The organism is Neptuniibacter sp. QD37_11, assembly GCF_047778105.1.
Lineage (GTDB): Bacteria > Pseudomonadota > Gammaproteobacteria > Pseudomonadales > Balneatricaceae > Neptuniibacter.
On the sequence record NZ_CP180552.1, the window covers coordinates 1,267,690 to 1,729,062 of the forward strand.

Annotated in this window: 449 protein-coding genes and 8 tRNA genes (2 of these 457 cut by a window edge); 313 read left to right on the plus strand and 144 right to left on the minus strand. The window is 43.2% G+C overall.

Annotation, left to right across the window (positions count from 1 at the left end):
• The 3 genes in view from recC to recD are tightly spaced (each overlapping or abutting the next) and all read left to right on the plus strand, a layout consistent with a single transcriptional unit that may run on beyond the window.
• A protein-coding gene (gene recC, locus ACMXYT_RS05660; protein WP_415912001.1) for an exodeoxyribonuclease V subunit gamma crosses the window boundary here: on the plus strand, positions 1-375 show its end. 2,901 nt of this gene lie to the left of the window's left edge; the window shows 375 of its 3,276 coding nt (coding positions 2,902-3,276); its start codon lies off the left edge, out of view; it ends in the stop codon at positions 373-375.
• Complete coding sequence (gene recB, locus ACMXYT_RS05665) at positions 368-3,889, plus strand: exodeoxyribonuclease V subunit beta (protein ID WP_415912002.1); 3,522 nt, start codon at positions 368-370, stop codon at positions 3,887-3,889. Before recC ends, recB begins: the two co-directional genes overlap by 8 nt.
• Positions 3,882-5,723, plus strand: coding sequence for an exodeoxyribonuclease V subunit alpha (gene recD, locus ACMXYT_RS05670; RefSeq protein WP_415912003.1), 1,842 nt, complete (start codon positions 3,882-3,884; stop codon positions 5,721-5,723). Before recB ends, recD begins: the two co-directional genes overlap by 8 nt.
• A gap of 64 nt (positions 5,724-5,787) precedes the next feature.
• Here recD and ACMXYT_RS05675 read toward each other — a convergent pair whose 3' ends face one another.
• From ACMXYT_RS05675 to ACMXYT_RS05685, 3 genes are all read right to left on the minus strand, one after another.
• Positions 5,788-5,928, minus strand: a complete 141-nt coding sequence (locus ACMXYT_RS05675) for a hypothetical protein (RefSeq protein ID WP_415885180.1) — start codon at positions 5,926-5,928, stop codon at positions 5,788-5,790.
• 147 nt (positions 5,929-6,075) lie between these two features.
• Positions 6,076-6,318 (minus strand): GrxA family glutaredoxin, encoded by a 243-nt coding sequence (locus tag ACMXYT_RS05680; RefSeq protein ID WP_415912004.1) that lies wholly within the window; start codon positions 6,316-6,318, stop codon positions 6,076-6,078.
• A gap of 554 nt (positions 6,319-6,872) precedes the next feature.
• A complete protein-coding gene (locus ACMXYT_RS05685; protein WP_415912005.1) occupies positions 6,873-7,442 on the minus strand; it encodes a TIGR04211 family SH3 domain-containing protein in 570 nt (189 codons plus the stop codon).
• A gap of 223 nt (positions 7,443-7,665) precedes the next feature.
• Between ACMXYT_RS05685 and ACMXYT_RS05690 the strand changes: the two genes are divergently transcribed.
• Complete coding sequence (locus ACMXYT_RS05690) at positions 7,666-8,472, plus strand: mechanosensitive ion channel family protein (RefSeq protein WP_415912006.1); 807 nt, start codon at positions 7,666-7,668, stop codon at positions 8,470-8,472.
• Positions 8,473-8,549: 77 nt separating this feature from the next.
• Here ACMXYT_RS05690 and ACMXYT_RS05695 read toward each other — a convergent pair whose 3' ends face one another.
• The 3 genes from ACMXYT_RS05695 to ACMXYT_RS05705 all read right to left on the minus strand — a co-directional run bounded on the left by ACMXYT_RS05695 (position 8,550) and on the right by ACMXYT_RS05705 (position 12,880).
• Positions 8,550-10,775 (minus strand): hypothetical protein, encoded by a 2,226-nt coding sequence (locus ACMXYT_RS05695; protein ID WP_415912007.1) that lies wholly within the window; start codon positions 10,773-10,775, stop codon positions 8,550-8,552.
• A 157-nt stretch (positions 10,776-10,932) separates the two neighbouring features.
• A complete protein-coding gene (yidD, locus tag ACMXYT_RS05700) occupies positions 10,933-11,220 on the minus strand; it encodes a membrane protein insertion efficiency factor YidD (RefSeq protein WP_415904005.1) in 288 nt (95 codons plus the stop codon).
• 265 nt (positions 11,221-11,485) lie between these two features.
• Complete coding sequence (locus ACMXYT_RS05705; protein WP_415888610.1) at positions 11,486-12,880, minus strand: PhoH family protein; 1,395 nt, start codon at positions 12,878-12,880, stop codon at positions 11,486-11,488.
• A 402-nt stretch (positions 12,881-13,282) separates the two neighbouring features.
• On the opposite strand from ACMXYT_RS05705, the gene cobB reads away from it, so the two are divergent.
• Both cobB and ppnN read left to right on the plus strand, forming a co-directional pair.
• Positions 13,283-13,993 (plus strand): Sir2 family NAD+-dependent deacetylase, encoded by a 711-nt coding sequence (cobB, locus tag ACMXYT_RS05710; RefSeq protein WP_415912008.1) that lies wholly within the window; start codon positions 13,283-13,285, stop codon positions 13,991-13,993.
• 298 nt (positions 13,994-14,291) lie between these two features.
• On the plus strand, positions 14,292-15,683 hold the full coding sequence (gene ppnN, locus ACMXYT_RS05715; RefSeq protein WP_415900662.1) for a nucleotide 5'-monophosphate nucleosidase PpnN: 1,392 nt from the start codon (positions 14,292-14,294) through the stop codon (positions 15,681-15,683).
• Here the strand turns inward: ppnN and ACMXYT_RS05720 are convergent.
• Positions 15,680-16,993: a diguanylate cyclase gene (locus ACMXYT_RS05720; RefSeq protein ID WP_415912009.1), complete on the minus strand. Its 1,314-nt coding sequence runs from the start codon at positions 16,991-16,993 to the stop codon at positions 15,680-15,682. The genes ppnN and ACMXYT_RS05720 overlap by 4 nt on opposite strands.
• Positions 16,994-17,121: 128 nt before the next feature.
• Positions 17,122-20,238 carry a bifunctional proline dehydrogenase/L-glutamate gamma-semialdehyde dehydrogenase PutA gene (gene putA, locus ACMXYT_RS05725; RefSeq protein WP_415912010.1) on the minus strand — a complete coding sequence of 1,039 codons (3,117 nt, stop codon included), beginning with the start codon at positions 20,236-20,238 and terminating at the stop codon, positions 17,122-17,124.
• Between the two features lie 244 nt (positions 20,239-20,482).
• Between putA and ACMXYT_RS05730 the strand changes: the two genes are divergently transcribed.
• The 9 genes from ACMXYT_RS05730 to ACMXYT_RS05770 all read left to right on the plus strand — a co-directional run bounded on the left by ACMXYT_RS05730 (position 20,483) and on the right by ACMXYT_RS05770 (position 29,196).
• A complete protein-coding gene (locus tag ACMXYT_RS05730) occupies positions 20,483-21,706 on the plus strand; it encodes a cation:proton antiporter (protein ID WP_415912011.1) in 1,224 nt (407 codons plus the stop codon).
• A 2-nt stretch (positions 21,707-21,708) separates the two neighbouring features.
• On the plus strand, positions 21,709-22,497 hold the full coding sequence (locus ACMXYT_RS05735) for a TIGR00266 family protein (RefSeq protein WP_415912012.1): 789 nt from the start codon (positions 21,709-21,711) through the stop codon (positions 22,495-22,497).
• A 133-nt stretch (positions 22,498-22,630) separates the two neighbouring features.
• Positions 22,631-23,578 (plus strand): M23 family metallopeptidase, encoded by a 948-nt coding sequence (locus ACMXYT_RS05740; protein WP_415900669.1) that lies wholly within the window; start codon positions 22,631-22,633, stop codon positions 23,576-23,578.
• Positions 23,521-23,970 carry a bactofilin family protein gene (locus ACMXYT_RS05745; RefSeq protein ID WP_415900670.1) on the plus strand — a complete coding sequence of 150 codons (450 nt, stop codon included), beginning with the start codon at positions 23,521-23,523 and terminating at the stop codon, positions 23,968-23,970. The genes ACMXYT_RS05740 and ACMXYT_RS05745 overlap by 58 nt, the downstream gene beginning before the upstream one ends.
• Positions 23,971-24,010: 40 nt before the next feature.
• Complete coding sequence (locus ACMXYT_RS05750) at positions 24,011-24,778, plus strand: class II glutamine amidotransferase (protein ID WP_415900671.1); 768 nt, start codon at positions 24,011-24,013, stop codon at positions 24,776-24,778.
• 35 nt (positions 24,779-24,813) lie between these two features.
• A complete protein-coding gene (locus ACMXYT_RS05755; protein ID WP_415900672.1) occupies positions 24,814-26,487 on the plus strand; it encodes an AMP-binding protein in 1,674 nt (557 codons plus the stop codon).
• Positions 26,488-26,542: 55 nt separating this feature from the next.
• Positions 26,543-28,006 carry an NAD-dependent succinate-semialdehyde dehydrogenase gene (locus ACMXYT_RS05760; protein ID WP_415912013.1) on the plus strand — a complete coding sequence of 488 codons (1,464 nt, stop codon included), beginning with the start codon at positions 26,543-26,545 and terminating at the stop codon, positions 28,004-28,006.
• 62 nt (positions 28,007-28,068) lie between these two features.
• Entirely contained in the window at positions 28,069-28,482 is a 414-nt protein-coding gene (locus ACMXYT_RS05765) for a hypothetical protein (protein WP_415912014.1), read from the plus strand.
• 3 nt (positions 28,483-28,485) lie between these two features.
• The gene (locus ACMXYT_RS05770; protein ID WP_415912015.1) at positions 28,486-29,196 is read left to right on the plus strand and encodes a pseudouridine synthase; all 711 of its coding nucleotides are present in this window, start codon (positions 28,486-28,488) and stop codon (positions 29,194-29,196) included.
• Position 29,197: 1 nt separating this feature from the next.
• Here ACMXYT_RS05770 and hpaR read toward each other — a convergent pair whose 3' ends face one another.
• The 4 genes from hpaR to ACMXYT_RS05790 form a co-directional block, all read right to left on the minus strand.
• Positions 29,198-29,620, minus strand: coding sequence for a homoprotocatechuate degradation operon regulator HpaR (hpaR, locus tag ACMXYT_RS05775; protein WP_415900676.1), 423 nt, complete (start codon positions 29,618-29,620; stop codon positions 29,198-29,200).
• Between the two features lie 205 nt (positions 29,621-29,825).
• Entirely contained in the window at positions 29,826-31,436 is a 1,611-nt protein-coding gene (locus tag ACMXYT_RS05780) for a diguanylate cyclase domain-containing protein (RefSeq protein ID WP_415912016.1), read from the minus strand.
• The gene (locus ACMXYT_RS05785) at positions 31,426-31,842 is read right to left on the minus strand and encodes a hypothetical protein (protein WP_415912017.1); all 417 of its coding nucleotides are present in this window, start codon (positions 31,840-31,842) and stop codon (positions 31,426-31,428) included. The genes ACMXYT_RS05780 and ACMXYT_RS05785 overlap by 11 nt, the downstream gene beginning before the upstream one ends.
• A gap of 11 nt (positions 31,843-31,853) precedes the next feature.
• On the minus strand, positions 31,854-33,098 hold the full coding sequence (locus ACMXYT_RS05790) for a hypothetical protein (RefSeq protein WP_415912018.1): 1,245 nt from the start codon (positions 33,096-33,098) through the stop codon (positions 31,854-31,856).
• 203 nt (positions 33,099-33,301) lie between these two features.
• Here ACMXYT_RS05790 and hrpA point away from each other — a divergent pair, with 203 nt between their 5' ends.
• The 5 genes from hrpA (at position 33,302) to ACMXYT_RS05815 (ending at position 41,291) form a co-directional block, all read left to right on the plus strand.
• Entirely contained in the window at positions 33,302-37,228 is a 3,927-nt protein-coding gene (hrpA, locus tag ACMXYT_RS05795; RefSeq protein WP_415900680.1) for an ATP-dependent RNA helicase HrpA, read from the plus strand.
• A gap of 372 nt (positions 37,229-37,600) precedes the next feature.
• Complete coding sequence (locus ACMXYT_RS05800; RefSeq protein ID WP_415900681.1) at positions 37,601-38,596, plus strand: porin; 996 nt, start codon at positions 37,601-37,603, stop codon at positions 38,594-38,596.
• 173 nt (positions 38,597-38,769) lie between these two features.
• Positions 38,770-39,471 (plus strand): VacJ family lipoprotein, encoded by a 702-nt coding sequence (locus ACMXYT_RS05805; RefSeq protein ID WP_415893923.1) that lies wholly within the window; start codon positions 38,770-38,772, stop codon positions 39,469-39,471.
• Positions 39,472-39,630: 159 nt separating this feature from the next.
• Complete coding sequence (locus ACMXYT_RS05810) at positions 39,631-40,800, plus strand: PP2C family protein-serine/threonine phosphatase (protein WP_415900682.1); 1,170 nt, start codon at positions 39,631-39,633, stop codon at positions 40,798-40,800.
• A 2-nt stretch (positions 40,801-40,802) separates the two neighbouring features.
• Positions 40,803-41,291, plus strand: coding sequence for an STAS domain-containing protein (locus ACMXYT_RS05815; protein ID WP_415881679.1), 489 nt, complete (start codon positions 40,803-40,805; stop codon positions 41,289-41,291).
• Between the two features lie 226 nt (positions 41,292-41,517).
• On the opposite strand, the gene ACMXYT_RS05820 is transcribed toward ACMXYT_RS05815, so the two are convergent.
• The 5 genes from ACMXYT_RS05820 to ACMXYT_RS05840 all read right to left on the minus strand — a co-directional run bounded on the left by ACMXYT_RS05820 (position 41,518) and on the right by ACMXYT_RS05840 (position 46,635).
• On the minus strand, positions 41,518-42,126 hold the full coding sequence (locus tag ACMXYT_RS05820) for a DUF2057 family protein (protein WP_415900683.1): 609 nt from the start codon (positions 42,124-42,126) through the stop codon (positions 41,518-41,520).
• Between the two features lie 71 nt (positions 42,127-42,197).
• Positions 42,198-43,163: a porin gene (locus ACMXYT_RS05825; RefSeq protein WP_415900684.1), complete on the minus strand. Its 966-nt coding sequence runs from the start codon at positions 43,161-43,163 to the stop codon at positions 42,198-42,200.
• A 314-nt stretch (positions 43,164-43,477) separates the two neighbouring features.
• Entirely contained in the window at positions 43,478-45,028 is a 1,551-nt protein-coding gene (locus ACMXYT_RS05830) for a tripartite tricarboxylate transporter permease (RefSeq protein WP_415900685.1), read from the minus strand.
• A 4-nt stretch (positions 45,029-45,032) separates the two neighbouring features.
• Entirely contained in the window at positions 45,033-45,506 is a 474-nt protein-coding gene (locus ACMXYT_RS05835; protein ID WP_415900686.1) for a tripartite tricarboxylate transporter TctB family protein, read from the minus strand.
• Positions 45,507-45,651: 145 nt separating this feature from the next.
• The gene (locus ACMXYT_RS05840) at positions 45,652-46,635 is read right to left on the minus strand and encodes a tripartite tricarboxylate transporter substrate binding protein (protein ID WP_415900688.1); all 984 of its coding nucleotides are present in this window, start codon (positions 46,633-46,635) and stop codon (positions 45,652-45,654) included.
• A 191-nt stretch (positions 46,636-46,826) separates the two neighbouring features.
• On the opposite strand from ACMXYT_RS05840, the gene ACMXYT_RS05845 reads away from it, so the two are divergent.
• From ACMXYT_RS05845 to hisA, 4 genes are all read left to right on the plus strand, one after another.
• Positions 46,827-48,446, plus strand: coding sequence for an ATP-binding protein (locus tag ACMXYT_RS05845; protein WP_415900689.1), 1,620 nt, complete (start codon positions 46,827-46,829; stop codon positions 48,444-48,446).
• Between the two features lie 83 nt (positions 48,447-48,529).
• Complete coding sequence (locus ACMXYT_RS05850) at positions 48,530-49,231, plus strand: response regulator (RefSeq protein ID WP_415900690.1); 702 nt, start codon at positions 48,530-48,532, stop codon at positions 49,229-49,231.
• A gap of 117 nt (positions 49,232-49,348) precedes the next feature.
• On the plus strand, positions 49,349-50,488 hold the full coding sequence (locus tag ACMXYT_RS05855) for a murein transglycosylase domain-containing protein (RefSeq protein ID WP_415900691.1): 1,140 nt from the start codon (positions 49,349-49,351) through the stop codon (positions 50,486-50,488).
• 79 nt (positions 50,489-50,567) lie between these two features.
• Positions 50,568-51,323, plus strand: coding sequence for a phosphoribosylformimino-5-aminoimidazole carboxamide ribotide isomerase (gene hisA / locus ACMXYT_RS05860; RefSeq protein WP_415900692.1), 756 nt, complete (start codon positions 50,568-50,570; stop codon positions 51,321-51,323).
• A gap of 67 nt (positions 51,324-51,390) precedes the next feature.
• Here hisA and msrB read toward each other — a convergent pair whose 3' ends face one another.
• Complete coding sequence (msrB, locus tag ACMXYT_RS05865; RefSeq protein ID WP_415901102.1) at positions 51,391-52,425, minus strand: peptide-methionine (R)-S-oxide reductase MsrB; 1,035 nt, start codon at positions 52,423-52,425, stop codon at positions 51,391-51,393.
• 338 nt (positions 52,426-52,763) lie between these two features.
• Here msrB and ACMXYT_RS05870 point away from each other — a divergent pair, with 338 nt between their 5' ends.
• From ACMXYT_RS05870 to ACMXYT_RS05925, 12 genes are all read left to right on the plus strand, one after another.
• Positions 52,764-52,970, plus strand: a complete 207-nt coding sequence (locus ACMXYT_RS05870; protein ID WP_415900693.1) for a DUF1289 domain-containing protein — start codon at positions 52,764-52,766, stop codon at positions 52,968-52,970.
• Positions 52,971-53,182: 212 nt separating this feature from the next.
• Entirely contained in the window at positions 53,183-53,470 is a 288-nt protein-coding gene (locus ACMXYT_RS05875; RefSeq protein ID WP_415900694.1) for an STAS domain-containing protein, read from the plus strand.
• 32 nt (positions 53,471-53,502) lie between these two features.
• On the plus strand, positions 53,503-53,865 hold the full coding sequence (locus tag ACMXYT_RS05880; protein ID WP_415900695.1) for a response regulator: 363 nt from the start codon (positions 53,503-53,505) through the stop codon (positions 53,863-53,865).
• Between the two features lie 8 nt (positions 53,866-53,873).
• Complete coding sequence (locus ACMXYT_RS05885) at positions 53,874-56,345, plus strand: chemotaxis protein CheW (RefSeq protein WP_415900696.1); 2,472 nt, start codon at positions 53,874-53,876, stop codon at positions 56,343-56,345.
• The gene (locus tag ACMXYT_RS05890) at positions 56,342-56,863 is read left to right on the plus strand and encodes a chemotaxis protein CheW (protein WP_415893937.1); all 522 of its coding nucleotides are present in this window, start codon (positions 56,342-56,344) and stop codon (positions 56,861-56,863) included. Before ACMXYT_RS05885 ends, ACMXYT_RS05890 begins: the two co-directional genes overlap by 4 nt.
• 17 nt (positions 56,864-56,880) lie before the next feature.
• A complete protein-coding gene (locus tag ACMXYT_RS05895) occupies positions 56,881-59,244 on the plus strand; it encodes a methyl-accepting chemotaxis protein (protein WP_415900698.1) in 2,364 nt (787 codons plus the stop codon).
• Positions 59,245-59,311: 67 nt separating this feature from the next.
• Complete coding sequence (locus tag ACMXYT_RS05900) at positions 59,312-60,151, plus strand: CheR family methyltransferase (RefSeq protein WP_415900699.1); 840 nt, start codon at positions 59,312-59,314, stop codon at positions 60,149-60,151.
• A gap of 5 nt (positions 60,152-60,156) precedes the next feature.
• Positions 60,157-60,771: a chemotaxis protein CheD gene (locus ACMXYT_RS05905; protein WP_415900700.1), complete on the plus strand. Its 615-nt coding sequence runs from the start codon at positions 60,157-60,159 to the stop codon at positions 60,769-60,771.
• Positions 60,772-60,787: 16 nt separating this feature from the next.
• Entirely contained in the window at positions 60,788-61,834 is a 1,047-nt protein-coding gene (locus ACMXYT_RS05910; RefSeq protein ID WP_415912019.1) for a protein-glutamate methylesterase/protein-glutamine glutaminase, read from the plus strand.
• 24 nt (positions 61,835-61,858) lie between these two features.
• A complete protein-coding gene (locus ACMXYT_RS05915) occupies positions 61,859-63,085 on the plus strand; it encodes a methyl-accepting chemotaxis protein (RefSeq protein WP_415912020.1) in 1,227 nt (408 codons plus the stop codon).
• Positions 63,086-63,129: 44 nt separating this feature from the next.
• Entirely contained in the window at positions 63,130-63,438 is a 309-nt protein-coding gene (locus ACMXYT_RS05920; RefSeq protein WP_415900703.1) for an STAS domain-containing protein, read from the plus strand.
• A 6-nt stretch (positions 63,439-63,444) separates the two neighbouring features.
• Positions 63,445-65,169, plus strand: a complete 1,725-nt coding sequence (locus tag ACMXYT_RS05925) for an ATP-binding SpoIIE family protein phosphatase (RefSeq protein WP_415912021.1) — start codon at positions 63,445-63,447, stop codon at positions 65,167-65,169.
• Here the strand turns inward: ACMXYT_RS05925 and ACMXYT_RS05930 are convergent.
• Positions 65,166-65,924, minus strand: a complete 759-nt coding sequence (locus ACMXYT_RS05930) for a TlyA family RNA methyltransferase (RefSeq protein WP_415912022.1) — start codon at positions 65,922-65,924, stop codon at positions 65,166-65,168. The two genes, ACMXYT_RS05925 and ACMXYT_RS05930, sit on opposite strands and share 4 nt — an antisense overlap.
• Positions 65,925-66,079: 155 nt before the next feature.
• On the opposite strand from ACMXYT_RS05930, the gene ACMXYT_RS05935 reads away from it, so the two are divergent.
• Entirely contained in the window at positions 66,080-66,466 is a 387-nt protein-coding gene (locus tag ACMXYT_RS05935; RefSeq protein ID WP_415900706.1) for a RidA family protein, read from the plus strand.
• A gap of 124 nt (positions 66,467-66,590) precedes the next feature.
• On the opposite strand, the gene ACMXYT_RS05940 is transcribed toward ACMXYT_RS05935, so the two are convergent.
• Together ACMXYT_RS05940 and ACMXYT_RS05945 are read right to left on the minus strand one after the other, a co-directional pair.
• On the minus strand, positions 66,591-68,384 hold the full coding sequence (locus ACMXYT_RS05940) for a DEAD/DEAH box helicase (protein ID WP_415912023.1): 1,794 nt from the start codon (positions 68,382-68,384) through the stop codon (positions 66,591-66,593).
• A 228-nt stretch (positions 68,385-68,612) separates the two neighbouring features.
• Positions 68,613-69,407, minus strand: coding sequence for a response regulator (locus ACMXYT_RS05945; RefSeq protein ID WP_415900708.1), 795 nt, complete (start codon positions 69,405-69,407; stop codon positions 68,613-68,615).
• 150 nt (positions 69,408-69,557) lie between these two features.
• On the opposite strand from ACMXYT_RS05945, the gene ACMXYT_RS05950 reads away from it, so the two are divergent.
• Together ACMXYT_RS05950 and ACMXYT_RS05955 are read left to right on the plus strand one after the other, a co-directional pair.
• On the plus strand, positions 69,558-70,415 hold the full coding sequence (locus ACMXYT_RS05950; RefSeq protein WP_415900709.1) for a TraB/GumN family protein: 858 nt from the start codon (positions 69,558-69,560) through the stop codon (positions 70,413-70,415).
• Positions 70,416-70,425: 10 nt separating this feature from the next.
• On the plus strand, positions 70,426-70,962 hold the full coding sequence (locus tag ACMXYT_RS05955) for a hypothetical protein (RefSeq protein WP_415900710.1): 537 nt from the start codon (positions 70,426-70,428) through the stop codon (positions 70,960-70,962).
• Between the two features lie 140 nt (positions 70,963-71,102).
• Here the strand turns inward: ACMXYT_RS05955 and ACMXYT_RS05960 are convergent, their stop codons facing one another.
• The 7 genes from ACMXYT_RS05960 to ACMXYT_RS05990 all read right to left on the minus strand — a co-directional run bounded on the left by ACMXYT_RS05960 (position 71,103) and on the right by ACMXYT_RS05990 (position 74,982).
• Complete coding sequence (locus tag ACMXYT_RS05960) at positions 71,103-71,741, minus strand: helix-turn-helix domain-containing protein (RefSeq protein WP_415893952.1); 639 nt, start codon at positions 71,739-71,741, stop codon at positions 71,103-71,105.
• A 163-nt stretch (positions 71,742-71,904) separates the two neighbouring features.
• Entirely contained in the window at positions 71,905-72,228 is a 324-nt protein-coding gene (locus ACMXYT_RS05965; protein ID WP_415900711.1) for a hypothetical protein, read from the minus strand.
• Positions 72,229-72,325: 97 nt separating this feature from the next.
• Complete coding sequence (locus ACMXYT_RS05970; RefSeq protein ID WP_415900713.1) at positions 72,326-72,784, minus strand: DUF3106 domain-containing protein; 459 nt, start codon at positions 72,782-72,784, stop codon at positions 72,326-72,328.
• Positions 72,771-72,959 (minus strand): hypothetical protein, encoded by a 189-nt coding sequence (locus ACMXYT_RS05975; protein WP_415912024.1) that lies wholly within the window; start codon positions 72,957-72,959, stop codon positions 72,771-72,773. The genes ACMXYT_RS05970 and ACMXYT_RS05975 overlap by 14 nt, the downstream gene beginning before the upstream one ends.
• Before the next feature lie 7 nt (positions 72,960-72,966).
• Entirely contained in the window at positions 72,967-73,347 is a 381-nt protein-coding gene (locus ACMXYT_RS05980) for a DUF3619 family protein (protein ID WP_415900715.1), read from the minus strand.
• Positions 73,340-73,891 (minus strand): RNA polymerase sigma factor, encoded by a 552-nt coding sequence (locus tag ACMXYT_RS05985; RefSeq protein ID WP_415900716.1) that lies wholly within the window; start codon positions 73,889-73,891, stop codon positions 73,340-73,342. The genes ACMXYT_RS05980 and ACMXYT_RS05985 overlap by 8 nt, the downstream gene beginning before the upstream one ends.
• A 38-nt stretch (positions 73,892-73,929) precedes the next feature.
• Positions 73,930-74,982, minus strand: coding sequence for a M48 family metalloprotease (locus ACMXYT_RS05990; protein ID WP_415912025.1), 1,053 nt, complete (start codon positions 74,980-74,982; stop codon positions 73,930-73,932).
• Positions 74,983-75,109: 127 nt separating this feature from the next.
• Here ACMXYT_RS05990 and ACMXYT_RS05995 point away from each other — a divergent pair, with 127 nt between their 5' ends.
• Genes ACMXYT_RS05995 through ACMXYT_RS06010 form a run of 4 tightly spaced genes read left to right on the plus strand, consistent with a single transcriptional unit; the run spans position 75,110 to position 77,397 of the window.
• Positions 75,110-75,619 carry a DUF2878 domain-containing protein gene (locus tag ACMXYT_RS05995; protein WP_415900718.1) on the plus strand — a complete coding sequence of 170 codons (510 nt, stop codon included), beginning with the start codon at positions 75,110-75,112 and terminating at the stop codon, positions 75,617-75,619.
• Complete coding sequence (locus ACMXYT_RS06000) at positions 75,600-76,139, plus strand: chalcone isomerase family protein (protein ID WP_415912026.1); 540 nt, start codon at positions 75,600-75,602, stop codon at positions 76,137-76,139. Before ACMXYT_RS05995 ends, ACMXYT_RS06000 begins: the two co-directional genes overlap by 20 nt.
• Before the next feature lie 33 nt (positions 76,140-76,172).
• On the plus strand, positions 76,173-76,952 hold the full coding sequence (locus ACMXYT_RS06005) for an SDR family NAD(P)-dependent oxidoreductase (RefSeq protein ID WP_415900720.1): 780 nt from the start codon (positions 76,173-76,175) through the stop codon (positions 76,950-76,952).
• A gap of 25 nt (positions 76,953-76,977) precedes the next feature.
• Positions 76,978-77,397 carry a nuclear transport factor 2 family protein gene (locus ACMXYT_RS06010; RefSeq protein ID WP_415900721.1) on the plus strand — a complete coding sequence of 140 codons (420 nt, stop codon included), beginning with the start codon at positions 76,978-76,980 and terminating at the stop codon, positions 77,395-77,397.
• A gap of 67 nt (positions 77,398-77,464) precedes the next feature.
• Here the strand turns inward: ACMXYT_RS06010 and ACMXYT_RS06015 are convergent, their stop codons facing one another.
• Genes ACMXYT_RS06015 through ACMXYT_RS06025 form a run of 3 tightly spaced genes read right to left on the minus strand, consistent with a single transcriptional unit; the run spans position 77,465 to position 80,865 of the window.
• Positions 77,465-78,697, minus strand: a complete 1,233-nt coding sequence (locus ACMXYT_RS06015) for a class I SAM-dependent methyltransferase (protein ID WP_415900722.1) — start codon at positions 78,695-78,697, stop codon at positions 77,465-77,467.
• A complete protein-coding gene (locus tag ACMXYT_RS06020; RefSeq protein ID WP_415900723.1) occupies positions 78,684-79,496 on the minus strand; it encodes a DUF1365 domain-containing protein in 813 nt (270 codons plus the stop codon). The genes ACMXYT_RS06015 and ACMXYT_RS06020 overlap by 14 nt, the downstream gene beginning before the upstream one ends.
• A complete protein-coding gene (locus tag ACMXYT_RS06025; protein WP_415912027.1) occupies positions 79,489-80,865 on the minus strand; it encodes an NAD(P)/FAD-dependent oxidoreductase in 1,377 nt (458 codons plus the stop codon). The genes ACMXYT_RS06020 and ACMXYT_RS06025 overlap by 8 nt, the downstream gene beginning before the upstream one ends.
• A gap of 189 nt (positions 80,866-81,054) precedes the next feature.
• Here ACMXYT_RS06025 and ACMXYT_RS06030 point away from each other — a divergent pair, with 189 nt between their 5' ends.
• The 5 genes from ACMXYT_RS06030 to ACMXYT_RS06050 are packed head-to-tail and all read left to right on the plus strand — an operon-like array spanning position 81,055 to position 85,008.
• On the plus strand, positions 81,055-81,651 hold the full coding sequence (locus ACMXYT_RS06030; RefSeq protein ID WP_415900725.1) for a sigma-70 family RNA polymerase sigma factor: 597 nt from the start codon (positions 81,055-81,057) through the stop codon (positions 81,649-81,651).
• Positions 81,648-82,310, plus strand: coding sequence for a ChrR family anti-sigma-E factor (locus tag ACMXYT_RS06035; RefSeq protein ID WP_415900726.1), 663 nt, complete (start codon positions 81,648-81,650; stop codon positions 82,308-82,310). The genes ACMXYT_RS06030 and ACMXYT_RS06035 overlap by 4 nt, the downstream gene beginning before the upstream one ends.
• Positions 82,311-82,345: 35 nt before the next feature.
• A complete protein-coding gene (locus ACMXYT_RS06040) occupies positions 82,346-83,311 on the plus strand; it encodes a YbgA family protein (RefSeq protein ID WP_415900727.1) in 966 nt (321 codons plus the stop codon).
• 44 nt (positions 83,312-83,355) lie between these two features.
• The gene (locus ACMXYT_RS06045) at positions 83,356-84,759 is read left to right on the plus strand and encodes a cryptochrome/photolyase family protein (RefSeq protein ID WP_415900728.1); all 1,404 of its coding nucleotides are present in this window, start codon (positions 83,356-83,358) and stop codon (positions 84,757-84,759) included.
• Positions 84,760-84,771: 12 nt separating this feature from the next.
• Positions 84,772-85,008: a TIGR02450 family Trp-rich protein gene (locus ACMXYT_RS06050; RefSeq protein WP_415900729.1), complete on the plus strand. Its 237-nt coding sequence runs from the start codon at positions 84,772-84,774 to the stop codon at positions 85,006-85,008.
• 85 nt (positions 85,009-85,093) lie between these two features.
• Here the strand turns inward: ACMXYT_RS06050 and ACMXYT_RS06055 are convergent, their stop codons facing one another.
• A complete protein-coding gene (locus ACMXYT_RS06055; protein WP_415912028.1) occupies positions 85,094-86,065 on the minus strand; it encodes a permease in 972 nt (323 codons plus the stop codon).
• Between the two features lie 115 nt (positions 86,066-86,180).
• Here ACMXYT_RS06055 and ACMXYT_RS06060 point away from each other — a divergent pair, with 115 nt between their 5' ends.
• Positions 86,181-86,474 carry an ArsR/SmtB family transcription factor gene (locus ACMXYT_RS06060; RefSeq protein WP_415893967.1) on the plus strand — a complete coding sequence of 98 codons (294 nt, stop codon included), beginning with the start codon at positions 86,181-86,183 and terminating at the stop codon, positions 86,472-86,474.
• A 73-nt stretch (positions 86,475-86,547) separates the two neighbouring features.
• On the opposite strand, the gene folE is transcribed toward ACMXYT_RS06060, so the two are convergent.
• On the minus strand, positions 86,548-87,186 hold the full coding sequence (gene folE / locus ACMXYT_RS06065) for a GTP cyclohydrolase I FolE (protein ID WP_415888540.1): 639 nt from the start codon (positions 87,184-87,186) through the stop codon (positions 86,548-86,550).
• Between the two features lie 127 nt (positions 87,187-87,313).
• Between folE and ACMXYT_RS06070 the strand changes: the two genes are divergently transcribed.
• Positions 87,314-87,781 carry a DUF3833 family protein gene (locus ACMXYT_RS06070; RefSeq protein WP_415900731.1) on the plus strand — a complete coding sequence of 156 codons (468 nt, stop codon included), beginning with the start codon at positions 87,314-87,316 and terminating at the stop codon, positions 87,779-87,781.
• 14 nt (positions 87,782-87,795) lie between these two features.
• Here ACMXYT_RS06070 and ACMXYT_RS06075 read toward each other — a convergent pair whose 3' ends face one another.
• The 3 genes from ACMXYT_RS06075 to ACMXYT_RS06085 form a co-directional block, all read right to left on the minus strand.
• Positions 87,796-88,635, minus strand: coding sequence for a hypothetical protein (locus tag ACMXYT_RS06075; protein ID WP_415912029.1), 840 nt, complete (start codon positions 88,633-88,635; stop codon positions 87,796-87,798).
• A 39-nt stretch (positions 88,636-88,674) separates the two neighbouring features.
• A complete protein-coding gene (locus ACMXYT_RS06080) occupies positions 88,675-88,788 on the minus strand; it encodes an FAD-dependent monooxygenase (RefSeq protein WP_415912030.1) in 114 nt (37 codons plus the stop codon).
• A 212-nt stretch (positions 88,789-89,000) separates the two neighbouring features.
• Positions 89,001-89,489, minus strand: coding sequence for a hypothetical protein (locus tag ACMXYT_RS06085; RefSeq protein ID WP_415900733.1), 489 nt, complete (start codon positions 89,487-89,489; stop codon positions 89,001-89,003).
• A gap of 378 nt (positions 89,490-89,867) precedes the next feature.
• Between ACMXYT_RS06085 and soxY the strand changes: the two genes are divergently transcribed.
• From soxY to ACMXYT_RS06105, 4 genes are all read left to right on the plus strand, one after another.
• Positions 89,868-90,323, plus strand: a complete 456-nt coding sequence (gene soxY / locus ACMXYT_RS06090; RefSeq protein ID WP_415900734.1) for a thiosulfate oxidation carrier protein SoxY — start codon at positions 89,868-89,870, stop codon at positions 90,321-90,323.
• A gap of 31 nt (positions 90,324-90,354) precedes the next feature.
• Positions 90,355-90,672 carry a thiosulfate oxidation carrier complex protein SoxZ gene (gene soxZ / locus ACMXYT_RS06095; protein ID WP_415900735.1) on the plus strand — a complete coding sequence of 106 codons (318 nt, stop codon included), beginning with the start codon at positions 90,355-90,357 and terminating at the stop codon, positions 90,670-90,672.
• 126 nt (positions 90,673-90,798) lie between these two features.
• Positions 90,799-91,515 carry a hypothetical protein gene (locus ACMXYT_RS06100; RefSeq protein WP_415912031.1) on the plus strand — a complete coding sequence of 239 codons (717 nt, stop codon included), beginning with the start codon at positions 90,799-90,801 and terminating at the stop codon, positions 91,513-91,515.
• A 10-nt stretch (positions 91,516-91,525) separates the two neighbouring features.
• Entirely contained in the window at positions 91,526-92,053 is a 528-nt protein-coding gene (locus tag ACMXYT_RS06105; RefSeq protein WP_415900737.1) for an elongation factor P hydroxylase, read from the plus strand.
• Positions 92,054-92,099: 46 nt separating this feature from the next.
• Here the strand turns inward: ACMXYT_RS06105 and ACMXYT_RS06110 are convergent, their stop codons facing one another.
• Positions 92,100-92,447, minus strand: a complete 348-nt coding sequence (locus ACMXYT_RS06110) for a hypothetical protein (RefSeq protein WP_415900738.1) — start codon at positions 92,445-92,447, stop codon at positions 92,100-92,102.
• A gap of 154 nt (positions 92,448-92,601) precedes the next feature.
• Between ACMXYT_RS06110 and ACMXYT_RS06115 the strand changes: the two genes are divergently transcribed.
• The gene (locus ACMXYT_RS06115; protein ID WP_415900739.1) at positions 92,602-93,243 is read left to right on the plus strand and encodes a peroxiredoxin family protein; all 642 of its coding nucleotides are present in this window, start codon (positions 92,602-92,604) and stop codon (positions 93,241-93,243) included.
• Positions 93,244-93,313: 70 nt separating this feature from the next.
• Here the strand turns inward: ACMXYT_RS06115 and ACMXYT_RS06120 are convergent, their stop codons facing one another.
• From ACMXYT_RS06120 to ACMXYT_RS06145, 6 genes are all read right to left on the minus strand, one after another.
• Positions 93,314-96,001: an EAL domain-containing protein gene (locus ACMXYT_RS06120; protein WP_415900740.1), complete on the minus strand. Its 2,688-nt coding sequence runs from the start codon at positions 95,999-96,001 to the stop codon at positions 93,314-93,316.
• 259 nt (positions 96,002-96,260) lie between these two features.
• Positions 96,261-96,722 carry a copper chaperone PCu(A)C gene (locus ACMXYT_RS06125; protein WP_415900741.1) on the minus strand — a complete coding sequence of 154 codons (462 nt, stop codon included), beginning with the start codon at positions 96,720-96,722 and terminating at the stop codon, positions 96,261-96,263.
• Positions 96,722-97,324, minus strand: coding sequence for an SCO family protein (locus ACMXYT_RS06130; RefSeq protein WP_415912032.1), 603 nt, complete (start codon positions 97,322-97,324; stop codon positions 96,722-96,724). The genes ACMXYT_RS06125 and ACMXYT_RS06130 overlap by 1 nt, the downstream gene beginning before the upstream one ends.
• Positions 97,325-97,351: 27 nt before the next feature.
• Positions 97,352-97,840 carry a hypothetical protein gene (locus ACMXYT_RS06135; RefSeq protein ID WP_415900743.1) on the minus strand — a complete coding sequence of 163 codons (489 nt, stop codon included), beginning with the start codon at positions 97,838-97,840 and terminating at the stop codon, positions 97,352-97,354.
• 89 nt (positions 97,841-97,929) lie between these two features.
• Positions 97,930-98,943 carry a CobW family GTP-binding protein gene (locus tag ACMXYT_RS06140; protein ID WP_415900744.1) on the minus strand — a complete coding sequence of 338 codons (1,014 nt, stop codon included), beginning with the start codon at positions 98,941-98,943 and terminating at the stop codon, positions 97,930-97,932.
• A 1-nt stretch (position 98,944) separates the two neighbouring features.
• Positions 98,945-99,799 carry a DMT family transporter gene (locus tag ACMXYT_RS06145; RefSeq protein ID WP_415900745.1) on the minus strand — a complete coding sequence of 285 codons (855 nt, stop codon included), beginning with the start codon at positions 99,797-99,799 and terminating at the stop codon, positions 98,945-98,947.
• Positions 99,800-100,942: 1,143 nt separating this feature from the next.
• Here ACMXYT_RS06145 and ACMXYT_RS06150 point away from each other — a divergent pair.
• The 3 genes from ACMXYT_RS06150 to ACMXYT_RS06160 all read left to right on the plus strand — a co-directional run bounded on the left by ACMXYT_RS06150 (position 100,943) and on the right by ACMXYT_RS06160 (position 102,835).
• Positions 100,943-101,581: a LysE family translocator gene (locus ACMXYT_RS06150; protein WP_415900746.1), complete on the plus strand. Its 639-nt coding sequence runs from the start codon at positions 100,943-100,945 to the stop codon at positions 101,579-101,581.
• Positions 101,582-101,591: 10 nt separating this feature from the next.
• Complete coding sequence (locus tag ACMXYT_RS06155; protein WP_415900747.1) at positions 101,592-101,888, plus strand: antibiotic biosynthesis monooxygenase family protein; 297 nt, start codon at positions 101,592-101,594, stop codon at positions 101,886-101,888.
• A gap of 152 nt (positions 101,889-102,040) precedes the next feature.
• The gene (locus ACMXYT_RS06160; RefSeq protein WP_415912033.1) at positions 102,041-102,835 is read left to right on the plus strand and encodes a UDP-2,3-diacylglucosamine diphosphatase; all 795 of its coding nucleotides are present in this window, start codon (positions 102,041-102,043) and stop codon (positions 102,833-102,835) included.
• Between the two features lie 55 nt (positions 102,836-102,890).
• Here ACMXYT_RS06160 and trpB (ACMXYT_RS06165) read toward each other — a convergent pair whose 3' ends face one another.
• The 3 genes from trpB (ACMXYT_RS06165) to ACMXYT_RS06175 form a co-directional block, all read right to left on the minus strand.
• Entirely contained in the window at positions 102,891-104,093 is a 1,203-nt protein-coding gene (gene trpB, locus ACMXYT_RS06165) for a tryptophan synthase subunit beta (protein ID WP_415900749.1), read from the minus strand.
• A 159-nt stretch (positions 104,094-104,252) separates the two neighbouring features.
• Complete coding sequence (locus ACMXYT_RS06170; RefSeq protein WP_415900750.1) at positions 104,253-105,902, minus strand: methyl-accepting chemotaxis protein; 1,650 nt, start codon at positions 105,900-105,902, stop codon at positions 104,253-104,255.
• A 196-nt stretch (positions 105,903-106,098) separates the two neighbouring features.
• Positions 106,099-106,404 carry a hypothetical protein gene (locus ACMXYT_RS06175; RefSeq protein WP_415900751.1) on the minus strand — a complete coding sequence of 102 codons (306 nt, stop codon included), beginning with the start codon at positions 106,402-106,404 and terminating at the stop codon, positions 106,099-106,101.
• A gap of 107 nt (positions 106,405-106,511) precedes the next feature.
• On the opposite strand from ACMXYT_RS06175, the gene pdxB reads away from it, so the two are divergent.
• From pdxB to ACMXYT_RS06195, 4 genes are all read left to right on the plus strand, one after another.
• Positions 106,512-107,642 (plus strand): 4-phosphoerythronate dehydrogenase PdxB, encoded by a 1,131-nt coding sequence (pdxB, locus tag ACMXYT_RS06180; protein ID WP_415900752.1) that lies wholly within the window; start codon positions 106,512-106,514, stop codon positions 107,640-107,642.
• A 52-nt stretch (positions 107,643-107,694) separates the two neighbouring features.
• Positions 107,695-108,402 (plus strand): flagellar brake protein, encoded by a 708-nt coding sequence (locus ACMXYT_RS06185; protein WP_415900753.1) that lies wholly within the window; start codon positions 107,695-107,697, stop codon positions 108,400-108,402.
• On the plus strand, positions 108,395-109,507 hold the full coding sequence (locus tag ACMXYT_RS06190) for an ATP-NAD kinase family protein (RefSeq protein WP_415912034.1): 1,113 nt from the start codon (positions 108,395-108,397) through the stop codon (positions 109,505-109,507). The genes ACMXYT_RS06185 and ACMXYT_RS06190 overlap by 8 nt, the downstream gene beginning before the upstream one ends.
• A gap of 387 nt (positions 109,508-109,894) precedes the next feature.
• Entirely contained in the window at positions 109,895-110,458 is a 564-nt protein-coding gene (locus tag ACMXYT_RS06195; protein ID WP_415900755.1) for a hypothetical protein, read from the plus strand.
• 331 nt (positions 110,459-110,789) lie between these two features.
• Here the strand turns inward: ACMXYT_RS06195 and ACMXYT_RS06200 are convergent, their stop codons facing one another.
• Positions 110,790-111,506: a YebC/PmpR family DNA-binding transcriptional regulator gene (locus tag ACMXYT_RS06200; protein ID WP_415885083.1), complete on the minus strand. Its 717-nt coding sequence runs from the start codon at positions 111,504-111,506 to the stop codon at positions 110,790-110,792.
• Between the two features lie 170 nt (positions 111,507-111,676).
• Positions 111,677-111,886: a hypothetical protein gene (locus tag ACMXYT_RS06205; RefSeq protein WP_415900756.1), complete on the minus strand. Its 210-nt coding sequence runs from the start codon at positions 111,884-111,886 to the stop codon at positions 111,677-111,679.
• Positions 111,887-112,125: 239 nt separating this feature from the next.
• Between ACMXYT_RS06205 and ACMXYT_RS06210 the strand changes: the two genes are divergently transcribed.
• A complete protein-coding gene (locus ACMXYT_RS06210) occupies positions 112,126-114,057 on the plus strand; it encodes an ATP-dependent DNA helicase RecQ (RefSeq protein WP_415900757.1) in 1,932 nt (643 codons plus the stop codon).
• Here ACMXYT_RS06210 and ACMXYT_RS06215 read toward each other — a convergent pair.
• The 11 genes from ACMXYT_RS06215 to ACMXYT_RS06265 form a co-directional block, all read right to left on the minus strand.
• Positions 114,049-116,148 (minus strand): EAL and GGDEF domain-containing protein, encoded by a 2,100-nt coding sequence (locus ACMXYT_RS06215; RefSeq protein WP_415912035.1) that lies wholly within the window; start codon positions 116,146-116,148, stop codon positions 114,049-114,051. The two genes, ACMXYT_RS06210 and ACMXYT_RS06215, sit on opposite strands and share 9 nt — an antisense overlap.
• A gap of 8 nt (positions 116,149-116,156) precedes the next feature.
• Complete coding sequence (locus tag ACMXYT_RS06220) at positions 116,157-117,713, minus strand: methyl-accepting chemotaxis protein (RefSeq protein ID WP_415900759.1); 1,557 nt, start codon at positions 117,711-117,713, stop codon at positions 116,157-116,159.
• Positions 117,714-118,063: 350 nt separating this feature from the next.
• Positions 118,064-119,836 carry an acyl-CoA dehydrogenase gene (locus ACMXYT_RS06225; RefSeq protein WP_415900760.1) on the minus strand — a complete coding sequence of 591 codons (1,773 nt, stop codon included), beginning with the start codon at positions 119,834-119,836 and terminating at the stop codon, positions 118,064-118,066.
• A gap of 132 nt (positions 119,837-119,968) precedes the next feature.
• Positions 119,969-120,895 (minus strand): electron transfer flavoprotein subunit alpha/FixB family protein, encoded by a 927-nt coding sequence (locus tag ACMXYT_RS06230; protein WP_415900762.1) that lies wholly within the window; start codon positions 120,893-120,895, stop codon positions 119,969-119,971.
• 11 nt (positions 120,896-120,906) lie between these two features.
• A complete protein-coding gene (locus ACMXYT_RS06235) occupies positions 120,907-121,656 on the minus strand; it encodes an electron transfer flavoprotein subunit beta/FixA family protein (protein ID WP_415900764.1) in 750 nt (249 codons plus the stop codon).
• 60 nt (positions 121,657-121,716) lie between these two features.
• Entirely contained in the window at positions 121,717-123,360 is a 1,644-nt protein-coding gene (locus ACMXYT_RS06240; protein WP_415901103.1) for an acyl-CoA synthetase, read from the minus strand.
• A 46-nt stretch (positions 123,361-123,406) separates the two neighbouring features.
• Entirely contained in the window at positions 123,407-124,333 is a 927-nt protein-coding gene (locus ACMXYT_RS06245; RefSeq protein WP_415885075.1) for a branched-chain amino acid ABC transporter permease, read from the minus strand.
• A 9-nt stretch (positions 124,334-124,342) separates the two neighbouring features.
• Entirely contained in the window at positions 124,343-125,230 is an 888-nt protein-coding gene (locus ACMXYT_RS06250; RefSeq protein WP_415885074.1) for a branched-chain amino acid ABC transporter permease, read from the minus strand.
• Between the two features lie 80 nt (positions 125,231-125,310).
• Positions 125,311-126,519 carry an ABC transporter substrate-binding protein gene (locus ACMXYT_RS06255; protein WP_415891825.1) on the minus strand — a complete coding sequence of 403 codons (1,209 nt, stop codon included), beginning with the start codon at positions 126,517-126,519 and terminating at the stop codon, positions 125,311-125,313.
• A gap of 68 nt (positions 126,520-126,587) precedes the next feature.
• Positions 126,588-127,340, minus strand: coding sequence for an ABC transporter ATP-binding protein (locus ACMXYT_RS06260; RefSeq protein WP_415888502.1), 753 nt, complete (start codon positions 127,338-127,340; stop codon positions 126,588-126,590).
• Entirely contained in the window at positions 127,337-128,146 is an 810-nt protein-coding gene (locus ACMXYT_RS06265; RefSeq protein ID WP_415885071.1) for an ABC transporter ATP-binding protein, read from the minus strand. Before ACMXYT_RS06265 ends, ACMXYT_RS06260 begins: the two co-directional genes overlap by 4 nt.
• 258 nt (positions 128,147-128,404) lie before the next feature.
• Between ACMXYT_RS06265 and ACMXYT_RS06270 the strand changes: the two genes are divergently transcribed.
• Together ACMXYT_RS06270 and ACMXYT_RS06275 are read left to right on the plus strand one after the other, a co-directional pair.
• Positions 128,405-131,299, plus strand: coding sequence for a cache domain-containing protein (locus ACMXYT_RS06270; protein WP_415900766.1), 2,895 nt, complete (start codon positions 128,405-128,407; stop codon positions 131,297-131,299).
• Positions 131,296-132,006, plus strand: coding sequence for a response regulator transcription factor (locus ACMXYT_RS06275; RefSeq protein WP_415900768.1), 711 nt, complete (start codon positions 131,296-131,298; stop codon positions 132,004-132,006). The genes ACMXYT_RS06270 and ACMXYT_RS06275 overlap by 4 nt, the downstream gene beginning before the upstream one ends.
• A gap of 69 nt (positions 132,007-132,075) precedes the next feature.
• On the opposite strand, the gene ACMXYT_RS06280 is transcribed toward ACMXYT_RS06275, so the two are convergent.
• Positions 132,076-134,124 (minus strand): methyl-accepting chemotaxis protein, encoded by a 2,049-nt coding sequence (locus ACMXYT_RS06280; RefSeq protein ID WP_415912036.1) that lies wholly within the window; start codon positions 134,122-134,124, stop codon positions 132,076-132,078.
• Positions 134,125-134,363: 239 nt separating this feature from the next.
• On the minus strand, positions 134,364-134,711 hold the full coding sequence (locus ACMXYT_RS06285; RefSeq protein WP_415900770.1) for a hypothetical protein: 348 nt from the start codon (positions 134,709-134,711) through the stop codon (positions 134,364-134,366).
• Positions 134,712-135,290: 579 nt separating this feature from the next.
• Between ACMXYT_RS06285 and ACMXYT_RS06290 the strand changes: the two genes are divergently transcribed.
• Positions 135,291-135,548, plus strand: coding sequence for a DUF6489 family protein (locus tag ACMXYT_RS06290; protein WP_415881594.1), 258 nt, complete (start codon positions 135,291-135,293; stop codon positions 135,546-135,548).
• A 55-nt stretch (positions 135,549-135,603) separates the two neighbouring features.
• Positions 135,604-136,083, plus strand: coding sequence for a polyhydroxyalkanoate synthesis repressor PhaR (gene phaR / locus ACMXYT_RS06295; RefSeq protein ID WP_415900771.1), 480 nt, complete (start codon positions 135,604-135,606; stop codon positions 136,081-136,083).
• 42 nt (positions 136,084-136,125) lie between these two features.
• Here the strand turns inward: phaR and speD are convergent, their stop codons facing one another.
• The 4 genes from speD to ACMXYT_RS06315 form a co-directional block, all read right to left on the minus strand.
• On the minus strand, positions 136,126-136,935 hold the full coding sequence (speD, locus tag ACMXYT_RS06300; RefSeq protein ID WP_415895971.1) for an adenosylmethionine decarboxylase: 810 nt from the start codon (positions 136,933-136,935) through the stop codon (positions 136,126-136,128).
• A gap of 144 nt (positions 136,936-137,079) precedes the next feature.
• Positions 137,080-138,147 (minus strand): class III poly(R)-hydroxyalkanoic acid synthase subunit PhaC, encoded by a 1,068-nt coding sequence (gene phaC, locus ACMXYT_RS06305; protein WP_415881591.1) that lies wholly within the window; start codon positions 138,145-138,147, stop codon positions 137,080-137,082.
• Positions 138,144-139,133: a poly(R)-hydroxyalkanoic acid synthase subunit PhaE gene (locus tag ACMXYT_RS06310; RefSeq protein ID WP_415900772.1), complete on the minus strand. Its 990-nt coding sequence runs from the start codon at positions 139,131-139,133 to the stop codon at positions 138,144-138,146. Before ACMXYT_RS06310 ends, phaC begins: the two co-directional genes overlap by 4 nt.
• Before the next feature lie 67 nt (positions 139,134-139,200).
• A complete protein-coding gene (locus tag ACMXYT_RS06315; protein ID WP_415912037.1) occupies positions 139,201-140,076 on the minus strand; it encodes a LysR family transcriptional regulator in 876 nt (291 codons plus the stop codon).
• A gap of 197 nt (positions 140,077-140,273) precedes the next feature.
• Here ACMXYT_RS06315 and leuC point away from each other — a divergent pair, with 197 nt between their 5' ends.
• From leuC to ACMXYT_RS06395, 16 genes are all read left to right on the plus strand, one after another.
• Complete coding sequence (gene leuC / locus ACMXYT_RS06320; RefSeq protein ID WP_415912038.1) at positions 140,274-141,692, plus strand: 3-isopropylmalate dehydratase large subunit; 1,419 nt, start codon at positions 140,274-140,276, stop codon at positions 141,690-141,692.
• Positions 141,693-141,709: 17 nt separating this feature from the next.
• Positions 141,710-142,357 carry a 3-isopropylmalate dehydratase small subunit gene (gene leuD, locus ACMXYT_RS06325; RefSeq protein WP_415881587.1) on the plus strand — a complete coding sequence of 216 codons (648 nt, stop codon included), beginning with the start codon at positions 141,710-141,712 and terminating at the stop codon, positions 142,355-142,357.
• Between the two features lie 57 nt (positions 142,358-142,414).
• Positions 142,415-143,494 carry a 3-isopropylmalate dehydrogenase gene (gene leuB / locus ACMXYT_RS06330; protein ID WP_415885060.1) on the plus strand — a complete coding sequence of 360 codons (1,080 nt, stop codon included), beginning with the start codon at positions 142,415-142,417 and terminating at the stop codon, positions 143,492-143,494.
• Between the two features lie 167 nt (positions 143,495-143,661).
• Positions 143,662-144,777, plus strand: a complete 1,116-nt coding sequence (asd, locus tag ACMXYT_RS06335) for an aspartate-semialdehyde dehydrogenase (RefSeq protein ID WP_415912039.1) — start codon at positions 143,662-143,664, stop codon at positions 144,775-144,777.
• 73 nt (positions 144,778-144,850) lie between these two features.
• Entirely contained in the window at positions 144,851-145,873 is a 1,023-nt protein-coding gene (locus ACMXYT_RS06340) for an aspartate-semialdehyde dehydrogenase (RefSeq protein WP_415912040.1), read from the plus strand.
• A gap of 145 nt (positions 145,874-146,018) precedes the next feature.
• Positions 146,019-149,222, plus strand: coding sequence for a FimV/HubP family polar landmark protein (locus ACMXYT_RS06345; RefSeq protein WP_415912041.1), 3,204 nt, complete (start codon positions 146,019-146,021; stop codon positions 149,220-149,222).
• A gap of 1 nt (position 149,223) precedes the next feature.
• On the plus strand, positions 149,224-150,078 hold the full coding sequence (gene truA / locus ACMXYT_RS06350; protein ID WP_415912042.1) for a tRNA pseudouridine(38-40) synthase TruA: 855 nt from the start codon (positions 149,224-149,226) through the stop codon (positions 150,076-150,078).
• Positions 150,079-150,146: 68 nt separating this feature from the next.
• A complete protein-coding gene (locus ACMXYT_RS06355) occupies positions 150,147-150,770 on the plus strand; it encodes a phosphoribosylanthranilate isomerase (RefSeq protein ID WP_415912043.1) in 624 nt (207 codons plus the stop codon).
• Entirely contained in the window at positions 150,760-151,980 is a 1,221-nt protein-coding gene (gene trpB / locus ACMXYT_RS06360; RefSeq protein ID WP_415891807.1) for a tryptophan synthase subunit beta, read from the plus strand. Before ACMXYT_RS06355 ends, trpB (ACMXYT_RS06360) begins: the two co-directional genes overlap by 11 nt.
• Before the next feature lie 20 nt (positions 151,981-152,000).
• The gene (gene trpA, locus ACMXYT_RS06365) at positions 152,001-152,804 is read left to right on the plus strand and encodes a tryptophan synthase subunit alpha (RefSeq protein WP_415891806.1); all 804 of its coding nucleotides are present in this window, start codon (positions 152,001-152,003) and stop codon (positions 152,802-152,804) included.
• A gap of 15 nt (positions 152,805-152,819) precedes the next feature.
• A complete protein-coding gene (accD, locus tag ACMXYT_RS06370; RefSeq protein WP_415891805.1) occupies positions 152,820-153,746 on the plus strand; it encodes an acetyl-CoA carboxylase, carboxyltransferase subunit beta in 927 nt (308 codons plus the stop codon).
• Between the two features lie 80 nt (positions 153,747-153,826).
• A complete protein-coding gene (gene folC, locus ACMXYT_RS06375) occupies positions 153,827-155,092 on the plus strand; it encodes a bifunctional tetrahydrofolate synthase/dihydrofolate synthase (protein ID WP_415891804.1) in 1,266 nt (421 codons plus the stop codon).
• A gap of 3 nt (positions 155,093-155,095) precedes the next feature.
• The gene (locus tag ACMXYT_RS06380) at positions 155,096-155,659 is read left to right on the plus strand and encodes an SPOR domain-containing protein (protein ID WP_415891803.1); all 564 of its coding nucleotides are present in this window, start codon (positions 155,096-155,098) and stop codon (positions 155,657-155,659) included.
• Positions 155,660-155,723: 64 nt separating this feature from the next.
• Positions 155,724-156,218 (plus strand): CvpA family protein, encoded by a 495-nt coding sequence (locus tag ACMXYT_RS06385; protein WP_415881575.1) that lies wholly within the window; start codon positions 155,724-155,726, stop codon positions 156,216-156,218.
• Between the two features lie 39 nt (positions 156,219-156,257).
• Positions 156,258-157,778: an amidophosphoribosyltransferase gene (purF, locus tag ACMXYT_RS06390; protein WP_415903907.1), complete on the plus strand. Its 1,521-nt coding sequence runs from the start codon at positions 156,258-156,260 to the stop codon at positions 157,776-157,778.
• Between the two features lie 13 nt (positions 157,779-157,791).
• Entirely contained in the window at positions 157,792-159,012 is a 1,221-nt protein-coding gene (locus ACMXYT_RS06395) for an O-succinylhomoserine sulfhydrylase (protein WP_415900788.1), read from the plus strand.
• 64 nt (positions 159,013-159,076) lie between these two features.
• Here the strand turns inward: ACMXYT_RS06395 and ACMXYT_RS06400 are convergent, their stop codons facing one another.
• The 4 genes from ACMXYT_RS06400 to thpR all read right to left on the minus strand — a co-directional run bounded on the left by ACMXYT_RS06400 (position 159,077) and on the right by thpR (position 161,744).
• Positions 159,077-159,757, minus strand: coding sequence for an SDR family NAD(P)-dependent oxidoreductase (locus ACMXYT_RS06400; protein ID WP_415900789.1), 681 nt, complete (start codon positions 159,755-159,757; stop codon positions 159,077-159,079).
• Positions 159,758-159,801: 44 nt separating this feature from the next.
• Positions 159,802-160,665 (minus strand): AraC family transcriptional regulator, encoded by an 864-nt coding sequence (locus tag ACMXYT_RS06405; protein WP_415912044.1) that lies wholly within the window; start codon positions 160,663-160,665, stop codon positions 159,802-159,804.
• A gap of 76 nt (positions 160,666-160,741) precedes the next feature.
• Entirely contained in the window at positions 160,742-161,173 is a 432-nt protein-coding gene (locus ACMXYT_RS06410) for a GNAT family N-acetyltransferase (RefSeq protein WP_415912045.1), read from the minus strand.
• A 49-nt stretch (positions 161,174-161,222) separates the two neighbouring features.
• Positions 161,223-161,744: an RNA 2',3'-cyclic phosphodiesterase gene (thpR, locus tag ACMXYT_RS06415; RefSeq protein ID WP_415900792.1), complete on the minus strand. Its 522-nt coding sequence runs from the start codon at positions 161,742-161,744 to the stop codon at positions 161,223-161,225.
• 175 nt (positions 161,745-161,919) lie between these two features.
• On the opposite strand from thpR, the gene ACMXYT_RS06420 reads away from it, so the two are divergent.
• The 5 genes from ACMXYT_RS06420 (at position 161,920) to ACMXYT_RS06440 (ending at position 166,704) form a co-directional block, all read left to right on the plus strand.
• Positions 161,920-162,861: a tRNA-dihydrouridine synthase gene (locus tag ACMXYT_RS06420; RefSeq protein ID WP_415900793.1), complete on the plus strand. Its 942-nt coding sequence runs from the start codon at positions 161,920-161,922 to the stop codon at positions 162,859-162,861.
• A gap of 32 nt (positions 162,862-162,893) precedes the next feature.
• The gene (locus tag ACMXYT_RS06425; protein WP_415912046.1) at positions 162,894-164,897 is read left to right on the plus strand and encodes a methyl-accepting chemotaxis protein; all 2,004 of its coding nucleotides are present in this window, start codon (positions 162,894-162,896) and stop codon (positions 164,895-164,897) included.
• Between the two features lie 111 nt (positions 164,898-165,008).
• A complete protein-coding gene (locus tag ACMXYT_RS06430; RefSeq protein ID WP_415900795.1) occupies positions 165,009-165,704 on the plus strand; it encodes a DUF3592 domain-containing protein in 696 nt (231 codons plus the stop codon).
• A 95-nt stretch (positions 165,705-165,799) separates the two neighbouring features.
• Complete coding sequence (locus ACMXYT_RS06435) at positions 165,800-166,135, plus strand: cupin domain-containing protein (RefSeq protein WP_415900797.1); 336 nt, start codon at positions 165,800-165,802, stop codon at positions 166,133-166,135.
• Positions 166,132-166,704: an O-acetyl-ADP-ribose deacetylase gene (locus ACMXYT_RS06440; protein ID WP_415912047.1), complete on the plus strand. Its 573-nt coding sequence runs from the start codon at positions 166,132-166,134 to the stop codon at positions 166,702-166,704. Before ACMXYT_RS06435 ends, ACMXYT_RS06440 begins: the two co-directional genes overlap by 4 nt.
• A 14-nt stretch (positions 166,705-166,718) precedes the next feature.
• On the opposite strand, the gene ACMXYT_RS06445 is transcribed toward ACMXYT_RS06440, so the two are convergent.
• On the minus strand, positions 166,719-167,138 hold the full coding sequence (locus ACMXYT_RS06445; RefSeq protein ID WP_415881564.1) for an Hsp20 family protein: 420 nt from the start codon (positions 167,136-167,138) through the stop codon (positions 166,719-166,721).
• 138 nt (positions 167,139-167,276) lie between these two features.
• Positions 167,277-167,696, minus strand: coding sequence for a DUF2185 domain-containing protein (locus ACMXYT_RS06450; protein ID WP_415912048.1), 420 nt, complete (start codon positions 167,694-167,696; stop codon positions 167,277-167,279).
• A gap of 192 nt (positions 167,697-167,888) precedes the next feature.
• On the opposite strand from ACMXYT_RS06450, the gene ACMXYT_RS06455 reads away from it, so the two are divergent.
• From ACMXYT_RS06455 to nadA, 15 genes are all read left to right on the plus strand, one after another.
• A complete protein-coding gene (locus ACMXYT_RS06455; RefSeq protein WP_415885039.1) occupies positions 167,889-168,170 on the plus strand; it encodes a DUF3622 domain-containing protein in 282 nt (93 codons plus the stop codon).
• Between the two features lie 253 nt (positions 168,171-168,423).
• A complete protein-coding gene (gene ruvC / locus ACMXYT_RS06460) occupies positions 168,424-168,945 on the plus strand; it encodes a crossover junction endodeoxyribonuclease RuvC (protein WP_415896391.1) in 522 nt (173 codons plus the stop codon).
• A gap of 5 nt (positions 168,946-168,950) precedes the next feature.
• Positions 168,951-169,616, plus strand: a complete 666-nt coding sequence (locus ACMXYT_RS06465) for a trimeric intracellular cation channel family protein (protein WP_415900802.1) — start codon at positions 168,951-168,953, stop codon at positions 169,614-169,616.
• On the plus strand, positions 169,617-170,249 hold the full coding sequence (gene ruvA, locus ACMXYT_RS06470; RefSeq protein WP_415900804.1) for a Holliday junction branch migration protein RuvA: 633 nt from the start codon (positions 169,617-169,619) through the stop codon (positions 170,247-170,249).
• A 14-nt stretch (positions 170,250-170,263) separates the two neighbouring features.
• A complete protein-coding gene (gene ruvB / locus ACMXYT_RS06475) occupies positions 170,264-171,274 on the plus strand; it encodes a Holliday junction branch migration DNA helicase RuvB (RefSeq protein WP_415896389.1) in 1,011 nt (336 codons plus the stop codon).
• A gap of 131 nt (positions 171,275-171,405) precedes the next feature.
• The gene (locus ACMXYT_RS06480) at positions 171,406-171,783 is read left to right on the plus strand and encodes a TraR/DksA family transcriptional regulator (protein ID WP_415900806.1); all 378 of its coding nucleotides are present in this window, start codon (positions 171,406-171,408) and stop codon (positions 171,781-171,783) included.
• A gap of 220 nt (positions 171,784-172,003) precedes the next feature.
• Positions 172,004-172,672, plus strand: coding sequence for a protein TolQ (tolQ, locus tag ACMXYT_RS06485; RefSeq protein WP_415884264.1), 669 nt, complete (start codon positions 172,004-172,006; stop codon positions 172,670-172,672).
• Positions 172,673-172,685: 13 nt separating this feature from the next.
• Positions 172,686-173,102 (plus strand): protein TolR, encoded by a 417-nt coding sequence (gene tolR / locus ACMXYT_RS06490; protein ID WP_415900808.1) that lies wholly within the window; start codon positions 172,686-172,688, stop codon positions 173,100-173,102.
• Between the two features lie 9 nt (positions 173,103-173,111).
• Positions 173,112-173,999: a cell envelope integrity protein TolA gene (tolA, locus tag ACMXYT_RS06495; protein WP_415912049.1), complete on the plus strand. Its 888-nt coding sequence runs from the start codon at positions 173,112-173,114 to the stop codon at positions 173,997-173,999.
• 46 nt (positions 174,000-174,045) lie between these two features.
• Entirely contained in the window at positions 174,046-175,353 is a 1,308-nt protein-coding gene (tolB, locus tag ACMXYT_RS06500) for a Tol-Pal system beta propeller repeat protein TolB (RefSeq protein WP_415900811.1), read from the plus strand.
• Positions 175,354-175,450: 97 nt separating this feature from the next.
• Positions 175,451-175,963 carry a peptidoglycan-associated lipoprotein Pal gene (gene pal, locus ACMXYT_RS06505; RefSeq protein ID WP_415903393.1) on the plus strand — a complete coding sequence of 171 codons (513 nt, stop codon included), beginning with the start codon at positions 175,451-175,453 and terminating at the stop codon, positions 175,961-175,963.
• Between the two features lie 3 nt (positions 175,964-175,966).
• Positions 175,967-176,770, plus strand: a complete 804-nt coding sequence (ybgF, locus tag ACMXYT_RS06510; protein WP_415900814.1) for a tol-pal system protein YbgF — start codon at positions 175,967-175,969, stop codon at positions 176,768-176,770.
• An 18-nt stretch (positions 176,771-176,788) separates the two neighbouring features.
• Positions 176,789-177,472, plus strand: coding sequence for a 7-cyano-7-deazaguanine synthase QueC (gene queC, locus ACMXYT_RS06515; RefSeq protein WP_415900815.1), 684 nt, complete (start codon positions 176,789-176,791; stop codon positions 177,470-177,472).
• A gap of 50 nt (positions 177,473-177,522) precedes the next feature.
• Positions 177,523-177,598 (plus strand) — tRNA-Lys (locus ACMXYT_RS06520).
• A 443-nt stretch (positions 177,599-178,041) separates the two neighbouring features.
• Positions 178,042-179,094 carry a quinolinate synthase NadA gene (nadA, locus tag ACMXYT_RS06525; RefSeq protein ID WP_415885027.1) on the plus strand — a complete coding sequence of 351 codons (1,053 nt, stop codon included), beginning with the start codon at positions 178,042-178,044 and terminating at the stop codon, positions 179,092-179,094.
• Positions 179,095-179,166: 72 nt separating this feature from the next.
• Here nadA and ACMXYT_RS06530 read toward each other — a convergent pair whose 3' ends face one another.
• A complete protein-coding gene (locus ACMXYT_RS06530) occupies positions 179,167-180,603 on the minus strand; it encodes a M48 family metalloprotease (RefSeq protein ID WP_415900816.1) in 1,437 nt (478 codons plus the stop codon).
• Positions 180,604-180,701: 98 nt separating this feature from the next.
• On the opposite strand from ACMXYT_RS06530, the gene ACMXYT_RS06535 reads away from it, so the two are divergent.
• Both ACMXYT_RS06535 and ACMXYT_RS06540 read left to right on the plus strand, forming a co-directional pair.
• Positions 180,702-180,938: a sulfurtransferase TusA family protein gene (locus tag ACMXYT_RS06535; RefSeq protein ID WP_415891701.1), complete on the plus strand. Its 237-nt coding sequence runs from the start codon at positions 180,702-180,704 to the stop codon at positions 180,936-180,938.
• 12 nt (positions 180,939-180,950) lie between these two features.
• Positions 180,951-182,033: an AI-2E family transporter gene (locus ACMXYT_RS06540; protein ID WP_415900817.1), complete on the plus strand. Its 1,083-nt coding sequence runs from the start codon at positions 180,951-180,953 to the stop codon at positions 182,031-182,033.
• A gap of 31 nt (positions 182,034-182,064) precedes the next feature.
• Here ACMXYT_RS06540 and ACMXYT_RS06545 read toward each other — a convergent pair whose 3' ends face one another.
• Positions 182,065-182,532, minus strand: coding sequence for a peroxiredoxin (locus ACMXYT_RS06545; protein WP_415884277.1), 468 nt, complete (start codon positions 182,530-182,532; stop codon positions 182,065-182,067).
• Between the two features lie 300 nt (positions 182,533-182,832).
• Here ACMXYT_RS06545 and dapA point away from each other — a divergent pair, with 300 nt between their 5' ends.
• From dapA to ACMXYT_RS06560, 3 genes are all read left to right on the plus strand, one after another.
• Positions 182,833-183,708, plus strand: a complete 876-nt coding sequence (gene dapA / locus ACMXYT_RS06550; RefSeq protein WP_415900819.1) for a 4-hydroxy-tetrahydrodipicolinate synthase — start codon at positions 182,833-182,835, stop codon at positions 183,706-183,708.
• Positions 183,709-183,720: 12 nt separating this feature from the next.
• Entirely contained in the window at positions 183,721-185,106 is a 1,386-nt protein-coding gene (gene bamC / locus ACMXYT_RS06555) for an outer membrane protein assembly factor BamC (RefSeq protein ID WP_415900820.1), read from the plus strand.
• 86 nt (positions 185,107-185,192) lie between these two features.
• Complete coding sequence (locus tag ACMXYT_RS06560) at positions 185,193-186,140, plus strand: D-2-hydroxyacid dehydrogenase (RefSeq protein ID WP_415900822.1); 948 nt, start codon at positions 185,193-185,195, stop codon at positions 186,138-186,140.
• Between the two features lie 12 nt (positions 186,141-186,152).
• Here ACMXYT_RS06560 and ACMXYT_RS06565 read toward each other — a convergent pair whose 3' ends face one another.
• The 3 genes from ACMXYT_RS06565 to ACMXYT_RS06575 all read right to left on the minus strand — a co-directional run bounded on the left by ACMXYT_RS06565 (position 186,153) and on the right by ACMXYT_RS06575 (position 189,022).
• Positions 186,153-186,773 (minus strand): pseudouridine synthase, encoded by a 621-nt coding sequence (locus ACMXYT_RS06565; RefSeq protein ID WP_415900824.1) that lies wholly within the window; start codon positions 186,771-186,773, stop codon positions 186,153-186,155.
• Positions 186,770-188,128 carry a 23S rRNA (uracil(1939)-C(5))-methyltransferase RlmD gene (gene rlmD / locus ACMXYT_RS06570; protein ID WP_415912050.1) on the minus strand — a complete coding sequence of 453 codons (1,359 nt, stop codon included), beginning with the start codon at positions 188,126-188,128 and terminating at the stop codon, positions 186,770-186,772. The genes ACMXYT_RS06565 and rlmD overlap by 4 nt, the downstream gene beginning before the upstream one ends.
• 102 nt (positions 188,129-188,230) lie before the next feature.
• Positions 188,231-189,022, minus strand: coding sequence for an adenosylcobinamide-GDP ribazoletransferase (locus ACMXYT_RS06575; protein ID WP_415900828.1), 792 nt, complete (start codon positions 189,020-189,022; stop codon positions 188,231-188,233).
• A gap of 43 nt (positions 189,023-189,065) precedes the next feature.
• Here ACMXYT_RS06575 and ACMXYT_RS06580 point away from each other — a divergent pair, with 43 nt between their 5' ends.
• Positions 189,066-190,055 carry a glycosyl transferase family protein gene (locus tag ACMXYT_RS06580; protein WP_415900830.1) on the plus strand — a complete coding sequence of 330 codons (990 nt, stop codon included), beginning with the start codon at positions 189,066-189,068 and terminating at the stop codon, positions 190,053-190,055.
• Between the two features lie 17 nt (positions 190,056-190,072).
• On the opposite strand, the gene ACMXYT_RS06585 is transcribed toward ACMXYT_RS06580, so the two are convergent.
• Positions 190,073-191,251 (minus strand): cation:proton antiporter, encoded by a 1,179-nt coding sequence (locus ACMXYT_RS06585; protein ID WP_415900832.1) that lies wholly within the window; start codon positions 191,249-191,251, stop codon positions 190,073-190,075.
• Between the two features lie 78 nt (positions 191,252-191,329).
• Entirely contained in the window at positions 191,330-192,658 is a 1,329-nt protein-coding gene (locus tag ACMXYT_RS06590) for an MATE family efflux transporter (protein WP_415900834.1), read from the minus strand.
• A gap of 241 nt (positions 192,659-192,899) precedes the next feature.
• On the opposite strand from ACMXYT_RS06590, the gene nfuA reads away from it, so the two are divergent.
• From nfuA to ACMXYT_RS06620, 6 genes are all read left to right on the plus strand, one after another.
• Positions 192,900-193,493, plus strand: a complete 594-nt coding sequence (gene nfuA, locus ACMXYT_RS06595) for a Fe-S biogenesis protein NfuA (RefSeq protein WP_415900836.1) — start codon at positions 192,900-192,902, stop codon at positions 193,491-193,493.
• A 237-nt stretch (positions 193,494-193,730) separates the two neighbouring features.
• A complete protein-coding gene (gene lon / locus ACMXYT_RS06600; protein ID WP_415900837.1) occupies positions 193,731-196,157 on the plus strand; it encodes an endopeptidase La in 2,427 nt (808 codons plus the stop codon).
• A 134-nt stretch (positions 196,158-196,291) separates the two neighbouring features.
• Complete coding sequence (locus ACMXYT_RS06605; RefSeq protein WP_007020114.1) at positions 196,292-196,567, plus strand: HU family DNA-binding protein; 276 nt, start codon at positions 196,292-196,294, stop codon at positions 196,565-196,567.
• 111 nt (positions 196,568-196,678) lie between these two features.
• A tRNA-Asp gene (locus tag ACMXYT_RS06610) sits at positions 196,679-196,755 on the plus strand.
• A 146-nt stretch (positions 196,756-196,901) separates the two neighbouring features.
• A complete protein-coding gene (locus ACMXYT_RS06615) occupies positions 196,902-198,782 on the plus strand; it encodes a SurA N-terminal domain-containing protein (protein ID WP_415900838.1) in 1,881 nt (626 codons plus the stop codon).
• Positions 198,783-198,859: 77 nt separating this feature from the next.
• A complete protein-coding gene (locus ACMXYT_RS06620) occupies positions 198,860-199,333 on the plus strand; it encodes a DM13 domain-containing protein (RefSeq protein WP_415884290.1) in 474 nt (157 codons plus the stop codon).
• Between the two features lie 22 nt (positions 199,334-199,355).
• Here the strand turns inward: ACMXYT_RS06620 and ACMXYT_RS06625 are convergent, their stop codons facing one another.
• Positions 199,356-199,946, minus strand: a complete 591-nt coding sequence (locus tag ACMXYT_RS06625; protein WP_415912051.1) for a YiiX/YebB-like N1pC/P60 family cysteine hydrolase — start codon at positions 199,944-199,946, stop codon at positions 199,356-199,358.
• A 173-nt stretch (positions 199,947-200,119) separates the two neighbouring features.
• Here ACMXYT_RS06625 and ACMXYT_RS06630 point away from each other — a divergent pair, with 173 nt between their 5' ends.
• Positions 200,120-201,208 (plus strand): DUF3524 domain-containing protein, encoded by a 1,089-nt coding sequence (locus tag ACMXYT_RS06630; RefSeq protein ID WP_415900851.1) that lies wholly within the window; start codon positions 200,120-200,122, stop codon positions 201,206-201,208.
• Here ACMXYT_RS06630 and dbpA read toward each other — a convergent pair.
• On the minus strand, positions 201,205-202,581 hold the full coding sequence (gene dbpA / locus ACMXYT_RS06635) for an ATP-dependent RNA helicase DbpA (RefSeq protein ID WP_415912052.1): 1,377 nt from the start codon (positions 202,579-202,581) through the stop codon (positions 201,205-201,207). The genes ACMXYT_RS06630 and dbpA overlap by 4 nt on opposite strands.
• Positions 202,582-202,783: 202 nt before the next feature.
• Here dbpA and ACMXYT_RS06640 point away from each other — a divergent pair, with 202 nt between their 5' ends.
• Positions 202,784-203,998, plus strand: a complete 1,215-nt coding sequence (locus ACMXYT_RS06640; RefSeq protein WP_415900853.1) for a UbiH/UbiF/VisC/COQ6 family ubiquinone biosynthesis hydroxylase — start codon at positions 202,784-202,786, stop codon at positions 203,996-203,998.
• Positions 203,999-204,107: 109 nt separating this feature from the next.
• Here ACMXYT_RS06640 and ACMXYT_RS06645 read toward each other — a convergent pair whose 3' ends face one another.
• The gene (locus ACMXYT_RS06645; RefSeq protein WP_415900854.1) at positions 204,108-204,620 is read right to left on the minus strand and encodes a phasin family protein; all 513 of its coding nucleotides are present in this window, start codon (positions 204,618-204,620) and stop codon (positions 204,108-204,110) included.
• Between the two features lie 480 nt (positions 204,621-205,100).
• On the opposite strand from ACMXYT_RS06645, the gene ACMXYT_RS06650 reads away from it, so the two are divergent.
• From ACMXYT_RS06650 to ACMXYT_RS06750, 21 genes are all read left to right on the plus strand, one after another.
• Positions 205,101-208,022 (plus strand): insulinase family protein, encoded by a 2,922-nt coding sequence (locus tag ACMXYT_RS06650; RefSeq protein ID WP_415912053.1) that lies wholly within the window; start codon positions 205,101-205,103, stop codon positions 208,020-208,022.
• A gap of 35 nt (positions 208,023-208,057) precedes the next feature.
• Entirely contained in the window at positions 208,058-208,960 is a 903-nt protein-coding gene (locus ACMXYT_RS06655; protein ID WP_415912054.1) for a DMT family transporter, read from the plus strand.
• A gap of 174 nt (positions 208,961-209,134) precedes the next feature.
• On the plus strand, positions 209,135-209,485 hold the full coding sequence (gene hpf, locus ACMXYT_RS06660) for a ribosome hibernation-promoting factor, HPF/YfiA family (protein WP_415884297.1): 351 nt from the start codon (positions 209,135-209,137) through the stop codon (positions 209,483-209,485).
• A 149-nt stretch (positions 209,486-209,634) separates the two neighbouring features.
• Positions 209,635-210,150 carry a flavodoxin gene (locus ACMXYT_RS06665; protein WP_415900857.1) on the plus strand — a complete coding sequence of 172 codons (516 nt, stop codon included), beginning with the start codon at positions 209,635-209,637 and terminating at the stop codon, positions 210,148-210,150.
• Between the two features lie 131 nt (positions 210,151-210,281).
• Complete coding sequence (locus tag ACMXYT_RS06670) at positions 210,282-212,138, plus strand: CHASE2 domain-containing protein (RefSeq protein WP_415900858.1); 1,857 nt, start codon at positions 210,282-210,284, stop codon at positions 212,136-212,138.
• Positions 212,128-212,589: an SH3 domain-containing protein gene (locus tag ACMXYT_RS06675; RefSeq protein ID WP_415900859.1), complete on the plus strand. Its 462-nt coding sequence runs from the start codon at positions 212,128-212,130 to the stop codon at positions 212,587-212,589. The genes ACMXYT_RS06670 and ACMXYT_RS06675 overlap by 11 nt, the downstream gene beginning before the upstream one ends.
• 3 nt (positions 212,590-212,592) lie before the next feature.
• Positions 212,593-213,462: a M48 family metalloprotease gene (locus ACMXYT_RS06680; RefSeq protein ID WP_415900860.1), complete on the plus strand. Its 870-nt coding sequence runs from the start codon at positions 212,593-212,595 to the stop codon at positions 213,460-213,462.
• A 28-nt stretch (positions 213,463-213,490) separates the two neighbouring features.
• Entirely contained in the window at positions 213,491-213,982 is a 492-nt protein-coding gene (locus tag ACMXYT_RS06685; RefSeq protein WP_415900861.1) for a GNAT family N-acetyltransferase, read from the plus strand.
• A gap of 57 nt (positions 213,983-214,039) precedes the next feature.
• Positions 214,040-214,612 (plus strand): class I SAM-dependent methyltransferase, encoded by a 573-nt coding sequence (locus ACMXYT_RS06690; protein ID WP_415912055.1) that lies wholly within the window; start codon positions 214,040-214,042, stop codon positions 214,610-214,612.
• Between the two features lie 238 nt (positions 214,613-214,850).
• A complete protein-coding gene (locus ACMXYT_RS06695; RefSeq protein ID WP_415900863.1) occupies positions 214,851-215,534 on the plus strand; it encodes a TIGR00153 family protein in 684 nt (227 codons plus the stop codon).
• 18 nt (positions 215,535-215,552) lie between these two features.
• Positions 215,553-216,818, plus strand: a complete 1,266-nt coding sequence (locus tag ACMXYT_RS06700) for an inorganic phosphate transporter (RefSeq protein ID WP_415900864.1) — start codon at positions 215,553-215,555, stop codon at positions 216,816-216,818.
• A gap of 171 nt (positions 216,819-216,989) precedes the next feature.
• Complete coding sequence (locus tag ACMXYT_RS06705) at positions 216,990-218,423, plus strand: aspartate kinase (protein WP_415900865.1); 1,434 nt, start codon at positions 216,990-216,992, stop codon at positions 218,421-218,423.
• Between the two features lie 92 nt (positions 218,424-218,515).
• Positions 218,516-219,025: a hypothetical protein gene (locus ACMXYT_RS06710; protein WP_415900866.1), complete on the plus strand. Its 510-nt coding sequence runs from the start codon at positions 218,516-218,518 to the stop codon at positions 219,023-219,025.
• 72 nt (positions 219,026-219,097) lie between these two features.
• Complete coding sequence (locus tag ACMXYT_RS06715; RefSeq protein WP_415900867.1) at positions 219,098-220,576, plus strand: hypothetical protein; 1,479 nt, start codon at positions 219,098-219,100, stop codon at positions 220,574-220,576.
• A complete protein-coding gene (locus ACMXYT_RS06720) occupies positions 220,557-221,564 on the plus strand; it encodes a substrate-binding periplasmic protein (protein ID WP_415900868.1) in 1,008 nt (335 codons plus the stop codon). Before ACMXYT_RS06715 ends, ACMXYT_RS06720 begins: the two co-directional genes overlap by 20 nt.
• Positions 221,564-222,124 (plus strand): CBU_0592 family membrane protein, encoded by a 561-nt coding sequence (locus tag ACMXYT_RS06725; RefSeq protein WP_415912056.1) that lies wholly within the window; start codon positions 221,564-221,566, stop codon positions 222,122-222,124. The genes ACMXYT_RS06720 and ACMXYT_RS06725 overlap by 1 nt, the downstream gene beginning before the upstream one ends.
• A gap of 41 nt (positions 222,125-222,165) precedes the next feature.
• Complete coding sequence (gene bluB, locus ACMXYT_RS06730) at positions 222,166-222,840, plus strand: 5,6-dimethylbenzimidazole synthase (protein ID WP_415900870.1); 675 nt, start codon at positions 222,166-222,168, stop codon at positions 222,838-222,840.
• Between the two features lie 126 nt (positions 222,841-222,966).
• Positions 222,967-224,106 carry a hypothetical protein gene (locus ACMXYT_RS06735; RefSeq protein ID WP_415912057.1) on the plus strand — a complete coding sequence of 380 codons (1,140 nt, stop codon included), beginning with the start codon at positions 222,967-222,969 and terminating at the stop codon, positions 224,104-224,106.
• Between the two features lie 79 nt (positions 224,107-224,185).
• Positions 224,186-224,467 carry a peptidylprolyl isomerase gene (locus tag ACMXYT_RS06740; RefSeq protein ID WP_415894108.1) on the plus strand — a complete coding sequence of 94 codons (282 nt, stop codon included), beginning with the start codon at positions 224,186-224,188 and terminating at the stop codon, positions 224,465-224,467.
• 94 nt (positions 224,468-224,561) lie between these two features.
• The gene (locus ACMXYT_RS06745) at positions 224,562-225,053 is read left to right on the plus strand and encodes a DUF1499 domain-containing protein (protein ID WP_415900872.1); all 492 of its coding nucleotides are present in this window, start codon (positions 224,562-224,564) and stop codon (positions 225,051-225,053) included.
• A gap of 4 nt (positions 225,054-225,057) precedes the next feature.
• Positions 225,058-225,525: a DUF2846 domain-containing protein gene (locus ACMXYT_RS06750; RefSeq protein WP_415900873.1), complete on the plus strand. Its 468-nt coding sequence runs from the start codon at positions 225,058-225,060 to the stop codon at positions 225,523-225,525.
• A 30-nt stretch (positions 225,526-225,555) separates the two neighbouring features.
• Here ACMXYT_RS06750 and ACMXYT_RS06755 read toward each other — a convergent pair whose 3' ends face one another.
• From ACMXYT_RS06755 to ACMXYT_RS06770, 4 genes are all read right to left on the minus strand, one after another.
• A complete protein-coding gene (locus ACMXYT_RS06755) occupies positions 225,556-227,508 on the minus strand; it encodes an acetoacetate--CoA ligase (protein ID WP_415900874.1) in 1,953 nt (650 codons plus the stop codon).
• A 165-nt stretch (positions 227,509-227,673) separates the two neighbouring features.
• Positions 227,674-228,219 carry a hydrolase gene (locus ACMXYT_RS06760; RefSeq protein WP_415900875.1) on the minus strand — a complete coding sequence of 182 codons (546 nt, stop codon included), beginning with the start codon at positions 228,217-228,219 and terminating at the stop codon, positions 227,674-227,676.
• A gap of 17 nt (positions 228,220-228,236) precedes the next feature.
• A complete protein-coding gene (locus ACMXYT_RS06765; RefSeq protein ID WP_415900876.1) occupies positions 228,237-228,860 on the minus strand; it encodes a DUF2889 domain-containing protein in 624 nt (207 codons plus the stop codon).
• A 193-nt stretch (positions 228,861-229,053) separates the two neighbouring features.
• A complete protein-coding gene (locus tag ACMXYT_RS06770) occupies positions 229,054-230,271 on the minus strand; it encodes an EAL and HDOD domain-containing protein (protein ID WP_415900877.1) in 1,218 nt (405 codons plus the stop codon).
• 204 nt (positions 230,272-230,475) lie between these two features.
• Between ACMXYT_RS06770 and ylqF the strand changes: the two genes are divergently transcribed.
• The 22 genes from ylqF (at position 230,476) to ACMXYT_RS06880 (ending at position 248,674) form a co-directional block, all read left to right on the plus strand.
• Entirely contained in the window at positions 230,476-231,402 is a 927-nt protein-coding gene (ylqF, locus tag ACMXYT_RS06775) for a ribosome biogenesis GTPase YlqF (RefSeq protein WP_415900878.1), read from the plus strand.
• The gene (locus ACMXYT_RS06780) at positions 231,402-231,665 is read left to right on the plus strand and encodes a hypothetical protein (protein ID WP_415900879.1); all 264 of its coding nucleotides are present in this window, start codon (positions 231,402-231,404) and stop codon (positions 231,663-231,665) included. Before ylqF ends, ACMXYT_RS06780 begins: the two co-directional genes overlap by 1 nt.
• 98 nt (positions 231,666-231,763) lie before the next feature.
• Entirely contained in the window at positions 231,764-232,519 is a 756-nt protein-coding gene (locus ACMXYT_RS06785; RefSeq protein WP_415900880.1) for a DUF3450 domain-containing protein, read from the plus strand.
• Between the two features lie 2 nt (positions 232,520-232,521).
• Positions 232,522-233,877 carry a MotA/TolQ/ExbB proton channel family protein gene (locus ACMXYT_RS06790; RefSeq protein ID WP_415898047.1) on the plus strand — a complete coding sequence of 452 codons (1,356 nt, stop codon included), beginning with the start codon at positions 232,522-232,524 and terminating at the stop codon, positions 233,875-233,877.
• Complete coding sequence (locus ACMXYT_RS06795) at positions 233,867-234,385, plus strand: MotA/TolQ/ExbB proton channel family protein (protein ID WP_415884324.1); 519 nt, start codon at positions 233,867-233,869, stop codon at positions 234,383-234,385. Before ACMXYT_RS06790 ends, ACMXYT_RS06795 begins: the two co-directional genes overlap by 11 nt.
• Positions 234,382-234,792: an ExbD/TolR family protein gene (locus ACMXYT_RS06800; RefSeq protein WP_415884325.1), complete on the plus strand. Its 411-nt coding sequence runs from the start codon at positions 234,382-234,384 to the stop codon at positions 234,790-234,792. The genes ACMXYT_RS06795 and ACMXYT_RS06800 overlap by 4 nt, the downstream gene beginning before the upstream one ends.
• On the plus strand, positions 234,792-235,436 hold the full coding sequence (locus ACMXYT_RS06805; RefSeq protein ID WP_415900882.1) for an energy transducer TonB: 645 nt from the start codon (positions 234,792-234,794) through the stop codon (positions 235,434-235,436). The genes ACMXYT_RS06800 and ACMXYT_RS06805 overlap by 1 nt, the downstream gene beginning before the upstream one ends.
• 58 nt (positions 235,437-235,494) lie before the next feature.
• A complete protein-coding gene (locus ACMXYT_RS06810; RefSeq protein WP_415884327.1) occupies positions 235,495-236,670 on the plus strand; it encodes a tetratricopeptide repeat protein in 1,176 nt (391 codons plus the stop codon).
• 4 nt (positions 236,671-236,674) lie between these two features.
• Complete coding sequence (locus tag ACMXYT_RS06815; protein ID WP_415900883.1) at positions 236,675-237,400, plus strand: response regulator transcription factor; 726 nt, start codon at positions 236,675-236,677, stop codon at positions 237,398-237,400.
• On the plus strand, positions 237,397-238,737 hold the full coding sequence (locus ACMXYT_RS06820) for an ATP-binding protein (protein WP_415900884.1): 1,341 nt from the start codon (positions 237,397-237,399) through the stop codon (positions 238,735-238,737). The genes ACMXYT_RS06815 and ACMXYT_RS06820 overlap by 4 nt, the downstream gene beginning before the upstream one ends.
• 115 nt (positions 238,738-238,852) lie before the next feature.
• The gene (locus ACMXYT_RS06825) at positions 238,853-240,799 is read left to right on the plus strand and encodes a TonB-dependent receptor domain-containing protein (protein ID WP_415900885.1); all 1,947 of its coding nucleotides are present in this window, start codon (positions 238,853-238,855) and stop codon (positions 240,797-240,799) included.
• 143 nt (positions 240,800-240,942) lie between these two features.
• On the plus strand, positions 240,943-241,608 hold the full coding sequence (locus ACMXYT_RS06830; protein WP_415912058.1) for a PepSY-associated TM helix domain-containing protein: 666 nt from the start codon (positions 240,943-240,945) through the stop codon (positions 241,606-241,608).
• Between the two features lie 9 nt (positions 241,609-241,617).
• Positions 241,618-242,121, plus strand: a complete 504-nt coding sequence (locus ACMXYT_RS06835; protein WP_415900887.1) for a DUF2271 domain-containing protein — start codon at positions 241,618-241,620, stop codon at positions 242,119-242,121.
• Entirely contained in the window at positions 242,121-242,957 is an 837-nt protein-coding gene (locus ACMXYT_RS06840; RefSeq protein ID WP_415900888.1) for a DUF4198 domain-containing protein, read from the plus strand. The genes ACMXYT_RS06835 and ACMXYT_RS06840 overlap by 1 nt, the downstream gene beginning before the upstream one ends.
• A 38-nt stretch (positions 242,958-242,995) precedes the next feature.
• Positions 242,996-243,265 (plus strand): hypothetical protein, encoded by a 270-nt coding sequence (locus ACMXYT_RS06845; RefSeq protein WP_415884334.1) that lies wholly within the window; start codon positions 242,996-242,998, stop codon positions 243,263-243,265.
• The gene (locus ACMXYT_RS06850) at positions 243,252-243,764 is read left to right on the plus strand and encodes a DUF6162 family protein (protein WP_415900889.1); all 513 of its coding nucleotides are present in this window, start codon (positions 243,252-243,254) and stop codon (positions 243,762-243,764) included. Before ACMXYT_RS06845 ends, ACMXYT_RS06850 begins: the two co-directional genes overlap by 14 nt.
• Entirely contained in the window at positions 243,757-244,665 is a 909-nt protein-coding gene (locus tag ACMXYT_RS06855) for a metal ABC transporter solute-binding protein, Zn/Mn family (protein WP_415912059.1), read from the plus strand. Before ACMXYT_RS06850 ends, ACMXYT_RS06855 begins: the two co-directional genes overlap by 8 nt.
• Positions 244,665-245,384, plus strand: coding sequence for a metal ABC transporter ATP-binding protein (locus tag ACMXYT_RS06860; protein ID WP_415912060.1), 720 nt, complete (start codon positions 244,665-244,667; stop codon positions 245,382-245,384). Before ACMXYT_RS06855 ends, ACMXYT_RS06860 begins: the two co-directional genes overlap by 1 nt.
• The gene (locus ACMXYT_RS06865; RefSeq protein ID WP_415912061.1) at positions 245,384-246,262 is read left to right on the plus strand and encodes a metal ABC transporter permease; all 879 of its coding nucleotides are present in this window, start codon (positions 245,384-245,386) and stop codon (positions 246,260-246,262) included. The genes ACMXYT_RS06860 and ACMXYT_RS06865 overlap by 1 nt, the downstream gene beginning before the upstream one ends.
• Before the next feature lie 10 nt (positions 246,263-246,272).
• The gene (locus ACMXYT_RS06870) at positions 246,273-247,079 is read left to right on the plus strand and encodes a hypothetical protein (RefSeq protein ID WP_415912062.1); all 807 of its coding nucleotides are present in this window, start codon (positions 246,273-246,275) and stop codon (positions 247,077-247,079) included.
• 115 nt (positions 247,080-247,194) lie between these two features.
• A complete protein-coding gene (locus ACMXYT_RS06875) occupies positions 247,195-247,449 on the plus strand; it encodes a CDGSH iron-sulfur domain-containing protein (RefSeq protein WP_415884340.1) in 255 nt (84 codons plus the stop codon).
• A 94-nt stretch (positions 247,450-247,543) separates the two neighbouring features.
• Positions 247,544-248,674, plus strand: a complete 1,131-nt coding sequence (locus ACMXYT_RS06880; protein ID WP_415912196.1) for an NAD(P)/FAD-dependent oxidoreductase — start codon at positions 247,544-247,546, stop codon at positions 248,672-248,674.
• An 80-nt stretch (positions 248,675-248,754) separates the two neighbouring features.
• On the opposite strand, the gene ACMXYT_RS06885 is transcribed toward ACMXYT_RS06880, so the two are convergent.
• Together ACMXYT_RS06885 and ACMXYT_RS06890 are read right to left on the minus strand one after the other, a co-directional pair.
• On the minus strand, positions 248,755-250,359 hold the full coding sequence (locus tag ACMXYT_RS06885; protein WP_415912063.1) for an ABC-F family ATPase: 1,605 nt from the start codon (positions 250,357-250,359) through the stop codon (positions 248,755-248,757).
• 232 nt (positions 250,360-250,591) lie between these two features.
• Complete coding sequence (locus tag ACMXYT_RS06890) at positions 250,592-250,819, minus strand: DUF1127 domain-containing protein (RefSeq protein ID WP_415912064.1); 228 nt, start codon at positions 250,817-250,819, stop codon at positions 250,592-250,594.
• Positions 250,820-250,876: 57 nt separating this feature from the next.
• On the opposite strand from ACMXYT_RS06890, the gene ACMXYT_RS06895 reads away from it, so the two are divergent.
• The 12 genes from ACMXYT_RS06895 to ACMXYT_RS06950 all read left to right on the plus strand — a co-directional run bounded on the left by ACMXYT_RS06895 (position 250,877) and on the right by ACMXYT_RS06950 (position 262,809).
• On the plus strand, positions 250,877-251,857 hold the full coding sequence (locus ACMXYT_RS06895; RefSeq protein ID WP_415912065.1) for a LysR family transcriptional regulator: 981 nt from the start codon (positions 250,877-250,879) through the stop codon (positions 251,855-251,857).
• Positions 251,858-252,036: 179 nt separating this feature from the next.
• Positions 252,037-252,774, plus strand: a complete 738-nt coding sequence (dnaQ, locus tag ACMXYT_RS06900; RefSeq protein WP_415912066.1) for a DNA polymerase III subunit epsilon — start codon at positions 252,037-252,039, stop codon at positions 252,772-252,774.
• A gap of 141 nt (positions 252,775-252,915) precedes the next feature.
• Positions 252,916-253,494, plus strand: a complete 579-nt coding sequence (locus ACMXYT_RS06905; protein ID WP_415898077.1) for a hypothetical protein — start codon at positions 252,916-252,918, stop codon at positions 253,492-253,494.
• A gap of 128 nt (positions 253,495-253,622) precedes the next feature.
• Positions 253,623-253,880, plus strand: a complete 258-nt coding sequence (locus tag ACMXYT_RS06910; RefSeq protein ID WP_415912067.1) for a hypothetical protein — start codon at positions 253,623-253,625, stop codon at positions 253,878-253,880.
• 4 nt (positions 253,881-253,884) lie between these two features.
• Entirely contained in the window at positions 253,885-254,412 is a 528-nt protein-coding gene (locus ACMXYT_RS06915) for a helix-turn-helix transcriptional regulator (protein WP_415884362.1), read from the plus strand.
• Between the two features lie 243 nt (positions 254,413-254,655).
• Complete coding sequence (locus ACMXYT_RS06920; protein ID WP_415912068.1) at positions 254,656-256,074, plus strand: isochorismate synthase; 1,419 nt, start codon at positions 254,656-254,658, stop codon at positions 256,072-256,074.
• Positions 256,055-257,770, plus strand: coding sequence for a 2-succinyl-5-enolpyruvyl-6-hydroxy-3-cyclohexene-1-carboxylic-acid synthase (gene menD / locus ACMXYT_RS06925; protein WP_415912069.1), 1,716 nt, complete (start codon positions 256,055-256,057; stop codon positions 257,768-257,770). Before ACMXYT_RS06920 ends, menD begins: the two co-directional genes overlap by 20 nt.
• Before the next feature lie 7 nt (positions 257,771-257,777).
• Positions 257,778-258,551: an alpha/beta fold hydrolase gene (locus ACMXYT_RS06930; RefSeq protein WP_415912070.1), complete on the plus strand. Its 774-nt coding sequence runs from the start codon at positions 257,778-257,780 to the stop codon at positions 258,549-258,551.
• Positions 258,544-259,398 carry a 1,4-dihydroxy-2-naphthoyl-CoA synthase gene (menB, locus tag ACMXYT_RS06935; RefSeq protein ID WP_415912071.1) on the plus strand — a complete coding sequence of 285 codons (855 nt, stop codon included), beginning with the start codon at positions 258,544-258,546 and terminating at the stop codon, positions 259,396-259,398. Before ACMXYT_RS06930 ends, menB begins: the two co-directional genes overlap by 8 nt.
• Positions 259,395-260,336 carry an enolase C-terminal domain-like protein gene (locus ACMXYT_RS06940; protein ID WP_415912072.1) on the plus strand — a complete coding sequence of 314 codons (942 nt, stop codon included), beginning with the start codon at positions 259,395-259,397 and terminating at the stop codon, positions 260,334-260,336. The genes menB and ACMXYT_RS06940 overlap by 4 nt, the downstream gene beginning before the upstream one ends.
• The gene (locus tag ACMXYT_RS06945; RefSeq protein WP_415912073.1) at positions 260,330-261,631 is read left to right on the plus strand and encodes an AMP-binding protein; all 1,302 of its coding nucleotides are present in this window, start codon (positions 260,330-260,332) and stop codon (positions 261,629-261,631) included. The genes ACMXYT_RS06940 and ACMXYT_RS06945 overlap by 7 nt, the downstream gene beginning before the upstream one ends.
• A gap of 272 nt (positions 261,632-261,903) precedes the next feature.
• Positions 261,904-262,809: an HDOD domain-containing protein gene (locus ACMXYT_RS06950; RefSeq protein ID WP_415912197.1), complete on the plus strand. Its 906-nt coding sequence runs from the start codon at positions 261,904-261,906 to the stop codon at positions 262,807-262,809.
• A gap of 235 nt (positions 262,810-263,044) precedes the next feature.
• On the opposite strand, the gene ACMXYT_RS06955 is transcribed toward ACMXYT_RS06950, so the two are convergent.
• Positions 263,045-264,763, minus strand: coding sequence for a protein adenylyltransferase SelO (locus tag ACMXYT_RS06955; protein WP_415912074.1), 1,719 nt, complete (start codon positions 264,761-264,763; stop codon positions 263,045-263,047).
• Positions 264,764-265,233: 470 nt separating this feature from the next.
• Between ACMXYT_RS06955 and ACMXYT_RS06960 the strand changes: the two genes are divergently transcribed.
• The 4 genes from ACMXYT_RS06960 (at position 265,234) to ACMXYT_RS06975 (ending at position 273,117) form a co-directional block, all read left to right on the plus strand.
• The gene (locus ACMXYT_RS06960) at positions 265,234-267,759 is read left to right on the plus strand and encodes a diguanylate cyclase domain-containing protein (RefSeq protein WP_415912075.1); all 2,526 of its coding nucleotides are present in this window, start codon (positions 265,234-265,236) and stop codon (positions 267,757-267,759) included.
• A gap of 462 nt (positions 267,760-268,221) precedes the next feature.
• Positions 268,222-270,210: a methyl-accepting chemotaxis protein gene (locus ACMXYT_RS06965; RefSeq protein WP_415912076.1), complete on the plus strand. Its 1,989-nt coding sequence runs from the start codon at positions 268,222-268,224 to the stop codon at positions 270,208-270,210.
• A gap of 1,198 nt (positions 270,211-271,408) precedes the next feature.
• Positions 271,409-272,836, plus strand: coding sequence for a hypothetical protein (locus tag ACMXYT_RS06970; RefSeq protein WP_415912077.1), 1,428 nt, complete (start codon positions 271,409-271,411; stop codon positions 272,834-272,836).
• On the plus strand, positions 272,833-273,117 hold the full coding sequence (locus ACMXYT_RS06975) for a hypothetical protein (protein WP_415912078.1): 285 nt from the start codon (positions 272,833-272,835) through the stop codon (positions 273,115-273,117). The genes ACMXYT_RS06970 and ACMXYT_RS06975 overlap by 4 nt, the downstream gene beginning before the upstream one ends.
• A gap of 154 nt (positions 273,118-273,271) precedes the next feature.
• Here the strand turns inward: ACMXYT_RS06975 and ACMXYT_RS06980 are convergent, their stop codons facing one another.
• Positions 273,272-273,955 (minus strand): winged helix-turn-helix transcriptional regulator, encoded by a 684-nt coding sequence (locus ACMXYT_RS06980; protein ID WP_415912079.1) that lies wholly within the window; start codon positions 273,953-273,955, stop codon positions 273,272-273,274.
• 145 nt (positions 273,956-274,100) lie between these two features.
• Here ACMXYT_RS06980 and ACMXYT_RS06985 point away from each other — a divergent pair, with 145 nt between their 5' ends.
• Positions 274,101-274,385, plus strand: a complete 285-nt coding sequence (locus ACMXYT_RS06985; RefSeq protein ID WP_415912080.1) for a nickel-binding protein — start codon at positions 274,101-274,103, stop codon at positions 274,383-274,385.
• Positions 274,386-274,536: 151 nt separating this feature from the next.
• Positions 274,537-276,687 carry a 4Fe-4S binding protein gene (locus ACMXYT_RS06990; RefSeq protein ID WP_415912081.1) on the plus strand — a complete coding sequence of 717 codons (2,151 nt, stop codon included), beginning with the start codon at positions 274,537-274,539 and terminating at the stop codon, positions 276,685-276,687.
• 61 nt (positions 276,688-276,748) lie between these two features.
• Here ACMXYT_RS06990 and ACMXYT_RS06995 read toward each other — a convergent pair whose 3' ends face one another.
• Positions 276,749-278,512, minus strand: coding sequence for a hypothetical protein (locus tag ACMXYT_RS06995; RefSeq protein ID WP_415912082.1), 1,764 nt, complete (start codon positions 278,510-278,512; stop codon positions 276,749-276,751).
• Between the two features lie 225 nt (positions 278,513-278,737).
• On the opposite strand from ACMXYT_RS06995, the gene ACMXYT_RS07000 reads away from it, so the two are divergent.
• Positions 278,738-279,124 carry a tautomerase family protein gene (locus ACMXYT_RS07000; RefSeq protein WP_415912083.1) on the plus strand — a complete coding sequence of 129 codons (387 nt, stop codon included), beginning with the start codon at positions 278,738-278,740 and terminating at the stop codon, positions 279,122-279,124.
• A gap of 27 nt (positions 279,125-279,151) precedes the next feature.
• On the opposite strand, the gene ACMXYT_RS07005 is transcribed toward ACMXYT_RS07000, so the two are convergent.
• Positions 279,152-279,538, minus strand: coding sequence for a hypothetical protein (locus ACMXYT_RS07005; RefSeq protein ID WP_415912084.1), 387 nt, complete (start codon positions 279,536-279,538; stop codon positions 279,152-279,154).
• Between the two features lie 293 nt (positions 279,539-279,831).
• Here ACMXYT_RS07005 and ACMXYT_RS07010 point away from each other — a divergent pair, with 293 nt between their 5' ends.
• From ACMXYT_RS07010 to ACMXYT_RS07025, 4 genes are all read left to right on the plus strand, one after another.
• Positions 279,832-280,626 carry an SDR family NAD(P)-dependent oxidoreductase gene (locus tag ACMXYT_RS07010; RefSeq protein ID WP_415912085.1) on the plus strand — a complete coding sequence of 265 codons (795 nt, stop codon included), beginning with the start codon at positions 279,832-279,834 and terminating at the stop codon, positions 280,624-280,626.
• Positions 280,627-280,784: 158 nt separating this feature from the next.
• Positions 280,785-281,324 carry an isochorismatase family protein gene (locus ACMXYT_RS07015; protein WP_415912086.1) on the plus strand — a complete coding sequence of 180 codons (540 nt, stop codon included), beginning with the start codon at positions 280,785-280,787 and terminating at the stop codon, positions 281,322-281,324.
• The gene (locus tag ACMXYT_RS07020) at positions 281,317-282,285 is read left to right on the plus strand and encodes a GlxA family transcriptional regulator (RefSeq protein ID WP_415912087.1); all 969 of its coding nucleotides are present in this window, start codon (positions 281,317-281,319) and stop codon (positions 282,283-282,285) included. Before ACMXYT_RS07015 ends, ACMXYT_RS07020 begins: the two co-directional genes overlap by 8 nt.
• 65 nt (positions 282,286-282,350) lie before the next feature.
• On the plus strand, positions 282,351-282,983 hold the full coding sequence (locus ACMXYT_RS07025; protein ID WP_415912088.1) for an MOSC domain-containing protein: 633 nt from the start codon (positions 282,351-282,353) through the stop codon (positions 282,981-282,983).
• A 13-nt stretch (positions 282,984-282,996) separates the two neighbouring features.
• On the opposite strand, the gene ACMXYT_RS07030 is transcribed toward ACMXYT_RS07025, so the two are convergent.
• Positions 282,997-283,767 (minus strand): sulfite exporter TauE/SafE family protein, encoded by a 771-nt coding sequence (locus ACMXYT_RS07030; protein ID WP_415896059.1) that lies wholly within the window; start codon positions 283,765-283,767, stop codon positions 282,997-282,999.
• A gap of 270 nt (positions 283,768-284,037) precedes the next feature.
• On the opposite strand from ACMXYT_RS07030, the gene ACMXYT_RS07035 reads away from it, so the two are divergent.
• Positions 284,038-284,955, plus strand: a complete 918-nt coding sequence (locus ACMXYT_RS07035) for an ABC transporter ATP-binding protein (protein ID WP_415912089.1) — start codon at positions 284,038-284,040, stop codon at positions 284,953-284,955.
• Positions 284,956-284,958: 3 nt separating this feature from the next.
• Positions 284,959-285,720: an ABC transporter permease gene (locus tag ACMXYT_RS07040; RefSeq protein WP_415884386.1), complete on the plus strand. Its 762-nt coding sequence runs from the start codon at positions 284,959-284,961 to the stop codon at positions 285,718-285,720.
• A 10-nt stretch (positions 285,721-285,730) separates the two neighbouring features.
• Here the strand turns inward: ACMXYT_RS07040 and phnN are convergent, their stop codons facing one another.
• Positions 285,731-286,291: a phosphonate metabolism protein/1,5-bisphosphokinase (PRPP-forming) PhnN gene (phnN, locus tag ACMXYT_RS07045; protein WP_415900934.1), complete on the minus strand. Its 561-nt coding sequence runs from the start codon at positions 286,289-286,291 to the stop codon at positions 285,731-285,733.
• Between the two features lie 189 nt (positions 286,292-286,480).
• On the opposite strand from phnN, the gene ACMXYT_RS07050 reads away from it, so the two are divergent.
• Genes ACMXYT_RS07050 through ACMXYT_RS07060 form a run of 3 tightly spaced genes read left to right on the plus strand, consistent with a single transcriptional unit; the run spans position 286,481 to position 290,014 of the window.
• Positions 286,481-287,221 carry a transporter substrate-binding domain-containing protein gene (locus ACMXYT_RS07050; protein WP_415912090.1) on the plus strand — a complete coding sequence of 247 codons (741 nt, stop codon included), beginning with the start codon at positions 286,481-286,483 and terminating at the stop codon, positions 287,219-287,221.
• Complete coding sequence (locus tag ACMXYT_RS07055; RefSeq protein ID WP_415912091.1) at positions 287,221-289,668, plus strand: EAL domain-containing protein; 2,448 nt, start codon at positions 287,221-287,223, stop codon at positions 289,666-289,668. The genes ACMXYT_RS07050 and ACMXYT_RS07055 overlap by 1 nt, the downstream gene beginning before the upstream one ends.
• A 7-nt stretch (positions 289,669-289,675) precedes the next feature.
• Positions 289,676-290,014, plus strand: coding sequence for a hypothetical protein (locus tag ACMXYT_RS07060; RefSeq protein ID WP_415912092.1), 339 nt, complete (start codon positions 289,676-289,678; stop codon positions 290,012-290,014).
• A gap of 64 nt (positions 290,015-290,078) precedes the next feature.
• Here the strand turns inward: ACMXYT_RS07060 and ACMXYT_RS07065 are convergent, their stop codons facing one another.
• Positions 290,079-291,503 (minus strand): DEAD/DEAH box helicase, encoded by a 1,425-nt coding sequence (locus ACMXYT_RS07065; RefSeq protein WP_415912093.1) that lies wholly within the window; start codon positions 291,501-291,503, stop codon positions 290,079-290,081.
• A 659-nt stretch (positions 291,504-292,162) separates the two neighbouring features.
• On the opposite strand from ACMXYT_RS07065, the gene ACMXYT_RS07070 reads away from it, so the two are divergent.
• The 4 genes from ACMXYT_RS07070 to ACMXYT_RS07085 all read left to right on the plus strand — a co-directional run bounded on the left by ACMXYT_RS07070 (position 292,163) and on the right by ACMXYT_RS07085 (position 296,483).
• Positions 292,163-293,218, plus strand: coding sequence for an HD domain-containing phosphohydrolase (locus tag ACMXYT_RS07070; protein WP_415900939.1), 1,056 nt, complete (start codon positions 292,163-292,165; stop codon positions 293,216-293,218).
• A 146-nt stretch (positions 293,219-293,364) separates the two neighbouring features.
• Positions 293,365-293,763, plus strand: coding sequence for a DUF2750 domain-containing protein (locus tag ACMXYT_RS07075; RefSeq protein ID WP_415900940.1), 399 nt, complete (start codon positions 293,365-293,367; stop codon positions 293,761-293,763).
• A 149-nt stretch (positions 293,764-293,912) separates the two neighbouring features.
• The gene (locus tag ACMXYT_RS07080) at positions 293,913-296,147 is read left to right on the plus strand and encodes a YgiQ family radical SAM protein (protein ID WP_415912094.1); all 2,235 of its coding nucleotides are present in this window, start codon (positions 293,913-293,915) and stop codon (positions 296,145-296,147) included.
• A gap of 153 nt (positions 296,148-296,300) precedes the next feature.
• Positions 296,301-296,483 (plus strand): hypothetical protein, encoded by a 183-nt coding sequence (locus ACMXYT_RS07085; protein ID WP_415884395.1) that lies wholly within the window; start codon positions 296,301-296,303, stop codon positions 296,481-296,483.
• A 42-nt stretch (positions 296,484-296,525) separates the two neighbouring features.
• Here the strand turns inward: ACMXYT_RS07085 and ACMXYT_RS07090 are convergent, their stop codons facing one another.
• The 3 genes from ACMXYT_RS07090 to ACMXYT_RS07100 form a co-directional block, all read right to left on the minus strand.
• Complete coding sequence (locus tag ACMXYT_RS07090) at positions 296,526-297,149, minus strand: DUF5610 domain-containing protein (RefSeq protein ID WP_415912095.1); 624 nt, start codon at positions 297,147-297,149, stop codon at positions 296,526-296,528.
• Positions 297,150-297,288: 139 nt separating this feature from the next.
• Complete coding sequence (locus ACMXYT_RS07095) at positions 297,289-298,617, minus strand: ATP-binding protein (protein WP_415912096.1); 1,329 nt, start codon at positions 298,615-298,617, stop codon at positions 297,289-297,291.
• A 92-nt stretch (positions 298,618-298,709) separates the two neighbouring features.
• On the minus strand, positions 298,710-300,041 hold the full coding sequence (locus ACMXYT_RS07100) for a diguanylate cyclase domain-containing protein (RefSeq protein WP_415912097.1): 1,332 nt from the start codon (positions 300,039-300,041) through the stop codon (positions 298,710-298,712).
• 148 nt (positions 300,042-300,189) lie between these two features.
• Between ACMXYT_RS07100 and ACMXYT_RS07105 the strand changes: the two genes are divergently transcribed.
• Positions 300,190-301,104 carry a hypothetical protein gene (locus tag ACMXYT_RS07105; protein WP_415912098.1) on the plus strand — a complete coding sequence of 305 codons (915 nt, stop codon included), beginning with the start codon at positions 300,190-300,192 and terminating at the stop codon, positions 301,102-301,104.
• A gap of 67 nt (positions 301,105-301,171) precedes the next feature.
• Positions 301,172-302,557 (plus strand): cysteine--tRNA ligase, encoded by a 1,386-nt coding sequence (cysS, locus tag ACMXYT_RS07110; RefSeq protein WP_415912099.1) that lies wholly within the window; start codon positions 301,172-301,174, stop codon positions 302,555-302,557.
• A gap of 61 nt (positions 302,558-302,618) precedes the next feature.
• Here cysS and folD read toward each other — a convergent pair whose 3' ends face one another.
• Positions 302,619-303,473: a bifunctional methylenetetrahydrofolate dehydrogenase/methenyltetrahydrofolate cyclohydrolase FolD gene (gene folD, locus ACMXYT_RS07115; RefSeq protein WP_415884401.1), complete on the minus strand. Its 855-nt coding sequence runs from the start codon at positions 303,471-303,473 to the stop codon at positions 302,619-302,621.
• Positions 303,474-303,867: 394 nt separating this feature from the next.
• On the opposite strand from folD, the gene ACMXYT_RS07120 reads away from it, so the two are divergent.
• The 10 genes from ACMXYT_RS07120 to ACMXYT_RS07165 all read left to right on the plus strand — a co-directional run bounded on the left by ACMXYT_RS07120 (position 303,868) and on the right by ACMXYT_RS07165 (position 309,540).
• A tRNA-Arg gene (locus ACMXYT_RS07120) sits at positions 303,868-303,944 on the plus strand.
• Positions 303,945-303,966: 22 nt separating this feature from the next.
• Positions 303,967-304,042: transfer RNA gene (locus ACMXYT_RS07125), tRNA-His, on the plus strand.
• 20 nt (positions 304,043-304,062) lie between these two features.
• Positions 304,063-304,147 (plus strand) — tRNA-Leu (locus tag ACMXYT_RS07130).
• A 26-nt stretch (positions 304,148-304,173) separates the two neighbouring features.
• Positions 304,174-304,249, plus strand: a tRNA-His gene (locus ACMXYT_RS07135).
• Between the two features lie 19 nt (positions 304,250-304,268).
• A tRNA-Leu gene (locus ACMXYT_RS07140) sits at positions 304,269-304,353 on the plus strand.
• Between the two features lie 62 nt (positions 304,354-304,415).
• Positions 304,416-304,500, plus strand: a tRNA-Leu gene (locus ACMXYT_RS07145).
• A gap of 318 nt (positions 304,501-304,818) precedes the next feature.
• Positions 304,819-306,135 (plus strand): trigger factor, encoded by a 1,317-nt coding sequence (tig, locus tag ACMXYT_RS07150; RefSeq protein ID WP_415884902.1) that lies wholly within the window; start codon positions 304,819-304,821, stop codon positions 306,133-306,135.
• Between the two features lie 184 nt (positions 306,136-306,319).
• Entirely contained in the window at positions 306,320-306,946 is a 627-nt protein-coding gene (gene clpP, locus ACMXYT_RS07155) for an ATP-dependent Clp endopeptidase proteolytic subunit ClpP (RefSeq protein WP_415884403.1), read from the plus strand.
• Positions 306,947-307,068: 122 nt separating this feature from the next.
• Positions 307,069-308,358: an ATP-dependent protease ATP-binding subunit ClpX gene (clpX, locus tag ACMXYT_RS07160; RefSeq protein ID WP_415884404.1), complete on the plus strand. Its 1,290-nt coding sequence runs from the start codon at positions 307,069-307,071 to the stop codon at positions 308,356-308,358.
• Between the two features lie 72 nt (positions 308,359-308,430).
• Positions 308,431-309,540, plus strand: a complete 1,110-nt coding sequence (locus tag ACMXYT_RS07165; protein ID WP_415912100.1) for an Hpt domain-containing protein — start codon at positions 308,431-308,433, stop codon at positions 309,538-309,540.
• A 198-nt stretch (positions 309,541-309,738) separates the two neighbouring features.
• On the opposite strand, the gene ACMXYT_RS07170 is transcribed toward ACMXYT_RS07165, so the two are convergent.
• Positions 309,739-310,806 carry a 3-deoxy-7-phosphoheptulonate synthase gene (locus ACMXYT_RS07170; protein ID WP_415900951.1) on the minus strand — a complete coding sequence of 356 codons (1,068 nt, stop codon included), beginning with the start codon at positions 310,804-310,806 and terminating at the stop codon, positions 309,739-309,741.
• 303 nt (positions 310,807-311,109) lie between these two features.
• Here ACMXYT_RS07170 and dsbD point away from each other — a divergent pair, with 303 nt between their 5' ends.
• Complete coding sequence (gene dsbD / locus ACMXYT_RS07175) at positions 311,110-312,927, plus strand: protein-disulfide reductase DsbD (protein ID WP_415900952.1); 1,818 nt, start codon at positions 311,110-311,112, stop codon at positions 312,925-312,927.
• 96 nt (positions 312,928-313,023) lie between these two features.
• On the opposite strand, the gene ACMXYT_RS07180 is transcribed toward dsbD, so the two are convergent.
• From ACMXYT_RS07180 to ACMXYT_RS07195, 4 genes are all read right to left on the minus strand, one after another.
• The gene (locus ACMXYT_RS07180; protein WP_415900953.1) at positions 313,024-313,431 is read right to left on the minus strand and encodes a lysozyme inhibitor LprI family protein; all 408 of its coding nucleotides are present in this window, start codon (positions 313,429-313,431) and stop codon (positions 313,024-313,026) included.
• Between the two features lie 104 nt (positions 313,432-313,535).
• Positions 313,536-314,072 (minus strand): hypothetical protein, encoded by a 537-nt coding sequence (locus tag ACMXYT_RS07185; RefSeq protein ID WP_415900954.1) that lies wholly within the window; start codon positions 314,070-314,072, stop codon positions 313,536-313,538.
• 289 nt (positions 314,073-314,361) lie between these two features.
• The gene (locus ACMXYT_RS07190) at positions 314,362-314,655 is read right to left on the minus strand and encodes a DUF3081 family protein (RefSeq protein WP_415912101.1); all 294 of its coding nucleotides are present in this window, start codon (positions 314,653-314,655) and stop codon (positions 314,362-314,364) included.
• Positions 314,656-315,310: 655 nt separating this feature from the next.
• Positions 315,311-315,700: a substrate-binding periplasmic protein gene (locus ACMXYT_RS07195; protein WP_415900956.1), complete on the minus strand. Its 390-nt coding sequence runs from the start codon at positions 315,698-315,700 to the stop codon at positions 315,311-315,313.
• Positions 315,701-316,042: 342 nt separating this feature from the next.
• Here ACMXYT_RS07195 and ACMXYT_RS07200 point away from each other — a divergent pair, with 342 nt between their 5' ends.
• From ACMXYT_RS07200 to ACMXYT_RS07230, 7 genes are all read left to right on the plus strand, one after another.
• Positions 316,043-316,654, plus strand: a complete 612-nt coding sequence (locus tag ACMXYT_RS07200; protein ID WP_415900957.1) for a fasciclin domain-containing protein — start codon at positions 316,043-316,045, stop codon at positions 316,652-316,654.
• Positions 316,655-316,763: 109 nt separating this feature from the next.
• Positions 316,764-317,126: a hypothetical protein gene (locus tag ACMXYT_RS07205; RefSeq protein WP_415900958.1), complete on the plus strand. Its 363-nt coding sequence runs from the start codon at positions 316,764-316,766 to the stop codon at positions 317,124-317,126.
• 258 nt (positions 317,127-317,384) lie between these two features.
• Complete coding sequence (locus ACMXYT_RS07210) at positions 317,385-317,714, plus strand: hypothetical protein (protein ID WP_415900959.1); 330 nt, start codon at positions 317,385-317,387, stop codon at positions 317,712-317,714.
• 515 nt (positions 317,715-318,229) lie between these two features.
• Positions 318,230-319,345 carry a hypothetical protein gene (locus tag ACMXYT_RS07215; RefSeq protein ID WP_415900960.1) on the plus strand — a complete coding sequence of 372 codons (1,116 nt, stop codon included), beginning with the start codon at positions 318,230-318,232 and terminating at the stop codon, positions 319,343-319,345.
• A 170-nt stretch (positions 319,346-319,515) separates the two neighbouring features.
• Entirely contained in the window at positions 319,516-320,004 is a 489-nt protein-coding gene (locus tag ACMXYT_RS07220; RefSeq protein ID WP_415900961.1) for a paraquat-inducible protein A, read from the plus strand.
• Complete coding sequence (locus tag ACMXYT_RS07225; protein ID WP_415900962.1) at positions 319,997-320,617, plus strand: uracil-DNA glycosylase; 621 nt, start codon at positions 319,997-319,999, stop codon at positions 320,615-320,617. The genes ACMXYT_RS07220 and ACMXYT_RS07225 overlap by 8 nt, the downstream gene beginning before the upstream one ends.
• 139 nt (positions 320,618-320,756) lie before the next feature.
• Complete coding sequence (locus ACMXYT_RS07230) at positions 320,757-321,515, plus strand: endonuclease (RefSeq protein WP_415912102.1); 759 nt, start codon at positions 320,757-320,759, stop codon at positions 321,513-321,515.
• Positions 321,516-321,555: 40 nt separating this feature from the next.
• Here ACMXYT_RS07230 and ACMXYT_RS07235 read toward each other — a convergent pair whose 3' ends face one another.
• From ACMXYT_RS07235 to ACMXYT_RS07245, 3 genes are all read right to left on the minus strand, one after another.
• Positions 321,556-325,188 carry a response regulator gene (locus ACMXYT_RS07235; RefSeq protein ID WP_415912103.1) on the minus strand — a complete coding sequence of 1,211 codons (3,633 nt, stop codon included), beginning with the start codon at positions 325,186-325,188 and terminating at the stop codon, positions 321,556-321,558.
• Positions 325,189-325,212: 24 nt separating this feature from the next.
• Positions 325,213-326,439, minus strand: coding sequence for an ABC transporter substrate-binding protein (locus ACMXYT_RS07240; protein WP_415912104.1), 1,227 nt, complete (start codon positions 326,437-326,439; stop codon positions 325,213-325,215).
• 165 nt (positions 326,440-326,604) lie between these two features.
• Positions 326,605-327,246, minus strand: coding sequence for a pseudouridine synthase (locus tag ACMXYT_RS07245; protein WP_415900966.1), 642 nt, complete (start codon positions 327,244-327,246; stop codon positions 326,605-326,607).
• A gap of 128 nt (positions 327,247-327,374) precedes the next feature.
• Here ACMXYT_RS07245 and icd point away from each other — a divergent pair, with 128 nt between their 5' ends.
• Positions 327,375-328,628: an NADP-dependent isocitrate dehydrogenase gene (gene icd, locus ACMXYT_RS07250; RefSeq protein ID WP_415900967.1), complete on the plus strand. Its 1,254-nt coding sequence runs from the start codon at positions 327,375-327,377 to the stop codon at positions 328,626-328,628.
• A gap of 76 nt (positions 328,629-328,704) precedes the next feature.
• Here icd and cspD read toward each other — a convergent pair whose 3' ends face one another.
• Positions 328,705-328,917, minus strand: a complete 213-nt coding sequence (gene cspD / locus ACMXYT_RS07255; protein ID WP_415884879.1) for a cold shock domain-containing protein CspD — start codon at positions 328,915-328,917, stop codon at positions 328,705-328,707.
• 220 nt (positions 328,918-329,137) lie between these two features.
• Here cspD and clpS point away from each other — a divergent pair, with 220 nt between their 5' ends.
• Complete coding sequence (clpS, locus tag ACMXYT_RS07260) at positions 329,138-329,500, plus strand: ATP-dependent Clp protease adapter ClpS (RefSeq protein ID WP_415900968.1); 363 nt, start codon at positions 329,138-329,140, stop codon at positions 329,498-329,500.
• A gap of 12 nt (positions 329,501-329,512) precedes the next feature.
• Positions 329,513-331,771 carry an ATP-dependent Clp protease ATP-binding subunit ClpA gene (gene clpA / locus ACMXYT_RS07265; protein WP_415900969.1) on the plus strand — a complete coding sequence of 753 codons (2,259 nt, stop codon included), beginning with the start codon at positions 329,513-329,515 and terminating at the stop codon, positions 331,769-331,771.
• An 82-nt stretch (positions 331,772-331,853) separates the two neighbouring features.
• Here clpA and infA read toward each other — a convergent pair whose 3' ends face one another.
• The 5 genes from infA to ACMXYT_RS07290 form a co-directional block, all read right to left on the minus strand.
• Complete coding sequence (infA, locus tag ACMXYT_RS07270) at positions 331,854-332,072, minus strand: translation initiation factor IF-1 (RefSeq protein WP_027853708.1); 219 nt, start codon at positions 332,070-332,072, stop codon at positions 331,854-331,856.
• A 128-nt stretch (positions 332,073-332,200) separates the two neighbouring features.
• Positions 332,201-332,917: an arginyltransferase gene (locus ACMXYT_RS07275; RefSeq protein ID WP_415900970.1), complete on the minus strand. Its 717-nt coding sequence runs from the start codon at positions 332,915-332,917 to the stop codon at positions 332,201-332,203.
• A 12-nt stretch (positions 332,918-332,929) separates the two neighbouring features.
• Positions 332,930-333,643, minus strand: a complete 714-nt coding sequence (gene aat / locus ACMXYT_RS07280) for a leucyl/phenylalanyl-tRNA--protein transferase (RefSeq protein WP_415900971.1) — start codon at positions 333,641-333,643, stop codon at positions 332,930-332,932.
• A gap of 20 nt (positions 333,644-333,663) precedes the next feature.
• Positions 333,664-334,620: a thioredoxin-disulfide reductase gene (gene trxB, locus ACMXYT_RS07285; protein ID WP_415891580.1), complete on the minus strand. Its 957-nt coding sequence runs from the start codon at positions 334,618-334,620 to the stop codon at positions 333,664-333,666.
• A gap of 60 nt (positions 334,621-334,680) precedes the next feature.
• The gene (locus tag ACMXYT_RS07290; protein ID WP_415900972.1) at positions 334,681-335,511 is read right to left on the minus strand and encodes a CZB domain-containing protein; all 831 of its coding nucleotides are present in this window, start codon (positions 335,509-335,511) and stop codon (positions 334,681-334,683) included.
• 196 nt (positions 335,512-335,707) lie between these two features.
• Here ACMXYT_RS07290 and ACMXYT_RS07295 point away from each other — a divergent pair, with 196 nt between their 5' ends.
• The 8 genes from ACMXYT_RS07295 (at position 335,708) to ACMXYT_RS07330 (ending at position 345,539) form a co-directional block, all read left to right on the plus strand.
• On the plus strand, positions 335,708-338,380 hold the full coding sequence (locus ACMXYT_RS07295; protein ID WP_415900973.1) for a DNA translocase FtsK 4TM domain-containing protein: 2,673 nt from the start codon (positions 335,708-335,710) through the stop codon (positions 338,378-338,380).
• 21 nt (positions 338,381-338,401) lie between these two features.
• Positions 338,402-339,058, plus strand: a complete 657-nt coding sequence (lolA, locus tag ACMXYT_RS07300; RefSeq protein WP_415900974.1) for an outer membrane lipoprotein chaperone LolA — start codon at positions 338,402-338,404, stop codon at positions 339,056-339,058.
• 49 nt (positions 339,059-339,107) lie between these two features.
• Positions 339,108-340,403: a replication-associated recombination protein A gene (locus ACMXYT_RS07305; RefSeq protein WP_415912198.1), complete on the plus strand. Its 1,296-nt coding sequence runs from the start codon at positions 339,108-339,110 to the stop codon at positions 340,401-340,403.
• 21 nt (positions 340,404-340,424) lie between these two features.
• Positions 340,425-340,796: a fluoride efflux transporter CrcB gene (crcB, locus tag ACMXYT_RS07310; RefSeq protein WP_415900975.1), complete on the plus strand. Its 372-nt coding sequence runs from the start codon at positions 340,425-340,427 to the stop codon at positions 340,794-340,796.
• Between the two features lie 28 nt (positions 340,797-340,824).
• Positions 340,825-342,099, plus strand: coding sequence for a serine--tRNA ligase (gene serS, locus ACMXYT_RS07315; protein ID WP_415900976.1), 1,275 nt, complete (start codon positions 340,825-340,827; stop codon positions 342,097-342,099).
• 151 nt (positions 342,100-342,250) lie between these two features.
• Positions 342,251-342,748, plus strand: a complete 498-nt coding sequence (locus ACMXYT_RS07320; RefSeq protein ID WP_415900977.1) for a DUF2867 domain-containing protein — start codon at positions 342,251-342,253, stop codon at positions 342,746-342,748.
• 62 nt (positions 342,749-342,810) lie between these two features.
• Positions 342,811-343,347, plus strand: coding sequence for a GNAT family N-acetyltransferase (locus ACMXYT_RS07325; RefSeq protein ID WP_415900978.1), 537 nt, complete (start codon positions 342,811-342,813; stop codon positions 343,345-343,347).
• A gap of 236 nt (positions 343,348-343,583) precedes the next feature.
• Positions 343,584-345,539: a methyl-accepting chemotaxis protein gene (locus ACMXYT_RS07330; protein ID WP_415900979.1), complete on the plus strand. Its 1,956-nt coding sequence runs from the start codon at positions 343,584-343,586 to the stop codon at positions 345,537-345,539.
• Between the two features lie 71 nt (positions 345,540-345,610).
• On the opposite strand, the gene nhaB is transcribed toward ACMXYT_RS07330, so the two are convergent.
• Positions 345,611-347,116: a sodium/proton antiporter NhaB gene (gene nhaB, locus ACMXYT_RS07335; protein ID WP_415912105.1), complete on the minus strand. Its 1,506-nt coding sequence runs from the start codon at positions 347,114-347,116 to the stop codon at positions 345,611-345,613.
• Positions 347,117-347,371: 255 nt separating this feature from the next.
• Between nhaB and nudC the strand changes: the two genes are divergently transcribed.
• Positions 347,372-348,139: an NAD(+) diphosphatase gene (gene nudC, locus ACMXYT_RS07340; protein ID WP_415900981.1), complete on the plus strand. Its 768-nt coding sequence runs from the start codon at positions 347,372-347,374 to the stop codon at positions 348,137-348,139.
• Position 348,140: 1 nt separating this feature from the next.
• On the opposite strand, the gene ACMXYT_RS07345 is transcribed toward nudC, so the two are convergent.
• A complete protein-coding gene (locus ACMXYT_RS07345) occupies positions 348,141-348,482 on the minus strand; it encodes an SCP2 sterol-binding domain-containing protein (protein ID WP_415884859.1) in 342 nt (113 codons plus the stop codon).
• 89 nt (positions 348,483-348,571) lie between these two features.
• Between ACMXYT_RS07345 and sohB the strand changes: the two genes are divergently transcribed.
• The 5 genes from sohB to ACMXYT_RS07370 all read left to right on the plus strand — a co-directional run bounded on the left by sohB (position 348,572) and on the right by ACMXYT_RS07370 (position 353,140).
• Positions 348,572-349,633: a protease SohB gene (gene sohB / locus ACMXYT_RS07350; RefSeq protein WP_415900982.1), complete on the plus strand. Its 1,062-nt coding sequence runs from the start codon at positions 348,572-348,574 to the stop codon at positions 349,631-349,633.
• A gap of 238 nt (positions 349,634-349,871) precedes the next feature.
• Positions 349,872-350,531, plus strand: a complete 660-nt coding sequence (locus ACMXYT_RS07355) for a TetR/AcrR family transcriptional regulator (protein ID WP_415900983.1) — start codon at positions 349,872-349,874, stop codon at positions 350,529-350,531.
• A gap of 4 nt (positions 350,532-350,535) precedes the next feature.
• Positions 350,536-351,015 (plus strand): L,D-transpeptidase family protein, encoded by a 480-nt coding sequence (locus tag ACMXYT_RS07360; protein WP_415901108.1) that lies wholly within the window; start codon positions 350,536-350,538, stop codon positions 351,013-351,015.
• A gap of 5 nt (positions 351,016-351,020) precedes the next feature.
• Positions 351,021-352,028: a beta-N-acetylhexosaminidase gene (gene nagZ, locus ACMXYT_RS07365; protein WP_415900984.1), complete on the plus strand. Its 1,008-nt coding sequence runs from the start codon at positions 351,021-351,023 to the stop codon at positions 352,026-352,028.
• Entirely contained in the window at positions 352,025-353,140 is a 1,116-nt protein-coding gene (locus ACMXYT_RS07370; protein ID WP_415900985.1) for a mechanosensitive ion channel family protein, read from the plus strand. Before nagZ ends, ACMXYT_RS07370 begins: the two co-directional genes overlap by 4 nt.
• 49 nt (positions 353,141-353,189) lie before the next feature.
• On the opposite strand, the gene ACMXYT_RS07375 is transcribed toward ACMXYT_RS07370, so the two are convergent.
• Together ACMXYT_RS07375 and mfd are read right to left on the minus strand one after the other, a co-directional pair.
• Positions 353,190-353,906: a CsiV family protein gene (locus ACMXYT_RS07375; RefSeq protein ID WP_415900986.1), complete on the minus strand. Its 717-nt coding sequence runs from the start codon at positions 353,904-353,906 to the stop codon at positions 353,190-353,192.
• On the minus strand, positions 353,903-357,355 hold the full coding sequence (gene mfd / locus ACMXYT_RS07380) for a transcription-repair coupling factor (RefSeq protein WP_415900987.1): 3,453 nt from the start codon (positions 357,353-357,355) through the stop codon (positions 353,903-353,905). The genes ACMXYT_RS07375 and mfd overlap by 4 nt, the downstream gene beginning before the upstream one ends.
• A gap of 275 nt (positions 357,356-357,630) precedes the next feature.
• On the opposite strand from mfd, the gene ACMXYT_RS07385 reads away from it, so the two are divergent.
• The 10 genes from ACMXYT_RS07385 (at position 357,631) to sthA (ending at position 368,011) form a co-directional block, all read left to right on the plus strand.
• Positions 357,631-359,064, plus strand: coding sequence for a glyceraldehyde-3-phosphate dehydrogenase (locus ACMXYT_RS07385; RefSeq protein WP_415900988.1), 1,434 nt, complete (start codon positions 357,631-357,633; stop codon positions 359,062-359,064).
• A 316-nt stretch (positions 359,065-359,380) separates the two neighbouring features.
• Positions 359,381-360,721 carry a Na(+)-translocating NADH-quinone reductase subunit A gene (locus ACMXYT_RS07390; protein ID WP_415900989.1) on the plus strand — a complete coding sequence of 447 codons (1,341 nt, stop codon included), beginning with the start codon at positions 359,381-359,383 and terminating at the stop codon, positions 360,719-360,721.
• Between the two features lie 2 nt (positions 360,722-360,723).
• On the plus strand, positions 360,724-361,935 hold the full coding sequence (locus tag ACMXYT_RS07395; RefSeq protein WP_415884849.1) for an NADH:ubiquinone reductase (Na(+)-transporting) subunit B: 1,212 nt from the start codon (positions 360,724-360,726) through the stop codon (positions 361,933-361,935).
• Positions 361,922-362,698, plus strand: a complete 777-nt coding sequence (locus ACMXYT_RS07400; protein ID WP_415884508.1) for a Na(+)-translocating NADH-quinone reductase subunit C — start codon at positions 361,922-361,924, stop codon at positions 362,696-362,698. The genes ACMXYT_RS07395 and ACMXYT_RS07400 overlap by 14 nt, the downstream gene beginning before the upstream one ends.
• Before the next feature lie 3 nt (positions 362,699-362,701).
• Positions 362,702-363,361 carry an NADH:ubiquinone reductase (Na(+)-transporting) subunit D gene (locus tag ACMXYT_RS07405; RefSeq protein WP_415884509.1) on the plus strand — a complete coding sequence of 220 codons (660 nt, stop codon included), beginning with the start codon at positions 362,702-362,704 and terminating at the stop codon, positions 363,359-363,361.
• The gene (gene nqrE / locus ACMXYT_RS07410; RefSeq protein ID WP_415884510.1) at positions 363,361-363,969 is read left to right on the plus strand and encodes an NADH:ubiquinone reductase (Na(+)-transporting) subunit E; all 609 of its coding nucleotides are present in this window, start codon (positions 363,361-363,363) and stop codon (positions 363,967-363,969) included. Before ACMXYT_RS07405 ends, nqrE begins: the two co-directional genes overlap by 1 nt.
• A gap of 33 nt (positions 363,970-364,002) precedes the next feature.
• Positions 364,003-365,229, plus strand: coding sequence for an NADH:ubiquinone reductase (Na(+)-transporting) subunit F (gene nqrF / locus ACMXYT_RS07415; protein WP_415884511.1), 1,227 nt, complete (start codon positions 364,003-364,005; stop codon positions 365,227-365,229).
• Positions 365,230-365,362: 133 nt separating this feature from the next.
• Positions 365,363-366,271, plus strand: coding sequence for an FAD:protein FMN transferase (locus ACMXYT_RS07420; protein ID WP_415900991.1), 909 nt, complete (start codon positions 365,363-365,365; stop codon positions 366,269-366,271).
• A 9-nt stretch (positions 366,272-366,280) separates the two neighbouring features.
• The gene (gene nqrM / locus ACMXYT_RS07425) at positions 366,281-366,520 is read left to right on the plus strand and encodes a (Na+)-NQR maturation NqrM (protein ID WP_415884513.1); all 240 of its coding nucleotides are present in this window, start codon (positions 366,281-366,283) and stop codon (positions 366,518-366,520) included.
• 87 nt (positions 366,521-366,607) lie between these two features.
• Positions 366,608-368,011: a Si-specific NAD(P)(+) transhydrogenase gene (gene sthA / locus ACMXYT_RS07430; RefSeq protein ID WP_415900992.1), complete on the plus strand. Its 1,404-nt coding sequence runs from the start codon at positions 366,608-366,610 to the stop codon at positions 368,009-368,011.
• A gap of 42 nt (positions 368,012-368,053) precedes the next feature.
• Here sthA and ACMXYT_RS07435 read toward each other — a convergent pair whose 3' ends face one another.
• Positions 368,054-368,590, minus strand: a complete 537-nt coding sequence (locus ACMXYT_RS07435) for a substrate-binding periplasmic protein (protein WP_415900993.1) — start codon at positions 368,588-368,590, stop codon at positions 368,054-368,056.
• Positions 368,591-368,858: 268 nt separating this feature from the next.
• A complete protein-coding gene (locus ACMXYT_RS07440; RefSeq protein ID WP_415900994.1) occupies positions 368,859-371,087 on the minus strand; it encodes an NADP-dependent isocitrate dehydrogenase in 2,229 nt (742 codons plus the stop codon).
• Between the two features lie 373 nt (positions 371,088-371,460).
• Here ACMXYT_RS07440 and ACMXYT_RS07445 point away from each other — a divergent pair, with 373 nt between their 5' ends.
• Both ACMXYT_RS07445 and ACMXYT_RS07450 read left to right on the plus strand, forming a co-directional pair.
• Positions 371,461-371,649, plus strand: coding sequence for an oxidoreductase-like domain-containing protein (locus ACMXYT_RS07445; protein WP_415912106.1), 189 nt, complete (start codon positions 371,461-371,463; stop codon positions 371,647-371,649).
• A gap of 14 nt (positions 371,650-371,663) precedes the next feature.
• Positions 371,664-371,825, plus strand: coding sequence for a hypothetical protein (locus ACMXYT_RS07450; RefSeq protein ID WP_415884518.1), 162 nt, complete (start codon positions 371,664-371,666; stop codon positions 371,823-371,825).
• 81 nt (positions 371,826-371,906) lie between these two features.
• On the opposite strand, the gene rne is transcribed toward ACMXYT_RS07450, so the two are convergent.
• Positions 371,907-374,660: a ribonuclease E gene (gene rne / locus ACMXYT_RS07455; protein ID WP_415912108.1), complete on the minus strand. Its 2,754-nt coding sequence runs from the start codon at positions 374,658-374,660 to the stop codon at positions 371,907-371,909.
• A 505-nt stretch (positions 374,661-375,165) separates the two neighbouring features.
• On the opposite strand from rne, the gene rluC reads away from it, so the two are divergent.
• From rluC to ACMXYT_RS07515, 12 genes are all read left to right on the plus strand, one after another.
• Positions 375,166-376,134, plus strand: a complete 969-nt coding sequence (gene rluC / locus ACMXYT_RS07460) for a 23S rRNA pseudouridine(955/2504/2580) synthase RluC (protein WP_415884841.1) — start codon at positions 375,166-375,168, stop codon at positions 376,132-376,134.
• A gap of 10 nt (positions 376,135-376,144) precedes the next feature.
• Positions 376,145-377,245 carry a DNA-binding protein gene (locus tag ACMXYT_RS07465; RefSeq protein WP_415900997.1) on the plus strand — a complete coding sequence of 367 codons (1,101 nt, stop codon included), beginning with the start codon at positions 376,145-376,147 and terminating at the stop codon, positions 377,243-377,245.
• A gap of 111 nt (positions 377,246-377,356) precedes the next feature.
• The gene (gene cysB / locus ACMXYT_RS07470) at positions 377,357-378,331 is read left to right on the plus strand and encodes an HTH-type transcriptional regulator CysB (RefSeq protein WP_415912109.1); all 975 of its coding nucleotides are present in this window, start codon (positions 377,357-377,359) and stop codon (positions 378,329-378,331) included.
• Positions 378,332-378,480: 149 nt separating this feature from the next.
• Positions 378,481-380,508, plus strand: coding sequence for an ATP-binding protein (locus ACMXYT_RS07475; RefSeq protein WP_415912110.1), 2,028 nt, complete (start codon positions 378,481-378,483; stop codon positions 380,506-380,508).
• Positions 380,501-382,723 (plus strand): EAL domain-containing protein, encoded by a 2,223-nt coding sequence (locus tag ACMXYT_RS07480; RefSeq protein ID WP_415912111.1) that lies wholly within the window; start codon positions 380,501-380,503, stop codon positions 382,721-382,723. The genes ACMXYT_RS07475 and ACMXYT_RS07480 overlap by 8 nt, the downstream gene beginning before the upstream one ends.
• Before the next feature lie 12 nt (positions 382,724-382,735).
• Positions 382,736-383,326: a hypothetical protein gene (locus ACMXYT_RS07485; RefSeq protein ID WP_415912112.1), complete on the plus strand. Its 591-nt coding sequence runs from the start codon at positions 382,736-382,738 to the stop codon at positions 383,324-383,326.
• 400 nt (positions 383,327-383,726) lie between these two features.
• Positions 383,727-384,191 carry a hypothetical protein gene (locus tag ACMXYT_RS07490; RefSeq protein ID WP_415891345.1) on the plus strand — a complete coding sequence of 155 codons (465 nt, stop codon included), beginning with the start codon at positions 383,727-383,729 and terminating at the stop codon, positions 384,189-384,191.
• A gap of 23 nt (positions 384,192-384,214) precedes the next feature.
• Entirely contained in the window at positions 384,215-385,621 is a 1,407-nt protein-coding gene (locus ACMXYT_RS07495; RefSeq protein WP_415912113.1) for a hypothetical protein, read from the plus strand.
• A gap of 34 nt (positions 385,622-385,655) precedes the next feature.
• Positions 385,656-386,288 carry a hypothetical protein gene (locus ACMXYT_RS07500; protein ID WP_415912114.1) on the plus strand — a complete coding sequence of 211 codons (633 nt, stop codon included), beginning with the start codon at positions 385,656-385,658 and terminating at the stop codon, positions 386,286-386,288.
• A 64-nt stretch (positions 386,289-386,352) separates the two neighbouring features.
• Positions 386,353-386,715 (plus strand): roadblock/LC7 domain-containing protein, encoded by a 363-nt coding sequence (locus tag ACMXYT_RS07505; RefSeq protein ID WP_415884832.1) that lies wholly within the window; start codon positions 386,353-386,355, stop codon positions 386,713-386,715.
• A 16-nt stretch (positions 386,716-386,731) separates the two neighbouring features.
• Positions 386,732-387,193, plus strand: a complete 462-nt coding sequence (locus tag ACMXYT_RS07510; protein ID WP_415912115.1) for a PAS domain-containing protein — start codon at positions 386,732-386,734, stop codon at positions 387,191-387,193.
• Positions 387,194-387,202: 9 nt separating this feature from the next.
• On the plus strand, positions 387,203-387,949 hold the full coding sequence (locus tag ACMXYT_RS07515; RefSeq protein ID WP_415912116.1) for a phosphate/phosphite/phosphonate ABC transporter substrate-binding protein: 747 nt from the start codon (positions 387,203-387,205) through the stop codon (positions 387,947-387,949).
• Between the two features lie 33 nt (positions 387,950-387,982).
• Here the strand turns inward: ACMXYT_RS07515 and ACMXYT_RS07520 are convergent, their stop codons facing one another.
• The 8 genes from ACMXYT_RS07520 to ACMXYT_RS07555 form a co-directional block, all read right to left on the minus strand.
• Positions 387,983-388,285 carry an antibiotic biosynthesis monooxygenase family protein gene (locus tag ACMXYT_RS07520; protein ID WP_415901006.1) on the minus strand — a complete coding sequence of 101 codons (303 nt, stop codon included), beginning with the start codon at positions 388,283-388,285 and terminating at the stop codon, positions 387,983-387,985.
• Between the two features lie 12 nt (positions 388,286-388,297).
• On the minus strand, positions 388,298-391,249 hold the full coding sequence (locus tag ACMXYT_RS07525) for an EAL domain-containing protein (protein WP_415912117.1): 2,952 nt from the start codon (positions 391,247-391,249) through the stop codon (positions 388,298-388,300).
• The gene (locus ACMXYT_RS07530) at positions 391,236-391,706 is read right to left on the minus strand and encodes a hydrogenase maturation protease (RefSeq protein ID WP_415884534.1); all 471 of its coding nucleotides are present in this window, start codon (positions 391,704-391,706) and stop codon (positions 391,236-391,238) included. Before ACMXYT_RS07530 ends, ACMXYT_RS07525 begins: the two co-directional genes overlap by 14 nt.
• The gene (locus ACMXYT_RS07535) at positions 391,706-393,208 is read right to left on the minus strand and encodes a nickel-dependent hydrogenase large subunit (protein ID WP_415912118.1); all 1,503 of its coding nucleotides are present in this window, start codon (positions 393,206-393,208) and stop codon (positions 391,706-391,708) included. The genes ACMXYT_RS07530 and ACMXYT_RS07535 overlap by 1 nt, the downstream gene beginning before the upstream one ends.
• An 11-nt stretch (positions 393,209-393,219) precedes the next feature.
• The gene (locus ACMXYT_RS07540; protein WP_415912119.1) at positions 393,220-394,173 is read right to left on the minus strand and encodes an NADH:ubiquinone oxidoreductase; all 954 of its coding nucleotides are present in this window, start codon (positions 394,171-394,173) and stop codon (positions 393,220-393,222) included.
• A gap of 170 nt (positions 394,174-394,343) precedes the next feature.
• The gene (locus ACMXYT_RS07545; RefSeq protein WP_415912120.1) at positions 394,344-396,485 is read right to left on the minus strand and encodes a Tex family protein; all 2,142 of its coding nucleotides are present in this window, start codon (positions 396,483-396,485) and stop codon (positions 394,344-394,346) included.
• A gap of 9 nt (positions 396,486-396,494) precedes the next feature.
• Complete coding sequence (gene trxC, locus ACMXYT_RS07550; RefSeq protein ID WP_415912121.1) at positions 396,495-396,923, minus strand: thioredoxin TrxC; 429 nt, start codon at positions 396,921-396,923, stop codon at positions 396,495-396,497.
• A gap of 103 nt (positions 396,924-397,026) precedes the next feature.
• Entirely contained in the window at positions 397,027-398,616 is a 1,590-nt protein-coding gene (locus ACMXYT_RS07555) for an ABC-F family ATPase (RefSeq protein ID WP_415912122.1), read from the minus strand.
• 230 nt (positions 398,617-398,846) lie between these two features.
• On the opposite strand from ACMXYT_RS07555, the gene ACMXYT_RS07560 reads away from it, so the two are divergent.
• The 4 genes from ACMXYT_RS07560 to ACMXYT_RS07575 all read left to right on the plus strand — a co-directional run bounded on the left by ACMXYT_RS07560 (position 398,847) and on the right by ACMXYT_RS07575 (position 405,161).
• Positions 398,847-399,275, plus strand: coding sequence for an acyl-CoA thioesterase (locus ACMXYT_RS07560; RefSeq protein WP_415912123.1), 429 nt, complete (start codon positions 398,847-398,849; stop codon positions 399,273-399,275).
• Between the two features lie 3 nt (positions 399,276-399,278).
• Positions 399,279-399,725 carry a hypothetical protein gene (locus ACMXYT_RS07565; RefSeq protein WP_415912124.1) on the plus strand — a complete coding sequence of 149 codons (447 nt, stop codon included), beginning with the start codon at positions 399,279-399,281 and terminating at the stop codon, positions 399,723-399,725.
• Positions 399,726-399,852: 127 nt separating this feature from the next.
• Positions 399,853-401,466, plus strand: coding sequence for an exonuclease subunit SbcD (gene sbcD, locus ACMXYT_RS07570; protein WP_415912125.1), 1,614 nt, complete (start codon positions 399,853-399,855; stop codon positions 401,464-401,466).
• Positions 401,463-405,161, plus strand: coding sequence for an SbcC/MukB-like Walker B domain-containing protein (locus tag ACMXYT_RS07575; RefSeq protein ID WP_415912126.1), 3,699 nt, complete (start codon positions 401,463-401,465; stop codon positions 405,159-405,161). The genes sbcD and ACMXYT_RS07575 overlap by 4 nt, the downstream gene beginning before the upstream one ends.
• Positions 405,162-405,201: 40 nt before the next feature.
• Here the strand turns inward: ACMXYT_RS07575 and ACMXYT_RS07580 are convergent, their stop codons facing one another.
• Positions 405,202-406,173, minus strand: a complete 972-nt coding sequence (locus tag ACMXYT_RS07580) for an integron integrase (protein ID WP_415912127.1) — start codon at positions 406,171-406,173, stop codon at positions 405,202-405,204.
• 321 nt (positions 406,174-406,494) lie between these two features.
• Between ACMXYT_RS07580 and ACMXYT_RS07585 the strand changes: the two genes are divergently transcribed.
• The 12 genes from ACMXYT_RS07585 (at position 406,495) to ACMXYT_RS07640 (ending at position 412,740) form a co-directional block, all read left to right on the plus strand.
• A complete protein-coding gene (locus tag ACMXYT_RS07585) occupies positions 406,495-406,872 on the plus strand; it encodes a hypothetical protein (RefSeq protein WP_415912128.1) in 378 nt (125 codons plus the stop codon).
• A gap of 86 nt (positions 406,873-406,958) precedes the next feature.
• The gene (locus tag ACMXYT_RS07590) at positions 406,959-407,387 is read left to right on the plus strand and encodes a hypothetical protein (RefSeq protein WP_415898300.1); all 429 of its coding nucleotides are present in this window, start codon (positions 406,959-406,961) and stop codon (positions 407,385-407,387) included.
• A gap of 86 nt (positions 407,388-407,473) precedes the next feature.
• Positions 407,474-407,995 carry a hypothetical protein gene (locus tag ACMXYT_RS07595; RefSeq protein ID WP_415888039.1) on the plus strand — a complete coding sequence of 174 codons (522 nt, stop codon included), beginning with the start codon at positions 407,474-407,476 and terminating at the stop codon, positions 407,993-407,995.
• 59 nt (positions 407,996-408,054) lie between these two features.
• Positions 408,055-408,453: a hypothetical protein gene (locus tag ACMXYT_RS07600; protein ID WP_415912129.1), complete on the plus strand. Its 399-nt coding sequence runs from the start codon at positions 408,055-408,057 to the stop codon at positions 408,451-408,453.
• A gap of 146 nt (positions 408,454-408,599) precedes the next feature.
• A complete protein-coding gene (locus tag ACMXYT_RS07605; RefSeq protein ID WP_415912130.1) occupies positions 408,600-409,061 on the plus strand; it encodes a hypothetical protein in 462 nt (153 codons plus the stop codon).
• 334 nt (positions 409,062-409,395) lie between these two features.
• Positions 409,396-410,001, plus strand: coding sequence for a hypothetical protein (locus ACMXYT_RS07610; RefSeq protein ID WP_415911300.1), 606 nt, complete (start codon positions 409,396-409,398; stop codon positions 409,999-410,001).
• 83 nt (positions 410,002-410,084) lie between these two features.
• Positions 410,085-410,456, plus strand: a complete 372-nt coding sequence (locus ACMXYT_RS07615) for a hypothetical protein (RefSeq protein ID WP_415912131.1) — start codon at positions 410,085-410,087, stop codon at positions 410,454-410,456.
• Complete coding sequence (locus ACMXYT_RS07620; protein ID WP_415912132.1) at positions 410,428-410,880, plus strand: hypothetical protein; 453 nt, start codon at positions 410,428-410,430, stop codon at positions 410,878-410,880. The genes ACMXYT_RS07615 and ACMXYT_RS07620 overlap by 29 nt, the downstream gene beginning before the upstream one ends.
• A gap of 106 nt (positions 410,881-410,986) precedes the next feature.
• On the plus strand, positions 410,987-411,208 hold the full coding sequence (locus tag ACMXYT_RS07625; protein ID WP_415912133.1) for a hypothetical protein: 222 nt from the start codon (positions 410,987-410,989) through the stop codon (positions 411,206-411,208).
• Positions 411,209-411,320: 112 nt separating this feature from the next.
• Entirely contained in the window at positions 411,321-411,629 is a 309-nt protein-coding gene (locus tag ACMXYT_RS07630; RefSeq protein ID WP_415912134.1) for a hypothetical protein, read from the plus strand.
• A gap of 89 nt (positions 411,630-411,718) precedes the next feature.
• Complete coding sequence (locus tag ACMXYT_RS07635; RefSeq protein ID WP_415901028.1) at positions 411,719-412,132, plus strand: hypothetical protein; 414 nt, start codon at positions 411,719-411,721, stop codon at positions 412,130-412,132.
• An 89-nt stretch (positions 412,133-412,221) separates the two neighbouring features.
• A complete protein-coding gene (locus ACMXYT_RS07640; RefSeq protein ID WP_415901029.1) occupies positions 412,222-412,740 on the plus strand; it encodes a hypothetical protein in 519 nt (172 codons plus the stop codon).
• 51 nt (positions 412,741-412,791) lie between these two features.
• On the opposite strand, the gene ACMXYT_RS07645 is transcribed toward ACMXYT_RS07640, so the two are convergent.
• Entirely contained in the window at positions 412,792-413,448 is a 657-nt protein-coding gene (locus tag ACMXYT_RS07645; RefSeq protein ID WP_415901030.1) for a class I SAM-dependent methyltransferase, read from the minus strand.
• A 197-nt stretch (positions 413,449-413,645) separates the two neighbouring features.
• On the opposite strand from ACMXYT_RS07645, the gene ACMXYT_RS07650 reads away from it, so the two are divergent.
• The 13 genes from ACMXYT_RS07650 to ACMXYT_RS07710 all read left to right on the plus strand — a co-directional run bounded on the left by ACMXYT_RS07650 (position 413,646) and on the right by ACMXYT_RS07710 (position 420,673).
• Positions 413,646-414,116: a hypothetical protein gene (locus tag ACMXYT_RS07650; protein ID WP_415912135.1), complete on the plus strand. Its 471-nt coding sequence runs from the start codon at positions 413,646-413,648 to the stop codon at positions 414,114-414,116.
• 27 nt (positions 414,117-414,143) lie between these two features.
• The gene (locus tag ACMXYT_RS07655; RefSeq protein ID WP_415912136.1) at positions 414,144-414,500 is read left to right on the plus strand and encodes a tetratricopeptide repeat protein; all 357 of its coding nucleotides are present in this window, start codon (positions 414,144-414,146) and stop codon (positions 414,498-414,500) included.
• Between the two features lie 97 nt (positions 414,501-414,597).
• Positions 414,598-415,056 carry a hypothetical protein gene (locus ACMXYT_RS07660; protein ID WP_415912137.1) on the plus strand — a complete coding sequence of 153 codons (459 nt, stop codon included), beginning with the start codon at positions 414,598-414,600 and terminating at the stop codon, positions 415,054-415,056.
• 65 nt (positions 415,057-415,121) lie between these two features.
• Positions 415,122-415,619 (plus strand): hypothetical protein, encoded by a 498-nt coding sequence (locus ACMXYT_RS07665; RefSeq protein ID WP_415912138.1) that lies wholly within the window; start codon positions 415,122-415,124, stop codon positions 415,617-415,619.
• A gap of 416 nt (positions 415,620-416,035) precedes the next feature.
• The gene (locus ACMXYT_RS07670; RefSeq protein WP_415912139.1) at positions 416,036-416,356 is read left to right on the plus strand and encodes a hypothetical protein; all 321 of its coding nucleotides are present in this window, start codon (positions 416,036-416,038) and stop codon (positions 416,354-416,356) included.
• A gap of 108 nt (positions 416,357-416,464) precedes the next feature.
• Positions 416,465-416,845 (plus strand): hypothetical protein, encoded by a 381-nt coding sequence (locus ACMXYT_RS07675; protein ID WP_415912140.1) that lies wholly within the window; start codon positions 416,465-416,467, stop codon positions 416,843-416,845.
• A 74-nt stretch (positions 416,846-416,919) separates the two neighbouring features.
• A complete protein-coding gene (locus ACMXYT_RS07680; protein WP_415912141.1) occupies positions 416,920-417,228 on the plus strand; it encodes a hypothetical protein in 309 nt (102 codons plus the stop codon).
• Between the two features lie 56 nt (positions 417,229-417,284).
• On the plus strand, positions 417,285-417,593 hold the full coding sequence (locus ACMXYT_RS07685) for a hypothetical protein (protein WP_415912142.1): 309 nt from the start codon (positions 417,285-417,287) through the stop codon (positions 417,591-417,593).
• A gap of 115 nt (positions 417,594-417,708) precedes the next feature.
• Entirely contained in the window at positions 417,709-418,824 is a 1,116-nt protein-coding gene (locus ACMXYT_RS07690; protein WP_415912143.1) for a pentapeptide repeat-containing protein, read from the plus strand.
• Positions 418,825-418,936: 112 nt separating this feature from the next.
• Positions 418,937-419,329: a hypothetical protein gene (locus ACMXYT_RS07695; RefSeq protein ID WP_415912144.1), complete on the plus strand. Its 393-nt coding sequence runs from the start codon at positions 418,937-418,939 to the stop codon at positions 419,327-419,329.
• 84 nt (positions 419,330-419,413) lie between these two features.
• Entirely contained in the window at positions 419,414-419,731 is a 318-nt protein-coding gene (locus ACMXYT_RS07700; RefSeq protein WP_415912145.1) for a hypothetical protein, read from the plus strand.
• An 88-nt stretch (positions 419,732-419,819) separates the two neighbouring features.
• The gene (locus tag ACMXYT_RS07705) at positions 419,820-420,323 is read left to right on the plus strand and encodes a hypothetical protein (RefSeq protein ID WP_415912146.1); all 504 of its coding nucleotides are present in this window, start codon (positions 419,820-419,822) and stop codon (positions 420,321-420,323) included.
• Between the two features lie 86 nt (positions 420,324-420,409).
• Positions 420,410-420,673: a hypothetical protein gene (locus ACMXYT_RS07710; protein WP_415912147.1), complete on the plus strand. Its 264-nt coding sequence runs from the start codon at positions 420,410-420,412 to the stop codon at positions 420,671-420,673.
• A gap of 471 nt (positions 420,674-421,144) precedes the next feature.
• Here the strand turns inward: ACMXYT_RS07710 and ACMXYT_RS07715 are convergent, their stop codons facing one another.
• Entirely contained in the window at positions 421,145-424,372 is a 3,228-nt protein-coding gene (locus ACMXYT_RS07715; protein WP_415912148.1) for an EAL domain-containing protein, read from the minus strand.
• 396 nt (positions 424,373-424,768) lie between these two features.
• Between ACMXYT_RS07715 and ACMXYT_RS07720 the strand changes: the two genes are divergently transcribed.
• The gene (locus ACMXYT_RS07720; RefSeq protein WP_415884575.1) at positions 424,769-424,987 is read left to right on the plus strand and encodes a VF530 family DNA-binding protein; all 219 of its coding nucleotides are present in this window, start codon (positions 424,769-424,771) and stop codon (positions 424,985-424,987) included.
• 64 nt (positions 424,988-425,051) lie between these two features.
• Here the strand turns inward: ACMXYT_RS07720 and ACMXYT_RS07725 are convergent, their stop codons facing one another.
• Positions 425,052-427,637: a putative bifunctional diguanylate cyclase/phosphodiesterase gene (locus ACMXYT_RS07725; protein WP_415912149.1), complete on the minus strand. Its 2,586-nt coding sequence runs from the start codon at positions 427,635-427,637 to the stop codon at positions 425,052-425,054.
• 424 nt (positions 427,638-428,061) lie between these two features.
• On the opposite strand from ACMXYT_RS07725, the gene ACMXYT_RS07730 reads away from it, so the two are divergent.
• Together ACMXYT_RS07730 and ACMXYT_RS07735 are read left to right on the plus strand one after the other, a co-directional pair.
• Positions 428,062-428,280 (plus strand): hypothetical protein, encoded by a 219-nt coding sequence (locus tag ACMXYT_RS07730; RefSeq protein ID WP_415912150.1) that lies wholly within the window; start codon positions 428,062-428,064, stop codon positions 428,278-428,280.
• 23 nt (positions 428,281-428,303) lie between these two features.
• Positions 428,304-428,690, plus strand: coding sequence for a VOC family protein (locus tag ACMXYT_RS07735; RefSeq protein ID WP_415912151.1), 387 nt, complete (start codon positions 428,304-428,306; stop codon positions 428,688-428,690).
• Positions 428,691-428,714: 24 nt separating this feature from the next.
• Here the strand turns inward: ACMXYT_RS07735 and ACMXYT_RS07740 are convergent, their stop codons facing one another.
• Positions 428,715-429,650, minus strand: coding sequence for a LysR family transcriptional regulator (locus ACMXYT_RS07740; protein WP_415912152.1), 936 nt, complete (start codon positions 429,648-429,650; stop codon positions 428,715-428,717).
• Between the two features lie 145 nt (positions 429,651-429,795).
• Between ACMXYT_RS07740 and ACMXYT_RS07745 the strand changes: the two genes are divergently transcribed.
• A complete protein-coding gene (locus ACMXYT_RS07745) occupies positions 429,796-432,864 on the plus strand; it encodes an FAD-binding and (Fe-S)-binding domain-containing protein (protein WP_415912153.1) in 3,069 nt (1,022 codons plus the stop codon).
• Between the two features lie 47 nt (positions 432,865-432,911).
• Here ACMXYT_RS07745 and ACMXYT_RS07750 read toward each other — a convergent pair whose 3' ends face one another.
• The gene (locus tag ACMXYT_RS07750; protein ID WP_415912154.1) at positions 432,912-433,508 is read right to left on the minus strand and encodes a hypothetical protein; all 597 of its coding nucleotides are present in this window, start codon (positions 433,506-433,508) and stop codon (positions 432,912-432,914) included.
• A 115-nt stretch (positions 433,509-433,623) separates the two neighbouring features.
• Between ACMXYT_RS07750 and rraA the strand changes: the two genes are divergently transcribed.
• Positions 433,624-434,115 (plus strand): ribonuclease E activity regulator RraA, encoded by a 492-nt coding sequence (gene rraA / locus ACMXYT_RS07755; protein WP_415901038.1) that lies wholly within the window; start codon positions 433,624-433,626, stop codon positions 434,113-434,115.
• A 47-nt stretch (positions 434,116-434,162) separates the two neighbouring features.
• Here the strand turns inward: rraA and ACMXYT_RS07760 are convergent, their stop codons facing one another.
• Positions 434,163-434,318 (minus strand): hypothetical protein, encoded by a 156-nt coding sequence (locus ACMXYT_RS07760; RefSeq protein WP_415912155.1) that lies wholly within the window; start codon positions 434,316-434,318, stop codon positions 434,163-434,165.
• A 222-nt stretch (positions 434,319-434,540) separates the two neighbouring features.
• Between ACMXYT_RS07760 and ACMXYT_RS07765 the strand changes: the two genes are divergently transcribed.
• Entirely contained in the window at positions 434,541-434,939 is a 399-nt protein-coding gene (locus tag ACMXYT_RS07765) for a hemerythrin domain-containing protein (RefSeq protein WP_415901039.1), read from the plus strand.
• On the opposite strand, the gene ACMXYT_RS07770 is transcribed toward ACMXYT_RS07765, so the two are convergent.
• On the minus strand, positions 434,936-435,367 hold the full coding sequence (locus tag ACMXYT_RS07770; RefSeq protein ID WP_415912156.1) for an RrF2 family transcriptional regulator: 432 nt from the start codon (positions 435,365-435,367) through the stop codon (positions 434,936-434,938). The two genes, ACMXYT_RS07765 and ACMXYT_RS07770, sit on opposite strands and share 4 nt — an antisense overlap.
• Positions 435,368-435,549: 182 nt before the next feature.
• Here ACMXYT_RS07770 and ACMXYT_RS07775 point away from each other — a divergent pair, with 182 nt between their 5' ends.
• Positions 435,550-436,209, plus strand: a complete 660-nt coding sequence (locus tag ACMXYT_RS07775; RefSeq protein ID WP_415912157.1) for an HAD-IA family hydrolase — start codon at positions 435,550-435,552, stop codon at positions 436,207-436,209.
• A 14-nt stretch (positions 436,210-436,223) separates the two neighbouring features.
• Complete coding sequence (gene sppA, locus ACMXYT_RS07780) at positions 436,224-437,282, plus strand: signal peptide peptidase SppA (protein WP_415912158.1); 1,059 nt, start codon at positions 436,224-436,226, stop codon at positions 437,280-437,282.
• Between the two features lie 78 nt (positions 437,283-437,360).
• On the opposite strand, the gene ACMXYT_RS07785 is transcribed toward sppA, so the two are convergent.
• Positions 437,361-437,939: a Maf family protein gene (locus ACMXYT_RS07785; RefSeq protein WP_415912159.1), complete on the minus strand. Its 579-nt coding sequence runs from the start codon at positions 437,937-437,939 to the stop codon at positions 437,361-437,363.
• Positions 437,940-438,050: 111 nt separating this feature from the next.
• On the opposite strand from ACMXYT_RS07785, the gene ACMXYT_RS07790 reads away from it, so the two are divergent.
• The 16 genes from ACMXYT_RS07790 (at position 438,051) to ACMXYT_RS07865 (ending at position 450,650) form a co-directional block, all read left to right on the plus strand.
• The gene (locus ACMXYT_RS07790) at positions 438,051-438,563 is read left to right on the plus strand and encodes a YceD family protein (RefSeq protein ID WP_415884797.1); all 513 of its coding nucleotides are present in this window, start codon (positions 438,051-438,053) and stop codon (positions 438,561-438,563) included.
• Positions 438,564-438,586: 23 nt separating this feature from the next.
• Positions 438,587-438,769: a 50S ribosomal protein L32 gene (gene rpmF / locus ACMXYT_RS07795; RefSeq protein WP_007019603.1), complete on the plus strand. Its 183-nt coding sequence runs from the start codon at positions 438,587-438,589 to the stop codon at positions 438,767-438,769.
• 2 nt (positions 438,770-438,771) lie between these two features.
• Positions 438,772-439,788 carry a phosphate acyltransferase PlsX gene (gene plsX, locus ACMXYT_RS07800; RefSeq protein WP_415901045.1) on the plus strand — a complete coding sequence of 339 codons (1,017 nt, stop codon included), beginning with the start codon at positions 438,772-438,774 and terminating at the stop codon, positions 439,786-439,788.
• A gap of 96 nt (positions 439,789-439,884) precedes the next feature.
• Positions 439,885-440,817, plus strand: a complete 933-nt coding sequence (gene fabD / locus ACMXYT_RS07805) for an ACP S-malonyltransferase (RefSeq protein WP_415901046.1) — start codon at positions 439,885-439,887, stop codon at positions 440,815-440,817.
• A gap of 22 nt (positions 440,818-440,839) precedes the next feature.
• Complete coding sequence (gene fabG / locus ACMXYT_RS07810) at positions 440,840-441,583, plus strand: 3-oxoacyl-ACP reductase FabG (protein ID WP_415891384.1); 744 nt, start codon at positions 440,840-440,842, stop codon at positions 441,581-441,583.
• 163 nt (positions 441,584-441,746) lie between these two features.
• Complete coding sequence (acpP, locus tag ACMXYT_RS07815; RefSeq protein WP_007019607.1) at positions 441,747-441,980, plus strand: acyl carrier protein; 234 nt, start codon at positions 441,747-441,749, stop codon at positions 441,978-441,980.
• A gap of 169 nt (positions 441,981-442,149) precedes the next feature.
• Complete coding sequence (fabF, locus tag ACMXYT_RS07820; RefSeq protein ID WP_415912160.1) at positions 442,150-443,388, plus strand: beta-ketoacyl-ACP synthase II; 1,239 nt, start codon at positions 442,150-442,152, stop codon at positions 443,386-443,388.
• Positions 443,389-443,391: 3 nt separating this feature from the next.
• A complete protein-coding gene (pabC, locus tag ACMXYT_RS07825) occupies positions 443,392-444,210 on the plus strand; it encodes an aminodeoxychorismate lyase (RefSeq protein WP_415912161.1) in 819 nt (272 codons plus the stop codon).
• A complete protein-coding gene (gene mltG, locus ACMXYT_RS07830; RefSeq protein WP_415912162.1) occupies positions 444,207-445,232 on the plus strand; it encodes an endolytic transglycosylase MltG in 1,026 nt (341 codons plus the stop codon). The genes pabC and mltG overlap by 4 nt, the downstream gene beginning before the upstream one ends.
• 11 nt (positions 445,233-445,243) lie before the next feature.
• Positions 445,244-445,888 (plus strand): dTMP kinase, encoded by a 645-nt coding sequence (gene tmk, locus ACMXYT_RS07835; RefSeq protein WP_415901050.1) that lies wholly within the window; start codon positions 445,244-445,246, stop codon positions 445,886-445,888.
• On the plus strand, positions 445,881-446,879 hold the full coding sequence (locus tag ACMXYT_RS07840) for a DNA polymerase III subunit delta' (RefSeq protein WP_415912163.1): 999 nt from the start codon (positions 445,881-445,883) through the stop codon (positions 446,877-446,879). Before tmk ends, ACMXYT_RS07840 begins: the two co-directional genes overlap by 8 nt.
• 15 nt (positions 446,880-446,894) lie before the next feature.
• Complete coding sequence (locus tag ACMXYT_RS07845) at positions 446,895-447,245, plus strand: PilZ domain-containing protein (RefSeq protein ID WP_415891390.1); 351 nt, start codon at positions 446,895-446,897, stop codon at positions 447,243-447,245.
• Positions 447,246-447,286: 41 nt separating this feature from the next.
• Positions 447,287-448,087: a TatD family hydrolase gene (locus ACMXYT_RS07850; RefSeq protein WP_415912164.1), complete on the plus strand. Its 801-nt coding sequence runs from the start codon at positions 447,287-447,289 to the stop codon at positions 448,085-448,087.
• Positions 448,065-448,964: a radical SAM protein gene (locus tag ACMXYT_RS07855; RefSeq protein ID WP_415912165.1), complete on the plus strand. Its 900-nt coding sequence runs from the start codon at positions 448,065-448,067 to the stop codon at positions 448,962-448,964. Before ACMXYT_RS07850 ends, ACMXYT_RS07855 begins: the two co-directional genes overlap by 23 nt.
• 125 nt (positions 448,965-449,089) lie before the next feature.
• A complete protein-coding gene (locus tag ACMXYT_RS07860; RefSeq protein ID WP_415901054.1) occupies positions 449,090-450,190 on the plus strand; it encodes a malate dehydrogenase in 1,101 nt (366 codons plus the stop codon).
• A 55-nt stretch (positions 450,191-450,245) separates the two neighbouring features.
• Complete coding sequence (locus ACMXYT_RS07865) at positions 450,246-450,650, plus strand: secondary thiamine-phosphate synthase enzyme YjbQ (protein WP_415901055.1); 405 nt, start codon at positions 450,246-450,248, stop codon at positions 450,648-450,650.
• Positions 450,651-450,724: 74 nt separating this feature from the next.
• On the opposite strand, the gene ACMXYT_RS07870 is transcribed toward ACMXYT_RS07865, so the two are convergent.
• The 6 genes from ACMXYT_RS07870 to ACMXYT_RS07895 all read right to left on the minus strand — a co-directional run bounded on the left by ACMXYT_RS07870 (position 450,725) and on the right by ACMXYT_RS07895 (position 453,623).
• Positions 450,725-451,282, minus strand: coding sequence for a chemotaxis protein CheW (locus ACMXYT_RS07870; protein ID WP_415901056.1), 558 nt, complete (start codon positions 451,280-451,282; stop codon positions 450,725-450,727).
• 209 nt (positions 451,283-451,491) lie between these two features.
• Positions 451,492-451,803: a TusE/DsrC/DsvC family sulfur relay protein gene (locus ACMXYT_RS07875; protein WP_415901057.1), complete on the minus strand. Its 312-nt coding sequence runs from the start codon at positions 451,801-451,803 to the stop codon at positions 451,492-451,494.
• A gap of 1 nt (position 451,804) precedes the next feature.
• Positions 451,805-452,101, minus strand: a complete 297-nt coding sequence (gene tusB, locus ACMXYT_RS07880; protein ID WP_415901058.1) for a sulfurtransferase complex subunit TusB — start codon at positions 452,099-452,101, stop codon at positions 451,805-451,807.
• Position 452,102: 1 nt separating this feature from the next.
• A complete protein-coding gene (gene tusC / locus ACMXYT_RS07885; RefSeq protein ID WP_415912166.1) occupies positions 452,103-452,468 on the minus strand; it encodes a sulfurtransferase complex subunit TusC in 366 nt (121 codons plus the stop codon).
• A gap of 2 nt (positions 452,469-452,470) precedes the next feature.
• Positions 452,471-452,863, minus strand: coding sequence for a sulfurtransferase complex subunit TusD (gene tusD, locus ACMXYT_RS07890; protein WP_415901060.1), 393 nt, complete (start codon positions 452,861-452,863; stop codon positions 452,471-452,473).
• Positions 452,864-452,942: 79 nt separating this feature from the next.
• The gene (locus ACMXYT_RS07895; RefSeq protein WP_415901061.1) at positions 452,943-453,623 is read right to left on the minus strand and encodes a Bax inhibitor-1/YccA family protein; all 681 of its coding nucleotides are present in this window, start codon (positions 453,621-453,623) and stop codon (positions 452,943-452,945) included.
• 127 nt (positions 453,624-453,750) lie between these two features.
• Here ACMXYT_RS07895 and ACMXYT_RS07900 point away from each other — a divergent pair, with 127 nt between their 5' ends.
• The 3 genes from ACMXYT_RS07900 (at position 453,751) to ACMXYT_RS07910 (ending at position 456,649) form a co-directional block, all read left to right on the plus strand.
• Positions 453,751-454,503, plus strand: coding sequence for a pseudouridine synthase (locus tag ACMXYT_RS07900; RefSeq protein WP_415901062.1), 753 nt, complete (start codon positions 453,751-453,753; stop codon positions 454,501-454,503).
• A 169-nt stretch (positions 454,504-454,672) separates the two neighbouring features.
• Entirely contained in the window at positions 454,673-455,425 is a 753-nt protein-coding gene (mtnN, locus tag ACMXYT_RS07905) for a 5'-methylthioadenosine/S-adenosylhomocysteine nucleosidase (RefSeq protein WP_415901063.1), read from the plus strand.
• Between the two features lie 45 nt (positions 455,426-455,470).
• A complete protein-coding gene (locus tag ACMXYT_RS07910; protein WP_415901064.1) occupies positions 455,471-456,649 on the plus strand; it encodes a pyridoxal-phosphate-dependent aminotransferase family protein in 1,179 nt (392 codons plus the stop codon).
• 32 nt (positions 456,650-456,681) lie between these two features.
• Here ACMXYT_RS07910 and ACMXYT_RS07915 read toward each other — a convergent pair whose 3' ends face one another.
• The gene (locus tag ACMXYT_RS07915; RefSeq protein WP_415901065.1) at positions 456,682-457,170 is read right to left on the minus strand and encodes a TlpA disulfide reductase family protein; all 489 of its coding nucleotides are present in this window, start codon (positions 457,168-457,170) and stop codon (positions 456,682-456,684) included.
• A 138-nt stretch (positions 457,171-457,308) separates the two neighbouring features.
• On the opposite strand from ACMXYT_RS07915, the gene ACMXYT_RS07920 reads away from it, so the two are divergent.
• Both ACMXYT_RS07920 and ACMXYT_RS07925 read left to right on the plus strand, forming a co-directional pair.
• Complete coding sequence (locus ACMXYT_RS07920) at positions 457,309-458,184, plus strand: NAD(P)-dependent oxidoreductase (RefSeq protein ID WP_415901066.1); 876 nt, start codon at positions 457,309-457,311, stop codon at positions 458,182-458,184.
• A 115-nt stretch (positions 458,185-458,299) separates the two neighbouring features.
• Entirely contained in the window at positions 458,300-458,431 is a 132-nt protein-coding gene (locus ACMXYT_RS07925) for a hypothetical protein (RefSeq protein WP_415901067.1), read from the plus strand.
• 49 nt (positions 458,432-458,480) lie between these two features.
• Here the strand turns inward: ACMXYT_RS07925 and ACMXYT_RS07930 are convergent, their stop codons facing one another.
• Positions 458,481-459,275: a DUF1853 family protein gene (locus ACMXYT_RS07930; protein WP_415901068.1), complete on the minus strand. Its 795-nt coding sequence runs from the start codon at positions 459,273-459,275 to the stop codon at positions 458,481-458,483.
• A 134-nt stretch (positions 459,276-459,409) separates the two neighbouring features.
• Here ACMXYT_RS07930 and ACMXYT_RS07935 point away from each other — a divergent pair, with 134 nt between their 5' ends.
• Together ACMXYT_RS07935 and uvrC are read left to right on the plus strand one after the other, a co-directional pair.
• Positions 459,410-459,715 (plus strand): excinuclease ABC subunit C, encoded by a 306-nt coding sequence (locus tag ACMXYT_RS07935; protein WP_415901069.1) that lies wholly within the window; start codon positions 459,410-459,412, stop codon positions 459,713-459,715.
• Between the two features lie 3 nt (positions 459,716-459,718).
• Positions 459,719-461,373 carry the 5' portion of an excinuclease ABC subunit UvrC gene (uvrC, locus tag ACMXYT_RS07940; protein ID WP_415901070.1) on the plus strand. Its footprint extends 187 nt past the window's final position, so only the first 1,655 of its 1,842 coding nucleotides appear in the window; its start codon is at positions 459,719-459,721; its stop codon lies beyond the right edge, outside the window.

Sequence of the window (461,373 nt, forward strand, 5' to 3'; positions counted from 1 at the left end):
TTAGACGCTCGCAAAAACACGATCTACCGCGGTTTGTCTGGTAAGGCGTTCTATCGTCAAGTTGAATCTACAGAAGCGCATCGATTGTTAACCGAGCTGGTGGCGTTTTATCAGCAGGGGATGACGATGCCACAAGCGTTTGATGCTTCATTGGCTCATGATTATTTTGCCCAGCGAGCTAAAGATCCTGATAAGGCTTTGCAGAGCTTAGAAAAACGTTTCTACGGCGACAGTTTTAGCATCGGAATTCTAGACGACCCTTATGTGCGTCGTGCATTCCCCGATTTTAATCAGTACACCGAGCAGTTTATTCCTTTGGCAGAGTCAGTTTATGAGCCGCTGCTAGCTTATGTAGAGGAGGGGAAAGATGACTAGTGTACTTCCGCTAGAGCCGTTTACTTTCCCTCTGAAAGGGCAGCAGCTGATAGAAGCCAGTGCTGGTACCGGTAAGACCTACACTATCACTGCTTTGTATCTGCGTTTGCTTTTAGGCCAAGGGGATATCAGTGATAAGCCGCTAGGGCCTGATCAAATTTTGGTTGTGACCTTTACCGAGGCCGCGACGGAGGAGCTGCGAGATCGTATCCGCAGTCGAATTGTTGATGCGCGAAATGCTTTTCTGTTACCTGATGTCAGTGATCCGTTTTTAAATCAGCTAAAACAAAATACAGCAGATCATGAACAGGCGATCAAACTGCTAGAACAAGCGATTCGGCAGATGGATGAGGCTGCAATCTTTACCATCCATGGTTTCTGTCAACGGATGCTTAAACAGCATGCGTTTGAAAGCGGTTCGTTATTTGAGAGTGAACTGACTCAAGACGATCAGAGCCTGATTCGCAGTGCGGCTATCGATTTCTGGCGCAATACCATCTATCCATTATCAGGTCCGCTCAGCAGCTTGGTGATGCAGTATTGGTCGAGCCCTGAATCGCTGATGATGGAAATACGCGGTTTGCTAAGCCGCAGTGTTCGGGTAACACCGGATTTATCGGACCAAGATCTAGCCGAGGCTTATGAGGCAAGGTTGGAAGCGCTGAATGAGTTCAAGCAAGCATGGCTAGAGAATGAAGATGATCTGGTTGCGCTGGTTCAAAGCTCAGGGGTCAACAAGCGCAGTTATACCAAAGCAAATCTGCCGAAATGGATTGCCCAGATCGATGATTATGCGGCATCAGAACAACTGGAGCCGAATAAAAAGTTGGTTACAACACTGCAGAAATTCACCTCTTCGGTGTTGCTGGAGAAAACGCCAGAAGGTGCTGAGTATCCGCAGCATTATCTGTTTGAGCAGTTAGATACCCTGTTAGAAGGGGCTGTTCCGGTTAAAGAGATACTGTTGAGTCGCGCATTGAAAGAGGTTCGGCTCCGTTTAGCCCGAGCTAAAAAACAGTATCAAGTGCAAACCTTTGATGACTTGCTGATCGACCTGCATCAAGCGTTGTATAGCAACAGTGGTGAAAGCTTAGCGGGCGCTATTTGTGATCAGTTTCCGGTCGCAATGATTGATGAGTTCCAAGATACGGATCCACTGCAGTACGGCATCTTTTCAACGCTGTACAAAGATGTAAATCGACATGCCTTGATCATGATTGGTGACCCGAAACAGGCGATCTATGCCTTCCGTGGTGCCGACATCTTTACTTATATTCAGGCCCGTCGCCAAGTACCGCAGACCTTTACCTTAGAAACCAACTGGCGGTCGACCACGCCGATGGTTGAAGGGGTAAACCATCTTTTCCAATCGGCTGATTCTGCTTTTATCTACGATGAAGATATTCCATTTATACCCGTTAAAGCAGCAGATAAAGGTGGTAAACGCTTAAAGATTCAAAACGTTGAGCCTCCCGCTTTAACCTTATGGCATCAAGAAAGTGATGAGCCGCTGAATAATGCACAATATTTAGCGATTTATGCTCAAGCTACGGCTTCAGAAATAGACCGCTTATTGTCAGGTGATACGTTGATCGGAGATCGAAAATTACAAGGCTCTGATATCGCAGTGCTGGTAAGAGATCGTTTTGAAGCAGAAGAGATTCGCAGGGCTTTAGGTGTCTATGAACACCCTTGTGTTTACTTGAGTAACAAAGATTCCGTTTTTAAATCTCAAGAAGCGATCGAACTCTCTTTGTTGTTAACGGCAATTGAAAATCCGCTGAATGATCGAGCGCTGAAAGCTGCTTTAGCAACAGAGTTTATGCAGCTCGATATGCATGATCTTGATCGACTGAATCACGATGAACTAGGTTGGGAGAAGGTGATCACTGAGTTTAGTGATTATCGTGAAATATGGCTGCGCTTAGGTGTGCTGCCAATGTTAAGCCGACTGATTCATCAACGTAATCTAGCGGCAATGACGCTTGAGCAGGTATCCGGAGAGCGTCGTTTAACCAATATGTTGCATCTAGCTGAACTTCTGCAACAAGCGAGCGCTGAAAGAGAAGGTATAGCTGGATTGATACGTTGGTTTAACGAGCAGATTTCGCAGCCTTCTGGCGGTGGTGATGAGCAGATTTTACGCTTAGAAAGCGAGCGAAATCTGGTAACTATTGTAACCGTACATAAATCTAAGGGCTTGGAATATCCAGTAGTGTTTTTGCCTTTTGCTTGCCGTTTTAAAGAGCAGAAAAGTGCTTTTTATCATGATGAATCAGGCGAAGCTGTTTTAGATCTTAAAGCCGAACCGGAAGCGTTGGAAGAAGCGGATAAAGAACGATTGGCTGAGGAGCTACGTCTACTTTATGTCGCCCTTACCCGCGCGGTTTATAGCTGCTATATCGGTATCAGTCATATCAAGATCGGTAATAGTAAAAAGTCCCGATTGATCGATAGCGCTTTAGGTTATCTTCTCCTGCAATCGGGGGTTGAGTTGGATGAAGCCATACAGACACTCGAACAGCATACTGCTATCCAAGTTTTAGCGCCGCCAAATTACGGCTCTCAGAAAGATCTATTTGCCGTTGAGGAAGAGCAATCGGCGCAGCTAGAAGCACGTAGTTTTGAGCGTAAAATCGATCGCGATTGGCGTGTCAGTAGCTATTCTGCGCTGAGTAAACATCAGGCTAGCCATATACCTGAACTCCCTGGATTGGATCTAGAAGTAGCTGCAGAAGGACAGGAACAGGTCGAAGAAGTTATACCTGACGAAGACAATATCTTTACCTTTCCTAGAGGCGCCAATGCCGGCACCTTCCTGCATAGCGTCTTTGAAGAGATCAGCTTCGCGCGATATCAGCAGGTCATGCTGGAATCGGATGAGTACCGCAATCAACTTCAAGATCAGCTACAGGTCGCAGGCTACGAAGAGCGTTGGCAGCTTGTGATCGAAAAGCTGATAGAAGATGTTCTGGCAACGGATCTTAATGGACAAGGACTGCGCTTAAACCAGATCAAAGATGAAGATCGGCTGGTGGAGATGGAGTTTATGCTCAGTGCTGAACACATCACAGTAGGGCGTTTAGAGTCGTTGATTCGTCGTTATGATCCCCTAGCGGCTAAGGCTAAACCGCTCTCTTTTGAGCCTTTAAGAGGCCTGTTAAAAGGCTTTATTGATCTGCTCTTCCGCGATGGCGAGAAGTACTATGTCTTGGATTACAAATCTAACCACCTAGGTTATGAGGCATCCTGTTACACCCAAGAGGCGATACAAGAATCGATGATTGATCATCGCTACGATCTGCAATATCTGCTTTACACGCTCGCGGTGCATCGATTACTGAAGCAACGTATACCTGATTACGATTATGAGCGGCACTTTGGGGGTGTTTATTACTTGTTCCTTCGTGGGATGGACGGTGAAAGCTCCAATGGGGTGTTCCATGATAAACCGGATATCGAATTGATTGAGAAGTTGGATCAGATGTTTTCCGGGGAGGTTGTTGATGTCTAATACATATCTACCCCAACTGAAACAATGGTCGCAAGAAGGGATCATTCGTTCAGTCGATTATCAACTTGCAGCGTTCGTGGCTGAACAAAAGCCTGATGATACAGCATTACCGCTGCTTGCCGCTTTGGTTAGCTTTGAGTTGGCCTCGGGTAATGTGTGTCTGCCTTTAGATAGGTTGATTTCACCAAAAGGCTATTGGTCTGATGAGATAGTTACTCTTGTCGAATCTGTAGATTGGAAGGCACTAAAACCTGATGCTCGTCTGTTGATGTTGGGGACTAATGGATCGCTAGAAAGTGCGCTACTGGTTTTAGATCAGGGGCGCTTCTATCTTCATCGATATTGGCAATATGAGATCCAAGTCGCCCAACAGTTAAGCAAACGTACTGTACCTGTTGATGTGGATCTACCTTTGTTGGGCGATCATCTTGCGCAACTTTTCCCTAAACAAAGCGAAGATGTCGACTGGCAGAAGGTAGCTGCTGCGGTTGCTATTCAAAAACGTTTCTCGGTAATTAGCGGTGGTCCGGGTACAGGTAAAACCACAACGGTTATTAAACTGTTGGTTCTGTATATTCAGCAAATGCAGGCTAAGGGCTTAGATATCAATATCCGCTTAGCTGCACCTACGGGTAAGGCTGCAGCGCGTCTAGCTGAATCGATAAATTCGGCAAAACTGAAATTAGCATTACCTGCCGAGCTTGCTGATCTGGTGCCTTCGGAAGCCAGCACACTTCATCGTTTATTGGGTGTGATTCCGAATCAGATAGGTTTTCGCCACCACGGGGATAACCCGTTGCACTTAGACCTGTTGGTGTTGGATGAGGCCTCTATGGTCGATCTACCGATGATGGCGCGTCTATTGGATGCGCTGCCTGAGCATGCACGATTAATTCTGCTTGGAGATAGAGATCAGCTAGCGTCGGTAGAAGCCGGGAATGTCCTCGGCGATATCTGTAGTTGGCCGGGAGAATTAGATTACAGTGCTAATCAACAACAGTTATTAACCCAGTTAGGTGCATTGCCTCAGGCCCAATCGTCCGGCTCAGTTCAATCTTTTTCTGATTGTTTGGCGCTTCTACGTAAAAGCTATCGCTTTGATGATAGAAGTGGCATCGGCTATATGGCGAAAGCGGTTAATTCGGGCATTGTCGAGCATGTTAAGCAAGTGATGGCTAAGGGTTTTGAAGATCTCAATAATCATTACCTGACTCGTGACAGTTACGAAGAGATGATCAATCTGGTTGTTTCTTTTTACAGTGAGCTGTTTAGTCATGTTAATCCTGAGGCTTCACCAAAACTCTTATTGGATCGTTTAGGTGAATTTCAGCTGCTGTGCGCGCGCCGTGAAGGCGTTTATGGCGTTGCTGGTCTGAATGAGCGAATTCAGCAAGAGCTACGCAGCAGGGGCTATATCAAAGGCTCTGATACCTGGTTTGCTGGACGACCGATTATGATCACCCGCAATGATCCTGCACTGAAATTGTTTAATGGTGATATTGGGATTGTACTTGCCGATGATAGCGGAAAGCTCAAAGTGTGGTTTGAATTGGATGGCGAACTACGTAGTGTGCTGCCAAGTCGCTTGCCTGAACATCAAACTGTTTTTGCGATGACCGTACACAAAAGCCAAGGTTCTGAGTTTGATGCGGTCGCGTTTATTTTACCGCCGGATGACAGTCCTTTGCTGACGCGAGAGCTTTTGTATACGGGGATTACCCGGGCACGTAAAACCTTGCACCTATATGCGACTAAGGCGGCCTTATTTGCTTCTACAGAGCGGAAAACGGAAAGATCAGGTGGCTTAGCTGTGAGGTTATGGGGCGGTAGATAAAAATAAAGCCTGATCAGGTGATATACCCAAGTCAGGCTCTTATCTATATCACAGCGGTAATGGATTAACGGCGACGACGCGCTGGATGCTGTGGGTGTTGCTCATTCTCAATACGAATAGGTTGTACACGTGGCGTGTTGTTTCCTAATGAATATAAGAAAACTACGCCTGCTGCGATGGCAACCAATGTAGCAAATGTCATCATAACTCACTCCTAACTGGTGAAAGACCAGTACAACTGTCTAGCAGTATAACTCAATAAACAGGCTTATCATTATTTAGCGGCTAATATGGAAAAAATCTTAGCCGTTGTCCTAATACCTAAACAGTTATATGGGCATCAGGGAGTAATTTAAACCCCCTGCGCGTTTAAATAAGCTTCTAGCTCAGTGAAACCACCAATATGTTCTTGCCCGCAGAATACTTGAGGAACGGTAGTCACTGGTTTGCCCACTGTTTGCTCTAGATCTGCTTTGCTGATGCCTTCCTGGTGGATATCGATATAACGGTAATCAAGCTGTTTAATGTCACAAATCTGCTTTGCGCGGGAACAAAAACCACAACCTTCACGACCAAAAATAGTAATACGTTTCATCTGTCTTCCTCCGTTTAAGTGATGTGTTAATTGAAACAGAGGCGAGTGATTGATCCCAATTGGATCTATTTATCTAATCGATTGGTTCTCTTTATGGAACATTTTAAAGAGAACTATACGAGCGAAGGTATGGTTTTTTGTTGGACTTTAAGATCATTAATATGTGTTGTGAATACTATTTTGCGCCGCACAAATTTTGCTGAAAAGGCGTGATTTCGGGGGATGGAAGGTTTGTCCCCAATCTTTGTGGATAACCTTGTAAACAACTCTTATCGAACTCCGTTAAAGGTCGATAAAACCTTGCGATTAACGAGTTGATCAAAAAGCAAACAGTAGTTTATCTATATGATTTAAAAGGTTTTTTAGACGGATTTCTATGAGAAAAGTTGTTTTTGAGTGGCTAATCAGCTATTGCGTGTAAAGTTACAGGTCTGTAATTAATATCAAGGGGAATGATCGATAAATTTAGATTTTTTTATTGATTGAAGTCCTTTTTACACAATAAAAAAACCGGAGTTCTAACTCCGGTTTTTTGTGTGTATAAGCTGAAGTGATTAGAACCACTCATCCTTACGCTTTTTACGCTTAGGGAAGTAAGGAAGGATCAAACCGAGGAATACACCACCTAGCGCAACTAGGCCGCCGTGTGTAAACCAGCGCATTAGATTGCTCTCATCGCTTGATTCGATCTTAAAGTTAAGATCTTTAATAGAGGCCTTAAGCTCTTGGACTTCAGTACTTAGTGTCTGATTATCTCTTTTTAATGCTGCAGATTCTTGCTGTAGGGATTCGATCTGCTGAGCTTGCTCTGTCACGGTTGTTTGGCTTTTCTCTAAGCTGCTTTGAAGCTTAGGCAAGCGCACTGACATACTATCGCCAGAATCAACAGCAGAAGGTTCTACCCAACCAATACGACCTTGAGGCATACGGATCTGAGCGTATTTAGTCTTAGGGTCTCGTTTTAAGATAGTGACAGGGGAGCCACTTTTGATACGAGTAATGATTCGATACTCATTACTAGGGCCGTTATGAACGTAGACCATTGCATCGTCTGCAATATGACCTTTTTCCGCTTGAGCAGATACAGAAAATAGTAGGAGAGAAGTCAGTAATAACTTTTTCATTGATACATTTGTTTGAACGCTAGAATTTGGCATATTGTACGGATTAAACTGGTTGCTTAACAGGTTGTTTTTGGACTTATTCTGATTTCATTTTTCTAATTTAGAATAAATGGTGCAGAATACACGGAAGCGAGACAGCCTCAGCAGCCTGTTTGGCTGTTGTTCAGATTCGTTTTGATTAAATTCGTTCACTTTTTTTAAGATCTTTTTCAGGGGAACCTTAATGGATAACTTCTTTGATGCTTACGTATTTCCATGGATTGTGGATATTGCGCTTGCACTGGCTATCTTCTTCATTGGTCGTTGGGTCGTAAAGCAGGTAACCAAACTGCTTGAGCGCGTACTACGCAAAGCCAAAGTTGAAGACATGTTGGTAAACTTTGTCTCCTCAATTGCGAATGTAGCGTTACTACTGATCGTAATTGTTGCCTCTCTAAACCAGTTAGGCGTTGATACAACATCGCTAATCGCACTATTGGGTGCTGCTGGTCTAGCGATCGGTCTATCTCTACAGGATTCCCTGAAGAACTTTGCGGCTGGCGTAATGCTTGTCATCTTCAAACCATTCCGTGAAGGTGACTTCGTAGAAGCGGCAGGTGTTGCAGGTGTTGTTGAACATATCCAGATTTTCAATACGATCATGCGTACTGGTGATAACCGCGAAGTAATCATTCCTAACGGTGCAATTTACAGCGGTGTAATCACAAACTATTCTGCTCGCGATACGCGTCGTGTAGACATGGTGTTTGGTATTGGTTACGACGATGATCTGCGTAAAGCGAAAGAGATTCTGAACGAGATCATCGCTGCAGATGAGCGTATTTTGAAAGATCCTACGCCAGTGGTTGCTGTATCTGAACTAGCTGATAGCAGCGTGAACTTTGTTGTTCGCCCTTGGGTAAACTCTGCTGATTACTGGGCAGTGCTCTGGGATACAACTGAAACTGTGAAACTACGTTTTGACGAGGAAGGTATCAGCATTCCTTTCCCTCAGATGGATGTACATCTTCACAAAGAAGAGAAAGCGTAAGCTTCTCTTTTCTCCTTCTACAAAAAAGAGCCTGATTTATCAGGCTCTTTTTTTATCTTTCTTTCTAGTTTGTAGCTTTACTCGGACTGCTCAGCTTCAGAAGAGTAACCGCCGTCTGATCGATCTCGTAGTATCTTCTTAAGCTCGTTTCTTAATTGAGCATTGTCCTGTTTAGACTTTTGCGCTTCGAGTCGATATTTAAAGATCTCTTCGTAGCGTGATTCCAGCTTCACTTCCATGTTACTGATCGTTTTTTGTTGCGTTGCGAGCTGATCTTCCAAGTCATCAATCTGAGTTTGTAGGTCTTCGATTAAGCCGTAGCCAGAATGGCTGTCGTCGCTACCTGTAGCGCTTTCTTTCTCGGTTGATTGTAGCTCTGTGACTATATGGCTATAGAGCGCTTTAAGGTCAGCTTCTTCACGACTGTTATAGCGGATCGTATTCTCAATCGCTTTATGGGCACTGGCTGCACCGATCGAACCGGCTAGCACGTGTTCTACCATGCGATGGAACTCTACCAGCTCAATAATAGTGATCTGCAGTTTATCGATAACCTGCAGGTCTTCAGCGATGGTACGGACCTCTTGCTCAGCTTTATCTTCATGCAGATAGTTTGAGAGTAGGCTATGTGCTTCTTCCAGTTTCGGTTGCAGTGAAATATAGGCATCTAACCCTGTAGGCCTTGCGCGACGCGAATGCGAGGAGTTCATCGCACTGATAAATTCAGTGGTTAGATTTCTTTCGCTTTTATTAGGGCTAAAGATAATTGAGCCAATAATGTAGCTGCCAATATTACAGATAAGTGACCAGAACACTGCGTGGCTTACAGGGTGCAGACCGTCTAAGGCAAACAACGCTTCTGGGCGCAGTGCAGTAATATTCCAAGGGCCTTGAACTAACAGTGCCTCCGTAAACCAACCATGTTTGATGAAGGTTGGAATGAGTAGGCAGTAAGTCCAGATAATAAAACCAGTCAGAAGTCCTAAGAAGGCGCCAAGGCTATTACCTTTCTTCCAGAACATGCCGCCAAACAGGGCTGGTGCAAACTGTAGAACCGCCACGAAAGAGAGAAGGCCGATAGCTGCAAGAATGTAGGAGTCTGCAAACTCTTTTGCAAACCAGAGGCTGCCGAGAAGAATCAAAGACACCATCACCCAGCGAAGCTGAAGAAGGTAGCTACGTAATGGCTGTAGCGCAGGGATCCTCTCTAAGGTCGGCAAAATAAGATGGTTAGATGCCATGGTTGAAAGCGTCATCGTTGTGATGATGATCATACCCGTCGCTGCAGAAAAACCACCTATAAAGGCTAAGATTGTAAGGCTTTCACTGCCAGCTTGTTGTGGCAAAAGAAGCACGAAGAAGTCTGCGCTTTCGGCGGGCATTCCCATTAATAATCCTGCTGCTGCGATAGGTACGACAAAGATGTTGATACCTATCATATAAGCAGGGAAGAGCCACATAGCGGTCTTTATGTGGTTTTTGTTGGAGTTCTCAACTACTGAGACATGGAACTGGCGCGGTAGTGTATGAATCGCAGCGAAGCTTAAGATCAGTAGAGTGATCCACATTACACCGCTGTTTTCACCGTGGTTCATACTTACTAGGTGCTCTAAACCAGCGGTTTGTATGCGACTGTATATATCGCCGAAGCCATCAAAAAGTGTGTAAGTTACAAAGAAACCAACGGCGATAAAGGCAATAATTTTAACGATACATTCGGCAACTAAAGCCGCGATCATGCCTTGATGGCGTTCAGTTGGATCTAAGCGTCTGACCCCAAAGATAATGGTGAAACAGATCATAAAAATCGTCACCATCCAACCCGATAGATCGAATGCAGAGCCTGTCTGTGGGGTGTCGGTGATGATTGAGAAAGAGCTGATAATCGCTTTTAGTTGCAGGGATATATAAGGCACTATGCCAATTAAAGCGATGATAGTGACGAGGGCTGCAATTTTTTGAGAGCGGTTGTAACGGGTGGAGATAAAGTCGGCAATACTGGTAATGCGGAAGGTTTCTTTGGCTTGTACCATGCGTCTGAGTGAATACCACCAGAAACAGATACCAATTAATGCCCCTCCATAGATACTGAAAAAGAGCAGCCCCGAATTCGAAGCAAACCCTACACTGCCATAGAAGGTCCAAGAGGTATGGTAAACCGCTAGCGAGAGGGCATAAATCCAGGGGTTTCCTGCGCTCTGCTCACCCTTATTTTTAATCCTCTTTTCTACCAGCTGCGCGATAGCAAATAGGATGCCCATGTAAACGGTAACGTACAGAATAACTGACAGCGGTGTGAACATAATATCCAGCTTATTCCTAGGGGTTAGATTCTTATCTTAAACCCTATAGATGCTTCGCTGAAAGGTGTCAAAGGAAATAACTTACTGATACTTAATCAAAAAGCTGAAAATCAACAATAAAATATAGGCTGTTGTTTAGCTTTATAAGGAAAAACTGCTATTTAATGGAGGGTGAATCTTTTTCGGCGTGATGGTCACAGCAGCTATTAGGCATAGGAACAGGGTCATAACCACCGTCGTTGTACGGGTGGCATTTACTAAGTCGTTTTAAGCCTAGCCATACGCCTTTAAAAGGCCCGTGGAGTTTAATTGCCTCAATCATGTAGCTTGAGCAGGTTGGATGAAAACGACAACGAGGGCCTATAACAGGGCTGATAAGGTATCGGTAGATATTTACCAATCCAATTAGTAGTGAGCTAAGGCAGCGCTGTAAGAAGGAAAGCATTAGGCGATACGTTATTTTGAAGTCGTTTTCTGAAAAAAATACCGGGTAAGAAAGGGCTTACCCGGTTATATATCCGGGGAGGATTAAAACAATATGTGATCTTTAGCACCACTAAAAAATGAAAAGAGGTTAAAAATCACAGAGAGCTAATTATAAGGATTCTAATGTAGATTAAAAGTTAAACAGTAGTTCTTGTGTTGTTTTAAGCCTTCCCACATCAATGAGGAGATGTGGGAAGGCATAAATGGCGAGTTAGATGATCGAATTAGAGATGCTCTTCTGCGTATTCAGCCAGTCTTGAACGGAAGATTCCTTCTAGATGGACATTCGCAGCTCCTTCGTAGTCTTTAAAGCGTTCGACTAGATAGGTTAAACCGGAAGTGAGCGGCGTTAGATAATTCGAGTCAATCTGCGCAAGGTTACCTAAACAGATGATCTTCGAACCCTTACCGCAACGGGTTACTATGGTTTTTAGCTGTGACGGCGTTAAGTTTTGAGCTTCATCTAACAGTACAATCGCTTCTTGAATGCTGCGGCCGCGGATAAAGTTCAGCGACTTAAATTGAATATTCGCTTTCTCAATTGCGTATTTTACGCTGCTCTGTGGACGCTCATCGTGTTCATGCATCGCCTCCAAGTTATCTTGAATTGCACTTAGCCAAGGCGTCATCTTCTCCTCTTCAGTACCAGGTAAAAAACCAATGTCCTCGGCAACGGGTGGGGTAGAGCGTGTGACAATGATTTTGTTGTAGCGCTGCTGTTCAATTACCATCTCTAAAGCGCAAGCAAGAGCGATCAATGTTTTACCAGAACCTGCTGCACCATTGAGAATGACAAGGTCCAGATCAGGGTCTAGGACTGCATCCATAGCAAATGCTTGGAATACGTTAATCGGTTCAATGCCCCAACAATTCTGCTGCATTAAACGATCGACACCTAGGTCCCTTAAGGTAATTTGACCATCGCGTACAGAGGATACGCGCGCAGCAAACTCCTCTGAATCATCGTAGATATATTCGCAAGGGTAAGTTTCAGGTAGCACCGATTGGGCAAATTGATGGTAAGTATGGCTGCCTTCCTGGTAGCTTTTAATGTCGTCGACGCGCTCCCAGAAATTGCCTTCCATATTGCTATGGCCGGCGGGTAGAAGCTCAATGTCTGAAACCAGCTGATCAGTACGATAATCTTCAACCCGTTTTAGCCCAGCACCTAAGGCTTTTAAGCGCATATTTATATCTTTGGTAACTAAGATAATATCGCGGTGAGGGTTGGTCGCTTGGAGATGAAGTGCGCAGTTTATGATCTGATTATCTTTGTTGGAATTCTGTGGCAAAAAGCCTTGGCGAGCTGTTAACTCATGATCGGGAAAGATACTGAGTTGGCCTAATTTCTTTTCACTGTTTGCAGCGGTAATAGGGATAAATATATCAACCCCTTTGGTGATCGTTGCTGCGTCATCAGCATAACTCAGAATGTCGTCTATGGCCCGTATGGCGGCCCTAGCTTCTTGAGATACATTTTTCTTTCGGTCCTTAATGTCATCTAACTCTTCTAAAACAGTCATCGGGATAGTGATGTCCTGTTCTTTAAATTCATACAGACACTTAGGATCATGGAGAAGTACGTTGGTGTCGAGTATATAGAGTTTAGAGGCAGTCATAGCCGGTTCCTTATATAGCCGAAGGGAAGATGTGCATTAATGAAATTATAAAAATTAGAAAGTTTGAACTGATTAAAGATTGAGTGTGTTTGGAGCTTTTTAAATTCGCTATGGAGAGGCCGATAGCGACCAGAGCTTTGAAGTCGCTTAGCTACTTCAAGCACAGCAGAGTAGGCTGCTGACCTAGAGATAGACTCTGTAGGTTTCGGAGTCGTAATGATTATTCTGTTACTGACGTACTGTGAAATATGATCCACCACGAAGTCTCAGATAATTGCTGAATACTAAGCTAAGACAAATTTGAATCTGAATTAGCACAGCTATTACTATGTAAGATAGCTTAGTAATACATAGGTTCCAGTTGAATGACAAGTGACAAATTCGCTTTGAAGGGTTTTAAAGATGGCAATTAATTCTATTGTGGTATTAACCGGTGCAGGAATATCCGCTGAATCCGGTATTCGGACATTTCGTGCTGAAGATGGTTTGTGGGAAGACCATAAGGTAGAGGATGTTGCTACCCCTGAAGCCTTTGTGCGTGATCCGCAGCTTGTCCATCGTTTTTATAATCAACGTAGAGAGCAGTTACTTTCGGAACCTGTTAAACCCAATGCCGCTCATGTCGCTTTAGCTGAGTTAGAGAAGAAGTTCCCTGGTCAGTTTATGTTAGTGACACAGAATATCGATAACCTGCATGAGAGGGCAGGTAGTAAGAACTTGTTACATATGCATGGTGAGTTGTTAAAGATGCGTTGCAGTGATTCTGGTCAGGTCTATAAAGAGACGGGGCTAACGGAGCCAAGTGATCGTTGTGAGTGCTGTGATCTATCGGGCACATTGAGACCGGATATTGTCTGGTTTGGGGAAATGCCGATGTATATGGACGAGATCTATTCAGCATTAGAAAACTGTGATCTGTTTATCTCCATAGGTACCTCTGGTCATGTTTATCCAGCCGCTGGCTTTGTGGAAGTGGCGGGAAGATCTTCGGCGTTGACGGTAGAGCTAAACTTGGAACCATCAAGGGTGGAGTCAGCTTTTAATCACCGAATTTATGGTCCCGCGAGTGAAGTTGTGCCTGAATTTGTTGCGGATATTATCAAGCAGCTTTGAAATATTTGATTGATTTATAAGTGGATTTTTTGATTTTTGCCAGATGATGACTATAGTTTCTTAGTGAACTTCACTGAGTTGTCGGCGGTCTAAAAATTTGCTGTTTGTGAATCTTACCCCAATCTTTGAGTCTCTTTTTTTAATTCATGTATTCACAAAATCTTAACAGCAGACGTTTAAGACTAGGAATATTTTCGCCGTCGTTTAATAAGATGAACGAAAGTGATGTTCAGCCGAAAAGTTATTTTGGGATCGGCTAAACAGGATATATTTAGCTCGATCCATGGAGGTGGTCATTATGATGACAGAGCAATACGTTACGACCAGTATTACCCCCTTAGAAAGCCTTAATTCTCTTTCACCTTATGAAGTGGACCAGTTACAGGATGCCAGCCAGGGTGGTTTGTTTCGCTTATTTCGCCAATGCTCTTTGGCGGTTTTGAATAGTGGTAGCGAATTAGATAGTACTAAGCTGGTTTTGGATAAGTATGCAAAATTTGATATCAAAATCAGTCAAAAGCATCGAAGTGTTCAGCTTGAATTGGTGAATGCGCCCGCCACGGCCTTCGTGAATGGTGAGATTATCACAGGTATTCGCGAACACCTTTTCTCTGTTTTGCGTGATTTACTATATGTTGGTACCGAGTTAGATCATCGCTGTTCTGGCCTTACCGAATCGGAAGCGACTACGAATATGGTCTTCCATATTCTTCGCCATGCAGGCGCGATTCGTCCGCATGTAAAACCAGATCTCGTTGTTTGCTGGGGTGGACATTCCATTAATCGTATTGAGTACGATTACACCAAAAAAGTAGGCTATGAGATGGGCCTACGTGGACTTAATATCTGTACTGGCTGTGGCCCAGGAGCGATGAAAGGCCCGATGAAAGGGGCAACGATCTCCCATGCCAAGCAACGTCAAAAAGAGGGACGTTACGTCGGTATTTCAGAGCCCGGTATTATTGCTGCGGAGAGCCCAAACCCGATCGTAAATGAACTCATAATTATGCCGGATATTGAAAAGCGTTTAGAAGCTTTTGTCCGCTTAGGTCATGGTATTGTGGTATTCCCAGGGGGCGCAGGCACCGCAGAGGAGATCCTTTATATTTTGGGTATTCTTCTGCACGAAAAAAATCATAGCCTACCATTCCCGCTTGTATTGACGGGGCCGGCAGGTAGCGAAGAGTATTTTGAAACTGTAGATAATTTTATCCGCTCCACATTAGGCGATGAGGCGGCTAGTAAATATCAGATTATTGTCGATGATCCTCACGAAGTGGCGGAAGTGATGCGTGAAGGATTGGAACAGGTGACCCGTTATCGTAAGGCCACCAGTGAATCTTTTCATTACAACTGGCAGATGCATATTCCGGAATCTTTCCAACAGCCATTCGAGCCCAACCATGAAAATATGGCGAGCTTAAAGCTAATTAAAGATCAGACTGATTTTGAGTTAGCAGCTAATCTGCGTTGTGCTTTATCGGGCATTGTTGCGGGTAATGTTAAAGAGCCAGGAATTAGAGCAATTGAAGAGTTTGGTGCATTCGAAATCTGCGGTGAGCCAGCAATTATGGCTTCGATGGATAAGTTATTAGGCTCTTTTGTTGATCAACGAAGAATGAAAATCAACTATCAGGAATACCAACCTTGCTATCGTTTGAAACATGAGACGGAGGTGGAAGAGGTTTAATCCTCGTCCAGAATCATTTCTGATTGCGGAGAGCAGACGAGGTTCCTTCCTCTCGATTTCGCTTGGTACAGAGCCGAGTCTGCAGCCAAAAAAAGTTCTGATTGGTTATTACCATATTCAGGATATGATGCTACACCAAAGCTCCCCGTGATTTTTATCTTATGCTCTGCATAATTTAATACTTGTTGAGACAGTAGCTTCCTTAATTCCTCAGCTAGAACTTCAGCTTCATTCAAGCTGGTATTAGCCAAGATCAGTGCAAACTCTTCACCGCCCCAACGGAATAGGAAGTCGGTGCTTCGTATATTGTTGGCTAAAATGCGCGAAATTTCTTTTAAGACGAAGTCTCCCGCTAAATGGCCGTATTGATCATTAATGGTTTTGAAATAATCGAAGTCAAATAAACAGAGACTTAGCGAACTTTCATGTCGTTTGGCGAAGTCTAGCTGTATATCAAAGATGCGTTTGAACTCTCTGCGATTACGCAGTTTGGTAAGTTCGTCGTAGGCGGCAAGTTCTAAGAGTTTAAACTCTTGCTGCTTGTAGTCGGTTATATCCTTAACCATGCCTGTAACCCTCATGGGCTTTCCACATGAGGAACGTAAAGAAATACAACCTAAATCATGGACCCAGATATAGTGACCATTACGATTACTCATACGATAAGTCGCTTCATAGCGCTCACGTTTACCTTGGATATGTTCCTCTAACGACTGTAAAACTAGGGGTAAGTCTTCAGGGTGAACATTGTTCTTCCAAGTATCAACAACCGGTTGCATCTCTTCGGGGCCATAGCCCAGCATCTTTTTTAGCTGAGGGCTAAAATAAACGTGATCACTGCTGATCTCCCAGTCCCAGAGTCCGTCTGTACAGGCATTGACCGCAAACCAAATCTGTTCTGAGCGTTCTTGAGTTTCAGCTTCTATAGCGCGACGAGCGCTAATATCTCGAGCGACGGAGAGGAAGTACTCTTTACCTTTGTGCTCAATCAGAGAAGTATTTATTTCGACGGGGAGTTCGGAGCCATCTTTTCGTATATGGCTACCGATGAAGGTAAACTTCTTATTTTGGCGGATAACATCGGCTATTTTTAACCAGTGTTCATGGCAATGAACATCTTTCTGTAACGAGAGTACTGAGTGGTGCAAAACTTCATTTTGCTCCATCTGTAGATCTCTATAACCAGCCCTGTTTACCCAAATAATGTTTGAGCTTTCGGGGTCGATCAAATAAACAGCATCCATCATGCTTTCACGAATAACTTCAAGTAGAGGGATATCTATTGAAGCTTCGCTAGTTTGAGTAGCCATAGCATCCAGCATATAAATAATGATCTGCTTAATTAATAAATTAAGCTGAAGGTTGAATGCAGTGTACTCCTTTAGGAGGGGGTAAGGGAACCTATAGGTTCCTCTCGTATTGATCTAAAGTCGCTTTTTTAGAGTTTTTTACTTAAAAGCGTTCTATTACCACCTGATGCGGTCGTGTTCCGTGTAATGGTTTTTTCACACACGAAACGTTTTAAGTAGTTTGGCCCTCCAGCTTTAGGACCTGTTCCGGATAACCCCATACCACCAAAGGGCTGGCTGCCTACAACGGCCCCTATTTGATCACGATTAATGTAGATATTGCCGACTAGGGCTTGTGTGGTGATTTGCTCTATGAAAAGGTCGTTTCTGGAATGAACACCTAGCGTCAGGCCAAATCCGCTACGATTAATATCATAAATAACCCGTTCTAAGTTGTGTTTTTGGTAGCGAATTATGTGCAGAATTGGGCCGAAAACCTCTCCCGTTAGTTCATCCATGGAATTTAGTCGGATGAGTGTAGGTGGTACAAAACAGCCTTGGTTGTGTTGGTCAGAAAGCTCTAGTTCAAACAGCAAGTTGTTTTGTAAACGGCAACGCTCAATATGCTCATAGAGTGTTCGCATGGCATTTTGATTAATGACCGGACCTAAGTCAGTTGAAAGCTGTTCGGGGTTGCCGATATTCAAGGTTTGCATTGCCCCGATGAGCTTCTCCTCGATCACCTCGGCAATATCTTCCTGTACGTAAAGAACGCGTAAGGCCGAGCATCTTTGCCCTGCGCTGTTAAAAGCAGAGTGAATGGCATCTAGCACGACTTGTTCAATCAGAGCGCTACTATCAACGATCATGGCATTTAAGCCACCAGTTTCGGCAACAAACGGAATAATAGAGCCATCATGGCGATTGGCTAATTGTTTGTTAATGGTACTGGCTGCTTGAGTTGATCCTGTAAACGTAACACCGGCAATGCGTGAATCAGTTAATAAGGCTTCAGAATGTTCAGCGCCAGAATAAGGTATCAATTGTAAACAATATTCCGGTAAGCCTGCTGCGTACCATAGCTCGGTGGCTTTAAATGCCGTTAATCCGCTACTTGATGACGGTTTGGCCAGTACCGTATTACCGCAAACGAGCGCTGCAGCGATCTGGCCTGTAAAAATGGCCAATGGGAAATTCCAAGGGCTAATGCAAAGGAATACTCCATGCCCTTGGTAGTGAAGCGTGTTTTCTTCACCTGTTATGGATGGAAGGTGCTCAGACAGTAGTTGTTTTTCAGCAAGCGCAGCGTAGTAGAAACAAAAGTCGATAGCCTCTCTTACTTCAGCTAAAGCGTCTTCTAGCGTTTTACCTGTTTCTAGAATGCAGAGGGAAACCAACTCGGCTTTATTTTGTTCGAGTAAACGTGCGTAATTCAATAAGATTTTGCAGCGCCAAGAGACATCTTGGTCGCGCCATTCTGGAAAAAACTGCTCTGCTATGCTGATCGCTTGTTTAATCTGCGTTTTATCTGCAGTGCTTTGATAGCCAACGATTTTATCTAAGCGATAATTAGCATGGACGGGTTGTAAATTAAGGCCATCAGTCACTTCGCCTGCGATAATGGGTTGGCAGTACCATTTTTTTTGTCCGTAATATTCAATAATGCTACGCCATTGTTGCCAACAATCTAAACTTCCTAGAGGGTCACCTGCAGAATTTTCTCTTTGTTGTTCGAATACTTGATTAGGTAGAGGTAATTTGTAAGAGTTACTCTGCAATCTCTCTTGAGGTGATTCGACAATCTCATCGATACTGACATTAGGATCGTGTAACTGGAAAACAAACGAAGAGTTAGCACCATTTTCCAGTAAACGCCTGACTAAGTACGGCAGCAGATTATTCTGATTACCAACAGGGGCATAAATCCGACAGCTATGATCCGTTTCTGATAGGACTTGTTGATAGAGAGGATCGGCCATGCCATGTAAGCGCTGAAATTCGAATGTTTTATCTGTAGAGATCTCTAATATCTGGGCAATAGTAAGTGCATTGTGAGTCGCAAACTGTGGACTTAACAACCCAGATTGTTGGGATAAAAGAAACTTAGCGCAGGTCAGGTAGGATAGATCCGTTGCGGCTTTGTGGGTGAACACCGGATAGCTGATGAGGCCATTTTGTTGGCTGCGTTTTATTTCGCTGTCCCAGTAAGCACCTTTAACTAATCTGATAGGGATCGGTGTTTCACAATCTGCTGCGATCAGTGAAAGCCACCTCAGAGTCGGCAACGCACGTTTGCTATAGGCCTGCACAGCTAAACCTAGCTTACCCCAACCAAGGCACAGCTCACTTCGCAGTAGTTGTTCGAAAATCAATAAGGTGATTTCTAAACGTTCGGATTCTTCCGCATCAATGGTTATAGCTATATCAAGGTTTCGAGCGGTCACAAGTAGCTGAAATAACCTATGCATTAGTTGCTTTTGAAGTTGATCAAATTGACTATTTTCAAAGCGAGGGTGCAAGGCAGAGAGTTTGATGGAGATGCTGGTATTGTTCTCTGGATTTTCTTGTCCTGCGGTCTGAATGGCTTCTAGATAGGCTTCAAAATAGGTTTGAGCATCTTCATCACAAACAGCGGCTTCGCCCAACATATCAAATGAGAACAATGTGTTTTGATTGTGATCACATCGTAGTTCTAGGGCGGTATTTATATCTTCAGCAAATACAAATTGCTTACCTATTTGGGAGACGGCAATGGCAAGAGCTTGGTGTACCACTGTGTTACCTAAGCGTTGCCATACATTGTTTAAAATACTACCCGCAGATTGTTCTTGGCTTATAAGCTTTTGACTTAGTGCAACGCCCCAAAAGGTGCTGTTTTCAAGGAAAGTGGAATGCGCTTTGAAGAGCTTTGCGGGTTTGAGTGCAAGAGAATCGAGTTTATCGTAAATAAGTGCTTGAGCCGTCTCTGTATCAGGTATCCTTAACAGCGCTTCAGCTAGGGCAAGCAGGGCAATCCCTTCATCACTTTCTAATCCGAATTCTGACATGAGTGTATTTACAGAAAACAGTGGATTATCCAGATTACGAATTGTGTTGGCCCAATCAGTTGCCTTGGATTTTGCTTTAGATGAGTTTGGCGTGACTTCCAGCAGTTGATCGCATAGAGATTTTTCATCATGACAATAATAGTCAGTGATAGTACGCCATAATGTATCTTGCTCGGCGGGGGAGATCTCTGCAGATAAAAGCTGGCTTACTGGTAGCATCTAACAAATCCATTTTTTTAAGACAGTGTAGTTGATCATCTGTGTAGGTGTAGGGATTATCAAGAAAGATCTTAGTCTTCAGGCAAATATCCCGAAATTGCTTGGGAATTAAAGAGTTGCAGGTTGTTATTTGTATGAAATGTATTCTCTTGTTTCTTGTGGGCCAGCTACTTTTAACCGAGTAAGAGGTGTTTTTTAAATTCTCATACATACTTAGTTAAACAGGATTAAGGAAGGTAATTGGATGGGAATAATTCATATCTTGCTGTTGGTACTTTCTGCACTATTAGCTATCGCGCTTATCAAACCCATTGCTTCCCTTATTAAGTTACCCTTTGCTTTGTTGTTGGTTGTATTTGGATTTATGGGGTCTGAGTTAATTACAACGTTAGGTATGGATATCGGACTGCGCTGGGACCGATTCCACTATCTGGTCTTTTATCTTCTGCTACCTGCTTTGATCTTCGAATCTACTTTGCGTATTGATATTAAAAACTTGCTGCAGAATCTAGCCGCTATTTTGCTGTTATCAATCCCTTTAATGCTTTTCGCCACAATCATGAGTGCTGGGCTTCTTTTCTGGGGAATTGGTTTTCCTGCCTATTTTACTTTTAGCACAGCGCTGCTGACGGGTGCGATATTGTCAGCTACTGATCCAGCAGCTGTTATCAGTTTGTTAAAGCAGGTTGGTGCTTCTGATCGACTGGTGACGCTTCTAGAAGGGGAGAGTTTATTTAATGATGCCTTAGCTATTTTGCTGTTCGGCATTTTAAGCAGTTTGCTCCTAATGCCGGGCAATGAGATTAGCTTTGCTTATTCGCTTGGTGAATTCTTGAAAATTTTTCTAGGTGGTCTTGCCGTAGGTGGAGGAACACTACTGGTCTTTGGGTGCCTGTTTTTAATAATTTCCAATCATTTTAGTCGAATCATATTAACAATATGTGCAGCTTATGTTGGTTACTTGGTCGCTGAGTACTTTCTACATCTATCAGGTGTCATGAGTGTTTTAGTCACAGGGCTAGGCTTTGGTCAGTTGATACGCAGAAACGGAACTGCATCTGATAAGCAGTTCTTATTCTCTTTCTGGGAATTCAACAACCACCTTGCGAGTGCCCTAATTTTTGTGCTTTTAGGTGTCACGATTACTTGGGGGATGTTTGAGCAGCAATGGCTAGCTATGTTGATCGGTATTGGAGCAGTGCTATTGGCAAGGGCCTCAGGGTTATTGTTTACAGCGCCAGTTATAAATTTATTGCCTGGGATGGAGATAGATTGGCGTGATCAACTGATTTTATATTGGGGAGGTATGCGAGGTGCTGTAGCTATTGCATTGGCATTATCCCTGCCTCTTGAAATTGATGCTTGGTTTACTATTCAATCTATAGCATACGGTGTTGTTCTGTTTTCGCTAGGTATACAGGCGACTACGACACCTTTACTCATAAATAAGTTAGATAAAAGGACGTAAAAATGCGTTGTCATGAGGTCGATTACGAAATTATTGGTCAATCACTTCAAATCGTTGAAGTGGAGTTAGATCCAGGTGAAAAAGTGATTGCCGAAGCCGGCATGATGAATTACATGGAAGAGGGCATTAATTTTGAAACCAAGATGGGAGATGGTTCTGAGCCTGATCAAGGCTTAATGGGTAAGCTCTTTTCTGCAGGTAAGCGCATGGTTATGGGTGAGTCCGTGTTCATGACGCATTTTGGAAACGAGGGTAGCGGCAAGAAGCGAGTTGCTTTTGCTGCGCCTTACCCGGGTAGTATAGTGCCTCTTAATTTAGCCGATTATGGTGAGAAGGTAATCTGTCAGAAGGATGCTTTCTTGTGTGCTGCTTTAGGAACCAAAGTGGAAATCGCCTTTTCAAAGAAAATTGGTGTGGGTTTCTTTGGCGGTGAAGGTTTTATCCTGCAGAGGCTTGAAGGCGATGGTATGGCGTTTGTGCAGGCAGGTGGCACGGTTGTGCGTAAAGAGTTAAATGATGAAACTTTAAGGATTGATACGGGCTGCCTAGTCGGTTTTACCGAAGGAATTGAATACGATATTGAAATGGTTAAAGGCCTGAAGTCGATGATCTTTGGAGGTGAGGGGCTTTGGCTTGCGACGTTAAAAGGTACAGGTAGTGTTTGGGTTCAAAGCTTACCGTTCTCACGTCTTGCTGATCGCTTAATTGCATCAGCGCCATCATCGGGTGGTAATGATAAGGGTGAAGGTTCTGTTTTAGGCGGTTTTGGCCGAATGTTGGACGGGGATTAAAGCTATATTACACAATAGAATAATTCCCTTTATTATCTATGCCTTTCGCCTGTAATGACTATGACAATGGATATAAAAATGGGTATATTTAGAGGCTCATTTTTACCCATCTCAAGTCGTTACAGGTGTTATCTTGAGAAATAAACTGGTTATAACTTTAACCACTGTATATGGCTCTCGCCAATATACGGTTAACCAAATAGCAAAATATGTATTGCTAGTATTTTTGATTTTGTCAGCAATCAGTTTTTTCGTTTCGAATGCACTGTTAGTTGTTACAACGGATGATCTATCTGAGTTAGAAGAAGATCATCAGGTACTAAGCGAAAATTATGAATTGATGGTTGGTTCTCAACAGCTCTATGTAGAGGAATTGAAAGAGCTCAGTTTATCTCTTAGCACTATAAAAATTGAGCGAGATAAGTTAGAGGAAGAGAACATCAGAATTGGTGAATTGAACACTTCGTTCAACAATTCGCTTGATGGATTGGAAACCTTATTAGGTTTCGAGCCTTCTGATGAAATTGACCCGCTTAAAGCTGAGCAACTAACTATCGAGGCGAATAAACGTTTATTTTTTTTGCACAGTATTCCTAACGGTGTGCCTATTCAAGCAATCAGGATTACTGATAAGTATGGATCTCGTTTTCACCCGGTACGTAAAAAACGGGTGATGCATCATGGTATAGATTTTAAAGCAAATAGAGGCACGCCTGTTTATGCGACAGCTGATGGCGTTGTTGAATATGCTGCTTTCAATAAATCCTTCGGTAAGCTGATTAAGGTTCAGCATAACTTTGGGTTTAAAACTTACTTTGCGCATCTGGATGCTTTAAAAGTAAAAACTGGAGATCTTGTCAGTAAGGGACAGCTGATAGGATTAAGTGGTAATACGGGCATGTCTACTGGGCCGCATCTGCATTATGAGATTCGCCATATGTATACAGCAATCGATCCCGAACCATTCCTCTCCTGGGACATAACAAATTTTGATTCTTTGTTTACAAAGGTTAAGGGAGTTAAATGGGCATCCTTAAAAGAAATGTATCCGCTAAACCTGCACAATCAGCCATTACAATAATTGCAGAAGGCAATAAATTTTGTGGTGATATGAGTATCGTCGGTAAAATGCACATCGATGGTATGTTCGAAGGCAATGTGAGTTCTCTAGATAATATCTCTATCGGAAAATCTGGTCACGTACGTGGGCTTATTAAAGCTCGTGGTGTTGATGTGTGTGGGATTCTTGAAGGTGAAATTATCTGTGACGAACTGCACATCGATGCCGGTGGACAAGTTAGAGCTACAGTCGAAAGCAAACAGATGTCTATTCATCCAGATGGTTGTTTTGTCGGCGAGCGTCGAATGAAAGAAACGTCTGCGCTGATGGATGAAAGCAGTAAAATCGAATCGGGTTCTGATGCAATTGATTCACTACCTGATAAGATTGTTCTGGAAGATAAATCAGAATAAACATCTATAACTTCGTTGTCGTTGATTAAGGATTGTAGCGATGTGTGAATTGTTGGGTATGAGTGCCAATATACCTACTGATATCTGCTTTTCCTTTGCCGGGCTTATGCAGCGTGGTGGTGGAACAGGGCCTCACAAAGACGGTTGGGGTATCGCTTTCTATGAGGGTAAAGGTGCGCGTTGCTTTCATGATCCTAACCCCAGTGTAGATTCTAAAATTGCACGTTTAGTTAAAGAACACCCTATTAAAAGTCATGTGGTTATTAGTCATATTCGGCAAGCGAATGTAGGCCATATCTGCCTCGAAAATACTCACCCTTTTCAGAGGGAACTATGGGGCTATACATGGACGTTTGCGCACAATGGGCAGTTAGATAAAGCTTTATTTGATAAGCCGCTCTCCTTTTATCACCCGGTGGGAACCACCGATAGTGAGTATGCATTCTGTTGGTTATTAGGTGAGATCAGGCAAGCGTTTCCTCAACGCCCTGAGAGCTTTGATGAGCTTTCAGAATTCATCAAGCAGTGTTGCGAACAGCTAAGAGCGCTAGGTGTATTTAATATGCTGTTAACTGAATCTACCCATTTATTCGCATTTTGTGGCAGTAAATTGTCTTGGTTGACCCGTAAAGCACCTTTCGGCGAAGCGAGTCTGACAGACTGTGAAATGAAAGTGGATTTTGTTAAAGAAACCACTCCGAAAGATATCGTCACCGTGATAGCGACGGTCCCCTTAACAGATAATGAGGATTGGATTGCTCTGGAACCAGGAGATTTGGTGACCTTTGTTGAAGGTATACCGCAATAAAGGACAATTTAGCCTGAGTATAAGGAGCTTTTCAGGTGAGTGTAAAACGAGATTCTCTCGAACAGTTAAAGCTAGATATCCAAAGTGTTGGGAGTGTCACGGAACTACTTGATAGTGCTTGCCAAAACTTTGCGTATAAAGATGCTTTTACCCATATGGGAGCGACGTTAACTTACGCTGAGCTTGATGGCCTTGCTGAGAAATTAGCGGCTTACCTACAAAATTGTACTTCCCTAGAGCCTGGCGATCGAATTGGCATTCAATTGCCGAATACCTTGCAATACCCAATTGCAGTACTGGCGGCACTTAGGGTTGGCTTAGTCATCGTTAATACCAATCCGCTTTACACCGCTGCTGAAACCTTGCATCAATTTAAAGATGCTGATGTTAAAGGGGTCATCATTCTTGCTAATAGTGCTCATCTGTTAGAAGAGGTGTTACCTCAATCTAATATCCATACCGTATTGGTCACGGAGCTGGGTGATATCCATCCTTTAATGCGCCGTTTAATGATCAATTGCTCTGCGAAGTATTTACGTAAAATCGTCCCTAAATATAGATTAAGGGAGGCGGTTGGTTTTCGAGAAGCACTTGCTAAAGGCGCGCACTACACCTTAGAAAAAGTGCAGTGTGATGCAGAACAGCCTGTGCTGATCCAATACACTGTAGGTACAACGGGCACACCAAAAGGTGCGGTGCTGAGTCATCGAAATTTGATTTCGAATGTGTTGCAGTTGAAGCATCGGTTACCTGATACGTTAAGAGCGGGTGAAGAGATTGCAATCGCCCCCTTACCGCTTTATCACATCTATGGTTTTCTGCTGAATTGTTTAGTCATGCCTGTTTTGGGTGCCCAAGTCGTACTGATTACAAATCCCCGCGACATCCAAGGTTTAGTTAATGAACTCGGTCGGTGGGATTTCACTGTTTTTTCAGGCATCAATACTTTGTTTGTTTCACTTTGTCGAAATAGCCTGTTCAATCAGTTAGATATGACGCGTTTAAAGCTAACTCTTTCAGGAGGCATGGCGTTAACGCGTTCTGTAAGTGATGAGTGGGAAAGTATAACGGGCTGCCAAATCATACAAGGTTATGGCCTTACCGAGGCTTCTCCTGTTGTAGCTATAGAGGAACCGCATAACTCCCGATATGGATCTGTAGGTAGGCCTTTACCGCTGACAGAGGTGCGTATTGTTGGGGAACAAGGGGAAGATCTCTGTTCTGGAGAAACCGGTGAGCTCTATGTTCGAGGGCCTCAGGTTATGTCAGGTTATTTGAGGGATGATTCATCGATTCCAGACTCTAATGGCTGGTTAGCTACAGGCGATATTGCTCGTGTTTTAGATGATGGAACCTTGCGTATTGTTGATCGCAAGAAAGATATTATTAATATCTCAGGCTTTCCTGTGTATCCCAATGAATTAGAAAACACCATATCCAGCCATCCTGATGTTGTAGAGTGTGCTGTAGTTGGATTGCCTGATGAAACATGTGGTGAAGTCATTAAGCTATTTGTCGTGACTTCCAATCGACGTTTATCAGTTAAGCAAGTGCGTGAATATTGCCGCGAACGTTTAACTTCTTATAAAGTGCCACGATTGGTTGAGTTTAGAACTCACTTACCTAAGTCTAATGTCGGCAAGGTGTTAAGACGTTCGTTATTAGAAGAAGAATTAAATCGTCTGCAAAAAATGCGTAAGCGAATATAGTCGAGTTGTAGGACTTCGCCCGTTTTTTGCAGGCCTACCTAAATGAAGGTGAAGTATGGGATTTAGTTTGAGTGATCCTAGTCTGTTACGGGGACAGGCTTTTATCAATGGTGAATGGGTAGATGCGAAGAGTGGGGCTGAATTTCCAGTTTTTAACCCTGCTAATAGTGAGATAATTACTCATGTGGCAGATGTTGGAGAGCACGAGGCGCGGAACGCGATTGAGGTTGCTCAAATATCGATGCAAGAGTGGAAATTAAAGTCGCCCACTGAGCGTTCGAATGTGCTGCAACATTGGCATGATCTTATTATTGAATATGCCGATGATCTCGCATCGATTTTAACGCTTGAGCAAGGCAAGCCCCTTGCCGAAGCTAAGGGTGAGATACTGTACGGAGCATCTTATCTGAAGTGGTTTGCTGAAGAAGCTAAACGTATTTATGGTGATATTTTACCTTCCGCACAAGATCGACGCAGTCTTGTAATTAAACAACCTGTAGGCGTTGTTGCAGCCATAACACCTTGGAATTTCCCTAATGCTATGATCACGCGCAAAGTAGCTCCTGCGTTAGCTGCTGGTTGTGCAATTGTACTCAAACCTGCTCCTGAAACACCACTATCAGCATTGGCTTTAGCAGAGCTGGCTATTCGAGCAGGAGTTCCTACCGGAGTGTTCAATGTCTTGCCTTGCCTTAAGGCTGAAGAGGTTGGTGAGGTTCTTACTGCTAGCTCGATCGTTAAAAAGCTTACCTTCACCGGATCCACACCCGTAGGAAAGCTCTTACTACGACAGTGCGCAGATACCGTTAAGCGTACATCAATGGAATTGGGCGGTAATGCGCCAGTGATTGTCTTTAATGATGCAGATATCGATCTAGCGGTTGCTGGTGCGCTAGCTTCTAAATTTAGAAATTCTGGTCAGACCTGTATTTGTGCAAATCGTTTGTTAGTACAAGAAGGTGTTTATGATCGCTTCTTGGCTAAATTCACAGAGGCTATCCAAGGGTTCAGTTTAGGCGATGGTTTTGAAGCGCAGACAACACTCGGCCCTGTGATAACTGAGAAAGCGTTGGACAGCATTGGATCTGTCGTGAAAGGCGCGCTTGGTCAAGGAGCAAGATTGGTGACAGGTGGTCAGCCAGTTGAAAGTGATGGGTGGTTTTATGAGCCAACAGTCCTGGCTGACGTGCAAGCTGATATGGATATCTTTAGTAAAGAAATTTTTGGTCCAGTGGCGCCTGTCATTAAATTTAAAACGGATGCAGAGGGCGTTGCCATGGCTAATGACACTTCTTTTGGCCTAGCTTCATATATCTATACGCAAGATATTTCGCGCATTTGGCAGGTATCAGAAGCGCTCGAATATGGGATGGTAGGTGTTAATGAGACGGCTATCAGCTCAGAGCTAATTCCCTTTGGTGGTGTTAAAGAATCAGGTCATGGTCGAGAGGGATCTAGATATGGGTTGGATGATTATTTAGAAACAAAATATATCTGTATGGGCGGTTTAAACGCTTAGATTTTGTTTGCCCTTATACGTGATAATAAGCTTGAATTATTGACGTCTTATTAGAGGTCCCAGTGGATAAAAGAGATTGTAAGATTAATTACAAGTGCCCTAAAGCTTGGGGTGATTTGGATAAAACTGAGGACCCATTTGTAAGGTTTTGCGATCAATGCGAAAAAGATGTCCATTTTTGTGCGGATGTAGAGTCTTTAAAAGAAGCAACGATTGAAGATTTATGCGTTGCAGTTCCCACTGATGACTTTGAAGACGGCGTTATGATGGGGGATATCGCTTGGTCTGGCTTTGAGGGCGACCCTTTGCCACCGGAGCCAAAATTGGATGATGCTGATTTGTTAGAGGATTGGGTCATCGATGAAAAGCCGCAGTTCCCTGATTTTCCGAAGTCTAAGCCTGAAAAGCCAGATATGGATTCGTGGCTAGATGGTGATCTAGACGATCCTTTATCGGTGGAAGAAAAACCGAAGTGATTCATGTCTTTTAATAAATCTCGTCTTGATCGTTTTCTTGCGGCCAATACACCCTATCACCGTAAAGATGTGAGAATACTCATCGCTCAACAAAAGGTATTGGTGGATGGATTGCCGGCATCAGCTGCGAATCAGGTGGTCGATAGATTTTCTAGAATTGAGTGTGATGGGGAGGTTCTTCAGGATAAGCGTCCTGTGTACCTGATGTTGAATAAGCCGGTTGGTTATGTCAGTGCGACTAAAGATTCAATCCATCCTACAGTTATTGATCTGCTAGCAGACGGTTATGATGATGTTCATATTGCCGGTCGTTTAGATCTCAATTCCTCGGGTTTATTGCTGTTAACCAATGATGGAGAATGGTCTAGTCAGATTGCTTCTCCGGACACGAAGGTGTCAAAGCGTTACAGAGTAGAACTCGCTAAGCCTTTATCTACAGAGTACATACCTGCTTTTGCGGCGGGGATGTATTTTCCTTTTGAAGGTATAACTACGAAACCAGCAGATCTTGAGATCATAGATACCAATACTGCCTTAGTGACGCTGCAAGAAGGCCGTTACCATCAGATAAAGCGAATGTTTGGACGGTTTAGAAACGCCGTTGTAGGTTTGCAGAGGCTTTCTATTGGCGATTTGGATTTAGATAGATCCTTATCGCCGGGGGAGAGTAGAGAGTTGCTAGAAGATGAGGTTGCTCTTTTTGCAAAGTCTTAAATTAGGGCTCTATCGCTTCAATTTCTGATAATAAAGTCATTAGCTGTTTTAGTTTATCTTGATCATAACGTTCAGAAAATGCCTGATAACGCTCTTCTACAGCAGGTGTTAGGTGCTCAAGTAGATCTACTGACTTGCCTGTAAGACTAATTAAAATACGACGCTTATCTTCTTCTGATTTTCTGCGCTGGATGTAGCCCTGCTGCTCTAAGCGTTTGAGTATACCTGTTAAGCTTGGGCTTAAAATACAGCATAGTTCAGCAAGAGCCTTTGATTCTAGCTCTTGGTGGAATTTGATTGTTTGCAAGACCCGCCATTGCTGTTCTGTCAGAGAGTTCTCTTGTAATAAGGGTCTAACAAAAGACAGCGTAGCTTCACGAGCTTTCAGCAATTGTAGGGGTAGAGAATCTTCTAATGTACGCATGTGAATGATCTTTCAAAAATATTGTGCGCATTGTCGGGATTCGGGAACTAATGTGCAAGGCTTAACCGAATATTTCCTCCTAATGTATAAGGTTTTTTTGAGACTCTGTTACATAATGGGGCACAAATTAGCAAAATGCTTAGATTTAAGAGGTATTTAACGTATTAATTTTCTATTTAATCTCTTGCTTAGAGAGGAAGGGCATTTATCCCGTATTTTCCATACCCTCAGATTCATCATAGATTAGATAGTTATTTTTGCCCTGTTTTTTGATTTGATACATCGTGATATCAGCCGCTTTAATTAGAGCGTTAAGATCCGTGCCATGACGAGGTGCTAATGCAATACCGATGCTTGCACCTACTCGATCAGCCTTGCCAGAACCGAGGTCTATGTCTGCTTCAAGCAGTCTTAATATCTTTTCTGCTATGGTGGAAACCTCATCTTCCAGAGAATCGGCTTCGCCTGTTATAAAAATCAAGAATTCATCCCCGCCCCAGCGCGAAAGTAGGTCTGATTTGCGCAAGGCAGAATCAAATCGATTAGAAACCTCCTTAAGTACCCGGTCCCCTGCATCATGGCCATAGGTATCATTAATCGGTTTAAAGTGATCAAGATCTATTAGCATAACTGCGTGTTGACTATTGGGTTGTTTCATTAACGACTGTTTAATAAGGCGTTTACAACCACGACGATTCAGGAGGCCGGTGAGTGTATCAACTTCTGACTCGTGGCGAGCTTTCTGCTCACGGAATACTCGTTCTGAAATGTCATAAATGACCAGCTCTAAAAGAACTTCACCGCTCTCATCGAGTACTTGTGAAAGAATACACTGTAAGTGGCGATCAATTTCGTTCTCTAGTTTGAGGCTTAAGTCCAGAGAAACAGGCGTTGGGGACGTAAGCGCTTTCTGAATTGCTCTTGCTAAATGATCCCTTTCTTCAAATAGTTCAATCAGCTTTCTTGTTTGGTTCTCGGAAAAGTACTGGCATGCTTGTTCGCCAACAATGTTGGCAAAAGCAGGGTTGTTCATCAGCAATTGACCATCCATGTTTACTAATGCAATTCCCACACGGGCATTGTCAAACAATAACCGGAATTTCTGTTCTAGTTTCTGGACTTCATCGAATAGTTGATTTTTTTGTTGGATGGTTTTTTGCATCTGTCTAAGCAGATTATTGCTGTCTTTTACCAGTTGCCCAATTTCATCCTGATCGTGCCCCGTTGGCGTAATAATTCGTTGGCTGGTCCCAGGTTTTATGATGTGTAGTTGTTGAGCAATCTTTTTAAGTGGAGCTGCTAAAAGTCGATTGACTAACATGATCACGAGCAAAACAACAAAGATGGAATTTACGCCAAATATGATGATATGTGACAGCGCTCGTTTCTTTGCTGTTGCTTCAATTAGCTCCTGATTGGGTATTAAGGTTAACTTTCCTATTGGCAGTGCTGGCGTAAAAGGGTCGCTTAATTTTAAAACAACTAACCGCGCTTTGGGCCTGATGGAAATATCTCCCGCGGTTAACAACATGCCTGTATCGCTATTTAGAATTACGCCAGACACATTGTCATTGATAATGAGACCATGTGTGATTTCCGTGCCAAGCTCTTCATTTTCAAGATAAACGGCAACTTTCGCGCTTTGCTCAACCGTTTTAACTAGTTGTTGCAGGCTTTTGTGGATCTCATCAAGCTCTTCTTTATAAGAGAGTTGGAAAAGAACTATCGCCGAGATAAAGAGAAATAAACAGGCAAACAACGCAATGGTTATGCCTGTTCTTATAGAGAGCTTTGCATTGAGTGAATTACTCAACATGCGCTATAACCTTAACCGAACTCACTAACTCTGATTTTTCGATATAACCTATAGCAGTAGTATCTTTCATAATAGTAGCGATTACTTCTTTTGATGATTCTACTGACTGAGGCGGTGTTGCTCGACCTGCGAATATCAGTCTAGCCCAGTATGCATTGATTTGGGGTAGGGATTTACCTGTCAGGCCTTTATAAAATTTAGCCCTGTGGTCTGAATCAGCTGGCATATCAAGTGTTGAGGCTTTTCCACCATTAGGAAAATGCTGTACACGTCCCATATATAGGTCAATGACCTGTTTTTTGCTCAATTTATCTACTTGGCTCTCAGGGTGAGAGATCACAATCATTTCAGCTGAAGCCTCTATGGTGATCAGCAATGAGGAGAGGATATATATTAGATACTTCATCGTCTCAGCCCTCAGAACAAAAAGTTCACGTTGATTGAGAAAGTATCTACAGTTTCATCCGTTGTTAACGATGAATCTTTAGCCCATAAGCCAGCGCCATGCGGTTTTATCCAAGTTCTATCCCATTGGAATTTTATGGCGGTGTTGTGATAAATATCCCAACGAACGCCTAGGCCGAGTGATTTCTGATCTACTCCTGTTTGATTGTATTGATCCTGAACTATGTTTCTTAAGCCGGTGAGTTGGGCTTTTACTAGAGCCGGTAACAAATCAGGTACGGCGGCTACTTGATTTATCTCATCGGTGTTCTCAATGATAGAGCCTATGCCATAAAGGGTATAATCACCGATTCTTCTACCGACGCTAAGGTATCCACTGTGAGAGGAAGTGAATATATTATCTTTGGTTTTAACTTGATTTAGTTCGGTTTGAATAACCCATTGGTTATTATCGAAGGTAAGGCCAAGCGTATAGTAGTCGAACTTTTTCCCTTTCAAGTTGAGATCGTCAGCAGCCGATGCTGCTTCAGGCCATAACGGAGTGCTGTCATCGAGTGCATCAATTAAAGGTTCATAGAAATCGACACGGTCACTTAATTCTATATGGGCGTAGCCTAATCTGAACTTCCAGTAGTCACTTTCCCATAGCAGGCTTGAGGCAATAGCTGGAGAAACCTTAAGTGTTACATCGTCATATACAAAATCATTTTGTGTCGTACCCACGGTTAAGCGGGCTTGAAAAAAGGATTCTTCTAATAACGTGGAGTAAGTGATGTCAGCTCCATCGATATAATCAAAAGCAAGCGGGCTATAAAACTCGACAGGTGGGCGGGCCCACAGATATGCATATCCTACATTTCTGTACTCAGAGAGCATAAAGACATCAACACCTAATCTACCTAGGCGGTAGCTGAAAGGGTTGTCAGGACTTGGTTGGTAGCGTAAGTAAGCCCACTCGATGCTATTTTCTATGCTTTGGTCAATTCTGTTTTTGTAAACAAACTGAGCTGATGCACTCCATTGATCGTTTAAAACAGTATCAATCTGCAATCCTAATGTTGTGTCTGATTCTAATGACCATGAGTCAGAATCCTCTGCCGTGCGTGCAAGGTTTCTTCTGAAATTTAGGTCATCTCCAGAATTGCTTTTTACTAATCCAATTGTAGAAAAGCCTCTAATAGATGTCTTTTCGGCATGAAGTAAAGAGGAGTGAAGTAGTAAAAGTATGGAAGCAAAAATCAAATAAATTTGTTTCATCTCTGGAAAACCTTGATACAACGTGGAGTTCGTGCCTGTAGGCATTATAGAAGTCTTTATTAGAAAATTCTGCTCAAATAGTTGTAGTAATTTTAATAAGTTAGCTGATTCCTGAGTCAGAGCAATAAAAATCGATAAAGGTGTTCTAAAGAACTATCTGTTATAGAATTACATCATTAAAAATATAGGGTAAGGCAAAGCACTTGAATCAAAGTAAAAAACAGCTCAAGTCTCTATTAGAAAGCTGTCGACTATCGGATCGTTTTCGTTTTAAACGCCGTATTGAAAGGCTTAAAAATGATGATCAGGAAAGTGCTACTAAATTGGTCGATGATCTTGTAGCTTCGTGTGAATGGGTTGAGAATCGAAAACAACTGAATCGAGATATCTCTTACCCCGATCTTCCCATTAGTAGCCGCCGGGAGGAGATCAGTAAAGCTATTGAAGAAAATCAAGTAGTTGTTTTAGCAGGTGAAACTGGCTCAGGTAAAACGACCCAATTGCCCAAAATTTGTCTAGATCTCGGATTGGGCTGTAAGGGTTTGATTGGTCATACTCAGCCTCGTCGTTTGGCTGCGCGCACGGTAGCAAGCCGTATAGCTGAAGAATTGCATACCCCTTTAGGTGAACGAGTAGGCTATCAAGTTCGGTTCCATGATCAGGTGGGTGAAAATACTCAAATCAAGTTGATGACTGATGGTATTTTACTTGGTGAAACCCGTCATGACCGTTTCCTTGAACAGTATGAAGTTCTAATTATCGATGAAGCGCATGAGCGCAGCTTGAATATCGATTTCCTACTTGGCTATATAAAACGTATTCTTCCTAAGCGTCCCGATCTTAAGGTCATCATTACCTCTGCAACAATCGATTTAGAACGCTTCTCTAAGCATTTTAATAATGCACCTATTATTGAAGTATCGGGGCGAACTTACCCCGTAGAAGTTTTATATCGTCCGTTACATGAATTTGAGGCTGAAGATGAAAAAGCCCTAGATCTTCAACAGGGAGTTCTTGCTGCAGTTGAAGAGCTTTTAGACACTGAACGTAAGCAGGGTAAAGGGCCGCAAGGTGATGTGTTAATCTTTTTACCCGGTGAGCGTGAAATACGTGAAACAGCTGAGGTTCTTAGGCGAGCTGAATTAAAGCATACGGAAGTGCTTCCGCTATATGCGCGACTTTCTCTAGCTGAGCAAAACAGGGTGTTCCAACGCTCAGGTAAGGCTGCAGCAACTCGATTAATTTTATCTACCAACGTTGCTGAAACTTCCCTAACTGTGCCCGGTATCAAGTATGTGGTTGATACTGGCTTGGCTAGGATCAGCCGATATAGTTACAGATCCAAGGTTCAAAGGCTTCCCATTGAAGCTGTCTCTCAAGCGAGTGCTAATCAGCGTGCGGGTCGTTGCGGGCGTATCTCTGAAGGTACTTGTATACGTTTATATTCTGAAGAAGATTTTAATGCTCGGCCGGAGTTTACGGATGCAGAGATCCGTAGAACCAATCTTGCAGCAGTTATTCTTCAGATGCTGTCTCTTAAGCTTGGTGATATATCAGAATTTCCTTTTGTTGATGCGCCAGATAATCGATTTATAAATGATGGCTTTAAACTGCTTCAAGAGCTAGGAGCGGTAGACACTAAACGTAATATTACGCGTGTAGGTTGGCAGTTATCGAAACTACCTATCGATCCGCGTTTAGGGCGGATGGTAATAGAAGCAGCGAGAAACAAGTGCTTGCGTGAAGTTCTTATTATCGTGAGTGCTTTATGCATTCAAGATCCACGCGAAAGGCCTCAAGATAAACGTCAAGCAAGTGATGAGAAGCATCGCCAGTATGCCCACGAAGAATCTGACTTTTTATCCTTTGTGAATTTATGGGATCACTATGAAGAGCAAAGGCAAGAGTTAAGTCAAAATCAATTACGTAAATACTGTGCTAAACAATTTCTGTCTTATATGCGTATGCGAGAATGGCGTGATACTCACCGTCAATTGCATCTGATATGTAAAGAGCTGAAACAACAAGATGAGAAGTTTGTTGAAAGGGAGCAAGAAGCATCTTACGAAGCTATTCATCGTTCCCTTTTGGCTGGCTTGTTAAGCCATATGGGCTTCAAACAAGAGAATAAAGAGTACCTTGGGGCGCGTAATCGACGTTTTCTATTATTCCCAGGTTCCGTTGTATATAAGAAAGCCCCGAAATGGATTATTGCTGCCGAATTAGTCGAGACCAGTCAGTTATATGCTCGTTGTATTGCTCGCATTGATCCATCTTGGGCAGAAAAATTAGCGCCGAATCTAATTAAACGAAACTATAGCGAGCCTCATTGGGAGAAAAAGCGGTCAGAGGTCGTTGCGACCGAGCAGATTACGCTGTATGGCTTAATTATTGTACCTAAGCGTAAAGTAAGTTACGGGAAAATAGATCCGCTCATCGCTCACGAAATCTTTATCAGGCAGGCGTTGGTGGAAGGAGAGTTCAATTCCCAAGCAGCTTTTATCAAGAAAAATCGTGCTTTGTTAAGGGGTATTGAAAAGTTAGAAGCAAAATCTCGAAGAAAGGATCTGCTTGTCGATGAAGAGCAACTTTATGAGTTTTATCGACTTCGTCTGCAATCACTAAAGGGTGAACATATCGTTAATGGCGCCGCTTTTGAAAAGTGGCGTAAGGCCGTCGAGGAAGAAGCCTCTGATGCTTTGCATATGCAAGAAGAGGATATTCTGCAACGATCCGCTGATCATGTGTCTGTAGCCGCTTATCCCGACTTTTTCAGATGGGACGCAGCAAAGTTGAAGTTATTCTATAACTTCTCGCCAGGTGCGAAAGATGATGGTGTGACACTTCAGGTTCCCTTACCATTATTGAATGCGATCCCATTACAGCAGATGGAATGGCTGGTGCCAGGGATGCTTGAAGAAAAGTGTTCTGCAATATTAAAAGGCTTACCTAAACAGCAGCGTAAGCACTTTGTGCCAGTACCAAATTATGTTGAAGCATTTATAAACGCAGTTGAATTCGGGGTGGGCAATTTATACGAAGTTTTTGCTCATCAGTTGCTTCGTATGACCGGGATTAGAATACAGGAATCTGATCTAAGGCAGAGTGCGCTTCTTGATCATCTGACTATGAATATTAGGCTAGTGGATGAAAAAGGGCGGTTGCTAGGTGAGTCACGACGCTGGGATGTTTTAAATGATCAATTCGCATCACAAATAAATGAAAGGCTAACAGAGAAATCTGATAGTGAATGGGGACGCGAAGGTATAACTGAATGGGATTTTGGGGCGCTAGAAGAAAGCTGCAAAATCAACAAATATGCTGGTGTTGAGGTAGAGGCTTACCCTGTATTAGAAGATGCAGGTGAATCTGTAACATTATGCTTAAAATCTCATAAAGATGAATCTGTCCAAGTTAGTCGATTAGGGGTAACGCGTTTGGCTCTTCTTTCGATGAAGGAGCAGGTTCGTAATCTTAAGAAGGCACTGAAGAAGGATCAAATAACTCAAAGTGTATTATTAAGCGGTGGTCTATATACGCCAGCTCAATTAGAACAAGAGATTATTTGGCAGGCCTGTGCTTCGATTATATTGCCCGAGCATGGTGTTATAAGAGGTCAAACAGAATTTGAGCAAGTTGTCTTAAAGTGCAAAAGCGAAATTATACCGGCAGGGGAAAAACTGTTAGGGAATGTTCTCGAGCTTTGTCAAACCTATAACCGTATTCAGAAGCAGCTTAAAGGTAAGGTGCAGTTAAATGAGGTACCGGTTTTAAATGATGTTAAACACCAGCTATCACAGTTAATGTACAAGGGTTTTTTAAAGCAGGAATCGACTCATGTGCTGAAACAATATCCAAGGTATTTGAAGGGAATTGAAATTCGGCTTGAGAAATTTAGGCGTAATCTAAGGCAGGAGTGCCTTCATAGCGATCAATTGCAGCAGTGTATTGAACAGTATCAAAAGCGATATGAAAAACACTGTTCGCAAGGTATTTATGATCAGGAATTGGCAAACTACCGCTGGATGATTGAAGAGCTCAGAGTCTCACTGTTTGCTCAACAGTTGGGTACCGTTATAACAGTGTCTGAGAAACGCCTTAAGCAGCAGTGGGCGAAAGTGGCCAGTTGATGTAGATCAATAAATTTAGGGAGTAATACTTTTGTTGGGTGTTAACAGCTAAATAAATGCTCTCGCAAAGGTTGCAGAAGCCTTTTCGGTGTGTTGTAATGCCCGAAATTTATTTCTAAGAACCTGCTAAGGCCTTGTTAAATGGAGTTAATTCCCCGTTATAGGTACTAAAGCAGGAGAAAGATAGGGCAGAAGTTAAAGTTTTTTGTAGTGCTGCCGAGACAAAATTTAGAAGAAAAATGTGTTTCATTTATTTGAAATATATTTTTTTTATAGTATTTTCATAGCGTAATAGCGTGTTAAATGCGTTATGCTAGAAAAATTAAAAAATTCACTACTAGTATGTTGAATATTATTGAAGGGGAAATGTTGATGAAAAAGTCACTTATCGCTCTAGCTGTTGCTGGCGCTATGACTGCACCAATGATCGCACAGGCTGACGCTACTCTATACGGTTCTTTCCGTATCGGTCTACAAAAAGTAGACAACGGCGACACTGGTGTTGACGATCAGTCTTCTCGTTTCGGTATCAAAGGTGATATCGATCTAGGTCTAGACGGCACTAAAGGTCTATTCCACTGGGAAGCTCAGGCTAACAACGCTACAGTTACTGACCAGACTACTGCTCTAGGTTCTCGTCTGCACTACATCGGTGCTCAGGGCGATTGGGGTAAATTGCTTATCGGTAAGCAGTACCACCCACACTACCTACTAATCAGCGGTCCAACTAACATCTTTAACCCAGGTGACGGTGGTTACGGTGAGCGTTTCAACCTAGGTAACTCTGCTCTTGGTAAAACTGCTCACTTCATGAAGCGTACTGAAAACACTATCGCTTACTACACTCCAAAAATGAACGGCTTCCAGTTCATCGGTGGTGTTGTTCTAGCAACTGATGGTAATGACAGCAACGATTCTGTAGATGAGACTGTTGATGCAGTTAACCTTGCAGGTACTTACTCTGCAAACAACTTCACAGTTTCTGCTTCTTACGGCACTATCGAAACTGCAAACACTCCAGGTGCTGAACAGCAAACTGATGTTTGGGGTCTTGCTGCACAGTACAAGCTAGACGCTCTTCAGCTAATGGCTAAATACGAAGATAAAGAAACTGAAACAGGTTCTACAGAAAACTCTGATGAGCGTGTTTGGGAACTAGCTGCTCGTTACACAATGGGTGCTACTTCTGTATACGGTCGTTACGCTGATTACGAAGACGATGTAGCTAACTCTGATTTCGATCAGTGGGGCATCGGTGTTCAGCAGAAACTAGGTAAAGGTCGTGTATTCGCTGAATACGTTGACAACGATTCTGACGATACTGCTAACCCAGATCGCGCAGTACTAGGTTACCGTGTAGACTTCTAAGTCGACATTTCCTTACGGAAATACAGAAAAAGGCTTCCTTCGGGAAGCCTTTTTTCGTTTTTGAATTTAATTAGACTAACCTTCTCATAATTAAGCCTTTTTCCTATTTTTATTCTGGATGTTTCTCAGCTAGAATACCCTCTTATTTATTGGGTAAAGTGAAAGGATCCTGAATGAAAACCAAATTTCGCAGTTTGTTAGCGGCAGGTGCTGTTTCTTTAGCATTGACGCAGCCTGTTATGGCGGAAGAGGTCAATGTAGACCCTTGGGAAGGTTTTAACCGAGCCATGTTTAGTTTCAATGACGGTCTAGATACTTACGCCCTAAAGCCAGTAACAAAAGGTTATAAGGCGGTGATGCCTGATGTAGCTGAAACGGGTGTTAATAACTTTTTTGAAAACCTTGCTGATGTAGGTACATTCTTTAATAACCTGCTCCAAGGTAAGTTCGATAATGCGACCCAAGATTTTGCTCGAGTAGCATTTAATTCTACCTTTGGTTTAGCAGGCCTTATCGATGTTGCTACACCAATGGGTATTGAAAAGCACGATGAAGACTTTGGTCAAACATTAGGTTACTGGGGTGTTAATAGCGGTCCTTACCTTGTTGTTCCTTTCTTCGGTCCAATGACTGTTCGTGATGGCGTAGGTAAATTCCCAGATACTCTAGTAGATCCTGTTTATCACCTAGATGATAATGGTGCGCGTAATGCGCTTTACGTAACTCGTGTTATTGATACGCGTGCACAGCTATTAGAAAGTGAAAAGTTGATCTCTGGTGATAAATATATCTTTATCCGTGATGCTTACTTGCAAAAGCGTGCTTTCGATATTGCTGACGGTGATACTGAAAACTACGACGATAACAATTTCTAATATAGAAGTTTAGTGTGGATGAAAGCCTCAATTATTCAGATATAATTGGGGCTTTTTTGTAAGTCGTGATATCTGTGACTAAAAATCTATTGCAAGTTAAGTCAACTGGATTTAACGTGGTTTCTCATGGACTCTAGACTAATTTGCAAGGCCTGATATATGAGGCAAGCATACCAAACCATTCTATTGGTCGATCATGTTGCAGAAGCAATTGATTCGATCGTCGACGCCTGTAATCAGCTAGACCTTCCGCCTGTAAAAATTTCTACAGCTTTTAGTAGTGATTACGCATTAGAATTATTAGAAGAGCACAGTTTCTCTTTGGTGATTGTGGGTGTGAATGAGCGTTTAAAGCTGGTTGATCTTCAGCATTTAGCTACGTCACAAGCCCCGAAACCAATCCTTGCGTTATTACCTGATAGTGAGGTGAATCAGGTGATGGCAGCGCTGAGGAAGGGAGCTAGCAATGTATTCTTACAGTCTGAAATCCTTGATCAAGGTCCAGCGTTCTCACTAGCCATTAAATCCTTGCTTAACCAGGCGGAATTGATTGAGCAAAATCTTCATTATCGGGAAGAATTAGAGAAAAGTTTGGCTGAGCTTAAAGCAGATCAGCAGGCGGCTCATCAGATACAAAAAAACATGTTGCCTGCCACTGATGTTCAGTTAGGGGCGGTTCGAGCTCAATATCTATTAATCCCGTCGTTATATTTAAGTGGTGATTTCGTTGATGCTGTTAAGGTCGATGACAAATTGACCCTCTTTTACTTAGCCGATGTTTCAGGTCATGGGGCTTCTTCTGCACTTGTAACTGTTTTGCTCAAGAATATGACTAATCGGCTTCTGAGAAACTATAGGCGGCAATCGAGTTTTGACATTTTATCGCCAAAAGATGTGCTCCATCGAATCAACGTAGAGTTGCTTGATACAGGGTTAGGTAAGCATTTGAGCATGTTTATCGGTTTATACAATGAAGCTGACGCTAGCTTAAGTTACGCTGTAGGTGGACATCATCCTATGCCAATATTGCATGATCGGGATGGCTGTCGCTTCCTTGAGGGGAGAGGGATGCCTGTAGGTCTCTTTCATGAGCCTCTATATGATGAGAGAACATTGCAGCTGCATGCTGAGTTTGAAATTACATTGTTCTCTGACGGTATCTTTGAAGTATTGGAAGAGTCGAATATGGAAGCTAAAGAACAGCGCCTTATTGATGCGGTTTCTGGTACTAAAGGTGGGGGGCCGAACAGCATTCGAGATGCTTTACTTGCTAGTACTATTGATGCGGCTCCGGATGATATCGCAATTATGACGATTTGCAGGCAGTAATCATGCAAGAAGGTTTAATATATTCAGCCTTGGTTGAGGGGCGATTTGTCCTCAAATTCGTTGGAGATGTTCGTCTTACCTTGTGTACTACTCTGGATTGCCATTTAGAACAATCTTTAGCTGATCCTTCTGTGAGTGAGGTTTTGATCGATCTGACGCAAGCAGAAGGGATTGATAGTACTTCCCTAGGGTTGATTGCGAAATTAGCTATTAAGGCTGATCATGCAGGAATGGATAAGCCTGCTCTTGTCTCAACAAACTCAGATATAACTCGAATCCTGTATACCATGGGGTTTGATCATATTTTTGTTCTGCTAGAAGAACTCCCACCTTGCGTTGAAGATCTTAAAGAATTGCCGCTTGTGCAGGAATCTGTTGCTGAAATGCAGGAGAGAATTATTGCTGCGCACCGTATTCTTATGGATCTTAATGAAGCAAATAGGGAGGCTTTCCAAGATCTCGTTAATACGCTCGAATCAGTTAAAGAGTAATCTATTTCGCTAAGTAAGTTATAAACAGCTTCTGTGGATAACTTTGTTAGTTTTTTATGGTTAAGTTGCTATAGGCCCCGTAAAACTTGGCTATTTAACAAATTGCGTGAAAATAATACAGGTTGAAAAGTCTTTATTTTTCAGTGCGTTAAAATTTGTTTTGGATGGTTTTTGTCAAGCTGTTTTTCAAAATAAATCGTGCTGAGAGACAAAAACCTTCCCGCAATTATTGGATAAAGCTTTTAAAGGCCTCTTGAGTTTCAGAAGAGGCTTGTTGATATAAGCTTTTCAACAAAATTAGCTTCATTTGTTCATCAGTCACTTTATCTCCTTTTAAAACAGTGGGTGTTTCAATGACTGAAACCTGCTGGGTAGCATTGCTGTTTGATCTATTGAAATCAGCTAGCTCTCTCTCAAAATCTATCCCTAAACGGAATCCCTTTAGTGGTAGAAGTTCTGCTTTAAATTGAATTGGATTTTTGTCGTTTTTGAGTTGCCAGTTAAGCTCGCGGTTGAAATGCTCTAGCTGTCTTGTGTTTTTGATCTCAGGTGTTTTAAGTGTGAGGGTTTGTTTCTCTGAGCTAAATAAAAGTACGCTTGGATGGCTTTGCTCTAGCTCATAATCGCTGCCATTCTTTATCTCTGCTGTGTAGGAAACAAGAAGTTGGTTATTCCCATCAGGTAGGTTTAAAGATCGATCGTTGGAAAAAAAAGAGGATACACTTTCGCTGCCGTTGATCGCGTGAACTTTAATGCCTTCACCCAATATTAACTGGTTATCTGCCATTACATGAGGTGCTGAAATCAGTGTCACCAACAAAGCTAGTTTTTTCATGAGGTTCTCCAGAAGGTAAGAATGGCTCAATAGGCTTGAAGGGGAGGACCTATTGAGCCACCGTTTAGCAATTAGAACTTGATTTGCATGCCTGCAAGAACGTCGATTTCAGAATCAACGCTAGCATCGTCAAAACTTGCTTTAGCAACTTCGGCGAAGACTGATACGTTCTTCTGTGACGGGAATTTATAAGTCACGTTGGTGTACCAAGAGCTTGCATCTTGGTTGTCTGCATCAGAATCTACATTTACGTAACCTAGCGCTACTCGTGTTGTTTCTAGAGGCTGGAAAATAGCGACTAAGTTACTGATATCAGCATCAGCTGTCGCTGGGTTGCCATAGTCAGTCGAACTGAAATCCGTTCCAAAAGTTGCAAAACCAGCATCGAATTTGGCACTAACACCCCAAGTATCATCTGAATAGGTCGAACCGCTAGCCTGATGAGTTTGGTAGGCTGCTGCTAGAGAGAGTTGAGAAAGTTTAGTGCTAACAAATAGATCTGTTGCTTCACCATCTTCGCTGGCATTGCCGTCTGATGCTATTTCATGTGATACAACTACAGTGGCATTATCAAAGCTTGCTTCTAGGCGGATAAGATCGTCGCCTGAGCTTTTAACTACATCAAACTGATCTTCATCAAGGATTGTTTCATAAGCCGCTTCCACACCAAATTCGTCACCGGCCGTATTTGTTTTACCCACTTTTAACTTCAAATTGCTGTATTGAAGGCCTAGGTAAGCTTCTTCCAATTTGCTATCGCTTGCACTGGAATCATCAGCCGAACCGTTGAAGGAAAAATCAAGTTGACCGAAGGCTTTAAGATCGTTACCTAGATCGTAAATAATTGTATTCTTCAGCTCTAAATCATCAAACTCTACGTCAAAATCATTGGCTTTTTTGTAGTCGTCACGTAATTGAAGCTGCCAATCGCCTTTAAGCTTATAAGTTAAGCCGTCAGCGCTGTAAATTGTTGCTGCCATGGATGTGCTGGTAGCGAGTGTTGCGGTAATAGCTACAGATAAAGCTAGTTTTTTCATGTTTGCCTCTTTTGTATTTTTTAGAACCTCTTGCTCAGATTTGTATCGAGCTCAGAGGGAAGCTTTGTAATTCAGTCAGTGACTATTTGACTCGGGACAACTGGGACATCAGTTGTGAAATCCTAAGTGCTCAATAGCCGACTTAGAGTTTTAAAATGTCAAAACCGTGCTGCAAAAATGGCATTCAGTTTGGGGATTGCAGGCACAGCTATCCGCTAGTCCTCCTTTGGATTAGTTGAAGTTGATTGAGATTGGATCGCAGGAATTTACAGCCTGACTTGTAAATTCCTGCTGATATTGAATTTTGGCTAGGGCTAGCCTTCACCCTCAGAGATCGCAGCTTCGCAACCCGGGTTCTTGCTGGAATTAGTTCTCTTTCTCCAAGCTTCGATGATTGGGGGAAGGACTAAAATAACGATTGCTGCAATGACGATGCTCAGTGTCAGTGGTCGCTCCCAAAGGAAAGCGAAGCTGCCGTCAGAGATGGTTAAAGCACGGCTTAAGTTGTTTTCCATCAAACCGCCTAAGATGAAACCAAGCAGCATAGGGGCCATCGGAAACTCAAGCAGTTTTAGGAATATGGCTATGACCGTAATGATCGCCATCATGTGAATATCAAAGCTATTAAAGCTCACGAGATAAACACCAGTGATCGAGAAGAAAAGGATCAATGGGATTAAGATTGGTCTAGGAATAACTAGTAGTCGGGAGATGTATGGAATCAACGGCAGATTAAGAATCAGCAGTACCAAGTTGCCAAAATACATCGAAATGATGACAGACCAGAACACATCCGGATTATCTAGAAATAAACGAGGGCCCGGCTGAATGCCGTAAGCAATTAATGCACCCAGCATAATTGCTGTTGTACCTGAACCAGGAATACCTAGCGTCAGAAGTGGTACGAATGAGCCCGTAGATGCTGCATTGTTTGCAGATTCCGGTGCTGCCAAGCCACGTAACGCGCCCTTGCCAAATTTTAGTTTCTCTTTGGCTGAAGCAAGGTTGCGTTCCAGACCATAAGCAAGGAATGACGCGATGGTTGCACCTGCACCTGGAAGGATCCCAATTAGGAAACCAAAAAAGGAAGAGCGGCCAACGGTTGGGGCAACGTGCTTAACTTCTTCTTTGCTTAGCTTCATGCTGCCTAGTTGGCTCATATCCATAGGTGCTTCTTTCTCGTTATGCTGACCTTTAAGCACAGTCATAACTACCTCGGTTAAAGCAAAGGTTGCCATAGCTAAAAGTAAGAAGCTTATACCATCGATCAAGTCGACGCTGCCAAAGGTAAATCGGGTTGTGCCAGATGTAACATCTGTACCTACAGTCGCGATCATTAGGCCTAATACGGTCATGATTAGCGCTTTGATAACTTGGCCTTTACCAGAGAATGCTGCTACCGCCGTTAAACCAAGAATCATCAGGGCAAAGTAATCGCTCGATTGGAAACTCAACGAAACTGAGGCTAATGCAGGTGCTGCAAATAGCAGTACCAGTGCACCGATAGTGCCGCCTGTAAATGATGAGTATGCAGCTAGGGCTAGTGCTTTACCTGCTTGTTTTTGTTGAGCCAGTGGGTAACCGTCAAAAGAGGTTACAACTGTGCTCGCACAGCCCGGAGCATTGATTAAAATCGATGAAGTTGAACCACCAAAGACTGCACCGTAATAAACACCGGCCATCAAAATAATCCCAGAAGAGGGGTCTAGTCCGTAAGTGATTGGGATCATTAGGGCTACGGCTGAAATAGGACCTAAGCCTGGTAACATCCCGATAAACGTGCCTGCAAAGCAGCCAACAACGACCATCAATAGGTTAAAAGGCATCACCGCTGTGGTAAGCCCGGTAATAATTCCGTCTAACATGGGATCAGCCTCCAAAAATTACAGTTAACGCTTTACCTGGAGCCAGATAAATGTCGAGTAGTTGTGTCAGTGCAAACCATAGAAAAATGGCAAAAGGCACTGATGCAATAAATAGGGTCTTGGGTCTTCTTTCGCCTAATAGCCAGTAACCACCGACTAAAAAGAAAATGGTAGAAATTAAGAAGCCTAGCCATTCAAGTGCTAATGCAAAAAGTACAACGAGCAGTAATAGCTTGATTACTAATGGGAAGTCATACCCTTTAAGAACTAACTTTTGGTCATTGCTAGATTTGGTTGTAGCCAGCAGTAAGATGGACAGTACGCCACCTACTATTGCCAAAGCATTAGGAATTGTTTGTGCATGGAACGGTTCGAATTCATCACCAGGCAGTAAAGGGATCTGAGTTGCATAGTAGCCGTAAGCTACAGACAAACTGAGAAATACCAGACCACCAATATGATCTTTGCATAAGGTCATGAGGATCCTCCTGCTATGGCAGAGGCCATAACTGTCTATTTAAAAAAACCGAGGGCCAGTCGACAGAGGCCAAAAGGCAAAGCCCTCGGTAAAGAAGGCCTGACTTAATCAAAGTCAGGAATATTGCTGCGAAATGAGAGTGTGTTTACTTAAGGAATCCAAGTTCGCGCATTAGAGCACCAACTTCTTTTTCCTGAGTTTCTAGGAATGAGACAAATTCAGGACCTGGTTTGAAAATCTCTGTCCAGCCATTACGTGAACGTACGGTTTCCCACTCAGGTGTGTCGTACATTTTGTCTAGAGATTCAATAAACTCAGCTTGTTGCGCTTCACTTGTGCCTGGTGCTGCGAAGAAACCACGCCAGTTTACAAATGTAGTGTCATAGCCAAGTTCTTTTAGGGTTGGGACCTCTGGTGCTGCTTCATTTCGTTCGCTACCTGTCATGACTAGAATGCGTACTTCGCCTGCTTCAGCTAGGGCTAACGCTTCACTGAAACCTGTTGATAGAAGTTGTGTTTCTCCAGAAAGAAGGCCAGCCATTGCTTTACCGCCTGCATCGTAAGCAACATAGCGAACTTGACGTGCATCACCGCCTGTTGCTTTAAATGCCATTGCTGCTACTAGATGATCCATACTGCCACGAGCAGAACCGCCTGCAATTTTGATAGAGCGCGGGTTAGCTTTGTAGTCAGCAACCACTTGTTTGAAATCGGTGTATTTTGAATCTTTCTTAACTACAAAGGCACCGTAATCGCCGATAGTTGCAGCGATTGGTGTTAGGTCACGGAATGATTGTGGGAATACTTTAGATAATGAACGAATTACGATAGGAGTTGAGTTCACCATCAAGGTGTCTTGCTTCTGTTCAGCTGTCTCGATCAAGTGAGCAATGGCTTTACCACCGCCACCGCCAGACATGTTTTCGTAAGAAATAGTATCAACAATACCTGCTTTAGATAGCGCTTCGCCTGTGCCACGGGCTGTTGAATCCCAGCCGCCGCCAGCACCACCAGGGATTAGAAAGTGAATGCTTTCCATGGCTTGAGCTTGGTAGGAAACACCGGCTGTCATGCATGTTGTTAATACGGCCGCCATCAGAGTTTTTTTGCTTTTAACTTTACCGAACATCGAGATCACCTCGTATTTATTTTTGTGATGCCTACAAAGTAGTGAGGTTTATTCGGCAAATGAAGCTTATGAAATTAAAGGCTTTTTAATCCTTAAAAATCATTTTGTTCATAATGTTTACGGGGCTTTTTAATCGAGGTTAGCTAAGCTTTAAAGTATCTAATGATTAGGGTATTTAGCGAGTTCACTGAATGAGTTTGGATATTAAATTACTAAGCCGATTAAAGCTTAAGAGCCGTATGATCCTGATTTTGGGATTAATGGCGATTGTGCAGACAGGTTTTATCGGTGTTTTTGCGGTCCATTACCTGCATAAATCGCTAGATGAACAGATTGGTCAAAGAGCTTTAGATGTGGCTAAAACAATTGCTGTCGCTCCACAGATCATCGACGCAGTACAAAGGGGCGATAGCCAATATTTACAGCCTTTAAGTTTGCGATTAGCAGAAGAAACTCAAGCTCGCTTTGTTGTGATTGGAGATAAGCAGGGGATCCGTTTAGCACATCCACGAACAGAAAAAATTGGTCGGCCGATGTCTGATGATGAAGGTGATGATAATGCTCCGGCGCTTGTTGCTGGTCAGGGGTACCTTTCTAAAGCTTTAGGCAGCATGGGGTGGTCGATGCGGGGAAAAGCGCCGATCTTTTCAAATGAGGGTGAGGTTATAGGTCTGGTATCAGTTGGTTATCATCTTGATCAGGTCGAAAACATTATTGAAGAGTATCGGATCACACTGATCGCTGTTATTGGGGCGTCATTTTTATTAAGCGCAATGATTGCGGTTTGGTTTGCTAATCACTTTAAGCGAGCCATTTTTGGCTTAGAACCTGAGCAGATCGCTCGTTTATTTGATGAGCAAAGAGCAACGTTAGAATCGGTGCGTGAAGGGATAATCGCTATCAATAATGATGGACGGATCACAACCTTTAATCGAACAGCTGTGGAAACATTAGGCTTAGCCGATTATGCAGAGCTGACGGGGCGACATATATCAGAGGTGTTACCCGACAGTACAATGCTAGAGGTGCTAAAAACAGGGCAGCCGCAATTTGACGAGGAGGTCTGGCTCTATGGACAAAACCTCATTGCTAACCGCTTACCGTTAAAACAAGGTGATCAGATTACTGGAGTTGTTTCGAGTTTTAGGCGTAAAGACGAATTAGCAATGGTGAGTAAAAAACTAACGCGAATTCAGCAATACGCAGACAGTTTACGCAGCCAGTCACATGAATATTCTAATAAACTGCATACCATTGCAGGTTTGATTCAGATTGGGGCAACTGATGAGGCTCAGGCGCTGATAGGACAAGAGGCGCAAAGCCATCAAGAGCTGATCACATTGTTACGTGAAGCGGTTTCTGATCCTGTATTGGCAGGGTGTTTATTAGGTAAATATAACCGTGCTAAAGAGATGGGGCTTCACCTTATTATTGATCCTGATAGTAGAATGCTATCGCTACCCGAGAAGCTCCCTCGAGAACACTTAGTCAGCATTATCGGCAACTTAATCGATAATGCACTTGAGGCTACATGGGAGCATACGGGTATAGGTGGAGAGGTTGCGCTTAGTATGTTGGATCTGGGTACAGATCTAATTTTTGAGATTGAAGATCAAGGGCCAGGTGTAAAAGAAGGCGATCAAGAGAAGATCTTTGAAAAAGGATATACCAGCAAAACTAAAGATGGGCACGGCATTGGGTTACATCTAGTGAAACAGCTTTTAGGTAATTTAAATGGCACAGTGACCTGTGAACTAGGAGAAAAAGGGGGAAGTCGATTTATCGTCTATATCCCCAAAGCTCAGGGGTGAGGTTTATTCGTAGGTATAAAGAAATGAGTATTGCTAAAGCTTGATACTCAGTGAAATAAAACTCAATTAACAAGTATAAAAAGATGAGTGATATTCGAGTTGTTATTGCAGAAGATGATCAGCAAATAGCTGAGATACAAAAGCGGTTTTTAGAGCGCATCTCTGGATTTGAGTTAGTTGGGATTGCTCACGGGCTAGAAGAAGCAGAGGATCTTGTTGAGGTCTTACAGCCAGAGCTTTTGTTGCTTGATATCCAGTTTCCGACAGGAACCGGTTTGGATTTATTAAGAAAGCTGCGTTCAGGTAATCACGGGACGGATGTTATTTTAATTACCGCCGCCAAAGAGGTGGAAACCCTGCGCGAGGCACTGCGTGGTGGCGTGTTTGATTATATTTTAAAGCCACTGGTTTTTGATCGGCTGCAGGAAACCCTCGAAAACTATCAACTACACCTTAAGAAACTTCAAGCTATGGAGTTATTGGCTCAAAGTGATGTGGATACAGTGCTACCTCGGTCTATTGGACAAAGCTCAAGCCTTTCAACTGTTACAGGAGTGGCTCGCCTACCAAAAGGCATTGATGGTATTACTTTAGATAAAGTCCGAAATGTTTTTTGTGCAGTAAATACCCCACTCAATGCTGAAGAGGTTGGGGAGGAGATCGGCGCGAGTCGTACTACGGCAAGGCGCTATCTCGAGTTCTTAGTGAGTGCAAATGAGCTTATGGCTGAAGTTAGCTACGGCAGTGTTGGGCGTCCAGAGAGAAGATATACCCAAATTAAATAAGTGTTTAACGGTCTGATCATTGCGTATGTTGATCTGATTAGGTTACTGTCCCAGACCTAAGTTAGGCAGAATTATTTATTAGATTATACTGCCTTATTTCCCCTGATTAGAGGTTCTATGCTCACACGCAGACGCTTTTTACTGGGCTTACTTCCGCTAGGTTTAGCTGGTTGTACAACTCATGATGCATTTCGAATCGCAACCAGTGTAGCAAGAGGCCAAAGTGTTGAAGGTGCACTTACCTCTCACGCTAAAAGTAAAGCGACCGGTTGGGTGACCAACCCTAAAGGTTTGGTTAATGATATTAAAAAGTTCTCTCAACTGATCAGCAGTGTATGGGGAGAGGATGAAGCCCTTCAGCCCACGCCAACGACCTATGTTAAATATACCGATAAGTACCTGAGTCGAGGAATCGTAGACTTCGAAAAAGGACAAATTCGCGTCGAAACTTTAGATCAGAGCAAGCTGCAAAGTGCGATAGTAACTTTGCTGTTATCGCCAGAAGATCCAACCCAAGTCGATCTTTATTCGGATGCCCCAGTTACTTTGGGGGGAGAGCCTTTTCTGTATCAGCAGATCCTAGATCATGAAGGCCAACCAGTAAGATGGGGGTGGCGCGCTGAGCGATATGCAAAATACCTTCTAGCGAATTCGTTACAGAAACGTCAAGTAAAGACCGCTAATGGTGTTACAAAAACGGAGTATTTTGTTGAGCTTCCTTTGGTCGAAAAGCACCGCTTAAAAAGGCGCTATCGATACGCCACTTTAGTGGACAAGTATTCTCGACAATACAATATCAATCCCTCCTTAGTGTATGCGATCATCGAGACTGAAAGTCACTTTAACCCTTTTGCGGTCAGTCATGCTCCAGCTTATGGATTAATGCAGATTGTTCCAACAACAGCTGGACGAGATGCTCACCAAGAGATTTATGGTCGCGCCGGTACTCCTTCTAGGAATTATCTATTCAATGTCGAGAATAATATCCGTATGGGGTGTGCTTATCTGCATATTTTACAAACACGTTATTTAGTTGAAGTAAGGGATCCGCAGAGCAAGGAATTTTGCATAATTGCTGCGTACAACGGTGGTGTGGGTAATGTGCTTCGAAGTTTCTCTAGTGATCGTCGGCAAGCAATTAGTGCGATTAATCGATCATCTTCCTCTAGCGTGTGGCAGAGATTGCAGAGCCGCATGCCATTAGAAACACAGCGCTATTTGGTCAAAGTAACCGACGCTAAGCGCCGTTATGTATAAGAATCAAATGATTGGCATATACCTAAAGCGATTCGCTCTATAAAATAGCGCCTTTCAGCTTCGATGATCAGGAGATAGCGTGACACAGTTTCGTCCATGTATCGATCTGCACCAAGGGCAGGTTAAGCAAATTGTTGGAGGTAGCTTGCAAGATAGTGGTGCTGATACCAATTATGTAAGCCCTTATGATGCGGCTTATTATGCGGAACTTTATCAGCAGCATAATCTGACGGGCGGTCACGTCATCGCATTAGGGCCTGGTAACAAAGAGCAGGCTTTATTAGCGCTCTCAACTTGGAAAGGTGGTCTCCAGTTTGGTGGTGGTGTAAATAATGAAAACGCTACTGAGTTTCTAGAAGCCGGTGCATCCCACGTTATTGTTACTTCGTATCTATTCGATCAAGGTCAATTCAGCTGGGAACGTTTAGAGAAGATTAAAGCTGAAACTGGTGCTGATAAGCTTATTTTGGACCTTAGCTGCCGTCGTACGGAAACGGGTTGGAATATAGCGACCGACCGTTGGCAAACGGTGACGAGTCTGGCAGTTGATGAGAAAACTTTGTCTGAATTAGGTGAACATTGCGCTGAATTTTTAATCCATGCTGCGGACGTTGAGGGCTTACAGGGTGGTATAGATCAAGAGCTAGTTAAGCTCTTAGGAAAAGCGTGTTCGATTCCAGTTACTTATGCCGGTGGGGCGCGTTCTCTAGAAGATCTAAAGCTGGTGGATCAGCTATCTCAAGGCAATGTCGATCTTACAATCGGCAGCGCTCTAGATATCTTTGGCGGTAAGGGTGTCACTTTAGAAGAGTGTATCGCGTGGAATGCTCGATAAAGTAAATCAAGGATAAGAAAAAGGCAGCGAATCTCGCTGCCTTTTTTATTTGTGTAGATGGACAGTTTTATTTAAAAAGCTGCGCAAATTGCCCATAGCCTTGGGCTGTTAGCTCCTCTTTAGGTACAAAGCGAAGAGACGCTGAGTTTATGCAATAACGTAAGCCTGTTGGAGCTGGACCATCGTTAAAAACATGACCCAAATGAGAATCTGCTCGTGAACTTCTTACTTCAACTCGTTTCATAAAGAAGGAGTTGTCCTCTTTCTCTACGATTTCTACTCCTTTGATAGGCTGAGTAAAACTCGGCCAGCCGGTACCGGACTTGTATTTATCCGTCGATGAGAAGAGTGGTTCACCACTGACGATATCTACATAGATGCCTTCACGCTTTTCATCCCAGTACTCGTTATCAAATGGTCTTTCTGTGCCATCTTCTTGAGTTACTTTGTACTGAAGCGGACTAAGATTAGACTTTAAATAGTGCTCAGAAGGTTTTACAAACTGTTGGATGCGATAGTCAGCATCTGAACTTTGGCCTTTGTATTGGGATAGATCATGTTTAGCATTTTCACCCCAAACCTTTGATAAAAATTGATCACGACCAGAGCCATTACGGTAGTAGCTATAGCGAAGTGGGTTTTTCGCATAATAATCTTGGTGATAATCCTCAGCAGGGAAGAAGTTCTTAAACGGTGCAATTTCAGTCTCTAAAGGTTTACCGTAAACGCCAGACTTAACAAGTGCATCAACAGACTGATCGATAGCATGTTTTTGAGCTGCATTATGATAGTAAACCGCCGGACGGTACTGCTTCCCTCTATCAACAAATTGACCATCTCCATCGGTTGGGTTCATAACTCGCCATAGATGTTCGAGTAGGCCAGCGTAAGAGATTATTTCAGGGTTGTAGTACACCTGAATCGCTTCAGTGTGTTTGGTTAAACCTGCAGAAACTTCTTTGTAATTTGGATTTGCTTTTTCGCCTCCGCTATAGCCTGAAATGACCTGAACAACACCATCGAGCTTTTCAAAGTCTGATTCTGTGCACCAGAAACAGCCGCCGGCGAAAGTAGCTATAGCAAGCTGATTTGATTGTGTTATTGCTGGTGCAGTTGATAGGGAGGCTTGCTCATTTCCTGTGGACAAGGTCGCAATACCCACGCCAAGTATTGAAATGGCTGAGATGGCAATTATTTTTTTCATTTCGACAGAACCTGTAAATACTGGTAATGAAAATTTAGAGAGGTAGTTAAGCAATTGGTTCCATAAAATCTGAAAGCCTTTTACTAAGCCATTATAAAAAGCGGAATTGGTAAACTTTGCTATGCTCTTATTAGGGGAGAGCCCCCTATAATTGCTTAAGGAGCTCGATATCGGTACATCAAACTGTAATGATCCAACATTATTGTTATTGCCGGTTTGGCCAAAGGAATGAAGTTATGCTTTCTAAATCCAATCCAAATCAAATTGAATCCCCTTGCGTAAGAAATTGTTGCCTGAATGAGCATGATATTTGCGTTGGGTGTTATCGATCTTTAGACGAAATCCTTCGTTGGAGTAAAGTGTCGGAAGATGAGCGTTCAAGGATTTTAAAGAATACTGATCGTCGCAAGGCGCAGTTGTCTGCTATTAAGCTAAATGATTGAAAAGCTAGTCTACCTTTTTCAAAACTGACTGATATGTAATCACTAGTCGAGAGTTTTGAGCAATATGCTGAAATATCAGAGTTTTTTGATAAATATCCTTTGACATATTGTGCCAGTTAGGCGAATTTTATAGATGATTTTTATACCCCTTGTAATTTAAAGTGTATTGAAGCGGTATATTGATGTAATTCTTATAGAAATAAGGAACATCCATGATGGACGCTAACAGTGTATTGGCAATGCCTGAAGAGCTATCTATTGCAAATGTGACTGAATGGCAGCAAAAGTTAGGTAATTACCTAAACTCGGTTGATTCTGTTGTCTTAGATGGTGCTCAGCTCAGTCGAGTAGATACTGCCGCACTGCAGCTGTTAACGGCTTTTTGCTTGAAAGCGCAAAACTTGCAAAAGTCTGTAGAGTGGAAAAACCCTTCTGATTCTCTAGTGAAGACTGCATGTCAGTTAGGTCTAGAAAAAACTCTATCCCTTAAAAATGATTAACCTGCTCAGGATTTATGTGGAGATTAGTATAAATGGCTAGCATCTTAGTTGTTGATGATTCGGCTTCCCTAAGAAATATGGTGACCTTTACCCTTAAACAGGAAGGTTACCAAGTAGTAGAAGCGGCTAATGGGCAGGAAGCTTTAGGTAAGGCTCAAACAGGACGTTTCGATTTGGTTCTTACAGATGTAAATATGCCGATTATGGACGGCATTACATTGTGTGCCGAGTTGCGTAAATTACCCGCGTTTAAGTTTACGCCAATTTTAGTTTTAACTACCGAAAGTTCCCCTGAAATGAAACAGAGGGGTAAAGCGGCTGGTGCAACGGGGTGGCTCGTTAAACCATTTAATCCTGAGAAACTTCTTAGCACAATTAAGCGTGTAGTACGGTAGATAGCATTATGAGTATTGATCTATCACAGTTTATAGCTACTTTCCTTGAAGAGAGCTATGAAGGTTTAGAGGTTATGGAGTCCAGCCTTCTAAATCTTGATTCAGCCGATGAAGAAACGATCAATACTATTTTTCGTGCTGCGCACTCAATAAAAGGCGGTGCGGGCACGTTCGGTTTCAACGAAGTAGCAGATTTTACCCATGTAGTTGAAACATTATTAGATGAGTTACGTAGTGGCAAACAGTCCATAACCCCCGAGCTTGTTAATCTCTTACTTGAGTCTGTCGATTGTATCAAAATGCTTCTTGAAGCGGCTCAAGATGGCCCTGAAGTTGATGCTGCGAAGATCCAGCAAGTAAAACAGCGTTTAGAGCAAGCTTTGGGGCAAGAGCCTTCTCAAGATCAAGCGCTGTCCGAGGCTCCAGTAAGTGATTCTGGTGAGGCTGATGCTGAGATGTCTTGCTGGAATATAAAGTTTACCCCTCATCGTGATCTACTCCAGGCAGGCCACGAGCCTGCTTTTATGTTTGAAGCCTTGGCTGAGTTAGGTGAGTTAACGGCAACTCCAAGTTTTGCAAATTTGCCTGATTTTTCATCTATAAATTCAGAAGAACTTTTTCTCTCTTGGGATTTACAGCTCGTTTCTGATGATTGTTCAGAAGATGAGGTTCGGGAAATCTTCGAATGGGTAGAAGACGAATGTGATCTCGAAGTAAATCAGGGGAAAGCTTGCTCTGATCCTCTCACTGTTAAAGAGGATGCTGTAAGCAGTGAAGCAGGATGGTCAATCTTGTTTAGCCCTAAGCCTTCAATGCTTGAAACAGGCAATGAACCTAGTTTCATGTTTGAAGCGTTAGAAGAATTAGGTCAACTTGATATTCAAGTTAATCTAGAGCGACTAGTCGATTTTGATAAGCTTAATCCAGAGCAGCTGTTACTTTCTTGGCAATTAGATCTGATATCTGATTGCAGTAAAGAAGAAATAGAAGAGGTGTTTGAGTGGGTTGAGGATGAATGTACTCTAGATTTAGAACCTAAAGTGCAACAGTCTTCTAATGAAGTTGAGGAAAGTTCTGTAGAAAGTGGAACGCCATCAAACGTAGAACCCCCTGCAATTCAATCTTCTGCCCCTATAGCAGAGTCTGCACCCAAACTTGAGACACAAAAATCAAGTGCTTCTGTACCTGCAAATCAAGCTAGCACAGCTCGGAAACCTAAGGCAGCTGAGAGCAGCTCTATTAGGGTAGATACAGATAAAATCGACGCACTAATTAACCGTGTTGGTGAATTGGTAATCACTCAAGCCATGCTTGGACAGGTGGGAGAAGAGCTCGCTGAAATAACCGGCGGTTCTGAAGTCGAGCGCCTGCAGTCTGGTCTTGAGCAATTAGAGAGAAACACGCGCGATCTCCAAGAAGATGTAATGCGTGTTCGTATGTTGCCTATTAGTTTTGTTTTCAACCGCTTCCCTCGTTTGGTTCATGATGTCAGTGGCAAGTTAGGTAAGAAAGTAGAGCTCGTTATTACAGGTGAACAAACGGAAATCGATAAGACCGTAATGGAGAAGATCGGTGATCCAATGGTTCACTTGATTCGAAATTCTCTTGATCATGGTTTAGAAGCGCCTGATGAGCGTGTGGCTGCAGGTAAGTCTGAAGTCGGCAGGGTGGAGCTTAATGCATATCATCAGGGTGGCTTTATCATTATCGATATTACCGATGATGGTCGTGGGTTAAACACCGAAAAAATCTACCAGAAAGCATTAGATAACGGGCTTATAACCGCTGATCAGCAGCTTAGTGATAGTGAAATTAATGAGCTTATCTTTAAACCTGGTTTTTCGACAGCTGATGCGGTGAGCGATCTATCGGGCCGTGGCGTTGGCATGGATGTAGTAAGACGTAATATTGAATCGTTAGGCGGGCATGTCAGCGTGACTTCTGAACCCGGTCACGGTTCAACCTTTAGTGTCAGTCTGCCTCTGACTTTAGCCATACTAGACGGTCAGCTTGTTCGTGTGCATAACGAAACTTATATTGTTCCGCTGATTTCTATTGTAGAAACAATCCTTGCTGATAAATCTGCAATGAGCCCGATTGCGGGTGAAAACAAACTGCTTCATTTCCGCGAAGAATATATCCCGCTTATCAACTTACGTACTCTATTTAAGCTTCCTGTCGACGAAGATCAAACTGATACATGTTTAATCGCCATTGTTGAAAATGGTGGGCAAAAAATCGGTTTAGTTGTAGATGAACTATTTGGACAGCAGCAGGTTGTAATTAAAAGCTTGGAAGTTAACTTCAAGCGTATTGAAGGGTTTGCAGGAGCAACGATCTTGGGCGATGGCAGTGTGGCGCTAATCCTTGATATTGCCGGTCTGATGAAACGCGGTTTGGATTTTGAATCGGCAAAAGCTGCTCAAAAACGAAATGAAATATCACGTAGTGAACATGCTGATCAGGGAGCTGTGGCATGACAGATACTGAATGGCAGGAGCAATCTGAGCTTTTAGATCAAACAGCCGATGGGCACCAATATCTAAGTTTTCTTCTTGATGATGAAGAGTACGGGGTGGATATTCTTAGGGTGCAGGAACTTAGAGGCTGGACGCCGGTTACTCATGTGCCAGATATGCCTGACTACCTAAAAGGTGTGCTGAACTTACGTGGGGCGATTATTCCTGTGATTGATCTGCGTTTGCGATTTGGTCTTAATCCTGTCGAATATGGGCCTACAACAGTTGTTATTGTGATCAATGTAGATAGTGGCACTAGTCAACGTGTGATGGGGATCATTGTTGATGCGGTTGCTGAAACATATACGCTGTCAACAAATCAGATACAACCAGCACCACAGATAGGTGGAGTGATAAATGCTGAATTTATTACTGGCCTTGTGGCGCAGGATGACAAAATGATTGTCCTGATGGACATAGATGAATTAATGAATTCCGATGAGTTAGCTGCAGACTCATCAACAAGAGCTGAAGTGTAAGGGGCGGAGGATAAGAAATGAAAATCAATGAGCCGGTTACGGATCGCGAAGTTAAGCTCAGAGATGGTCAGGAACTTGTTACAAAAACAAACCTGAAAGGGATAATTACTTATACCAATCCGGACTTTATAGAGATCAGTGGGTTTAGTCGGGATGAGTTAGTGGGGAAAAACCACAATGTGGTTCGTCACCCCGATATGCCCCCTGCGGCCTTTAAAGATCTATGGGATACCCTTAAGTTGGGACGTCCATGGTCAAAATTAGTAAAAAACCGTTGTAAAAATGGTGATTACTATTGGGTTAAGGCTAATGTTACCCCTATTTTCCGCAATGGTGAGATTGTTGAGTACATGTCTGTACGAACTCGCCCAAGTCAGGATGAAATTGAACAGGCTACAGCTCTATATGCGAAACTGAAACGGAATGAGGCGACCTTGCCTTCACCTGGAGCAGTTCCAAGCCAAAATTTGGGTGGTCAGGTAACTCATCATGCAGTGGTGGCAGTGGTTGGTGCTCTATTAATTAATGCAGCCATTTATCTTGCAGGTCTTCCAGGTGAAGCACTTATGCTTGGTCCTGTTCTCGCCTTTTTGTACTTGTTCTTTGGCGCAAGTAAGAGCCTTAAAACAGATGTTATAAAACCTCTGCAAGAAGCTAAGCGACACATGCTTGATATCACTGAAGGAGACTATCTAGCGCCAATTCCTTTGGATGAACCTGGCGAAACGGGTGAGCTAAAACGAAATGTCAAAATTCTAGCGACAAAGCTCGGTTACGAAGTGAATGATGCCAAAGAAGCAGCGAATCGTGCTTCTCGCATTAAAGTAGCTCTAGATAACGTGTCTTCTAATGTTATGTTGGCGGATAACGACGGCAATATTATTTATTGTAATGATGCAGTCTTAGGAATGATGCGTAATGCTGAAGCAGATATTCGTGAACAATTACCCGATTTTGATGCTGAAACAATTTTGGGATCTAATTTCGATATTTTCCATAAAAATCCTGAACATCAGCGCCGCATGCTGGAAGGTCTTAAAACCACATATAATGGTAAAATTAAAGTTGGTACACGTAGCTTTAGTTTGATTGCCAACCCAGTAATTGATGAGAACAGCCAACGACTGGGTACAGTTGTTGAGTGGATGGATATTACTGATCAGCTTGTTGCGGAAGACCAAGTTGCTAATCTGATTCAAAAAGCTTCACAAGGCGAATTGAACGAGCGACTAGATGTAGAACTTTATAGTGGTTTTATGGCGAATATTGCTTCTGGTGTTAACCAAATGCTGGATGCTGTAGTAGAGCCTCTTCGCGAAGTTAAACGTGTGTTAAATGCTATGTCTGATGGTGATTTGACCCAGCAGATGTCCGGTAATTTCCAAGGTGAATTTGCAGAGTTGAACAATGCGCTTAATAGTTCCTTGCACAACTTAAATACAATGGTTGGTGAGATCAGAACAGCGGGTGCAAGTATCACAACGGGTGCTTCTGAAATCTCAAGTGGTAACACAACACTAAGTTCCCGTACAGAATCTCAAGCTGCAAGTTTACAAGAAACTGCAGCAAGCATGGAGCAGATGACCAGTACGGTTAAGCAAAATGCTGACAACGCTGATGAAGCACGAAATCAGGCAAGTGATGCTCAGAAATTGGCTGAGAAGGGTGGCGAGATCTCCAATAAGGTTGTGACCTCAATGGGTGATATTCGTGCTAGCTCGACCAAAATTGCAGAAATTATCGGCGTGATTGATGAAATTGCTTTCCAGACTAACTTGCTTGCTTTGAACGCAGCTGTAGAAGCCGCGCGAGCTGGCGAACAAGGTCGTGGTTTCGCAGTAGTTGCATCCGAAGTTCGTAGTCTTGCTCAACGAAGCGCAAGTGCGGCGAAAGAGATCAAAGAGCTGATCAGCGATAGCGTTGAAAAAGTTGAAGAGGGTGGATTGTTCGTTGATGAGTCCGGCAAAGCGTTAGCTGAAATCATGGACGCTATCAAAAACGTATCGACAATCATCAGTGAAATTGCTGCAGCTAGCCGTGAACAGGCGATTGGTATTGAGCAAGTGAACATTGCTGTAACGCAAATGGATGAAGGTACTCAGCAAAATGCGGCACTGGTAGAGGAGGTTGCGGCTGCTTCTGCGTCTATGGAAGAGCAAGCTGGTCAACTTCAAACTCTAGTAAACCAATTTGAAGTAGTAGAAGCAGAGGGTATGTCTAGCTCAGTGCAAGCACCGACAAAAACTGAAGGTGTGAGCCGTCTAAGAGAGTTAGCAAGCCAGAACGTTCAAACTGAGCGCAAGCCTGAAGTTAAACGCACTGTACCAAAGCAGCCAATTATAAGTGCCGGTGCTAGTGGTGATGAGTGGGAAGAGTTTTAAGTAGTAAAAAACAGCCTATCTGAATTGATAGGCTGTTTAACACTCTTTTAAATTTCAGGGAGCGTTAATGGCATCAGATTCTACCAGATCCCGAGAGTTTACCTTTACAAGACAACATTTTGTGAAGGTAAGGGATGAGCTTTACGATTATGCTGGAATTGTACTAGCTGATCACAAGCAAGATATGGCCTATAACCGTTTGGTACGACGCCTGAGAGAGTTAAAACTTGCTAACTTTGATGATTATTTCTCTTTTTTAGACAATAACCCTGTCGAATTTAGTCAATTTATTAATGCGCTTACCACAAATCTAACTGCTTTTTTCCGTGAAAAGCACCATTTTGAATTTATAACAAATACGATTATTCCAGAAATAAAAGCGAGTAATGCTTCTCGGGTTAGAGGTTGGTCCGCTGGTTGTTCTCTAGGAGAAGAGCCCTACAGCTTGGCAATCACTTTGTTAGAGGCGGGGATAGACCCTTCGAGTTGGGATATCCGCTTATTGGCGACTGATATAGATTCCAAAGTGTTGAGTAGTGCAAAATCGGGTATCTACACGGAAGACCGAATAAAAAATCTGCCTGATTCACAACTGAAACGTTGGTTCTTGAAAGGAAAGGGCTCACAAAAAGGTTTTGTTAAAGTTAAACCTGAACTGCAAAATTTGCTCAGGTTTAATTATCTGAATTTGATGCAGGATTGGCCAATCGAAGGGCCTTTAGATTTTATTTTTTGTCGAAATGTAATGATCTATTTCGATCAAAATACGCAAGCACGCTTATTGGATCGAATGCATTCTTTACTCAAACCTAATGGTTATCTATTTGTAGGGCATTCTGAAGCATTGGCACGCCATGCTAGTAATTTTGAGTTAGTGGGTAAAACTATCTACAGAAAGGTAGGGTGAACTGGATGCCTGTAGAACAGAAACTACCTAAATATGTATCCGGTTTTCAGCATTTTAAATCTTTCTGGGAGCCGCGCTGGGAGCTTTATGCCGTAAAGGTAAAGCCGGGTGAGTTTTATATTGCAAATGATGAGTTGGTTATCACGACTTTGTTGGGCTCCTGTATTTCGGCTTGTATCTTTGATCCTGTGACGGGCTATGGTGGTTTAAATCATTTTATGTTGCCTACTGGCGGCCCCAATGATGATATGCAGCGATCCTCTCGATATGGTTTGTTTGCTATGGAGCAGTTGGTTAATGAGCTAATGAAGCATGGCTGCCTGAGAGAAAACTTACAAGTCAAGTTAACTGGCGGTGGGAATATGATGTCTGGCATCGCCAATATCGGTCAGCAAAATATAGATTTTATTCTTAAGTATATAGATGACGAAGGTTTAAAACTGATAGCCTCAGATTTAGGTGGAGATCAAGCTCGTCGAGTGGCATTTTTCCCAACCACTGGACGTATGTTAGTTAACAAACTAGATCACCGTGATGACCAGCTTGTAATTGCTGAAGAGCGTTCTTACCAAATTGATGTTGATCAGCATTTGGATGATTCCGATGTTGAACTCTTTTAAAGGAAATTACCCTGATATGGAAAAAACTCGGGTATTGATAGTTGATGATTCTGCCTTGGTCCGCGGAGTGATTAGCGAATTGTTATCTTTAGATCCTAGTATTGAGGTCGTAGGCACTGCAGTTGACCCTTACGATGCTAGAGACAAGATCAAGCAGTTGAAGCCAGATGTGCTAACGCTAGATATTGAAATGCCAAAAATGGATGGCATCACTTTCTTAAAGAATTTAATGAAATTAAACCCGATGCCTGTAGTTATGCTGTCGACTCTGACGCATGAAGGCGCTGATGCCACTCTACAGTCATTAGAAATTGGTGCGATAGATTATATAGCTAAGCCTTCAAACACTCAGTCAGACGATCATTTAGAATTATTTCAGTCTGATTTAGTCGCGAAAGTGAAGGCTGCAGCTTCAACTTCTGCCAAACTAAAGTTTAATCGCATTAATCGAGAGCAAATCGCAAAAGTTGTTACTAAAGCTCCTATGGCGCGTGCAAGAAATCAGCTAGTCGCTATTGGTTCGTCAACAGGTGGAACAGAGGCTTTGCATCATATTTTGGCTTCATTGCCAACCAATATGCCACCGATCATTGTTACGCAGCATATACCTGCGAGTTTTAGTGATAGGTTTGCAAATCGTCTAAATAAGAACTGTGATCTAAATGTAGCTGAAGCGAAAGCGGGCGATGTTCTTCAACCGGGGCATGTCTATATCGCACCGGGGGATTTTCATCTCAGAATAAAGCAGAACGGTCATGAATTTGTTTGTGTTTTAGATGATAGCGCTCCAGTAAATCGCCATAAGCCTTCGGTAGAAGTTATGTTTGACTCTATTGCATCTTTAGATCAGCGTAACGTGACGACTGTCATGCTAACGGGTATGGGTGAAGATGGTGCAATGGCTATGAAAAGCCTAGTGGATAAAGGTGCTCACTCTATTGTGCAAGATGAGGCAACAAGTCTTGTATGGGGAATGCCAGGGGCTGCTGTAAGGCTTGGAGCCGCAAAAGAAGTTGTACCTTTAAATGATATTGCACAGCGATTGGTCCAGCACCTTTCGTAATTTTGAGTGATTGAGGTTAGCTAAATGACGTTAAAGAAAATAATGTTGGTTGCCGCTTTGGTGGCAAGTTTAGTGTTAGCGACTGCAGAGGTTCTAGGGCTTGAAAGTATCGTGAACCTAATCTGTCTTGTGGTGCTAATACCTGCCCTTCTTGCTCAATTTGTAATTAATGATACGGCTGCAAATTCACAAAATAACTCGGAAACGAGAACGAGTAGAGTGGTTAGTTCCTCGGTTGGTGTTGACCCAGTACTGCAAGAGGCTGTGAACGAAGTTTCTCAGACGCTTGTTCACGACGCGATGATTGTAAATCAAGAGGTGTCGCGTGTAGATGGCTTGATTAAAGAATCGGTTCATTTAATGAGCGATAGTTTTCATACAATGCATGATTTGGCAAGTCGTCAGGCAGCATTAACAGCTGAAATTATTAATCAAACGCATGAAGGCGATTCTCAAGGTGGCGAGCAAAATCTAAACCAAGAAACATTCAGTATTCAAAGTTTCATCTCTGAAACAGGTCACACTTTGGATCAGTTTGTGAATGTAATGGTTGATGTAAGTAAGAACAGTTTAGAAACCGTCCACCATATAGATGATATGGTTGAAAAATTGGATGGTATTTTTGGCTTGATCGAAAATGTTGAGGGACTAGCTAGTCAGACAAACTTATTGGCTCTAAATGCAAGTATTGAAGCTGCTCGAGCTGGCGAAGCCGGCCGAGGTTTTGCTGTAGTTGCGGATGAAGTTCGAACTCTGTCGATTAATTCTGCTACTTTGAATAATGAAATTCGTGAAGAGATCGGTTCTGCTAAAGAGACTATCGAAGTCCTACGTAGCACCGTAGGTGGAATGGCCTCTACTGATATGAGTGACACCATTGGCACGAAAGATAAGATGGGTCAAATGCTTGAGCATATGGCTAATATGAATCATTTCTTAAATGAGAAGGTTACTGAAATTTCACATATTGGTACTCAACTCAGTAGCAGTGTTGATCAGGCTGTACGTTCGTTACAGTTTGAAGATATCTCTTCTCAAGCGCTTTCATCAGTGGAGCATAATGTCGATTCCTTGAATGAGGTATCAGCATTAATTTCAAATGTAATTACGCCAGATCATCAAGTTAATAGTGCCGCTGCAGAAAAATGTATGGCACGTTGTAAAGAGTTAAGAGAGGAATCTTTACATCGCAATCAGTCGCGAACTGTTGCGCAGAATGATATGGATGAAGGGGAAGTGGAGCTGTTCTAGTGGCGTTCTGCAATCCAAAAAGTCTTAGGAAGATGGGATAACTTATGGCAATTTCTGTACAAAATGCTGGTGATAATAAAACGATTAATATTATTGTGTCTCAGCAGTTTGATTACTCCTTACATCAATCTTTTCGAGACGCTTACCGAAATGTTGATGTCCCTGGTACTATTTTTAAAGTGGATCTATCCAAGGCTACTTATATGGATAGTTCGGCTTTAGGCATGATTCTTTTGCTAAAAGAGCATGCGGAGAAAAAAGGTGGAAAAGTAATTATCTCGAAGCCTAATGAATCGGTACATAAAATTTTAACAATTGCGAATTTCGATCAGTTTGTAACTATCGAGAGTTAAGGGTTTATGGTTGAAGCTGAAGTAAGTCAGGCTGGAAGCGGCGATAATCAAGTTTTAATTGTTGATGATATGCGCCTGAATCGTCAGATATTAGGTCAGATGATTCTAGAGATGGGATTGGAGGCGGTCTTTGCTGAAACGGGCGAAGAGGCGGTTGAAAAATACCAGGCATTAAATCCAAGCCTGATTCTCATGGATATCAATATGCCTGGTATGGATGGTATTCAGGCTACCAGAAAAATTAAACAGGCTGCTGAAGACAGTTTCATTCCAATAATTTTTGTCACCGGGGCAGAAGGGCAGGATGTTATACGTCAAGCTATTGATGCCGGTGGTGATGATTATATCCAGCGACCTTTTCCTTTTGAGTTGCTCGAAGGGAAAATTGTTGCACTAAGGCGTATCGCGCAACTTTATCGTCAGGTGAATCGTTTAAATCATCTACGAGCTCGCGAAGAAGAGGTAGCTGAGCAGTTATTAAGTGGGGCTGTTGAATCTGCTAACGTAGCTTTAGATCAGATACGGATTCATAAACAACCTGCTGAAACATTCAGTGGCGATGTCCAACTAAGTGCCTTTCGCCCAAACGGCGAATTAAATGTTCTTTTAGGTGATTTCACCGGTCATGGCTTGACTTCAACGATTGGTGCTTTGCCTTTATCTGAAACCTTCAGAGCAATGACTGCGAAAGGTTATGATGCAGAAGAGATCATCGCTCAGATAAACCGTAAGCTACAAAAATTATTACCTACTGGAATGTTCCTTGCCACGGCTATAGTCACTTTGAGCCCAGATGGTACAGCAAAAATATGGAATGGAGGTTTACCTGATATTTTGGTGATCTCTAAGGGTGCTGTGGTGCAACGTATTGTATCTAGTCACCCTCCTCTAGGAATCATTCCTTCAGTCAAAGAACTTAATTTTGAACATACCAAGGTTGAGCCAGACGACCATATTCTGCTACTCAGTGATGGTGTAATTGAAGCAGAAAATCATAAAGCTGAGCAGTTTGGTGAAGATCGGCTATATCAATCTATCGCTGCCCAGAAAAATAGTCCTGAGACCCATTTAGTCGATATTATCCTGTCCGATCTTGGTGACTTTGTTGATGGCAATATTCAGAAAGACGATATTTCTCTGATCGATATTCCTGGCAGTGTTACAGCCGAAGATATCAAACCGATCACGCCGTGTGGTGTTGAATTGGATGTTAATGAGTCCTCTATTCTCGATATCTGGAACTGGAATTTAGAGCTACAAGGAGCCAGTTTAGCTCGTATTAACCCTGTAGCGCAGGCACTAAGTCGTTTACAGGAATCAGAGGGTGGTGGTGATCAGTGGCACAGTGTATTCAGCATATTAACTGAGCTCTATGTTAATGCCCTTGATCATGGGGTGTTGAAGCTAGAATCCAGCCTGAAATCTTCTCCTGAAGGGTTTGCTGAGTACTTTAGTGAGCGAGAAAAAAGACTTGAAGCCCTTTCAAGTGGTGCAGTTGCGCTATACCTGCAACATACGCGATTTGCCCATGGTGGCCGCCTTTTAGTGAGAGTAGAAGACAGCGGAGAAGGTTTTGACTATGACCATTGGCTACATAGTAAAAAAAGTTCCTGTGCTGGCCAGTTTAGCGGGAGAGGTATAGCTTTGGTTTCTGATCTATGTGACAGCATACGTTACGAAAACGCTGGTACAGCTGTAGAAGTGGTATATAGCTACTCTACTAAAGATTAGATTTTTTGCGCAATAATCAAAAATTCTCGGTTACCATCGCCGCCTTTAATTGGGCTTTCAAAGTAATCGAGAATTTGCATGCCTAGATTGGCACAGCACTCTACTACTTGCGCCTTAACTTGAGGATAGAGTGAACTATCTCGCACAATGCCTCCTCGTCCAATACCTTCTTTCCCAACCTCAAACTGTGGCTTTACAAGGCTAATCAAATATCCGTTTTCAGCGATAAGCGGAATTAAAGAAGGTAAAATTTTACGTTGAGAGATAAAGGAAACGTCCATAACGGCAAGATCAAAACCTTTTCCGTTTGTATGCTCTAGCAGCATTTCGTGCGGTAGATCTCTACCATTTATACCTTCATAGCAAGTGACTTTAGGATCCCCACGAAGCTTATCAGCGAGTTGATCGTGACCTACTTCTATACCTACGACAGCATCAATACCTGCTTGTAGCAAGCAATCAGTAAAGCCACCGGTAGATTGGCCAACATCGATAGCTGTTTTGCCACTCAGTTCTAGTTGTAGTGTATCTAGAGCCTTTAAAAGTTTTAAAGCACCGCGAGAGACGTAACGATCACCTTCATCTTCTTCAACTTCAAATGGTGTATCAGGATCTAACTTTAGACCAGGTTTTGTAAGAGGTTGCCATTGACCTTTGATCTCAGCTTGAACTCTTCCTGATTTGATCAATTGTTGCGCATGGGTGCGCGAACGGGCAAATCCCAGTTCAACAAGTAGAAGGTCGGCACGTTGCATAGTTCAAATCGGATCCGTTAAAAATGAGGGGATTATACGCAATCTAACCCTAGCTGGTTAGATTTTTAATAGGAGTGTAAACTCCCCAGTAAGCATATTTGTAATGGCTCAATTACGTCTATTTAATGCAAATTATCTTTTATACAGGGAAAACTATGAATAAAAGTATCATCAGTACTGAAAATGCACCTTCTGCAATTGGTACCTACTCTCAAGCGGTTCGCGTTGGAAACACTGTCTATATGTCTGGTCAGATTCCTCTTATTCCAGCCACTATGGAGATGGTTACTGAGTCGTTTGAAGCACAAGCAGAGCAGGTTTTCAAAAACTTGCAGGCTGTCGCTGAAGCAGCCGGTGGTTCTCTTTCTGATTTGGTTAAGGTAACTATTTTGTTATCCGATATGAGTCACTTTGGGATGGTTAATGAGGTGATGGCGCGTTATTTCTCTGAGCCATACCCAGCTCGTGCTGCGTTTGCGGTTAAACAGTTACCGAAAGATGCAGATATCGAAGTAGAAGCAATTATGGTGACTGCTGAGTAATTGATTTAGCAGTGATCTAGAAGGTAAAAAGGCAAGCTTACGCTTGCCTTTTTTAATCCCATCCTTGAGAAAGCACTAAACAGTTCATGAAGGGGGAAGAATGTTTAGTGGTAAAAACTAGAGCTTAGCTCTCTTTTTTCTTGCTATCTTTTCTGTTTCTACGCGGCGGACGGTTACGGCTATTGCTGTTACCTTTGCCACCGCGATCAGAACCGCGGCCTCTGCCACCACTGCCACGATGTTCGCCGCCACCTGTAGCTTCTTTTAGATTAAGACGCTGACCACATACAACTGCTTTTCGTAATTGTTGTACAACAGATTTTGGCATACCTGTTGGTAGATCAACTGTTGAGCAATCGTCGTAGATCTCGATAGCACCAATAAAGTTGGCATCTAGATCTGCTTCATTAGCAATTGCGCCCACAATGTTCTTTGGTGCAACACCATGGTCATGACCAACACTGATCAAATAGCGCTGCATCTCAACGTCAGGATGATCCTTCAGTTGTTTTGCTTTAGTGGACATAGCACGTGGTGGACGCTTGCCACGGTCATCTCTATCACGATCGCCACGTTCACGACGAGGTGGACGCTCTTGCTCTTTCATCAGCAGCGGAGTTTCGCCTTGTAGAAGGTGAGCCAGCGCGGATGCGATAATAAGCGGATCTGCATCGTGTTCCTGCTGATATTCGGTCAGTAGGTTTTTGAAAAAATCTAAATCTTGGCTATCGATCGTCTGTGTGATGCGATCAACAAAGCGCTGTACACGCTTTTCATTGATGTCATCAGTAGACGGCAGTTGCATAGTCTCGATCTTCTGACGAGTCGCGCGCTCAATAGACTTAAGCATGCGTTGTTCTCGAGGCGATACGAACAAAATCGCTTCACCTTCACGACCGGCACGGCCAGTACGACCAATACGGTGAATATAGGATTCAGTATCGTAAGGGATATCGTAGTTAAGAACGTGGCTGATACGTTCAACGTCCAAACCGCGTGCTACAACGTCAGTTGCGATTAGGATGTCGATTTGACCGCGTTTAAGCTTGTCGATTGTACGTTCACGCAGGTTTTGTGAAATATCACCATTCAGTGCTTCACAAGCGTAACCACGTGCAGATAGTTTTTCTGCTAGCTCAACCGTTGCAGATTTTGTGCGTACGAAAATCAGCATGGCATCAAACGTTTGCATCTCTAGGATACGTGTTAATGCATCTAACTTTTGATTGCCAGATACGCGCAGGTATTTTTGCGTGATCGTGGTAGCCGTTGCTGTTTTCGCTTTGATACGAACTTCAGCAGGGGAGTTCAGGTGATTCTCAGCGACTTTCTTGATCTGCGAAGGCATAGTCGCAGAGAAAAGCGCAATCTGACGATCATCTGGCGTATGTTCTAGAACCCACTCAACATCGTCGATAAAGCCCATACGAAGCATTTCATCGGCTTCATCCAGTACTAGAGCCTGAAGGTTATCTAGTTTAAGAGAGCCACGGCGCATGTGATCCATTACACGACCAGGCGTACCAACAACAACTTGCGCACCACGTTTTAGTTGGCGAAGTTGGCTGTCGTAAGCTTGACCGCCGTAAATTGGTAAAACGTGGAAGTCAGGAAGGTTACGAGCATAAGTTTGGCACGCTTCAGCAACCTGAATAGCTAATTCACGAGTAGGTGCAAGAATAAGCAATTGCGTATGACGGCTTTTTAGATCAAGCCTAGATAGCAATGGCAGGGAAAATGCGGCAGTTTTACCGGTACCCGTTTGTGCAATACCCAGAAGGTCTTTACCCTCTAGTAGATGAGGAATACTTTGTGCCTGAATTGGAGATGGCGTTTCGTATCCGATCTCGTCCAGGACCTTCAATACGGGAGCCGCAAGGCCAAGCTCAGCAAAGGACAGCTGATCTTCTGAATTCATTCTTTGACTTACCTATTCGGAATTAGGGCAGGGCTGCATACTATTTTAAGATACAGTATAGGCTGCTCTGGTGGGAAAGCGGGCATTATACACCTCAGCCAGCCCATAACAAGTTCTCAGGCCTTTAATATCTAGTTTATACCGTTATCTTTGGTGAAATTTTAGTCATTGTAATTGTGCGTATTTTAAACAGCGATATTTTTGTTCTACAGCACCATCTAAATAGAACTAATCATCTAAAATTTGGGAAAGTAATTTTTTTAGAGTTGCGGGTTCAAAAGGCTTATCCGCCATAGCATTTACGCCTGATTTGGCGACATTACTCAGATGGGCATGGCTTGCTTCACTGGTTACCATCAAAATAGGAATATGAGAGTAATCCCCAGAGCCTCTTACATATTCGGCAAGTTGCAAACCATTAATTTCTGGCATGTTGTAATCGGTAACAATGAGATCAAAACCATTGGGAAGTAAGGGGATTGCTTCAGAGCCATCAGTGGCTTGAGTGATATTTTCAATACCTAAATTTTTTAAAACGTTGGTAATAACTTTACGAGCCATACGGCTATCATCTACTACTAATACCCTCAATGAGGCAGCGTCATAATACTCAAGATCCAGCTCATGGTGGGACAATATATCCAGAGTTGAATTTATTGCGGTTGCTAAATGATCGTGATTAAAAGGCTTTGGCAGAATAGCTACGATGCCCGCTTGTTTAAACTTGTCTAACTCACTATGTCTATTTTCACTTGATACCAGCATAAATGGCAGGTCAGTAAGAGAAGGGTCGTTACGAATAAATTGAAGCAGTTCCTCTGCTGAGCCGTCGGAGAAATAAAGGGCGCTAATAATTAAATCTGGGCGAACCGATTTTATTTGTTTAATAGCAGTCGCTACGCTGTCAGCTTCATCTATACGCTCAACTAATTCTTTGTTTAGCTCTTTACGTATAATCTTTCTTTGAGTGGCTGAGGGCTCTACAAGTAAAATCGTTAGATCTGAAGAAGTTAGCTCCGACATATATTGTCCCTTTTATTGTCATTTATTATTTATTATTCAAGCTTTCGTATAGATCATATCCTTTTAAAGCTGAGTAAACTTTGATTTGAAGCTAAAGTGTATGTAATTAGCAGTGAGTTAATTCCTAAGTAGAATAGTGGGGAGTATAAAATGAAAAGATTTATTTTAGGTTTCTTAGTGTTTCTCTTTAGTTTTTCTGTTTTAGCCCAAACCTCCCTTTGGAAAGTGACAAAAACAGGGGAAGAGATCTACCTTGCAGGGACCATTCATGTCTTAGCACCTTCCGACCTACCGTTTCCAAAAGCGTTTGATCAGGCCTATAACGCCTCAGATATAGTTGTTTTAGAGACCGAAATGTCAGAGATTCTCGATCCAAATTTTCAGGTGAGACTGATGGTCCATTTTTCATATAGTGATGGCCGCTTATTAACGCAGATGATCTCCCCAGAGCTTTATCAGGAGCTCCAGCAGTTTCTGCGTGATCGTGGTCTTATTCCACACATATTTATCGGTATGAAGCCAGCAGGCGTTATGTTAACGATGCTTGGAATCGAGTTTCAGCGATTAGGTATTTCTGAAGATGGTGCTGATACTGTTTACTATCAGAAAGCTATTAAGGATGGTAAGGAGGCCCTTGGTCTTGAATCGATCGAAGACCATATTGGTTTTATAGCAGAGCTGGGTGAGGGAAACGAGGAGCGTTATCTGAAGCAGACGCTTGAGGATATGAAAGAGACCGAGAGTATGATGCGAGAGATGGTTCTCTATTGGAAATCTGGAGATACGGAAGGCCTTGAAAAGATTGTCGTAGAGCAGATGAAGAGCGATTATCCGAAGGTGTATCAATCCCTATTGGTTGATAGAAATAAGCGTTGGTTGCCTCAGATTAAATCGATGCTTACAACGCCTGAGATTGAATTTGTATTGGTAGGAGCTGCTCACTTGATTGGCCCAGATGGCATTCTGAAAGAGCTCAAACAGCAAGGTTATTCTGTAGAACAGATGTAAGGACAAAATTATGCTAGGAACACGCATTATTCTACTTTCAATGAGTGGTGTCCCAGGATTAGAGGGAAACGCCCCAGAAGCAGAGATGATTTGCGCTGCTAACCATGACATCCCTCTTTTTTGGCTTCTACCTTTCGCTTGTGAGGATCTGCAATATTTTGAAGTCGCTGCGGAAAACGATGGCATCCTCAGTCACAGTGGAAACGCCAAATATCCAGTTTTAGTAGCTGAGCGAGCACAGCTCTTAGAGCGTCTTGAGCAACGTTGTACATTACTAAAACCATTTATCTCTGCTGGGGATACAGAATTATTGCAACGTTGGATTCAGTTTATCTCAGAGCTTTTAACGCCTGTCATTGCAATGGATACCTATGAGTTATGGTGTAACTCAGGACAGCAGGAACAGTTAGCGGATAATATCCTAGCCAAACTATCTGTGTTCGATGGCATTAGCAGCGAAAATGCGTCAAATACTCTAGAAGAGTTAAAGAAGAGAGGTATTTGGCAAGAGGGCAATAAAATTGCCTTAGCTGGATTTGGTTGGTAGTTCAGATCAAAAAAAACCGTCACATCTAAATGTTTGCAAGCAAACGTCATGGTGTGACGGTGTTCAGGAAGGTTATTCTCAGTATAACTTAGTTTATGAATTTTGCAGTTTTACTGAATTTAGATTCCGATGGAGTAACTTTAAGCTGTTACCCAAACAACTTCTGCGTCTTCTTCACTGGTGGAGACTAATGCATGGCCCATCTCGCAATCGTAATAGGCTGAATCTCCAGGGAATAGTTCGAGAGGTTCGTAAAATTCTGTGTAGAGTAGAAGCGAGCCTCTCAAAACAAACAGGAACTCTTCACCATCATGTCTAACCCAATCAGTATATTCATCGAAATCACGAGCCCTAACTGTTGTGCGATAAGGGATCATCTTTTTGGTACTCAGCTGAGTTGCTAGTAATTCGTGCTCATAGGTAGGAGTCGGGTGGGGTACACCTTCGCCTCCACGAGTAATATCTCGACGACCACCCGCGCCGGCACCGCGCTTAGGTTGGGAGAACAGTTGAGGAATATCGATACCCAAGCCTTTAACTAATTTGTTGACGGCACTGAAGGTTGGAGATATCTGCTCGTTTTCGATTTTAGAAAGTGTTGAGCGGGCAAGACCTGTGAGTTTACTCGCTTCTTCCAGAGTCAGATTTTGGCTTAAACGGATCTCTTTGACACGTTTACCCAACTGCAGAGGTTCTAGTGTAGCTTCTGTTTGACCGTTGCTCCGTTGTAGGCCTAGTTTTTCTTTCTCTTCCTTTAGGAAAAATGGCTCGTCAGACATGCATACAACCCCGAATCTCACTCTGTTTTTAATTATCTTTGAGCACAAATATAGTGCTATTTAGACAGTATACATGGTTGATAAGGGGTTCTCTAATAGGCGAAAGGGTGATCCATATATTTCAGCCGCGTTAGGCGCGGCTGAGATGAATGAAAGGGGTAGGTTAGTGATTTTGATTGTAGCGATCACCTCTTTTATCCAATTTGGCATCAATACGGCTACCTTTCTTATCTAACCGTGCATCGATGCGGTCACCTTTGCGATCCAGCTTAGCAGCTAATTTGTCTTTCCCTTGTGCGGATGCGCGCTCAGAACGGCGGTCTAACTTATCGTTAATTCGATCACCTTTTCTATCAAGTCGATCTTCAATGCGGTCGCCTTTAGCATCTAAACGAGCTTCTACACGATCTCCTTTATCTTCTGCATGCGCTAGGCCGGTAAAAGCTAAAGTCGTGATCATTAAAGTTTGAGCGATAATGTTTTTCATAAGTGTCCCCTAACGTTTTTGTGTTTGTTACTAACTACAACGGGGTAGGTGGAAAACGGTTGACAAAAAAACGGCAGAATTTCTGCCGATTTAAGTTTTATTTGTCTGTGTTTGACTTTAACTTCTCTCTAAAGGCTTTGCGCTGCTCGGGTGTGAGTTCTTGCCAGCGTTGCCTTAATGCTTGTCGTTTTTCTTTGGGCATCTGCCTAAATTCTTTGTATTTACCCTTTAGCTTCTTCTTCTGTTCAGGGCTTAGTTTATTCCAACGTTTGTACTGTTTCTTTAGTTGTTCTTTTTGTTCTGGCGACATGGATTGCCAACGCTTAAAGCGTTTTTGAGCTCGCTCTCGCTGTTGCGGCGTCATGTTCTTGAACCGTTCTGCGCCTTTAAGTAATTTTTGCTGACGCTCTTCTGGTAATTGACTCCATTTTTCAGAGAGGGGCGCTAAAAATTTCTGTTGTTCGTCCGTTAAACTATCCCATTGGGTTACTGCAGCGCTGAGGTAAGTGGATGATAGGCACCATGTGATTAGGAAAAGTGATTTAATTAGTTTCATTAGAATCCTCCTCCGTAGATCTATCTTCAATTTGCTCTGGTTCATTGGTTGAGTCGTCGCTCAATTCAAGAGCGGGTTTAATCCAGATTTCATTTTCTTCTTGGCCTAGAAATTCTAAAAAACTCATACTCGGTGCTGTTTCTTCTGCGCTGAGTAAGCTGCTATAGATCAACATTATTGAACTAACCCTGCTCAGCTTGGAGCGAAAGCCAGTTGATAAACTCAAGCTCTTCATAGAGATCTAAATCCTCTTCTGCACTCAGCAGATCTAGTGTTTCTAACGAAAGTAAATTGTTTTGCACTAATTCTTGGGTATCGTCATTAATAGGTAGCCATAAGGTTAAAAGTAAAAGCGCAGCCATCGCTATGCCTGTTGGAAACATATTGTTTTGGAGCGAATGAACCCATAATTGCGTAGGTTCAGACGAGCTTTCTTTTTGCTCTAGCGATTGTTTTCGGGCTTGGGCTAAACGATGTGTAATCTCAGGTGATTGATCGTTTACCTGTTTATCTAGTGCTTTTTTGCAAGCATCTACAAATGCTTTGTCGTTAGGGTCACTCATGGTCGGGACCTATAAAATTGTGTGCTGCTAACTTCTGTTTTAGACGTGCAGTTGCTCTAGAAAGATGTGTTTTTATACTGCCTTCACTACATGCCATTGCTTCGGCTGTTTCTTTCACACTCATGCCTTCCCAAATCCGGAGCAGAAAGGTCTGTTGCTGTCTTTGGGGTAACGCTTCTAATTCATGAAGCAACGCATCACCAAATCGCTCATGCTGTAAGAATTCTTCAGGCAACAGGGCGGAAGGATCAACAAACTCTTCTTCAATAACCTCACTATCTTCTTCATTTGCCCGGAAGCTAATCCAAGAGAAAATCCTATTCGTTAGCGTTTTTCGACGATGAAAGTCATTAATTCTGTTCTGTAGCATGCGGTGAAAAAGTGGTTTCCAGTCAGCCTCTGGTTTATCGCTATAGGTATGAACAAATTTGAGCATTACATCTTGGACTATATCCAATGCATCCTGATCACAGCCAGTAGCAATCCTAGCTATCTGGAACGCGCGACGTTCTATCTGAATTAGAAAGTGTTCGATTAGTTGCACAGTTAAACGTCTCGTATCACCTAAATCCTTGCTCCTAATTACTGTAACGTTGTAGCTGAAGTTTGGTTGACAGAACTCGTGAGATTTTTAAATCGAGTAATCTCTTTACGGATCAGAATAGAGCGTTCGACTGTGGTTGGGTGAGAGATCTCTTTTCCTTTGGTGATCGTCGAAGGGTGAACTGCTGCCATTTTTTGCCAGAATAGATCCAACCCTTCAATTTCAAATCCTGCTTTGTGCATCAGTTGTAAGCCAATGAGATCAGCTTCGATCTCATATTGCTGAGTATATAAATTTGCGCCTAGTCCCGTTGCGATTAAAGGCGAGGGTATACCGCTCGCGAGTAAAGCTGTATCTAGCAATAAGCCAAGTGAGCTATTTTTGATCCGTTGCGGGATATGGTGCTGAGTATTGTGTGCCATCTCATGTGCGATAATTAGGGCAAGCTCATTATCATCCTGCGCAAAGCGCATCAGTCCCTGAGTAATGACAATAGTGCTGCCATCAGCGTAGCCATTAATGGCATCACTAGGGCTTAAAATGACTGGGTAATTACAAAGTAACTCCGGCTTCATAGAGAGAGTAATCAGGTCTTCATCGCGTTCAACGGTCAGTTCTACAACGGTCTGATCTTTTAGGTTGTTGCTTAGATGTTTGATCGATTTAGCTGTACCTTTTGGAAAAGGTTGTTTGTTGATGGAAATTAGTTTGTCGCCTACTTTCAGCTTTTGATGTGCGGGCCCGTTACTTAATACCTGTAAAACACTAGGTTGTTCGTTAAGTGAATAGATGGTTTTAGTAACGGCTTTCTTCGGTTTTTTATAGTCGTCTAGGCTATGGATGAATATACCTAAGCTCGGTTTTGTTCTTTTTCCGCAGGCTTCTATATTCTTGGTCAATAAAGGGCGAGCGACTTCAGCGAGCCGGGTTTGCTGTTGCAGCTGATAGCGAAACGCTTTCTCTAATTGGATCGATTGTTCTTGCTTAATTTCATCTTTGGAAGGGGTTTGGGTCGTCAGTGATGGCGAGGAACATCCCAAAATTATGAGCGTAGGTAAAATTAAGCTGATATATCGCTTCCAGTGTCGCATCTTTTTAAATCCATGTTTTTCATCCTTATAGCAGTGATTTTAGGCGCAAATCAAGTAAGTGGATTATGAGCCTATGATCTATTGAGAGTTGTGGCTCGTATCTCTAGAAAGGGTATAGGTGATAGAGATGAGCGAACGGTTCTGGGTTAATGCGATCGGCTTTCAACTTGTTTGGTGGCTGAGTATTTTGTATGGGAATGATGCGGTCATCATTGTCAGCTTTATCATTTGCCTTCATCTGATTTTTCATTCAGATCCCGCTCTAGAAACCTGTATTGTCTTTTCGTTAGCTGCCCTCGGCTTTGTTGTTGATTCAGTTTTAACCCTCTACGGGGTGTTTGAATTCGACAATTCTTCTTTTCCTCCTCTTTGGTTACTTCTTCTTTGGATGGGGTTTGTTGCCACTCTCAGGCACAGTTTGGCGTTCTTTAATAATCGCTTGTTGCTATCAGCGCTGGTGGGAGCAATAGGAGGTAGCAGTACCTACATTGCAGCAGCGAAACTTGGAGCAGTATCCCTTGGCTTCTCAATGGCCTCTTCTTTTCTGCTTTTGGCAGCGATCTGGTTGCTACTTTTCCCATTCCTTATGTATTTCAGTCATCGTTTAGGGGCTCGATATGTTCGTTCAGACGTGTAATTTTATTCGTTATATATCGATTTGTTTGTTATTGCTCATGCAGAGTGCATTTGCCCTTGTGCAAGCCCAAGCCCAAGCAGAGCCCAATATAGAAAATTGGAAAGAGGTGGGAAGAGCTGAGTTATCAGTCCTTTGGTTTGATGTTTATGACGCGGTTTTTTATACGCCAAATGGTGTTTTTCAGGGTTTTAGTTCGCCTCTCCAACTGAGTTTGGATTACAAACGTGATATCAGTCGGGATGATCTCTTGTCAGAAACAGATAAACAATTTGCACGTTTTCAGGTGGCAAAAGATACGAGATCAATATGGCTAACTCGGTTGGAGAATATATGGCCTGATATTAAGGAGGGCGACCAACTTATTTTCCAAATCAATACCACTGGAAAGGCTGATTTTTTCCATAATAAGCTTTGGATTGGTGGTATCGAGGATATGCAATTTTCTGAAGCCTTTATCCAAATATGGCTTTCAGATCAGGGAGAATACCCTGAACTCGCAAGAAAACTAAAAGGCCAGTAATGATAAATCTATTTATTTCTTAGGACGGTGGATATGTTGAACCAAGAACTACCCTGGAGATCCGCTTGGTTAACGGGAGCAGGCAGTGGTATAGGTGAGTCATTGGCGCTTTTGTTGTCAGAGAATGGCGTGGATGTATTTATCTCAGGCAGGACTCTTTCCACATTAGACAATGTAAAGCATAAAGCTGAACAATTGGGTTATCCCGGTAAGATTATTCCATTAGAAATGGATACCACCCAACCAGATCAAATTGAACGAACTCTTCAACAGTTTGATAATGCTTTTCCTGAGTTAGTTGTATTAAACGCCGGCACGCATGATCCGTTTCCCGTCGAGGAGTTTAGCGCTAGCAGGGCTAAAGCTTTACTCGATGTTAATTTACAAGGCACCCTCAATTGCTTGGAGCCAGTTATAGAAAGGGCGTTGAGCTCCAACTCGGGGCAAATTGCCGTGATGGCATCAGTCGCCGGCTATAGAGGTTTGCCTACAGCTGCTGTATACGGTGCGAGTAAGGCTGCATTAATTCATTTATGCGAAGCATTACAATTGGATTTGAAAGGCACTCAAGTAAAATTACAGGTGATTAACCCTGGGTTTGTTAGAACTCCGCTTACAGATAAGAATGACTTTGAAATGCCGTTCTTATTAGAACCTGAGGATGCTGCACAACGTATCTTAGATGGCTTAATCAAAGACCAATTTGAAATTACATTTCCTAAACGTTTCAGTTACATTCTAAAATTTCTAAGCATCATTCCGTATCGTTGGTATTTTGCTTTGGTTAGCAAAGCGCTGCTTAAAAACAGATAAATATAATCAGTCAGGATCAGGATTCATGGATCGTTGGATAACGGAATATGTATCAACTTTAGAAGGGTTAAACAGAGATAACCTTGCATCACTTTTAGAGAAAACACGTGATGATTTTGACTTTAAGGACCCTTTTAATCACACCTATACCCGAGATGATTTTGTCGCCATCTTAGATGATATGTACTCCAAGTTAGATCAGGTTGTTTTCAAAGTCGATCAAGTGATGGTTGATGAAAATCAAGCCATGATTTATTGGAATTACCGCGCTACAAGTAGACTTACAGGAGATATAAATTTCGCCGGCACTAGCCTTATAAAAGCCGATCAGCATGGAAAAGTTTTTTTCCACCATGACTATTGGGATGGGTCAGAGTTACTGGTTAAAGTACCGGTGATAGGTAAAGTGGTTAAATTCTTGAGAGGAAAATTTAGCCATCAATAAAAAGCCCTTTGTATTCATTTAAATGAATGACATAGGGCTTTTATGAATAGTCTATGAAACTCTTAGATTATTTCTCTTCATCATGGCAGATGACGTACAGACCAACATCAATAGATCCGTGTTCAAAACCGCCTTCACAGTACGCTAGGTAATAGCGCCATAAACGATAAAAGGTTTCATCAAAGCCTTGATGATTAATCTCTCCCCAAGACTTTTCAAAATCACGATGCCATTCGCGTAGTGTTCGAGCATAATCTTTACCAAATAATTGTTTAGTTTTTAAGGTAAAGCCATGCTCAGCAAACTTCTCTCGAAGTCGTTTATCACTCGGCAGCATGCCACCAGGGAAAACATAACGTTGAATAAAATCTGCTTGTTTACGATAGCTATTAAAACGTTCGTCATCGATTGTGATGATCTGAAGGACAGCATTACCACCCGGTTTAAGTACACGCTTTAGGGTTTCAAAATAAGTGTCCCAATGTTTCTCGCCAACCGCCTCAAACATCTCAATAGAAACCACCGCGTCATACTGCTGCTGGAGGTCACGGTAATCCGTTAAACTGAGATGAACTTTATCTTCTTGTTTAGCTTCTGCAATCTGGTTCTTCGCCCACTTAAGCTGTTCTTTCGAAAGCGTGATGCCATGTACGCGTAAGTTGTTTTCTTGGCTAGCTTTTCTAGCAAACCCGCCCCAACCACAACCAATTTCAACGACGTGTTCACCTTCTTTAGCGTCTAAAAGCTCAATGATCCTGCCGTATTTATTTTGTTGAGCATCGAACAAAGATTCATCTTGGGATTTATATAAAGCAGCTGAGTAAGTCATGCTTTCATCGAGCCAAGGTTGGTAGAAATCATTACCTAGATCATAATGGGCTGCGATGTTTTTCTTACTACCTGAACGGCTATTATCTCGACGCCAGTGGTAAAGGTTGTGCAAAGAGCAGATTAGAAATCCAGCCTGTGAAAGGTCACTCAGTGAGTCTTCATGAGCAAGGCCCCACTGCATCAACGCAGTCAGATCTTTGCTATCCCAATCACCTGCCAAGTAACTTTCTGACCAGCCATTAATGCCGCCGAAGAATAAACGAACTAACGGACGGAAGTTATTCAGCTTTACCTCAGCTATAGGGAAGGCATGGCCGATTTTTTTGGTGTAGCCGCTAGGTAAAGTGAGGTTTAAAGTTCCAATCGATTGATTTAGCTTGGCAGTAAGGTATTTGAGAAGTTTTTTCTCAAACCAAGTTGGCTGAGGCGAGCTAGATGTTAACTCGTTGGATGATTCATAAACTTTCATAATGCGTTACTCCATGCTTATCTTGCCAGCTAATGCTGTGACTGACCTTTTTATCACGAGGTTGAATGGTCAGTTTTTTTCGCCAAAGCTTAAGTGCTTCCCAGTGAATCGCGCCTACCACTTTTAGAGTCATCAACGGATATTGGAAGAACATTTTCAATAGTTTACGGTCATTTAAGGGAATCCGATCACCTTTAAATGAAGCATAAAATACGGTGGAGTGTTCTTCTTGAGTTGGTGTTTGTTCTACTTGTTTAATACCGATTGATACATGTTGGTCAGGTGGAGTAATACTGAATTGATAAGCGGTTTCCATTGGCATAAAAGGGCTTACGTACATTAACTTATCGCAGCCATGTCGAATCACTTTGTCTCTGCCTTGTGATTCGATGAGATAGGTATGCCTAGAGCCGAAGGTGTTACTGACTTCATAAAGAATGACCTCAACCTCATCCTCTTTGTTGTAACAAAAATAAACGCTGAGGGGATTGAAGGTGAAGCCTAATATTCTTGGATAACAAAGTAGTTCAATGCGTTCAGTTGCAGAGCTGTGCCCTCTGTCGATTAGATGCTGTCTAATTTCAGCGGCAAGGTTTCCTTTGCTGGTACCGTGATCCCGTTCTTTGAATGAGAATAGATTGAATCGGTTAATCGAAAAAAATCGAAATTTGTCTAGCTGATCCAATTCATCTAAGTCGACTTTCAAGGAAAAGACGCTGTACACAAATCGATGATCTGTAGGCTTCACGCGATGATGCATCACTTTTCCTTGGTAGAGTGACGATCGCAAATTAGCCATGACTTTCAGCTCGTTCAATGGTGTTGTCTTCCTTGCGTATTTTACTCTCATGAACATGTATTCGGCTGTTTTTGTCTTGCACCACCCAAGGGCGAGGAATGCCACCGAGCTCTTCGGCAACAGCTAGTCCTGCTTGCAAACCATCTTCGTGGAAACCGTAACCAAAATAGGCTCCACAGAACCAAGTTCTTTGTTTGCCTTGTAATGACCATAGTTCTTTTTGAGATTGAAGTGACTCTTTGCCGAAGGCTGGGTGGTCATAAAAGAAGCTACGGATAATAGACCCTTGTTCCGGTTCCTTTAGCGGGTTTAAGGATACGAAAATAGGTGTATCTGTATTTAGCGGCTGCAACTGATTCATCCAGTAGGTCACGGATACATCTTGAGATTTATCCCTGATACCTTCGGAAAGGTAGTTCCAACTCGACCAAACCTTTTCTCGTTTTGGCATCAGCGAAGCATCTAGATGAAGGTAAGCTTTGTTTCTCTGATAAGGAAAGTTCTGCAATAACCTTTTTTCTTCATCTGTTGGGGATTCAAGCAATGCTAAGGCTTGATCAGAATGGCAGGCTAAAACAACATCATCATACTGTTCTCGTTTGCCGTGGTGGTCTTCTATAAACACGCAGTTATCAGAACGAATAATTTTATGGATACGGCTGTTGATTCTGATATTGCCACCTAAGGTTTCGGCAACTTTATTTACATAGTTTTTACTACCTCCAATAACCGTTCGCCATTGTGGACGATTACTCAGTTGAACCAGACCATGGTTCCGACAAAAACGCATAAAGCAACTCGCTGGGTAGTTAAGCATCTGCTCAACTGGAGTAGACCAAATCGCCGCGCCCATTGGTAATAGATGATCGTATATGAAGTGTTTGCTGTAGCCCTCTTGAGTAAGGAGGTCACCTAAGGTCATTTCATCTAAATTATGTTGCTGTGATAAAGCTTCCGAATTACGGTAGAAGTGCATCACTTCTCTGATCATATTCCAAAAGGAAGGTTTGAAAACATTGCTCTTCTGAGCAAGCAAACCAGATAAACCTGTACCAGAATATTCTAATTGGCCTTGATTGATTGAAACGGCAAATGACATGTCAGTTTCGCAGGTCTTAACATCTAGCGTTTTGAAAAACTCAACTAGGTTAGGGTAGTTCACGGGGTTGAATACAATAAAGCCCGTATCAACATCGATAGATTGGTTCTTATGTTCAAATGAGACGGTATTTGAGTGGCCGCCCAAACGGTCATCTTTTTCGTAGAGGGTGACGTCGTGGACTTTGTTGAGAAGCCATGCACAACTTAATCCGGAGATGCCGGAACCAACAATCGCAATCTTTTTGGGGCGCATGGCTGAAATTTTCATCTATCTAGTCCGTTGTTACTGAATATGTGTTTTATAGTTAGGTTTGTACAGGTTTAATTGTTATCTGCAGTAACTAATACGCACACATAATGTATTGAGATCACTAGGTTTAGTTATTAAATGCAAAAAAATTGTATTTAAGAATACATAAAGGTGATCCGGTTCATGCGAGTACACGTAAGGAGTCATATGGAAAACAAACCGCCAGGTGAAGACGTGGAAAAAGTTGTTGCTATGCCGCAGCCGGAAACTACTCAAGATTGGAGTAGTTTATTAATGTCGCTCGGTGAAACCAAAGACAAAGCTCTGTTTGTGCAACTGTTCAAACATTTCGCTCCTAAGATTAAGGCCTACATTATTCGATTAGGTTTGGTAGAGAGTACCGCTGAAGAGTTGATGCAGGAGACTATGGCCTCAGTATGGCGCAAAGCGCACATGTATCAAAAATCGAAAGCGGCAGCCAGTACTTGGATTTTTACCTTAGCTCGAAATCAAAGTATCGACTGGATGCGTAAGCAGAAATATCCGGAATATTCTCTAGATGAGTGGCATGAAGAAGCCGATGATTCACAAGATACTTGTGCTGATATGGTTCTGTCTTCTCGCATGCAAGCTTCCATAGATAAACTTCCAGAGCTTCAGGCTCAGGCAATTTATATGTCTTTTTATGAAGGTCGTTCTCACTCTGAAATTGCAGATCGTTTGGGGATACCTCTTGGCAGTGTTAAATCCAGAATTCGATTAGCTTCAGAAAAATTAAGAGTAATGTGGAGGGATGATGTATGAACATTAAACATCACCTAGATGAAGCCACCCTAGTTAGTTATGCGGCTGGCTCAATGTCTCAATCAATGGCTTTGGTTGCAGCTTGCCATCTCTCTATGTGCCCTGAGTGCCGTGAACGTGCTCAAAAGTCCGAAGCGATAGGCGGCATGCTTCTAGAAAGCCTTGAGCCAGCAACTATTGATGATTCATCCCTTAACCAAGTATTGGCTATGCTGGATGACGAGGATATCGGCGTAGAATTCACCCGTAGTAAGCCTGTTAAATCGGTTGATTCTGATGTGCCAGCACCTCTTGCTGATTACATTGGCGACAAGCTTGAGAACATCGAGTGGAAACGCATTGTTCCTGGTGTCTACTATCATGATTTACCTTGTAAAAGCGAACGAGGTGGTGTCTCACGATTACTACGTATAGCACCGGGTAAATCGATGCTGGCACATACGCATGATGGCAATGAGCTGACCTTAGTATTAAAAGGTTCTTTCAGCGATGAAATGGGGCGCTTTACCGCCGGAGATATTGCGGACCTTGATAGCGAAATTGAGCACCAGCCTCTTGTGGATAGTGATGAAGATTGCATTTGCCTGATTGCGACTGACGCACCACTTAAATTCAGTACATTGTTAGGCAAATTGGTTCAGCCTATTACTGGCTTCTAAATAGATTATTTCGGCTTAGCGTTGAGGGATAAACAATGAACACAGCAACTTTGAATGAATTGATCCCGGTTGGTGTAAGTGCTTGTTTATTAGGGCACAAGGTAAGATATGATGGAGGCCATAAGCGGTCCAAATATTGTCTTAATGTCCTTAGTGAGTGTTTTGAGTTCAAGCCTTTCTGCCCTGAGGTTTCGATTGGATTGAGTACTCCTCGAGAGCCTATCAGGTTGGTGGGTGATGCTGAATCTCCGCGTGTTCTCGGCACGAAAGATCCCTCTTTGGATGTGACAGAGCCGCTTAAGGCTTATGCTGCTGAGGTAAGTGCGAACAACCAAGACCTTTGTGGCTACATTCTTATGCAAGGTTCACCCAGCTGTGGGATGGAGCGGGTAAAGGTGTACCACGAAAATGGTATGCCAAATGTGGCCGGAAGTGGTGCTTACGCTGATGAATTTATGAAGCGTAACCCTGCACTGCCTGTGGAAGAAGAGGGTCGTTTAAATGATCCTGTACTGCGAGAAAATTTCATTACTCGAGTATTCGTCTATTTCAGTTGGCAAAAAGAGGTCATGTCGGCCCCATCGCTACATGAAGTGATTCAGTTCCATAGCCGACATAAATATCAGTTAATGGCTCACAGCTACGAAGGTTATAAGCTTTTAGGTAAATATCTTGCTACAGAAGCTTCTCAGGTGCCTTTGGAAGAGGTACTTGATACCTATATTCTTGAGCTAATGACCCATCTAAAAAAACGCGCGAGTCGAAAAACTCATACCAATGCTTTGATGCATATTATGGGTTACCTCAAAAGAGATATTGATACCGAAACCAAGCAAGATCTTCTTGAAGCGATAGAGCAGTATCGCAAGGAAGAGGTTAATTTGGTTGTACCTCTTGCGCTGCTAAAACATTACCTGAAGCGTTATGGTAGTGAATACATCCAGACCCAAGCGTACTTAGATCCATACCCTCATGAATTGGGCTTAAGAAATTATATTTGAGGAATGATTCAAAAATTGATCTATAGTGATAAGGCGAAAACAATATGAAGTTAGTTTGGTTTCGCAACGATTTAAGGACAGGAGACCATCACGCCCTTTATCATGCTTGTAAACAAAGTAATGGTGAGGGCGTTCTAGCTGTTGCAGCGATCACAACGAAACAGTGGTTACTACAGGACGAATCCAAAGCAAAGATTCAGTTCTACTTAGCCAACCTTTCTAAGCTGAGTGATCAACTCAAAGCTCTGAATATCCCCCTTGTTATTGTTAGAGCACCCACCAATAAAGAGCTTCCTGCTGTTTTACTGAATTTAGCAAAACGGCACGGTGTATCAGAACTATTTTTCAATCGTGAGTATCCCGAATTCGAACAAAAGCGCGATGCTGCGGTTATGGAAAGTTTTGTGACGAAGGGTATTCCGGCACAAGCCTTCGACAGCGATCTTATATTTTCCCCGGGTTCTATCCTTACTCAGCAAGGGATGCCTTTTAAAGTTTTTACCCCTTTTAGTCGTGCTTGGCGTAGAAAGTTCTCAGTAGAGTGGGTTGAGGCTCTGCCAGAACCAAAACAACAGAAAAAACTTGAGATAAAGCCTTCTGAACTACCTACAGAAGTAGGTTACTGTTTGGAGTTAGGTGCTGATTGGCAAGAATCTAGCTGGCCTGCAGGAAGTGAGGCAGCACATAAATGCTTGTATCAGTTTATCCATTCAAAGCTAGCGCCTTATCCTGATCATAGAGATATTCCTGGCATTACGGGGACATCTTCTTTATCGCCGTATTTAGCTCAAGGTGTTATTTCCACACGGCAATGCTTAAACGCCATACAGACCTATTCTGAAGATCCAGATTGGTTAGAAAATCAATGGGTGACAGAACTGATTTGGAGAGAGTTTTACCGCCATTTAATTGTGCAGTTTCCAGAGATGAATCGTTGGTTCCCCTTCAAACCTGAAATAGAAAGCAAATTGGACTGGTCATTCGATCAATATTTGTTTGAAGCTTGGTGTCGGGGGGAAACAGGCTACGCCATTGTTGATGCCGGTATGAAGCAATTGAATCAAACGGGTTGGATGCACAACCGAGTTCGCATGATAACGGCTTCCTTTCTAACCAAAATATTGCGTCAAGATTGGCGTCTAGGTGCGCGTTACTTTATGCAGCATCTGATTGATGGGGACTTTGCTTCAAACTTAGGTGGTTGGCAATGGAGTGCTTCGGTTGGAGCTGATGCTGCACCGTATTTCCGTATCTTTAACCCTATGCGACAGGCTGAACGCTTCGACAAAGAGGGTAAGTATATAGCTCAGTGGTTGCCAGATTTGGAAGGATACAACGCTATTCAACAGCATGATCCGCTAATCAGTATGGGCTGTAATAGGCCTCAGCCTATAGTGGATTATGCGCAAGAGCGACGTTTTAGCTTAGATGCTTATAACGCTAAGTAGAGGTCATTCTGAATGGCTTTTTCACCTAAAAGAAATCAAATAAATCCCAATAAATTGCTGTTGTCTAAATGGACAGCTACTGAACCTATCAATAAACGAAAACACTTTATCATAATTGAATTGCTGCGTGATCCAGATACCGAAGAGGTTACAGGTTGTATGATTGAAGCAGTGATCGATAAATATAAAATGCAGATCGATTGGAAAGATCTAAAAAATGCCGAGGTTTGGCGATTGGGCTGGAAATAGCTTTATTTCCTGATGGGCTTATTAGGTGAGTGGGGAGCAGATAATCATGTTTCCAAACATGAATTATCTGCTTAAACCTATGCTATTAGCCGATGACTGTGTTGAGTGTGAAACCGCTGATTACGGCTATTGAGAAGATTACAGCTAAAAATGCGATCATCAGTGGCCAGTAAAATAATCGTCTCAGCAGTATCATTTCAGGAAGGCTTGCGCCGCCGCTACCAATCACTAAAGCGATGATCGCGCCTAAACTAACACCTTTAGCGGCAAACGAACCGATCAATGGCAGCAGCGCGGTCACTCTTATATAAAGTGGAATACCGATCAAAGCAGCCGTTGGGATTGCTACTGGATTATCGGCATTAGCCACTTCGGCAAAAAAATCATCCGGTATAAATCCATGTACAAAGGCGCCGATTAACATTGCGACAAGCATGTATGGGAACATGGTTCGAAAGAGTGACCATGATTCTGCCCAGGCTTTTTTCCAGATAGTTGGTTCCTGTTGAATTCTCTCATTACAGCACTCTGTTTTTGGTGAAGGTGAGCAACTTGAGCCACAGATAGGTTTTGCCTCAAGCATATCGGGTTTGATATGACGTTCGAATCCAAAATACTGCAATAAAACCCCAGCAATAATCGAAGCACTTAAAGCCAGAGCTGCGTACCACAGGGTTACTTCTAGTCCCAGCACAGGAATAAACAACGCTATTACGATTGGGTTCAGAAGGGGCGATGTAAATAAGAACGTCATGGTTGGGCCGAAACCCGCTTTGGCTTTCAATAAACCAATCAGCATAGGTATGGTTGAGCAGCTACAAAAGGGTGTAACAGCACCAAGTCCTGCGGCAGTTAAGTAGCCACGACCATTTCTTCCACCCAGCAGTTGTTGAATTCGTTCGGTTGGCAGTTTTTGATTAATTAAAGCCACACAGTAACTAATCACGATAAATAGGAGCGTCAATTCCAAGAACAGCTGCAGAAACATTTCCAAGCTGGTGGTTAGCATTGATGCGAGTTCAGGGTCTGAAGCATATTTCTCTATATAGCTAAGCATAAATCTATCCTTTTTATTCTATATTTCTAGAATCATGGAAATATAGTCTAGCTCTAACTTTGTTTTGTCAATATATTTCCATTACTATGGAAATATATTGTTGATGGGTTAGGTTATGGAAATTGAATTAGCGGCTAAGCGGTTAGCTGAATTAGGTCATACAACTCGGCTAGAAATCTTTCGTTATCTAGTCCGGGGAGGTAGACAGGGTGTTCCTGTTGGAGAGATTCAATCTGAATTAGGTATTCCGGGGTCGACCTTATCTCATCATATTTCTAGATTGGTTGCTGTGGGATTGGTGTTACAGCAAAGAGAGGGCAGAACACTCTACTGTGTTCCTCAATACCAAGAGTTGGATGGGCTGATCGATTTTCTGAAAGATGAGTGCTGTATCAACGAGAACAAATAGTTTTTAGGTGTTTAAAGCGTCTTATCACCAGACGCTCTAATAGATCTTACCAAATGGCCAATCGGCCTTGTTTTTAAGTTAAAAACTCTGCGCGTGTACGTGCATTAGATTTGAATATTCCACCTAATGCAGTCGTTTCTGTCTGAGAGTTAACATCCATTACACCGCGAGATTTAACGCAGTAGTGCGTGGCGTTGATTGATACAGCAACGTTGTCCGTTTCTAATAGGGTCTGAAGTGCAATAAGGATCTGTTTAGTTAGACGTTCTTGCACTTGCGGGCGCTGACTAAAGAAGCGTACAAGACGGTTAATTTTAGACAAACCTATGATTTTATCCTTAGGGATATAAGCCACTTTAGCTGTGCCATCGATGGTAACAAAATGGTGTTCACAAGAGCTAAGAACACTGATGTCCTTAACTTTCACCATCTCTTCTAGATCCATCTTATTTTCAATCATCGACATATCAGGGAAGTTTTCATAATCTAGCCCAGAAAACACCTCGTAGACGTACATTTTAGCCACGCGATGAGGCGTTTCTGTAAGGCTGTCATCTTCTAGGTTTAACCCTAGCGTCCCAACAACTTCAGTCATTAAGCTCTTTATGCGCTCATACTTTTGCTCCTGTGAAAGGCCGTTATCAATTGTTGGTGTTTCTAGGCCTTTTTCGATCAATTGATCGCGTACAGCAGCTGCTTCAGCAGAGATCATGTTTTATTCCTTACTGATATTAGAGGGGTGCATTATACATGGTTGATCGCTTTTTAGATCAGTTATGATCTGAGCTATCGGTTTTTACGTAATGCTTCAGTAAATAGAGAAACAAAATTTTACTGTAATGAATAAAACTGATTGGCCTGATGAACTTAATCTCTTTGAATATTTCCGCGGCGAAACAATGGCCTATGGGTTATTTGAGGATCGCTTTGGCAATATTCGTCGATTATTTACCGTAGCGATAAAAGGTACAGTGTTGGATGATCAGCTCACATTAGAAGAAGATTTTTTTTACGAAGATGGAGAGTTTGAAAACCGTACTTGGGTTATAAAGCGTGGTCAAAATGCGGTTTACAGTGGAACGGCAGGGGATGTTTTAGGTCGAGCTGAAGGCAAGCAAAGTAAAGCACGTTTTGCCTGGCGTTATGACATGTTGTTAAATGTCAGTGGTCGACAGCATAAAGTAAAATTTGATGACTGGATGTTTTTAATGCCAAACAATGTCCTACTTAACAGGGCAGTAGTCAAAAAGTTTGGCATTAAGTTGGGAACGGTTTTTATCAGCTTTTCGAAAGATACGAAGATCTAGTGACGCGAAGTCAGTTACCTAGATTTGAAGCATGATATAAGCTCTGCTGACAGTTTGTTCGCACTGACCCATGCTCCCTCTAAATCCCCTCCTAGTAGCCAATCACCACAAGCGCCAATATGCGTTGTCTCATCCCAAAGCATGCCATGCTCTGTTTTTGGGTGACGAGAATACAACCACCGATGACAGCGTCTTACTCCTATAACGTTAGCCTCTGGTTTTATAGACAGAAACGCTTGGGTGAGAAGAATTTCTATCTCCTCTTTGGGAAGGTTGATATGTTCTTGGCTCCATTCGGTCTTTGCTTCGATCGACCATATTGCAGAGCCGTTTACACTATTACGTCCAGGTTTAGCGCTTTCTTTGATACAACGATACAAAATAGGGTGATGCTCTGTTATTAGTTGTTCAGGTTGATCTGGTGAGTCTGTTGTTTCAAGCAATGCCACCCAACTGGCTGAAGGAGTAATGGCTTTAGCGGTATTTGAAAAGCGAGGTACTGCTTCTAATAAAGTTGCTGCTTGTTGTGCCGGAGCTGTCACTATAGCGGCATCGAATACACCCAGAGATTCACCTTTTTCATCGCGAAGACGTACCTTTTTTTGGGAGCCGTCAAGTTCTGGCCAGATAAAGCCAACGCGAGTCGCAGGGTGAAAATTAGCGTGTGCCAGTAAGTGTCTGGTTAGGCTACTAAGGCGTGAGCTACCTGTGATTAGATTTGGTGATTGTTGTTTTTCACCGTCGAAACTTTTTGAAATTGGTGACCAAGTTTCTAAAACGCCACTTTCAGCTAACCAAGTAGAAAAGTCACTATTATTTGTTGAGATAAAGGGTGCGCCTAGATCGGCACTCATTTCATCTAATTTACAGCTGGAAAGACGACCACCCGTACCTCAGCTTTTCTCATAAACGCTTACATCAATGCCATTTGAAGTCAAAATGTCGGCAAGAGTTGTACCTGCTAGACCTGCACCAATAATGGCAACATGTGGTTTTGTTTCTGTCATAGTTGTTCGCCGGAATCATAAATAATGAATACCAGAAAACGCTTTAAAGGATTATCTCGAGGAGTAGGGTAGAGCTGAGATTAATATAGATGCTTATGAAAGCACTTGGAAAGCCAAACTTACTTCTCTCCGGTAACAAAGCGTTTACAGGTTGTAATTTAGCTTTGTTACGGCGAAATGAGAGGATTGGATCAGTAGATCAGAAATAGTGATCAGATTAGATCAGGGAAAGGGAAATCATCGCACATCACACGAGGGTGCTGTGTTACTGCAATCGCATGCTGAATGTTTGAGCCTTCTCGCATTGCATTAATAAGCAAGGTTAGAACGAAGGTGATTGAGTAGTATTCAACGTGTGCAGTTAGGAACGGCAGATTGATGTCATCGTGAGCTTGTTTGCTTAGACGAGCTGCTAACTGGGCTGCTTCGCTATCATCGAAACCTTCATCAAGGTTATGAATCAGTTCATAAATTTCGTTTGGAAGCTGTTCATATAGGTAGTTATCAATCTTAAGAATGGTCTTTACAAGCACCGCATGCTCTTTTGCTTCGCTTAGAAAAGGTAAACTAACCTTCTCATTTAAGCGTTCTGCTATTGCGATGTTTTCCTGCTGGGTAAGAAGTTTTCGAGCCGATTTTTTGGCAAAAAAATCTTTAACCAATACTTGGAATTGGTCTTCTGTCAGTGAAATATTTGCCATTGTTTTTCCTTACCTTGTTACTCGCTAAAAACCTTAATTGGATTTTAGGTTAGTTTTGGATGTGAGGATAGGGGGAAGTACTTAAAACTCGATCCTAATCAGTAAAATCTCGTTTATACCAATCGGATTGGTTGGGCTGCCTTCATTGATTATATCGTGGCTAGTCATATCAACATCAAAAGCTTGTTTCGGAGTCGAAAAGCTCTAGAGTCATTTGAACCTGCAATTGAAAGCTCAACGATCATAATTTTATGCAATAGATGTTTTATGTTCTTTCGAGCCATTTTACAACTCGATGAAATTGCGTAAGCTAAAGTGATAGTTCAGTTAAATGGTTTTAGAACTCGACAGAGTGATCGAAGCATTGAGGAAAATGAAATGGGCATAAATCGTCGATCAATGGTCAAAGTGCTTTCACTAGGTGGGGCGATGATCGGTGCGGGTGTTTTGATGCCTCGTATCGCATTAGCTACATGGAAAGCGGCAGCGTTTGAGGCGCAAGATCAAGATACCGCTATAAAAGAGCTTTTAGGCGGGACGCCTGAAGAAAGTGCTGATGTGATCCTGAAAACGCCTGATACGGCAGAAAATGGTGCGATTGTTCCGGTCACTGTACGTACAAGTATCGCCAATGTTGAATCGATCAGCATCTATGTCAAAGATAATCCAGCCCCTCTAGCAGTTGAGTTTAAAATCCCAGAAGGTACAGACGCTGATGTGTCTACTCGGGTTCGAATGGCTCAAAGCTCACGGATCACGGCCGTAGTAAAAGCTGAAGGTAAACTTTATAGCGCAGCGAAAGATGTAACCGTCACAGTCGGTGGTTGTGGTTAAGTATATCTGAGGAATCGTTGGGAGAGTTATTATGGCAACAGGTATTATTCGAGTTAAAACTAAGGTTTCTTCTGGTAAAACCAAAGTTAAAATGATGGCGAAACATGCCATGGAAAGTGGTTTTCGAAAAGACAGCAAAACGGGTGAATTTTTTCCTGCACTCTACCTCCAAGAGCTTCAGGTCGTTCATGCTAGCAAAGAGGTGTTTGCCGTAAACCTAGGACCGACGGTTTCTAGAAACCCATATTTTGTGTTTACGTTTGCAGGCGGAGCAAAAGGAGAAGAGCTTTCTTTTACTTGGGTCGAAAGCAGCGGGAAAACGGCAACAGAAGTAGTCAAAATAAAATAAAGCTCTTAATTAGTAGAAATACAGTTATATTTTTCTATCTAAATAGCGATTCCTTTCCAAAGCTTCCAACTGTCGAACAATGGGTTAAAATAGCGTCTTTCGATCTGCAAGGTCAGGAGAGACGCAGTGTCCTTTTCTAAAGTTTTTGTTTTTTGCTCGGTACTTATTCTTACCGCGTGTAACTCGGCGGGCGTTAAATCCCAATCCGACGTTGCCAATGCAAACAGTACAGGCCAACCGAGCGTTTCAACACCAGAGAAACCTGCACCCAAGCCAGCAACAAAACCTTCGCAGTCTTCAGAGCTTCAACCTGCGAGTCAGTTGGATATCATTGCTAACCGAATGACAGCGGTGCAAGACCATCTATTGCAGCTTAAATCTCAAACGGGTCAACTTCAGCAACAAAATAAAGAGTTGGCGCTTCAGCTTCAGGGCTTAGCGAGTGAAGTTCAAGCTATGGCTGTTGAGCCTGATACGACAGGTCAATCTGAGCCCGTATCGCCCGACGCATTTAATGGTGTGTTGGATCAAATCACTATGATGGCGAATGAGCTCAGTAGCCAAGTGCAGGATGGGGCATTCCGTATCGCATCAGCCTACACCTCAAAAGGGCAGTGGGTGTTAATTCGTTTCCACCGTTTCACGGGTGAAGCTTGGTTAGCCGATAAAGGCCAATGGCACTTACTTGAAGAGAGCGGAAGTACCGGCACAGCAGAATATGAAGTTGTGCTATTACGTGCTGATAATGATGTAAAAGGTTATGTCGCAGCAAGAATAAACCGTATTAGCGGTGATACTTGGTGGTTGAAACAAAATACTTGGCAGCCTTATATTAGTAATTAATAGGTTATAAGTGAAAGAACCGAATGTTGATGAGTTGATTACTCTTTTTAATCAGCTCTTTAAAACCTCCCTAAATACGATTCTTGTAAAAGGGGATGATGAACCAATCTACCTGCCTGCTGATCGAGATAACCAGCATCATCGGGTTATTTTTGCTCATGGTTTCTACGCGAGTGCGTTGCATGAAATCGCCCATTGGTGTGTTGCTGGTCCTGAGCGTCGAAAATTAGAAGATTTTGGTTATTGGTATAAACCTGATGGTCGCACTGCTGACGAACAGGCTGAATTTGAAAAAGTAGAAATTCGACCGCAAGCGTTTGAGTGGTTAATGTCTAAAGCTGCAGGGCACAAGTTTAACTTTAGTGCGGATAATCTATCTTCTGATATCGGGGCGAGTGAAAGTTTTAAAACCAATGTGCTTTCCACTGTTCATGAACTACTTGATCAGGGTTTACCTGAACGTGTGGGTATGTTGGTGGAAGCGTTAAGGCAACAAAGTGGCCGGCTACCTTTGGAGAAAGAAGAGTTCTCTATCTGATCTTTCCTTTTCTCTCTTATTCTCTTATAAAAAGTATGCTGGTTTATTAGTATGACCAGCTACCTTGCTCTTCTATCAGTATTTCTTCCGGTTCACGAATCACTTGCAGTAAACCAGATTCATAAACGCTGTAGGTGATATTACCGTTTTGAAAACGGTAACCAAGAAACCGACATGGGGTAATGCCATCAGCGCAAGTTTGATGCAGAGATCTACCTTTTAAGTGGATACTGTTTCCAGATCTCTTCGATGTGCCTGTATAAGAGATATCTTCACAACTAACTTCGCCTTCATCGCAATGCTTAGTTATAACAATTTTGTAGTTCTCTGTTTCAAGCATCTCGCCAAATGCAGTACTGGTTAGGAAGAATAGGGCGATCGCAACAATTCTCATAACACCACTCATTAATTTATCAGTTTCTAAACTATAGAAGCGACTCTTGGGTACAACACATTATAAAGATATTTAAGAAGATGGGCTTTGTTGGTTTTATGAACTAACGCGATGTGAGGGGGTCTATGAAGCTCACATAGAAGATGGGATTAATATGTCGTATCTAATCGAAAAGTTAATATCCACCCCGAGCAAACAAGAGTTAACGCGGCGCCAATGGCTTAAATCAGCCGCTTTGGCGACTGCAGGAATAGGTGCATTTGGACTTTTGTCTGGTCCATCCGTAGCTAAAGAAAATACTCGTGGCATCAAGGGACGAATAGCGCCTGAGTTGAATGTGAATCATTGGATCGATGGCCAAGGGAATAAGACTGAACCGTTTTCGATTTCCGAACATAGAGGCAAATGGATCTATTTGAAGTGCTTTCAGGAATGGTGCCCTTCTTGTCACTCTGTTGGCTTTCCAAATTTGCAGAAGCTGAAAGCTGCCTTCCCTGATGACGACAAAATTGTAGCGGCGGTTATCCAAACAACATTTGAAGGTCACTCTATCAATAGTGCTGGTGCTTTACGTAAGAATCAGCTGAAATATGGTCTGGAACTGCCTTTTGGTCATGATCCGGGTAACCCTAATCTACCTCGAACCGATCCAGGCCATTTCCCAAATACAATGGTTAATTATCGTACAGGTGGAACCCCCTGGGTTACGTTGATCGATCCGATCGGCGTGGTAGCCTTTGATGGTTTCCATATCGATATCGATCAACTGATAAGTTATTTAAAAGAACATGCTTAACATTTTGGTATCACTATCTGAATGAAGGAATACTGACGTTGTCAGTATTCCTAAGTGATTTAGCAAAGTGTTAAGCGGTTAACGTTTCGCAGGTTAAGTATTTTTCTAAATCTTCTTCATTTAGAGGTTTGCTGAAATAGTACCCTTGGTAATGTTTACAGCCCTGTTTCAACAATAATTGTTGTTGTTCTAATGTCTCTACGCCTTCAGCTATTACGGAATAGCCTAGCTCGTGGGTCATAGAGATTATATTACCGACAATAACCGCATCGTTAGGATCTGTAGTGATATCGTTGATAAAGCTTTTATCAATCTTTAATTCGTCTAGAGGCAGTAATCTCAAGTAGGTAAGGGAGGAATAGCCTGTCCCAAAATCATCCATAGATATTTTGACACCTAGCTCTTTTAACGAGTGCATTTTAGTAATGGCTGATTCAGTATCATCAATGATTACACCCTCTGTTATTTCTAGCATCAGTTCCTCGGGTTTTATCTGGAAACGATGAATACTGGCTTTCACATCGTTAACGAAGTTAGCTTGATTAAACTGTAGCGGGCTGACGTTAACAGCGATATAGCGAAGAGGCTTACCTTGGGTATACCACTTTTTCATTTGGCTACAAGCTTGTTCAATTACCCAATGACCTAGTGGGATGATTAAACCGCTTTCTTCTGCAATAGGTATAAATTCGTCAGGAGAGATAAAGCCTCGTTTAGGGTGGTTCCAGCGGAGCAGTGTTTCAACACTTTCGCATTCCCCCTCAGAATTTACCTGAGGCTGATATACCAAATTCAATTCGTTATGGGTAATTGCGTAGCGTAACTCTGCTTCTATTCGCAGACGCTCATCTGCTTTGGTTTGCATGTCTTTTTCGAAGAAGCAGTAATGGTGTCTACCGTTTGATTTAGCTTGATACATCGCTGTATCTGCTTGCTTCAGTAGTTCTTCAGCACCAAATTGAGCTTGATTGAAGAAGGTAATGCCTATGCTGGTGGTGATGTGGAAGTGGTTTGAATTCAGCTTGAACGGTACATCTAATGCCTCAATAATTTTGTTAGCAACAATTCGTGCGCGTTCATAAATCTGTTCTTGATTTAGACGGGGCAGAGTGACAATGACTACAAATTCATCACCACCCAAGCGGGCAATAGTGTCCTCTTTTCGTAAGCATTCAATGAGTCTGTTCCCAACCTGAATGAGAAGTTCATCTCCGATACTGTGACCTAATGAGTCATTCAGATGTTTGAAATGATCCAAATCCAAGAACATTACAGCGCCACTGCAACGCTGCCTTTCGGCACTAGCAAGGCGCTGGTTTAGGCGATCATAAAGTAACCGTCTATTGGGAAGGCCCGTCAAAGGATCAAAGAAGGCCAATTTTTTAATTTGAAATTGGCTTTCTAAAAGCTGTTCTGTTTTGCGGTTGAACCAATGGGTTAAAGCACCTAGCTCCCCTTTATCCGTAGTTTTTATTAATTGTTGCGAACGATGATTGTCTGATAAGCCTGCTTGTAGCTGTTGGGTAAGTTTAAATAGAGGCCATGTAAGATGGTAACGAAGTAGGGCCCACACCAATCCCATGGCTATTAGCACAATAAAAATTGTTGCCATAAGAAGTTGATTAAACAGTGTTTTGGCATCTTTCCGGGCTGAACTATTAGGCATCACTGTAACAATTTGCCAAGCGGTTTTAGGCATAGTGGTTACCGTGACAAATACAGCTTCGTTTAAAAAATAATCTTGCTCTATGAGCTCATGACTCCGTTGTGCTGTTAGAGTTTCTGGTCTGTTTAGTAAAGAGGCAATGATCGTAGCTTCGGGTAGGTCTATTTGGTAGCTGTCGTTTGCTAGCTCTGTGGCAAGGGTATTGATTTCAAAGCTATTTGGTGGAATTAAGGATCTGTTCTGCAAGCGAATTAATCTTGCAAAAGGCTCGAAGGTAATAAATTTTTCAGCGAGCTCTTCCATCGTGATGTACGGTAAAAGGCTTCCATTTTCCGAAGGCGTTTTGGATAAACGTGCGAGCTTGTCATCAGGGAACGCTAGAAATCTGCCGTTGTGGTCAAGTGCGAATGCATAACCGCCAAACTCCTGAGTGGCGTCATGCAGCAAACGTTGGAGCCCTTCTAGCTTGAGATCAACGGTAGTAGCGCCTAAGAACTTGTTATTGTTATAGAGAGGCGCTGTGACAGTAACCATAGGTTGTAGTGAATAGGGGTCTGTATAAGATTTTGACCAGTAACGTTGATTTTGACCTAAATGCTGAGCTGGTACGTACCATTCTTCATGGTGATAGCCGTTACCTTGAGGCTGATTGTAATCGTTATAAAAGCTCAATTTGCCGTTTTGATCTCGCCCCCAAAAGTGGCTATTTCGTTCAAGGTTTTTATTAAAAGTGTAAGGCTCTGGCCATGTTCCTCCGCCCGCGATTAGATGTTTGGAGCCTGCCCTATCGAGAAGGGAAAGCATTAAAGAGGCAAAACGTTCATCTTCGGCAGGGATCACTTTGGCGATATCAGCCATGGATATCACGATTGATTCTGCAATCGTGGTTCTCTGGTTGAGTTCAGAGACCACTTTATCTCCCGCCTTACTCAGTTTTAAGTAGGCTTGGTTTTCAATTAGGTGGTCACCAATAGCGCTTACTACAGCGATGATGGTCACCATAATTAGAAAAAAGATGGTCAGGAAAATTGCAGAAACGCGAAATTGCAGGCTGTGGTACCAATGGATATTGAAATCAGGTGTACTACGCATAGCTCAGCCTCCTGCTGATCTAACTCTTATCCTTAGAATGGCGGTGATCTCAAATATTAGGCCGTTCCAAGTTGCCTTGTGGACATACAGTCTGATTACAAAGTAGTACAGATATAACGCAGTTGCGAGAGAACGAGAAATTAATTTTGTATGGCTAGTAAGGAGGGGATTTGGGGAGAGGTTGCAGTTTGAAGATTAGCTTTTGAACACTTCTATAAAAAGGCCCTGTAAAAACAGGGCTTTTTAAATTATTGCGCTCTTAGTGGTGATGGTGGGAGTGCATACCGTCCATTATCTTTTTAACGGGAGCTTCAATTTTTAATTGAGTTCCATCAGAAAAGCTCAGTTCAAATTCTACATTTTCACCAACCGTGAGGTCTTGTCTTAGATTGATAAGCATAATGTGATAACTACCTGGCTTTAAGCTCACTGACTGCTGAGCAGCAACTTTGATGCTGTCTACCTGACGCATCATCATCGTACCGTCTTTCATCACATGATTATGCAACTCTACTGCATCTGCTACGTTACTAGACGCACTTTTAAGATCTACATCTTCAGAATTATTATTGGTAATAGTAACAAAGGCAGCAGTCGTTTTAGTTCCCGGGGGAATAGCTCTTACATAAGCGTCGTTTGTGGTGATCTCGGCCATTGTAGTAAAAGAGGTTAGGCTGAGAATCGCTGCCATAAAAGTAGTTAGCAGAGTCTTTTTGCTCATTATGTTTCCTCGCTTAGTAGCGCTTGAATTTCTTTAGTCAGTTCAATAGGGGTTAATGCATGACTTAAGGCTTTGGATAATTTGCCATTCTGATCAATTAGATAAAGGCGAGAAGAATGGTCTACAGCATAGCCTAGCGCCGAATCTTTTAATTCGACCATACGATAAAAAGCACCGTACTGTTTTACAACGCTATCAATTGTTGCTCGATCTGCTGTGGCGCCATGAAAATTAGGGTGGAAGTAGCTTGCGTATTTAGATAGCTTCTCCGGAGAATCTCTATCCGGATCTACACTCATAAAAATTCCCACTACGTTTTCTTGCTGAGCAGGTGTTAGGTCCTTAAGTCCTTGGGCCGCTACAGCTAGGGCTGTAGGGCAAACATCTGGACAAGAAGCATAGCCAATAAAAAACAGTACAACTTTGCCGCGGTAATCTTCTAGCTTTAGTTCGCCTTGTTCAGCCTGAAGGGTAAAGTCCCCGCCCAATTTTTCACCCAATGCGATGCGTTGTTCTACAGGTTGTGGACGTAGATAAAAAGCTAAAGCCACACCTGCCAGCATAACGAGTGTTAGTAGAAGAAGATTTCTTAAAGTGGTCATTTAATCATCTGTCCTATAGGTTAAGGGTTATCGGGCATCAAACTCGAAATTGGCTTGTGTAATTTGTCCCTGTTCTTCAATCTTAATGGAAGATACCCAAGTCATCTTTCCGGTTGTACAAATTGGGAGGGTGATACTCCCTTGCCATCTGTTGTCCGTACCTGGGATCTTTGTTAGTAAAGTTTGGTTGACTCCCATGTACATCGATTTACCTTGAAGGTCGACCAGGACCTGTTCGGCAGCAATATTTTCGATAGTTACATCAAACAATAATGGTTTACTTGAACTGATCTCTTCTGCAACGATCGATAGCCCCACTTGCTGATTATTATCAGCCGCAAGGCATTTTCCTTGATGCAGATTGCACTCAGGAGCTGTTAGCAATTGACGAGTGTGAGGGGGCGTTTCTTGTAACAGCTGCGGCAGATAGATTATGGAGCCCAACCCGATGATTATGACAAAGATAATCAAAATCTGTAGGGGGAGGGTATTACGACCCTGAGTTGGTTCGTTCATATATTTGTTCCTGAGTACTGCTATAGTCTACGTTCTTCTAGTGTGACAACAAAAGTGACAAATTGTCGCACCAAGAATACATCTTTTTATTAGTTAGTGATGCAACTTACTAATTGTTGTTCAAAGCTTTTCCAATCATGTGCTTGGTGGGAAATAACTTCGATCCGGTTATCCCTTCGATAAGCGATGGTTTCTATACTAAGTTCATTGCCTACTTGATTAAAGAATTTCCAGCCTTGATCGGTATGAAATACACCTTTGACTCGGTCTACATTTTCAATATCTTTTAGAATCGTTTTGAGCTTGGCAGTCGAGAATTTATCATCAGGATTAAATATCCACCCCATTGTATGTAAACCGTCATTCACATTACCTTTATGAAACGGAATTTTAGGCCGAGGCTGAAATAGCATACCGATCATTGGAGTTGCACTATTATCCTCCTTAGATAAGTGTCGGTGTTGCTGCTGTTGTGATTCAGTTTCTTTGGCTGTGTGAGTGAAATCTAGAAGTGAAAGCTCAATTTGCCCTTGGGTAGTTACTATTTGCTTTTGTTTTGGAGGATAAAGCCCTGCCATTTTTTGTTCTGTAGCAGAAACTTGTTCTGAAGAAGCAAGATCTGTTTTGTTTAATACAATTACGTCGGCTAAATTAATTTGGTCCTGATACGTAGGGTGCTCAGTTATCTCGTTGTTTTCGATCGAGCGAGGGTCAACGAGGCAGATAATTGCGCGTAGTTCTAAAACATCTTGGAAATGTTCATTTTTCAGAGTATCTACGATGCCAGCAGGGTGGCCTATACCAGTTGGTTCAATGATGAGTCGGTCAGGTTTTGTTTGCCTTAGCAGTGTCGCCAGCGTTGAGGTTAGGCTGGGGCCTAACGTACAACAAATACAACCACCAACGAGCTCTTTTACTTTCACCCCTTCGTTACTTTGCGTTAGGACTGCTTGGTCTATGCCTATTTGACCAAATTCATTCACTAAAATGGCCCAATTTTCGTCTTCGGGCTTTTGAGCTAGCAGATGATTTAGAGCTGTTGTTTTACCTGTCCCTAAAAAACCTGTGATGATGTTGGTTGGAATATTTTTTAATTGGGACATCTCAGGTTCTCTTCTTATAGATTGAAGGCAGCTGTGATAGCAGCATACCAAATAACATTAAGCCGCAGCCTAGTATGCCCAGCGCGCTGAACTGCTCTTCAAGAATCAACCATCCACCAAATGCAGCGGCTACAGCTTCAAGGCTCATAATGATCGCTGCATGAGCTGGAGGGGCATGTCTTTGGGCAAAAATTTGTAATGTGTAAGCAATGCCTACAGAAATAAAGCCTGCATAAGCAATAGGCCCCCAAGAGTTGAATGCGTTATTCAGCGTAAAACTATCAGATTCGATAGTCATCGCTACGAGTCCACTAAAACTTGCACAAACTAAAAACTGAATGATGGCTAATCGAAGGTTATCAAGTTTTGGAGCTAGTTTTGCAATAAGCAGCACGTGTATAGCCCAGCAAGCGGCTCCCAGTAACTCTAATATATCTCCAAAGTTTATGGCGCTGAGGTCCCGGAAGCTAAGAACATACAAACCGAGAACAGCAAATAGCCCACCTAGCCAAGTGTTGATATTAGTTGTTTGCCCTAGTGCTAAACCAATGATGGGTACGAGGATGATATATAGTCCTGTGATAAAGCCTGCATTACCAGCAGTTGTATAGACTAAGCCTGCTTGCTGAAATGAGGCACCGGCAAAAAGGACTAGTCCAGCTAAAGTGCCGCTTATTACTAGAGTTCTATTATTAGTGCAGTGATCTGACCTTTTAAACAAAAACAAAAGAGGGAGTAGGGAGCAGGCACCAAGCAGAAATCTTAATGCGTTAAAGCCGAATGGCCCTAAAGATTCCATTCCAAGTCGTTGTGCTACAAATGCAAATCCCCAGATGCATGCAACTAAGAGCAACATGAGATCTGCTTGTATTTTTTGCGAATTCATAGGCTAAATTTGAGCGTTATAGATGAGGCGCTAAAGGTACTCTATAAGAGAGAGAAAGATAAATCATATTTTTGAAAAAATGGTGTTGCTAATCATTCTCAATAGCATTAATATCGTAGTCGCTCATAAGTGATAGGCAATGAACGACCTCACCTCACTGACATTGCCGACCCTAGCGTCAACTTTCACTGCTCACTGAAAGTTGACGCTGACATTGATACTCCCCTCGATTATCAGTGTCGCAAGCTGAACTCTCACCGGTTTAGTTTATTTCAAAAAGCCGGATCATTTGATCCGGCTTTTTCTTCCTACTTATTCATCTTTCTTTTCTGATCACAGAGCTGTGAGCTCTTATATTAGGTAATTGTCTATATGAGCGAAACCTGATCAATATGCTACACTCAAAGGTGCAGTAATTTATAATTTACTATAGGGCATGGAAGCTCACCTTAATGCGTGGCAATAAGCTACGAGGAGCTATAGGTGAGGTTAGTTAAAGATATTGATAAAAAGGGCATCTTTTTCTATTGGTCTAACCCTTATTCTTCTGATGTTCGAATAAGCCCCCGATTACCCTGCATTGAACTTGCAAAAGAGTGGCGAGATAAACATCTTTTCTCGTTATATAAAGGTGATGAGAGACGCCGCTCGCATATTGACAGAAGACTCGATAAAACTAAACGCAAGCAAGTAGATAAAGCTTTATTTTATTATAGGCAACGTCCAGAGGGTAGGCGGTCGACAGATAAGTCCCTTACAGTAGATATTGATTTAGTCGCGGACAAAGTCCAGTTGTACTCTTAGTAGGAGTAAAACATACGCAGTGAAAATATTTTAAATTTTTATTGTTAATATAGTTGCAAATCATTCTCATTAATATATTATGAATATCAACACGGCAGGCGGCAGGCTCCCCTCACTAGCTAGGCCGCCATGCACTAGCGATATTGCATGTTCGTGTATGTGTTAGCACATCTGCCTCCGCAGAAGCTACAAGCACATGGCTCTTGTCATTGAAGCAAATTGCTTAACCGGACCCCAAAGGGGATCCGGTTTTTTTTTGCTTAAATTCTCTGTGTTATAATTGTCTACTTCAAAAAAGAGGGGGCGGGTATGCAAGAGATAATAACCTTTTCAATCGTTGCTCTACTGTTAGTGATTTCACCAGGTCCTAATGGTGTATTAATTGTAAAAACAGCCTCTGTTCAGGGTCGTACAGCTTCTTTTGCTAATGTCCTAGGTTTGTTTACTGCTACATTTTTTCATGGTGCTTTTTCAATTTTGGGATTGTCCGCAATCCTGCTCCAATCTGCTGAATTATTCTTTGTAATCAAATTACTCGGTGCACTCTATCTGTTCTATATAGGTGCTAAAGCGATCTACCAGTCTTTTTTGACTCCGGTCATTGATCAAGCTGATGCTCAACATACAGCGAATAACAAAAGGGCTAAATCTTTACTTGGAAGCTTTATCGAAGGCTTCTTGACTCAGTTACTAAACCCGAAAGTTTCGATGTTTTATCTAGCGGCATTCCCGCAATTTGTTCAATTTGGCTCGTCCAGTTATCTTGCAGCGTTTGTTCTAGTGGCTATCCATGCAGTCATTATTGCTTTTTGGTTTATCGGTATGACGTTGATGATTGAGAAACTAAAAGCTCGCAGTAAGCACTCTTCCGCAGGTCGGTGGGTTCAGCGGATATCAGGGTCAGTGATGATCTACTTCAGCTCTTTATTGATAGGCCATAAAGCATAGAGGTTCAGTTGTGTACGCAGTTATCTTTCGAGCAAATACAGGAAAACAGGACGAACAATATTTAGAAACTGTCGCGCGAATGCGTCAGTTGGCTTTTGAAAAGTATGGCTGTCTGGACTTTGTCGCAGTAACAGAAGGGGAACAAGAAATTGCTATCTCCTACTGGGAAAGTGAAGCCGATATATTGGCTTGGAAAAAAGACCCTGAACATCATTTAGCGCAGCAACAGGGGCAGAAAGATTGGTATAGAGCTTATACAGTGCAAGTGGTGAAGATCGAGCGAGAATATAGCTTCTCAGCAGATTAAGCTTCCTTTCTTTGTTACCCCAGTTCTTAGTAATAAAATTAAGAAAACTTTGGCGATTCTTTTCGGTTCAGCGTCACCAATTTTTCATTTTTTCGTTAGAAAGTTGTCACGATAGTTTTTCAGACTGGTCATAACTCATAAAGAGAGAATTTATGACCGTGTCTTCACTTATCAATGCTCGTACTATTTTTATCTCAGATGTTCATCTCGGTTTCAAAGACTGCAAGGCTGATTATCTGTATCAATTCCTCTCTTCAATCAAATGTGAAACTTTGTATTTGGTTGGGGATATTGTCGATCTATGGTCATTGAAGCGCAGACTGTTTTGGCCCGAAGAACATTATCGAATTCTTTTAAAATTGTATGAGCTCGCTGACCAAGGTACGCGTGTTATCTATGTGCCTGGTAATCATGATGACCCTTTGCGTCGCTTTGATGGCCAGCGTTTCGGGCCTATTGAGATTATTCATGAACATGAATTTAGGACTGCGAAGGATCAGCGCTTTTTAATTATGCACGGCGATGCGATGGATGCGTATATGAAGCACTCTTGGTTGACTAAGTGGGCAGGTGATTTAGCGTATGACTTCCTACTTTTCCTAAATCGCTGGTCCAATCGGTTACGTAAAGTGAGTGGCCGCCCGTTTTACTCACTCGCAGGACAGGTAAAAGATAATATTCGTGGCGCTAAACATGCTATCTACCGTTATAAAACCGAGTGTAAAGCTGAAGCTAAACGAAGAGGTTTTGATGGTGTGATTTGTGGGCATATTCATTATCCAGAATATGACGATGCAACCGATGTGGTTTACGCAAATACTGGTGATTGGATTGAGAACTGTTCTGCGCTGATTGAAGATTTTTCGGGCGAGTTAAAACTGCTGCATTTTAGTGATCGTTTAGAGTGGAGACGCTCAGTAAGGGAAGAACAACTGCAAGTTGCATGAGTGCTTGTAAGTGGAGCAGGTGCAACAGAAACCTGTTGCACCATCGAACATACTGTTAAAGCCCTAGCTTGTCAGCGACGTAGTCGGCGTCTTTGTCGCCACGGCCTGATAGGTTCACAAGGATAGTTTGGTCTTTGGATAGTTCAGGTGCTTTACGCATTGCCCATGCAACTGCATGAGAGCTTTCCAATGCGGGTATGATGCCTTCTACTTGTGACAACGTCATAAATGCATCTAGGCACTCTTGATCAGAAGCGGTTTCATATTCAACTCGGCCGAGCTCTTTTAGGTAGCTGTGCTGAGGGCCCACACCAGGGTAATCAAGACCTGAAGCAATTGAGTGAACAGGTAGGGGCTCACCATTGTCATCTTCTAGAACATAACATTTCATACCGTGAAGGGAACCAGGTTTACCTAGGGTCAACGTTGCCGAATGCTCTGTGGTATCTAGGCCTTTGCCTGCTGGTTCAACCCCGACAATATTGACCGCTTCATCATTCAAAAATGCGGTAAATAAACCCATTGCGTTTGAACCACCACCAACACAAGCGGTGATGTAATTGGGTAGCTGCCCCTTTTTCGCTTGGAACTGTTCGCGTGCTTCGTTACCAATAATACTCTGGAAATCGCGTACCATTTTAGGGAAAGGGTGAGGACCGACCACTGAGCCGATTGCATAGATATAGTTAACAGGATCTTTTAGGTACTCTTCAAAGGCGCTATCCACCGCATCCTTCAAAGTCGCGGTACCTTGAGTGACGGGCACTAGCTTGCAACCAAGAATTTTCATTTTGGTAACGTTAGGGTGTTCTTTCTCAATATCTACTTGGCCCATGTGAATTTCACAAGGAATGCCTACGAGAGCGCAGGCTGTTGCTAAAGCGACACCGTGTTGACCTGCACCTGTTTCGGCAATCACTTTAGTTTTGCCCATATATTTTGCAAGAAGGGCTTCGCCTAGGCAGTGGTTGATCTTATGAGCACCTGTGTGGTTCAGGTCTTCACGTTTCAGGTAGATCTGTGCGCCACCTAATTTGTCACTCAGACGTTTTGCATGATAGATCGGACTTGGACGGCCAACATAGTCAGCAAATAGCGTGTCTAGTTCTTGTTGGAATTCCGGTTGTTGACGGATCTCTTCATAGGCGTCGTTAATCTCATCCATGATCTCTTTTAGTTCCGGTGGGATCTCTTGCCCACCAAATTGACCGAAGAAACCCTCTTTATTTGGCATCTCGGAAAATTCAAATTTCTTCATCTTCTTCCCGCAATTTATATTATTGGTTTTAAAGGGATATCAGCACGGACAAACGCCATGCGCGTTATATGATTAGATTATATGCACTTAATCTTAAGTAATAAATTGTTTCAGGTGTAAAAAAAGCCGCTATGAAAGCGGCTTTTTGAGAAAATTGAATTAGTGATTTTCTGGCCAATAACCTATGCGTAAACCACCCCAGTGTCGACCATTGATAAAGATAGGTACCGATAGGTCGTGCATTATTTCACCGGTATCGCGCTTATAAGTTTGTAGAAGCATAGTTTCGGTATGGCAACCACAACGTGCGCCCGTACGGTCATTAAACAGGCGTTTACTTCGGCTTTTCACAAGATCGGTTTCAAAGTTACCTGTCGGTGGGTTAGCAAACTGATTATTGTGAGTTGGGACATAGCCGTTCGGGTCAGTCACAATGGCGTAGACCATTTTGTTATGACGAGAAAGCGCTGGTTCTTGAATACCTGGTAAAATTTGATCGCAATATTTATCAAACTGCGTTGTATATTTTTGCGGATTAGTGCCATTTACGGGTACGTAGTTACGATCAAATAAACTACCTTCATGCATTTGCCCTGAAGATAGTGCTTGTTGGAATGATTCGGCTACTTGATCAGCAGTATCACGTGCAATCTGATAGAACTGTTGATGGAAGTTTTGGTCTGAGGATGCGGCTAAGATCGCATTGGATCTTTCAGCAGCCTCCATCAACGCTGATGCTTGAGTCGCAAGTTGGCTAACCTCTACATCACTTTCTTCCAGTTCATGGCGAACCGTTTGCAGAGAGTTAAAGATGACTTCTAGGTTCTGGCGATTGGCACGAGCGCCTTCGGCGATAACTGAGATCTGTTCTTCTACAGCGGAAGATTGCTCTGAAATCCCCCCTAGTTGATTGCTGATAAGTTCCATCGCTTCAGTGCCACTTTCAACATCACTTGACAGCGTTTTAATCCGAGCAACAACTTGCTGAGTTTCAGCGCGGATCTCATCAACAATAGTTTCTACTTCACCAGTAGCGCTGGCTGTTCTAGATGCGAGTTGTCTTACCTCGTCGGCAACTACGGCAAAGCCGCGTCCATGATCACCAGCGCGAGCAGCTTCGATTGCTGCGTTAAGTGCAAGTAAGTTGGTTTGCTCAGCAATCTCTTCAATAACCTTGGTCACATCTTGGATTTTCAGAGATTTCTCATTCAGCTGCTCGATGAGTGTTAATGTCTCAGCGGCTTGAGAGTTAAGCTCGCGAATGTTACCCATCGCTTCTGTAAGTGCTTGTTGGCCTTCGGCCCCCGTGGTTTTGGCTTGGATTGCCATATCTGCGGCAATTTCAGCTTGTTGTGCAGACTGTTGGACAGTCACAGTCATCTCTTCAGAGTTCTGTGCAATTTGAGAGACTTCTTGAACTTGATTGTCGAGTTTAGTTTTTAGGGTATCAGCGGAGTAGGAAACCTCTGCTGCTGCAACAGCGTTGGCGTTGGCGCTGGAGGACAGTTTTGCGCTGACATCTTCATTGCCTTGGCGATTACTGAAGAGGTCGCCAAATAAAGTCGGGAGTAATTCTAATTCGTCAGTTTTATTAGCATTAACTAGAGAGGCTTCTTTGCTCAGTTTGCCTAAAACGGAGTTGTGTAACACTAGGATTGAAAGGCTTGATGCTAAAAGAGCGGTGACGATCAGAATGATCAGAGCAGTGCTGTCGACTCCTAAATAGAATGATGCTGCGCCAGCAATGACAATAATAAAAACTGCCGCAAAAAAACTTTTAAAGTAAAAGCTAGAAATGGACCCATTCATGCAATGTCCCTATTTTGTTGTTATTTAGGGGAGGAGATAGTTATGGCTACAAGAGTTTATAGACATCTCTTGATACAACCCTAACTGCCTGTATTACAAGCTTATATACACGAATATATCATCACAAAAATAAGGCAAATGCTGTACTTTAGTAGAGATTTTTATCGGTGGTAGGGGAATATAGAAGGGAATGCGCTCAGAATAATTTTTCTGAAAACAGTAGCGCATGTTTTTTGGGTGTATCTATATGAATAGGGTCAAACTCAAATCCCAGTTGAGTCTCCTTGCGAGCGATAAGCCTAAAACCCTCAGATTTTAATTGCTTACGAATTTCCCTCACAATAAAACGAGCATCTTGATATGATTTGGCAACTGTTTGATTACACTCGTTTTTATCGTCAGTCGAATTGCCCCAGCTTTGGGTTACAATCCAATCACCGACCAGGTCTTGGTACATCCGAACGATGTAGTATTCCTGTTGTTTTTGCCAGCGTATGATCAAACTGATGTAATCCGTAGAATGACAGCAGGTTTTGCCCGCTGATAGCCAATGAAAACCGCGCATTGAGCCTGATATCGCGCGGTTTGTAAAGACTGGAGATAGATAAATTGTTGAACCGGAAACTAAAAATCTTGGCGGATGAGAATATGCCTATGGCTGAGGCTATTTTTTCTCGTTTTGGTGAAGTCAAACTTTGTGCTGGTCGAGGCTTATCCGCAGAGCAACTTTCAGATGCTGATGTACTTTTAGTTCGTTCTATCACTCAAGTGAATAAAGCGCTGTTACAGGGTAGCCGGGTTCAGTTTGTCGGTACAGCGACTATAGGTACAGACCACATCGATAAGACTTATCTGGAAGACAACGATATCGCGTTTGCCAATGCGCCCGGCTGTAATGCCGATGCTGTTGTGGAATATGTATTAAGTGTTATATATCAACTGGCGGCTAAATATCAGTTTGCTCCTAAGGAAAGAACCTATGGCATTATTGGTGTAGGTAATGTTGGCGGCCGTTTGCAGAAGCGTTTTGAAAAGTTAGGTTTCAAGGTGTTGCTAAATGACCCTCCGCGTGCTGAATCTGAATCTGGTTTTTCTGATCTAGATACTTTGCTTGAGCAAGCTGATGTCCTTTGTTTGCATACTCCGCTTACCTTAGATGGTGATCACCCGACCAAGCACCTGCTGTCGACTGAGCAACTCCAGAAACTAGGTGAAAATGCGATTGTCATTAATGCAGGACGTGGCCCTGTGATTGATAACACTGCTTTGCTTAAAGTTGGCCAGCAGCGTTCTGATCTGCTTATTGCCTTAGATGTTTGGGAGCACGAACCTGCAGTCAATGCAGAGTTAGCGGCACTATGTGAATTTGTATCCCCCCATATTGCCGGTTATAGCCTAGATGGAAAAATTCGAGGCACTTACATGCTATATCAAGCGCTATGTAAGCATTTACAGGTGGAGTGTGAAGAGCCTCTAACCGATTTTCTTCCAGAGGCTGAATTGTCATTTAAGGAGCAGGGGAGTTTAGCCGCATTAGAATTAATGGCGCTGATTTATGATCCACAAGTAGATGATCAGCTCTTGAGAGCTACGTTGGAATTGCCAGAAGCCGAACAAAAATTAGCGTTTGATCAACTTCGTAAGCAGTATCGAGTACGTCGTGAGTTTGCCTCTCTAAAGGTGGCTAATTCAACAAATCCGAAAGAGCTATCGGCATTGGGTTTTCAGCTCGCAGACTAACCCTAAATCCCTTAAGCTATAACCTTTATTAATGCAGTTATAAGAACCCTGAATGACCGAAGCGTTAGCACAGTTAAAATCCGTTAAAACTCTTGCTGAACTGAACCCCAAAGTGGGGGAAAAGGTTCAGATAGAAACACGTACTCCGCGTGGGCGTTATTCGGTCCAGCTATTAGGCTATCGTGAAAATGGCAGCATGATGGTTTCAGCACCACGTACCTCGAATTCCATTAACGTGGGTTCGCGAGTGACCGTCCGTTTGATGAGTGGTAACTTTATCTGTGCCTTCAGTGCTAAGTTACTCAAAATACAGACCAGCCCGTTTGCTTATTGGCACCTTGAATATCCAACCGATACTGAGGTTAGGCGTATTCGAAGTCATACGCGCGTGCCTGTTAATTTGATGGTGTCGATTGATGAATTCGAGTTGGGAAAAGGGCTAAGATTAGATTGGCCAATCAATGCTTACTGTACTGATATTAGTATCAAAGGTGCCTGTATAGATGCGCCTGTTACCCTAGGTAAACAAGGTGACAAGTTATTTGTCACGACGCGCTTTCAAGTGGCAGGTGCCGATCAGGTAGTACTCACCCCAGTTGTGATAAGAAGTGTGCAAGCGGCAGAAGATGGTTTAACCAAAGTGGTGAGCCACGGTGTTGAATTTGAAGAGATGGATGATGACACCCATCTGATTCTGGCAGCTTTTGTATACCAGCAATTTTTAATTGAAACCGGTAATTTGGAGATCATAGGTGTTTAAACTCGGTCTTATTATTAACCCTTTAGCAGGAGTTGGCGGCAGTGTCGCGCTTAAGGGAAGTGACGGTGAGGAGACCGCGAAGAAAGCTCTGGAATTAGGTGCTGAGCCTAAAGCAGGCTTACGTACCCTTCAGGCTTTGGAAGTGCTTCAAGGTTTAGATATCCAAGTTATTACCTACCCTGCTGAAATGGGCGAAGAGGTTGCCGTTAAAGCAGGGTTTGAACCGCTAGTCGTTGGTGAGATCGAATCAGGTAATACTCACGCAGAAGACACTTTAAGAGCTGCCAAGGATCTGGTTGCTGCAGGGGTTGATATCATCCTGTTTGCCGGTGGTGATGGCACCGCTCGTAATATCTGCGAATCGATTGCCGGTGAAGTACCGGTTCTAGGTGTTCCTGCAGGTGTAAAAATACACTCGGGTGTTTATGCCGTTACGCCTAAAGCAGCGGGTGAAATTGTTGCCATGCTGGTGAAAGGCGAGTTAGTTACTTTAGGTGATCAGGAAGTCCGTGATATTGATGAAGAGGCGTTCCGGGAAGGGCGTGTGCGGGCGAAGTATTATGGCGAACTAGTTGTCCCTCAAGAGCATCGTTTTCTGCAGCACGTAAAAAATGGCGGCAAAGAATCCGAAGAGTTGGTGTTGGATGATATTGCCGCAGATGTGATCGAAAAGCTGGATCCCGATTCATACTATGTCATGGGGTCGGGTTCCACAGTGGCGGCTGTTATGGAACAGTTGGGGTTACCAAATACCTTGTTAGGGGTTGATCTGATTAAGGATAATGAGATCGTTGCTTCAGACTGTACAGCACAGCAACTGCTGGAGTTAACAGAAGGTGAACCTTGCCAACTTGTTATTACATTGATCGGTGGTCAAGGGCACATTGTCGGACGTGGTAATCAACAGCTGAGCCCTGCATTGCTTAAGCGAATCGGCAAAGAAAATATCAATGTGATTGCGACCAAAACAAAACTTCGCGAATTAGAAGGCCGCCCGTTAATAGTAGACAGTGGCGATCCTGAATTAAACGCTAGGCTTTCAGGGGTAATACCAGTAACAACTGGCTACCATGATTCTATACTCTATCGTGTGGCAGATTATTAGTAGCTTAGCTATGCTTTAAAGGCCTGTGTTACAGGCCTTTTTTGTATTCGGTGGGTGAATGCTTTGTTTCATCATTTGTTAAAATTCTTTCTTATGCTTATGGCGCCGGTATGGATGAGAGATAAGACGCCGGATAAAGACCATTTCTATCGGCGCTTGTTTACCGCTAAACATCGAGCAAAGAAAAATAAAATTAAGTTTCTTTGGATTCTCGTCCTCAGCTTATGCCTAGTTCTACCATCCCCTCATATTATCTTTGCGTTAGTACTCTTAACGACCTTTATATCATTCAGTTGGTTAGATGAATCAAACTGACATCTTCCTGTAATAGAGTCTCGGTAAAGTTTCGCCTGATATTTTTTATAAGAACTTATTGAGGCTCACCCCATGAAAAAACTGATCGCAGGCGCTGTTGTTGCAAGCGCAATGATTGCTCTAACTGGTTGCCACACAAATCAGGCGAAACAGGAAGAAACTAAAGAAGTTGCTCAACTAAACAATGATGACCTATACGAAGTCTCTCACGAAGGTCGTCACTACGTTTTTGACGATTTCGCAACTTATCAGTCTTTCCTCACAGTTGGCGAAACTTCTTACCGTAAAGTATTTATTGGTGGTGGTCCTAAGGGCGAAACATTGGTATTCGGTCTAACTGGCGCAGACAAAAAGAAAATGTCTGGTATCGCTAGTATCGATATGTTTAATGGCGAAATGGCTGGTGCAGAAAGCTTCTACGGTGAAATGCGTGGCGAAGATGGCCGTCTATATGTTTTCAGTACTCTTGAAGATATGGAAGACGTACGTACTGTAGGTGAAGCACCATACCGTTTCACTCAGATCGCTGCGGGTCCTCAAGGCCAGACAGTTGTATTTGTTCTAAACAAAAACAACAAGAAAAAGCAGCCTGTTGCTTTGATGGCTAAATTCAAAGAAATGAACAATATGAAGTAACCCTTCTAAGGGCCTGTTTATTTATTGGTCGGTAAACGGGTCCTTTGTTTGGCGATACTATTTTCCCATATTGCATTTGTATCCGAAGTCTGTAGAAAAAATCTATTTAACTAATGGAACTTTTCTATACGCAGCACAGTCAATAGATACATCCTGCAAGATGGGAAGGCCTTTCGATATGTCATAGGAAAGTTTGGGTTCTGTTATTTACGAAAGGTCTTATTTTGGGCGCTGTTTACGTGAGTAAACGGCGCTTTTTTTATCGGGTTAAGCTAATTCAGGCAATAAAAAAGCCTGCTGAATAAGCAGGCTTTTTAGAATTAGCGAGAGATTAGATCTCAGCGTTGTGATAAATGTTCTGAACGTCGTCCAGATCATTTAGCATATCGATAAACTTCTCGAACATTGGTAGGTCGTCAGCAGAGACAGGTGAGCCGTTATGAGGTACAAATTGGATCTCATCAACGTCTAGGTCAAGACCTTCAATGTTTTCTTGAAGTGCTTTCTTCGCTTTAAAGTAATCAGTGTGAGGCGCGAATACAGTAATCTTGCCGTCTTCAGCTTCGATATCTGTTACGTCTACATCTTCCATCATTAGTGCTTCTAGCACAGCATCTTCGTCATCACCGTTGAATACGAAGATCGCACTGTGGTCGAACATGTGGCTTACGCTGCCCTGAGAACCAATTTTACATTTGGTTTTGTTAAAGCAGTTACGTACATCACCGAAGGTACGGTTAGGGTTGTCTGTTAGACATTCCACGATAACCATACAGCCGCCAGGACCAAAACCTTCGTAACGAGCTTCAGAGAAATCTTCACCGCCGCCACCTTTAGCTTTATCTAGTGCTTTGTCGATTACGTGAGCAGGCACTTGGGCCTTTTTAGCACGTTCGATTAAGCCTGCTAATGCAAGGTTTCCTTCGACTTCGATGCCGCCTGCTTTCGCACAAACATAGATTTCACGGCTAAATTTACTGTAAACCTTAGCCTTAGCATCGGATGTTTTTGCCATCGACTCTTTACGGTTTTGATAGGCTCGACCCATTGCGATATTCCATACACTGATAAAAAAGAAGAAAATTCTACCGTTTCAGAGCCAAACTGGAAACCCGCATTTAGGATGTGCGGCCAACTAATCCACAAAAATATGGTTCTTAATCAAGATCTGAGCAAGCGAAGTACATTTGTCAGTAGACTAGAGCGGACAAAGGCTAATTAAATGACATCATGCCCTCTAATTTCTGCCTTTCTTGAAAATATCTGATTGATAGCCCCAGAAACGATCTCTTTGATAATAGGGTGTTCACCCTCAAGTCCTGCTAATTGAGCGCAGAATAAAGGCTTATCTTTGGCGGATGCCCAAGCAGTGAAGTTATCATCGATAACAAGAGATCTAATGACCGAAGAGTACTTATTAATTTCCATAATCAGCTCCATTGCACATTCATTGTGCTTGTGCAGCATTTTTGCACTTAAATATGTCTAAATAATTAAAGTTTCCTTTAGTTTTTATTGTCTGTTTATTGTACAGCACTAAACGTGCCATAAAGCACTAGAGTCTTAATGAGCAAGTGTTTTATTTTGCTTGATAGCTATTGCCTCACGTATAGTTCCAAATAACTTCACAAGTATCGCTAAATGGATTTAGCGCTAAGGAATTTTCTATGGATCTGCAACAATCGCTACAACAACACTTTTCGTTTGATCAATTCCGGGATGGGCAAGAGCAAACCATTCGTCAGTTACTTGATGGTCAATCGACACTCTCAGTATTTCCAACGGGTGCAGGCAAATCGCTTTGCTATCAATTTACGGCGATTCATCTACCTAATTTGACCTTGGTTGTATCGCCGTTATTAGCGCTGATGAAAGATCAGTTAGCTTTTTTAAAAGAGAAAGGGATTGCTGCGGCAAGTATAGATTCGACGTTGACGCCTGATGAAAACCGTCAGGTTATGCAGGATATTCGTCAAGGCAGAATTAAGATTTTAATGGTCTCTGTTGAGCGGTTTAAAAATGAACGCTTTCGAGAGTTTATAAGCTCTGTGCCAATCTCAATGTTGGTAGTGGATGAGGCGCATTGTATCTCTGAGTGGGGACATAACTTCCGCCCTGACTATCTGAAATTGCCGCAGTATTGTCAGCAGCTCAATATCCCAACAGTGTTGTTACTGACAGCTACTGCAACGCGTAAAGTTAAAAGGGATATGGCGCAGCGCTTTAATATTGTTGCGGAGCATATAGTTCAGACCGGCTTTTATCGCTCGAATTTGGATTTAACGGTATTGCCTGTTAATGAGGCAGATAAAAAGGATCAGCTCGCTCAAGTTGTTGCTGCGCAAAGCTGCGCAGGTATTGTGTACGTCACTTTGCAACAAACAGCAGAGGAGGTTGCCAGTTACTTACAGCAGCAAGGAATAGCTGCAGTGGCATATCATGCAGGTTTAGAAAATGAGTTAAGGCATCAAATCCAAACCGATTTTATGGCTGGCAGGATAGGTGTTGTAGTCGCAACAATTGCCTTCGGTATGGGTGTTGATAAGTCCGATGTACGTTTCGTGATCCATTATGACCTACCTAAATCGATTGAAAACTACAGTCAGGAGATAGGTCGGGCCGGTAGAGATGGGCAGCTGTCTCACTGTATTACTTTGGCTAATCTAGATGGCATTAATACGGTAGAAAATTTCGTATACGGTGATACGCCAGAGCTATCGGGCATCGAATATGTGATCAACAATATTCGGGATGAGGAGAGCGGTCAGCAATGGGAGATGCAAATATCTCCATTATCTAACGCTGCGAATATCCGTCAACTTCCGCTAAAAACCTTGTTGGTTCAGTTAGAGCTTCGAGGTGTTATTCAACCTAAATACTCCTATTTTGCTGATTTTAAGTACAAGTTCTTGGTTGAACAGCCTGTGATATTAGAGCGTTTTAAAGATGAACGACGTCAGTTTATCGAAGCTATTTTCCAACATACCCAGTTTAAAAAAGTGTGGGGGAATTTAGATTTTGAAAGCCTTTATCAGCATTATGGTTGTGATCGGCAGCGAGTTGTTTCGGCGATGGAGTATCTGCAAGAGCAGCAATTGATTATGCTTGAAACCAAGAAAATTACTGAAGTCTTTGCCGTCGATAGCAATAAACTTGCTGAACCTAATTTGGCTCAATCCCTTGCTGATTACTTTAACGAGAAAGAGGAGAAGGAAGTTCAGCGGATTGCACAGTTAATTCGCTTTTTTGAATTGGATCGGTGCTTAACTTCAAATTTAGCGCGTTATTTTGATGACCAACAAGCGCCTGAGCAGTGTGGCCATTGCTCGGCCTGTCGTGGTGAACCTGCAACCTTAAGCTATTCTTCTGTTCCAGAGCTACCAAGTGAAGCAAAGCTAATGGGCTTTTTGGACGAATTAAATCAGCTGTTTAATAGTAAAAGTATTCGCCTTACTGTAGGCGTAGCCTGTCGTTTTCTAATGGGGATCAGTGTTCCTGTACTCACACGTGTAAAAGCAAGGCAGCTATCAGGCTTTGGTTCTTGTGAACGTGTCCGCTTTTCTGAAGTGAAGCAAAAGGTTACAGAGTTATTAGTCTAGAGCAAAGCTTTGCTGCTGCAGAGTTTCTGGCGTTAAAGGTTTAGAAAGAAGGAACCCCTGGTAGTTCTGGCAGCCTTTGTTCTGAAGGTATGCCAGTTGGTTTTGGGTTTCGATACCTTCGGCAACGATCTGGAGATCTAGATTGTGAGCCAGTTGAATAATGGAATCGAGTACGCGCATATCAGAGTCTGTCCCGATATCGTTGATAAAACTTCGGTCAATTTTTAGAATGCTGGCAGGGAACTGGTTCAAGTAAGCGAGAGAGGAGTAGCCGGTCCCAAAATCGTCAATTGCAATACTGAAGCCCGCTTTTGATAGCTCTTCAAGAATCGATTTTCCGGTTTCCATCTGTTCCATCAATACAGATTCAGTGACTTCGAGAATCAGTTGATCGTGCTGCAAGTTATATTGCTTACAAGCATGCTTAATTCTATCGGCTAAGTTGTAATCGCTGAGTTGGTAACCGGAAAGGTTAATGGCTACAGGGAAGGTTTTAATCCCCATCTCTTGCCAGACACCGAGCTGTCTGCAGGCTTCGTTGATAACCCATTCGCCAATCTCTCGAATTAAACCGGTTTCCTCTGCGAGGGGGATAAAGCGCGCAGGTGAAATGGGTCCCAGTTCAGAATGGGTCCAACGTAAAAGGGCTTCTACTTTCTCGAGTTGCCTTTGCTGGTTAAAGATGGGCTGGTAAACAAGTGATAGACCATCACTGCTGATGGCATTCCGCAATCGCGCTTCTATTTTTAAGTTTTCGACCGATGCTTTCTTGAGTGCAGGGGTATATACCGCTATGGCACCTTGTTTTATATCTTTCTTCGAATTCAACGCCATCGTCGCAGCATTAGTGACTTCAGCTAGGTTCTTTCCGTGATCTGGGGCGGAGGCTAAGCCAATATGAGCAGAGATGGATACCTCTGTGCCATCAATACAAAAAGGGGTTCTTATCACCTGTTTAATCTCATGCAGTAGCATGTTTACGTACAGAGAACTGCTACTGCAAAGAATGGCGATTTCATCGTTACCGATTTGAGCAAGGTAGTCTTTATCGGAACAGGCTTGCGCTATTCGGGTAATTACATCTTCGACCAACTTTTCAGCAATACCTGCTCCGTACGTGTTACGAATTGTATTGAAACGTTGTATGTCGAGAACGATAACCTTCGCGTTGCCTTCATTATTCATCAGTAGTTCAAACTCGACCTCGAGTTGCTTAATTCGCGGGATTAACTTTACTGATGAGCTATTACCTAGGCTATCAATGCTATAAATTTGCGATAGGTCTGAGAGAGTCCCCAGGTAATGAGTGACAATGCCGTCGTTGTTTGTGATCTCACTGATCGTAAGATGCTGTAGATATTCTTCCCCCTCTTTTTTGACGTTCCATAAAGCGCCAGACCATACACCTGTTCGGGATATCTCCTTCCACATAGATTCATAGATATCCTTGTTATTGTCTGAGCTTAGATTGGAAATATGATGGCCAACAATATCTGCATTTGAATAACCGGTGATCTTCTCGAATTGAGTATTTACTTCAATGACTTTGAGGTTAACGTCAGTAATAACAGCGCCGGTTGAAAGTTGGTTTATATTCTCTTTAATTTTGCGATAACGATCATGCTTTTTAATCGCTACTGTTTTGAGTAAACGGATTAAATAGCGGTTTTCATTATTAGGTGTGCAATGGACAGTAAAATCCGACAGGGGGCCACTGTGGCCATGACTCAAACTAAATACACGGTTGTGTTGGAAACCCTGTTTTAAACCCGAATGAAGCTCTTCTGGAAGATGATGAAAGATGCTTTTTAAACGATGAGGCTTGGTTAAAGGGGAAAGGTTGAAGAACTCCTTTGCCGAACCATTCATACCCAAGATAGCGTCTTCAGTACAAAGTAGGGTAGGGACGGGCTCGTTGTTTAGCAGTTCTTCTAGTTCTGACGATATTTTTGAAATTAACCCTCGCGAGCGACTTAGCCTTATCTCATACCATAGCGGAACGAGTAATAAGGCTAGAATTAAAGCCGCAACCAGCAAGGCTACGTGGTTGATTGCTGGCGGAGAAAGTCTGGTGGCTAATTCAACATGCATGACTGCACCTAGGCGGTGAAGGTCTTCATCAGAGAATTAAGGTCTTTAACCAGCACTTTCAGATTGTCACAAGCGTGGTTCGTCTTATCCGCCGCATCCATATTGGAGCTAGCCACATTTCTAATGCTCAAAATGCTATTACTGATCTCATCTGAAACGGCACTTTGCTGTTCGGATGCGCTGGCAACCTGTAGGCATCGATCTGAAACCTGAGTCATGGCATGAGAAACTTGCTCAAATGAATGACTCGCTTCTTTCGCAAGTTCAATGCCCTTGTGTGCTTGTCCTGAACAACGCTCCATCGCGTTAGCTGTTTCTTCAACCTGCTTCTGGATGGTATCGATGGTATTTCGAATTTCGCTGGTGGAAGATTGCGTACGTTGGGCGAGGGTTCTTACTTCATCCGCAACTACCGCAAATCCACGTCCTTGTTCTCCAGCTCGAGCAGCTTCAATCGCGGCATTTAGCGCGAGAAGATTAGTCTGCTCAGCGATCTCATTGATGATATTGATAATTTGTTCAATCGAATGAGCCTGATGTTTAAGTTCATCAGAAGATGCGGACGCCGCTTGTACATCGCTTACCAGCTCTGAAATACCTTCTAACATGACACTGATATTATTTTTGCCTTGCTCGGCCAGATCAGATGCATGTTGAGTAGCTGAAGAAGTTTGCGCCGTGTTATCGGCAATATCATGTGCTGTGGCTGACATTTGAGTGGCTGCACTGGCCAGCATGTCGCTTTCAGCATTTTGCTGATGAATACCAGAAGTTGTTTGAGCGACGGCGTCATCGGTCTCGTGCATAACCTCATTGAGGGTTTTGATACTGTCTTCAACGCGACCAACTACCGTTCTTAAGCGGGCCTGCATCATTCGTGTTGCTAGCTCTACTGAGCCTTGCTCATGCATGTTTTCAGCCATTACTAATTGCGCTAGTGGATTGGCATAGATGCCATCCGCAGTTGATGCAATTTCAGAGAGGTGGTGCGTATGGCGATACATCGTAAACATAGCGATCGTAAACACGATGAACATCGCTATGTATTGGAGAAAAGATTCAAAAGGTAAAAGTGTGCAAGCAGCCATGGAAAGGCTAGTAATCGCCGTTGTTGCTAAAATGCGGGAAGCTAGGCTTTTTCCTTTAACGGTTTTGTTAGGGGAGCTATTAAGTTTTGCGTAAACTTTTTCAGCTCGTTCGATCTGGTAACTTGTTGGTCGCGTACGCACGGATTGGTAGCCGCTTTTCTCGCCTTTATCGTTGTAGATAGGCATGACATAAGCTTGAACCCAGTAATGATCACCGTTTTTACAGCGGTTCTTAACCATGCCCATCCAAGGCTGATCATTCTTCATATGGTGCCAAAGATCGCCAAAAGCTGCTTTTGGCATATCAGGGTGCCGGACGATATTGTGATGTTGACCAATCAGCTCTTCTTGAGAGTAACCAGCAACTTCACAGAATTCAGGGTTCGCGTAGGTGATAACGCCCTGAGTATCTGTGGTCGAAATTAAGCGAACGTTTTCTGGATAGGTATGTTCTATACCTGTTGTGTTAATGCTCATGTTCAAGTCTCCAGTTTGCAGTTCCGTTTCTGGAGCGACATGTAATTATTTTTATTGGTCGCGATTAGTGACATTGATTATTTGACCGTATGTTCGGTCGCCACTATTAATACGATTATCTCGGACTTCGATTAAATATATATGACACAAACAATTGTGCGCTGCAATATTTTTTGGTTGTGAATTGTTCAGTTGTTCTCTTATGATAGTGGTCTTTAGGTGCTAACTATCTGATAGGCTTATACAAAAAAGCCCTCCTAAAAGGAGGGCAAAGAGGCCTTTAAGCCTAAAGGAGCCCAACAGCTCCGGAGTGGTAACACCACCATCGTGAAGAGCGTAAAAACGAGGGTCTAAAGCTGTTCAATATCCAAAGCAAAAGTATGATTTAAGCCAGTCTGCAGGGTTGCTGCATGTTGGCTTACTCTTGGTAGGTAATGGTCAGCAAAGAACAATGCGGTAGAAACTTTAGCGTTAAGGAAATCATCGCCGTAGTCGTTATCCGCGCCTTTTAGCTCTTCAGCTTTGATGGCGCCTTGCGCTAGTAGCCAGCCACCGGTTAGGTAGCCCATCATCATGAGGTTATCGACACTGATATTGCCCATAAGTTGTTTATCGCTGCCTGCATTTTCTAGGATAAATTGACCGGCAGAGGTCGCATCTCGAAGAGCAGTGGTTAGTTTTTTACCAAGCTCTTGCAGGGCTTCTGAATCTGAGTGAAGTAGAAGTTCAGTTGTGGCTTGAACATCGGCTTGCAGTTGCGTTAGCGCAGCGCCTTTATCAAACAGTGTTTTACGACCAATAAGGTCAAGGGCTTGGATTCCTGTAGTACCTTCGTAAATCGGTAAAATACGTGCATCACGGTAATGTTGCGCCGCACCAGTTTCTTCGATGAAACCCATGCCGCCGTGAACCTGGATATTCAGTGATGTTAGCTCTTGTGCCAGTTCAGTCATCCAGCCTTTAACAATAGGCGTGTAAAACTCTACTCGTGATTTGCTGGTTTGATCGCCATGATGTGCGCGGTCGATATCCGCAGCTGCGGTATAGGCAAGAGCGCGCATGGCTTCATTGCCTGATTTCATCGCCATCAACATACGACGTACATCTGGGTGATTGATGATAGCTATTTTGCTGCCATCAGGATTGCTACCTTGGAAGCGTTCTTGGCTGTATTGCAGTGCTTGTTGGTAAGCACGCTCGGAAATAGACAAACCTTGTAAGCCTACCGATTGGCGAGCATGGTTCATCATTGTGAACATGTAGCTCAGGCCTTTGTTTGCTTCACCTACGAGGTAACCGATTGCGCCTTCGTTATCACCAAAGCTCATTACACAGGTTGGGCTGCCATGAATACCCAGTTTGTGCTCTAGGGATACACAGCTTACGTCGTTTAATTCGCCTGGTTGGCCTTGATCATCTAAAAGATATTTAGGCACGATAAACAGGGAGATGCCTTTAACACCGGCAGGTGCATCTGGCAGACGAGCAAGCACTAGATGCACGATATTCGATGTCATCTGGTGATCACCCCAAGTGATAAAGATCTTCTGGCCCGTAATTTTGTAGTGATCGCCTTCAGGGATGGCTTTGGAGGCTACCGCTGCCAGATCTGATCCTGCATTGGGTTCAGTTAGGTTCATGGTACCGGTCCACTCACCACTAATCAGTTGTGGTAGGTATTGTGCTTTTAATTCGTCGCTACCATGCGCAATCAGAGCTTCTACAGCGCCTTGGCTTAGCATAGGGCAGAGTGCAAAGCCCATATTGGCCGAATGCCACAGTTCATTTACGGCTGTACCTATGACATTGGGTAGCGCCTGGCCACCAAACTCTTCAGGACCCGTTAGCGTAGCCCAACCATTTTCGACAAACTGCTGATAGGCATCGGAGAAGCCTGCGGTTTCTTGTACTGCACCATCTGCAACTGTAGCGCCGTTTTGGTCGCCTACCCAGTTTAAAGGGGCTAAAACATCAGAGGCTAATTTGCCTGCTTCCTCAACGATAACATTGGCTAGCTCAGAGTTAACTTCGTCTAGGTTTTGTTCACTGCATAGCTGATCTAGATCGATCAGATGGTTTAGTAGAAAGCTGGCATCTTGTAGTGGTGGAGTATAAGTGCTCATAAATCTCTCATCTCTTGATTAGAGCGGCTATATAAAAACATCCAAGCGGCTCTTTAAGTTGTATCGTGTGTGTTACATTAAAAAGGCGAGCTGGGTAAAAAGGCGACAAGTACCCAGCCCGCATCAAAGGAGCTACAGTTTATTTTGTAGCTCTGGCATCACGTCAAACAGGTCAGCAACTAAGCCATAATCTGCGACGGAAAAAATAGGAGCTTCTTCATCTTTGTTGATAGCAACAATGGTTTTGGAATCTTTCATTCCTGCAAGATGTTGAATAGCACCTGAAATACCAACAGCGATATACAGCTCTGGCGCGACGATCTTACCGGTCTGGCCTACTTGCATATCGTTTGGAACAAAGCCGGCGTCAACCGCTGCACGGGATGCACCTACGGCAGCGCCTAGCTTGTCTGCTACTTGTTCTAGCAGACCGAAATTCTCACCGTTACCCATGCCGCGCCCACCGGAAATAATGATGTTGGCAGCAGTCAGTTCTGGGCGATCAGATTCAGCGACCTCTTCATTAACAAAGCTTGATAGTTGGGCATCATGAGCAATCGATATCTCACAGATCTCTGCCGAATTGCCTGTTTCAGCAGCGTCGAAAGCAGTTGTTCGTACGGTGATGACTTTAATCAGATCTAATGATTCTACGGTTGCGACCGCGTTACCTGCGTAGATAGGGCGCTGGAACGTTGTAGCTGATTCAACTGCGGTGATATCTGAGATTTGAACCACATCCAATAGCGCTGCAACGCGTGGAAGGTAGTTTTTCCCCGAGGTCGTGGCTGGTGCGAGGATATGATCGTAGTCCTTACCTAACTCGGTAATTAGCTTAGCCATGTTTTCTGCAAGCTGGTATTCATAAGCTAGCTCATCAGCAAGTAAGACTTTACTAACACCAGCGATCTCTGAGGCTGAAACGGCTACAGCTTTACAGTTGCTGCCCGCAACCAATAGATGAATATCACCACTGATTTGTGTCGCTGCTGTAATCGTGTTGAGAGTGACTGGTTTTAGTGTACGGTTGTCATGTTCTGCAATAACGAGAATAGTCATATATCACCCCCTTAAATTACTTTTGCTTCGTTCTGAAGTTTCTCGATCAATTCATCAACGCTGTTTACTCGGATGCCCGCTGCACGCTCTGCTGGTGGCGTGACTTTCAACAACTTGGTGTGGTTTTTTAGCTCTACACTTAAGTCCGCAGGGGATTTGACCGCTAAAGGCTTGCGCTTAGCTTTCATTATGTTTGGCAGCGAAGCGTAGCGAGGTTCATTAAGTCGAAGATCAGTGGTCACAATTGCTGGTAGTTTTAGCTCTACTGTTTGTAGGCCGCCATCTACTTCGCGAGTTACAACAGCTTTACCATCTTCAACCTTCACTTCAGAAGCAAAAGTGCCTTGTGGCATATCGGTTAGCGCCGCTAACATTTGACCTGTCTGATTGTTATCACTATCGATGGCTTGTTTACCCATAATTACCAGATCAGGTTGTTCCTCATCGATCACTTTGCTTAATAGCTTCGCTACATTCAGTGATTCAGGAAGTACATCAGTTTCAATCTGAATACCACGATCTGCGCCTAAAGCTAGGGCTGTTCTAATCTGTTCCTGACAGGCTTTAGGTCCGATCGATACGATGACGATTTCTTCTGCTTTACCTGCTTCTTTCAGGCGAACCGCTTCTTCGACGGCGATCTCGCAGAACGGGTTGAGCGCCATTTTGACATTGGCTAGATCTACATCGGTGTTGTCTGCTTTAACGCGCACTTTTACGTTGTAATCAATCACGCGTTTTACGGTAACTAAAATTTTCATCTGTTTACCTCTCCGACCTAGGAGCAGCGCTCCTAGGTTTTCACTCTGGTGTTATAAGTCTTATGATTTTTGAGGTTCTGTACCGTTGGCACGATCACGAAGTAGGAACTTCTGGATCTTACCGGTCGATGTTTTAGGTAGTGGACCGAAAACAATATCCTTCGGTGCTTTAAAGTGGGCCATGTGTTCACGACAGAAATCGATTAACTCTTTCTCTGTGATATCACGTTCAGAGCCCTCTTTCAGAGCAACGAAAGCACAAGGTGTTTCACCCCATTTCTCGTTGTTCTTAGCAACTACCGCAGCTTCTTGGATAAATGGATGACGGTATAGAACATCTTCTACCTCGATAGAGGAGATGTTTTCACCACCTGAGATGATGATGTCTTTAGAACGATCTTTGATCTCGATATAGCCATCTGCATGCCATACTGCTAGATCACCCGAGTGGAACCAACCACCTTCAAAGGCTTTCTCAGTGGTTTCTGGGTTCTTTAGATAGCCTTTCATTACAAGATTTCCTTGCATGAAAATCTCACCCATTGTTTCGCCATCTTGAGGCACAGGTTCCATTGTTGTTGGGTCAGCAACCATTAGGCCATCAAGCATTGGCGCTCTGACACCTTGACGAGATTTTAAGCGCGCTTTCTCATCAGCCGTTTTGTCATTCCACTCATCGTGCCAAGCACACACAACAGAAGGGCCGTAGGTTTCTGTTAAGCCGTAAACATGGGTTACGCTAAAGCCTAGGGCTTCCATACCTGCGATAACCGCTGCTGGTGGCGCTGCACCTGCAGTCATCACGTTTACTTGATGTTCAATGCCAGCTTTAAGTTCATCATCAGCGGAATTAAGCATGTTCAGAACGATAGGTGCACCACAGAAGAAACCAACTTTCTCTTCTTTAATGGCATTAAAAATATGATCTGCGCGGACATGACGAAGGCAGACATTAACACCTGCCATAGCAGCGATCGTCCATGGGAAACACCAACCATTGCAGTGGAACATTGGTAGGGTCCACAGATATACAGGGTGCTGGCCCATGCCCCATGAAATGGAGTTACTGATAGCGTTTAGGTAAGCACCGCGATGGTGGTATACAACACCTTTTGGATTACCTGTCGTGCCTGATGTGTAGTTTAGGGTGATGGCGTTCCATTCATCATTCACGTGGTGAGGTGTGAAGTTTTCGTCACCTAGCTTGAGGAAATCATCGTATTTGATATCGCCGATGAACTCGCCTTCAGTCCAATAAGGATCATCAATATCGATGATGAAAGGTTTATGATCCATCAGCTCCAGAGCGCCTTTAACGACAGAGCTGAACTCACGGTCAGTAATAAGAACCTTGCTTTCAGCATGCTGCAAAATAAATGCAACGGCTTCTGAATCTAGACGGATATTAATTGAGTTAAGCACGGCGCCACACATAGGTACGGCGAAATGCGCTTCAAAGTGTTCAGCTAGGTTTGGCGCTAAAATAGAAACGGCATCGCCAGGATTGACGCCTTTTTGTTTTAAAGCGCTGGCTAGTTTCTTACAACGATTATAGGTTTCAGCCCAGCTGCGGCGTATTTCGCCATGAACAGTGGCTGTACGCTCTGGATAGACACTAGCTGCACGTTCGATAAACGTAATAGGTGTCAGTGCAGAATAATTGGCCAGATTTTTATCCAGATCGGTTTCGAAAGCTGAAGTGATCACTGTCTCTCTCCTTGCTATTTACCGCTAACGCTCAGTTTTGCGCTTAGCTAAAGTTATTACGTTTAAATTTGATAAATTGGCCGACTATTCCGCTGCGGAAGCTCAAAACGCAAACCACAAAAACAGCGCCCATAATGATGTGAATGTAGTTACCCATCTCGCCACCAGAGAGGTAGTTCTGCATGCTGACGATAAAGCCTGCACCCAAGACAGGGCCGAAGATCGTGCCCACCCCGCCAACAAGGGTCATAAGGATGACTTCGCCTGACATGTGCCAATGAACATCGGTTAACGATGCCAATTGGAAAACCAGCGTTTTGGTCGAGCCAGCAAGTGCTGCTAAAGCAGATGAGATGATGAAGGCAATCCATTTGTAACGATTAACGTCGTAACCCAATGAAGTTGCGCGGGCTTCGTTATCTCGAATTGCTTTTAATACTTGGCCAAATGGTGAATGAATGGTGCGGTTGATCATCCAATAACCGAATACAAATATGGCCAGCACAAAGTAATACATGGTGTAGTTATCGCTTAGGTCTAGTAGCCCAAACAGCTCCCCACGAGGCACACCTTGCATACCATCTTCTCCATTAGTAAATGGCGCTTGTAGGTAGAGGAAGAACACTAACTGTGCCAAAGCCAAGGTCACCATGGCGAAGTAGATGCCTTCACGCTTAACCGCAAGCTTGCCAAAAATCGCACCTAATAAGCCGCCGGCAACAGTACCTGCAAGAATGGCAAGTTCAGGTGTAATACCGCTATTGATCATGAGGTAACCGGTGATGTATCCACCCGTTCCTAAGAACGCCGCATGACCAAAGGAAAGTAAGCCCACAAATCCAAGCAATAAGTTAAATGCGCAGGCAAATAGTGCAAAGCACAGAACTTTAGCTAGGAAAACAGGGTAAAGAGCTGCTGGTGCGATCAACGCTAGAGCCAGCAGTGCAATGTTTAGTTTTTGATTATTCATACCGATCTCCTAAGCTTCTTTACCGAATAAACCGGCTGGCTTGAGTAGCAGCACAATAACCATCACCAAGAAGATAATGGTGGTAGAGGCTTCGGGATAAAAATATTTGGTTAGACCTTCCACGATCCCCATACCAAGGCCCGTGAGGATGGCTCCACCGATAGAACCCATTCCACCGATAACCACGATGGCAAACACCACGATTAAGATGTTTGAGCCCATATCAGGAGATACAGAATAGACTGGAGCAGCCATGACACCGGCAAAGCCTGCTAAAGCAACGCCGAAACCAAAGGTCAAAGTAACGATCAATGGCACGTTGATACCAAAGGCTTGCATCAATTGTGGGTTCTCTGTGCCTGCGCGAAGGTAAGCACCTAGCTTGGTTTTTTCGATCATCCACCAAGTGCCAGCGCAGACAATGATAGAAGCGATAATGATCCAAGCCCGATAATTCGGCAGATACATAAATGGCAGACGGTTACCGCCTTTTAGTTCTTCGGGAATGGCGTATGACATGCCAGAAGAGCCAAACATATGGGTAAAAGCACCCTGTATAATCAAGGCTAAGCCGAACGTTAACAGTAGGCTATAGAGGTGATCTTCATTAGCGATAGGGCGGATAAGGAAGCGTTCCATCAATATGCCGATCGCGCCAATGCAGATCGGTACAAGGATCAAAGCCACCCAGTAGTTTATGCCCATATATTTCAGGGCAAGAAAAGCGATAAATGCACCCAGCATATAGAGTGCACCTTGCGCGAAGTTAATTATCTTCAGCAGACCGAAGATAATGGCCAGTCCGAGGCTAAGCAAGGCGTAGAATGAGCCGTTGATCAACCCAACCAATAACTGGCCAAATAGGGCAAAGAGGTTAATATCAAACATAACAATCATCTACCTGTAGTCATCCAATAGGGATGTATGGAGCAGGGGTGATGGCAAAGCCAAATAGCATTTGCCACCACGCGTTTTTCTTATGAGAAGTTGCACTGCGGTAGCATTGGGCTGTAAGCCTCATCTGCTGGAATAACCTTCAGTACTTTGTAGATGTCGTTTTGATCTTTACGCTCGGCTGCTTTCTTGATCTCTACATACAGCATGTCGTGTACCATACGGCCGTCTGGACGTAGAGTTGCATTACGTGCGAAGAAGTCTTCAGGTTTTGTCTCTTTCATCTTCTTAGCGATCGCTTCTGCGTTATCACTGCCTACCGCTTTAACTGCATTAAGGTAGTGAGTTGTTACAGAGTAAACACCTGCGTGAATCATGCTTGGAATAGCGCCGTGACGCTCTTCGAAACGTTGACTCCACTGACGCGTTTTCTCATCCATGTCCCAGTAGAATCCAGACGTTAAGCGCATACCGCCAGCAACATCTGCATCCATTGCTTGAGCGTTTGGTGTGAATACTAATAGGCCCGCAACATCCATCTCTTGCGTTAGACCAAATTCAGTGGCAGTTTTCAGCGCATTTACTGTGTCGTTACCGGCATTCGCTAGAGCAACTACGTCCGCACCAGAAGCTTGAGCCTGAAGAACATAAGAAGAGAAGTCTGTAGTGCCTAGAGGAGCGCGGATAGTGCCAACAACTTCACCGCCGTTTTCTTTGATGACCTTGGATGCAACACCTTCTAGAGCGTGACCAAAACTGTAGTCAGCTGTGATGAAGAACCATTTCTTCTTACCGGATTGAACCATAGGTTTTACAGTGCCGTTTGCTAGGGCAACAACGTTGTAAGTCCAGTGAACGTTGTAAGGGTTACAGCTCTTAGTTGTGAACGTGTTGGATGCTGAGCCAGAAATCAGTGTTAGCTTTTTAGCATTCAGGTTAACTTTCGATACTGCGCCAGATACCGCAGAAGAAACTAAACCACCGATTGCATCAACGTCTTCGGCTTCTACCCACTTACGCGCAATAGAAGAGGCGATATCTGGTTTTAGCTGTGAGTCAGCTGTAACTAGTTCGATCTCTTGTCCAAGTGCCTTACCACCAAAATCTTCAATCGCCATCTCTGCTGCGGTTACACAGCCTTGACCACAAATGTCGGCATAAGTACCACCCATATCTGCCAAAATGCCCAGCTTAATTTTGCCGTCAGATTCTGCCAGTGCAGCACCTGAAACTGCTGTTGCCACTGCGCCTGTAATAACTGCTGAGATTAGTGATTTTTTAAATGTCTTCATTGACTCGCTCCAGTTGCCGTACCTTCTACTCAAAGGTCGTATCTATGTTGTTTTTATTCTTTAACTGCTTAAACACCGAGGTAGGTATTCAATAAATCTGTTTTAGCTTCGAGCTCATGGGCATGAACTTCTTCCACGATGTGGCCGTGCTCCATCACGTAGTGACGGTCAGCAATAGGGGCTGCAAAGCGGAAGTTTTGCTCGACTAGCAGAATGGTTAATCCTCTCTCTTTGAGGAGACTAAGAACCTCGCCCAGTTTCTGCACAATGACGGGGGCGAGGCCCTCAGTAATTTCATCCAGCAATAGGATGTTTGCGCCAGTACGCAAAATTCTTCCTAGGGCAAGCATCTGTTGCTCACCACCAGATAAACGTGTGCCTTGACTGGTTCTACGTTCGTAAAGGTTTGGGAATATTTCGTAGATCTCTTCCACACTCATGCCGTCAGAGCGCACTTGAGGTGGTAGCATTAGGTTTTCTTCAACATTAAGGCTGGAGAAAATACCGCGCTCTTCGGGGCAAAAGCCGAGGCCTAAACGGGCAATCTTATGAGCAGGCAAGGACATAGTTTCCTCGCCATTGACCACAATGTTGCCGGTACGTTTGCCGACCATATTCATGATGGCTTTTAGGGTGGTTGAACGACCGGAACCGTTACGGCCCAATAGGGTTACCAATTCACCTTGGTTAACCGTTAGGTCGATGCCATGGAGAATGTGCGACTCGCCATAAAAGGCGTGTAGATTATTAATACGAAGTTTTTCGCGCTGATTACCGTGAACGGCTTCGTGTTTGGTCTGTAAGTTAACGGCCTGATTCATACCACAGCCTCCGCTTCTTGTTTTGCTTGTTCAGCTTCAACTTCTTCGGCTGCAGTACCCATGTAAGCTTCACGCACGCGTGGATCTGCGGAAACGGTGTCGTAGTCGCCTTCAGTCAAAATAGCGCCTCGTTGCAGTACGGTGATGCGATCAGCAAGTTTGGAAACTACATGTAAGTTGTGTTCAACCATTAGGATTGTGCGATTGGCAGAGACCTTTTTGATTAGGTCGGTCACTACATCTACATCTTCGTGCCCCATGCCTTGTGTTGGTTCATCAAGCAGCATGAGTTCAGGTTCTAAGGCTAAGGTGGTTGCGATCTCTAGCGCACGCTTGCGGCCATAAGGCAGGTCAACGGTAACGCTGTTGGCAAAACTCTCTAAACCTACAGATTCGAGAAGCTCTAAAGCGCGCGCATTTAAATGGTTAAGAATTTTTTCAGAACGCCAAAAGTGAAAGCTGTTACCTTCTTTACGTTGTAGGGCAATACGAACGTTTTCTAGAACCGTTAAGTGAGGAAAAACAGCAGAGATTTGGAATGAACGGACAACCCCTTTGCGTGCTATCGCTGCAGATTGCATCGAGGTGATATCTTCATTGTTAAACAAGATCTGACCGGTCGTTGGTTGCAAAAATTTGGTCAGCAAATTGAATACAGTGGTCTTACCTGCGCCGTTAGGGCCGATAAGGGCGTGAATGTGTCCTCGTTGGATCTTTAGATTGACATCATCAACCGCAGTAAAGCCTTTAAACGCTTTGGTCAGATCCCGAGTTTCCAGAATGAAGTCTTGCTTAGGCTGAGTCATCGTGGCGCTACTCTTTTCCTTGAATTACCTTGTCCGCTACAGCTTCAGATAGATAATTCTCGATTTTTGTTTTTATGTGGCAGCCAGATTAATGGAGAAAGTTTGCTTAACTATTTTTGTAATCTAACGAAATGTAACAAGTCGCCGTTGCAATCTCGGTTTGTGTTACATTCGGTATAGAGAAATACTGGTTTATTAGTAAGTTATCTCTCATGGAAGAGGAGTTGTGTTTGTAACATCAACGAGATAGTAGATTCGATGTATCGCCGTTCACCTATTACTATTCGCTTGTTCTTAATGCTATTGGCGCTAATCGGTAGCATTTTTGCCGCAATTTATTTCTTTACCGTTCCTTTGATTAAACAGAATGTTTTCAATCTTGAATTGAATTCCAACCGTCAGGTTTTGAACATCGTTTATGACCTTGCTAATCGGATGTATGCAGGGACGGAGCGTTACGTAGATAACACCCTTAAATCTCATGAGCAGCGTTTGGGGTCTGTGCTGGATATAGCTGAAAACCACATCAATCTTGCGCTGCGTGATGGTAGGCAAAGTGGGTTAAGCGACGCGGAAATATGGGAAAAGGTATTTACAGATCTGCGTAAGTTTCAATTTGGTAATGGCGATTATATTTGGATCTCAGATTATGACGCTAACCTGATCTCTCACCCTGATGATGCTTATCATCAGCAAAATATGTCGGATGTAAAAGATACTGATGGCAATCTGATTATTCCTGGCATTCTCTCTCTCGCTTTAACCGACGGTACTGGTTTTTATAAATACAAATGGAACCGTCTTAACGAAACTGAAGCGATCGATAAATATTCCTATGTAAAGCATTACCCAGATTGGGGCTTTGTGATGGGGGCCGGAGTTTATATTGATGATATTCAGCGCGAGGTTGCCGCGCAGAAAGAGCGGGCGATAGCAGAGATAAATCGAGCGCTGAAAGATATTAAAATTGCGCAGAATGGCTATCTCTACGTGTTCGATTCGCAAGGGAATATGCTATTTCATCCCAATCGCAATATTCATGGGATCAACTTTAAAACGCAGTTAAATCCAGTTACAGGACAACCTATCTATCAAGATCTGATGGCTGTGTCAGATACAGGTAAAGAACTGTATTACAAATGGGATAGACCCGATGATCCAGGGCATTATGAATACGAAAAGCTCTCGTTGGTAAGACACTTATCAGGGTTTGATTGGTATATCAGCTCGTCGGTGTATCTGGACGATTTAAAAGCAAGCTCCGTTCAAATTAGTCAGCGGATTATGGCCATGGGCTTTTTTGGTTTGTTGGCATCCATTGTTGCTGTGTTTATCTTTGCTGAGTGGCTAACTTCTCCCATTAAATCTTTATCGCAGACCGCTTATAAGATCAGCCGTGGCGATCTTTCTGCGAAAACCGGTATCTCTCGGAATGATGAGCTAGGTATCTTGGCGGAATCATTTGACTACATGGTTGATCGCTTACGGGGGAATATTAACAACCTAAATAGCCGCGTGAATGAACGCACCAAAGAACTGTCAGAATCAAATAGTCGTTTATTGGAAGCGGTTAACTCCCTGCAAACTACGCAAGATGAACTGCGTGCAGTAGAGACCCGGCAGCGTTTGATTTTAGATGCATTACCGGCTCAGGTGGCTTACCTCGATAACCAACTGCGTTATGTGTTTGCAAACCGACAGTACCGAGAGATGTTTGACCAGACCAAAGAGGGGATTGTTGGTAAATCTTTCAAAGACGTGGTCGGTGAAGAGATGAATCAGGCTCTTCAGCCTTATATTGAGAAAGCTATGCTGGGTGAAACGCCGGTGTATGAATATCGGTTGAATGATCACGGTAAAGATATTTTAACTCGTCGTACCGTTCTTCCATTTTATAACGTACGCAAAGAAGTCGAAGGGATGTTAACTCTCTCTATCGATATTACCCATGAGCGTGAAGTAGAGCAGCGTATGGCGGAGGCGAGCAAGATGAAAGCGGTTGGGCAGATGTCGGGTGGTTTAGCCCATGATTTTAATAACCTGCTTACGATCATTCTTGGTAATCTTCTCGAGCTACAAGGAAAACACGATCTACCTAAGCATCTGCAACAACATCTCACGCCAGCAGTAAGAGCGACTCGAAGAGGGGCGGATATGACGAAACGTTTGTTAGCGTTCTCGCGACGTCAGCCGCTTAAGCCTAGCTATGTGCAACCTGAACAGCTTATCAACGATTTAGTCGGCCTATTGGCTGCACCTCTGCCCGAAAATATTCAGCTAAGAACTCAAATTAAACCAAACCTGCCTGCTGTTTATGTTGATAGTGCTCAAATGGAAGATGCCTTGGTAAATTTAGCACTTAACTCGGCTGATGCAATGCCTAAGGGTGGAGAGTTGTGCTTAATGGTATCAGCGGTTAGTTCGGATAGCAGAGAAGTTCAGCAAGCTTCGTGGGACGAAGAGGTAGTTCCAGGTGATTACGTATTACTCAGCGTGATTGATACCGGTGAAGGCTTTAGTGACGAAGCCCTAGATAAAGCTTGTGAACCATTTTTTACTACCAAAGGCACGGGGGCGGGATCAGGCTTAGGTTTGAGTATGGTTTACGGGTTTGTAAAACAATCTAAGGGTTATTTCAGAATTCAAAATCGCGCTCATTACCATCATGGTCAAGTAGGCGCGAGAATTGATCTGTTGTTAGGTGCGATGGAGCAACAGAGCCCGCGGGCAACCCAAACCACAAAAATAGTTGAGGGGATCGATCGGTCGGAGATCACTGAAAGTTCTCTTATCTTATTAGTTGAGGACGATGCCGATGTGCGTCAGTTGGTTCGTGGGCAATTAAGGTCAATGGGCTTTTCCGTGGTTGAAGCGGCTAGTGGTGATGAGGCCTTAGCTATGTTGACTGGTTTATCTGATCTGGCCGGCGTTGTAAGTGATGTGGTGATGCCGGGAGCAGCGTCAGGTTATGATGTCGCGACCGCAGTGAATATGATTTTCCCTAAGGCTTTTGTTGTGATCATGACCGGTTACAGTGAGCAGCCATCCAAACTTGAGTTTGAATATAGCTTGATTCAAAAACCGTTCGATGCAGAAACCTTAGAAAGAAAAATAGTGCCTTGCCTAACAGAGCATAATCAGGAGAGCAGATGATGACAGATGTCAGCACCCCAGTGATCTATGTAATTGAAGATGAAGAAGATTTAGGCAAACTTATTTGTACAACCCTACAGAGCTTCCGCTACCAAGCTAAACCATTTACAACCGGAGAAGCAGCCCTTGTGGAAATTGGTTGGGCGAAACCAGATATCTGCATAGTAGACCTTAACCTTCCTGATATGGATGGGATGGAGTTAGTTAAGCAGCTCGATGAAGATGAAGTAGGGGTTATCATTGTGTCTGGTCGAGATGGACTGACAGACAGAATCCTAGGTTTAGAATTTGGCGCTGATGACTATATTACTAAGCCATTTGAACCTAGAGAACTAGTAGCTCGGGTTCAGAGCCTATTGCGTCGCATACGTAAAAAGAAAAATTTATTGATAGATAGTCCAACAAAAGCGCGTTTTGGACAGTGGATCTATCAGCCAGATTCATTGAGTCTAAAGCATGCGCATAAGCCTGCTGAATCTTTAAGTCGGGCTGAGGGTGATATGTTGCTAGCGTTGCTAAAGCATCCTTTCCAAATCCTATCGCGTGATCAGCTCTTAGGTGAAAATTGCGTGCCTTATGATCGGAGCATCGATGTAAGAATGTCGAGGTTACGTAAGAAGATAGAAGAAGACCCTCAGCAACCAGCGTTTATCAAAACGGTTTATGGGGCAGGGTATATGTTCACGTCTGAGGTGCGGTGGGAATAGTCGTTAGAGTTTGAACCGAAAATAAAAAGGGAGCTGAATTCAGCTCCCTTTTTAGTTTAAACAGCTAAGTTACACTTTAAATAGTGCGATCACGCGTTTTAGTTCTTGACCAGCATTGCCTAGCTCGTTGATAGCGGCATTCATTTGTTGGCTAGAATTTGCGGTTTCTTGGGCAATCGTACTGATACTCTCTACATTGCGGCTAATATCTTCACTAACCGAAGTTTGCTCTTCAGCTGCGGAGGCTATTTGAGCACTTGCATCAGAGATATTTGCGACTGAGTCGGTTATCGATGTTAGAGCATGTCCTGCTTGGCTAGTCATCTCTACACTGTTTTGAACCTTAGTATTGCTCTGCTCCATACGATCTACAGCATTGCGAGTATTGCCCTGCAAGCGTTCGATCATCTCTCTGATCTCTGTCGTTGAAGTGGCTGTTTGTTGGGCAAGGTTTCGAACTTCATCCGCTACAACCGAGAAACCTCGGCCTGCTTCGCCTGCGCGAGCAGCTTCAATCGCAGCGTTAAGTGCAAGTAGATTAGTTTGTTCGGCAATGTTTTGGATTACATCCATTACTGTGCCAATAGCATTACTGTTTTCTTCTACCTGTTCAATCATGTTAGTGAGTTCATTGACTTCACAAGAGATGCCCTGAATCGAGCCCACGACTTCTTGTACAAGTTCATCACCGTGACTCGCTTCACTGTTTGCACGCTGAGTTTGTTCTGCGGTCGTGGCTGCATTTCTTGCTACTTCTTCAGACGTTGATGTCATTTCAGAAATAGCAGTAGCCACCATCTCAGTTTCTTGTTGTTGGCGGTTTATATCAATATTTAGACGATCAATGCCTGATGAAACTGTACCCAAATGATTTTGGATAGTGTGCATAGTTGTATTCAATTCACTTGTTACTTTGCGAAGCCCAGCAATGGTTTTTTTAGCGCTGCGACTTAGCTTATGTATCTCGTTATGGGTGTTTTCATCGTCGCCCATGTCGGTGTCGATGCGTGTAGTGAGGTCGCCCTGTCCAATCGCTTGCATATAATTACAAATTGTATCGATCGGCTGCAGTTTTACTTTCAATGTGAAGAATAGAAGACCGGCAATCAGAAGTGCGCAAAATACGGACAGAAGTATCATCTCAACACGCAGCTTCTCACTTTCAGTCAGAAACTCTTCAGTTGCAGCTCCTGCAACGATTGCCCAGTTGAAGCTGGAAACCTGAGAATAAGCAATCAACTTGTCTTTGATGTTGCCATCTTCATGAGTGAAAGGGATATGAGTGAATCCGTGGTCGTTACTGCTAATTGTATTAAGCAAGGTGTTGCCGCTTTCCGATACCTCTGTAAGATTTTTGCCTTTCGCGAATGGATGTAAAAGCAACTGACCAAACTGAGGACCTTGTTTCAAATTGACGATGTAGGCAAAACCGGTTTCACCAATTTTTAGATCGGATATTGTTTTTTGTAAGGCGGCTAGTCGCTCAGTGTAATCAAAGCCTACGTATAGAATACCGATGACCTTACCTTGGGTATCTTTAAACGGAATATATTTGGTCATATAGTCGCGACCAAATAGGTGTGCAGGACCGCTATATTCTTCGCCATTAATTAGCTTTTGATAACCAGGGTGTTTCTTGCCAAGCATTGTGCCAAAAGCTCGACTGCCGTCTGTTTTACGTAGAGATGTACTTACACGTAAAAAATCATCTTTAACACGCATAAAGATGGTTGCGGTGCCGCCTGTCATATTTGTGAATTGATCAGGTTTTGAGAAATTTCGTGTGACAGTTTCGTAATCATGCAGAAGCGTAGGAACCGTAAATTCACCAACTTCAACTTGGTTTAGTTCGTCGATAAGCATATCGCCGGGAAACATCTGGATAAAAACATCGGCAATCTGATTCGTTTGCTGTTTTAAGGTCTCATTAAAAAAGTCGATGTTTTGAGCTAATTGATCAACTTGTTGGTCAAGTGAATGCTCGACATTTTTTATGAAGCCTTTGTCTACTTCATGATTGACAAAAATAGATAAAGCCGTAAATACGGCAAATACGATCAATAAAACAATTGTGGCTAGTTGGTTAACAATCGACGCGTGTCGAAAAAATGATGGCATGCGAACTACCTCAATGGGCTAGGCCAAAGTAAATGCTTTGAGTTATCTAAGGCAAGGAGCCTAAAATTCTACATAACTATATGTTTATATAGGCTTTAAGCAACTCTATAGTGGGCGAAAAGTGCTTATGTACTATAGAAAGGTAATTCCAATTTTTTAAAAATACTACAAAGGTATTACTGTTTAGATTCAAACAGTTAATTTGCATAAGATAATGATTCTTAATTGTTTTTATGAGCTTAGTTGAGGATGTCTTGTTTTAATTCATTGAGTTTTTCTTGAGTCAGATCTAAGTTAATGGTCAGTTCTTTATCAGTGATACGGCGGCCTTCTGGCTTTAAGCGTCGAGAATAAACTAGATCCATTTCTGCTGTGATCGCTGCAGATTCCAGTCTTCGACGATCAACCATAGTTTTGCGTCTTTCAATGCCTGTGTATTTGGCAGTGTTATGTGAAATGAACCATTCACTAGCATGAAGTAGGGTAGGGAGGTTTGGGCTGACTTTACCTTGATTGGGGCATGTCCAGTAGTAAACGATTTTTAAGTTATCCAGATCTTTGATTAAGTTTAGAGTGCTGTGAGGCATCTATTACTATCCTTGTAATAAGAGTCAATTTTAAGCCTGAATACATCCATGATTAGGCATAAGCAATGCGTATATTATTGGCCTTGTTTATGCGCACAATAATACTAAGATAACAGCAGGTAAAAATTAGGAAAAATTCCTAATTTGATAAAAGGTCTATGTTACTGACTTCTTATTATTCTTTAGGCTTACGTTTCTCTTTGCTAAAAAACTTAATATAAACAGTCTTCAGCTAATCATTTTGAATAAAAAATCTGTCTTAGCCTTTAACCGTTCTTGGTTATTTCTATCAGTAAGTCTATGTCCAAGTTTAGAAAACCTTTCAAGACCGCTATCTATGGGGGGGGGCTAAACTGTACTAATGAAGTTTAAGTGGTTTGTCAGTGTTTCGTTGTGTCTTTGTCTTACATAATTATGATGTACTTCTGGTTTGTTAAGAGAGCTTAAGAGGCTAACTTCTGGCATCTAAAAACTATTTTCGTGGAAAAGCGCAGCAAAAGTATTGATTTGAAAATTTTGCACCGCCGAATTTTTACTATAGGATTAGGGTATTATTCTGCTTGCTTAAGGAGTCGGGGTGTGAAGTTCAAAATCGATATTGATATGTCGCCGGAAGAACTGCGTAAAGTTCTGGGTTTGCCAGATGTGCAGAAATTTCAGCAAGATATGATGGATAAGATCACTGAACAGATGGATGCTGGTGCGGAAGGGTATGATCCATTGACGTTGTTCAAGCCTTACCTAAACAGTGGCCTCGGTTCTATGGAAGCACTGCAAAAAATAATGATGGGTCTTATGACCTCGGGCTATGGTAGCTCTGATAATAAAAAAGACTGATCAAGGTGAAGTGATCAGTTAAAACCAAGGGAATGATACGAGAGAGAAAAGTACATTGCGTATTCTAAGAAAATATACAAATCGCCGTTTGTACGATACCTCGCGAAGCTGTTACGTCACGTTAGATGATGTTAAGCAATTGGTACTCAATGGTGAAGCCTTTAAAGTTGAAGATTCAAAAACTGGGAATGATCTAACAAGAAATATTTTGTTGCAGATCATTAGTGAACAAGAAGCACAAGGGCATGGCACTTTATTGACCAATCAAGTATTGCAGCAATTGATCCGTTTCTATGGGGATAGTATGCAAGGCATGATGAGTCAGTACCTAGAGCAAAGTATTGCTTCCTTCCTTGAGCATCAAGATCGAATTCGAGATCAAATGCAAACGATGATGGGCGCAGCGAATCCACTAACTATGATGAACCGCATCGCGGATCAAAATATGCAGATGTGGGGAATGTTCAAGCCAGGTGAAGGGCCTGAACATCAAACGCAGCAATCACCGACATCTGAAGCACAGAAAGATAAGTAATAAAAAAGGCCGCTAAGCGGCCTTTTTTATTTTGAATGAATATTACTTCATATCTGGCATATTACGGCCATAAAAAATTTCATTCATCTCTTTAGATAACCGTTCAGTGATCTGTTGAACTTCCGCTTCTGGAAGCTCCTCTTTTGTGGTACCAAAGAGATAAGTATTCAAATCTACATCTTTCAGCATCATCTTAGTGTGAAAGATATTTTCCTGATAAACATTCACATCAAGCATTTGATAATGATCATGAATATCGGACGTGAAGAAATTCTGAATAGAGTTAATATCATGGTCGATATAGTGCTTGATGCCATGAATATCGCGAGTAAATCCGCGAACACGATAATCAACCGTCACGATGTCGGACTCTAGACGGTGAATAAGGTAGTTCAGCGCTTTTAGTGGCGAGATGATGCCACACGTCGACACTTCGATATCTGCACGGAAGGTGCAAATACCATCATCGGGGTGAGCTTCAGGATAAGTGTGTACACAGATATGACTCTTATCTAAGTGAGCTACAACAGAATCCGGCATAGGGCCTGGCTTTTCTGTAGTATCTACAGCTTCCGAATCTTTAATTGGTTCCTCAGCAACTAGAATCGTAACGCTAGCCCCTTGCGGGTCATAATCTTGTCGTGCAACATTTAAAATATTTGCACCAATAATGTCACAACATTCGCTTAAAATTTCTGTTAAACGATCGGCACTATATTGTTCATCGATGTACTCGATGTATTCCGCTTTTTGCTCGGGTGTTTGCGCATAGCAGACGTCATAGATACAGAAACTCAAACTTTTAGTTAGATTGTTAAAGCCCTGTAGCTTAATTTTGTCATTAGTCGCCAAGGTGGTTAGCTCCAAGTGAGGACTACTATATTTTGACGCGGATTTTAGTCGACAATTTCTTTCTGAGAAAGAAAAAAATCACGCTTAATGAGGTGAAAATTACTAATACAGGCAAAAAAGTGGGGAATAGGAGAGAACGGGGGATTAGTCCCGTTCTGATAGCCAATCTACGATAGCAGGTGCTACTTGGGTTTGTGATTTCCCAGAAACGAAAACACCGATGTGCCCACCTTTTACTTCCAGCTCTGTGTAATCATTGGTTTTTACATGCTCGGCTAATGCTGTAGAGGCTTTAGGTGGTACTAAATGATCGAAGCTGCCAAATACATTGAGGACTGGTTGCTTGATGTTGCCTAGGTTGACTTGTTTATCGCCGATCATCGCTTCACCTTTTATCAACTTGTTTTGCTGAAAAAACTGAGTAATAAATTGGCGGAAGGCCTCGCCTGCTTGATCAGGGCTATCGTAAATCCACTTTTCCATTCGTAAAAAGCTTAGGGCGCTTTCACGATTTTCTAACTGGTTAGGCATACCCAAGTTTTTCTGTACGCCTAAACGCATCGGCATTAACGAATTATAGGAATCATTCAGCATGCTGCCTGGAATATTGCCATAGGTTTCAACGGCTAGATCAGCGTCAACATATTTTGCTAAATGATAGAGAAGGTTATCTTCGGTCTGAAAATCGACCGGTGTCACCATAGTGATCAAGTTTTTGATCTTCTCTGGATTTAAAGCTGTATAGCACAGGCTAAATGTGCCGCCTTGGCATATGCCTAGAAGGTTAGTTTGATCGGAGCCTGCGTGTTCGCATGTAGCTGCTACACAGTTATTGAGGTACTCATTGATGTAATCATCAAGATCAAGATACCGATCAGCAGCATCTGGATAGCCCCAATCGATTAGGTAAACATCTAACCCCAGCTCTAATAGACGCTGCAGCATTGAGCGTTTGGCTTCTAGGTCAATCATGTAAGGGCGATTAACCAGTGCATAACAGATCAATAGTGGGGTAGAGCAACGCTTCTCACCCTGGCTTTGGTAGTAGCGTAAACGAAGTTTATCTTCTGTATAAATTACGTCATAAGGCGTGGAGTCGACATCAACTTCTTTTAGCTGCGAAAGCGTATTGTAGCTTTTGAGAAGCTTGCGATTAAATTCAAAAAGTTCCTGAGAGACAACACTAGGGTCAAGATTAAAGCCGTTCATCATTTAGTCCCCTTAGCTTGTTTTTTCAAAGCGGTGACTTCTTTCTTAAGAGCTGAGATCTCTTTCTTCAGTTCGGAGATCAGGTCGGCAGTTGCTTGTTCTTTTAATGCCGTTATCTCTTGCTGCATTGCGAGCATTTCTCGGCGATTAACACGCATCTCTTTGCGTAGCTGATGCTGTCTCTGTAAGGCTGTGTCTAGGCCTTTTCTAGTCGCTAAACCCACCGATTGAAAATGCACATCTCGAACATCTTGAGCAAACTTCCGCATCTGCATTAATGCATTACTAATGCGGCCATGAGAGCGTTGGTAATCGTCGGTGAAAACTGTGTCTGAGTACGCTGATTCATAGGCATCTACCCAGATATCATGAAGTTGTTGCAGTGTTGATACCTCATCACCCGCATCCGTCAGCTTATTAAGCATCTGTGTTGATGCGTTCTGATTGATAGAACTGTAATGCTCAATATACTCTTGCAGTGCTTCTTGATATTCAATGGTTAGCTTTGTCGCTTCTCGTATTTGTTGCTGAGTTTCGCGGTTTGTACCAATGATAGGAGTTTCTAAAAGGCTCTTCATGCCACTGGAAAATGGGTTTTCGAAGAGAAGGTCGTCGCGAAAGCTGTGGGTCTTAAATAAAGAAGCGAACTGTTCTGGCAGCTGCCATTGTTGCATCAGTGCATCGGCAGTCTGCTTTTGCATGTACTTCTGAAACTCATGTACTGCTTGATTGAGGTGTTGTTCTCCACCGTTGCGGTACTGGTTTAATAGCTCTTCGCCGTATTGAGTAAAATTCTTAGATTGAGCGCCGAGGATGTCGAGCATTTGAGCAAATTGCTCAGGCGCTTCTTGTTTGAGCGTTTCTTGGCTTTTGCTAAAAAGCTCCGCCCATTCCTGTGGTTGAGGCATTTCTGCACCGGAAGTGATTTTTTTCCAATACTCTTTCTGGGCATCTAACAAGGCTTCGATTGATAAGCCGTTATTTTCCATCAGCCAACTCTCCGATTTTTACTCGATGAAAACTATCTTATTACAACTGGCTTTTGCTTACATCCGCTTATCGCTCATTCCTAAGCATTTCTACTAAATAGTTTGCGGCGTTCGATAAGGTGCGATTGCGGTGGTAGATAATCCCAAGATTTCGATGAACGGGTTCTGAATCTGTTACATCAAGGACACATAAATCATCATTTACTAAACTATCGGGCAAGAGGCTCCAGCCGAGGCCAATGCTGACCATCATTCGAATTGTATCGAGGTAGTTTGTCGACATGCTTACATTCAGTTCGAGTGAGTGCTGCTGGAATAGTTTTTCTACTAGGCTTCGAGTAAATGTATTGCTGCCGGGCAAAATTGCGTTGACCTGATTGAGCTGCTCAAGACTGATCGTATTGCATCCTGCTAAAGGGTGATCTTTCGCTACGACATATCTAAGTACATCATCCCAGATAATCTCCGAATGAATAGAAGCATCGGGCTCAGGCGACAAAGTGATTAAAGCGAGTTCTAGGTCGCCTTTAAGGACGCCCTCATAAGCGATCTCTGATTCGGCAAATTCAAGATCGAGCTCTACTTTTGGGCAGGCTTCTGCGTATTGCTTCAATAGAGGTGGAAGTCTGTGCAAGCTAATGTGGTGGCTTGCTGCTAGTTTGAAATTACCAGTGATCTCGCCCGCGTTTAGATTGCTAATCAGCCTTTTCGCATCATCCAGCTGCAGCAAGATATCCTTAGCTCTAGGTAATAGGGCGGTACCTGCTTCCGTCATTGTCACGGTGCGACCAATCCGATCAAATAGTTTGCTATTTAACTGATCTTCTAATAATGCCACGCGCTTACTTATGGCTGATTGGGTTAGAAAGAGTTGGTCTGCAGCCTTTGAAAATGAACCTGTAGCAGCTACAGCCAAGAATGCTTGCAGTGTATTGGTATCCATAAATTTCTTTCCTGTAACTCTTTCTTTAATACAGTAACCTTCCGAATTGTTATTGTATTCCTATTTGGAATCTAAAGCATAAAAAATATGAATTTGTGTTGTAGTTAAGTGTGCACTAGGATTGCTGCATAAATTAGTTGGCTCAGCAGTTTTGGAAGTGTTGGGCGAATGAAAAGAATAAAGTGAGGTGAGCTTCCATGGCTGGTAAAACGTTATATGACAAGTTGTTCGAATCGCACTTGGTTCGCACAAATGATGACGGCAGTTCTTTGATTTATATCGACCGTCAGGTTCTGCACGAAGTAACTTCTCCGCAGGCTTTTGAAGGTCTTCGTATGGCTGGTCGTCAGCCTTGGCGTATCGATGCAAACATCGCTACTCCAGATCACAATGTACCTACAACTGAGCGTTCTGGTGGTGTTGATCAGATTGTAGACCCTGTTTCTAAAATTCAGGTGAAAACGCTGGATAGCAACTGTGATGAATTTGGCATTTTAGAATTTAAAATGAACGATCAGCGTCAAGGTATCGTTCACGTAATGGCGCCAGAACAGGGTGCAATTCTTCCTGGTGTGACAGCCGTTTGTGGTGATTCTCATACAGCAACGCTGGGTGCTCTAGGTGCGCTTGCGCATGGTGTTGGTACATCTGAAGTTGAGCATGTGTTGGCAACTCAGTGCCTGATCACTAAGAAAATGAAAAACATGCTTGTGCGCGTTGATGGCGAACTAGGCCTTGGTGTAACGCCGAAAGATGTTGTGTTGCATGTGATTGGTGTGATCGGTACTGCAGGCGGTACGGGTTATGCGATTGAGTTTGGTGGCGATGTTTTCCGTAACATGTCTATGGAAGGCCGTATGACCGTTTGTAACATGGCAATTGAAGCAGGTGCTCGTGTTGGTTTGGTTTCTGTTGATCAGATTACACTGGATTACGTTGAAGGCCGCCCGTTTGCACCTAAAGGTGAACAGTGGGATATGGCAGTCGCAGCATGGAAAGATCTAGTGTCTGACGATGATGCTAAGTTCGACGAAGTCGTTGTTATCAACGGTGCTGATATTGAGCCTCAGGTGACTTGGGGTACATCTCCAGAGATGGTTGTTGGTGTATCTGCACAAGTACCTAACCCAGCTAACGAAACAGATCAGGTTAAGATTGATGGTATCAATCGTGCACTTGAATACATGGGGTTAAATGCTGATCAGAATATTACTGATATCAAACTTGATCGTGTATTCATCGGTTCTTGCACAAACTCTCGTATTGAAGACCTACGTGACGCTGCGAAAGTAGTTGAAGGCCGTAAAGTGGCTGACAACATCATTCAAGCATTGGTTGTACCGGGATCTGGTTTGGTTAAAGAGCAAGCTGAGAAAGAAGGCTTGGATAAGATCTTCACTGCTGCAGGTCTAGAATGGCGTGAGCCTGGTTGCTCTATGTGTTTGGCAATGAACCCAGATAAGTTGGGTAATGGTGAGCACTGCGCATCTACTTCTAACCGTAACTTCGAAGGCCGTCAGGGCTTCGGTGGTCGTACTCATCTGGTAAGTCCTGCTATGGCTGCAGCTGCTGCAGTAACAGGTCACTTTATCGATGTACGTGAGTTGATTAAGTAAGGTATCGGGAGAGCGACATGAACAAATTTACTTTGCACACAGGTATCGCAGCTCCATTGGATCGTGCCAATGTTGATACCGATATGATTATTCCAAAGCAGTTTTTGAAATCCATCAAACGTTCTGGTTTCGGTAAGAACTTGTTTGATGAACTGCGCTATCTAGATGAAGGTCAGCCAGACCAAGAGTGTACGGGGCGTCCATTAAACGAAGAGTTCGTTTTGAACTTGCCGCGTTATAAAGGCACAAGCGTTCTATTGGCACGTGAAAACTTCGGTTGTGGGTCTAGTCGTGAACACGCGCCTTGGGCTTTAGATGATTTTGGTATCCGTTCTGTTATCGCGCCAAGCTTTGCTGAGATCTTTTATAACAACTGTTTCAAGAATGGTTTGTTGCCAATCATTTTGAGTGAAGAGCAAGTTGATCAGTTGTTTAAAGAAGTAGCCGCATCTGAAGGTTACGAGCTAACAGTTGATCTTGAGAATCAGGTTGTTAAGACGCCTTCTGGTGAAGAGATGGCTTTTGAAATTGATGATTTCCGTAAGCACTGCTTGCTAAATGGTTTAGACGATATCGGTCTTACATTGCAGCATGCGGATGATATTAAGGCTTACGAAGAGAAGCGTCGTCAGTCTGCGCCTTGGTTGTTTGACGCAATCAAGTAATCGAATTTAAGAATTAGATAAAAGCCTCTGTATGAGGCAATCGGGAAGGTTATAAGAATGTCTAAAAATGTTTTGATTTTGCCGGGTGACGGCATCGGTCCTGAGATCGTTACAGAAGCACGCCGCGTTTTAGAATTGGTTAACGAGCAAGACAATCTAGGTCTTGAGTTCAGCGAAGCTGACGTGGGTGGCGCTGCAATTGATGCTGCTGGCGTACCACTGCCAGAAGCAACTCTAGAAGCTGCGAAAGCGTCTGATGCGATTCTACTGGGTGCTGTAGGTGGTCCTAAGTGGGATACGAACCCTGATTTCCAGATTCGTCCAGAAAAAGGTCTATTGGGTATCCGTTCTCAGCTAGAGTTATTTGGTAACTTGCGTCCTGCAATTCTTTACCCTCAACTTGCTCACGCATCTACCTTAAAGCCAGAAGTAGTATCTGGTTTGGATATTTTGATTGTTCGTGAATTGACGGGTGGTATCTACTTCGGTCAGCCGCGTGGTATCCGTGAAAAAGAGGGTGGTGTTCGCGAAGGTTATAACACTTACGTTTACGATGAGAATGAGATCCGTCGTATTGGTCGTGTTGCATTTGAAGCTGCAATGGCTCGTGATAAGCGTCTATGTTCTGTAGACAAAGCTAACGTGCTAGAAGTAACTGTGCTATGGCGTGAAATCATGGATGATCTTGCAAAAGAATATCCGGAAGTTGAACTAAGCCACATGTACGTAGATAACGCTGCGATGCAGTTGGTGCGTGCGCCTAAACAGTTTGATGTTGTAGTAACAGGGAACATGTTTGGCGATATCTTGTCTGATGCTGCTGCAATGTTGACGGGTTCTATTGGCATGTTGCCATCTGCATCTCTAGATGAAAATGGTAAAGGTATGTATGAACCGTGCCACGGTTCAGCACCTGATATTGCAGGCCAAGGCCTTGCAAACCCATTGGCGACTATTTTGTCTGCTGCAATGATGCTGCGTTACTCTCTAGATGCGGGTGAAGCTGCAGATCGTATCGAAGCGGCAGTAAGTAAGGTTCTAGATCAGAATCTACGTACAGCTGACATCATGTCAGAAGGTATGACTAAAGTGTCTACTTCTGAGATGGGCGATGCAGTGGTTGCTGCTCTGCAATAAATAATAGAAAAATAGTCGTAATCTACTGATGTCTCGGTAGATTACGATAGTCTCAAATGCAGAAATAATGCATAATTGAGAAACTCTGATGCGTTCGGAGTATACGAAAGCTGGTATCGATGGCGGTACCGGCTTTGTTGTTTATATTTGATTATTTGGTGAATTTAATGAAACGTGTAGGTTTTGTTGGCTGGCGTGGAATGGTGGGTTCCGTGCTTATGCAACGCATGATGGAAGAACGTGATTTCGATCATATCGAAGAACCGGTCTTCTTCACCACATCCCAGGTAGGTCAGGCTGGTCCAGATATTGGTAAAGACATTCCAGCGCTGAAAGATGCGACATCTATTGAAGATCTAAAACAGATGGATGCCATTATTTCCTGTCAGGGCGGTGACTACACGAAACAGGTTTACGCTGATCTGCGTGCTGCTGGTTGGGAAGGTTACTGGATCGACGCTGCATCTTCTCTACGTATGGATGACAGTGCGATCATCGTGCTTGATCCAGTAAACATGAATGTGATCAAAGACGGTCTATCTAACGGTGTTAAAACATTCGTTGGTGGTAACTGCACAGTATCCTTGATGTTAATGGGTCTTGGCGGTCTGTTTAAAGCTGATCAGGTTGAGTGGATGACCTCCATGACATACCAAGCTGCATCAGGTGGCGGTGCGCGTCACATGCGTGAGCTGATCTCTCAGATGGGTATCATCAAAGAGTCTGTAGCTACAGATCTTGCTAACCCAGCGTCTGCTATCTTGGATATTGATCGTCAAGTTGCAGAAACTATTCGTGGCGATGCGATGCCTGTTGATAACTTTGGTGTGCCGCTAGCGGGTTCTTTGATCCCTTGGATCGATACTAAGCTGGATAATGGTCAGAGCCGTGAAGAGTGGAAAGCGTTTGCTGAAACTAACAAAATTCTAGGTTTGGGTGATAGTCCAATCCCTATCGATGGCACATGTGTACGTATCGGTGCGATGCGTTGCCATAGCCAAGCATTCACGATTAAGCTGAAGCAAAATGTTCCAATGGATGAGATCGAGTCAATGCTGGCTGAAGCAAATGACTGGGTCAAGGTTATTCCTAACGAGCGTGATATTACTGCGCAGGAACTTACACCAGCTAAAATTACAGGCACATTGAATGTTCCTGTAGGCCGTCTTCGTAAGATGAATCTAGGTGATGAATACCTAAACGCGTTTAGCGTCGGTGACCAGTTATTATGGGGTGCGGCAGAACCGCTACGCCGCATGCTGAGAATTCTGTTAGAAGACTAATAAATCAGTCTTTAAGTAAGAATATCAACCAGCCCGACTTAGTTCGGGCTGGTTTGCTTTTGGGGAAAAGAAAATGAGTCAAGGTTTTAATGTTGCTGTTGTTGGCGCAACAGGCATGGTGGGTGAAGCAATTCTGGAAATTCTGGAGCAACGTGAATTTCCTGTTGAGAATCTGTATTTGGTGGCAAGTGAGAATAGCGCCGGTAAGCAGATTCAGTTCAATGACAAAAATTATAAAGTCGAAGCGATAGAAGATTTTGATTTTTCACAGGCCCAGATAGCTTTCTTCACAGCAGGGGCAGCGGTTTCTGAAGACTATGCGCAGATGGCTGCGGATCAGGGTTGTATCGTTATTGATAACACATCCTGCTTCCGCTACGACTATGATGTGCCGCTAGTGGTTCCAGAAGTAAATCCTGAAGCGGTTGCCGAATATCCAAACCGTGGAATTATAGCTAACCCTAACTGCTCTACTATTCAGATGTTGTTGGCGGTTGCTCCTATTCATCGTCACGCTTCGGTTAAGCGTATCAATGTTGCAACTTATCAGGCGGTATCTGGTAGTGGTAAGAGTGGTGTAGAGGAGTTGGCAGGTCAGACAGCTAAGCTATTAAATGCCCAAACACCAGAGAGCAAAGTTTATCCAAAGCAGATTGCGTTTAACGTGTTACCGCAGATTGATGCCTTGCAAGATAATGGTTATACCCGCGAAGAGATGAAAATGGTTTGGGAGACACAGAAAATCCTTGGTGATGAAGGTGTCATGGTCAATCCAACATGCGTACGCGTACCAGTTTTCTTCGGTCATAGTGCTGCAGTGCATATCGAATGTTGGGACCCAATTAGCGCTGAAGAAGTGCGAGAGCTGTTGGGTCATTCTGCTGGTGTGGAAGTAGTCGATAATCAGGAGGAGGGTGGTTATGCCACTGCTGTTACTGATGCGGCTAAAAACGATGAAGTGTTCATTAGTCGCATTCGCGAAGATATATCTTGTGAAAATGCTATAAATTTATGGGTGGTTGCCGATAATGTGCGTAAAGGTGCTGCTCTAAATAGCATTCAAATAGCTGAGGTTTTAATTCAACAGTATATTTAAATCGTTATTTTAAGAGGAAATACAAACAGTTGTTTGTATTTTCTTGACCCGTAAGTGGTTTATAAACAATACTGTGGAAGGATTTAGAATCGCAACCCTCTGAATTGCTCGGAGTTTTGAGGGTAGGGAAACAAGGAAACTGATGATGTTGCGAAAACTCGCCGTCAGCCTTGCAGTAGCAGGGATCATAAGTGCCTCCAACGCTAATGCGCTGGGTTTGGGCGAAATTAAAATTCACTCAGCATTGAATGAACCGTTAAATGCGGAAATTCAGTTGCTAGAGGTGAGAAAGTTAGGCCCCTTGCAGATTCAGCCAAGAATGGCGAATATTGACGAATTCGCTTTGGCTGGTTTAGAAAAGTCACGCTTTTTGACTGATGTGAGCTTTCAGGTAAAAGTCAATCCTGATGGTTCCGGTGTAATAACAATGCGCTCGGATAGGCCTGTCAAAGAGCCTTTCCTTAATTTCTTAGTAGAAGTTAACTGGCCTAGTGGTCGTTTAGTTCGTGAATATACTCTGCTACTAGATCCTCCGGTCTATGATCCTACTCCTGTCCGTAAAACTGTACAGCCGGCCAGTGCACCAGCTTCTGCTGCTCCATTAGTGAATTCAAAATCTAGGACTTCAACTTTAAACAGTCCTAGAACAATGAAAACTGGCGCTTCACAAGTTTATGTTGATGTGAAAGATACTTTATGGGCAATAGCAATAAAGCATCGTCCTAGTTCAAGTATTCCTGTAAAGAAGATGATGATCGCTTTACAGAAGAAGAACCCCCAAGCATTTGTTAATGGCAACATTAATGTACTTAGAGCGGGAGTGGTATTGGATCTTCCAACTATGGAAGAAATCAATCAGCTGAATTCTAAAGAAGCAACCCGTGAGTTCGCACGTCAAACGTCTGAGTGGAAAAATAAAAGCAAAACGACTGCGCCTATGGAGGTTTCTCAAAAGAAGCCTGTGACAAGTTCTGTCGATGAGGTTCCAAAACCTGAACCTACAGATGAGAAATCAGCTGAACTTAAAATTGTTACACCAAAAGATTCAATCGAACCTGAAGAAGGTGTAATAACTGACCAGTCAGAAGGTGAAAAATCAGAAGGCGAAGAAAAAGATACACAGGCAAAGTCTGATGAAAAGCCTGAAAATATCGTGGATACAGAAAAGCAAGCCTTGTTAGACCGTAACCAAGAGCTTGAGGATAGATTAAGTCAGTCTTTAGAGAATGTAGATAAAATTACTCGCGATAATGCTGAGCTTAATGAAAAGTTAGATTCAATTCAGTATGAATTGTCTAAATTACGGGAAATGCTTGAGCTAAAAGATCAGCAATTAGCTAATTTACAAAATAAAGTTGAAGCGGCAGAGATTGCCGCCACTCCACCTCCTGTACCTCCAGAAAAAAGCCTCATTGATAAAGTTCTACAGTCTCCTGCGACTTTTGGGGGTATTGGTGCTGCATTAATTGCATTGCTAGGTGCTTTATTCTTCTTCCTTCGTCGCGGTAAAAAGGATGAAGAAACTACAGAGGATGAAAATGCCCTAGTTCAAGTGCCGGAAGAGTTAGATGCTTCTGAAGAAGTGGAAACGGTAGAAGCACCGGAAGAGCAGCCGGAAACTGAAGAGGAAGCTAGTGATACCAAAGCAATTGATGAGGTTGAAGATCTAGATTTAGGATCAGAAGATGATCTTTTAGATGAAGCTGATTTGGATCTTACAGATGCTGATGACCTAGAAGATTTGGATGATATTGATGATTTAGATCTCGATATGGATTTGGATCTTGAGGAAGATGGAGCTGGGGATGCTCTTCAGACAGTGGAAGTGGACGAGCCTGACGATCTAGATGCGTTGTTAGAGGACGATGAGTTTGATTTGGGTCTTGATGACGATGATGTCGAAGAGGTTGAGTCGGCAGTAGAAGAGCCAGAAGCAGATGAGCTTGATGCAATTTTGGAAGAGCCTTCAGATCTAGATGATGCTGACGATGAGCTTGAAGTTGCGGATGCTGATGAGCCTGATGCTCTAGATGATATCTTGGGTGAAATTGACGAAATTGAACCTGAAGTCGATGACGCAGATCTTGATGCGGCGCTAGAAACTGATTCTACAGAAGATGGCGAAATTGATTTAGGCCTTGATGATGCGGACCTAGAATTCGATCTGGATGATGCTGCAGATGAGGTGGTTGAGGAAACTGCTGAAGACTCAGAGGAAGCTGTATCGGATGGTGATCTAGACTTTGTTGTTGATGAAGTGCCAGACCTTGTAACTGCTGAAGAAGTTGCTGATCATGAAGCGGAAGGCCCAGACTTAGAAGCTGATCTAGCTGTAGATATGGAAGTAGATACGGTTCCTGAAGAGCTTGATGAATCAGGCTTGGATGATCTGCTTGATTCAGTGTCTGATGAAGATATTCAAGAGCTTACCGATGCGGCTGAGCAAACAGAGACTGAAACTGAAGTTGATGAACTTGATGATCTACTAGCTGAGGTAGAGGAAGAGCCTACTGCTGAAGAAATTGTAGAAGATACTCAGACTGACGCTACAGATGATCTGGAGGCGCTGTTAGCTGAAGATCTGGATATGGGCGATCTAGAAGAGTCTGCCGGTGATTCTACTGATGTAGCTACAGAAAGCGATGTAACTGATGATGCGTTGGAAGCAATGCTCGCGGCGAATCCAGATCCTAGTGATATCGGTCTTCCGGGTCAACTTGAGACCCAAGACGAGTTGGATGGAGAGTCACTTGAGTCTGATGAAAGCTTTGATGAGTTACTTGCTCAGGTTGATGACGATATTGATCAGGCAATGGCTGCTGATCTTGAGATGGAAGAAGTTGAGGAGTCAGAGCTTGAGGTCAGTGAATCAGATGCTGCATCTGATGATCTAGATGCAATGCTGGATGACTTAGGCTCTGATCTTGATCTTACTGATGTAGCAGCGGGTGCCGCTGTTGGCGGAGCTGCGGCCGCAGCAGCAGTATCTTCTGATGATGAAGTTGTTCTGGAAGATGATGATTTGGAATCATCCATCTCTGATGATTTAGAAGCGGATTTAGATTCTGAGTTGGATGCGCTACTCAATAGTGAAGAGGGTGATATAGTACTGGAAGAAAGTGCTGTAGAAGAGGATGCCTCAGTGGATGAAGATTTTGACGAGCTGGCAGGGTTAAACCTGTTAGAGGGAGCAGATGAAGTAGAGACTAAGCTTGATCTAGCTCGTGCCTATATGGATATGGAAGACCTCGAAGGCGCTAAAGATATTCTGGAAGAGATTGTTGCCGAAGGCACTGATGACCAGAAAAAAGAAGCTGAAGCGTTGATTCAATCCATTAACGAAAAGTAGTATGTCAGAAAAAAGTTGTACTGAACTTAATAGTTCACCAGAAGGGGCGATTTCTATCGCCCCTTCTTATCGTTATGCCCTTTGTGTCGAATATTCTGGTGCCGCGTATCGTGGTTGGCAGATTCAGAAAGAGGGTGATGTGCCAAGCATTCAAGAGGAAGTGGAAAAAGCGCTTTCAAAAATTGCAAATGCGCCTGTATCGGTTATTTGTGCCGGTAGAACTGATGCGAGGGTAAATGCAACCTATCAAATTATTCATTTTGATAGTCCGGTACAAAGAGAAGATCGTGCTTGGGTTTTAGGTACCAATACCAATCTTCCCGATGATATTGCTATCCAATGGGCTGTGCCCGTCTCGGATGAATTTCATGCACGTTTTTCTGCTGTTGAACGTCGATATCGATACCTTATCTACTGTAATCCGGTTAAGCCTGCCATTTTGCCAAAAGGTATTACCTGGACTTACAAACAGATGGATGTGGAGCGGATGCAGGAAGCCGCAAACTATCTTATTGGCGAGCATGACTTTACCTCCTATCGTGCGGTGGGCTGTCAGGCGCACAGTCCGGTTCGTACAGTGAAGCAGCTAGATGTTTATCACAGTGGTCAACTGATTGTTCTAGATGTGCGAGCTAATGCGTTTTTACATCATATGATTCGAAATTTCGCCGGCGTATTGATGAGCGTTGGTTGCGGTGAGGCTGATCCTATATGGGCAAAAGAGGTTTTGGATGCTAAGGATCGTCGTCAGGGTGGTGTAACAGCACCTCCTTATGGTCTTTATTTCGTTGATGCTAAGTATCCTGATGAATTTGATCTGCCTAAATCGCAAATAGGGCCTTTTTTCCTTTCATAGTTGACTGACTTAGTGGCCTTCTATCTGCTACTATTTGCAACCTGATATTTTCTAAGTGAACTGTATCTGTGAACCGAACGCGCGTTAAAATTTGTGGTATTACTAATATAGAGGATGCTTTAGCAGCAATTACTGCAGGAGCCGATTCTCTTGGCTTTGTTTTTTATGCGCCGAGCCCTCGTGCTGTAGAGGTTGAACAAGCGGCAGAAATCATTGCAAAGCTTCCAGCGTTCGTCACAACAACAGCGCTCTTTGTTAATGCAGAGCGAGAGTTTATTGATCGAGTTATCGAACAAACTCGTATAGATTTACTTCAATTTCATGGTGATGAAACTGAAGCGTTCTGTAGCAGTTTTAGCCGTCCGTACATAAAAGCTATTCGGATGAAGCCAGAACTGGATTTAACAGACACCGTAGAACAATTCACTTCAGCGCAGGCTATTCTTCTGGACGCTTATCGTCCGGGTGTTCCAGGTGGAACTGGTGAAGCCTTCGACTGGGATCGTATTCCAACACCTCACCCAGCGACAATTATCCTTGCTGGTGGTCTTAACTGTGACAACGTAGCCGAGGCTGTTAAAACTGTTAAACCATATGCAATAGACGTGAGCGGTGGGGTAGAGAAGAGTAAAGGTATCAAAGATACCGACAAAATTAATAGATTTATAAATGAGGTAACCCGTGCCAACTAATATCGATCTTAAAGCACTTGCTCAGTTGCCCGATAGTAAAGGCCACTTTGGCCCTTACGGTGGTCGTTTCGTATCTGAAACTCTAATGGCTGCGCTTAAGCAGCTAGAAGAAACTTATGAGAAGTTGTGGCGAGATCCAGCGTTCCAGGAAGAGTTTGATCGTGATCTGGCACATTATGTTGGACGTCCTTCGCCTTTGTATCATGCGAAGCACCTATCCGAAAAAGTAGGTGGAGCTCAAATTTACCTGAAACGTGAAGACCTCAACCATACGGGTGCTCACAAGGTTAACAATACAATTGGTCAGGCGCTTCTGGCTAAATACACTGGCAAGCCGCGTGTAATCGCTGAAACTGGTGCTGGTCAGCATGGTGTTGCTACAGCAACGGTTGCTGCTCGTTTAGGCTTGGAATGTCAGGTTTATATGGGTGCTGAAGATGTGCAGCGTCAGGCACTTAACGTTTATCGCATGAAGCTTCTAGGTGCAGAAGTTATTGCGGTTGAATCGGGTACTCGTACGCTTAAAGATGCCATGAATGAAGCGATGCGTGATTGGGTAACCAACGTTGATAATACCTTCTACATCATCGGTACTGCAGCGGGTCCACACCCATACCCTAAGTTGGTTCGTGATTTCCAGTGTGTAATCGGTCGTGAAGCGCGCCAACAGTGCTTAGATCAGACTGGTCGTCTACCTGATGCACTTGTGGCATGTGTAGGTGGTGGTTCAAATGCAATTGGCCTATTTCACCCATTCATCGAAGATGCTGATGTTAAAATGTATGGTGTTGAAGCTGGCGGTTACGGCGTAGAAACGGGGCAGCATGCTGCGCCATTATCTGCAGGTAGCCCAGGTGTGCTTCATGGTAACCGTACATATTTGATGTCTGACGAAGGTGGTCAGATCATCGGTACTCACTCTGTATCAGCGGGCCTTGATTACCCAGGCGTTGGTCCGGAGCATGCCTACCTTAAAGATACTGGTCGTGCCACTTACGTTGATGCGACAGATGATGAAGCTATGGATGCTTTCCGTGCACTAACACGCGTTGAAGGTATTATGCCGGCAATTGAATCAAGCCACGCGGTTGCTTATGCAATGAAGCTGGCTAAAGAGATGGATAAGGATCAGACAATCGTTGTTAACTTGTCTGGTCGTGGTGATAAAGATATTCATACGGTCGCACAGATCGATGGCATCAATATCTGATTTGTGCGAGGAAAAATAGAATGAGTCGTATTGCTGCAAGCTTTGCAAAGCTTAAATCTGAAGGCCGCAAAGCCCTAATTCCTTATGTAACAGCAGGTGATCCTGCACCGGAAGTTACAGTAGGTTTACTACACGCTATGGTTGAAGCGGGTGCCGATGTTATCGAATTGGGTATCCCATTTTCAGATCCAATGGCAGATGGTCCAGTTATCCAACTAGCTTGTGAGCGCGCGTTGACACATAACGTGCGTTTACTTGATGTGTTAGAAATGGTAGCTGAGTTCCGTCAGAAAGATAATGAAACGCCAATCGTTTTGATGGGTTATCTTAACCCGATCGAAATTCTGGGTTACCAGCGCTTTGCTGAAGAAGCGAAGAAAGCAGGTGTTGATGGTGTATTAACCGTTGATCTTCCGCCTGAAGAATCAGGTGAGTTCAATCAGATCATGCGTGAGCATGATATTGATACTATCTACCTTTTGGCGCCGACTACTGAAGAAGAGCGTATTAAATACGTTTGTGAGAACGGTAGTGGTTACCTGTACTACGTATCAGTGAAAGGGGTTACCGGCTCCGCTTCACTTGATGTTCAGGCTGTAGCTGACAGGCTAGACATCGTTCGTAAATATACTGACATTCCATTAGGTGTAGGTTTCGGTATCAAAGATGCTGAATCAGCTACTGCAGTGTCAAAAGTTGCGGATGGTGTTATTGTCGGCAGTGTTTTAGTTAATAAGATTGCATCTCTAGTAAAAGATCAGGGCAAAATTGCTCCTGAAGTAGCTGCAATTATCAAAGATATGCGTCAAGCAATGGACAGCTAATAAGGTTTTGAAATAATGAGTAACTGGCTGGAAAAAATTGTTCCTTCTCTTGTTCGTTCAGAGAAAAAGCGCTCGAATATCCCTGAGGGCTTGTGGAAAAAGTGCCCTAAGTGTGAATCTGTTCTTTACCGCCCTGAGTTGGAAAAGAACCTGAATGTTTGTCCCAAGTGCGACCACCATATGCGCCTTAACGCGCGTCGTCGTCTTGAATTGTTCTTAGATGAAGATAACCGCCAAGAGCTGGCTACAGATGTAGAGCCTATCGATCGTCTGAAGTTTAAAGACTCTAAGAAGTATAAAGACCGTTTAAGTGCGGCTCAGAAAAGTACCGGCGAAAAAGATGCATTGATCGCTATGCGCGGTGAGCTAGAAGGTTTGCCTGTTGTAGCCGTTGCATTTGAATTCAGCTTCATGGGTGGTTCTATGGGTGCTGTTGTAGGTGAGCGCTTTGTTCGCGCTGCAAACATCGCTCTAGAAGAGAATATCCCACTGATCTGTTTCTCTGCATCGGGTGGTGCGCGTATGCAGGAAGCGTTGTTCTCTCTATTCCAGATGGCGAAAACAAGTGCGATCCTAGAAAAACTACGTCTACAAGGTACACCATATATCTCTGTTCTGACAGACCCTGTATATGGTGGTGTGTCTGCATCTCTAGCGATGTTGGGTGACTTGAATATCGCTGAACCTAAAGCGCTTATGGGCTTTGCGGGACCTCGTGTAATCGAACAAACAGTTCGTGAAAAATTGCCTGAAGGTTTCCAGCGCAGTGAGTTCTTACTAGAGCACGGTCAGGTTGATATGATCATTAACCGTGGTGAAATGCGCTCTCGTTTGTCTCGCATCTTGCGTAAGCTAACCAATCAAAGCCCGCTACCACCTGTAGAAACAGTTGAGGGTGAGGTTGTTGTTGAGGAAGAGCCTGCGAAACCTGAAGCAGAGTAATTGCTCAAGGTAGTAAAAATGGCCGACGTGAAAACGCCGGCCTTTTTGGTTTCTGGTGATTGTTAAAAGTTGTTGGTCTTATGAATACCGCTAATCAAAAAATGAATCTTTCTGAATGGTTGTCTTGGATGGAGCAATGCCATCCGTCTGAAATCGAGCTAGGTTTAGGCCGTGTCAGTCAAGTCGCAGAAAAGCTAAAAATTGATCTGTCTGCATCAACCGTTGTCACTGTTGCAGGTACAAACGGAAAAGGTTCAACGATTAGTTACTTGAACAGCATCTACCAACAGGCAGGATACAGTGTTGGCTGCTACACATCTCCTCATTTTATCGACTATAACGAGCGAGTTAAGTTAAACGGCCAAAATTCGACGGACCAACAGTTGTGCGACGCCTTTGAAAAAATTGACCAAGCGCGCGGTCAGATACCACTGACTTATTTCGAGTTTGGCACTCTAGCTGCCTTAGTTATTTTTTCTGAAACGAAACCGGATCTGGTTCTGCTGGAAGTAGGCTTGGGTGGCCGTTTAGATGCAGTAAACATTATTGATGCGGACATTAGTGCGGTCACTACCGTCTCGATTGACCATGTCGATTGGTTAGGTGATAACCGCGAAGTGATTGGTCGTGAGAAATCGGGCATTTTCCGCGCTGCTAAACCTGCAATCTGCGGTGATCTGAATCCTCCAAAGTCAGTTGCCATTTATGCTGATGAGATTGGTGCCGATCTACATCAAGCAGGTGTTGATTTCAGCTATGAAGAAAACGGCGAGCTGTGGTGCTGGCAAGGAAAGGATGCTCAAGGCCAGACCAAATCGATTAACGACCTTAAACAACCAGAGTTGCCAATTCAAAATGCTGCTACTGCCATTAAAATTGTTCAATATATTCCATTAGCAATTTCGGATGAGCAGATTAAAGTAGGTATTCAGCAAGCAGCGCTAACAGGTCGTATGCAGCATGTAGAACAAGACAATCTGCATTATTGGCTAGATGTAGCCCATAACCCTGAAGCAGCAGAGCTTCTAAACGCTCGTATCCAAGGATTATCGGGCAATGTTTATCTTGTTTTAGGCATGTTAGCGGATAAAGATTGTCAGCAAGTTATAGATACACTAGCTCCAGTAGTGAAAGCTACCTATCTTTCTGACATCAATGTTCCGCGAGGGCAAAAGGCCGCAGAGTTAGCTGAACTATTCCCAAGTGAAGCTTTGGTTCAGAAATTTTCATCAGTTAAAGCGGCAATTGATGCGGTTCGAATAGACACTAACCCAAATGACAATGTTATTATTGCGGGATCATTCTTTACCGTCAGTGATGCGTTGACGATTTTGGCAAGGAAATAGCTAATGCAGCAGAAAGTAAAATACCGCTTAGTAGGGTTTGCAGTGATTCTTATCTCTGCTGCGGTGATCTTTCCTGTTTTTTTTGATGGTGCAGGCTATAAAGAGCGTCACCTTCAGTCCGAAATTCCTCCAGGTCCTGAGCGTCCAGAAATTGTACGTATAGAACCACAAAATAAACCGCTGCCAGATACCTCTAAACCAGCTGAACCTAAACAACCAGTTGAATTACCTCAACCACCTAAACAGGTGAAACAGGTCATCGAAAAGATTGAAAAAGAACAAAAGGTTGAGCTGGAAATTCATAAAGATCAGCCTGTACTTGACCAAGAAGGTGTTCCAGTGGCTTGGACGCTGCAGCTTGCTAGTTTTAAAGATGAAGCTAATGCTAAGAGCTTGCGTAAGCAACTAATCGGTGAAGGGCATAAAGTCTTTACTCGTAAACAGGGTGAATTGATTAAGGTTTATGTAGGGCCTGAATTCCAAAAGAGCCGATTAGAGTCGCTTAAGCTGACACTGAAAAAAGATTTCGGATTGAATGGCATTATTGTTCGTTTTACTACGCAATAATAAAGCGTGAAGCGATCCTATAAACTCTGTTAAAATGCGCGCAATTTCTTACTGAGCTGTAAAGATGAACTGGGCTGACTGGACCATACTAAGCATCATTGCGATATCAAGCCTTATGAGCTTAAGGCGAGGCTTTGTTCGAGAAGCACTTTCCCTGATCACTTGGGTAACGGCTTTTATCGTTGCGCGCCTATTTTCGCAGTCACTGTCAGTTCTGTTAGAAGCTTATATTCAAACGCCGTCAGTACGTTTAGTCGCAGCGTTTGCTATCCTCTTTATAGCCACTCTTGTTGTTGGAGTCATGATCAATAAACTGATCGGTGCGCTCGTAGAAGCAACGGGGTTGTCTGCAACGGACCGTATTCTTGGAATCGGATTTGGTGCAGCACGAGGTGGTTTAATTATCGTGGCTATAGTCGCGCTGATTGGAATGAGCCCAGCGGTTGAAGATCGCTGGTTCAAGGAATCACAATTGATTCCACACTTTTTACTTATGGAAGCATGGACCAAAGAGACAGCGAGCGAAGTGGGTCGCTTGATCTGGAATGCGGGACGCTAAATTTTTCTTTTGTTAGTTTGCACTTTGAGGTGAGTTTTAATGTGCGGCATTGTTGGCATCGTAGCCAAATCTAATGTAAACCAGACTATTTTTGATGCTCTGACTGTTCTGCAACATCGTGGTCAGGATGCAGCGGGCATGGTTACTTGTGAAGGTAACCGTTTCTTCTTACGCAAGGATAATGGCCTGGTAAACGAAGTATTTCGTACCCGCCATATGAAACGTCTGGTAGGTAACGTGGGCATCGGTCACGTTCGTTACCCTACGGCCGGTAGTTCTAGCTCGGCTGAAGCGCAGCCGTTCTATGTGAACTCTCCATACGGTATCGCGTTAGCTCATAACGGCAACCTGACAAATGCAGAAGATGTAGCTGAACAAATGTTCCGTGCTGATCTGCGTCATATCAACACAACATCTGATTCAGAAGTGTTGTTGAACGTATTTGCTCACGAACTTCAACGTCAGGGCAAACTGCAGCCGCAAGCTGAAGATATGTTTGAAGCGGTTCGCCGTGTTCACGAGCGTTGTAAAGGTGGTTATGCCGCTGTAGCAATGATTACAGGTTACGGCATGTTGGCCTTCCGTGATCCTCACGGCATTCGCCCGCTGACTTACGGTAAGCGCGAAACTGAAGAAGGTACTGAGTACATGGTAGCTTCTGAAAGTGTTGCTCTAGATATCTCTGGTTTCGAGCGAGTTCGTGATATCGAGCCAGGCGAAGCGATTTACATCGATATGGAAGGTAACGTTTCTACCAAGCTTTGTGCTGAGAACACGCAGCTTGCGCCGTGCCTATTCGAATACGTATACCTAGCGCGTCCAGATTCGATCATCGATGATGTAAACGTACATATTTCTCGTATGCGTATGGGTAAGAAGCTTGCGGAGAAGGTTTTGCGTGAGCGCCCAGACCATGACATCGATGTGATTATCCCAATCCCTGATACAAGCCGTACCTCTGCAATGGAGATGGCTAAAGACTTGGGTGTTACTTTCCGTGAAGGTTTTATCAAAAACCGTTACATCGGCCGTACTTTCATCATGCCAGGTCAGACACAGCGTAAGAAGTCTGTTCGCCGTAAGCTGAATCCAATTGGTATGGAATTTAAAGATAAAGTTGTCATGTTGGTTGATGACTCTATCGTGCGTGGTACTACCTCTAGCCAGATCGTTCAGATGGCACGTGATGCTGGTGCTAAGAAAGTTTACTTTGCATCTGCTGCGCCAGCGGTTAAATACCCGAACGTTTACGGTATTGATATGCCAGCAGCGGAAGAGCTTATCGCTCATGGCCGTACAGATGATGAAGTGGGTGAAGAGATCGGTTGTGACTGGATGATCTACCAAGAGCTAGATGATCTTAAAGCATCTGTATCTGAAGGTAACCCAGAAATTACAGCGTTCGATACCTGTGTATTTGATGGTAAATACGTAGCGGGTGATATTGATGAGCAATATCTTGAGCGCTTAAAAGCTGCCCGTAATGACGACGCTAAAGGCAGTAATAACAAAAAGGTTGAGAGTAATGAATCCTCTAACCTTTGTAGCAAGATCGATTAAGGAGCAATAGTCGATGTCTATTTCTGATTACGAACGCGCTGAGCGTATCCAGTTCGAGCCTTCAGAAGGTTACGATCTGGAAACACTTGCTTTGCGTTCAGGTCAGCACCGCTCCCTTGAAGGGGAGCATAGTGACCCAATCTACCCGACATCAAGCTATGTCTTCTCAAGTGCGCGTGAAGCGGCTGCACGTTTTGGTGGTGAAGAGGAGGGTAACATCTACTCTCGCTTCACTAACCCAACTGTACAGTTTTTTGAAGAGCGTATCGCAGCACTAGAAGGCGGAGAAAGAGCAGTCGCAACAGCTTCTGGCATGGCGGCAATTCTTAGTACCTGCCTATCGTTAATGCAAAATGGCGATCATGTTGTTTGTTCGCGCAGTGTATTCGGTTCTACTGTATCTCTGTTTGATAAGTACCTGACACGTACAGGCATCAAAGTTTCTTATGTTGACCCAACTAATCTTGATAGCTGGGAATCAGCAATCACAGAAGAGACTAAGATGCTGTTCTTAGAGACACCGTCTAATCCGTTGTCTGAACTAACAGATGTTGCAGCCGTTGCCGAGATTGCGCATAAGTACGATGCATTGTTGGTCGTTGATAACTGCTTCTGCACACCGATGCTTCAGCAGCCATTGAAGCAAGGTGCAGACATCATTATTCACTCGGCGACTAAATACCTTGATGGCCAAGGTCGTTGTGTCGGTGGTGTGGTTGTCGGCAGCGATAAGCACATGGAAGAGGTGTTTGGTTTTATCCGTACTGGCGGCGCTTGCTTGAGCCCGTTCAATGCTTGGGTTTTCCTAAAAGGCTTAGAGACCCTTAAGTTGCGTATGGATGCTCACTGCAATAACGCTATGGAGATGGCGAAATGGCTAGAAGAACAAGATGGCATAGATCGTGTCTTCTACTCAGGCCTTCCAAGCCATCCGCAGCACGAGCTAGCTAAGAAGCAGCAAAAAGGTTTTGGTGGTGTGCTTTCCTTCGAAGTGAAAGGTGGTAAAGATGCCGCGTGGCGCTTTATTGATGCAACTAAGATGGTATCTATCACAGGAAACCTTGGTGATGTGAAAACAACAATCACACACCCAGCGACAACGACTCACGGTCGTATGACGCCAGAAGCACGTGCTGAAGCGGGCATTAAAGACAACTTGGTTCGTCTCTCTGTAGGTATCGAATCGATCGAAGATCTTAAAGCAGATATGCTTAGAGGTCTGACAGCGGTTTAATCGCTACAGTTAAGATCTAAAAAAGCGGCTTTCGGGCCGCTTTTTAGTGTCTCAAATAAAGTGTCTAGGTGCTTTTCTGACTCAAATTAATATCACCAATCTCCACATCTTTAGAGAGTGACATTATCATTTCTATCGAGGTGATGATATCTGAGATCGGGATAGGGGCATGATCAGGCATACGGCACTCTTTTATGTCCATCAGTACCTCCTCAGTGCCTACATTGCCGGGGTTTATCGCGGTAAAGCCAATACTTTCTTGTTTTAGCGCACTCCTAAGGCTTTGTATTGCTCCGCGAAGGCCAAACTTGCTTGCAGCATAAGCGACTTGCTCTGAACCTATATTTTCTAAACCTGAGTTGGCACCTAGATAGATTGCTCTTGGGTTAGTTGCGCGTGCTAGGTTTGGAGCGAGAGCTTTGGTGAGCTCGATGGGTGCAACAAGATTAACTTGCATGATTTGCTGCGTTTCTTCGTATTTTGTTTTTCTAAAGTCAAAGTCGTCGGTGAAGCCTTCATCCTCCCAAATTCCGCTGGAATAGATCAGGGTGTCTATAGGTTGCTCCCCTAGCTGAGCTGCAATCGTTTTTATTTCTTCTTCCACAGAAAGGTCTGCACGAATCCATTCGCAGTTTTTAGATGGGCTTCGAGATACACCTATAACGTTGTGGCCAGCGTCAGAAAAGTGCTTCGTTAGCTCTTCACCAATACCTCGGCTGCTACCAACAATCAAAATTGTCTTCATCAAATTGCCATCCATATATTGTTGTAGGGTATCTCGTTTATCGCTTAGTCTTGTAACTGTTTAACTTTGATATAAATATTCATTTCGACAAAGCCATCTTTCCGTGTATCGTTTAGATAGTGCGCAATAGGCGCTAAGTCATCGGGCTCAAAGCCGCTGTTAGGGAGCCAATGAGAGTAGAGCTCCATATAAAAATTACTTACTTTGTCACCGTCTCCTTTGTAATAAGCAGAGGCATATTGACCGGACGGAATAGTTGCTACTTCAAATGGTTCACTCACCGGCGTGTCGTCTTCAATCTGAACGCAAGCATCGTAACGGCAATGCTCAGTCGGCGTGATCATAGGGTTATCATGGCAGATAGCAAAGCGTTGGTTTTCAAAATTTTGTAATTTCAGGCTTCTAGCCCAGTTATCCAGTTTATCCCAAGTTTCAAAAATGGCGGGAACGTCATATCCCTTTGGTGCTGTCAGATAAGCGATGCGTTTAGCTTTAAGTTCTTCAATGGTTACTTGCATGAGTATTTCCTCTAATTTGTCAGGATCAAACTTCACTTGGTCAGTGACAAATTGAGAGTACAGATCGCTTGGATTGAATTCTTTTCCATACTTGCTAGTTAGTTTTCCAATCTTGCTATCTTTGATTCCGCTTGGGTCCCTTATCTGGCTAGGGGTGATACCGAAGTAATTTTTAAATGTTTTTGAAAAGTTAGCACTCGAAGAGAAACCGCCTGCGTTGGCTGCCTCGGTAATGCTCATTTCCTTGTGGCAAATCAGTCGATTAGCAGAGGCTTCCATTCTTTTGCGGATGATAAAGTCATTAACGGTTTCACCTGTGAGGGCGTGAAATATACGGTGGAAATGAAAAGGGGAGAAGCAGCTAACTTGAGCAATCTTATCTAAATTCAATTGCTGCTCTAGGTTTGAGCAAATGTATGTGGTTGCTAGATTTATTCGGCGTAAATACTCTTTGTTCGCCTGATTCTTATTCATGTTTATTTTTCACTAATACCACTTGTTGCTTAGTTTCTACGTACCCTAGTTCTTGATAAAACTTGTGGGCTGATTTACGAATCGAATTAGCCCGAATGCGAATGCTATCCACTTGTTTCAATAACCAACATTCAGCTATTTTAACTAATCCTTTGCCTAAGCCATATCCACGGTGTTCTTTATCAACAACGAGGCTTACGATTTCACCATGAGCGCCTTCAGCTAAGCGAGTATCTATAATGGCAGAGATACAGCCTACAATAGCGCCATTTAACTCAGCGATAAAAATCTCCCCGCTGGCCTTATGCACAGCTTTGATATTTGTAAGCAGAGATTGTTCTGAGTGGGTGTACCCTAATTGCTTCATCAGGGCGATTAAGGCCTGAAGATCCTTTTCTTGATATGTGCGATAGATAGGTTCCATCAATTGACTATATCACAGGTTTTCTTTGGTCAGGCTGCAAAGCAAAACCTCAATCAGGCAGAAATTCCACTTCGGTTAGGTACTCAGCGCCATCTACCTTCAAAACACTACTTTTAAGCTGGAAAGCACTAACCTCGAAATTCGCAGTGAATCCCAGTCCTTTATGGCTGACCCGCCTGACCACTTCAGGTGTTAATTTTTTGCTGCGCCCTAAAGTTATATGAGGCATGTATTTCCGTTGTTCTAGTTCTATGCTTAGTCCTCTAATTTTGTGACTTAGCGACTTTTGTAGACGTTTTAAGGGCTCCGATTCTTCTACGCCTAACCAGATAATTCCTGATTTGAAATAGCCTATCTTCCGCAGGCGAAGTTCAAAAGGTTCAAAACTGGTTTCAGATACCGCTTCAATTATCTCTTCCAAGTGTTGATGGGGCTGATCGCCGATAAACACTAAGGTGATATGTAGTTGATGAGTCACGGTCCAGCGTACTTGTTCGAGTTCAGGACAATAGAGTTCGGTAATCCGATCCTGAAGATCTTCAGGCAGATCGATAGCTAGGAATAGGCGCATAGCAAAAAATAAAAAACACAGCTTATGGTTATTTCTATCTTAGTAAATCATAGGGGTGCTTGGAAGGAATGTTACAAAGCTTGATAAAGTGACTTTCAAAGTCATCTACTCATTTTTATCGTCTCCGTTGCAGCTTATAATAGCCGTCCTTTTTTATTCCTAAAGATAGCCTGCTTTGAAAATTGTCCTAGCCCCGATGGAGGGCGTCGTTGATTACACTATGCGCGATCTGTTAACACAGGTCGGTGGTATAGATCACTGTGTTACAGAATTCTTGCGTGTTAGTGATCGTGTTTTGCCCGCTAAAGTGTTCCGACGTTTATGTCCTGAGTTACATAATGGAGGTAAAACACCTTCAGGGACGCCCGTTATTCTTCAATTGCTTGGTAGTGATCCAAATGTCCTAGCCGGTAACGCACGCAAAGCCGCCAAACTTGGCGCACCGGGGATAGATCTAAACTTTGGTTGTCCAGCTAAAACGGTTAATCGCAGTAAAGGTGGAGCCGTTCTATTGGATACGCCGGAACTTGTTCATGAGATCGTAAAGGCGGTGAGACAAGCTGTTCCTGCAGAAACCCCTGTATCGGCAAAAATGCGTTTGGGCAATAAAGATAAATCCTTGGCGATGGAAAACGCTCATGCGATAGCTGAAGCAGGTGCGGATAGTTTAGCCGTACATGCCCGAACAAAGCTCGAAGGTTACAAGCCTCCAGCTCACTGGGAATGGATTGCTAGAATTCGAGAGGCTGTCGATCTTCCTGTAGTCGCTAATGGTGAGGTATGGAATTGGCAGGATTTTCAACGTTGTCGTGAAGTCAGTGGTTGCGACACGATTATGATCGGTCGCGGCCTTATTGCGAAGCCTGATTTGGCTAAGGTTATAAAATATCACCTTGCTGATGAGGAGGTGAGCAGTTATAACTGGAGTCAGGTTGTGCCGTTTATTGAGGCATACTTAAACCGCATTGAGCGAGATATTGCGCCCAAATATGTGCATGGCCGCATAAAACAGTGGTTAAGTCACTTACAGCGAGAGTATAAAGAAGCAGACATGCTTTTTCAGAAAGTTAAAAAAATAAAGGAACCTTCTGAACTCAGACTTGCCCTAAAAGACTGATACGTCACAAGTGGATCAATGGAGAGATAAAAATGGCATCTTGGCTAAGTCCCGCTTCTAAACTAATGGGTAGTCTCAAATACCCAGCAAAGTTCAGTCTAGTCAGTGTGTTATTTCTAATACCACTTGTGCTGACAGTAACCTTTTACTGGCAAGAGTTGAGCCGTAGTATCGACTTGACCAAAGAGGAGATTAGGGGGATAGAGATTATCCGCTTAACAGAGCCTCTAGTACTTAATATTGGTCAGCACCGAGGCCTTACCAATGCGCTGTTAAACGGTAATACGGGTGTAGAGTCTAAAGTGTTGGATCGTCGTGGGAAGGTAGATCAAGCGCTTAGCCAATTAAAGTCTGGCACTACGGACGTTAGTTCTAGCACGCAAACTATTATTTCTTCACTTGATCAACAGTGGAGCAAGATCAAATCGAGTATCGGAAACGCTGAACCTGCTGCCATCTTTGAACTACACAACGAGTTCGCAGCATCTGTGAGACGATTTAATGAAGTTATCTTGCGGGAATTCTCCCTCGAATTAGATCCACACTCTGATACTACTTTTATGATCGATAACGTTGCTGTGTTTCTACCACAGATTATCGATGAAACAGGTCAGCTTCGTGGCAAGGCTTCGGGTGTTGCCGCAAAAGGCGGCTTTACACCAGATAGCTATATCTATATCAATAACCTTATCGGTCGTTTAGAAAAAACCTACCCAGAATTAGCTAACGGCGAAACGATGCCTGAGTTGGAGTCGATGCGCTCGGAAATTATCGCAGCTGAAAAAGCGGTAGGTAGTTACATCGCTTATATTCAGCAGAATGTAACTGAGCCGGATAGCATTGCTGTTAACTCTAATGGGGTGTTTGGGGAAGGTACAACTGCGATCAAGCAGGTATTGAATCTGTATAAAATGATGTTGCCTGCATTGTATGAGAAAGAGCAGGAATATCTTTCTAAGCAGGTTAACAGTCGTAACCTCGTTTTGGCGGTTATTGCTGTGACCGTGTTACTGGCGATATATCTGTTCATGGGCTTCTATCGATCAACTATTGAAACCATGGATAGATTCCAACAGGTAGCAGGTCAACTTGCTGCAGGTGACCTGTCAGCTCGCCTTGAGCACTATGGCAAAGATGAGATGTCTGCTATCTCTGAAGGTCTTAATAAGGTTGCCGAAGGTTTTGAGTCTCTAGTGAGAGAAACTAAAAGTGCAACCACCTTGGTAACGAATAGTTCTTCACGACTTTCTGCTGAATCTTCTCAAACTCGGGATGGTGTGGCGCGTCAGAAAGAGGAAACCTCGCATATTGCTGAAGGTGTAGGAGAACTTGCAAGTAGCGCGTCAGAGATTGCGATGAATACCAATCAGGCATCTACAACAGCACAAGAAGTTAATGAAATGGCATCTGAAGGCTTGCTCGTTGTTCAAAAGACAACTTCATCTTTCAATGAACTTGCTTCTGATGTTTCTAAAACCAGCGCTGTGATCAGTGAACTGGATCAGGATGTTAAAAATATTCATGCAGTATCCAGTGTAATCAGTGATATCGCAGATCAGACTAACCTATTGGCTTTGAATGCGGCCATTGAAGCAGCGCGAGCGGGTGAGCAGGGCCGAGGCTTTGCCGTGGTAGCCGATGAGGTAAGAACCTTAGCTCAGCGTACACAGGATTCTACTGGCGAGATCCGTGAGACTCTTCAAAAGCTCGCTAGCTGTGCTCAGCGTGCAGTAGAATTGATGGAACATACCAGTAGCTCTGTTTCTGAAAATGTCTCTGAAATGGCTCGTGCGAGTGAAGTGTTGCAACAGATCGATAACTCTCTATCGGAAGTGAATCAGATGAATTCGGGTATCGCTGCAGCAGCTGAACAGCAAAGTGGCCTTGTAAATCATCTGCATGAGAGTTTGGCTGCAATCTCCGCAAGTGCTGATACATCGGAAGGGGCGGCCAGAAATACCTCTGCATTAGCAGATGATATGGCTAACTCGGCATCTCACCTTGAGAGCACACTGTCTAAATTTCGCGTAAGTTAATTAGACATAACCTAAAAATAGCCCGCTTTTAAGCGGGCTATTTTTGTATAAGTTAAGCACCAATTAGCAAAACGTTATTGTTAGAAAAATCATTCTATTAAGGATAATCGGATGAAAGCGATCTCAATCATTAAATACCTTTTCAGCCTGATTGGCTTAGGTCTGTTGATCCTAGCGTTTGTGTTATTCACAAATACTAAGAGCTTTTTGGAAACCGCTGTTACTGCTGAAGGAGAAGTTATAGAGCTAAGAGCCTCTAGAAGCAGTGATTCGCTTACTTATCATCCTGTCGTCTCATTTGTTACCAATGAAGGTCAGAAAGTGACATTTTCCTCGAGCGCTGGGAGTAACCCTCCTAGCTACTCGCAAGGTGAGGTGGTTGAGGTTCTCTACCAAACTAATTCGCCGCAAGACGCTAAGATTAATGGCTTTTTCACCCTCTGGGGTGGGGCAACCATTGTGGCTGGCCTTGGCGCTGTTTTCTTCATTGTTGGCATACTTATTCTAATATTTAGCGGTATGAAAGGCAGAAAACGTGATTACCTGAAAACTCAGGGTGTACCTATTAAAGCTCAGATTCATACGCTAGACAGGAACACCTGTATGGAAACGGATGGTGTAAGCCCGTTTGTGATTAGTTTGCAGTGGCACAATCCAGAAGATAACAAGATCTATCTGTTTAGAAGTGATGATATTTGGTTTGATCCGACTGAATATGTTGTGACTGATGAACTCACTGTTTATATCGACCGCAACAATCCTACTAAGTACCACGTTGATCTCTCATTTCTTCCGGAAGTTGCCTAACTTTATAACGTGTCACTTAAGTGTCATGAAAGTGGTTTATAAATTAATTGAGCAGGCAGTGACATTGTCTGCTCCAATCAGTGAGTGGTAGCACAATGAACCTCTATGACTTGTCAGGCTCGGGACCAGAATCAGAAAAGTTCGACCCGTTACTCTCTACTGATCAGTTTCGCATTGAACGTATTATCTCTCATGCCCACGCAACCCCCGAAGGGGAATGGTACGACCAAGCTTGGGATGAGTGGGTAATCGTTATCTCTGGAAGCGCTGGGCTTCGTACAGCAAATCCAGATCAAGAATTTACCCTGAATGCAGGTGACAGTTACTGTTTCCCTGCACATCAACGACACCGTGTTGAATGGACTGATTCTGATCAACCAACGATATGGCTCGCTGTTCACTACAATGAACCTAAGGAGGCTGGATCATGACAGCTAAAATTAGCTTTGTTCAGAACGATATTACCCAATTGAACGTTGATGCAATTGTTAATGCTGCGAACAACAGTTTGTTGGGTGGTGGCGGTGTAGACGGTGCAATTCATTCAGCAGCTGGACCCCATCTGTTAGCTGAATGTCGCACACTGAATGGCTGTGATACGGGCAAAGCGAAAATTACCCAAGGTTATCGTCTTCCTGCTGAATACGTTATTCATACGGTAGGGCCGGTTTGGCGGGGTGGTGATCATGGTGAGTCAGCACAGTTGGAAGCTTGCTATCGTAACTCGATGGCTTTAGCCAACGAAAACCATATCAAAACAATCGCATTTCCGGCGATCAGTTGTGGTGTTTATGGCTATCCATTGGAGCAGGCTGCAGAGATTGCGTTATTCACGGTTAAGAGTGAATTGAAAAAAGAGACAAGCGTTGAAGAGGTTGTATTTTGCTTGTTTAGTGATGAACTGCTTACGGTATATCAAAAGGCCTCAGATAAACTTCCTGAAGCCATTAAAAAAGGAGGCAACATGGCCTCCTTTTTTGTCCTAGAGCACTGTCAGTGAGAGCTCTGGCAGTATTAGTGCTCGATCTGGATCTGACGCGGCTTCATCGCTTCAGGGATCTCATGAATCAGATCAACATGAAGCAAACCGTTTTCCATCGAGGCTTTAGTCACTTTTACATGATCCGCTAGTTGGAAACGTCTTTCAAAATTACGCGCAGCTATACCTTGGTAAAGGTATTGGCGATCTTGAGTTTGTTCTTTCTTCTGACCCGTAATCGTCAGAGTCCCGCTTTCACTTTGAATATCTAATTCGTCTTTTTCAAAGCCTGCCACAGCCATGGTAATACGGTAATTATTTTCTCCAAGTAGTTCGATGTTGTATGGAGGAAATGAAGGCTGGTTGTCGTTGCGGTTAGCGTTATCTAGCATGTTAGCTAGACGGTCAAAACCAATGGCAGAACGGTATAGTGGAGATAGATCGAATTCACGCATCTGTATATCCTCATCAAGCAATATATCTAAATTTAAAAGTTTGGCTCCTCTCTTGAGCGAGCCGTTAACCGACCTCTTTTGAGCCTCGGTTAACTATTTAGATAATGTCACTTGATGAGAATTCAAGCGTAAGGGGGATTATTTTTCTTCTTCAACGTTAAATCGATCAACGTCGTTGGTGATTTCTACATCAACATTGTGCGAAGGAATACGGTAATCGTGCACACGTTCCCATGAGTCTGAGCCAGGAGCACGTTCCCAAACTGTACCAGCATTGTAGGTAACCAGTTCACTCAAGGATGGGTCTAGGCGGCACATCTTTTCTACTGGGACAGGAAGAAGGTTGGAAAGCTGATCTTCCAGAAACTCTTCGGTTTCATAACCCGTAAACATACGCCAGCCTGTATCGTTTAAGTGTTCAGGAACTGTCTTGTACATAAAACGAATAGGCAGGGTTTCATCAAAACAAAGCTTTGAAACCAGCGCTAAGAAGCCGTTTTTGGTTTGGTTAGTTTCGGATTCAGTAGTTTTAGGCGTATCAACGTCAACAGATTTCATGTGCACTCAAACAGTAATAATTAATTGCAGGCCTATTTTAAACGCTCATAGGGCCCTATGCCAGCCATTAAAAGGTTAAGAAAATGTGCTGCAGGTTACTTTATTAACCTAAAGTTACATAAATCAGTCTAACCCGATTACTAAGCGTGCTAGAATGCGCTGTTTTTACAGTCAGATCCTCAGGAAAAATAGATGGCCAAAGGTAAAAAGTACGATTTTCAGTTAGTTGCTGAAGGGGAAACTTGGAGTGCTCAGATCTTGCGTCAGGCAAGTGCACGTAAAACTGTTATCTCCAAACAGCAGGATGGCTTTGCGACTGAAGATGAGGCCAAGGTTTGGGCTGAAGCTGAATTAGAACAGTTTATGAGCCAGCAAGTAGAGCGTAACAAGCGTAAAGCGGAAAAGCGCGAAGAGCGTGCTGAGATAGAAGCGCGTCAGGCTGAAGCAAGAGCTCGATTCGAAGACGAAGAATAACCTTTGCTATATTTTTCAATTAGACAGTTCTGATTGGATGAGTATTGCTTCTATGGCAAGGATTTTAGTGACGGTCAAAATAAGCCCTATCTGTTTAGATAGGGCTTATTCGTTTTATAAAATAGAATGCCGTCATATCAGTGGCTATAACTGCCTTAAATCTATCTTCGATTATATTGTTGACCACAAAGCCTTCCTTAACAATTAAGACTACGTTATTCTTTGCTGTATAAATAACCAGTAGATTAGTTTGATGCTGATATTAGGAATAGACCCAGGCTCCCGAATCACCGGTTACGGTGTGATTAACTGCGTTGGCAATAAAAATGAGTATGTTGCCAGTGGTTGTATTCGTATTAAAGGTGATGAATTACCAGAGCGATTACAGCAGGTGTATACCGGTGTATCTGAAGTGATCGAGCGCTATTGTCCCCAGGAGTTTGCGATTGAGCAGGTGTTTATGGCACGTAATGCCGACTCTGCTCTAAAGCTTGGTCAGGCGCGTGGTGTCGCTATTGTTGCAGGTACTAATGCGGAGTTACCGGTTTACGAATATGCTGCTCGTAAAGTTAAGCAGTCGGTCGTAGGTAAAGGTTCGGCTGATAAATCACAAGTTCAGCATATGGTGGCACATATTCTAAAATTACCCGGCTTGCCTCAAGCGGATGCTGCCGATGCACTCGCAATTGCACTCTGTCATGCGCATACTCGTAATAGCTTAATTAAAACAGCCGGTTCTATGTCTAGTCGCAATGCCAGTTGGAGGCGTCAATAAACGTCATGAATGAGATGGCTTACGCTGATTTTATCTATATTGCTGATCTAATTGGAGTTGCAGTATTTGCAACTGCTGGGGCTTTAGCAGCTCAAGGTAAGCAGCTGGATATTCTAGGAGTGGTTGTTTTAGCGATAGTGACAGCTTTAGGTGGCGGCACGATTCGCGATATCACTTTAGATATTCATCCCGTTGTCTGGGTGGCAGATACCTCTTATTTATGGACTGCAATTATATCTGCGGTAGTTGCTTTCTTTGTCTGTCGATATATTCAGTACCCTCGACGCACTTTGTTAGTACTGGATGCTATGGGGCTGGCTCTGTTTGCCGTGTTAGGTGCCGAAAAAGCCTTAGGACTTGGTTTGCCGCCGATTATCGTTGTTATGATGGCCGTTATCACTGGTTGTGCTGGTGGTATGATTCGAGATCTTTTGACTGGGCAGATACCGCTAATTTTGCAGCGAGATGGTGAGCTTTATGCGACCTGTGCATTAGCAGGCTCGGTATTTTTTGTGGTGTTTCAGTCGTATATCCCTGGGCAGCCAGTAGCGCTGATCTCTATGGTAATCATCTTTGTATTGCGTATGGCTGCGATGTTCGCAGATCTCAGGTTGCCTGAGTTTATTGTGGCAGGTCATAAGCTAGAAAAATTAGATAAGGATAAAAAGTAAGTGATTGGTCGATTAAAAGGTGAGTTGTTAGAAAAACAGCCTCCACAGTTAGTGCTTGATGTAAATGGTGTGGGCTACGAAGTGGAAGCTTCTATGAACACATTTTATCGACTACCTGAAGTTGGATTGCAGGTAACGCTCTTTACCCACTTTGTCGTGCGAGAGGATGCGCAGTTACTTTATGGTTTTATCGATAAGCAAGAGCGTTCGCTTTTTAGAACCTTGATTAAGGCTAATGGCGTTGGGCCGAAATTGGCGATTACTATCCTTTCCGGTATTTCTACAACTGAATTTGTGCGTTGTGTAAATGATGGTGATACCGCGTCTTTGATTAAGTTGCCAGGTGTTGGTAAGAAGACCGCAGAACGCTTAATCGTAGAGATGAAAGACAAGATTAAAGCGCTTGGGTTGGAATCTTCGGATGAGTTTCAGCTATCGGCGGCAGATGGTCCTGATATGGCATCATTCGAAACGGTTAGTGATAACCGCGCTGAAGCAGAAAGTGCATTGGTCGCGTTGGGCTATAAGCCCGTTCAAGCAACTAAATCGATTGAGCAAGCGCATAAATCTCTTGGTTCTGGTGCGAGCTGTGAAGATCTTATTCGTGTCGCTTTACGCTCCATGGTTGGTTAATAGAGTAAATAGTTATGATTGAAGCTGATCGATTTATCTCGCCTTTAAGTAACCCAGTAGAAGAGGCGCATGATCGCGCTATCCGCCCGAAAGCGTTAGAGGATTACGTTGGCCAGCCTGTCGTTCGCGAGCAGATGGAGATCTTCATCCAAGCGGCGAAGATGCGTAATGAGGCGTTAGATCATACTTTGATATTTGGCCCGCCAGGTTTGGGTAAAACAACTTTGGCTAACATCATTGCCAATGAAATGGGTTCGGAGATCAAAACCACTTCTGGTCCTGTGCTTGAAAAAGCAGGGGATCTTGCAGCGTTGTTGACCAATCTTGAGCCAAATGACGTTCTATTTATCGATGAAATTCACCGTCTAAGCCCGAATGTTGAAGAGGTGCTCTATCCAGCAATGGAAGATTACCAGCTGGATATTATGATTGGTGAAGGCCCAGCAGCACGTTCTATCAAATTAGAACTACCTCCATTTACATTAGTGGGAGCGACAACACGCGCAGGTTTGCTGACCTCTCCGTTGCGTGATCGTTTCGGTATCGTGCAGCGCTTAGAGTTTTATAACGTTGAAGATCTGACCAGTATTGTTGCTCGATCAGCAGACCTTTCTGGGACTAAGATCGATACGCAAGGTGCGTGCGAAGTGGCAAAACGATCTCGCGGTACGCCGCGTATTGCTAACCGTTTGTTGCGCCGTGCCCGAGATTACGCTGAAGTAAAAGGTGATGGTGTAATTGATAGTGATATCGCCGATCGTGCACTAAATATGTTGAACGTCGATCACCATGGTTTCGATCATCTCGATCGTCGTATGTTGCTGACTATGATTGAAAAATTTGGTGGCGGTCCTGTTGGTGTAGAAAGCCTTGCTGCTGCAATTAGTGAGGAGCGTGACACCATTGAAGATGTGCTAGAGCCTTATCTAATTCAGCAAGGGTTTGTGATGCGCACGCCGCGCGGTCGAGTTGTAACAGATCATGCTTATCAGCACTTCGGAATCGCCAAGCCTGAAGAGGCTTAAAATACGATCTGGATCAATAAACCCTATAAAAAATAGGATTTGTTGGTTAATCTGACATCAATCAAGATACGACAGAAGAAAAGCCGTCTAATATGCCTGCCAAATAACTGAAAAAAATAACAGGTAACAATATGACGGCCATACTTCGTAATGCAGAGATCACTGCATTCCGACTTGAGCTTAATCGTTTACTTATTCAGCTAAAAGCCGAGCTCGAAGAAGAGTTGCGAGACCAAATCTCATCTACTTCTGTATCCGAAGTGCGAGATATCGGTGAAGAAGTGGAACACGCTGTTGAGTTGGAGCGTCAGTTTGAAACGCTTCAGCGTCATCATGACGAGATTGCTGAATGCCAAGAAGCGCTTAAGCGTATTGAAGAGGGGAGCTTTGGAGAATGCATCAACTGTGGTGAGGAGATCGAGCTGACACGTCTAAAGGCTAACCCTACTGCATCACGCTGTATACGTTGCCAATCTATCCACGAATCTGCGTTAAAGAAAATCGCCTAGATCTATTCGCCAGCTATCTAATCTGATAGCTGGAAAACCCTTCCCAAACAGTCAATTCAAACGCTGGTTTTTCCTTGTATTAATCGCCATGACTGTTATTGTTGTGCCTTCATTTTTTTATCTATTAAATGGATGGAACTTATTGGTTTTTGACGAATCACAAAGCCGGTAAATTGTATCCTGTACCAAATTTTTAGAGGGAAGTGCTGTGGTCGAAAAAATGTCGATCTGGAGTCTGGTTGCCGACGCAAGTATCGTGGTTCAACTAGTAATGTTAATGCTTTTATTAGCGTCAGTACTTTCTTGGGTGATGATCTTTCAGCGCCAATCGGTGTTAAGCAGCGCGCGTAAATCACTTCGTAACTTTGAAGATCGCTTCTGGTCTGGTGTCGATCTTGGCCAACTTTTCCGAGAGATTAATCACGAACCAAATTCTGACTGTGGTGCCGAGAATATCTTCCGCGCGGGTATCAAAGAATATACGCGTCTAACTCAGCAAGCAGGTTATGACCCAGATTCAGTCATGGACGGCGTGCAGCGTAGTATGCGTGTAGCGCTAGCGCGTGAAGAAGATAAGCTAGAAAAGCACCTGCCATTCCTCGCAACAGTAGGTTCTACCAGCCCTTATATCGGTCTGTTTGGTACAGTATGGGGGATAATGAACTCCTTCCGTGGTTTGGCGAATGTTCACCAAGCGACATTGTCCGCTGTAGCACCAGGTATCGCCGAGGCTTTGATCGCTACAGCGATTGGTCTATTTGCGGCGATTCCAGCCGTAATTGCTTATAACCGCTACTCTGCGCAGGTTGAGTATCTGTTAGGTAACTACGAAACCTTTGCTGACGAATTCTCTTCTATCTTGCATCGTCGTATGCACGCATCCAACTAAGCGGGTTTGATCGATGATCAGACGGCATAAGAAAAAACGTAAGTTAAATGCTGACATTAATGTGGTGCCCTACATTGATGTCATGATGGTGCTATTGGTGATCTTTATGGTTACAGCACCGATGCTGACACAGGGCGTTAATGTTGATCTGCCTAAAGCAGCGGCAGAGCCTGTCGATGACGAAGATAATGAACCGGTTATCGTGACGGTTAATGCCGAAGGTGAGTACTTCATCGATATTGGTGGTGACCCTAAAGAAGCGGTTACGGCGGATATTGTTCAGGATCGTGTGGCCAAAATTTTAGCAAGTAACCCTAAGAAAATGCTGCTGGTACGCGGTGATCGTAATGTGAATTACGATTCGGTTGTGCAGTTGATGGTTTTGTTACAGCAAGCAGGCGCGCCGAGCGTAGGCTTGGTGACGGAGTAGGGGTTGATTTTGCGACCGGGTAGTTATCTTCTTCCTACAGTCCTTGCTGTCATACTTCATATCTTTGTTGTGGTTTTGTTGGCACAGAGCTGGTTTGAGCACAAAGAGGAGAAGCGTAAAGTCCCTCGTCATGTTCAGGCGCAGATTGTCGACCTGACCACGCTATCTGCTCAGCGTAAAGAAGCCTCTGAAGCTAAGGCCAAGCAGAAGGCGGATCAAATCCGCAAAGCTGAAGAAGATAAGAAGCGTAAAGCGGACGAAAAACGTAAGCAGGAAAAAGCTAAGAAAGAAGCTGAAAAGAAAAAACAGCTAGAGAAAAAGAAAGCTGAGGCTGAAAAGAAGCGTAAAGCTGACGAAAAACGTAAGGAAGACGCTAAAAAGAAAGCTGAACAAGATCGTTTAAAGAAGGCTGCAGCTGAGAAAAAACGTAAAGCCGACGAAAAGAAACGTAAAGCAGCCGAGAAGAAAGCGGCTGAAGAGAAGAAAAGAAAAGCTGAAGCAGCAGCGAAAAAACAAGCAGAAGAAAAAGCCCGCAACGAAGCGCTGATGCAGGCGTTGCAGGCAGAAGAAGCGGCGCTGCAAGCTGAAGAGCAGCGTGCTGCGGCAATGAGCTATGAGGCGTATATCGTCACGCAGATTACCCGGAACTGGCGTCGTTCACCGACTGCACGAAATGGTATGGTGGTAGAAATTACCGTACATTTCTTACCATCAGGTCGTGTAAATGATCTGTATGTTAGTAAATCTAGTGGTGATGCTCGTTTCGATAACGATGCCTTGCGTGCGATTGAGCGGGTACAAGTATTTGAAAAACTTCAGGAGATGGATTCGGTTGTGTTTGATCGATACTTCCGTAAGCGTGTATTGCGTTTCCGTCCTGAAGATCTACGGGATTAAGCCTGTTTTTAACTGGTATGGCGGCTATGTGTTTAAGGAGAACTAAATGAACAGAGTTTTACAGCGAGTAATAGCTACATTTGCGCTGTTGTTTTCGGTTTCCGTAATCGCTGAAGGTGATTTGGCAATCGAAATTACCCAAGGTATTGATGAGCCTACACCAGTCGCTGTTGTACCGTTTTCTTGGGATGGTAGCTTTGCTTTACCGGAAGATATCGCGCAGATCGTATCTGATGACTTAGGCCGTACCGGTCTATTCTCGATAATGGATCGCCGCAATATGCTGAGCTTTCCAAACAAGCGTGATCAGGTTTACTTCCGCGATTGGCGCGTGAGCAAAACTGAGTTTCTATTGATCGGTCGTCAGTTGCCATCTGAAGGTAAAGAGCTAAAAGTAGAGTTTGAACTTTACGATGTGCTTAAAGAGCAGCAGCTACTAGCAGAGCGTGTATCGGGTAGCCAAGCGAATATGCGTGATATCGCTCACTATATCTCGGATATGGTGTACGAAAAGCTAACCGGTGTTCGTGGTGCATTTTCAACTCGTATCGTTTATGTAACGGCTCAACAGTTTGGTGGTGGTAAAGGTCGTTATCGTTTGAAGATGGCTGATTCCGATGGTGCGCGTCCAATCACGATTCGTGAACAGAGCGAGCCGCTGATGTCTCCGGCTTGGTCTCGTGATGCGTCTAAATTGGCCTATGTGTCTTTTGAATCCGGTAAGCCTGCTATCTACATTCAGTATTTAGCGACAGGTAAGCGAGAAAAGGTTCAGTCGTTCCGAGGCTTGAATGGTGCGCCGGCTTGGTCACCTGACGGTAATAAACTTGCGATAGTGTTATCTAAAGATGGTAACCCTGAGGTTTATGTTCTAGACCTGCGTTCTCGTAGCCTGGCGCGAATTACTCACCATTATGGCATCGATACGGAACCTTCTTGGTCGCCTGATGGTCAGTCACTTATCTTTACCTCTGACCGTGGTGGTCAGCCGCAGATTTATCGTATTCATCTGCCAACACGTCAGTTAGAGCGTGTAACTTATGAAGGTAACTATAACTCCCGTGGTCGTTTGACTCAGGATGGTCGTTTCTTGGCGATGGTTCACCGTGGCGTAGATAACGTATTCAGAATTGCAGTTCAGGATCTTAAAACAGGTCGTTTAGATATCCTGACCGATACATTTTTAGATGAGTCCCCAACCATTGCGCCGAATGGCAGTATTATTCTGTATGCTACGCAAAAAGGTGTAAGAGGGGTCTTGGGCGGCGTTACCTTAGATGGTGGTGTGCGCTTCATTTTACCGGCAAGTAGTGGTGATGTTAGGGAACCAGCATGGAGCCCCTACTTGCAATAAAAGTTTATAGACATTAACTTATGTTCAGATTTGGACATGGCGGCATTCAATAATATTTTGCTTGCTGGGAAGACCAGCAAATATACAGGAGTGATCAATGCGAGCTTCCAACGTAACTAAAGCAGCTGCACTAGCGCTATCCGTAGCATGGGTAGCAGGTTGTTCTACAGGTGGTTCATCTACTGAAGGTGGCGCAACTACAGGTACTGATACTGGCACTACACAAGGTGTTAATCAGGGTTCTGTTTCCGGCTCTTCAATGGATTCTGTTGCTAACCTACAAACTGTTTTCTACTTCGATTTCGATAAATCAGTAGTTAAAGCAGGCGGCTTTGCTGATCTAGAGAAGCATGCAGCTTACCTTGCTGCTAATCCATCTGTTCAGGTTGTACTGGAAGGTCATGCCGATGAGCGTGGTACGCGTGAGTACAACATCGCGTTAGGCGAACGTCGTGCTAAAGCGGTTTCTCGTTTTATGCAGGTTAACGGTGCATCTGCTTCTCAGATCGAAACTGTTAGCTTTGGTGAAGAAAAACCAGCGATTTTGGGTCACAGCGAATCTAGCTGGAGCCAGAACCGTCGTGTGGAACTGAAGTACGTATCTCGTTAATTTATGACTTCGAACTCTACCGTTCTTTCTACTGCATTAGCGCTGGCGATCAGCGCTAATGTTGTAGCAGAAGAAGTACCCGTTATTGAGTTGGGTGTTGGCGCTTCGCCTGCCAATGTTCAACAGCCTTCCTACAATGCCCACTCGGCTTCAAAAAATAGTGAACTGATACTTATCGTCCAGCAGTTGCAGGACGAAGTGCGTTCTCTACGTGGTCAAGTAGAGCAGCAAGATTACCGCCTAAAGCAGATGGAACGCCAACAGCTAGAACGCTATCGCGATCTAGATGGTCGTATCACCGCTTTAAGGGATCCCGCTTTAACACCGCCAGCTACGTCTGGCCAGTTAGGTGCTGATAACGCGCCGGTGTTAGAGGGAAGTTCATCGGTATCTAGACCGCAAGTGCCAGCAGATGTTGCGCCTTTAGCGCCATCAGCGGGTGATGCACAGGCTTATCGTGAAGCCTTTGGTCTGGTTAAGGTGAGAAACTTCCCAAAAGCGGCTGAAGCATTTTCTGCTTTTGTGAAGGATTACCCACAAAGTGTACGTTTGCCTAATGCTTACTACTGGCTAGGTGAGATTCACTTAGCAGAGCAAAAGCCTGAACAAGCGCGTGAATCATTCGTGCAGGTGTTAACTCAGTTCCCGGATAACCCGAAAGCGCCGGATGCAGCGTATAAGCTAGGTATCATCTACAATCAGTTAGGTGACACAGCTAAGGCAACCGAATACCTTGATCTGGTAATCAATAAATACCCTGATTCTGATGCGGTTCGCTTAGCTAAAGAGTTTAAGCGTCAGCTCTAATCAATCTTTGGAATACACATGAATTCTTCTGCTTCAAAAAAAGCAGTGGTGTTGCTGTCTGGTGGTCTGGATTCAGCAACAGCGCTGGCAATGGCTGCTGAACGTGGCTACAGCTGTTATGTATTGAGCTTTGATTACGGTCAGCGCTCTTTAACTGAGTTAAATGCGGCTAAGAAAATTGCCAAGCAACTTGATGCGGCTGAACACCGTGTCATCCGTCTTCACTTAGAAGATTTTGGTGGCTCAGCACTAACAGACCACAGCATCGATGTACCAGAAGAGGAAACCGATGAGATTCCGGTGACCTACGTTCCGGCACGAAATACAGTTTTCATGTCCTTAGCACTAGGTTGGGCTGAAGTACTGGAAGCTGATGCGATCTTTATTGGTGTCAATGCAGTCGATTACTCCGGTTACCCTGATTGTCGTCCAGAATATATTGCTGCCTTCGAAACCATGGCAAACCTTGCGACTAAGCGTGGCGTTAGTGGCGATCCAATCAAGATTGAAACACCGCTGATCGACCTAACCAAAGAAGAGATCATCCAAGAGGGTACTCGTCTGGGTGTTGATTACGGTTTGACGGTTTCCTGCTACCAAGCAGACGATGAGGGCCAGGCATGCGGCGCGTGTGATAGTTGTCGTTTGCGCGCAAAAGGCTTTGTTGATGCAGGCTTGGAAGATCCGACCCGATATCAATAAAAAAGCCTTGCTTTTGCATTAAGGATACGTAAAATACGCGTCCTCTGTGTGGGTCGTTAGCTCAGTCGGTAGAGCAGTTGGCTTTTAACCAATTGGTCATAGGTTCGAATCCTATACGACCCACCACCACTTTAAAACTCCAGCCTTCGAGCTGGTTTTTTTATGTCTGAAATTCGGCGGAAAACGGTAAGAAACAGCTAAATGCAGCTTGAATCAGCCGAGCCCAGCCGAACCCAGCCGAACCCAGCCGAACCCAGCCGAACCCAGCCGAACCCAGCCGAACCCAGCCGAACCCAGCCGAACCCAGCCGAACCCAGCCGAACCCAGCCGAACCCAGCCGAACCCAGCCGAACCCAGCCGAACCCAGCCGAACCCAGCCGAACCCAGCTGAACCCAGCTGAACCTAGCTGAACCTAGCTGAACCTAGCTGAACCTAGCTGAACCTAGCTGAACCTAGCCGCTTTTATGCTATACTACGTCCCCTAATTTTTATCTGGGTGATCCTCAGGTAATAAAGCTACCTAGGTGAGCAGGTAGTCGATCAGTACAACTTATGAGTATTACGTCACATGTTGAGCCAACAGGATATTTCAGATCGCATCCTCGTGCAGGAGCACTTCGCTAAAGAACACTTGCCTCTAGATATGACTATGGAGCAGGTTGAAGAGTATAAGCAGAAGATTAAAAAACTGCTAAAAGAGAAAGATGCTTGTCTGGTAGCGCATTATTACACCTCAGCAGTTCTGCAGCAGCTAGCAGATGAAACAGGTGGCTGTGTATCTGACTCTTTAGAGATGGCGCGTTTTGGTAATGCTCATTCTGCTAGCACGTTGGTTGTTGCTGGTGTTAAGTTTATGGGCGAAACGGCTAAGATCCTTACGCCGGAAAAGCGCGTAATTATGCCAACAATTGAAGCGACTTGCTCTCTTGATATTGGTTGTCCAATCGAAGAGTTCTCCGCATTCTGTGATGCTCATCCAGACCACGAAGTGGTTGTTTATGCCAATACTTCTGCCGCTGTAAAAGCGCGTGCCGATTGGGTGGTGACTTCCAGCATTGCACTACAAGTTGTTGAGCACTTAGCGGATCAAGGTAAAAAGATTATCTGGGCGCCAGATAAGCACCTAGGCACTTACGTACAGCGTCAAACAGGTATTGAGATGCTGATGTGGGATGGCGCTTGTATCGTACACGAAGAGTTTAAAGCGCAGGGTATTCTAGACCTTAAAAAGGTTTACCCTGATGCAGCGGTGCTGGTTCACCCAGAATCACCAGATTCAGTCGTAGAGATTGCGGATGCGGTCGGTTCTACCACGCAAATTATCAATGCTGCACGTGATCTGCCAAATGAGCAGTTTATTGTTGCGACGGATAAAGCGATCTTCTATAAGATGCAACAAGCAGCGCCAGGTAAACAGTTTATTGAAGCGCCTACTGGCGGTTCTGGCGCAACTTGCCGTAGCTGTGCTCACTGTCCTTGGATGGCGATGAACGGTCTAGAGAGCGTGCTTCACGCACTAGAAACAGGGCAAGATGAGATCCACGTCGATGAATCCCTAATCGTCGATGCTCGCAAGCCCTTACAGCGAATGCTCGATTTCTCGGCAGAGCTGAATAAGTAAATTTGAAACCCGCGAAAGCGGGTTTTTTATTGCCAATAGATGTTGTTTCAGTTGCCGTGTAGGTGTCTTAAATCAATAATCCAACTTCAAAGATTCCCTAATCTCTTTCGCATCTTCCTGCCTTTGCTCTAACCTAGCGCGTTCAGTGCTGCTAATTGTTGGTTCACGCAAAGCATAATCGATCTGCCTTAGGGCTCTATCCACATTGGCAGTTAGCAGGAAGTATTCAACGCGGGCTTCGTGTACGCCGACAATATCGCCAGCCAATCCGTAGGCTTCTGCCAGCAGGTACCATGCGCGGCTGTCATTAGAATCTTTCTCGACCAGATCTTCATAAGCTTGTACCGCAAGGTGCGGTTGGTTTAGCTTGATTTGCGTATCGGCGTATATAAACGACACTGCTTGGCTGCCCGGGAATAGGTTTCTAAGATGTTGCAGTTGCTTCGCGGCCTCTCGGTAGTTCTCTTTACCGAGTTCAAGTTCTGCTTTGATTAAACGAGCGCTTAGGCGGCTTTTAAAGCTTTTGCTAAAGCGGTTGATGTTCTTTTGCGCAAGCTCAAAGTCTTTAACCGCTATCGCAGTATGGGCAATAGCGTATCTTAAGCTGTCGTTGTCCTGCTGTTTTTGCGTGTTTAGGTATTTCTCTAACAGCTGTTTTTGATCTTTAGCGTATCCGGTACGAATACGTGCGCTAGCGATATTAAAGTGGATGCTGTTTTCTTTGGCATTAATCACATTGATTGTTTCAGCACGGTTTAGTGCGTCAGATACACGTGATTGGGTCACTGGGTGAGTTAGCAAAAATTCTGGCGGTATACGGCTAAAGCGCGCTTGTTGCTGCAGTTGGCGGAACATATCGGCCATAGATTTTGGATCGTAGCCTGCTTGAGTCAGGGTTTGCATGCCTATGTAATCGGCTTCACGTTCATTCTGGCGGCTAAAAGAGAGGCGTGAAGAGGCGGAGGCTGCCATCGATGATTGCATGCCGACAACGCCTGCTTCAGGATCTGCTGCCGCTAATAAGATGCTGCCTAATAAACTGGCAATGAAGAAAGGCTTGTTGCGGCGTTGTTCTTCTAGTTGTGAAGCAAAATGGCGTTGGCTTAAGTGAGCTAGCTCATGTGCGAGTACTGAGGCTAACTGCGCTTCATTTTGTGCTGTAAGGAGTAGACCGGTGTGAACACCGATAATGCCACCTGGTGCTGCAAAGGCGTTAACGGTAGGATTATCCAGAACCAAAATTTCTAAGCGGCGATCCGTGAGTTGACTATATGTGACTAAATTCCAAGTGAGTTCTTCGACATATTGGCTTACAACTGCATCTTTATATAAGCGTGAGCTGCCGCGAAGCATGCGCACCCAAGCGCGACCCAAAAGGTATTCTTGTTGCTGAGAGATAATGCTGTAACCACTGCCACCGATATCGGGTAGTTGGGTATCTGCTTTCAGGCTTAAGGGTGAAACACTTAACAAGATTGTTAAGAGGAAAGCAATAAGTCCATTGTGCATACTGGTATCCGAAAAAGCCCGTGCTAATACAAACAAGAATGGTATATAGTGCTGAACTTAATTGATAACGACAACAAAAATTACGTTAAGAAAAGTTAATGACTACACATTCGTTCGACGAGACATTAGACGCGTCTGGATTAAATTGTCCTTTGCCGCTCCTGAAAGCTAAACAAGCGCTTAATAAATTGGAAGCGGGTAAAGTGTTAAAAGTTATCGCTACTGATAGTGGTTCTATCAGAGATTTTAAAGCCTATGCCGATCAATCTGACCATGAATTGTTGGAATCGTTCACTGATCAGGAACCTTATGTTTATCTGATTCGTCGAGGCTAAGCAGGGTTTCTTATGCGCAAGATATTTAGTAAATGGATAGAGCGCTACTTTTCGGACGAAGAGGCGTTGTTGCTCTTTGTTTTGTTAGGCGCTGCATTGCTGGTGATCCTGACCTTAGGTCAGGCTTTGGCGCCGGTTTTTGCGGGTATTATCCTAGCATTTTTGATGCAGGGTGGGGTTAATCGCTTAAAGCAGTTGAATGTTCCGCACCTACTTTCGGTCATACTGGTATTTTTGGCTTTTGTCGGTGGTTTGGCTGCGCTGTTCTTGATTGTTATGCCGTTGGCATGGCGTCAGGCGGTCAATCTGTTTAATGAGCTCCCCGGCATTTTATCGGAAATCCAGTCGGTATTACTTCTATTACCGCAGAAGTACCCAGAGTTTATATCGGAGGCTCGCATTTTAGAGCTGATCGACCTTGCTGCTGCTGAACTGTCGCAGATGGGACAGTTGGTGGTGACCTTCTCTTTAAACTCGATTACCGGGGTGATGGCGTTACTGATCTATCTAGTGTTGGTGCCTATTTTAGTCTTCTTCTTCCTTAAGGATGGGGCAGTAATGACTAAGTGGTGGGTATCATTTTTGCCTGAAAAGCGCGATATGATGACCAGCGTTTGGACTGAAATGGATGATCAGATTGCTAACTATATCCGCGGTAAAGCTATAGAGATTATCGTAGTAGGTACTGTGACCTATATTACCTTTATCTTCTTAGGTATTAACTATGCGGCGCTATTGGGTATTTTGGTCGGATTATCTGTACTGATCCCATATATTGGTGCAGCACTGGTAACGATTCCAGTAGCGTTGATTGCTTTCTTCCAGTGGGGCTGGAGTAGTGAATTTATGACCCTGATGGTAGCGTACGGCATTATTCAAGCGTTGGATGGTAACGCACTTGTTCCGTTGTTATTCTCTGAGGCGGTAAACCTGCATCCGGTTGCGATTATCGTAGCGGTATTGGTATTTGGCGGACTTTGGGGATTCTGGGGATTGTTCTTCGCGATTCCGCTAGCAACTTTGATCAAGGCTATTTTGAGCTCTTGGCCTAAGGCGAAACAGCATCCTGTAGAATTAGAAGAAAGCGGTGTTTAAACACCGCTTTTTTTGTATCTGTTATTCTGATTTATAGTGCTTGAGCCGCAGCGAGTACTTCGTCGACATGACCTTTAACTTTTACAGTACGCCACTCCTGTCGTAATACGCCTTCAGCATCAATCAAGAATGTAGAGCGGTCGATACCCATGTACTCGCGACCATAGTTCTTTTTCAGCTTGATTACGTCAAATAGTTTACACAGTTCTTCATCTGGATCGCTGATCAGCTCGAATGGAAACTCTTGTTTTGCTTTGAAGTTTTCATGAGCGCGCATGCCGTCACGAGAAACGCCGAAAATCACAGTATTTGCTGCTTCAAACTGATCAATAGCGTCGCGGAAATTCTGCCCTTCGGTTGTGCAGCCAGGTGTACTGTCTTTAGGGTAGAAATAGATAACAATGTTTTTGCCCTTCAGTGCATCCAGTTCAACAGTCTGCTCGCTAGTGGCTTGAGCGGTAAAAGATGGGACTTTTTGATCAATAGCAACGTTGCTCATAGTAAATCCTTAGTGATGATGGCTACTCAACAAAGTATAAAATCGTATAGAATACGTCTCTTAATACGATACCAGATATGGTTTAGATTATAAGTGATCTATTACACGAGTAATTGGCAATCTTTTGTGAGTGAAAGTAGAAATATTCCTTCTTAGCCCTCTATTTGGATCGACCTAAGGAAAAATTGAATCTTTTCAGCCGCCTAGGGTCGATTAGTCAAGTTTTAAGGTTGTAATACGCACTAGGGCAGAGTAGTTTTGTCCTTTGCAAAACCTGATATAAATCTCATGGAGAAAAAAATGATTACTGGCAGCATTGTTGCTCTTGTTACCCCTATGCTTTCTAACGGAGACGTCGATTGGGATTCCCTAGACAAACTGGTAGATTGGCATCTGGATAAGGGCACTGATTCCATCGTCGCTGTGGGCACTACGGGTGAGTCCGCTACACTAAACTGCGATGAGCATTGCCAAGTGATTAAACGTGTAGTTGATCGTGTTGCAGGCCGCATCCCAGTGATTGCAGGCACAGGTGCAAACTCAACTTCCGAAGCAATCGAACTAACTGCTGAAGCTAAAAATGCGGGTGCAGATGCGTGTTTGCTTGTGACGCCTTACTACAACAAGCCGACTCAAGAAGGTTTGTACCAGCATTACAAAGCGATTGCTGAAGCAGTAGATATCCCGCAGATCCTTTACAACGTGCCGGGTCGTACTGCTTGTGATATGCAGACTGAAACTGTGCTTCGCCTTGCTGAGATCAGCAACATTGTGGGTGTTAAAGAAGCAACAGGTGACGTGCCTCGCGGTATCGATCTAATTTCGAAAGCGCCAGAGGACTTTGCTGTGTACTCTGGTGATGATGCTACTGCAGTAGAGCTAATGCTCGAGGGTGGTAAAGGTAACATCTCTGTAACTGCAAATGTTGCACCTGCTGAGATGGCTGAAATGTGTGCTTTGGCGATGTCTGGTAAAGCAGAAGAAGCGCGTACGCTAAATAACAGCCTAATGCCACTTCACGAAAAACTGTTTGTTGAAGCGAACCCAATTCCGGTTAAATGGGCGCTAGCTGAAATGGGCTACATGGGGCTAGGTATTCGTTTGCCTCTAACTGTACTAGCAGAAGAGTGTCACGAGACTGTTCGTGAAGCGATGCGTAGCACTAACATTATCTAAGCGACTATATTCATGAAGAAAATTGTATCTGTATCAGTGGTTACTGGAGCGCTGCTTTCTGGCTGCAGTATGTTGGATGATAACCCGATCTACGGTGACAACGGCATAGTGCGTGACCGTAGTCAGGATTATGAATTGGCGCAAACGAGCCAACGCCTAGAGATGCCAGGACATCTAAAAGCGAAGCAGACAGCAGATACATTGGCTATTCCTGAAATTAGTAATGTAGCGACGACGCGTACGGGGGGCTTCGATGTTCCTCGTCCTGAGTTCTTTTACGCTGAAGCAGGTAGTGAATCTGTTAACCTGAAACGTGAAAACGGTGAAAAACTTATCATTGTTGATGAAGGTATTACCAGTGTTTGGGTGAAACTGCAGGAGTTTTGGCAGTTTAATGGTGTTGATATAGTCAAGTCTGATCCACGTCAGGGTCGTATGGAAACTCAATGGATCCATCACGACGCTAAAGAATTTGGTTTCGTCGATACCTGGGTTAAGCGTTTAACCTTCCAAGATATCCCTGGTGATGCTAAAGATAAATTGCGAGTTAGCTTAAGACCTGTGGCAGGTGATCCTTCTCGAACTACTATCGGTATGGAACATGTTCGGTTTGCGGCTGAGGAAGAGGTAACAAACATTGATTGGGCTACTCAAGCTCAGGGAGTTACCTTCAAGTCTGATATGATGTTTGAGATGCTGCGTTACTTAGGTAAAGCGTCTGGTCAACGAAATGCTCAAACACTTATTGCTTTCAACGAAAAACGTCGTGTAGGTACTCAACTAGGTCGTGATTCCCGTGGTAATCCTGTTCTGAAGATGAACACGGATGCTTCTACTGCTTGGAATGAGATCAGCGTAGCGGTGGACAAAGCGGATATGGATGTAGGTACTCGTGATTCAGATACGGGTTACTTCTATATGACCTATACAACTTCTACACCGTTTGAAAATGTTGAAGAACAAGGTTTCTTTGAGTGGCTTCACTCTGATCGAGGTGATATTAAACTCGATACGAGTGCTATCTCTGAGGCGTTGGGTATCAACACTGAAGAACAGGGTGGTATAAGTTATACAACAGGTAAAACTGCTGCTTATCTTCAAGGTGTGAAAGAGGGTGAAGCGAAAGATTCCCTAACTGACCCAGAAGATGAAGGTAACAAAAAAGGTTATAAGATCTGGTTCGCTGGCAAACCTATCTACGTCTTCGGTGGTGAAGATTCTGGTATCTACAATGAATCTACTGGTAAGTATGAGCACACCGGTCAGTATCAGTTGAAACTTATCAGAACTCGTGCAGGTGTATTCTTAAGTGTATTAACCTCTCAAGGGTTGTCGGCTCCATCTATTGTGGCTGAAGAAATTCTTTGGGAAATTAAAGAGAATTTACCGAAAGCATAAAAGATGGTGTTGCGAGCAATATCATCTTATTAAGAAGGGCCGCAAGGCCCTTTTTTTGTGGTTTTTTATATCAGTAGGAGTGATTTATGCGTGCTGTAGTTTTGGATTTAAAAGGGCTGGAAACGATAGATCTTTCTCCTATCGAAAAGAGTGTTTCAGAATTGGTCTGCTATGAATTAACTCGGTCAGATCAGGTGCTTGAACGAGTTAAGGGTGCAGATATATTAATTACCAATAAAACTGCGATTACGGCTGATGTAATGGATGCTGCTGAGCAGCTTAAATATATCTGTGTGCTTGCAACAGGCACGAATGTGGTTGATAAGGTTGCGGCTGCTGAGCGAGATATCCCAGTGTCTAATTGTGTTGCTTATGGGGTCAGCTCTGTTGTGCAGCATGTATGGTCAATGATTTTAGCTTTGCACACTAATTTGGTTTCTTACGCTAACGATGTACAAAAAGGTCAGTGGCAGCGTTCTGACCAGTTCTGTTTTCTGGATTATCCGATTGTAGAACTTGAAGGTAAGACGCTTGGTATTATTGGTTACGGAAACCTAGGGCAGGGCGTAGCGAGTGTAGCGTCTGCTTTTGGAATGAAGGTATTGGTGGCACAAAGCTTGAGCAGTAACGGTCAAAATCCAGATAGAGTAAGTTTGGATGAGTTGATTGAGACATCGGATGTGATCAGCCTGCATTGTCCATTAACAGATGATACGGAAAATTTATTTGATCGTTGCACCTTCAAGCAGATGAAAAACACGGCGTTTTTAGTTAATTCGGCTCGAGGTGGAATAGTGAATGAGAAGGATCTTGCGGATGCGCTAAAGTCTGCTGAAATCGCGGGCGCAGCAACGGATGTACTCACTGTAGAACCGCCAAAAGATGGTAACCCTTTGTTAGATCCGTCTATACCTAATCTATTGGTGACGCCGCATATCGCTTGGGGAACGCTAGAAGCTCGTACCCGCATTATTCAGCAAACAGCAGACAATATTCAGGCGTTCTTACGAGGTGAGCACGCTAATCCTGTTTAATTCTTGAGATGCTTAGAATGGGCAGGGTGAGAAAAATTCGACCTGCTCATCAGTATCTGGGTGTGGAAAGGCTAAGTACTCTGCATGAAGAAGTAGTCGCTCTGAAGCGGCTATGCCTTCTTCGGTTGCGTAGAAGCGATCGCCAACGATCGGATGACCCATGGCTTGCATGTGTACCCTAAGTTGGTGCGAGCGGCCAGTGATTGGTTTTAGTGCGACTCTTGTACCAAGCGACTCTTTCGAAAGTTGTTCCCACTCAGTATGAGCGCTTTTGCCTTGCTCAAAATCTACGATCTGCAATGGACGATTTTCCCAATCGCATCGAAGAGGTAGCTTTACTTCACCCGCTGTTTCACTTGGCTCTCCACAGATAATCGCTTGGTAGCGTTTACTGGTCAGCCTCTCTTGAAAACTGCGACTGAGGTGACGTTGTGCTTCAAGGGTTAGGGCTAATACCATCAAGCCAGATGTGGCGTAATCCAAACGGTGAACGACCCGTGCTGTGGGGAATTGTTCTTGTGCTCTGCGCCATAAGCAATCTTGTTTATCTTCCCCTCGACCGGGAACAGATAGCATGTCATAAGGTTTATTAGCTATGACTAGTGAGTCATCGCTATAAATGATTTCAATCACGCGGTTTTCCGTTCGAATAAGACCATGGATTCAACATGGGACGTGTGAGGGAACATATCCATGACACAGAAGCGGCTTGCTACATAGCCTTGCTCAATCAATTCGGCTCCATCTCTCGATAGGGCGGCAGGGTTGCAAGATACATAAAGAATCATCTCTGGCTGGTGATTCTTAAGCTGCTTAATTATCTCTAAGGCGCCCGTTCTTGGAGGGTCTAGTAGGATTTTATTGAAGCCTTGTTTGTACCATGGCATAGCTCGTAGATCTTTGCTTAGATCAGCTCGATAAAATTCACAGTTGTCTAGATCATTATTAGCTGCATTTGTATTAGCGCGGGCAACCATATCTTCAACACCTTCAATGCCAACAACATGCGCTGCTGTTTTCGCTAACGGGAGACTGAAGTTACCTATGCCACAAAAGAGATCTAATACTCTGTCGTTAGCTTCTAAGTTAAGCCAAGAGATCGCACGATCAATCATCTGTTGGTTGACTTGGTTGTTTACCTGAATAAAGTCGCCCGGCTCAAATTCGATGTCTGTAGCGGTTGGCTGATGTTTATAGCTTAAAACTGCTTTATCACAATAGGCTTCTATCTTATCGCCGTGATCAAAATAGAGCTTAAAATTCTGTTGTTCAGCTAGATTGTTTAATGCTTGGCAAAGTGCATCGCTAGGGCGTTTTTTAACACGAAGTGTTAATGCGCCCTGGTTGTCCCCTAGGGTTAATTCGCCATGTGTGATCTCTTTAAATTGTTCTTCTGCTTCCAATACTTGTGGTAGCGCCGACAAGATCTTATCTAGGGGTTCCGCGAGGACAGGGCAGTGATCGATTTGGGTTAGTTTGCTACTACCACGGCGCCTAAAGCCAACTAGTGCACTGCCATCTCGCATCATCTGGTTAATGCCTATGCGACAGCTACGGCGATAGTTCCATTCTGTACTTGTAATGGGCTCTTCAACTTTTTCAGGCGTAAATTTACCTAAACGATTGAGTTGATCTAAAACCAATGTTTGTTTGGTTGGGATTTGGTGTTCGTGTGCTAGATGTTGTAGATCGCAACCGCCACAAGTACCGAAATGCTCGCACTTCGGTGATGTGCGTTGTGACGATTCAGTTAGCACTTGAGTGCAGTTGGCTTCATCATAGCGACGATGTTTGCTAGTAATTTCGTATTCAACTTCTTCATTTGGAAGCGCGCCAGCTACAAATATGGTTTTACCATTATGTTTGGCGATACCTCGGCCTTCATGGCTCAGTCCTTCAATCTTCAGAATTTCAGGGTAAGGCGTAGCTGCCTTAGGTTTCTTTTTCTGAGGAATGGGTTTGGCAAAAAGGCTTTGTTTACGTTTCATGATGAGTACCGGCTTAAGAAGGCGGCGATTCTATCAGAAAGCGACCTGCACGTCCTATGACTTGTAGGAAAGTGATCTAGTCCCTGTGTCGATCGATATTTGTTAGATAAGAAAGATCGGTATGCACAGCCAAAGATAGATCAATAATTCGTTTACTTGCTGACAGCAGCCTAAGCAATCACCATTATAGCCGTCGATCCAATGTTTGAAGAAATGGATCATGCAGGCGGTAGCGATAATAGTTGGGGCTAAAACGCTAAGATAGCTGAGTGGTAAAAAGATAAAACATGCGGCAGCTGGCAGTGTGGCAATAAGCAGATCTATCTTACTCAAGGGGCTTAGCATCTGTTTGGATTTGCTAGTCTCTTCATCACTAACGTATTTTTCACGATAGATGATGATTAGCGGGAATAAACGACTGAGGCAGTGGCCTAATACAATGATGGCAATGGTGTGCTGAACCTCTAGTAGAGCGTTGAATTTAAGTAATAAAGCAACGACTAAGCCAATAACACCGTAGCTGCCAACTCTAGAGTCTTTCATGATGCGAAGGATCTGTTCTTTATCCCAGCCTCCTCCAAAGCCGTCACAGCAATCGGCTAAGCCATCTTCATGGAGTGCTCCAGTCATCCAAATACTGGATAACATCGATAGAATTACAGCTATGCTATCTGTGAAAATAAAACTAGAAAGCCAATAGATCAGAGCGGCGTAAAATCCAATTAAAAGGCCTACCCATGGCAAGTACTTAGTCGATTTTGCTTGTGTTTCTTTTGTGTAATGCACCCAGGATGGAGAAGTGAATCGGGTAAAATAGGTTAGGGCATTAAAAAAAAGATGTAGCTGCTCGGGGTAAGATTTCATTAAACTTGGGGCCTGAGAAAAAGAGTCCATACTTTAGTAATTCCTTTAACTAAGGACAAGGTTTAAACGACTGATGATCGAAGAACACAAGTTTGCTCCCTTTGTTCGTATTTTGGGCAAAGGTAAAAATGGTACAAGATCGCTTAGCCGCGAAGAGGCTGAAGCTGCAATGGCCATGATTCTGGATGGAGAGGTAACGCCTGAACAGCTCGGAGCCTTTTTGATGTTGCTGCGAGTAAAGGAGGAGGCGCCTGAGGAGCTTGCTGGCTTTGCTGATGCCGTTCGTAGTCGTTATTCGGTTGGTCGTGAAATACAAGTCGATCTTGATTGGTCGACTTATGCAGGTAAAAAGAGACGCCACACTTGGTATCTGCTGGTTGCTCTATGCCTAGCGAGCCATGGTTATCGTGTTTTTATGCATGGTTCAAAAGGTCACACACCGGGGCGTATCTATGTAGAAGATATGTTGAGTTTGTTTAACTTAAATCCCAGTCAGGATTGGTCTGAGGCCGAGGCTGAATTAGACCGAGTTAACTTTGCGTATATGTCTGTGGATCAGTTTTGCCCTCCACTAGGGGAAATTATTCAGCTGCGACCAATTCTTGGACTGCGTTCGCCGGTTCATACCTTATGTCGCATGCTTAATCCTGCTGATGCGCCAGCAAGTATCGATGGCGTTTTCCATCCCGCTTATGGCCCTATGCATCAAAAAACCGCCCAGCTCTTAGGTGTTAAACGCAACGTTACTATGCGTGGTGATGGTGGTGAGGCCGAGATTAGACCTGATGCAGAGTGTTTGCTGCAGTGGTCAGACAGCGGTGAGTTAACGGAATACGACTGGCCTCGTATCGTTGAAAAACGCTTTATCAAAGAGGATGAGCTTCCTGCGCAAACCTTATTAGATGTTTGGAAAGGCGCAGGTGAGCATGAATACGGCCATAAGACGATCATCTCTACTATGGCTGTAGTTTTAAGGTTGTTAGGCGAGTCAGCAGAAATGCCTGAGCTACTGGAAAAAGCAGAGCAACTTTGGCAGAGCCGGAATATTTCTCAATTTTCTTGATTGAGTAGCTTCGCCGGTTAATCTCGGCGAAGCTTATCTGAAACAGCGATCGGTGATGGGAAGTTGAAGATCACAACATAACTGGATAACAAGAAGGTTAAGATCGCAGTTGCCTGAATAACATGAGAGGCTTCTTCGCCAATCATCATACTTCCCGCCGCGATATAAGCTATCAACAGCGAAAACTCACTTATCTGCCCCAAACGGAACCCTACTTCCCATCCGAGTTGCTTGGATTCACTAATACGGCTTAGTAAAAAGCGGAAAACTACTGGCTTAATCGCAAGGACCAAAATTGCCAGAATAATTGCTGGAATCGCAATCGTACTCACTAAGGTTAGATTAAAGCTTGCTCCAATTGAGAAGAAAAATAGGATCAAGAAAAAGTCACGTAGTGGCTTTAGGCTTGTAGCGATGTATTGAGCAATTGGGCTGGTGGCGATGGATACGCCAGCTACAAAAGCGCCTATCTCTGCAGATAGACCTGCCAAATGTGCCATCTCAGCTAAGCCAAGGCACCAGCCGATCGCAAGAAGAAAGATATATTCATGAAAGCGATCAAATTTCTGGATCAGTTTTAGTAAAACGTATTTTACAAAGACAAATGCGCCAATGATCAAGAGAGGTAATGCGGCGAGCGTTGTAGCAAATTGAGCCATAGTATCGCTACTTGTGCCACCATCTGTGCCGCTGTATAGGAACAATAAGACCATAATCGCAATAACGTCTTGTAGAAGCAGGAGGCCTACGACGAGTTCACCGGTATGGCGGTGGTGAAGTACAGTTGTGGGTAACAGCTTGATGCCTATGATCGTACTCGAAAACATCACAGCGGCGCCGATGATTAGGTTTTCTGTTTGGGTGTAACCGAAGGCGTATCCCACGCTGTAGCCGAGCGCAAAGAATATCAGTGAGCTTCCTATGGCGACCAAGGTGGCTTTACGTAACATCTGCAATAGATGTGAGGGCTGCATATCTAGGCCAAGAAGAAATAGCAGGAAGATGATGCCGACGTGGGATATATCAGATAGCAGTTTAGTATCAGTCACCATGCTCATGCCGTATGGGCCTAAAATGGCTCCCAAAACGATATAGGCTACGAGTAAAGGCTGGCGAGTGTAGAGTGCCAAAGACGCCACAATGGCAGCACCCGTAAAAATTAAGAAGAACGAAAAAACCAGTGACTGATCAGCCATTTACATATCTCTAAAAGTGGTTTTTAAACTATAGCAAGATGGAACAGCGTGGTTCAAACAATCAAGCTGCTTGGGAGGTTAAATTTTGACTTTTTGCCAATGCTGTTGAGACCAGATGCGGATAAAGATTACTGAAGAAAGCAATCGATGAACAATCTGTACAATCCAGATGCCTAACAATCCGAAGCCTAAAATAGGTCCAAATAGCCAAGCTAGCGGTAAAAAGAAGCACCACTGCCCAAATGTAGATATAAGTAAAACTGAGCGATTGGCACCAACGCCGAGTAGCGCTTGGGTTAATACAATTGCAGCAGCATCTAAACAGATTGCTAGCGCAGTTAGTTGTAAGGGCAGTACAGCGATATCGATCAGTTGCTCTGATTGTAAAAACGCAGAAAGAACTGCTTCAGGAAAGATTACAAGTGGAATGCTTAGTAGGCTGATGCAAACCAGCGCCGTGACAATCACATCCCATCCCCAGCGAGCTGCTTCTTGATAGTTATCTTCACCAATTGAATGGCTCACAAGCGAAGTGCATGCAACGCCAAAACCTACCGCAGGAAGGATTAAGAAAAGAGAGAGGTTAATCAGTACATGTGCGATCGCTTGTTCGCTGGTGCCCAGCTGACCAATGATCCAGATAAGAATGCAAATAGCCAAAGCCAAAAAGAACTGTTGTATTGAATGAGGGATTGCGAGCTTGATCACTCTATAGATTGAGGATGCTTGCTGAGTGCTGAATTTAAATAACCCGTTAGTTTTGGCGTCCTTGTAGACCATTACAGCGTTTAATAGAGCGCCTATATACAATGCTATAGCGGTGCCTAAGCCTGCTCCTGGTGCCCCAAGTCTTGGTAAGCCCAGTTCACCAAATATTAAACAGTAACTAATAATCACGTTCAGTAGATGAGTGGCTATCAGAACTTTGAAGTAGGTCGCAGGCCGCTTGGTGCCGTTCCACCAACCACGGAAAGAGAGGTTGAGCCCAATAGCAAGCATGGCTGCAGTTCTGTAATCAAAATAGGCTTCAGAGATATCTTGTACCGCTGAATCATCAGTCATCAGGGAAACAATGGAGCCTGAGTAATAGATCAATACACAACTGACAGGGAGTGCAAAAATAAGTGAGATCAATAGCCCCCAGTGAACGGGGGAGGCGGCATGATCGTTCTGACCTTCGCCTTGATGACGGGCCACTAGGGTCTGTACTCCAGAAGACAAGCCAAGAATAAGGCTGATTGCCACGAAATTGGCATAACCTCCTATGCCTACGCCGGCGAGAGAGGCCTCACCAAGCTGACCGACAAGTACGGCATCTACAAGGTTTAGTAGGCTTTGGGAAAGCATTCCCGCGATAATCGGCAGCCCTAAACCTATTATTATTTTTTGTCGGTTGAAGAATGTCATAGGGGTCAAAATAGGAAAAAAGCAATTCTATCAGATTATCTCTGAAATAAGGTCTATCCCTATCTGGAAAAATAGGTTTAAGGCCTTATATCTAATAGAAGTGCCAAATATAGTGGCAGCATTGTGCCATGGTGCGATAGAATTTTTCACCTATTGTTTAATAGTTGAGCAATTTACTCGGATTTAATTTGAGTGTATCCTAGAGTCTAAGAATTGATTGGTTCAACATACAGGACACCGTATGAATATCACCGTCACAGAAACGGCAGAAGAATATTTAAAAGAGCTACTTTCTAAACAAGATGTTGAGGGCATGGCTGTGCGCATGTTCGTTACACAGCCAGGTACATCTTACGCAGAAACTTGTCTAGCTTATTGTCGTCCAGATGAAGTTATCGAAGATGATGAAATTCTGGAGCTAACACAGCTACGTTTCTACATTGAAAAGAACAGTGTTCCTTATCTAGATGAAGCGCATGTGGATTTTGCAAAAGATCGTATGGGTGGGCAGCTAACGATCAAGGCGCCAAATGCGAAAGTGCCTAAAGTATCACCTGATAGCCCAATTTCAGAGCAGATTAACTACATTCTGTATTCAGAGATCAATCCAGGTTTGGCTTCCCATGGTGGTGAAGTAAAACTGATGGAAGTGGTTGAAGAAGAGGAAGGCAATATTGCAGTACTGCAATTCGGCGGAGGTTGTCAGGGCTGCAGCGCTGTTGATATGACATTAAAAGATGGTGTAGAAAAAACACTAGTCGAACGTATCGAAACCTTAGTTGGAGTGCGTGATATCACAGACCACAGTGTCCGTGATAAAGCCTACTACAAGTAAGCTCGAGCATATGAAAGTAAAAAGGGGAATTTATTCCCCTTTTTTGATTGTCTCCATAAAGGGATACTGCTATAAAATTTAGTATCCCGGTTCTCTTACCTCGATATATTCCCAACGCGTTGTTTTTTTGTATCTAATTGGTTGCATTTGAAATTTTGACCCCCATGTAACCCTAAGACACGCTTTTTTAGAATTTCTCCGCAGTACATCGCGGACTGGTTGATGAGGCTTTTGCTCATGACACAACATGACGACATTCAGGAACAACTAATCGAATTGCCAGTACTCCCACTGAGGGATGTGGTGGTATATCCGCATATGGTTATCCCATTATTCGTAGGAAGGGAAAAATCAATCGAAGCCCTAGAAGCTGCAATGTCTGGGGAAAAAGAAATTCTGCTTGTTGCACAGAAAAATGCATCGGATGATGAGCCTTTGGCGGAAGACCTATTTGAAGTAGGTACCGTTGCAAGCGTGCTGCAAATGCTTAAATTGCCTGATGGTACCGTAAAGGTGCTAGTGGAAGGTGATTATCGTGCAACCATCAGTAAGCTTAGTGAAGATGAAGGCTTCTTTACTGCTCAAGCAAATATGCTCGCAATTGAAGAGCTAACCGAAGCTGAAAGTGAGCTATACAAGCGTACAGTCTTGGAGCAATTTGAACGCTTTGTTCAAGTAAATAAGAAAATCCCATCTGAAGTACTTTCTTCCCTCCAGAATATCGACGATGTAGGGCGTTTGGCAGATACCATTGCTGCACATATGTCGCTTAAGTTGGAAGAGAAGCAACAGATTCTAGAGATGCTTAGTAATAAAGAGCGCTTAGAGCATCTGATGGCGTTGATGGAATCTGAAATTGACCTGGTTGAAGTGGAAAAACGTATCCGCGGCCGCGTTAAGAAACAGATGGAGAAGAGTCAGCGCGAGTACTATCTGAATGAACAGATGAAAGCTATCCAAAAAGAGTTAGGTGATCTGGACGAGTCGGGCACTAACGATATGGATGAGCTGAAAAATCGAATTGCTGAAGCGAAAATGCCGCAAGAAGCTTTCGATAAAACCATGAGTGAATACAACAAGTTGAAGATGATGTCGCCAATGTCGGCTGAAGCAACAGTTGTTCGTGGTTACATTGATTGGATGATCCAGATCCCTTGGGCTAAGCGCTCTAAAGTTCGCCACGATATGAAGCGAGCAGAGAAGGTACTTAACCAAGATCACTTCGGTCTTGAAGAAGTTAAAGACCGTATTCTGGAATACTTAGCGGTTCAGAAGCGAGTTAAAAAGCTTAAAGGTCCGATCCTTTGTTTGGTTGGTCCTCCAGGTGTCGGTAAAACATCTCTAGGACGTTCTATTGCCCGTGCTACGAATCGTGAATATGTACGTATGGCGCTAGGTGGCGTGCGTGACGAAGCAGAGATTCGTGGTCACCGTCGTACTTATATCGGCTCTATGCCGGGTAAATTACTGCAGAAGATGTCGAAAGTAGGTGTGAAAAACCCACTGTTCTTGTTGGATGAGATCGACAAGATGGGGATGGACCAGCGTGGTGATCCGGCTTCGGCTCTCCTTGAAGTATTAGACCCAGAACAAAACAACAGCTTTAACGATCACTACCTAGAAGTAGATTACGATCTTTCTGATGTGATGTTCGTATGTACGTCAAACTCTATGAATATTCCTGGTCCTCTATTGGATCGTATGGAGATCATTCGTATCCCGGGTTATACCGAAGATGAAAAGCTGAATATCGCTAGAAATTATCTTATCGAGAAGCAGTTTAAAAATAATGGCCTGAAAAAAGGTGAAGTGGAGATAAAGGATAGTGCCATTACTGGTTTGATCCGTTACTATACCCGCGAAGCCGGTGTGCGAGGACTTGAGCGAGAAATCGCTAAGCTTTGTCGTAAGGTTGTTAAAGAGCTGGCTCTGGCGGATAAAAAAGATCTGCCGGTAGTGATTGATGAAGATCAGCTAGAGCATTACAGCGGTGTTCGTAAGCATAACTTTGGTATCGCCGAAGAGCAGGATCAGGTTGGCCTTGTAACAGGCTTGGCTTGGACTCAGGTAGGTGGCGATATCCTAAGTATCGAAACAGCAGTGGTGCCTGGTAAAGGCCGCCAGGTAACTACAGGTAGCTTAGGGGATGTGATGAAAGAATCCATCCAAGCTGCTCTGACTGTTGTAAGAAATCGTGCTGAAGCCCTTGGTATTGCGCCTGACTTCCATGAGAAGCAAGACGTTCATATTCACGTTCCAGAAGGTGCTACACCAAAAGATGGCCCAAGTGCGGGTATTGGAATGTGTACGGCTTTAGTATCGGTTTTAACCAATATTCCGGTTAAGGCTGACGTAGCAATGACAGGTGAAATTACCCTTAGAGGGCAGGTTTTACCTATCGGTGGATTGAAAGAAAAACTACTCGCTGCACACCGTGGGGGAATTAAAACGGTCATTATTCCAAAGGAAAATGAGCGCGATTTAAAGGAAATTCCCGACAATATCAAAGCAGATATCGATATTAAGGCGGTTAAATGGATTGATGAAGTGCTGGACATCGCACTTAAGTATCAACCAAAACCTGTAGAGAAAAGCGAGAAAGAAGTAGTGGCAGCAAAGGAAAAAGCGACAAAAGCTGAGCCGGAGCAAATAAAGCCACATTAGTATTCATCAGGGGTAGAAAGGTGTTCTAGGTGTCTTGACACCCCTTTCTGCACCTTGGTATAAATGCCTGACCATCTTGCTGGGCATGGATAACGGAACAATTAAAAATAACGATCTATTTAAAGGGGAACAACGTGAATAAGTCTGAACTGATCGACGCTATCGCAGCTTCAGCCGACATTCCTAAAGCAGCTGCGGGTCGCGCGCTGGATGCTACACTGGAAGCGGTTACTGGTGCACTTCAAAACGGTGATTCTGTTGCACTTGTAGGTTTCGGTACATTTTCTGTGAAAGAGCGTGCTGCTCGTACGGGCCGTAACCCACAGACAGGCAAGCCAATTGAAATTGCTGCCGCTACACTGCCAACTTTCAAGCCTGGTAAGGCTCTGAAAGACGCAGTAAACAAGTAAGATCTGATCGCGTCACGATCTTACTTAGGGGAGGTAGCTCATTAGTTTAGTGAGTTACCCAGCCTGAAGCGCTGATAAAGTTCTTCAGGTGCGGGTTAAAGACCCGCAAAAGGAGCGGTAGTTCAGTTGGTTAGAATACCTGCCTGTCACGCAGGGGGTCGCGGGTTCGAGTCCCGTCCGTTCCGCCAAATTTGTTTAACAGACGATCTCTGTTCTACATAGAATGACGAGCTATATGATATTAGCGAGTCAGGTACAAAATTCTTGAAAGGCGCATTTGAAAGAATGCGCCTTTTTTATGTGTTAAAGATATTGCCAGGGGTTTAGAGGCATAATGCTACAGTCCATTCGTGATAACTCTCAGGGAATCATTGCCAAGATTATTGTTGGCTTGATTGCAGTTACTTTTGCATTATTTGGTGTTGAATCGCTGGTTAGTTTAACTGCTGGCAGTAATGCTCCTGCGACCGTTAATGGTGAAGAGATCAGTCAGCAAGATCTCTACCAAGGTGTTCAATTGCAGCGTCGTCAAATGTTGTCGCAGATGGGGGAGGATGCTGATCCTTCGCTACTGGATGATGGTTTGATCAGCAATATGGTTTTGGAAGGCCTGATTGAGCAATCTGTTTTAGTTCAATCTGCACAAAACCAAGGTCTGACATTCTCTGATGCAATGATTGATCAACTGATCCTGTCTACCAAAGAGTTTCAGCTAGACGGTAAGTTTGATCGTGCTCAGTTTGAAGCGACGTTACGCAACGCTGGCCTTACGCCGTTGATGTATCGTGATATCGTGCGTAAAGAGAAGGTAACAGAGCAAGAGCGTATTGCGTTCATGTTGTCTGCATTTACTTTACCAAATGAATTGAACTCTCTAAACGTTCTACAGAATCAAACGCGTGATCTTCGCTACTTCACTCTGCCTGCGGACAATGTTCGCGCTGAAATTACGGTTTCTGATGCGCAGATTGCCGATTACTATGCAGAAAACAGTTCACAGTTTATGACTGAAGAGCAGGTAGCTATTGAGTATCTTCTTCTAGAAAGAAGCGCTCTAGAGGCAGGTATCGAAGTATCTAATGATGAACTTCAAGCCGCATATCAGCAGCTTGTTGATACATTCCAAGCACAAGAGCAACGTCATTCAGCACATATCTTTATCGAGATTTCAGAACAGCAAGACGATGCTGCTGCAAAAGCTAAGATTGATGCAATTGCTGAGCGCCTAAAAGCAGGTGAAGTATTTGAAGAGTTGGCTAAGTCAGAATCTCAAGACCCGGCATCTGCTGAGATGGGTGGTGACTTAGGTATTAATGAGAAAGGTGTTTTCTCAACTGACTTCGAAGACGCTTTGTATGCTCTAGAAAAAGGTGCTGTTTCAGAGCCTGTACGTTCGGAGTTCGGTTATCACTTAATTAAACTAGTTGATGTTGTTGAGTCTGAAGTGCCAGCTTTTGCAAAAGCTGAAGCAGAGCTTCGTTCTGATCTCCTAAATCAGAAGGCTGAAGAAGAGTATGTTGAGCAGTTAGAGCGTTTAGCTGATGTGTCTTTCTCTTCTGGTGATCTGGTAGAGCCATCTGAAGAGCTAGAACTAGAGATTCAGAAAACTGAGCTATTTGCGCGTTCTGGTAACGAAGATGCGATTACTTCCAACGCGAAGATTCTTGCTGTTGCTTTCGATCAGGAGCTGATCAATGAAGGTTTGAACAGCACGCCAGTAGAATTGGATTCTGGTCGCTCTGTTGTTTTACGTGTAGTTGAACATCAACTACCTCGTGAAAAAGCACAAGACGAAGTAGCAGATCAGATCCGCGCTATTCTGGTTGAGCAGCAAGTTGCTGCAGCGATGACTGAAAAAGCGAACGTTATTGTTGCTCAGCTTACTGAAGGTGCAGATCTAGCTACTGTTGCAGAAGGTAATGAAGTAGTAGCACAGCCTGCAGTTAATCGTAGCCAGAGAGAGCTTCCACAAGAGCTTCTTACTGCCGCATTCAAAATGGTAAAACCGCAAAGTGGTTCTACCTATGCAGCAGTTGATACTGTTGATGGCAGCAAAATGATTATCGCGCTAGACGCAATCGGTCAGCAAGATATTGAGCTGCAAGAAGACGAGATTCGCTTTATGGGTATGATGCTTAATAACCGTCAAGGTCAGCAGGATTACCAAGATCACCTTGCTCAGTTAAAAGCTAAAGCTGAAATTGAAAAGCTTTAAGCTAATTTGATCTATTCTAAAACCACCTTCGGGTGGTTTTTTTATATTGGCTGTTTTAGCAGCTTTAGGGGGGGAATATGAAAAAATTAATGTTACTGATTAGTCATGGCCTAGTTGGCTTTGCAGGCTTTGCTTTAGGCGTATACCTGTTACCTATCTTGATTCAGCCTCAGGGGCCTTCTGAACAAGAGATCTCTTCGGCTGTAGCTCAGGCTCAGTTTGAAGGGCAATTTGTGAAAGAGTTAAAAGGGAGTGACTTTTTACATTGGGGAGAAGGCTCAGTGATGCTGGGTGGCGGTGTCGCTGCATTTAAGGGCAAATTGGCCCCTGGTCCTGATTATAAGCTTTACCTTTCTCCTGTGTTTGTAGATGATGAGATGAGCTTTCTAGAGAATAAGCGAGATATGGTCCAAGTTGCCGAAATCAAAACATTTGATGGTTTTGTGGTTAACTTGCCAGAGGGTGTAGATCCGGCTAAATATTCTACGGCTGTGATTTGGTGTGAAACCTTCTCTGAATTTATTAGTGCTGCTCGTTACAACTCTCTGTAAGTAATAGACCTGACTGTCAGTGCTAGCTGACAGTCGTATAGATCGTTTCGAGTTGCGGGTCATTCAATTGACTGGCAGGTGTAATTGTCTTTCGTTGCCATGGGACAAAGCCAAAGTACCAGCAGCGCCAAAAGTTAACGCTGGCTTGTGGGTTTTCATCCAATAGTTCAGCTAGCGTTTGTACTTTACCTAACTCTATCCCTAACGCCTCCTTAAAGGTTAAATAAACAAATTTAGAACAAAACTGTCGCTTGGAATCGAATTTAAAGCCTAAGTGATAAAAGTGCCCCATACGTTTCTCAGCGGTTTGTTTTAATTTGCTTATGTCTCTGCCGGCTAGAGGCTGTTTGAGTCGTAATATGCTCACTTCATCGTTGGTTGTGCGCGATATAAAATCTTTTAGAGTCGTGCGTCTAACACAGGGAACAGCGCTTTCTAGAACAAGCCATTCATCATTTTCTTGAACGACAAAGCCAACATGCGAAGTCCAGCTGCCAGTGCCTTTTGCGACCTGGCGGTAAAGAAAACTATTGATGGAGATAAAAATAATGTCTCCTTCTTGTACGCAGTTTTCTAGGTCATTGATTACGCTGTTGAACTTTGTCATTTTCATTGCTGCTTCCTCAAAAGTTGATACGTAAAGTATGTAGGCTTTGAGGGTGTTGGGCTAAATATTCAAAAAAGGTATCGTATTTCGATACTTTTGGTTTTGTTGCTCTGTTTTAAGTGTAATAGGACAAAGCAAAATTTGGCTGATACACTAGCGCTTTTTTCAATGGCGGCTTTATGCGAATACTCCTTCTCTCAGCTTATGATGCGGATAGTCATGTTTATTGGCGTAAAGGGCTTGTTGAGCACTTAAATGAACACGAATGGACAGTTTTGTCTCTGCCGGGACGCTATTTTAGTTGGCGTATGAGAGGGAACAGTCTTAGTTGGGCGTTTAACGAAAGGGAAGTATTAAGCCAGCCTTATGATCTAGTCGTAGCGACCTCTATGACAGACCTATCTGCCTTGCGTGGTTTTGTTCCATCTTTAGCCCAAATTCCAACACTGGTTTACTTCCACGAAAACCAATTCGCTTATCCTGAGTCTGGTAAAGCATTTAAAACCGTTGAGCCATGTATTCTGAATCTTTATACCGCGTTGGCTGCGGATTATTGTTTATTTAACAGTGAATATAATCGACAGACGCTTTTGGATGGCGCGAAAGCTCTCCTGAAAAAGATGCCTGATCAAGTACCAGCAAATCTGATCGAGCGGATTAGAGATAATTCAGCCGTGCTGTCTGTACCTATCAAGTCTGATAGCTATCAAATACATTCCCCTGAATTTGATGAGTTTCATATCGTTTGGAATCACCGTTGGGAATACGACAAAAATCCTCAACTACTGCTAGATGCCGTTGAGCAGCTGATAGAGAAACGCAAGGATTTTAAGCTCCATGTGGTCGGGCAGCAGTTTAGAAAAGTACCTGAGCAATTTGAGAAGCTTCGTGTGTTACTCGGTGATTGTGCTGGAGAGTGGGGTTATCTGTCGTCGCGTGAGGAGTATCTGGCTCTACTGCGTAAAGCAGATGTTGTGCTTTCAACAGCTGTACATGATTACCAAGGGATCGCTGTTTTAGAAGGCGTCGCGTCTGGGGCAGAGCCCTTAGTCCCTGACAGGTTAGCGTATAGAGAATTGTTCCCTGAAGCCTGCCGGTATAAAGAAGAGAGCGAAGCTGAGGTCTTGGCTGAGCGATTAGATCAGTTAGCAGCAAGAAAGTACGTAGGAAAGTGGGGGGAGCAGGTGAATGTCGATCGGTTTAAATGGGCGATACTGGCAGACCAGTATCGCCGTCACTTTGAGCGTTTAGCCCATAAAGAAGGTTAAAGGCGACGCACCTTAAACTTGCGGCCTTTAATTTTTCCTTGGCTCAAGCGTTCGGCTGCCTTTCGTGCAACTTTGCGTTCAACAGCAACGTAAGCAGCGAAATCATACACATTGATCTTGCCTACTTGGTTGCCTTGTATACCAGCATCGCCTGTTAACGCACCTAAGATATCGCCAGGGCGAACTTTGTTCTTCTTGCCGCCAGCAATCGCAAGCGTAGCCATTGGTGGGTTATTCGGCTGATAGTTCGGATCCGCGTCTGGTAGTTCAGTCACGGGGAACTCTGTATCCAAATACTTTTCAATGGAAGCTACTTTGTAAGCTTCTGATGGCTGATAAAGATTTAATGCCATGCCTTGCTTACCTGCACGGCCTGTTCGACCGATACGGTGAGTATGAACTTCAGCATCGCGAGTTAGATCGTAGTTGATGACACAAGGGAGGTCATCAATATCTAGTCCCCGAGCAGCTACATCGGTCGCTATAAGGATAGAGCAGCTGCGGTTGGCGAATTGCACTAGTATCTGATCACGATCACGTTGTTCTAAATCGCCGTGGATCGCTTTTGCGCTATAGCCTAAGGATTTAAGGTGCTGTTGAACATCATTACAGGTTTGCTTCATGTTGCAGAAAATCACTGCAAACTCTGGTTTGAACTGAGCTAAAATCGCGCTCAAATTCTCTAGCTTATTTTCTTTTTCGATCTCAAAGAAATGTTGCTCAATCTGGGATTGTTGGTGAGTGGATTCTACCTCAACCGTTATTGGCTGATTGAGAATGTCTGCACTCAGGCTCGCAATGGTCTTTGGGTAAGTAGCAGAAAATAGCAGTGTTTGGCGTTTCTTTGGGGTTTGCCCGATGATGTCACGAATATCATCAGCAAAACCCATATCCAGCATACGGTCCGCTTCATCAAGCACTACTGTAGTTACTTGATCTAAGCGAAGGGTTTTCTTACGAAGATGGTCTTTAATACGACCCGGGGTACCTACCACAATGTGTGCGCCATGCTCCAAAGAGCCAATTTGTGGCCCTATTGATTGACCACCACAGAGGGTCAAAATTTTTACATTTTCAGTAAAGCGAGCGAGCTTTCTTAACTCATTAGCCACTTGTGTTGCTAATTCACGTGTGGGGCAAAGCACTAGGGCTTGGGTGGCAAAGCTACGAAGATTTAAATTCAGTAGTGTGCCTATGCCAAACGCAGCTGTTTTACCGCTGCCTGTTTTTGCTTTCGCAATGAGGTCATTACCTCGCAAAACCTCGGGTAGGGCTTTCTCTTGGATAGCCGTCATCTGCTTATAGCCTAGATGATCTAGGTTCTTCAGCATCGGTTTTGGAATATTGAGATTTGAGAAGCAGGTATCAGACACAGGGCACTCGGTAACAGTAAAGTTGGTTAGGTTTTGTTGCAAAGCGGCATTATAGAGCAAACCGCTTTGGGAGAATATGAATACCCTGAAGAATCACTCGCTAATCAAAGCGCGTTAACAATTGTTGATCTTTCTCAAGATGTTGGCAGGCTCTTTGGGTATACTTCGGGACAGTCAAAAATAAGTAAGTTGGTTGGGAATTATGAATACGCGTTACGATGTCGTCATTGTCGGTGGTGGTATGGTGGGTGCAACGATCGCTTGTGCTCTTGGAAATAGCCCGTTATCAGTTGCCGTCTTGGAAAGTCGATATCCTGCGGAATATGAGCCTTCCCAACCAAATGATTTGCGCGTTTCTGCTATCAGTGTGGCTTCTGAGAATATTCTTCAGCGCGTAGGGGCATGGGAAGGGATCCTATCCCGTCGTAGTTGCCCTTACCGTCGCATGAAGGTCTGGGAAGCAAGTGAAGAAAAGGCTTCTACAGAATTTGTTTCCGATAACATTGGTCGTGATCACCTTGGCCATATTGTTGAAAATCGTGTGATTCAGCTAGCGCTCTTAGAGCGTTTACAGACGTTTGAAAATGTTGATCTGATCTGTCCTGCTGAAGTTGAGGCTATCGATTATTCTCCTGGTAGCAGCATTGTTAGATTAAAAGACGATAGAGAAATAATTGGGCGTCTACTTATCGCTGCGGATGGTGGTGAGTCTCGTGTTCGCCAAGCTGCAGGTATAGGTGTAACCCGTTGGGACTATGAGCAGCATGCACTGGTTGCTTCTGTGACGACTAAGTTTGCTCAAGAAGATATCACTTGGCAGCAGTTTACACCGACAGGTCCGCTTGCCTTTCTACCTCTTTCAGGAAATAACGCTTCTCTGGTTTGGTATAACACACCAGATAACGTCAAACGTCTCTTGGCTCAGGATGAAGAAAGCTTTATGCAAGAGCTTAAATCTACCTTCCCTGATGCGTTGGGCGAAATTGATCAGCTATTAAGTCGCGGCGCATTCCCGCTTCGTCGCCAACATGCGCAGGAATATGTCTTAGAAGGTCTAGCGTTAGCAGGTGATGCTGCGCACATGATCCACCCTCTAGCAGGACAGGGCGTGAATATCGGCTTGCTTGATGCAGCTGCTCTTTCGGAAGTGATTTTAGCGGCTGCTAATACCGGTGAAGATATAACCGAATTAGCGTTGCTGAAGGAGTATGAAAAGCAGCGTCGCAAGCATAATTTATTGATGATGCAGACGATGGATGCGTTCTACCGCGTATTTAGTAATCAGAACGGCCCACTAAAAGTGTTGCGCAATATTGGTTTAGGTTTGGCAGGTCGTGTAACGCCAGCTAAAAACAAAGTTATGCAGTTTGCGATGGGCTTGGAAGGGCCTTTGCCTGAAATGGCCAAAGAACAATAATCAAAGGCTTAAATAAAAAAAGCCGGTCTGGGAGACCGGCAAAGAAATACGGCTGAATAAACCAGCCAGAGTAGAGAAGTGGGGTCGTTACGTGACCCCCAACGATGAATTACTCAGCAGCAGCTTCTGCTTTAGCTTCTGGCTTACGTTTAGCCGGCGCTTTTTTTGCAGGTGCTTTTTTAGCAGGTGCAGCTGCTTTTTCAGCTGGTGCAGCTTCAGTTTTAGTTGCGTTTGCAACTACAGCAGATGTAGCTTCAGCAGCTTCAGTTAGAAACTTGTTGAAATCCGACATGTATGGCATTTCACTGATTTCGCTCAGGCTCTTTTCTACGATTTCAGCGATCTCTTCTTTTGCAGAGTTTAGAGCTGCTAGCTCTTTTTCTGCAGTCGCAGTCGTTTTGCTTTCCAGAGATTTGAAGAACTCAACCTGCAATTCAACTGCTTCTTTCGGCTCTTTAACTTCAGATAGAGCTTTTAGTTGAGCTACGCTTGAATCTACGAAATCAGTTACATATTCAGACTGCAAAGAGAACAGAGTTTCTAGTGCTTTTTTGTTCACTTCAGCAACGTCGATTGCTGGTTGCATTTTTTCCTGAACATCTTTCATTAGATCATCGTACATTTTCCATTCCTCTGAGAATCTTTAATAAAGTGTTTTTTGTGCGTTGCAGCATTTGAGATAAATATAGTGGTTAATAAATAACCTGTCAAATATTTTTTTGTGCATTGCACAAAAATATTTTTAGGCCTGTTTCTTCGTGATTAAACGTATATTAAACAATCGGTTAGAGTGGTAGCCGTAAAAGGTTTGAGTTTTACTAAAATCAGCTTTTTAAGCTGTTTTTGCAGAGAATTAAAAATTTTTTTTAGCCTAATTGCACCTGCTTTGTGTCTATATGGGCTTGTAGGTTGTTCATATAAGCAAATAGCTATTACAATCAGATGATAGCGCTATGGCCCAAATTCAGGGCTTTTATGGGAGAGGAAGGCTACAGCAGGATTGGTAATCTGCTAGTGTAGTTAGCTCACCTAAATACCTCGGGACATATAACAATTTGTAACTTGGGTAGATGTCCCTTTAGTAACAGGATCAAGTATTTTCATGACGCAATCGAATACAGTCGTAGAATCACACTCATCTTTTGAATTTGTTAGATCTGAAAAGATCGAGTCATTAGGAATTGATGTAACGGAATACGAGCATAAGAAGACTGGCCTTTCGCACTTTCATATAGCGGCAGATCATACTGAGAATGTTTTCCTTATTGGTCTGCGGACTGTTCCGGAAGACTCAAAAGGTGTTGCGCATATTCTAGAGCACACCGCTTTGTGTGGTAGTGAGCGTTTCCCCGTACGTGATCCGTTCTTTATGATGACGCGCCGTTCACTTAATACATTTATGAACGCCATGACGAGCAGTGACTGGACCTCTTATCCATTTGCTAGTCAAAATCGCAAAGATTTCTTTAACCTGTTAGATGTCTATCTTGATGCTGTTTTCTTTAGTCGTTTAGATCCATTGGATTTTGAACAAGAAGGCCATCGTATTGAGTTTTCTGAAACCGGTGATGCTGAATCCGATTTGGAATACAAAGGTGTTGTTTACAACGAGATGAAAGGAGCAATGAGTTCACCGGTTTCTCGTTTGTGGCAGTCGGTGACTAAGCATCTTTTCCCGACAACAACCTACCATCACAACAGCGGCGGTGAGCCAGAGAGTATCCCTGACCTAAGTTATGAAGAGCTGATTGAGTTTTATAAAACTCATTACCACCCGAGTAATGCGGTCATTATGACTTTTGGTGATATCCCAGCTGCTGAGCTGCAGGGCTTCTTTGAAGAGAAAGCGCTAAGCCGTTTTGAAAAGCTGGGCACCTCTATCGAAATTCATGATGAGAAACGCTACCACTCGCCATTGCGGGTGGAAGAAGGTTACGACCTTGATCAAGAGGATCTAAGTGGTAAAACACACCATGTTTTAGCTTGGCTACTTGGTCATTCCAATGATTTAGAAGCACAACTTAAAGCACACCTTATGTCACGTGTGTTACTAGATAATAGTGCTTCTCCGCTACGTTATGCGCTTGAATCAACTGATCTAGGCAGCGCGCCTTCGCCATTATGTGGTTTAGAAGATTCCAATCGTGAAATGAGCTTCATGTGCGGTATTGAAGGCAGTGAGCCCGAATCTGCGGCAGAATTTGAAAAATTGGTATTGGATACCTTGCAGAAGGTTGCTGAAGAGGGTGTGCCTCAAGCTATGCTGGAAGCCCAGTTGCATCAGTTAGAGCTGCAACAGCGCGAAATTAATGGTGATGGCTATCCTTATGGCCTGAGTTTGATCATGTCTTCGCTCGGGGCCGCTGTTAACAAGGGTGATCCAATCGCTATTCTGAACCTTGATCCAGTGCTAGAAAAGCTGCGTGAAGCGATCAAACAACCTGACTTTGTTCAGGCCATGGTTAAGGAGCTTTTAGATAACCCGCATCGCGTTCGTTTGACTTTACGCCCAGACAACAAACTAGCAGCTAGTCGTGATGCTGCAGAGAAAGCGCAGTTGGCTCAAATTAAAGCGGGTTTATCAGATGACGATAAACAACGGCTAATTGATCGTGCTGCTGAGCTAGCGGAGCGACAAGAACAGGTCGATGATGAATCGATTCTACCGAAAGTGACATTGACCGATGTACCAGATGAGATGTCTGTTCCAGAAGCAGTTGCGGTTGATTCTACGCTTCCTTTGACGCGTTATGATCGTGGCACCAACGGTATTGTTTATCAGCAGGTGATTATGGAGCTTCCGCAGTTAACGGAAGATGAGCAGCACATACTGCCTCTATACAGCTATCTTCTTACTGAATTGGGCTGTGGTGATCGTACTTATCAAGAGAATCAGCAGTATCAAACAGAAGTGACCGGTGGTGTTCATGGTTTTGCTTCAGTCAGGGGGGCGCCTGATAATGAGCAGGATGTAAAAGGCTACTTCACATTAACAGGCAAAGCCTTAGTGTCTAAACATGAGGCGTTGTTAGATCTGCTGAAAGAGACGCTGCAATTTGCACGCTTTGATGAATTGCCTCGTATTCGTGAAGTGGTATCTCAACAACGTACCCGTAAAGAACAAGGTATCACCGGGCAAGGCCATGCATTCGCAATGATGGCTGCAGCAGCGAAGATGAGCCCGGCTGCAGCACTATCTCATGCAACAAAAGGTCTTGAGTCTATCTGCTATTACAAGCAGCTGGATGATCAGCTAGAGAATGACGATGCTCTTAAACAGCTTTCACAACGTCTCCAAGAGTTGCATAGCAAGATCCAGTTTGCCCCTCGCCAATACCTAGTAGTGGCTGAAGATGAGTATCAGGCTAGTGTTCAGAGCTACTTAGAGTCTATCTGGGCAGATGTGCCGAGTGAAACCTCTGCAGGGTTCTTACTGCCAGAGTTACGTAGCAAGGTGAAACAGGCTTGGGTTACCAGTACACAGGTAAGCTTCTGTGCTAAAGCATACCCAACTGTGGCGGTAGATCATCCTGATTCTGCGCCACTTACCATCTTGGGTGACTTCCTACGTAATGGCTATCTTCACCGCGTTATACGAGAGAAGGGTGGCGCGTACGGTTCTGGTGCTGGTCAGGACTCTGGCGATGCAGCTTTCCGTTTCTTCTCTTACCGTGATCCTCGTTTATCTGAAACTTTGGATGACTTTGATGGTGCGGTGAAATGGCTTCTGGAGACGGATCATGATGCTCAGAAACTAGAAGAAGCGATTCTGGGTGTTGTCAGCTCGATTGATAAGCCAGGATCACCGGCTGGTGAAGCTAAGCAAGCATTCCACAGTTCATTGTTTGGGCGCACGCCAGAACAGCGTAAAGCGTTCCGTGCGCGTATCTTGAATGTGACATTGGATGATCTAAAGCGCGTTGCCAAAACTTATCTTTTGGATAAAGAGGGCAGTGTGGCTGTGATCACCAGTAAAGAGCAGGCAGACAGTCTATCCGACGACTTTGAAGTAATTGAAGTCTAAATAAGGTAAGATCCGGCTGGCGATTACGGGAGACTGTGATCGCTAGACATTTATTGCTTAATAATCTTCAAGCCTCTATGCCCACACAAGCGCTTTATCAAGGTGCGCTGTTTATCATTCTGTCAGAACTGTTTTTGGTCTGTTCTGGCATGGTCGTAAAGCAGATCACTCATCAGCTACCCACTGAGATTATCGTATTTGCCCGTAACCTCTTTGCGTTAATTCTATTGATGCCTTGGTTATTGCGAAATGGGATCTCCTCGATAAAAACGAGCTCTCTTCGATTTCATATTGCGCGTGCGGCGGTCGGTGTGACTGCCATGATGTGTCTTTACTATTCATGGGGACACTTGCCTTTAGCAGAGGCGGCGTTGATCAAACAAACAGCTCCATTCTTTATTCCATTATTCGCCTTATGGTGGTTAGGTGAAAAGATTTCTGGGGTAGTGAAACTGGCAATATGTGTTGGTTTCTTTGGTGTTTTTCTAGTGTTGAATCCCGGGCAGGGAACACTCAATGTTGCTGTGCTAATTGCGCTTTTTGGTGCAATGCTGGGGGCGCTAGCAAAAGTTATTATCCGTAGGATGAGCGATACAGAACCAGCCAGTCGCATCGTTTTTTATTTCGCTTTGTTTAGTACCGTTTTAGCTTTGCCGCCAGCGATGCTTAATTGGGTTACGCCCAATTTAGTTGAATTGGGTTGGTTATTGCTGATGGCCATTACCTCAACAGTTGCCCAGCTGTTATTGAGTAAAGGCTATGGTCTTGCACCAGCAGGACAGTTGGGGCCGTACACATACGCTTCGGTAGTCTTTGCTGCACTGTTTGGTTGGTTATTATGGGATGAAGTATTAGGCGTCTACAGCTTAATAGGTTTGTGCTTGATCTTCTCGGCTGGATTGTTGTCCCTTTCTTCCCGTAAAACGGCTAAATCCTAGTAACAATTGTTTGGTGTTTGAACAGTTTTACCTGTCAGCTATCAATTTTTCGTCATGAAGCGAAAAAAGTACTTGTAATCCATTCTCAGAGTGGTACTACTGTAAGTGTACAGGGGCGCACAAAAACATTAATTCATAGCGCTCTCACTGCAACAAGGCATTAAGGATTTGCACATGAATATCAAAATTACTCACCGCAATGCTAAAGTTTCTGACAGTGTAAAAGAGAAAGTAGAGGAATGGCTGAATAGCAGCCAAGAACGTTACGAAGTTATTACTAGTGCTCACGTTATTATTGAAAAAAATGATCGTGAGGACGTTGCTGAAGCAACAATTCACGTAGCAGGTAAAGATATCTTTGCGAAAGCATCCGCTGATAACTTGTATGCTGCTCTGGATGCGATGGCTGATAAAATTGATCGTCAGCTAGATAAGATTCACCAGAAAAACGTGAATAAAAAAGGAAATCAGAGACCCGCTGCAACAGTTGAAATGGCAGCGGATGAGGAACTCAGCTTAGCCTGATCTAGGATATAAAGTTTCTAAAGCCCAGCTATATGCTGGGCTTTTTTATTTCTAGAACAAAATTTTATATGCATCAGGCTTGCATAAGTGTCGTTATTGGATGGATAATGATAAGTGTTATCATTAGCGTGTAGGTATTGGAGTAGGTAGTGAAGGCAGCGTTATTTTACGGCACCACAACAGGTAATACTGGCGATATTGCAGATAAGATAAAAGGTAGTTGGGATGCCGGCGAACTAGAGTTATTTGATGTCGCAGACAGTTCGCTCTCTGCTGCAAAAGATTTTGATATTCTTATTTTTGCTATACCTACGTGGGATTATGGTGAAGTACAGGAAGATTGGCTGGAAGTATGGGATGAAGTGGAACAGTTGGATTTCAGTGGTAAACAGGCTGCCTTTATCGGTCTTGGTGATCAGTTTGGCTATCCTGAATGGTTTGTCGATGCAATGGGTATGCTACATGATAAAATCGTAGCTAAAGGCGCTGAGATTGTTGGTCACTGGTCTGTTGAGGGTTATGAATTCGAAGAATCTAAAGCATTAACAGACGACAAAAAACATTTTATTGGTTTGGCTTTAGATGAAGATTGGCAGCGTGATCAAACTGATGAACGCATCTCCGATTGGTTAGACCAAGTTAAACTTGAGCTAGGCGTTTTCTAATCTATCCAGCGACCTGAGTATTATGAGCCCTGGTTTTACAGGGCTTTTTTGTGTCTGTCGTTCTCTGGCCTATGCTGTAATAAAGCTACTTTCTATAAGGTAGTAAGAAACTAGGTCAGATAGGGATAGCTATGTCCGCCAGCAAACTCCGCTCGGAAATTAAAGCGATCTCAGTGCTGAGTATCTTATTTTGCTTATTTGCAGCCATTAATTTCCATTCACCACTGCTTCCACAATTAGAAAATTACTGGCTCGATTTAACGCTTCAACAGCGAGCAGAGAAAAGAGTAGCAAGTGAGCAAATAGTAGTCATCGATATAGATGATGCGAGCCTGAATAACCTTGCGCCTATTGCGGGTGGTTGGCCTTGGCCAAGGGCTGTCCATGCCGAGCTGGTGGAGTTGTTACAGTTACAGAAACCTGCTGCAGTAGTGTTTGATGTGCTATTTGCCGATAGAGATATTTTTAACCCTGAAAGTGATCAGTATTTTAGTGAGGTGTTGGCTGCATCGAATAATGTCTATCTACCGTTCTTACATTTGCAAACCTATTCTGATCATCTGTTTCCGCGTTTAGACCAATATCCAGAGACTGTTCCCATACAAAAGCCAGATACCGTTTCGACTATTCCTCATGCAAGTTTGGTCTTACCTAATGCGGTTAACGCGAGTGTTTGGCGTTTAGGCAGTATCAATTTCCATCCAGATAAAGATGGTGTTGGGCGTAAGTACGCCGCAATACATCCAATATCTGATTGGGGAATTATTACGATGCCTGCACGAATTGCTGTTGATCTTAATGGCTTTGAGATTGAAGAGAAGTCAATTTGGATCGATTGGTATCAAGGCAAAGGAGAGCCCTATCCCAGACTCTCTTATAGCGAAGTGTATACCCAATTAAGTCAAGGCGATGATTTTAAAGAGCCTAACTATTTTAAGGACAAAATCATTGTAATCGGTTCAACTGCTGCGGGTTTACATGATATCCAAGTCACACCAATTACTAGTACTTACCCCGGTGTTTTTATCTTAGCTACGGCTATTAATAACTTTATGGATCAGAGCTTTCTGCAACCGGTAGATGCTTTGCTAGTTTTGGTGATTGTGGGTGTAAGCTTTGGTGTTTTAGTGCTGTTGCTAGTTCGTGTGGGCAATTTCTATTACGCACTCATCGGAATAGGCGTTTTAATCGGAGTAAACGTGCTGTTCAGTTATCGGCTTTTGATCATGAAAGGGATGATGTTCCCTGTTATGGCTTGGCTGGTGGCTTATATATTTGTTGCGGTTTCTTTTTACGCATTCCGCTTATTGCAGCAGCAGAGAGAGATGAAAAAAACGGTCGATATTTTTGGCCGTTTTTTAGACCCGAAAGTTGTGAAAATTTTGCTTGATCAAGGAATCACCGATCAAGCTTTGGCAGGAAAAAGTACGCGGGTAACCATCTTATTTACCGATATCCGTGAGTTTACTCATCTTTCTGAATACCGTAGTGCTACCGAAATTGTAGAACTTCTAAATCATTACTTCTCTCGCCAGGTAGAAGTTATTTTTCAGCATAAAGGTACGCTCGATAAGTTTATCGGTGATGCCATTATGGCGTTTTGGGGTGAGCCAATTGAAAATCCCGGTCAAGAGATTGCTGCTGTGAATGCGGCTTTGGATATGGTGGATCAAATGGTCAGCTTTAGACGAGAGTTTGGCTTATTTGATTTCGATATAGGTATTGGTCTCCATACGGGCGAGGTCGTTGTTGGGGCAATAGGTACCCAAAGTCGCTACGATTACACTGCTATTGGTGATGCTGTAAACGTAGCTAGTCGCATCGAAGGGCTGACTAAAGAAACAGGTCGAAGGATTTTGGTTTCTGAAGAAACTCGACAGGCATGTGGGGATGCTTTTGACTTCGAGCTGATTGGTGACTATAAGGTTAAAGGCCGGGAAAAATTGGTAACCGTCTATCAGCCAAGGAGGTTGAGTGATGAACCTTAAATTACTAATTATCGGTCTTCCATTTATGAGCTCCACTTGGGCGACTGCTCAAACTGCCTACACAGTCAGAGATATCCCTGTCTACCAAACTCCCTCAATTTCTAGCACTGTCGTTACGAAACTCTCTGAAAAATCCTCTGTAAATATTCTGCGACGAAGCGGTGGTTGGTACGAAGTACGAACGGGTAATACTGACTCTGGTTGGGTGAAAATGATAAACCTTCGATATGTGAGTAATCCTAGCACGCAACAAGTTGCGGGCAATATGCAGTACCGCTCAAAAACAACGTTGACTACCGGTGTTAGAGGGCTGGATGAAGGCGGGATTATATCGAGTGGGTCAGGTGTCTCCCTTAGCAAAGTAAAAGGTTATAAAGTGAGTGCAGATGCGGCTACCAAGTTTGCACGGGAAGGGGGATTGAAAGCACGAAGCATGAATTATGTGGAGTAGCTTATGTCTATATTGAAAATAAACGCTATCAAAGGGGTTGTTGCTGGTTTTCTTTTGCTGGGTTTAAGCGGCTGTCAGGTCAATAACATCAATCTGACCCCATTAATGGAAGCAGGAAAAAAATCGACCGATCTATTTGAGAAAAGCTTGGCTGAAGAAGTTGAGATCGGTGAGGAAGTGAGTGTTGTTCTGCTTCAAAAAGCCTCCATATATAACGTCCGAGATGTTCAAAAGTATGTGAATTCAGTGGGAATGTGGCTCGCTCAACAAACTGAACGATCTGATATCCCTTGGACCTTTTCAGTGTTACGAGATGATAGTTTTAATGCTTTCGCCACGCCCGGTGGATTTATCTATATTACAACGGGGACTTTAGAGCAGTTGGAGAGCGAAGCTGAGCTTGCAGGTGTGCTAGCTCATGAAATTGCACATGTGGTTCAAAAGCACCATCTCCGTGCTATTCAGAAGGAAGCTAAGATTGGTATTGCAGCAGATCTTGCTCGGTTCTTGCGTGACAGTCAAAGCGATTCAGATAGCAGTGGAGCTACGGTATTTGGTGACCACTCAGTTGAAAATAAACTGCTGAATACCATTCAGGATGTTTACAGTGATGGTTTAGCTCGAAGTGATGAATTAGAAGCGGATAAGATGGGCATGGTGATCGCAGCCAGAGCTGGCTATGATTCCATGGCTTATATCGCTGTATTGCAAAAGATAGATGCTCAACAGGATGATAGTTCGTTTTGGCAGGCTTTTAGTAAGCGCCACCCAAGCGCTGAAGATCGTTTGTCAGAACTGCACAAGTTAGCGGATAAGATGACTTATATAGAAGGTAAAGAGCTTAATAATCGTTATTCCAAAATGATAAAGTAGATGTACATGGGATATCGGAATAAATGTAATGGATCTTTCCAATAAAGAGTCTTTTCTAATCAGCGTGTGTGGGCCTGATCGAATAGATGTTGTGCTTAAGCAGTGGCAGCAACTTACATTGTATCTGCCTATTCACCATGCTAAGCCATTTGGTATGCCTATTCCTGAACATCTTGAAAATCAGCTCCGTCACACGCTTGAGAAATGTATTGAAAGAGATGATGCAATGGTATTTATAGCTGAGGGCGAAAAGGTTTATGGGACCATTGCCGTCATTCTGAATCAGCAAACAGCTTATACTCAGCCTAATAGCAGTGTTTTGTTTAATTTATGGGTCGAACCTGATCAGCGTAGAAAAGGGATAGGGCAAGCATTGGTCGCGGATGCTAAACAGTGGCTTAAAGCTCAAGGGGTGACCTCTGTTCAGGCTGGATGGCATCCCGGAAATCCTGAAGCTGATCGTTTTTGGTTGAAACAAGGATTTTCACCTTACGAAACGATTGGCTCTGCATTTTTATAGTTAAGTAATCATTATTAATAAACTTTTCCCCGCACATTTCTATTTTTAAGGAATTAAATGAGCAAAGCACAGCAAAAATGGGATCAAAGATACTTGGCGAAAAGCCAAGGCCTAGAATCGGAGCCTGTTGCACCAGAATATCTACAACGTCAGTGGCGTTTTTTAAAAACAGGTCGTGTATTAGATCTGGCAGCAGGAGATGGGGCTGCCTCTATCTTTCTGGCCAAACAAGGCTTTAGCCCGGTAGCAACAGATATATCTCAAGTAGGTTTGGATCGTTTGTCTGAGGCTATGACTAAGTTGGGCTTGGAAGTGGAAACTGCTCAATTGGATCTAGAAGAGGAATCGGTGGATCTGTCAGGTCTGGGGTTGTTCGATTCGATTGTTATCTCCAGATATAAACCGGCTGATGGATTATGGGAGCAGCTGCTTGCTCTATTGAAGCCTGAAGGTACTTTATTAATGACTACGTTCAATCTGTTCCAGCATGAACGTACCGGTTTTTCTAAGCGGTTCTGTTTAAGAGAAAACGAACTTTTAGATCATTGTGCTGAATTAGCTTTAGTAGATTTTGAATCTGATCGTAACCAATCGGGGATGGATTCTTATATTTTTAAAAAAAGAAACTAAGAAATAGATCTAAAATAAACCTTGCTATCAGTATGTATATACATTGTGATGCAATGAATTTACAAGGCATATTCGCAGTACATCGCTTGTCTGCCTTGGATCAAATATTTCAGTTTTTTTACCGAAAAATTACTGTTTTGTAACAAAACTGTAATTACTCTAGGAAATAATTCCGTCATAATTCGCGCGCCTGAACACAGGTGTGTTCAATTTTTTTCAGACTTTTAAGGTGCGTTGTATGGTAGCAACCAGTACCCCATTCTTGCAGATGTTTGCACGTTCACCGTTCAAACCTATGCAGGATCACATTGCAAAAGCGCAAGAATGTGCCGTTGAGCTTATTCCATTCATTGAAGCAGTCATCGCTGAAGACTGGAATGAAGCAGAGAAAGTACAAGCACGTATCGCTGTTTTAGAAGGCGAAGCAGATGCAATGAAGAAAGAGATTCGCCAGAATCTGCCTAAAAGTATTTTCCTTCCAGTTCCTCGTACGGATCTTCTAGAAGTTGTTCGTATGCAGGATAAGATTGCAAATCGCGCTAAAGATATCGCAGGCATCATGCTTGGCCGTCAAATGAAAGTGCCAACTGAGATGCAGCAAGATATGAAAGATTATGTTCGTGTCGCTTTGCAAACGTCTGAGCAGGCTTTAACTGCGCTTAAAGAACTGGACGAATTGGTAAATAGCGGTTTTGGTGGCCACGAGATTGATGTCATCGAAAAAATGCTAGAAAAATTGGATGCCCTAGAGCACAACACGGATGAACACGAACGTGCTATTCGCCTAAAACTATTTAGCATCGAGAAAGAGCTTCCACCGGTAGATGTAATTTTCCTCTATCAGGTTATTAGTTCGATCGGTGACCTGGCTGATCGCGCACAACAGGTTGGTAGTCGTTTACAGCTATTAGTTGCTCGTTAATTCATTCGGTAAGTTAAGATGGAAATCATTTCTCAGTACGGCCATATTCTTGTCATTTTGGCATGTGTCTTCGGCTTCTTTATGGCTTGGGGTGTTGGTGCAAACGATGTTGCCAATGCCATGGGTACTTCAGTTGGTTCAAAGGCGCTGACCTTGAAGCAAGCGATCATGATCGCTATTGTCTTCGAATTTATGGGAGCTTATCTTGCGGGTGGTGCTGTAACAGCGACAATCCGTAAAGGTATCATCGACCCAGCTATTTTGTCTGGAACGCCTGATTTACTTGTTTTTGGTATGCTGTCTGCACTTTTGGCAGCTGGTATCTGGTTATTAGTGGCGACACATTTTGGCTGGCCTGTATCTACAACGCACTCTATCGTTGGTGCGATTGTGGGTTTTGCGGCAGTTGGCATATCTGTTGATGCGGTCAACTGGGGTAAAGTAACTAAGATTGTTGCAAGTTGGGTAGTATCGCCAGTAACAGCTGGGCTCATAGCCTTCTTCTTATTTAGAAGTGTGCAGAAGTTGATACTGGATACTGACAATCCTTTTGCCAACGCTAAGAAATACATTCCAGGTTACATCTTCCTAGTGGGCTTCATGGTTTCCATGGTGACGTTCACTAAAGGCCTTAAACACGTCGGTTTAGATCTTAGCTGGGGGCAAAGTGCACTAGCATCTATAGCTATTGCGGTTGTGATTATGGTGATTGGTATGCAGATGCAAAAGCGTATCACACCTGACCCAGATGCTGATCGTGACCATCACTTTACTAGTGTTGAAAAACTGTTTGGTATTTTGATGATGTTCACTGCCTGTGCAATGGCATTTGCTCATGGTTCAAATGACGTAGCAAACGCTGTAGGTCCTGTAGCTGCAATCGTAGGGGTTGTATCAGCCGGTGGTGAGGTTGTTCAAAAATCAGCTATGCCAGTTTGGATCTTACTACTTGGCGGCGGCGGTATCGTTGCTGGTCTAGTTATGTACGGCCACAAGGTAATCGCAACAGTAGGTAACAACATTACTGAACTTACACCAAGCCGTGGTTTCGCTGCGACACTAGCTGCTGCAACAACAGTTGTATTTGCGTCGGGTACTGGTTTGCCAATATCCACTACTCACACGTTGGTAGGTGCTGTATTGGGTGTAGGTCTTGCGCGTGGTATGGCTGCACTTAATCTGCGCATCGTAGGTACGATATTTGTATCTTGGGTAGTAACTCTGCCTGCAGGTGCCGGTCTAGCAATCATCTTTTTCTTCATGTTTAAAGGTATGTTTACCTAAACGTGGAAGTGCTTTGAGTAGAAAAGCCCTGTATTCGCGAGAATACGGGGCTTTTTTCTGTCTAAAACAATTAAATGATCACAAATCCATCATAATGATGTAAAATTTGGGCCCAATTTTTTGCTTTGGGAGTAAATCCCTAAGCTAGAACCAGAAATATCCGGAAAGAAGATGCATACAGTTGAGAAGATCGGCGGCACTTCCATGAGCCGCTTTGAGGAATTGATGGACACCATTTTGGTGGGTAAGCGCACCACACCAGAGGAACTGTATAACCGAATTTTTGTTGTGTCAGCTTATGGCGGTATTACCAACTATCTTCTTGAGCACAAAAAAACCGGTGAGCCTGGTGTTTATGCACGTTTTGCGAATGCTGAAAGCGAGCAGGCGTGGATCGATGAGTTGAGTAAAGTTCAGGCGAAAATGGAAGAGATCAATGCTGAACTTTTCGCTGATATGGAATTTGAACGCAACGCAGCTGATGCTTTTGTAATCGAGCGTTTGAATGATGTTCGTGATTGCATGAAGAGCCTGCACCACCTTTGTACTTACGGTCACTTCCAGTTGGAAGAGCACCTGATGAAAGTGCGTGAGATGCTAGCATCTATCGGTGAGGCGCACAGTGCATATAACTCTGTGCTTGCTCTGCGTAAAGCTGGTATTAATGCTCGTTTTGTTGATCTGACTGGTTGGCACTTAGATCAACCTCTACCGTTTGAAGAAATGGTTAAGACTCAGTTTGCCGATGTTCAGATCGACAAAGAGATGGTGATTGCTACAGGCTATACGCACTGTGAAGAAGGTCTGATGAAGACTTTTGACCGTGGTTACAGCGAGATGACTTTTAGCACGATTGCGACTGTAACAGGTGCAACTGAAGCGATCATCCATAAAGAATATCATTTGAGTTCTGCAGATCCGATGCTAGTCGGTACTGATAACGTAGTCACAATTGGTGCGACTAACTATGATGTGGCTGATCAGCTGTCTAACTTAGGTATGGAAGCTATCCATCCAAAAGCTGCGAAAGGTTTGCGTCGTAATGGTGTTAAATTGCGTATTAAGAACGCATTTGAGCCAGAGCACGAAGGCACGGTTATCTGTCAGGATTACCACAGCAACGCTCCTCGTGTGGAGATTATCGCTGGTCGTAATGATGTTTTTGGCATCGAAATCTTCGACCAAGAGATGCTAGGTGATGCGGCTTACGATATTGAGATCTCTAAGCTTCTAGCTCAGTTGAAACTTTACGTGATCAACAAAGATGCTGATGCGAACAGTATCACGTACTATGTTGGTGGCTCTCGTAAGATGGTTAACCGCGCAACGCGCCTAATGGAAGAGATGTATCCAGAAGGCCAGATCCGTCTGCACAACCTTGCGATCGTTTCTGCTATCGGTTCACACATGAAGGTTAAAGGTATTCTTGCTCGTACAGTAAGTGCTTTGGCTGAAGCGGATATCAACGTAATGGCGCTTCACCAGTCTATCCGTCAGGTAGAGATGCAGTGTGTTGTCTCTGAAGATGACTACGAGAAGGCGATCATTGCATTGCATGCCGCTCTGATTGAGCAGAGCCCGCAGAACGTAAATACTGCGGCTTAATCGCAAACATCTGTAAAGCCCGCGAAAGCGGGCTTTTTTATTTCTGCATTTCCATCTAATCTGCTTACTATTCTTGGTAAGGCGAAAAACTGATGGAAAAGCAGTCCCTAGAGTTCATTTATACAGCACTGAAATCTGCAGAAGAGCACGTGCGCAGCTTTGATACTAAAGCGCAGATTGTCGGTGTGGGTTACATTTTTACAGCAGGCTTAATCCATACAATCGGTTCTACGTTGCCGCAAAGGGATGATTATATCTCCAGCATATTGGCGATCATCCTCTCTTGGGGATTGGTCATTGGGCCGATCATTTTATTTGGTGCGGTTTTATATCCTACGCGCAATACGGCACCAAAAGTGGGGGCTGAGCACAGTAAAGTTTTGAAACTCTTTTTCACTGATAGTGAGCATTCAGAATCGACAGGGCATTACCTTAAAGCGCTGGAAAGTTCTGATCTGCGAGTCGAGCTGACTTATGAGTTATTAAAAGTCTCTGGTCTGCGAAATTTAAAACGTAACCGCTTTCTCCGTGCCTTATGGGCAGCGTTGATCTGTTTAATCATGCTTTTTGGTCTTCAGCTTTATCGAGCTGTGTTCGCTTAAAGTGTAAACGCGCTTCTATTCCTAACTCGTTGATTTTAGAATGCTCAGTATCTAAAAGATTAAGGGTAAGTAATGCAGTTAGTGACCATGACCCCAATCCGCAGTCATTTGAATCTGCGTCAGGGAGTGAATGAAAGAAGTGCTGAATATAGCCAATTCCTTTCGCAGTTAGATTGTGTGTTACAAAAGCGGTTGGTCAAACAGCTTGATGAATCAGGCGATCTATCAAACCGCATTGCTGTTCAGCATCAAAATCAGGGCAAAGCTTACACCAATACTGGCTCTGACGATCGAGACACTCTGTGTTTATTCACTCACACTAAACAAATTACTGATCAGCTTAGTCTTGAGGCGAAGGTTTATAGTAATACCTTGTCTGTGGTGACCGTGACTATGGAGATGGAGTATGTCGTTGCTACACTCGAAGATATCGCTCAAACCTTGAGTGCTGACATTAGCCTACCTTCGGCAGAGTCTAACTATCAGGATCGAATCACAGCGCTTTGTCGCTCGATTGTTAAAGTCCCACAGAAGCCTGATGGACATGCTTTGCTTCCAGAGATCTATCAACTCCTCGATGAAGATACTGAACTGACGCTAGAGCTATTTGCCCAAGCCCAATCAACCTATCTGATTTCAAAATACTATCGCGACGAGCTTTACCCAGCGCTTCGTGATCTGCCTAAAACGATTCAGATTAACTATCTGGAAGCTTTGGGAGATTTCTCTGGCTTTAATGATATTAAAGAAACCGATGGTTCTAATGTCGATCAGCCATGGAGCTCTCGCTTACTGCGTTTAGATCGTTCTGAAAGGGAAGGAAATGAGTCGCTTATTGAAAACTGGTTAGCTGAAACACCTCATCCAGAACACGCTAAAGAGATTCTTGAGCAGGATAGAATGGATTCCTTAGTGTGGCTTAACTATGTATTAGTTGATGAAATCGATGAAAAGAACAAGCCTCTGCGTCACAAGTCAGACTACAAGTTAGAGGCTATGGGATTAGCTCAGTACTTTTATGCAGTACAACATGCCTGTAATTCCAATCTTTATATGGCGATCTCGGATACCTATTTAGAGAGTAATACCCATGTCGCCGAAGATATATTGGCGGGGGTGCGTGCGACGACGCGTATGCATATCAGTGATTATCATGAGAACTGCCAATATCTCACCCGAGATAAAAAGTTACTGCTCGAGAATATCCTAGCTGGCTGGGATTATGATCAGATGGTTCAGAATTCTGAGCGCCTGATTGAGGTCTGCTCTAGTAAAATTAAGGATATACATGCAACCCGTTCGGAAAAAAGCAGCTTCTACACCGATCTAATTCTTGTTGCGATTGGTTTTATCAGTCTGTTCGATCTTGCGATCACCATCTCTGAATACAGCCGTACTTATACATCAAATGCGGCGCTAGGTTATAGAGATGAACAGCCCTCTAGTTTCTTGAGTGGCGTGGCTAATATGGAAACTGACCTGCTTCTACTGAGCAGTGTTGTCTCAATCATTCTTTTATTTGTTGTGTACTATGTTGCGAAACGTCGTTAAATCTTTTGCTGTCATCGCCTTGATCTTGAATGTGGCGGTAGCTAGCCCTTTTCAAGCACAGCCTGTTTATACCTCTGATTGGAAGCCGTTTGTTAATGGTGAAGAAGAAGAGAAAGGTGTTGTTTCCCGAGTGGTACAGCTCGCCTTTTGGGAGATGGGTTTGGAGGCTGAACGAGCTAGTCTGGATTATTACTTCAGCTATAAGTTGGTAAAAAATCAGCAGGTTTTACTAAGTTATCCCTATTTCAAAACAGATAAGCGCTCGCAAGAGGTGTTGTTCTCAGATCCGCTGATGTCTATAGAGAATGGCCTTTTTTATAACTCTAAATGGCAGCAATATTCCGGTAAAGCCATCGATTTTAACCAACAGAAAGTAGGTAAAGTCGCTGGTTATAGCTATGGTGCTGAAATTGAACCTTTACTGAAAAATGCTAAGGTCTATAACAGTGATCTTCAGGCTTTAACGGCATTATCTAAAGGCGAAATTGATCTATTACCAGCTAGCATTGAGGTTGCGAAAGTAATGTTACATAAGCACTTTCCTCATCTGTTACATGAGTTTAAATTGCTCGAAAATCATCGCGGTACAGACAGTGTTCATCTAGTGGCTAGCGCTAATGATGAAGGTCGGGAATTTATTCAGCGATTTAATTCGGCGTTAGCGCGTTTAAAGTCGAAAGGTATGATTGAACAGCTGCTTACCTCTAAAGCAGATGTTCAAGGTAGTGGTTATGTTCGACTGGTGCCGGCGGAAGGCTTTCCTTTAATTACTGGCTATGAGATGAATGCTCAAGGAGATAAGCAGTTCTTTGTTATTCCTCAGGGCAGCAGGGCGACGGTGTTAGCTTGGCATGATGTTGTTTTAAAGCCGCATGCTACTGAAAAAGTGTTTGATGGCATGATGAAGTATTCTCAGGTAAAGGTGGTCGATGGACCACATGCGGGCCGATCACTTTTCGTAAGAAACATGCACCTAGAGGTAGAGTAGTGGTTTCAGTCACACTAGGCTGGCTTGGGACAATACTTTACCTGTTGGCTCATGCTTGGCTTTCCTTACTTAAAAATAAAGCCTCTTATCACTACTATCTGGCCAATTTAGTTGCCGCAATTTTGGTGGCTACATCTTCTTACCTGATTGCATCTTGGCAGGCGGTCGTAATTAATGTGTTTTGGGCGCTGGTTAGTTTTGCTGCCATGAAAAACTATGTATTACCGCGTCTGCCTTTCAGTAATGCCCAATTATATGGGCTGCTGGGCGTCATGTTTCTGGCAGGAGCTGGTGGCTTGCTGTTTTCGTATGCTCAGCAAGGAATGGCTATCTTGGCTTGGAGTTCATCTATTGCTTATTGCTTAGGCTACTGGCGATTTTCTGCAGGGCGGTTAAGTCAGCAGTCCTACTATCTCGTCAATACTTATGCGGCGGTGATGTTGTTGCCGCAGCTTTATACCGATGCAAACTGGCCGGTATTAGTGTTACAAATCGTTTGGGCCTCAGTCTCATTGTGGGGCTGGTATAAGGGGCGAGAAGGTTATGTGCTGTCTCCTTAATTTCTCATCTGTTGGCAGCTTTCTTTTTATATGGGTAAAACATGTCTGAACCAAATACACCTCAATTAGATATTGATGAACTAGCGCGAGAGCACTTTTACCAAGTGTTATACGGACGTAGGGATGTGCGAGGTCAGTTTTTACCGAATTCTATACCTGATGATGTGCTGACTAATATTTTGCATGCCGCACATCATGCTCCATCGGTCGGTTTATCGCAGCCTTGGAACTTTATTCTGATTCGTGACGAGGCTAAGCGTCAGCGAGTTTTTGATGCTTTTCAAAAAGCTAACGATGAAGCTGCAGAAATGTTTAGTGGCGAGCGACAAGTTCAATATCAAGCATTAAAACTGCAAGGCATACTCGATTCACCTCTTAATGTTTGTATCACTTGTGATCGAAAGCGAGGTGGTCCCGTTGTGCTTGGCAAGACCCATCAGGCCGAAATGGACTTGTATAGTACTGTTTGTGCGGTACAAAACTTTTGGCTTGCTGCAAGAGCAGAAAATATAGGGGTGGGCTGGGTGTCTATTATTGATAGGGATGTATTGGCTAAGTTACTTGAGCTCCCAGAAGGCGTAGTCCCTGTCGCTTATTTGTGTGTGGGTTATGTCTCAGAGTTTCTAAAAAAACCTGAACTTGAACTGGCTCAGTGGGAAAAACGCAGCCAATTGGAAGAGATGATTTTTACTGATAACTGGGGGAATAAAGCTTAGCTTTAGCTGATCTGGCGTTAATGAAAATGAACCTTGCTGTTTGAAAAATGATCTATATTGATTATATCGCCGTTTAATTTGAAACAGATTTAAACGGTTTATAGGTTGACCGCAGGGAGGTTCGATATGCGTTTCGTCCTCAGTTTTGCTGTCGTTGTCACTTTACTTACCTTGTTCATATCGCCAGTTAGCGCGCTTGAGGTGAGGAGTACGAGCGTACAGTTTTCTCCGTTGATAGAGCGGATTGTGCAGGCCAAAATAAAGCCTGTTTTAAAGCAGTTACCGGATAAAGATCAAAAGCTTTTAGCCCCAGTTGAAATTTCCGTGGTCGAAAACCTTCGTGCTGCGGGTATGGCTTTGGCTATCGATGACACACCCCCTCTGATTATTATTAATGATCGATTCCTAAAAGGCCTGTCCGCTTATATCGAAGCCTATTTGCTCTCTCAATCCTTGAGCCGGCCCGAGCTAGTTGAAGAGTACTTTAGTGATTATTTCTGGCGCCATCACCCATCCTTTGTTGGTCCTCTACCAAAATCACCTGCTGATTGGCTAAGTGCCTCGCCAGAACAAAGAGAGCAGATCCAAGTAGAGCATGAGCGTCTACTGGAAAGTGTCATTGTCGATGTGCTGCTACACGAGATGGGTCATCATGCAGAGCATGCTTTCTACGGATATCGCGCATCGCAATATGTGAGAGAGGATAATGAGCGTCTAGCAGACGATTGGGCGGCCAAAGTGAAAGATGAGCACTTCAAGCCAGATGATGCTTTAGGGCGCTTGATTTCCATTGGATATATCTTTGAACAAGATCGCTGGGCGGCACTAAAACGGGATGATTACTATCCTAGAATGTTAGCAGGCGTTGCTGATCATTTACCGATCTTATGTGAAGATGCAACTGAGGCATCAAAACAGCATTTCTGTAATCAGCTTTATGACAACATCAGGAACTATTTTTCCAAAAAGGTAGTAGATACCTATGCTCAGAGAAGAGAGCGGGGTGATACGTTTGCAAGTTTTCCTATGGGCCAGATTCATTTAGCGAAGAATAATTTTGTCGATGCCTGTAATTACTTCAATGAGAGTCTTATTTACGGTCAGGTTGCTCGAGCTGCAATTTATGTAGGTTGGTGTTACCAAAATGGTTATCTAGAGCCTTCTCCTCCAGATGCGCAGGTCTTAGCTATGGCGAGAGTGAGTTATGGCTTCTCCGATAAGAAAAATATTGCAGGAATGCTCGATTCTAGTGGATCTCAACATTAGGGCGAGTTAGTGTTGCCATATTGTTAGGTGCTTGGTAATTTCTGCACCAGTTTTGAATCATAGAGTTAGGAGAACATAAATGGCACGCGCTACAGCTCGACATATCCTTGTAGACACAGAAGCACGTTGTAACGAACTAAAAGCAGAAATCGAAGGTGGTTTGGACTTTGCTAAAGCTGCGCAAGAAAATTCAACTTGTCCATCAGGTGCTCAAGGCGGCGATTTAGGCTCTTTCGGCCGTGGTCAGATGGTTCCAGAATTCGATACAGCTGTATTCACAGGTGAAGTAGGTGTTGTTCAAGGTCCAATCAAAACTCAGTTTGGTTACCACCTACTAGAAGTGACAAGTCGCGAAGACTAATACAAGTTTTTAGCTTGTAACTTATAGACTTTAAAAGTGCCGTATAGCGGCACTTTTTTGTATCTGTTTTGTTTATTTCTTGGATGCTGGTTTCATGCTGAAAGTGATAGTTACTGTAATCTCGCTCATAATCGTTGCCGTTTTCATCTTATTTGCATTCAAGGCCTTTAAGTCAAGAACAGGTGAGCCGGCAGGAATTGTTGATAGTCGTTTAACTAAATGCAGTAGTAAGCCAAATTGCGTATGTAGTGAATATTCGGATAAACCCCATTACATAGAACCTTTGGCGTTACCCGCCAATGTTAAGGATTCAGATGCTGTAATAGCTGTTCTAGTTGAAGTTATTGAAGGGGCTGGTGGTGTGGTTCAGATCCTTATCAAGGAAAACCGATATATCGCTGCTGAGTTTAATAGTCGTATACTTGGGTTTGTAGACGACTTTGAGGTTCGAATCGATATGGAAGAGCGCCTTGTGCACTTTCGCTCAGCATCCAGAGAAGGCTATTCTGATTTCGGTGTAAACAAAGCTCGTGTTCGATCAATTACCTCTCAATTAGAAAAAGAGATAACGAAGATCAAGGAGTAAGCGGATGCATAAGGTATTGCTCGTTATTATAGCAATCGTGCTCAGTGGCTGCGGAACCAACTATGGCTTTAGCTATGTTAAACCCGAAGTTGAGAACAATGCGGTTGTTTATATCTATCGACCTGAAGCGCCTAATCCAGGTAAACAGCCGCTGGGTTGGAAGTACCCCGAAGTATTTATCGATGGTAAAAGTCTTGGGGTGCTGAAACTAGAGAAATACATTGTTGTGGAACTTGAGCCCGGTAGGCACGAAATTCTATTCACCGGATTAACAGATAAAGCGAACTGGGACGAGCGAGATTTGAAACGTAAATTCTCAGTTCATCATACTGAGCAGAAATACCTTAAATTTCAGGTGAGATATGACCCTAAAACGATGGGGTTGCTAGAAAAAACTAAGTACCAGCTATTTCTTACTCCTATGAAGCATGATGATGCGATCTACGAAATCAATAAGCTCAACCCGCAATGATCATTGCCTTAAAAGACGTCACTGCCGGAGCTAGCTGGCTAGCTCCGGTAAGTTAGCGAAGTAATCCAGTGCATCGGGATTAGCTAGCGCATCTTTATTGGTTACTGTTTCCCCTAAAATTACCTTTCTGACAGCCAGCTCAACAATCTTTCCGCTGATGGTTCTAGGAATTTCAGGTACTTGGATTATTTTGGCCGGTACATGCCTTGGTGTGGTGTGCAGGCGGATTGTCTGCTTAATTATATTGCGTAGACTATCGTCAAGCAGAGTTCCTTCAGACATAACTACAAAGAGGACTACGCGTGTATCGTTTTCCCAGGGTTGACCTACGCATAAAGACTCAATCACCCCGTCAACTCGTTCAACTTGACGATATATCTCAGCGGTACCAATTCTTACACCGCCTGGATTGAGTACCGCATCCGATCTGCCGTGAATAATCATGCCACCGTGTTCGGTTATTTCTCCGTAATCACCATGGGCCCAGCGGTTCTTAAATTGATTGAAATAGGCATTTTGGTATTTTGCACCATCAGCATCGTCCCAAAAGTAAATAGGCATCGATGGGAAGGGGGATTTGCAGACTAATTCCCCTTTCTTCTGGATAACCTCTACGCCGCTTTCATCAAAAATGGCGACATCCATTCCGAGCCCTAAGCATTGCAACTCACCCTTGTGGACTGGGAGTATTGGGCACCCTAGAGCAAAGCAAGAGATGATATCTGTACCGCCCGAAATTGAAGCCAGTAAAAGATCAGTTTTTATTTCGCGATAAACATAATCAAAACTTTCATGGGCTAGTGGTGAACCCGTAGATAAAATCGCGCGCAATTCCGAAAGCTCGAACTCTTCTTTTGGTGAGACACCTGCCTTTTCGAGTGCCGAAATATATTTCGCACTGGTGCCAAATACAGAAACTTTTTCTTTAGCAGCCATATTCCACAAAACAGAAGGCGAGGGGGCGAAAGGTGAGCCGTCATACAATGTAATAGTACAGCCGCTAGCTAGGCTGCTTACCAGCCAGTTCCACATCATCCAGCCGCAGGTTGTGAAGTAGAATAGATTATCTTCCCGGCTGATATCTGTGTGCAGTCGGTGTTCTTTGAGGTGTTGAAGGAGTGTGCCTCCAACGCTATGAACAATGCATTTTGGTGTGCCTGTGGTACCTGACGAGTACATAACGTATAGGGGGGCAGCGAATTCAACTGGCGTGAAATTAACTTCGCATGCACTGTTATCGATAAAGTCGCTCAGTATACAAGCGCTTTTTATGTGGATTAATTCAGGTGCTGGCTCATCGAGATAAGGCACAAAGACGAATGTCGTGTTTTCACTTAAACGCGAGGCAATCCCTGAAATTTTATCTGAACAGTCTATGTGTTTACCGTTGTAGAGGTAGGACTGGGTCGTAAATATCACTTTGGGTTTTACTTGTCCAAAGCGATCGATCACCCCTTGCACACCAAAGTCTGGGGAGCATGAAGTCCAAATGGCGCCAAGTGATGCCGTTGCTAGCATCGCTATAACGGTTTCAGTGATATTAGGCATAAAGCCTGCGACCACATCTCCCTTGGTAATCCCTGAATTTTTAAGCCCCGCAGCGTAGTGAGCAACCTGGTTATAAAGCTCTCGGTAGCTAATTTCTGAACGTTTACCCGCTTCATTGTAATTAATTAGCGCGGTGTTTTGGTCCTGAAACTTTAAGAGGTTTTCTGCAAAGTTTAACTGGGCTTCAGGGAACCATTTCGAACCGGGCATGAGGTCTGCATTTAACAAGTATGGGGCGTTCCCGATGCTGCCTATAACATCGAACTGTTCCCAAATGTTAAGCCAGAATCTTTCAGGGTTTTCTATAGACCAGCGGTGAAGCTCTGAGTAGCTATCTAGCTTTACCGAACTGCTTTTGTTTATGTTTTGCATAAACTGATATAGCTGAGATTGTTCGATTTGTGCTTGGCTCGGGCTCCACAACGGTTGTGTCATATACAGTTCCTAATTGAATCAATGTCTATAAGACAGAATAGACAATAAGGGTTTACCTGTATATGGCTTGAGGCTGAAATATTTTTTAGCTGGTTTGTTGGGGAGGGGCGATGGATAGTTATAGGGAGAGTGAGCCCTGCCATCTATAGATGACAGGGCTGATTATTAGCGCAGGAAGTTTTTGCTGATATCGCGGAACTCATCAGTTCCTGACTTTTGCATCCACTCAAAGGCAACCATTTCACGGCTAACCACGTGTATGCCAGCATGGCGCATGCGATCAAGCGCGAGTTCTTTATCTTCAGGGCTGCGTGACGATATACAGTCTGCCACAACGTAAACTTCTCGTGCTTGCTGTTTTAACTGAAGTGCTGTTTGTAGAACGCAAACGTGTGCTTCCATACCTGCAATAATAACTTGGTTAGGGCGGATGGAATTGATCTTTTCGTTACACGCAGGTTCCGACATGCAGGAGAAGAACTCTTTTTCCATGATGCCTTCTGCGGGGATTAACTCAGCTAATTCCGGAATCGTATGGCCCAAGCCTTTAGGGTATTGCTCACTGGTTAAGATCGGTATGTTAAGTTTGTTTGCAATAGCAGTTAACCAGATTGTATTTTCAACCAGCTCTTCTTTCTTATGAATCGCGGGTACAAGTTTGTCTTGAATATCGATGATCAGCAGACAAGATTTATTCGGGTGTATTAGCATGCGAAATAGCCTTATTTTTATGCTGGTTCTAGCTCATTGCAGCATTGTACGTGTTGAAGGTTAGTTGCTGGAATCAAAGCATCCAGCTGATCTTCTTCATAATAATGAGGCCAGATCTCTTTCACAATGGCACCATTAGTCGCGAGCGTGTGGCAGGTATCAAGCATAGGCGGCTTTTTGGTACCGTCCTGCCAGAAGTTCTCTAGTCGTTCCCGTTCTTGGTGTGTCGATTGGAAAGCAGCCGTCGCTAGAGGGCCCAACAACTCAAGCAGGTGAGTGCAGCCTTTGCGGCCACTAAACAGTTCTTTTGTTTGTTTGGTAAACCCAGGCATGATTTGTAGCCCGATCAACTGAGTGTAGGCATCAGAGATGGACTTGCAGCTTTCGAATGGAGTGTCGTCCATGCAAGCCACTGCATCTAATATATTTAGATCCATATCAACAGTAATTCGCACTGCCATACCATGTAAGGGTGCACCAGCTATCAAAGTACCATCGTGACCATAGTGATCCATGTCGAAGGTTTTGGTGTCGACAAGATGGGCTTCAATATCCCATAGGCCATCTTCTCTTTTGTAGCCTTCGCAAACAACTTTGCGGGTATGTTTCAGAGTTCTATTAACTGGAGCTGGTAAAGGCATAATTACTGCTTTTGATGGTTTAAAAAGGCTGTGCTTTAAATGCGGCTATTCTAATGTGAAAACGTTAGAAACACAGTAAATAATCCTAAATACGCTCAGGAATTGGTGATTTTTAGACGAAAGATAAGTTTTGTTTAGCTAAAAACAATTCAGGGCAGCGAGTGCTGCCCTGAATAATTGGATGGGAGAGGTGCTATTCGTACATCGCTTGCATAGATTCTTGGGTCCACTCTAGGCTGGCTCTGTAAGCTTGATCGTATAGAGTGCCATCAAGGTCCATTGGCAGAAGATCCCAGTCGCCGTTTTCATAGTTCACGACATTTCTCAAAACTTGGCCGATCTCACCTTGACCTAGGCTGACTGCATTTTTGATATCATCGCCTAGCGGGACTTGCTCTAGCATAGTGTCACGCTCTATATCCAAAAGGGCGTGAAGGCCGGACATCATGCCTGCCATAAAATAGCTGCCATAGTTGCTCTTTTTCTGAGCTTGAGCAATCTCTTCACACATGCGACCACGCACCAACAAGCTACGAGAAAGCTCCTCTGGTTTGTCTTGATTAGATGACATCGCAATAAGTGTTGCCCATTTCTTAACTTGCTCTAAACCAAGCAAAACAATAGCTTCAGCGATGGATTCTACCTGTCGCACTAGGCTATAACCTGCGGAGTTAACGATACGCAGTAGTTTGTAGGTTAGAGCAGGGTCTCGGATAATCAGTTCTTCTAGTTTTTCCGGCGTCGCTTTAGGGCTTTGTAACTCTTGGATTAGTTGCATCAATGCAACTTGGCTACCTTGGATCTTTTTGCCCTTGATAACTTTAGGCTTACTTAGGAAATGTCCTTGGAAAAGTTTAAAGCCAAGCTCAATACAGGTTTCCAGCTGTTCGTGAGTTTCGATTTTCTCTGCAAGTAAAGTCACTTTATGACGACGCAGCTGTTTAACCTGTTCTTTGATCTGTTCTGTACTTAGTTCAAATACATCTACTTTGACGATTTGGCTGAGTTCTAACAGTGCATCAAATTTTGGATCGTAAACAAAATCGTCCATAGCGATACGGTAACCTTCGCTATGTAACTGTTTTACGGCTGATACCACTTCTTCGTCTGGCTCGATGTCTTCCAGGATTTCAAGAACTATGTGTTTCTTAGAAACTTCCGGAAGTTTCTGCTCTACCAGAATATCTCGCGTGAGATTTATAAAAGCAGGGACGCGCTTTAATTCACCAGAGTCTGAAATACTGGTGTATGCATTTAATATTACTTCGCTGGTGGCTTCGCTATTGGCAAACAGTGCATGTCCTTGGGCGTCTTCCGTTCTATACAAAAGCTCATAGGCCACAACCTTTTGATTACGATCGAAAATAGGTTGACGTGCCATAAGCACTTGAGAGTTTTCTGACGAGTCCATAAAGGTGCTGGGTCCTTGTGCAAATAAGATAAACCGTAATTCCTCAAGTGTATCACCTACAATCTTTGAGGCTAGTATTTCATACTAATATAACGCTTGTTTTGTGTCAGAAAGGGAATGTGAGCTACTTCCAATCGTCACAGTTCAACATTCGCGTTCTCCATGCAGTATAATAGTGTACTTTTACAGATTCGGGACATACCAATGAGTATTAATTGGTTTCCAGGGCATATGCATAAAGCCCGAAAAGAGATCGCTAAAGTTATGGATGAGGTAGATGTAATTATAGAGGTGCTTGATGCACGTCTCCCACAATCCAGCGAAAATCCATTGGTTAATACCTTGCGCAAGGGCAAGCCAGCATTAAAACTCTTAAATAAGAGTGATTTAGCTGATGACAAAAAAACGCAAGAATGGATCGATTATTTTAATAGCCTTCCAGATACGCGAGCGATTTCCCTTGACCATACACAAAAGAAGCTGATCAACAGAATTGCCGAAATTTGTAAACAGATGGCACCGTCTCGCTCAGAATCGGGCCGCCCGGTGCGCGCAATGATTATGGGCATTCCTAACGTTGGCAAATCAACGCTTATTAATGCCTTGTTAGGTAAGAAAATTGCTAAAGTAGGCAATGAGCCAGCGGTTACAAAAAGTCAAACGCGCTTTACGACGCGTAATGGTATGGCTCTTTCAGATACGCCTGGCATTTTGTGGCCAAAAATCGAGGATGTAGATTCAGGCTATCGGCTAGCGGCGAGTGGTGCGATTAAAGACACTGCAATCGAGCATGAAGATGTAGCTATCTTTGCCGCAGGCTTTATGCGGGATGATTACCCTGAGCGATTGATTGAACGCTTTAAATTCAAAGAGATGCCTGAGCTTGCTGAAGGTGTATTAGACGAAATTGGCCGCCGTAGAGGGTGTTTGCGCCCAGGTGGTGTTGTTGATCGAAATAAAGCTTCAACGTTGCTCTTGAATGAAATACGCTCGGGTAAGCTGGGTAAATTAAGCTTTGAAACTGTTCAAGAGTGGGAAGAAAAACGCCGCATAGCTGAGCAGGAAAGATTAGAACAAGAACGATTAGAAGCAGAAGCACAGGCGGCTGCGGAAAAAGAAGGTAGTAAGTAATGGCACGTTTAAAGAAAAGCCGAAAAGCAAAAGGCTTTATTCCAAATGAAGGCCCAACGCGTAATGAGCGTTTGGCTGATCCTGATAGTTACGATAGCAGACGACGCAAAGCTAAGCAGGAGAAGAAAAAGAATCAATCGGTGTATGAAAAACAACGCCAAGCTGATGATAGCTCTTCAATCCAGAAGCAGTCAGAGCGTAAAACTAGACTGGCTGATAAGATTCGTGAACTAAATAAATCCAAAGAAGAGAGTGCTGAATAGCGCTCTCTTTTTGGTTGTAAGTATTGTAAAGCGGGTTGCCTGTTTTACTAATCTAACGGATAATTATTCTCATTTTTATTAGCTGTAAGTTGTTGGTTATGAAATCTCTGTTTAAATATTCTCTTTTGGCTGTCGCTATTTCAGGCCCCCCTGTTTTCGCGGCTAACGACCTGGATGTTGGTACTAAGAAAACAGTAGCGACACATAATCAAAGCCAACAATCACAAAAACGCATCGATAATATTGAGCAGAGTACTCAAGTTGCAGTTGATGAATATCTCACCAACGAGCGTCTGTCGGATGTAACCGAAGCGTACAATGCGCAAGTCGCTTTACTGATTGAGTCGCAGAAAAAAGAAGTTTTAGATTTGGAAGCGCAAATCGCGTCTATTGAAGAAACGGATAAGGCCGTTTTACCTATGTTGAACCATATGGTGGAAACATTAGGTAAATTTGTGTCCCAAGACACACCTTTCTTACAGTCAGAACGTAACGAGCGTTTAGAGAAACTTGGGACGCTCTTGCTTCGCGCTGATGTCAGCGTGGCAGAGAAGTACCGTCAGATTCTTGAAGCCTATTCTGTTGAAGTACAGTACGGTCGAACATTTGAATCGTATAAAGGTGCACTCGCTTCAAATAATGGCCAACAGGTTACGTTCCTGCGTCTAGGCCGAGCAGTACTGTACTACCAGTCGCTAAATGGTGCTGAAAGTGCACTATGGCAGCCTTCTTCACAGTCTTGGCAGGCGCTCACTGATTCTCAGAATTTAGAACTTACTAAGGCTATTCAAATCGCTCGGCAGCAGCAGGTGCCAAGTTTGTTGAATCTTCCTCTGCCTAAACTGGAGCGATAATAATGTTGAAACAATTCGGTTTAGCCGCAGTCCTTGGTCTTAGCTCGCTAACAGTATTCGCTGAAACTGCGCCGCTTAAAGGTTTACTTAACGACGTAAAACAGATTAGTAGCACCGATACGGCGATCAACCGCCAACGTGAAGCAGAATTCAATGCTGATTTAAGTAAACAAAAAACGCTTCTAGCGAAAAGTAAGGCGCGTTTAGCCGCTGCTGAAGCAGAGCAGGAGCGCTTAAAAGCTGAGTTCGATGCGAATGATGAACAGCTTGCTGAATTAGAAGCAGCACTACAACAACGTTCCGGCCAACTAGGTGAAGTATTTGGTGTCGCTAAAGAATCAGCATCCGAATTAGTACCAGTTTTGATGGATTCAATGACCAGTGCTGATAACCCTGGTCGTTTAGATCAACTTTCATTTGCTGATTCCAAACGTGTGCCCAAGCTTCAGGACCTACAAAGTCTTTGGTACCAGTTACAGCTAGAAATGACAGCCACTGGTGAGATCAAGCAAGTTACTGTGCCTGTTGTGAATCGGGAAGGTGTTACTGCTGATACACCAGTGTTACGTATAGGCACCTTTGCTGCAGCTACTAATGATGGCCAGTTCTTACATTGGGATCTTCAACAGCAAAAACTGTCGGTTTTAACGACTCAGCCAAGTGCAGGTGCTCAACAAGATATCATCGATTATCAAAATGGTAATGGCGAGGATGTATTGATTGATCCAAGTCGTGGTCAGTTATTTGCGTTGTTGGATCGTATGCCGAAGCTTGTCGAGAGGCTTCATCAGGGGGGTGAGGTAGGCTACATCATCATGGGTTTGGGCTTAATTGGTTTGCTGGTGGCATTCTGGCAAATGATGCGTATGACCAAAACTGAGCTGCAGGTGAGAAAGCAATTAGCACAACCTACGCAACTAATGGATAACAATCCCCTTGGGCGAGTACTGCAGGCAGTTAGTCGTTCGAAACTAGGCTTAGATCAGCTAGAGATGAAAGTTGATGAGCTGATTCTTAAAGAAGTACCAAAAATCGAGCAGGGCCAAAGCATCGTTAAGCTTTTAGCTGCCGTTGCTCCGCTTTTGGGTCTTTTAGGTACAGTGATCGGTATGATCGCGACCTTCCAGAGTATCACCCTGTTCGGTACCAGTGATCCCAAGTTGATGGCGGGTGGTATCTCTCAAGCATTGATGACAACCGTTTTAGGTTTGGTTGTAGCTATACCGTTGTTGTTCTGCCATAGCTATTTGACCAGCAGAAGCCGTCGCATCACTCAGTTGCTTCAAGAGAAAAGCTTGGGCTTGTTGGCGACTGATGAATCTATTGCAAAAGAAGAGAAGAGCACTCATGTGGCCTAGTCTTCATGATTGGATGTTTGCCTTAGGGCAATTTTTCCAAACCGGAGGGTGGGTGCTCTATCTGATTCTATGGGTAAGCTTTCTGATGTTCACCCTTATCCTTGAACGTATCAGCTATAGAGTATGGGCTTACCCCAAGCAGAGAGCCTCATTGTTAGATTATTTGCAAGGTCAAAGCTCGCCAGTTAAAAAATTGAGTGCTGTTTGTGATCTGGACTTAGCTTTGAAAAGCCAATTTCAGATGATCAAAAACCTAATAACTCTATGTCCGTTGATTGGTTTGCTAGGCACAGTGACTGGCATGATTCAGGTATTTGACAGCCTTGCTCTATATGGCACAGGTAATCCGCGAATGATGGCCGCTGGTGTGGCTAGCGCAACATTCCCAACAATGACGGGGATGGCAGTCGCTGTAGCGGGATTACTTTTTTACAACCGTTTATCTAGATGGTCTGAAGCGGAAAGAAACCGCTTGCGCCGAGTGTTACATGAGGAGTCTGCAGCATGAGACAGCGAGTCAATTTAACTCAGCAGCAGGATGATGCCGAAATCAATATGACACCTATGTTGGATGTGGTGTTCATCATGCTGATCTTCTTTATTGTATCCACTTCGTTTGTGCGTGAGGCAGGCATCGATGTTAATCGCCCTACAGCGCAAACCAGTGAAAGTCAGAGTAAAACGGCAGTTTTAGTCGCGATCTCTGCTAACAATGAAATTTGGGTCGATCGTAAGCCTGTCGACGTGCGTATGGTGCGCCCTGCGATTGAGCGTCTGAAAAGCGAACAATCTGAAATCAACGTTGTTATTCAAGCGGATGAACAAGCGACTACAGGTCAACTGGTTAAGGTGATCGATCAGCTGCGTTTGGCTAATGTGAACTATACAGTGGCTACTCAAGCAGGTTCGCAATAATGCTGCGTGCTTTAGTCGTTGCCCCTGGAGGCCTGTTATTAGCTATATTGCTTTTTTATGCATTGGCTATGGTTTCGGGTATTGGCAAGCAGGTAGAACCTGAAAGTGTCTTAACGCCTGATCTGGACTTTTTAATGGTTCGCCAGGAGAGTGATGTCGAGGCGCGTAGCCGTGAATTACCGCCAGAGCCGGAAGAGATCGTTCCAGAAGCCCAGCCCGAAATGCCACAGGTGCAACAGCAGGTTGTGCCTATTACCAGCACGCCTGTGACGGCCGTTGATATTCCAAACATTGATGTTGGAATTAGTGTCTCGCTTTCACCATCGTTAAATAACCTAGCTGTGCCGACGCCTGAGCTGGTATTAGATACTAATCCTACAGCAGTGAGTCAGGTGCCGCCTAGTTACCCAAGAAGGGCATTGCGCCGTAAAGTTGAAGGTAGTGTAACGGTGGAGTTTTTGGTGACTGAAGCTGGCACAGTTAAACCAGACACTATTAAGGTTATTGAATCTAATCCAAAAGGTACCTTTGATAGCGCAGTTATTAAAGCGATTAAGCGTTGGCGTTTTAAAATCAAAACCGTAGACGGACAAGCGGTCAAGTTTAAAGCGCGTCAGGTTTTGGAATTTAAACTCGATAAGTAAATAGAACTGAATAGAACAGTTTAGAAAAATGTTGCGATCATTAATTACAGTTTGTTTTTTGTTGTTTGCTCTCCAGGGGCATGCGGCGAAGCCTGCTCTATCTGCTTATGAGTATAAACAGCTAAATGCTGCCTTTAAATCAATGGAGGCGGGGCAGTGGAAACAAGCGAATCAGCAATTGTTGGCTGCTGAGCAAAAGGTTAAGTCTGATTATGCTAAAGCGCTTGTGCAGCATAATCTTGCTCAAGTTGCTCTCCAGCAGGAGCGCTATTCCTCTGCAATAAAGTATCTGAAAGCTACCCAAGCTTTAAAAGCCTTGCCTGATGCACAGCAGATTAATCTATTGCGCACTCTAGGGCAGCTTTATTGTATGCAGGAAGCTTGGAAAAGCTGTGTTTCTAATCTTCAACAATGGATGGCTAGTCCTGGGGTTTCGGTAAAAGCGAATGACCATCTGATGATGGCTCAAGCTTATAGTCAGCTGAAGCGTTGGAAATCCCTGTTACCACACATCACTAAAGCGATTCGTTACAAAGGGATAGCACCAGAAAGCTGGTATCAGCTGAAAATAGCGGCGCATATTGAGCTTAAGCAGTGGAAGCAGGCAGCTAAACAGCAGCAAGTTGTGATTCAACATTACTCCTCTAATCCCAAGCAATGGCGTCAGTTGGTTTCTCTGCAAATACAAGCAGGGGATCACAAATCTGCACTCGCTACTCAGCGATTGGGATATGAGCGGAAGTTGTTAGTCTCAGCCAATGATTATGAATTACTCGCGCAGTTAATGCTTCGTTCGGGTATTCCTTATCATGCCGCTAGAGTGATCGAGCAGGGTTTCCAGAAAGGTGTGATCAAGCAAAACGCTAAAAACTTAAGGTTGTTAAGTAGTGCTTGGATTCGCGCGCAAGAGAAGCCTAAGGCGATTAAAGTGCTTTCGAAGCTAAACAGTATCGCACCAAGTGAGAAAGTATCTTTACAGCTGGCGCAGATTCAGCTGCAAGAGAAACGGTGGGATCAAGCAGAGAAAACGCTTGCTAATCTGTTGAAGCGCAAACCTAAAAAAGTAGCTCAGATTAAGTTGATGCAGGGTATCGCTCAAATCAATCAAAAGCATTTTGAGCAAGCGAGAATATCTTTAGCAGCGGCAGAAGGCGATGCTAAATACGGGAAAATGGCAGCGAATTGGATTCGGTATCTAGACCAGATGGAAATGGATCTTCAGGCAAAAGGTTGAACCTATGACATCAGCACCGGTTAAGGCCCTTGAAGGGATCAAAAATTTTAATCCAGCACGTATCCTCTTGATCGAGGATGATCGCGAGGTAAGTAACTCTGTTTCGGAGCTGTTAAAAAAACAGGGCTACCATACGGTTCAAAGCTTCACCGGAAGGGAGGGTTTGGTTACCGCTATAAATCAGAACTTTCATCTGATTCTTCTAGATAAAATGCTACCTGAATTAGATGGTTTAGAAGTTCTACAGCGTTTACGCAAATATCGCGATACTCCCGTTGTTATGTTGTCTGCTTGTGGTGCTGAGCAAGATCGTATTGAAGGGTTTAAGGGTGGTGCGGATGATTATCTGCCAAAGCCGTTCAATATGACTGAGCTGTTGCTTAGGGTTGAGGCGTTACTTCGACGAAGTAAACCTAACAAAATTGATAAATCCGATGGCGTTTTAGCAGACGGTGCTATTAAGCTAAATTCCAAGAAAAAATGTTTACAGTCAGATGACGGCGATATTGAACTGACACCGATCGAACATGATCTTTTAAAAACATTTATCACCCATAAAGATGAAATACTGACAAAGCCTTATCTTTATCAGTTAATTCTGAGTAAGCCTTTTAGTCGTTACGACCGAAGTTTAGATATGCATGTTAGTAATCTTCGCTCGAAGATGGCGGGACTTGTTGACGAACAGAAGATTAAAACGGTTCGTGGTCAAGGATATTGTTATCAATGAGCCGGAGATTATTCTGGCAGCTTAGCTTTAGCTTATTGGCTGTATCATTGATTATCTTTTCTAGTCTTCACCATCTCTCTTATGAAGTGACTATTGGGATGACTGAAATATCTGAAGATAGTCAGGAGAGGTTAAAATCTTTAGCTAAGGACGCTGGCGAGCGATTTAAAACTGAAGGCGCAAAATCTGTTCTCCAACTCACGGAGCAAGTCGAAAAAGATTTACGTACCTGGTCTGCATTAGTAACTGCAGATAACACCATTATCTCTAGTCAACCCATTCCTGAGGCTTTAAAAAGCAAAATAGGCTTTCAGCGTTATGTGTACTGGCCAGTCCATGAATTCATGGAAAATGTGCTCATTGGAATTCCTTTAGAACAGCAAACCGGCACCTTTGTAATTGAGCTGCCAAGAGGGATGTATCCAAAGGTAGATACTGATCTGGTACATAGCCTACTGACGATTGTAATTCCTTCTTTCATCATTCTGATTTTCTGCTGGATAGCCTATAGATACCTAATGCGCCCTTTAGAAGCTTTAAATCAGGGCACTTTAAAATTAGCTTCAGGCGACCTTTCTGCACGTGTGTTGCCAAATCTACCAGATAATCGTAAAGACGAATTAACCCAAGTCGCCGAATCTTTTGACAGTATGGCTGCAAGGGTAGAGCGTTTGGTTAATTCTCAGAGACAGCTTTTAGGTGATCTATCGCATGAGTTAAGAACTCCGCTGACGCGAATCGGACTAGCGATTGAGATATGCCGGGATGATCAAGAAAAATCTAAGGAGCTTTTACCTAGGCTTCAACGTGAAGTAGATCAAATGCATCAGTTGGTTGAAGATGCATTGACCCTAGCATGGCTAGATGGAGATCCAGAAGTGGAGCTAAGTGAAGCGTTTAATCTAGCTACCTTGCTGGATCTGATATGTGACGATGCACTTTTTGAATACTCTGGCCGAATACTAATCCGTAACTATGCTCAAACTCTGAACGTTTCAGAATCATCGCAACAAGCGCTATCTCAAGCATTGGAGAATGTGGTAAGAAATGCGATGAAATATAGTCCCGCTGATCAACCCGTTGAGCTGACTTGTTTTGAAAAGGGTAATGAGCTGAATATCTGTGTGTCTGATCGGGGGCCAGGCGTACCCGAAAATGATCTTGTTAAGATCTTCGATCCTTTCTATCGCACTGATAAGGCACGTAGCCGTGATGTTGGCGGGGCTGGATTAGGTTTAGCTTTATGCCAGCGGCAAATTCAAATGCTGGGTGGTTCTATTAAGGCGAGCCTGAATCAATACGGTGGGTTGGATATCAATATCAAGCTACCTCGTTAAATAAAGCCCTCCAAAATTTAGCGTTATTTTTGTAAGAAGTGTAAATCTTGTAACTGCTACTTTATATCTAATGAATAATGCACTCGATTCGCATTTAGATTAAGTGGTATGAATAATGAAAACGCATATTTGCGCTAAGAAATTGCCATTGGTTTTAGCCATTGGCATAGCAACTCAAACATGGGCAGATTCGTCAGCAGTTGAAGGTCAAAAAGTACAAGTTTGGGGTACTCAGATCAGTAATGCTTCGACGATGTTGAGTGATGATATCGAGATTAAACAGGCAGACCATCTGAGTGATCTGCTTCGAAATCAGGCAGGTGTAGATATTGGTGGTGCCCATTCCCTTAATCAGCGTATCAATATTCGTGGTATGGAAGACTATGATCTTGATATTACGATCGATGGTGCTAAGCAAAACAACAATGTATATCACCACATGGGCAACTTGCTTATTAATGCAGATATCCTAAAAGCAGTTGATCTACAGGTTGGTACAAACTCCGTTTTAACAGGTGGTTTGTCTGGTGGTATCGCGTTCGAGACAAAAGATGCTAAAGATCTCCTCCGAGATGGTCAGCAAATCGGTGCACGTATCAGTACTGGTTACGCAAGTAATGATTACCATAATTATTCTGTTACTGCCTATGGCCAACTAAACGATCAGTTAGACGCCATTGTTTACTTCAATGACGTAAACCGCGACAACCCGGAAGATGGCGCAGGTGTTGAAAGCGTAGGTAATGATGGTGATATTAAGAATGGCCTAGTTAAGTTTGGCCTTGATATTAATGAGTCTAACCGCATCGAATTGAGTTATGACAAGTACACCGATGAAGGTGACTACGCGCCTCGTGCAGATATGGGGGCTTCAACTAATTCATCAATCACAGGTACGACTGTTTACCCAACAGAATTTGAGCGTCAAACAATCACTCTAGGTTATGAGCTCGATCTTGGTGACATGCTGAACCTACGTGCCACTGTCTACGAAAACGATATGAATTTATGGCGTGATGAGGACGATAACACTTTTGCAACCTATCGTTATCGTGAAGGTGAAGCGAATCACCGTGGTGTGAATGTTCTTGCTGAATCTGTTATTTCAGGTGAAGAGCTTACGCATAATGTCCGCTATGGTTTTGAGGTTTACCGTCAGAAAACCAAATTGCAAGATGATTCGGTTACAGTAAACACCGAACAAGCAAAGTCTTACGCAGCTTACATTGAAGATGAAATCGAATTTTCTAACGGTCTAGCGCTGACACCGGGTGTTCGTTATAACCGATATAAGCTAGATACCGCTGTATCAGATGAAACATTTACTGAAACAACATTTGGTTTGAATGCTGTTTATCCGCTAACTGACGCTTGGTCTGTTCGAGCGAGTGCTACAGAGCTTTTTCAAGGGCCTAACTTATCCGAGGTGTTCGTTCCTGCATCTACTGTAGAGAATAACGAATTGAAGCCTGAAACAGGTTTAAACTCGGAAATTGGTATCACATTTGAAGATCGCCAACGTTTTGGTTTGGATCGATTGAATTTTGCTTTAACCATCTTCCGTACAGATGTGGATGATTACATCGATGATGGTAGTAATGCTCTGCAAAATATTGGTGACTATCGTATCCAAGGTTTTGAAACTAGCTTAGGTCTAAGTAAAGGTAACTTTGATGCTCGCTTTACCTATGCTCACTCAGAATCAGCTAATGATGTCACGGACGAACCATTAGGTCGCCAAGTGGGAGATAGCATCTCTTTGGGGCTTGATTACCACATGCCAGCGCAAGATCTAGCGGTTAACTGGACCTCGCTTGTAACAATTAAAGAAGAGCACTTTGATAAACCATCTTACGATGTTCATAACATCTCTGCTCGATGGACACCAAAGCAGGTTGATGGTCTTAACGTGACCTTCGGCGTAGAAAATATCTTTGATGAATACTATACATCTCACGCTTCACGTATTGGAGATGCAAATCATCCAGTGTTTGGTGCACTTCATTTGAATGACTATGAGCCTGGCCGTAACTTTAAGTTAACTGCGGCTTATACGTTCTAATCTATCCCTTCCCCTTCAGGGATTTAAGGTGGCAGCGCTCTACGAAGTAGGGCGCTGCTTTTTCTGTAAAGATTGTAACGATATTAAAGCCTTATAAAGAGAATCGGTTATCGTAATGGTTTTGATTCTCTTTTGTCTTTCCAATGAACCAGATCCTTACACAAAATCCAAGCGCGAAGACTCAGCTCAAGTCTAAATCTCAGCCTAAAGGAAAATCTAATCGGTTAGTCCGCTGGCTTCATAGTTATACCTCTATGTTCATGCTCGTGATCATGCTTTTTTTTACGGTCACGGGTATCACGTTAAATCACCGAGATTGGTTTGAAAGTGCTGATGCTCCGAAACAGTTAACGGTAGATATGCCAGATTCTTTTTTAGTTGAGGGGATATGGGATACAGAACCCCTTGATCAGGCTAATAAGCTGCGTAAATGGCTGAGCTCTGAGCATGGAATCTATGGCAACAAGGTAAGTTACGAATGGGAAGCAGAGGAGCGCTTCCTCGTTATCGAGATTAAACGCCCAGGTGGTTACAGCATCGTAGAGGCCGACGTTGAAGCCGGTGAAGTGCTGGTTGAACAACAAAATTACGGTGTTATTGCGACGTTAAATGATCTTCATATGGGGCGATACAGTGGTGACCTGTGGCGCGGATTTATCGATATTTCTGCGCTGCTCATGCTGATTTTTACTTTAACTGGCTTTTGGTTAGTCATCCCTCAAAAGAAAAAGCGTAACAAACTGTTTGCGATGAGCGTAATCGGTACCGGCTCAATGGCGCTGGCTTATGTTTGGCTTTTGATGGCTTAAGGAAATTTAATGAAAAAACTAATTTACGCTGCATGTCTCAGTCTAGGGCTGGTAAGTGGTTCTGCCATCTCAGCAGATACACATCAAATTGAGTTAACCATCCCGCAAATAGCGACATCTAAATATCAGCGTCCATTTGTTGCTGTATGGGTTGAACAAAAGGGTGAGCGCAAAGCCGTCAGCACAATCAGTGTTTGGTTTGACGATAAAAAATGGCTTAAGGATATCCGTCGCTGGTGGCGTAAAGCGGGTCGCTATGGTCAAGCGGTAGATGGTGTGACAGGGGCTACCCGTGCTCCTGGTGGCTACACATTGAAATGGGATGGAACCGATAACCAAGGTAAAGCACTTCCAGCAGGCGAATACACTCTGTATTTAGAAGCGGTTCGTGAACACGGTGATCGTACGCTGTTGAAACAGAAGATTTCCTTAGGTAAGGGACAACAGGTTTATAAACTGGATGCCGGTGCAGAGCTAGGGCCAGTTAGTATCAGTATTGGAGAGAGTAAATAATGATGATTAAACAACTAGGCCGCACGATTAAAGGATGCCTATTAGCGAGTGCTTTAGGCGTGTCAGCAGTAGCTCAAGCACATCCACTGTGGATATTGCCAAGTGAATTTACGGTATCAACGGAAGAGGGCCAAGGAGAATGGATCACTGCTGATGTTAGTGCGTCTCACACTGTTTTCGGATTTGATAAAGGTGTGCCGCTAGATCACTTCCTCGTTTTTTCTCCTGATGGCGATCGCAACGCGCTGGGCAGTTATTTTAAAGGCCATCGTCGTAGTGTATTTGATCTGTATATCGATCAGCCGGGTACTTACAAAATCGAAGGTAAGCGCCAACCTTACTATTTCACTAGCTATAAATCAGGTAAGCGTGACACCCCTAAGCGCATGATGGCGGATAAGATCGAAGCGAAAGAGCGTCTACCTAAAAGCGCTCGCGATGTTTCTACCTTATTGATCGATATGGTAACTGCAACGTACATCACTAATAACGCGCCTACAGACCTTGTGACTGAGGTCAAAGGCAAGGGATTAGAGATGCAGTTAGATACACATCCAAACGATATTGTTGTGGGTGAAGAAGTTGAATTCACCATGCTATTGGATGGTAAGCCAGTGGCGGGTGTTGATGTTGAAGTCACGCCAGCAGGTACTAAATACCGCAGCGAACGTGGTGCTATTCCGGTTACTACGGCTAAAGATGGCAAAATCATCTTCACGCCAGAGCAAGCAGGCCCATGGTTAGTTGGTGCTGATCTAAAAAGCCCAATCAAGAGTGATCTGGCTGACTACCAATATGCGATCCGTTTCGTAAGTTTTGAGGTTTTACCTGAGTAATGCTTAAAGCAACAAAATACGGATTAATAGGGATATTAATGAGCGCAAGTGCATCTGCACTTGCGCATTACCCGGTTATGACTTGCGAGCAAGAATCGGCTGAAATTCTATGTCATGTCGGTTTCAGTGATGGCACTAAAGCGGTGGGTAAACCGGTTAAGCTCTATGATTACGATGAGACCTTACTGGTGTCTAAAAAAGCCGATAAGTTCTCTCAAGTTCGCTTCAAACAACCTGAAGGTGAGTTCTATATTCAGTTCGATTCAGGGCATGAGTTTCCGGTAGAGGTTGATTATGGCGAGCTTTAAAACCTCAGCACTGGATGAAGACGCAACGGTTGAGGTGGTCAGGCCCGATAATGGTCGTATTGAGAGTTACTGGCTGATCGGCAGTATCGTGATCATTTTTTCTATCGCAAGCTACGTTTTGCAAAATAATCAGGCTCCGAGTTTAGCCCCGCAAAAACATCTTGAGCTTGATGTTGAAGGCAAAGCAGTTTTGACCGCCTTAAGAAATGCTGCCGACGAAATCATGTTTCTATCTGATGATGGCAGTCTTCCTGCGGTTTCAGAACTGATCGAACAAGAACTACCGCCGTTTGCTGACAGTAACGGTACTTTTGCTGCCTACACGTGGAGCCTTCTCGATTCTATTTGTTATTTCGGCCGCTCCTCCAAAGAAGGCTCCCGCGAGTTTGTCTTGAAAATACACAATGATCATTCCGAGATCTATTGGCGACAAACCGCTGTAAATACTCCACATTGCGATCAGTTAACAAACTGGGAAACGGCTTCCACTCATGATTAAGCGTTTAATTACATTTTCTTTATTTTTGTTTTCCAGTGCGTTGACGGCAGAGCCATTGAAGGTTGGTATCACGCTACATCCATACTACGCCTACGTTTCTAACATTGTTAAGGATAGAGCAGAGATTGTTCCTTTGGTTGATGCCGGTTTTAACCCTCATAGTTATGAGCTTCAACCAGCAGATCTTAAACGTTTAATGACCATGGACGCCCTAGTGGTGAATGGTATTGGTCATGATGAATTTGCGTTTAGAGCTCTTGAAGCGCTGGAGGCTCAAAACAGCCAGGAGCGCAAAAATATCAAAGTGGTTTTCGCTAATCAGGATGTACCTCTATTAGCTGCCGAAAATACCGTTGGCGCCTGGAACCCTCACACTTTTGTGTCGATCAGTGCGGCTATCCGTCAGGTCTATACCATAGCTAAAAACCTTGGCGAATTAGATCCAGATAATGCCAAGTTCTATAAGAAAAATGCGGTGCAATATGCGCGCAAACTTAGAAAGCTTAAGAACCAATATACCCAAGCGCTGAACGGGTTAGATTTGAGTGGAATTCGCATTGCGAGTACTCATAACGCTTACGGTTATTTTTTGCAGGAATTTGGTATTGGTATAGACACAGTGATCGAGCCAGCCCATGGAGTAGAGCCAAGTGCGAGTCAGCTTCAAGGCACAATCGACCGTATTCGTGATGCCCAAGTAAAAGTGCTCTTTAGCGAGCTAAACATGGATTATCGCTATGTTGAAACGGTCGAAAAGGCAACGGGGATAGGTCTGTACCATTTCTCACATCTGACATTCGGCGAGTACGATGCTGAACTTGTTTATCGTGAGATGGAACACAACTTAAAAACGTTAGTTGAGGCGCTTAAAAGTGCATTAGCCGATGAAGGAGCCGCATAATGGGCCCTTCAATCAAATTAGATAATGTAAGCCTGAGCATTGCAGGTAATCAGATTTTATCGCCTATCACAGCTGAATTATTTGCTGGCAAAATGCATCTGCTGGTTGGCCCTAACGGTGCAGGTAAAACCTCGTTGCTAAAATCCATGTTAGGTTTAACTCCCCATCAAGGCGAAATAAAACGCGCTTGGATGAATAAAGCGCAAAGGCCTGCCTATATCCCGCAACAGCCGCGATTTGACCAAGTCTTACCTGTAACAATTTCAGACTTCCTCAGTGCCGGTTTAAACCGCAAACCGGTGTTCTTTCGTCGACGTACAGAGACTCAAGATACTGTTTTGGAATTATTAGAAACCGTTGGCTTACAGGGCAAAGCAGAACTACAACTTGGACAGTTATCCGGTGGTGAAAGACAGCGCTTGATGTTTGCGCAAGCGCTAAGCCGTTCGTCAGACCTTTGGTTCTTGGATGAGCCTATGACGGGTCTAGATGCTGAAGGCCAAGCATTGATTACAGATTTGATGCTCAATCTTCGAGAGCAAGGTAAAACCTTGGTGGTAGTTCATCATGATATGAAATTTGTCCGAGAGCATGCCGATAACGTGTTGCTTATCAATGGTGGCTTAGTTGGTATGGGACTTCCGAGTGAGGTTGATCTTGGTATCGTTGGGGCTTCGTTTGATTCATCCTCAAAAAGAGAGATGGAGGCGGTAGCTTGATGGAAGCACTACGAAATTGGGCCTTTGAAATGCAGGCTCAAGGCTCGTTGCCAAGCATTTTTGAATATGGCTTTTTGATCAATGCCTTAGTCGCTGCGCTCATTATTGGTCCTCTTCTCGGGGGTATGGGCAGTTTGGTGGTAATCAAACGTCTGGCTTTTTTCTCTGAAGCCGTAGGTCACGCAGCTTTAACAGGTATCGCGATTGGTATCTTGTTAGGCGAGCCTGCAGCGCATCCTTATGCGTCGCTGTTTAGTTTCTGTCTGATCTTTGCCTTGTTGCTGCACTGGATCAAAAGCCGTACGGAAGTGCCATACGATGCACTTGTTGGGGTATTCCTAGCAGTGGCTATCGCAATGGGCGCTGCCTTGCTGCTTTATGTGGCGCGTAAGGTGAATGTTCATATTCTTGAGAACGTGTTGTTCGGCTCGATACTGACCGTGCAGGATCAGGACTTATTCATTCTCGCGGTGATTGGTGCAATCTGCCTATTGCTAACAGTCTGTTTCGGTAATCAGGCTTTGCTTGCTTCTTTAAACCCAGAGCTGGCGCAAGTGAATGGTATTAACACGCGATTGTTCGATTATGCATTTGTTGTGTTAATTGCTTTGATTACGGTTGCGGCCGTCAAAATTGCCGGAGCTATTCTTGTAGGGGCGATGTTGTTAATCCCAGCAACAACTGCTCGTTTAATTACCCGAAATATCAGACAGTTCTTCTGGACCAATATCTTGCTTTCAACCATCTGTTGCTTGGCCGGAATCATCTTACCTATGGCCTTAGAGCTACCCGTACCATCCGGGGCGGCCATTGTGTTATTGGCCAGTTTGGGGTTTGTGTTAGCTGTTATTACCAATCGTATTCGTAGTTTTGCTTAGAGTTCCTGTTATGAAAATTAAGCTGATTTTGGTCGCTTTAATGCTGACGTTGTCGGGTTATTCTGCCGCGGGAAATAAGGCAGAGTCTCAACGTGTTGCGTCGGCAATGCCTATCATCCATGCCATTAACCAAGCCCTGCTTGAGGGCACGGATATCCAGGCGGTATATCTGCCACCAAAACGTTTACCGGTGTCCCGAATTAACAACTGGTTGAAACATAAAAGTGGCGCGGCTATCTCAAAACAAGGTGCTGTAACTGCTGTGGTATCAATTGAGTCAATTTGGCCGGAATACGCTTTGTTTAAGCATCTAAGATCGACAAATGTTCGTGTTATCAATGTAGATGCGGCGCAAGAGATTCTGCCAGGTGGGGCTCAAGTAAGTTTAAGTGCTCAAGATCTAGAACAGAGTACGTACTTTTGGTTAGCGCCTGATAATCTTCGTGTAATGAGTCAGATCGTTGCGCGTGAATTTCAGCGTATCTGGCCGGAGCATGCACTGACTATTCGTTCAAACCAAATGGCACTGCAAAAACAGATCAGTGATTATGCTCTTAAGTTAGATGAGACACTCCTGGAGCATGATGTTGTCGCTGTTTGCCTCGATAACCCTAAACTTCAACCGCTAGCGCAAGCCACTTACTTGCCAGTGGAAGAGGAGTGTAGCGAGGCATTGCAGATCAAATCTAAGAGTAAAAAACTCGAGCCACAATCGGGTTTATGGCTGGTGGATACAGCGATCAAACCACTGAAAACGGATCTTGCACAGTGGCTATCAAATAATCTTAATCAGCTTGATCAAGCGCTTCAGCATTAATAATTGTATTGTTCTAAATTTGAACAATTGAAATTGCTCTTCTACGTTTACTGAATATAGCGATAGCCCTAAATGCTGCTAAGGACGGCGGAATATTCAGTAGAGGAACATAACGATGTCTCATTCACCCGTTCATAGGGCAGCTGATGCCCCAGTCAAAATCCACCTAGAAGCGGGGCAGACTTATGCGTGGTGTGCTTGTGGTCGCTCGGGTGATCAACCGTTTTGTGATGGCTCTCATCAAGGCACAGGAATAGATCCCGTCGTCTTTGAAGCCGAAGAGGATGGTGAGGTTTGGCTTTGTATGTGCAAGCAAACAAAAACACAGCCACTCTGCGACGGTAGCCATAAAAACAAACCTGAAAAATAATAGCTTGTGGTAAGATAGCGCGCTTTCAAACCAGCGGAGAAAGCGTGTGACACAGTACGATGTAGTAATTATCGGAGCCGGAGCTTCAGGCCTGATGTGTGCCGCTACTGCTGGTTATCGAGGACGCTCTGTTCTTGTCATCGAACACACCAAAAAAGTTGGCCGAAAAATCCTAATGTCGGGTGGTGGGCGTTGTAACTTCACCAATATCCATAACGGCCCAGCTAACTTCCTTTCGCAGAATCCTCATTTTTGTAAATCTGCTCTTAGTCGTTATAAAGCGCAGGACTTTATCGATCTGGTTGATCGCCACGGCGTCGAATATCACGAAAAAACACTCGGCCAGCTGTTCTGTAATGAATCCAGTAAAGAGATTCTTCGGGTCTTAATGACCGAATCAGAATGGGCGGGTAATGAGATTCGCACTGAACTGAGTGTCAATGGTATCGAAAAGCAGGAACAGGGATATTTACTGCAAACCTCATCTGGCCCGATCAACGCTGAATCCGTTGTAATTGCCACAGGTGGCTTATCTATTCCAAATGGCGGTGCAACGAGCTTTGCTTACGATATTGCTGAACAGTTCGATCTAAAAGTGTTACCGAAAACAGCAGCGTTAGTACCGTTTACCCTGCAACCTAAAGAGAAAGAAGTTCTTAAAGAACTATCGGGTGTATCTCATAAAGTAAAAGCGTCTATAGGTAAAACCAGCTTTGTCGAAAGTATGCTCTTTACTCACCGCGGTTTAAGTGGCCCTGCTATTTTGCAGATCTCCTCCTACTGGCAACCGGGTGGTGAAGTGGAGATAGATCTGTTCCCAGAGTTTGATCTGCTTGCATGGCTCAAAGAGCAACGCGAAGCCCGTCCAAAAGCCGAGATCACAACCATCATGGCGCAGCAGATGAGCAAGCGTATGGCACAAATTCTCTGTCAGCTATTCGGCTTTAGCGGCATTATGGGTAACCAATCCAATAAAGATTTAGATGCGATAAACAGTGCTTTTCGTGAGTGGAAGATCAAACCTTCCGGTACCGAAGGTTACCGTACAGCGGAAGTGACCCTAGGTGGCATCGATACCAACGAGATCAACCAGAAAACCATGGAAGCTAAAAAAGCACCGGGTTTGTACTTTATTGGTGAGTGTTTAGATGTAACTGGACACCTTGGCGGTCATAACTTCCAATGGGCTTGGGCATCAGGTTTTGCAGCTGGGCAGGTGGTTTAGTTGTGCTTGGTTGAAGAGCATAAAACGAAAAAGGGCTTGATTTAATCAAGCCCTTTTTTTATTGGTATCTATGAAGGCTGTTAAGCAACTTGAGCAGCCATTTTCTGGCTATCCATATACTCATCGAAAGTGCCGTGGAAGTTGATCATCTGCTGATCTTTAATTTCGATAATATGCGTTGCCAATGAGGATACAAATGCACGGTCATGGCTGACAAAGATCAAAGTACCATCAAAGCCTAGCAAAGCATTGTTGAGCGCTTCGATCGCTTCCATATCCATGTGGTTGGTTGGCTCATCCATGATTAGGACGTTCAAATCCATCATCATCATTTTGCCGAACAGTAAGCGGTTCTTTTCACCACCGGAACAGACTTTCGCTTTCTTATTAAAGTCGTCAGCCGTAAAGAGTAACCGGCCTAACATTGCACGAACTTTCAGATCATCATGCTTAGGTGTACGCCACTGAGACATCCACTCAAATAGGGTTAGATCAGAATCAAAATCAGCACTGCTATCTTGCGGGCAATAACCAATGACTGCATTCTCAGACCATTTGATGGTACCTTCGTTCGCTTGCAATTCGTCCACTAAGCAGCGCAAGAAAGTAGTTTTACCGGCACCGTTTTCACCGATAACAGCCAGCTTTGCGCCTGCTTCCAAAATAAGGTTGCCGTTTTCGAATAATTTGTTGTCTTCAAAACCGTGACCTACATCTTCCAGAATCAGCGCCTGACGATGCAGCTTTTTATCCTGCTTTAAAGTGATGGAAGGGATCTGGCGGCTAGAGGTTTTAACTTCATCTAGCTCGATTTTCTCCATCTTCTTCGCACGCGAACTTGCTTGTTTTGCTTTAGAGGCATTGGCAGAGAAGCGATTTACAAACGCTTGTAGCTCATCCAGTTCAGCACTTTTTTTCGCATTTTCCGTTAGCAGCTGCTCACGGATCAAAGAGGATGCTTCTAGGAAGTAATCATAATTACCCGGATAGATTCTCAGCTCACCGTAATCGATATCCGCCATATGGGTACAAACCGCATTCAGGAAGTGACGGTCGTGGGAGATAATGATCATAGTGCACTTGCGTTGGTTTAGGACCGACTCAAGCCAGCTAATCGTATGGATATCCAAGTTGTTGGTCGGTTCGTCCAACAGCAGAATATCTGGGTTAGCAAACAAAGCCTGTGCTAATAACACACGTAGCTTCCAACCCGGTGCTACCTGACTCATCAAACCAAAATGATATTCTTCGGCAATACCTGCTTCCAATAGAATGTCACCAGCACGACTTTCCGCCGTGTAACCATCCATCTCAGCAAATTCACTTTCCAGATGGCCAACCTTCATACCATCTTCTTCGGACATCTCTGGTAGCGCATAAATACGATCACGCTCCTGCTTGACCTTCCAAAGCTCAGTATCACCCATGATTACCGCATCGATAACCGTGTACTCTTCAAAGGCGAACTGATCCTGACTCAGCACACCCATCTTCTCACCTGGTGTGATAGACACGTTGCCAGACGTTGGTATCAGATCACCGCTTAGAATCTTCATGAAAGTAGATTTGCCGCAGCCGTTTGCGCCAATCAAACCATAACGATTGCCGTTACCGAATTTAGCCGAAATATTTTCAAACAAAGGCTCAGCGCCAAACTGCATTGTAATGTTCGCAGAGGATATCAAGGGAGTGTCCTGAGGGTAAAAAATTAGAAGATGTACAGCGGTCTTAAAAGGGCTGTGACAGGGAGGCGAACTTTACCAGAAAAGACGAGGAAAGAGGTGATTAATTAACCTGAAATTATTTAAAAATCACCGGTAGAGATATAAGGGCAAGTCCCAAATTTCCCATCGTAAGTTTTACTTAACCCAAAATAGGAACCACAGTTCCTATTTTGGGAATCAGTTACTGCTTTTACTACCCAACCCAAAAAGCCTTACTCGCTTCCTTGTGAGCTTGTTCGAGGCTTAAACCTATATCCTTCAATTGCTCATCATTTAACTTCAGAAGTGCTCTTCGGGTGCGGTAGTTCTGTTGCCAATGTGTGAGAACACACGTCCATTTATGAAAATAAATTGTCGGAAGAGGATAACTATTTCTTATCTCTTTTGATGGCTGGTAGTTTTCGCACACTTGTATGCTCATCTTTGTATCCTCCGTTTATGATTAATTTGTAGGTATTATTGGTCTTGGGTTGCTATAGTGACAAACGATATAAATTTCTATTCAGTTAACTTAAACTTAAGTGATATGGATCGTTTACCTCCTCTTAAAGCGTTGCGTGTTTTTTTGGTGGCTGCTGAGCACGGCAGTTTTAAAGTGGCGGCCGAAAAGTTGTTTGTGACGCAGGCTGCAGTCAGCCAGCAGATACGTTTGCTAGAAGATTACTTTGCAAAGCCTCTGTTTATTCGTTTGAATCGTGAGGTGCGTTTATCGCCTGATGGCGCGTCTTTGCTGCCATATATCCAACAGGCGTTTAAGGCGATTGAAGAGGGGAGTAGAGCGCTTTCGGTAGATCCTTCACCTAATCAGCTTAAGATCACTTCTCTACCTTCATTTGCTGCGCGGTGGTTGATACCTAGGCTGGGCTCCTTTCAGCAGGCCTATCCAGAGTTCAATTGCTTAGTGTCTACTTCCTGTGATCTACATGATTTCTCGGATGATAGTCAGGATCTGGCGATTCGTTTTGCTGAAGGCGGGAATACGCAGTTGATGGAGAAAGTTCTGACCGAGGATTATATCGTTTCAGTCTGCCACCCTGATCTTTTGCAGACAAAGGATGGAGCTGATCTGAACCTTGGCAGCTTACCCCTATTGATTGATGACTCACCTGAACTTAAGCAAGTTAATGCTGGTTTTGTTCGAGAGATGGGGGGCAAAAATCAGGTCGTTCTGCAACTGCTGGACTCTAGTCTTCAGGTGGATGCTGCATTGAATGGTCAGGGTGTTGCCCCAATTCGTTATAGCCTTGTGTACGAGTATATTGAGCACGGTCATTTAGTTTGCCCGCTTAAGTGCTATTGGAATTCACCTTATGCTAACTATCTGGTTGCGCCTGAAGCTAATTTTGATCGGCCGAAAGTGATGGCTTTTACCAATTGGATTATGGAAGAGGTTAGAGCCGTTGAAGCGCATTGGCAGATGTTTAAGGATACATCCAATTTTTCACTGATGGATGATTAAGGTAAATGTGTCCTATCAGGTCCTTTGATTTCTATGTGCGTCAGGAGATTTGATCTCCTTTACAGCTAATGATATTGCTAAGTGCTTTTACATAGTCTGATATAGCGAGATCACCTGTTTACAGAAAAATACTCTGTTATACTCGCGCCATTGTAGTTAGTGATTAAGAGGCCTTATTTATGTCGAATCGTCTGGTGATTCTGGATACTGAAACCACAGGTATGAACCAGGAAAGTGGTCCGCATTTCCAAGGGCATCGGATTATTGAGATCGGCTGTGTTGAGGTGATCAACCGTAAGCTGACCGGCAACACTTTTCACGTCTACATCAACCCAGAGATGCCGATCGATCCTGAGGCGATCGCGGTCCACGGTATCACGGATGAGCAGGTTAAAGACTGCCCGAAATTTGCTGAAATCGCTCAGGAGTTTGCCGAGTTTCTCGACGGCTCAGAGATGATTGCACACAATGCACCCTTCGACGTCGGGTTCATGGATCATGAATTCGGTATGTTGGGTTCGGGTTGGAAGAGCACAGAAGAGCTCTGTAAAGTCACTGACTCCCTCAAGATCGCTAAAGACAAGTTCCCGGGCCAGAAGAACAACCTAGATGCCTTATGTCGTCGATTAGGTATTGATAACTCCCATCGTGAGTTACACGGCGCTTTGTTGGATGCCGAGATTCTTGCTGATGTTTATCTGTTGATGACAGGTGGCCAAACTTCTTTGTCGTTGTCGGATGATGAGGCGGGTGGTGATGCAGGGCAAATCAGAAGGCATGCAGATGCGCTTCAGGGCTTACCTTTAGTGACGTTGTCTGATGAAGAGCTTGCCGAGCACGAAGCTTTCCTAAACATGCTTGATAAGAAAGCTGGCGGTAGCTGTACTTGGCGTCAGGATTTAGTCGAGGCGGAGTAATGATGCTTTCGCCTCTCGTTGCCCCTACTACTATTTTATACAATAGGTTAGCTATGGTTTTTCAAGATCCTGACCGCTAAAGTGGGCAAAATCGTGTTGCTTACACGGTTTAGATAGAGATAAAAATTTCAAGGATGGTAGATGTGTGAATTAAAAAGGATTTTACGCCTAACACTAATTAGTTGTTTGCTATTTAGTTCTAATCTTGCCTATTCAGGCGTTAAAGAATACCCCATCTTAAAGGTCGATTACGGCCCTTCAACTACTTTTAAGACCGGTACTGTCGGTAAGATCAATATTCCGTTAGACGAACTTACCAATGCAAAAATCGCAGTCTTGGATGGGTTAGTAATCATTTTCGATGATGGTTCTAATCTATCAATGGAAACGCTCACCGATATAGCTCTTGGATTCCAAGGCGTTGATATGCGCACTTGGCCAAAGTACCTCTTAGGAATACAAAACGCTGGTCCTGAACCTGAGGGCTACAAATCCGAGCTGCAACAATCTAAAGAGCACATTATTGACACTGAAGTATCAGCTTACGAGATAAGAACATTTCCTACCGAACAGGGAATCGGTTACTGGGCTATTGGCCCCAAAAAATCAGTAATCGTATTTACTTCATCTGTCATAGAAGACCAGGTAGCGCTCTTATTTGCTGAAAATATGGATGAGCAGCAAATTAAAAAAATCATAATTAATGGCACGCTAAGATAAAGATATTACGTGAATGCCTAACCCTGTGATTGAAAGGTATGTGCTTGTAGAGCGATTATTATTTTAAATCGGTTGTCGTTTGACAACTTGATAGTGCATTTCTAAACTTAGCATAGGGAGAGACAGGGATGTCTCGTAAGAAACACTCCAAAAAAGAAGTGGAAGCCGCATTAGTTTATGCGGAAAAGAATGGTTGGCGTATTGAAGTTGGTGGAAGCCATGCTTGGGGTAAAATTTACTGTCCTTATAATGACAAAGAATGTCGTTGTGGTGAGTTTTGTATCGTTAGTATTTGGAGCACCCCAAAAAGCCAGCAAAACCATGCTAAGCAGATCAAACGAGTCGTTGATAACTGTGCTGTGAAAAAAGCATGTGATGAGGAATAAAAGCATGCGTGATTATGAATTTACCTTGAAGTTTGCATTGCCAGACGCTGACATTGATCCGAGTACTTATGTTGAGCAATTAGGTGCAGCAGGGTGCGATGATGCATTAATTGGGTTAGGTCAGAGTGGGCGTATCGCTTTACAATTCACCCGAGAAGCGAAAAGTGCTTCTGAGGCTGTGATCACCGCGATAGAAGATGTGAAGTCTGTGATTCCAAATGCTCAGCTATTTGAGGCGACACCTGATATGGTCGGGGTTTCGGATATTGCTGAAATCATAGGGGTATCTCGGCAAAATATTAGAAAGCTGGTAATGAATCATGGCTACACCTTTCCTGTCCCTGTTTATGCAGGTAGCTCTTCTTTATGGCACCTTTCTACCGTTCTTGATTGGTTTGAGACCGAGCAAAACAAAACTATCGAACCGACGATAAAAGAGATCGCTTTTACAAATATGCAGGTTAATTTAGTTAAGGAAAGTCATAAGCTTGATCCTATCTATTCTTCAAAGTTATCTGTTCTCAATCTGTAGAGCCTATCTATTCTTCAAAGTTATCTGTTCTCAATCTGTAGAGCCTATCTGCAGCTCCGTTTACCGTTATTTATGAATTAGGCCGCCACATATCATAGACATCATGGTTTGATACAGAGCAGATAATGTAAAGAAACATGGGTTTCTTAGCACATTAGATTAGCTGTTCTGTTGTGGTCATATTTGTATTCGGTATTATGTTTTGAATAATGTGATCATTCATTTTTTTAGGCCAAGGATATTTTGCAAACACTCGTAAAGCCTGCAGAATCTCTTATCGATTTTTCGGATCAACCTGACTTTGTTGCAACATTGTGTAAGCAGGTTAACCTCCTACCTTATATTTCTCATCGTATATACCACGGTTCGGTTTCTATCGATCGACGGGATTTGATTGCCTTTCTTTCCAACAATACCTCTCACCAGCAAATGTTTTGGCAAGCGCGAGATCAGGATAGATCACTAGCAGGCCTTGGTGTCGAGGTGGAGGTAATTACAGGATCATCATCTGAAGCGATTGCTGAAGTTAAAGATTTATCATCTAGAATTTATAGCCAATCCGAGAAAGAGTATCAGCCTTTGTTCTTTGGCGGATTTTCGTTTGCTGAAGAAGATGAGAGTGATATCTGGCAAGGTTTTCCTTCCAGTTATTTTGTTTTACCGCAGATCTGTTTGAGTGAAACTCAGGGTGAATGTCATCTACATATTCACCTTCTATGTGACGGTGAGTCTGAATGGAATACTGCAAAAATTGATCTGATCAGGCTGTTACTTGCACTGGATTGGGATCAGTCCATTCCAGAACATAGTGACGAAGGTCAGCAGTTTCAAAAGTGCTCTAGTATCGATAGAGCCCATTGGCGTGATCTCTGTGATCAGGTGCAGAGTGAGATTGTTCATCAGTCTATTGAAAAAGTTGTTCTCGCAAGAGATCTCGTTCTCTCTATCAATGATTCAATGAATGTTCACCAATTATTGAATCGTTGGTTGGCGGTAAATCCAGAAACGTATTCGTTTATGCTGCAAAGAGGCGATAAGTATCTTTTAGGGTGTTCACCTGAGCGACTTTATAAAAGAGAAGGGCAGCAACTTAGTACCGAGTCATTAGCTGGAACGGTTGGGCGAGGAGACGATTTAGCGGGTGATGAACTGTTGGCTCAAAAGTTATTCAATGGCTCTCAGTTTCAGAATGAACATGGGTTGGTCAGCCAATTTATACAGCAGCAGCTTAAAGGTGTTTGTAACAAGGTTGATTTTGAACCTACTCAAGTTATGAAGTTGGAAAAGGTTCAGCACCTTTACCAAAAGGTGACCGCTGAACTTAACTGTAAAATTGATGATGCTGAACTGATAAATCTGCTTCACCCGACACCTGCTGTATCGGGTTATCCAAGAGATGCTGCTATGAATTTCTTGTCTTCAAATGAGCCCTTAGCGCGTGGTTGGTATAGCGGGGGGATTGGAATCGTCAGTTATAGTGATGAGAGGGAGTTTGTTGATTTTGCTGTCGTGATTAGATCTGCGCTACTGGAGAATAACCGTTTACACTGTTTTTCTGGTGTCGGTTTGGTTGAAGGCTCCGATTCAGAATCGGAATGGCAGGAGCTGGATTCGAAAATTAACTCTCTTCTAGATGTGGTTTATGGAACAGCACAACACTAATCTGACAAATCTATGGGCCGCTGCTGTTCTAGAACAGTTAGTTCAGTTGGGCGTCGAGGACATCTGTATTGCGCCTGGCTCTAGAAGTGCTCCTTTAGTTATTGCGGCTGCCAAGCTTTCTCTGTCTAAAACCAATAATGGGGAGCAGGGGCAGCTGAGATTACACACGCATCTTGATGAGCGAGGCTTAGGTTTTTTCGCACTGGGTCTTGTCAAAGCGCGGTCAAAGCCAGTCATCGTGATCACTACATCTGGAACTGCGGTTGCCAATTTATATCCTGCAGTCATTGAAGCGTTTCAAACATCACAACCCTTGATCGTTCTCTCTGCTGATAGGCCTGAAGAGTTGCTAAATTGTGGTGCGAATCAGGCGATTAATCAGAAAGGAATCTTTGCGGATAATGTTGTCGAATTTTGTCAGATTGATGCGTTAGATTCTGAAGCAGAGATTTCAGAAAACCTGACATCAATTGTCAGGGCTTACCAGAAGGCAACTATGTCAGGCCCTGTACAGATCAATTGCGCATTTAGGGAGCCACTTTATCCAACAGATGATGTAAATCTTTTAGATACAGACAAATACCTTCAGGTTTTTGATCAGGCGAGGTTACCTACCTCCTCAAAGTTTGCGGCTGAGGCTATCCAGCCAAGTGGAAAAACGCTTCTTATCGCCGGTGATTTAACCCCTTCGCAAGCGCAGCATGTTTTGGTATTGGCGGAACGGTTTGATACCCCAATTCTTGCCGACATAAACAGTAATTTGCCGAAGCATCGCTTGGTTATTCAAAGTGCTGAACTGATTCTTGAAGCTCAGCCTGACCTTCTTGCTGAATACGACTCGGTGATTCAGTTTGGTGGGCAGCTTGTCGGCAAGCGCTTGTTGAATTGGCTATCTGAAAACTATTTTGAAAACTATCTTTTGATATCGCCACAGGCATTAGCACTCGATCCTTCTAAAACGGCCACCCAGATTTGCTTAGATATAGATGAGTACTGTCAGGATGCGGTCATCGAAAAATCAGATCATGCTCTCTTGTTGGAAAAGAGCGGTCAGATACAGGAGAAAGCACGAACCTTTGTGCGTTCACTATCATTCGGTGAGCTGAAAGCTGCGCAGACTATATGTGATGTTCTGGATGGTAGCGTGGACCTCTTTGTCGGTAATAGCTTAAGCATTCGCTTGATGGATCTGCAGTCTAATCGAGATTTCCCTGTCTTCAGTAACCGTGGGGCGAGTGGAATTGATGGTCTGTTGGCCACGGCTTGTGGTGTACAGCAGGGGCGTGAGAAACCGATGGTGGTTTTGTTAGGTGATACATCGTTGCTGCATGATCTAAACAGTTTGATGATCGCACGCCGTCATACCAGTGACTTTCCGCTTATATTGATTGTGCTTAATAATGATGGCGGTAGCATATTTAATATGCTGCCTGCGGCAAATTTAGATGATGTCCAGCGGGATTTTTTCCAGCTGCCGCATGGTCTGGAGTTTGGAAATATCGTTAAAAGTTTTGACATTCCTCATTATTCACCCAACACCGAAGCGCAATTCAAACAGCAGCTTACTGAGTTACTCAAACAGAATGGAGTGGCAATGATCGAGTTACAAGTACCTCCTACTGAGAGTAGTCAGCAGATAAAAGCACTCTATGCGTTTTCAAGAAATCATGGCGCAGTTTCTGATTCGAAAGGCTAATCATTAGATGCTGATCGATCATCCTTATTACCAAGGCCAGATTTTAGCTGAAAGCTCCCCCGTTATACTCTGCCTTCATGGCTTTATGGGAGGGAAGGATGACTGGAAACCCGTCATAGATCTTCTCCCAGCTAGTCAGAAACTGAATATTGTTTATCTCTCTTTACCCCTGAAATTTCCGGAGCATGTAACAGATATTGCAAGTTATAGCCGTTGGTTGTGGCAGCAGCTCCCCGATTTTAAACAACCGATGTTTTTACTGGCTTATTCTTTGGGTGCCCGTATTGGGATGCATTGGTTAAGGGATAATCCGGATTCAATTTGTGGTGCTTTATTTGAGGGAGGGCACCCCGGGCTTCCCGGCGACAAAGCGCGGCTAGACAGTGATTTAGTTTGGCAGCAGCGGTTTAGTCAGCAGGATCTTAAGCTCACTTTGGAGCAGTGGTATCAACAAGCTGTGTTTAACGGCAGAGAAAAAGATACAGCGGAACAGATCTATCAACGGCATAAGGCTGACCCATCTGCTTTAGGAAACTTATTGCTAACTGTATCTGTGGCTAATCAGCATGATATGACGTCCACACTTGGAGGGCACCCTATTACCTATCTCACAGGAGAGCATGATAAAAAATACATCGAATTAGCAAAACAGCTCGCTCAACAGCATGCTAATATCGTTCATCATGTTATCTCAGGCGCAGGCCATAATTGTCACAGTGATCAGGCCTGTAGTGTGAGTAGGATTTTATCTAATTTTTTAACGGGCTTTATTCATGAGTAACAACCCTGCAGACAGCAGTATCCAGAAGGGCGCAGATTGGGTTGATTGCGGGCAGCAATTTACCGATATCCTTTACCACAAGGCTGAGGGTATCGCTAAGATCACCATTAATCGTCCAGAAGTACGTAATGCCTTTCGTCCACAAACTGTTAAAGAGATGATTGCGGCAGTCAATGATGCCCGTTATGACGATCAGGTCGGTGTAGTTATTCTGACTGGGCAGGGAGATATGGCCTTTTGTTCGGGCGGGGATCAGCGAGTTCGAGGTGATACTGGCTATGAAGATGAGTCTGGCGTTCATCACTTGAATGTTCTGGATCTTCAGAAGATGATCCGAAGCTTACCTAAGCCAGTTATCGCGATGGTAGCGGGTTATGCCATTGGTGGTGGTCATGTATTACATCTGGTGTGTGATATGACAGTAGCTGCGGAGAATGCTCGATTTGGTCAGACAGGCCCTAAAGTAGGGTCTTTCGACGGCGGTTTTGGTGCCAGTTATATGGCGAGTATCGTAGGGCAGAAAAAAGCCCGTGAGATCTGGTTCTTATGTGATCAGTACGATGCAAAAGAAGCACTAGATATGGGTCTAGTCAACAAGGTCGTACCTTTAGAAGATTTAGAATTAACCACGGTTGAGTGGTGCCGAAAAGTGCTTAGGCTTTCTCCTATGGCATTGAGAACGTTAAAGAGTGCTTTCAATGCTGGAATTGACGGGCAAGCAGGTCTTCAGGAGTTAGCCGGTAATGCCACAATGTTGTTTTATATGACTGAGGAAGGGCAGGAAGGACGTAATGCCTACAATGAAAAGCGCCCACCTGACTTTAAGCGATTTAAACGCCAGCCATGATCCCTAAGGTCAGGCTTCTTGAGTATGAAATTCCGTTTACCTCTCCCTTTGTTTTTAATGTGGGTGGTAAGCGGAAAACATTCATAACTAGACAGGGATTGCTTCTACACTGGTTGTTCGGCGATCAGAGTATTTATACAGAGATTGCACCCTTACCGGGTTTTTCAAATGAAACCTTAGAACAATGTAAGCAGCAGTTATTGATGCTTAATTCGAGTGATTTTTCCGCTTCCGCTAGTCCAAATCACTTATACCCAAGTGTGCGATTTGCAATTGAAGCTGCGTGGTATCAACTTGAGTATCCTTTGCGTTCTACAGCTGTTCGTTCCTGTTCGCTTATGGATAAGAACTCCGAATGCCATCGAATAAAAACTAAAGCAGGGCATCAATCAATCGAGAATGATGTTTTGTCTTTAAAGTCTGTTTTAGCTCAGTTGCTACCTCATCAAAAGTTGCGAATTGATGCCAACCGGACTTGGAAGATAGAAGAGCTAGAAACTCTCCAGAAATCACTGAATACGTCACAAATCGATTATGTGGAAGAGCCGCTTAAGTGCTTCGACCATTACCAGCCTAACGGGTTGCCTATCGCTTTTGATGAATCTCTCCGCGAGCTAGATCCGCAAAAGCCTGTTCCAGAAATATTCTTTACTGCCAAAGCTTGGGTTTTAAAACCAATGCTTTGTGGTTTACAGCGGACGATCAAGCTAGCTGAATTGGCTCGTGAAAATGGGATAGCCTGTGTGCTTTCCAGTAGCTTTGAAAGCAATGTCTCATTGGAGTTCTATCATTCACTGGCTCAGGACCTAGAATTAACCGAGGAGCAGGGATTGGATACTCTGAAATATTTAGAGCAAGATCTACAGCCCGCAAAAATAACGCTTAGAGAACAAACTGTCGCAATGGCAGATTGCAAAGAGATTGCGCGGCTATGCTAGAAACGCTCCTCGAAAAGCACTACGGTAATGGCAGTACACTGGGTGATGAGCAGCATCGTTATTCTTATGAGGCTTTCAATCGTCTGATCCAATCTAAGAGAGATGAGCTGTTTTCATTCGGGTTAAGAGAGAATCAACTTGTTCTGTATAAAGCTGAAAATACGCTTGATACGCTCATTTTAAGTTGTGCCATTATGGAGCTAGGGGCGGTAGCAGTTCCGTTCAATCCTTCATTTAGTGAGACCTTGCTGAATGAGTTAAAAGCTCTTAACCAGTATGCGTATTTTGTCGATCAGCATGGGGTAACGGCACTACATGATGAACATGAAGAGGGCGTTGTCGATCCATCCATAGTGAATGGTATTTTTACATCGGGTTCGACAGGAACACCTAAACTGGTGTGTCATGCTCTCACTAACCATATTGCCAGTGCTAAAGCATCAGCAATCATCAATCCTTGCGACTCGTCTGATCATTGGCATGTATCATTGCCGATCTACCATATTGGCGGTTTTAGCGTACTTTTCAGAACGATAGTGTCGGGTTCATCTCTGACGATAGGTGGTCGTGTAGAAGATCCATTATTTCTGCAGGAAATGGGGATAACGCATGCTTCGATGGTTGCGACACAGTTACAACGTTTCAAAGCATCAACTGACAATATAAAGGATTTAAGGCTAAAAATGTTGTTGATTGGCGGTGGTCCGACTGCCGAAAAACTATTACGTTCATGTGCTGACCTGCCGTTAAGAAAGACTTATGGCATGAGCGAAATATCGTCACAGGCTTGTACTGAAGCTGATGATGGCTCAATGGCAGTGTTAGACAGTGTCGAGCTAAAAATTGATAAAGACGGAGAGATCTTACTGGCAGGTGAGAGCTTATTTGCAGGCTATCTTGTTGGTAACCAATTGAGATCACCAAGTGCATATTTCAAGACAGGTGATATCGGCCGCTGGGAGAATAATAGACTGCTGATAACAGGGCGTAAGGATAATCAGTTTATTAGCGGTGGCGAAAATATTCAGCCGGAAATGATTGAGAAACAACTACTCAAGTTGGTAGGTGTTACTCAAGCGATAGTGGTTCCTGTTGAGTGTCCTGAATTTGGCTATCGACCTTTTGCCTGGACAAATCTAGATTGCTGTTTTGCTCAGATTAAATCCGATCTGAAAAGGTTATTACCCAGTTTTATGATTCCCGTTGGTTTTGCCTACATACCTGATTCTATGATGGTGAAAGGTCTCAAGTTATCTCGTAATGAACTCACCGCTCTAGCTGAAAAAGAGCGATAAGCGTTATCTGTTACTAATCAAAATAAGACGTTCTTACCTCAAACGATAAATCTTATTTACAGGAAAACGAATTAATAATAGCTATTAAATTAATACTGAAATGTGCCAAAGTGGATGCTCTGCACAACAATCATTACGGGCTAATTTAATAGTACTTGAGCAAACTGATATACTGAAAACAGAGGATGTATGCTGGTATATGGCTATTTTTATTAAAAACTCTTGACGGCGAAACAGGTCGAAGTGTTTTTTAAAGAATGAGAGCGTTGAAAGTGACAACTAAGAAAAGAAAACTCACTTTATCAAGAATAGAAGAGCGTATTCAACAGTTACCGCTTCTGCCTTCTGTTGTTTGTGATTTGATGGCGCTTGATACAGACTCCCCCTTCTTTTATGACAAAGTAACTGAGTTGTCTCAAGCAGACCCTCCGCTGGCAACAAGAGTACTTAAAATTGCTAACTCAGCCTCTTCGGTACATTCCCATGTCATAACTGATCTGCATGAAGCACTGATCCGGGTTGGGACAGATAAAATATTATCGATTATAACAACATTATCGGTTGCTCGAGTTTTCACCCCCGTAACAGATCAGCAAAAAGCCATTTGGCAGCACTCAATTGAAACAGCTCATATTGCGAAGTTTGTGGCGATCCATCTAAAAGATTTTAACGTGGATAAAGGGCTGGCATTTACTTCAGGCTTGTTACATGACATAGGAAGATTTGTACTGTTTGAAATGACAGCTAAAGCCATTGATGTCGTAGATGCTAAGGGCTGGGACACGCCGATAGAATTACCTGAGGTAGAGAAAGGAGTACTTGGTTTTACCCATGCAGATGCTGGCTTTATTGCGGCGAAGAAATGGCAGTTGCCGAAAGTAATTGTAGACATGATTCGTTATCACCATAATTACGAGATAAACGAACACAACGAAGTGTCAGCAGAATTGAGGAACTTAGTTTTAGTTGTCCAGTTCGCAGATTTGGTAAGTGTTTTAATTGAAAAGAACCCAGAATGGCCTGATTGGGATGAAGCAAAATTGACTAGCGAAATTCGTAGTTTCTGTCACCACGATAGTTGGCCTAAAGTTAATTTTCCAGTAAATGAACTCGTAAAAGAACTACCAATTATATCCATTGAGTGCTATCAGATACTTGAAAAGCTAAGGTTGAGATAAAATCTACCCTACTGTTTATCAGCTAATACTGGTTTGTAATCTATAAAAAGTTCTTGGACCTCATGGTGAAGTGTTTCTGCCTCAAGGATTTCCTTCGCCTGCAGCAGTTATCTAGTGAAAAGTCTGGTTACTTTCGTAGGCTGATATGCACTGGAACTATCAGAAAACACTCTGATTAGTCCCAATATTGGCATTATTGTTTATATATTGGGACTTTTGGGCTCAGCTTAAATCTTTAAGAAGAACAACTGTAATGCGATAAACCACCTAGCTGATTAAGTTCTTCTGGTCTTAATCTATAAAACTTATCTTCCACTTCTTGTGATTGTTCAGCGTAAGGCTGAGTCATTACTTCCTGTAGTTCTCTGATTAGTTCGTAATTACCTTCAGTCGCTTGCTGATAAGCAGGTTGTACGAACCACTCACGTAGAGTGTATTTAGGGTTTACCTGTTTCATCTGCTGAATACACTCTTCTGGCGAACGATTCAGATTGGTATTAGCCTGCTCTACAGCGGTGTTCCATCGCTTAAGCCAATCTTCCCAGCGTTCGCTTAGTTTGCTAGATGGCGTTTGGTAAAAGCTATTTGTTAATGGCTCTAGGCTCTCTGGCAGGTTGGATAGTTCACGGAAGAAGAGTGTGTAATCAGTTTGGGTCTGCGTCATCAGAGCTAACAGCTCTTTCTGTAGATCAGACTCAAATTTATCCAGCCCTAGTTTTGCGGCCCACATCGCTTCCATTTTGTTGCTCATTGCTTCTGCAAAACCGTTTCTGATTTCACTTAGCTGTTCTATTCCTTCGGGAGCCGTTTGGAAAAGGGGAGCTAAGGCTACGCAGAACATATGGAAGTTCTGTTCGGCGGCTAGAGGCTGATTTAGGAAGGAGAAGTGATGCCCGCCACCGGTCCAAGGTTGGAATTGTGGATCAAACTCATCCATAAAACCGTAAGGACCATAATCTAAGGTAAAACCACCCGCAGCACAGTTATCGCTATTAAAGTTGCCTTGGCAGTAGCCTACGCGAATCCAGTTACTTACCAATGAAGTAAGTCGGTCACGGAAAGCTTGTGTTAATAATAGTGCTTTCTCTGGTAACGATAGGTCATGATCGATTTCGTCGCTGTATTCGCGGTCAATCAAATGCAGAACCAACATTTTGAGTTCTTCTAGCGCTTTAGGATGCTCTTGTTTGCGAGCACGACGACCAAAGAGCTCTAACTGGCCGACACGAATAAAGGATGGGGCAACACGTGTGGTGATCGCAACCGGGTTATAGACCATGATGTCAGGATCTTGCGAACGAGAGCCTTCGGAATACCACGGGCGTCTGACCGTTTCAGATTTCGAAGCATAAAGGCTCAATGATCTTGATGTCGGTACGCCGAGGGCATGCATATGCTCTTGCGCTAAAAACTCACGCACACTTGATCGTAAAACTGCACGGCCATCTGCTCCGCGGCAATATGGAGTTTGACCGCCGCCCTTAAGCTGCATCTCCCAACGTTTATCGTTGAAGATGCCTTCTAAAACAGAGACTGCTCGACCATCTCCATATCCGTTACCTGTGCCAAATGGGCATTGTTGATAGTACTCATTTCCGTAGATGGAAAGAGCATAACCACAGGCCCAGCCTTGTTTACGTAAAGGTTCTGGTGCTTGAGAAAGGTCGCCAGAGAACATTCGCTTGAAACCATCTGATTGTGCTAAAGCGTCATTAAAACCTAATTCTTGAAAGAGCGTATGGCTATGCGCGATGTACTCAGGATCACTGATGGGTGTTGGGTTTACTGGCACGTAATGCCCATAAAAAATCTCTCTTGGGAAATGATCAATACCGTTTTCAGTAGCATCTGGATCAGCATTGAGCGTTTCTAAAAGTGAATAGTCGGCCAGAGCTGCAAGGTCATCAAGTGTAATGATAGCTGGTTCATTATTTGTAGCAGTTGGGTCGATCATTGTAGCTCCATAAATAGGCATAAACGCTGGCTGGTGTAGTTTCAGATATCCTCTTACGTTTGGAAAGAGGCTAAAGATCTTTTATTGCAGCTATGCATTCAGAACGGTTTGAAAGTTTAGTTTCTTAATTCTGTTCAAGTCACCAAATCGGGTGTTGATTGGATTTGTATCTTTTTAAAGATCCAAATTCTGATCTGATCCGTATTAAGTTTTTGGCTTGCTACACTATTTTTTATTTTTGTTTAAAAAATGAACATATGCCGCCTTTATGACTGTTTTTTTAGGCCTTAAGTTCATACTGAACCCCATAGAAATAAGCGGTTTAGCGTCTATAGTAAATCTATACCCATTGTTTGATTACATAGTGTGAGAAGAGAAGGGGCTATGTAAGCATTTGGGAACTCTACTCGGTTGCTAAAATGGTCTTTAAAAGAGAATCGCGAAAGCACTTCTGGTCCATAATTATAATAATGATGTTAGTCGGAGCGATATCTTCTATTGCTTCTATTGGCATCTTGTACAAATCAGCGGTTGAGGTTGAGAAGTCTCGTCTTGTCTCTCTTGTGTCCAGTAAAGCCCGCCTCATCAATGCCATCGCTGCGTTTGATTCGCAATATAGCCGCGTAGACCACCCTGAAGGTGCAGTAGGTGCGACCCTGAGCCAAGTTCGAAGCTCATTTGAATTGAAGAATGGTTTTGGCGAAACGGGGGAGTTTGTTGTCGGGAGATTAAACGGTGGCAATATAGAATTTTTAATGAGCTCGCGCAAACTCAATCAGCCCCCTCAGCCAATACCTATAAATGAGAGTGCTGCAGAACCCATGCGCCGAGCACTGAATGATCAGTCAGGAACCATAATAGGCCTCGACTATGAGTCCCGAAAAGTTTTAGCTGCTTATCAGTCTATACATGTATTGGATATAGGTATCGTAGCAAAAATTGATTTGACGGAAGTTCAAGAGCCCTTTATTGATGCGAGCATTAATGCAGCGCTGATAGCTCTATTTATTATTGTTTTGGGAACTCTGTTAATTAGCCAGATAGAAGAGGAAGACCATTCTAACCAAGAAACCTTCGCCTTGAAGTCCGGAACCAGCGCTAAAGAGTGGTTAATATATCGTTCGTTACTTCTTGCTGCAGTGGCATTTGCGGTAATGATCAGTTCGTTAGGGCTGCTCTATCAATATGCTAGGGATACTGAAAGGGCAAGTCTTTTAGATATGGTTGAAACTCAGGCTAGCTTGATCAATTCCGTGGCTGACTTCGACGCAAAATATAACGATGCTGACTTCCCAGGAGGGGCGTTTGCGGCAACGTTAAAGCAAGTTAGTACCGCGCTCCAAGAATCCCCTGGATTCGGTGAAAGCGGAGAATATCTAATTGGCCGTTTCGATGAATATCAAATTACCTATCTCACGCAACCTAGGAATTCAGATGGCCAAATAAGCAGTTTCCATGTGGCTGAGCCGCGTTCCAACGCGATTAAGCAGGCTTTAGCAGGTAGAACAGGGATGACACCTGATGTTGATTATCGGGGAACCAATGTTTTGGCTGCGTATACACCTATTCCAAAACTAGAGGCTGGATTGGTTGCAAAAATTGATGTTAAGGAGATGAGAGGACCGTTTATCCAAGCCGCTTCACAAGCGGGTGCGGTGTCTGTCGTTGCAATAGGATTTGGTTCACTATTTCTATGGCATTTGTCTTTGTCATACAAAAATAGACAACGTGTTCAAACCGATCGTTTGATCAGTCGGGGGTTATCAATGGTAGAAGAGAGCAAGGTCACCGTTGTTCTTGTTCTATTTACCTTATCTTTGGGTGTGGCCCTGTTTAGCCTTGACCTTCTTTTACCGCTTGGGGTGGCGTGTGGCTTGCCCTATATCTTCTTTGTATTGACGGGCAAGCTCTTCCCTAGGCGTGAGTACACGCTTGGTTTGGCTATCATTGCGACCGCCTTGGTATATGTGGGTTACCATTTCTCCCCAGAAGGTGGGCAAGACTGGGTTGTTATCACAAACAGAATGCTGGCGGTGGTTGCAATCTGGTTAACAGCATTAACCGTCAGTCTTTCTCAGGCTCAAAACCGAGCGCAAAAAATACAAGCGTCTCAATTACGCAAATTATCATTAGCTGTAGAGCATAGCCCTGCGTCGGTCATTATTACTGATCCCAATGGGATGATTCAGTATGTGAATGAAAAATACACGGAACTTACCGGATACAGCAGGGAAGAATCTGTGGGTCACAAAAGTAACATGACTAAATCGGGCAACACACCGATAAAACAATACAGGGAGCTTTGGGAAACATTACAGCACGGGCAGGAGTGGCACGGCGAATTCCAGAATAGGAAAAAGTCAGGAGAGCTTTATTGGGAGCGCGCGTCTATTCACCCAATCACCTCAGCCTCAGGCAAAATAGTTAACTATGTTGCGCTACAAGAAGATATTACTGAGCGTAAAGAAAACGAACGAAAGCTTAAATATCACGCTACCCATGACACGTTGACAGGCTTGCCTACGCGTAGCTTATGTATGGACCGGTTGAGTAAGGTGCTTGATTTAGCCAAGCGTAATAACCAGCAAGCGGCAGTGTTGTTTATTGATCTGGATGGTTTTAAGGAGGTCAATGATAACTTTGGTCATGATGTGGGTGATAAAGTATTGATTGAGACCGCGCAAAGACTCAAAAGCAGCGTGAGGGAGTCTGATACTGTTGCTCGAATAGGTGGTGATGAATTTATTATTCTACTTAGTGAAATAAATCAGCCAAATGACGCTAGCCAGGTTGCTAGAACAGTATTAGATCGCATTAAAAATAGTTACTTGTATGATAGGAATGAAGAGATCCATATTGGTGTGAGTATCGGTATTTCACTCTACCCTGATAATGCTCTTGATCCAGAAGAGTTAATACAGTTCGCAGACAAGGCGATGTACTGCGTAAAAACCGAAGGTAAAAATAATTTTTCCTTTGCGAAGAAAGCTTCATAAATATTATTTGTACTTTTTGTTTTTGAATCTTTTTATTCTAAATAAGCTATTCTTAATCCATTAATATTTATATTTAATTACAGGCTTCTTAAATATTTATTTCAACAGATCTGCTAATTTAGTTAGCTCTAAATTATATTTGCTACCTTATTCTCTATAGGAAAGTGTAGTAATTGGTTGTTACAAGTCTGATTTATGTGCATTAAATAGTACTGTTTGTTATGTTCTTTAGTATAGTGTCAAACGATTATGTGAAAAATCTGCGCACCAAAACAATGCAAAGAAAATCCCTAATCTCCTTTTAAAATATCTATAAATAACCATTTTTAAATTATTTTAGAAAATATTAATAAAATATATTAGAAGTTTTTAAATGGATAGCTCTCTATAGGTTTTGATTAAAAACTATGGCAGCCTGCGGGTCCTGCTTTTAGGATGTTGAATCAAAATGGAGTTTTTAAGATGACGCTATCTCGCAAGCTCACCATTATTTTCTTAGCGATCGGTATTGTGCCTATGCTGATTTTGGGAGCATTTCTTACCTATACCAGTAGTAGCAGCTTAAGTGATCAAGCGCTTAATAAGCTAGAAGCGGTACGCAGCATTAAGCAAAATCAGATAGAGTCTTACTTTGCTGAGCGTGAAGGTGATGTGATGATGCTCTCTGAGATGATCAATTCCATGACTTCAGCAGGCCATACGCTAGATAGCATTGAACAGATGCTTGGTGTAGAAGGGGGCGATGGTAGCTTCTTCGCAAAGTATATAAACGCCTACGATTATTATGACCTTTTCCTAATCAACCCCGCGGGCACTGTCTTCTATACAGTGACACGCGAAGCGGATTACGGAACAAATCTCTTATCAGGCCCTTATAGAGACTCAGGTCTAGCCAAGGCTTTTCGCAATGCCCGTGATAAGAACAATTTTGTACTAGAAGATTTTGCACCTTACGCACCTAGTGCAAATGCACCGGCCAGTTTTATTGCCTACCCAATCCAACAGAACGGTCAGTTTGCTGGCGTAGTAGCGTTACAGCTATCGATCGAAAAGATCGGTGCGATTATGCAAGAGCGCGATGGTATGGGAGAAACAGGTGAATCATATTTGGTTGGCTCTGATAAGCGCATGCGTTCTGATTCATTTTTAGATCCAGAAGGCCACTCTGTAATCGCCTCATTTGCAGGAACGGTGGCGAAAAATGGTATTGATTCAGTATCCGTTCGCGAAGCTTTAAGTAATAACGAAGGCGTTACAGAGCTGATTGATTACAACGGTAACCCTGTATTGTCGGCGTATACATCTGTGAAGGTAGGTGATCTTACTTGGGCACTAATTTCAGAAATTGACGTAGCCGAAGCACTTGAATCCGTATCAGGTTTAAAGATGACAGTGTTGGTCACGGTGTTGATCTCCATGGTTATCGTCATTGCAGTAGCCTATGTTTTTGCTCGATCAATTACGCGCCCATTAGGCGGCGAACCACATGAAATGAAGCAGGTAGCGGACACTATCGCATCCGGGGATTTAACCTTAGCCATTGATGCAAATCAGCAACACGGCAGCGCCTATAGCTCTATGGCTATTATGGCGGAGAATCTACGCAAAATGGTTGCCGATATGATCAGTATCAGCGAGCAGATGGCACGTAGTAGTGAAGAAACATCAGTTATTACTACGCAAACTCATACCAATACTGAGCTACAACAAAACGAATTAACAAAGATTTCTGCGGCAATGGTGCAGATGGTGGCAACGGTTCAAGAGGTTGCCTCAAACGCTCAGAATGTTTCCGATGCAACATCTAATGCGTCTCGTGAGGTTTTAGCTGCTCAAAAAGGTATTGAGCAAACCATGAAATCGGTGACTGAACTCTCTCATGAGGTGGATCAGTCCAATCAAGCGATCTTAAATCTAGAAGAGTACAGTGCCCAGATCGACTCTATCTTAGCCGTGATTGTAAGTATTGCCGAACAGACCAACCTATTAGCGTTAAATGCTGCGATAGAAGCGGCGAGGGCAGGTGATCATGGTCGAGGTTTTGCAGTGGTTGCTGATGAGGTTCGCTCTCTCGCACAAAGAACGCAGGATTCAACACGCGATATCGAATCGATTATTACCCAGCTAAAAGAGGGTACTCGTCGAGCAAGTGAATCTATGAATGTGAGCATCAAGAAAACTCAGCTTTCACTTCAAAGCACAAAAGAGATGAATGATGTGATTATCTCTATAGGTGCCGGTGCAGAGCGTATCAGTGAGATGATGCTGCAAATTGCCAGTGCTACAGAGCAGCAGTCTTGCGTGGCCGATGAAATTGGCGAGAACGTAAATTACATTCACCAATTAGCAATTGAGAATGCCACAGGTGTTGGTGAAACCGCACAAGCGACACAACACCTATCGCAATCTGCGGGTAATCTGCATCAGCTGATCGCACAGTTTAAAACTTAACTGTTGTCTAGAATGGCTGATAACGCAGCTTTTTCATTGATTGATAGCTTTCTACATATCAGGCCTTAAAAATAGTCCGCTTTGAACCCAAAGCGGGCTATTTTTTTAAGTGAAAAGGCTGGTGTCCCATACAGTATATTTATTACTTGGCAAAATAAGTGAACGAATCTGATAGGTTTTCCGGCCCAGATTGCTTGTTTTGCAACCAAGATTAAGTTAAAAAAGTAAGTAAATCAGACAGATGGAAGTCTAGCGTGGGTAGATATACGGAGCCTTTGTTTATGGGGATGTATATCACTCGATAAAGCATATACGCGGTTTGTCACGGAAGAATCTTTAGCATTTCATAATTTATCCTTCCTTTTCATATTCCTACATCTTTTTTGAAAGGTGATGTTAAGGTTGTATATGGCCCTCATATAGAAGTGTGATGCATAGCTAGTAGGACTGCCGCGTCAGATAATAAAACCAAACTTTTTTACCAACTTAGGCGATGAAAAAATTGGCCAATTTTGGATTTCCAGTTCAGGCACTTTGGGTAGCGAGAATTTTATTATTGCTGGTTCACCGAAGATCAAAGAAGCCACCATCACCAACAACATCCAGCTTTCAATAGAAGCTATCGAACAACTAAAAGTTCTTTGCCCGGAGCTGTGGAATCATACACTTGCTGCAATACTATCAATCCTACAATGGAACCAGTCCTTAAAACCTGAATCGCTTTCAAAGCAAGTAGATCGCATTTGAGAAGAAGTATCAAAAGGGCAATCTAATACATCTTTCATTCGGGCAAATTTAGGTACTACAGTGGCTATAATCAATCAAGCTGGTGAGGGATTATCTTTTGCAACTAATGAAGTGCTACCAAAATAAATATGAATAACAAGGTGCTTAAATTAGGACGCTCTTTTCGTGCCACTTAGTCGAGCGTTATCCAATGAGTCGAGAGAGGGGGTTATAGCAATGACAGCTCTAGCGGGTGCTATATCGGCTATCTATTGGCTCAAAGGGCACGGGGGTATCCACTTCTCCCGAGACTGGTTTTGATATAGCATAACAAATTTATCAAAGTTGTTTGCGGCTGGAGAACCTTCAGTGTGGTTTAGCTACTAGATTGCTGCATTACTTTAGCGTTTATCATACGCGACAAGTTCGTTATAATCGCTAGAATTTATGTTTTTTGGGAATGGAATTTGAATTGGAACTGGAACTGGAATTAGATAAAGAAAAATGGATTGTTCTATTTTCTAAAGCATATGATGCTCTTTCACTTTATGTAATAGTTATCGTGCTACTTGCATATTTAGCATATCGTATATGTAAACATGCTCTTAGTAATACTGATCGTGAATTTGTGAAAAAATGGTCGGCTAAGCTTCATTCAGGTTATGGGAATTTAATTTTCATAATGGTTAGTATTTTGTGGGCGTCTTCTGTTTCGGTGTTTGGTTCTGATATTAAAAAGCAAGTTTTTGATTTTGAAATTCCCGTGTCTTGGGAGACTCTTAGCTTTTTTGTTACAGTATATTGTAGTGTTGTTATCGGTATATATCACTACATAGGGCAACAAAGAAAAAATAGAGAAGAACAGTCTAGGCCTCCTATAAATGCAGTTAAATTAGCAGCTCAAGACACAGTTGAGCTTATGCAGGTATTAAAGACCTGTATGTTAGACTGGCAATTAATATTAAACCAACTATCAAGTTCACCAAAAGACAAATTGGAGAACTTCGCTTTATTGGAAAACTCTTTGCGATCAGCGAAACGTTCTTGTTTAAACTCCTTGTTGAACATCGCAAGCAATTGGGATGACAGGGATAATGATAATGTTACCTATAGAGCTAATTTTTTTAACTTGGCACCAGCTAAAAGCGTTTTAAAAGAGTTTGAAAAAAGTGATATTGTAGGCCCTAAGCCAAATAATGGTGGTTATGCCTTTAATATAAATTCAGTGATTAAATCACCATTTTTTTTGTTCAACGATAACTGGCGTTCTCGATTAGAAAAAAGTGACTATATATTGGTTAATGAGCAAGAGTTGAGTGTAGCGTTACCTAAAAAAGCAGAATCAAAGCCAGGTGTGCCAATTTGCATGCCTTACTCTGAGGTAGATTCAGCACTGGGCGATGAAACTAAACAGCCTAATCTTCATGGGGCACCATTGGCGCGGCAGTTGAAGAGGCCTGTATATATTCCTGAACTCAAGAACCAAGTGAAGTCAACAATAGAGGATCTAAAAGAATCCCCTATGCATAGAGATTATATTAACGGAAAGTTTACTGAAAATTTGTATGAATATTATGAGAAAGATTCAACCAAATCAATATTATCCATTCCTATATATAAATATCATGTTGGTGGGCTATTTTCTGAAAAGGGCAGAATAGATAAACCAGAAAAAGATGATGGTATTATTGTATGTATAGCGAATATATATACTAACAGAAGTCATATGTTTAATAATGATGATATGGCTGACTCCTATTGTGAAATAGTTAAACCTATTATGTATATACTGTCTATTCTCGTTTCTATGAGAGTTAGTTTGATTGAAATACAAGATGTTTTGTCAATGTATGACTATGATAAAGGTAAATCTAAAACTGAAGACAAGGAGGCTGCATGAATAACAGAACATTGTGGCAATTAACAGCAGGTGGTGTGGCTGACCTTCAAGATCCTCAGGAAGGGATTGAAATTATGCAGAATGAGCTCATGCAAAGGCGACGAATGTTAGAAGAGTTAGAGCGTAGTTTAAGTGAGCACCAAGTTAGTATTGATGAACTGGCAACAAAACTCTTCCAATTGGCTAATCGGGAATCCGATAGAGTTTTAAGAAGTCATGATTTTGAACTTTCATCAGAAAATACAGAAGAAGACAACTACAAAGTTTATACAGCTCGCTAAAAAGCATTTAAGGCTGACACCCAGCGCTTGGCGTGTTACGAGTCATCGTTGGGATTTGTTTTAATGGTGTATTTTCAGTTTGGTAGTAGCGTCCCTTGCAAGCCAATCCCGTCTAAATTTCCATTTTTATCAAACTGGCATGCTCTCTACACACCTAAATCTCATTAGCCGCCGGTATATCGGCAAACATGCTATTACTCATCCAGCGGCTGACATTGGCTGTCAAAGAGCTAGGCCCGATTAGGTTTAGTCGCTGTTGTCTGATTGCGGTTTTATAGCTGTTATCACCCATCCAGATCTCAATCATGGTACGAAGGTCGGTATTAAACCAGATATCGACCTCTTTACCTGGGTCGGTGGTACAGACGTCTATATGGTTACCGTCGACCATTACCCACCATTTAGCTAAGTGTTCGCGATCGCTAAAGTTAAAGCAGATTGTTGTTGCACCGTCTGGGAGTTTATCGGTTTGGATGCTGCGTTCGAGATAAACCATCAGCAATTCAATATCGAGTTCGCTGTCGGAGATCTGGCCGCGGGTCCAACGCATTCCCCAATCACCAATTTGCTGAATGATCGGTAAAAGTTCTTTGCCTTGCTCGGTTAAAAAGTATTCGTAGCCCCGTTGGTTTGGGATCTTTTTACGAATCACAATACCTGCAGCAGTTAGTTCATTTAACCGCTTAGTCAGCATCGTAGGGGAGATAGCAGCCATGCCGCGCTGAAAGTCATTAAAGCGTTTTCCACCCATGAGTAGCTCGCGGACGATAAGAAGCGTCCACTTTTCGCAAAGTAGCTCCGAGGCTTTAGCGATTGGGCAAAATTGCATGTACTGCATAAAAATCTCTACTATTTTTCGTTTTTATTCTTAACTACAGAATTTGTAGTTTGATGCTACGGTTTCGATAGCATTCAAAGAGTGAACTTCAAATTAGTATCAATGCTCTGATTGATTACAAAAACAATAATTGGAGCAATTCACCATGCCTAAGTTCATCATTGAACGTGATATCCCAGAGATCGGTTTTGCCGATGCGGATGCTTTAAAAGCTGCTGCAGCAAAATCTAACGCGGTGCTAGCCGAGATGCAGAGCGAACATAAAGATATCGCTTGGGATTACAGTTACGTTGCAGGCGATAAAACCTTCTGCGTTTATAACTGCGCTAACGCTGATTTAATTGAAGAGCATTCGCAGCGTAGTGGTTTCCCCGCATCTATTGTTACGGAAGTCGAAGCGCAGATAAGCCCAGCAACTGCAAAGTCTTAAACAAGCTGTAGTTATTGCAACCGGTGTTACCTTAGCACCGGTTTTTGTGCTGATGTACTGTACTTAAGACCCCAGTGTTTAAGTCTTAAATGCAATTATTGCAGCGAGAATATGCAGTTAGCATGTTATAAAATAACAAGAATAAGTAGCCATGTATCAGTTCTATAATCGTAGTCTTAGCTATGTTTTCTTATTGACCGTGCTGTTTGTATGCACGTTAGTCATGAGTCTTTCTTCCAGTGTGCACGCTGGCGTATTAACTAAAGACGACATTGTTAAAGCCTTTCCATCTCCCTATATCGTCGGCGATAAAGATGAATCCCTTGCGGTATGGCCGTTGTACCAGCAGATATCTACCGATACGCCGCTGGTGGGCTATGCCTATGAAACGATTGATATGGTTGCCGTACCGGGCTTTGCGGGGGTGCCTTATAACCTCTTAGTGGCGATGGACCCGCTGGGATCATTTATCAGCGTAAAAGTTCTATCTCATCACGAACCTGTATTTCTTGAAGGTTTGGGGGAGAAGCCTCTTTTTGATTTTGCTAAACAGTACTCTGGCATATCGTTGATGCAGAACATCAAGATCGATGCCAGCCCGACGGTTGCTCAGCGTGAGAATAAAGCCAATGCTTATATCGATGGCGTGACTAAGGCGACGGCATCGGTTCGAATTTTAAACCAGACATTATTATCAGCATCATTAACTGTAGCCCGTGAAAAGCTCGGCTTTGCTAAAGGGCGAGATCCCGATTTGATCGCACGATTAGATAAAGAGCTTTTTGAGCCGATGAGTTGGGAGCAGCTCATCGATGCAGGTCTCATTCAAAAATTCCTTTTTACCAATGATCAGGTAGAGCAACAGTTTAAAGATACGATTGGTGAAGGTCTTGACGAAGAAGGCCTAGAAGCACCTGAAGATACCTATATAGAACTCTATGTAGCAAACCTAAGCGTGCCATCAGTGGGGCGAAACCTATTATTGCCAGAAGCTTGGGAATATCTAAAAGAGAGTACGGCAGAGAATGATCAGCTTCTCTTAGTCGTCGGTGGCGGTCGCTACTCATTTGTGGGTGAGGACTTTGTTCGCGGTAAAGTGCCGGAGCGAATCAGCCTGCAGCAAGCCGGTTTGCCGGTTGAAATGCGAGATTTCGATTTGAGTGATCTGCTCGATCTGTATGAGCTGGACTATAAGATTAAACTGCCTGAAGCTTTATCGGAACATGAATGGAAGGCATTTCATGTAATAGGACAAGCAGGTTTAGATCCAGCATTCCCTTATGAATTTCAGCTGCATATCAGCCGTGAAAAGGGTTGGTTGTATCCAGAAACAGTGAGTAAAACTTTGGATTTCAAAACTGAGTTGGATGACGAGTATTACATCGCTGCTGAAACGGATAACAAAACTTGGCACAGTCTTTGGGCTGGACGCACCACAGATATCGCCATCCTCCTTGCTGGCTTATTCGTTCTGACGATAGTGTTGGTACGATACCAGCTTCTAACAAAAGGTCAGCAGCATCTGCGTTGGTTTAGACCGCTATACCTAGTCTATACCTTGGTGTTTATCGGTTGGTACGCACAAGGTCAGTTGTCGATTGTAAACATTACTGGTGTGCTACAAGCGTGGCTAGCAGGGCGTAGTTTAGAGTTCTTCCTATACGACCCTATGACCGTAATTATCTGGGCTTACGTGGGCATTACCTTCTTTGTTTGGGGGCGTGGCACATTCTGCGGGTGGTTATGTCCATTTGGCGCACTGCAGGAGCTTATCGGTAAGGTGTTAGCCTTCCTGAAAATCCCTCAGATTAAGATTTCTGAGAAAACCGATGCGAGACTAAAAGGGCTTAAGTATCTGGTTCTGCTGTTCATTCTAGTGGTCGCTGTTGTGTCTGTTCCGCTGACAGGTTCCGTAGTAGAGATCGAGCCATTTAAAACCAGTATTACTCTGATCTTTGATCGCTCTTGGCCATTTGTGTTGTGGGCTGTTGTGCTATTGGCATTAAGCCTGTTTGTTTACAAAGGTTACTGCCGCTATATCTGCCCATTGGGTGCGAGCATGGCTGTTCTGGGTAAACTGCGAATCTATAAATGGCTGCCACGTCGAGAAGAGTGTGGCTCGCCCTGTCGTTTGTGTACACAGAAGTGTGAATACCAAGCGATTCCACGCAGCGGCGTGATTGACTACAACGAGTGCTTCCAGTGTTTAGATTGTGTCGTAATTTACGATGATGATAAGCAGTGCGTACCGCTTGTGTTAGAAAAGCGCGGTCGCAAACTGAAAGTTAAGAATGTCGCTTAATTGATAAAAGCCACCATTAACACTATGATTTTCAAAGGTTAGTGGTGGTTTTTATTTGTCGCTATTCTGTTACAAGCTCGCTCATGGAATCTAAAAGCGATTTCGCTTGTTCTTTGGCTATATCAATATCTAGTTCTTGCTCATCTGTAGCTTCTTTTAGCGAGTTGATGCTCTCTAAAATGAACGCTTTGGTGTTATCGGTAAATGGGGTTAGTGTTTCTACTAGCTGATCTACTTGATCTTCAACAAAACTAGCAGCTTGCCAGAAATCGTCTTTTACCGGTTCGGGTAGAGCTGATTCAAACTCGACTAAGTCTTTTACGGCTTTGCTTTCAATAATCGCATTAGTGCGATTTAAGAACTGTTCAAAATCAGCTTCTAATAGCGCTAGATCATGCTCTGCCAAACGCGAGGTTGCTGGTCCTGCGTGGTTGGTCTGTTTAATTAGATCGTCTCGCTGATCGGCCTCTAACTGACTTAAGTTATTGGCTAATTGTTTAGTCTGGGCGGGCTCATCTTGATTTAGCCAAGCGTGAGTGACTAAGAGTTCGATGGTTTGGCGTTGATCCTGAATGGCTGTATCACGATCTTTAATTTCATAGAATGCTCGGCCATCAGAGATCCTCTTCTCCCCCATATAAGATTCAGCGACAAGCATTCGAGTATTGTGATCCGATCTAAGGGTATCGAGTGTTGAAAGCGCAGCGTCATTGCTGGATAGGTCATGTTGAGAGTCATCACCTACCAGAGTATTTAACCCGGTAGAGGTGATCTCTAAATAAGCTCGCTGATGGGTGCTATCAAGATGGGTAAGATCAGTGGCCATCTCTTTTAGTTGATCATCACTAAACGTGTAATCTTCTGTTAGAGAAACAAAGGTTTCTATCATGCCGTAAACAACTGAACGGGTATCGTCAGCATGATTCAAAACAGCGCCGTGCCACTCTCCGGGTTGTGAGGTGTTGATGATAGGTTCTGGCGAATCTGGTTGTGTGGCTGTTTTGGAAAGCTCAGCAAGGTAGCCGACTACCGCGTCTTTAGTTTTAGGCTCAAAACTCTCTATAGAATCTAACAAACGGAAACTCAGTTCTAAGTCTCCGCCAAATAGCTGCAATAGATTAGATTGTTGCAGTTCATCTGTGCCTTCGAGGTTATCTAAAATACGGTTAGTGTCTTCTGATAATCGCTCTGAATCGATATTGTTGATAGCAGTAACGAAGTTATGAATATCGTTAGCAGCAGGAGAGCTTGGATTGAGCAGACCGCCGGAATCGTAAACCGAATCATCATTTGCTAAAGGGACTTTGCTGCTCAATTCATTCGCTTTTGCCAACACTTGGCTACGCGTATCACTATCCAAAGACGATAGTGTTTGGATGAAGTCTTTTGCATTTTGTTGTCCGGAGGAATAATTGAGTGCAAACGAATTAAAATCGGGCGGGGTCTGTAAAGCCAGTGCTGCGTTAGCAAACTGTTTTAGCTCGGTCTCACTCAGCTGTTGTGCAAGCGCTAAGAACTCCTCATCTTCTAAAATGCCAAGATCAACTAAGTTTTGACCTTGTTCTTGGGATAGCTTGCCCAAGACCGCATGCATCTGATCGGTTTTTTCCGATTCAGGAAGAATCACGACCTGATGTTTACCTTCAAATGCAGTAAATCGCGTAAACTCACTCGGATCTTGCTGGCGCAGTTGTTCTATCTGCACCTCTACAGAATTAATCTGTTTGAGTTGGCTTTTCAGTTCTTGAGAAGGTTCAACCTGCTGAGGTTTGAGAGTTGAACTAAGTCCCTGTTGCAGTGGCAACTGATCCGATGTGATCTTCATAAATCCTTTCACTTTAACTTCGTCGGCGATTTTATCTATAACGGCCATTTTCGAAGAAAATTAATTTAGTTGAGTTATTTGGGAAAGTGTTTTGGGTGAAAGGTTCAAAAAATATTTATTTGAGAAAAAATTGTAGATGTAATGAATTGATAAAGAAAAAAGATGATATTTACTTTTTATAAAGGAGTAGCTATCTACTGGTTTAGCTAATATTAGGACTTACATATGATTGTCATCTACGGAATTGAGCAGCAGCTAAACCCCATCAAAGCAGAACTGTCGGATGTTATTCATCAGTGTATGCAGGAGGTATTGGGATTTCCTGAGGACAAACGCGCGCATCGGTTTATTTCTATGGATAAAGAAGATTTTTACTATCCTGGTGGTCGCAGTGATGCCTATACAGTTATCGAGATTAATATGATGGCTGGGCGCAAAGTTGATACACAGAAAGCATTGATCAAAACCTTGTTCCAAAATATTGAAGAGCAACTTGGGATACTGCCCGTCGATATCGAAATCATCATCAAAGAGCAGCAACCTTACCAGTGGGGGTTTAGAGGTATGACGGGTGATGAGGTAAACGATCTTAAATACAAAGTTAATGTTTAGTTGGTCATGAAGTTATAACTTCATGAACTAATTACACTTATGTTCAGCGAGTGACTCTAGGCGGTTATAGGCAACTAGATGGGGTAAAAAAATCACCCGAACTTTGACTCCTTTACTTTCAAGATTGAAAGCATCAATTACTTTACAAGCGTACTTTGCATAATCTTCAGATCGATACAGTTGTATTACACCGATTTGGAGTGCTTTCTTTGACGTCCATTTCACATCAGAGGCTAACGGTTCTTGATCGCTATTCAGATAATCAGCGATTTTTTTGTGCTTTCTACTGAAGTTTTGTTTTGATTTCTTTGATTTGATGATTTCATTTCGCTGTCCCTCGTTATTGTAGTAACCGGAAGGTGGTGCTTCATCTTTGTCCATAAAGAAGGTTTTAGCACTGATTTGCGGACTCATAAGCACAGCCAATAGTAGGCTTAAGCCAGTGAGAATCGATAATTTAGGTTTGATAAGGTTCAATTGCATCATGTTAATTTCGGTTACTGCTATTCCTTTCTCAAGATTACGCTACCTATATGATTTTAAAAGAATAAGTTTATTAAAATTTTATCTAAATTTATGAGGGCTTATTGAGCTGGATTTATAAACGCTCGATTTTGATCATGGTTTGGTGTTTATCTACCTCGGCGATTGAGAGCCGTTCAAACATACTCCTAGCTAACTTATTAATGATGTTTGGAGGATTGAATATGGCTGGGCGTTTAGAAGGTAAAGTGGTACTGATTACAGGTGCTGGTGGCGGACTAGGTAGTGCGCAAGCGCGTATGATGGCTGAAGAGGGGGCGAGTGTAATGCTGGCAAACTTACCAGAGGATCCCATTGTTGCAGAAGGTCAGAAACCAACTGGGCTTTGGGATAATGCTGTTAGTGTTGCTGAAGAGATACGGGCAGCTGGTGGTAAAGCAGATGTGGTGGCTTTGGATGTTACTGAAGAGCCTCAGTGGATTGCTGCGGTAAATGCAACCGAAGCAGCCTTCGGAAAGTTGGATGTATTGGTCAACAATGCGGGTATCTATTATCACGCAGGTTTATTGGATCATACCGTAGAGAAGTTCGATCAAATTGTGGGTGTGAATCAGTTGGGCTGTTTGTTGGGCATGAAGTCTGCGATTCCTGCAATGCGACGGAATGGTGGCGGTTCGATTATTAATTTTGCATCCATTTATGGTATTTCAGGCGCAGGGACCTCTACCGCTTACCAAAGCACAAAAGGTGCTGTTCGCTTGATGACTAAATCCGCGGCACTTGAGTTTGTCGGTGATAATATTCGTATCAATTCAATCTGCCCTGGGATGTTTGATACCAACCTTTTTGAAAGCTCTGTCCCGAAAGAGGCGTGGGAGCCTCTAGTAGAGATGGTACCAATGAAGCGCTTTGGTAAACCAAAAGAGATCGCTTATGGCACGGTTTTCTTAGCTTCTGATGAGGCTTCTTTTATGACTGGGTCTGATCTGGTGATTGATGGCGGCTATACCTGCCCTTAACTATTTCTTCACTTATTCTGACCTAGAAAAGCTGCATTTAAGTGCAGTTTTTTTACTTGGCCGAAATTGTCCTATTTTGGGCCGCTGCCTTTCTTATGTAAATTTTGGTTATAGCTCACACTTAGCTCACAAATATTAAATACGTGGGAGCTTAAGTTATGAAAAATACAGCGTTATTAGTAGTTGATGTGCAGGAATCCTTTAAACATCGTGATTATTGGTATGATGATGGTTTTTCTGATTATGAAGCGAGACAAAATCGGCTAATTGATGCGGTAAGAGCGCAAGGTGGCTCAATTGTGTTTATCCTTCATAATGAAGATAAAGGTGTATTTTCAGTTGAGTCCGGTTTTGTCCGTTTGATGGACTTTCTGCATAAACAGGATGAAGATAAGGTGTTTTACAAGCGCGTTCATAATGCGTTACTCGACAGTGGTTTGCACGAGTGGTTGCAAGGGCAATCGATTACCAAACTATTGGTGAGTGGCTTAAGAACGGAACAGTGCTGTGAAACCACAACGCGTGTAGGCAGTGATTTGGGGTATGAGGTAGATTTTGTGGTCGATGCTACTCATACCTTCACTATGAAAAATCCATTTACCGGTGAGACTGTGAGTGAAGAGGCGTTAAAGAAACATACCTCTATGGTTTTGCAAGGTCGCTTCGCAAATGTACGCATGGTTGGAGACTATGAATAAAAAAAGGCGTGTTTATCTGTTGGTGTTGCCACGTGTTCATTTATTGGATCTGGCAGCGCCTGCTCAGATATTTGCGCATCCTTCTTTAGAGGAGAGTATAGAGTTGCACTATATCTCTCCTCAGCCTGAGCTACAGTCCAAGCAAGGCTTACATTTAGCGAAACTAGAACCCTTACCTGAGAGGTTAGATGCAGACGACTGGCTACTATTGATCGGAACAAGCCAGTTAAATAAACATCTCCATGAGGCTGATTACCAAGCGGCGATTCAATGGCTAAATTCGGTGAAATCTCAGTTTGGCCTGTTAGCTGGGATCTGCTCTGGTTCCCTTTTAGCCGCCAAGGCCGGTTTATTAGATGGTAAACGCTGCACGACACACCATGACCTTACTGCCTCACTTTGTCAGATCGCACCAGACGCTTTAGTACAGGAAGATTGTATTTTCGTCACAGATGGCAACATATGGACGAGCGCTGGTATCACTACAGGGTTGGATCTTTGCTTACAGTTAGTTGATAACCATTGGGGGCAGGATCGTGCAGTACAAATTGCCCGTGAGATGGTGATCTATATGCGACGATCTGGTCAGGAAGCGCAGCTGAGTTTTTGGTTAAATCATCGAAACCACACTCAATCTCGAGTGCACAAAGTTCAGGACCTGATAATGGAGCAGCCCGGTTTTGATTGGGATGTGTCGCTTTTGGCAGAACGAGTTCACTTAAGTGAGCGCCATCTTCGGCGTTTATTTCTGCAAGCGACTGGCTTCAATCTGCAAGAGTACCTACAGCAGGCACGCATAGAGCTAGGTCGTCAGTTATTAGAGCAAACCAAACTGCCATTAGATGTTATTGCTGAACGTTGCGGGTTTCAGTCTGAAAGAAGCTTAAGACGTGTTTGGGCAAGATGGCGGGAGGGTACGCCCTCGCAATATCGAAGGAATTTAAATCTGATTGATATTTGATCAATTCGGTTCTGGTCGTATATGGTTAAGGGATTGCGTTTCAACACCGTTTCGGGAGGCGAGACATGTCTATTTATCAAGGTACCATCAAGGGCTTATATATTGGGCAACTAAAACCAATTGGCCCAGATGATGCGCCAAGCGGCATCTTCAAAGAGCCAGTTGATAGTTGTTTGCTTACCAAAACAGGGCTGGAAGGTGATGTTCAAGTAGATAAGCGTGTGCATGGTGGCCCTGAAAAAGCGCTGTATCAATTCCCCTCAGAAAATTACGCAACTCTTCGCCAAGCCTTACCGCACCTTGAGGATAGTTTTATCTCTGGATCGATAGGTGAAAACCTTTCTAGTGAATCAGTGGATGATACTCAGGTTCATATTGGCGATATTGTGAAAGTGGGTGATGCTTTAGTGCAGGTGTCCCAACCTCGCAGGCCTTGTTGGAAAGTGAATCATAAATACGGCAACGGCCATATAGCGCCATTACTGATGTCGCAGGCGATCAGTGGTTGGTACTACCGTGTGTTAGAAGAAGGTGAGTTGCGAGTAGGCGATTCATTCATCTTGCAGGAACGGCTAGAGAATAGCGTCGCTGTTGCAGAAGTCTGGAAGGTCTTTTTAGAAAAGTTACAATCAAGATTACCGCCAGAAGCGTTTAACACCAATATCCCAGGATTATCGACTGAATGGCGTTTTGAATAGCTGTTATCAGGGCTTAACCGTACACATCGTAGAAGAAGTAAGCGGTGATGCCACAGCTAGCGAAAATTACAAAATTTCGTACCCACTGTTGTGGTAACTGTCGTGAGTAGTGCGCGGCATAATAACCGCCTGCGAGTGTACCTATCAGCACGATCGTACCGGAGTACCAGTCAATGACTCCATCAATAATAAACAGCACAATTGCGATCAGCGATACGCATGAAGATACCAAAAGCTTGATACCGTTCATGGTATTGATATTGGTATAACCCGCCAAAGCTAAATAGCTCAACGTGATAATACCTAAACCGGCATTGAAGAAACCTCCATAGAGGCAAACACCAAACAGCAGCAACATCAGAAGAAAACCTCCTACTGCTGATGCATGTTTATGTGTGCCCGAAAGGTTTTTTAAGGCGCTGTTGAGTCGTCCGCCAAAGATAAATAAAACCGTGGCAAACAGCAGTAACCAAGGCACAGCTTCAAGAAATACTTCTTCAGGTGTTCTTAGCAGTAGCACTGCACCTGCGATACCACCGATAAAACTAATCAGGATTAATTTTATGAGGTTCTTTCGATCTTGCCTGATATCTTTTCGCAGCGCATAGGTTCCGCTCATATAACCTGCACAGGCAGAGAATGTATTGGTCGCATTCGCGCTAATTGGCGGTACACCGACAAACATCAGTGCCGGAAAGGTAATAAAGCTGCCGCCACCGGCGATAGCATTTAAAACACCACCAAAAAAGCCTGCTACGAAGAGAATAAGGAGTTCAAACAACATACAAATGTGAAGTCTAAGTGAAAGAGCGATCAAGTATACATGACTGATCTCGACATTATCTAAGTAGAACCTCTTAAGTAGATTCTGCTTAGGTGAATTTAATTCAGCTATTTATTTTGATTAAGTTAGTTAATAACTGCGTCAAGTAGCTATTGTTATGATCTTGATAACAGAGTGTTTACTTTGCGATATCTACCTGAGGGATAGATATTTCTTTAGTATTGTCAAAGCGTTTTCATGTACAGGTTCCACTTCAGGAGTTAGCGATTAATGCAGCCGATTATTCAGGTGCAGGATTTAAATAAAACTTACGATTCTGGGTTTACCGCTCTACGTTCGGTGAATCTTGATATCAACAAAGGTGAAATCTTTGCGTTGTTAGGGCCTAACGGCGCGGGCAAAACAACGCTGATCAGTATTATTTGCGGTATTAGTCGTGGAACCTCTGGCACGGTTTTCGCGGGTAACCATGATATCGCTAAAGATTACCGTCTAGCGCGAAGCAAAATCGGATTAGTGCCGCAAGAGCTTACTACCGATGCTTTTGAGACGGTATGGGCAACGGTTAACTTTAGTCGTGGCTTATTTGGTAAGGCTCCTGATAAGGCTTACATAGAGAAAATCCTTAAGCAGCTTTCTCTCTGGGATAAGCGTAATTCTAAGATGCTGGAACTGTCGGGTGGTATGAAACGCAGGGTGATGATTGCCAAAGCCCTATCTCATGAGCCGGAGATTCTTTTTTTGGATGAGCCTACTGCGGGTGTTGATGTCGAACTTCGCCGTGATATGTGGGAGATGGTTAGAGAGCTGCGCGATAATGGCGTGACGATCATTTTGACTACGCACTACATTGAAGAAGCCGAAGAGATGGCTGATCGAATTGGTGTGATTCGTAAAGGGGAAATCATCCTGATCGAAGAGAAGGCGACCTTAATGTCTAAGTTGGGTAAAAAGTCGCTGCACATTCACCTTCAACAGCCGATGGAGCAAGTGCCTTCAGAGTTGGATCGTTTTAATCTGACTTTAGAGCAGGCAGGGGAATATCTTCAGTATGTTTACGATGCCAGTGAAAGTGAGCAGGTTGCTGAATTGTTAGCGAAATTAAACGAGCTTGGCGTTGGGATTAAAGATTTGAACTCTTCGGAAAGCTCGCTTGAAGATATCTTTGTAGAACTGGTGCAGGAGTAAGTGATGAATTTTTACGGTATTCGAGCGATCTATAAGTTCGAAATGGCACGCACCTTTCGAACGTTGATGCAGAGTATTGCTTCCCCTGTGCTTTCAACATCGCTCTATTTTATTGTCTTTGGTACTGCCATTGGATCAAGAATGGGGGAGATTGATGGTATTAGCTATGCGGCGTTCATTATTCCGGGGCTGTTAATGCTGTCTCTGTTGAGTGAGAGTATTTCTAATGCGTCCTTTGGTATCTTTTTTCCAAAGTTTTCTGGGACGATTTACGAAGTGTTGTCGGCACCGGTTTCACCTTTTGAGATCGTGGCGGGCTATGTTGGTGCGGCAGCAACCAAATCGGTCATGTTGGGATTATTGATTCTGGCTACGGCAAGCTTGTTTGTTGATTACACTATCTTGCACCCACTATGGATGCTTTGTTTCCTTGTTATTACTGCTATTACCTTTAGCTTATTTGGATTTGTTATTGGTATCTGGGCGGATGATTTCCAAAAACTTCAGATCATTCCATTGATGGTAATCACACCTCTGACCTTCCTAGGCGGAGCGTTTTACTCGATCAATATGTTGCCTGAACCTTGGCAGACCATCTCACTATTTAACCCGGTTGTTTATTTGGTGAGTGGTTTCCGTTGGGCGTTCTATGGTGTGGCTGATGTGAATGTTGGCCTAAGTTTGGGAATGACCATACTGTTTATGATGAGCTGCATGGCGATCATCGCTTGGATATTCCGAAGTGGTTACCGGATTAGAAGCTAGATCGTATCGATTAACGAATAAATCGGTGCTCGGTGATGATATCCATCAGGGCATCGATTCCTTTTTCTTTAGACCCGCTGTTATCTATATACATAGTGCCTGTTGGCATGTGATCTAAGAAATCAGCATGGCGCTTTAAACGTTTTTCAATTTCTAGATCTGTTTCCCTGCCGCGCTTATGCAATCTATCCCTAAGGAGCTCGGTTTTAATATTAATCATCACGGGGATAAGAAAATCATATTGCTGCATGGCGATTGGCAGGTATTCTCGGGAGCCATTAATAATGACGTTTAATCCCGCTTTAACCCAGATTTCGACCTCTTTGCCTATTCCATATAAGTGACCATGAGATGCCCAATGCATTGCAAACATAGCGGTATCAACACGCAATTGGAACTCTGATTCTGTCAGATGAATATGATTTTCGCCGCCTGCATCGGCAGCACGGGTGATATAGCGATGGGCGATAAATGCTTGATGGCTATGTTCTAAACGTTGCCTGCAGCCTTGGAGTAGGGTGTCCTTTCCTGAGCCTGAGGCCCCCATCAGATAAAAGAGTTTGCCGCTCATCAACTTTCCGCTAGTCAGATTGAATGATTTAGTTATAGCAAAGTGCTTTTGTTAAAGCTTTACTGTTGTTGATTTGTTTTGGTTTAGACCTGTAGATGAGTTTGTTTATTGTCGCTCCTATTTTGATCAAGATATGTTTAAATTAACTCATTCTGTTACAGGGTTGTTCAATATATGGAGGTTGTGACAGTGAAGTTATTTAACCGTTTGGCTATCTTTGTAGCAGCGTTGCTTTTACCGCAGGTTGGAATCGCCAACCAGACGGTTCAGCTCTATACGGTTGATTATCCTCCCTATAGCTTGATCGATGAAAAGGGGGCTATCAGTGGCATTGATGTGGAAGTTACGCAGGCGGCTTTCGCTGCGGTAGGTATTAATGCGGATATACAAACGGCCCCATGGAAGAGGATATTAAAAAGCATCCGTCATGGTCGTATGGCTGGGACCGTCACTTGCTCTAAACGGGCAGGCCGAGATCAATTTATTCTGTTTAGCGATGTTTTGAGCGAAGCAAATCAATCTGCAGTGATGCGTCTAGATCGATCTGATGATGATATCGTCAATTTTGAGGATCTTAGAGAGGTTTCTGTATCTGTAGTAGATGGTTGGGGAATACAGAAGGAGTTACAGCAAGCGGGTATAGCCCACTCTGTAGTGCCTGATGTAGATAGTGGCATCCGCTCGTTAATCTACCGTAATGTAGATGTTTTCTATAATGCGGGTTTAGTAACAAATTACCGTGCGCGAAAACTAGGTTTGCAGGATGAAATCAAGATTAAGCGCCTGAAAGGGATGCACAGTACGCAGTATCATTTGTGTTTGAGTAAAGCGTATCCGAAAGCGGAAGTTCTTCTAGAAAAATTTAATGAAGGTCTACGTTTGATCAAAAGCAACGGACAATATCAGGCTATTTACGACCGCTATCTTTAATGGCAAAACATCATTTTATGGGTCTAAACTTACGACGTAAAATTGCTCTCAAACAAGCACGTTTTATTTTGATTATTGCGTTGCTGTTGGGTGTGTTCTCTACCGGATTGCAGATCTATTTAGATCTCCAGCAGGTGAGAAAAAATACCACTGAGGACATTGAACGCATCATTAGCCTGTATCGCGATACAGCGACCCAAGCCGTTTATAATTTGAATGCATTTCAGGCGAATGAGGTCACATCTTCACTGATCTCTTACCCCACAATTTACCATGCCCAGTTGATCGATGACTTCAGTGAAACTTTAGCTGAACATAGACGTGATCAGACCTTGAGTTCTAGTTTTTTATCGTTGCCCGCCCAGCAGTTATTCGATCTGAATCGTTATATAGAGATGGAATTGGATTTGGCTTCTGTTAATTCAGGCAACGAACGAGCGCGATTGATAGTTGAATTAGATACAATCCATGTAGCTAATAGTTTCAGCCAGCGTGCAATCAATAGTTTATTTTTAGGCTTGATGCATAGCGTTGCTTTGGCAGCGATTATTTTGTTATTGATTTATCGCTATCTTTCCCGACCTATAGTGCAAACAGCAAAATGGGTAAATGAACTACGTTCGGAAGGTAAAAGTTCGGTTTTGCCATACACGGCAGAGGATGAGCTAGGTGACTTGGTTCGGAGTTTTTCTGGGCTTTGGAAAGACCGTGAGGCAGTTACTGACAAATTAACGAAGATGGTGGCTGAGTTATCTGAAAGTGAGCACTTCTCTCGCTCTATAATGGATAACGCCGGGGACGCTATGTTCTTGTGTGAACTGGACAGCACTATTTTTCGTGTCAACAACCAAGGGGCGAGCACCTTAGGGCTATCTAAACAGCAGCTCCGCAATACTAAACTTGCAGATTACAGCAAAAACTACTCATTTGATGAATACCTGCAGCTTTGTGAAGGTATTAGTGATACTCAGGTCACTACCTTTGAAGATCTCCAGATTAACGCCAATGGTAAGGTCTTTCCGGTAGAAGCGAGAGCCATTAAATTATCCCTTCAGTCTCATGAGTACCTGCTCATTGTTGCTCGAGATATCTCGGTGCGTAAGCAAGCAGAAAAACAGATCCATGAGTTAGCCTTTTACGATACCTTGACCGGGTTGCCTAACCGTCGCTTATATTTAGACAGGCTGACAGCATCGCTTGAATTGCATCAGGCTAATCATAGTTTTGGCGCAGTACTGTTTTTAGACCTAGATAGATTTAAAACGATTAATGATTCCTTAGGACATGGTGTTGGTGATGAATTGCTGAATAACATCGCGCAACGTTTAACCCATGTTCTACCGATTGAGTCGACTTGCGCGCGATTTGGCGGCGATGAGTTTGTAATTCTCTTACCCGAAACGGGTAGCTCTTCAGACGTCTGCGCTGATGTATCTGCCCATGTAGCTCAAGAAGTCTTAAAAGTTATGTCAGAGCCGTTCAGTATCGAGGGGCATACGCTCTACTGTACTGCTAGCCTAGGTATCGCTGTTTTCCCTGCATCTGATGCTTCAGCTCAGGATATTATTCGTCAGGCAGATACTGCCTTATATCGAGTTAAGGCGATGGGGCGAAATGGTTTCCAGTTCTATGATCCTGAGATGCAATCTACGGCGCAGGAACGATTGGAAGTGGAGAAGGGGCTTCATCAAGCGCTTAAATCCAATCAATTTGTTTTATGGTTCCAACCTCAGATTTGTAAGGATGGTCAAATAATCGGGGCTGAAGCGCTTATTCGTTGGCAGCACCCGGAAAAGGGGCTAATTTTCCCGGGTGGGTTTATTCAGGTTGCTGAAGAGAGTGGCCAGATTGTTGAGATTGGCAATTGGGTTTTAAGAGAAGGTCTGAAGCATTTGGCGAAATGGCGTGCCGAAGGTTTACCTGAGAGCTTTCAGCGTCTTGCAATCAATATTAGTCCTATGCAATTTATGCAGGTGGATTTTGTCGATCAGGTGATCAGCTTAATGGATGAATTTGATCTTCCAGGCGATGCTGTTGAATTAGAGATTACCGAAAATATGCTGCTTAATAACTTTGAAGTAGCAAGCCACAAGATGAAACTCCTTAAAGGTAAAGGGGTTTCTTTTGCGATTGATGATTTTGGTACGGGGTACTCTTCGCTTAAATACCTTCGGAATTTGCCGTTGGATATTCTTAAAATAGATCGCTCTTTTGTAACCGGTCTTCGCTCTAAATCTGAAGAAGCAGCTATTGTTGAAGTTATTCTGGCGACAGCCGATCGTTTAGGGTTATTGGTCATTGCTGAAGGGGTTGAAACCCTAGAAGAGAAAGAGACCCTAGTTGAATTGGGTTGTGACTGCTTCCAAGGTTATCTACTATCCAAACCACTGCCTGCTGATAAGTTCATAGAGTTTTCATCAGCTAATTCTTCCGCAGAAATTGATTGAGTAAGTAATGGGTTCATTAAGTAAACAATTAGAGACGATCTGGGAGCTAGCTTCAGATGCGCATACCGCGATTCAGCGTGATTTTGCGGATATAGACCCACTCATTGGTGTAAGCCAGAATATGCGAAAGCAGGGTATACCTGCGGATGTGATGACGATTGATTGTTTAAGAACGCGTAAGCGAATCATTGTTATCTTGCATGATCAACAACCTGACATTGTGAGTTACCAATTTGCAGGTATGGACTCAGATCCTGAAGGTGACTTTGAAAGCTTAGCGTTTGAAAAAGTCACCAAACAGACAATCTATCAATGGATCGCACAGTATTTCAAAGAGCCGTTATAAATTGATCTACTAAAATGAACCATCAAAATGAATCAGGCCAGTATTAACTGGCCTGATTCTTTTTCTAGGTCCGGTTGCCCCAAGGATTTGATGCTGGGCGTTTAGGTCTGCGTTTTTTGTTGTTACCTTCAGACTGTGAATTTGGCTTCTGCCCTTTAGGTTTAGCACTATTTCCTTTGCGCTTATTCGAACCTTCACTTGTCTTGTGTGATTTGTTTTTGCCCTGAGGTTTGTGCCCGCGGGAATTCTCCCCTGAGCGTTGGCCGTCACGATGGCCTTTAGCTTGCTTGGGTTTGTTACTGTTATTTGATTTCTTACGAGCCGGTTTTTTGCTTAAATCTGAGGCTGGTAGAGCGTGTACCGGTTCGAAACCTTCGATGATCTCTCTGTCTAATATTTTACCGATTAAACGCTCTATCGCGTGTAACTGATCAAATTCATCAGCACTTACCAGTGAAACGGCTTGACCTGTTGCACCTGCTCGACCTGTACGGCCAATACGATGAACATAATCTTCAGGCACATTAGGTAGATCGAAATTCACTACTTGAGGCAATTGGTCAATATCAATTCCTCTTGCAGCGATATCGGTTGCAACTAGAACTCTTACAGAGCCACTCTTGAACTCAGCTAAGGCCTTGGTTCGCGCGCCTTGGCTTTTATTACCATGAATGGCAGCAGCACTGATTTTGGCAGTTTCTAGCTGACGAACTAAGCGGTTAGCACCGTGCTTAGTTCTGGAGAATACAAGCACTTGATGCCAATCATTGTCTTTGATTAATTGGCTCAGAATTTGCGATTTTTGCTTTTTATCAACTGGGCAGATCCACTGTTTAACCGTTGACGCTGTGGAATTGGCCGGGGTGACCGAAATCTCTACTGGATTAGAGACAAAGGCTTGGGCTAATTTCCTGATTTGCGGTGAAAATGTCGCTGAAAATAGAAGGTTTTGGCGTTGTGAAGGCAAAAACTTCAGGATTTTCTTAATGTCATGAATAAAGCCCATATCCAACATGCGATCAGCTTCATCTAGGACAAGAACTTCTAGTTGAGCAAATTTAACAGCACCTTGATTATGCAGATCAATTAATCGACCGGGAGTCGCTACTAAAACATCGACACCGCCTCTTAATTTGGCAATTTGTGGATTTATTTTGACGCCGCCAAAAACTACGGTCGAACGTATGGCTAAATTCTTTGAGTAGCTTTCTACACTATCGTTTACTTGAGCTGCAAGTTCTCTGGTTGGGGTAAGAATTAACGCCCTAACATGCCCGCGTTTAGCAGGTGTACCGTGGCTTAATCTCTCTAAAATCGGAAGAGTAAAGCCTGCGGTTTTACCAGTACCTGTTTGTGCGGCAGCCATGAGGTCGTGACCTTCTATGACTGCAGGGATTGCCTGCTCCTGAATAGGGGAAGGAGTTGAATACCCTTTTGCATTAATTGCATCAAGAATAGGGCTCGACAAGCCAAGTTCATTAAAGCTCATTATTTATCTCTTAAGGAAAAGCATTATTTGCGCGAAAACGTTCAGGTCGATCTTTAAAGAGCGACTTTTAACACGCAGTCATAGTGTTTGATTGGAGCTATGGGCATCACACTGAACGTTGCGAGGCCTTAGGAGATAGGGGAGAACCGTACTACATTCCTGCTCTACAGGTAGCTCGTAATGATATTTGATGCATAATTACGGCACTGGGTAATCAATATCGCGGATACTAGCATTTTGAGAGCTGCTTGGCAGCTCAAACTTGATCAGATCAAGTTTATCTGTTGATCAAGGTGCGAACCTTCATTATGTCCGCAAGTTTTCAAATTCAAAGATCTGGGTTCTAAATGAAATTTAGGCATGCAGACTGGGCCACAATTTATTGCAGGCCTCTAGATTTCTTATCCCAATACACTGTTTTTAGTGTACTTATAATTGAACGTCGCTAGACGTAAATTCAATAAATTGAATTCCATTCATTTAACATGGTTATTATGTTTTTTTAACTTTTTATTTTTTTGCCAAACGAAAGCTGAAAGCTAGACTGTGTTTGTAACCGTTTGAAATGAAATTTATTAGTTTTCCACTAATACACGGCCAATCAGCTTAACAAAGCTGGATATATGGAAATTTGTAATGTGCATTAAGGGACTAAACGCATGAACAGCTATGTTAATCATCATAAAATATTGATTTGTGATGACTCTCTTACAAACGTTTTGATACTAAGCAAGTTAATCGAAACTGAAGTCCGTAATACATCCATTACTTCCTTAACCGACCCTCGAAAAGTCTTACCTCAACTTGAACAGCAAGATTTCGATCTAATATTGTTAGATCTCGAAATGCCAGGGCTTAATGGCTTTGAAGTGTTGTATCAAATTCGTCAGCGCTGGGAGATGGATCAACTCCCTGTCATTATACTCACGGGTTCTACCGGAGCAGATCTTCGTAATAAGAGTTTATCGAATGGTGCAAATGACTTTATGAATAAGCCGTTTGATCAAGCTGAAATCTGCCTAAGAGTAAATAACACCTTAAAAATCGCAAATGCACATAAGGTACTTTCATCTGAAAAAACTAAATTAGAGTCACTGGTTCAAGATAGGACGCAAGAATTAGACAAGACAGTAGAGAATGTCATCCAATTATTAGGGATGATTGGGGAGTATAAAGACACGGAAACAGCCAAGCATGTTCTAAGGGTGGGCAAAATTAGCCAGATCCTTGCTTTGGGTGCAGGGCTGCCAGCTGACCTAGCTTATATGCTTGAAAAAGCAGCGCCCCTTCATGATATAGGTAAGGTAGGTGTGCCAGATAGAATTCTATTAAAAAAAGGTCCCCTGGATGAAGAAGAGATGAGGATCATGAAACAACACACTGCACATGGCTATAACCTATTATCTGGTAACGATGCTCTGGTTATACAATTAGCGCGAAGTATTGCAGCTACACATCATGAAAGATGGGACGGGAATGGCTATTTGCACGGCCTGAACGGCGAATCAATACCGATTGAAGGACGAATCACATCTATTGCTGACGTTTTTGATGCTTTGGTAAGTGAGAGGCCTTATAAGGAGGCTTGGTCGTATAAGGAAGCAGCAGATTACATAGTAAAAGAATCTGGTAAAGCATTTGATCCTAAGTTGATTCTGGTATTTCAACAACACTTAGACGATATCATCCATATTCAAAAAGAGTTGGCAGATTGATATCGAGTAATGGCAAACTTTTTTTGAGAGATGATTCGGTTGTATCTAGTGAGCCTTAAATATCTTAGGATTATTACAGAGACTGTGAGGTATAATGGACCCAATATTTTGTAAGTGTGTCTGAAACACGCGTAATTGAGGCTTGTATGTCAAACGATTCACATTCTCCATCGTTAGAACAATTGCAACAATATAACGAAGAGCAGCTTTATAGCTTCTTTATAGCGGAATCTGTAACTAATGAGCAGATTTGGATTTTGACAGATGAATACGGTTGCGTGATGTTAAACACAGACGATGAAGACTGTGTGCCGGTTTGGCCGTCAGAAGAGCTAGCACAAGCTTGGGCAACTGAAGAGTGGAGCGAGTGTAAACCGGAAGCGATTAGTCTCTCTGTTTGGCATGAGCGTTGGACACCAGGTTTAGAAGAAGATGGCTTCGCAGTTGTAGTTTGTCCGTTCGAAAGCCAAGATGGCATAGTTACTTATGCCGAAGAGTTAGAGAAAGCCTTACAGAAAAAGGCTGCTAAATTAGTACGTAAATAAACTATTCTGTTTGATCTTTATAAGGCTGTAGTTTTTAGCTATAGCCTTCCTTTCATTGAATATTTTCCATATTAAGAATTTTTCACTGGGCGTATACCTACCTTTCTGGGAAAATAGACCCTAATTTCATATTCAAGTAGCCTCGTTTTATGCCTCGTTCTGCTCCTGACTTGTTTTCATACCCTAAATATTGGGCTGAATGTTATGCGCCAGCGCCTTTTCTTCCAACTTCAAGAGAAGAGATGGATGCATTAGGCTGGGATAGCTGTGATGTCATTATCGTCACCGGCGATGCTTATGTAGATCATCCTAGTTTTGGCATGGCAGTGATGGGGCGTGTACTTGAAGCACAAGGCTTTAGGGTAGGTATCATCAGTCAACCTGATTGGACCAGTGCTGATGCCTTTAAAGAGCTAGGCCAACCAAATCTCTATTTTGGTATCACGGCTGGTAACATGGACTCTTTGATCAACCGCTATACCGCCGATAAACGTACGCGTCATGATGATGCTTATACGGCTGGTGGCATGGGCGGTAAAAGGCCGGATCGTGCGGTTATTGTGTACAGCCAGCGTTGCAAAGAGGCTTATCGTGAGACGCCTGTAGTGCTTGGCGGTATTGAGGCAAGTCTTCGTCGAATTGCTCAATATGATTACTGGAGCGATAAAGTTCGTCGTTCGGTTTTACTGGATGCGACAGCCGATATATTGCTTTACGGTAATGCGGAGAGAGCTATTGTTGAGCTTACGCACCGTTTAGCTAATGGCGAAACCATTGAAGAAATTCAAGATCTTCGAGGGACGGCGATCCTAAAAACAGCGTTACCTGCTGATTATATTGAGGTTGATTCAACCCGTATTGATTGGCCGGGATACATCGATCAGCTACCAAATCCTTATGAATATACGGATGCGGCTACCTGCGATAAAAAAGACGCGTCTAGGGCCGATGAACCTCAACCTCTGCGAGTTATTCCTGCGCCGCTAAAAGGTAAAGAGAAGCTACCTGACGAAACCTACATTCGCTTACCTTCTTTTGAAAAAGTCTCTAAAGATCCGGCTTTGTATGCTCATGCATCACGTGTTTTGCATCAAGAAGCAAACCCGCACAATGCGCGCGCTTTGGTGCAAAAGCATGGTCATCGAGAGTTATGGGTTAACCCGCCGCCAATCCCTTTAGAAACGGCAGAAATGGATAAGGTGTTTGGCTTGCCTTATCAGCGAATTCCGCACCCACGTTATGGGAACCAAAAAATTCCTGCATTCGATATGATCAAGTTTTCGATCAATATCATGCGCGGTTGTTTTGGTGGCTGTACCTTCTGTTCTATCACTGAGCATGAAGGCCGTATCATTCAGAGCCGCTCCCATGAATCGGTTATCAATGAGATCGAGGATATCAAAGAGAAAGTACCGGGTTTCACTGGTGCTATCTCTGATTTAGGTGGCCCAACATCAAACATGTACCACCTGAATTGTAACGATCCAGATATTCAGGCTTCTTGTCGTAAGCTTTCGTGCGTCTATCCAACCATCTGTAAGAACCTGAATACCGATCATAGCCCTACGACTGAGTTATATCGTAAGGCGCGTAAGGTAGAGGGTGTACATACAGTTTCGATCTCTTCTGGTTTGCGTTATGACCTAGCTGTAGAAGACCCAGAGTACGTAAAAGAGCTTGTGACTTATCACGTAGGTGGTTACCTCAAGATTGCGCCTGAGCACAGTGAGGATGGCACACTATCTAAAATGATGAAGCCAGGCATGGGAACTTACGATGCATTCAAAAAGATGTTTGATCGTTTCTCCCGTGAGGCGGGTAAAAAGCAATACTTAATTCCTTATTTCATAGCGGCTCATCCGGGCTGCGAAGATGAGGATATGGTTAACCTTGCTCGTTGGTTGAAGAAGAATGAGTTCAAAGTAGATCAGGTACAAACTTTCTATCCATCACCAATGTCCTTGGCGACGGCGATGTATCATTCGGATAAAAACCCACTTAAAAAAGTGACCTACAAGAGTGAAAAACTCTATACACCGAAGAATACTGAGCAGCGTAAAGTTCAGAAAGCATTGCTTAGATACCATGACCCTGAGAACTGGCCGTTATTACGTCAGGTACTGCCGAAAATGGGTCACAGTGACCTGATTGGTGAGCGCGACTCATGTTTGATCCCTGAGAAAGAGAAGAGTTCTAACTCCAATCGCAGAGGTACTACTAAAAAGCCTGCGGTGAAATCAAAAGCGGCGAGTAAGCACAAGAATGCGAGTAGTAGACGACAAGATTCAAAAGCAGGTAAGTCCTTTGCTAAGCCAGCTAAGAAGCGTGTAGGGGGTAAACCGAGTAGTAAGAAGCAAAGAATGAAGAGCGTAAAGCCACGCTAAATTCTGAACTTGTCATCTAAATGCACTAATAGTAGTTTTAAATGTCAAAATTGTGCTGTTGTATAGCAGGAGCATTGCTAGAATAGCAGTAAGGTTTAGCTGAAATTTCATGCTAAGTTGCCTAAATGTAGAACGTCTTGAGGAGGGTTGGTCATGACTACCGATAAAATACACCCTAAATTTACCGAAGCGATGGAAAAGCTCACTCAGATGAGTGAGGAAGAGAGACTGTCTGAGGAGAATAAAGAGCTTTTTGAACAAGCGATGAATTATGCGCCTCTAGATATTCAGCCAAAATTAGCCGCTATTCGTAAAAAATATGACGAACTGCATTAATTGAGAAGAACACTTAAAAAAATGTCGCTTAGGCGGCATTTTTTATGTCAGTAATTTATCTAGCAGCTCATCATCGATAAACTCATCTGCTGCTTGGATATTGGAGGTAAACTCTTCATCCTCAACAGAATCAAAACAGAAACCGAAGCTATGAATAAAGGTTTCAATCCCTTCTAAGCAATACTCTCGGTAAAGGTCGACTTGTTCATTGAGTTCATCATCGTCGCTAATTGCTACCTCTTCCAGTTGCTCAACAGCCGTTAATGCTCCCCGATTAATTGATTCATTTATCAAGTTAATAAAGCGGTCTAATGATTGCTCTTCACTTAACTCAGGTAGTGCGTTGCGAAATAGAGGAAATTGCTGAGTTATATATTCAAGAGTAGCTGTGGCATATTCCTGCGGGGCTACATTGCCTGAAGGGGCAGGATTAGATCCCATAAAAGTATTGCCTGTTTCATTTTTTAGCTCATGGCCTAGTAGCATGATGACTTCTTCATAAACCTGAGCCAGAGGCGGAGACAAAGTAAGATCGGTGAAACTTGCGCTGACGTTAGAATATGTCTCTGGATAAGGTTGAAAACTGGTTTGGTAAACCTGTTTGTTGATGTCTTGTAGTTGAGGGTCATTCTGCGGCGGTTTGTTTTTGGTCGATGTCACTTGCATAAGTTTTCCGTCCGTTTTTTTAATTTCTCCTTACATATAAGTATTGGACATCGTTTCTAAATGTGACTGATTTTTATTCAATTTAAACGGTCGTTTTGAAAAAAGATTTCAGCATGAAAATAATTGGATATGAAAACGGTTAAATGTAGTAAGTGTCATCTTCTGCCGTGAGCGCATAAGGGGAAGTGCAGGGAAGAGTAATATGTAATTCAAATCCTCCATCATCAGGAGATTGAAGTTCCAAACTGCCACCTAATACACCCGTGACTAAGTTGAATATTATATAGAGCCCTAGACCGTTGCCACCTTGACCAAATTTAGTGGTGAAAAAGGGATCAAAGACTTTGGCAAAATTTTTAGTTGGAATGCCACAGCCAGTATCACTGAATATTAGTGTTATAGTCTTATCGCAGAGTTGGGCACAGATTTTAATTTTCCCCGTTTGTTGGTCGTCAAATGCATGCATTCGGGTATTGTTGATCAGATTGTCAAAGATCTGTTGTATAGGTGCAGCAAAGCTATTCATAGAAATATCATGGGGTATTAGATTCTCCACAATAATATTTGATCTGGCGAGAGTTTGAGTTTGCCGATTTAACACCTCCTCAACTAATGCTCTTAAATCAAGTTGGCTTCGATCGTATTGATTGTCATTAGTTGATATTTGTTGGCAGCTTAAAATCAGCTCGGCAGTTTTTGCGGTACTTTTTTCTATTAAATCAGTAGACTCTAGAACGTTACTTAAAAAACTCTCCAAGGCTGATTTAGTCATTTCACCAGAATTAAGCTGATCTTGGATTCTACTAGTATCTGCTCTTAAGGCTGTGCTGATTGTACGAATATTGCCAATGGGTGTGTTTAGTTCATGAGAAATGCCTGCGACTAATTTGCCCAGAGAAGCTAGCTTTTGCGTATTAGCCAGTTTTAGCATGGTGGCTTTGAGCTCTTCATTGGCTTCTTCGAGCTTTTGCGAGTGGTCGGAGAGGGCGTCGTTTAGTTGCTTGACCTCCGCTTCAGCCTCCATTCTTTGGGTTATATCAATTAAAGATTCAATAGCGCCAACTATATTTCCATCTTCATCGTATAGTCGTTTTGCCGTGAAATAGAGCCATCTATCAATATTACTGCCAAGTTTGGGGAAGAAGCTTTCAACTTCATAAGCATCTTCGATAAACGGAGATTTTCGATGAAGGCCAGGATAAAACTGCTCAAGCTGCTCTTTGTCATCATCTAAAACTACATCAGCCAATATAGGACGAGGTGCAGGATAAAAGGTTTTCCATTGATCTTTTGTTCCAAGAACAGCCTTGGCAGGAATGCCAAAGACTTTTTCGCAGGCTTTATTCCAAATAATGACCCTGTGATCATTATCGATCACAATAATTGGTTGAGGGTAAGTATGCACAATCTCATCGAGTAGCTTCTGCTCATGAGCACTACAAGGATTGCCTGAATCAGGACAAGGCATACCTAAATTCCAAAATTTTGGTCATAGTGTAGTTTTAGACCTGATGTGGAATCTTTTCAAAATAACTTACGGTTTAAAGAGAGAATTGAACACTATTTATAAAGGTAATAGCCGTTACCACCAAGAAACTTAGCGGCATACATCGCTTTATCGGCGTTACCAATCAGTTTCCCGCCGTCCTTGCCGTGGTCTGGGAACACTGCAATACCGGCACTAGCACCGATACATACTTCAATATCATCTATCATCATTGGCTGTCTTAAAGACGCAATGATTTTTTGCGATACAAGTACAGCGCTTTCAATTGAGGCTGTATCCTCTAATAAAACTGCGAACTCATCCCCCCCTTGACGAGAGACAGTATCAACTTTGCGTACTGCAGTATTAAGGCGTTGGGAGGCGATGGTCAGTACTTTATCGCCAAAAGGGTGGCCATATTTATCGTTGAGGGGTTTGAACTCGTTAAGATCGAGATAGATAACAGCACATAGTGTTTTGTTTCTTTGTGCATGTTGCACAGCGCAAGTTACTCTATCCAAAAACAGCGCGCGATTAGCTAAACCTGTAAGAGGGTCGTGAAAGGCTAAAAACTCAAGCTTTTCTTGGGCTTGTTTTTGCTCAGTATTATCTAAGAACTGGCCAATGTAGTGGGTTCTTTCGCCCTCTTGGTTGAGCACAACGGAGATTTTAATTTTTTCACTAAACAGCTGTCCGTCTTTTTTTCGGCTCCACGTTTCACCTTCCCAATAGCCTTTATATTGCAAATTACTATTGATGCTTTCCATAAATTCAGGCGCTAACCATGTAGCATTGATTGCGCTGGCAGGTTGGTTAATAACTTCTTGTTCGTTAAAACCGGTCAGCCTAACAAATGCAGGGTTAACTAAGGTGATATTGAAATCGATATCCGCGATGACAACCGCTTCATTGCTCTGCTGAATCGCATTTTCAGCGAGCTTACAGATAGAAAGTTGGTCAGTGGTAGGCTGAACGGATCGTTTCATTAATCCAACAATGCCACTGACCTTGCCGTGTTTGTCTTTGAGTGGTGCTTTGCTTAACCAATAACTGTGCTGACAATCGGGGTTAAGGCGTAGTCCTTCTAATTCGACATGTGTTTGTGATAAAAACACGTGAGCATCAGAATCAACCAGTTGAGCATGAAGGTGTTTAGGGAAAAGTTGTCGATCTGTTTTGCCTTTAATGCATTTTGCAGGCATATCGAGTAACTCAGCATAGGCATCGTTTACGTAGAGATACTCAGCTCGACGATTTTTGATCCAAGCAGGGTGAGGAAGAGCAGAAAGGATTGAAAGCTGTTGCGATGCAATTTGGCTTCCCTCCGCCACAGGGGTACTCATAGGAGTATTGGGTGGTGTTAAGGAAGGGCCAAGATCCTGCTGGCCAAATTGATCGTTATCCATTTCTGGTACATCCTGTTTAATTTTTCTACTTATTGTCGAATCCTTACAGTTTTTATACCAAAGGTCTAGTCATATACAGTGTGACTATATTTTTCTGTAGTGATGCCGCACTTAATCTGGGTTATCTCTTGAGGTTTAGGTCCATAAAATGAAGTTATTAGCAGTGATTTTACTTTCGTTCTTCCTTTGGGGCTGCGGTCAGCAGCAAGTGGTAGAAAAAGCGCATGCTTCGAAAGCGAAAGGTTGGGATGGTGTTATAGAGAATTACACTGTATGGCCCGATCGTGTGCAAGAAACATCAGGCCTCGCTTCTCAGGGGGAATTGCTCTGGACCATTAATGATAGTGGTGATGGGCCTTATCTTTATGCTCTGGATGCGCAGCACAACATTGTCAAAGTAATCAAAGTAGGGAATGCAAAAAATATCGATTGGGAAGAACTTGCACAAGATGAGTCTTTTCTCTACATAGCGGACTGCGGTAATAATCGCGGCAGGCGTATTGAACTGCAGATTTATAAAGTTGCTTGGAAGGACTTAGAGTCTACTAGAGCGGGAGGTGTTGTCTCTCCTGAAATATTGAAGTTTCACTATGCTGATCGACCAGCGAAAGTTGCTCCGAAAAGTCATAACTTAGATTGTGAAGCGCTAACAGTGGTCAACGACGAGCTATGGCTTTTCACTAAGAATAGAGAAAACGAACAAACCCATCTTTATAAACTCGATAAAAGTAAAGCAGAGCAATCTGTAACATTGACTGAGCGTTTTGATGTGAAAGGTTTGGTGACGGCTGCTGACTACGACCCTGTTACTAAAAGGTTGGCTTTATTGGGCTATGCCAAGCAGAAAATTTTTGGACATTCTTTTCTGTGGGTTGTTCCTGTGACAGATGCTCCGAATTGGGAAGAGGCGCGCCGGACCTATATTCAGCCTTATGCTCAGTGGGAAGCTTTGGTTTGGGATCGAGAGAAGAATGGGCGTTTAGTGCTGAGTACTGAGAAAAGCCTTTTATTGGATGTGGGTGTGGGTGAGCTAAATTTAACTGTCCCTACCGAGTTTCCTTAGCCGCAGAGTGCTAATTCATTTATACTAGCGGCCCTTTTTATTTTTCGAAATTATAAAGTTACGAGTTATGCTTCAAATATATAACACACTGACCAAAGAAAAAGCTCCGTTTAAGCCACTAGAAGAAGGCAAAATCAAAATGTACGTTTGCGGAGTGACCGTTTATGACTTGTGTCATATTGGTCATGCACGTGTGATGGTCGCATTTGATGTTATTACTCGTTTCCTTCGCTCGCAGGGCTGGGATATTGATTATGTTCGCAACATCACTGACGTAGATGACAAGATCATCAAGCGTGCAGCTGAAAATGATGAAACGCCTGATCAGCTAACTGAGCGTATGATTGCAGCCATGCATGAAGATGAGGCGAAACTTGCTGTTCTTCGTCCTACGCAAGAACCAAGAGCGACTGCGCATATTGGAGATATCATCTCTCTAGTCGAAACACTGGTAGAGAAGGGTTTTGCTTACCCAGCATCCAATGGTGATGTTTACTTCCGAGTTGAACGCTTTGAAGAGTACGGCAGACTAACCAACAAAAATGTTGATGAGCTACGTTCAGGTGCTCGAGTTGAAGTAGATGAAGCTAAAGAAAGCCCGTTGGATTTCGTATTGTGGAAATCTGCGAAAGAGGGTGAGGTTAGCTGGGAATCCCCATGGGGGCTAGGTCGTCCAGGTTGGCATATTGAATGTTCAGCGATGTCTAAATGCTGCCTTGGCCCAACATTTGATATTCATGGCGGTGGTCCAGATCTACCATTCCCACACCATGAAAACGAGATCGCACAATCTGAAGCTGCAAACGGTTGTACTTATGTAAATACGTGGATGCACGCAGGCCCTGTACGCGTGAATTCTGAGAAGATGTCTAAATCTTTAGGTAACTTCTTCACGATTCGTGATGTGCTGGAAAAATACAACGCTGAAGTTGTTCGTTTCTTCCTAGCGCGTGTTCATTACCGTACGTATATCGATTACAGCGAAGATAGCTTGAAAGAAGCGCGTGTGATGTTGGAGCGTTTCTATCAAGCACTACGTGGTGTTGAAATTTCTGATGAAGCTCCAGTGAATGATTTTGATGCGCGTTTCGTTGAAGCGATGAATGATGACTTCAACACGCCAAAAGCGATCTCAGTTCTGTTTGAGCTTGTGAATGAGTTGAACAAAGCTACACGTGAAAACTCACCAGAGGCAGGTAAGCTTGCCGGTCAATTGGTGCGTCTAGGTTCTATTCTGGGTTTGCTGCAGCAAGATGCTGATGCCTTCTTGAAAGGTGAAGACAAAGAGGGCGAGCTTAGCTCTGATGAAATCGAAGCGTTGATTGTTCAGCGAGCGGAAGCGAAGAAAGCGAAAAACTTCGCAGAGTCTGATCGTATTCGTGATGAGTTGGCAGAACAGGGCATTATTCTAAAAGATAGCCGCGAAGGTACGACTTGGTTTAGGGAAGCCTGAGCCGGTTACTAGCGGAAATAAGAAAGGCAGCCTAGGCTGCCTTTTTTATTGAGTAACAAACTTAAGCGTCTTGCTTGTTTGCTGCTTCTAAAGTGTTTTCCATAAGTGTAGCCACGGTCATTGGGCCTACACCGCCTGGGACAGGGGTAATGAAGCCAGCTTTCTCTGCCGCAGCTTCATAACCCACATCGCCTACTAGGCGACCATCTTCAAGCCGATTGATGCCTACATCAATCACGGTAGCGCCTTCTTTGATCCACTCACCTTTGACAAGGCCGGGAATGCCAACGCCAACTACTACAAGATCGGCACGGCGAACGTGCGCTTCAAGATCTTTAGTGAAGCGGTGGGTTGTTGTTACAGTGCAACCCGCAAGAAGCAGTTCTAACGTCATAGGGCGACCAACGATGTTAGATGCACCGACTACGACTGCTTCCATACCATGTAGATCTTGACCTGTAGATTCAAGTAGCGTCATAACGCCTTTTGGAGTACAAGGGCGAAGAACAGGCATACGCTGAGCTAGACGACCTAAATTGAAAGCGTGGAATCCATCAACATCCTTTTCTGGGCGGATGCGTTCAAGGATCTCATTGCCATCTAGATGTTCTGGTAGAGGAAGCTGTACCAAGATGCCGTTAACTGAATCGTCTTGGTTTAGTTCATCAACAAGATTCAGTAATTCCTCTTGAGTCGTTTCTGCAGGTAGGTCAAAAGAGCGGGATTCAAATCCTACATCCTGACAAGCGTTCTTCTTATTGCGAACATAAACCTGAGAAGCTGGGTCCATACCTACAAGTAGTACTGCTAGGCAAGGAGCTTTTTTACCGTCGTTGATTCGCTGCTGAACACCTTCAGCAACCTGACGGCGAACATCTGCGGCAATTTGCTTGCCATCAATAATCTGTGCGCTCATTTAAAGGGAGGGTCCTTTATTAAGTTTTATCTGGGGTGAATTCTCTCATGGTTGAGTATTTCGTCCAAGCGCCTTTTGTTAATTAGCTATATAAGTAGGCACAAGTAATTGAGATGTAAGAGGGTAGGCGTAGATTTACATCGAAAAAGGTGAAAGTGATGGCTAGAGCATCAATCGGATCAATTTGATAGCTAAAAATGGGATAACTGCTTGATAAATAGCCAATTATTGGTTGTTAGATGATCAATCTAAAACTTTTGAAATAAAAGATAAAAAAAGTGTTGACGGCAAAATTTAGGGTGTATATTATGCGCACCTCCTCAAGACGAGGCGGCCAAAACAAAGCGCTAGACGCTAGTTGAGGTCAAAGTCTGAGGTCTGACAAATGAGTCGGGCGCCTATAGCTCAACTGGATAGAGCAACGCCCTTCTAAGGCGTAGGTTCCAGGTTCGAGTCCTGGTGGGCGTGCCATTTGTTAGAAAGAGATTTGATGGTGGATATAGCTCAGTTGGTAGAGCTCCGGATTGTGATTCCGGCGGTCGTGGGTTCGAGCCCCATTATCCACCCCATTGAATCTCTTGTGTAGTCTGCGGACGTGGTGGAATTGGTAGACACGCCAGATTTAGGTTCTGGTGCCGCGAGGTGTGAGAGTTCGAGTCTCTCCGTCCGCACCATGTACTACACAAAAACGATCGTTATGGTGGGTATAGCTCAGTTGGTAGAGCTCCGGATTGTGATTCCGGCGGTCGTGGGTTCGAGCCCCATTATCCACCCCATTAACGATACACATAGATTGCGGACGTGGTGGAATTGGTAGACACGCCAGATTTAGGTTCTGGTGCCGCGAGGTGTGAGAGTTCGAGTCTCTCCGTCCGCACCATTTACAACGAAGCGTTGTTTTGGTGTAATCAGTTTCAAGCTATGTGTAAAAAAGATCTATCTGCGGACGTGGTGGAATTGGTAGACACGCCAGATTTAGGTTCTGGTGCCGCGAGGTGTGAGAGTTCGAGTCTCTCCGTCCGCACCATTGATTGATCTTTATTCCTTCTTATCTTAAAAGCTGCTTCTGGCTAATAATTACCTTAATTTTATTTTTCTTTGTGCTTTTCTGCTTAAAAAGCCATTTCTAGCTTATTTGTTGATCTAAGTGATCTATCTAATAATAATTTTCATTTCTTATACGTTATTTTGCTTACTAAACTTGACTAATTAAGCTGCTTGCCGGAGAATTTCGCGCTTTGATTTTGCTCGAAATTTACGAGCGGCTGTGCAGATCAAGCAGCGTTAGCAATACGTCGGTCTGTTGAAGATTATTGATTCAAGCATTTTATTTGTGAGGCATTACATGCAAGTTTCCGTTGAAACGACTTCTGGCCTAGAGCGCCTGTTGAAGGTTTCCGTACCAGCAGAGCGCATCGATCAGGATGTTAACAAGCGTATCCAGCAGACTGCACGTACAGTACGTATCGACGGTTTCCGTCCTGGTAAAGTACCTGTAAAAGTTGTTAAGCAGCGTTACGGTAAAGGTATTCGTGAAGAAGTTCTTGGCCAAGTGGTTCAGGAAAGCTTCTACCAAGCGCTTCAGCAGGAAGAGATCAACCCAGCTGGCACGCCTGCAATCGAATTCACAAAAGATGTTGAAGGTGAAAACCTTGAATACACTGCTAAATTCGAAGTTTACCCAGAGATCGCTCTGGCTGATTTCTCTAAAGTAGAGATCGAAAAGAAAGCAGCTGAAGTAAACGATGCTGATCTTGATCAGATGATTGAAACGCTTCGCAAGCAGCAAGCTGAGTGGAACGAAGTTGAGCGCGCAGCAGCTGAAGGCGATCGCGTACGCATCGATTTCGAAGGTTTCATCGACGGTGAAGCATTCGACGGTGGTAAAGGCGAAGGCATGGACCTTGTTCTAGGTTCTAACTCAATGATCCCTGGTTTCGAAGACGGTCTAGCGGGCGCTACTGCAGGTGCAGACGTTGAGCTAAACGTTACGTTCCCAGAAGAATACCAAGCTGAAAACCTTCAAGGTAAAGACGCTGTATTCAAAGTAAAAGTACACACTGTTTCTGAGCAGGTTCTTGCTGAGCTAAACGAAGAGTTCTTCGAGAAGTTTGGTCTAGAAGAGAAGACTGAAGAAGCTTTCCGCGCTGAAGTTCAAAAGAACATGGAGCGTGAGCTTAAGCAGGCTCTTAAAATGAAACTTAAAGATGCTGTATTCACTCAGCTTCTAGAAGTTAACCCAATCGAAGTACCAGCTGCACTAATCGATGGCGAAATCGACAACCTACGTCGTCAAGCGGTAATGCAGTTTGCGGGTCCAGATTCTGATATGGATCCAAACATGCTTCCAAAAGAAATGTTTGCTGATCAGGCGGACCGTCGCGTTAAGATCGGTCTTCTTATGCAAGAAGTGATCAAAGTAAATGAACTAGAAGCTGACGAAGCTCGTGTTAAAGAAACACTAGAAGAGATGGCTGAAACTTACCAAGATCCTCAGCAAGTTATCGATTGGTACATGGGTAACGAAGAGATGCTAGGTCAGATCAAAGGTCTAGTTCTTGAAGAGCAGGTTGTAGATAACCTACTTGAAGCTGCTACAGTAACAGACGTTACTGTTAGCTACGAAGATGCAATTAAGCCAGAGCAGGGTGCTGCAGCTTAATTAACGCTCTTCTGACGTAAAAGTCACTACTGTAAAAGCGACAGTTAGCGAAAGCTGGCTGTCGTTTTTTTGTTTTTAGCGCATGATAAATGCAGTGTTGTTGGTTAAAGCTATTGCCTGAATTAATCAACGTAGTATTATCGAGTGCTTGTGTTTAGGTTGTTTCCGTTTTAAGGAGTGATACATGGCGGATTTTGGTAAAGGTGGCTCAGATATTTTGAGTAGTCTAGTGCCTATGGTAGTAGAGCAGTCGGCTCGTGGTGAGCGTGCATACGATATCTACTCCCGTCTGTTAAAAGAGCGTGTGATCTTTCTTGTAGGTCCTGTAGAAGATCATATGGCTAATCTGGTTGTTGCGCAGTTGCTGTTCCTAGAAGCGGAGAACCCGGATAAGGATATTCATCTCTATATTAATTCCCCGGGTGGATCTGTAACTGCTGGTATGTCTATCTATGACACTATGCAGTTCATCAAGCCAGACGTGAGCACAATGTGTTTGGGTCAGGCAGCAAGTATGGGTGCATTCTTGCTAGCCGGTGGTGCTGAAGGTAAGCGTTTTGCGTTACCTAACTCTCGTGTAATGATTCATCAGCCGTTAGGTGGATACCAAGGTCAGGCAACTGATATTGAGATTCATACCAAAGAGATTTTGAGTATTCGTCATAAATTGAATACGTTGTTAGCAGAGCATACAGGTCAAGATCTAGAAACGATCTCTCGTGATACAGATCGTGATAACTTCATGGACCCTTACGCTGCTAAAGAATACGGTTTAATTGACGAAGTGCTTGATCGTCGTAACACTGATTAAGCCTGAGTAGAAATTGTTACTATAATCATAAGATTCACCCTGTTTGTTTGTATAAGGGTTGAAATGTGAAACAGAGTAGCAATATAGGGTATAGCCCTGATAAAGAATTATGAGGAAGTCGAATGACCGACGAAATCAAAGGTAAAGATGGCGATGACAGCGGTAAGTTGCTGTACTGCTCATTCTGCGGAAAAAGCCAGGATGAAGTACGTAAGCTAATTGCTGGTCCGTCCGTTTTTATCTGTGACGAATGTGTTGATCTATGTAACGACATCATTCGTGAAGAAATACAAGAAGCAGAGCCTCAGGAAGAGAGCGATCATCTGCCGACTCCAGAAGAGCTAAGTGCAGCTCTGGATGAATATGTTATTGGCCAAGATCGCGCTAAGAAAGTACTTGCTGTAGCGGTATACAACCATTACAAGCGTCTACGCTTCCAAAAGAGCAGCAATTCAGACGTTGAGCTAGGCAAAAGTAATATTCTGCTTATCGGCCCTACGGGTAGTGGTAAGACCCTGCTTGCTCAGACGCTAGCACGCCTATTGAATGTGCCATTCACTATTGCTGATGCGACTACGCTAACTGAAGCAGGTTACGTTGGTGAAGATGTAGAAAACATCATTCAAAAGCTTCTGCAGAAGTGTGATTACGATGTGGAGAAAGCTCAGCTTGGTATTGTCTACATTGATGAGATCGATAAGATTTCACGTAAGTCTGATAACCCATCCATTACGCGTGACGTATCGGGTGAGGGTGTACAGCAGGCGTTACTTAAGCTGATTGAAGGTACGGTTGCTTCTGTTCCTCCACAAGGTGGCCGTAAGCACCCTCAGCAAGAGTTTTTGCAGGTAGACACGTCTAATATCCTGTTTATCTGTGGTGGTGCATTTGCTGGCCTAGAGCAGATTATTCGTGATCGTTCAGAAAAAGGTTCTATCGGATTCAGCGCTGTTGTTAAGAGCAAAGATGAAGAGAAAACGGTTTCTGACAGCCTTCGTGAGCTAGAAGCAGAAGATCTGGTTAAATACGGTCTGATTCCTGAGTTTGTAGGTCGTCTACCAATGGTAGCCACACTTGCTGAACTGGATGAAGAAGCGTTGATTCAGATTCTGACTGAGCCGAAGAACAGTTTGACTAAGCAGTATGCTGCACTGTTCGATATGGAAGGCGCTGAAGTTGATTTCCGTGAAGCTGCTTTAAAGGCGGTTGCACGTAAAGCGCTTGAGCGTAAAACAGGCGCACGTGGTTTGCGTTCTATTATGGAAGCGACATTGCTAGATATTATGTATCAGCTGCCTTCTATGGAGAATGTAAGCAAGGTTGTGATCGATGAGGGCGTTATCGAGGGTGACAACGATCCTATTCTCATTTATGAGAACACAGATCAACCTAAAGCGATGCCGGACGAATAAGCATTCCAGAATGTGTTATAAAAAAGGATAGCTTTGCTATCCTTTTTTTGTGGCTAATTGAAATGGTGAAGAATGTCGGACGCAAATGATCAAGGATTTCAGCAGCTGAGTGATGAGCTGAAAACGGAGTTCTACTCTAGCTTCAAGGAAGCTATGGAGGAATTGGATCACTGTTTTAGTTCCTTAAACTGTAATTTCGACCCTGAAATTGTGAATCAAATGTTTAGGGCGGTGCATTCAGTTAAAGGCAACTGTCATATGGTGTTTCTCGATAGTATTGCTGACGTTTGCCATAGACTCGAAGATTTGGTTGATCAATTCAGAAAAGCACAGCTTCCCTATACGCCTATACAGGGTGAGTTTATCGCTTTTGTTTTTACCCGTCTGGAGCAATTGGTCGCAGATAGAATCAGTGGTCGTGATGTGAGTCCGACGGATATTGAGCTTCTAGAAAAGGGTGTGCTGCAGGTTTATCAGTCTGGCCAATCATCACGCGACAAAGTGACTCAAGCAACCTTAGAAAGCTTCTCAGGCATTCTTACAGCCACTCAGAGTATAAATGAGAGCGTGTTGGATAAGCTTGAGGCGCAAGAGCAGCTAAAAGACTTTGATGACCTCGCTTTCATGGGCCAGGTCGCAAAAATTCTCCAGTCAAAATCTATCCAGCACCAAGGCGATCTCTCTAAGCTAATTGCAATAGGTTGTATGCTCAATCAACAATTGTCTCATCCTGAAATTGAGGAGCAATTGTTGGCTGCGTTCAACTTTCAGAATTTAGGAAGCAAATTTGTCCCGTCGCCTGTATTTGATATCGGCCTTGAATCGGCTGAATGGGAAAAAGCCAAAGCGAGAGAGCAGGTTGAGTTATCAGCTGGCTTTCTAAAGCTAGGCGGTAAATGGCTAGCCGCTTCAAAACTGATTGAATGTAGTTTTGAGCGCTATGATGGCCGAGGACCGTTTGGTCTAAAAGGAGATGATATTCCAGCGGGGAGTATGATTCTCTCAATGCTGAAGTTCTATCAGCAAAATTATCTGCGCTTAAGGAAGGATCATAAGCAAAAAATCGCGGTCGCGAAAACGCTTAGCCGTATGAACAGTGAAAGCGGCTATCGCTTTAACCCAGCGTTCGTGGAGATGCTAACGCAGATAGGTCATGCAGAGCCAGATAGATTGACGTTATGATCTAGGTATATGGGTAAGTCGGTATAGGGAATTCAAGTGAGATTAGGCAAACTGTATTTGGTTTTAATCTGACTTGGAGGGCAAATGCCGCAAGAGCAATTAGAGTTTGACGGTGATGGAGAGGTATATATTCTCTCCGAAAACTAAAAAAAGCGCATGGGTTACCCTATGCGCTTTTTTTGTAGAATTCAGAGTCTATTAGCGATTAGCTAGTGCAGGCTTCAGCTTCTCGTTCATCTCAACTAGGCACTTCTCAGTTGTTTCCCAGTCGATACAAGCATCTGTTACAGATACGCCGTATTTAAGCTCGCTTAGATCTGAAGGAATAGACTGGTTGCCCCAAGCAAGGTTACTTTCAATCATCAGGCCAACAATAGATTTGTTGCCATCAATGATTTGGTTGGTCGCATTTTCAGCAACAAGCGGCTGAAGAGCTGGGTCTTTGCTTGAGTTTGCGTGGCTGCAATCAATCATAATGTTGTTTGCTAGGCCTGCTTTATCTAGTGCTTGTTCACAAAGCGCTACGTTTACAGAATCGTAGTTTGGCTTACCGCCACCACCACGAAGTACAACGTGACCATACTGGTTTCCTTTAGTGTGTACGATAGAAACCTGACCACTCTCATTAATACCTAGGAAGCGATGTGGTGCGCTAACAGATTTAAGTGCGTTTGTAGCAACCTCAAGGCCGCCATCAGTACCGTTTTTGAAACCTACAGCGCAAGATAGACCAGAAGACATCTCACGGTGAGTCTGAGACTCAGTAGTACGTGCGCCGATTGCTGACCAAGAGATCAAATCTTGCATGTACTGTGGAGAAATTGGGTCTAGTGCTTCAGTTGCTAGTGGCAAACCCATTTCAGATAGATCTAAAAGAAGTTTACGTGCAGTGTGCAGGCCTTTTTCGATCTCGAAAGAGTCGTTTAGGTCTGGGTCGTTAATAAGACCTTTCCAGCCTACTGTCGTACGTGGTTTTTCAAAATACACGCGCATAACCAGATATAAGGAATCTTTAACTTTTTCCTGAAGCTCAACCAGCTTTTTACCATACTCAATTGCTGCTTCTGTATCGTGAATAGAGCAAGGGCCCACAACAACGAATAAACGAGGGTCCTTACGGTCAAGAATATCGCGAACAACAGAGCGGCCTTGCATTACTGCTTGAGCTGCTTTCTCAGAAATTGGCATTTCAGCCTTAAGCGCATCTGGGGAAATCAGAACGCTATTTGATTCGATATTTAAATCTTCAACACGTGTATCGGTCATTAGTTCTTATCCTACAATAGAGAGCTATTTAACGTTATTGAGCGCTTTTAGCGCTGGGGCTCTCTAGACTCTTTGTCAATGTGTCGCTTGTTTTACCATAAACCTATGAAGGTTATAAGTATGCAGATGGTCTATTCTGCGCCAAATCAAAACAATGGCAGTTGTTTCTACTAATTAAAGTGCTTTTACGAGTGCTGTTCGATAAAAAAGGCGTGGTAAACTATGTAAATCCGATTGATAGCGAACTGTTAGGCATAAAAGTTGTCAATCAAGCGTCTGCGAGATTAATCCATAGGAAACGCTGTGTTGTATCTATTTAAACGAGTTTTTTGGTTACAGTTTTTACTTATCTTATCTGTAGCTTCCCCGAGTGTGACGGCGGGACTATTTGATCAAAACCCTTTTGGTGAAAAAGGCCCCGTTCAGGTAGAAAAAGCGTTTGTTTTTGGTCATGTGCAAGAGGGTGATACCTTAAAACTTATCTGGGATATGCCGGATGAGTATTACCTCTATAGAGACAGAATAGAGCTTAAAGATGGCGAAACAACCCAGATTATCTCACGCAAGAATGCACCGGCTGAATTAAAAGATGACCCGTTGTTTGGTCAGGTCTGGGTTTATTACGACCGCGCTGAGATTGATCTCTCACTGCTAAGCAAAGTCGATCCAGCAAAAGACGACAAGCTAACCATCACTTATCAAGGTTGTTGGGACGGTGGCGTTTGCTATCCGCCAGTCACTAAAGAGATCTCAATAGCAGCATTTACCCCTTCTAAATCAGCTGCTGATGTGAGTGCGGCTCCGGCAACCATGCAAACCATTAATGCCCCTGCAGTGACAGAGCAGGATCGTTTTGCGCAGATGCTTTCTCAGGGCAGCTTAATCGTTACCCTAGGCGCGTTTTTCGTAGCGGGTTTAGCTCTATCCTTAACGCCTTGTGTCTTTCCGATGATTCCAATCCTATCCAGTATCATTGCTGGGCAGGGTAAACATGTATCGACGGCTAAAGGTTTTGGCCTGTCTTTTGTGTATGTGTTGGCTGTATCCATTACTTACACCATTGCAGGTGTACTCGCTGGTTTGTTTGGCGAAAATGTTCAGGCGCTTTTCCAAAATGCTTGGATTATCGGCAGCTTCAGTTTGATCTTCGTTTTGCTCTCTTTATCGATGTTTGGTTTTTACGAACTGCAACTGCCAAACAGTATTCAGACCCGTTTAAGTCAGGCGAGCAACAGCCAGAAGGGCGGCACGGTCGCTGGTGTGGCGATTATGGGCTTCCTATCTGCACTTATTGTAGGCCCTTGTATGGCGGCTCCTTTAGCAGGCGCATTAATCTATATCGGTCAAACAGGTGATCCATTCTTAGGTGGTAGTGCGTTATTCGCGATGAGCTTAGGCATGGGCGTACCACTTCTATTGGTTGGTGCTTCTGCAGGAAAGCTACTTCCACATGCTGGCCTATGGATGAACAAGGTCAAAGCAGTATTTGGCGTGCTACTGTTGTTGATGGCCGTTTGGATGCTTGATCGCATTGTACCTACCGTCGTTTCTATGTGGTTAACAGCGATCATCCTAGTTGTATCTGCTGTTTATATGGGCGTGCTGTCTAAAGCGAAAACTGCTAAAGAGAACCTTGCGAAAGGTTTAGGTTTAATTATTCTGCTTTACGGCTTGTCGCTAATGATCGGTGCGTTGGCAGGTGGTAATAGCTTTAGATACCCATTAAAAGCATTTGCAGGTGATCAGTCTGCACAAGCTGAGGTTCTACCTTTTATAAAAGTGACAACGCCAGAAGCACTTAATAGTGAGTTAGAGATCGCCAAAGCGAATGGACAGCCAGTAATGCTAGATTTCTACGCTGATTGGTGTGTGGCTTGTATAGAGCTAGAAGTGGTTACCTTTGCTGACTCGCGTGTGCAAAATGCTTTAGCGCCATATCGGGTGATTAAGGTAGATGTGACGGCCAATGATGAACCGGCTAAAAAACTTAATAAAGATTACGCACTGATCGGCCCGCCGGCACTTATCTTCTATGATCGCGAAGGTGCAAAGCTCGATCATAAAACGCTTATTGGCGTTGTGCAGCCAAATGATTTTCTAAATCATATTCGCGATATCTAAAGGATTTAACCGAATAGTGATAAATCTTGTTCTGATAAATAAAAAGCCTCGCTAAGTTGCGAGGCTTTTTATTTAGGTTCTCATGCTTAAAACTTGTTACTTTTGAGGCTTAGGTAATACGGGTTTAGCACTGTTAGATAAGTACGTCGTCCATATCTCTGCTGTTCTTTCGTCGGTTTTATCTATCATGCAAAAAATAGATACGAATGCTTTCTTCCGGCCTTCCTCCCAGATCGCATAGATAGAATCACAGTGTGAGGCTATGTGTGTTTCCCAGTCTTTTTGGGCAACTTTGATGCTCTCGAGTGCTGTTGGGTTTTTGGCATAAAGCTCGTAAGTTGCGTCTAAATACTTTGTCATTTGGTGGTGTGCTACTTCGAGTTTAATAGCCGCGCATCGATTCATCTGGATACTGGATTTAGCATCTTCACAATTTTTAGCAGCAGCGTGAGCTGATAGCAGGAATGTTAGGCTCAATAAGGTGGAAATAATGAGTTTATACATGTGTAAGCCTTAACAGCTCTATTGAATTAAATAATTAGAGGATTGGATTGAGAGGCTTAAATTACAAAGGGGATTGCTATTCCCCTTTGCTTATTCATTTAACGTTACTTGAACTCTTTCGCTGCCGGGAACTGTTTGAAAGACATTAGAGTGGATTCCATTTTATGACCATTAGCATTAAACCAATCCATGACCGCTTTGCTTTGATCTTTCCCATAAATGCGGTGGGAGTAGTTCATTACAACGCCAGTTTGGTTCTCTACGCTGATTAGGAACATATTTGCGTCTGAGCTTTTATCACTGGTTGTCATTGTGGCTAGAAGGAACAGGCTAGGGTCACGTGGGTCTGGGCCGGCGATCGCTTTAATAATCTTTCCTTTACCGTTGTACGTGGCTAAAAACTTTTCTGCGAAAGGCTTTAAATCAGACTTTGTTTTCACTTCTTCTGCGAAGGTGAATGAAATCATATCTTTGTGTGAAGAAAGATCAGCTTGGTCAGCAGGTGTATATTGGTGTGCAGAGCTTTCGGTCGCTCTGTATGTATATTCGTCACCGTTAAAGCTGATTGTTGATGGCTTGCCAGCATAAGCGATAGAGATGCTAACTAACACAAGTGCGATTGAAGTGAGTAGCTGTTTCAAAAATCCTGTCCTTTTTATAGTTATGATTTAAGGGTTGCTACTTGATTTGGCCTCTACTAGATCAGGAGACTATTCAAATCCTAATCTCAACATTGTTTACCGCATTATCTTATCAGTGTTACTGGCTTTCCCAGTCGATGTGGCATGCTAAAGTAAGCTCGATACTTACTAAAGTATTGGTTCAGGAATGCTTGAAGTGAGAGTGGCTAGCTGTGTTAACAAACCAAGCCATTTCCAATTTGACGTGATGATGAAGGGAAAGGGAGTAATAATTTTAGTTAAAACTTAGTTAGTTAAGCTGATGCTTAAAATATATGCGGTCGATTTTGTGTAGGAAGGCATCAAACTGAGATCTTCGATCAAAATTTGCTTGATATTTATTATGGAAAAATAAGTTAAGCTCTACATCCGAATCGAATAAGGTCAATGTATATCCATCATGATCATGTCGTGCCTGTAAGCCGGAATATACATAATGCCCGGCCGACATTTTCTCACCTTTATCGAGTATATAATTAAAGACACTGAGTGTTTTAACCATATCTAATTTTAAGTCATCTTCAGTCTTCATAATGCTACCCATTAAAAAAACGAGCCTGGCAAATTGCCAGACTCTAACCGGGGTCTCTCGTGAGGTAAGTCCAAGGCACTAGGTACCCAATGCTCGCTATGAAAGGTTATAGCTAATGATCATCGCTATGCTTTCATACTGATTAGAACTTCTAAAAAAACCAATGGCAGATTGAAGGTTTTCAAATAGTTCCATTCAGTAGAGCATTTCTATCATCCAAAGTGTTTACGGTTAGTTTTTTAATATGGATCATTTTGATCTTTTGTTTGTTACTCGGATCAAAACGTTAGATAAAGTCATCTCTTAAAATGTCAGATCACTGACAGTGTCGCGTTTCGTTGATAAATTTTTCATATAACGGACTCGCTTTAAGTTTGTCTAGACTATTTTGCCAGCGCAGAACTTCCGAGGTTGGAGTGTTTTTCGACATGGCTATATACAGTTTGGTTGAGTGGATCGATATACCTGTTGACTCGACCATATCACTCTTTATTTTGTCTTTGGCGAGCAAGCAAGGTAAGGCCGCTTTGCCGAGTGCTAAATAATTTGCTCGATTACCTAAAAGCATTCTTAAGCTAATGCTTGGATTCGTTGTATAGGCGAGATTTTTATAGCCTTGTTGGGTTAGGATTTTTTCTTCTGGATAGTCCCTAGTGACTAAGACCAGTCAAGATTGCTTAATAGTTGTTGCTGAAGGGGATGGTTTGCCTATTGCTTTTTTTCTAAAGAGCAAAATTTCATCAGAATAAAATGGTCCTACCCATTGAAACCAATTTTCTCGCTCTGGTGTGCGTGCAACAGAGAAAAGTACATTCCAATTTTTGGTTCTTGTGTTGTGAACAGCTCTGGCCCAGGGAAGCATCATTATCTCGGAATCTATACCGAGATCATCCAGCATCCAATGGACTATATCTAAGGCCATGCCATCTATCTCTCCGTTGGGGAGTTCATAGGCATAGGGGGCAAAGTCTTCGGTTTGAATCTGATAGATCGGAGATGAATGAACCGAAAAACTAAATAAGAAGATGTGAAAATACAAGAGTGATCGATACAGCATTATTAAACCTTATTGGCTAAGAACGGTGAGCTGCATCCTGCAAAGTCGTATTACTGGCTGAATTAATCTAACTTGTTTATTTAGTGAATATATACCCTAGCTTTATTTTTCATACTAGAGATAACACAGTTACTTTGCCAGTGAATGATGCTCATTGGCGTTATAGAAATACTAAAAGAATTCAAACTCTTTCTATCCAGTTTTGCAGAGAACTTGAAATGAAATCCTCTAAATTAGATTTAGATGAATTTATTTCTGTGCGTTTTTTGATCTATTTCTTTGGTGTGTCGTATCCAGCTTTGATGTTTGATTAACCCACTTAAGCTCTGAAGGTATAGAACAATGAAAAAAACAATAAAAAAAACAATAACTGCAATGATGTGCGCGGCTGGCTTAACTTTTGGTTCAGTGGCTCAAGCTGAAGAGTGCACCGACGAACTGGGTACGATTGTCACAGAATTGGTTGAGTTGAATGAAAGCGGTGTAACTGCAGGCGAATTCGATTTTCTTATTGGTGCTGTGACAGCAACCATTGGTAGCTCTAATCTCTTTGATGTCCTTACCAATGAGGATAGAACTGTGACGCTATTTGCTCCAAATGATCAAGCATTCTTGAATACTGCTGTTGCACTGCAAGAAGCGGGTATTTTGGATCTAACTGGTGTGGATACCTCTAACACTATGGAAGTTGTTAATGCTTTAGCAGGCGCCTTGACGCTGAATGGAGTTATTGAAGTATTGGCGTACCATGTTTCCTATGGCGAAAGAACTTCTAAATACGTTGTAAAACGTGACGGTAAAACAATCAGAATGGCGAATAAAGAGTTTGTGAATGTAAATGGACTTAGCATTAATGATTCACCACTGGATCTAGGTTATATCGACATTCCTGCCTGTAATGGTGTGATTCATGTGATCACCGAGGGCGTGCTTATTCCAGATTTAAGCAATTAACAATGATAAAAAAGCCTACTTGATTGATCCTGCGGTGTGTTAATAACTCCATCTTATCTCCAGTAGGCTTGATAACGAGATTCAATGTAAATCATGTTCGGGTGATCCTATGAAACTCCAGCTAATAAAGGATTTAAAAGATTATCGAGCAGTGTTTTATTGGTGTAATTCAAAAGGAAAAAGGCACAGCCCTATGATGCCAACGTTGGTTCATGCTTATGAGTGGCATCTACAATTCCAAAGAGGTATCTATAAAGGTAAAGAGAGAAGGAAGAACAGAGTAGATAGAAGGTTAGGCTATCTTCTTGAAAACAAAAATCGGAAGAATGATCGCCGTTACAAGCAAAAAGGCAGGCGCTTTATCGATACGGCGTTGTACGTCAGCAAGGACATTTATTCTGAAAAGATAGCAGCACTTAAAAAACTCGCATTTGAAAGCAATAATTATTACTACGAGCGTAGATCCGCTTAAAATGTACTCTGCATATAAAATGGGCCAATTAAATTTCGATGCTCATTTTATACGCGGGATACAATTTCATTTTTTAACATCTCAATATATTTAGTCTCGGATACGCCAGATGCAGTATTTTTGTTTTGTTGATGATGTTTGCCTATTCAACATCTGCTCGGCTATTCTGTGCCCTATCAATGTTTAACCATAAAACGACGATTCCATTTGCTGATATGTCGTTGTTAATTCACCTGACTTGAGGCCAATATCTCGATCATGAACTCATTACTTAAACTTATTGTTTTACCGACGCTATTGATACTTTCATCCGCAATGAGCTCAGCTTCAGATACTGAAGAGGGTAAAGATTTATATGAGTCTGTTGCCTTGGAACGAACGATTCGAGGTGAAGTTTACACTGACGCTAACTGTGAAACCTGTCATAGTTCAGATATTTACACTCGTTCTAATCGCCGAGTACATACCTATCCTCGATTAGAAGCTCAGGTAGAGATGTGTAACACCATGTTGGATGTAGGTTGGTTCCCTGATGAGGTATCGGCTGTTGCAGCTTATCTCAATCAAATACATTACAAATTTGATTAGATCATTTTTCTTCTTTTCTAAAGCCGCATACAGCGGCTTTTTTAATCCCTTTTAATTTCCTTTGATATTCAATGCGATAGCGGCCCGCTTTTTGCTGAACCTTAGATTACTCAAACGTAATTAGTCGATGCGAACCGCGTAATGTTGGATTAGAAAATGAACATGAAACAGCCCGATTTTGTGGTGGTTATTATGGGCTATTCTCATCCAGCCTATGTATTCCGTGGCTTTCAGCAAGGGAGGTAGTGGTCATCAGGAAATCTCTTTTAATTTTATAACCTAATACAAGCATTCTTATCGGAAAAACTGTCTTGGCGTTTTGCTCGGGTAGCAGTCGAGTATTGCCTAACGATATATGGATTTAGGCAAAAATTTTCCGCTGAGTATTAACAACCGATTTTTTGTTTTTGTTATTCACAAAAACTGGTTTTTTGCGCCCTGAAGAAATGATTCACGCTTTATTTTCATAGAACGGCGGGGGTTTATTGACGCAAAAAATCAGCAAGGAGAGAACAATGATTATTCAGACAAGTAATGTACATATGAGTGCTGAGCATCAGAAAACGGAATATAGCTCTCAAACCAAAATGATCGATTGGGGGAGTGAGAGCAATGGATTTCTTGCGCAGTTAAGCGAAGCAAAATCGTTTCTTCGCCAAGAGCAAAGTAGCTTATTTAGTACTCTTGCTGTTGGCCAACAGCCATCAACAGAAGGGGATGATCGGTTTCAGGGTAATTCAGTTCTGGTCTTAACTGATCAAGGTTTGCAGTTTAGAACTGCAGACAACGAGCCAAATATCGCTGAGCAACGAGAGATTACGAAAGCGAGGCTTTGGCAAAGTCTGTTAAATGCTATTAACCCAAAACACATACAAACTGACATTCCCGATGATGTAGAGATCCCAGATGCTGATTCTATTCCGAGTGAAGATGGAATAGGCGGTGTGCCCATGCAACTACAACCTATAAAGATGGAGATGTCGTTTAAGGTGACCGAAACCATTGAGGAGTATGAATGTTCCAGTTTTCATAGCTGTGGCATGGTGACTACGGCTGATGGTAAGCAGATAGAATTTGATCTGAACCTAGAAATGGAGCGGAGTTACTCAGCTACACGCGAGTTTGAAATGACCAGTGTAGTGGAGTTTACAGATCCATTGATCCTTAACTTTGAAGGCAATCACGCAGATCTTTCTGATGAGAAGTTTGAATTTGATCTTGATGCTGATGGTGATAAAGAACTCATTAGTTATCTTACCGGTGAAAGCGGCATGCTAGCTCTAGATAAGAATGAAGACGGCATAATCAATGACGGTACAGAGCTATTTGGTGCTTTAACGGGTAATGGCTTTGCCGATCTTGCCCAATATGACGAGGACGGTAACAACTATATCGATGAGGGTGATTCTATATTCGACGATCTTCTTGTATGGCATAAAACTGAAGATAGCGATTACCTAGAATCATTGGCTGATAGTGGTGTAGGGGCGATCTATTTAGGCTCAACCGAAACGCCTTTCGATATAAAAGGTGAAAATAATCAAGAGAATGGCCGAGTCCGCTCCAGTGGTTTCTACTTAACTGAAGCTGGTGATGTCGGAACGGTACAGCAGATTGATATGGCGGTTTAGCGTCAGCTCAGTTGCAGGCTAAATACAAACTTTATTTAGCCTGCATCTTTCACTAAACCTTGGGAGTACACGGTTAACGAACGCATTCAAGCAACACTCAGAAATGTTTCGTTTGCACTATGACAGCTATGGATTGGTATACTTGCGTCACTTTGTTTTGAGGCCCTTTCATGGATAGATTCACCCCTTTATCTTCATCTCAGTCTTTATGGCTCAGAATAGCTGTGATCTTAACGACGATCTGTCTGGCTGTTGGGCTGTTTAGTCCGATGATGACGATGAGCAAGTTCTACTTCTTCGAGAGTTCTTTTTCTGTCATTGGCGGTGTACATAGCCTTTTAACTGAAGGGCATCTGATCCTAGCGGTTCTGGTCTTCCTCTTTAGTGTAGTTCTACCCTTGGTTAAGTTATTTTTGTTATTTAGATTAACAACACCAAGCGATGAAATATCCGCCAAACAACGTAAATTGCTTGGCTTGATGCATGATTACGGTCGTTGGGCGATGCTTGATGTGATGGTGGTTGCGGTATTGTTGGTGACTGTAAAACTTGGTGCTGTCGCGTCAATTCAGATTCATTGGGGGCTTTACGTATTTGGTCTAGCCGTTGTGTCGATCATGTTTTTAACGCATAAACTTGTGACTTTGTTAAATGCCTAATCTAGAAAGTTTTTACACAAAACTTAGCAAACGTAAAAACACTCTAACTGTATTTAATCCATATAGGGATGAAACCAAATTAGAGAACCTAAAGCGATACATTGAACTGGCTTTTGAGCAATCCGGACCAAGGATCCTTTTAGTGGGTGAGGCCTATGGTTTTAAAGGTGGTCGTTTAACTGGGATTCCGTTTTCCAGTGGCAAGTTGTTTGATGAGGTTGATCATCCTTTTTTGCAGCAGTTAAAGCCAAAAATTGAGCTTAACCCTGATACGCTTACTGCTGAGAATACTGCCTCTATTGTCTGGCGCTATTTGTGTTCACAAAACACAGTACCGCTTTTTTGGAATTCATTTCCTTATCATCCGCACCCTTCGCGTATTCAAAAAAAGAATAGGGCACCATTAAAAACTGAAATAGAAGAAGGTTTAGAGCTGTTACAAATGCTCATGGATGTTTACCATCCAGATCGAATTGCAGGGTTAGGTCGTAAAGGAACGGACTGTTTACAAAAAGCGTTTCCTGATCAAGATATCCGCTATATCCGTCATCCCTCTTATGGTGGTAAATCTGATTTTGTTGATGGTATGAACCAGCTCTTTTCACAAGGTTAAGCTTAAATTTATCTTTCAGCCGTATGATGGTCGAGGCTTTTGAGTAGCTACTTAACCGCTCATATTGGCCTCAAACTCTAGTAACTAATTTAAAGCAGGAAGCATCGATTGGCATTGGACGCCTTTAAAAGGAATTCCAATGTACAAGTACTTTTCTGTGGCTCTTCTAATGATCCCAGGCTTGGCTTTAGCTGAGCATCCTAAGTCTTTCGGTAGTGCTAAAAAGATTCTTAAAGAGATCTACGCAGATAACCAGCAGAGCTTTTATTGTGGTTGTGACTATAAAGCTCAAGGTAAAAAGTTAGTGCCAGATTTAAAATCCTGTGGCTACTTACCACGTAAAAACGCGAATAGAGCAAAGCGTATTGAGTGGGAGCACGTAATGCCGGCTTGGGCTTTTGGTCATCAATTGCAATGTTGGCAAGATGGTGGCCGTAAAGCTTGTAAGAAGAGCCCTAATTTCAAGAAGATGGAATCTGACCTTCACAACCTTGTACCTGCAATCGGCGAGGTTAATGGTGATCGATCTAATTTTAGCTTCACACAATTAGCAGGTGAACCGCGTGTTTATGGGCAATGTGATATGGAAGTCGATTTTAAGCAGCGTAAGGCCGAGCCAGCTGAACATCGCCGTGGCGACATTGCTCGTACGTACTTTTATATGCGCGATCAGTATGGCGTTCGTATCAGTAATAAGCAGGAAAAGCTGTTTAATGCTTGGGCAAAGCTAGATCCCGTTGATCAATGGGAGTTAGAGCGCAATCGAATGATTACTCAAATCCAAGGTAATACTAACCCTTATGTTGTTGCGCCAACTGGCTCAGCAAAATTGGCGGAATCGACAGAAAATAAGCATGGTTTATTATCTCGCCTTAAAACTGCATTGAGTATGGATTAGGCGCTTTAAAAACGGTCTAAATGTTAGAAAGTTAGTTTTCCTAACTGACAATAGGCTCATTCTTTGAAAGGTATTTATTAAATTCATCCGATAGAGCGTTAGCTTTGGTTACGAACTCAGGGAGTAGTTTTTCAAGTGCTTCCTGATTTTGATTTGAGGCTTCTATTTCAAGCATCTTACAAATTTCATTTAGTTGTGGGGCAGACAAGTTTAAGGCCATTCCTTTCATATTATGAGCTTGCTGCCTTAGCTCTTCCCATTGCTGATTTCTAAACGCTTGTTGTGTGTTTTCAATCAGTTCAGCTGAGTTCTGAAGATAGGCCTTAAGCACCTTAGCGAGCAGCTTGTCGTTCATCATTAAGCGTTTTAGTGCGCTTGCGCGGTCCCATACTAGCGGTTTGTCTTCGGTGGTATAAGCACCTTGCTCTTTGTTGGGCGTTAATTTCGGATCGTCTGGTAGCCAATGATTAAGTGCTTGGATTAAGCGCTCGGCATTGATTGGTTTTGAGATGTAATCACTCATACCAGCTTGAAGGCACTTTTCTCTATCGCCTGCCATGGCATTTGCGGTCATGGCAATGATCGGCAAGTCCTTAAATTTGCTTGCTTCCCTAATAGCTCTGGTAGCTTCGTAGCCATCCATTACCGGCATTTGGCAATCCATAAAGACAAGATCGTATTTGATCATTTCAAGAGCAGATAGCGCTTCTACACCATTAGCTGCGACATCAATTTTTAGCCCGAGCTGTTCCAATAAAGCGCGTGCTACGGCCTGATTGGTAATATTGTCTTCTACGAGTAAAACTTTGCCATTAAAGGAGTGCGCTGCTTTTTTTTGGGTAGTAGGTTTTGTAGAGGTATTTTGTTGCTTAACTTGGGCAAGGCCTAATAGTTTATTAAAAAGCTGACTTTGAATGATAGGTTTAGCAATTAGATGGTGTAAACCGCTTTCATCGAATTTTGATTTATCAAAGTTTTGATTGCTGACAGTTTGAACAAGCAGCTGGGAGGGTGCTACTAGAGATTCGTGTTTGCAGCGAGTGACAAACTCGATAGCATCCATATCGGACAGCTCTTGATTGATGATGGTTATATCAAAAGGCGTTTTGTTCGATGCCGCTGCTTTTAACTTTTCAAAACCGGTTTCGGCTTTCGAAGTAAGCTCATGTTTTATCTCCCAGCTCGTTAATATATCTCCGAGTAGATTTAGATTGGTTTCATTAGGATCAATCACCAAGATCTTTTTGTTATGTAAAGCTTCGATTGGTTGAGTAATTGGCTCTGGAATAGCATGGGGTAGCGTCAAGCTTATCCAGAATGTCGAGCCTTTACCGAGTTGACTGTCCACACCAATTTCACCACCCATTAACTCTACTAACTGTCGACTGATTGAGAGCCCAAGACCGGTACCTCCATATTTCCGGGTGGTAGAACCATCCGCCTGACTAAAGCGTTCGAATAATCGAGTCTGTTGCTCTGCGTCTAATCCAATGCCGGTATCAACCACCTTGATCACTATATTACTTTGCTTAGGTGTGATTTGCTTAGATTCATAGAAAACGGCTACTTGGCCTGATTCGGTAAACTTACATGCGTTACCGATAAGGTTAACTAAGATCTGGCGTATACGGCTTGGATCGGCATTGAACCATTCATTAGTAATCGAGGTGGCGGGGCATATAAGTTCTAGATCCTTCTCATGAGCGCGAGTGGCTAAGGCTGTTCCAACCTCGTCTAGCAACTGACCCATATTAAAATCTACCGATTCTAACTCTAATTTGCCTGACTCTACTTTGGAGAAGTCTAGGATATCGTTGATAATGGTTAGCAGGGAATCGGCGCTGTTTTTTACGGTATTGGCATAGTCGAGTTGTTGTTGGTTTAAGCCGCTATCGAGCAATATATTCGTCATTCCGATAACACCATTCATTGGTGTTCTTATTTCGTGACTCATATTGGCGAGGAATTCACTCTTAGCAATGCTTGCTTGTTCAGCTTCATTTTTTGCTTTTAGGAGTGACTCTTCAGAGAGCTTCTGGTCAGTAATATCAAGGTGAGTGCCAATGATTCGGCTCGGGTTGTCGTTCTCATCCCACTCAACGACTTTGCAGGCGTCTAAGACCCAGATCCAGTGGCCTGCTTTATGTCTCATTCTTATTTCACAACTGTAGCGATCACTGGTACTGCGGTCATACTTTTTAAGTAAATGACTCGATAAGTTCAAATCGTCAGGGTGGGTGAAATTATGAAGAATATCGATATTTATAGGCGCTAATTCGTCGAGTTTATAGCCTATAATTTCAGCCCAACGTTCGTTTAGGCTTAATTGCCCTGATAGGACGTCCCAGTCCCAGATACCAACATTTGTGGAATCTACAACTAACTCAAGCTGTCTTGCTGTTTCAGATAGTTCTTCTTCACGCTTAATTTTGTCGGTTATGTCATTTTCTACACCGACGAAAGCGGTTAGACGATTTTGTTCGTCGAATACAGGTGAGATTGATACATCGTTCCAAAAAGGGGTTTTGTTTTTTGTGTAATTAATGACTTCAACATGGACGCTTTGATGAGCTTTAAGCGCTTTTGAAATCTGAGCTAGGGTTTTTAAGTCCGTTTTTTCACCCGAAAGGAAGCGGTGGTTCTTACCCATTACTTCGCTTTCTTCATATCCAGTGATATTCAAAAATGCATTATTGGTATAGATAAGAGGGAGGTCTTGTTGAGTGGCATCAGCAACGGTCACGCCGACGGGACTTACTTCTAGAGCCTTTAACAAAACCCTGTTTCTATTTTGTTCATCACGCAGCTCTTTTTCGGATTGCTTTAGAGCTTTAAGTGGATTGATAAAGAACTTTTTACCGAGCCAAAATAGAAGGATAAAAACGACAAGAAAAGATATTAAAAGGCCAATAAAAATACTTGTGATAACGTTGTTTACTTCCGATGTTAGCCCTTGTTGGTCGATGTAATATTCAACCGTGAGCTGTGTTTTTCCTGCTATTTGAGTACCGACTTTTTGGTATTCAATAGTGTCTGTTAACGAAGAGTAATCCAGATAATCCCCTCTGATCTTTATTCCTGAGCCCAGCTCTTGTGTTGCGAATAATGTACTAATATCTTTAGCAAAATGAACAAGGAGTACGCCTTCGCTTGCACCGTTGTAATTGACCGAAACTGCGATAGAAAATTGCCATTGATCATTATTACGGTGTTTTAATATCGCCCATGGTTTGTTGCCATTAAGAATATCTTCAAACCAGATCTCATTTTCTAAGTCTAAATTCAGCGGCTGACTTTTAGGACCATATATTGGTTCACCTACAATATTCAGCAAGTAAATAGCCTCGTTTTGTCCCAGAATTAGCAGAGAGTCTAAGAAATCTACTAAGTTCTCTTTGGAGTCTAGTGTTGCCATAACGGCACTTGTAAGTAGAGGGTGCTTGGCTAAATCTTGTAAGAAGAGAATTCGGTCATCAACATAACTACCAATCGATAAGGCTGCATTTGCGGCTTGTGCGCTGGTGGTTTGTTTTTGAAAATTTACAGTTGTATTTCGAACTCGCTCTCCGATCGCTAAATAACTGGAAACTAAAGCTATCGCGAAAAACGAAACGATAAACAGATAGAATAGTGTATCTGTTGAAAGCTTAAAGCGATTTGCTTGTGGCTGCATCCTGAAACTCAACTATCAAAGGCGTTAACGACTAGTGTTCTGCATGACTTCAATAACGCCACCGGGTGTAAATTTGGCCATGCATAGATCAGATAGCCCTAGTGCTTCATGGGCATCTAAGTTGGACTGTGTAAATGTCGAGTAAGGCTTGTGATAAGTTTTTATGAGGCCCTTTACGGGAGTGTTTAACGCTTCCAATTTCTCTTTAAGTAACTGCCTGTTCTTTACCATATCATCACTAAGAGGTATATCCTGCATAGATTGGATAGCGACCTTAGCTAAATCGTACGCATGAGTGAATCCCGTTGGCGATTTAAGGGATCGGTAATCGCTCATCGCATTAGGAAACAGTTTCTGACCTCGGGTAAAAACAGATTGGCTAAATGGCGTTTCTTCTGAGCTAACAAATGAAAAGCAGCTTTGAATAAAGCTTAAATCGAGTTTTGATAAAGTGCTTGAGCCTAATTTTTGTGGGAAGTTACCGCCGGTAATTCCCCAATGAGATAGGACAGGTAGATTGAATTGTTCAACCTCTGTCATGGCTGTCATAAAGGTAGCACCCTCTATGGCGTTACCAACAAATATCAAACAATCGCTATCGGACTTCGCAATGTCTCTTAAAATAGATTTAGCTGCATTTTCTTTAGTGTTCCAATTAAACCATGTGACTTCAGGTGTAATGGAAAGTTTAGTGTGAAAGTAGTTGGTTATTGTTTTGAAATTAGATTTACCCCAACCCGTATCTTCAAGTAGCAGATGGGGTGAATTACAGTTTTTTGAGTTAACTGCGTAATCGCTGATTCTTAAGCCTGCTTTTGTGTCGTCTACGGAAAGGCGGAAAACCCAATTATTACTATTAGGATGACGAGTAATGGGGCCGCCTGCTGCCCAAGGAACAAGAAGCAAAATGCCATTGTCATTAATATACTGGCGGTATTTGATATAAGGTGGGGAATGTAATCCGCCAAGAATGAATAGGGCTTTTGGATCATTGAGGTATTTTTTCATTGTACGATGGCTGCGTACTACATTACCCCGATGATCTTTTTTGATGAACTCAATTTTATAGTCACCAATTTTATAATCTATTTCGTCTAACGCGGTTAGAAAGCCCATTTTCATGGCATCTGCAGATGACGAATGAGAGGTGTAATCAGAGTCGTGATAGATGCGAATAACTTTGTCATTCGCTGAAACGGTGGATGCTAGGAGGCAAACCATTACACCAATGATAGATAAACAGTGTTTCATCCGCATTCTCCTTTCATCAACTAGCGATTCATTCTTAACATTGAGTGTGATAACTCGTTGTTCATCAAGTAGCTAAGAATATTCTAGTAGTAAATCAAATACTTGTTCGTGAAATACCAAGAATATAGGCCTGTGAAAGGATATGAAAGCTAATTAATCTGTTAACTAGCTTCTTGTACGTTTATTTGCCTGTTTGAACGATCTTTGGATGCGGTTGCCATTCGTTCTTCGGCGGGTATTGTTGGTACTTTTTTGGGGCAGATTTAAAGTCACATCAATTAGAGTTGAGGCTCCAGGTTGCAATCCATCGAGTGTCCAATCACCAATTGCATAACGAATGAGTCGAAGAGTAGGGAAGCCAACAGCAGCAGTCATACGCCTTACTTGACGATTCTTACCTTCAGTGATTTTCAATTCTACCCAGCTTGTTGGCTGGTTTTTTCGCTCTCGAATCGGTGGGTTACGCGGCCAGATATTTGGCTCTTCGATAACTTTAGCTTTAGCAGGGCGAGTCATACCATCTTTAAGCTCAACGCCTTTACGCAACACATTAAGAGCAGAATCAGTCATTTCACCTTCTACCTGTGCCCAGTACGTTTTTTCCTGCTTAAACTTCGGGTTGGCTAAATAGTGTTGTACCGCACCTTCGTTGGTAAGGATCAGTAATCCTTCAGAATCGTAATCTAATCTTCCTGCAGCATAAAAGTCTGGCTGGTTAATGTAATCCGCCAAGGTGCTTTTATCGTCATTTGTGGTGAACTGAGTAAGGACTTGAAAAGGTTTATTAAAAAGTAATAGCTGGCTCATGGTTTTTCAGTTCGTTAAGGCGTGGTGTGATCAATCAAAGGATTACTGCTGATCTATACTGATCATGTAGTGCAATCATATCACTGATAAAGGCATCTGCGGTGGGAGTAAGCTAATTGGAGTAGATTATGGGTTATAAAAATATTTCCATACCTGTTGGCGACAAGATAACAGTTAACCAAGATCATTCATTGAATGTTCCTGATAATCCAATCATTCCCTATATTGAAGGAGATGGGATTGGGGTAGATGTCACTCCACCAATGATCAATGTTGTTGATGCGGCAGTGAATAAAGCTTACGGAGGCACTCGGTCTATTGCTTGGATGGAGGTTTATGCAGGAGAGAAGGCTACTTCAGTTTATGAGCAAGATATGTGGCTACCTGATGAAACTTTAGATGCTTTTAAAGAATTTGTAGTTGGAATTAAAGGTCCATTAACTACGCCTGTAGGTGGTGGTATTCGATCGCTTAATGTCGCTTTACGACAGGAACTTGATCTTTATGTCTGCCAAAGGCCGGTTCGTTGGTATAAAGGCGTACCGAGCCCAGTTATCAAGCCAGAAGATGTAGATATGGTGATCTACAGGGAAAATTCGGAAGATATCTACGCTGGAGTTGAATGGCAGGCTGGGTCTCCTGAAGCAGAGAAAGTGATTCGCTTTCTAAAAGAGGAGATGGGTGTTACCAAAATTCGCTTTGATCAAGAGTGTGGTATTGGTGTGAAGCCTGTTTCTGAGCAAGGTACAAAACGTCTAGTCAGAAAAGCGCTGCAGTATTGTGTTGATAACGATCGTGAGTCCCTAACGTTGGTACATAAAGGGAACATCATGAAATTTACAGAAGGTGCTTTTAAGGATTGGGGTTACGAGTTGGCGGAAGAAGAGTTTGGAGCAGAGCTCAAAGATGGTGGCCCTTGGATGAGCTTTAAAAATCCAAACACAGGCAAAGAGATCATAATTAAAGATGTGATTGCGGATGCGATGTTACAGCAGATTCTGCTGAGACCTGCTGAGTATGACGTAGTCGCAACGCTAAATCTAAATGGTGATTACCTTTCAGACGCCTTGGCTGCAGAGGTCGGCGGTATAGGGATCGCACCGGGAGCCAATATCTCAGATGAAGTGGCCATATTTGAAGCAACCCACGGGACGGCTCCTAAATATGCTGGCAAAGATATGGTGAACCCTGGATCGCTTATTCTATCCGCAGAGATGATGTTGAGGCATTTAGGTTGGTTAGAAGCTGCTGATCTGATTATCAAGGGTATGGATGGTGCAATTGCAGCTAAAACAGTGACCTATGATTTTGAGCGGCTTATGGATGGTGCAGAGCTATTATCAAGCTCCGAGTTTGGTGAAGCGATCATCAAAAATATGTAATGGTTTCTTTTAAACACATAAACACAAAAAAACCAGCTCCATGCTGGTTTTTTAGTCTATCGATTTAACCTTTTTATTACTGGGTTGCTAAAGGTTTGATTTGAACGGCGTGAGTACCTTTTGGACCCGGCTGGGTTTCAAACTCAACTTGTTGGCCCGCTTTGAGACTCTTATAGCCATCTACTTCTATCGCAGAATAATGAGCAAAGAGATCCTCTTCATGTTCATCTGACAGGATAAATCCATATCCTTTCGAATTGTTGAACCACTTTACTTTCCCTGTCTGCATAACTAACTCCCGTATCCAAAACTACAATTGGATTACTAACCTGAACGTACTTCCTTTAGCTGCTAGAATAGTGGCTAAAGGTTGTCCCCTAAAAGTTGCAGGTACTACTGGGGCCGTGCCTATCCTGCTATTCTGATTATAGCACCACACACAGAATATGTGACAAGTGTACAATCACTGTTCAGTAGTAAATATTAGCGTAAATTTAGAAGATTGTTAGATGTCTATTGATTTTGAACAAAAAGTAATTCGAATGTCTAATGAAGATGAACATGAAGATTTTGATCATGATCACGGATTAGCCACGGAAGAAGCAAAGCCGCAACTTAAGAAACCATCGATGTATCGTGTGGTTTTAATGAATGACGACTACACTCCAATGGATTTCGTCGTGGCTGTGCTCATGATGTTTTTTAATATGGACCAAGAAAAAGCTACACAAGTTATGTTATCGGTCCATACTCAAGGGAAAGGAGTATGTGGAATTTTTACCCGTGATGTAGCTGATACGAAAGCAGCTATAGTTAATCAATATGCGAGAGATAATAATCACCCACTGCTATGTGAAGTCGAGAAAGTCTGAAGAGGAACCGTTATGTTAAACCGAGAACTCGAAGACACGCTCAGTGCAGCTTTCCAGGCCGCAAAGGAAAAGCGACATGAATTTATAACTGTCGAACATTTGTTGCTGGCGTTGTTGGATAATTATGAGGCGCATGAAGTTCTTGCAGCCTGTGGTGCTAACTTTGAAGGTATAAGGCAGAACCTTTCTTCATTCATCGAAGAAACCACGCCTTTACTATCAGAAACATTACCTGATTTGGAAACGCAGCCTACACTCGGATTTCAGCGAGTACTTCAGCGTGCGGTGTTCCATGTTCAGTCATCTGGTAAGAATGAAGTTACCGGAGCCAACGTACTCGTAGCGATTTTCAGTGAGCAGGAGAGTCAGGCTGTTTATATTCTACAGCAGCATGGCATTGAGCGAATCGATACGGTCAATTACATCTCGCATGGCATTTCTAAAATGTCAGAGCACGACCACGAGCATTCTGATTCTTCGGTTGAAAGTGAAGCCGCTGGCGAAGAGAAGGATGATAGCCCGCTCGCTAAATATGCGATCAATCTAAATGCAGAAGCTGAAAGTGGCCGAATCGACCCACTTGTAGGGCGTGATTCCGAAGTCGAGCGTGTCGTTCAGATTCTATCTCGCCGTCGTAAGAACAATCCTCTACTTGTTGGTGAGGCGGGTGTAGGTAAAACAGCGATTGCCGAAGGTCTAGCGAAGCTGATCGTTGAAGATAAAGTACCTGAAATAATCAAAGAGTCGATCGTATATTCACTTGATCTGGGTGCTTTGCTTGCCGGTACTAAATACCGTGGTGATTTCGAGAAACGCCTGAAAGGTCTCTTAAACGAGATCAAAGGCAAAGATCACGCGATTCTATTTATTGATGAGATTCATACCATTATCGGTGCTGGTGCAGCGTCTGGTGGCTCGATGGATGCATCAAACCTACTTAAACCACTGCTAAGTTCAGGTCAGATCCGTTGTATCGGTTCTACTACTTTCCAAGAATTCCGCGGAATATTTGAGAAAGATCGTGCATTAGCGCGTCGTTTCCAGAAAGTGGATGTCCTTGAGCCAAGTATCGAAGATACTTATGCGATTCTTAAAGGGCTTAAAGGTCGCTTTGAGGAACACCATGATCTTGCATACAGCGATGAAGCACTTCGTGCAGCTGCGGAGTTAGCTGGTCGCTACATCAACGATAAGCACATGCCCGACAAAGCAATCGATGTGATTGATGAAGCCGGGGCTTATCAGCGTCTATTGCCAAAAGAACTGCGTAAAGCAGAGATCGGTACGGAAGATATTGAAGCGATTGTCGCTAAGATTGCCCGTATACCACCTAAAAGCGTTTCTGCCTCTGATAAGAATCAGTTGGCAAAGCTGGATAGCAATCTCAAGATGGTTGTTCTTGGGCAAGACGAAGCGATCGATACGCTATCTTCTGCGATCAAGCTTTCCCGAGCGGGTCTTAAAGAACCAGATAAGCCTGTAGGTTGCTTCTTGTTTGCTGGTCCAACCGGTGTGGGTAAAACAGAAGTGACTCAGCAGCTTGCACGTATCATGGGTATTGAGCTAGTTCGCTTTGATATGTCCGAGTACATGGAGCGTCATACAGTATCGCGTTTGATTGGTGCACCTCCGGGTTATGTTGGCTATGACCAAGGTGGCTTACTGACAGAGGCGATTACTAAGTCTCCGCATTGTGTTCTGTTACTTGATGAGATCGAGAAGGCGCATCCAGAAGTCTTTAATCTGTTACTTCAAGTGATGGATAGCGGTACTTTGACTGACAACAATGGTCGTAAAGCAGATTTCCGTAACGTGATCTTGGTGATGACTACCAATGCCGGTGCGGAAGATATGAGCCGAGCTTCGATTGGTTTTACTAAGCAAAACCATGCTTCTGACGGTATGGCTGCTATACGTAAGATGTTCACGCCGGAGTTCCGAAACCGTCTTGATGGCATTATTCAGTTCAAAGCGCTTACAACTGGCATTATTAAAGGTGTGGTTGATAAGTTCTTTGCTGAGCTTCAAGTTCAGTTGGAAGATAAGCGTGTAGTGCTGCATCTAGATGATGAGGCCCGTACTTGGTTTGCTGAGAAGGGCTACGACGAGCAGATGGGTGCGCGCCCAATGAAACGCTTGATTCAAGAGAAACTGAAGAAGCCGTTAGCTGAGATGATTCTATTTGGCGAACTATCCGAAGAGGGTGGTGAAGTTGCTATTAGTGTCGATGCTGATGGTGAGATAAGTGTAGAAGCGATGACCTGCGCATAAGCAGGTCTTTCGAGACACAAAAAAGGCAGCCATTAGGCTGCCTTTTTAAATTCTTTCCTGCGAAGCAGGGAGAAAGCAATGATTAACGCGCGCGATAAACGATACGGCCTTTGCTTAGGTCGTATGGAGTTAGTTCTACTTTAACTTTATCGCCAGTCAGGATACGGATGTAGTTTTTACGCATCTTACCTGAGATGTGTGCAGTAACAACGTGGCCGTTTTCCAGCTCAACACGGAACATAGTGTTCGGGAGCGTGTCAACCACGGTGCCTTCCATTTCAATGCTATCTTCTTTAGCCATTAATTCTCTACCTTGTTGAGGATCTCCAGAAACTCTGGACCGAATAATTGCGCGGTATTGTGCCTGAAAAAAAAGGCATTATCAAAGACAATTACGGCAACATACGGTTTTGTTTATATATATGCAGGTTATTCGGGTTTTACTAGCGTCCAGTAGCCATCAATGAGGAGCTCAAATGGTCGAAATGCGACTTTGTAGCTCATCTTACGACACTCTTTAACCCAATAGCCCAAATATAAATAATTTAAGCCATTATCTTGGCAATATTGAAGCTGCCATAAGATACAGTAAGTACCTAAGCTACGTTTAGGGAAAGATGGATCATAAAAAGTATAAATGGCAGATAAGCCTTTCTGGAGGCGATCAATTACGCTGACGGCGAGCAGATTAGAATCTTCGTCTCGGAATTCTAGAAATTGCGTATGTTCATCAGCTTCGACTAAGAATGAGTTAAATTGGTCGAGACTTGGTGGGTACATATCACCATCTTGGTGACGTTCATTGATGTAGCGTGAGTAGAGGGTGTAATACTCTTCAGTAAACTGTGCAGGTTTAGCAGTTACAGTTAAGTCTTTGTTTTTATTAATTATCCGTTTTTGGCTTTTCTTAAGCTGGAAAATTGCTAAAGGAATTCTAACGGAGATGCACGCATTGCAGTCTTCACAGTGAGGACGATAGATATGCTTACCACTACGACGGAAGCCCAAGTCGGAGAGCTGACCGTAGGTGTACTGGTCTATTTCAGCATGCGGGTCTACAAACAGAGTTTTAGCTGTTTTATTTTCTAAATAGCTGCAATCGTGTTCTGGTGTGGCATAAAAGTGCAAAGTCCTAAGGTTCGTCACACTTAACTCCAATTAATCGCCATGTGTTTCAAACTGCCAGCTATGGTCGAGCGGTTGATCAAGGTATTTATCCAAATAACTTTGAAATGACTCTCTCGGTATCTCATAAGCACCTAGAGAAAACAGGTGTTCATTGCTTACCTGGCAGTCAATTAAAGCATAGCCCCACTTTTCCAGCTGTTCGACCATTTTTATCAACGCGATTTTAGAGGCATCGCGTTTTCGGCTAAACATAGATTCGCCAAAGAATAGTTTTCCGATTGCTAAACCATACAGACCGCCGACCAGCTCTCCCTCCATGTACACCTCTACAGAGTGGGCAACGCCCAGTTTATGTAGGTGGTTATAGGCATTTTGTATATCACGGGTAATCCAAGTCCCATCTTCACCTTTGCGTGGTTCTGCGCAAGCCGCTATCACTGCAGCAAAGTTTTTATCAAACTCGACCCTGTAGTCATCTTTTTTGAGGCGTTTACGCATACTGCGCGAAACATGCAGTTCTTGTGGGGTAATGACACAGCGCGGACTCGGGCTCCACCATAGAATCGGCTCGCCAGGGCTATACCAAGGGAAAATGCCCATTCGATAAGCAGAAACTAAGCGTTCAGGCGTTAAATCACCACCTGCCGCTAATAATCCATTAGGATCTTCTAAAGCTTGATCGATCGGTGGAAATGGATCTGTTGAATCTTGTAACCAAGGAAGCATAAAAAAAGAAGCTGCCATGAAGGCAGCTTCGGTCTCACTTATTTTTCTAGATCGTCTAGGTAGCGCTCTGCATCAAGCGCAGCCATGCAGCCGAAACCAGCTGATGTGATAGCCTGACGGTAGATGTGGTCGCATACGTCACCTGCAGCATAAACACCTTCTACAGATGTTTGAGTTGCGTTACCTTCAAGGCCTGATTGAATCTTAAGGTAGCCATCTTTCATTTCTAGCTGGCCTTCGAAGATATCTGTGTTTGGCTTGTGACCAATTGCGATAAATACGCCAGCAACATCTAAGTTCTGCTCAGCGCCATCTGTTGTGCTCTTAAGGCGAAGGCCCGTAACACCAGAATCATCACCTACAACTTCTTCAAGTGTGTGGTTCCAGATGATGTTTATGTTGCCGTTTTCAGCACGATCAAGGATCTTGTCCTGTAGGATCTTTTCAGAACGCAAAGAATCACGACGGTGAATTAGCGTTACTTCTTCAGCGATGTTTGATAGGTAAAGTGCTTCTTCTACGGCTGTGTTACCACCACCGACAACAGCCACTTTCTGGCCACGGTAGAAGAAACCGTCACATGTAGCACATGCAGATACACCTTTACCTGCAAACGCTTCTTCAGAAGGTAGGCCTAGGTATTGAGCAGAAGCGCCTGTAGAGATGATCAGCGCATCACAGGTGTACTCACCCATGTCACCTTTTAGACGGAAAGGGCGGTTTTGAAGGTCAGTTTCGTTGATATGATCAAAGATTACTTGAGTATCGAAACGCTCAGCGTGCTGTTGCATACGCTGCATTAATTCAGGACCCTGAACACCATCAACGTCACCAGGCCAGTTGTCCACGTCGGTTGTAGTTGTTAGCTGGCCGCCAGCCTGCATACCGGTAATAACAACTGGGTTTAAGTTTGCACGTGCTGCGTAAACGGCTGCTGTGTAGCCCGCAGGGCCGCTTCCAAGAATAATTAACTGGTGATGTTGTACGTCGCTCATAGTAAAAAATGAATCCGTTAAAAAGTTATGAGTGTATAAATGGGGTGCACTGAGAAAATATCAACCCGCCATGCTAAGTTTTGCACTGGCGTGTTCATAGAATTGTTCTAATGACAGCATCATAAAGCTTTCACCAGAAGGGTCTCTTACATAACCTTCGATAGGTGTGCTTTGATCGATCTTTTTTAGATTGTCCATGGCTACCGGAGAGTAGTCGATAATATCACCGATATTATCCAATACCATTGAGAACCAAGGTGTTCGGCCATCTTTGGTGAGATGTAAAACGATAGGGTGGATGCTGTTTTTGAGGTAATCCTGAATATGTCCAAGGGTGCGTAGTAGTTTTTTTAGAGAGGTCTGGCGCTCAATACGAAGCATTTCAACCGCTTCATCTTGATTGCCAGCTGAAGTCATATCTAAAAGCTTATCACCCAAAGAGTGGATATCTTTATGGGGCTGTTCAATTTTATCGAGCAGCGCTCTTAAGCCGTCATCTTCTGTTTTATAACTGTAAAACCATTGGCCGAATGCGCATGCATGAGGATCTCTAGCTTTGTTGAAAGGTTCACCAGAACGAATCGAGTGCTCAAGTGCATCCATCCAGTCAATATGGGCTTGCTGATAAACTTTGATTTCAGCGATAAGCTCAAAAATCGTGTCTCTTTCTTTGTTGTGTGCAAGAGATGTAGCACATTCAAAGACTTGAACTAGTGTATTACGGAAATCTAAGTAGCCGATAAATCCGTCAACGTGCTCAGTGGCATACTTAATTTCACCGAAGCTATCTGAAAACGAAAGAATGTTGCTGACATCGATACCATACATACTAGAACCAATTGGGAAGGTTAAAGCACGGCGGTTATCTGTATGTAAATTGGTCAGAGACATAGGGCGCATCCATTGAAATAATTCAGATACAAAAGCTTAGTATAAATTCAGTGCAGATATATTACAGATAAGAGTAAAGAAAACCTGCATATAGTAACTATGAATTATAAACCAATGTGCTTCAACCGTTAGTCGCGGATTAAATTATGTTATTGTAGTCATTGGTTTTTTAATACAGATCTATGGAGCTTCACCCTTGAGCGCGACCGACAACGGACAACGTTTAAATTTTCCCGAATTACTTGTAAGAATCAGCCGTGAATCGAGTTTAATCGTTGTTGTTACGGTCAGCCTGTTTTTGATTGTGGCTTTATTTGGATTTAACCCAAAGGATTCAGGATGGTCACACCTTGGCTATCAGCCAGAAATTAGCAATTTAGCGGGGCCAGTAGGTGCTTGGATAGCAGACCTTCTTATTTCGGGCTTGGGACTAGCTGCGTTTTTTATACCTATTCTAATTTTGTATCAAACCGGTCGTTTCTTGTTTAGAAAGCATAGCGGTGCTTTGGATGTTATCCCTTTCTTTATGCTGCGTTTAACGGGCGCATTGCTGTTTTTAACGGCTTTCAGTGCGTTAAGTGCTACCCATATCTCTAACACTGGTTTAGATTATCCTTTCACTGCAGGTGGTATTTTAGGTGAAGCGGTTTCTGACTTAGCTGTCTCTCTATTGAGTGTTTTAGGCAGCTCTTTAGTGTTATTTGCACTACTTTTGTTTGGATTAACCCTATTGTTAGAAATGGGGTGGGGTACAGTTCTGGAGCGAGTAGGGCAGAAGGTTGTTAAATCGACTGAGTCTGTTTTACCGCAACAAGAAGAAACAGAAGCTTCTCTAGATCTATCTGATGATGAGCTTTCTAAAGCCGAAGCGACTCTGCAAAGGGACTACATAAAAGATCAATTCGAAGAGCCGGCGCCTCCATTAGTTAATGACCGTATTGAACCAAGTTTCTCTGATAGTGCTAAACCAGCCACGATCGAAGAGAAATTTGCTTCTCGATTTAGTGCAACAGGTGTAACTGATACTGCTGAAAATACGGAAGCAGCAGCTGAGGAAGTTCCTTTAGTGAGACCACAGCATACTGGTCAGGAACCTAAAGTTGAGCAGCTGATCGAAGAACAGATTGATACTGAAACGGGTGAAATTCTGACAGCGTCTGAACCAGTGCAAGCGGAACCTTCACAACAAGTGGCGCAAGAGCCTGAAGTTTTGCACCCTGTTTCAACACCTGCTCAAGTTGCCACTCCACCAGTAGCAGAAGACGCTAAACCGCAGGTTAAAATTGTACCGTTGTCTGAAACACATAAGCCAATGCAAGATAAAGAGCTTGGTTTAGATGAAGCGGGTGCTCCAAAACGTAAACCTGCACGCAAGATACCGCCATTAGAGCTGCTAGACCCACCTGAACTGAATACAGATACGGGTTACTCGCCAGATGAGTTAGAGCAGATGTCTCGCTTACTTGAAAGCAAGCTAAAAGACTTTGGCGTAATTGCGGAGGTAGTTGAGGTAAACCCCGGCCCGGTAATTACACGATTTGAAATCCAGCCAGCTCCGGGTGTTAAAGCCAGCAAAATTACTAACCTAGCCAAAGACCTAGCGCGTTCTATGGCGGTGACCAGTGTGCGTGTGGTTGAGGTTATTGCAGGTAAGTCTGTAGTAGGTATTGAGATACCAAATGAATCTCGTCTAACCGTACATCTAAGCGAAGTACTGAGTTCTAAACCGTACCTTTCAGCCGGTTCTAAAGTAACAATTGGTTTAGGTAACGATATTGCGGGTAATCCTGTGGTAGCAAACCTTGCCAAAATGCCTCACTTGCTGGTGGCGGGTACAACAGGTTCGGGTAAATCGGTCGGTGTAAACGCCATGCTTCTATCGTTGCTATTCAAAGCAACACCAGAAGAGGTGCGTTTAATCCTAGTCGACCCTAAGATGTTGGAGCTTTCAATCTACGAAGGTATTCCGCATCTATTAACGCCAGTTATTACCGACATGAAAGATGCTGCATCGGGTCTGCGTTGGTGTGTAGGCGAGATGGAGCGACGTTACCGTCTTATGGCTAAGATGGGTGTACGTAACCTAGCAGGCTTTAACGATAAGATTGAAGAAGCGCGTAAGAAAGGTGAGCCTCTCTTAGATCCGCTTTGGAATGCAGAAGAACATGGTGAGCCATTCGGCACGCCGGCACCTGAGCTAGAACCACTACCGTACATCGTTGTCGTGATCGATGAATTCGCCGACATGATGATGATCGTGGGTAAAAAGGTAGAAGAGCTAATCGCACGTATCGCACAAAAGGCCCGTGCTGCAGGGATTCACTTAATCCTAGCAACACAACGCCCATCGGTTGATGTTATTACCGGTCTAATTAAGGCGAATATCCCAACGCGTATCGCCTTCCAGGTATCTTCAAGAATCGACTCCAGAACAATCTTGGATCAGTCCGGTGCAGAGCACCTGCTGGGTTGGGGTGACATGCTCTATCTACCAGCAGGTACAAGTTTGCCAAACCGTGTTCATGGTGCATTTGTAAGCGATGATGAAGTGCATCGTGTTGTAGAGGCGTGGAAGAAGCTAGGTCAGCCAGATTATATTACTGAAATTACGGAAGGTGATGCTGTTTCAGACGGCGGAGGTTCAGGTTCGCTGTTCGATGATGAGCAAGACCCGCTATATGACGAAGCGGTCGCATTTGTATTGGAAACCCGTAAAGCTTCAATTTCTAGTGTGCAGCGTAAATTGAAAATTGGTTATAACCGCGCCGCTCGAATGGTCGAGGCGATGGAAGCCGCTGGTGTTGTGAGTTCTGCGGGCAGTAATGGGCAACGTGAAGTATTAGCCCCATCTCCGAACGGTGAGATGTAATATCACCTTAAAGGTTTGAGTATGAGATTAACGAGTTACATTAAGAAATTTGCTATTCATACCGCATCAGCCTGCTTAATCGCAGGTAGTAGCGTTGCCATGGCTGCAACCGATGGTGCCAATAAGCTGAATGAACTACTACAAGGCTACAACAGCTTTTCAGCCAAGTTTGAACAAGTTACCTTGGCTGAAAATGGCCGTGAAGCACAGAAAACAGAAGGCAGTCTTCTTTTAGCGAAGCCGAATCGTTTTCGCTGGGAAACTCAGCAACCTTTCCCGCAAGAGATTGTATCTGACGGCGAGTATATTTGGATATACGATCCTGATTTAGAGCAAGTTACACAAAGAGCTGCAGATACACAGCAAGACAGTGCACCTGCTTTGATTCTAAATGGCCAAATTGGTGAACTACAGAAAACTTACGCCGTTCGATTAGTTGAAGATACTGGAAGCGAGCAAATCTTCGATCTTAAACCGAAATCTGATCAATACAGCTTCAGCCGCATTCGTTTAGCGTTTGCAGGCAATGTTATTTCTGAACTGATGTTGGAAGATTCTTTGGGACAGCGTACATCTGTTGTATTTGCAGAGCAGACACTTAACCCAGAAGTGACTAATCAAAGCTTTTATTTCCGTGTTCCAGAAGGAACAGACGTCATTGTAGATATTGAGGAATAGAGTGGATCTATTTTCCCAAGCACCTGCATACGAGCCTTTAGCGGCTCGTATGCGTCCAAGAACACTGACCGAATATATTGGTCAGTCCCATCTGTTAGGGCCAGACAAACCACTGCGTACCACACTAGAACAGGGCGTAGCCCATTCTATGGTGTTTTGGGGGCCGCCAGGTGTAGGGAAAACAACGCTCGCTAAGCTGATTGCGCATCATGTTGATGCACACTTTATTACCCTTTCAGCTGTTTTATCTGGCGTCAAAGATATTCGTATCGCGGTAGAACAAGCTAAACAGCATTCGATGCAAAATGGGCGTAAAACAATCCTCTTTGTGGATGAGGTTCACCGCTTTAACAAATCCCAGCAGGATGCCTTTCTGCCTTATGTAGAGGACGGCACTATCATCTTTGTGGGTGCGACCACGGAAAACCCATCTTTTGAGTTGAACAACGCCTTACTTTCGCGTGCGAGGGTATACACCTTAAAGTCACTTCAAGATATCGAGATTCTAGAGGTACTTCACCGCGCAATTATCGACAGCGAAAAAGGGTTAGGTAATCGAAACTTCCAGATTACCGACGATATGTTAGTGCGCTTAGCACAAGCTGCGGACGGTGATGCTAGACGTTCACTAAATCTGTTAGAGATCGCAACGGATCTGGCCGAAAGACAAGCGAATGGAACTGAAGTGATTAATGAAGAGGTTCTTGCTGAGGTATTGCGATCAACAGGGCGTCGTTACGACAAGCAGGGTGATATCTTTTACGATCAGATCTCTGCGTTTCATAAATCAGTTCGAGGCTCATCACCTGATGGTGCTTTGTATTGGTATTGCCGAATGCTGGATGGTGGTTGCGACCCGTTATATATCGCAAGACGGCTAGTGGCAATCGCCTCCGAAGATATAGGCAATGCAGATCCACGCGCTATGCAAGTTGCCTTATCAGCATGGGACGCGTTTGAGCGCGTTGGGCCCGCAGAAGGTGAAAGGGCAATAGCGCAAGCGGCTATCTACTGTGCTTCTGCGCCCAAGAGTAATGCCGTTTATCAGGCTTTCAATCAATGCATGGCAGATGTAAAAGCACAGCAAGACTATGAAGTGCCGGTTCATCTTCGAAATGCGCCAACAAGCTTGATGAAAGAGATGGGTTACGGTGATGAATACCGCTACGCGCATAACGAACCTGTTTCCTATGCGGCTGGAGAATCTTATTTACCGCCAGAAATTGCAGATCAGCAATGGTATCATCCTCAAGAAAGAGGCTTGGAGCTGAAAATAGGTGAAAAATTACGTCACCTCAAACAGCTTGATCAACAAAGCCCTCTCAAACGCTATTCAGACGAATAACCGCAGGGAAAGGATCAAGGGATGTTAAACCTCATAGCAATTGCCATCGGTGGTGCAGCGGGTGCATTAGGTCGTTATTGGGTAAGTAGCTTACTGAATAATGCTGAGCATCGTATCCCTTACGGCACCCTAACTTGTAATGTGGTTGGCTCTTTTTTGATGGGCGTGTTATTCGTTCTAATTCTAGAAAAATCAAAACTCAGTCCAGAGATGCGACCGCTATTAATGGTTGGTTTCATGGGTGCATTCACAACTTTTTCTACTTTTTCGTTAGAAACTGTCGCAATGCTGCAGCAAGGGCATATGATGTCGGCTGCGATTTATATATTATTAAGCGTTCTACTGTGTTTGGTTGCTATGTATGGCGGCCTTTGGTTTACACGCTTGTTCTAATCTTTATACATAGGTGTTTTAAAAGCTCATGCTCGACGCAAAAATTGTCCGTGCTAACCCGGAAGAAGTAGCACAGCTGCTGAAGAAAAAAGGTTTTGAATTCCCGGTTGATCAGTTTGTTGAGCTGGAAAACCAGCGTAAACAGCTTCAGGTTGAAACTGAGAATCTACAGAGCGAGCGAAACACACGATCGAAAGGCATTGGTAAAGCAAAAGCTGCTGGCGAAGATATCCAGCCATTGCTAGCAGAAGTGGCTGATCTTGGTAATAAACTAGATGCAGCTAAAGCTGAGCTAAACAGCCTACAGGACAACCTAGACGAGTTGCTTTCTGGCGTACCCAACATCCCAAGCGATGAAGTACCAGAAGGTGCTGATGAAGAAGATAACGTAGAAGTACGCCGTTGGGGTACACCACGTGAATTCGCTTTCGAACCGCAAGATCACGTTGCGCTTGGCGAAAAGAGTGGCGAACTAGATTTTGAAACGGCTGCTAAACTGACCGGTTCTCGTTTCTCTGTAATGACGGGAAAATTGGCACGTCTACACCGTGCGCTTATCCAGTTCATGCTAGATACACAGATTGAAGAACATGGTTACACAGAAACTTACGTGCCTTACATGGTTAACGAAGACAGCCTTCGTGGTACCGGTCAGCTACCTAAGTTTGGTGAAGATCTGTTTAAAGTACCGTTCGGTGATCGCCAGTACTACCTGATCCCAACGGCAGAAGTACCAGTAACAAATATCGTTCGTGACGAAATCGTTGATGCCGCTCAGCTGCCAATGAAGTACACAGCGCACACGCCTTGTTTCCGTTCTGAAGCAGGTTCATCTGGTCGTGATACACGCGGTATGATCCGTCAGCACCAGTTCGAAAAAGTTGAGATGGTACAGATCGTTGAGCCATCTAAATCTTGGGACGCGCTAGAAGATATGATTCGTCATGCCGAAGCGATCCTACAGAAACTAAACCTACCATACCGTGTAGTAACACTATGCGGTGGCGATCTAGGCTTTAGCTCTGCTAAGACTTACGACATCGAAGTTTGGTTGCCAGGTCAAGATAAGTACCGTGAGATTTCCTCTGTTTCCAACATGACAGACTTCCAAGCGCGTCGTCTAAAAGCGCGTTGGAGAAACCCAGAAACAGGCAAGCCTGAGCTACTGCACACGCTAAACGGCTCTGGTCTAGCGGTAGGTCGTACGTTGCTAGCAGTTATGGAAAACTACCAAACTGCAGATGGCAAGATCCAAATTCCAGAAGCCCTGCAATCATACATGGGTGGGAAAACTGAGATCTAATCTCAGATTGGTTAAGAAAAACACGCTTTTTACAGCGTGTTTTTTTTGGTCCGGATTATGAAAAGAACAGCCCTTTGGGTGATTTAAACAAAGAAAACAGCCATAAATGAATCTGCAAAGTTAGATCTATAAGGAATAAGGGCTAGTCGCAATGATTTCAGAAATCGAATTTCCATCAACAACCACAATCAACGGTAAGGAAAGCGAAAGCTATTACCGAGACTCCTTTCAAGTTTCTGTTCGTCATAACGGCTTGAATGCTAAGGATGTTTATCATCGCATTTTTGGCTATATGCCTAAGAGTATTCAGTTAGCACTCAAGATAAGAAATGCTGTTGTTAAAATGTTTGGTTTTTCGGCGAGTTCTACTGAAATGTCGCTGAGTTTGAATGAGATTGAGGAGGGTAGAAAAGCGGGCTTTCTCAATATAGAACTCGTCACTGATGGTGAGGTTGTGTGCGGTGCCTACGAGCCTAATATGGATATGTGGTTGTCCGTTATGAAAACCTCAGATCATGAGTTTGCGGTATCGACCTTGGTAAACTTGAAGACTAAATCAGGCAAGATCTATATGGCGATGATAAAACCATTTCATAAGGTGGTCGCTAAGTATTGCATTCATCAGGCGATTAAAACGGGACGGTTGTAGTGATTAGTTGCTAGATATTTAGTGGCTAGACATACTCAAATGAGTATTTAAGGACTGTTTGAATGGAATATTCAGCTTTTAATTATATTAATGTACAGGAAACTGTAAATCTGTTCGAAGCTGTTTTTACAGCTTCTGCTGGTGAGCATGAAGGGCGGTTGCTAAGGCAATTGGTAACCAAGTTGGTGGACGAAACTCCACAAAACGATCTTCTTGGATTTTGTGCACATGAGCGTGGCTATCTAGTTGGCGCTATATTCTTCAGCCGGTTAACCCTTCCGAATAAAGCTCTAGCGTTTATGTTGTCACCTATGGCTATTGCTAGCAGCTTCCAAGGAAAAGGCATTGGCCAAAAGCTGATCCGATATGGGTTAGATCAATTAAAAGCAAAAGGCATAGAGCTGGTGGTTACTTATGGCGATCCTGCTTTCTATTCAAAAACTGGATTTAGACAAGTTAGTATTGAGTTAATCGAACCACCTTATCCATTGAGTCAGCCAATGGGGTGGCTTGCACAGATGCTTAATGATCGTGATATTGAGCCTTCAAATGGGAAATTAGGCTGTGTTAAGGCCTTTAATAATCCAGATTATTGGTAAGTATTAATAATTCCCTGTTATGTGTATCAGGTTACAACGGCTTGGTTTATATAAGTAGTTTTATTGCTTTTGATCAGGTTGTAATTAGCCTGTTTTATTCTGGTTTTTACTTCTTGTATTAACTGGCCTCACTAAAAATCTCCCTTGCATTAAGATTTTCTGAACTACACTGTTGTTTAAACCTTAAACAAAATTACACGAGCCTTAGGGAAGAGCCTCATGAAGCGAGTTGTATTATGTTTCAGAAACTTAAACTAACCGCTCAGATTAGTGCGGGCTTTTCTTCGATCATCATTCTTCTTGCGGTCATTTCGATTGCTTCTTGGGTAGGCGTCAACAGCGTTTATAACGGCGTAGTCGAGTATCGTGGTCTTGCTCGTGATACAAACTTAGCGGGTCGTTTACAGGCTAATATGCTGATGGTCCGCTTAGGCGTTCTAAAATTTCTAAATGAGCGCAGTGAAGAGTCGATCAAACAATACGATGGTCGTTTAGCGAAAGTTGAAAGCTTTATGGCTGAAGCCAAAGTTGAGATTCAAAAGCCTGAACGCGCGGAATTAGTTGCTAAATCTGCACAAAATCTAACCAAGTATAAAAATGGTTTTAGCAAAGTAGTTGAGCTCTTTAGAGAGCGAAATAGATTAGTAAAAAATCAGCTTGATCCTTCAGGCCTATCAATGCGTAAGCAGATGACAAGTATTATTAAGTCGGCTTATGCAGATAACGATATTACCGCAGCCTTCTATGCCGCTCAGGTCCAAGAGCACTTACTCCTAGGTCGTTTGTATGTAGCTAAGTATCTTATTACTAATGCTACTGCTGATGAGGATAGGGCCAAGCAGGAGCTTCAAGAGAAAATTTGGCCTTTTGTTGAAAAGTTGGATGAAAATCTTCAAAACCCAACTCGCAGAGAGTCATTGCGGGTATTCAAACAGCAACACGAGCAGTACATATCTACTTTCACAAAAGTGGTTGAGATCATTGAAGAGCGAAATGGCTTAATCAATGGAACCTTAAATAAAATTGGGCCAATTATTGCGAAAGACTTAGAGGATGTAAAACTATCAGTTAAGAAAGACCAAGATGCTCTAGGCCCAGAGATACAAGCGTTGGCGGAAAATACAGTCTTTATGATTGTTGTGCTTTCATTGTTTTCAATAGTTGTTGGTGTGGTTTTGTCGTGGGTTATCGCTAAGATAATTCGTAAGCCCATCGGTGGTGAGCCTGCTGATATCGCAGCAATTACACGAAGCATTTCAGAAGGGGATCTATCTAGAGATTTGGTCGTATCAAGCGGCGATACAGGTATATATCGATCTGTCAGTGAAATGTCGCAAATGCTTAAATCACTTATTGGTAACATTATCAGTACTAGTAAAGACCTTTCCGTTAATGCTGATTCTGCTAGTCAGATATCAGAAGAGACCTCACATATTATTGATCAACAACAAGCTAAAACTTCATCGATTGCTGCAGCAGTTAATGAGATGGCTATGAGTATTCAGGAGGTGGTACGTCATGCGACCGATTCAGCCACGCAATCAAATGAAGGCTTGTCTGAGGTAGAAAGAGGTAAGCAGACCATCAGTAAGACATTGACGGAAATTGGAGATCTAGCGACTAACCTTGAAACTACGGTAGAGTTTATTAAAACCCTTGAACAAAGTAGTTCTGATATCGAAGTAGTTATTGGGGTTATTCAGAATATCTCTGAACAAACCAACTTGCTGGCGCTGAATGCTGCAATTGAGGCGGCGCGAGCTGGTGAACAAGGTCGAGGCTTCGCAGTTGTAGCAGATGAAGTAAGGACGTTAGCACAAAGAACGCAATCTTCTACTACTGAGATTCAAGAGATTATTCAGCGGTTGCAATCCGGTACAGCAGATACTGTAAAAGCAATCGAAACCAGTTACTCGCAGTCACAGCAAACAGTGGCACAGTCAGAGGAAACTGCAGAGGCGCTAGAGCGAATACATAATGCGATAAATGCGATCAGTGAAATGAACATTCAGGTTGCAGGAGCTGTAGAGCAGCAATCAGCAGTCGCAGACGATATCGCTAGGGATCTAGAAAGCATTAGTGCAGGGTTTGAACAAACTGCAGCAGGTGCTAAACAGTCAGCAGGAGCAAATGATCAAGTGAGCGATATTTCTAAACAACTTCAGGCGATGGTGTCTAAGTTCAAAGTGTAAAGTCTTACTCGCTGTTATTAAAAGTTAAAGGCCAGCATGAGGATGCTGGCCTTTAACTTTTAGATAGTTGGCTAGAGATACATCTGCAGGGAGGTGTATGCCACAGCGCTCATCACTATTGTGTAAGGCAGGGCCATAACAACCATCTTGCCGTATGAGAGGCGGATAAGTGGTGCTAAGGCCGATGTTAACAGGAATAAAAATGCAGCTTGCCCATTGGGTGTTGCGACACTTGGGATATTGGTGCCTGTGTTGATTGCAATGGCTAGCGAATTGAAATGCTCGCGTGTAATTGAGCCGCTATTCAAAGCTGCAACGACTTCATTGATATAAACCGTTGCGACAAACACGTTATCACTGATAGCTGAAAGTACTCCATTGGCGATAAAAAATACGCCCGGTTGTTGTTCTACCGGTAAAGCTAAAACTGCTTCGATAATTGGTTGGAATAGATGGTTTTCATGAATGACTGAAACGATTGAAAAGAATACAACTAAGAGCGCGGTGAAGGGCAGTGCCTCTTCAAATGCTTTTCCTATCTGATGTTCTTCGACAATGCCGTTAAAGGCAGTTAGAAGAATGATGATCGTAAGGCCAATTAAACCTACTTCTGCAACATGAAAAGCCAGTGCAAAGACTAAAAAGCCGGCAACAAAGGCTTGGATGCAGAGTGCCGCTTTGTCGCGCAAGGTGCGCTTACCATCCTGTTCAGCCGCAAAATCTAAAAGAATATCCCTAACGTTTTTTGGTAAGCGTGCTCCATATCCACAGATTTTAGTTTTTTCTACTAAGGCACAAGTAACTAAGCCGGCAACTAGCACTGGTAGTGTAATGGGTGCCATAAGTAAAAAGAATTCAAGAAAGCTCCAACCGGCTTTTTCAGCTATTAATAGGTTTTGTGGCTCTCCAACCAGCGTACATACTCCCCCAAGTGCTGTACCGACAGCACCGTGCATAAGTAAGCTTCGCAAGAAGGCACGAAATTCTTCGAGATCGGCATGATGGTTCGCATGTACAGCTTCATCATCGGCGTGGTCGTGATCAGGATTGTGATATGCCTTACCCGAAGCGACTTTGTGATAAACCGCATAAAAGCCGACGCCTACACTGATCAGCACAGCGGTGACAGTAAGGGCGTCGAGGAAAGCAGATAAGAATGCAGAGAAGAAAGAGAAGAGTAGAGCGAGCAGGGTTTTAGATCTAACCTTAATGAGTATTTTAGTGAACACCCAGAGGAGCATATCCTTCATAAAGTAGATGCCAGCCACCATGAACATCAGTAAAAGGATGACTTCGAGGTTAGCTTCTATTTCATGAGCGACGGAATCGGGGCTTGCGAGGCCAATAATTATGGCTTCAATAGCGAGTAGGCCGCCAGGTTGAAGGGGATAGCATTTTAATGCCAGAGCCAGTGTAAATATAAATTCAAAGATTAGGATCCAGCCTGTAATTACGGGCCCTAAGGTAACCAGAAGGATTGGATTTAGTATCAAAAAACCTAGAATCGCTAGCTTGTACCATACAGGTGAATTGCCTAGAAAGTTTCTAGTAAATGCTTGTGATAATGTGTTGGTCATTACTCTGTTTCCTATAATCAGAACAGCTACTGCTGTTATAGGGAAAACCCTTATTTATTTGGGTTGGCATAGACTAACAGTTGGTCTTATAAATCTAAAGACTAAGATTATTGATAGGCGTATCTTTAACTAAAATGGCTGTTAAGTTGTGAATGGAGTTGCAAAAACTACTAGTTAATGCCTTTATGACTGCTCTACTGCAGTTGTAAACTCGTACATAAATAGATTTTACAGTGCGAAAAATGGAGGTAAATCTTGGGGTTACAGGAAAAAAACTACTTTTTAGCATTCGGAGAGTCGCTACTTTGTGATCAACAAGGCAGATTTCTTTTCTCAGAGATAGAGCTGGAATCACTTGATGTGGAGATCAGTTTTGATTTGCCTGAGGTTTCTAATAAGTCTTACCGAGTTGCTGTTTTAAAGGATAGGGGTAAGTGCTTATTTGTGGAGGCGTTGGATTTGCGTTTAGCCTTGTCGCAGACTGAAAACGAAGATGAGTTCTCTATATTGTCTGCTGCAGCTCAAGTAATAACTTGGCATGCCTCGTTTAAGTTCTGTCCACGCTGTGCAACTGAACTGGTTATGGATGAGGCGGACCTTGCCAAGGTTTGTCCATCCTGCGGACATCATCAATACCCACGCCTTTCGCCTTGTATTATTGTGTTGGTGCGCAAAGATGATAAATGCCTTTTGGCGCATTCCAGCAAGTTTAAATCTGGTCGTTACAGTACCTTGGCAGGCTTCATCGAAGCGGGGGAATCTGCAGAGCACGCTGTGGAGCGTGAGGTGATGGAAGAGGTAGGAATTAAAGTTAAAAACATTAAGTATGTTTGCAGCCAATCATGGCCTTTCCCGCACTCATTTATGCTTGGCTTTATGGCTGATTATAGTGAGGGTGAGATAACGCCCGACGGTGAAGAGATTCTAAGAGCTGATTGGTTTAGTGTTGATGACCTGCCAACCATTCCACCCAAATTCACTATCTCGAGGCAGTTGATCGATAAGTTTATAGAAGAGATGTAAATTATTGATCTGTTTGTTTTTCTCGACTAAATAATTTGCCAAGTTTAGTCGCTAACATGATGTTGCCTTCTGCTCTTAACTGACCAGAAAGGAAGGCGCTCATACCATCTTTTTCACCGTTGATTACACTCACCATTGTTTCTGCTTCCATGATAAGTGTCACATTTGGATCATCATGGTCACCCGTTAAAACGTTACACTGAGCATCTTTAATTTCGATATAGAAGTTTTGATCGTCTTCTAGTTCAAATTGAAAGACAGCTTCAAGATCCACAGCATTTTGAGAAACAAATCGACTCGGTAATTTTTCAACAACTTTGCTAACAGATATCTCTTGGCTCATTACTACGTTATCTCAAACGGGTGGGTAAAAGGGGGATTTATGATACATTAGCGGTCCTTCTACTTATAGTTTATTTCGGAGTTTTCTCTGTGGTTGAATTTTTCAGTGAATACGGCCTGTTTTTGGCTAAATCGGTAACTATTGTTATTGCCATTATTGCGGTTGTTGCAGGTATTGCTGTTGTTTCTTCTCGTTCTCGTAAAGATGGTCATCAAGGTGAGATTGAAGTGACTCATTTTAATGATGAGCTTTTGGATATGAAGGAAGCGCTAGAAGATGCGATTCTAGATAAAGAAACGCTAAAAGCGATGCAGAAAGAAGAGAAAAAGAAAGAAAAAGAAGAGAAAAAAGCGCGTAAGAAAAACCCGCCGAAAGAAGATGAGCCACGTCGTAAGCGTATCTACGTTTTGGATTTTGATGGTGATGTTAAAGCAAGTGAAGTTGAACCTTTCCGTCAAGAAGTGTCAGCAGTTTTGATGATGGCAGAGCCGCAGGACGAAGTTGTGATCCGTCTTGAGAGTCCTGGTGGTATGGTGCATGAGTATGGTCTTGCGTCTTCTCAAATTGAGCGTATCAAGCGTAAAGAGATTCCTCTAACGATCTGTGTAGATCGAGTTGCAGCAAGTGGCGGTTACATGATGGCGTGTTTAGCGGACAAGTTGATTGCTGCGCCATTTGCCATTGTTGGTTCTATCGGTGTGATCGCTCAGTTGCCTAACTTCCATAAGTTGCTAAAGAAAAACGATATCGATTTTGAAGTGCTAACAGCGGGCGAATATAAGCGTACTTTGACTGTGTTTGGTGAGAATACTGATAAAGGTCGTGAGAAGTTTAAGGAAGAGTTAGAAGAAACGCATGAGCTGTTTAAGAACTTTGTGCACGAGTACCGCGACGTTGTTGATATCGATAAGGTGGCTACAGGTGAAATTTGGTTTGGCAAACAGGCGCTTGATGTCAACTTAGTTGATGAGTTGATGACATCCGATCAGTACTTAATGGATGCGTCAGATGAGAGTGATATTTTCGAAGTTCGTTACGAACAGAAGAAGACGCTACAAGACAAGATCTCTGATATGGCTGCGGATTCTAGCGATAAGGTTTTAACAAAGTGGTGGAGCCGCTTAACGCGCCAAAACATCATTAATCGCTAATCTATTTGGCTGGGGAGGTGATTCCAAATGAACACCTCCTTAGTTTTTATGCTTTCATTTCCTATTCATTTCTCCTTGTTATTCTTCCTTCCTAATTTACCAATTCGTGTAACAAGTAAGCTTGTTTCATAAATTGGTAGTAAACAAAGATTTACACGCAATAATGACTTGATTTATTACGGGTGATTATCGTTATAATTCATCCATCATTTGTTTGAAACGCTGGTTTGGAGTACTGATGCATCACAAGGGAACATCGGCAAGTATTGTGCAGGCTGCTGAAACATTGTTTGCTGAACAGGGGTTTGCTGAAACAACTGTTCGTCAGATAACCAGTCGCGCAGACGTTAACTTAGCAGCTATCAACTACCATTTTGGTTCGAAAAAAGGCTTGATTCAGGCCGTTGCTGAAAAGTTTCTAGAACCCTTGTGCGATGAACTCGGCCTGATGTTGGATCAACGTCTTGCTAATGCGGATGGTCAACAGCCTTCTCTCGAAGAGCTTTTAGAAATGCTGATGCGCGCTTTGCTTTTGGTAAATCGCGACAACGTCAATGCTCTATCTGTATTTATGAGGCTGCTAGAGCTGTCTTATATGAAGAATCAAGAAGAGCTGCGCGATTTCTTGATCGAACGTTATAGTGAGAAAGTTCAGCCTTTCATCAAGCTCCTACGTCAAGATTCTGCACCGATGGAAGATGATGAGTTTTTCTGGAGGCTTCATTTCCTTCTTGGTTCCATTACTTTTACTTTGTCGAACTTCCATACACTCAATGCGATCGAAAAGCGCGAGTTCCAAGGGAGTGCAGAAGTAGAGCAGATCCTACATCGAATGATTCCTGTTTTGTCTGCTGGCCTTCAGGCGCGTGCTGATAAAACTTACTTCTGCCGTTTGTAATCCTATGCTCTGCATTAGGGTATCTATCGCTCGACAAACATTGGAACTGTCGAGCGGCACAAAACTGCTGCAGAGCTATGCCATTTCTACAGCGCTTAATGGTCCGGGCGAACAAAAGAATAGTGGTTGTACGCCAAGAGGCCGTCACTATATTCGCGCTATGATCGGCTCGGACGCTCAAGAAAACGCTGTTTTTGTTGGTCGACGCCAAACTGGCGAAATCTATTCGCAAGAGCTGGCTGATGCTTATCCTAATCGTGATTGGATCCTAACTCGGATCATGTGGCTCTCTGGTCTAGAAATTGGTCGTAACCGCTTGGGTGAAGTTGATACCATGCAGCGCTATGTCTACATACACGGTACGCCAGATACGGAACCTATGGGAGTGGCTAAATCTCATGGATGTATTCGTATGAGAAACAGCGATTTGATTCAGCTATTCTCGAAAGTGTCAGCCGGTACATCTGTTTTAATTGAAGAATAATCTCTATGTCTGAAGTTACTCTGTTTCTAGACCTTGAAGGTACGGAATTAACCGCTGAAGAAAAGGATCTCCTAAAACATCCTTTCATCGGTGGCGTTATTTTATTTGCACGTAATACGGAAAACGCAGAGCAAGTTGAGGCACTTGTGGCTTCTATGCGAGCGATTCGTGAAGAGCTTGTGATTAGTATCGATCAAGAGGGTGGTCGAGTTCAGCGTTTGAAGCAGGGGGTTACAGTGCTGCCTCCGGTCAAAGCAATTTCGAAACGATTCTCAGGGTCTTCAGAGGGCGTTATTGCAGTAAAAGAGCTTGGCTATCTGATGGCGGCGGAGTTGCGTCAGCTTGATGTCGATCTGAGCTTCGCACCGGTTTTGGATGTCGATTACGGGCGTAATACGGTAATCGGCAATCGTGCGTTTGGTGAAGACTATGAAACAGTGACTGAGCTCTCTGCTGCGTATATAGAGGGTATGCGCTCAGCAGGTATGTCGGCTACTGGTAAGCATTTTCCTGGTCATGGCTGGGCAGATGCAGATACCCACCATGCTGATGCTATAGACGGTCGATCTTTTGATGAGTTATGGAAGACCGATATGGTGCCGTTTAGGCAGGCCGTTGATAACAAACTCGAAGCGATGATGTTTGCGCACGTGCTTTATCCTGAGTGCGATTCTTCTCCAGCCGGTTTTTCCTCTTTCTGGTTGGATGAGACCTTGAGAAAGAAAATGGGCTTCGGTGGAATTATCTTTAGTGACGACCTGAGTATGAAAGCGGCCCATAGTGCAGGTGGTTATGCGGAGCGTGCTGATAAGGCGATAGCTTCGGGTTGTCAGGCTTTGCTGTGTTGTAATGAGCGCCAAGGTACATTGGATATCCTTAAGTACTTGGAAGCGTCTGATTTCAAACCTTTGAAAGAGATATCCTCTCTTAGAGGTAAAGAGTGGAATAGGGATGAGGAGCGTTTAAGTGCTGCTCGCGTACTTGCAAATGATTTGCTGGATGTGACGTTATGATCGATATGTTAAATCAGTTATTAACTGAGCACTTTCCTGACTATAGTGATTCTGCATGGATCATCTTATCCGTAGCTGTTTGTGTGATTGCGGTTGTTGCTGATCTTGTTGCGCGCTCAACAATCAGTCAGTTAATGAAGCAAGCGGAAAAAACTAAAATCCTTTGGGACGATGTTTTTCTGAATTCATTTAGCCGGCCGGCACTGTTTTTAATCTGGTTGGCAGCAGGTTATTGGTTAATACAGCTATTCGAACAGAACTTTGCCATTGAAGTGCTGGGTGATGATAACCCGTTACCTAAACTGGTTCCTGTGATTCTATTGGCGTGGTCATGCTTGCGCTTCCTAAAGCGGTTAGAGCAAGTTCTGGTGATGCCAGATCGTATGAAGAAACCTATGGATCCAACTACAGTTGGAGCCTTGGGTAGGCTTCTACGCTTAATTGTTTCCATCATTATTGTTCTGATCATTATGCAGAGCTATGGCTACAGTATCTCAGGTATTTTGGCGTTTGGTGGTATCGGTGGTATTGCGGTTGGTTTTGCTGCTAAAGATCTTTTGGCTAACTTCTTTGGTGGCTTGATGATTTACCTAGATCGTCCATTTAAAGTGGGTGACTGGATTCGTTCGCCTGATCAACAGATCGAAGGTACCGTAGAAGATATAGGTTGGCGCCAGACTCGAATTCGTACATTTGATAAGCGCCCGTTATACGTGCCGAATTCTACTTTCACCAACATCTCGGTTGAAAATCCGTCACGAATGACGAATCGTCGTATCTACGAATATATTGGAATTCGTTACGATGATTCTGCTCAGGTTTTAGAAGTGATCAAAGCGGTTAAAGCGATGCTTCGAATGCATCCTGAGATCGACCAGCAACAAACGTTGATTGTTAACTTAGATCGTTTTGGTCCTTCTTCGCTAGATTTCTTTATCTATACCTTCACCAAGACGACTGATTGGATTCGTTTCCACGAGATTAAGCAGGATGTCATGATGCAGATAATGCAGATTGTTGAAGAGAAGGGTGCTGAATTTGCTTTCCCAACTACGACTGTTCACTTAAGCGGTGAGTTGCCTGAGTTAGTTAAAGAATCAGAAGGGAATTGAGATTTACATTTTTCCAATGTAAATAAAAACCGGCAGCTAGCCGGTTTTTTTATTCTGTCTCAAGAGGGGTTATTTCAACCAAAATTCCCATGAGTGGGTGGTCAATATAGTGAAGTTCTTCAGATTTCATTCGCCTTGCTTGATTCTGATGTGCAGTTACTACTTCAGGGATTATAGGGAAGGCAGAAATAGTCTCAGCTATTGCTTGTTTGTCTCCGCTATCGCCTTGCATAGTCAGCAAGGCTTCGGTCTGGGTTTCTTCTTCGGCCGCTGTAGGTGCATTGTTGCTAGGCGCAACCAAGTGGCTGATATATAGGTCAGGGCGGAAATGTAAGTAGCGACCACGACCAACAGCAATGTGACCTTCAAGCTCTTGCATGCCGTTATCTAAAACGCGACCTGCACTGATTTTGATAGGGCGAGGGTTCTGGGTATGTGATACAGGTTGCGTCCAAGCTTCGTGGAAAAGAACACGATAGTCGCCGCTATTATTTAGGCGGTTTTTAACATTTTTTAGGCTGTGGCGACTGCTTGGTAGGCTCTGGTATGCTGTTGGGTTTTCACCCGCGCCAGGTTTGCCTTTAAGTGCTACGGCGCGATCACGCAATGGAATTTCGTTAATCTCTGGCCAGAATTCCTCGTGGATTGCCATAGGATCATTGTTGGCAAAAATAATAACCTCTACTTTATACCAGCTGTTAGCAAATGCGCTGCTGCTGAAAATAAGTATTAAGGGTAGGAATATCGCTTTTAGCATTATCTTCATGATGTTTTAACTGCCAGATCACTCATAAGGCGTTCTACCGCTTTAAAGCGTTCTTCGGTTTTCTCCATATCTAAACTGAATCGCAGTTTGTCTGCGCCCTCAAGTTTATATTTTTGTGGCTGATTTTGAACCATTTTTACTAAAGTTAACGGATCTACTTTCGCATCAGTGGCAAATTCGATTCTGCCGACCTCGCTACCAGCATCAATTTTAACAATATTCATGGCTTCGGCGCGTAGTTTTAACTCAGTTAGCCTGAAGAGATTCTTAACCTGATCGGGTAGCAGTCCAAAGCGATCAATCATCTCTATTTGTAGCTCTTTGAGTTCAGTGGCTGAGTTGGCATTAGCGATACGCTTGTACAATATTAATCGGCTATGCACATCCGGCAGATATTCATCTGGGATCAACGCAGATAGATGTAAGTTTACATCAACACCTTGCTTGATCGGCTGATCCATATTTGGTGTTTTGCCTTCTTTAATGGATTCAACCGCTTGTTCTAGCATCTCCATAAATAGGGAGAAGCCAACCGTTTGCATCTGACCGCTTTGCTCTTCACCCAGTAATTCACCCGCACCTCGAATCTCTAGATCGTGCGTTGCAAGGGTAAAGCCTGCGCCAAGGTCGTCTGCGGACTCTATCGCTTCAAGACGCTTGATCGCATCTTTGGTCATTGCTTTCTTATGCGGTGTCAAAAGATAAGCATAAGCTTGGTGGTGTGAACGTCCTACACGACCTCGTAATTGGTGTAGTTGAGCTAGACCGAATTTATCGGCGCGATCGATTATGATGGTGTTAGCATTAGGGACATCTATGCCGGTTTCGATAATGGTCGTACAAAGCAAGATGTTGTAGCGTTTATGGTAGAAGTCAGACATGACTTGTTCGAGTTCACGCTCACGCATTTGGCCGTGACCAATACCGATTCGAGCTTCTGGGACCAGTTCTTGTAACTCTTCTGCTGTTTTCTCAATACTCTTCACTTCGTTGTGTAGGTAATAGACCTGACCGCCACGAAGTAGCTCACGCAAAATAGCTTCTTTGACTAGAGTTGTGTCGCTATAACGAACAAAGGTTTTAACGGAAAGTCGTTTCGCTGGTGGTGTTGCAATGATAGATAGGTCGCGAATGCCAGACATCGCCATATTTAGCGTGCGAGGAATTGGTGTTGCAGTAAGAGTTAGAATGTCGACTTCAGAGCGAAGCGATTTTAGGCGCTCTTTCTGCTGGACACCGAAACGATGTTCTTCATCAATAATTACTAGGCCTAGATCTTTGAAATTGATGTCGCCAGAGAGCAGTTTATGGGTGCCAACAACGATGTCGACGCTACCGGCCTCTAGCTTATCTAGAATGGTGCTTTGCTGCTTACCTGTTCTAAAACGTGAGATAAGCTCGACATTTACCGGCCAGTCAGCAAAACGGTCTTGGAAGTTCTGGTAGTGTTGCTGTGCGAGTAGTGTAGTAGGTACAAGAATAACGACTTGTTTGCCGCTTTGTACTGCCATGAATGCTGCGCGCATAGCAACTTCTGTTTTACCAAAACCTACGTCCCCGCATACCAAACGGTCCATAGGCTGAACTGCGGTCATATCTCGAATAACGTTGCCAATGGCTGCGGCTTGATCCGGTGTTTCCTCAAATGGGAAGGTGGCAGCGAATTGTAAGTACTGCTCATCAGGATCGCTAAACTGGAATCCGATACGCGAAGCACGGCGAGCATAGATATCAAGTAGTTCGGCTGCTGCATCACGTGCTTTTTCGGCTGCTTTACGTTTGGCTTTGGACCATTGCTCAGTGCCAAGTCGGTGCAGTGGTGCATGTTCATCACCTGCACCGGTGTAACGACTGATCAGGTGGAGCGCAGATACGGGTACGTAGAGCTTTGCTTCATCTGCGTATTCAAGTGTTAGGAATTCGTTAGTTTGGCCTTCGAGCTCGATAGTCTGTAGACCGAGATAGCGGCCTACACCGTGATCTAAGTGAACAACAGGCGAGCCTGGATTTAACTCTGATAGGTTACGAATAACCTGGTCATTCTGTTCCTGCTCTTTGCTACGTCTGCGGCGTTGGAATACTTGATGGCCAAACAGTTGAGTTTCAGTGATGAGATGCAACTGCCCTGAGATGGAAAGGCCTTGCTCAAGAGGGTATTCCGTGATGGCGAGGTCGTAATCAGACTCACAGAATGCTTGCCAGTTATCAACTTGGTTAGGCTTAACATTAATACGTGCAAGAAGTTCTAATAATGCTTCTCGACGACCAGCTGATTCGGCACAAAATAGAACCGCGCCATCGCGTTCTGCTAAGAAGCCTTGTAATGCCGTTAGCGGCTCTTTCAGTTGTGAGTTGACCGGAAGTGAAGGTGGTTCGGTGCAAGGAAGATTGCTGCGACCTTGTTTTTCATCAATAGGGTCGCTAGATAGGCTAATGCGGCCATATTGCTTTAATGCAGAGAACAGTTCGCTAGTGGAGATGAACAGTTCGTTCGGCGACAGTACAGGGTTAGTAATGTCGTGACGTCGCTGTTCATAACGTTCATTAACTTCTTGTGCGAATAGTTCTGCGGTAGCTTCAAGCTCACTATCAACAATGATTTGTGTTTGTTCGGGCAATGAGGCAAACAGAGAGCTGCATTCTTCAAAGAATAGGGGCAGATAATATTCAATACCCGGTGAGGTCATGCCATCAGAGATGTTGGTGTAAACAGGGCACTGTCTGTAATCAACATCAAATCGCTCACGCCAACGTGATTTAAAACCGCTAATGGCGCGTGTGTCGAACGGAAACTCTTTTGCCGGTAGTAAGTTGATCGCGTCGATCTGCTCAATTGATCTCTGCGTCTCGGGATCGAATGTTCTAAGCGTTTCAATTTCATCATCGAACAATTCGATTCGGAAAGGGTAAGTACTACCCGTCGGAAATAGATCGATGATGGATCCACGGAAGGCAAATTCGCCATGTTCCATAACAGCGTCGACTGCGTGATATCCAGCGTCGATAAGCTGTTTACGAAGATGTTCTGGATTAATGGTTTGTTCAAGTTTTAGATCAAAACAATTCGCTGCAATAAAATCAGTGGGTGCTGTTCTATGCATTAACGTACTTAAAGGTACGATCAATATTCCTTTGCTTAAATTGGGTAGCCTATTTAGCGTAGAAATACGTTCGGATATGATGTCTTGATGCGGAGAAAATGTATCGTACGGCAGTGTTTCCCAATCTGGGAATGAAAGAATTTCAAGTGAGTTGCTATCACTGGAGAAGAAACTTACTTCATCGTGTAACCGGTTCGCTGTGTTTGTATCGTTGGTTATGACTAAAGTGAAGCCATTAAACTGATTTGCTGCGTCTGTAATTAATAGGCCGGTACCTGCACCATAGGCTTGTCCGATCTGCTTCTTATCGCCGGGGCCTGTGGGTAGAGAGTAGTTCAGTTGCAGCACAGAGTTGCTCCTTTAATATGCGCTAACCAATAGTAAATCGGGTAGTTTAACCGTTGTAGATGTAATTGGTAGTTTTGAACTGGGGTAAATGGATAAATATAAGTCTTATTCAGTAGGACAAAATATATGGTTCCAAAGTCTATCATGCTGCATTTGCTCAAAAGGGTGGAAAAGAGGATAATGCGCGCACCAAATTTTTAGGGTCCGACTAATACTTGTAATCTGACTGTGTTAGTAGGGTACCAACGAGTTGACAAAACTTTTTGGAGTTTCATGTGAGCCAAGATCAAGTTTTTACAGATTGGAAAGAACGCGAAGCCTTAGCTGAAGCTATGGTTCCACTAGTAGGTAGTCTATACCGTGACCAGAACATCGAATCTTCAGTATTCGGTCGTCTGATCATCAAACGTTCTGTTATCGATATCCTAAAAGCACACCGTTTCGTGCGTCAGGTTGAAGAGCAGGAACTAACTGTAGTAGATACTTTTCCAATTCTGGAAGCTGTTAAAAACCTGAATGTACGCAATGCGCACATCGATGCAGGTAAGCTAGCAGTTAAATATCGCACAGAAGGTAACGGTCAGGACCTAGAAACATTCCTGAAAGCTGAGCTTGCTGATGCAATTGGCACGGAAGAGCGTGAACCTACTGATGTCGTTCTATACGGTTTCGGTCGTATCGGTCGTCTGCTTGCTCGTCTTCTTATCGAGCGTACTGGTGGTGGTCAAGCACTTCGCCTACGTGCAATCGTTGTACGTAAAGGTGCTGCAGCACGTGATCTAGAAAAACGTGCTAGCTTGCTACGTCGTGACTCTGTTCACGGTTCTTTTAAAGGCACTATCACAGTTGATGAAGAGAACAACACAATCACTGCTAACGGTAACGTTATTCAGGTGATCTTCGCTAACTCTCCAGACGAAATTGATTACACTGCTTACGGCATCAATAATGCAATGATTATTGATAACACTGGTAAGTGGCGTGATAAAGAAGGTCTATCGCTGCACCTTCAATCTAAAGGCGCTTCTCGTGCAGTTCTTACTGCACCAGGTAAAGGCGTTAAGAATATCGTTATGGGTGTTAACGATGGTGATATCTCTCCAGAAGATACGATCCTATCTGCTGCGTCTTGTACTACAAACGCAATCACGCCAGTACTAAAAGCGGTATACGATAAGTTCGGTATTGAGAATGGTCACGTTGAGACTGTTCACGCTTACACTAACGACCAGAACCTAATCGACAATTACCACAAAGGTGACCGTCGTGGTCGCGCTGCTGGTCTAAACATGGTTATCACTGAAACAGGTGCTGCTAAAGCTGTATCTAAAGCACTTCCAGCAATGGAAGGTAAGCTTACTGGTAACGCTATCCGTGTTCCAACACCAAACGTTTCAATGGCTATTCTTAACCTGAACCTAGAAAGCGAAACTGACAAAGAAGAGCTAAATGCTTACCTTCGTGAAGCTGCGCTACACGGTGCTATGCAGAAGCAGATCGACTACAGCAACTCTCCAGAAGCTGTATCTACTGACTTCGTTGGTTCTCGTGCTGCAGGTGTTGTTGATGCGTTGGCTACAATTGCTGGTGGTAAGCGTTGCGTACTTTACGTTTGGTACGATAACGAATTCGGTTATAGCTGCCAGGTTATCCGCATGATGCAGAAAATGGCTCAGTGCACTCTACCAGCTTTCCCGAAAGAAGCTTAAGTGTAGCGAGTTGATTAAAAAGCCACCTATAGGGTGGCTTTTTATTTGCCTTATGTATCATATTTCTATCAGTTATATATATATAACTACAAATTCCACCGCTAAAAGGCAAGATAATCGGCTGGAACGCGCTGATATTGCAGGGTCTTTGTAGAAAAATGACACGTCGCTCAGGTATACTTAGCCAGATTTTTGGGTGGGGTAATTCCATTTTCGAAATAACTACAAGATATCGACTACGTTCGGGGACAGGCCGTGTCGGAATCAAGATCGATTTTGGAATCCTGAAAGAATTTAACGTAATTGGGTGAGGCGTATGATCAAGATCAACAAAGGTCTGGATCTACCGATCACGGGCGCTCCTGAGCAATCTATTATAGATGGCCCAGCAGTAGACTCCGTTGCCGTAGTCGGCTTTGACTATGTAGGTATGAAACCTACCATGGCCGTCAAGGTAGGTGATCGAGTAAAACTCGGTCAAGTGATCTTTTCCGATAAGAAAACCGAAGGCGTTAATTACACAGCACCAGGTGCGGGTGTAGTTAAGGCGATTAACCGTGGTGAGCGTCGTGCACTTCAATCAGTAGTGATTGAGTTGGACGGTGATGAAGCGGTTGAATTTAACAAATATAGTGCCAATGAGCTGGCTGGATTGACGCGCGAACAAGTGCAAGACAATCTAGTTAATTCTGGTTTGTGGACTGCGCTTCGCACACGTCCATTCAGCCGTGTACCTCAGCCAGGTACTACTCCAAACTCTATTTTTGTTACAGCAATGGATACCAATCCATTAGCAGGTGACCCAGCTGTCATCATCGCTGAACAAAAAGAAGCATTCTCCCAGGGTCTTACTATTCTGACTAAGCTGTCTGAAACGACTGTTTATCTATGTAAAGCGCCGGGTGCTGATATTCCATCTGCTGATGGTGTGACAGTAGAAGAGTTTGAGGGTGGTCACCCTGCAGGTAATGCTGGTACGCATATCCACTTCCTTGATCCTGTATCTCAGGAGAAAACAGTTTGGACAATCGGTTATCAGGATGTGATTGCAGTTGGTAAATTATTTACCGAAGGTAAGCTTTTCACTGATCGTGTTGTTGCTGTTAGTGGTCCTCGTGCGGCAAAGCCAGGTCTGTTGCGAACTCGTTTGGGTGCGAGCTTCGAACAGCTTCTTGCTGGTGCGCAGAAAGAAGATCATAACCGTATTATCAGTGGTTCTGTTTGGAATGGTCGTACAGCTACTGAAGGCGCGTTTGCTTACCTTGGTCGTTACGCAAACCAGATCACTATCCTAGAAGAAGGCGATAAGCGTGAATTTATGGGCTGGGTAGTTCCTGGTACAAATAAGTTCTCTGTGCTTAATGTATTCGCTTCCTTCCTGAATCGTTCTAAGAAGTTTGACTTTACAACGACTACGAACGGTTCTGAGCGAGCTATGGTTCCGGTTGGTCAGTTCGAACAGCTAATGCCAATGGATATTCTTCCTACGCAATTGCTGCGTGCGCTAGTAACAGGTGACATTGTTCATGCAATGGAACTAGGTTGCCTAGAGCTGGACGAAGAAGACCTCGCGCTGTGCACATTTGCCTGCCCAGGTAAATATGAGTACGGCCCAATCCTTCGCGACAATTTGACGCGTATCGAGAAAGAGGCCTGATCATGAGCTTGAGAAATATTCTTGATAAAATGGAGCCGCACTTCCATAAGGGCGGTAAGTATGAAAATTGGTATGCGCTTTACGAAGCTGCAGATACTATTTTCTACACTCCGGGTTATGTAACTAAAACAGCAGCTCACGTACGCGACGCAGTCGACCTGAAGCGTATGATGATCTTGGTGTGGATGTGTACATTCCCAGCAATTTTCTTCGGTATGTACAACGTTGGTTTGCAGGCAAATACTGCAATGGAAACGATGGGCATCACCGAGCCAACATCTTGGCAAGCAGCACTAGCTGGCGCTATTTCGGGTTTTAACCCTGATAGTGTGTGGGACAACATCATTCTTGGTGCTGCCTACTGGCTACCAATCTACATCGTTACCTTTGTAGTGGGTGGTTTCTGGGAAGTATTGTTTGCAATGAAACGTGGCCACGAAGTAAACGAAGGCTTCTTCGTAACTTCTGTTCTTTTTGCTTTGATTCTTCCTCCAAGCATTCCGCTATGGCAGGTTGCTCTAGGTATCAGTTTTGGTGTTGTAATTGGTAAAGAAGTATTCGGTGGTACCGGTAAAAACTTCCTTAACCCGGCGCTAACTGGTCGTGCATTCCTGTTCTTTGCTTACCCAGCGCAGATGTCTGGCGACGCAATCTGGACTGCAGTTGATGGCTTCTCTGGTGCGACAGCGCTTAGCCTTGCTGCTTCTGGCGGTGTTGATGCAATTCTTGCGCAGAACATCACTTGGTTCGATGCATTTATCGGTACAATCCAAGGTTCTGTAGGTGAAGTATCTACACTAGCGATTGCTGCAGGTGGTCTAGTACTGCTTATTGCTAAAGTTGCTGCATGGCGCATCGTTGCTGGTGTCTTCTTGGGCATGGTTGCTACTTCTACGCTATTTAACCTGATCGGCTCTGAAACAAACCCTATGTTTGGTCTGCCATTCTACTGGCACCTAGTATTGGGTGGTTTTGCCTTTGGTATGTTCTTCATGGCGACAGACCCTGTGTCTGCATCTATGACAAACAAAGGTAAGTGGTACTTCGGTGCTTTGGTTGGTGTAATGGTTGTATTGATCCGTGTGGTTAACCCAGCATTCCCAGAAGGTATGATGCTGGCGATCCTATTTGCGAACTTGTTCGCACCGTTGATCGACAACTTTGTTGTTCAGGCAAACATCAAACGGAGGTTGGCGCGCAATGTCAGCAAGTAATGACACTATCGGTAAGACTATTACCGTTACAGTTCTTTTATGTGTTGTCTGCTCGGTAATCGTATCTGCGGCTGCTGTACTGCTTAAACCTAAGCAGGTAGCAAACAAGGATCAAGACCGTAAGAGCAACATTCTTACTGCAGCTGGTATCTCTGATGCTAATAAATCAGTAGACGAGTTGTTTGCTCAGATCACTACTAAGTACGTTGATCTAGAGACCGGCAAATTCACTACAGATGTTCCAGCTAAATACGACGCTAAGAAAGCAGCTAAAGACCCTCAATTGGGTAAAGTGCTGACTAAAGATGTAGATATCGCTTCTATCAAGTATCAGGCTAAGGTTATGCCTGTATACCTAGTAGAAAAAGATGGTCAGATTGAGAAATTGATCTTGCCGGTACACGGCTACGGTCTGTGGTCTACACTTTACGGATTCTTGGCGCTAGAAGGTGACTTGAATACAGTTGTTGGTTTTGGTTTCTACTCTCACGCTGAGACTCCTGGTCTAGGTGGTGAAGTTGATAACCCGAACTGGAAAGCGCTATGGCCAGGTAAAGAAATTTACCCTGCAGGTTCTATGGAACCAGCGATTGGCTTAATCAAGGGCACTGTAGATTCGTCTAACCCAAAAGCTAAGCATCAGATTGATGGCCTAGCAGGTGCGACGTTGACTGCAAACGGTGTTACGAACCTAGTTCAATTCTGGATGGGTTCAAACGGTTATGCACCGTTCTTGGCTAACCTGAAAGCAGGGGGGGCGTAAGCGATGTCACAAGCTAAAGAAGTACTGAGTACTCCAGTATTTAAGAACAACCCAATCGGTCTTCAGATCCTTGGTGTATGTTCTGCGTTGGCGGTTACCTCTAACTTAAATACTGCTCTAGTAATGACTATGGCAGTAATTGCGGTAACAGCATTCTCGAACTTGTTTGTATCGATTATCCGTAATCATATTCCAAGCAGTGTTCGAATCATCTGTCAGATGACTATCATCGCGTCATTGGTAATCGTTGTTGACCAGATTCTTAAAGCTTTTGCTTACGATGTATCTAAGCAGCTTTCTGTATTCGTAGGTCTGATCATTACTAACTGTATCGTAATGGGTCGTGCTGAAGCCTTCGCTATGAAGAACCCTCCAGGTATCTCCTTTATGGATGGTATCGGTAACGGTCTAGGTTACGGTGTGGTTCTAATCTTCGTAGGTTTCCTACGTGAGCTATTCGGCGCAGGTAAATTGTTTGGCTACGAAGTTCTGCCTCTAGTAAACGATGGCGGCTGGTACTTGGCGAACGGTATGATGCTGTTGCCACCAAGTGCATTCTTCATCATTGGTATGTTCATCTGGTTGACTCGTACTTTCTACAAAGATCAAGTAGAAGCTCCAGAGTTTGAGCTAGCTAAAAATACTAAGAAGGAGGCTGTGTAATGGAACAGTTAATCAGCCTTGCCGTTAAGGCGATTTTCGTTGAAAACATGGCGCTAGCATTCTTCCTAGGGATGTGTACTTTCTTGGCGATTTCCAAGAAGGTTCAAACGTCTCTAGGTTTGGGTATTGCTGTAGTCGTTGTGTTGGCAATCACAACACCTGTAAACAACCTAATCTTTAACTTGCTTCTTCGTGAAGGCGCGCTTGCATGGGCGGGTTACCCTGAAGTTGATTTGAGCTTCCTTGGTTACATCTCTTACATTGGTGTAATCGCGGCGATGGTACAGATCCTTGAGATGTTCTTGGATAAATACGTACCAGCTCTATACAACTCTCTAGGTGTATTCCTACCTTTGATCACAGTTAACTGTGCAATCATGGGTGCGGCACTATTCATGGTAGAGCGTGACTACACTTTCGGTGAGTCAGTGGTTTACGGTGTAAGTGCAGGTATCGGTTGGGCGCTAGCTATTACAGCGCTTGCGGGTATCCGTGAAAAACTTAAATACAGCGACGTACCAGAAGGTCTACGTGGTCTGGGCATTACCTTCATCACTGTTGGTTTGATGTCTCTAGGCTTCATGTCTTTCTCTGGTGTATCTCTTTAATGCCAACATGGTCGACAAAGGAAGGATTAGCCAATGAATGCTGAAATCGTTCTAGGTGTTGTCATGTTTACTGCTGTGGTGCTTGCACTAGTAGCAGTAATTTTGGCAGCTCGCTCTAAACTAGTAAGTTCTGGTGACGTTACGATTAACATCAATAACGATCCAGAAAAATCAATCACAGTACCTGCTGGCGGTAAACTGCTACAGACACTTGCTGATTCGGGTATTTTCATCCCGTCTGCTTGTGGTGGCGGTGGTACTTGCGCACAGTGTAAATGTGAAGTTCACGCGGGTGGTGGTTCTATGCTACCAACTGAAGAATCTCACTTTACAATGCGTGAAGCTAAAGAAGGCTGGCGTTTATCTTGTCAGGTGGCTGTTAAGCAGGACATGGACATCGAACTTGAAGAAGAGATCTTCGGTGTTCAGAAGTGGGAATGTACTGTTGAGTCTAACCCTAACGTTGCTACGTTCATCAAAGAGCTGACTCTACGTCTGCCAGAAGGTGAGAATGTAGACTTCCGTGCAGGTGGTTATGTTCAGCTAGAGTGCCCACCTCACGTTGTTAACTATAAAGATTTTGTGATCCAGGAAGAGTATCGTGGTGATTGGGATCAGTTCAACATGTGGCAGTATGTGTCTACTGTAACTGAGCCAACTATCCGTGCTTACTCTATGGCGAACTACCCAGAAGAGCGTGGTGTTGTTAAATTTAACATCCGTATCGCGTCTCCACCTCCGGGTACCGATCACCCGCCGGGTATCATGTCTTCTTACGTATTCAACCTTGTTGAAGGTGATAAGATCACTGTTTACGGTCCATTTGGTGAATTCTTCGCGACTGATAACGACAGCGAAATGGTATTCATCGGTGGTGGTGCTGGTATGGCGCCAATGCGTTCACACATCTTTGACCAGCTTAAGCGTTTGAACTCTACTCGTAAGATCTCGTTCTGGTACGGTGCACGTTCTTTGCGTGAATCGTTCTACAACGAAGAATACGACATGCTTCAGGATGAGAATGATAACTTTAAGTGGCACTTAGCGTTATCTGACCCTCAGCCAGAAGATAACTGGGATGGTATGACTGGCTTCATCCATAACGTATTGTATGAAAACTATCTGAAGGACCATGAAGCGCCTGAAGATTGTGAGTACTACATGTGTGGACCGCCAATGATGAACTCCGCTGTAATCCAGATGCTTCTAGATCTGGGTGTAGAGCGTGAGAATATCTTCCTTGATGACTTCGGTGGTTAAGTAAGATATGTTTGTCAGAAGACAAGCCTACAAATGGCCGGCAGCTCAGCTGCTGGCCATTTTGTTTTTATTGGCTTTGTTATCGGCCTGTAAGGAAAAGCCTCCTGAGGTTAAATCTCATCAAGGTTTAACAATGGGAACGACTTATACGGTCAAGTGGATTCCTATTCAGAATCAACCTGCTATCAACCCAGTGGTTTTCAATCAGGCTTTGCTAGAAGTAAATCAAGCAATGTCGACCTACATTGATGATTCCGAACTTTCTCTTATCAATAAGCTTCCTGCGGGAAGTTCTGTTGAGCTTTCTAATGATCTAGCCTTCCTTTTGTCCAAATCCATCGATATAAGTGCTCTTTCTTCAGGTGCGTTTGATGTAACTGTTGGGCCACTTGTGAATTTGTGGGGCTTTGGGCCGGATGGGCGTATAATTAAGGCGCCATCCCAGCTTGAGATTCAGCAGGTTCAGCAAGAGATCGGTTATAACTATTTGGAACTTAATGGCAAAAAGCTAACTAAAGAGAAGGCTAGTTATATTGATCTATCGGCGATTGCTAAAGGATACGGTGTAGATGTGCTTGCGACTTTACTAGAGGAGCAGGGTGTTGAAAGCTATCTTGTTGAAATTGGTGGCGAGTTGCGCGCTAAAGGGTTGAAGCCTGATGGTAGTGAGTGGAAGATTGCTATCGAGTCTCCAACAGCGGGATTTGATCGCTCGGTGCAACGAATTATCGCAGTGAAAGATGTAGGTATAGCTACGTCGGGAGATTACCGAAACTATTTTGAAGAGAATGGTGTTCGTTTTTCTCATACAATAGATCCGTCGACTGGTAGTCCGATTACGCATAGATTAGCATCTGTTACTGTGCTGATGCCGAGTTGCGCCGAGGCTGATGCCTATGCCACAGCGATGATGGTTATGGGCGAAGAGAGGGCGCAAGCCTTTGCACTTGAGAACGGTATCGAAGCATTTTTTATCATTAAAGCTGAGAGTGGATTCGTTGAGAAAATGACTCCTGGTTTTAAACAATATCTGGTTCAATAGGTTTTAATTATGAGCACAATTATCTTATCTTTTGTCATCTTGTTATGTGTCATAGTCGCCATGTCTGTTGGCGTGATTTTAGGTCGAAAGCCTATTAGTGGTTCTTGTGGTGGTTTGGCGAATGTCGGCATTGAAGGTAAGTGCAGCATTTGCGGTGATGACCCTCAAAAATGTGAAGAAGAGCAAGATAGACAAGCTAAAGAAGAAGCATCTGCAGATCTAAGTTACGAAGTTAAATCTAAAGAATAATTGAGAGCTACGTAACTAAGAGTAAGCTGTTCTTAATAAAAAGATCAGCTGAAACAATAAGATATAATTATAAGATAGGGGTAAATGATGGCGGTATATGACTATGATGTCATTGTGATAGGTTCCGGTCCTGCTGGTGAAGGTGCAGCAATGAATGCCGCGAAAAAAGGGCGTCGAGTAGCTGTTATCGAAGAGCAGGAGGCCGTAGGTGGTAACTGTACGCATAAAGGTACAATCCCATCTAAAGCGCTTCGCCACTCTGTAAAACAGATCATAGAATTTAACACTAACCCTATGTTCCGTGATATCGGTGAGCCACGTTGGTTCTCCTTTCCTAAGGTTTTAAAGCGTGCAGAGAAGGTTATGTCCAGCCAGGTAATGCTGCGTACTAACTTCTATGCGCGTAACCGTATTGATGTTTTCTTCGGTGTAGCTGAATTTGAAGACAAAAATACAATTATTGTTCGTGGTACCTCCAAGGGTGATGAGATACTGCGTGCTAAGAACGTTGTAATTGCAACAGGTTCGCGTCCTTATACGCCAGCTGATATCGACTTTAACCATCCTCGTATCTATAACTCTGATACAGTTCTCAAGTTAAGCCATACGCCTCGCACATTGATCATCTATGGAGCTGGGGTTATCGGTTCTGAGTACGCTTCGATTTTCAGCGGCTTGGGTGTAAAAGTTGATTTGGTTGATAGTCAGAGCCGTCTACTGTCTTTCTTGGATGCTGAGATCTCTGATTCATTGAGCTATCACCTTCGTAACAATGCTGTGAAGATTCGTCATAACGAAACTTATGAAAGTGTCGTAGCTGATGAGCGTGGTGTTACGCTTACGCTTCAGTCTGGTAAGAAGATTCGCGCAGATGCTTTCCTATGGTGTAATGGCCGTAGCGGTAACACTGAGACGCTTAAGTTAGAGAACATCGGCCTAAAGGCTAATAGCCGTGGTCAGCTAGAAGTTGATGATCATTACCGTACATCTTGTGAAGGTATCTATGCTGCGGGTGACGTTGTAGGGTGGCCAAGCCTTGCTTCTGCTGCGCTTGATCAGGGGCGTGCTGCTGCTGCAGATATGTTGTCTGCTGAAGACTTCCGTTATATCAATGAAGTACCTACGGGTATCTACACAATCCCAGAAATTAGCTCTGTAGGTAAAACTGAAGAAGAGCTAACAAAAGAATGTGTGCCTTATGAAGTGGGTCAGGCTTTCTTTAAAGACACTGCGCGTGCGCAGATCTATGGTCAGCCAGTTGGTATGCTTAAGATTCTATTTAATCGCGATACCTTAGAGATTCTGGGTATCCATTGCTTTGGTGAGCATGCCTCGGAGATCGTTCATATCGGTCAGGCTATTATGGCTCAGGAAGGCGAAGCCAATACGCTTAAGTACTTCATCAATACTACGTTTAACTATCCAACAATGGCTGAGGCTTATAGAGTTGCGGCTATTGCGGGCTTAAACCGTATTGCGAATCTTTCATAAGAATTCTATGTCAGTTAAAAAAGCACGCTTTTGCGTGCTTTTTTATTGTCTGCAGTAACGTACGGCCTTATTGAACTGTTCTAAAAACAAGGGTTGTGAAACTAGAAAATCTTTCGAGAAATAAACTCCAAGAGGTTTGTTTCGATTCAGTGCGGATCTAACTTTTTCTTTATGCCCAAATTCATCGATCAAGCTATTCATGACCTGATCGTTTGCTAGGATTGCATCAACTCGACCACTAAGAAGGAAGGAAAGCAGCTTTTGATTATCTTGTGGCGGGTTATTTATGGTTTGAAAGTCATTTTGTAGAAGCCACTTTTGCATATTGGCCCCTAAGAAGCTGGTAACTACACCTCTCTGCTTAAAGTCGTCTGCCGATGGCTCAAGTGCGTTGTTTTTCAGCAAATACCAAGTCCATTTCTGTTCAGCAATAATTTCTGACATAACCGCGTATCTGTCGCGATCAAGGTTATGCGATGCGGCAAAAAAGCCTTCTGCTGCATTGTGTCGCACCATGCTTTGAGCGCGTTTCCAAGGTGTAATAATTATTTCTAAAGAATGGTCGGGTATTTGTGTCATAGCGCATTTGACTACTTCTACGGCCGTGCCAGTAATTATTTTGTCTTGTATGTAGCTATAAGGTGGGAGCTGATGTGTAGTCAGTCTAACGTTGTCTGCTATAGCTATCTGAGGCGCTATAAAGAGGCATGCTAATGAGCATAGTTTGAATAGGTTTCTCATTGGGCTACCGAACTGATTTCGCTCTTTGCCTATGAGTATAGTAAAGACTGTTGTAGATAATAAAAAACCCGGCTTTAAGCCGGGTTTTTCGTTAGCGGATCGCTAATTATTTAGTTGCTGCTGCAAGTGCTGCATTTAGTGTAGCGCTTGGACGCATAACCTTCTTAACTAATTCGCGTTTAGCGTGGTAGTAACCGTCAAGTTCTGCCGGAGAGCCTTGGCACTCAGCAAGCTCAGAGATAATCTGATCTTCTTGGCTTGTTAGTGTTTCAGCAAGCTCTTTAAAGTCTGCTGCAAGTTCTGGATCTTCAGTTTGAGCAGCTACTTCTTGTGCCCAGAATAGGCCTAGGTAGAAGTGGCTGCCACGGTTATCTAGCTCACCAGTCTTACGAGAAGGAGATTTGTTCTCTTCTAGTAGTCGGCCAGTAGCTGCATCTAGTGTTTTAGAAAGTACGGCAGCGCGTTTGTTGCCCTGCTTGATGCCTAGGTCTTCAAGAGAAACGGCTAGTGCTAGGAATTCACCTAGGGAATCCCAACGAAGGTGGTTCTCTTCTTCAACCTGTTGTACGTGCTTAGGAGCAGAACCGCCTGCGCCAGTTTCGTACATGCCGCCACCTTTAAGCATTGGTACAATCGATAGCATTTTCGCAGAAGTGCCAAGCTCAATGATTGGGAATAGGTCAGTTAGGTAGTCACGTAGTACGTTACCAGTAACAGAGATCGTGTCTTTGCCACGAACCATGCGATCCATAGTGAAACGAATTGCTTGGCTGTAAGACTTAACGTAAATTTCTAGACCGTCAGTGTCGTGATCTTTCAGGTATTCGTTAACTTTCTTAGTTAGTTCAAGATCGTGCGCACGTTCTTGATCTAGCCAGAAGATAGCAGGAGTATCGGACTGACGCGCGCGAGTAACAGCTAGTTTAACCCAGTCACGGATTGGCTCATCTTTAGTTTGACATGCACGCCAGATGTCGCCTTTCTCAACTTCGTGTTCCATAAGAACAGTACCGTCCGCAGCTACTACACGCATTGTGCCTGCTTCAGTTTCGAAAGTTTTGTCGTGAGAACCGTATTCTTCTGCTTTCTTAGCCATCAAGCCAACGTTTGGCACTGTACCAATTTTAGTTGGGTCGAAAGCGCCGTTTGTTTTACAGAAGTTGATCATGTCTTGGTAGATTCGTGCGTAAGTACGCTCTGGCATTACTGCTTTAGTATCTTTCGGACGACCATCAGGGCCCCACATTTTGCCGCCATTACGAATCATTGCTGGCATAGACGCGTCAACAATTACGTCCGAAGGAACGTGTAGGTTAGTGATGCCTTTTACAGAATCAACCATCGCCATTTCTGGACGATGTTCGTGGCAAGCGTGGATCGCTTCTTCAATCTCTTCACGTTTAGAGCGCGGTAGGTCAGCGATCTTATCGTATACGCTACCAATACCATTATTTGGGTTTACGCCAAGTTCTTCGAAGAAGTCGCCGTACTCATCGAATAGCTCTTTGTAGAATACAGTTACAGCGTGACCGAAAACGATAGGGTGGGAAACCTTCATCATCGTAGCTTTAACGTGTAGTGACCACATAACGCCAGTTTCTTGTGCGTCTTGTAGAGTCTCTTCGAAGAATTCACGTAGTGCTTTGCAGCTCATGCGCATGCTGTCGAAGATTTCACCTTTTTCTAGGCTAACTTCTTTCTTAACTTCAACGTTGCCAGCTGGATCTACGAATTCGATACGAACTGTGCCAGCTTCTTCCATTGTTAGGGATTGCTCGCTAGAAAAGAAGTCGCCTTCGCGCATGTAATCAGCGTGTGTGCGAGAAGCCTTGCTCCATTTACCCATCGAGTGTGGGAATTTTTTAGCGAAAGCTTTTACCGCACCAGGTGCGCGACGGTCAGAGTTACCTTCACGAAGAACTGGGTTTACAGCAGAGCCAAGGATTTTTGAGTAGCGCTGCTGTGCATCTACATCTTCATCAGACTTTGGATCTTCTGGGTAATCAGGGATATCGTAGCCCTGGCCTTGAAGCTCAGTGATGCATGCTTTTAGCTGAGGGATTGAAGCACTGATATTTGGAAGCTTGATGATGTTTGCTTCCGGATCTTGAGTTAGTTCGCCTAGAAACTTTAGGCCATCTTCAACACGCTGTTCTGCAGTAAGCTTCTCAGGGAAGGCGGATAGTACACGCCCAGCTAAAGAGATATCTGTGATTTTTACGTCGATGTCTGCTGCAGAAGTGAAAGCTCTTACGATTGGCAGAAGTGAACATGTCGCCAAGGATGGTGCTTCGTCGGTTAGGGTGTAATAGATGGTTTGTTTTTTTGTAGTCATTGTAATCCCCAAAGTTTTATGGCAGTGCGGCCAAGGGTTTAAATCAAGGTGGCTTGTGGCCGCCTTTCTCCACTATTTTTAAACCCGATGGTTGTAATTTAGTGACAGAATTATACTGAAATTAGACGCCGAGTCATACGTCTGGCCTATGTACTTATGGCTAATGTTGTTGTGTTTTTACAACTTTTTTTTAATTTTGCGCTTGTTGCAGTGCGAAAAAGCACTAACCCATTAGTTTTTTTGTAGTTCGACTACTATTTATAGCTTACTTTTGTTGCAGTTTTTGTATTGAATTAGTCTGTGATACTTTAGGTTTAGTCGCGATATCAAAAGGAGATTTGTCTTGTAAAATGGACTTATGAATGAGGTTTATATGAGTTCTAAAGAAAAGCCGATTCCTCCTGGTGATTTTGAGTGTTGCGAAAGTGGGTGTTCTCAATGTGTCTGGGATATCTATTTTGATGAGCTGGATCAGTGGAAAGCTGAGCAAAAACCTAAACAACCAAATCAAGCTCAAGACTCTTACGAAAAACGTGGAGCTGAGTCACAAGACAGACGCTAAGCGGTGGGTGATTTATGTCAGGTAAAGTTGTTAGTTTGGATGCTTCTAGAGAGAAGGCAAAACACAAGAAAAAAGAAGAAAAGTTAGAATCTATTCAGAAAAGATTCGAAAAGGCTTTACCCTCAAAAGAAACTGATTCAAAGAAGAAGTTGCTGGATATTTTTAAGAAGAAGTAATTTTGTATTAATTGCTTGGTGGGTCTTTATATCAGGCAAAGAAAAAGGGGCTAAGTAGCCCCTTTATTATTTGTTTCTAAATTATTTCTCAGTTGACTCTGATTCTACGTTTTGGCGTTTGCGAACTTCACGAGGATCGTTTGGTGCGCGACGAGTACGACGTTTGCGAACAGGTCTTTCATTGGCTTCTGGCTCTGCAGTTTCAGTTGCTTCTGAAGTTTCAGTCGCTTCTGCAGTTTCAGTCGCCTCTGTAGTTTCAGTCGCCTCTGTAGTTTCAGTCGCCTCTGTAGTTTCAGTCGCCTCTGTAGTTTCAGTAGCTTCTGCAGTTTCAGTTGCTTCTGTAGTTTCAGTCGCCTCTGTAGTTTCAGTCGCCTCTGTAGTTTCAGTAGCTTCTGCAGTTTCAGTTGCTTCTGTAGTTTCAGTCGCCTCTGTAGTTTCAGTTGCTTCTGCAGTTTCAGTCGCTTCTGTAGTTTTAGTCGCTTCTGTAGTTTCAGTCGCCTCTGTAGTTTCAGTTGCTTCTGTAATTTCAGTCGCTTCTGCTGTTTCGGTAGCTTCTACAGTTTCAGTTGCTTCTGCAATTTCAGCTGGCGTTGTGTCAGCTGTTGCTTCAGGTGCTTTAGCTTCTGAGCTTTCGCTTACCGTATTTGAGGCTTTTGTATCTTCAATAGTAGCTTCAGCAGTTGGTGCTGTATCTTTAGTTTCAACTTCTGTTGCAACGTTATTAGTGCGTTTGGCCGAGCGTTCAGTGGTGCGACGACGACGGCCACGGCGACGTGGATTGCGTGGTGCTTCTTCTTGCTCTTCAGTATTCTGAGAATCTGTGTTGCTCAGATCCTGTTTGCTTTTAGATTCTGCCGGTTCGTTTTCGCCTTTGCGTTTACGGCGACGACGTTTTGGCTTATCTTCGTTTTGGTTTAGAGGCTGATCAGGCTCAGGTTGTACGGTAATGATCTCATCGTTCTGCTTAGGGGTGCGCTTACGATCATTGTCACGACGGCGACGCTTGCGGCTTGATTCGTTGCGATCATTACGCTTACGTTTAGGGCGTGAAGTGCTCTTTTCTTCGCTTGGCTGTTCTTTTTCTTCAGTGGTTTCGGAGCTACTGCCACCAAATAGGCTCTTGAACATGCCAACTACGCGGCTGCCTAAGGACTCATTGTTTTTAACTGGTGCTGGGGCAGGTGTTGCTGCTTTAGGTGCTTCTGTAGCTGCTTCAGGTGCAGGTGTTTTAGGAGCAACGCTGCGCACAGCTGCTTGTTCGCGAGGAGCGCTAGCCTGAGAGGTGGCTGCGGCTTCAAGTGACTCGGCTTCTTCTGGCTCTGGCTGCATTGTGTAGCTTGCATCATTTGTTGTCGCAACCGTGTGATCGTCACGTAACCGAACTACTTCGTAGTGCGGTGTTTCCATGTTCGGGTTTGGAACGATGACAACACGTACATCTTGGCGAAGTTCTATATCGTGAACAGCGTGACGTTTTTCGTTGAGTAGATATGTCGCTACAGTAACTGGCAAGATTGCACGAATCTGAGCTGTACGGTCTTTGCCAGATTCCTCCTCGATAAGACGAAGAATGGATAGTGCAAGAGACTCGGTGTCACGGATTGTGCCTTGGCCGTTACAGCGTGGGCATACAACGCCGCGTGTTTCTGCAAGAGAAGGGCGCAAGCGTTGACGAGACATCTCAAGTAGGCCGAAACGAGAGATTCGCCCCATTTGTACACGAGCGCGATCAAGTTTGAGCGCATCTCTCAGGCGATTTTCTACTTCACGTTGGTTCTTGATTGGTGTCATGTCGATGAAATCGATAACAACCAAGCCGCCGATATCACGCAGGCGTAATTGACGTGCGATTTCGTCAGCTGCTTCAAGGTTTGTGTGAAGTGCTGTTTCTTCAATATCGCCACCACGTGTCGCTCGCGCGGAGTTGATGTCGATCGAAACAAGTGCTTCTGTAGGATCAATTACGATTGAGCCGCCAGACGGAAGTGTTACTTCGCGTTGGAATGCAGTTTCAATCTGAGTCTCAATCTGGAAGCGATTGAACAATGGTGTTTGTTCGGAGTAATGCTTAATTTTGTTTTCGTAAGTAGGCATTACCTGCTTAACGAAGTTTTTAGCATCTTCGAAAACTTGTGGGTCGTCGATTAAAACTTCGCCGATATCTGAGCGTAGGTAATCTCGAACGGCACGGATTACTACGTTGCTTTCCTGATAGATTAGGAATGGAGCAGGCTTTTCTTCAGAGGCTTGCTTAATAGCAGTCCATAGTGTTTGAAGGTATTCAAAGTCCCACTGAAGCTCTTCGCTTGTGCGGCCAACGCCTGCTGTACGAACGATAATGCCCATCTGTTTAGGAACATTAACGCCGGAAAGTGCTTCTTTTAATTGTGTGCGTTCTTCGCCTTCGATGCGGCGGGAGATGCCGCCTGCACGAGGGTTATTTGGCATAAGCACAAGGTAGCGACCGGCAAGGCTAATGAAGGTGGTTAGTGCAGCACCTTTATTGCCGCGCTCTTCTTTATCAACCTGAACAATAACTTCAGTGCCTTCTTTCAGCACTTCTTTAATGTTTGGGCGTGAGCCACGAGTAGGTGGCTTGATAAAGTATTCGCGAGAAATTTCTTTAAGCGGAAGGAAGCCGTGGCGTTCAGCACCGTAATCTACGAACGCAGCTTCTAGGCTTGGCTCGATGCGGGTGATTTTGCCTTTATAAATATTGGCTTTTTTCTGTTCTCTTGAGCCGGATTCAATATCCAGGTCATATAGACGCTGGCCATCAACCAGCGCTACACGCAACTCTTCAGGTTGAGTTGCGTTGATAAGCATTCTTTTCATGACGTTCTCTTAATAGAACGCTTTTCGCCAAGCCAGAGTGCCCAGAGGGTACCCGTCTTTTGGACTCACATGCAGTATATAAGGCATTTACCCGATCAATTTTGGGTCGGGCGGCTGTAATAGCCAAGCCTGCAGCAATATAGTGCGCAGGGATTAAAGCCATCTAATCTGATGGTAATTTTTATTAATACGCAATCGGCGTATTAATCGTCCACGGTAGAGGAATCAGTAGCCTATTTATTCTTCTAGCTAATTGTTACTGCTTTGTAAAAGCAGGTTCCTGGCTAAAGTACGTCTCTACCTCCAACCGGTCATACTCGGCTGGGTGAAAAGCTTTTTAATTAAATTCTTTGTTGCTGACGGCATCTACAGTGTATTTAACTGTGATATTTGGTCTGTATTACGGCACCTGTGAAAAAAGATAAAGCCAACAGACTGCAGCAGCGCTAGAATATAGCAGCTATCAACTAGTGCATCAATTCGGTAATCGGTTTTCATATCAAATATGTCACAGCAAAACAGTCAAGAAGCAAGCAAGGTTCGTTTCGTAGAAATAACTGAAAATAATGATGGGCAGAGGATCGATAATTTTTTAATCACTGCTCTTAAAGGCGCACCTAAAAGCCTTGTTTACCGAATCCTTCGAAAAGGCGAGGTTAGAGTAAATAAAAAACGCGTAAAGCCGGAGTATCGTCTAAAGTTAAATGATTTGGTTCGAATCCCGCCCGTACGTTTAGCTGATAAAAAAGAGCCAGCTAAAGTTAGTGATCAGCTCAGTGAAAAATTAGAAGCGTCTATCCTTTACGAAGATAACGACATTATTGTCGTAAATAAGCCTTCTGGTATCGCTGTGCATGGAGGCAGTGGTATTAGTTTAGGTTTGATTGAGTCGTTTCGTCAGATGCGCCCTCAGTGCAAGTTTCTAGAATTAGTCCATCGCTTAGATCGCGATACATCAGGTTGTATCATGATGGCTAAAAAGCGTAGTGCACTGAAATTGATGCATGAATCTTTGCAGAAAAGCACTATCACTAAAATATATCACGCGTTAGTCATTGGCAGTTGGAATGAGCGAAAGCGCAAAATCGATGCGCCTTTACGTAAGAACGAGCTTAAATCTGGGGAACGTGTTGTCAAAGTTGCAGCAGACGGTAAGGCTTCGTTAACTGAATACAAAGTCCTTGAGCGTTTTGGTCGCCAAGCTACCTTGGTTGAGGCTAGACCGATTACTGGTCGTACACATCAAATCAGGGTTCACTGCCAATTTGCTGGCCATCCTATTGTCGGGGATGAAAAGTACACGCCAGATGAAGATAATGCTGCAATGCGAGAGCATGGATTTAAACGTCTGTTTCTTCATGCAGCAGAATTACGTTTCCCATTACCTTCTGGTGGGCGAAAGATAGTCAAAGCACCATTAGATATGCAGTTACAAAAAGCCGTAAAACGTTTTAAAAGTATTAATAGTAAGTAGGTTTCTCTGAATGAGTGATATGGAATTAAAAGATAAAACTTATGCGACTGCTGATCGATTATTAATGGCGGGTGTTCAGCCAACATTATCAGTTGTTGCAGAGTCTCTTGGTCACCAGCCAGCAGAGATTGAAGGGTATTTTGATAGTTGGTGGGAGTTGGTGCCAGAAAGGTTATCTGTTTCCGCATCGTCTATCGTTGTTCCGGACGTACCGGAAGTTTTGGGGCAAGCGTTTGCGCGTGTCTGGCAGCAGGCTGTTCAAGAGGCGAGTAGCAAGTTTATCGAAGAGAAGCATCGCCAAGAGGTTGGAATTGATGTTGTCCGTCGTGAAGCAGATGAATCTCTCCAAGCATCTCGTGGCCAACTTATAGAATTAGAAGACAAACTTCGTAATCAAATTAGCCGAAATGAAGAGATTCACTCTCAGATTAAAGGGCTTGAAGCTGAGATTGAAGTTTTGAAATCTAACTTGATGGCGGAAACATCTCAGCGTAAGCAAGAAGAGCAGGCAAAATCTAACGTTGAGCAAGAGCTTACGCATCTACGAAAAACTCACGATGATAGTAAACGTACATTTGATCAGCGTATTAAAGATGAGCAAAGGCATACGCTTGATGCGGTTAGCAAAGCCGATGCTGATGTCCGTTACTACCGAGGCGCATTAGAAAAGTTGCGTGATGAAGTAGGTAAAAAAGAATCGGCTTTAACTAAGTCTATTCATGATTTACAGGCTGAACTAGCGCGTAAAGATGTAAAACATGACACGCAGAAAACACAAATAAAAAGCCTCGAAGACGAACTCAAAAAGATCAAGCAAGATAGTACTGGCCAGAATAGAGATCTATCTAAAATTAATACTCAGCTTCTATCTGAAACCAATAAAAACAAGCGGTTAGAAAGTAAAATTAAAGAGCTTGATGAAGAGTTGAGAAAGGCTAGGCAGAAACAAGTGGCAATTGCTAATGAGCAATCACGCCGTGAATCTAGTGTCAGAAATCAATACAAAGATAAAGAAGAAGAGCTAGTAAGGGCGCTAGCTAAGATATCTAGTTTAGAGAAAAAAATTATAACTCAAGATGAAGAGATTAGGCGTTTAAATAGCCGCCTATAATTCCTTTATAACTTAGATGCATTAGGATAGATTTTATTCTAAACTGTTATATTAGAGTTGTTTTTTATTACTAAACGATTACATATCTACTGAGTTTATCTGGAGTGTTTGATGAAATTGCAGCAGCTGCGTTATATCTGGGAAGTTGCACGACATGACCTTAATGTCTCTGCCACAGCGCAAAGCCTATATACATCACAGCCAGGTATCAGTAAGCAAATCAGATTGCTCGAAGATGAGTTAGGGGTTGAGGTGTTTGCACGTAGTGGTAAGCACCTTACCCGTGTCACACCAGCAGGACAGGCGATTCTATCCGTTGCGGGTGAAATTCTTCAGAAAGTTGAAAGTATCAAACAGGTTGCTCAAGAGTTTAGTGATGAGCGTAAGGGTAGTTTGGATGTTGCAACTACCCATACTCAAGCCCGATATGCGCTTCCGCCGACTATCACTGGGTTTATGAAGGAGTATCCTGAAGTCTCCCTACATATGCATCAAGGTACACCGATGCAGATCTCTGAGATGGCTGCTGATGGTTCAGTTGATTTTGCGATTGCGACTGAAGCAATGGCGCATTTTAGTGATTTGATTATGATGCCTTGCTATCGTTGGAACCGTTCTGTGGTTGTTCCCAAGGACCATCCATTAACTCAAGTTTCTAAGTTAACGCTGACTGATTTGGCTGAACAGCCGATCGTGACATACGTGTTCGGATTTACAGGTCGGTCAAAATTAGATGATGCATTCATTAAAGAAGGGTTAGAGCCAAAAGTTGTTTTCACTGCTGTAGATTCTGATGTTATCAAAACTTATGTTCGTCTTGGCTTGGGTGTAGGCATTATTGCCTCAATGGCTTTTGATGAGCGTCAAGATAGTGATTTGGTCCGCTTGGATGCCAGTCATTTGTTTGAACCAAGCACTACCAAGATTGGTTTCAGAAAAGGTACATTCTTGCGTGGTTACATGTTCGATTTTATCCAGCGTTTTGCCCCACATTTAACGCCCGATGTTGTTAGGCAGGTGCAGGAATGTAGTAATAAAAATGAAATTGATGAATTGTTATCACACTATCAATTACCTGATCTTTAATTATTGATTGTTATATCAAATACTAAATAAAGCCTGCTTAGCAGGCTTTTTTCGTTTTTGGGATCTAATTGATTTAATTATTCGTATTAGTCTCTGCAGCATTCAAATACACATCCTATACTGAGAATACTTTTAAGTAGGGGGAGGCTATGAAGCGCAGTTCCATTCTTACTCGTATTAACATCAGTTTATTAGCTGTGTCAGTCGTTTTTGCTGTCTTTGTTGTTGTGCAGATTGTTGTTGGTCTCAAGGTGAGTGAGTCCAGTGAAGAGGTCACAACAAGGGATATGCCTGTCGCCCTCTATACCCAAGCAATGCAAGATGAATTAGGAGATATGAATTCTAATCTGCTTGAGTATGTGTTGGGTGAGTCTGAAGAGAAGCAAGAATATTTTGCTAATAAAGAAGAGTTTGACCAATATCGACAGGAAATACCCCCCATTAGTGATGCTTATAAGAAAATGATCACTGTAGATCGTTTAATTGCCACAGCTAATGAGAACGCAGAAAAAAGGGTCTTTAGTCGATTTGATCCAATTCTTGAAGAACAAGCTACTCGAAGTATTAACCGGCTTATCCGGGAGGTCGGTGGGCCGCTTGAAAATCTCCTCGATGATATGAAGGAGGAGGAAATAGCCGATGTTGGTTCCTCTAACGATTTAGATCAAATTATTAATGATGATCTGCCTGCTGTGCGATATTACCTAGAACTAGTTGATGAGGCTGGGGATATGCTTGCCGACTTAGATAGGTTTGTATTAGGGGATCAAAATGCTCGTAAGAGTTTCTTTGGTAACGCCCTTCAATTTGAATCCTTCCTTGCTAGCCTAAAGCCCTTAGAGAAAAAACCTCATGAATTAGTCCGCATAGCTGAAGTAGAGCGGTTGTTTAATGAGCTTAAAAGTGGTGGAGCCGAAGTTTTCGAAATCTATGCAGCTAGAAACAGAATTGATGCATTAGCGGCTATTGAAGATATAGAGCATAACGCATTTGGTGAGTTGGAAGAGCTTCTGGAAGGAATGTCCTCCCATGCTAGGCGCCGAGTTGAAAATAGTATGAATGATCTGGTTGACCTATCAAATAAGGTTAACTATCTCCTGATATTTACACTCGTTGGCGGTGTCGCACTTTTAGTCGCGATTGTAACCTACACGAAGCGGTCTATTTTTGCGCCTATGACAGCGATATCTGAATCCATTAATAAACTAAGAGGTGGTGAGAGGGATTTTGAGATCGCTGAAAGTAATCGTAATGATGAAATTGGCGATATTATCGATAGTTTGAGGCAGTTTCAGTCTGAGTTAACGGAGCTTGATGAACTTCGATTAGCTGATGAGAAGATGCAAGCCAATCTTAAGGGAGAGCGAGATAAACTTTCTAGTGCGCTTGAAAATCTTGAGCAGGCTCAGGATAAGCTCATTGCTAGTGAAAAACTGGCTTCATTGGGGGCCTTGGTAGCTGGTGTATCTCACGAAATTAACACACCAATTGGTGTGTCTGTCACAATGTCTAGCCATCTTAAAGAAAACATCGATGAGCTCCTACGCTCTATTAAGGCAGGTGAGCTTAAACAGTCCTTTTTGGATCAATTTGAGCGCGAAGCAGCAGAGTCTTTTTCTGTTATGGAGAGTTCCTTAGACAAAGCGAGCCATCTTATTCAAAACTTCAAGCAAGTGGCAACTGATCAGTCTAGTTCCAGCCGTCGAGAATTTGCTTTGAAGGAAGTTATTGATGAAGTGATGATGACAGTGCGCCATCAGTTAAAAGGAACAAGCTTCAAATATCGAGTTGAAGGAGATTCTGACTTGATGATGGATAGTTACCCTGGGCCGCTTGGGCAAGTCGTAACTAACCTCTTTAATAATTCTATCATGCATGGGTTTGATGGGCGTGAAGAAGGTGAAATCAATATTAGATTCACGCGCCTTAATGACAGCGTGAAAATTTACTTTATTGATAATGGTGCTGGAATAAATGAGTCGAAAATAAATCGTATTTTCGACCCCTTTTATACAACTAAATTAGGTCAGGGTGGTTCGGGTCTAGGCCTTAATATTGTGCATAACATTGTCACTAGTGTTTTAGGTGGATCTATTAACGTGACGAGCAAAGTGGGTACTGAGTTTGAAGTTGTGTTACCTCTGGTGGCTCCGAAACAGGATAAAGACAATGAGTGATGTGCTGTTAAATATCATAGATGATTCGAATGAACCTAAAATCGAGGATGACCGTGAGGCATGGAAAATAGCGATCATTGACGATGAAGATTCAGTGCATCAAGTTACAACGCTGGCTCTGTCTAGAACAGACATACTTGGTCATCCTTTAAGCTTTGTTCATGCCTACAGCGGCGAGGAGGGATATAAGTTAATAGAAGAACATGAAGATATAGCTGTGGTTTTACTCGATGTGGTGATGGAAAGTCCAGATGCAGGGCTGATTCTGGCTAAGCAGATCCGTGAAAAACTTCAACGCCATAATCTTCAAATTATTCTTCGTACAGGTCAGCCAGGTTATGCTCCCGAAAATGAAATTATCGAACGATACGAGATCAATGCTTACAAAACCAAAAATGAGCTAACAAAATCACGTTTATTTACCGCACTTGCTACTGCTATTCGTTCCTATCAGCATCTCTGTGCATTAGAAAATAGTAAACTCGGGTTGAGGTCTATTATCGATGCTTCCTCAGATTTATTAAAAGAGCGTTCAGTTAACGATTTTGCAAGAGGTGTTCTTCTGCAGATAAGTGCGCTTTTCAATATCGATGCAGACGGAATATTTTGTGTTTCACAAAGGCCTCACAATGGCCCTCTAGCTTTAAGGAAAGGACTAGAGGATGAATATTTCGTTGTAGCTGCTTCAAATAAATATGATCACTTCTTTGGTCGAAAACTTGAACAACTAAACACTGACGGCTTGAGCGAGCTGGTACGGGATGTTTTAGAGCATAAGCAGCATAGTATAGGTGAGCGATATACAGGGCTTTACCTTTCCACTCCATCCATGTGGGAAGGGGTTATCATGCTAGAAGGTGCAAGAGACCTTAAAAATGTTGATGAAGAGCTGTTGCAAGTATTCTGTATGAATGTGGGACTCGGGCTAGAAAATGCCAAATTCTTTTCCCATCTAAATAAGGCTGCTTATTTTGATTCCTTAACGGGTCTACATAGTCGTCTAGGATTAATTGAAAAATCAGTTTCGTTTGTAAGATCAAGTGGTGAGCGTTGCACCCTCTATCTAGCTGACCTCGATTATTTTCATAATATTATTGAGTCGTTAGGTTATGACTACGGTAACAAAGTACTTGCCGAGATGGGAGGAAGCCTTAAGAGGATTTATGGCGATAAGGTCTTGCTAGCACGTTTGCATACAGATGTTTTTGCCATATTAATTGTAGATACAGACCTTGATGCTAATGATGTAGCTAGAGAATGTGCAAAGCCACTCTTTGTTGATGGCAATTCAATTAGATTGGGAGTCACCGTCGGTAGTTCCAGTGAGCTTGCGGATAATTTCTCGCATGAGACCACCGAGCAGATGTTAAGACAAGCTGAAGTGGCTTTAAAGGTTGCGAAAGAAAACCGTCGGGGTGCGGGGCAGGAATTTGACCGTCAATATGAAGAAGTATCAAGAAATCATCTTAATCTTCTAAACGATATTCGTAACGCTCTAGTGAATCGTGAGTTTTTTTTGGTGTTGCAACCCAAAGTTAATGCCGTCACGGAAAAGGTAAATGGCTACGAAGCATTGATAAGGTGGCAGCATCCAGTCAAAGGCATCGTACCCCCAAATGCGTTCATCCCCGTTATTGAACAATCCGGTTTGTTCTTTGATATTGATCTTTATGTATTTGAAGAATCTTGTGCAATTCTAAAGCAGAATCCCCAGATCAATGTGCCGATATCGATTAATGTTTCAGCGAATTCACTACACCATAATGAGTTTATTAGTGAAATTGCAAGGCTAACAGAAGAGCTGAAGCCTGACCGCTCATTGTTGCAGTTAGAGATAACTGAAAATGCTCTGATTCGAAGTGATGCTGCAATCAAACACCTGAATGCCCTCAAATCTATAGGTTTCTCAATATGCTTAGATGACTTTGGCGCAGGTTTTTCATCACTTAGTTATCTATTAAGGCTGCCTCTTGATGTCATTAAAATTGATAGAAGCTTTGTTCAGTGTGTCGCAGATCAAAAGGATGCGCGTGTGGTATTGCAAGGCATGGTCGATATAGGGCGTAAATTGCGTAAAGAGCTGGTGGTAGAGGGCGTCGAAACTGAAGAGCAAGTTGAACTGATAAGAGCAATGCGTGTCTCAACCTTTCAGGGTTTCTATTTTTATAAGCCGCTTAGTATTGATGAGGCTGTAGCTGCACTTACTGAGCAATAAAGGGATTGCGTAATGCAGTTAGATCTTCAGTTGGGTGAAGCTATCCAAGGTTCTGTAGTACTCTCAGAACGAAACTTAATGCTGGTGTTCCAAGTAAATTGTCCTGGTTGTTTGTCTCGCGCTTTACCCATGTTGAGTAAAATTAGCGAAGCAAATGAACAATTGAACTGCTTTGCGCTTTCTACTGCTTTTGAAAACTTCAATTTGAACAATGCTAAAACGACCAAGGCCTTACTAGAGCAGGGCGCCCTGACGCTTCATTCTAAACGCTATTTCGCACAAATAGGTCAGCAAAAGTTACCTTACAAATTTGATCTGCCTGTAGTGATGGATTGGTTTATGCCTGCAGAATCGGCCGCTAAGCTATCAGGGTCGATCATAGATGTGTTTGATGAGGAGCGTTTGTCTGAGGCTGTTAAGCAAGCTATCAAGAATCATTTGTCTCAACGTCTTGTACCTATGAGTAAAATGGGTAGGACATTCCTGAATAATGATTTTCAAGGTACGCCTACATGGGTCTACTTCGATCAAGACTTGAATATTCTTGAAAGTTGGTTTGGTCATAAAGAAAACGAATGGGTACAAGCTTTGTTGGATAAATAAACGGTTTTATTAGATAAGTAATCAAAGCCTCGCTATTGCGGGGCTTTCTTATTATTAGTGACAGATTGATATCAATTACATTGGGTGTCCATTGCAACGATCTAGCAAAGACTATCTGTTAAACTTATTTCTATGTCTAAAAATTGAGCTATTCTTACTAGGTTGATATTAAAGAAAAAAATTAATCTGCCGTGAACATAGATAAGGTTGTACTTTTGACAAGGAAAACTGTTAATTAGTGCATTAATTTATTGATAAATTTGTATTCTTGCGTCGGTCGAGATATAAAACAAACACCTGTTTGGAATATTACCAATAACTAAAGAACCATCCTGAACAAGTTCATTTTTTGAAAAGGCTTATTCACTGGGTGTATCAATAATAAAAGCAGGAGCATTTTGTGAGTTCTTTAATTTGGGATGCGTTAGCTGACTGGGAATTGAATGCCGATTTTGATAGTCCTAATACAGGACGCATTCAAGCAGCTTTCGATGCGCAACATCCTAGGTACCTTATTTATCGTGGACATCAAGGCCGAAGAATTTTGTACCATTTCACTCGAATGGTTGCAGCAGAGCCGGATGAGCTACGCCTACATACAAAGCGTATCTATCTTTCGATAGCTTGTTACGACAGTGATGCGCTTGAAGGTGCTTTTGCCGATTTTTTGCTTGTTCTGGGTAAGAAAGGGCCAAAATTACGCCAACGTCTCTTTGAGCAGGCTCGAAAGGTTATGAAGCCAAAAGTTCGTAATGTTATTCAGCGAGCTATCGAAGAAGACGATCTATCAGCGCTGTCTGAACTTTCTACAGAGCATTCTGTTCTTATTAATGGAAGATTCCAGCCAGCTAGCCTGCATGGATGAGATAGGGTAGGTAGTAGAAGCTAATGAGCTTGAAGAAACGTGGTCAACTAAAAAATGTTCGCAAAATTGCATTGATTGGGTTTACTGGGCCCAACCAAGCAATGCTTGAATATTGTTTCTCTTCAGAAGTTGACTGTGAGCTCGTAACCGCTAGTGCTGCACAGATTCTTGTTGTTAATGGCGATCAGGGTGAAGAAGATAATCTACTCAGTAAATCTCTGATTAATAAATATGCGGCCGAATGTCGTGTAGTTATTAGTATTAGAGATATTGCTTGGGACGGTTTTACACTTCTCAAAAAACCACATACTGCCCAAGATCTTTTATCCATTGTCAGAGGTTTCGAAGTAACTTTTCCTGAAACCGAAATGGATATTGCTCAGCCTGTAAAAAAAGAGATTAATCCGGATGATCTCGATTTTTACCGAAGTCGGGATTATGCGCGTAAAAGACAAGGCGAAGCGCTTAAGCAAAAGCTAATTAAAGGCAAGCTAGTTGTTAGTGCATCAGATCGTTTAGTACAGCAGGTTGAAGCTGATGTTCGCGAACAAGAAGAGCAATTGAAGCGAGAGCTTGAAGCTGAAAAAGCCAAGCATGAAGCTATCTTAGCTAAGAAAAAGGCTAAAAAATTACTCCTTCTGAAGAAGAAAAAACTAGAAGAAGAGAAGCGTTTAAAAGAAGAGCAAAAGAAAAAGCTTGCTGCTCAAAAAGCTAAAAAGCTTAAACAGAAACTTCTCGATAATCAGAAGAAGAAAGAACAGTTAGCAAAACGTGCAGAAAAAGCAGAGAAACCGCTTCAAGATAACAGTGTTAAGCCTGCCCCTACTTTAACTAATGAGCAGATTTTACAGTGCTGCGGTAACGCAGCAGATGTTGATTTATCACGTTCAGATGAGCGTCGCAGTATCTTCTTTAACCCTGAAGGTTCCTTACTGGTTAAAATGACAGAAGCGGTTGACCTAGCTGTTAAACTCGATCAACCTGTCGAGATTACTGGGTTGCCGGGTCAGATGTTTGTTTTCCCTGATCAACGTTTATTTTATACAACCTTCAGTGATGATTTTTTAAATCAACTCGCCTTAACCCGATTTGGGTATGGAGAGTTGGAGATTGAACCAAAAGGTGATTTCAAGCTAGAAGATAAAACAAAACACCTAGCAGAGAATATTGAGTCACTTATTTGGAAAGTTGCCCTTTGGACATCTAGAGGGCGACTATTAAATGGAATGGACCCAGAGAAGTTAATGCAATTAACAGTGCAGCCTGATTTTGAAACATTTCAGGCCGTCCCTGATTGTTACGAAATTAGTGATGTATGGAGTGGTCATCAGATGACCGCACTGGATATTGTAAGAATATTGGATATACCGCAACGTGTTGTATTTACGTTTATGTGCGGTGCATATTCACTTGGATGGTTTCAGGAATGATGCGGTGGGTTAGGAAAGGTATCGGAGTTATTTTGTGACAAATGCTACTATCCAAAATCAATTTATTCAGATCTGTCCGGCAGGGGCTTTCTACGCGACTGTAGGCTCTGAACCGGATGACGCCAGAGCCTTATTGCTCCAGCTTCTTAGTTCTGATGTCTCTTTACCATTCAGTCATGAATTGGTTATGGAATTGACAGATCTTGATGAAGGCGAAGCTAAAGAACTGTTCGATAAACTTATGGACAAGAATTTTATTCAATTGAGTAAAAGGCCATCCAGAATGATCAGCGATTCTATTGAGCAAATATTACCTGAGTTGCTGTCTGGGTTATCAAGCACAGGTAAGGTTGCTTTGGCTGATAACCATGGATTTTGTCTTGGATCTACAGGTTATGAAGCAGATCATGCAGAGGCGCTTTGCGCGTTGGCTGCAGATTTAAGTTCTTTACACGAGCGTCACAGTTTACTACTAAACCGAGATCTTTCATTTATGGGTGAGTCTTGGGGGATGTTAGATCCAGTTGGTTTGAGTCAAGTGGGTTTTTGGGTGATTCACCTTGGTCATCAACGTTTTGTGCTGGTTATTGATCAGATGCCACGTTTAAACCAAGGAAATTATGTAGATTTATTAAGCGTTTTAGCAAGGCGTTATCTTGATTATTGATATCCATCAATGATCCATTTTCAGATAACTGTATTTTAATGCCTTACATTAAAGGAGTAATTTTATGCGCTCAGAAATGTTGACCTCAATCTTGAGTGACTTAAATGGGACTTCAGCAGAGATTGAAGCTTCCGCTGTTATCTCAACTGATGGTCTGATGATCGCAGCTCTTCTTCCAGCTGGTTTGGATGAAGACCGAGTTGGGGCCATGAGTGCTGCTATGCTTTCACTTGGTGAGAGAACAGCAAATGAATTAGCACGTGGGGATCTAGAGCAGGTTCTTGTTAAGGGCGATTCGGGTTATATATTGATGACTCATGCGAATCATGAGTCAGTATTAACTGTAGTGGCAAAACCAAACGCCCGTTTAGGTTTGATTTTTCTTGATGTGAAACGTGCAGCAGAAGCCATTGGGAAAATTCTATAAATTTTTAGGTTAATTGATGCCAGAACCGCAGACTGAAAGCGTTCAAGAAGTTGTCATCAAATATTTTGGCGGTGAAACTCGCACCGCTCAAATACTCGATAAAGAAGAGCCTTACCCAGAAGGTAAGCTCATTGTTTCTCGTACGGATACGAAAGGAGTTATTACCCATGCTAATCAGGCATTTGTTGAAATGTCTGGTTATTCTCAGGAAGAGTTAATTGGGCAAAATCACAACATTTTGAGACACCCAGATATGCCTGCAGCAGCGTTTGCAGATTTGTGGGATACGCTTAAGACCGGTAAAAAGTGGCATGGATACGTAAAGAATTTACGTAAAGATGGCAGTTACTATTGGGTTAAAGCGACTGTCATTCCAAATGTCCGTAATGGTTCTGTCGTTGGTTACACTTCTGTAAGGCGAAAGCCTTCCCTTCGAAAAATAGCAGAAAGCGAAGCCTTGTATTTAACGATGAAGTAGGGTGATTCCTTGAAGCTTAATTTAACAGTGAGTCCGGACTTTTCTCCGGATCATATCTCCGGTTGGTTTATTTTTAATACTTGGTTACAACGGCAATTAGACCGACCGGTTCATTTAGAGCTTTACGATAGTTTTGAAGCGCAAAGAAAAGATATTCAAGATGGTAAGTATGATCTTGTTTACGCAAATCCATTTGACGCTTCAATGCTTGTTCGAGAATTGGGATTTAGAGCGGTTGTACGCCCCATTTCCAAATCTGATGAAACGATCATCGCAAGCAATATAGATGCCCAATATAATTGTGTAGAAGATCTAAAGCCAAATAGCCGCCTGGTTGCTACCAGTGATCCTGATGTAAACCGGATTGGTATGATTATGTTGGAGCCTGCAGATTTAGATGGCTCTAATACCGAACTGAGTACGGTTGATACTTATGTGATTGTTGCTAAGCGCCTGATTAATAATGAGGCTGATGCTGGATTCTTTTTAAAGGATGCCTACGACGATCTATCCGAACTGATTCGTAAACAGATGAAGGTATTGGTGGCGAGTGAAATCAGTGACGTTCATCATGCCTTATTGGTTTCCCCGGAGTTAGAACCTTTGATTCCACAATTCCAAGAGTTTCTGATCAGTATGCGAAATGACCCCAAAGGGCTAGGTGTACTGCAAAGTATGGATCTAGAAGGTTGGGAGGTCATGACGGAAGAGCAAACTGAGTTCATGATCGATCTTATAGATACATTGATAGATTAAAAAAAGCGGCTTATTCAGCCGCTTTTTTATTTCTTAAAAGGCTTTGGTGAAACCCTCAAATTGAGGTGGCCCTAAATAGATACCTTGTGCAGGTTTTGCGTTGGCATGTGCTTTTCTAAACGCTTCAGATTTCGTCCATTGTTTGAAAGCTTCTTCCGATTCCCAGATGCTGTGAGAGATGAAAATAGTGGATTCTTCAGAGCTAGGGCCTTGTAACAAATCAAAGCTTTTAAAGCCTGGCACTTCATCTAGATATGTATCTCGGTTTTTCCAAATTTCAATAAAATCATTTTCTTTACCCGGAATGATTTTAAAGCGGTTCATAGCAATAAACATATATGCGTAGCCCTATTTCTTGTTATTCAAAAAATGAATAAATTGATCTGGTGTAATCGGTTTAGAAATATAATACCCCTGTACTTCATGACAGCCTAGGTCTTGCAGTAAACAGAGTTGTTCCTTTTCTTCTACACCTTCAGCAATCACTATTTTACCCATAATATTGCCCAGATGTATGATCGATTCAATGATGGCTTTGGACTGGCTAGAAAATTGGATGTCATTAACAAAGCTTCTATCAATTTTGATTCGATCAACAGGTAATGAGGCAAGGTAAGATAGTGAAGAATAACCTGTACCGAAGTCATCTAGTGCGATACTAACTCCTGTGTTCTTTATAGCCTCTAATTGAACTTGTGACAGTTCAGGATCGGACATGGCTGCTGTTTCTGTAATCTCAAGTTCTAGCTTGTGAGCGGGGACTTGATGAGTGTTGAGTGCAGTTTCTATATCCAGTATTAAATTGGCATCGAGTAGCTGAATCGTTGATAGGTTAACGGCAATTTTAGGTACACTTATATTGCTTTGAGACCATGCAGCGATATGTTTTAGCGTGTTATCTAATACCCAGCTTCCTAGTTTGATTATTAGACCGCTTCTTTCAGCAATCGGTATAAATTCAGCGGGAGATATGTTCCCAAGCTCTTTACTGTGCCATCGTAATAAAGCTTCTGCACCGACAACTAAGCCTGTTTGAATATCAATTTTGGGTTGAAATAAAAGACTAAGTTCATCGTATTCAATTGCATGATGAAGATGCGTTTCGATGGTACGTTTATATTGAATGCTTTTTTGCAGGTCTAAATCGAAGAAATGGTAATGGCTCCCCGATACCCCTTTGGCCTCATACATTGCCATATCTGCATTTTGTAACAGAATACCCGTGTTTAAACCGTCAGTAGGTAAGACAGTGATTCCAATACTAATACCAATATGTAATAGATGATCATCAACTTTAAATGGGCGGGTGATTGAAGAGATTATCTCTTCGGCTAGAATTTTGGGGTCATCGAGGCAAGCAATGTCATTCTGTACAATAGCGAATTCGTCACCACCAAGCCTTGCTACCAAATCAGTTGGTTTTGAGCATTGCTGCAATCGTCTAGCGACAAGCTTCAGAAGGATATCGCCACTCAAATGACCCAATGTATCATTCACGTCTTTAAAATTATCTAGATCCATAAAGAGAACTGCAGACGCTTTATGATTATCTCTCGCATCAACGATGGAGCTCTCAAGTTTATGTAGCAATATAGACCTGTTGGGTAGATTAGTTAGGAGGTCATGTTCAGCTTGATATCTTAAGCGTTTCTCAGCTCTTTTCTGTTTGGTAATGTCTGCTTTTAATGATAAATAATGACTAATCACACCGTTATTATCAAAGATTGGCGTTACAGACATTGACTGCCAAAATTTTTCACCTGATTTTTTTCTATTGAGTATTTCGCCTTTCCATCTATTTGAGGCTTTGATAGTTGACCAAAGCTCTTTGTAAAATTCATCTGGCATTTCGCCAGATTGAACAATGCTGCTTTTTTTACCGATTGCTTCTTCTGCGCTATAGCCTGTATTTTCTGTAAACATAGGGTTTACATAAACAATAGTGCCTTCAGTATCTGTAATAACGACTTCACTAGAACTTTGTTCGACGGTTGTTGAGAGGAGGCGAATGTGTTCTTCGTTTTTCCTGCTCTGAGTTATGTCACGAGTCGTAACTACAAAGCCTCCAGTCGGCGTTGGAGCAGATTCACATTCAATTATTCTTCCGTCTTTAAATGTCTGAACCCATTGGTATTTATCTGAGATCAATTTCTGGCAAGGCGGTATTTGTTGCGGGTCTAAGATCTCTTGGTTGTTGCTAAATAAAACTTCATAGCCCGGTATTTGCGCTAGTATGTCGGGATCTACATTAATGTTGGTTGTGAATGAATTATTAAAGGTTTGTAGATCGCCTATGCCGCTAAACATAGCCACACCCTGACTGATTGTGGATAAGGTGCTCTGAAGTAGCTGTAGGTGTTTCTCAATGTCTGCTTGGCGCTTCTGTTTTTCTTTAGCTTTTACTACGGATATGTCTGTAGCGGAAAGAATGAGTCCTTCCTCTTTACCCGCTCGTCCGTAGATCAAAGTGCCTTTTAGAAGAAAGTATTTTTGGCTGACTTCTTTATGACGTCCTGTTGGATCTCTAAAGCGAATCTCTTGCTCAAATCCATTGTTACTATATACCGCTCGGTATAAATAGGGCCTTTGGTCCCAGTTGCTTGCAGGAAATCTTTCAATGATTTCAGTTAGGGTCTCGTCACGAAGGAAATTATCCGGAGAGCTTCCAATTAGCTCTTCTGCTTTTATATTTAAAATAGATTCTGCATAAGGATTAACACGGGTAATTCGTCCCTGGTTGTCGGTGACAACCAAGAACTCTTCCATTGTATTAGTAATGCTATCAATGAGTTGATTTACGGAAAGAAGGTGACGATTGTTTTCCTCTAACTCGACCTTTTTATGCTCAACTTCACTCAGCATTGAGTCCATAGATTCAAGGTTTGATAGTACCTTCTTCTGCAATGCCGAGTTGACTGTTTTTAATGCCTCTAATTCAGTTTGTTGATCTACATCTTGCTCGCATGTTTCTACTGTTTGGGTTTCAATTAGAGAGCTGTTGGCTGTAATAAAAAAATTACCTTGCCGTTCGACAGTAAAAACACCTGGGTTGGATTTAAGATCAGTGGCTAAACCATGTTTAGGGCAAATTACCTTACCATTGTGATCCACTTTAGCTCTAAGAAGCGAAACATGAGCGTGTTGGCAATAGAGAGGTAGGGCATATAGCTGTTTTTTATGCTCAACTATTAATAGTCGATTTTTTCTGTTTTCAGGATGAGCTACCCAGCGCATATAGCCTTGAATACTTACTTCTCGCTCAATAACTAAGCGGGTAATTGCTTTATCAGGAGTAAACATAGTGTGGCTCCTGATTCACGCGGGTTAAAATCTGATTGCAGGCCTCTGAGACGCAGTTCTCAATAATAGGAGAAAGTTTCTCAGAAAAGCTTGAGACTTGGTGGATTGTTACCGTCAAAATCTCAATCACAAGTTCTTGTGAGTCAAACAAAATGTCGCAATGCTTAATAAGCTCTTCTAAGCCTCCATCGTGAAGGTTTCTGGCATAGCTTGTCTGGAACTCGTCTTTAGAGAACCACTGTAGTGTACCCGCATTGTTGCTGTCGGATTGGTAGGCGTCGACCAATATTAATCGCGATGTGTCTTTGATCAAACGAGTAGCGGTCAGACTATTAGTAGCGCAATAGTAAAGATCTACTTTTGACGGCAAATCGGTTTGGTTGAGAGTGTTATAGACTGCATAACCAAAGCCATCATCCCCATGCCATTCATTTCCAAAGCATAAAATCACCGTCATTAAATCACTCCATAACGGTGTTTCTTGTTACTGCCTAGTAGATGTACGGTACATACTAAACAAGGATCATGAGAGCGGACCACGTGACCAACAGATAAAGGATCATCTATATCTGGAATATCTATACCAATTAGGCTGCTTTCGATGTGACCAGGTTGTTGATTTTGATCTCTAGGTGATGCGTTCCAAGCAGTGGGTGTGATTACTTGGTAGCCAATGATGCTGCCATTTTCTACCTTCATCCAATGACCGAGACTTCCTCGCGCGGCTTCAATCATGCCTATACCTTCACCATCCAAGAGGGGTTGGTGAACCATAGTTGGTTCAGAGATATTAGCTAACAGGCCTTGAAGCTGTTCTTTTAACAGAGTGATTGAGCTAACTTGGCGTTGTATTCGTGCAAATTGCCTTAGAAGAGTATTGCCACCTTGCTTCTTTAACATATCAAGAAGAAGAGGGTCTTTATCTAAAATAAGCTGCGCTAAAGGACCTGTTTGGACGACTTGGTCGTTATAGCGAGGGGCTTTAGCCCAGCTATAACGCTTGCTGTCAGGATCGTATTTTGGTTGAGTTAGACCATCATGAGGATGACGTGGTGCAGCTTGGTCATCATGGTACCAGCTGTAACTGATGTCCTCAGTAATCTGTTCTTGATCTAAAGGCTCAAAACTTTGGGTTGTAGCATCGTAGATTCCACGATTGCGTAATGTATCTTCTGGATTATCTGGATCGATAAGGGAGCCATAACTCATCAATAATTTACAGCCCCCGCCAATTTGATTTAACGCGATATTTTTACCGAATTGATAGAAAAGACTCCCAGCGCCTTTACCTGTTTCGGTGAGTTCATTAAGTTTTTCTAAGCTATCAATTTGATTCCAAAGGTCGATGGATACTCCAAGTACTTTCGTTTCTAACCAATTGATATAGTTGTCGACAACACTTAATGCACTAATAACTTTATTGGTATCAGGGAGGGAAGTGACTCCTCCAGGGACCATATATGAAGAGTGAGGCCACTGCCCACCAAATATAGCGACGATTTCAATTATATCGCGACTAAATCGGACAGCATCTTGATAAATGCTCCCAGTCATATCCTCAAACTGTTTTTTTATCTCATCGTAAAGCTTGAGTTTGGAGTAGTTAGGATGGCAAAGATCAGGGGTAAACATCAGAAATGTTTGCCTGCAATCAGACTGAATCTCTTCAGCTAACAAACATATATTCCTTACTCTGATGGCATTAGGCGGTGGCGTGATATGAGACATGGATTCTAATGCAAGTACACTCGCATATAGATGCGCAGTGCTACAAATGCCGCAAATTCTTGGGGTGATCGCCAGTGAATCCATGGCTGCTCGGCCAATGAGTATCTGCTCGAAACCCCGATACATTGTGCCGATACACCAAGCATTAGTGACGACCCCTTGATCCACTTCAAGTTCTAGCTCAAGGTCACCTTCTACTCGGTTTAGCTGTACTTTTACTCTTCTGCTCATAACCGTACTACTTAAGGTTTCATTTTACGTTCAATGATTCTGATTGGAGCCGCATCATTTGCGAGGCCTTTATATGCCATATACCGTGGTCGGCTGACGCCTAATGGTAGTGCTACTGGGATATCACCGACTTTTTCCGTTTTGAATAAGGGAGCATCTCTTGGGAAATCTGGCGAAACACAGCCTAAACAGGGTACGCCTTCACGGGTTTTACTACTGCGGTTATTCCAAAGCTCAGTATTACAAGTTGCTGTTGTATATGGGCCTTGGCAGCCTAAGTTATAGAACAAACAACCCGCTTCTCCGAATTGCTCCTCTTCGATATCGTATTCATGGTATTCATTCCTAGTACACCCTTGATGGACCATCGTGCTGTAAAAGGCTTCCGGTTGGTTAAAGTTATTAAGAGGAAGAGCATAGCCTTTGATGATAGCAATAAGGGTTTGAATGATTGTGTTCGGATGAGTAGGGCAGCCAGAAATATTGATGACGGGCAGACCGCTTTTACTTCTGAATGAATCAGGTAATAAGCCGCCAGAACTACCTTGGCTTGATTGCATACCCGTGCACTCAGTGGGATTAGGCGGTGCCGCTGGAACTCCTCCATAGGCTGCACATGTGCCTACTGCTACAACATAATCCGCTTTTTCTGCTAATTCCTTAATGACAAAAGCTTTGGGGCGATCGTTAAAGGTATCAAACATACCGCTGCCGTTTGGGCCAAGGGCTAAACTACCCTCAATGCATAAAATATTTAGCGGTTTTTTATCTGCAAGAATCAGATCAATGTCAGCAATAAGCTCGCGCATGGGCCGTGTAGAAAGGGAAGGCTGCCAAAGGACATCCAATTGATATTGCTGCACGAATTCAGGCCATGAAGGTTTGTCAGCACAAAGAAGCGACATCGTATCGCCACTGCATGCACCAGCCTGCATCCATAGTAAGTTAGTTGTTTTTGTAACCATGGAATCTACTTCAATCAAGCTATGTGGTTACAGTCTAGTATTAGTTATAGCTTATGTCTCCTCTTAGTTATTGATTTTGAACAATAAAGATAGTTTTTTAATGAATGAATTTTAATTAAATAAATGCAGAGAAATGAATAATTCTCATTAATACTAAAATGAGAATTATTCTATTGTTCAGTACGCATTGAAAGGGATATTCGCTGCCGCTTGGGATCGACTTCAAGTACTTTAACGCTGACAATTTGACCTGGTTTAACGACATCATGCGGGTCTTTTACAAAACGGTTAGCCAATTGTGAGATATGCACCAAACCATCTTGGTGAACGCCAACATCGACAAAAGCACCAAAATTAGTCACATTTGTAACTGTACCTTCCAGTACCATGCCTTCAATAAGATCACTAACGCTTTCAATACCGTCTTGTAATGTAGCTGTTTTGAAGTCTGGACGCGGGTCTCTGGCCGGTTTTTCGAGCTCTTTGATGATGTCCTTGATGGTATAAAGGCCAAAGGTAGAATCGGTGTAATCTTGCGGGTTAAGTGATTGTAAGAAGTCACTATCCCCGATAATTGAACCTAAACTACGTTGGTTCTCTTGAGCTATGCGTTGCGCGGCGCTGTAAGCTTCAGGGTGAACACAGGAGTTATCTAAAACCTGTTTGCCATTCTGTATACGTAAAAAGGCAGCGGCTTGCTCATAGGCTTTGGGGCCAAGCCTAGCGACTTTTTTAAGCTGAGTTCGGCTTGTGAAAGCGCCGTTATGATCACGATAAGCAACGATGTTGTTAGCTAGTGTTGTGTTCAATCCAGAAATGCGGCTTAAAATTGCAGGTGAAGCACTATTTAGATCTACGCCAACTGCATTCACACAATCTTCAATCACAGCTTCAAGTGCTTGATTAAGCTCGGATTGATTTACATCGTGTTGATATTGACCAACACCAATCGCTTTGGGCTCAATTTTTACCAGCTCAGCTAGAGGATCTTGCAAGCGACGCGCTATCGACACCGCACCCCGAATCGATACGTCTAGGTCAGGGAACTCCTTAGTAGCAAGTTCAGATGCCGAGTAAACTGATGCACCAGCTTCACTCACAATAAGCTTTTGAGCATTAATTGAGTCGTGTTGCTTGAGCATCTCCGCAACGAGTTTATCGGTTTCTCGCGAGCCAGTACCGTTGCCAATACTAATCAGCTCAACATTGTGTTTCTTACTGAGCTTAAAAAGCTTATCAATGGCTTGGTCCCACTGATTTTTTGGTGGGTGGGGGTAAATCGTCGTGTGTTCTAACAAACGACCCGTTGGATCAATAACGGCAACTTTAACCCCAGTCCTAAGACCTGGGTCGAGCCCTAAGCTGGTTTTAGCACCTGCAGGTGCTGCAAGCAGAAGGTCGTGCAGATTCCGGCTAAATACTTTAATTGCCTCAGTTTCAGCGGTATCTTTTTGTTTTGCTATCAGATCTTTAGTAATTTTGGATTTGATACGACTTTGCCAAGCAGTGTGTACCGCTTGAGTGAGCCATTTCCCTGAAGGTCCGTAGTGTGGAAGACGTGACATCTTGGATAGGAAAACTTTATAACGGTCTTCATCAAAATCTAAAGCTGATTTCAGTATGCCTTCATTGATGCCGCGCAAAATCGCTAGCATGCGATGTGAAGGAACGGATTTGATCGCTTCACTATGAGCGAAGTAATCACGGAATTTTGAACCTTCGCTTTCTTTACCTTTGCTAACGGATACCTTTAGTTTGGCTTCATTCCACACACGTAGTTTTAGTTCGGCCTGTAACTTAAGATCTGTTAGCAGACGGTCAGTTAATACGGATTGAGCACCTTCTAAACAATCATCCTTTGAGCTGAAACCTTTATCAGAACAGATAAATTCTTTAGCTAAAGCGTATGGTTGTTGATCTGGCTTTTGAATGATTTGATCGAGTAATTTATCTAGACCAGCATCAATAGCGATTTGAGCTTTGGTTTTTCTTTTACTCTTGAATGGTTGATAGAGCTCTTCTAGCTCAGTTTTACCACTTATCTGGTTGATCTGCTGGTGGAGCGCTGGTGTTAATACGCCATCTTGTTGGAGCTTTTCTATGATCGTTTGTTTACGAGCCGCTAAAGCACGAAGATAATCTAAACGAGCTTCTAGTTGTCTTAACTGGGCATCGTCCAGTGCACCGGTAGCTTCCTTTCTATAACGTGCAATAAATGGGACGGTTGAACCGCCATCCAATAACTCGATTGCTGCTTTAACTTGCTGTGCTTTGACGCCTAGCTCTGTTGCGATCTGATTTGTAAGCTCCATAGAGTACTCTTACGCCTTCTGTAGAGTTTGCAAAATCCATTGCTTTAGTTGAGGTTCTGAGAGTGCACCTGCAACACGATTAATCTCTTTGCCTCCTTGAAACATCACAAGGGTAGGGATGCTACGGATATTCATATTTTGACTAGTACGTGGTGCTTTTTCTGTGTCTACTTTTGCAAAGAGAAGTATTTCAGATTCAGCTGCAGTCTTCTCAAATATAGGCTTCATCATCTGGCATGGGCCACACCAGCTTGCCCAGAAATCTACGATGACAGGTAACTCATTACTACCTACATACTTTTCAAAAGATTGGTCATCTAGCTCAGCTGGTTGATGTGTGTGTAGCGGACCTTTGCACTTACCGCACTTGCCGTCGACATGTGATTTGTCATCAGGAATACGGTTGGATGTATGACAGCTAGGGCAGACGATAATCATAAAGCTCACCAAATAATTGAAAGTTATTTATGCAAAGGGTAAAAATTTAAAAGCCTGATTGAGGTTAACTGCAATCAGGCTTTTTAGGCACTAGCGCTTAGGTTTATTCTACGCCTTGGCTCTTCAGGTAATCTTCGTAACCACCTCGGAAGTCGACAATGCCATCAGGCGTGATCTCTAGAATGCGGGTTGCTAGAGAGGATACAAACTCACGGTCATGGCTGACAAAGATCAACGTACCTGGGTAGTTCTCTAGGGCAAGGTTTAAGGATTCAATCGATTCCATATCCAAATGGTTGGTTGGCTCATCCATCAGCATGATATTTGGACGTTGAAGGATTATCTTGCCAAACAGCATACGGCCTTGCTCACCACCCGAGATCACTTTAACCGACTTATTGATCTCTTTTTGTGAGAACAGTAGGCGGCCTAGCGTACCGCGGATAACTTGCTCATCATCGCCTTCTTGGCCCCATTGACCCATCCAATCAAGCAGTGTTTTATCTTCTTCAAAATCAGCTGCATGATCTTGAGCGTAGTACCCAAACTCAGAGTTTTCAGACCACTTGATTTCGCCAGCTGTTGGTAGAAGGTCACCATACAGACAACGTAATAGGGTGGTTTTACCACTACCGTTAGGCCCGATAATCGCGATGCGCTCGCCAACCTCTACCATTAGGTTAAGGTCTTTAAACAACTCTTCATCAAAAGATTTTCCTAAACCTTCAACTTCTAATGCTAGACGGTGTAACTTAGTGTCTTGTTCGAAGCGGATAAATGGATTTTGACGGCTAGAAGGTTTCACCTCTTCTAGCTCGATCTTCTCTATACGACGTGCACGTGACGTTGCTTGCTTAGATTTAGAAGCATTGGCAGAAAAGCGGCTTACAAAGCTCTTAAGGTCAGCAATCTGTGCTTTCTTTTTAGCGTTATCAGCAAGCAGGCGTTCACGTGCCTGTGTTGATGCAGTCATATACTCATCGTACGAGCCTGGGTAAACACGTAGCTCACCATAGTCCAAATCAGCCATATGCGTGCATACACTGTTAAGAAAGTGACGGTCGTGCGAGATGATGATCATTGTGCAGTTACGCTCGTTAAGAACACCTTCTAGCCAACGGATCGTGTTGATATCCAAGTTGTTGGTAGGTTCGTCCAGAAGCATGATATCTGGCTCAGAGAATAGCACCTGAGCAAGGAGTACTCGGAGTTTCCAACCTGGTGCCACTTCACTCATTGGACCGAAGTGCTGTTCTGTTGGAATACCTACACCTAATAGCAGTTCACCTGCGCGGGATTCAGCACTATAGCCGTCCATCTCAGCGAACTCGCCTTCGAGCTCTGCTGCACGAATGCCATCTTCTTCAGTCATCTCCGGATTAGCGTAGATAGCGTCACGTTCTGATTTAACAGCCCACAACTCTTCATGGCCCATAATAACGGTATCCATGACGCTGAATTCTTCGTAAGCGAATTGATCCTGTTTTAGCTTACCGATACGCTCGTTTGGCCCTTTGGAAACATTGCCAGCGCTTGGTTCTAGGTCTCCGCCTAAGATTTTCATAAATGTGGATTTACCACAGCCATTGGCGCCAATTAAACCGTAGCGATTACCTTCGCCAAATTTAACTGAAACGTTTTCGAATAGAGGTTTAGCACCAAACTGCATGGTGATATTTGCTGTGGTTAACACGATATTAGATCCGCTATAGATGACTGCGCTCTTAAGGAGCGAGTAAGGAGATAAATTTGGTGCGTATTATGCCAATAAGCGCATGTAGGTAAAAGGTTGAAGCGTCGCTTTCTAGGCTCTTTCTAGGGTAAGGATTCAAAACAACTTACGCAAAACCTTATAGACCAAGGTATAGTTATAAGTACATATTGGAATAACAGACCTCCATCTAAGAAGTAGGACCATGCATTATGTCTGATCAAGACCAAACACAAGAAGTTACAAAGGGCCGCCTGACTACACGTACAATGGCTATGCCAGGTGATACCAACCCTTCAGGCGATATTTTTGGTGGTTGGGTGTTGTCGCAGATGGATATTGCGGCGGGTATCTGTGCAGGCCAGCGCGCACAGACACGTGTAGTAACCATGGCGGTAGATAGCATGTCTTTCATCCGTCCAGTGAAAGTGGGTGATGTGCTGGGCGTCTATACGGAAATTGTAAAAGTAGGCCGTACATCGATGGAGATTCACGTTGAAGCTTGGGTGCGTCGTAGTCGTATCGGAAAACGTGAAAAGGTAACGCAGGCTATTTTTAAGTTTGTCGCGATCGATGATGATGGCGTACCAACCCCTGTTCCTGCAGAAACCGATCTGCCAGCTTACGTTTTGGAAGATTAATCCGTGATTACCTTTTCGCTTATCAATACATTATCTGCACCAGAGGTAGAACCTCAATCTGATGTTCGTTATCTACTGAGACAAGTGGGTCGCAATCAAAGTTTGGTGCTGTGTTATGCGGTAAAACGGGACTTCCTTTCAGTACCCAAAACTTATTCAATTCTCGAATTTAGTGCTGATGAAGTGCTTGAAGTTCATCAGATGTCTATTGAAGACTATCTCGATGGATTTGAAGAGGATATGGATATACCGCAGGCAGGCTTTTATCAATTCGACACAGATGAGCCAGAGGAGGCTAGCGCTGATGATGAGGGTGAGACCGATGTCCTTGTGTTAGTGGTTAGCGGCAGTGTCTTTGAAGTTACCTACCAAACGCTCAAACAGCACAAAGATACCTATCACTGTGCCAATGCAGAACAAGCACTAATACAGTACTTAAGCGCTGAATAGATGCTCAGCTAACACCATCATATTACAGAGACTATGGATGGTGCTAAAAGCGGTAACAAGATAATATGAGCTTCACCTCAATGGAGGTGAAGTTTCATTGTATCTATGGATTGCCGAGCCTTACTTAATGCGCATTTTACACACCTCTGACTGGCACTTAGGTCAGCACTTTATTGGAAAAAGTCGATTAGCCGAACACCAAGAGTTTATTAAATGGCTATTAGGTGAAATTCAATCAAATCAAATAGATGCGTTAATAATATCAGGTGATATCTACGATACAGGTTCACCACCTAGTTATGCGCGAGAGTTATATAATCAACTGGTTATCGAAGTAAATAAACACGATTGTCAGTTAGTGGTTTTAGGCGGTAATCATGACTCTGTGTCCACGCTGAATGAATCCAAAGGCCTGCTTAAACATCTCAATGCGGAAGTCATAGCGAGTGTTGAATCAGAACTTGAGCAGCAGATTATTACCTTGAATCATCGCTCAGGTGAACCGGCTGCCATCCTGTGTGCAATTCCTTATATTCGTCCTCGTGATGTGATGCAAAGTGCTGCTGATCAATCGGCTAAAGATAAAGCGCATTCATTAGGCACGGCAATCGCAGAACACTACCAAGCCATCTATGATCTGGCTAATCAAAAGCGAAAAGAGCTTGGGCTGTCTATCCCGATCATCGCTACAGGGCATTTAACAGCAATGGGTGTTAAAACCTCTGAGTCTGTTCGTGATATCTATGTTGGCAATCTAGAGGCATTTCCAGCCAGTGCATTTCCACCAGCAGATTACATCGCTTTAGGCCATATTCACCGCCCACAGATAGTCGCTAAGTCTGAGCATATTCGCTATTGCGGCTCACCAATCCCTTTAAGCTTTGATGAGATCGGTACTCAAAAGCAGGTATTGATGGTTGAATTTGAACAAAGCCATTTAAAAGAGATAACACCGCTTTTAGTGCCGACCTTCCAGCCAATGGCAAGCATCAAGGGTGATCTTGATTCAATTAAAGCGCAGTTGGATGAACTTGAAGCTGAACAGCATGAACTTCCTGTTTGGTTATCGATTGAGGTTCAAACCCAAGATTACCTGAATGATCTTACCCAACGTATTGAGCAACTAACTCAAGATCTTAACGTTGAGGTTCTGCAACTGCGAAGGGCTCGCAAACAGATCCAGAGAGGTTTAGTCGGCAAGGAGAAAGAGACGCTCTCCGAATTGAATGCTTACGAGGTTTTCACACGTAGGCTTAACGATGAGGTTTTCGAATCTGAAGCTGAACAAAACCGTATTCAACGACTTAAAGACCGCTTCTGCCAGATCGTAACGACTGTTGAGTTTGAAAATGATCTTCCTGCCAGTAAGCCAGCGGATGAGTTCTTTTCTTCAATACAGACACCTCCTGCTCAAGACTGCCAAGAGCAAGAGCAAGATGATCGCTCAGAACCAGAGGATTTAGGGGATCCTAGTAAGCACGCTCCAGTTGATGCATCTGATAGTGATCATGAATCAGAAGAGCTTGGACAGGAAAAACAGAACGACAACAACACGCTGAATCTGTATTCTTTAGAGAATGATCCTGTCGATGAGCCAAAATCCATTCCAGTTAAAAACAAGCGCGTAACAGGCAAAACGGAAAAGGCCGAGCCGGGTAAACAGCCGAATGAAACTAAGATCGATCAAGACGATCTTTTCTCTGCTTTAGCTCCGAATACAGCAGAGGAGAAGAGCCTGTGAAAATATTAGCGCTGCGTTTTAAAAACATTAACTCGCTAAAGGGTGAGTGGAAGATCGACTTTACTCAATCACCGTTTATCGATAATGGTCTTTTTGCCATCACAGGCCAAACAGGTGCCGGTAAGACGACAATTTTAGATGCGATCTGCTTGGCCTTGTATCACCGTACGCCACGCTTAGGGACTATCTCTAAAAGCACGAATGAACTGATGACTCGCGGTACAGCAGACTCGCTCGCTGAAGTTGAGTTTGAAGTAAAAGGTAATTGCTATCGTGCATTTTGGAGCCAGCGTCGTTCCAGGGATCAGGTTGATGGCAATCTACAAGAAGCCAAAGTTGAATTGGCAGAGGTAAGCGAAAGCGGTGAAGGTAAAATCATCGCTTCGCAGGTTAAGCAGAAGAATGAGCTAATCGAGACAATCAGCGGCTTAAACTTTGACCGCTTTACTAAATCCATGATGCTCTCTCAGGGCCAGTTCGCAGCGTTTCTTAATGCTGATGCCAATGAAAGAGCCGGTTTACTCGAAGAGTTAACCGGTACGGCTATCTACAGCTTGATATCTGAAAAGGTATACGAGCAATTCAAAGAGGCAGATAACCACCTCAAACAGCTAGAAGCTCAGGCTAAAGGTGTTGAGCTGTTATCGGATGAGAAGATTGTTGAGCTTAAATCCGAACAAACAACGATTAGTATACAGCTTAAAACCTTAGAGAAAGAGCAGAGCGAACAGCAATCAAAGGAACGCTGGTGGACTGATCTGCAAAAAGCTGAGCAACAAAAGCAAAGTGCTTTGGCTGAACAAGAAAGCGTTAAGCAACGTAAAGAAGCCGCTAAAGGCTCTCTTGAAAAGCTAGCAGTGAGTGAACCGGCTGAGAAACTTAAAGCACCTTACCAGCTATATCAAAGTGCACTGCAACGGCTTAGCGATCTTACACAGATCAAGGAGCAGAATTCAGCTCAATTAGTGACGGCTACAGATCAGCATAAAAGTTCAGCGCAAACTCTAAACGAAGCAGAGCTCCAACTGAAACAGGCTAAGCAGCAACAAACAGAACAAGAAACGCTGATTAATGAACAGGTAGTGCCGTTGGATGCTGAGATTGAAAGGCTTTCAAAGTTAAAAGAGAGTGCTACTGCTGAGTTAAAAAAGCATCAGTCTGAATTAGAAAAGCAGAAAACAACACAAACGCAGATTATCGACAAGATTAATCAAGCCAAGGCTGAAACCTCACAGCTTGAAAATCAAATAGACGAACTTCGTCATCTTGAAGGTGCTGCAGAGCGTATCCCTTTATGGCGTAGTCAGCTAGAGCAAACTCAGCAACATACGGCTGAAGTTAAAAGCCTGACAGATCATCTTTCTTGCTTACAAAATCAAATAGATGCGGAAAAGCAAAAAACTGAGCAGCTACAGCAACATCTTTCTGAAAGCACAAAACAAAAAGAAAACTTAAATAGTAGCTTTCAACAGACTCAACAGCAGCTTCAATCGATATTAAATGGCCGAGTATTGGCAGATATAGAAGCACAGTACAATCAGCAACAAACGCTGCAAAAAAGCTTTATTCAAGCAAAGAATCTGTCTGTTCAGCATATCCAGTTAGAAAGTGAGCAGACTGGAGTCAGTGATGAGTTAAGTCAGCTGGAAGTGACTGCTCAGAAAATTGAAGGCGATCTCACTAATCTTCGTGAGCAGTATCAAAGGGAAGATCAGCAGTTCAAAGATTTAAAGCGACTGTTAGAGCAAGAGCGTCAAATACAAAATCTCGAAGCAGAACGGGCTAAGCTTCAACCGGATCAGCCTTGTCCGTTGTGCGGTTCAAAAGAGCATCCCCTAGTGGCTGATTATCAACCTATAGATATGGGCGAAACCGAACAGCGCTTTGTCAAGACTGAGCAAGCGCGTGATCAGCTTAAGACTCAAGGTACTCAACTAAGAGAGCGTTATAACCAATTAACGAGCGTTCAGATAGTTAACCTTAAAACCCGCCTGCAGCAGACTAATGAACAGCTACAGCAACTTCTGCAAGAGTGGCAAGTTTTACAGCAACTGTTGGGGTTTAGTTTCGGACCAAATCAGACTGAACAGCTTGATTATGCAACTACGCAATTCGAGCAGCAGCTAAATAACCAGCAAACTGAGATCGAACAGCTGCGCCAGTTAGGTGAGCAGGTCAATCAGCAGCAGCAAGGAATCCATGCGGCAGAACAGACCTTACAGCAAGCTCAAGCCAACTTAGAATTGTCCAATAAAGAGTGTGAAAACCTAACTCAGTTGCAGCTTAAAGATACACAGCGTCTGCAAGAGCTTAACGAGCAGATCGCTATGATTAAGCAAGGTCTAGCTGAGGAAGTGGCTGAATTACAACTAACGCTACCCGAACAAGGGCTAACCGATTGGTTAGATGCGTTAGAAAACCAAATTGCTAACTTACAACAGTTACAGCAGCGCCTTGAAACCTTAAATCGCAGCCTAGAAACATCTGCGGTTGAGTTAACTCAGGCTAACCAATCGCTAGAAAAGCAAACTGGACTCTGTACCGAACAGCAAAACAGTCTTAATGATCTGTCAAAGGACCTTACTGAGAAACAAATAGGGCGTCAGGAGCTATTTGGTGATAAATCAGTTGCAGAGGAGCGCTCACGTCTACTTGCAGAGGTAAACAAAGCTGAGCAGAACCACCAGCAGATATCTGCTACACATAAACAGCACGAAACCGAGCTAACCCGTTTGCAAACAATGATTGCTGAGCAAGAGCAGCAATATAATCAGCTCCAAACTGAATTCAGTGTCCAACAAATTGAATGGCAACAAGCACTAGCAAGTAGCCCATTTGATTCTGAGCAGGCTCTTATTGATGCACTAATTTCTGACGAAGAAAGGCAGCAGTTAAAAGCGCTAAGCGAAGAGATCGCCAAAGCTGAACAGCATTCTGAAACTTTACTTAAACAAGCTGAGCAGCAACTAATAGAGTTACAGAAGTGTGGATTAGAAAGACAGTATGAAAAGATCAATGGTGAGCAAATCGCTATAGAGTTGGCTCAGCTAGATAATCAGATTAAACAGCTTTTACTTCAAAAGGGCGAAGGCACTGCACTACTACAAGATAACGAAAAGCGCCGTGAATCGCAACAGCAGCTATTTGCTGAGGTAGAGCAGTCAAAACAAGAATATGATGATCTTTCCTATTTGAACTCCCTTATTGGCTCTCAAAAGGGAGATAAATTCCGCCGCTTTGCTCAAGGCCTAACACTCGACCATTTGGTTCACCTAGCGAACAAACAGCTAGAACGTCTGCATGGTCGTTATATGCTGCAGAGAAAACAATCGGGTGCTCTAGAGCTTCAAGTACTGGATACCTGGCAAGCAGATACCGTGCGCGATACCAAAACATTATCAGGCGGTGAAAGCTTCCTAGTCAGCTTGGCATTAGCATTGGCCCTGTCAGATCTTGTTAGTCAGAAAACCAGTATCGATTCACTGTTCTTGGATGAAGGTTTCGGTACCCTCGATAGTGAAACCTTAGATACGGCATTGGATGCGTTGGATAGCCTAAATGCATCAGGCAAGATGATTGGTGTTATCAGTCATATTGAAGCAATGAAAGAGCGCATCCCTGTGCAGATTAAAGTTAAGAAGATGAGTGGGTTGGGTACGAGTAGGTTGGAAGAGCAGTATTCGATGGCAGGTTGAACAGAGAGCTAGATTCAATCTAGCCCTCATAAATTTATTTCTATAGATCTTGTAATGGGCTAATAACAGCACGCCCTCCACGATTAAGTACATGGGTGTAGATCTCAGTGGTTCTTACATCGCTGTGACCTAGTTGTTCTTGAACGGTTCTTATATCTGCACCGCGTTCTAAGAGGTGTGTTGCAAAACTGTGGCGAAGGCTATGGCAGGTTGCGGGTTTATTAATACCTGAGGCTATCACCGCTTTTTTAAAGGCTCTTTGTAAGGATCGGTCATAAATATGATGCCTTCTGATCGCATTGTTTTCACGTTTATCGACTGAGCGAGCCTTAGCTGGAAACAGATATTGCCATGCAAATTCAAAAGGGGCATTGGGATATTTTTTTGAAAGAGCATAGGGCAGATAGACCCCATCCCAATGTTCAGCTTCACTATCCTCTTGAAAATAAGCTTGGCATATCTCTATTTGTCTTTGTAAATCAGCAACGCAGGCTTCAGATAATGTAGTTATACGATTTTTTCTGCCTTTGCCATCATTTACAGTGACAGAGAGTCTGTGAAAATCGATGTCTTTAATACGAAGCCGGCATACTTCCATTAATCTTAATCCTGAGCCATACATCATTTTCGTACAAGCTAGATACTCCCCCTGTAAATTAGAGAATATAAGCCTTAATTCGGACTTAGACAGAACTATCGGAAGTTTTTTGGGTGTTTGAGCACGATGAAAATCACCTAATTGTAGTGATGCTGGATCCCAGCCAAGTACCTGTTTGTACAGATACATGAGGGCATTTAATGCTGTCTTCTGAGTTGAAGGGGAAACTTTCTGTTTAAGAGCAAGATGCTCTAGGTATTTGACTATGTCTACAGTCGTTAGGTTATTAGGGTGCTCTCTGTCGTGGAAGCGTATGTAATTGAGAATCCAGTAGATATAGGTTTGCTCAGTGCGTTTGCTGTAGTGGCGTGCACGCAAATGATCGCGAATTAATTGAATAAAAGGTGAGGGCATAACACACATCCTTGTGCTGTTTTTATATACAGTATTTCATCCGTTTGTATGTTGTGCAAGGATAGTACGTCAAATTGACGCTTTTTCACAAAGCTCAAAATTTTTAAAGCAAGGAAAGCTAATGAAAATCAAACATCTGCAAAACTTTTCTAATTTATATTCTTGGAGATATATGTCAAATTGTCGTGTTTAAACACGTCAATCTGTCATATATTTAGCTGTTATGCGCACACATAGACAGTACTTAAGATGTTCTCACCCAGATTGATCTTTATAGTGTTTTGCCTGATAAGCTCGCTTACAAATGCAAGTAAATCCCCTGTGACAGAACAGGAGTTTATACTGCTAAAAAAAGAGTTCAATTCACTGGGTTATGTTGTCTCTGAATTTGGGACACAGCATCTCACTATTTGGGATAAATCTGAGTTACCGTTGGGGGGAATTTCATCAACAGATGAGCAATATTCAGATACCCTCGAAGATCTAAAACGAGAAGTAGGGGCACAGTTGTATATCGAAACAGATAAAGCTTATGTATCAAGTTGCTACGAGAATTATAAGGGCAGGGATAAGACGCATTTGTGTGTTAGCTTTTTCAGAAATCGAGATATCAATGTTTATATGTTTTTCCCTCCAAAAGAAGAAGCCGTCTTTAAAAAAATAGTTAAATTAATCAACGATGCGTTAGAAGGTGAATAGTATTTTCCTTTTAGCGCATAACAAGAAAAGGCATCCGACGCATACTGTGCGGCTGCTTTAAGCGTTACATCTACTAGGAAAGTAAGATGAAGAATTCAAAATATGGAATGTTCGGTATCGTAGTTGGGGCGTTCGCTCTACTGCTTGCGTTAGTGCACTTTTGGGCTGGTCCTTTTTCAGCACAACCCACCCTTGAAACTGTTGTTGCCCAAAAGGCTGCATCTATTAGGTCGGCTGCTCTTGATGCATTAGCGGGTAAAGAGCCTGCTAGTGAGAGCGCAACAGCACATTGGGACGCAGATAAAATTGCTGATGTTGTAACAGCCCTATTCGGTGGGCTTGCTGTGATATTTGCAGTTTTATCACTAGTTCAAAAAGAACCAACTCGTGTTGCCGGAGGAGCCGCCGCTTTAGGTGTTAGTGCCATAGCTTTCCAATTTATAGCAATGTATGCAATGGCATTATTAGTGGTTTTACTCATTGCAGCTGTCATATCGAGCTTAGGCATTGGGTAAATGTAACAAGGGTGGGCACATACGCCAGCAAAGCTGGCTAGGACAACCGCTGCGCGGTTGCCCGTGCCACAAGCGTTAGGTTTAGCATGAGTGCAGATTACAATTGGAAGTGTGCAGTTTGCGATACTGTGAATATTGGTGAATATAATTTTTGTTCTAAATGTTCATCTTCAGCAGAGCTTAATTCAATTGAAATCGCTGAACGGAAAAGAGCTGTTCGAGAAGGGGTGGCATTTGATGATCAGTCAGATGAAGTATTAGCACCCAGAACTAAACAAGGTAAAGCACTTGCTTTGGCAACTGATATTTCCATGGGGGAAAACCCAGAAGCTCGAATGCTGGGTACTATTTTCTTTTACGTTGTAATTCATGTGGCAATCGTTGCAATAGCCATTCGAACTTATCAACTAGGAAGCCTCGATGGAAATTCTTTGGTATCAGCATTTATTGGTATTTTTGCTGCTTTAGAAGTTAAGAGGTTTTGTTTAGGTAAAACCACATATTTAGAAAGTTATATAGCTACAGCTGTCAAAGGTAATACATTCATAAGATGGATAGGTCTAGCTCTAGACATTGTGTTGTTCTATGTGGCCTTAGCAATAATATAAACCTAACAATCAAAGGCATCCGACGCATTCTGCGCGGTAGCTTTAGGCGTTAGTTGCAAATGGAAGATTTGAGCATCAACCTATCTAAAGATGAAAAGTCGCTACTGGTTGAGTTGACTGACTTTGGAAAGTCACTGCCTGAGCTTATATCAGAGATTCACTCCGACTCACCCGCATTAAGTCTGGTTGAGAAGTATACGCTTGCAATAAACACAGTAACTTCCTTAGTCTCAAAAGATTTGGTCTTGCTTTGTGAGCTAGATTGCTCGTCGACTAAGCCATATTCAGCCAATACTGCTAATAGCATTCCCTTGTCAGAGCTTTCTAGCTTCCTTAATGATCCATATAATTGGTCTGTATCTACATCCCGAGATGGGAAAAAGAGCTATGAGTTAGCACCAACCGATCTGGGTGAAGAGCTACTCGACCAAATATTTGGTATAAGTAGTAGCAACTAACAAGGCAATTAAAGATCGCCGGCATAAACACGCCGGCTGGACGCCCAACACTCCGGTTGCTTTGTGTTGTCGCTGCGCTCCAAACTAACACAAAGCAGTCTACGTATTGGCCGCCCTTTATTGCGGCGTTAACTGTCTAGGAAACTATGAGTACGAGATTAGGGACAATCGCAATTATTCTCTCATCATGCGGAATCGCATTGATCCTGCTATGCCTTAATGCTCATATGTCTGATGACGGCATTAACCTTAAGCTGGCTCCCCCTATTGCAGAGTTACTGGGCATCATTAGTGATAGTACGCAATCAGAACCTTCATATAGACCTAGTAGTTTCTTTGAACTTAGTGAAACAGCGGCCATTTATATTATTGGTGGTATCGGTATTTCGTTAGGGTTGGTTTCGGTTGGAATCGGGTTCTTTTCAATTAAAAGAGGGGAGCTACCGTTGGTTTCGTTTGGTGCAATTTCATTGGGAGTAGCGCCAATAATTTTAGTTAGTATCAAAATTGCGTTAGGTTGCTTCGTAGTTATAGGTATCACGGCAATTTGGTACAGAAATACAGTTAACAATCAAAGCCATCCGACGCATACTGCGCGGCTGCTTTAGGCGTTATAAGGCCAGAAGATGAAGATAATAGTAATTGTTTTTCTCTTATTACTTTTAATGTCTCTTTCGTTTGCTGCGTTAGTATCTTCGTGTATGTGGGGCTGCCCAAATACAGGGATTCAGTTATTTTTTAAGGTCACTACATCAGTTCTAGCTATAGCTTTCTTGTACAGTGTTTTCATCGGTACATGTGCACTGAAGCAATACTGCAAGGATAAGAAAAATGGAATTAAGTAGTGCCGTATTGCGGCCCTATAACAAGGCCATCAAAATTCGCCCTTCGGGCTGGACGTCGCTTGCGCTCCGCCCTTTATGGCGGCGTTAGATTAATCGAATGAATCAACGCCGATTTATAAATGACATAATTAAACCTTGGGATGAGCTTAATTCTTTGCTTTCTCAACAGTATGCGTTTCAACCTGATCTGTCTGATATAACTAGATTGGCTGGAAGTATCGCTGTATCAATTCGCCACCAAGTAGATTTTGTAGAGTTAAACGACAATCAGGCAAACACACTCTCTGAAGCTCATAGAATAATTTGTGATGCCGGAGATTACTGGAAGCATGGAAGCTTAAGGAAAGAAGAGCGCAATTGCCCTATAACGGTGGCAGCTGCGTTCGAATACGCAGATAACGGTACATTTAGGTTTATACGCAATATCGCGAGCTTGACTCATAATTCGCGAGGCGAAAGCGACTTCCTAGAAACCTCTGTTCAGGCTGCAAAGTTTTGGATGTCTCAACATGGTTTCAATGTGGAGTGGAATGGTACGCCTACCACTGCAACACCTAAATTCGAATTTGCTGCCAGATTACAGTTTAATCCTAAATACTGTATCAACATGTCTAGCACGCAGATCAAATTCTTCAAAAGAGCAGCCAATGGGGAATTAATACCATTTGATCCACCAGAAGTTCGTTTTGAGGTTTATGAGTAGCCGTAATCTAACAAATCAATCAAATCGCTTCGCTTGGACGCGCTTTGCGCGCCATTTATTGAGGCGTTAAGAGTCATCAAGGAATGAAGATCGCATTTGGATATTTAGCAATACCAGTTTTATTTGGCTTTTGCGTCGCTATTTATTCAAGCCTCGTTAGAGGCTTCAGCATCGAGGAAAACTGGGTCCAATACTTCTATGGAGTTCTGTTCTATTTGGCTCCATTTGCAATGTTTTCAATATTCCATTTATTGCTTCATCCTCATATCTCAGTAGTACATGCAGGCTATATTGGTTCCGTATTAGCATTATTTCTAATCGCTGCATTTTGGCTATTACCACCAGACCCATCAGGGTTGCCTATTCAATGGATGGCATATTGGCCTTTGGCAGGAATATTAATGGTTTTATTTTCAGGGGGTACTTATGTTTTCTGGAAGTACCGAAACTCTTAACAAGGGTGGGCACATCCGCCAGCAAAGCTGGCTAGGACAGCCGCTGCGCGTCTGCCCGTGCCACAAGCGTTATGCGCAAATGAGATCATGGATGAACCGGAAACTTATTCTTTTAATTTTGAGCTTTGTTGCTACCAATGCAAACGCCGAGGCGTGGTCTCCTAAAGTGGAGTTCAACCTTGAGGGCGGCACTTACAAAGAAACTCTGATTTGGGTGTCTGGCACTTCATATGCAATGTCAAAACACGAAGAATTATCAACGCTGAAAGGTGCTAACGGTCTGTTCTGCAATGCGCCTAAAATCTTCGATTCAAAGTTAATTCTCAATTGTTTAAATAATAAACATGGAGGTCAACTTATAACCTCTGAAACAGCCATAGAGACAATATTTGCATGCCTCTCGGAGAAATTTCAGTGTTTATAAAACCGCATAACAAGGGTGGGCACATTCGCCAGCAAAGCTGGCTAGGACAACCGCTGCGCGGTTGCCCGTGCCACAAGCGTTATGTGTCAAAAATAATCTAGGAATTATGAATACAGGGAAAGTTGCAATCATCATATCTATTTGGCTCTGTTGGCCAATCATCGCTGTTGTAGCTTCGTTTATAATATTTGGTTTTGAAGGCCAGTGTGCAGTCGATAACTGCGATCCTAATCATGAGTGGTGGCATGACGTTCTATTTGTAATGTATTTAGTCTTACCTCCAATATTGATGTCTGTTTTTGTAATTCTGCGTAAAGGAAAGGGTTAGGAGTTTTCGTCATGCCACATAACAAGTTTGTTAATAATCGCCCTGCGGGCTGGACCGCAAACTGCGCTGCTTCGCAGCAATGCGGCCCATTACAAAAGCGTTATGTGTCCTTATGAGCATTGAGCATCTCGATGTATTGAAGAGAAACTTGGCCGAGTCTAAGTGGATCATTGATGAGGAATTACAAGGGAATGATTATGACATCTCTGGATATTGGGTTGTTATAAGGCCTAACGGTACAAACGAGCACACTATAGTGTTTGAAGGTTTAGATGAGGCAGGGGTTCTTCCCATGGAAAAGTCATATGCGTGTCATATACAAGGAAACAATGAGTTGAGTTTGTATTTCGGGAACTTGAAAAATACTTTCCCGTTAGAGCTCGAGGCATTCGTGAGTAAATTATCTCTTGAAAACACATAACAAGAACATCAAAAGTCGCCCTTCGGGCTTGGACCGCCGCTGCGCTGCGGCCCTTTATGTTGGGCGTTAAAACTCAAAATGGAAATCGAATGGAAATCGAAAAAGATTTAAAGGATTTTCTCCGTCAAGGTCTACAACTCGAGTATGACCACACCAAAGCCGAAGCAGGTTTTATCGGTTTACATTCTCTTGAAGAACTAAGCGAAGGCGTGGTTTGGGTTTGTCCTGAAGCCAATGAAGGGTACTACGAAGTTCCAGCAGTAAGTCTTTCTAGTACCTGTGAAGCTTATGATCCAGAGTTTCTGTTACTTTGGCTTCCTAAAGAAAAACTTTATGGAGCTTGGGATTGTGATCATTGGTCTTTAACTGTTTTTCCTGGCGCAGTTTGGACAGACATTATTGCTGATCCCGTTAAATATCTAAATGCGCAGTGGATTCCGGATCTCGTTGGGAAGCAGATCATACCAAAAGGTTATTCGATTAATGAGGGTATGCCATTCTAATGTTGAATTTTAACAAGGCCATCAAAAATCGCCCTAAGGGCTGGACGTCGCATGCGCTCCGCCCTTTATGGCGGCGTTAGAGAGGCGCGATGAAAGTATTTGCCGTTGTTCTTGTTTCACTAGCATTGGCTGCATGCAGCTCTGGTGATGACTCTTTTAGTATCGCTAGAGAGTGGGGATATTTACCAATCACTGAAAGAGATCATTTTGAGAAGAAAAAGCAGTGCTCTCAAAAGTTCTACTCAAGTAAATATTATCGATATGCGGATGTTGAACCGTTTTCTCTCGAGGAAGCTGAGATCACAGGTATGTCAAAGCAGCATTACTTAGGTGACACGTGCTTACTTGCAACTATTACTAGTAGGGTTTACGTAGCAAAAGAGCTTAGACACAAAAGTTATTATCGTATTAATGTTGAAGTGCCAATGCTAAGCGAAAACCGCCCAAGCCAAGGGGTTATATTTAGTCGTGTTCTGCAAGAAAATGAAGTAGGGGATTTCTTTAAAGGTAAGTCGATATCTGAAGTGGTTGAGTATTTACCTGAAAGTAGGAGGGTGAAATTCACTATTAATACTAAGTCATTCAGCTATGTATTACCGGCCCTCTAACAATCAAAGGCATCCGACGCAAACTGCGCGGCTGCTTTAGGCGTTAAATGCCTATTCTGGGCGCAAAAAAGTTAGAATATCGCCTTTAAAATCGTTATCTAAATAATCGGTATGTTCTGGCTTAGAAAACGTTGATACATAACCAAGATCAAGTAGTTTTTTTGCCAATTTGTTTTTTCTACCCCGACCTGGATCTACGATTATGACCTCGCACCGTGGGTTTGAGTGCTCCTGAATGAACCCTGTGAGTAATTCGACGTGTACATCTTCATACAACAGATCGCTGCCTATTATTAAGTCAAAGCGTCCTAAAGTATCATCGTTATCTGCCCAGCCAGTTCTTTCAAAAGGTATTGCGTTGTCCCCATTAAGCTTTGTGTTTCTGTTTAAAAAGTTATTTGTTTCAGGATGATAATCAGTTGCTGTGATATCGATATTCTTTTTATTGAGCAATAGACTACTCAGAGCGGTTCCGCACCCAATTTCAAGAACTCGTTTGGTGCCAATATCATAATTACTCATGTGGTGCGCGAGTACTAAACTTGATGGCCAAATAATTCCAAAAATAGGCCATGCAGCAGAACAAATACCCAGTTTTTCGGCAACCCCATCAGGGTCGTGAAACTCTTGCTTGTTACGTAACGTGCAAAGGTGAATATCTATATTTCCAAACTCAATAGTTTGGTAGCATACGCGTAGGTCTGTCATTTGGCCGCCTCAAAAGTGAGCGCTCAGCCAAGTATCAAGGATAATTGACAAAACGAAGAGCTTATTAGGTTACAGTGATTCGAGGAGAGTGCAATGCATTTAACAAGTGCCGGCAACCGACTGCCAAAACGGTCACTTGTTTTGCAAAAAGCCGCAAAACAAGCGCCCATTTTGTCCGCGGCTGCGGCAGGCGTTAAATGTCAAATGAGCGAAAGTTTATGAACGGATTTACCAGAACAGTTCTAATTCTACTGGTAGCTGTAGCATACCCATTTGTGTGGGGGCAAATAGTTGCCGAAGTAACTCTTTGGATAATCAATAACAATTACAATAACGCAATCTATGAACTGTTACGTGGAAGTATAAATTTTTTATGTACATTGTTCGTAGCAAGCCTGCTGTTAGTGCCATTATTTACAATCAATAAACGCTATATCTACATTTCGGCTTTATGTTGCTCATCGCTTATCTTTTTCAAGTTTTATATATTTGATGCAGCTATTCGTTCTGAAGGGGGCATTCAAGCTAATTTCTTAAGTGTATTTGGCAATGCTCAGAATGTCATAACTATGGTGAGCATGATAGTTGCGCCGTTCTTGGTAGCAATTATATGGAATAAAACATTTAACAAACAAAGGCATCCGACGCATTCTGCGCGGCAGCTTTAGGCGTTATGTTTCAAAAAGGGAATGCCAATGAGTACTGCGGACAAACTAGATACGATCATTTATTTGCTAGTTACACTTATTCTAATCGTCGTCATTAAAACTTTAATCACTGCTTTCTACAGAAGAGTTTCTGGTAATTCACAACGTGAAGTCCTCAATGTATTAATAGACAAGGGTGAATATGATTTTGCGCTTAAGAAATGTAATCGGGTACTTAAAAAAAGGCCGAAGGATTCTTATTTCTTATGGATGAAAGCAAACATCCTTTTCAAACTAAACAGCTTAGATGAAGCTAAGGAATTGTTTCAAAAACTTTCAGAAGAAGAGCCGTTATGGAAAGAAGACGCTGAGAAGTTTTTAAATGTAATTAACGAAAAAACATAACAAGGGTGGGCACATCCGCCAGCAAAGCTGGCTAGGACAGCCGCTACGCGTCTGCCCGTGCCACAAGCGTTATATCTCATTCAATTTGGTGCAGTAAATGAAATGTGAAGTTTGTGGACGTTCAATCACTATTAACTGGGGTAACGACTCCGCAGTTGTGTGTGAAGAGCACCGTGATCACATCGTTCAGATAACAGCTGCAAAAGAAGCAAAAGCTAAAGAATGGCACGATGGGCAGTCTAAGCCACCATCTACAGAAGTTGAAGCTACCACAGAAAGGTTGCTATATGTTTGGTGGGCTTTTACTTGGCGCTATGTGCTTTTAATGGGAATCATCGGAAGCTTTTTGGGAGCATTGCTTCATCATTCTTTGCAAGTTTTAGTAGCTCAACAAGTTCTGACAATTTTAGTCGCTAAATATATTGAAGGCGGATTTAACTTGGTTTTGGCTGCGTTCTTCATCTTTATCGCGCTAGATACATTAGTTGGCAAAAAAATTGGCAATGTTAGGTTGGTATTAGTTAGCTCTAAGCCAGCAGAAGACAATGAAATATAACAATCAAAGGCATCCGACGCATGCTGCGCGGTAGCTTTAGGCGTTATGAGTTCAGGTAACCAACGATGGTCAAAAATGTAATTATTGCTCTGCTTATGGTTACTCTTTCCGCAGTTCTTTCTCTTCAGTGGTACAAGGAGGGCTTTGTGTTCTCAGGAATCGGTGATTATCGTCAATTTGATCAAGAGAATTATTGGTTAGTAGCTCACAAAGACAAGCCTGGGTTTGCCTTTTTCTCAAGTCAGTCGAAGCTCGTGGCTCAGTTAAGTGATTCAAATGGAGATGGTGTTGTTGATCTGCTTATATATTCCACTATTGATGAAGAACGTAATCAAAGAATTGAGTATGAAGATTATGGTATGGATGGGGAAATGGATTTAAGAACCATCTATCCAGAGGGCAGAAATGGAAATTCTTCGTACGAATTAGCTTACTTAGGTACTTGGTACAAGTTGGAAGGAAAAGGACCCAATTTGCACATTAAGGTTGGAGGCCAATCAATACCTGTCGTTAATGAGGAAGGTTTCCTATCAGTTAAAACTCATAACAAGGCGCTTAAGTAATGACGCGCGTTGCGCGCCACTTAGCTGAGCGTTATGTGTCTAGGTAAATTGCGGTGAAAAAATTATTGCTCGGAGCACTAATATCAGTACCTGTAGTTATCGGGCTAATAGCATATTCATACCTATCAGGCGTTTGTGTTAAAGATCGAAGTTTTGCAAAGGTACAGGTAATTGAGCACCTTGAAAGAGAGGGATTACCTACAGAGTTTCTAAAGTTTGATTCTAAACGGTCATCACAGTGTAAAGTCTCGTTTATTTATCAAAATAAAATGAATGAAATTTACTTCTCAGTAATAGATGGCGGCAAAGTAACATGGTGGGACGTAAATGAACGCGGCTCACTTTAAACACATAACAAGAAAAGGCATCCGACGCATGCTGCGCGGTAGCTTTAGGCGTTATATTTCAGGGAAGATATGAAACCAGTCCTTAAAACCTTAGCTGCTATCTCAGTTTCCTTGATAGTTTTTGTATCAGGGATGGTTGTTGGCAATGGCTACCAGATCACAGACTTCCTATGTCCGGGTCCTGTATCTCCACACGTACTTGAGGAAGATTTCGTATCAGATAATGGTGTTATCTTCCCAAAGGGCACTGTCATTCCTCTGAGAAAGTGCGCTTACATGCAGCGGTTTAAATGGAACTTTGCAATCGACAACTCGGTAGAGTTAAGACCTACAGAAAACACTAAGGGGCATGAATATGGGTTTTCTGTTTTGGGTCCAAAAGGGCAATGAAATATAACAAGTTTGTTAATAATCGCCCTTCGGGCTGGACCGCAAACTGCGCTGCTTCGCAGCAATGCGGCCCATTACAAAAGCGTTATGTGTCAATAAGCTGATGCCATGGATATAAGGTTTAAGCTGCAAAAAGCAGCAACAACAATACGGAAATACCAGTTAGCTTTAAAAGTACTTTGTGCTTCGTGTACGCTAATGTTGATTGCTCCATTCATGATGTTCGGTATAGATCATGTACCTAATATCGATGCAATTCTGCTTCCTTTTTCCGTTTTATGGTTGTGTTTTGGTTTGCTGTATTTTGGCGCGTTCTATGTAGAGATTGAGCCAAAGCCTCAGCAATCAGCTTCGTCTTTGGAAAAATTAGCAACATATTGGTCTATTGGCTTTGAGTGGTTCGCGATGTTGGGTTTTATATCGTGGTTTATTTTAGGGTTAACCGCTGTTGGTGCTGGTATTTACCATTCAGTAGGTTTACACACATAACAAATCAATTAAATTGCTTCGCTTTGACGCGCTCTGCGCGCCATTTATTGAGGCGTTATGTGTCCCATTAAGTTATGAAGACAACCATTACGATAGATAGAGATGCAAGTGATATACCTTCAGATGAGGTATTGAATGATGAGTCGCATAAATTAGGTGCCAGTGTCGATAAAGACAACGGTGATATTTACTTAGAATTCTCTAGCCGTGAAGCTATGCGTGACTTTGCCTTAAGTTTACTACACGAGTCAATATATGGAGCTGGTGATATTGAAATGTATCCACTGGGCTTTGAAGGTAAATGGCAAGTAGTTAGTGGTGTTAGGTTAACTGAAAGTAGCTCAAGAATTTTCATTAACTTACCCGATGACAAACACACATAACAAGTCGCTCAAGTAATGACGCGCTTTGCGCGCCACTTAGCTGAGCGTTAAATGATATGCGCGACATAGACCTCAAAATAGACCCTAAGCTCAAAGAGCATTTTCAAGATGTTTTGAAAATCGATCCTAATGCTCAGCTTGGTGTAGTGTTATTCAAAGATCAGCTTAATGGTGTGGGACCTATTGTTTGGTCCATGGGATTGTTTACACCAGATGAAGCTGCAGAAATACGAGCAAGGCCTGATACTTCTTTAATGGTTGATGGCATGGAATTACTTATAACTCAGCCAGAATTAGCTCATGAGTTGAATGGTAAGTACATGGATTGGAACGATAATGGAGTTCAATTAATTGACCGAAACTAATTCAACTTCAATTTCATTTAACAAGGCCATCAAAAATCACCCTACGGGCTGGACGTCGCATGCGCTCCGCCTTTTATGGCAGCGTTAGTTTGCATCAAGGATCAGCACTCCCATTATGGACAAAGAAGGTTTCAAATTTGATTTAGTGACTCAACGATTTATAAAAGAGCGTTGGAATACACCTGTAGGCCAAAAAGTAAGACAGGAAATCATCGAAGGCATAAAAGATTCCGTTGAGCTACGTGCGATACTTGATGATTATGTACTAGAACATCCAGAGAACATCGAACCCTATGGACATCCTATTTACCCTAAAAGCGAAATGACGGAAGGTGCTTTTTGGGTTTTAACACAGGATGATCTAAGGGGCATCCACATTTACAATGAAGATTTATCTTCCTCACCTTGTTTAGAAAAGAAATCTTTATCGTATTGCTCATTCTTTAACTGTAATTTAAGTAACTCAAATCTAGAGATGTCTGATTTGTCGTATGCTCGAATCGATAAATGCAACTTAAATTCAGCTTGTTTAGCAATGTCCGGAGGTTTTAATGTTCGGCTTGTCAATTCTGATTTAACAAATGCTAATTTATTTCAAAGCTATTTTGGGGAATGTGACTTCAGTGGTTCCAACTTTGAACGAGTGTACTTTGAAAATGCGCAACTCAATAACAACAAAGTAAATTATTTGACTAAATTTGATGTTAACCTCCGCGATAAAGATGGCAAACGGAATATGCCTGAAGATCAAAAACCTGATATTTTAAGGTCGATCCGACAGTCTTATGAGAACGCTGAGCTTTGGGTAAATATGGATTCTTTCCTATTTAAAGAAAAGTTAATCCAGCGCCAAAGCATTCTCTGGCCAAGGTTTAAGAAAAACAAGTCAAAAAATAATTTATTAGAATGGCTTTTCAGTCTAATAAGTGGTGTTTTTTCTGGTTATTCTACTAAGCCTTCACGAGTAATATTAGTAGCTTTTGCTTTGACCTTATTTTTTGCCGCATTGTATTTATTATTTGGAACACCAAATCACGATGGTTTAAGTGCTGAAGCTGTTTTGGAGTCTTTATATTTCTCTTTCACGACTTTTGCCACGCTTGGGTATGGGGACATTTCTTATGACCCATCGCACCCTTACTTGAGGTTGCTTAGTACAATTGAAGCTTGGTTAGGTGCAATAACATTGTCTTCTTTTGTAGTAGTGTTATCTAGGAAGGTGTTTAGGTAAAGCAAACTAACAAGGCCATTAAGAAACGGACACACAACAGTTGGCTGTGCTCGTTCCTCGCTATTTTAGCCAATTATTGTTTAGCCGCTTATGGCGGCGTTAGGTGTCTCTAATGGGTCACTACGATACTGAAATTAGAGAAAGCGAAAGAAAAATCAATTTTCTGCATTCTAAAATTCATGAAACTTTCAAAAGTCGGGATGAAAGCAAGCATAAGTTTCGGGAATGGGAAGCTGCGTGCAAGGAGTTCCATTCTAGCTATAACCATCTAGCATTTCCCGGAGGCTTTGATGGTGCCTATGAGCGGATTTTGAGTGGGGACACTGCTGCTATTGAGGCTGCACTTTGTTTTATTGAAGTTCGTCCGTATTTTTTTAGGTCTGGATATATGTATAAAGACCTATTACGTAAGCTATCTAAAGCACCATTAAAAGGTAATGATCTTAATCGGTATCAGGTTATCAAAGAGGCGTATCTTGAATATCGAGCAAACAGAAACACCTAACAAGGGTGGGCACATCCGCCAGCAAAGCTGGCTAGGACAACCGCTGCGCGGTCGCCTGTGCCACAAGCGTTATGTGTAGAAACTATGAAACTTAAACACGAAAGAAAAGTTATTTCGGCCTATAAATGTATTTTTGATGATCCCGAGATAGCTGCGCGTAAATACCACCGATTTGCGACACTGTCTTTTGCGATGGCATGGATAAGCATTTTTGCCTGTGTTACCGGTTATCTACAGAACTACGAGCCGTATATTCATTTAGTATTTTTCGCTTTTGCAGCTGGAGTATTTAGCTGTCTTGGTTTTTGGTTAAGCCAAGTAGGCCCTCAAGCAAAGGCTTTAGCACCACATGTGTCTACAGAATCAATAGAAAAGCGTATTAATGAACTCAACAACACATAACAAAAACATCAAAAGTTGCCCTTCGGGCTTGGACCGCAACTGAGCTGCGGCCCTTTATGTTGGGCGTTATGCTTCAAGGAGCGAGATTATGAGGCGTCAGATTAGTCCAGAAGAATTGGATTACTTATTTCATAGGATTGGCACTGCGATTTGGCACCTGCAAAATGTTGAAAACTCGTTGGTTCCTCTAATTATCATTAAGGGAATCGCGGTAGAACTTAACTCCCTTAGCGAATCTTCTGCTTTAAAGCATGAAGCCAAGCTCAATAAGCTGACGCTGGGTCAGCTTATTGGAAAGCTAACAGAACTTGATCTTGTTGAGGCAGAGCTAATACAAAGGCTGAGAGAGTTTAATAATGAACGGAAGTGGGTTGTTCACAACTCTGTCTTCGAATCTGGGGACCATTTGTACACGGACGCGGGCAGAAACAAATTCTTTACGAGACTTGAATGGTTCGTGGATGAAGCTGTAGCTCTGCACAAGCACATTGGTGAGCTGGTGGTTGAATACTCGGTTAGTAAAGGCATGCGTAGAGAACAGATTCAGGCACATGCTGTAAATGAAATAAGACAGCTCAAGGGCGAGGCATAACAAGTTGCAGCACTTCAGCTGCTACGCAGCTCGGACCTGCAAAAGCTACGCTTTTCCGGCCCGTGTGCAAAGCGTTATAACGCAATATGGAATTAGTTGAGAGTGGCATTGCTGTATTTATCTTTCTGAGCATTGGTGCTTTTGGTATTTACCAAGCGAGAAAAACTAGGCGGCATCAAAGCGAATATAAAAAGTTACTGGAAGATGAAAAAGTACACCTAGATAAAATAGCCTGGGACGCCCCTAAGTTATTTGCTTACTCAAAGCCTATGAGTAAAGGCATGTGGGTTAGTTCACTAATTGGTGTGTTTATATTCATCTGGGCGTTGCTAGAAAGTGCAGCGTTATAACAAGTTTGTTAATAATCGCCTTTGGGCTGGACCGCAAACTGCGCTGCTTCGCAGCAATGCGGCCCATTACAAAAGCGTTATACGTAATGGAAAAATTGAAGCAGTCACGCCTTTATTATTACTTATGTGCCTTTTTCGGATGCTTAATAGGGCTGCTTACATTCTATGTTCAAGTGCCTGTTTGGTTTGATTACTTCACTACCGGCAGTATTGAGTTTTCTATTCATAAATATAATTTTCAATGTATTGAAGAGTGTGCAGTTATGGGGAATATAGGATATTCCCTTGCGGGAATAGTATTTCTTGCACTAGGACTTCATGCACTGCATTACTTGCGGGGAAGTGAAAACTAGTATGTATAACAAGTTTGTTAATAATCGCCCTTCGGGCTGGACCGCAAACTGCGCTGCTTCGCAGCAATGCAGCCCATTACAAAAGCGTTATATATCTCACCGTAAATCGCCAACAAACTCACTTCAGATTCAGTTCTACATCTTTAGTGAGCAACTTGTCTAAAGGGGCAGGTTTAAAGAAGTAATAGCCTTGTACAAGGTCACAGCCCATCTCCGTTAAAAGCTGGTATTGTTCGCGTGTTTCTACACCTTCAGTGACGACCTCTAGGTTAAAGTTTTTGGCTAGATCAATAATCCCTGCAACCAGTCGTTTTTCTTCAGGTTGCGTGAGTACATCTTTAATAAAGCTTTTGTCTATTTTGAGGCAATCAACGGGCATTCGTTTTAGGTAGGAAAGGGAAGAGTACCCTGTTCCGAAGTCATCAAGTGAAATGCTGATGCCGAGATCGTGAATTTCTGTCAGCGTTTGCATAACAGATTGATCATGGCTGTCCATGAACAGGCTTTCGGTAATTTCAAACTCTATTTCGTCACTGCTAACCGCAAATTCATTTATCGTATCTCTAATATCCTGAACCCAGGTGTTGTTTTGAAATAAACGGGCTGAACAGTTGATAGAAACACTTTTAAGAGATTTGAAATGCTCTTTGAGCTTAGGTAGATCAATGCAGGCTTGATTAAATACGAATTCGCTAATCGAGACAATTTGACCGCTTTGTTCGGCAAAGGGTATGAATTGATCAGGTGATACTAGGCCGTGCTGAGGATGTTGCCATCGTATCAATGCTTCAACTTTAGCTACTTCTCCAGTTTGGATGTTGATGATTGGCTGATAGTAAAGCTCAAATTCTTGTTTGCTGATCGCTTGGCGCAGGTCGTGTTCTAGTTCACGCTGTAACTCCATTCGAACGTTCATATCTTCGGTAAAGAACTGAACGTTGTTTCGCCCCAAGTCTTTCGCCCGATACATGGCGGTATCAGCGTGATTGATAAGGGTATCAGTTGTTGAGCCGTCTTCAGGGTAGATGGCAACACCCATACTGCAGGATATGGTTAGTGCGGTGGTATCGAGCTGAACGTCTTTTGCCAGTAGCTTCTGCATGTGGCGAGTTACGGCTTCGACTGACTGGCTATCATCGATTTGTGGGAGTAGGACAATAAATTCATCGCCGCCAAAGCGTGCAAGAATATCTTCACTGCGCAGTGTGCTTTTAAGCCTTCTTGTTGCTTCTATGAGTAATTTATCGCCTTCACTGTGCCCGAGCTGGTCATTGACGAGTTTGAAATTGTCAAAGTCGATAAAGATAACCGCTAGTTTACGTTCATGGCGGGCTGCAGAGTGGATCGCTTGAGACATCAGATCCATAAACATGGCACGGTTATATAAACCTGTAAGGGCGTCAGTTCGAGCTTGATGATGGATGATCTGTTCGTGTACGTTACGAATAAGTTCACTTGCTGCGCGAGAGGTAACCGAGTCGATTATTAGCTGCGTCTTACCTGTTTGTTCAAATACATTTCGTTTTAAGACCGCTAGGTGGCCAATTACCTGACCCTTACCATCGTACATTGGGGTGCCGATATAGGATTTGAGATCGAGCTTAAATAGGTCTTCATCGTCTGGGTATAGTTCTTGAACATTACCATTAAATACCATCGACCCTTCTTCAATTACTGTTTCACAGGGGGTGCCTGCTAGAGGGTAGCTAAGGTTTTCAACTTTTTGCTTGTCGATATATGCAGCAAGGGCATCGATGTTTTCTTTATCTTCAGAAAGCTTAGAAATGATAACCATATCTGCATCGAGTGTATTTGAGAGGAATTCACCTAGAGTTTCAAAATAGGTTAATCCTTGAAGGCCTGAAACATCTTTGGCGATGGTTTGCAGTAAACGGGTGATCTCTTCTCTAGAGCGCGCCTCAGATTTGAGTACTTCATGCGCTTGGCTGAGCTCTCGAGTCTTCGTATTTACTTCGTCTGTGAGCAGTATTTGGTGTTGTTCTATATGCTCGGCCATTGTAATCATGGTGGTGGCCAGTTCACCCATTTCATCTTTACGCTCTGCGATAGAGCTGCGCTTAACGTCCTTGATGGCTTCAAAATCATTGTCGCCCATAGCATTTGAGAAGCGTCTAAAAACGCCTAGAGGATAGATTACTTGGCCTTTTAGGATGAAGAACAAAATTACCAGTTCAACTATCAAAGATAGGATGCCCACTACCGAAACAATGTAGGCGGTTTGCAATGCTGTAGATGAAAGTAGTGACTTAGGGTAAACGGTTACAAAATACCAATCTGGCCCATCTATTTTGGTGATGGCGAGCAGGGCATTGGCCGAATCAGGTTCTAGTATGAATGTCGACTCGTTATGAGTTTCTGCGTAAGAGAGTACTTCGTTTACATGATTGGCAATCGTGTAATTGTTGCTGTCTTCAGCATGCAGAATACCCTTAGTACGATTTAGCTCATCAGTTAAATCGGGGTGGGCGATGATGCGGCCATCTTGTCTGACAACAAAGTTGTGAGTACCTGGCAGTTTGTCATTGAATACACTGTCGAACAGATCATTTAGTAAAATATCGTGGCCGATATTGATCAGGTGTTGCTGGTTATAATCGACAGGCGTAACTAGGGATACCATCCATTCATTGGCGGTAGGATCGAAATACAATCCTGTCCAGGCATGGCCTCGTTGAGGGTTATTCTCTGGGGTCGATATATATACCCATTCTTCAATGGTTACATCTAGGTTCGATTCTGCTTGTTCACCCCAAGGAATATTTGGCCAGTATACGATATTAACGTTTTCCGGCATCGAGACATAAAGATTGGCATAGTGCTGTGTAAAGGCATCGGCGTAGCGATCGATTAATTGGTAACTTAACTGCAGTTTATTGGCGAACTCGTTGGTATTCGGCGCATTGGTACCTATAAATGCGCTGATATGCTGGCTAATGGTGCCATCAGGGCGGTGAATGCCGGTAAAAGCTTCTTTGCTTAGTCTTCGGGTTTGATCAGAACGTTTTTCAAATAAAAGATCAAAATCTTGGGGCTCGGCTTGTTTAGAGCGCTCCGGCCATTGCTTTAAAAATTGTTCTTCAAATAATCGGTGGTTGAACTGAGCATTGAGGAAAATTTGACTTTCTTTTTCACCTCGCTCGGTAATGTAAACACGGAGACTGTCTTCAACTTGATCATGCAAAATGCCGAAAATATGCGCGTAACTAATTATAGCGGCGAGGGTGATGACAACAGAGAGTCGAATGCTCATCTGTAGCAAAGTTTTTTGCGCAAGTGGGGAGTGGGATAAATCAGAAAAAACTTGGCGGATCTTTTTGCTAATCAAACGTAAACTCCGTACTGCTATCGAATGACTTCAATGTAGCCTTGTAGGTATTGAATTTGTGTTTGTGGCGTTGAGTGCACTGTAATTCTATTTATTCAATACAGAATAGAGGAAGCGCTAATATATAGGCATTACCGCTTGGTCTATTAATACTTATTCTTAGGGTCAGTATTTTGATGTTTTTATTATCAATTTGAGATATTAGAACATGATTCTCAACCATAAGTTGGTTGGGTTTGTTGATCAAGCTTTCTTCTTTGTTCTATAACCGATGCTTCTTGCCCCACATCAATAGATAGGGCGATAATCTAAGGATCCTTTTCTTTTTAATAATCATCATGCTCTGGGGTTATTCTGATAAGATAACTGTATATTTTCATGTACTAGGAATTAGCAGTGAGCCAAGAGCAACCCAATAACCCTCTGCATGGTCTGACGTTAGAGAAAATACTGACTCGTTTGGTGGATCATTATGGTTGGGAAGGTTTAGATGCAAAGATTAAACTCAACTGTTTCTACAATAATCCTTCAATAAAGTCTTCTCTCAAATTCTTGCGTCGTACTCAATGGGCAAGAGATAAAGTTGAAGCGCTGTATATCAAGACTTTTAGTTAACGAAAACCTGGAATTTTACAAAGTATTCAGCCTACCAAAAGCTTTTGGCAGGCTGTTTGAGTTTTTAGCGTACGAAAACTTCAGTCGTTTTTAATATGCCTGCAAGGTCAGGGCTTGGTTTGCCTAAATGATATCCTTGCGCATAGGTAATGCCGGCTTTCTCAACCAATTCCAATACTTCTTCACTCTCAACAAACTCTGCAACAGTCTCGACATTGAGTTCTTGAGATAGGTGGGAGATGCTATTCACGAAGGCCATATCGCGGGCATCATTCGCCATATTGGCGATAAATTCGCCTTCGATTTTTACATAATCGATTGGCAGATGTTTCAGATAGTGGAAGGATGAGAAACCTGAGCCAAAATCATCAATCGCCAGCTTAAACCCTTTATCCTTCAGGCTCATTACAAAGCTCTCTAGCACTGAGATGTTTTTGACAGTATCTCGTTCGGTAATTTCGAAAACAACGCTCTCTGGGTTAATAGCGTGACTTTCTGCTAGTTGCTTAATGGTCGGTATAAAGTCACTAATAATGATTGAGCGAGGAGATAGGTTGATGAAGATCTTACCTTCGTAACCTGTTGCTTGAACTTGCTCAAAAGCCTTATCCATGACGATGTAGTCCAGCTGGTGGACCTTGCCAATCGATTCTGCAATTTCGATAAATTCACTCGCACTCATCAGCCTATCACCAGATAGCTTGATTCGGCTGAGTACTTCTACTGCATGTATATTGCCAGTCTTAGAGCAGACGATAGGCTGGAATGCAGGGATCAGCTCTTTGCGCTCGATCGCTTGCGTTACCAGTACTGTCTTATCGGACATCTCTTTAAATATATCAACCAGCTCATTTTCGTTAGGTAGGGCAATCTGATCTTTACCGGAGTTCTTCGCGCGGTACATCAGGTTATCTACAAACATAAACAGGTCTTTTTTGTTTTTAGCGTGGTCTGGGTAAATCCCCATACCCAAAGAGCCTGTGAGTTTTAAGAAGGTGTTTGAGTCGTAATATAATGCGTGATTACGACTGGTAAGCAGGACCGTTTCTGCAACTTGGGCCGCGTGTGCTACATCGCTTTCTGGTAAGACGATTACAAATTCGTCACCACCATAGCGAGCAATGATGGCATCTTTGCCTAAAGCATTTTGTAGTGCTTCGGAGAAATCAGCTAATAACTTGTCACCCCAACTATGGCCGTAACCATCGTTAATGCTCTTAAAGTTGTCTAGATCTAATAAAAGCAGGGCGACTTTATAGTCGTGGCGATCTGCGCGATCTAGTTCATAATCCAACAGCTCCCAGAACATTCGTTGATTATAGAGGTTCGTTAGCGGGTCTCGTGTTGCATAGTATTCTAGATCTTTGGTGTATTTGTAGATCGCTCTAACTGAGCCCACTACGTTAAGTAGGGTAGAAAGAATACTCTCGAGAACAAGTAACTTAGTTGTGTCTTGTATGGTATCGGAATGTACCCCGATACCGACAATACCGCCAATCTTAGGTGTCTCTACCAGTAACGATTTGCACTGGAGTTCAATGGCGTCATCATCTAGATCCATTGGCTCTGCATGCTCATTCACCATATTGTGGCGAATATTGATGTCGCTCAGTTCGAATGGCGAGCCATCTTGAGCAAGGCGCTTCATTATTGCCTGTTCCATCGACTGGCGAGTGCGATCACTTGGCGGTTGTAGCCAGAAGACTTCCAAATCGAAAACTTCATTATCGACCTTAAAGATAGAGAACATGGTGTAGACGTTCATTACCTTATTGATATCGACAATGAGGAAGTTTACGTATTCACGCCAGTCTCGAACAACTTCGGAAGTGATAACAAATTTTTCCAGTAGTCTAATTTCAAACTCGAGTAGTTCTTTGTCGACCGCTATATCGTTTAGTTTTGAGGACAGATTTTTTACTTGGGAGAATATATCTTGTAACTCACGGAATGCTAACCTGTCACGACCTTCTTCCAGTCGAGATAGATCTGAAATTGACTCAATGCTATCGATACTATCGGCAAGTTGTTCTATGGAATTATCTATTCGAGATGTGATTTGTCGCGTGGCTAAAAATGCGAGTAAAAGCGGCAATGGGGAAACAAGAATAAGGGTTAAGATCAGTTCACGATTGGCATGAAGTAGAGACTTATCCAGCTCTTGTGTTACTTCAATCATACCTAATGTATCGCCATCGTTTACATTGGTATGGCAATGAGTACAAACCTCTTTAGCATTCAGTGCATAGTAGTAGCTTATACTATCGTCAGAGGTGACGAGTTGTGATTGACCAGAAGATAGTACTTGCCGGTGAGTATCGGATAAAGCCGGTGACTCCATCTCACCAAACCTTTCTGTTACAAGTTCGCCACGGAAGATAGAGACGCTTAGATCGCTGTCTTTATTGTCTTTCTCCATCTGTTTCATGAATTGCTCTAGTTGGTGTCTATTCCAACCCTGACTCATGACCAGATACATAGAATTAAATGTCTGTTTTGCAATACGCTCGGCCATGACGCTGGCATTTTTTTCAATACTCTTAGTGAACGCATAATGAGTAACAGAAACAAGAACTAGAAATCCAAGAACAGAAAAGATAAATGTTCTTTGGAGTAGGAAACTACGAATAGATGTAGCGGACTTCTTCACCGGTAACCACGCATTTATTTATTATTATTGTTCAATTTAGCCGAAGGCCAATATAGATGCTATTTCTTACAAACCGATTGACCGGGGTCAATAAACGGTGTGTCAGAAACAAGAATTCATACGGTCTTAATCTACTAAGTTGAGCTAACTCTATGTTTAACAAGGAAATACTTTGTATTTATTAAACATGAGTGAATTATAAGGCAGCAATTCTATTCATTGAGTGGGTTCTGTTTCAATATATTTCTGCAAATTATAAGCAAAGGTGCCTTTATAACGCTTATGTGACTATAGCGTTTATCTTTACTGTTTATGGTTTGAACAAGGTTGGAGCGATTTGAGACAACAGAACATGACAGCATTGAGTATAGCTTTATCAAGGCTTATCATCCGCGCAAAGAAGTTGTAAGGAAGGTAGTGTTTGATGGTTTTGTTCTTTCCAATTGAACAAGAGCTGGATTGTATTAGTCAGAGTGGTCGTATCCTCGGTAAGATTCAGTTTGATGTTTTTAAGGATAAGTATTTCTTCACGCCCAATGAGGATTCATTGGTTCTAACAGATGAAGAGGAGTCATGTATTGTTGCTCGTTTGGCTGGGCTGGAAGCAGGGATCTTCTCATTCGCTATGCAAGATGAAGATTAATAAGGCATAAAGAAGTCAGTGTTATGAAGATCGAGCGACTTGATCACCTAGTCCTAACCGTAAAAGACATAGATATCACCGTAGAGTTTTATACTGCGGTGTTGGGTATGGAGAAGGTTGTCTTTAAGGGAGATCGTGTAGCGCTTGCTTTTGGTAATCAAAAAATTAATTTGCACGAACTCGGCAATGAATTTGAGCCCAAAGCTGATCAAGTTCAGTCTGGGAGTGCGGATCTATGTTTTATCGTTGAGCAGCCGATCGATGAGGTGATTCAGCATCTGCTAGATCACAATGTGAGAATGATCGAAGGGCCAGTCAGACGGACGGGTGCGGTAGGTAACATTATCTCGGTTTATTTACGTGATCCTGACGGTAATCTTATCGAACTCTCTAATTATGTTGATGCGTGAGTCGCTCCGCACTCCCTTAGCCTCTTAAATAATATCAACAAATTTTGGTAAGCTCGCAGTTTCAAATTGGCTGGTGATCAGCTTAAGCAGGCTTTCAGCTGCAGGATTTAAAGCTCGGCCTTTTCTTGTGATAATGCAAATCTCGCGTTTTAGCGTTGGGTTCGCCAGCGGAACAAAGGTTAGTTGATCAAAGGCACTGGTACTCGCTGCAAGGGCAGGTAGAAGAGATATCCCAATGTCAGCTTTAACCATCTCTGCTAGGCCTGCTGGGGTTGATACTTCAATCAAGGCACCTTGTAGTTTTAGATCTAGGTTATTCTCTTTTTGTAGTTTTAAAAGTTGTGTCCGTGTACCGGTATCTTCCGTTAAGTGAACTTGATCTAGCTCGCTGACTTGGCTCCAATCCAATTCTTTAAATGTTGCAAGAGGATGGTCGAGCGGTAAAACCACACCGTAGTGGTCACTTAGCACCGGTTGGTATTTAAGTTCAGATTGTCTGGAGTGGTTACCACCAATGCCGAAGTCCACTTCATTGTCGAGCACTCGTTGTTCTATGCCACCTGCGTTGTCATCTCGAAGGTAGATGCCTATCTTTTCATATTGCTGGTGATAGGTTTTGATTATCGAAGGCAGTACACGACCAATCATTGATGGAGACGCAGCTACACCTACTTGGCCTTGTTGTTGTGTCGCGGTGGCTTTTAGATCATTAAAGGCAGTATCAAAATCTGAGATCAATTTTTCTGCTACGGGAAGAAAGCTTTCGCCTTCACCGGTTAGTAAGACGCGGCGGGTAGTGCGGTCTAGGAGTTTTAAACCGGCTTGATCTTCAAGCTGCTTTATTGTCGCTGTGAGAGTTGATTGAGTCAGATGCAAGTTATCTGCTGCACGGGTAAAGCTACCGCAGGCGACGATTTCAACAAATGCGCGTAGATGTCGAATTGATATATTATTCGTCATTATCAATTAATCTATTGAATTTTATCGTTTGATTGATAAATGATAATTCTGCATTATTGCGCCCAATATCACAAATTGAGCATTTGGCTGTATAAGAGCAATTGAGCACTGCTCTTGCAGTACAGTCATTTATAGAGGCAGTATTATGATCCCTCGTCTTTCCCAAGTCGAAACTACCGAAGCAATTTACCTTCAGTTTATCGAAGCGTTACAGAAAGCAGGCTTTGCCGGCGATCTGAATCAGGATTACGCAAACCGTATCGTTCTTTCGACAGACAACAGTATCTATCAGATGCTGCCTCAGGGTGTGTTGTACCCGAAATCTACAGATGATTTGGTACTGATTTCTAAATTGGCAGATGACTCCCGCTTTGCCGAAGTAAAGCTGAGTGCGCGTGGCGGTGGTACAGGTACAAATGGTCAGTCCCTAACAGATGGCTTAATTGTGGATGTCTCTAAACACATGAATCAGGTTTTAGAGATCAATGCTGAAGAACGCTGGGTACGTGTTCAAGGTGGTGTTGTTAAAGACCAACTTAATCGTGCACTAAAACCTTACGGCTTCTTCTTTGCGCCTGAGCTTTCTACCAGTAACCGTGCAACGGTTGGCGGTATGATCAATACCGATGCTAGTGGTCAGGGATCAGTGATGTACGGTAAGACCCGTGACCACGTGCTAGAGCTAAATTCTGTATTCTTAGGCGGTGAGCTTTGGAACTCTAAACCAATTTCTGATGAAGAGTTGGCTGAGATTAAGCAGCGCGATGATCGTGTCGGTGAAGTGCACAGATTGGTGGATGATGTATTCACCGACAAGAAAGACTTGATTGATGCCAAGTTCCCTAAATTAAACCGCTGTCTTACTGGTTATGACCTTGCGCATATCCGTGATGAAGAAGGGCGCTTTAATTTAAATTCGGTACTTTGTGGTGGTGAAGGTTCTTTGGCTTTTATTGCTGAAGCTAAGTTGAATGTTCTGCCAATTCCTAAGTTCGCTGCATTGGTTAACGTTAAGTATGACAGTTTTGAATCATCTTTGCGTGACGCTACAGACTTAATGGAATGGAACCCAACATCCATAGAAACTATTGATTCTAAAGTACTTAATCTTGCGATGGGCGATATTATCTGGGACACGGTAAGTGCCTATTTCCCGCAAGAAGAAGGTGAGCCGGAGATCAGTGGTATCAACTTAGTTGAGTACACATCCGATGATGAAGAATCTCTAAAAGCCGATGTTGCGCGATTAGAAGAGCATCTTAAATCTGTTGCAGGTCAGGCTGGTAAGAGCTTTGGCTTCTCTGTTGTATATGGTGCCGGTGAAATCAACAAAGTTTGGGCGATGCGTAAAAAGGCTGTTGGCCTTCTAGGTAACGCTAAAGGCCAAGAACGTCCAATTCCATTCGTGGAAGATACTGCCGTACCACCTGAGAACCTTGCTGATTTCATCATGGAATTCCGTAAAGTGCTGGATGATCGAGATCTGGCTTACGGTATGTTTGGTCACGTCGATGCCGGTGTGCTGCACGTACGACCTGCTATTGATATGAAAGATCAGCTACAGGAATCTTTAATCCGTGAGATCACAGATGAAGTGGTAGCGCTGACTGTTAAATACAAAGGTCTGTTGTGGGGCGAGCATGGTAAAGGTGTTCGTTCTGAGTATGCACCTGAGTTCTTTGGTGAGTTGTATCCTGAGCTACAACGAATCAAAGGTGGGTTTGACCCACGCAACCAGATGAACCCGGGTAAGATCGCTACGCCAGCAATTGATGGTGCTGAGCTGCTTAAGATCGATGCAGTGCCAACGCGTGGCCAATTTGATCGCCAGATCAGTTCAGAAACGCGTGAAGAATATAAAGAAGCGATGTTCTGTAACGGTAACGGCGCATGCTTTAACTACGATCCAAATGACGCGATGTGTCCATCATGGAAAGGTACTCGTCAGCGCATTAATTCACCCAAAGGTCGTTCTTCACTGATTCGTGAATGGCTTCGCCTGATGGAACAAAATGGTACGGATCTGGTTGAAGAGGCTAAGCGTGCTAAAGCGAGCTCCTTTATTGCTTCTCTACCAAAACGTATTAAAAACACACTGGCGAAGAAAAAAGATGAAGAGTACGACTTCTCTCATGAAGTACATGAGTCCATGATGACATGTCTGGCGTGTAAGTCTTGCGTTGGTCAGTGTCCCATTAAGGTTAACGTTCCAGATTTTCGTGCGCGCTTCTTAGAGGTTTATTACGGTCGTTACCTACGTCCAGCAAAGGATTACATGGTGGGCTCCTTAGAATACATGATTCCTTGGTTGTCTAAGTTCCCTGCACCATACAACTGGGCGATGCAGAATAAGGCGCTTAAAGCGATCTTCCGTAAGCATGCAGGTATGGTCGATAGTCCTACCATCTGTACCAATAGCCTGATCTCTGGCATGAAAGTGCGTGGTATTGATTTCGCTTCACCGCAGCTAATAAAGAGTTTGAGTGAAGAGCAGCGCAGTAATGCTGTAATCATCGTACAGGATGCATTTACAAGTTACTTTGAAACGCAGCTGGTGTTGGATCTTGTTGATCTGCTTTCTGGGCTTGGGTTCCATGTTCTACTGGCTCCATTCAAACCAAATGGTAAACCGTTGCATGTGCATGGCTTTATGAAAGCATTTGAAAAAGCAGCTGAATCTAACAGTGCGATGCTAAAAGAGCTGGATAACACCGGCGTACCAATGATCGGTATAGATCCGTCAATGACGCTGACTTATCGTCAGGAATACGGTTATGTAATTCCGGAGAAAGATCTGCCAAAAGTTCAGTTGATTCAGGAGTGGCTGAGCAATCAAAAAGATAAGCTGGGCACTTTCGATCTAGCTAACCGCTCTACAACTGAATTTAAGCTGATGGCACACTGTACTGAGAAGACTAATGCTGCGCCTAGTATTCGTATGTGGCAACAGATCTACGAAGCGATGGGGTTAAAACTGGATATTCAGGCAGTGGGCTGTTGCGGTATGTCGGGTACATACGGCCATGAAACTCAGAACGTTGAGACATCCCGTGAGATCTACCAGTTGAGCTGGTCTGAAGTGGTAAATAACCCAAAAAATAAAGATCGCTTACTTGTGACAGGTTACTCGTGCCGTAGTCAGGTTAAGCGTATTGATGATCTACAATTGCCGCATCCGATTCAGAAATTGCTTAGCCTATTGAAGGATAAGTAATTATCAACTCTAACTTAAAAACGCAGCTTAAAGCTGCGTTTTTTTGTTTAACGAGCTTTTGTAATGTAGAGATCTTGAAATCCTCGTTCTCTAAGTTGTACTGCTTTTTCTAGAGCTTCAGATTGCGTATCATATCTTCCATACGAAAGGCCTAGGTAGCCATTGGTCATTCTATATAAATTTAAGCTTTCGCTATTTTCAAGACTAGAGATAGCAGTCTGTCGGCTGGATTCTAATTTATAAGCACCCAGTTGTATGGTGTATATGCCATTTGTACTTATTCTACTGTTCTTCCCATCATCAAGTGTAAGGTTGGCATAGCGCGTATCCTTTGGAGCAGGTAAACGGATATGCTCAATTACTTTTACTGAATTTTGGGCGGAATTTTTATTGTGCCTGGTAGTATCTTGTGACTGTATCGCTGCTGAGGGCTTATATTCTACTCGCGTAACTAGCGCTTCTTGCTTGTTGTTTTTCGTGATTGGGGCTGATTGACTAAGCGTAGGAGGGGTAGGCAGAGAGCAGTTATTAGAATCTTCAATACAGAATGTATGTTGTTTTTGGCTGCACCCAACTAAAAATACATATGTACTGATAGCGATCGTAGCTTTTAGAGAGTTTGTTTTATTAAGAATTAAGCTCATTTCAATCCTAGCCCAAAAGAGTAGTGCAATTGCACAATGAATCGGCGAATATACCTGCTTTAGATTTTGAGAGCACCTGTTCTTAGGTGCAGTTATCCAGTTTAAGGAGCATATTGTGGAAGATCTTTTGCCAGAACTGTGTGATCAGTTCCCAGACCAGGTACAGGTTGTTGAGCCAATGTTCGGTAACTTTGGTGGTAAAGAGCGTTTCGGTGGCGAAATCGTTACTCTAAAAGCTTTTGAAGATAACTCTTTGGTTCGTGAGCAGGTTGCTCTACCTGGTGAAGGTAAAGTGCTTGTTGTCGACGGTGGTGCTTCTATGCGTCGCGCAATGCTTGGCGATATGCTTGCTGAAAAAGCAACAAAAAATGGCTGGGAAGGCATTATCATCTACGGCTGCATCCGTGATGTTAACGCAATCAGCGATCTAGATATTGGTGTGCAGGCGCTAGGTTGCCACCCAATGAAGACTGAAAAGAAAGGCCTTGGTGAGCTAAACGTAGACGTTACTTTCGGTGGCGTGACATTCAAGCCGGGTCAGTACGTATATGCAGACAACAACGGTGTGCTTGTTTCTGCTGAAAAACTTGAGCTTACTGAAGACTAATTCAGTTAGTGTGTTTTCAAAGCCTGCTTATAGCGGGCTTTTTTGTTTTAAATAGTGCTCATTTGGTAAGAAATGTAAGTCTTGGCAAGTAAAACAAATGTGCTCATGCCTACAATTCCCCATAAGAAAATCATTCGCCCTTCGATAGTGGCTTGGGCTTTTTTGGATACATGCCATACAGTCCAGAACTTAAATAAGATCATGCCTAGCACCAGGGAGTAGACAACTAACTCTGTATTGCTCCAAATAACCATAAGTCCTCACATAAAATGTATTTGTAATGAATTAATAAACAATATAATGTATATAAAATACATTATAAAGAGATTGTTCGAATAAAGCTGAAAAATTACAAAATTTATTTGCAGATTTGTTAAATGATCTTGTATGGATACATAGGAAATTATTGTGAGGGTAGAAAAAGTATGAAAAGAGTAGAGGCACTAATTCCACTAAGTCATGATCATCACAAAGCTTTAGTTACTGTTAAACATATCAATGACTTAAGAAAAGAAGCTGAAAGAGAGGTTGATGAATACTGGCAGGCTAAAAGAGAAGTTCTATACAGAGAATTAAAGCCTCATTTTGATCAAGAAGAGCGTGCTTTGTTGCCATTGCTCGTAGGTGAAGGAGAGTCACTAGCTGATCGCCTTGTTGCAGATCATAAGCAATTATTGAGCATGCTGGGTGGAAATGATTCAAGCGTGGTAAATCGTTTTGGTGAGCTGTTAAAGGAACATGTACGATTTGAAGAGCGAAATCTGTTCCCTTGGCTGGAGCTCAATTATAAGAAAGAAGAATTAGCCATGGCGATGGCTAATTAATCTGCTTTGCTCACAATTAAGCTATTGCGCATAGCGTCGTTATTAAGCATATCTGCCAGGGTGTATTGTTCTAGGACCTGCATAAAGGCTTTTTGAGCATCACCTAGTACATGCTGGAGTGTGCAGAAGCCTGTTAGGCGACATTGTTGTTGGCCGCAGTTAATCAGAGGCTGTCTGCCTTCTGCATCAGCAACAATTTCACCAATATTAATTTCTGCTGGTGGCTTAGCTAGTTTGATTCCGCCTTTTTTGCCTCGGTAAGTGTCTAGGTGTCCTGCTTTTGACAAGGCATGTACAACTTTACGTAGGTGTTCTACCGAAATATCGTAGCAGCTTGCTATCTCAGCTAGCGTAACTAGACGATCATCGTTAGTAGAAACATAAAATAAAACGCGAAGGGTATAATCTGTAAATCGACTTAATTGCATAAAGGTCGGCTTTTTTAAAATGTCTGCAAAATATACGTTATGCGATTACTACAAATCAAGAACTAGCTTAAGTAAAGCCTATTAAGCTGACTGTTTCATTGATCTTGGCCTTTATCTTGATCTTTATTGTTTCTTCTATATAAACATAGATTCCTTTCTTATAAATAAGTTAAGAGGCTTGAGTGTACAAACTACTCATTTTCGATTGGGATGGCACAATCATCGATTCTGCTGCCAAAATTATCTCCTGTATGCAGCTAGCGGCGAAAGATAGCGGATTTTCTATACCTACCGATGAAGAAGTAAAAAATATTATCGGGTTAGGTTTGCCTGAGGCGATTAAAATTCTGATTCCTGATGTTGATAAAGATGGAATAGAACTGATGCGACAGAATTATGGCCGATATTTCTTAGGTAATGAATCTACACCTTCGCCATTGTTTCCTGGTGCGCAGAAAAGTTTAGAACAGATGCATGGTAAAGGTATGCGGATGGCTGTAGCTACAGGAAAGAGCAGAAAAGGCTTAAATCGTGTTTTTGCTGAAACGGGTTTAGGTTATTTATTTGAAACCTCTCGTTGCGCTGATGAAACTATCTCAAAACCGCACCCTCTAATGCTAGAGGAAATTCTACAAGAAACCGGTGTCTCAGCCTCGGAGGCTGTTATGATAGGCGACACTGAATATGATTTAGAGATGGGTAAGCAGGCTGGTATGGATGTTATCGCTGTCAGTTACGGTGCCCATCATTTGGATCGTTTAAAAGGTTATAAGCCAGTTTTGGAAGTTCATGAGTTTCCAGAGTTGGAGAATTGGTTAGAAATTCAGGGTGTTTTTGCCTGATACAGGAGATGTGTGTGTCTGATAATCCATGGAATGAATCCGAACAAAATGAAGTTCCAAAACAGCAGGAATCTTCTACAGCAACAGGAAGTAAGCTGGAGCGCGCCGTTGAAAATGCGAAGCAAGACGGTGCGAGTAAGAAAGAGTGGAAGTTGATTGAGAAAACTCTAAACGGTTTGTTTACTGAGCAGCGACGCGCTCGCCGTTGGGGCATCTTCTTTAAACTGCTGACATTTGTATACCTTTTTGCGCTCTTGGGTATCTTCTTCGCCGGTAAAGATATTGCTACTGATGTTAAGCCACAGGTTCACACTGCAATAATTGAAGTCAAAGGCGTTATTAGTTCAGATGATGAAGCCAGCGCGGATAATATTATTTGGTCACTTCGTGAGGCATTTAAGGAGTCGAACGCTAAGGCGGTGATTCTACGCATTAATAGCCCAGGGGGGAGTCCGGTTCAATCGGGTTATATTTACGATGAGATTAAGCGTCTACGTGCTATCTATCCTGATAAGCCTCTTTATGCCGTTATCACAGATATAGGCGCGTCAGGTGCTTATTATATTGCAGCGGCGGCAGACTATATCTATGCAGATAAAGCCAGTTTGGTAGGTTCTATTGGTGTTGTAGCGGGTAGTTTTGGCTTTGTTGATCTGATGGAGAAGGTTGGTGTTGAGCGCCGCTTGTATACGGCGGGTGAGCACAAGGCATTTTTGGATCCTTACTCTCCGAGAAATAGCGGTGAGGAAGAGTTCTGGCAAAGTGTACTAAATACAACCCATAATCAGTTTGTTGATCAGGTTCGTAAAGGTCGCGGAGATCGCCTTAAAGATGATCCAAAGCTATACAGTGGTTTAGTATGGAGTGGTGAGCAGGCAATTGAGCTTGGTTTGGTTGATGCGCTGGGTAGCTCCAGTTATGTTGCTCGTGAAGTAATTAAAGTTGAGAAACTGGTTGATTACTCTCCGAAGCAGGAACCTTGGAAACAGATTGTTGATGAGCTAGGCGTAAGCTTTGCGAAAGGTATTGCGGCTGAGCTGGGTGTTAATACGAAGAGTCATGAGCTTCGTTAAGCGCTTATATGCAATAGATGAAGAAAAAGGAGGGCTAAGCCCTCCTTTTTTGTGTCTGATTTTTATACGGTCACTTTCTTATAAAACGTTTAGATCTTCTTTCTCTAACATTCTTACTAATCGGATCAAAGGCAGGCCGATAAGTGTATTCGGATCTTCGCCTTCGAGTTTGTCGAACAGTACAATGCCTAATGCTTCAGATTTAAAGCTGCCTGCACATTTATATGGCTCTTCAGCGCGCAGATAGTTTTCGATCATAGAGGTGGTGAGCTTTCTAAAATAAACCTTAAATGGCACAACTTCTGTTTGGCACTGGCCGGTGTCTGAGTTAAGTAAGGAAAGACCCGTTAAAAATGTAACAGCATTGCCCGATAGTTTTTGTAATTGTGTAACAGCATTCTCATGTGTATGAGGCTTGCCGAGTATCTCATCACCTAAAACTGCAACCTGATCTGATCCGATAATCAATGAGTTAGGCGCTTCTTCGGCAACTTTTTGTGCCTTGCTAGCAGATAAGCGGGCAACTAATTCCTCTGCTGATTCATTCTCTAATGCCGATTCGTCAATGTCTGGTGAAATGCATGAATACTCCAAATTTAATTTGTCCAAAATTTGGCGACGGAAGGGTGAGCTAGAGGCTAAAATTAGATTTCTCATGTGATTTTTTGACCATGAATATGCGAAGGCATAAATATTAGCGGTTTTATTGTAGAATTAAACCCCAAAGTCTTTGACAGGACGGGCTTCGGGCCCTAGAATTGCGCGCTTATGTCAAACGGTCCATTACCTAAACGAGTAGACCCGCGAAAACTTGCTGAGCGGGAAGTGCGAATCGCAGGCCAAGCTGCACTGAAGGACATGCCCAATCTTTGTCAGGCGTTAGTCGATAAAGAAGGGGAGTTTAATGTCGATCTTCAATTTGCAGTAGATGAACAGCGAATTCGAACTCTCACAGGCAGTGCCACAGGTCATGTAACAATGACGTGTCAGCGTTGCTTGGAGTCAGTAGAGGTTGCCGTAGAGGCAGATTTTAATCTTGGAGTTGCGGCCAGTGAGGAGGCTGCTCAGCAGTTACCTCGCAGTTATGACCCCCTCATTGTTGAGGGTGAAGAGATTGAGTTACTGCCTGTAATAGAAGAAGAGTTGATTCTGAGTTTGCCGCATGATGCTTATCATGATGACTGCTCTATTAACACTTCCTTCGGCGAGGCAGTGACAGAAGAAAACGAAAAACCGAATCCATTTAGTGTGTTGGCTCAGTTGAAAGCCGACAACAAATAGAAAGAACCAGGAGCTATTTAGTCATGGCAGTTCAGAAAAGTAAGAAGTCTCGTTCCCGTCGCGACATGCGTCGTTCCCACGATGCTCTGGGTAACCCGACTCTATCTGTAGAAGAAACTACCGGTGAAACTCACCGTCGTCACCACGTATCTGCTGACGGTTTTTACCGTGGTAAGCAGGTAATCAACAAGCAGGATGACGAATAAGCTTGTCAGATTACTACACCATTGCAGTTGATGTGATGGGCGGGGACTTCGGTCCCCGCGTTACTATTCCCGCCACACTCGATGCCCTAGCGCGTCATTCTCGTTTATCAGCAAAACTTATCGGTCACAGTGATGTTATTCAGCCCTTTCTTAATGGACTGAATTCAGATGTTGCCTGTCGTGTCGATGTTGTTCATGCGCCTGACACTATTTCTATGTCAGCTAAGCCATCTCAAACACTTCGTAATGGCCAAGAATCTTCAATGTACAAAGCTATTCAGCTTGTAGATGAAGGTGCGGCTCAAGCTTGTGTTAGTGCCGGTAATACGGGTGCCTTAATGGTGCTTGGTCGATATATTCTTAGAATGTTGCCTGGCGTAGATCGTCCTGCGATTATTTCGTCAGTGCCCACAGCTAAAGGGCATTGCTACCTTTTAGATTTAGGTGCGAATGTGGATTGCAGTGCGGAGCACTTGCTTCAGTTTGCGATTATGGGGTCGGTCATGACGGCCGCCGTCGATAATATTGAGAGCCCGCGCGTAGGGCTTTTGAATATTGGCCAGGAACAAGTTAAGGGCAATGAGCAAGTTAAGCTGGCATCGCGCTTGATTCAGGAGCAGGGTGGCTTGAACTATGTTGGTTATATAGAAGGCGATGATCTTTATGCCGGAAATGCTGATGTGGTTGTTTGTGATGGTTTTGTAGGCAATATCGCGCTGAAAAGTAGCGAGGGATTGGCGCGCTTAATCAATCAAAAAGTACAAGCGAGTTTTAAACAGGGGCTTTATAGAAAGTTTCTTGCGCTATTGGCTAAGCCGGTGCTTTCTGATTTGAAAAAGCAGATGGATCCATCGCGTCGTAACGGTGCGAGTTTGTTGGGTCTGCAAGGAATAGTTATTAAAAGCCACGGATCAGCTAATCAGCAGTGCTTTGGGTATGCGCTTGATCAAGCTGTGGCAGAGATAGAACAAGATATACCGCGTAAGATTTGCAGCGAAATAGAGGCAAGGCTTACCTAATACCCTTCACACAGTTTTAATTACCTATGAATGTTGTAAACTACGGCGATTGGCCTGATTCATAGGGCGTGTATTAATTGACGATTTGAGGACATCATGTCGCAAACTCTTGCTTTTGTATTTCCGGGGCAGGGCTCTCAACAAGTAGGGATGCTCTCGGAACTTGCTGAAACACATCCAGTTATTAAAAACACTTTCGCTGAAGCTTCTGAGGTTCTAGGTTACGACCTATGGGACTTGGTTCAGAATGGTCCAGAAGAAGATCTTAATCAAACCGATAAGACTCAGCCTGCGCTTCTAACTTCAGGTGTTGCGCTATGGCGTTTATGGCAGGAACAGAATGGTAATAAGCCAGCTGTTGTTGCAGGTCATAGTTTGGGTGAGTACACAGCGTTAGTTTGTGCTGGTGCAATCAGTTTTGCTGATGGTGTAAATCTAGTAAAACTGCGTGGCGAATTCATGCAGCAAGCCGTGCCTGCAGGTAGCGGTGCTATGGCAGCTATTCTAGGTCTGGCTGATGATGCTATCGAGAAAGCTTGTCAGGAAGCTGAGCAGGGTGAGGTGGTTTCTCCGGTAAACTACAACTGCCCAGGTCAGATTGTTATTGCAGGGGAAAAAGCTGCAGTTGATCGCGCGATCGAGAACTGTAAAGAAGCAGGTGCCAAGCGTGCTATTCCGCTTCCGGTAAGTGTTCCGTCACACTGTGCTCTAATGAAGCCTGCGGCTGAAAAGATGGCTGAAGAGCTATCTAAAATCGAAATCAACATGCCGGAAATTGATGTGGTGCAAAATGTAACTGCTTCGATTCCTGCTTCAGTTGAAGAATTAAAAGAAAATCTACTTGCTCAGTTATATAGTCCTGTACTTTGGACTAAAACAATCCAAGGTTTGGTTGAGCAAGGTTTGGAAAGCACTGTAGAGTGTGGTCCAGGCAAGGTGCTATCTGGTTTGAACAAAAAAGTTCATAAGCCTTTGAGTGTTGCAGCAATTAGTGATGCTGCGGGCCTTGAAAAAGCGTTAGGTCAATAATTGTAGCGCAGGGAATTTATAAATGAGTATTGAAGGTAAAATTGCGCTAGTTACTGGCGCTACTCGCGGTATCGGTAAAGCGATCGCTGAAGAGCTTGGTCGTCAAGGTGCTGTGGTTGTTGGTACAGCTACAAGCGAGAAGGGTGCAGAGGCAATTTCTGCTTACCTTGCTGAAGCAGGGGTTAAAGGTACGGGTCTAGTACTGGATGTTGCTGATAGCGCATCGGTTGAAGCTGTACTAAAAACTGTACAAGATGATTTTGGTACAGTTGAAGTACTGGTTAACAATGCAGGCATCACGCGCGACAATATTTTGATGCGCATGAAAGAGGATGAGTGGGATTCTGTATTGAATACGAACCTTAACTCAATCTACCGTCTTGTTAAGGGCTGTCTACGTGGCATGACTAAGGCTCGCTGGGGTCGTATCATTAGTGTAAGTTCTGTAGTGGCATCTATGGGTAACGCTGGTCAGGCAAACTATGCTGCAGCTAAGTCAGGCATGGAAGGTTTTACTCGTGCGCTAGCGCGTGAAGTAGGCTCACGCAACATTACAGTTAACTGTGTTGCGCCTGGTTTTATCGATACAGATATGACAAGTGGATTGGCAGACGAGCACAAAGATGCACTTAAATCTCAAATCCCAATGAACCGTTTGGGTCAACCGGAAGAAATTGCAGCTGTTGTTGGTTTTCTAGCCAGCCAAGGCGGCGGTTACGTGACTGGTGAGTCGATTCAAGTCAACGGTGGCATGTATATGGGTTAAATACCCATATAAGGAATTGTTTTTTTCTGCCAATTGTTGATAATGTGCCGTCAGGTAGAGAATGAATTTACAATCTTGGCTTGATAAAGCCGGGATGCTTTAATAAAATTTCTTACCGCATTTCGTACTTGAATGCGGTGTTAATAAGAAGATAGGAATAGATATGAGCAACATTGAAGAGCGCGTAAAAAAGATCATCGCAGAGCAGCTAGGTGTTAAAGAAGAAGAAGTTACTCAAGAAGCTTCTTTCGTCGAAGATCTTGGCGCAGACTCTCTGGACACAGTTGAGTTGGTAATGGCTCTGGAAGAAGAATTCGAAACTGAAATTCCAGACGAAGAAGCTGAAAAAATCACTACAGTTCAGCTTGCAATCGATTACATCAACGCACACCAGTAATCGTTCGCTACAAGCAAGAATTTCGAAAAGCCGCCTATCTCTGATAGAGCGGCTTTTCTTTTGCCTGTAAATTACAAGCGTTTAATGCTTTAAGCAGTTCGGTTAGAATTGGCGAATTGTTAATTACTGATTTATTTAGAACTTCCTTGTAGGAATATGGAGATCAAAGATGGCACGTAGACGTGTTGTGATTACCGGTATCGGTATGCTTACCCCAATTGGCAATACTGTCTCAGAAACATGGGATAATTTACTTGCGGGTAAGAGTGGCGCTCGTCCAATCACTCACTTTGATTCTTCTCCTTTTGCGACTCAGTTTTCGGCATCAGTACAAGACTTTGATGTTACTCAGTATATGAGTGCCAAAGAAGCCCGTAAGATGGATCTGTTCATCCAATACGGTATGGCTGCGGGTATGCAAGCTATTGAAGATGCGAAACTAGAAGTGACTGACCCTAATGCTCCGCGTATCGGTTGTGCAATAGGCTCAGGCATTGGTGGTTTACCGATGATCGAGAAAAACGTTGATATCCTAAATACAACAGGACCTAGACGTGTTTCACCATTCTTTGTGCCGGGCAGTATTATCAATATGATCGGTGGCAACCTAGCGATCAAATACGGTCTTAAGGGCCCTAATATTGCTATTACGACCGCTTGTACTACCGGTACGCACAATATTGGTCAGGCAATGCGAATGATCCAGTATGGCGATGCTGATGTAATGCTGGCTGGCGGCGCTGAAATGGCTACTACGCCATTAGGTATTGCCGGCTTCTCATCTGCACGAGCGTTATCAACGCGTAATGATTCTCCTGAAACTGCCAGTCGTCCATGGGATAAAGACCGCGATGGTTTTGTGCTTGGGGACGGTGCAGGTGTGCTTGTGCTTGAAGAATACGAACACGCTAAAGCGCGTGGTGCCAAAATTTACTGTGAATTAGCAGGCTTTGGTATGAGTGATGATGCGTATCACATGACAGCACCGCCAGAAGACGGTGCGGGTGCAGCCTTGGCTATGCAAAGCGCTATTAATGATGCTTCTGTAGCACCAGAAGAGATTCATTATATCAATGCTCATGGTACATCTACGCCAGCGGGTGATATTGCAGAGTCTAATGCGGCTAAATCTGTTTTAGGTGAGGCTGCTGATAACGTAAGAATGAGTTCGACTAAGTCTATGATCGGTCATTTGTTGGGTGCGGCGGGTGCTGTTGAGGCTATTTTCTGTGCTTTGGCGATCAGAGATCAAATTGCCCCGCCTACAATCAATTTAGATAACCCATCTGAAGGATGTGATCTAAATTACGTTCCTCATACTGCTCAACCTTGTGAGATAAAAGCGGCGCTTTCTAACTCATTTGGTTTTGGTGGAACCAACGGAACCTTGGTATTCCGTCAGATCTGATTTATGACTAAGTACTGGATTAATGGCGTTTTAGCTGATCAGGTATCTATAAATGACCGCGGTCTAAGTTACGGTGATGGTTTATTTGAAACAGTTGCTGTGATCGATGGTAAGCCACACTTGTTCGATCAACATTTAGGTCGTTTACAGATGGGTTTGGATCGTCTGCAATTCCCAGAAGGGACAATTGATGACGTAAAGAGCGACATTCAAGCCTTAAACCTTTCCGGCAATCAAACATTAAAGCTGACGGTGACTCGGGGTTTAGGTGAAAGAGGCTATAAGCTTCCTGCAACTTGTGCGCCTACACGAATCATCAGTCTTGCAGATTCTTCGTCCGATTTTACTCAGCAAAGAGAACAAGGTGTTGCTGTAAGGCTCTGCCAGCAGCGATTAGGTATTAATCCTGCATTGGCAGGGATTAAGCATCTAAATAGGCTAGAGCAGGTTCTAGCAAGATCTGAGTGGTCTGAACCAGATATAGCTGAAGGTTTTGTGTCGGATCTAGATGGGAATCTCGTTGAAGGCACCATGAGTAATCTTTTCTGGGTCCATGAAGGTATGCTCTATACACCGAAAATAGATCGAAGTGGTGTGAAAGGGGTTATGCGTGATCGCCTGATCGAGTTAGCTGATCAGTTATCTCTTGTGGTTGTCGAAGGGAATTACCCTGAATCAGTGCTTGATAGTGCAGAAGAAGTTTTTATATGTAACAGTCTGATCGGTATTTGGCCGGTTATAGCGATCGATGGCAAGCCTTTAAATATCGGCCCAATCACCAGAGATCTGCAGTTATTGCTATCTAAGGAAATGAGTTGTTGAAAAAAATATTAACTGTTTTATTTGTCCTTATTGTGTCGGGTGCGGCAGGGGCTTATTGGTTATGGAATGATTACAATGCTTTCCTTAATGCATCACTTCCCGTCAAAGAAAAAGCTCTTTTTGAAGTTAAAAAAGGCAGTAGTTTCAATAGGGTAGTTGCCGATCTTAAAGAAAGTTATGGTGAAGTTAATGGTCATTATTTCAAGATCTACGGCCGCCAATCTGGTCTGGCGCATAAGATTAAAGCCGGTGAATATGAGTTAAAAGCCGGTTTAACACCTGTTGAATTTTTAAAGGTGATCACATCTGGCGTATCTAAAAATTATCGCTTTACGATCATTGAAGGCAGTAATTTCAAAGAGATGATGCACGCGATTAGTGAGCATAAATACCTTAATGATGATGTTAGTCATTTAAGTAGAGAAGAACTTCTTAAACAGCTCGGTGTTTCTGAAAAACACCCAGAAGGTTTGTTCCTAGCGGAGACGTTTAGTATCGAGAAGAACGGTTCGGCACTTGCTGTATTAAAACGTTCTAACGCTATGATGCAAAAGATCTTAGCGGCTGAATGGAATAAGCGTGACAGCAAACTGCCATACAAGTCTCCCTATGAGGCTTTGATTATGGCTTCTATTGTTGAAAAGGAAACAGCGCGAGCAGATGAGCGTCCGATCATTTCTGGTGTGTTTGTCCGTCGATTGAATAAACGCATGCGCCTGCAAACTGACCCGACCGTTATTTACGGCATGGGTGATGAGTACAAAGGCAATATCCGCCGTAAAGATTTAAGAAAGCCTACGCCTTATAACACCTATGTAATACCGGCATTACCGCCTACACCTATTGCCATGGTAGGTAGAGAGGCCATTGAAGCCGCGCTTAATCCTGCGGACGGTAAAGCGCTTTATTTTGTTGCTAAAGGCGATGGCAGTCATTATTTTTCAGCGACTTTGAAAGAGCATAATAATGCGGTTAGACGCTACCAGCTTACACGTCGTAAAGATTATCGCTCTTCGCCATAGGATACAGAATTATGAATACGAGCGTTAAAGGTCGCTTTATCACTGTTGAGGGCACTGAAGGGGTTGGTAAATCAACAAATATTGAATATTTGTGCCAGCTGCTACGTGATCGTGAAATAGAAATTGTTCTTACCCGTGAGCCAGGCGGAACACCGTTAGCAGAAGAGTTACGTGAACTACTTCTATCGCCTCGTGATGAGCGAGTTAGTGAAGATACAGAATTGTTATTGATGTTTGCGGCACGTGCACAGCACATCGAAAATGTGATTCGTCCTGCACTTGAGCGTGGCGCTTGGGTTATAAGCGATCGATTTACAGATGCGACTTATGCTTACCAAGGTGGTGGAAGAGATGTCGACCTTGAGCATATTGCGATGCTAGAGCGAATTGTTCAGCATGGTCTTCATCCTGATATGACTTTGCTTTTGGATTTAGATGTAGAAATCGGCTTACAACGTGCTTCGCAAAGAAGTGAGCCTGATCGCTTTGAACAGGAAAAGTTAGATTTCTTCCATAAAGTTCGTAACATGTATCTATCCAGAGCTGAAGCTGAGCCTAATCGTTTTAGCGTAATTGATGCGTCTAAGAGTATTCCAGAAGTACAGGCTCAAATTTTAGGTGCTGTAAATACTTTTATGGGCTCTGAAAATGTCTGAACTGTTAAAGCCGTTTCCGTGGTTCGATGAGCGATTCGCTCATTTGGGCCAGCTACACGATCAAAACCGTTTACCGCATGCATTATTAATTCATGGTATGCCAGGTATTGGTAAAGCGGCTTTTGCTACAGCGTTTGCGCAATCTCTCCTATGTCAAAGCCCTGTGCAGGGCCGAGCATGCGGTCACTGTAAGTCATGTGACCTTAATGCCGCCGGTAGTCACCCCGATCTCTTTATTCTCTCTCCAGAAGAAGAGGGTAAGCAGTTAAAGGTTGATCAGGTTCGTGGGTTAGGGGAATTCATCTATAGCACTGCGCAGCAAGGTGGTTATCGTGCTGTGGTTGTGGATCCTGCTGATGCTATGAATGTCGCTTCTGCCAATGCGCTTTTGAAAATGTTAGAAGAGCCCGGCTCCGACACGATTATTTTGTTGGTTACCTCTAAAATGGGGCAGGTATTGCCGACCATTAAGAGCCGTTGCCAGCATATAGAATGCCATAATCCATCGGAAACTGATGCGATTAATTGGCTAATGGCAGCAGCTGATAATATTGATGCGGAGAAGGCTAAAAGCATACTGCATATTAATCGTGGAGCGCCTAAAGAGGCCCTATCTTATATAGAAAAAGGTCTAAATGAGCATCGAGCACAGCTAATTCGCGGACTTGCGGATATACTTAAACAAAGAAGAACGGCGCTTGAGGTTGCTCAATCTTGGCAAAAGCTTGATTTAGAGATGTTGCTAGGGTGGTTTTACAGTTTGTTGTCTGATGCTGCTCGTGGTTCGGTATGTCAAAGCCCTGAGTTATTAAGGCAGGATGATGCGCGTAATATGCTGAATGCGGTTGCTAAAAAAACCAACCCAGTTAAAATCTTTAAATTAGCGGATAAAGTACACGAAGAGCGCAGAGCAATAATGCTTAGGCAAAACCCGAATAAGCAGTTATTGTTAGAAAATATACTATTGGAATGGGCTGCGCTGCTCAATTAAGGATAAAGGTTCAATATGGTAGCTGTACCACGTTTAAGTCATGGCATTTTGTCTTTGAATATTCAGACAAAAGAAGAGCTATACGAGGCTTACTTACCGTACATCACTAATAGCGGATTATTTATACCTACTCTACGCTCTTATCATCTAGGCGAAGAGGTGTTTATGTTGCTTGAATTAATGGATGAGGGCGACAAAATACCGGTTACAGGGAAGGTAATTTGGGTTACCCCAAAAGGCGCACAAGGTGGTCGAACACCAGGTATTGGTATTCAACTCTCTGCTGATGATTCTACCCTTGTAAACAAAATAGAGACCTATCTGGCCGGTACATTAAATTCTGAGCGTAAAACTAACGCACTGTAGTTTTATTGTTGGTCTGTACCTTGCCCATCTAGATTATTTTTATGTTCATCGATTCTCACTGTCATTTGGACAGGTTAGACCTGTCTCCCTACGATAATAATTTTTCAGATATGCTTCAGGCAGCTTTTGACCGTAAGGTCGATGCGATGCTTTGTGTATCTATCGCAATGTCGCAATTTCCTTCAATGTATGAGCTGATAAAGCCGCATGAAAATGTGTTTGCTTCGGTAGGTATCCATCCATTATCTGCTTCTGAAGAGCAAGTGAGCGTTGAAGCGCTAATTGAACATGCCTCTCAGCCGAGAGTTATCGCTATTGGTGAAACTGGGTTAGATTATTACTATCAAACGGATACCAAAGAGGCTCAGCAGAAAAGTTTTGAGACTCATCTCGTTGCTGCAGGTGAGTTAAAGCTTCCTGTAATTGTTCATACGCGTGATGCTCGCCAAGATACACTGGATATGATTAAGGCTCATGGTAATCAGGAATCCGGTGGCGTGCTGCACTGTTTTACAGAAAGTTTAGATATGGCTAAAGCGGCCTTAGATATGAACTACTATATTTCATTCTCTGGCATCACAACGTTCCGCAATGCAAGTGAGTTGCGTGATGTTGTTAAAGAGATCCCTCTAGAGCGGATCCTTATCGAGACTGATGCGCCTTATCTAGCCCCGGTACCGCATCGAGGTAAGAAGAATGAGCCTAAGTATGTGGTTGAAGTGGCTCAGTGTATTGCGGATCTTAAGGGTGTTTCCATTGATGTAGTTGCTCAGCAAACTACTGATAATTTCTACCGACTTTTCAATAAGGCGGCTCGGAATGTTTCAATATCCTCCAATTAATTATATCGAGCCTGTTTTTAGGCCACCAAGTGAAGCTCATTCACTGATCCTGCAGGTAACGAATGGTTGTAGTTGGAATAAGTGCACCTACTGTGAAATGTATCGTGCACCACAAAAGAAATTCCGACCTAAATCTATTGCCGACATTACTGAAGAGGTCATTCGTTGTAGCGCTGCACTTGGTGCTGTTAGAAAGGTATTTCTTGCTGATGGCGACGCAATGGCTTTGTCATTTAAGCGCTTGAAAGAGATCTTACTGGTCATCCAAGAGCATCTGCCAAGCGTTTCTAGAGTTTCCGCATACTGCTTACCTCGTAATCTCCTAAATATCACCGTTGAAGAGTTATCTGAGTTACGTGAATTAGGCTTATCACTTCTGTACGTAGGTGCTGAGAGCGGTAATGACGAGATTCTTGAGAAGATAGAGAAGGGTGAAACCTTCGAGTCGACCAAGGATGCTCTGCTTAAGATTAAAGCGGCCGGTATCAAATCTTCCGTAATGATCATAAATGGTATGGGCGGATCAAGATACTCCCACCAGCATGCGATTGACTCTGCACGATTGGTCAATGCGGTTCAGCCAGATTACTTAGCGACCTTGGTGCTATTTTTTCATGAAGGTGAGGCTGAGTTTGTACAGTCATTTGGTGATGATTTTCAGTTCTGTAATCAACGTCAGTTGATCGAAGAGATGCAAACCTTTATTAGTCATCTTGATTTGGACAAGACTATTTTTAGGAGTGATCATGCCTCGAATTATCTTGTGCTCAAAGGGGTGTTGGGGCGTGATAAGGAGAAGCTGCTTACAATGATTGACGGTGCATTAAATTCAGAAAGCAGTGTGTTTCTCCGTTCTGAATCCAGTCGTGGCCTATAAAAATAGTTCTTCGGTTTATTTAGAAAGTTCATATTGAGTACTAGAGAAGTACTTACATAATTGCTTACAGTCTATATACTTTGGTATTAAATGATTTTATTGCCAATATTTAGGGGTAAAAAGCAATGAGACGTCCAGTTCGAGTAGCCGTAACCGGTGCCGCAGGTGCTATTAGCTACAGTTTGCTGTTTAAGATTGCTGCTGGTGAAATGATGGGTAAAGATCAGCCTGTGATTCTGCAGCTGATTGAACTACCGCAAGCGATGGATGCACTTCGTGGTGTCGCAATGGAATTGATGGATTGTGCATACCCGCTTCTTCATACCATCACCCTGCATGACAATGTAGAAGACGGTTTTAAAAATGCTCACTATGCATTGTTGGTAGGTGCTAAGCCACGTGGCCCAGGCATGGAACGTAGCGATCTACTTGAAGAAAACGCCGCTATCTTTGCTCGTCAGGGTAAAGCGCTAAATGATTTTGCGAACCGTGATGTAAAAGTACTTGTTACGGGTAACCCTGCAAACACTAATGCTCTTATCGCTAGCCGAAATGCGCCGGATTTAAGCCCGTCTCAGTTTACCTGCTTAACTCGTTTGGATCACAACCGCGCTAAAGGTATTCTAGCGAATCACTGTGGTGCTACTACGCGAGATATCGGCGGAATCATGATTTGGGGTAACCATTCTCCAACTCAATACCCAGATTTGCACCAGGCAACGATCCTAGGCAAGCCTGCAATGTCCCAGATTGACACTTCTTGGTACCGAGAAGAGTTCATCCCTAAAGTGCAGAAGCGTGGTGGTGAGATTATCGAAGCGCGTGGCTTATCGAGTGCAGCATCAGCAGCACAAGCGATCGTTGACCAGATGCGTGATTGGGTGCTTGGTACAGAGCCGGGTGAAATTATCAGTATGGGTATCTTAAGTGATGGTAGCTACGGTATCGCAAAAGGTATCTTCTATTCATTCCCAGTGCGCTGTAACTACGGTCGTTACCAAATCGTTCATGATATCGATGTAAACGATTTCAGCCGCCAACGTCTTACTGCAACAGAGCAAGAGTTGTTGGATGAAAAGCAGATCGTTGATCACTTGCTGCCTAAAGAAACAGAAGCTTCTCACCAGAATCTATCTATCTGCTTACGCTCCGGTGTAACTTTATATGCGGATAATGCAGGTCCAGAGGACGAAGACAGATTCATGACAACAAACAGAGTAATGTAGTTTTAACTATTATTAATCTGTTAAAGTGCCTCTTCATCTGAAGGGGCATTTTTTTATGGTAAAGCTACTTACAGTCAAAACAGGCCGCCAAGGGCTTTATGAATTCACACGTCAGTTACAGCAATTAGTGGATCAGAGTGGTGTAAATGAAGGTTTATGTACGTTGTTGATACAGCATACAAGTGCCAGCCTAATTATTCAGGAAAATGCCGATCCTAGTGCTAAACACGATTTAGAGAATTGGTTAAATCGTTTAGTGCCTGAACGTGATTCACTGTATACCCACACGCTAGAGGGCGATGATGATATGCCTGCCCACATAAAAAGTGTTCTGACGAGTCCCTATTTATCCATTCCTGTACTAAACGGTCAGTTGTGCTTAGGGACATGGCAGGGCGTATATTGCTGGGAGCATCGTCATTGCTCATCAAGAAGGCATATAGCTGTGCATATTGGTTAGATTGTCTTTTAAGCCTTGGTATATTTCAGTCAGAAAAAAAGCTGCAAATGCAGCTTTTTTCATGCTTGTTAAGCTTAGAATTCTTCGGCGGTCTCCATAGGAGTGACGCTTTGCAGCATTTTTAAGAGATCTAGTAAAATAATCAAAATGCTGTTGTAGTAGCAAACGCCTTGAACGAAGCGCTTTGTTGTCTCTTCGCCAGTAGCGTTAGGTGCGCGATCAATATCGTTCTGAGGTAGGTTGATTACCTCATCAACGCTATCTACAACCAAACCAACTACTTCTTGTTCATTGTATTCAACAACAATGATGCGCGTATCGTCATCAGGCTCGTGTGGGCTTAGACCAAACATCTGGCGTGTATCAATAACGGTAACAACATTACCACGCAGATTAATAATACCCAGAATAAAATAGTCAGAGCCTGGTACAGGGGTGATCTCGCTGTAACGAAGCACCTCTTTTACCTGAACTACATCAACACCATATAATTCATTATCAACTTTGAATGTAGCCCATTGATGATAAATAACTTCTTCTTGATTGCTGCGCTTAGTATCGCTGGCTTCTTGGTGTAATGATTGCTCAGCTTGTAATGCTTTAAGGTGTTCAGCTGCTGCTTCTAGACCCATAGTGTTCTACCTATCCTGTTTGCTACAACTTAGGACTCTTCAGGTAAAAAGAGTTCTTTTTATATATTTCGAGTATCCCACAGCTTTGAAAAGCTTGAAAGTGGGGAGATAGCGTTTTGTTACAGCATAGACTAGCAATGCTACGGTTTAAACCGTACAGATCAAAAAAAGTAATTATTTCAGCTGGATGGAGTGAATTTATTTAATATCTATAGGCAGTTATCCGGTTTTGGTAAGCCGGAAATCTTGGCGATCAATTTCGCAGGACTGCCTGGAAATAGCTTCATTAGGTAGATGCTTTTCCCTTTGTCTTTGCCTAGCTTTAGTGAAACCGCTTTCACTAAAGGACGCATTGCAGGGGAAAGCTGATATTGTTCGTAGAAATCACGAATAATATTGATGATCTCCCAATGATCTTGGGTCAATGTAAGACCCTCTGAGTCAGCTATTGAATGAGCAACGGTCTCATTCCAGTCGTCTAAGTTTCTGAGATAGCCTTCTTCATCAAATTCGATAGTCATATTAAAACCAGCTAACAACTTTGTTCATTTTGCAGCTTAGTTCTACAAACTGCTCATCTGTTGCCAGTGTAAAACGAGTGCTGAGTTTATCAGTTAGGCCGCGTGCGCTTACATCAGGCTCTAAGGCAAAGAGTTTACAGCTCTCAGGTAAGTCAGAGAAAAGTGAAGCGTTAGCAGATAGCGCGGCATAGACGCCGTCTTCAATTACTAGAACGGTGTCTTTGTCTTTAACGCTCGCAAGCATTCTGTTTAAAAGTTGCGTGTTGTTATGAGATTTATTCAGCAGATGTAAAATCATATTAGAACGTCAATACAGTATCGTGGCTATCAAGTAGTTTGCTTAGGTCGTTCCGAGAGATAATTTGAACGGGCAAACCTAGATCAGTTTCTGAAAGGGCGTTAGCTTCAAGATCTTCAGCGCAAACAAATATCTGATCAATATCGTACATGGGTAATGCGCTTAACATTGACTCAATGTTCTTGTGGCCAGTTTGCTGGGTATTGTGGCTTTTGAGAAGCTGGAACAAACCATCACCTAAAAAAGCCAAACTAACCGGCATTTCGAAAATGGAGCAGGTTAAAGCGACATCCAATGCTTCACGTGCGTAACTTGTGCCATAAGGCGCATGCTGATTCAGGATTAAAACTGATTTTTTATCACTCATCATTAAGCCCCAAATGTAACGACGCGATCTGAAACGGCAATAGCTTCAGCTAGTTGGCCAAGACCGGACAATTCAAAGCCTTTGGAAATGTTTCCACACGGTTTTTCATATCGCTTAGCTTCATTGTCATCTAGTACGCCTCGCTTAACTGCCGCAGCGATGCAGACAACAAGGTCTAGATCGTGTTCGGTTGCCAAGGCTTGCCACTCTCTAGGTAAATGGGTTTCATCCTGTGGTGGGGCGATTAGAGAGTTAGCGAGATTAACCCCATCGGCATAAAAGAACACTCGATACAGCTCATGGCCTTGCTGCAAGAGTGTTTTAGCATAACGTAATGCTGTCACAGCCGATTGACTGCTAGAGGGTGAGGCCTGAATAACTATTGAGAATTTCATTGAATTGCTAAAGCCTATAACTAAAAAGCCCCGCAATCTTAACAAAGAAAGCGGGGCTTTTTATAGATTTACGAACTACTTAGTCGTCACTCATGAAACCTAATAGGCTCATTAAATGAACGAATAGGTTGTATATGTTTAGATAAAGACTAACTGTAGCCATGATATAGTTTGTATATACACCATTAACAATGTTGCTTGTGTCATACAGAATCATGCCGCACATCAAAAGAACTACAAGGGCAGAGAAGGCAAGGTGAAGAGCTGGCATGTGAACACCGAAAAGAGGCAATACAAACAATGCCACCATTGCGATAAGCGCAACCATCATACCAGCAGATAAAAAGCCACCCATGAAACTGAAGTCTTTCTTACTCGTCAATACATAAGCAGAAAGGCCGAAGAAGGTTAGGGCTGTCATAGCGAAAGCTGTGGTTACAATTTCGCCGCCGTTAGCAAGGCCTAAGTAGCGATTGATAATTGCACCAAGGCCAAATCCCATTAAGCCTGTAAAGGCAAATACTAGAGGTAGCGCGGCTGCGCTGTTTTGCTTTTTATTTAGAATGAAAAGCATTACAAAGCCTAAAATGACAGAGCCTAAGTAAGCAATCATAGGTGCTTGAACAAGCATTGCAATGCCAGCTGTAATGGCGCTTACAACCATTGTCATGGCTAGCAGCATGTATGTGTTACGAATGACTTTGTTCGTCTGCAGTACGGACTGTTCGGAACGAGCATCGTAAGTATTTACGTTACGCATGATATCCTCGAAAAAGATTTCCCTATTAAGTTTCTCTATATATAAGTATTTTAGTCGGTTTTTCAAGCCCTTTACATAGTTTTAGTGGGGGGTAGAATCTCCCGCTCATACTGAAACGACCTTTGTTATGACTGATCTTGATATTCTCTTTGAAGACGAGCATTTAATTGCAGTAAATAAGCCTTCTGGTTTGTTGGTTCACCCAAGCTGGATCGCACCTCGTGGTACACCTAATTTAGCGTCCATGCTGAAAAACTATTTCGATGGTGGTAGTCCTTACACCATTCATCGTTTAGATCGACCAACCTCTGGGGTTATTTTATTTGGCAAAAACAAAGAGATAGCGCAACAAATGAATCTAATCTTTGCAGAAAGAAAGATTAGTAAGACCTATCTCTGTATGTGTCGTGGCTACACTCCAGAGCAAGATGTGATCGATTATGCGCTGAAAGAGCAGCTAGACAAAATTGCTGATAAGCACGCAAATCAAGATAAAGAACCTCAAGAAGCTGTCTCAAATTATAAGCGTTTAGGGATGGTTGAGATTGATATGCCGGTAGGGCGGTATGAAAGATCGCGTTACTCATTGGTGGAAGTTAAGCCGGAAACAGGAAGAAAGCACCAAATCCGTCGTCATATGAAGCATATCTTTCATCCAATCGCGGGTGATACCAAACACGGTGACAATAAACATAACAAAGCTTTAAAGCAGGAATTCGATCTTCAGCGCTTGATGCTAATGGCGACTGAGCTGGAGTTTATTCACCCTGTAACAGAACAAACTCTAAAACTAACTGCACCAGTCGATGAATATTGTGATCAATTGTTTAGCGGCTTTGGTTGGTCAGGATTGTACCCAATAGGTAAAACTGAGCCTTAGCAATAGCCTGTACTAAATCAATTAATATCTATTTATTTGAGGCTTGAGCGCAATTTAACGGTCATAAGCCAGTATTCATGGGGATTGGGGCTAGGTTTTTTATAAAAGCTATGCTCTAATCGCGCATTATTAAGATGGTAATTACGGCCTTTTTAGACGGTAAACATTGATGACCCAAGAACAAAGCATTTCCGCGCTACTTTCTCAGAAAAACGGCAACATTCGTATCGGTATTATCGGTGCAATGGATGAAGAGGTGGAGCTGTTAAAAGCTGCACTGGAAGAGAGAGAAGACCACGAAATAGCTGGGTACTTACTTTTTACAGGTAAGTTACATGGACACGATATCGTTTTGCTTAAATCTGGTATCGGTAAAGTCAACGCGGCTATTGGAACTACTATTCTTCTTCAGGCATTTAAACCTGATTGTGTTATCAATACAGGCTCTGCTGGTGGTTATGATCCAGAGCTCAATGTTGGTGATATCGTAATTTCTTCTGAAATTCGTCATCACGATGTGGATTTAACTGTATTTGGCTACGAATATGGCCAAGTGCCACGTCAGCCTGCAGCATTTACTCCAGACGCGACTTTGGCAAAGGTCGCTGAGCGTTGTATAGAACGCATGGACGGCATGAAAACGACTCGTGGTTTGATCTGTACGGGCGATCAGTTCATGAACGACCCTGAGCGAGTAGAGCGCAAACGCAAATTGTTCCCTGAGATGAAAGCTGTTGAGATGGAAGCTGCTGCGATTGCTCAAACTTGTCATCAATTTAATACGCCGTTCATCGTGATTCGTGCTTTGTCAGACATTGCAGGTAAAGAGTCTGGCGTGTCATTCGACCAATTTCTTGTGACTGCAGCTAAACATTCTGCAGAAATGATCATCGCAATGATTGATGAGTTGGCTTCCAACTGATACAAATAAGGCCTTTGTAACATGTAGCAATTATAAGGGCCTTAAATGACTACCTCTTTTTACCCACCTGTTCGTACCCTGATGGGCCCTGGACCATCAGATGTAAGCCCTCGAGTTCTTTCGGCGATGGCTCGCCCAACAATCGGTCACCTTGATCCTGAATTTATCCGCATGATGGATGAGATTAAAGTGATGCTGAAAAACCTCTTCAAAACTGAAAACGAATTAACAATGCCTGTGTCTGCACCTGGTTCTGCAGGAATGGAAGCATGCTTTGTTAACTTGGTTGAGCCGGGTGATAAGGTGATCGTCTGCCAAAACGGTGTTTTTGGCGGTCGTATGAAAGAGAATGTAGAGCGTTTTGGTGGCGAATGCATTCTTGTTCAAGATGAATGGGGTCAGCCTGTGGATCTTGAAAAGGTTAAAGCAGCGTTTGCAGACAATGAAAATGTTAAAGCTTTGGCTTTTGTTCACGCAGAAACATCTACGGGTGTTCGTTCTGATGCAAAAGCGCTTTGTGAGATAGCTCAGGCTAACGGTGCTCTTACTATTGTTGATGCTGTAACGTCTCTTGGCGGTGTAGAAGTTGACGTTGATGGCTGGGGTATTGATGCAATTTACTCCGGTACACAGAAGTGCCTTTCTTGTCCTCCTGGTATCTCTCCAGTGAGTTTTAGTCAGAAAGCAGTTGAGGCTATCCAAAACCGTACAAGCTCAGTTCCTAGCTGGTTCTTAGATACGAACCTTGTAATGGGTTACTGGGGTGGTGGTGGAAAGCGTGCTTATCATCACACTGCGCCTGTGAACTCTCTATATGCGCTTCATGAAGCTCTAGTAATGCTAGAAGAAGAAGGGCTTGAAAATGCTTGGGCTCGTCATCAGAAGTTGCATTTGGCACTGCGTGCGGGTCTTGAAGCAATGGGCATTGGTTTCCTAGTTGATGAAGACTGTCGCCTGCCACAGCTTAACTCTGTCATCATTCCTGAAGGCGTTGATGATGCTGCTGTGCGTACTGCGCTACTCAAAAATTACAATCTAGAGATTGGTGCGGGTCTTGGTGCTTTGGCTGGTAAAGTATGGCGTATCGGTTTGATGGGTACTGCATGTACTCAGCGCAATGTTATGCTGTGCCTTGACGCTCTAGAAAACACACTTGCTGAGATGGATGCGCCAATCAAAATTGGGGTTGCAGCTCAAGCAGCAGTTGCGGTATTGGCTGAATAAGTTTTTAAAGCCATGGATCATCGATCCATGGCTTAATTTAAAGTCTTACTAATCAACGCAATAGATTCAGGGTGATCCCACTCTTTCCCGCCAAGAATTGTTTCAATCAATTTTCCCTCTTTATCGAACAATAACGTCATTGGCAGTCCTTTAATCCCAAATTCATTAAAAGAACGATTTTTCTCATCGAGTAAGATAGTGAAAGTTAATTCGGTATCCAGCTCCATTAAAAAACTCGAAACAGATACAGAATCCTCACCGGCATTTATAGCCACAATCTCAAATTCTTGATCGGCAAAATGCTCCTGCAGCCTTTGCATTGATGGCATCTCTTTAATGCATGGCGGACACCAAGTTGCCCAGAAGTTAAGTAGAACGACTTTTCCTTTGTAATTCGCCAAAGAAACCATTTCATGGTCTGTGTTTTGAAAACTCAGTTTATAGAGTTCGCTTTGTGCTAACGCATTGGCAGAAGTCGCAAACAGAAAAATGGAAATAAGTGTTGATTTTAAGAAGGACATAAATAGCTCTCGTTAAATACAGGGCAAGATGATAGCAAAATAGCGATTTAAAAAGTACGAGATGGTGTTTGCTGTTCCATCCTTTATACTCTGAGCCTATAAAGAATAAAACAGTTCAATCTAGATGGGATAATAAGAATGAAAGTTGCATTTATAGGTTTGGGTGTCATGGGATACCCGATGGCAGGGCATTTAGCACAGGCAGGTCACGATGTTACGGTTTACAACCGCACAACAGCTAAATCAGAGGCATGGATTGAGGACTATAAAGGCAGCTTTGCTTTAACACCTGCAATGGCTGCTCAGGGTGCAGATATCGTGTTTACCTGTGTCGGCAATGATAATGATTTAAGAGCTGTGACATCAGGCGAGCAGGGTGTATTAAGCTCTATGCAAGCTGGTTCAATTTTGGTGGATCACACTACTGCATCTGCTGAAGTTGCTAGAGAGCTATCGGAACTGGCAGGAGAGCAAGGCGTAGGCTTTTTTGATGCTCCAGTTTCAGGAGGTCAGGCAGGTGCGGAGAATGGCGTTTTAAGTATTATGGTAGGTGGTAATGCTGCCAACTTTTCTGTTGTTGAGCCAGTTATGGATTGTTATGCAAAATCTACTCGTTTGCTAGGTGAGGCTGGCTCTGGTCAGTTAGCGAAAATGGTAAATCAGATTTGCATAGCTGGGTTAGTCCAAGGCTTAGCTGAAGGTGTGCATTTTGCAAAAGCTGCTGGTTTAGATGCAGCCCAGGTGTTCGATGTAATTCAGCATGGTGCAGCAGGTTCTTGGCAAATGGTTAATCGCCACCAAACCATGATTGAGGATGAGTATGATTTTGGATTTGCTGTTGATTGGATGCGTAAAGATCTAAATATTGTTCTAGATGAATCCAGAAAAAATGGTGCTAGATTGCCGGTTACGGCTTTGGTAGATCAGTTTTACGCGGATGTTCAGCAAATGGGTGGAGGGCGTTGCGATACCTCAAGTCTGTTGATGCGTTTAGAGGGTGACAGCAAAAAATAACCATTATTTTTCAATGGTTTTTATGGGCCATAGATGGATAGACACAGGCTGTTAGCTCTATATAATTGCCCCCGATATTTCTTTATTACTACTACAAAATATCTAGGACAGTTCTATGGATAAATATAACCTAATCTCTGTTGCTCCGAGCTTAGTCATCGTTGCGTGCATGATTGTTGGCACTTTTGTTGGCATCAAAGTACTTAAAAAGATGATTGCTAAAGACGCAGCTGCTGCAGAAAAGTAAGCTTTTGCTTTAGCCGGGTATCTCGCTTAGATGCTCGGCTAACTTCTATCTACCATTCGTTCGGCACCACAAACCCACGATCTAACTCTTCCCCTTTTTTATTAAATCTAGCCACAAGAGTGGGCCTGTCGGCTTTTAACAGCTCTGCCTCAAATTCGGCATAATCCAAAAGTTTTGAGTGATCAGCAATCAGCCAATAAGGCTTATGCATAATGCTGTAAAAGTCTGGGCTTTTAACCTGGTTAATCTCATTCTGCCTAAGCCACCAGCCTTGGAGGTGATTGGGATTAATTGCAGGGTGAAGTTCTATTTTAGAACCAAACTCAGCAAAAGGATGGAATAGGTAACCCTGCATTAGCATGACGAAAATCACAGGGGATAAACCCTCGCTTTTACACGCTAGGATGCCTTGAGGGGTTTTAGATATTTTAAGTTGATGTTCTACCATCCTCTCGTATTTTATATCTAACCGATCCCTCTTTCCTGGGCCAATAAAATCTGCAAGCTTGGTGCCTGAACCTGTTCTTAAATAGTATTTAATTGCACATTCTAGATGGAAGTCCCCCCTTGATGAATCGCCTATAAAATCGAGTTCACCCAAAGTGACTTTATTATCAAAAACCTTAATATTTCTTTTAATATCATATAAATGAGTGTCATTGTTGAGAATGTGGTTGACTATGTTTTCGTAATATCCGCCAAGGTTTCTTGCTGTAAATCTTAATCTGTTAACTACTACTGATTTGGGCTGATCTGCACTAATAAGGTCATGAAACGGAATATAGCTATTCGGCACGTTTATCAAAGAAGGGCTGCTTAAAACCCAGTCTATATCGTTATCCATGCGCAGTGCTCTTTTAAGTAGATGAAATAAGGAACAGTCGATTCGTCGTAATCTAAGACTTTCCTTTTTACATCAACTGTTGAAATGCTTAAAGTATGCTGCAAATACGATGGGATTATAAATAAGGGTATACAATGACCAGATCAGCAGATAATAACGTCCCTTTAAGCGAACAAAACCGTGATGTTCTGTTATCAGAATCAGATATTAATAATATTTTGGTTAATGGTGCACAAATCTCATTAACTAAACTTCGTAAAGCACAAAGTACTGACGCTCAGCTTTGCTACTACGCAGAAATAGGTGTTTACCTGGAGGTATCGCTTTCGCGCGGGGCGGGTATTACTGAGTCGACTATGGAGACTCTGCAAGAAATTCATAGAATTGCTACGCATGAATACATGGATAACCGTAAGCTATTGTCCAAGGTAGAACAGTAAGCAGTGTCAGAAAATACCCCATCCGAAACATTTGATGCCAGCGCCTTTTTGAAGCAACTCACAAAAAGGCCTGGAATCTACCAAATGTACGATGCAGACAATGGGCTTCTGTACATTGGAAAAGCCAAAAACCTTAAAAACAGAGTTTCTAGTTACTTCCGCTCTTCAGGTCTCAGTATCAAGACTCGTGCGTTGGTTGCGAAGATAGCTGATGTTCAGGTCACTATCACTAACAGTGAAACCGAAGCGTTATTGCTTGAGCAAAACCTGATTAAGCAGCACAGGCCGCCTTATAATATTCTTCTGCGTGACGATAAATCGTACCCATATATCTTCGTTTCAGATAAAGATGATTATCCTGCGGTGCGATTTAGCCGAGGCGCCAAGCGTAAAAGCGGTAAATATTTTGGACCGTTCCCAAGCGGAGGGGCTGTACGTGACAGCCTGAACCTGCTACAGAAGATCTTTAAGATACGCCAGTGCGATGATAGTTTTTACAAAAACCGATCGCGTCCTTGTCTTCAGTATCAAATCAAAAGATGCACGGCGCCTTGTGTAAAAGCGATCTCTAAAGAGGATTATCAAGACGATATCCGTCATGCTTCTATGTTTTTAGATGGCAAAAACACCAAGGTTATGGATGAAATTGCTAGCCAGATGGAGGCTGCTTCAGTTGACCTTGAGTTTGAAAAGGCTGCGTTATATAGAGATCAACTTATTAGTTTGCAGAAAGTACAAGAGCAGCAGTATGTAACTGGCATGCAAGGTGAGGCCGATGTTATTGGCTGCTCGGTTCAGCCTGGTGGTGTCTGCATACATATGCTGTTTGTCCGAGGCGGAAGAATTATCGGAAGTAAGGCTCACTACCCCAAGGTATCCATCGAAGAAACGTCGAGCGAAATTGTTTCAGCTTTTGTAGCTCAATGGTATTTAGGTTCGCAAAGAGAAATACCCTCCTATATTGTTTTGCCAAGCGAAGTTGAAGATAAAGATTGCTTGCAGCAAGCGATAGAGGAATCATCAAACAAAAAGGTAACGCTGTCTCATACGGTCAGAGGCGAGCGGGCAGCATGGCAGAAACTTGCTAATACCAATGCTGAGCAGCAGTTAGGTAGTTATTTAGCTAACAAAAAGAATATCTATAACCGTTATCTAGAACTGCAAAGTGTTTTAGATCTTGATGAGGTTCCACAACGGTTAGAGTGTTTCGATATAAGTCACAGCTCTGGTGAGGCAACAGTTGCTTCATGTGTGGTGTTTGATAGAAATGGTCCTCTCAAATCGGATTACAGACATTTTAATATAGAAGGTATTACTCCAGGTGATGACTATGCCGCAATGCATCAGGCCCTGCTGAGACGTTACACGCGTCTAAAGAAAGGTGAGGGGAAATTACCTGATATTTTGTTAATCGATGGTGGTAAAGGCCAAGTTACTCAAGCGATGGAAGTGCTAGATGAGCTGAGCATATCCGACGTTTTAGTGATTGGTGTGGCTAAAGGGCCTACACGTAAGGCTGGCTTTGAAGTACTTATTTCAGGCGATACGGGTGAAGAAACAGTATTAGAAAGCAGCTCGGCTGCGTTGCATCTAATTCAACACATACGTGATGAAGCGCACAGGTTTGCTATTACCGGACATCGTGCTCGAAGAGGCAA

Excerpts from the sequence above, each read along its gene's own strand:
- clpA (WP_415900969.1), top strand. The coding sequence starts at position 329,513 with ATGTTAAACCGAGAACTCGAAGACACGCTCAGTGCAGCTTTCCAGGCC.
- ACMXYT_RS06030 (WP_415900725.1), top strand. The coding sequence starts at position 81,055 with ATGGAAAACAAACCGCCAGGTGAAGACGTGGAAAAAGTTGTTGCTATG.
- ACMXYT_RS06620 (WP_415884290.1), top strand. The coding sequence starts at position 198,860 with ATGAAAAAATTAATGTTACTGATTAGTCATGGCCTAGTTGGCTTTGCA.
- hpf (WP_415884297.1), top strand. The coding sequence starts at position 209,135 with ATGAATATCAAAATTACTCACCGCAATGCTAAAGTTTCTGACAGTGTA.
- ACMXYT_RS06645 (WP_415900854.1), bottom strand. The coding sequence starts at position 204,620 with ATGTACGATGATCTAATGAAAGATGTTCAGGAAAAAATGCAACCAGCA.
- ACMXYT_RS06980 (WP_415912079.1), bottom strand. The coding sequence starts at position 273,955 with ATGCAGTACATGCAATTTTGCCCAATCGCTAAAGCCTCGGAGCTACTT.
- ACMXYT_RS07325 (WP_415900978.1), top strand. The coding sequence starts at position 342,811 with ATGGAATATTCAGCTTTTAATTATATTAATGTACAGGAAACTGTAAAT.
- ACMXYT_RS06050 (WP_415900729.1), top strand. The coding sequence starts at position 84,772 with ATGGCTTTTTCACCTAAAAGAAATCAAATAAATCCCAATAAATTGCTG.
- ACMXYT_RS07845 (WP_415891390.1), top strand. The coding sequence starts at position 446,895 with ATGGTAGCTGTACCACGTTTAAGTCATGGCATTTTGTCTTTGAATATT.
- ACMXYT_RS05805 (WP_415893923.1), top strand. The coding sequence starts at position 38,770 with ATGAAAACCAAATTTCGCAGTTTGTTAGCGGCAGGTGCTGTTTCTTTA.
- tusD (WP_415901060.1), bottom strand. The coding sequence starts at position 452,863 with ATGAAATTCTCAATAGTTATTCAGGCCTCACCCTCTAGCAGTCAATCG.
- fabF (WP_415912160.1), top strand. The coding sequence starts at position 442,150 with ATGGCACGTAGACGTGTTGTGATTACCGGTATCGGTATGCTTACCCCA.
- ACMXYT_RS07225 (WP_415900962.1), top strand. The coding sequence starts at position 319,997 with ATGCCTAATCTAGAAAGTTTTTACACAAAACTTAGCAAACGTAAAAAC.
- trpB (WP_415900749.1), bottom strand. The coding sequence starts at position 104,093 with ATGAAGAAATTTGAATTTTCCGAGATGCCAAATAAAGAGGGTTTCTTC.
- ACMXYT_RS07765 (WP_415901039.1), top strand. The coding sequence starts at position 434,541 with ATGAAAAGAGTAGAGGCACTAATTCCACTAAGTCATGATCATCACAAA.
- ACMXYT_RS06675 (WP_415900859.1), top strand. The coding sequence starts at position 212,128 with ATGAACCTTAAATTACTAATTATCGGTCTTCCATTTATGAGCTCCACT.
- ACMXYT_RS07240 (WP_415912104.1), bottom strand. The coding sequence starts at position 326,439 with ATGAAACACTGTTTATCTATCATTGGTGTAATGGTTTGCCTCCTAGCA.
- ACMXYT_RS06750 (WP_415900873.1), top strand. The coding sequence starts at position 225,058 with ATGCATAAGGTATTGCTCGTTATTATAGCAATCGTGCTCAGTGGCTGC.
- ACMXYT_RS06285 (WP_415900770.1), bottom strand. The coding sequence starts at position 134,711 with ATGCCTCACAGCACTCTAAACTTAATCAAAGATCTGGATAACTTAAAA.
- clpP (WP_415884403.1), top strand. The coding sequence starts at position 306,320 with ATGGCGGATTTTGGTAAAGGTGGCTCAGATATTTTGAGTAGTCTAGTG.
- ACMXYT_RS05920 (WP_415900703.1), top strand. The coding sequence starts at position 63,130 with ATGGCAATTTCTGTACAAAATGCTGGTGATAATAAAACGATTAATATT.
- ACMXYT_RS07055 (WP_415912091.1), top strand. The coding sequence starts at position 287,221 with ATGGCAAAACATCATTTTATGGGTCTAAACTTACGACGTAAAATTGCT.
- sbcD (WP_415912125.1), top strand. The coding sequence starts at position 399,853 with ATGCGCATTTTACACACCTCTGACTGGCACTTAGGTCAGCACTTTATT.
- ACMXYT_RS07535 (WP_415912118.1), bottom strand. The coding sequence starts at position 393,208 with ATGAGCAGAAGAGTAAAAGTACAGCTAAACCGAGTAGAAGGTGACCTT.
- ACMXYT_RS06890 (WP_415912064.1), bottom strand. The coding sequence starts at position 250,819 with ATGAGCATACAAGTGTGCGAAAACTACCAGCCATCAAAAGAGATAAGA.
- ACMXYT_RS06720 (WP_415900868.1), top strand. The coding sequence starts at position 220,557 with ATGTTGCGAAACGTCGTTAAATCTTTTGCTGTCATCGCCTTGATCTTG.
- purF (WP_415903907.1), top strand. The coding sequence starts at position 156,258 with ATGTGCGGCATTGTTGGCATCGTAGCCAAATCTAATGTAAACCAGACT.
- ACMXYT_RS06585 (WP_415900832.1), bottom strand. The coding sequence starts at position 191,251 with ATGGCTGATCAGTCACTGGTTTTTTCGTTCTTCTTAATTTTTACGGGT.
- ACMXYT_RS06040 (WP_415900727.1), top strand. The coding sequence starts at position 82,346 with ATGAACACAGCAACTTTGAATGAATTGATCCCGGTTGGTGTAAGTGCT.
- ACMXYT_RS06270 (WP_415900766.1), top strand. The coding sequence starts at position 128,405 with ATGTATCGCCGTTCACCTATTACTATTCGCTTGTTCTTAATGCTATTG.
- ACMXYT_RS06695 (WP_415900863.1), top strand. The coding sequence starts at position 214,851 with ATGGTAGCAACCAGTACCCCATTCTTGCAGATGTTTGCACGTTCACCG.
- ACMXYT_RS06210 (WP_415900757.1), top strand. The coding sequence starts at position 112,126 with ATGGATCTGCAACAATCGCTACAACAACACTTTTCGTTTGATCAATTC.
- ACMXYT_RS06025 (WP_415912027.1), bottom strand. The coding sequence starts at position 80,865 with ATGAAAATTTCAGCCATGCGCCCCAAAAAGATTGCGATTGTTGGTTCC.
- phaC (WP_415881591.1), bottom strand. The coding sequence starts at position 138,147 with ATGATGAACGGCTTTAATCTTGACCCTAGTGTTGTCTCTCAGGAACTT.
- ACMXYT_RS07015 (WP_415912086.1), top strand. The coding sequence starts at position 280,785 with ATGAAAAATACAGCGTTATTAGTAGTTGATGTGCAGGAATCCTTTAAA.
- ACMXYT_RS06225 (WP_415900760.1), bottom strand. The coding sequence starts at position 119,836 with ATGAGCACTTATACTCCACCACTACAAGATGCCAGCTTTCTACTAAAC.
- ACMXYT_RS05855 (WP_415900691.1), top strand. The coding sequence starts at position 49,349 with ATGCTCACACGCAGACGCTTTTTACTGGGCTTACTTCCGCTAGGTTTA.
- ACMXYT_RS05960 (WP_415893952.1), bottom strand. The coding sequence starts at position 71,741 with ATGTCTGACGAGCCATTTTTCCTAAAGGAAGAGAAAGAAAAACTAGGC.
- ACMXYT_RS06205 (WP_415900756.1), bottom strand. The coding sequence starts at position 111,886 with ATGGAAATTAATAAGTACTCTTCGGTCATTAGATCTCTTGTTATCGAT.
- ACMXYT_RS07035 (WP_415912089.1), top strand. The coding sequence starts at position 284,038 with ATGCAGCCGATTATTCAGGTGCAGGATTTAAATAAAACTTACGATTCT.
- ACMXYT_RS07690 (WP_415912143.1), top strand. The coding sequence starts at position 417,709 with ATGGACAAAGAAGGTTTCAAATTTGATTTAGTGACTCAACGATTTATA.
- ACMXYT_RS07915 (WP_415901065.1), bottom strand. The coding sequence starts at position 457,170 with ATGTCCTTCTTAAAATCAACACTTATTTCCATTTTTCTGTTTGCGACT.
- ACMXYT_RS06650 (WP_415912053.1), top strand. The coding sequence starts at position 205,101 with ATGACGCAATCGAATACAGTCGTAGAATCACACTCATCTTTTGAATTT.
- ACMXYT_RS07020 (WP_415912087.1), top strand. The coding sequence starts at position 281,317 with ATGAATAAAAAAAGGCGTGTTTATCTGTTGGTGTTGCCACGTGTTCAT.
- fabD (WP_415901046.1), top strand. The coding sequence starts at position 439,885 with ATGTCGCAAACTCTTGCTTTTGTATTTCCGGGGCAGGGCTCTCAACAA.
- bamC (WP_415900820.1), top strand. The coding sequence starts at position 183,721 with ATGAAGAAAATTGTATCTGTATCAGTGGTTACTGGAGCGCTGCTTTCT.
- ACMXYT_RS06850 (WP_415900889.1), top strand. The coding sequence starts at position 243,252 with ATGGCGAGCTTTAAAACCTCAGCACTGGATGAAGACGCAACGGTTGAG.
- ACMXYT_RS06955 (WP_415912074.1), bottom strand. The coding sequence starts at position 264,763 with ATGATCGACCCAACTGCTACAAATAATGAACCAGCTATCATTACACTT.
- ACMXYT_RS07230 (WP_415912102.1), top strand. The coding sequence starts at position 320,757 with ATGTACAAGTACTTTTCTGTGGCTCTTCTAATGATCCCAGGCTTGGCT.
- ACMXYT_RS07935 (WP_415901069.1), top strand. The coding sequence starts at position 459,410 with ATGACCAGATCAGCAGATAATAACGTCCCTTTAAGCGAACAAAACCGT.
- ACMXYT_RS07595 (WP_415888039.1), top strand. The coding sequence starts at position 407,474 with ATGAGTGCAGATTACAATTGGAAGTGTGCAGTTTGCGATACTGTGAAT.
- ACMXYT_RS05690 (WP_415912006.1), top strand. The coding sequence starts at position 7,666 with ATGGATAACTTCTTTGATGCTTACGTATTTCCATGGATTGTGGATATT.
- ACMXYT_RS05810 (WP_415900682.1), top strand. The coding sequence starts at position 39,631 with ATGAGGCAAGCATACCAAACCATTCTATTGGTCGATCATGTTGCAGAA.
- ACMXYT_RS05970 (WP_415900713.1), bottom strand. The coding sequence starts at position 72,784 with ATGAAACTAATTAAATCACTTTTCCTAATCACATGGTGCCTATCATCC.
- ACMXYT_RS07375 (WP_415900986.1), bottom strand. The coding sequence starts at position 353,906 with ATGAAGATAATGCTAAAAGCGATATTCCTACCCTTAATACTTATTTTC.
- mtnN (WP_415901063.1), top strand. The coding sequence starts at position 454,673 with ATGACCCAAGAACAAAGCATTTCCGCGCTACTTTCTCAGAAAAACGGC.
- ACMXYT_RS06630 (WP_415900851.1), top strand. The coding sequence starts at position 200,120 with ATGCGAATACTCCTTCTCTCAGCTTATGATGCGGATAGTCATGTTTAT.
- ACMXYT_RS07610 (WP_415911300.1), top strand. The coding sequence starts at position 409,396 with ATGAATCAACGCCGATTTATAAATGACATAATTAAACCTTGGGATGAG.
- ruvB (WP_415896389.1), top strand. The coding sequence starts at position 170,264 with ATGATTGAAGCTGATCGATTTATCTCGCCTTTAAGTAACCCAGTAGAA.
- ACMXYT_RS05980 (WP_415900715.1), bottom strand. The coding sequence starts at position 73,347 with ATGAGTGACCCTAACGACAAAGCATTTGTAGATGCTTGCAAAAAAGCA.
- ACMXYT_RS05955 (WP_415900710.1), top strand. The coding sequence starts at position 70,426 with ATGCTAGGAACACGCATTATTCTACTTTCAATGAGTGGTGTCCCAGGA.
- ACMXYT_RS06910 (WP_415912067.1), top strand. The coding sequence starts at position 253,623 with ATGTCTCGTAAGAAACACTCCAAAAAAGAAGTGGAAGCCGCATTAGTT.
- ACMXYT_RS07530 (WP_415884534.1), bottom strand. The coding sequence starts at position 391,706 with ATGACGGTGATTTTATGCTTTGGAAATGAATGGCATGGGGATGATGGC.
- ACMXYT_RS06260 (WP_415888502.1), bottom strand. The coding sequence starts at position 127,340 with ATGAATCAGGCCGTTAACTTACAGACCAAACACGAAGCCGTTCACGGT.
- ACMXYT_RS06800 (WP_415884325.1), top strand. The coding sequence starts at position 234,382 with ATGAGACAGCGAGTCAATTTAACTCAGCAGCAGGATGATGCCGAAATC.
- ACMXYT_RS06710 (WP_415900866.1), top strand. The coding sequence starts at position 218,516 with ATGGAAAAGCAGTCCCTAGAGTTCATTTATACAGCACTGAAATCTGCA.
- ACMXYT_RS06790 (WP_415898047.1), top strand. The coding sequence starts at position 232,522 with ATGTTGAAACAATTCGGTTTAGCCGCAGTCCTTGGTCTTAGCTCGCTA.
- ACMXYT_RS06345 (WP_415912041.1), top strand. The coding sequence starts at position 146,019 with ATGTTGCGAAAACTCGCCGTCAGCCTTGCAGTAGCAGGGATCATAAGT.
- ACMXYT_RS06110 (WP_415900738.1), bottom strand. The coding sequence starts at position 92,447 with ATGAGAATTGTTGCGATCGCCCTATTCTTCCTAACCAGTACTGCATTT.
- ACMXYT_RS06045 (WP_415900728.1), top strand. The coding sequence starts at position 83,356 with ATGAAGTTAGTTTGGTTTCGCAACGATTTAAGGACAGGAGACCATCAC.
- ACMXYT_RS07580 (WP_415912127.1), bottom strand. The coding sequence starts at position 406,173 with ATGCCCTCACCTTTTATTCAATTAATTCGCGATCATTTGCGTGCACGC.
- ACMXYT_RS06580 (WP_415900830.1), top strand. The coding sequence starts at position 189,066 with ATGATCGAAGAACACAAGTTTGCTCCCTTTGTTCGTATTTTGGGCAAA.
- nfuA (WP_415900836.1), top strand. The coding sequence starts at position 192,900 with ATGAATATCACCGTCACAGAAACGGCAGAAGAATATTTAAAAGAGCTA.
- ACMXYT_RS07665 (WP_415912138.1), top strand. The coding sequence starts at position 415,122 with ATGGTCAAAAATGTAATTATTGCTCTGCTTATGGTTACTCTTTCCGCA.
- ACMXYT_RS06230 (WP_415900762.1), bottom strand. The coding sequence starts at position 120,895 with ATGACTATTCTCGTTATTGCAGAACATGACAACCGTACACTAAAACCA.
- menD (WP_415912069.1), top strand. The coding sequence starts at position 256,055 with ATGGAACAGCACAACACTAATCTGACAAATCTATGGGCCGCTGCTGTT.
- ACMXYT_RS07560 (WP_415912123.1), top strand. The coding sequence starts at position 398,847 with ATGTCTGATCAAGACCAAACACAAGAAGTTACAAAGGGCCGCCTGACT.
- ACMXYT_RS07630 (WP_415912134.1), top strand. The coding sequence starts at position 411,321 with ATGAGCATTGAGCATCTCGATGTATTGAAGAGAAACTTGGCCGAGTCT.
- ACMXYT_RS06905 (WP_415898077.1), top strand. The coding sequence starts at position 252,916 with ATGTGTGAATTAAAAAGGATTTTACGCCTAACACTAATTAGTTGTTTG.
- ACMXYT_RS05845 (WP_415900689.1), top strand. The coding sequence starts at position 46,827 with ATGAGTTTGGATATTAAATTACTAAGCCGATTAAAGCTTAAGAGCCGT.
- ACMXYT_RS05830 (WP_415900685.1), bottom strand. The coding sequence starts at position 45,028 with ATGTTAGACGGAATTATTACCGGGCTTACCACAGCGGTGATGCCTTTT.
- ACMXYT_RS05880 (WP_415900695.1), top strand. The coding sequence starts at position 53,503 with ATGGCTAGCATCTTAGTTGTTGATGATTCGGCTTCCCTAAGAAATATG.
- cspD (WP_415884879.1), bottom strand. The coding sequence starts at position 328,917 with ATGCAGACAGGGAAAGTAAAGTGGTTCAACAATTCGAAAGGATATGGA.
- ACMXYT_RS05820 (WP_415900683.1), bottom strand. The coding sequence starts at position 42,126 with ATGAAAAAACTAGCTTTGTTGGTGACACTGATTTCAGCACCTCATGTA.
- ACMXYT_RS06960 (WP_415912075.1), top strand. The coding sequence starts at position 265,234 with ATGATGTTAGTCGGAGCGATATCTTCTATTGCTTCTATTGGCATCTTG.
- ACMXYT_RS06125 (WP_415900741.1), bottom strand. The coding sequence starts at position 96,722 with ATGAGCAAAAAGACTCTGCTAACTACTTTTATGGCAGCGATTCTCAGC.
- ACMXYT_RS07370 (WP_415900985.1), top strand. The coding sequence starts at position 352,025 with ATGATCGATATGTTAAATCAGTTATTAACTGAGCACTTTCCTGACTAT.
- ACMXYT_RS07895 (WP_415901061.1), bottom strand. The coding sequence starts at position 453,623 with ATGCGTAACGTAAATACTTACGATGCTCGTTCCGAACAGTCCGTACTG.
- ACMXYT_RS05945 (WP_415900708.1), bottom strand. The coding sequence starts at position 69,407 with ATGTCGGAGCTAACTTCTTCAGATCTAACGATTTTACTTGTAGAGCCC.
- ACMXYT_RS07435 (WP_415900993.1), bottom strand. The coding sequence starts at position 368,590 with ATGACACAAATACCCGACCATTCTTTAGAAATAATTATTACACCTTGG.
- folD (WP_415884401.1), bottom strand. The coding sequence starts at position 303,473 with ATGAGCGCACAGATTATTGATGGCAAGCAAATTGCCGCAGATGTTCGC.
- ACMXYT_RS06060 (WP_415893967.1), top strand. The coding sequence starts at position 86,181 with ATGGAAATTGAATTAGCGGCTAAGCGGTTAGCTGAATTAGGTCATACA.
- nhaB (WP_415912105.1), bottom strand. The coding sequence starts at position 347,116 with ATGACCAACACATTATCACAAGCATTTACTAGAAACTTTCTAGGCAAT.
- ACMXYT_RS05790 (WP_415912018.1), bottom strand. The coding sequence starts at position 33,098 with ATGAAACAAATTTATTTGATTTTTGCTTCCATACTTTTACTACTTCAC.
- ACMXYT_RS06220 (WP_415900759.1), bottom strand. The coding sequence starts at position 117,713 with ATGAGCATTAACACAACAGGTATAGAACATACCTATCCAGAAAACGTT.
- ACMXYT_RS06875 (WP_415884340.1), top strand. The coding sequence starts at position 247,195 with ATGTCTCATTCACCCGTTCATAGGGCAGCTGATGCCCCAGTCAAAATC.
- ACMXYT_RS07850 (WP_415912164.1), top strand. The coding sequence starts at position 447,287 with ATGTTCATCGATTCTCACTGTCATTTGGACAGGTTAGACCTGTCTCCC.
- ACMXYT_RS07650 (WP_415912135.1), top strand. The coding sequence starts at position 413,646 with ATGTCAAATGAGCGAAAGTTTATGAACGGATTTACCAGAACAGTTCTA.
- ACMXYT_RS07360 (WP_415901108.1), top strand. The coding sequence starts at position 350,536 with ATGCTCTGCATTAGGGTATCTATCGCTCGACAAACATTGGAACTGTCG.
- ACMXYT_RS05975 (WP_415912024.1), bottom strand. The coding sequence starts at position 72,959 with ATGTTGATCTATAGCAGCTTACTCAGCGCAGAAGAAACAGCACCGAGT.
- ACMXYT_RS06820 (WP_415900884.1), top strand. The coding sequence starts at position 237,397 with ATGAGCCGGAGATTATTCTGGCAGCTTAGCTTTAGCTTATTGGCTGTA.
- ACMXYT_RS07590 (WP_415898300.1), top strand. The coding sequence starts at position 406,959 with ATGAAGAATTCAAAATATGGAATGTTCGGTATCGTAGTTGGGGCGTTC.
- ACMXYT_RS06085 (WP_415900733.1), bottom strand. The coding sequence starts at position 89,489 with ATGGCAAATATTTCACTGACAGAAGACCAATTCCAAGTATTGGTTAAA.
- ACMXYT_RS06975 (WP_415912078.1), top strand. The coding sequence starts at position 272,833 with ATGAATAACAGAACATTGTGGCAATTAACAGCAGGTGGTGTGGCTGAC.
- ppnN (WP_415900662.1), top strand. The coding sequence starts at position 14,292 with ATGATGACAGAGCAATACGTTACGACCAGTATTACCCCCTTAGAAAGC.
- menB (WP_415912071.1), top strand. The coding sequence starts at position 258,544 with ATGAGTAACAACCCTGCAGACAGCAGTATCCAGAAGGGCGCAGATTGG.
- pabC (WP_415912161.1), top strand. The coding sequence starts at position 443,392 with ATGACTAAGTACTGGATTAATGGCGTTTTAGCTGATCAGGTATCTATA.
- ACMXYT_RS07190 (WP_415912101.1), bottom strand. The coding sequence starts at position 314,655 with ATGGGTAGCATTATGAAGACTGAAGATGACTTAAAATTAGATATGGTT.
- ACMXYT_RS07290 (WP_415900972.1), bottom strand. The coding sequence starts at position 335,511 with ATGTCTCTGACCAATTTACATACAGATAACCGCCGTGCTTTAACCTTC.
- ACMXYT_RS07220 (WP_415900961.1), top strand. The coding sequence starts at position 319,516 with ATGGATAGATTCACCCCTTTATCTTCATCTCAGTCTTTATGGCTCAGA.
- ACMXYT_RS07840 (WP_415912163.1), top strand. The coding sequence starts at position 445,881 with ATGTCTGAACTGTTAAAGCCGTTTCCGTGGTTCGATGAGCGATTCGCT.
- recD (WP_415912003.1), top strand. The coding sequence starts at position 3,882 with ATGTCTAATACATATCTACCCCAACTGAAACAATGGTCGCAAGAAGGG.
- ACMXYT_RS06965 (WP_415912076.1), top strand. The coding sequence starts at position 268,222 with ATGACGCTATCTCGCAAGCTCACCATTATTTTCTTAGCGATCGGTATT.
- ACMXYT_RS07090 (WP_415912095.1), bottom strand. The coding sequence starts at position 297,149 with ATGCAAGTGACATCGACCAAAAACAAACCGCCGCAGAATGACCCTCAA.
- ACMXYT_RS07875 (WP_415901057.1), bottom strand. The coding sequence starts at position 451,803 with ATGACTATCGAATTTGATGAAGAAGGCTATCTCAGAAACTTAGACGAC.
- ACMXYT_RS06000 (WP_415912026.1), top strand. The coding sequence starts at position 75,600 with ATGTTCGTTCAGACGTGTAATTTTATTCGTTATATATCGATTTGTTTG.
- ACMXYT_RS05950 (WP_415900709.1), top strand. The coding sequence starts at position 69,558 with ATGAAAAGATTTATTTTAGGTTTCTTAGTGTTTCTCTTTAGTTTTTCT.
- ACMXYT_RS07655 (WP_415912136.1), top strand. The coding sequence starts at position 414,144 with ATGAGTACTGCGGACAAACTAGATACGATCATTTATTTGCTAGTTACA.
- ACMXYT_RS06130 (WP_415912032.1), bottom strand. The coding sequence starts at position 97,324 with ATGACCACTTTAAGAAATCTTCTTCTACTAACACTCGTTATGCTGGCA.
- queC (WP_415900815.1), top strand. The coding sequence starts at position 176,789 with ATGAATTCTTCTGCTTCAAAAAAAGCAGTGGTGTTGCTGTCTGGTGGT.
- ACMXYT_RS06625 (WP_415912051.1), bottom strand. The coding sequence starts at position 199,946 with ATGAAAATGACAAAGTTCAACAGCGTAATCAATGACCTAGAAAACTGC.
- ACMXYT_RS06265 (WP_415885071.1), bottom strand. The coding sequence starts at position 128,146 with ATGACTCAGCCTAAGCAAGACTTCATTCTGGAAACTCGGGATCTGACC.
- ACMXYT_RS05840 (WP_415900688.1), bottom strand. The coding sequence starts at position 46,635 with ATGTTCGGTAAAGTTAAAAGCAAAAAAACTCTGATGGCGGCCGTATTA.
- ACMXYT_RS07790 (WP_415884797.1), top strand. The coding sequence starts at position 438,051 with ATGTCAAACGGTCCATTACCTAAACGAGTAGACCCGCGAAAACTTGCT.
- ACMXYT_RS07170 (WP_415900951.1), bottom strand. The coding sequence starts at position 310,806 with ATGACCGATACACGTGTTGAAGATTTAAATATCGAATCAAATAGCGTT.
- nqrE (WP_415884510.1), top strand. The coding sequence starts at position 363,361 with ATGGAACAGTTAATCAGCCTTGCCGTTAAGGCGATTTTCGTTGAAAAC.
- ACMXYT_RS07615 (WP_415912131.1), top strand. The coding sequence starts at position 410,085 with ATGAAGATCGCATTTGGATATTTAGCAATACCAGTTTTATTTGGCTTT.
- ACMXYT_RS06250 (WP_415885074.1), bottom strand. The coding sequence starts at position 125,230 with ATGATTGTTATGTTTGATATTAACCTCTTTGCCCTATTTGGCCAGTTA.
- acpP (WP_007019607.1), top strand. The coding sequence starts at position 441,747 with ATGAGCAACATTGAAGAGCGCGTAAAAAAGATCATCGCAGAGCAGCTA.
- ACMXYT_RS06870 (WP_415912062.1), top strand. The coding sequence starts at position 246,273 with ATGAAAATTAAGCTGATTTTGGTCGCTTTAATGCTGACGTTGTCGGGT.
- putA (WP_415912010.1), bottom strand. The coding sequence starts at position 20,238 with ATGCTACCAGTAAGCCAGCTTTTATCTGCAGAGATCTCCCCCGCCGAG.
- ACMXYT_RS05675 (WP_415885180.1), bottom strand. The coding sequence starts at position 5,928 with ATGATGACATTTGCTACATTGGTTGCCATCGCAGCAGGCGTAGTTTTC.
- ACMXYT_RS07330 (WP_415900979.1), top strand. The coding sequence starts at position 343,584 with ATGTTTCAGAAACTTAAACTAACCGCTCAGATTAGTGCGGGCTTTTCT.
- ACMXYT_RS05735 (WP_415912012.1), top strand. The coding sequence starts at position 21,709 with ATGCGTTGTCATGAGGTCGATTACGAAATTATTGGTCAATCACTTCAA.
- ACMXYT_RS06990 (WP_415912081.1), top strand. The coding sequence starts at position 274,537 with ATGTATCAGTTCTATAATCGTAGTCTTAGCTATGTTTTCTTATTGACC.
- ACMXYT_RS05770 (WP_415912015.1), top strand. The coding sequence starts at position 28,486 with ATGTCTTTTAATAAATCTCGTCTTGATCGTTTTCTTGCGGCCAATACA.
- ACMXYT_RS07210 (WP_415900959.1), top strand. The coding sequence starts at position 317,385 with ATGAACTCATTACTTAAACTTATTGTTTTACCGACGCTATTGATACTT.
- ACMXYT_RS07065 (WP_415912093.1), bottom strand. The coding sequence starts at position 291,503 with ATGAGCTTTAATGAACTTGGCTTGTCGAGCCCTATTCTTGATGCAATT.
- ACMXYT_RS05760 (WP_415912013.1), top strand. The coding sequence starts at position 26,543 with ATGGGATTTAGTTTGAGTGATCCTAGTCTGTTACGGGGACAGGCTTTT.
- ACMXYT_RS06430 (WP_415900795.1), top strand. The coding sequence starts at position 165,009 with ATGAAAGCGATCTCAATCATTAAATACCTTTTCAGCCTGATTGGCTTA.
- ACMXYT_RS05815 (WP_415881679.1), top strand. The coding sequence starts at position 40,803 with ATGCAAGAAGGTTTAATATATTCAGCCTTGGTTGAGGGGCGATTTGTC.
- ACMXYT_RS06615 (WP_415900838.1), top strand. The coding sequence starts at position 196,902 with ATGCTACAGTCCATTCGTGATAACTCTCAGGGAATCATTGCCAAGATT.
- nagZ (WP_415900984.1), top strand. The coding sequence starts at position 351,021 with ATGTCTGAAGTTACTCTGTTTCTAGACCTTGAAGGTACGGAATTAACC.
- ACMXYT_RS05995 (WP_415900718.1), top strand. The coding sequence starts at position 75,110 with ATGAGCGAACGGTTCTGGGTTAATGCGATCGGCTTTCAACTTGTTTGG.
- ACMXYT_RS06640 (WP_415900853.1), top strand. The coding sequence starts at position 202,784 with ATGAATACGCGTTACGATGTCGTCATTGTCGGTGGTGGTATGGTGGGT.
- ACMXYT_RS06135 (WP_415900743.1), bottom strand. The coding sequence starts at position 97,840 with ATGAACGAACCAACTCAGGGTCGTAATACCCTCCCCCTACAGATTTTG.
- fabG (WP_415891384.1), top strand. The coding sequence starts at position 440,840 with ATGAGTATTGAAGGTAAAATTGCGCTAGTTACTGGCGCTACTCGCGGT.
- lolA (WP_415900974.1), top strand. The coding sequence starts at position 338,402 with ATGAGATTAACGAGTTACATTAAGAAATTTGCTATTCATACCGCATCA.
- ACMXYT_RS06200 (WP_415885083.1), bottom strand. The coding sequence starts at position 111,506 with ATGGGTCGAGCCTATCAAAACCGTAAAGAGTCGATGGCAAAAACATCC.
- ACMXYT_RS07540 (WP_415912119.1), bottom strand. The coding sequence starts at position 394,173 with ATGGTTACAAAAACAACTAACTTACTATGGATGCAGGCTGGTGCATGC.
- ACMXYT_RS06530 (WP_415900816.1), bottom strand. The coding sequence starts at position 180,603 with ATGCACAATGGACTTATTGCTTTCCTCTTAACAATCTTGTTAAGTGTT.
- ACMXYT_RS05800 (WP_415900681.1), top strand. The coding sequence starts at position 37,601 with ATGAAAAAGTCACTTATCGCTCTAGCTGTTGCTGGCGCTATGACTGCA.
- ACMXYT_RS07750 (WP_415912154.1), bottom strand. The coding sequence starts at position 433,508 with ATGAGCTTAATTCTTAATAAAACAAACTCTCTAAAAGCTACGATCGCT.
- ACMXYT_RS07680 (WP_415912141.1), top strand. The coding sequence starts at position 416,920 with ATGAAGACAACCATTACGATAGATAGAGATGCAAGTGATATACCTTCA.
- ACMXYT_RS06140 (WP_415900744.1), bottom strand. The coding sequence starts at position 98,943 with ATGTCCCAATTAAAAAATATTCCAACCAACATCATCACAGGTTTTTTA.
- ACMXYT_RS06740 (WP_415894108.1), top strand. The coding sequence starts at position 224,186 with ATGGCACGCGCTACAGCTCGACATATCCTTGTAGACACAGAAGCACGT.
- ACMXYT_RS06115 (WP_415900739.1), top strand. The coding sequence starts at position 92,602 with ATGTCGTATCTAATCGAAAAGTTAATATCCACCCCGAGCAAACAAGAG.
- ACMXYT_RS06745 (WP_415900872.1), top strand. The coding sequence starts at position 224,562 with ATGCTGAAAGTGATAGTTACTGTAATCTCGCTCATAATCGTTGCCGTT.
- ACMXYT_RS07235 (WP_415912103.1), bottom strand. The coding sequence starts at position 325,188 with ATGCAGCCACAAGCAAATCGCTTTAAGCTTTCAACAGATACACTATTC.
- ACMXYT_RS05940 (WP_415912023.1), bottom strand. The coding sequence starts at position 68,384 with ATGAATTCAGAAGATCAGCTGTCCTTTGCTGAGCTTGGCCTTGCGGCT.
- ACMXYT_RS06985 (WP_415912080.1), top strand. The coding sequence starts at position 274,101 with ATGCCTAAGTTCATCATTGAACGTGATATCCCAGAGATCGGTTTTGCC.
- soxY (WP_415900734.1), top strand. The coding sequence starts at position 89,868 with ATGGGCATAAATCGTCGATCAATGGTCAAAGTGCTTTCACTAGGTGGG.
- ACMXYT_RS07620 (WP_415912132.1), top strand. The coding sequence starts at position 410,428 with ATGTTTTCTGGAAGTACCGAAACTCTTAACAAGGGTGGGCACATCCGC.
- ACMXYT_RS07465 (WP_415900997.1), top strand. The coding sequence starts at position 376,145 with ATGAGTGATATGGAATTAAAAGATAAAACTTATGCGACTGCTGATCGA.
- ACMXYT_RS06855 (WP_415912059.1), top strand. The coding sequence starts at position 243,757 with ATGATTAAGCGTTTAATTACATTTTCTTTATTTTTGTTTTCCAGTGCG.
- ACMXYT_RS07865 (WP_415901055.1), top strand. The coding sequence starts at position 450,246 with ATGGTAAAGCTACTTACAGTCAAAACAGGCCGCCAAGGGCTTTATGAA.
- ACMXYT_RS07440 (WP_415900994.1), bottom strand. The coding sequence starts at position 371,087 with ATGACTACAAAAAAACAAACCATCTATTACACCCTAACCGACGAAGCA.
- ACMXYT_RS07705 (WP_415912146.1), top strand. The coding sequence starts at position 419,820 with ATGAGGCGTCAGATTAGTCCAGAAGAATTGGATTACTTATTTCATAGG.
- trpA (WP_415891806.1), top strand. The coding sequence starts at position 152,001 with ATGAGTCGTATTGCTGCAAGCTTTGCAAAGCTTAAATCTGAAGGCCGC.
- ACMXYT_RS06280 (WP_415912036.1), bottom strand. The coding sequence starts at position 134,124 with ATGCCATCATTTTTTCGACACGCGTCGATTGTTAACCAACTAGCCACA.
- ACMXYT_RS07505 (WP_415884832.1), top strand. The coding sequence starts at position 386,353 with ATGCGCTCAGAAATGTTGACCTCAATCTTGAGTGACTTAAATGGGACT.
- ACMXYT_RS05910 (WP_415912019.1), top strand. The coding sequence starts at position 60,788 with ATGGAAAAAACTCGGGTATTGATAGTTGATGATTCTGCCTTGGTCCGC.
- ACMXYT_RS07525 (WP_415912117.1), bottom strand. The coding sequence starts at position 391,249 with ATGTTTACTCCTGATAAAGCAATTACCCGCTTAGTTATTGAGCGAGAA.
- ACMXYT_RS06685 (WP_415900861.1), top strand. The coding sequence starts at position 213,491 with ATGGATCTTTCCAATAAAGAGTCTTTTCTAATCAGCGTGTGTGGGCCT.
- ACMXYT_RS07770 (WP_415912156.1), bottom strand. The coding sequence starts at position 435,367 with ATGCAATTAAGTCGATTTACAGATTATACCCTTCGCGTTTTATTTTAT.
- ACMXYT_RS06145 (WP_415900745.1), bottom strand. The coding sequence starts at position 99,799 with ATGTTGCTCTTAGTTGCATGCATCTGGGGATTTGCATTTGTAGCACAA.
- ACMXYT_RS06080 (WP_415912030.1), bottom strand. The coding sequence starts at position 88,788 with ATGACAGAAACAAAACCACATGTTGCCATTATTGGTGCAGGTCTAGCA.
- ACMXYT_RS06755 (WP_415900874.1), bottom strand. The coding sequence starts at position 227,508 with ATGACACAACCGTTGTGGAGCCCGAGCCAAGCACAAATCGAACAATCT.
- crcB (WP_415900975.1), top strand. The coding sequence starts at position 340,425 with ATGTTAAACCTCATAGCAATTGCCATCGGTGGTGCAGCGGGTGCATTA.
- ybgF (WP_415900814.1), top strand. The coding sequence starts at position 175,967 with ATGACTTCGAACTCTACCGTTCTTTCTACTGCATTAGCGCTGGCGATC.
- ACMXYT_RS05990 (WP_415912025.1), bottom strand. The coding sequence starts at position 74,982 with ATGCGACACTGGAAGCGATATATCAGCTTAATTTTACCTACGCTCATA.
- cysS (WP_415912099.1), top strand. The coding sequence starts at position 301,172 with ATGCTTCAAATATATAACACACTGACCAAAGAAAAAGCTCCGTTTAAG.
- ACMXYT_RS06835 (WP_415900887.1), top strand. The coding sequence starts at position 241,618 with ATGAAAAAACTAATTTACGCTGCATGTCTCAGTCTAGGGCTGGTAAGT.
- ACMXYT_RS06440 (WP_415912047.1), top strand. The coding sequence starts at position 166,132 with ATGACAGCTAAAATTAGCTTTGTTCAGAACGATATTACCCAATTGAAC.
- ACMXYT_RS07390 (WP_415900989.1), top strand. The coding sequence starts at position 359,381 with ATGATCAAGATCAACAAAGGTCTGGATCTACCGATCACGGGCGCTCCT.
- ACMXYT_RS06785 (WP_415900880.1), top strand. The coding sequence starts at position 231,764 with ATGAAATCTCTGTTTAAATATTCTCTTTTGGCTGTCGCTATTTCAGGC.
- ACMXYT_RS05930 (WP_415912022.1), bottom strand. The coding sequence starts at position 65,924 with ATGCAACGTGCCGACCTTCTACTTGTTGAACTGGGATTTGCCCGTTCG.
- ACMXYT_RS06815 (WP_415900883.1), top strand. The coding sequence starts at position 236,675 with ATGACATCAGCACCGGTTAAGGCCCTTGAAGGGATCAAAAATTTTAAT.
- ACMXYT_RS06535 (WP_415891701.1), top strand. The coding sequence starts at position 180,702 with ATGACTACACATTCGTTCGACGAGACATTAGACGCGTCTGGATTAAAT.
- ACMXYT_RS07735 (WP_415912151.1), top strand. The coding sequence starts at position 428,304 with ATGAAGATCGAGCGACTTGATCACCTAGTCCTAACCGTAAAAGACATA.
- soxZ (WP_415900735.1), top strand. The coding sequence starts at position 90,355 with ATGGCAACAGGTATTATTCGAGTTAAAACTAAGGTTTCTTCTGGTAAA.
- sthA (WP_415900992.1), top strand. The coding sequence starts at position 366,608 with ATGGCGGTATATGACTATGATGTCATTGTGATAGGTTCCGGTCCTGCT.
- ACMXYT_RS05935 (WP_415900706.1), top strand. The coding sequence starts at position 66,080 with ATGAATAAAAGTATCATCAGTACTGAAAATGCACCTTCTGCAATTGGT.
- aat (WP_415900971.1), bottom strand. The coding sequence starts at position 333,643 with ATGGCAGCTTCTTTTTTTATGCTTCCTTGGTTACAAGATTCAACAGAT.
- ACMXYT_RS07760 (WP_415912155.1), bottom strand. The coding sequence starts at position 434,318 with ATGATCTTATTTAAGTTCTGGACTGTATGGCATGTATCCAAAAAAGCC.
- ACMXYT_RS05885 (WP_415900696.1), top strand. The coding sequence starts at position 53,874 with ATGAGTATTGATCTATCACAGTTTATAGCTACTTTCCTTGAAGAGAGC.
- ACMXYT_RS06765 (WP_415900876.1), bottom strand. The coding sequence starts at position 228,860 with ATGCCTTTACCAGCTCCAGTTAATAGAACTCTGAAACATACCCGCAAA.
- ACMXYT_RS05850 (WP_415900690.1), top strand. The coding sequence starts at position 48,530 with ATGAGTGATATTCGAGTTGTTATTGCAGAAGATGATCAGCAAATAGCT.
- rpmF (WP_007019603.1), top strand. The coding sequence starts at position 438,587 with ATGGCAGTTCAGAAAAGTAAGAAGTCTCGTTCCCGTCGCGACATGCGT.
- ACMXYT_RS07245 (WP_415900966.1), bottom strand. The coding sequence starts at position 327,246 with ATGAGCCAGCTATTACTTTTTAATAAACCTTTTCAAGTCCTTACTCAG.
- ACMXYT_RS05900 (WP_415900699.1), top strand. The coding sequence starts at position 59,312 with ATGGCATCAGATTCTACCAGATCCCGAGAGTTTACCTTTACAAGACAA.
- ACMXYT_RS06340 (WP_415912040.1), top strand. The coding sequence starts at position 144,851 with ATGAGTCAAGGTTTTAATGTTGCTGTTGTTGGCGCAACAGGCATGGTG.
- ACMXYT_RS07215 (WP_415900960.1), top strand. The coding sequence starts at position 318,230 with ATGATTATTCAGACAAGTAATGTACATATGAGTGCTGAGCATCAGAAA.
- ACMXYT_RS07095 (WP_415912096.1), bottom strand. The coding sequence starts at position 298,617 with ATGCCTTGTCCTGATTCAGGCAATCCTTGTAGTGCTCATGAGCAGAAG.
- ACMXYT_RS06760 (WP_415900875.1), bottom strand. The coding sequence starts at position 228,219 with ATGCTAATACACCCGAATAAATCTTGTCTGCTGATCATCGATATTCAA.
- ACMXYT_RS07675 (WP_415912140.1), top strand. The coding sequence starts at position 416,465 with ATGGATATAAGGTTTAAGCTGCAAAAAGCAGCAACAACAATACGGAAA.
- ACMXYT_RS07205 (WP_415900958.1), top strand. The coding sequence starts at position 316,764 with ATGAAACTCCAGCTAATAAAGGATTTAAAAGATTATCGAGCAGTGTTT.
- rne (WP_415912108.1), bottom strand. The coding sequence starts at position 374,660 with ATGAAAAGAATGCTTATCAACGCAACTCAACCTGAAGAGTTGCGTGTA.
- ACMXYT_RS07670 (WP_415912139.1), top strand. The coding sequence starts at position 416,036 with ATGAAACCAGTCCTTAAAACCTTAGCTGCTATCTCAGTTTCCTTGATA.
- ACMXYT_RS07925 (WP_415901067.1), top strand. The coding sequence starts at position 458,300 with ATGGATAAATATAACCTAATCTCTGTTGCTCCGAGCTTAGTCATCGTT.
- ACMXYT_RS06915 (WP_415884362.1), top strand. The coding sequence starts at position 253,885 with ATGCGTGATTATGAATTTACCTTGAAGTTTGCATTGCCAGACGCTGAC.
- ACMXYT_RS06845 (WP_415884334.1), top strand. The coding sequence starts at position 242,996 with ATGAGCGCAAGTGCATCTGCACTTGCGCATTACCCGGTTATGACTTGC.
- ACMXYT_RS06860 (WP_415912060.1), top strand. The coding sequence starts at position 244,665 with ATGGGCCCTTCAATCAAATTAGATAATGTAAGCCTGAGCATTGCAGGT.
- ACMXYT_RS06380 (WP_415891803.1), top strand. The coding sequence starts at position 155,096 with ATGCAGCAGAAAGTAAAATACCGCTTAGTAGGGTTTGCAGTGATTCTT.
- pal (WP_415903393.1), top strand. The coding sequence starts at position 175,451 with ATGCGAGCTTCCAACGTAACTAAAGCAGCTGCACTAGCGCTATCCGTA.
- ACMXYT_RS06055 (WP_415912028.1), bottom strand. The coding sequence starts at position 86,065 with ATGCTTAGCTATATAGAGAAATATGCTTCAGACCCTGAACTCGCATCA.
- dapA (WP_415900819.1), top strand. The coding sequence starts at position 182,833 with ATGATTACTGGCAGCATTGTTGCTCTTGTTACCCCTATGCTTTCTAAC.
- clpS (WP_415900968.1), top strand. The coding sequence starts at position 329,138 with ATGTCTATTGATTTTGAACAAAAAGTAATTCGAATGTCTAATGAAGAT.
- ACMXYT_RS07855 (WP_415912165.1), top strand. The coding sequence starts at position 448,065 with ATGTTTCAATATCCTCCAATTAATTATATCGAGCCTGTTTTTAGGCCA.
- ACMXYT_RS07900 (WP_415901062.1), top strand. The coding sequence starts at position 453,751 with ATGACTGATCTTGATATTCTCTTTGAAGACGAGCATTTAATTGCAGTA.
- tolQ (WP_415884264.1), top strand. The coding sequence starts at position 172,004 with ATGTCGATCTGGAGTCTGGTTGCCGACGCAAGTATCGTGGTTCAACTA.
- ACMXYT_RS07105 (WP_415912098.1), top strand. The coding sequence starts at position 300,190 with ATGAAGTTATTAGCAGTGATTTTACTTTCGTTCTTCCTTTGGGGCTGC.
- ACMXYT_RS07475 (WP_415912110.1), top strand. The coding sequence starts at position 378,481 with ATGAAGCGCAGTTCCATTCTTACTCGTATTAACATCAGTTTATTAGCT.
- ylqF (WP_415900878.1), top strand. The coding sequence starts at position 230,476 with ATGAGTATTAATTGGTTTCCAGGGCATATGCATAAAGCCCGAAAAGAG.
- ACMXYT_RS06940 (WP_415912072.1), top strand. The coding sequence starts at position 259,395 with ATGATCCCTAAGGTCAGGCTTCTTGAGTATGAAATTCCGTTTACCTCT.
- ACMXYT_RS07195 (WP_415900956.1), bottom strand. The coding sequence starts at position 315,700 with ATGCTGTATCGATCACTCTTGTATTTTCACATCTTCTTATTTAGTTTT.
- rluC (WP_415884841.1), top strand. The coding sequence starts at position 375,166 with ATGTCACAGCAAAACAGTCAAGAAGCAAGCAAGGTTCGTTTCGTAGAA.
- nqrF (WP_415884511.1), top strand. The coding sequence starts at position 364,003 with ATGAATGCTGAAATCGTTCTAGGTGTTGTCATGTTTACTGCTGTGGTG.
- ACMXYT_RS07345 (WP_415884859.1), bottom strand. The coding sequence starts at position 348,482 with ATGAGCCAAGAGATATCTGTTAGCAAAGTTGTTGAAAAATTACCGAGT.
- tig (WP_415884902.1), top strand. The coding sequence starts at position 304,819 with ATGCAAGTTTCCGTTGAAACGACTTCTGGCCTAGAGCGCCTGTTGAAG.
- nqrM (WP_415884513.1), top strand. The coding sequence starts at position 366,281 with ATGAGCACAATTATCTTATCTTTTGTCATCTTGTTATGTGTCATAGTC.
- ACMXYT_RS07930 (WP_415901068.1), bottom strand. The coding sequence starts at position 459,275 with ATGGATAACGATATAGACTGGGTTTTAAGCAGCCCTTCTTTGATAAAC.
- ACMXYT_RS07080 (WP_415912094.1), top strand. The coding sequence starts at position 293,913 with ATGCCTCGTTCTGCTCCTGACTTGTTTTCATACCCTAAATATTGGGCT.
- ACMXYT_RS06540 (WP_415900817.1), top strand. The coding sequence starts at position 180,951 with ATGCGCAAGATATTTAGTAAATGGATAGAGCGCTACTTTTCGGACGAA.
- ACMXYT_RS05705 (WP_415888610.1), bottom strand. The coding sequence starts at position 12,880 with ATGACTGCCTCTAAACTCTATATACTCGACACCAACGTACTTCTCCAT.
- ACMXYT_RS07200 (WP_415900957.1), top strand. The coding sequence starts at position 316,043 with ATGAAAAAAACAATAAAAAAAACAATAACTGCAATGATGTGCGCGGCT.
- ACMXYT_RS07910 (WP_415901064.1), top strand. The coding sequence starts at position 455,471 with ATGACTACCTCTTTTTACCCACCTGTTCGTACCCTGATGGGCCCTGGA.
- ACMXYT_RS06575 (WP_415900828.1), bottom strand. The coding sequence starts at position 189,022 with ATGGACTCTTTTTCTCAGGCCCCAAGTTTAATGAAATCTTACCCCGAG.
- ACMXYT_RS06035 (WP_415900726.1), top strand. The coding sequence starts at position 81,648 with ATGAACATTAAACATCACCTAGATGAAGCCACCCTAGTTAGTTATGCG.
- cysB (WP_415912109.1), top strand. The coding sequence starts at position 377,357 with ATGAAATTGCAGCAGCTGCGTTATATCTGGGAAGTTGCACGACATGAC.
- ACMXYT_RS07180 (WP_415900953.1), bottom strand. The coding sequence starts at position 313,431 with ATGTATAAACTCATTATTTCCACCTTATTGAGCCTAACATTCCTGCTA.
- ACMXYT_RS06805 (WP_415900882.1), top strand. The coding sequence starts at position 234,792 with ATGCTGCGTGCTTTAGTCGTTGCCCCTGGAGGCCTGTTATTAGCTATA.
- ACMXYT_RS05895 (WP_415900698.1), top strand. The coding sequence starts at position 56,881 with ATGAAAATCAATGAGCCGGTTACGGATCGCGAAGTTAAGCTCAGAGAT.
- ACMXYT_RS07100 (WP_415912097.1), bottom strand. The coding sequence starts at position 300,041 with ATGGATAACGATCAATTTGGCCAGCAGGATCTTGGCCCTTCCTTAACA.
- tmk (WP_415901050.1), top strand. The coding sequence starts at position 445,244 with ATGAATACGAGCGTTAAAGGTCGCTTTATCACTGTTGAGGGCACTGAA.
- ACMXYT_RS06930 (WP_415912070.1), top strand. The coding sequence starts at position 257,778 with ATGCTGATCGATCATCCTTATTACCAAGGCCAGATTTTAGCTGAAAGC.
- ACMXYT_RS07600 (WP_415912129.1), top strand. The coding sequence starts at position 408,055 with ATGGAAGATTTGAGCATCAACCTATCTAAAGATGAAAAGTCGCTACTG.
- ACMXYT_RS07000 (WP_415912083.1), top strand. The coding sequence starts at position 278,738 with ATGATTGTCATCTACGGAATTGAGCAGCAGCTAAACCCCATCAAAGCA.
- ACMXYT_RS06735 (WP_415912057.1), top strand. The coding sequence starts at position 222,967 with ATGCGTTTCGTCCTCAGTTTTGCTGTCGTTGTCACTTTACTTACCTTG.
- ACMXYT_RS06315 (WP_415912037.1), bottom strand. The coding sequence starts at position 140,076 with ATGGATACCAATACACTGCAAGCATTCTTGGCTGTAGCTGCTACAGGT.
- ACMXYT_RS07730 (WP_415912150.1), top strand. The coding sequence starts at position 428,062 with ATGGTTTTGTTCTTTCCAATTGAACAAGAGCTGGATTGTATTAGTCAG.
- ACMXYT_RS07645 (WP_415901030.1), bottom strand. The coding sequence starts at position 413,448 with ATGACAGACCTACGCGTATGCTACCAAACTATTGAGTTTGGAAATATA.
- ACMXYT_RS07405 (WP_415884509.1), top strand. The coding sequence starts at position 362,702 with ATGTCACAAGCTAAAGAAGTACTGAGTACTCCAGTATTTAAGAACAAC.
- ACMXYT_RS07860 (WP_415901054.1), top strand. The coding sequence starts at position 449,090 with ATGAGACGTCCAGTTCGAGTAGCCGTAACCGGTGCCGCAGGTGCTATT.
- ACMXYT_RS07710 (WP_415912147.1), top strand. The coding sequence starts at position 420,410 with ATGGAATTAGTTGAGAGTGGCATTGCTGTATTTATCTTTCTGAGCATT.
- ACMXYT_RS05915 (WP_415912020.1), top strand. The coding sequence starts at position 61,859 with ATGACGTTAAAGAAAATAATGTTGGTTGCCGCTTTGGTGGCAAGTTTA.
- ACMXYT_RS07605 (WP_415912130.1), top strand. The coding sequence starts at position 408,600 with ATGAGTACGAGATTAGGGACAATCGCAATTATTCTCTCATCATGCGGA.
- ACMXYT_RS06670 (WP_415900858.1), top strand. The coding sequence starts at position 210,282 with ATGTCCGCCAGCAAACTCCGCTCGGAAATTAAAGCGATCTCAGTGCTG.
- ACMXYT_RS05785 (WP_415912017.1), bottom strand. The coding sequence starts at position 31,842 with ATGAAGTATCTAATATATATCCTCTCCTCATTGCTGATCACCATAGAG.
- ACMXYT_RS07480 (WP_415912111.1), top strand. The coding sequence starts at position 380,501 with ATGAGTGATGTGCTGTTAAATATCATAGATGATTCGAATGAACCTAAA.
- ACMXYT_RS07070 (WP_415900939.1), top strand. The coding sequence starts at position 292,163 with ATGAACAGCTATGTTAATCATCATAAAATATTGATTTGTGATGACTCT.
- recB (WP_415912002.1), top strand. The coding sequence starts at position 368 with ATGACTAGTGTACTTCCGCTAGAGCCGTTTACTTTCCCTCTGAAAGGG.
- ACMXYT_RS07520 (WP_415901006.1), bottom strand. The coding sequence starts at position 388,285 with ATGTTTATTGCTATGAACCGCTTTAAAATCATTCCGGGTAAAGAAAAT.
- ACMXYT_RS07005 (WP_415912084.1), bottom strand. The coding sequence starts at position 279,538 with ATGAGTCCGCAAATCAGTGCTAAAACCTTCTTTATGGACAAAGATGAA.
- ACMXYT_RS06020 (WP_415900723.1), bottom strand. The coding sequence starts at position 79,496 with ATGGCTAATTTGCGATCGTCACTCTACCAAGGAAAAGTGATGCATCAT.
- serS (WP_415900976.1), top strand. The coding sequence starts at position 340,825 with ATGCTCGACGCAAAAATTGTCCGTGCTAACCCGGAAGAAGTAGCACAG.
- ACMXYT_RS07085 (WP_415884395.1), top strand. The coding sequence starts at position 296,301 with ATGACTACCGATAAAATACACCCTAAATTTACCGAAGCGATGGAAAAG.
- ACMXYT_RS05685 (WP_415912005.1), bottom strand. The coding sequence starts at position 7,442 with ATGAAAAAGTTATTACTGACTTCTCTCCTACTATTTTCTGTATCTGCT.
- ACMXYT_RS07030 (WP_415896059.1), bottom strand. The coding sequence starts at position 283,767 with ATGTTGTTTGAACTCCTTATTCTCTTCGTAGCAGGCTTTTTTGGTGGT.
- ACMXYT_RS07640 (WP_415901029.1), top strand. The coding sequence starts at position 412,222 with ATGAAAGTATTTGCCGTTGTTCTTGTTTCACTAGCATTGGCTGCATGC.
- ACMXYT_RS06455 (WP_415885039.1), top strand. The coding sequence starts at position 167,889 with ATGGCCAAAGGTAAAAAGTACGATTTTCAGTTAGTTGCTGAAGGGGAA.
- tolB (WP_415900811.1), top strand. The coding sequence starts at position 174,046 with ATGAACAGAGTTTTACAGCGAGTAATAGCTACATTTGCGCTGTTGTTT.
- folC (WP_415891804.1), top strand. The coding sequence starts at position 153,827 with ATGAATACCGCTAATCAAAAAATGAATCTTTCTGAATGGTTGTCTTGG.
- ACMXYT_RS06480 (WP_415900806.1), top strand. The coding sequence starts at position 171,406 with ATGACGGCCATACTTCGTAATGCAGAGATCACTGCATTCCGACTTGAG.
- rlmD (WP_415912050.1), bottom strand. The coding sequence starts at position 188,128 with ATGAAACGTAAACAAAGCCTTTTTGCCAAACCCATTCCTCAGAAAAAG.
- ACMXYT_RS07040 (WP_415884386.1), top strand. The coding sequence starts at position 284,959 with ATGAATTTTTACGGTATTCGAGCGATCTATAAGTTCGAAATGGCACGC.
- ACMXYT_RS06310 (WP_415900772.1), bottom strand. The coding sequence starts at position 139,133 with ATGGAAAATAACGGCTTATCAATCGAAGCCTTGTTAGATGCCCAGAAA.
- ACMXYT_RS06780 (WP_415900879.1), top strand. The coding sequence starts at position 231,402 with ATGGCACGTTTAAAGAAAAGCCGAAAAGCAAAAGGCTTTATTCCAAAT.
- trxC (WP_415912121.1), bottom strand. The coding sequence starts at position 396,923 with ATGATTATCGTCTGCCCTAGCTGTCATACATCCAACCGTATTCCTGAT.
- ACMXYT_RS06255 (WP_415891825.1), bottom strand. The coding sequence starts at position 126,519 with ATGAAGACATTTAAAAAATCACTAATCTCAGCAGTTATTACAGGCGCA.
- ACMXYT_RS06445 (WP_415881564.1), bottom strand. The coding sequence starts at position 167,138 with ATGCGTGAATTCGATCTATCTCCACTATACCGTTCTGCCATTGGTTTT.
- ACMXYT_RS06150 (WP_415900746.1), top strand. The coding sequence starts at position 100,943 with ATGCAAGAGATAATAACCTTTTCAATCGTTGCTCTACTGTTAGTGATT.
- ACMXYT_RS06560 (WP_415900822.1), top strand. The coding sequence starts at position 185,193 with ATGCGTGCTGTAGTTTTGGATTTAAAAGGGCTGGAAACGATAGATCTT.
- hpaR (WP_415900676.1), bottom strand. The coding sequence starts at position 29,620 with ATGCGTACATTAGAAGATTCTCTACCCCTACAATTGCTGAAAGCTCGT.
- dnaQ (WP_415912066.1), top strand. The coding sequence starts at position 252,037 with ATGTCGAATCGTCTGGTGATTCTGGATACTGAAACCACAGGTATGAAC.
- ACMXYT_RS06700 (WP_415900864.1), top strand. The coding sequence starts at position 215,553 with ATGGAAATCATTTCTCAGTACGGCCATATTCTTGTCATTTTGGCATGT.
- ACMXYT_RS06795 (WP_415884324.1), top strand. The coding sequence starts at position 233,867 with ATGTGGCCTAGTCTTCATGATTGGATGTTTGCCTTAGGGCAATTTTTC.
- ACMXYT_RS07395 (WP_415884849.1), top strand. The coding sequence starts at position 360,724 with ATGAGCTTGAGAAATATTCTTGATAAAATGGAGCCGCACTTCCATAAG.
- ACMXYT_RS06425 (WP_415912046.1), top strand. The coding sequence starts at position 162,894 with ATGGCATCTTGGCTAAGTCCCGCTTCTAAACTAATGGGTAGTCTCAAA.
- ACMXYT_RS07400 (WP_415884508.1), top strand. The coding sequence starts at position 361,922 with ATGTCAGCAAGTAATGACACTATCGGTAAGACTATTACCGTTACAGTT.
- ACMXYT_RS07355 (WP_415900983.1), top strand. The coding sequence starts at position 349,872 with ATGCATCACAAGGGAACATCGGCAAGTATTGTGCAGGCTGCTGAAACA.
- tusC (WP_415912166.1), bottom strand. The coding sequence starts at position 452,468 with ATGAGTGATAAAAAATCAGTTTTAATCCTGAATCAGCATGCGCCTTAT.
- ACMXYT_RS05905 (WP_415900700.1), top strand. The coding sequence starts at position 60,157 with ATGCCTGTAGAACAGAAACTACCTAAATATGTATCCGGTTTTCAGCAT.
- ACMXYT_RS05720 (WP_415912009.1), bottom strand. The coding sequence starts at position 16,993 with ATGGCTACTCAAACTAGCGAAGCTTCAATAGATATCCCTCTACTTGAA.
- ACMXYT_RS06120 (WP_415900740.1), bottom strand. The coding sequence starts at position 96,001 with ATGCGTAGTACACCTGATTTCAATATCCATTGGTACCACAGCCTGCAA.
- ACMXYT_RS07060 (WP_415912092.1), top strand. The coding sequence starts at position 289,676 with ATGGGTTCATTAAGTAAACAATTAGAGACGATCTGGGAGCTAGCTTCA.
- ACMXYT_RS05875 (WP_415900694.1), top strand. The coding sequence starts at position 53,183 with ATGATGGACGCTAACAGTGTATTGGCAATGCCTGAAGAGCTATCTATT.
- ACMXYT_RS07700 (WP_415912145.1), top strand. The coding sequence starts at position 419,414 with ATGAAACTTAAACACGAAAGAAAAGTTATTTCGGCCTATAAATGTATT.
- ACMXYT_RS06075 (WP_415912029.1), bottom strand. The coding sequence starts at position 88,635 with ATGAGTGCCGATCTAGGCGCACCCTTTATCTCAACAAATAATAGTGAC.
- ACMXYT_RS05780 (WP_415912016.1), bottom strand. The coding sequence starts at position 31,436 with ATGTTGAGTAATTCACTCAATGCAAAGCTCTCTATAAGAACAGGCATA.
- ACMXYT_RS06450 (WP_415912048.1), bottom strand. The coding sequence starts at position 167,696 with ATGAAATCTGTTGACGTTGATACGCCTAAAACTACTGAATCCGAAACT.
- clpX (WP_415884404.1), top strand. The coding sequence starts at position 307,069 with ATGACCGACGAAATCAAAGGTAAAGATGGCGATGACAGCGGTAAGTTG.
- phnN (WP_415900934.1), bottom strand. The coding sequence starts at position 286,291 with ATGAGCGGCAAACTCTTTTATCTGATGGGGGCCTCAGGCTCAGGAAAG.
- ACMXYT_RS06070 (WP_415900731.1), top strand. The coding sequence starts at position 87,314 with ATGAATAAAACTGATTGGCCTGATGAACTTAATCTCTTTGAATATTTC.
- ACMXYT_RS06275 (WP_415900768.1), top strand. The coding sequence starts at position 131,296 with ATGATGACAGATGTCAGCACCCCAGTGATCTATGTAATTGAAGATGAA.
- ACMXYT_RS05730 (WP_415912011.1), top strand. The coding sequence starts at position 20,483 with ATGGGAATAATTCATATCTTGCTGTTGGTACTTTCTGCACTATTAGCT.
- ACMXYT_RS06170 (WP_415900750.1), bottom strand. The coding sequence starts at position 105,902 with ATGAATGGGTCCATTTCTAGCTTTTACTTTAAAAGTTTTTTTGCGGCA.
- trxB (WP_415891580.1), bottom strand. The coding sequence starts at position 334,620 with ATGAGCGACGTACAACATCACCAGTTAATTATTCTTGGAAGCGGCCCT.
- ACMXYT_RS06590 (WP_415900834.1), bottom strand. The coding sequence starts at position 192,658 with ATGACATTCTTCAACCGACAAAAAATAATAATAGGTTTAGGGCTGCCG.
- ACMXYT_RS07495 (WP_415912113.1), top strand. The coding sequence starts at position 384,215 with ATGAGCTTGAAGAAACGTGGTCAACTAAAAAATGTTCGCAAAATTGCA.
- ACMXYT_RS06160 (WP_415912033.1), top strand. The coding sequence starts at position 102,041 with ATGACCGTGTCTTCACTTATCAATGCTCGTACTATTTTTATCTCAGAT.
- ACMXYT_RS07660 (WP_415912137.1), top strand. The coding sequence starts at position 414,598 with ATGAAATGTGAAGTTTGTGGACGTTCAATCACTATTAACTGGGGTAAC.
- ACMXYT_RS06435 (WP_415900797.1), top strand. The coding sequence starts at position 165,800 with ATGAACCTCTATGACTTGTCAGGCTCGGGACCAGAATCAGAAAAGTTC.
- bluB (WP_415900870.1), top strand. The coding sequence starts at position 222,166 with ATGTCTGAACCAAATACACCTCAATTAGATATTGATGAACTAGCGCGA.
- ACMXYT_RS06010 (WP_415900721.1), top strand. The coding sequence starts at position 76,978 with ATGGATCGTTGGATAACGGAATATGTATCAACTTTAGAAGGGTTAAAC.
- ACMXYT_RS07740 (WP_415912152.1), bottom strand. The coding sequence starts at position 429,650 with ATGACGAATAATATATCAATTCGACATCTACGCGCATTTGTTGAAATC.
- tusB (WP_415901058.1), bottom strand. The coding sequence starts at position 452,101 with ATGATTTTACATCTGCTGAATAAATCTCATAACAACACGCAACTTTTA.
- ACMXYT_RS06215 (WP_415912035.1), bottom strand. The coding sequence starts at position 116,148 with ATGCATGTTGAATTAGCCACCAGACTTTCTCCGCCAGCAATCAACCAC.
- ACMXYT_RS05965 (WP_415900711.1), bottom strand. The coding sequence starts at position 72,228 with ATGAAAAACATTATCGCTCAAACTTTAATGATCACGACTTTAGCTTTT.
- yidD (WP_415904005.1), bottom strand. The coding sequence starts at position 11,220 with ATGCTTTCCTTCTTACAGCGCTGCCTTAGCTCACTACTAATTGGATTG.
- ACMXYT_RS07685 (WP_415912142.1), top strand. The coding sequence starts at position 417,285 with ATGCGCGACATAGACCTCAAAATAGACCCTAAGCTCAAAGAGCATTTT.
- ACMXYT_RS06945 (WP_415912073.1), top strand. The coding sequence starts at position 260,330 with ATGCTAGAAACGCTCCTCGAAAAGCACTACGGTAATGGCAGTACACTG.
- ACMXYT_RS06195 (WP_415900755.1), top strand. The coding sequence starts at position 109,895 with ATGAAAAAACTGATCGCAGGCGCTGTTGTTGCAAGCGCAATGATTGCT.
- ACMXYT_RS07320 (WP_415900977.1), top strand. The coding sequence starts at position 342,251 with ATGATTTCAGAAATCGAATTTCCATCAACAACCACAATCAACGGTAAG.
- ACMXYT_RS06715 (WP_415900867.1), top strand. The coding sequence starts at position 219,098 with ATGCAGTTAGTGACCATGACCCCAATCCGCAGTCATTTGAATCTGCGT.
- ACMXYT_RS06825 (WP_415900885.1), top strand. The coding sequence starts at position 238,853 with ATGAAAACGCATATTTGCGCTAAGAAATTGCCATTGGTTTTAGCCATT.
- truA (WP_415912042.1), top strand. The coding sequence starts at position 149,224 with ATGTCAGAAAAAAGTTGTACTGAACTTAATAGTTCACCAGAAGGGGCG.
- ACMXYT_RS05745 (WP_415900670.1), top strand. The coding sequence starts at position 23,521 with ATGGGCATCCTTAAAAGAAATGTATCCGCTAAACCTGCACAATCAGCC.
- ACMXYT_RS06705 (WP_415900865.1), top strand. The coding sequence starts at position 216,990 with ATGCATACAGTTGAGAAGATCGGCGGCACTTCCATGAGCCGCTTTGAG.
- ACMXYT_RS07635 (WP_415901028.1), top strand. The coding sequence starts at position 411,719 with ATGGAAATCGAAAAAGATTTAAAGGATTTTCTCCGTCAAGGTCTACAA.
- ACMXYT_RS06830 (WP_415912058.1), top strand. The coding sequence starts at position 240,943 with ATGAACCAGATCCTTACACAAAATCCAAGCGCGAAGACTCAGCTCAAG.
- ACMXYT_RS07025 (WP_415912088.1), top strand. The coding sequence starts at position 282,351 with ATGTCTATTTATCAAGGTACCATCAAGGGCTTATATATTGGGCAACTA.
- ACMXYT_RS07165 (WP_415912100.1), top strand. The coding sequence starts at position 308,431 with ATGTCGGACGCAAATGATCAAGGATTTCAGCAGCTGAGTGATGAGCTG.
- ACMXYT_RS05890 (WP_415893937.1), top strand. The coding sequence starts at position 56,342 with ATGACAGATACTGAATGGCAGGAGCAATCTGAGCTTTTAGATCAAACA.
- ruvC (WP_415896391.1), top strand. The coding sequence starts at position 168,424 with ATGCTGATATTAGGAATAGACCCAGGCTCCCGAATCACCGGTTACGGT.
- infA (WP_027853708.1), bottom strand. The coding sequence starts at position 332,072 with ATGGCTAAAGAAGATAGCATTGAAATGGAAGGCACCGTGGTTGACACG.
- ACMXYT_RS05925 (WP_415912021.1), top strand. The coding sequence starts at position 63,445 with ATGGTTGAAGCTGAAGTAAGTCAGGCTGGAAGCGGCGATAATCAAGTT.
- ACMXYT_RS05750 (WP_415900671.1), top strand. The coding sequence starts at position 24,011 with ATGTGTGAATTGTTGGGTATGAGTGCCAATATACCTACTGATATCTGC.
- thpR (WP_415900792.1), bottom strand. The coding sequence starts at position 161,744 with ATGCGCCTATTCCTAGCTATCGATCTGCCTGAAGATCTTCAGGATCGG.
- icd (WP_415900967.1), top strand. The coding sequence starts at position 327,375 with ATGGGTTATAAAAATATTTCCATACCTGTTGGCGACAAGATAACAGTT.
- leuD (WP_415881587.1), top strand. The coding sequence starts at position 141,710 with ATGAACAAATTTACTTTGCACACAGGTATCGCAGCTCCATTGGATCGT.
- ACMXYT_RS07745 (WP_415912153.1), top strand. The coding sequence starts at position 429,796 with ATGATCCCTCGTCTTTCCCAAGTCGAAACTACCGAAGCAATTTACCTT.
- ACMXYT_RS07545 (WP_415912120.1), bottom strand. The coding sequence starts at position 396,485 with ATGGAGCTTACAAATCAGATCGCAACAGAGCTAGGCGTCAAAGCACAG.
- ACMXYT_RS06005 (WP_415900720.1), top strand. The coding sequence starts at position 76,173 with ATGTTGAACCAAGAACTACCCTGGAGATCCGCTTGGTTAACGGGAGCA.
- ACMXYT_RS07075 (WP_415900940.1), top strand. The coding sequence starts at position 293,365 with ATGTCAAACGATTCACATTCTCCATCGTTAGAACAATTGCAACAATAT.
- ACMXYT_RS06400 (WP_415900789.1), bottom strand. The coding sequence starts at position 159,757 with ATGAAGACAATTTTGATTGTTGGTAGCAGCCGAGGTATTGGTGAAGAG.
- ACMXYT_RS07510 (WP_415912115.1), top strand. The coding sequence starts at position 386,732 with ATGCCAGAACCGCAGACTGAAAGCGTTCAAGAAGTTGTCATCAAATAT.
- ACMXYT_RS06015 (WP_415900722.1), bottom strand. The coding sequence starts at position 78,697 with ATGAAAGTTTATGAATCATCCAACGAGTTAACATCTAGCTCGCCTCAG.
- ACMXYT_RS07625 (WP_415912133.1), top strand. The coding sequence starts at position 410,987 with ATGAATACAGGGAAAGTTGCAATCATCATATCTATTTGGCTCTGTTGG.
- ACMXYT_RS05870 (WP_415900693.1), top strand. The coding sequence starts at position 52,764 with ATGCTTTCTAAATCCAATCCAAATCAAATTGAATCCCCTTGCGTAAGA.
- leuB (WP_415885060.1), top strand. The coding sequence starts at position 142,415 with ATGTCTAAAAATGTTTTGATTTTGCCGGGTGACGGCATCGGTCCTGAG.
- ACMXYT_RS07485 (WP_415912112.1), top strand. The coding sequence starts at position 382,736 with ATGCAGTTAGATCTTCAGTTGGGTGAAGCTATCCAAGGTTCTGTAGTA.
- ACMXYT_RS07010 (WP_415912085.1), top strand. The coding sequence starts at position 279,832 with ATGGCTGGGCGTTTAGAAGGTAAAGTGGTACTGATTACAGGTGCTGGT.
- ACMXYT_RS06235 (WP_415900764.1), bottom strand. The coding sequence starts at position 121,656 with ATGAAAATTTTAGTTACCGTAAAACGCGTGATTGATTACAACGTAAAA.
- ACMXYT_RS06690 (WP_415912055.1), top strand. The coding sequence starts at position 214,040 with ATGAGCAAAGCACAGCAAAAATGGGATCAAAGATACTTGGCGAAAAGC.
- ACMXYT_RS06880 (WP_415912196.1), top strand. The coding sequence starts at position 247,544 with ATGTGTGCCGCTACTGCTGGTTATCGAGGACGCTCTGTTCTTGTCATC.
- nadA (WP_415885027.1), top strand. The coding sequence starts at position 178,042 with ATGTTGAGCCAACAGGATATTTCAGATCGCATCCTCGTGCAGGAGCAC.
- leuC (WP_415912038.1), top strand. The coding sequence starts at position 140,274 with ATGGCTGGTAAAACGTTATATGACAAGTTGTTCGAATCGCACTTGGTT.
- ACMXYT_RS07870 (WP_415901056.1), bottom strand. The coding sequence starts at position 451,282 with ATGGGTCTAGAAGCAGCAGCTGAACACCTTAAAGCATTACAAGCTGAG.
- ACMXYT_RS05835 (WP_415900686.1), bottom strand. The coding sequence starts at position 45,506 with ATGACCTTATGCAAAGATCATATTGGTGGTCTGGTATTTCTCAGTTTG.
- folE (WP_415888540.1), bottom strand. The coding sequence starts at position 87,186 with ATGATCTCTGCTGAAGCAGCTGCTGTACGCGATCAATTGATCGAAAAA.
- ACMXYT_RS07450 (WP_415884518.1), top strand. The coding sequence starts at position 371,664 with ATGTCAGGTAAAGTTGTTAGTTTGGATGCTTCTAGAGAGAAGGCAAAA.
- ACMXYT_RS07305 (WP_415912198.1), top strand. The coding sequence starts at position 339,108 with ATGCGTCCAAGAACACTGACCGAATATATTGGTCAGTCCCATCTGTTA.
- accD (WP_415891805.1), top strand. The coding sequence starts at position 152,820 with ATGAGTAACTGGCTGGAAAAAATTGTTCCTTCTCTTGTTCGTTCAGAG.
- tolR (WP_415900808.1), top strand. The coding sequence starts at position 172,686 with ATGATCAGACGGCATAAGAAAAAACGTAAGTTAAATGCTGACATTAAT.
- ACMXYT_RS06245 (WP_415885075.1), bottom strand. The coding sequence starts at position 124,333 with ATGAATAATCAAAAACTAAACATTGCACTGCTGGCTCTAGCGTTGATC.
- ACMXYT_RS06995 (WP_415912082.1), bottom strand. The coding sequence starts at position 278,512 with ATGAAGATCACATCGGATCAGTTGCCACTGCAACAGGGACTTAGTTCA.
- ACMXYT_RS07695 (WP_415912144.1), top strand. The coding sequence starts at position 418,937 with ATGGGTCACTACGATACTGAAATTAGAGAAAGCGAAAGAAAAATCAAT.
- ACMXYT_RS07445 (WP_415912106.1), top strand. The coding sequence starts at position 371,461 with ATGAGTTCTAAAGAAAAGCCGATTCCTCCTGGTGATTTTGAGTGTTGC.
- ACMXYT_RS05825 (WP_415900684.1), bottom strand. The coding sequence starts at position 43,163 with ATGAAAAAACTAGCTTTATCTGTAGCTATTACCGCAACACTCGCTACC.
- ACMXYT_RS06385 (WP_415881575.1), top strand. The coding sequence starts at position 155,724 with ATGAACTGGGCTGACTGGACCATACTAAGCATCATTGCGATATCAAGC.
- ACMXYT_RS06680 (WP_415900860.1), top strand. The coding sequence starts at position 212,593 with ATGTCTATATTGAAAATAAACGCTATCAAAGGGGTTGTTGCTGGTTTT.
- ACMXYT_RS06770 (WP_415900877.1), bottom strand. The coding sequence starts at position 230,271 with ATGGACTCGTCAGAAAACTCTCAAGTGCTTATGGCACGTCAACCTATT.
- ACMXYT_RS05680 (WP_415912004.1), bottom strand. The coding sequence starts at position 6,318 with ATGAAACGTATTACTATTTTTGGTCGTGAAGGTTGTGGTTTTTGTTCC.
- ACMXYT_RS07785 (WP_415912159.1), bottom strand. The coding sequence starts at position 437,939 with ATGAGAAATCTAATTTTAGCCTCTAGCTCACCCTTCCGTCGCCAAATT.
- ACMXYT_RS06865 (WP_415912061.1), top strand. The coding sequence starts at position 245,384 with ATGGAAGCACTACGAAATTGGGCCTTTGAAATGCAGGCTCAAGGCTCG.
- asd (WP_415912039.1), top strand. The coding sequence starts at position 143,662 with ATGAAACGTGTAGGTTTTGTTGGCTGGCGTGGAATGGTGGGTTCCGTG.
- ACMXYT_RS06395 (WP_415900788.1), top strand. The coding sequence starts at position 157,792 with ATGTCTATTTCTGATTACGAACGCGCTGAGCGTATCCAGTTCGAGCCT.
- ACMXYT_RS06840 (WP_415900888.1), top strand. The coding sequence starts at position 242,121 with ATGATGATTAAACAACTAGGCCGCACGATTAAAGGATGCCTATTAGCG.
- lon (WP_415900837.1), top strand. The coding sequence starts at position 193,731 with ATGACACAACATGACGACATTCAGGAACAACTAATCGAATTGCCAGTA.
- ACMXYT_RS06465 (WP_415900802.1), top strand. The coding sequence starts at position 168,951 with ATGAATGAGATGGCTTACGCTGATTTTATCTATATTGCTGATCTAATT.
- ACMXYT_RS06185 (WP_415900753.1), top strand. The coding sequence starts at position 107,695 with ATGACCGAAGCGTTAGCACAGTTAAAATCCGTTAAAACTCTTGCTGAA.
- ACMXYT_RS05695 (WP_415912007.1), bottom strand. The coding sequence starts at position 10,775 with ATGTTCACACCGCTGTCAGTTATTCTGTACGTTACCGTTTACATGGGC.
- ACMXYT_RS06410 (WP_415912045.1), bottom strand. The coding sequence starts at position 161,173 with ATGGAACCTATCTATCGCACATATCAAGAAAAGGATCTTCAGGCCTTA.
- ACMXYT_RS07420 (WP_415900991.1), top strand. The coding sequence starts at position 365,363 with ATGGGAACGACTTATACGGTCAAGTGGATTCCTATTCAGAATCAACCT.
- ACMXYT_RS06545 (WP_415884277.1), bottom strand. The coding sequence starts at position 182,532 with ATGAGCAACGTTGCTATTGATCAAAAAGTCCCATCTTTTACCGCTCAA.
- ACMXYT_RS07920 (WP_415901066.1), top strand. The coding sequence starts at position 457,309 with ATGAAAGTTGCATTTATAGGTTTGGGTGTCATGGGATACCCGATGGCA.
- cobB (WP_415912008.1), top strand. The coding sequence starts at position 13,283 with ATGGCAATTAATTCTATTGTGGTATTAACCGGTGCAGGAATATCCGCT.